Raw genomic sequence first — 461373 nt, forward strand, 5'->3', positions numbered from 1 at the left:
GGCTCATAACCTTGTCTGTCTAGCGGTATAAATTTGTAGCCATAATCTATAAGCCCAAGCTCATTTTGGCTAACTAAAAGTGCGTAAAATTCGCGTCTAGGATCTTCGCTAACGACGATGTTTATAATATTTGGCTTTGAAATTTTAGTATTGTTGATGATAAAACTTGCATTTACCTGCTTTATGTGAAATATTGTGTCGTTATTATCAATGATAAAGGCGCCTTCGTCAAATGCTTTTAAGGCACTTGGGTTTGTAAAATACTTTTTAGCAGGATAGCTAAAGTCTAAATTTTTAAGCTCGTCGTTTATGATTTTTGTTTTGTTTAAATCAATCGAGTTTACTTCTAAGTCAATCACATCTATACTGTTTTTGCTAAATTTAAATAAAAACGGCAAAAGCTCCATTCTATCAAATTTTTCTTGCGTATTCATAATGGGATAAAGCGGTATAAATTTTGCCTTATTTGAGCCAAAACGAAGCGATAAATTTTGTGAGTTTTTGCGGATTAGGCTTGGATTTTTGCCATACTCGCTAAAAATTTCAGGAAATTTGTTGCGTGAGATTAGCATAGAGTAGTAGCTAAATGGCAAGAGTTCAAAAAATCTCTCTTCGCTGATACTTTCTCCATTTAAAATTTTAAACTCCGTTGTTTTGCTCTCTTTGTCGTTTTTTGAGTATAAAAACTCATTTATCACAGGTGAGTATTTTATCTTTTCGCTAACGCGTGTTTGTGGGAGTGCTAAATTTATAAAAAGTTGTAAAAAATAGCTAAAAATAAGCGAAGCAAACACCAAAACTGCTAGATGTAACGCTCTCATTTTATATACCCCCTTTTATAGTTTTGAAGCGATGATACAAGCAAACAAATGCTAAAAAATACCCAAAAAATAAGATAGATTAAGGCATTGTCATTTAGGTAAAAAAGCGGTGTTTTGCCAACGTCTGGATTGATACTAAAATATATAAATACCGCACCTATGCCAACTATAATCGAGCCAATCACACGCCTTAAATTTGGCTCTATAATCACGCTTTGAGTAAGCAAAAATAGACCGAGCGAAAATATGACATTATAAATTAGTGTGCTAATAAGGGCATTTGTAATTAGCGTATCAAAAAATGAGCTAAATACCGCAAAAAGCAGGATAATCTGCATTAAATACACACCAAGTAAAAAGCAAAATGGTGTGAGCGAGAGCAAAAGGACGTTTTTAAGATAGCTTTGCGGATAGTGAAGCTGAAGCCTAATACGTGCATTTTGACGCTCAAAAAACATAGATGAAACGCCGATTATAAGGGCAAAGAGTAAATTTAGCTCATCTAGGTGGTTGTAGCTAAAATTTTTATTAAACATAAGTTGCATTGTATAGCCAGTGATTGAGTATTTGTGGATACTATCCTTTAAATCAAGCCATATCCACGCAACGCAAAACAGACTACAGGATGCAAAAAAATAAAACGCGAGTTTAAATTTTAAAAATTCTTTTAGTATAAAATATCTCATTAATATCTCCCTACAAGCCCTAAAAAAGCCTCTTCAAAGTCCAAATTTAACTCTTTTGCATTTTGCGGGGCATTAGTAAAAAAGCCAAAAATTTGCGTCTGTTCTTTTAAATTTAAGCTTGTTTGTATGTCTTTTATATTTGATATATCTGTATCTTTTGGCAGTGAGTAGCCTTTGAAATTTTGCCTGAAATTTGCCAAAGTATCGCAGTATGGCTCTTTATCTTTTCTTAAAACGACTATGTCATCTATGAGATGAACTAGATCTGAAACGATATGTGACGTAAGCAAAACAGATCTGTTACCACCCTTTATAAATTCCGCTAAATACTCAACAAAAAGTCTGCGATATCCAGTATCAAGCCCTATTGAGTAGTCATCAAGGATTAAAAGCTCGGGGTCTTGTGCAAAGATTAGCCCCAAAACAACCTGCGAACGCTGACCGCACGATAGCGTATGAAGCTTTTGGTTTAAGCTAACGCCCATTTTTGATATAAGCTCGTAGTAAAGCTCCTTTTTCCAGCGATCTTTGTAGTGTGCGGCGTGAAGCCTTTCTACCTGCTGTATCGTTAAAAAGTCGTAGCAGACGTGTCCCTCGTATAAAAGCCCTATTTTAGCCTTTGTGGCGTTATCTAGCTCGTTTGCGTTTTGGTTGTAAATTTTACACTCGCCACTGCTTGGTTTTAAAAAGCCCATTAAGATATTTATGGTTGTACTTTTGCCAACCCCATTTTTGCCAAGTAGCCCTACAACCCTACCCTTTTTGACGCTAAAATTTAGATTTTCATATATCTTTTTGTTGCCATAATGGTGGGTTAGATTTTGACACTCTATGATGTTTTCTATTGTATATCCTTTAAGTTAAAATTTATAGCTAGTTTGAAATTTTTGCCTATCGCTTCATCTGGGAAGTCTTTTAAGGCGTGATGAAGTATGTGTTTGCAGTGGTTGTCCATATATTCATAGCCACTACTTTTTAGGATGTTTATATACTCAAATTCATTTTTGCTAATGGCCTTAAACTCAACCTGTGTTCTGCCGCTCGTTTTGGTTGCGATTGCACGTTTTGGATAGGTTTTGTGTTTTAAAATGGCAGCATAAACTTCGCCGATTAAATTTCTAGCGGCAGCCTTTTCGTCGTTGTTATTATTAGAAATTTGAGTCGTTCCACCAATTGCAACTGCTTCGTTTTTAGCCACTGCAACACTTGAGGCTGCAACTGTTGTCTTTGGTATGTCTTGCGTTAGCGGTTTTATCTGCTCTTTTTGCGGTTTTGGTTTACTCTGTTTTTTAGGCTTAATAACAGGCTTTGGCTCATCTAGCTTTTTTTGCTCTATTTGAGTTACGGCTTCATCGCTTTTTATGTCTTTTTGGCTCTGGGTTTGCGTGGCTTGCATATTTTGGTTGCTATTTTGTGTGCTTATTTGGTTTAAATTTATAGACATTGCCATTTTACTTACAGCTTTTTCCGCCATTAGCGTTTTATTTAGAGTTGTAAAAAAGCCAAAAAACGCCATAAAAGCGATACCGTGGATAAAAAGCGATATGCTAAAAGAGATGATGTTGCCAACTCTATTTTGTGCTACCATTTTAGCCCTGCTTCAAGCCAAAACTGGCGACCTGCTTCATAGGTCGCAACGGTTGAGCTAGTGCCTGATAGTGCGGTTTTGTTGCTTCTATTTAGCACGTTTGAGATGTCTAAATTTAAAAAAGCTCTTATATCTTTTGGCAGTTTATGCTCATAGCCAATACGCATATCCCAGCTATAACTAGCCCCTAGATCAACACGTTCATATTTTATTAATTGCTTTTTGTTGTGCTTATATTTGCCATTTTGCGCTATTGCGTCCATTTTTGACTTGTATGTAATGAAATTTGAAATAGTTAAATTTGCTTGTGGTATTTGTGAAGTAGTTGTCAGTCTTAAGGTCCAAGGTCTTGTAAAGTCTTGCGCTGGTAGCTCGCTATATCTTGTGACTTTACCGTCAAAATATATCTCTTGGTCTATTTGTGAGTCTGACGTATCGTAGTTTTTGGCATTTGTTTTGGTTTTAAATTTGTCGTATGATAGCTCAAACGTATGCTTTGTGCCGTAAATTTTAAACGGATCTATATTTTTTAAAGATACATTCCAAGTATTTGTATCACTTTTGCCGTCATTTGAGTAGATAAAGCAATTGTTGTTTGTATATCCAGCTCCACATTGTGTGCCTAAATTTTTGGCACTTGAACGTATGATTTGATCCCTACCTTTTCTTTTTATATATTTTGCATTTAGCTCAAAGTTAGCAAATTTTTGAGTTATACCAAAACTTGTTTCGTCATCATAAGGTATGTTTAGCTCTTGAAATTTATATGTATTTCGCCCTTGGCTTGTTGTCCAGTTTGTTGAGTAGCTTACTTTTCTGGTTTTTGTAGTAATTAGCGAGTTTTGTCCATCCCTTAGCCTGTATGCGAAGATATTTCTGCCGTGATAGCGGTTTTTGCCAAAATTTAGTATGGTTTTATTATCACCAAAGACATCATAACTAGCGCTAAATCTAGGAGAAATGGTCTTTTTGTTCATATAATTATCACCTGAAAATCTAACACCAGGTCTGATTGTAAGTCTGTTAAAATTTATCTTATCCTCTAGGTAAAATGCCCAAGAATTTTGCCTTACATTTATCTTTCCAGCGTTATAGTAGCCTATAGTTCTAAAGTATTGCCCTTTGCCTTTAAATGAGTCATCTTTAAAACACCACTCGTCATTAGAATTGCAGTCTTTGCCGTTTAAGCTACTCGCACTACTTGCGGTTATAAATGTTCGTTTTATCTCGTAAAATGCATCTTGCTTTTTTAGCTCTATACCAGTTGCTATGTTGTGAGAAGTGCCTAGAAGCTCAAATTTGTTAAAATCAACATCTAGATTGTAGCTGTAAGTTTTTTGCTCTTGGTCTATATCGCCAAATCCACCCTCTGTTGATGTTGTGCTACCCCAAGGTTTTTGACTCGATTTTGCCCAAGCATACCTGTACTCATACTCTGCATCTCTTGAAGTTTTTAGCCTTGAGTAGCTAAATTTATTTTTTATCTTAGCAAAGCTAGACTCATAATCAGCATTTAATCCAAGCATTAAACCACCGGAGTTAAATTCCCAGTAAGAGTCTTTTACACTTGGTGCAAAAACCTTATGAATTTGCGGTGTGTATGTTATGCTAGGCGTTATCGTAAGTCTATCAGTGCCATACCAAATGCCTTTTAAGAAGTAGTTATCTATATTTCGTCTTTGATTTTTTGTGCTTTCAAAATACTTTGTATCTACGCTTCTAGTGTATGCTTTAAGTGGGATTTTACTTCTTGTATTTGTGTAGCCAAACATTAAACCAAAATCCTCGGTTAAAAATCCTTCTAAATTTAGCTTTGTTGTGTATTTTTGGAATTTTGGTTGATTAGCAGCTGTTGCGGACTCTTCGAATTCATCCTCCGTGCCTTCGTGTAAAATGTATTTTGTCCAGCTATCTCTTGTGTGTGACATTGAAAATTTGCCGTGAAAACCATCCCTTGGATTTCTAGTTTTTGCCTCAACTACACCACCGGTAAAATTTCCGTATTTTGCACTCACATCGCTATCATAAACATCAATGCTTTCTATAAAATCGCTATCTATTGCCATACCTTGGGATTGACTACGTATCATAGAAAATCCACCTGTTCCAACTTCTGTTGCCTTATTCCCTGCTGGGTCAATGTCGTTGTTTATGTTCATACCATCTATCATAAAATTATTTTGATAATATTTCGCACCATTTATACTTATATCGGCTGGGTCGATTTCGCCCATTGTGGTACTTTGTCTGTTTGTGTTTGAAAATTTTACGGCAGGATTAGTGCGGAGTAAACTTGTGATATCGCCATTTCCAGCTGGTGTGGCTTCTATCATCCTTCTATTTATGGTTGTTTTACCACCAAATTCGCTCTTTGAAGATATGCTACTACCCCCCCCCGTGGCTGTTTTTGAAGCATTTGCGTCTATATTTACATCTGCTAATTCGTATGTTTGTTCTGCGTGTGATGTTTGTGCTAGAGTAAGTAGTAAAGCCGTGGATAGATAACTTTTTTTAAAAGCCATAGGTTATAACCTTTTTTGTTTATAAAATTGATAATTCTTATATAATTTTACAATATTTTTAATAAAATGATATTGAATATCTTTTAAAAATTTAGCCAAAAAATAAAAATAGATAGTAAATTTAGCGTAAATATCTTATTTATAAATTTTAAAAATTGTGGGTTTTTGTGTCGTGTTTCTTAAAAATTTCAATTAGTTTATCTTTTGCATTTTCTATGTCATCTGAGCAGACTACGTAGTCGATACGCTCTTGTTTTTTATAAACCTTATCGTAGTATTTTGTTAAAAGTAGTTCACAAACTTTTGAAGTATCGCTCTTTTTATAGGCATCGCACACATCGGCTTTGACCTCTGCTGAGATAAATGGTGAAATTTTTCTTATGCAGTCATAAAAGAAATCATCATCTACCATTTTATAGTCGCTCATCGTGCATTCTACGCGTTTTGATAGACTGGCTTTTATCTCGATATTTACGCCACTTCTCATCGCTTCATATATGCTTTTTGGTAGAGTTAGCATACCAATTCTTCTACTTTCGCCCTCAATAAAACATAGATTATGGTGTTTTGTGATATCTGAAATTTGCTCAAAAAGCTCATCTTCAAATGCTTTTTGGCTTGGCTGAGTTCCATTAATAGCACCAAAAACAGAGCCTAAATGGTTTGCTATCTTTTCTAAATTTAAAGATGGGCTTAGCTCGTTTATGAGCTTTGTTTTGTAGCTTCCGGTGTTGCCAAATAGCGTGATAAACTTAAGTTTGACTGGCTTTTCTAGTTCGTTTTGAACGTGCGTTCTATACGCTTTATATCCGCCGCTTAAGCGTAAAATTCGGTATCCTATCATACTAAGGACTTGAGCGATCGAGGCTGAACGCATACCGCCACGAGCACAATAAATTCCAACTAGTGAACCGACTTTAGCGATTTTTTGTATCTCTTCTAGGTGTTTTGCGATATTTTCACACGCAAATTTTGCACCTAAGATTTTTGCGTCCGCCCTACTTTGCTTATAAAGAGTACCTGTTTGTTGATGTTGCGTATCATTTAGAACATAAAAATTTTTGGAATTTTTAATGTGCGAGTATAAAAATTCGTGTGGACTTCTAGCGTCTATGATAAGATCAAAATTCTCTCTTTGCTCTAGCCAGTTTTTTATGTCTAAATCACTCACTAAATGCCTCTTTTAGCTTGATAAAAAGCGGGTGAAATGGCACTCCGTTTACTCTTACGTCAGCTATCGTGGTTATGAAATTTGTATCACGCTCCCATCTAGGCACAAGGTGATAATGCACGTGCTCAGCGATCCCAGCACCAGCGGCAGCACCAAGGTTCATACCTATATTTACGCCACTTGCATTTAGTGATGTTTTTAAAATTCCAACACCCTTTTTAACATATCTGCTAATCTCACTCCACGCCTCATCGCTTAGCTGTTCGATGTTATCAAAATGCTCATATGGGATAACCATAAAGTGTCCGGGCGAGTAAGGAAAGCGATTTATCACGCCATAGCAAAATTTTGCCCTAAATATGACACCGTTTTCATCGTCGTTTTTTGGGTTTTTGGCTATATCGCAAAAGACACATTCACTGCGTTTTTGACTAAAATATTCAGCTCTCCAAGGAGCACAAAGATGTTTCATCTCTCCCCCTTTATCGTTTTTACCGCATTAACGATACTATCTTGACGCATAAAATGCTCACCTATTAAAAACGCATCAACGCCAATATTGCTTAGCTCATTTAGTTGCTCGTGAGAGTATAGTCCGCTCTCGGCAACCACTATTTTATCCTTTGGAATAAGCGAGACTAGCTTTTGACAAAGGCTCATATCCATTTTGAAATTCTCCAAATTTCTATGATTTATGCCTATAATGTTTGCGTTTATCTCAAGTGCTTTTTTAAGGTCGTCCTCGTCGTGAGTTTCAACAAGTACTTCAAGCCCGATAGACAAGGCATAATCGTGCAAAGTCTTAAGTTCGCCTTTGCTAAGGGCTTTTGCGATAAGTAAAACAAAATCGGCTCCGTAAATAAGAGCCTCGATGATTTGGTATTTATCGATTATAAAATCTTTTCTTAAAAGTGGTGTTGCTGTATATCTGCGAATGTTTGTTAAATACTCTAAATTTCCTTTAAAAAAGTGAGGCTCAGTAAGGACGCTAATGGCATTTACACCGGCTTTTTCATACTCTTTTGCTATAAAAAGCGGGTCAAAATTTTCGCGTATCACACCCTTGCTAGGACTTGCTTTTTTAACTTCTGCAATAATGTGGATAGGGTTTTTCTGCGTTTTTTTTAGAGCTTTATAGATGGCTCTTGGTTTGTATGGATTTGATTTAAAGGCGGACTCTAGCCACTCTATCGGATAGTTTAACTTTCTTTGTTCTAGGTCATCTTTTGTCTTAAGTATGATATCATCAAGTATCATTTTGCTCCCTTTTTTAGGCACTCATCAATCGCCTTTGTATGCTCTAATAACTCAATTTCGTTTTTAAACTCCTCAAAGCTATTTGCCTTTTGCATATATTCTTTTGCAAGTTTGCAATCGCCAAGTTTATAATACCCCCAAGCAAGAGAGTCTATATAGTAAGGGGAATTTGGCTCGATGGCTAAGGCTTTTTTTACAAGTTCTATGCCTTTTTTATAGTCTATATTTTCATCAATAAGTAAATAACCATAGTAGTTTAAAAACAGGGCTTCGTTGCTTTTTAGTGCGTATTTTTCAAATAGATCCAGTGCGTGTTCAAGTGTTTTTTTGTCTGGCTTTGGTAGAGCTTTTTCGTAAGCATAAATTGCCATAAATGCTCCAAATTTTGGCTCTTGGGTGCTTTGTAGAAGTCTAGAGGCTGTATCATAGGCATTTTGGTAATCTTTAAATTGTGCGTATGCTTGCAATAAAATTTCATCATCAAATTTATGCGATGAGATTAGTTTGTAAAAGCCATCTTTGTTATTTATCTGAGCATAAGCCATTAACGCACCCACTAAAAAGCCCTCGTCTTCATTTATGGAGTAAATTTCCTCATAAAGTGGTGCCAGTTTTTCGTTATTTACGCTTCTTAAATAAAGGTCAGCTAGGAACATACACACGTCTATGGTGCACCCGCCGTTTTTATCCTTAAAGTCGTTTAGGTACTCTATCACTTTTGTGGTGTTTTCTTTTCTTAGTATCAGTGCTTTAGCTAGATTAATCACGTTTTTTTCGCTACTATTTAGCTCGTAAGCCTTTTTAAAATTAAGAGCCGCCTCTTTGTCATTTTTTTCAAAAAACTCAAGATTGCCAAGCATCATATAGTTTTTTGCGTTTTCTTCATTTTTTATAAGGTTTTTTAATATTTCCCTAGCCTCTTGCATTTTACCATCGCTTAAAAGGACAGCAACCCTCGCTCTATCGTAATCTGGGTCATCTTTTAGATATTTTGCACCAAATTTTATAACTCTTCTTATCTCACTCATATCATTTGACATAAAAGCTACGTTTATCGCCTCCTTGATATACGCTTTTTGCTTTGTTTTTGAGTAGAGTTTTTCATAAATTGATATGCTTTGTTTGAAATTTCCACTTTGTAAGTGATTTAGAGCTTTTAAAATTTCTAAATTTTCACTACTCTGACTAGCATTAGCACCGCTTAAAAAGGTTGTTAGGATAGATATAACTATAAAAATTTTACGCCAATACATTCTTCTTTTAACTCCTGTAAATTTGTTTTAAAATGCTCCCAAAATGGAAAACTCCTGCACTGAGCTGGACGAAACTCGTAAATACTGCAATTTTTAGCCTCTTTATCAAAAAACACACAGGCAAATCCGTCCTTGTATGATGTCTCTTTTATGCTAAATTTCCCCTTATAGGTAAATAAAAATTTATCTTTAAACTCTTGCTCATCAAATTCAAGATACTCACAAAGTGCCTTTATCTCGCCATCATTTATCCAAATTATACCACTCTCTCCAGTGCAACACTTTCCGCCACACTCATCGCAAAAACTAGGGTCAAAAACCCACTCAAAGCCATCTTGCTTTAGCATTTATACTCCGTGCTTATGGTGTTTGCCCTGGCATAAATTTGCTTTGCTTCCTCGCTATCTCTACCTTGAAATTTCAAAATAAGCGGAGGATTTATGTCACAAGGCGATTTTGAGTTTTTCTTAGCCATTATAAGGGCTAGTTTCGCACTACTTTTTTCCTTAGGATGGATAAATTTAATGGCTGTCGGATTTAGTTTTGCATTTTTTAAACAGACTAAAATTTCTGCTAAGCTACCTGCTTCGTAGCAAAAGCATATTGCTCCATTTGGCTTTAAGTGCGAGTTTGCGACGTTTATGAAGGACTCAAGCCTTAAGTTGCTGCAATATCTGCTTTTAAATATATGCTCGTTTTGGCTCTCTTTTACGCCATCGTGATAGTATGGTGGATTTGAAACGATTAGCTCAAATCTCTCATCGCTTTTAAAATCTGTGAAATTTAGAGCTATAAATTTGGCTTCTATGCCGTTTGCAAGTGCATTAAAATTTGAAATTTCTACGTTTATATCCTGAATATCTATACCAAGAAGATTGATGTCTTTAAAATCTCTTTTTAGCAAAAGTCCTAAAATCCCACATCCACACCCAACGTCTAAAACATTGCCTTTTAAATTTGAGAAATTTTGCAATACAAAATCATAAAGCATAAGCGTGTCTGAGTTGTAGCGATAGCCGTCTTTTAGCTGTGCCAATCTCATCTATACGCCTTTATCACAAAGCCACGTGAGCTATTTTTAAGTATAAAATCTGGACTAAAGCTAATGCGAGCAAAATCGCCAAATTCATCTTTTATAAGCCTTGCTGCCACCACTGCACGCTCTTTTGCTACGCCTTCGTTTACATATTTTTTTAGCCGTTCTAGTTCATCTTTTTTTAGTGTTTTTGCCACTTCATAAGGTAGTCCAAGCCCCTTTTCATCGACTATTGCGATGATTTCGTATATGTAGTTTGAGTTATATCTTTGCAAAAAATCGCTCAGTCTATTTTTGCATATCTGTGTTGGCTCGTTTTTAGAGTCCATATCATAGCACTCAATTTTTGATACAAAGACAAGTTTTTTAGGCACTTCTGGCTTGGTTTGAGCCTCTAGTAACATTTTTAAATTCGTATTTTCATCTTCTAACCTATCTTGGTTGTTTAAATTTTCTTCTATATCTTTTGAAAGCTCTTCTATTTTTTTGTAATACTCACTCGTGCTCATACTGCTTTTGCCTAAATTTGCGATACGCTCGTTTAGCTCTATTATGGTTTTGTTGTTATCTTTTATGGTTGATTTTGCTCTGTTTAGCTCATCTTTTAGCTGTGCTAGGCTGATGTCATCTTTGATATTTTGCTCATTTAGTTTGCCTCCGAGCTGTTTTTTTAGAGCGTTTATCTGCGAGGTTAAAATTTCATAATTTTTCATATCCACAGATGATGTTTTTTGCAAATTTTTTAGCTCGTTTTGGCTTGTTTTAAGCTCTGTTTTTGTGGCACTTAGGTTATTTTCTAAATTTTTAATGTTGTTGTTTTTTAAATCTAGCATATTTTTTAGCTCATTTATGCTTTTAGTAAGCTCGTTTATGCTATCGCTTTTTATGGCGATAGTTGAGTTTAAATCGCTATTTTGAGCTTTGAGCTCTTTTAAATTTTGCTTTAGATTTCTAGTTGAGTTTTGCTCCATGCTTAGCTCTTCTCTTGTTTTTAGTAGCTTTGCTCTTGTGGAATTTAGCTCAGAGCTTTGCATTTTTAGCTCCGTTATGCTTTGCTTTAGTAAAATCGTTGCGTTTTTTTCTATATCAAGGCTGTTTAAAGCCTCTTTTAGTTTAGCTTTAGTTGCGTTTAGTTCGGCATTTTTTGAATTTAGGTTGATAGAGATTTCGCTTAGTTTTTTTGTGGTGTTTTTCTCTGCTTCTAGGTTATTTACCAGTCTTTGCATATTTTTTTTACTAGCATTTAGCTCAAGTGTTAGGTTTAAAATTTCAGCATTTAAATCTATGATTTTATTTGATTTTCTAGACAGCTCATCTTCTAAAATACTCTTTTGCAAATCAAATCCATCAAGCACCCTGCCAAGCTCCTTTTTATTCTCGCTTTTTAACGCGCCAAGTTCGGCGTTTGCCCTTTCTAACTCATCTTTTATGTGGGCTAACTCTTTGTTTATATTTTGAAATTTAGCCAAACTCGCGTTTAACTCGAAATTTAATGTGTTGTTTAAATTTCGTAGTTCACTTTGGTTTGCGTCGCTTTGCCTTTTAAAACTTAAAAACTCCTCTGTTGCTATTGTTTTATTTTTATCGACATCAAGCTTAAATTTTATCATCTCATTTTCAAGCATAGCAATCTTTTTTTCATAGCTTGAAATGCTATTTAACCCGTTTTTTTGGGCTTCACTTAGCTCTTTTGTAAGCTTTTGAATGTTTTGATAGTGTTGCTCCTCTTGCTCGTTTAATGCCCTGTCGCTCTGTGCTACGACCTCGTCTTTTTGCTTTGTTAGTTCGTTTTTAATGCTTTCTATCTTTTCAATAAGCTCTAAATTTTTCTCGCCAAGGTCAATATTATCAGCCACAAGTGCCTTGTTTTGACTTAATAGTTCAAGTATGCTAGTGCCGTTATCTTCGCTTACTGCAAAGCTTTGTGAGTAGCTTTTTGGCGTTATATAGCCACCATATTCATAAAGATTTGACTTGTTTATGTATTTTTCTTTTTCACTCTCTGGCAGATCATCAAATTTTAAAGAGTAAATTTTATACTCCTTTTCTGCCTCTTTTGTTTTTGGCGAAATATTGCTTAAAAATGATACTAAAATAAAGGCAACAACGGCTATGATAACCGCCACAACGACTCTAGTTTGGCTCAAGGCTATCCTCGTTTTTCTAAAATATCTTTTACAACTTGGTGTGCGTGATTTAACGCAACGACGATAGAACCACCATTTTTAAGTACGAGATCTCCGCCGATGTAAAGCCCTTTTATGTTGCTTTCGTAGTTTTCGTTTACTTCAGGATTTCCCTTGTCGTCTGTTTTTATGCCACATTTTTGTAAAAAATCAACAGGACTTGAGCCGCCTATGGCATAAACTACACGGTCATAAACGCGAATTTTACCGTTATTGTATTGGACTCTAACGCGTCCAGATTCGTTTTCTAGCTCGACTATATCGTGATTTAAGCGAACTTTGATCTTATCGTTTTGCTCTAACGCCCAAAGTGCCTCTTTGTTTGTTTCATTTACCCTAGAGAAGCTATCTTTTCTATATGCGATTGTGGTTTTGTTGTATTGACAAAGTTCGATAGCATACTCAACAGCTGAATTTCCGCCACCAACTACTAAAATCTTTTCTTTGCTTGAGCAGTTGTTTAGATTGAAATTTACAACCTCATTTAAAGATGGCGGAATTTTATAATCAGGCTTATTTGGTCTACCCATTTTGCCGATTGCTATCATTACATTTTTTGCTGTATATGTACCCTTGGCAGTTACTACGCTGAAATTTCCATCATCGTTTTTCTTGACATTTTCAACTTCACAGTTAAACTGCACTTCGATTTTGCCGTCATCAAGAAGCTTGTCAAAAAAATCAAGAGTGCTCTCTTTTGTGCCGTCTTCAAACGCCACTATGCCGTGAATTGTGCTATCTTGCCCTTTATACTCTTTATCGACACGCTTATTATCTTTGTAAAATTTTCTAATAGTTTGGTTGTGATTATCTCCCTTTTCTATCATTAAAACATTTACAAGACCTGCTGTTTTTGCTTCAACTACGGCACCGATACCGCAAGGTCCGCCACCGATTACTACTAAATCATAAATTTTTGACATAAATGCCTCCAAAATTTTCTATACAATTAAGTCTATCAAAAACAATATTAAAACCAAAGAAATTTAATAATTTTATTTTGTTTAAAATTATGATATAATACTAGATTTTAAATTTCTAGGAGATTAAATGAAAATTTCAAAAACAGCATGTATTTTAATATTAGGCGCTACTTTTGCAACAAATGCGGTGGCTTATAAAAATCTTAGCGATGTTAGAACTGCTTACTACTATACAAGAACACAATATCCAAATTTCCCAAATCTACAAGGCGATGGACTTAAAGCTCTAATTGGAACAGCAAGAGAATATATAATATTGTTATCTGTTAACAACCCAAGTCCACAAAATGAGGATGATAGAATTTTTATATCTACAAGCTTAAAAAGTAATTATAGTCAAATAACGGAGGGTTTTAAGCTTGCAAAAGAATGGCTATTAAATGAATCTGATAGAGATAAATCTCAAATAAATATTGATGAGATAAGAAACTGGCTAGACAATCAAGGAATCAATACTCTTGAAAAATTTAAAAATTTTACATTGGAGCAGTTAAAAAACAAAGAACAACTAGAAAAAGATTTAGATAGTGCTTTGATTGATTTTAGAAAAAAGCTATCAGATAATCTAAATAAATATAAAGATGAATTAGAAAAGATAGTAATAGAAAAAGAAAAAGCAAGTGCTGCTGACCTAGATACATATAAAAAGGCTTTAGAAAGTACAAAAGACGCGATAGTAAGTATCGCAAAAGAGATGAACCAAGAAAATAAAGCCGATATGAGCCTAATAATATCAAAAGATAAAGAGTTGTCTAATGGTGATATTATAAAGGCTATATTAGACGTGGACGCATATAAATTTGAAGGACTAGATGGGATAAAAAAGCTAGCCTCTAAAGAAGACGAGTCTATATCGCAAGTCGTGAGTAATTTTGGTCAAAACAGTGTTATAAGCACTATACAAATCGGTTCTGAGCTAAATACCGCGACACGTCTTGCAAAGCTGTCAAATCCATATAATGAAAATTTAGCTCTAGCTTATGCTATTTCAAATTTAAAAAATGAAAATTTTGCAGACAATGATGGCTATGCTTTAAGCTCATTGGTTAGAGAATACACAAATAGATTTAACTACGACAACAACTTATGGGCTACGATAAATGGTGCAAAAGGCAACATTAAAGATGGAGCAAACCCTAGTGTCTATGGATTTACTTTAGGTTATGATAAAGCATTTGATGATTTTATATTTGGTGGATTTGTCACATACGCTAAATCAAAAGCAAAAAATGAGATAATAAACAACAAGGCAGACAACTATCAACTTGGTGTTTATTCAAGGTCGTATATCAAAAACTATGAAATAGACTTTAAATTCTCTACTGGTATAGCAAAAAATAAAAATGAAAGAAATACAATCTTAGCAAATAGAGTAATCGTAAATGATTCAAAATACAACTCATACTTTAACTCTTTGGATATCAACTATGGATATGTAGCAAAACTAGATAGCATGGAGGGATTATTTTTTAAACCATCTATTGGTTTAAATTTTAGTCATATAAAAAGTAATAGTTTTAGAGAAAATGGTGAACTAGCTGTAAAATACAATGCTACAACATCAAAGGCGTTAAGTCTAAGAGTGTCTGGCGAGATAAGAAAATACCTAGAAAACGGTAGCTATTTTTATGTAACTCCTGGAATAGAAAAAGAAATTTATAAAAATGCAAACAATAGCGTTGTAACTTTTATAGGTTCAAACAATGACATTATATTTTCAGCAAGAGATAGGAAATCAACATTTTTAACACTACAAACTGGTGCTGATTTTACTATCACAAAATCGCTTAGTGCTAATGCAAATTTTGGCGTAAAAGCCTCAGCACAAGAAAAATACTGCAATGGAACTCTTGGCATAAAATATAAATTTTAGATATTTTTTAAGGTTTGAGTTAAACTCAAGCCTTAAAATCTAGTTCGATATCAAGCCTTTTTTAAAAAATCAGCCACCATAAATGCAAGCTCAAGTGCCTGATCAGCATTTAGTCTTGGGTCACACTGCGTTTCATAACGATCTTTTAGGCTTTGTTCTGTTACATTAAACGCACCGCCAGTGCACTCTGTAACATCTTGTCCAGTCATCTCAAGATGTATGCCTCCTGGATACACGCCTTCGCTTCTTGAAATTTCAAAAAAGCTCTTAACTTCACTTAAAATTTTATCAAATTCACGAGTTTTGTACTGGGCTACGCTAGTTGTGTTGCCGTGCATTGGGTCTATACTATAAACCATCTTTAACCCCTCGCGCTTAACATCACGAAGCAGGTTTGGCAGTCTATCATTTATCTTATCAGCTCCCATTCTTATGATTATATTTAGGCGTCCAGCTTCATTTTCTGGATTTAGTTTAGCTGACAAATTTATAATGTCATCTGCTGTCGCGTTTGGTCCTATTTTTACACCTATTGGGTTTTTTACTCCACTTAAAAAATGCACGTGAGCGTCATCTATACCGCGCGTTCTCTCGCCTATCCAAAGCATATGAGCCGAGCAGTCATACCACTCGCCACTTAGGCTATCCTCTCTAGTCATAGCCTCTTCATAAGGAAGCAACAACGCTTCATGAGATGTGTAAAATGATGTTTGGCTTATGGCTGGAGTGTTTTCAGATGTCATACCACAAGCCTCCATAAACGCCAAAGTCTTAGTCAAGCTATCTGTTAGCTGGGTATATTTCTCATCTATCTCAGCACGTTTTGTAAAGCCTAAATTCCACTTATGTATCTGATGTAAATCAGCCAAACCGCCACGCGAAAATGCACGAAGCAAGTTCATGGTAGAAGCCGACCGATAGTACGCTTCTATCATACGTTTTGGATCTGGCACACGTGCTGATTGACTAAATTCAAAACCATTTATAATATCGCCTCTATAACTAGGTAGTTTTACACCATTTACTTCTTCAAAGTCTGAGCTTCTAGGTTTTGCAAACTGCCCTGCTAGACGTCCTACTTTTACTATCGGACAGCCTCCAGCATAGGTTAAAACTATTGCCATTTGAAGTATGACTTTAAACATATCCCTGATATTGTTTGCGTTAAAATTTGCAAAGCTTTCAGCACAATCCCCACCTTGAAGCAAAAACGCCTTACCTTCACAAACCTTAGCAAGTTCTGCCTTTAAATTTCTAGCCTCTCCTGCAAAAACAAGTGGTGGAAAACCTTTTAATTTTTCTTCAATATTTTTTAGTTCGTCTTTATCTAAATATTTTGGTTGCTGAAGTATGTTGTAATTTCTCCAGCTATCCCTACTCCAAGCCATTTTTATCCTTATTGTTTAAATTTAAGCTCTGATTATAGCATTAAAAAGCTAAATTTTAAACAACTTAAATTATAATTAGCAACTTTAAAATTTAAAAAAGGTAGAGAGATTGGATTTAAAAAACGAACGCACAAAAGGCTTTTTGTATGCACTTTTTGCCTTTTTCTTTTGGGGTAGCTTCTCGCCATTTTTTAAACTTTATGGCACTGATATTAGTTCGTATGAAATTTTAATTCATCGCATTATTTGGTCGGTTGTATTTTTAGCGATTGTGCTCTATTTTTTTGGCGGTTTTGCTAGTGTGGTTCAAATTTTAAGGCATAAAAAGATAAGAAACGCTCTTTTAACAAGTGGTTTTTTAATAAGTCTAAACTGGTGGACTTACGTTTTAGCCGTAAGTAGCGGACAAATTTTAGAGGCTGGACTTGGTCAGTTTTTAACTCCGCTTATTAGTATGATGCTTGGTGCTTTAATATTTAAAGAAAAGCTAAGTGGTGTTGCAAAATTTGCGATATTTATCGTGTTTTTAGCAGTTCTTTTGCAAGTTTATGCGCTTGGAAATTTTCCAGTCGTAGCACTTATGCTTGGCTTGTCGTTTGCGTTTTATGGAGTGATTAGAAAGAGAGTTAAAGTGCCTGGTATAGCTGCTATTTTTGTTGAAACGCTACTTTTGTTGCCGTTGTGTTTTGGGTATTTTTTGTATCTATTTTTTGCAAATCAGAGCCACTTTAACGCCGATTTAAACGGATTTTTGATGATAGCTTCAGGTGTAATAACAGTCGTTCCGCTAATCATTTATAATATGGCTACGGCTCGTGTAGATCTTAGCATTTTAGGCTTTATGCAATATATCATACCAACGATGTCTGTAGGGTTTGGGATATATTTTGGCGAAGAGCTTGGGGTGCTAAAATTTTGCTCGTTTGCACTTATTTGGTTTGCAATCGTGCTAGTTAGCGTGGATGGAATTTTAAGAAAAAGAGGTAAAAATGCTACAAAATGAGAGCCAAAAGGGATTTTTATACGCATTTTTGGCATTTTTTAGCTGGGGTGTTTTATTTCCCATATTTTTTAGCCTGTATGATGGTGTTGGCTCGTATGAAATTTTAGCCCACCGCATTATTTGGTCGGCAATTTTTATGGCGATATTTTTATCATTTAGCTCAAAGCTTAAAGAAACTATTTTGATTTTAAAGCAAAAACGCATAAGAAATGCTCTTTTATTAAGCGGTTTTTTAATAAGTCTAAACTGGTGGATATACGTCTATGCCGTAGGCAACGGGCAAATTTTAGAGGCTAGTCTTGGGTATTTTATAAATCCACTTATGAATATGCTTCTTGGTGCTGTTGTGCTAAAAGAGCGTTTAAATTTTGTCGGCAAAATAGCCGTCAGTATCGTTGCCCTTGCTGTTTTATTTCAAATTTACACCATTGGCTCACTACCGTTAATAGCCATATTTTTACCGCTATCGTTTGCTATTTACGCACTCGTTAGAAAAAAGGTTAAAGTCCCTGCTATGCAAGGGCTTTTTATAGAAACGCTTCTTGTGTTTCCGTTTGCTGTTTTGTATTTTGTATTTATAAATTTTAATGCCACTAGCCATTTTGTCCTTAGTTTAAATGGCTTACTTATGGTGCTTTCAGGGCTTATAACTATATTTCCACTTGTAGCATTTAATGCCGCTACCACAAGGATTAGCCTAACTTCGCTTGGCTTTATGCAGTGTCTTAGCCCTACCCTTTCAGCGTGTGTGGCAGTTATTTTGTTTAACGAAGTATTAAGCCTAAATAGAGCAGTATCCTTTGGGCTAATTTGGTTGGCTATTGGTATTGTTAGTTTTGATTTGATAATAAGGAGAAAAAATGGATGATAATATATCGTTTGCTATGTTTATAGCTTGTTCTGTGGCTCTTGCACTTTATATGCAAATTCAGAGGCTTACAAAAAATATAGACGCAAATGAGGCAAATGAAAAGCCCTCAAATACACGCTATAAAATTTCACAGCAAGAGAATAAGAGTGCTAAATACATAGCCTTTTGCGATATCATAGATGAAAAGATTAGAGAGCTTAGGGCTATGGCTGATGATATGGCTATTGATGGCAAAAAAGATGAATTTTTAGAAAATTTAAGTCAGATAAGCAAAAAGCTAACTTTTGTGCAAACTATGAATACGAACTCTGATACGACCAAATGGGAGGCTGAACTATTTGAAATTTTAGAGCGTATAGAAAATTTAGTAAGCCTAAATTTAAAAGATGGCGAAAGTATAAACTCAAAACTAAGAGATAGCTTAAGAGATGAGTTTAAAAATCTGTGAAATTTTAGTTTTTATATTAATTTAAAACTTTAAGTTATATCATTTCTCTAACACTTTTTAGTAGGAGGAATGATATGAGAAAAACTAAGTTGGTGGCTATATCAGCCGTTTTGTCTGCAGTTTTAAGCACCTCTGCATTTTCTTGCACTACTATTTTAGTAGGCGAAGAGGCATCATCAGACGGATCGCTACTAATTGCTAGAAGTGCCGATAGTAAGGCTACTAAGGCACAACTATTTTTAATACACCCAGAAAAGCACAATCAAACGGGCATTCATAGCTCAAAGGCACACCAAGGTGCAAATGATTTTACCTATCCGCTACCAAAATACTCTATGCGTTATACGACCGTGCCAAACTGGCAAACCAAACTACACGGAGCAGTTGGTTATAATGACGCAGGTGTTGGCATAAGTGGCACAGAAACCATATATGCAAAAGATGAGCTTTTAAAAATAGATCCATACAATGAAGAAAAAGGCATAACAGAAGATGACATCCCAGACGTTCTTTTGCCTAGAATGAAAAGTGCTAAAGAGGGCGTAATGCTACTTGGAGAGATTATAGAGACAATAGGTGCAGGAGAGGGATTTGGTGTAGCGTTTGTTGATAAGGATGAGCTTTGGTATCTTGAAACGGGCACAGGTCATCAGTGGATAGCGGTAAAAATTCCAAAAGACGTCTACTTTTCATCAGGAAATCAGGGTCGCTTACGCGAATATGAACCAAATAATCCAAATTTTCTAGCTTCAAAAAACCTAATAGAATTTGCCATAAAAAATGGCACATACGATCTTAGTAAAGACGGAAAATTTGACTTTAAAAAGGCATATACTAGAGATGATGAAAGGGATGTGGCATATAATTACCCTAGAGTTTGGTGGGTTCAAAAGATGTTTAACCCAAGTTTAAAACAAGAAGTAAAAGACGGAAGTAACTTTCCTGTGTATCTAAAACCAGAGAAAAAGCTAAGTGTAGATGATTTAAAGGCGGCGATGAGATCTCACTATGACGGCACAAAATACGATCCATACGTAAATCAAGGTACAGGAGATAATATTTACCGAACTATCAGCGTCTTTAGAACATATGAGTCGCACGTTATGCAGGTTCGTCCGTGGCTACCACAAGAGATAGGTAGGGTTTCATACGTGGCGATTGGCATGGCTGATTTGAGCGTTTATTTGCCGTATTACTATGGCATAGATGGCTTTATTGACGGATATGATAAAGGCACAAATAAGGCTGATGATGAGTCTATTTACTGGGTATATAGGAAGCTTCAGACGCTTGTTATGACAGATTATAATAAATACTCGCCAATAGTTAAAAAAGCTTATGCTGATTTTGAGGCAAAATTAGCCATAAAACAAGTTCAAATGGAAAAAGAGTATGTCATTTTTTATAAAACTGACAAGAAAAAAGCAAATAAATTGCTAAATGATTTTTCAAAAAATACTATGAGCGAGGCAAAAGAGCTAACCAAAAAGCTAACAAATGAAATTTTTACCCAACTTACTGATGATATAGATACCAAATTTAAGCAACTTAATAAAGGTAAAAAAGACTAATCATTTTATCCCCTTACTTTAAAAGGGGATAAAAATTTTTAAAAAATATAAAAATTTTAGTGAAAATGTAATATAATCTACAAATGTTTAAGAGTATTTTAGAATTTTATTTAACTGGTTTTAGAAATATGAAGCTTGGCAGAACGCTGTGGCTGATTATTTTTGTTAAGCTTTTTATTATGTTTTTTGTCATAAAAATGCTTTTTTTTAGCGAAAATATGAGTAAAAAATTTAAAACAGATGCTGAAAAAACAAATTTTGTATATGAAAATTTAATCAAAAATAAGGAGTAAAGATATGGCTGAACTAGCCTCGGTAGATTGGTCAAGGGCGCAGTTTGCACTCACGGCTATATATCACTTTTTGTTCGTTCCACTTACGTTGGGACTTAGTTTTATAATCGCTATAATGGAGAGTATATACGTCAAAACTGGTAACCAGCAGTGGCGAGATATAACGAAATTTTGGCTCAAGCTTTTTGGTATAAATTTTGCCATTGGCGTTGCAACTGGAATTATTATGGAGTTTGAGTTTGGCACAAACTGGGCAAATTATAGCTGGTTTGTGGGCGATATTTTTGGTGCACCACTTGCGATTGAGGGGTTGCTGGCATTTTTTCTTGAAAGCACATTTTTTGCTATTATGTTTTTTGGCTGGGATAAGGTTAGTAAGAAATTTCACCTTATATCAACCTGGCTTGTGGCGATAGGCTCAAACCTTTCTGCGATGTGGATACTAATAGCAAATGGCTGGATGCAGTATCCTATCGGTATGCAGTTTAATCCAGATACCGCAAGAATGGAGATGCAAAATTTCTTTGAAGTGGCTCTTAGCCCGGTTGGAATGATAAAATTTCTACACACCGTCACTAGTGGATATACCATCTCTGCGCTTTTTGTTATAGGAATTTCAGCTTGGTTTATGCTAAAAGGCAGACATCTTGTTATGGCCAAAAAATCAATCATCGTAGCAGCTAGTTTTGGTTTAGTAACATCTGTATTTTTACTATTTAGCGGAGATGAGAGTGCGTATCAAGCTACAAGAACTCAACCTATGAAACTTGCAGCGATGGAGGGACTTTACAAGGGCGATACAAGGCAGGGGCTTATAGCTGTGGGTATACTTGATCCTAGTAAAAAACCTGGAGATGAAAAAGATCCATTTTTGGTTGATATCGAAGTGCCTTATATGCTTTCACTGCTTGGAAAACGCGATATAAACGGCTTTGTAGCTGGTATTGACGATCTGCTTTATGGCAACGAAAAATACGGCATGGAGAGCGTAGCAAGTAAAATGCAAAAGGGTAAACTAGCTATACAAGCCTTGGCTGATTATAAAGCTGCAAAAACAGCCAAAGACACCGCAGCTATGGCTAATGCAAAGCAAATTTTAGACCAAAATATGAAATTTTTAGGATATGGATACCTTGATAAACCAGAAGACGCTGTACCACCTGTGGCTACGACATTTTATAGTTTTCACGTTATGGTCGCACTTGGTAGCTATTTTATAGCGTTATTTTTTGTGCTTACTTATCTTTGTATGGCAAATAATATTGAAAATTTCAAAAAGTTACTTTGGCTGTGTGTATTTAGTATACCGCTTGGTTATATTGCAGCTGAGGCTGGTTGGATAGTGGCTGAAGTTGGTCGTCAGCCGTGGGTTATACAAGATCTTATGACGGTTGGCGTTGGTGCAACAAATCTAGCTGATACAAATGTCAAAATTTCATTTACTCTATTTGCGTTGCTATTTACAGCACTGCTTATAGCTGAAGTGAAGATTATGCTTAAACAGATAAAGATAGGATTTGAACAGAATGCTTAGTTTAGAATTTTTACACATTTATTGGTGGTTTATAGTTAGTTTACTTGGCGGACTTTTGGTGTTTATGATGTTTGTTCAAGGTGGTCAGACGCTTATATTTTCGCTTGGAAAGAGCGAGATACAAAAAGATATGATTATAAATTCTATCGGTAGAAAATGGGAGCTTACCTTTACCACTCTTGTTATGTTTGGCGGAGCTTGTTTTGCTGCGTTTCCGCTATTTTATGCTACGAGTTTTGGTGGGGCTTACTGGGTTTGGCTTGCGATTTTGTTCTGTTTTATTATCCAAGCTGTAAGCTATGAGTACCGCAAAAAACCAGATAATTTTTTGGGCGAAAAGACCTATGAAATTTTCCTTTTTATCAATGGCTCTTTAGGGGTTATTTTAATAGGTATGGCTGTTAGCACATTTTTTGCTGGTAGTGATTTTAGTCTCAATGAGCATAATTTTGTTAAGTGGGGAAGTGCTTTTAGAGGGCTTGAAGCTCTGGGTAATCCTATGCTATACCTGCTTGGTTTTGCGATGTTTTTTCTTGCTCGTATGGGAGGTTCGCTATATCTTATAAATAACATAGACGATGATGAACTAAGACAAAATGCACGCAAGGCATTAGTGAAAAATACGATAGCATTTTTGCCGTTTTTTCTTGCATTTTTAGCCTGGGTACTTACAAAAGATGGCTTTGGTTATGATGAAAATGGAATTGTAAGTATGACTGAGTATAAATACGCATTAAATTTAATCCAAATGCCAGTGGTTGCGTTAGCTGTGGTACTTGGTGTTTTGCTTGTACTATTTGGTGTATTTAAGGGCGCTTTTACATCTAGTATTTATGGTATTATTTATTTTGGTGTTGGCGTGGTGCTTGTTGTTACCTCTTTATTTTTAATAACTGGGCTAAATCAGACAGCATTCTACCCATCTTTTAGCGACCTTCAGAGCTCTCTTACGATAAAAACCGCGAGTTCAAGCCACTACACACTAAATGTTATGTTTTATATTAGCTTTTTAGTGCCTGTGATCTTAGGCTATATTTTTGTCGTGTGGCGTGCGATAGATAGTCGCAAGATAACTAAAGATGAGATCAAAAATGATCATCACGCATATTAGGAGTGAAGTATGGCATCGGCTTTAATATTTTTATTTCTTTGGATTTTATCTCTTTATTTGGGATATAAATTTGTATTTTTAAATATAAATCAGATTGAAAAATATCCAGAGAGATATTTTGATTTAGATCAAAAATAAATTTAAGATGGCTTTGTGCCATCTTAAAATTTTACTTCTTTTTAAAAAATCTCATAATCTTTGCTTGAAATTTAAAGTATTCTCCAAGCTCCATTATCGGATACGTACCAGCATATTTTTTAGAACCTTCAAGATCTTTACTAACCCCGCCACGAGCTGCGATCTGAGCAAAATCTCCAACACTAACGTGTCCTGCTGAGCCACTTTGACCACCCATTACGACGTTTCGTCCAAGCTTTGTAGAGCCTGCAAGTCCTGCTTGTGATACTATGATACAACCCTGCCCTAATTCGCAGTTGTGTCCAATTTGAACCAAGTTATCAATCTTTGTGCCACGCTTTATAATAGTGCTTTCAAAAACACCTCTATCGATAGTAGTACAAGAGCCGATCTCAACGTTATCTTCAAGCACGACATTGCCGTTGTGATAAATTTTAACGTGTTCGCCAAGCTTTGTATGAGCGTAGCCAAAGCCGTCTGAGCCGATGACGCAGTTGGCGTTTAGGTGGCAGTTGTCGCCGATGACGCAGTCGTTATACACAACTACGTTTGGGTGGATTATGCAGTTTTTGCCAACTTTTACATTGTCACCTAAAAAAGCTCCGTGCATAATCACACTATTTTCTCCAACACTCACGCCCTGCCCTATGTATACGTTTGGCATTATTTTTGCGGTTTGTGATATGTTTTGGGGTTTTGTCTGGCAAAATAGCGGTTTTGCAAAAATTTCACTTAAAATCGCAAACGCTAAATGCGGATTTTCACACTCTAAAACCACGCAACCACTAGGTGCTAGTGCACTAAATTCGCTAGTTAAAAGTATGGCACTAGCCTTTGTGTCAGATATGAATTTGGCGTTTTTTTCTCCATCACAATATGTTAACTCATTTTTACCCGCGTTATTAAGAGAATTTAGAGCCAAAATTTCTAAATCCTCTCCACTAAATTTTGCACCTATTTTTGCTGAAATTTCACTAAGTTTCATATTACATATCCATTAATACAGATCCGCCACGTACGATATCTGTTGGGTTAAATTTTTTGATAGCTTTTAAGAAATTTTCGATTCTGTTTGTATCATCGCACACCATAACGATTATGCTGTTTTCGTTTGTGTTTGTCACACTGCCGTTGTAGGCGTTTAGTATCGCGTCAAGTCCGGCAAAATTTTCAGATAGTGGAATTTTTACAAGTGCCATCTCTTTTTCGACAAACTCGCCACTTTCGATAACTTTATATGTTGGGATAAGTTTGTGAAGCTGTTTTACTATCTGCTCTAGCACACGCTCATCTCCGCTTGTGATTATGCTAAGGCGTGAAAATTTGCTCTCAGGAATTGGTGCGACAGTTAGCGTGTCGATGTTGTATCCACGCCCAGCAAACAGCCCAGCAATACGTGCTAAAACGCCGTGTTCGTTTAATACGATGACTGATATTACTCTTCTAATGCTCATCTTTGACCCTTATCATCTAGTATCATATTGTAAATTGCAGCACCTGCTGGTACCATTGGTAAAACATTCTCAAAGCGATCAACAACCACGTCTATTAGTGATGGTTTTTCGCTTTTTAGGGCTTGTTTTAGTGCATTTTCAAATTCATCTTTTGTCTTTACTCTAAAGCCGATACCGCCAAGGCTTTCTGCTAGTTTTACAAAGTCAGGCTGAAAACTAAGGTCGGTTTGCGAGTATCTCTCTTCGTAAAAAAACGTTTGCCACTGACGAACCATACCTAAAAAGTTGTTATTTAAGATGATATTTACGACTGGTTTTTTGCCGATAGCTGATACGATAAGTTCTTGGATATTCATAAGTATCGAGCCATCTCCAGTGAAATTTATAACTGGTTTATCGCTCATCGCCCATTTTGCACCTATAGCCGCGGGCAGACCGTAACCCATAGTTCCTTGACCGCCACTTGTTATTAGCTGTCTTGGATTTTTAAATGGATAAAACTGAGCCACCCACATTTGATGTTGTCCGACGTCAGTTGAGATTATCGCCTCATCTCCTGCTATTTGTGCTGTTTTTTGCACAACCCACTGCGGTTTTAAAATTTGATCGCTATCTTGGAATTTTAGCGGATAAAGGTCGTTGTAGCGATTTAAAACTTCACGCCAAGGGGCAAATTTATCGCCTTTTATCTCGATACGCTCATACATCTCCTCAAGCACACCTTTTAAGTCACCAACTATTGGAAAGTGTGCATTAACTATCTTAGAAATAGAGCTCGGATCGATATCAACGTGAATGATTTTTGCTGATCTAGCAAACTCATCTAGCTTTCCAGTTATCCTATCATCAAACCTTGCTCCAAGGGCTATGATAAGATCAGCCTCACTAATAGCCATATTTGCAGCATAGCTTCCGTGCATACCAGCCATACCCAAATTTAACTCATCATCTTTGCTTAAAACCCCAAGTCCCATAAGTGTACTAATGGCTGGAATTTTAGTTTTTTTAGCAAATTTTCGTAAAATTTCACTAGCACCTGAAGCTATCGCACCACCACCGATGTAAAGCAAAGGTCTAGAACAGGCATTTATCGTTTCTATTGCCTTTTTTATCTGTTTTGCGTTACCCTTGTATGTTGGTTTATACGTTGGCATATTAATCTCTTTTGGATACTCAAATTTAGCCGTTTTTGCGGTTATATCCTTTGGTATATCAATATGCACCGGACCTGGTCTGCCGGTTTTTGCGATATAAAATGCCTCTTTTAAAATTCTAGGCAACTCATCTATATCTTTTACTAAATAGTTGTGCTTAACGCAAGAGCGAGAAATTCCAACCGCGTCAATCTCTTGAAACGCGTCGGTGCCTATTAGGCTTGTGGCTACTTGTCCGCTTATTAAAACTAGCGGTATGCTATCGCTATATGCGGTTGCAAGACCTGTTACGGCATTTGTAAAACCAGGACCTGATGTCACAAATGCCACACCAACCTCGCCAGAAGCCCTAGCATATCCATCTGCTGCGTGAACTGCTGCTTGTTCGTGCCTAGTAAGTATGTGTGTGAAATATTTTTGTTTGTAAGTTTCATCAAAGATATTTAACGCCGCACCGCCAGGATAGCCAAAAACAACTTTAACACCCTCTTCTTTTAGTGCTTCGCTTATCATCTGCGAACCATTTAGCTCTTTCATAAATTTGCCTTTGTAAATTTTGTATTGTTGATTATATCTTTATAAATTTAAAGTTAAATTTAATTTTATGGTAAAATACCAAGCAGATAATTTTAAAGGAAAAAAGTGTTACTATACGCACATATCCCGTTTTGCGAGAGCAAATGTCCATATTGTGCGTTTGGCTCGGTTGTTGGCAAAAGTGAGCTTTACTCACAGTATTTTAAAGCACTAATTGATGATTTTAAAGCCCAAGTGCAAAATTTCAATGTAGAAAAAAAGAGCATAAGCACTTTATTTATAGGTGGCGGAACTCCAAGTGCTGTGAGCGCGTTGTTTTATGAGGATTTTTTTGCTCAAATTTCGCCGTTTTTAAAGGATGATTGCGAGATAACAAGTGAAGCAAACCCAAACTCAGCAACATATAACTGGCTAAAAAGTATGCGAAGTTATGGCGTAAATCGCATAAGTTTTGGTGCTCAAAGTTTTTTTGAAGATAAGCTGAAATTTCTAGGTAGACTGCACGATAAAAAGCAGGTTTTTACTGCCGTGCAAAATGCGAAAAAGGCCGGATTTAAAAACATAAATGTAGATATAATCTACTCAACAAAATTTGATACTAAAAAGCGTTTATCACAAGAGGTTTTAAACCTTAAAGAGCTAGGTTTAACTCACGTGAGCGCATACTCTTTAACGCTTGAGCCAAAAACGCCGTTTTTTGGTAAAACAAGCTATAAAAAAGATAGCCCTATTTTGGCTAAATTTTTAATAAATGAGTTAGAAAATATCGGTCTAAAGCAGTATGAAATTTCAAATTTTGGTCAAATTTGCCGTCATAATCTTGGCTACTGGCAGGGCAAAAACTATCTAGCCATCGGTGCTTATGCGATAGGTTTTGTTGGCAGTCAAAGGTTTTATAATCAAAGTAATTTAAATGATTACATAGAAAATCCCCACAAAAAAGATATTGAAAATTTAAGCCCAAACGATAAAAAATTAGAGAGAATTTTTCTTGGAGCTAGGAGTATTGTTGGCATTGGGGCTGAAATTTTAGATGAGAGTCAGCTTAAAAGGGCTGAAATTTTAACAAAAGCAAAAAAACTTGTGTTTAAAGATGATAAATTTTATGTAAAAAACTATCTTTTAGCCGATGAAATAGCACTTTTTATTGCTGGTTGAGTATTAAAATTTATAAATTTTTGAGCAAAATCAAGCTAAAATGCGTGGGTAAAATAAAAATAAGGTTAAAATAAATGTTTGGTATGAGCCTCCCTGAGATATTAATCATCGCGATTATAGCTGTTTTGGTTCTTGGTCCTGATAAGCTACCTGACGCAATGGTAAGCATAGCAAAGTTTTTTAAAACGGTTAAAAAAGGCGTAAATGACGCAAAAGCTACCTTTGATCAAGAGGTTAAAATAGCTGAATTAAAAGAAGATGCTAAAAAATATACACAAAGCATAACTCAAGCAACTGAAAATGTCCGAAAAAAGCTTACTTTTGAAGAGCTTGATGAGATTAAAAAAGGTGTTAGCGAGGCCACAAGCGGTATAAATGACGCGATAGATGGCGTAAAAAAGAGCGCAAAAGCAGTGACAGACCCAGTTGGTGCAGTAAAGGACGCCGTGCTAAGCGATAAAGATGAGAAAAAAGAGGCTTAATGTTTGAAGAGATAAAACCGCATTTAGTAGAGCTTAGAAAGAGGCTTGGGATTAGCGTTGCTAGTGTTTTTGTGATGTTTGTGGTTTGCTTTAGCTTTTGGAACCCTATTTTAGCCTGGATGACTGAGCCGTTAAAAGAGGCGTTGCCTACGGGTTCAAACATCATATTTACACAGGTTCAAGAGCCGTTTTTTACCGCTATGAAAGTTGCGTTTTTTGCAGGGCTTATCTTAGCGCTTCCGATTATATTTTGGCAGTTTTGGTTATTTGTCGCACCTGGACTTTACGATAATGAAAAAAAATATGTAATACCATTTGTCCTATCCGCAACTGCAATGTTTTTGTGTGGAGCTAGTTTTTGCTATTTTGTAGTTATCCCACTTGGCTTTAATTTTCTTATAAATTTTGGCGGTCAGCTATTTACCGCACTACCTAGCATAGGCGAATATGTTGGGTTTTTTACAAAACTTTTAGTGGCTTTTGGTATAGCTTTTGAGTTGCCTGTTATTACATTTTTTCTCGCAAAACTAGGACTTGTTGACGATAAGGCGTTAAAGGGATTTTTTAGATACGCGGTCGTGATTATATTTATATTCTCAGCGATAATGACACCACCTGATGTGTTAAGCCAGTTTTTAATGGCATTTCCATTAATGGGACTTTATGGAATTTCTATATACATCGCAAAGGTAGCAAATACAAAAGATAAGGACGAGCAGGACTTAGATGAGTGATATAAACTCGCTTTTATCGTATGATTACTACCTTCCGCCAGAACTTATAGCAAATGAGCCGGTTATGCCACAAGAAAACGCAAGACTGCTTGTGTATCATAAAGACACAGGCGAGATAGAGCACCTAAAATTTCAAGATTTTGTTCAAATTTTACCAAAAGATACAGCTATAATTTTTAACGATACAAAGGTTATAAAGGCTAGAATTTACGGGCACAAACAAAGCGGTGGAGCAGTTGAATTGCTTTTAAACCAACCAGTTAATGATAATAATTTTAGTTGCTACATAAAAGGACGTGTAAATGTCGGTAGTATTTTAAATTTTAGTAGCGACATAAAAGCCGAGATTATAGAGCTAAAAGATGACGGATTAAGGATTGTAAAATTTTATAAAAATAGTAAAAATTTATCCCAAAGTGACCTTTATAACGAGCTTGATAAAATAGGACACGTGCCGCTGCCACCATATATTAAAAGAGATGATACGCAGCAGGATGTAAGCTGGTATCAAAGCGTGTTTGCTAAAAATAGCGGTGCAGTAGCTGCTCCAACGGCAAGTCTTCACTTTAGTGACAAAATGATAAAAGAGATAAATGAAAATTTCAAAACCGCCTATATAACCTTGCACGTTGGTGCTGGGACATTTAAGGGCGTTGAGTGTGATGATATAACAAAACACGTAATGCATAGCGAATTTTACGATATTTCAGCACAAGCACAGCAGCTAATCAAAAGCGACACAGCGCTACTTGGCGTTGGGACTACTAGCACGAGGTGTATTGAGTATTACGCTAGGGGAGCTAGTAGCAGTGGATTTTGCGATCTTTTTTTAAATTTAAATAATAGACCAATCAGACAAAACTATTTACTAACAAATTTTCATCTACCAAAATCAACCCTAATAATGCTAGTTAGCAGTTTTATAGGGCTTGATGAGACGATGAGAATTTACAAAACAGCGATAGAGCAAAGGTATCGCTTTTACTCTTATGGTGATGGGATGTTGATAATATGAAAGAAATTGACTTAGTAGAGAGATTAAACCTGCTTTTGGACGCACTTTACTATGACGCAGTAGAGAGCGAGAATATCTTGCTTTTTAGCTACTCTCCGGCATATCCTAGAAGATATGTATTAAACGCGGACGCGATTATTAAAACGCTAGAGCTAGTGAGCAAAATTTATCTCTCATCTTTGCATAGAGCTGAAATTTTAATCGACTTTAGGCTTACAAACTACGACACAAAACAGGTGTTTTTTATGATCTCTTTTATATCCGATAAATATACCACTGCAATTGATGAGTATCTAATAAAACAAGCCTTACAAAGCGCAAAAGAGCACGACGCAAGGATTAGTATAGATAAAAATGCGATTACGATTGACATTAAGGCTATATTTGTAAAAAATCAGCCAATAAGCAATATAAATTTCATAAATTCAGCCATATCGTCGTATCACGCACTAATTGCTTATGACTGCAAAGACGGCTTTGACATACTATCGTCGTATCTAAAATTTATGGGGATAAAGGTAAATCCTAAAAACGACTATGAGATCATAAGACGACACATAGAAGACGCCATATACTTTCCTGCTGTGATTTTTATCCACAAAGACATTCTTACTAGACCTGGAGAGTTTGAAACTCTTATGAGATACAAAAGGGTAAAAAAATACAGCATAGTAGCCATATGCGATGGAGCGTCAGATCTGCCCGTGTATATGGAAGACGAAGTTATTATCCTTAAAACGCCATTTACTTATGACACTATCGTTGGAATTTTAAACGTGTGTTACGTCAGACAGAATCCTAAAAAATACACCACTTTTAAAAGACCAAATCCTAGTCTATTTTGGGCAAGAACGCCGTCAAAAGATTAGCTATGTGGGACGGCAGCTCTTGTTAGTTCGCAAAATTTCACACCTTTTAGTCCGCCGATACGCTCACTAAAGGTTTTTATCCGCTCTGTTTTACCACGCAAAACAAGTGTTTCTAGACAGTTATGGTGATCGATATGCACGTGAGTTGTGCAGATTATATCGATATTTGCGTCGTGTTCAAGCTCTAGCATTTTTACTACCAAATCACTTTGATGATGAGTGTAGATGATTGTTAAAACCCCGATGAGTTCGATATCTTGATGGCTCCAGCTATCCTTTACCATCTTTTCTCGTATGAGATCGCGAGTGAGTTCACTCCTTGACGCGTAGCCTTGCTCTAGTATTTTTTTATCAAGTTCATCAAGCAGTGACTTAGGCAATGACACGCTAAATCTTATAATATCATCCATAGTAACCCCATTTTTAATTAAACTTAACTCTTATATTTTAAAACTTTAAACCTAAATTAAATATAAAAGAAAATACATCTGCCCAAGGCATATATTTGTATCGTTATTTGTGTGTCTTTTGCAGTAATAATATTTAATATTTTGCTTATCAAATTTATTCATCAAAGCCTCCAGTAAGACTCTATTTTGAAACACTCCACCGGATAATAAAATTTCACATTTTTGCTCTTTTGCAATATTAATCACAATATCAACAATAGCGTTTATAAAACCCGTGACAGCGTGAATTTTATCATCTTTTAAAGCCATTTTAAAGGCATTTTTAAAGTTGATTATTCCGCCATTTTCAAGCTCAAATTTGTATGAATATTCTAAATTTTTATCATAAAATTGCTCAAGTTCCATTCCGCTTTGTGCTTCATAACTGATACTTTCTAAGCCCAAAATAATACTACAAAATGCGTCAAAAATTCTGCCCAAAGAGCTGGTTTTTATCCTTTTTGTGTCACTTTTGTAAATATTTTTTAGCATTTTTAATCTTTTTTGATCAAAATTTACTAAAAATTTACTAGCCTCTTGCTCTAGCCCATACTTTAAAATTATCGAATATGCAATTTGATATATATTTTTTATGCTATTTTCGCCACCAAATAGAACAAAATCATCAAAATGCCACAACCTTTGGTATTTTGCTCCATCTATTTTTAAAACCTCTCCACCCCAAATTTGCCCGTCGTCGCCATAGCCTGTTCCGTCAAAGCAAAAGCCAAGATAGCTATTTTTGCAATCTAAGTTATTTTCAAACATCACAGCAAGAAGATGTGCGTAGTGGTGCTGTATTTGTATGGTTTTTATCCCCTGCTCTTTTGCATATTTTAGGTTTAAAAAATGCGGATGAAGGTCAGCTATTGCCATATCAAACTTAAGTTCGTAAACGCTCTTAAAAAGTTCTAAAACACTCTTAAATCTATCAAATGTAGAGACATTTTTTAAATCGCCAATGTATGGGCTTATGATTAGCTCTCCGTTGTTGTAGATACAAAACTGGTTTTTAAGCTCTGCACCAAGTGCCAAAAATACACCCTTTTTTTCGCATTTAAGCTGTTTAAAATATGGATTTAAGCCACGAGATGTTCGCACGTAATGCGTATCTTTGCTGGTTAAAAAGGCTATGGAGTCATCGCTTGGGGAGTAAATTTCGCGGTCGTGATCCAAATAATAATCAACCACTCCGCTAAGTAAACGCAAAATTTCCTTTTCATCATAGATTACAGGCTCTCCTGATATGTTTGCACTAGTTGCTACAATATCGCAATCTAAATGCTCAAAAAGTGCTAAATGAATCCCACTAAAAGGCAACATAATGCCAAGAACGTCCAAATTTGGAGCTACTAAATTAGATAAAATTTCATTTTTTTTGGCTTTTAAAAGCACGATTGGTTTTAAATTTGAGCTTAAAAGCTCGCTCTCTTTTTTTGAAATTTGAGCGATTTTTTTTGCATTTTCTAGGTTTTTACACATCAATGCAAATGGTTTATCAGGGCGATTTTTCCGCTCTCTTAGAGTTTTTAATGCATTTTTGTTTGTAGCGTCACAAACAAGATGAAATCCGCCAAGTCCCTTAATGGCTAAAATTTTACCCTGCTTTATTAGTCTAGCGGTCTGTTTTATAGCCTCATCATTTGTGGATAAAATTTTCGCATTTAGATCCTTTAACATAAGCTTTGGTCCGCATTTTACGCAAGATGTTGGCTGTGCGTGATAGCGTCTATCTAGTGGATTTTCATACTCATTTTGGCACTCCTTGCACATTGTAAAAACACTCATAGTTGTATTTATGCGGTCATAAGGCAGGGATTTTATGATAGAAAATCTCGGTCCGCAGTTTGTGCAGTTTATAAATGGATATTTATAGCGTCTATTTTTAGGGTCATAAAACTCTCTCTCACACTCATCACAAAGGGCAAAATCGGGCAGTATCGCAGCTTGTTTTTTGGCTGATTTTGAGGCTATTATTAAAAGGGTGTCAAATGATTTATCGTCACTAAAAACCTTAAAATCATCTATCCTAGCAAGTGCCGGAAGTTCCTTAAACAACGCACTTTCAAAGCTCTCTAAGGCTTTAGTGTCTGCGTAAAAATTTAGCTTTACACCCTCATCATCGTTATAAATTTCGCCATTTATCTTATATCTAGTGGCCAAATTATACACAAACGGCCTAAATCCAACGCCCTGAACCAAGCCGCGAATCTCATATCTTTTTGAAATTTTCACATTTTGCCTTATAAATTTAATAAAATTTATAACAAAATTTTAATTTAAAAATATTTAAATTTTTACCATTGTTCCTAGGTTTTTATCAAATTTTACATTAAAATTTGCACTAAACTCGTGCATAAAAACAGCACTAATGCACTCATTTTTAAACAAATCTCCGCTAAAAACAACATCTTTTATCTCAAGCTCGTTTTTAAGCAAACTATCTGATAAAAATCCGGCCAAGGACTGAACGCAACCAAAGGCTATATTTTTACGTCCTGCTGTGGCTAAGTAAAAGCTCATTGCACTTTTTATAAATTTTGTGGATAAAAACTCGTTGCCGTCGCTTTTGGCGTCTATTAAAACGCCATTATTTGCCCAAAACTCAAATGCCCCGTCAATAAATTTTTGAAAGTCAACTCCCAAAATCATACCAACAACACACAAAAGCTCAAAAACATTTGCTAAGCCACTTAGATTTTTATCTGGTAATTCGTGATTTTTGCTGAAATTTTCGATTAATTTTTTGCCACTTTCATCTAGTTTTATAATCTCATAGATTTGGCTTAGAGAGTTAAATTTTGGAAAAAATAGAAGCGGAATTTTTTGATTTTTAAAAACCAAATACACTCCGTCGGCAACATCTTTATTAAGATTTATCTCAAAATAATCCCCCAAAGGCTCTGTGTCGCTTCTAGGTATAAGAGCTAAAATTGAGTTTTTAGCGACATTAACTTGTAAAAATGAGCTTTGATCTAGCTCTTTTACCCCTATAAAATTTATGCCTTCGTTAAAAAGTTTTGCACAAAGTGCGTATGTAAAAATATCTTGCGGGGCTTTTACATAAAATGAACCGTCTAGTTCTGGGTGATTTTGTGCAAAAAGTGCGTTCGTGCAGAGCTTTATACGAGGTTTTTCAAAACTTGCTAAAAGGCTTAAAACACGCTCATCGGCTTTAAAAATTTTATTTGTGGCTTTTAAATTTGTGGGCATTACAAAGTCAAATGGTGCAAAATCGTATAAAATTTGTATCTGAAATTTAGAACCAAATGCACTTAATTTAAGCGTTTTGCCCTCTTTTAGCTCATTAAAGGAAGCCTCTAAAAGCTTAAAAAATGACGCCTCATCGACATTTTTTTCAAATACTATAACTTCACTAAAAACACCAAATTCGTTTTTACAAAGTTTGTCGTTTTCTAAGAAATTTCTAACCATAAATGGTGTGATGTTTGAGGTGGTTTTGGTGATTTTTTTAGGCTTTTCTCCAAGCATTTTCTCGCAGGTATAGACTTTTGAGCTTTGTGTAAAAATACTGTATGGCAACTCTTGTGAGAGTTTGTCTGAAAATTTTAACAGCTCATCATCAGAACCTTTAGCAAAAAGCGTAATTAAATCTTTATCTTTTAAAACACTGCTTTCTAAATTCTCGCTAAAATAAGCCAAAAAATGCTCCAAAATTTCACTATCGCCTAAATATTCAAACTCAAATGCAAGTATCATTTAATCCCTTTTTTGCGTAAATGTCAGCCATATCCTGTGGGCTAATCTCAGCTATTTTTTCACACTTAAAGCCAAGTTCGCTTAGGTGATTTATTAGCGTCTTTTCTGCCACTTTTGAGCCGTTTAAAATTTGCTCTGAGAGCTTAAAGCTCATAGGCTCTATTCTACTTGGCACAAGCCCTAAAATTTTGCCTTTTGGGCGGTCGCCACTAAGTGCCATAAGTTCAAGAGTTTGTAGCATTTCAACCTCGTGAGCCGAGCCGTCCCAGCGAATTTTTTGTGGCATATTATCAATGTCAAAAAAATAGACATCGCCAACATTAGCGTCATCGCTGCTAACGCAGTCAATTACGATTAAATAATCGCAATCTGCAATTATAGGCGTAAGTGCGACGGCAAGTGTGCCTCCGTCAATAAATTTAAGGCTATGACTAGCAGAGCTAAATTTATAACTCCGCTCTATCGCCATAGCCAAATGAACGCCAATGCCCTCATCGCCAAACATTACATTGCCAATGCCAAGCACCAAAACTCTCAATGTTTTGCGTCCTCTTTTACGTATTTATAGCCGCTAATGATAGCATCCATCGCTCCGTCCTTGCCTTTTACAGCGTTAAAAATCGCCATATAGACGTGAATTACAACAAAAACCATTATAATCCACATACAAATTCTATGTATCGTCCTAACGTTTGCAAGTCCGCCCATCATCGCCTCAAAGCCACGCATACTCTCATAAATTAGCCCACCAAAACCATCGTGATAAACGTGAGCGTAAAGCACAAGTCCGGTTAGGCAAATAAGCACTAAAATGGCGTAAAAAAACAGATACGAAGCAAACTGCAAAGGGTTATAAACGCCTTTTAAATGCGGGTGCTCGCCCATAAAAAGGTAGTATTTTATCTGCTTAATCCACACAACTGGGTTGATAAAATCAAGTATGCTTCTCCACTCTTTACGGCTGTGTTTATCAAATAAAAATAGGTAAATTTTAAAGATTAAACAGCCAATTAGCACAAATCCAGCGATTTGGTGTGCCATACGCCACTTTGCATTCATAAAAAGCGTAGGTTCGCTTGAAATTTCAGGCGACATAAATACATAGCTAATGTAATAACCGCTAAAAATCAAAAACGCAATAGATATAGCCCTAATCCAGTGAGTTAGTCTAAGACCGATTGAAAATTCATAAACGCCATAACGTTTCATCTCTTTTGCCATAGCACACCCCTTATAAATTTGGATTTATCTTATACTCGCTTAGCGTGTTGCCACTCATATCCATTACGTGAACGGCACAAGCGATACAAGGGTCGTATGAGTGAATTTTGCGGATTATTTCAAGTGGCTGTGTCAAATCAGCTAACTTCGTGCCAATCAAACACGCCTCGTAGCTACCCATTTGACCTTTGCTATCTTTTGGTGAGGCGTTCCACGTGCTTGGCACGACTGCTTGCCAGTTTTCTATCACGCCGTTTTTAATTCTGCACCAGTGGCTAAGTGTGCCTCTTGGGACGTGTCCCATATAAAATCCGCGATACTCTTTATCCTTATCTATCACGTATTTAGCACAAGTTTCGCTATCAACTTTTAAATTTTCAACCAAAGCATTAAAGGCTAAAATGGTATTATCAGCGACGATTTTTGCTTCAAGCATTCTAGTTGCGGTTCTACCTAGCGTTGAAAATACCGCACTTACAGGTAGCCCAGTATCAGCTAGGAATTTATCCACAAGTGGGACTACGTATTTATTGCCTTTTGCGTAATTTACCACGATATTTGCAAGAGGCCCTACTTGAAGTGGCTCTCCGCCGTATCTAGGCGATTTTATCCAGCTGTATTTGCCCTTTGTGTTAAAAATTTTAGAGTGAGCCATTTGCCCCTTGTCATCTACGCTCTCGCCGTCAATTAGCCCAGTGTAGTTTGGCTCGGTTTGTCCATCATAAGGGTGAAGTGGGGCTGGGTTTTGATACCACGAGTGCGTCGCCTCTTCGGTAATTTTATCAGTTTCAACTTCATAAACCTTGCTTATATCGCCGTTTTTAATGATACCGCTATCAAATAGCCACTCGTTTGCTCCGATTTGAAATTCTCTATAAGTGTATAAATTTGCCACGCCGACATCGCCGACTACGCTTGGCTCGTTTGCATAAGCACGACCAGCCATAACGAGATCCGGATAGTAAGCCCTATCAATAAATTCCTGACACTCTTTAAGTTTTGTTAGGTATTCGCCAAGTCTTGCTGGGCTTTGAAGATCCATAACGCAAGTAACTCCGCCAACGGTTAGGCTTTGTGGGTGCGGATTTTTAGAGCCAAAAATCGCCATCATCTGAGCGACTATGCGTTGAATTCTAAGGCACTCTAAGTAGTGAGATAGGACGATTAAATTTTGCTCTGGCGTTAGCTTGTAGGTTGGGTGTCCCCAGTATGCGTTTGCAAATGGCCCAAGATTGCCCTTTTTAGCAAAAGTTGCTACTCTATCTTGCACCTCTTTTAGCTTATCAGCACCACAAGCATAAGGCGTGTCGGTGTATTTAAATGCCTCCTCACTTGCCTTTTTTGGATCAGCCTTAAGTGCCGAAACCACATCAGCCCAATCAACGCCGTGCAGATGATAAAAATGCACGATATGGTCGTGGATAAAAAGCGCTGTATTCATCAGCGTCCTAGTTAGCTGTGCGTTTAGCGGTGGCTTAATGCCAAGTGCGTTCTCAACGGCAACAATACCAGCTTTATAGTGTGAAAATGTGCAAACTCCACAAATTCTCTGCGTAAAAAAGCCGACATCTCTTGGATCTCTGTTTCGCACGATTTGCTCAATCCCACGCCAAAGCGTTGAGCCAGAATACGCCTCTTTTACGACATTATTATCATCAACGACAACCTCAATGCGAAGATGCCCTTCAATACGTGTTATCGGATCTATTACTACTCTTTTATCGCTCATTTTACACCTCGCTATCTTTTCTAGTTGCCGCTATTAATGCGTGTGCGGCAATACCAATGCCTGTTAGGGCTAAAATTCCTATGCCGATTTTATCGCTTACATTATCAGCGCCAAGCCCTAAAACCGTGTTGTAAAGTCTATCGCCCATTGGCTCTTCAAATGGTCCCATATTATCCCAAAAATCAGGCTCAGAACAGCCTATACAGCCGTGTCCAGCTTGGACTGGCCAACTTGTGTGCGAGTTAAAACGCTCACGTGAGCAGTTATTAAACGTATAAGGTCCTTTACAGCCGACTTTGTATAAGCAGTAGCCATTTTTTGCGCCCTCATCGCCAAAATTTTGCACGAACTCGCCAGCGTCAAAATGCCCACGTCTTTCGCAAAGGTCGTGAATTCTAAGCCCGTAAGCCCATTTTGGGCGGTTAAAGACATCAAGTGCAGGTAGTGTGCCAAATAGTAAGAAATGAAGCACGTTGCCGACTATGTTTTTCTCGCTTGGCGGACAGCCCGGGACGTTTATGACCTTTTTATCGGTTACTTTTGATAGGCTAACGGCATTTGACGGATTTGGACGTGCTGCTTGGATACCGCCAAAGCTAGAACAGGTGCCAATCGCAAAAATGGCAGCAGCGTTTTCGCTAGCTTTTACGGCACTTTGTTTGCCAGTAGTGCCGTGAGCACCGATTGTTAGGTAGTGTTCGGTATCGCCGGTTGGAATTCCACCCTCAACCATCAAAACATACTGACCTTTGTATTTTTCAATCGCACTTTCAAGATTATGCTCGGCTTGCCAACCAGCAGCTGCCATTAGTGTTTCGTGATATTCAAGGCTAATGTAGTCAAAAATAAGGCTATCAATCGTAGGCGTATCAGAGCGAAGCAAACTCTCAGAACAGCCCGTGCATTCAGCCATATGAAGCCAAATAACTGGCAGTCTATCGGCTAACTCAGCAGCTCTTGCCACAGCAGGTGTAAAACTCGCAGGTAGTGCCATAAACGCCGTCATCGCACCAGCCCACTTCATAAAATCGCGTCTTGAAAAGCCACTATTTTTTAGAGCTTTTGTTATAGACTCACCCTTATCGATGCTTTTAAGCGAACTAAGCCAATTTAATCGCTCATTTATTTTGATTAAAACATCTTGATTCATACCAACTCCTTATTAAAAAGTTAAATATTTTTACAATATTACTCCTAAGTATGAAAAATTGCTATTAATAAAAAATATTATATTTTAAATATCAAGTTAATTTTATTAATAAAATATGTAAAAATGTAATATTTAAAAAATAACCTAAATATCGCTTTTAATATTAAATTTATTTTTTAAAATAAGAAAAAATTTAAAGTCATACAATGTAAAGGTTTTATATAAATTCGCATATTTAGTACTTTTACTGAAAGTTAATTTAATATAAATAGAAGTGCCTAAGCACTTCTAAAATTTAAATTTTATTAATAACTATCTCGCCATTTGTAGCTAAAATTTCAATCTCATCGCCACTTTCAAGCTCATCTTTTAAAATCATATCAGCGATTTTATCTTCAACAAGCTCATACAAAGCACGTCTTAGCGGTCTAGCACCATAAGTAGGGTCAAAACCAGCACCTGCGATTAGCTTTTTAGCCTCTATGCTTAAACTAGCCTTTATACCACGCCCTAAAAGCACATTTTTTAGCTCTTTAAACATAATCTCTACAATCTCAATCAATCCATTTTCATTTAGTGGATTAAATATTATCGTATCATCAAGGCGGTTTAAAAACTCTGGCTTAAAGTAGTTTTTTAACTCGTTTTTAACGGCATTTTCACGCTCCTCACCCTCTAAATCCATAATAAAATTTGAAGCAATGTTTGATGTTAAAATGATGATTGTGTTTTTAAAATCCACCACCACGCCCTTATTATCAGTCGCCCTGCCATCATCTAAAATCCCTAAAAGCACGTTAAATACGTCCTTATGAGCCTTTTCTATCTCATCAAAAAGTATCACACTATATGGCTTTCGTCGCACTGCTTCTGTTAGCTGACCGCCCTCATCATATCCCACGTATCCCGGAGGTGCTCCAAGTAGGCGAGAGACGCTGTGTTTTTCCATATATTCGCTCATATCAAAACGGATTAATGCCCTTTCATCATCAAATAAAAATTTAGCCAAAGCCTTTGCCGACTGCGTTTTGCCAACACCTGTTGGACCAAGAAATAAAAACGAGCCAATCGGTCTTTTACCCTCATTTAGCCCAGCCTTGTTTCGTTTAATCGCACGTGCTAAGGCGTGAAGTGCTGTGTCTTGTCCCACGACGCTTTGTTTTAAATGCTCTTCAATGTGCAAAAATTTCTGTTTTTCGCTAGTTAGCATTTTGCTAACAGAAATTCCAGTCCATTTGCTAAGTATTCCAGCCACAAGCTCCTCATCAACGCTATTTTTAAGCAGTACGCCATCTTTTTTCATCGCTTCCCATTTGTTTTCAAGCTCGGTTTGCTCTTTTTGTGCTTCTAAAATTTTGCCATATTCAATCTCGGCAGCCTTGTTAAAATCGCCATTTCTACGAGCAAACTCAGCCTCATTTTTTAAGCCGTCAATTCTCTTTTTAGTGTTTGAAATTGAATTAAAAACGCTTTTTTCACTCTCAAATTTTGTCTCCAAGCCATTTTTTTGCTCAATTAAATCCGCCCTTTCTTTTTCTATCTCTGCTAGACGCCCGGCATTTTTCTCATCGTTTTCCATTTTAAGCGCCTCTTTTTCAACTTCAAGAGTTACAATCTCACGCTTAATTCTAGCTAACTCAAAAGGCTCACTCTCAATTTGCATTTTAAGCTCAGCCGCTGCTTCATCTATTAAATCAATCGCCTTATCAGGCAAAAATCTACCCGAAATATAGCGGTCTGAAAGCTTTGCAGCTGCGACTAAGGCACTATCAGTTATCGTTACATTGTGATGAACTTCAAGGCGTTCTTTTATGCCACGCAAAATTTGCAAAGCCTCATTTACGCTTGGCTCCTTTACGTCAATTGGCTGAAAACGGCGTTGTAAAGCAGCGTCTTTTTCAAAATACTTGCGATATTCTTTTAGCGTTGTCGCACCCACTGCGTGAAGCTCACCACGTGCAAGGGCTGGTTTTAGGATATTTGCAGCGTCCATACTGCCCTCACTTGCCCCAGCTCCTACAATTGTATGAATTTCATCTATAAAAAGCACGATATTACCAGCACTTTTAACCTCGTCAATAACCGCTTTTAGCCTATCCTCAAACTCGCCACGATACTTTGCGCCAGCAATCAATGCACTCATATCAAGAGCGATGACACGTTTATTTAAAAGGCTTGTTGGGACATCTTTTGCCACTATTTTTTGAGCTAAGCCCTCAACAATTGCCGTTTTACCCACACCCGGTTCTCCAAGTAATATTGGATTATTTTTGCTCTTTCTTATTAGAATTTGCATCATTCTTGTAATCTCTTCATCTCGCCCAATAACCGGATCAAGTTCGCCGTTTATCGCTTTTTTGGTTAGATCAATACCAAATTTCTCTAAGCTATCAAGCGTTTCATCAGCCGTTTGAGTATCTATTTTTCGCCCAGCACGAATGGCTTCAAGGTTTTTTCTAATCTCAATTAAGTCGCTAAATTTTGATAAAATTCCCTTTATCGGCTCACTGCCTAAATTTGCTAAAATCCACGTATCAACAGCGATAAAGCTATCTCCTAAGCTTGTCATTAGCCCCTTTGCGTTTTCAAGTGAGCTTAAAATTTCGCTTGAAAATTTCAGATTTTGCTGACTTACATTTGAGCTTGTTGGTATATTTGAAATTTGCGATTTTACTTCAAGCTCAATCGCCTCACGACTTACACTCATTTTGTTAAAAACCTGATTTAAAATTGAGCCACTATCAGCTACAAGTCCCCAAAAAACGTGCAAAGGCAAGACCTCTGGGTTTTTGGCGTGAAGTGCTAAACTTGCACCACTTTGCAGGGCATCGCTCATCTGTGCGGTTAGTTGATTTTCTATATTTGCCATATTTTTCTCCTTATATTTATAATGAGAGTATTATATAACTTTAGTCTAAGTATGTCAAGGTTTTTGTAAAAATTATCACTTATATAATAAGAGTGATAAAATAAATTGTTTATAAATTTTAAATTTGACCAGTAAAAATGGGCTATTTTATACTTTTTTTAGCCAAAAGCTATTAAAATAAGCCATTTGAAATTTTACAGGAGTTACAATTGAAAAAAAATAAGTCATTTTTTATTTTTTCTGTTGCGTCTATGTTGACGCTTAGTCTATTTGGTGCATCACAAAAGGATGAGGTTAGTGCTAGAATAGAGGCCTTATCAAAGCTAGATAAGACTATCTCCACGGTTGAAAAATACTATGTTGATGATATAGAATTTAAAGATATTATTGATAAAACCATTGCAGGTCTGATGCAAAATTTAGATGCTCACAGTGCATTTTTAAACGAAAAAGCCTTTAAGGATATGCAAATTCAAACTAATGGGGAATTTGGCGGGCTTGGTATCACAGTTGGTATGAAAGACTCCGCGCTAACTGTCATATCTCCGATAGAGGGTACACCAGCAGATAAGGCTGGAATAAAGTCAGGCGATATTATCTTGCGAATTGACGGTAACTCAACCGTTGGTATGGCGATGGATGAGGCGGTTAGTAAAATGCGTGGAAAGCCAAAAACTCCAGTAACAATAACAATCCTACGCAAAGGCGAACCAAAGCCGTTTGACGTAAAAATAATAAGAGACATCATCAAAGTTGAGTCTGTTTATGCAAAAATGATAGAAAATGGGGATATTTTATACATTAGAGTAACAAATTTTGATAAAAATGTCGTTAGTAAAGCTGCTGAATTTATTAAAAAATATTCAAAGGCAAATGGTATTATTTTGGATTTAAGAAACAATCCAGGCGGGCTTTTAAGCCAAGCGGTTGGACTGGTTGATCTGTTTGTCGATGAGGGTGTTATAGTATCTCAAAAAGGCAAAGATAAGGCAGAGAATGCCGAGTATAGAGCAAGTAAATCTGCTACCATATCAAAAGCTCCGCTTGTAGTGCTTGTAAATGGCGGAAGCGCAAGTGCTAGCGAGATCGTAAGTGGTTCGCTTCAGGATACAAAAAGGGCAGTTGTTGTTGGCGAAAATACATTTGGAAAAGGTAGCGTGCAAGTAATACTTCCAGTCAATAATAAAGAAGCAATCAAGCTAACAATTGCGAGATACTATCTACCAAGCGGTAAAGCCGTTCAAGCAGTTGGCGTAACCCCTGATGTTATCGTTCATTCAAGCAAAGTGCCACAAAATGAAAATGAGGCGTTTATGATTAAAGAGAGCGAATTAAAGGCTCATTTAAAGAGCGAACTTGATAAAATCGAACCAGTGGATGCAAACAAAACGGCAAGTAAAAAAGATGAAAAAGAGCTTATAACCACGCAAAAGGTAAATGATGACTTGCAGTTAAAAACTGCCATAGACGTAGTAAAAGTATTAAAAATAGCAAAATAACCAACACTTTAAAGGAGCTAGTATGCAAAAAAGAGAGATGATCTATGAGGGCAAAGGCAAAAAGATGTATTCAACAGATGATGCAAATCTCATCATCGCTGAATTTAAAGATGACTTGACTGCGTTTAATGCACAAAAAAGGGGCAATGAAGCTGGAAAAGGTGCTTTAAATAACAAAATAAGTACTCAAATTTTTCATATACTGCAAGAAAAAGGGATAAAAACGCACCTTGTTCAAACTCTAAGTGATACAGAACAGCTTATAAAAAAAGTAGATATTATCCCACTTGAAGTGGTGGTTAGAAACATAGCCACAGGCTCTTTAACAAAAAGGCTTGGTATTAAAGAGGGTATCGCTCTACCTTTTAGCTTAGTTGAATTTTACTACAAAAACGATGAACTAAACGATCCTATTGTAACAGACGAGCATTGTATCGCTATGGGACTAGTAAAAAGCGAAAAAGACCTAGACATCTTACGTCATACGGCACGAGAGATAAATGCTATTTTATACAAATTCTTTGAAAGCAAGGGCTTGAAGCTTGTGGATTTTAAAGTAGAATTTGGCGTTGATGCGGACGGAAATATTTTGCTAGCTGACGAGATAAGCCCTGATAGTTGCAGATTTTGGGATTCTAAAACGAACGAAAAACTTGATAAAGACAGATTTAGACAAGGCATTGGCGAAGTAAAAGTCGCTTATGAAGAAGTTTTAAGACGAATTTTATCGTAAGGTGTAAAATGAAAGCAGTTATAAATATAGCACTAAAAAATGGCGTCCTAGACCCAGCTGGTAAGGCGACAGAGCACGCACTTGGTTCGCTTGGCTTTGCAAATGTGAGTAATGTAAGAATCGGCAAACAAATCGTCCTTGACATTGACTCAAACGATAAGAACGAAGCCAAAAAGCAGCTTGAAGTTATGTGTGAAGAGCTTTTGGCAAACACCGTGATTGAAGATTATGAGATAGTGTTATGAAAGTCGCTATCGTTTTATTCCCAGGCACAAACTGCGAAAGAGACACCGAACACGCATTTAAAGTTCTAGGCTGTCAAACAGAAATTATTTGGCACAAGCAAGATAGCTTTAATGCTGATTTGGTTGTATTACCCGGTGGTTTTAGCTATGGCGATTATTTAAGAACGGCCGCTATTGCCAAATTTAGTCCAGCAATGAAAGCGGTCGTCAAACACGCAAAGGCTGGTGGATACGTGCTTGGAATTTGTAATGGTTTTCAAATGCTTTTAGAGCTAGGACTTTTACCCGGTGCTATGCGTAGAAACGAAAGTATGAGCTTTATCTCAAAGTATCATCATCTAAAAGTCATATCAAATAGCAATAGATTTTTATCAAATTTAAGCGTAAATGAGATAGTAAATATCCCTATCGCTCACGGCGAAGGTAACTATTTTACCGATGAAAGCACGCTAAAATCGCTTTATGAAAACGAGCAAGTTTTACTTAAATACTGCGATGAAAACGGGGTAGAACTGAATCCAAACGGCTCGGTTGATAGCATTGCAGGAATTTGCGATAAAGAAAAGAAAATTTTTGGACTTATGCCCCACCCTGAGCGTGCTTGTGAGAAAATTTTAGGCACAGATGACGGGCTAAAAATGCTAAAAGGGCTAGTTTGGTAAAACTCGCCCTTTTTATTTTAACTGCTACTTTCGCATTTGCAACAAGCTCGAATGAGCCTAGCGTATTTGATATGATGGATCGTTCGCAAGATGATAAGCTTGTTTACAAGCCATCACAAAACAAACAGCCAATAATAAATAAAAACACAGACACCAACCAAAAAACGAAAATTTCGCCTGATGAGCTAAAAAACATAGTGCCAACAGATGAGCCTGATTTAAATATCCCTGACTCACAAATTTATGATGTGATAAGTAAAAAAGAGACTGTATTAAAAGCGACAAAAGTGCCAAAATCAGCCTTTGTAGGCGAAATTTTCAGTGTTGAAATTTTACTTGATCCGCAAAGCGATCTTGATTTTGAATTTGAAACAGATATCGACGATAGTAATTTTAAATTTTTAAACAAAAAAGACATTGAGTGGGTAAAGCAAAGTGATGGCAAATATATCGCCACGCTGGTTTTACAAGCAAAAAGCTCAGCGACAAAGTCACTAAAGATTAATGTATCGCTAAAAAGAAACGATCAAGAGTATCAAAATGCAAGTATGAACGTATTTTTGCCAAAATTTAAAGAGATCCGTTCAAAAAGCGATTTTAATAACATTGTAGCTGACATTTTGGAGGTTAAAAAATTTAAAACTACAAAATTTGATGAGAATTCACTGATTATGATAGTTGAGCTATCTGGCAAAAACATCGACTTAGCTTCATTTTACATAGAGGATAAAACTATCCTAAAGCAAGGCGTTGATACGATAGTTGGCAGTTTTGCAAGTCAAAGTGCATACTATTTTGCCGTATTTAAGCCAAACAAACGCACATTAGACTTTAGCTATTACAATCTCTCAAAGTCAAAATTTGAAAGCTTTTCGTTGCCAGTAAGCATAGAAGATGACGAGATCAGCACACAAATTGGGCTAAATCCAAAACAAAGCGAGTTTAGTATCTACAAAAATATCACACTCTATTCGCTTTCAGTGATATTTTTTATACTTACGCTGATACGTCGTAAAGTCAGTTATCTTATCACGACAGCGATTTTCATAGCCCTTAGCGTATACACGTATAATCCATTTAGCAAAGGTATTTTAAAAGCCAATGTAAGCGTTAAAATTTTACCTACTGAGCGATCGACTATTTTTTATACTTCTATAGCAAAAGAGAATATAGAGATACTAAACGAACGGGCTGATTATGTCAAAATTTTATTTAGCGACGGCAAGATAGGTTGGGTTAAAAAAGATGATATTATCAAGAATTAAAGGGGCATTTTACGCTGTTGAATTTATACTAAGTGTAGTTTGTGTTGTTATTTCAATGTGGTTGTTTCCAAAATTTATACACCCTATTCGCAAAATTTGGGCAAAGACGCAACGCTGGTTTGGACTATACAAGATAGAGGTCATAGGTAATCCAGCAAATGACGCAAATTTGATAATGATAAATCACAAGAGTATGCTTGACATCGTTGTAATGGAGGAGATTTATCCAAAAAATTTAGCGTGGGTTGCCAAAAAAGAGATAGGCGACATCCCAATAATTGGCAAAATTTTATCTATTCCAAAGATGATACCAATTGACAGATCAAGTCCAAGGGCGATTGTAAATTTACTAAAAGAGGCAAAAGATCGCATACAAAGTGGTCGCGTTATAGCGATATTCCCTGAAGGTACAAGAGCTAGAGGTGATAAACTGCTGAAATTTCAAAGCGGAACGCAAGTCATCGCTGATAAACTGGACTTAAAGGTTCAACCTGTAGTGATTGTCGGTTCTGAAATTTTAGATGTTAAAAAATTTAGCTTTAAAAATGGCAATATTAAAATAGTTTTTTTAGACCCAGTTGATAGAAGCGACGGCGAGTGGCTTTCTAAAACCAGGCTAAAAATGCAAGAAACCTTAGATTACTGGCGTGAGAGATAACACGCCATTTTCACTCTTGCGTAGTAATCTTTACATCAATGAGTCTAGCGTCGCCGTTAAAAATTTTAAGATGAGCAATCGCCGTTATGTTACTATCAATATCTCTTAGTGCTTTTTCAAGCTCCAAAGCTTTTTTAAATGGTAAAAAATACTTCTCAATGCCAAATTTTTGGACATAATCATATCTTTTACCGCTGATATAAACTCCAGCATTCGGTCTAGTTTTATTAATGCTTATCGTTTCATAATTTCCATCTTTATTTGGCTCTAAAACGGCGTAAATATCGGTTAGTTTTGTATCATCAGCACTTATTTTCATATCGTTAAAATCATATCTTAAATAGACATAATTACCGCGAAAAAAATCCCTCGGGTCATATCCCCTTGTTTTTACATAAACATCTTTACCAAGATAAAGTGGCAAAATAGCGTAGATAAAAAAGCCAACTAACAAAAGTGGCTGAATAAAAATAGCTAAAAATTTTATCATTTTACCCTCCTTTTTCTAGCGATAACAAGCAGCAAAACGGCAAATCCTAAAAAGAGCAAACTCGCCCCAAAATAATCGCCAATTAGCTCAACATAGCGAATTAAAGCGGTTGTAAAAATTAAAGTTATGCCGTAATTTATAGAGCCTTGCTTGATAAGAATAATAGCTAAAACAACACAAACGATTGATGAGATAAGTGCCAAACTCACACCAAAATTTAGCAAAAATGGCAAAGCCCCAAGTAAAATCGCCCCACAAAGCAGGTATAAATTTTGATAATAAAAGGCAAAAATAAGCGAAAGTGCCGTAAAAATTATAAAAAGTGTGCTTAAATAGCTTGAAATTTCAAAGTCGTAAGGCAGATAGTAACCCTCAATTTGCAAACAAAAAAGTATAACTACAATGCCTAAAATCGCACTTTGGTAAAAAATTTTAGCTACGATTTTATAGCTGGTTTTGGCTAAAAACAGGCTAATTGAAGCAACAAATAAAAGATAAGAAAGTGTGGCTAAAATATAATTAAACCATAAAAGCTCAACTTTAAAAAATATCAAAAATATATATGTTGAAATAAGCAGAGCAAAGGATAGAAGTTGTCCTTGTGAGTGCCTTAAAACAGCTATGCCAAGTAGGATAAAAACCGCAAAAAACGGCTCAATTTTATGAATATACTCAAAGCTAAAAAAGACCCAAGCAATGGCAATAATAAGCGAAAATGCGCTAACTAGGCTATCTTTAAAGCTAAATCCAAGCAAAGCCACACCAAGCGCACAAAATAAAATGCCATTTGGCAGGTGCTTATCTATGTGATAAATTTGCGAAATCAGGGCGACACTAGCACAAAATACGATTGAGCCAAGCATTAATAAAGCGGTGGCTTGGTTAAATTTTCTCTTTTGATAGCTTAAAAATCCAGCGAAATTTAAAAGAGCCGTAAGAGAGATCAGCAAAAACGTGCGGATAAAATCAGGTATCTCCTCCCAATTTGCCCCAACCAAAACAAAAAGCGAAAGCCCAAAGAAAAAGTAAGCGATGAGCGTTAGGATATTTGTGCTAACCTCGTTTAAATTAATCTCATATCTACTTGCGATTTTTAGGCTAGTCCTCTCATCAATAATCCCCTCATCTCGCCACTTTAAAAGCTCCTCTTTTAAGAAATTTCTATGCCAAATTTTCAAGCTTATCCTTTAAAATTTTTAGCAAAATTTAGCCAAAATTAGCTTAAAATTTAAACCTTGATACGAACCATATCAAGTTTAAAAATATTTTTAGCACAATACGCTATAATCTGCTAAAAATTTTAAAAATAGGAGCTAAAATGGCAGACAAATTTGAATTTCAAACCGAGGTTAATGACCTTTTAAATTTGATGATACACTCGCTGTATTCAAACAAAGAGATATTTTTGCGTGAGCTTATCTCAAACGCAAGTGACGCACTTGATAAGCTAAACTACCTAAGCCTAACCGATGAAGCTTACAAGGCAATAAGCTACACACCTAGAATTGATTTGAAATTTGATAAAGATAAAAAAACGCTAACGATAAGCGATAATGGTATCGGTATGAGCAAAGATGAGCTTATCTCAAACTTAGGCACAATTGCCAGAAGCGGGACAAAGGGCTTTATAAATAGCCTAAGTGGCGACGCTAAAAAGGACAGCTCGCTAATAGGGCAGTTTGGCGTGGGCTTTTACTCGGCATTTATGGTGGCAAATCGTATTGAGGTAGTTAGCAAAAAAGCACTTGAAAACGAGGCATTTAAATGGAGCTCGGACGCAAAAAGCTACGAGATAGAAAGTGCCACAAAAGATATGCAAGGCACGAGCATTACGCTATTTTTAAACGATGATGAGTTTTGCGATGAGTGGAGAGTTGAAAATATCATCAAAAAATACTCAAACCATATCCCATATCCAATTTTTATGGATAAAAGCGAGTATGTAGCGCCAAAAGAGGGCGAAAAAGAAGGCACTTATGAGAGCAAAAACACTCAAATAAACAAAGCCTCAGCCCTTTGGCGTATGTCAAAAAGCACGATAAAAGCTGATGAATACAACGACTTTTACAAGCAAATTTCACACGATAGCACCGACCCATTGCTTCATATACACACAAAAGCCGAGGGCAAGATAGAGTATAGCACCCTATTTTACGTCCCGGCAACCGAGCCGTTTGATCTGTTTAGGGTGGATTATCAAAGTGGCGTAAAACTCTATGTAAAGCGTGTCTTTATCACTGATGATGCAAAGGAGCTTTTACCACCATTTTTACGCTTTGTGCGTGGTGTGATTGACGTTGAAGATTTACCACTAAATGTAAGCCGTGAAATTTTACAAGAAAACGCCATAATGAGAAGCGTAAAAGAGCAAAGTGTAAAGAAAATTTTAAGTGAGCTAGGCAAGTTAAAAGAGAGCGATAGAGAAAAATACATAAAATTTTACACACTTTTTGGCAAGGTGCTAAAAGAGGGACTTTATGGCTTTGGCAACGACAAAGAGCAAATTTTAGACCTAGTGCTGTTTAAATCAAGCAAAAGAGATGGATTAATTAGCCTAAAAGAGTATAAAGAGGCGATGAGTGCGGATCAAAAATCAATCTACTACATCAGTGGCAACAAAGAGAGTATGCTAAGAAACTCTCCACTTCTTGAAAGCTTTAAGGCAAAGGGCATTGAGGTGCTTTTAATGGACGAGGAGATTGATACAATCGTAATGCCAATGGTAAATGAGTTTGACAAAACGCCGTTTAAGTCAATCTCACACTCTGACATTGATGATGAGATAAAAAGCGATGAGAAAGCCGATGAGAGCAAGGTGGCTAAAACGCTTGTTAAAATGCGTGAAATTTTAAAAGATGACGTTAAGGACGTGCGTTTAAGCTCACGCCTAAGTGAGTCGGCGGCGGTTTTAATCTATGATAAAAACGACCCAGATTTTGCAATGCAAGGGATTTTAAAGCAAATGGGACAAAGCGATTTACCAAAGATTAAGCCTATCCTTGAAATCAACGCAAATCACGAAATTTTCGCTAAATTAGAGCAAAACGAGCTAATGGTAAATGATATCTCTAGGCTACTTCTTGATATGGCAAAAATTAATGAGGGTATGGATATAGAAAATCCGGGCGAATTTAGCAAAATTCTAACAAAAATAATAATAAAGGCAATATAAAAATGCTAAAATACCCCTTAAAAATTAAGGGGTATTTATGAATGAAATTTTGGTATTTTTTCTAGTTATAGTTGTGCTTTTAGTTGGCACAGTAATCGCCATTTACAACTCCTTAATAGCAAAGCAAAATCAAGTAAAAAACATAAACGCAAGTGTTGATGTCGCACTTAAAAATCGATATGATTTAATACCAAATTTAGTAGCTACCGTAAAACAATACGCAACGCACGAAAACGAGCTTTTAACAAAGGTAGTAGAGCTTAGAAGCAGAGCCATAAACGCTGTGGGTATTGAAAATTTTAAAACAAACAACGAAATAAGCGCCACTCTTGGTGGCATAAAAATACTAGCAGAGAGCTATCCTGAGCTAAAAGCTAGTGAAAATTTCATACACCTACAAAAGAGCCTAAACGAGGTTGAGGCGCAAATTGGTGCGGCAAGACGTGCGTATAATTCAGCTGTTATGGTTTATAACAACGCAGTTCAGATGTTTCCAAGCAATATCATCGCAAATATGTTTAAATTTAGCCTTCAAGAGTTTTTTGAAGCTCCAGAAGCCGAACAAAAAACTCTTGATATTAAAGAACTTTTTAGATGAACTCTTGGCTTTTAGGGCTTGAGCTACAAAGACAAAAAAGCCTTAAAAAAGCAAAATTGCCCTATTTATCATCGTTTTTTTAGCCATTATTTTATGTATTTTAAACTATTTTTTAGTAAAAGATTACGATCCAGCTGGATTTTTCATACTTATTTTTATGGCCTCTGTAACGCTTTATAGCTATCTAAATGTGCGTTTTACAAAAAATATAAGAGCGGACTTTAAAGAGTATGTTATGCCTAAAATTTTAAAAGAGATCGAGCCAAATTTAAGCTATCAAAGGCAAAATTTTATAGATCAAAATGAGTTTTTTGCGACTGAAATTTTTAGTACAGACTACTCAAAATACAGCGGAAACGATCTAATGGTTGGCAAAGTAGAAGATGTTTTGGTTAAATTTAGCGATGTTTTAATCAAAAAAGAAATTCAAAACGATAAGCAAAAAGACGAAATAGTCGTATTTTGTGGTATATGCTTCATAGCTAAATTTAACAAAAAGATAAAAGCCACGACACAAGTTATAGACAAAATGGCAAAATTCTCTTTTGGTAGCGGAGAAAAAGCCGTAATGGACGATATTTTATTTGAAAGATATTTTAGGACCTACACGCACGATCAAGTCGTAGCTAGATACCTGCTAACGCCAAAATTTATGCAAAACCTATGCAAACTAAAAGAGCTATTTAAAGCCCCGGTTTGTGCTGTTTTTATGGGCGAAAATTTGTATTTATATATAGACTTAAGGCGTGATAGCTTTGAGCTTGATATGAAAAAACCAATAGATATTGATAGGTTAAACGCTTATAAAAGTGAGGTGAAAATTTTTATAGATATCGTGAAGGTGCTAAATTTAAATGATGATCTGTTTGTGGTTAGCCAAAAGGCTAACCAAAGTGTTACTGACCAAGTATCAGTGAGATAAGTCCGATTTTATCGTTTATCATAATATCCATGTATTTGCTAGGATCAAACTTCATATAGCTAACAAAACCTTTGTTTTCATCAGGTTTTATCATGCCCATTTCAAGTAGTGAAGCTTCGATATTTTCTGCGTTTTCTAAGCCTTTAAAAAACTCGGCAAAATTTGTATTTATATGTAGTTTTGCGTCAAACCTTAAAGTACCAAGGATAGAGAAAATATCCGCATTTTGTGCTATATCACCTTCTACAAATGCATTAGAGCTGAAATTTAGCTCATTGCCACTTTCATTTTTTAGACTAAATTTAGTTATGTCAAATCTAGGCTTAAATGAGAAAAATTCTCTTAAACCACTAATTGATAACTCCATATCATCGCTATAAGTTGCATTAATCAACTTCTCGTATGACTTCATATTCATATTTTTCATACTTGTCTTAAGCAAAAGCTCTTTTAACTTTATGCCATTTATCTCAAGAGTTTTTGTACTATATTCACCATCTGATGCCATTAAACCCTTTGCTTCATCAGCCCAAGAAGCATTTTCACTATATTTAAAATCATCAAATTTTATACTATCAGCTTCTTTTATGGTAAAAGTATCAACCTTTATGTCATTTTTATATGGGTATGAAAACAATTTAATATAGCTAAAATCATTAAGACTTACAGGCTCTTTATACTCCAAATCGTAGCTTAAATTTTTAATCTGAGCAGCAAACTCACTATCATCTAAATTAATATTTTTAATGCTTGATTTGAGTGATTTTATGCTATTTTGAGCTGCTAAAACTTCAAAATTTATGCTCTGGGTCTTTACATTTTTGCCATCTTCTTTAAAATTTACATCTGCAAATTTAATCTTAAAATCTTTCTTTTCATCTAAAGTTGCTATCATATCAACACTGGCAATAACGTTTGAGCCAATCGCTTTTTTAAGCGTATCTTGCATATCCTCGTTTACAACTTTTACATTTGTTGATGACTTAAAACCAGATACGAATGATAGCGGACTGTGAGAAATTTTCGTATCCAAATTTAACTTAAGCTCATCTCCGCTAGGCTCGGTATCCTCATATCCAAATTTTGTAAGAACATCTGCTTGGCTGATTTTTAAATCAAAAGAACCCTTAGATTCAAAAAGACCTGAAGTATATTTTTTGTTTTCAACTTTTAAATTAAGCTCTTTTTCTACATAAGAGACAAATTTGTTATATTCCTCCTGCACCTTTTTTCCTGCAAAGTAACTACCACCAAGTGCCAAAGCACCAACTAAAACTAGAAAAAATAAAATTTTCTTCATCTATTTCCTTGCCCTTGAATTTTTCTTTGTTATTTTTTGTAAAAATAGCCATATACCACCGAGTAACATAATCATAAAAATAGGCATAATATAGCTTCTATCGCCGACATAATCGCCTATGCTCATAAGTAAACTACCAGCAAAAAAACTAGCAAGTCCTATAGCGACAGCCCAAACTACTGATGAGACGATATTTAAAATCGTAAATTTCTTAAATGGATATTTTGTAAGACCGATTGCTATTGGAACAAGGGTTTTTAAGCCGTAAACATATTTCTGTAAAAATATGATAATGTCGCCATTCTTTTTCATCAAAATGTGTGAATATGCGAGTTTTCTACGCTGTTTTTTAATAAGTGGCATAATAAAATCCTTGTTGTATCTGCCCATATAAAATAGCAACGTATCGCCAATTGCGTTTGAAATAGCGGCGATTGCGATACTAAGACTAATGTCCATTTTACCCATATAGCTTAGCACTCCAGCAGCAATAATCGCGACCATACCGCCACCTAGTGTGTATAAAAACAAAACAATATAACCATAAGTAGATAGAGAATTTAACATATCTTGCATATAAAAACCTTAAAATTTTAAAAGTGCTTTTTGTAACTGCTCGTAAGCATAACCGCTATGAAGCATATTTTCATCTCGTGGGCTAATAACAGCTCCACCAAAACTAGCTCCGGCAAAGAAACCAGAATTTGTAGCATACGCGTAGATGTCGCTTGAAAATTTAAAATCGCTACTTCTATGATAGACCCTACCGCCATCGCCAAAGCTAAACGAAGCGTCGGCTTGTATGGTAAATTTCGAGTTTTGTATGTCGTTAATCATACTCTCTTTTAGGATAAAAAACAGTAGTGAACTATCCTCGTAACCAACTTGCAGACCAAAGCTGCCACCACTAATCTTTACTGGCACCAGCTCGGGATTGCTACTTTTTGGAGAGATAACCATAATACCATCTCCAACCATACCACTAAAAACGAAGCCAACTTTTTTGACGCTAGGAAAGATTACGATGGCGTAAGAGCGTTTTAAAAGTGCATCTACCGGCAAATTTTGGTTGGCTCTTATTGTATTTATATAGGCGTTTGCAGAGTTTAAAACAACCTCTTCTTCTGCAAAAAGCCCGGCTATAAATAAAAATAAAACTAAAATTTTTCTCATTTTACTCTTTTATTTAGCGTAATCAACAGCCCTAGTTTCGCGGATAACATTTACTTTTATCTCGCCTGGATACTGCACTTTTGCTTCGATCTCTTGAGCTATCTCTTTTGCTACTAGCACGGCTTCGTCGTCATTTATTAGCTTTGCATTAGCGATGACACGAATTTCACGACCAGCATTTATAGCGTAAGCCTGTTTTATACCCTCTTTGCTTTTTGCGATATTTTCTATCTCTTCAACACGCTTTAAAAAGCTTTCTAAAACCTCACGCCTTGCACCTGGACGTGCGGCACTTAGTGCGTCAGCAGCACAAACTGCCGCACTCTCAACGCTTGTAGCCTCTTCGTGTCCGTGGTGAGCATAAATGGCGTTTATGACAACTGGGTGCTCTTTGTATCGTTTGCAAATTTCGGCACCCAAATCAACATGACTACCCTCATAATCGTGTGTCAAAGCCTTGCCGATATCGTGTAAAATTCCAGCTCTTTTTGCAAGTTTTTCATCGCCGCCTGTTTCAGCAGCGATTATTCCAGCTAGATGTGCTACTTCAAGGCTATGAGCCAGTGCATTTTGTCCGTAACTAGCTCTAAATTTTAGTTTACCAATTAACTTTACTATCTCTGGATGAATTTTATTTAAACCTAAATCAATGACGATATTTTCGCCCTCTTCTTGAACGCTTTGTTCAAACTCATCGGTTACCTTTTTATGAAGCTCCTCAATGCGTGCAGGCTGAATTCTGCCGTCCTCAACTAAAAGTTCAATCACACGCGTTGCAATCGCACGGCGGTATAGGTTAAACGAGCTTAAAATTATCGCATTTGGCGTATCATCAATGATAATATCAACGCCAAGCACCATTTCAAGCGTCTTGATATTTCGCCCCTCTTTGCCAATAATCCTACCTTTTAGCTCATCATTTTTGATATTTACAACATTTATAAGCCTCTCTGTTGCAAACTCTCCTGCAAATCTAGAAGTAGCCTGAGCAAGGATATAATTTACCCTCTTTTTGATGTCACGCTTAGCCTCTTCTTCGTGTCTTCTGACTATATGTGCTATGTCTGCACGACTAGCCTCTTCGACCTTTTTTAGCACGATCTCTCTAGCCTCATCTTGAGTTAGTCCGGCAGCGTGCTCAAGCACTTTTAAGGCTTCCGCGACCTTATTTTGATACGTAGCTTTCAGACTAACGCCCTCTTCATAGGTATTTTTTGCGTTTAGTCTCTCTCGCTCAAGGCTACTTTTACTCTCATTTAAAATTTCTTGCTCATTTAGAAGTGTTTGCTCTTTTTTGTTTAAGTCATCAAATTTTTGAGTATATTCTCTTTGTAGCTTTGTCGTCTTTTCATCATAGCGTTTTTTTGCCTCAAATTCAGCCTCTTGAACCGAAATTTTCGAGTTTTTTAAAACCATTTGCGCCTCGTGCTCAATGGCTTTTGCCTTGGCTTTTGCTTGCTCTAAAAAGATGTTATAGTTTGCGTCATTTATCTTTTTTGCGTACAGATACCCTACGCCAACACCCGTCACACCGGCTCCTAAGCCTATTAAAACCTCTATCATTTTTTCCTCTTTTTATATAATTTTTACTTGGGGTTAGATAAATATCACCGCAAACATCGTGTTTATCAGACAGAATTTTATCTGTGTAAAAATCCAAAATCTCAATAAAAACTATCGTCTTTGGTCGGTAGGATAAGCTATCAAAAAATCTATCATAAAAGCCTTTGCCGTGCCCTACTCTACGCATAGCTCCATCAACCCCAATCGCTGGAACTACCGCCATATCAATACGATCTTTAACTAGCTTTGAAGCCACCGGCTCTCGCAAGTTAAATTTTTTAATTTTAAATGGCATCCTCAATCTTACCATTTTTAAGCTAATATCTACCATAAATGGCACAAATATATCACACTTTGGAAACTTTCTGCGTATTTTGTAAACATCAGCTTCATAAAAAAGTGGCATATAGAGTAAAATTTTCTTAGCTTTTTTAAATTTTATCAACTCCTCAAGTCTTTTTAAAAGCGGATAATGTGTGCATTTTGCCTTAAAAAGCTTTTGGCTTCTTAATTTTTTAAGAGCAGTTTTTCTAAATTCTTGCTTGTTAAATTTAACAATCATTTTATTATCTTTTAGTATAATTTCCGCTATCAAAAATACAAGGAAATTTATGAAATTTAAAAGTGCCATTATAACATTTATTGCTATATTTTTACTATTTGGTTGTGGCGATAAGGATAAAAACCAAGGGCAAAATCAAACAAAAGACAGCAACATAAGCCAAACTAATCAACCACAAAAAAAGCAAATTTATCAAGATAAAATCACACTAAAGCTTTTAAACGGACAAGATTTTGCCCTAAAAATGCGTGAGGATAACGGCATAAACAAAGAAGTAGATGATAAAAAAGCAACGCTTTTTGTGTTTTTTGCGACTTGGTGCCCGCCGTGTCGTGCCGAAATTCCACACCTTAATAACTTAAGTGAGAAATTTGCAAAGGAGCTAAATATAGTCGCCATTTTGCTTGAAAATAAAGGCACTGATGAGATTAGCGACTTTGTAAAGAAAAACAAAATAAAATATAACGTAGCAGTTGGCGATGAAAATTTTATCTTTGAAAAGGCAGTTGGCGGTGTGATTGGGCTACCCGCTTCGATTTTATACAAGGCTAACGGCTCACACGCTGCGACTTACACGGGGCTAGTGCCTGAGGAGATGTTAGAGGGTGATATTTTAAAGGCGGTAAAATGATAGGATTTTTTAAAAGCATTTTTGCTGCTAAAAAAGACGCCAAAATCACAAAAGGACTGCTTGAAGAGCTACTTTTAGAAGCGGACGTGGCGTATGAGATTGTTGAGGAAATTTTATACTATTTACCCCCACAAGACGAGGTAAAAAGAGATGATTTAAAACGCGTGATGAGTAGCTATTTTATCTACGAAAAAGAGCGAGTAATAGCTGATGATAAGCCTTTTGTGGAGCTGATTTTAGGCGTAAATGGCGCTGGTAAAACCACAACTATCGCAAAACTAGCAAATTTATACAAAAATAGCGGCAAAAGCGTGATTTTAGGTGCCTGTGATACCTTTCGTGCTGGTGCAATTGAGCAACTTCGCCAGTGGTCGCTTCGCCTAAATGTGCCAATAGTAGCCTCACAGCAAGGACACGACCCATCGGCTGTTGCTTTTGATACGATTAGCTCAGCACTTGCAAAGAACATTGACAACGTAATTTTAGACACCGCTGGCAGGCTTTCAAATCAGACAAATTTAGCAAACGAGCTAAGCAAAATCGTGCGTATTAGTCAAAAAGCATACGAAAAAGCCCCTCACCGCAAAATTTTAATACTTGATGGCACACAGGGCAATGCTGGTGTGGCTCAGGCAAAGGCATTTAACGAGATTGTTAGCCTTGATGGCGTGATTATTACAAAGCTTGACGGCACACCAAAAGGCGGTGCTTTATTTGGCGTGGCGCGTGAGCTTGAACTACCAATTTTATACATCGGCGTGGGTGAGAAAATGGACGATTTGGTAAAATTTAACCCTGATGAGTTTTTAGATGGATTAATGGATAGCATTTTTGGCTAAAATTTGCTTTTTTATCACACTTTTTGCGGTTGAGTATCTAGCTACGACTTCAAAAAGTATGGCAATAAATGAGGTTTTTTGGGATAAAACAAACCACTTTTTGGCGTTTAGCGTCCTGTATTTCTTGCTAAATTTCGCATTTAAGCTTGAAATTTTAACTAAAATTTCACTACTTTTAGTCTTTGGCATTCAAATAGAGATAGTCCAAAGCTTTCTGCCTAGCAGAGAATTTAGCTTAATTGACATAATTGCCGATTTTATCGGAATTTTGGGTGGAATTTTAGCTGTTTATGTAGTTAAACGAGTAAAATTTAACTATTTGGTTTTAACTTCTCATCTTTATCGCTATAAAATTTATAAAAAACATAACCGATAGTGCCAAAACCTAACACAAAAGGCAAAAAAGCCAAAACCTTAAAAATCATTTCATATCCCCTATTTTTTCATTTTTCTCTTTAAATTTTCTCTCTGTTAAATAATAAAAAGCACAAAGTGGCACAAGTCCAAAAAGTGCAAGTAAAAATTTCACCACACTAAAATCAAAAGTGCCGCCATACCAGCCCAAAACTGCCAAAATCGCACTAAACGTAATGCTTAATTTTGTTTTTAATGTATCTATCTCATTTTGTAATTTATCTTTTCTACTCATTCCCGCATTATACCCAAAAATAATGCTATAATCAAAACAAAAAAGGTAGAAAATGGCAAAAAATAAGGCAGTTTTTGAGTGTCAAAGCTGTGGCAATCAGCAAGGCAAATGGGTGGGAAAATGTCCAAATTGCGGTGCTTGGGATAGCTTTATAGAACTTAGTCAAACACAGATAAAAGTAAATGAAGAGATAGCAAAAATTTCAAACACGCCAAGCAAAGCAGTTGGTATTGATAAGGTTGAGATTGAGAGCATTAATAGATTTTCAACCAGCGATAAAGAGCTTGATTTGGTGCTTGGAGGCGGTGTGGTTGAAGGCTCACTCGTGCTAATTGGAGGCAGTCCTGGCATTGGCAAATCAACGCTTCTTTTAAAAATCGGCTCAAATTTAGCCAAGGATGATAAAAAAACACTTTATGTAAGTGGCGAGGAGAGTGCTAGTCAGATAAAAATGAGAGCCGAGCGACTAAATGCAGTGGATAAAAATTTATACCTTTTAACTGAAATTTGCCTTGAAAATATCATCGCCGAGGTGCGAAAGAGCGAGTATAAGGTGCTTATAATTGACTCAATCCAAACGCTATATTCAGAAAAAGTAAGCTCGGCACCGGGTTCAGTTTCGCAGGTTCGTGAGATTACATTTGAGCTTTTAAGACTTGCAAAAGATGAAAATATCTGCGTTTTTATCGTCGGACACATTACAAAAGAGGGTGCGATAGCAGGACCTAGAGTGCTTGAACATATGGTTGATGTGGTGCTTTATTTTGAGGGCGATGCGTCAAGAGAGTTGCGAATTTTACGTGGTTTTAAAAATCGCTTTGGTTCAACAAGTGAGGTTGGAATTTTTGAAATGGGTAAAAATGGCTTAGTTTCAGCCACTGAAATTTCAAGTAAATTTTTCACTCGTGGTAACGCCATAAGTGGCTCAGCAATCACGATAATAATGGAAGGCACACGTGCTTTAAGTGTTGAGATTCAAGCTCTTGTTTGCGAGAGTAGCTACCCAAAACGAAGTGCGACTGGATATGAAAAAAACCGCCTTGATATGCTCTTAGCACTCCTAGAGCGAAAGCTTGAAATTCCACTGGGGCATTATGATGTTTTCATAAACGTTTCAGGTGGCGTTAAAATCACAGAAACGGCGGCTGATTTGGCGGTGGTTGCGGCTATTATTTCAAGTTTTAAAAATCGTCCAATTAGTAAAGAGAGTGTTTTTATCGGGGAGCTTAGCCTAAACGGCGAAATTCGCGATGTTTTTAATATAGACCAACGCCTAAAGGAGGCAAAAACACAGAAATTTAAAAATGCGATAATACCTAGCAAACCACTTGATACGCAGCGGATTAAGTGTTTTTATGCAAAAGAGATTACGCAGGTAATTGAATGGATGTGAGTTGCTATTTAAACGCAACAAAACTCATAAAATTCCCCCACTTAAACACGCTCTCAACCCTTTTAAATCCAGCGTTTAGCACCAAAGTGCGATTTTCATCTTCGGTGTATGGGATTAGCACGTTTTCAAGTGCCTCTCGTTTTTGAGCGATCTCATAGCGTGAGTAGCCCTGTGATTGCTTGTAATTTTCATAAATTTCAATCATATTTTTTGCAAATTTTTTATCCTCATAAATTATCTTTTCGCTAAAAATAAAAATCCCATTTTCATTTAACGAATTATAAATTTTAGCCACAAACTCAGCTCTTTTTATAGGACGAATAAACTGCAAAGTGTAGTTTAAAAGCACGGCGTCAAAACCAGAAATTTCACACTCTAAAATGTCGCCGACCTCTAAATTTAGCCTAGCCCCATAAGCTTGTGCTTTATCCTTTGCCGTTTTTATCATCGCTTCTGAGCTATCAATCCCGCTTAAAACAAGGTCGCCTCTTGCTTCGTGTATTGATAAAAGTGTGGTCGCTGTTGAACAGCCAAGGTCAATCACGTTTGCATTTTTGGCTAAATTTTTAGCTAAAATTTGAGTTATCAAATCCACGCAAACGCCGTAATACGGCACACTTCGCCCAATCATATCATCAAAAACCGACACAACTGCCTCATCAAACTCAAACTGCTTTTTTATCGGTTTTGTAAAAATTTTATCTTTTGGTGTCATTTTATTCTCTTTGTATTAACCTTTAAAATCTTGCAAAACGCTTCGGCTCGTTGATGAGCAGTTGGCGTTACTACTTTTCGCAATCTCGCAAAACGCTAATTTGTAGCATTTTGCTGCCAGATTGCTCATAAATTTAACTCACAATATCCAGTAAATTCATTTGCATTTTTTATATCTTTTAAAATTTGCTCTTTTAGCTCGTTTAGGCTTTGAAATTTCATATTATCGCGAAGTCTAGCCACAAAGCATACAGCCACACTTTGTGGAGTTTGCTCTAAATTTACGCCTAAAATATGCGTTTCAACGCTAAATACGCCGTCAGTGCTAATGCGGTTGCCAACAAAGGTAACAGAGCCGTAAGTGACATTTGCTATCTTTGTGCGTGTAGCATAAACGCCCTGCTTTGGGGGCAAATAGCCATAAAGTTCTAAATTTAGCGTCGGCACAAGTTTGCTCTTACCAAGCCCCTGCCCAGCTACAACCTGCCCTTCAACCGAATACTCACGCCCTAAAAGCTTGTTTGCCTCTCTTACATCGCCAAGTTTGATTAGCTCCCTAATTGTAGAGCTATGAACGCCCTTGCCTTCAAAGCAATACTCATCAACCACAACCACTTCGCCGTCAAAAATTCGCTTTAAATCGTGCTTGTCCCACGCTCTGTTTCTGCCAAAACGAAAGTCATAACCGACCACGATTTTAGCTAAATTTTTAAAATCACGCTTTAAAAGTGCAATAAATTCATCGCCACTTAGATTTTTAATCGCCTCAAAATCATACAAAAAGCAAGGGTAGTTTGAATACTCGGCACGTTTTAGTTTTGGTGTTAAATTCGCCTTATTTTTATCAATCACGACAAGTCCGCCAAACTCACCAAGTTGCTTTAAAAGCTGTTTATGCCCCCTATGCACTCCGTCAAAATGCCCGATCGCAACGGCCGTGATGTTAGATTTTGTTAAAAGCGTAGAAAATTTCGGCATTTCCTTCCTTTCCTTTTAGCTCACACTCTTTTATCTCTTTTAAAATCCAGCCAAATTTTGCCGCTTCTAGCCTGAAATTTCGCTCTGCTAAGGCAATCGCCTTTTTATCAACAACCACGCCTTTTTTATCTCGTTTTGCCTCTTTGCCAACCTCAAATTGTGGCTTAAAAAGCAAGATTATCGTGGCGTTTTTTAAGGCTAAATCATCAATGGATTTTAAAATTTGAGTTAGCGAGATAAAACTAACATCAGCAGTAATAAGCTCAAATTTACGCTCACTCTTAAACTCTCTAATGTCGGTGTTTTCATATATTTTTACCCTATCATCAGCCCTTAAAAGAGCGTCAAGCTGATTTGTGCCAACATCAACGCCAACTACGCTTTTAACGCCCTTTAATAGCAAAATTTGCATAAACCCGCCGGTTGATGAGCCAATATCAAGTGCGTTTTTGCCACAAATTTCAAAATCAAAGCTATCTAAAAAGCCTTTAAGCTTTAATGCTCCACGCCCTACAAAAATATCATCAAGTAGCGTAATTTTAGCATTTTCTAGCTCATCGCTTACCTTTTTTAAAGGCTTATCATCTGCTAAAATTTTAGCACTCTTTATAAGCTCTGCCGCCTTGTTTCGGCTGATATTTAGGGCGTTTGAGACGTATAAATCAGCTCTCATTGCTCACCTAAAAGCGTGAAAAACTCACTCTCGCTTAGCACCTTTACGCCAAGCTCGTTTGCCTTTTCAAGCTTAGAGCCAGCCTCGCTGCCAGCTAAAACAAAGTCGGTTTTTTTTGAAACCGAACCACTAACTTTTGCACCGTTTTGCTCAATAATCATTTTAAAATCATCTCTTGGGCGTGAGAGTGTGCCTGTGATTACAAAGGTTTTGCCAGTAATTGCTGAGCCTACAATTTCAAGCTTTTGTGCGACTGGACGGACGATATCAAGCAAATTTATAATTGAAGTTTTATTAACCTCTATAAACTCAACAAAGCTTTGCGCCATCTCTTTACCAAAGCCGTCAATGGCTAAAATTTCATCAAATTTTGCATTAATCCACTCATCGCCAAATGTGTTTTCTATCTTTTTAGCAGCCACTTCGCCAATATGCTCACAGCCAAGACCGCTGATAAATCGCCACAAACTAACGCCACGACTAGCCTGTATCGCATTTAGTAAATTTTGAACCTTTTTATCTTTAAAGCCTTCAAGTTTGATTAAATCATCAAATTTTAAAGCGTAAATGTCAGCTATCTTTTCAATTAACCCACGCTCATAAAGCAGCGTAACTATCGCGTCGCCAAGCCCGTCAATGTTTAGGCATTTTTTTGAGGCATAATAAATTATTGAGTTTATCACTCTTGATTTACACTCTAAATTTTGACACTTTACAAACACGCCCTCATCAAGCAGATGTGAGCCACACTCTGGACAGTGTGTAGGGCGAAGGATTGGCATTTCAGAGCCATTTCGACGCTCTTTAAATACGTTTGTGATTTTTGGAATGACGTCGCCTGAGCGAATAATACCTACAAAATCGCCCTTTTTAAGTCCAAGTCGCTCAATCTCATCAAAGTTATGAAGCGTAGCAGACTTTACCCTAGCTCCGTCAATAATAACCTCGCTAAGCACTCCAACAGGCGTAACCACGCCACTTCGCCCAACCTGTAATGCCACATCAAGAAGCTGTGTGGTCTGCTCTATGGCTGGAAATTTAAAAGCGACCATAAATTTTGGGAATTTCACGGTATAACCAAGCTGTGTTTCGCTTTGTAACTCATTAATCCTAACGACTAAACCATCCATTAAAATCTCTTTTTTGTCTCTTAGGCTTAAAAGCTCGTCGTAAGCAATATTTATCTCACTCTCGTTTTTACAAATTTTAAAAAAATCATCAGAGTAAAAGCCAAGTGAGCGGACAAACTCCATAACTTCGCTGTATTTTTCAAATTTAAGCACATTTGCCCCAACACCCCACGGCACAAAAAGTAGCTTTCTCTTTGCTGTGACGCTACTATCAAGCTGCCTAAGGCTACCAGCGGCGGCGTTTCGTGGGTTTGATAAAAGCGTCTCGCCATTTTTGGCACGTTCGTTATTTATGGCTTCAAAATCGCTTTTTGCGATGACAACTTCGCCACGAATTTCAATTTGGTCTGCGTAATCTATTTTTAAAGGGATTGAAGCAATAGTTTTTGCATTTAGCGTCACATCCTCGCCAATTACGCCGTCCCCACGAGTAATAGCACGAACTAAAACGCCATTTTCATAAAGTAAATTCAAACTAGCGCCGTCAAATTTTGGCTGTGCTATAAAGCTAAAACGATGTTTATCGCCACGCCCTAGCCACGCATTTAGCTCGTTTTTATCAAAAATATCCTCCATTGACCACATTTGTTTAATGTGTGTTGCTTTACTAAATTTCTCACTCACAGCACCGCCGATTCTAGATGTAGGCGAAAATAGCGAAATATCGGCTGGATTTTTTGTCTCATACTCTAAAACTGCGTGATAAAGTGCGTCATACTCGGCGTCACTAGCAAGTGGAGCGTCATCAGTGTAATACGCCTTTGCCCATAAATTTAGCGTTTCAATCGCTTTTTCGTAATCTTTTTTTACCATAAATTCTCGCTTTCATAAGCCAAATGCAAGTTAAAAAGCTGTGAATGCTCAAAAACATCGTGCGTTCTAATGATACTCGCCCCATTTTCATAAGCTTTTAAGTGTAGATAAAGTGAGCCAGAAAGCCTGTCTTTAACCTCGCTTTTGTGGTAGAAATTTATAACTGATTTTCTACTTGCACCAATTAAAAGTGGGTAACCAAAATGCGTAAAATGCTCTAAATGCTTGATTAAAAGCATATTGTGCTGTGGGGTTTTACCAAAGCCAATGCCAACATCAAGGACTAAATTTTTAGCCCCATCTGCAAGTGATTTTTCTATTTTTTCTTTAAAAAACTCATCAATCTGTGCGATTAAATCATCATAATGTGGAGCGTTTTGCATAGTTTTTGGGTCATTTTGCATATGCATTAGGCAAAACTGGGCATCATATTTTTTAGCTAAATGAGCCAAATTTGGATTTGCCGTGATATCATTTATCATTTTAAAGCCGTGATTTAGGGCGTATTCAAGGCAATACTCATCAAAGCTATCAAGGCTAAATTTCACCTTTTCGTGCAAATTTTGCCTACAAATTTCAGCCACGATATCCTTTATTCGCCTAAACTCCTCATCACGCCCACAATACTCACTGCCGGGGCGACTAGAAACTCCGCCAAGGTCAATGTAGGTAGCACCTTGTTCTATCATTTTTATGGCTTTTTCTATACCACTTTTTGTATCAACACGGCTTGCCTCGTTAAAACTATCATCATTTATATTTAAAACACCCATAATTTCAGGTTTTTGTGGCTTTTTAAAACTTAGAGCCAAAAAATCGGCTAAATTTTTAAGCCCAAAATCTTGCAGTTTCTCTTTTTTGGCTAATTTTTTTAGCTGTGCATTTGAGCCGATTAAAAGTGCGTCTGAAAGCATTTGACGCCCAAAAATCGTATCTTTATGCGTTACCAAATCAGCCCCAACGCTAAGCGCGTCTTGCTTTAAAATATTTGCTGCTGGGGATTTTATATCCTTAATGTAGATGAAATTTAGTGTTGATTTTTCACGCATTATATTCACACCAGCCGTGCTTGCAGCGATACTTTTGCAAATTTCATCAAAATTTGACTTCTCATTTATCTTATAAAATTTCAAACTCTGCCCTTTCTTAAAATCGTAAGCAAAAGCGGGGTTAGGATTTGTGGTGATTTTGCGTTTAGCTCTACTAGGCTTATTAGCTTATAAAAGTAGCTAAGCTCATCATCGCTAAATCTAAATCCAATCTCAAGTGCCTTAACTACGATATCTGATACAAGCTCTTTAAGCTCATTTTTGCCAAATTTATCAGATCTCTCTTGTGCTTCAATATTTTCTAAAAATTTGTAAATTTCAGCCATATCAAGCTGTTTTAAATTGATCTCAAGCGTCTTTCGTTGCTTTGGTTTTAGAAGATTTTCCAAAATAAGCCTTGAGCGAATAGTCTGCAAAAGCAAATTTTTACTTTGAGTTGCGATTAAAAAATAGATGTTTTTTGGTGGCTCTTCGATAATTTTCAGGAGAGAATTTTGTGCTTCAACTCGGTAGCTTTTTGACATTATTACAAGAAGTTTTGGGCTACTTTCTGCGATATATGCCTCTTTTATTACATCGTGAGCATTTTCTAGCAAAAACTCATCAGATATGAAAAATCTTAAACTAGATTGGTTAAATTTAGCCTCTAAATCTAGTTTAAGAGCGTCAAAGTCGTTTGTAATGACGATTTTACTCTGCATTTTTAAATCAAACTCGCTTGATTTAAAAGCACGGCATCGATACTTTTATCAAATAGTTTAAAAAGTTGCATAAGCTTTATGTCTAAATTTTCATCATTTGAATTTAGTGATATGGAGTTGTGCATTTGCTCATCAAACAGCCACATATAGCTATCTTCGCTGTTTTTGGCGATATTTGCACGTTTGTCAATATTTTTGCCAATATAAAAAAATACATATCCATTTGGAAAAGTAAGACTTAGCATATCCTCAAGAAGTGAAATTTGCTCACTCGAGTTTATCTCATCTATATGTTGATAGAGTGCTTTTAGGCTCACAAAGGGCAGTAGCGGACGTGCGGCTGAGCGGTTTATGCGTTTTAATATATAGCTTTCAAACCAAGAGCGCTCCTCATCGGTGATGACTATAAAAACGCGACCCTCAAGCAGATATTTTAGCCTTGAAGAGAGTAGAGCTATCCACTCTACCCTAAACTCCTGCATTGTGGCGTTTAAGCCTTCTTTTATGATAGTGTCATTACTCCACTTTACAAAATCTTGCATTATTTATCTAACTCATACGCATCGTGTAATACGCGAACCGCGAGTTCTCCGTATTTTTGATCTACTATCATTGAAATTTTTATCTCGCTTGTTGAGATCATTTGTATATTTATGCCCTCACGTGCTAGTGTCTCAAACGCCAAACACGCAACGCCACTATGGCTCTTCATACCAACGCCAACGACTGAAACCTTAACAATAGCGTCATCATACTCGACATTCTTTGCTACAGCTAACTCTTGCATAGTCTTTTTTGCAAGTTCAAGTTCATTTTGAGGCACAGTAAAGCCCAAATTTGTCGTGCCGTCTTGACCTACGTTTTGGATTATCATATCGACGTTTATATTTTTCTTTGCAAGTGCAGTGAAAATTTCAGCTGCAATGCCAGGTTTATCTACAACGCCTCTTAAAGTTACTCTTGCTTGATTTTTATCTAGTGCTATACCGCTTACTAAAACCGCTTCCATATTATCCTCCTGTGTTATTAATGTTCCTTCGTTGTGGTTAAAACTACTTCTTGTAACGAGCTTTACGTTTAATTTTTTAGCCATCTCTACTGAGCGGTTTTGCAATACTTTTGCACCAGCACTTGCAAGTTCTAACATCTCCTCATAGCTAATTTTCTCAAGCTTTTTAGCCTTTTTCTCAATTCTAGGATCAGTCGTATAAACGCCGTCAACATCAGTGAAAATTTCACACAAATCAGCATTTAAAGCTCCTGCTAAAGCCACAGCCGAAAGGTCAGATCCGCCACGTCCAAGCGTAGTTATATCCCCACTCTCATCTATACCCTGAAAACCTGCCACAACTACTATTTTACCAGCTCTTAGCTCATCTTTTATGCGCGCGGTGTCTATCTTTTCTATCCTTGCTTTTGTATGGACACTATCGGTTTTTATACCAGCCATAGCACCAGTTAGCCCTACACATTCGTAGCCTTTAGCATTTAATGCGATCGTCAAAATAGCCGTCGTAACCTGCTCTCCGGAGCTAAGAAGCATATCCATAGCTATGCCGTCTGGCTGCTTTGAGAAGTGTTCGCCATACTCTACGAGCTGGTTTGTCACGCCACTCATCGCAGATACGACAACTACAACATCCGCTCCAGTTTTTTTAGTCTCTATGACACGCTCTGCTACTGCCTCAATGCGTTCAAGTGTGCCTACACTTGTTCCGCCGAATTTTTGAACAATCAGCATTAAAAGTACCCCTTTTCTTTAAAATAATTTAAAACTTTTGTATAAATTGGCTTTTTAAAATGGTTTATCTCATCAAAAATACTGCTATAAGTTAAAAATTTATACTCGCTAAATTCAGGATGTGTCGTGTTTAAATTTATCCTAGCATTTGGCTTTAAACGCACCAAAAAATACTTCTGGGTCTGCCCGTCAAACGGATACATCTTCTTACTCGCTCCATTTGGAAAGTCGTAGCTAAGCCACTGGGGATACTCATCAAGAATTTCTATCTCATCAGTTCCAATCTCCTCATTTAGCTCACGCAACAAAGCAGTCTTTGGCTCCTCGCCCTCATCAATGCCACCTTGCGGAAACTGCCAAACTCCGTCCAAATCAACCCTGTTTGCTACGAAAATTTCGCATTTAAAAGGGTATTTTGACGAGAGTATTACTGCTGAAACATTTGGTCTATATTTTTTTTGCATTGTTTAACCCTAAAATTTTAGCTTGATTTTAGCCAAAAAGAGTTTATATGGCGTTTAAATTTGGGCATTTATGCTAAAATTGCCGGGTTGTTTTTATAAATTAGGGGCGTTTAAATTTACAAGTGATAAAATAGGCGATTTATAAGGGGTTAAAATGCAAGTGATCTTAAATAATGTAAGTAGTGAAATTTTAGCGGTTTTAGAGAGTTTAAAAGCATTAAGTCCAAATTTGGAGATAAAAAAGAAGAAAGAACTTCCTATTTCTGGGCTTGATAAGGCAATTGATGAGTTTAAAAAAGGCGATGTTATAGAGTGTAAAAATTTTAAAGATTATCAAAAAAAAATGAGAAGTTAAAAAGTGTATAAAATCGTAACTTCAAAAAGATACAAAATACAATTTAAAAAACAATCCACACAAAATCAAGATTTAATTGACGAAGTGGTTTTTAAACTTGCTAACGGCGAAACGTTGGAGCAAAAACACAAGGATCACCAGCTTAAAGGCAAATATAAAGATTTCAGAGAGTGCCATATCAAGCCTGATTTGTTGCTGGTGTATAAAATAGATAACGGTGTTTTGGCTCTTTATTTAATGCAAGTTGGCAGCCACAGCGATCTGTTTTAAGTAGCTAAACTTAAATTTGGGCATTTATACTAATTGCCATATTTTTTGCCATTTCGTCCTCATCTAAATAAAATTTCTTATCATTTTCGTATGGTTTTGTAATTATACTTTTTGCCACATCGTGAGTTAAAATGGTGTTTAAAAGCTCTAATTCGCCCTGAAATTTCAAATAAAGCTTTGGCTTGTAGTCTAAATTTTGCCTTTGCCATTTTGCAAAATCGGCACTAAAATTTTTATAATCTAGCAGGGCAAAATCATCAAAGTCAAAATGTAAAGCCATAGCATAAAATCCGTGCACAGCGGCGATTTTATCATATTCATTTATATCAATTCTTAAAATACCAGCGCAAATTTCTTTAAAACTCTCGCTTAAAATTTCAGCGTCCTTTTCATAAATTCCAAGCAAAAATCTCACAGCACTTCTCTCCCAAAGCGGTTTTTTGCTACCCACAAATTTCACAGCCTTTGGCACGGCATAATCTAAAATTTTCTCATCCTTATACCAAAGCCCCATAAAAAGGTTACAAAACGCAAGATAAAAAGGATAGCCGTTTTTACAAATCCCAAGTTCGTGCGGTAAAATACGCGAAATCACGCCCAAATCATTGCAATAAAACGAGCGAAAAATCGCAAAGGTGTTCATACAGTGATCATATCCGCCAGAACAGCTAGGCATTAGCAAAAATCTATTTGCCTGATAGATAAGATCTAAGTGTTTTTCGTAATCATTAGTGCTAAAACACTCGTCCGTCCAGCTTTTATCAAGCCCTATAATGCTATAACTCATCGCCTTAATTAAGCTTTGTAAAAACAAAACCCTATCGCCGCCACTCTTTTTTAAATACTCGTTAAAATTCTCTTTTATCTCGTCTAAATACTTACTCATTTTATCCCTCTCATCGCTTCAAGTCTTGCTAAAAGCGTGGCGATTTTTTCGTCTTTCTCGCACTTTTCATACGAGCAAAAGTAGCTTATTTTATTTTCGCCCTGCCCTGTTTTTATAGCTGGTAAAATTTCACTCAAACGCCTTAAAGTGCCGTCAATCCCATCAATAAACACCACATTTTTTGGCAAAATTTCACGCATTGTGTCCTTAAAATAGTTAAAATGCGTGCAACCAAGCACAAGTGAGCCATACTCTTTTAAATCAAACCTATTAAGCTCACGCTCTAAGTATTCACGCACATTTTGGCTATTAAACTCTAAATTTTCAGCAAACTCTACAAGCCCCGGCAGTGCTAGTTTTGCCACCCTTTCGTGAGCGTTTAAGGTAGTTAAAAGATTATCAAGCTTAATGCCGTTTATCGTAGCATTTGTGGCGGTAAGTATGCAGTTTGTAGATGTTTTTAGTGCTTGTTTTACCGCTGGTTCCATTCCGATTATTGGCACGTCTAAATTTGCTCTAAGCTTGGCTACGGCGGCACTAGTTGCGGTGTTACAGGCAATGATAATGGCTTTAACATTTAAAGAGGCTAGAAACTCACACGCTCTAAGCGAAAGTGCCGTGATTTGCTCTACGCTTTTTACGCCGTAAGGGACATTTTTTGTATCAGCAAAATAGATAAACTCACAGCCATTAAATCTATGTAATGCCTCGTTTAAAACGCTAAGTCCGCCAAAACCAGAGTCAAAAAAAGCCACTTTCATCGCCAAAATCCTTAAAATAAAAAGCAAAATTATATAAATTTATAGCTATAATCTGCCTAAAATAAAGGACAAAATTTGAAATACCCACTTGATAACAAAGAAACGTTTGAGCTTTCGCTACTTTTTTGGCTCACTCGCTATGTGAAATTTAAGCTTAGCTCTCTTTCAAATAAAGAGCTTAGAAATCCACAAATTCTAGCTTCTGTAAATTATCAACTAAACAAACAAGTAAGCAATATTGATACACTTGACGGACTTGTAAAAATGGCTAGAAACGCTGGACTTACCGGCATAAACACATATTTTAATCCGCTTAAAAAGATTTATGAAACGCTCTGTTTTTATGGTCTTTCTAGCCTTAAAGAGATTGATGAGGAGCTTCTTAGTGAAATTTTAGCCAGTGTCACAGGTGGGCTAAGTGACGCAAGTAAGAAAAACTACCGAATTTCAGTGATTAACTTTTTTGCGTTTTTGGATAAACAAAACGAAGAGGACGGCAAATCTCACGTCTTTGACATTGAGCTTAAAAATTGGGGTGGCGTTAGTGGCAACAGAGGACAAAAACTACCTGAATTTATGAGCGAAGATGAAGTTAAGCGATTTTTGACAGCTATTGACGAGGCTGATTTTAAGAGTAATGAAAATCGCAATAAGTTAATAATCAAACTCATCATTTTCACTGGAATTCGCGTGAGTGAAGCTCTAAATTTAAAGCGAAAAGATATAACCGAAGACGGCGATTTATACGTTATACGCATACGTGGCAAGGGCAATAAATATAGAATAGTAATGATAAAACGCCATTTAATTGAGAAATTTTTAGACGCAATAGCAATAAGCTATATCAATAAAGAGGGCTATCTTTTTATTAACAAAAAGGGCGAAAGGCTAACCCAAGCTTACGTTAGCCGAATAGTAGAGCAGATACTATTTAAGGCTGGAATTCGTAAAGAAAAAAATGGTGCCCATATGCTTCGTCACACCTTTGCAACAATGCTTTATAAAAAACAAAAAGACATCGTGCTGGTGCAAGAAGCACTCGGACACGCTAGTTTAAACACGTCTAGAATTTACACCCATTTTGATAATGATAAACTAAAATTAGCCGCGAAAGTAGCAGAGGATTTAAGCGAGTAAATTACATAAAATATTACATAAAATTTTACAAACTATGTAAGTTTAAAAGCTTTATAAGTGAGTTTTAAATACAATCCCATTTATTAAAATTTTGGAGAATTTTTTGTCTGCTGATAAATATCTTTTTTATCTTAGTATCGCTCTTTTGGGCGTTAGCGTTGTATTTTCTTTATCGCTTCCTGTTTTTACGGTGCTTTATTTTAACTACGACGAGTATCATTTTTTTATCAGACAAAGCATAGTCGTTTTAGTTGGGATCATCTTAATGTGGCTTATATCGCAACTAAATCCAGATAGAGCGTTTAAGTGGCTTGGATTTGGACTGTTTTTCTTTTGCTTAGTTGCTATGGGGCTTATGCATATTTTACCAGCATCTATGGTCACAGAAGCTGGTGGTGCACGTCGTTGGATACGTTTGCCTGGGTTTTCATTGGCACCGGTTGAGTTTTTTAAAATAGGCTTTATCTACTTTTTGGCGTGGAGTTTTGCTAGAAAAATAGACGAAGGTCACAAGAAAAGCATAAGCGAAGAGCTTAAAATTTTAACACCATATTTGCTACTATTTTTGGTTGTCGTATATTTAATAGCAGTAATGCAAAATGACCTTGGTCAGGTTGTGGTATTAGCACTTACTCTTGTTACGATGGCACTTTTTGCTGGGACGAGTATGAGAATTTTTGCTATGGGGATACTTTGTGCCTCCATACTAGCATTCTTAGCAATCATAAGCTCAGAACACCGTATAACACGTATAAAATCTTGGTGGGGAAATGTCCAAGATATGGTTCTTTCACTGCTTCCAAAAAGCTGGGAGAGTGTTTTAAGAGTTGCTGACGCCCCAGAGCCGTATCAAATTTCACACTCACTAAACGCGATAAAACACGGCGATATGTTTGGTCAAGGGCTTGGTGCTGGAATTTTCAAGCTTGGCTTCTTAAGCGAGGTTCACACCGACTTTGTATTAGCAGGGATAGCCGAAGAGATCGGTGTTTTTGGAATTTTGTGTATCGTTGTTTTGATACTTTGTTTGCTTTTTAGGATATTTAGAATTTCAGCTAGAAGTGAAAATAAGGTCTATCATCTTTTCTCGCTCGGAGTTGGGCTTATTATCTCATTTTCATTTTTAATGAATAGCTACGGCATAACATCAATAACCCCTATAAAAGGTATCGCCGTTCCATTTTTAAGCTATGGCGGAAGCTCTATTTTAGCAGTTTGCATAAGTATCGGAATGGTTTTAATGGTTAGTAAAAAGGCAAAATTATGATAGCAATAAGTGGCGGTGGCACAGGCGGACATTTGGCGATAGCAAGGGCATTTTGCAAACAGTTAAATTTGCTTGATAAAAAAAGTATATTTATAGGCTCACAAAATGGACAGGACAAAATGTGGTTTGAAAATGATGAAAATTTTAGCAAATGCTACTTTCTGCCAAGCTCAGGCGTGGTAAATAAAAGAGGATTAGCAAAACTAGAGTCGCTTCTAAACATCATAAAATTAGCCTTTAAATGCAAAGAAATTTTTAAACAAAACAAAATAAAAGCCGTAATAAGCGTCGGCGGATACTCAGCAGCCCCAGCCTCAATAGCTGCCATACTTTGTGGCATACCACTTTTCATACACGAGCAAAACGCCGTAAATGGCAGACTAAACTCCCTACTTAAGCCGTTTGCAAAGGGTTTTTATAGCTCTTATGCCACTGCTCCTTTTTGCTACCCAGTCGATGAGAAATTTTTCCTTTTAAAAAGACAAAGGCAGGAGTTAAAAACGATACTCTTTCTTGGTGGCTCACAAGGAGCAAAAGCGATTAATGAACTAGCAATAAACATAGCCATAAATTTAAAAAATATGGGGATAAAAATCATTCATCAATGTGGCAAAAACTCGTTTTTTGAGCTAAAAGATAGATATGAAAAACTTGGGCTTAGTAGTGATGATGTTAAGCTATTTGACTTTTCTCAAGATATCGAGCTTAAAATGCACGAGGCTGACCTTTGTATCAGCAGAGCAGGAGCCAGCTCACTTTGGGAGATAACGGCAAATGCTCTACCAGCGATATTTATACCATTCCCACACGCTGCTAGCAATCATCAATTTTACAACGCAAAATTCCTAAAAGACGCAAACCTTGCTGAAATTTGTTTACAAAATGGCCCTAGTGTAGATAGCGATAAAATTTTAAAAATCATCAAAGAGTATGACATCGCAAAAACTAGCAAAGCTCTTAGTGGCATTATAAATTTAGAAAAGACCAACGAGATAATAAACGACATAATATCAAAAGGAAAATTATAAAAACGCTAATCATAAACGCACATCCAATCCCAAACGACAAAAACTCCTGCTCAAATAAATTACAACAAGCTTTCGTGTCAGAATTTGTAAGCAAATTTGTTAAAAATGAGCTTGAAATTTTAAATTTAACCAATGAGTTTATCCCGACTCTTAATGAAAGCATGCTTAACACATTTGGCAAAAAGATGATTTAACAAAAGAAGAACAAAAATTTCAAACCGCCAAAGAGAGCTTTTAGAGCAATTTAAACGCAACAAACACATAGTCATCGTAACTCCGCTACATAATTTTAACATTACGTCAAAATTTAAAGAGTATATTGACAATATTTTTATAGCAAGAGAGACTTTTAAATACGTAAGTGGCGTCTCTATCGGACTTATGAGTGATGATAGAAAGGTTTTATTACTTCAATCAAGCGGTGCAATTTACTCACAAAACGATCCAAAATACTCTCCAATAAAGCTAAGCCGTATTTACATAAGCCGAAGGCACGGCTGTAAGCGCTATCAATAAAGACACAATGCTACAAAACGCCATAAACGAGATAAAAGATAAATTTGTCAAATTCTACTCTAAACATAGAGCATAGAGCCGATACGAAGCATATTTGAGCCTGTTTTTAAGGCTAGTTCGTAATCTTGGCTCATCCCCATAGAGCAGACTACGGCACCTTGATTTTGCAAATTTTCAAAAATTTTGTATGTCATCTCAAAGCTCTTTTGAACATCGCAAACATTGTCCGTGTGTGCCCCTATGCTCATTACACCGACTAAATTTAAATTTTTACACTCCTGCTTTATACGCAAATAAACATCAATAGCCTCATCAAAACCAACGCCTTGTTTACTTATCTCATCGGCAGAATTTATCTGTAAAAGTGTATCAAGCTTGTAATCTAGGCGTTTATCAACCTCTTTTGCCCTTTTAAAACTATCGCAACTTTGCCATAAAGCTGGACGTAAAGATATAAGCTGATTTATCTTGTTGCTTTGTAAGCGACCTATCATATGCCATTTTATATTAAGGTTACTAAGTTCGCTCTGCTTTTTTGCTAACTCCTGCACCCTATTTTCGCCAAAATCAATCTGTCCTTGATTGTAAAGCTCTAAAACCTCTTTTGATGTTACGTTTTTACTCACTGCAACTAGTTTAGTGCTTGGATTTATGGCATAAATTTTATCCAAAAGCTCTCTTAAAACTATCATTTTACACCCTCGCTAAGTCTCATAACATCATTAAAAGTCGCAAGTATCATAAGAGAAAACAAAATAACCCAGCCAAAATAGGTAAGATACGTAAAGGCTTTCTCGCTAACTTCTCGCCTAAAAATAAGCTCATAAAGGTTAAAAACTATGTGTCCACCGTCAAGTGCTGGTATCGGAAGCAAATTTAACACCCCTAAATTTACAGAAAGCAAGGCTGTTATGATAAGAAGCACGACAAAATCGCTCTTTGCCGCCTTTGCCGTTATGTCTGTTATTTGAACTATACCGCCGACCTCCTTTAGTGGCACGACGCCCTCGACTAGTTTTTTAAGCCCTAAAAATATGAGTTTTGAAGCCTCTATTGTCTCTTTATATGCGTATTTTACCGCGTCAAAACCGCTATAGTAAAGCTTTATAACATCACCACTTGGAGATATGCCTATCATCGCACGTTGCTCAATCTCGCCAAACATCGTCCTACCTTGGCTTATCTTTGGTGTAAGAGTAAGATTTATGATTTGATTATTTCTTTCTATTTGTATAGTAGTCGGCTCTGTTTTGACATTTTTTTTAATATCGTCCCACTCTTTAATTAAAACGTCATTGATATATAAAATTTTATCCCCAGACTTTAAATTTGCACTCGCTCCAGCTGAGCCTTCAAGAACTTTACCCACAACAGGAGCAAACTTATCAACACCCATAAAACCAATAGCAATAAATATAAAAAATGCAAGGATAAAGTTAAAAAATGGTCCAGCAAAAAGTATCGCTATACGCCCCAAAGGACCCACTGAGTTATAGCTATCAGGATCGTAGTTTTTATGGCGTGGATCGCTGTCGTCCTGTCCTTTTAACTGAACATATCCGCCAAGCGGTATAGCAGAGATCGCATACTCAGTCTGTCCTATACGTTTTTTAATAAGCTTTTGACCAAAACCTATACTAAATGTATTTACGCAAACCCCAAGCATACGAGCCACCAAAAAATGCCCTAGTTCGTGGAAAAATACCAAAAATGAAAGCACTAAAATCGTTGCAAAAATATACCAAGAGTAAAAATAGATCCCAACCACTAAAAGAGCGACAACAAAAACAACGCTTTTCATTTAAATTTTTCTAATATCGCTATTTTTTATGTAGGCTAAAAACTCATCTCTTAGCTTATCTTCTTTATGAGCAATGGCTTCTTCTTTGCTAAATTCTTGCCTTTTCTCCGCCTTTTGTATCTTTTTTGTATCAGTACCCTGCTCTTTTACTAACTCTTTTTTTATCTCTTTTAAGCTATCAAAAAAATCGTTCATTTTTAATGTCCCTTTTAAAATTTTAGGTAAAGATTATCAAAATTTTGCAAAATTTTTAATAAAATTTCAAATATATGCTATTTTTAAGGAAAGTTTGCGTATAATCACAACTCTTTAATTTATTGTGCGCTCGTAGCTCAGCTGGATAGAGCATTTGATTGCGGTTCAAAAGGTCAGAGATTCGAATTCTCTCGGGCGCACCACTATCCTTTCATTTCATAGACTCGTTTTCGTTCGCTAGAGCTTCCTATATTTAGCATTTGTCTGTATTTTGTGATAGTTCGCCTAACTATGTCTATGTTAAATTCCTTTTTAATTAACTCAACGATTTTAAGATCACTAAGTGGTTTTTTTGGATTTTCTTTATTGATGATTTCAACCAAAAATTGCTTTATCGCTTCGTTTGAAACGTCATCATCAATTGCCGTTGCAAAAAATTTCTTAAGTGGTATCGTCCCACGTGAACAGAGTAGATATTTATTTGCTATCGCACGACTTATGGTTGAGGGGTTTCTTGCTATATCATCTGCGATATCCTTAAGCCTCATCGGTTTTATCTCGCCACCAAAAAAGAAGTCGTATTGATACTCAACTATCATTAAGCCAATCTTATAAAGCGTGGCTTTTCTCATTTCAAGTGCGTCTATTAAATCCTTTGCCTCTTTTATCCTGTTTTGGACAAACTCACTCTTTATATCAAGTGCGTCAAGTACTATCTCAGGGTAAAAATCATCGTTTAAGCTCACGCTAATGCCGTTTTCATCGTTATTTATGATGATATCAGGCGTAACTTGTGCTGAGTCATTTATAAACTCAATGGCTGGTGGATTTTTTAGCTTTTTTACTAAATTTATAGCATTTTCATACTCTTTTTGCTTTGTAAATTTGGCTAAATCGTCAAAATTTTCTATTAAAATTTTAGCAAAATCATAGCTTTTATCATCAGAGTAAAGCTCATCAAGCTGAAACAAAAAGCTCTCTTTTAAGTCCTTTGCTCCAACACCAACAGGCTCTAAATAGGCAAATCTTTTGCGAATTTTCTCAACTTCATCACTATTAAAACCAGCTAAAATTTCATCATCATACTCAAAATAGCCCTCATCATTTATGCATTCAATGATTTTTTTTGCTATCGTTTGCGATTTTTGTGTGGGAAAAAGTGGTGGATTTATTTGATTTATCAGTGTTTGCCAAAGGCTATCTTTTTGCACGACAACGGCTTCAAGCGTATCTGAAACCGAGTTTTTAGAAATTTCTTTAAAGAAGTTTTTTTTAGGCACTTTTATGCGATTTTCAATCGTTACAAAGGGATTTTTTTCGCAAAAATTTTCTAAATTTTCTTTTAGTTCATCAAGATTTACGCTTAAAAGCCCAAGCCACGACCTTAGCGTGGTGTTTAGCTTTGATTTTTGGGTGTTTGCCTGTTTTACACGAAGCATTTTTTACTCTAAGAGTTTAAACTCTTCGCCAAGGTAGTGTGTGCGGACATTTTTATCGTTTGCAACCTCGTTTGCACTGCCACTAGCTAGAAGTGAGCCATCTTTTATGACGTAAGCTCTGTCGCAAATAGCTAGGGTTTCACGCACGTTATGATCGGTTATTAACACGCCGATACCTAAATTTTTAAGATCCCTTACGATACTTTGAATATCACTAACAGCAATTGGATCAACACCCGCAAAAGGCTCATCAAGAAGTAGAAATTTTGGCGTTATCATCAGGCTTCTAGCGATCTCGCAACGCCGTCTTTCGCCACCGCTTAAACTTACACCCTTTCTTAGACGAATAGGCTCAATGTTAAGCAGTTCAAGCATCTCATTTACCTTTTGTTCGCACTCTTTTTTATCTTTATAAATCAGCTCGGCACCCAAAAGTAAATTCTCTTCAACGCTTAAATCTTTAAATATTGAAGACTCTTGTGGCAGGTAGCCAATGCCCATCTGGGCTCGTTTATGAAGTGGCACAGCAGTTACATCTTTATCATCTAAAAACACCCCGCCACTACTTGGACTAATTAGCCCACAAATCATATAAAATGTGGTCGTCTTACCAGCACCATTTGGACCAAGAAGCCCTACAACTTCACCACTTTTTATCTCTAAACTTATGCCTTTTATAATCTGCGTCTTTTTTATCGTTTTTTTAAGCTCTTTTACTTGTAATTTATGCACCACTAACCTCGTATTTTCTTGCGTTTTGTTCTAAATTTATCGCTATTTTTATGTATTTTAAACGATAATTATTTAAAATTTTCTCTAAATTCTCATCGCCCCACTCAACCAAATGAAGTCCATCTTCAAAAAAATTCTCAACCAAGCCATTTTTTATAAGTCCGTCCGTGCCGTTTTGATAAATATCGTAGTGATAAATCGTCCCAAATTTACCAGTATAACTTTGCATTACCGAAAATGTCGGAGAGCTTACATTATCATCTACGCCGTGAAATTTAGCTATGTGTTTAACAAGCGTCGTTTTGCCACTTGCAAGTGTGCCAACAAGCAAGATAATGCCCTGTTTTGGCAGAGTTTTAACCAGCTCTTTTAGCTCATTTTCTTTTAAAATCATAGCTGTTTTACATACTCACTTTGCGCTGATTTTGGGATTGATTTTGTTGTTGGGATAGCTAGTACTTGATAACTTATCTCATTTGTTATAAATTTTATCGTGATTTTATCGCCGATTTTTACGTCTTTACTAGCTTTTGCGACCACGCCATTAATGCTAACGACACCACTTTTGCACATATCTTCTGAAACCGCTCGTCGTTTTGTTATATTTACGACATTTAAAAATTTATCCACTCTCATAACTCGGATTTTAGCCAAATAAAGCTTAATTAAAACATTTTTTTTATAAAATCGTCCAACTTATAATATCAAAGGAGATGCACTATGAAAAAAGATGTTAAAAAGGTTGTTCTAGCCTACTCTGGCGGACTTGATACGAGTATTATTTTAAAGTGGCTTCAAGATGAGTATAAATGCGAAGTCGTAACATTTACGGCTGATATCGGTCAGGGCGAAGAGCTTGAACCAGCAAGAGTTAAGGCATTAGAGCTTGGCATAAAACCTGAAAATATCTTTATTGAGGATTTAAAAGAAGAATTCGTGCGTGATTTTGTATTTCCTATGTTTAGAGCAAATGCCGTGTATGAGGGAGAATATCTGCTTGGTACATCAATTGCACGTCCATTAATCGCTAAACGACAAGCTGAGATTGCCTCTTTGGTAAGAGCTGACGGCGTTAGTCACGGAGCTACTGGCAAAGGCAACGACCAAGTCCGCTTTGAGCTTGGATATTACGCACTTGGCGATAATCTTACAATAATCGCTCCTTGGCGTGAGTGGGAGTTAAACTCACGTGAAAAATTATTAGCTTATGCAGAAAAAAACGGCATAAAAATAGAGAAAAAACCAGGCAAAAGCCCATACTCAATGGACGCAAATTTACTTCACATCTCATACGAGGGCTTGGTGCTTGAAAATCCAGCAAACGCCCCTGAAAAAGATATGTGGCGATGGACGACTGATCCAAAAGACGCACCAAATGAGAGCGAGATAATAGAGATCGGCTATGAAAAAGGCGACCCAGTTAGTATTAACGGCAAAAGACTAAGTCCGGCTGAAATTTTAACCGAGCTAAACCGCCTAGGTGCAAAGCACGGCATAGGCAGACTTGATTTGGCTGAAAACCGCTCAGTTGGTATGAAAAGCCGAGGTTGCTATGAAACACCGGGTGGCACGATAATGCTAAAAGCGCACAGAGCCATTGAAAGCATTACGCTAGATCGTGGTGCAGCTCACTTAAAAGATGAGCTTATGCCAAAATACGCCGAGCTAATTTATAACGGCTACTGGTGGTCGCCAGAGCGTTTAATGCTTCAAGCTTTAATTGACAAGAGCCAAGAGAATGTAAATGGCTGGGTTAAAGTTGAGCTTTATAAAGGCAATGTCATCATTTTGGGTCGCGATAGTAAAACCGATAACCTATTTAACGAGGCATTTAGCACCTTTGAAGAGGATAATGTTTTTGATCAAAAAGACGCGAATGGCTTTATAAAACTAAATGCGCTTCGCTTTATAATCGGCAAAAAAGCTGGTAGAAAATTTAAATAATTTTGGTAAGAAAGCTAAAATTTTAAAAAACAAAAAAGCGAAAGTATATTGCGATAAAATTAAATGTTGCGACGAAATTTCGCCTAAGGTTAGACTTTTGGCGAAATTTTACAGCTCATTTAAAGACGTGCAAAAAAACGACGCTAAAAATTTAAAAAAGGATATAGATGAAAGTTTTATTAATAAAAGATGTAAAATCACTTGGCAAAGCTGGTGAGATAAAAGATGTAAAAGACGGCTATGCAAATAATTTTTTAATAGGCAAAGGCTTAGCAAAAGCCGCTACGCCAGATGTTTTAAGACAATACGAGGCCGCACAAAAACGCAAAGCCGAGGAGCAAAAATACGAACTAGCCAATATTGAGAAGCTAAAAGCCGAGCTTGAAAAGATAAAAGTTGTCATTAAAAAACCGCTTGGTGCAAATGGAGCGTTGTTTGGCTCGGTTTCAAAAGATGAAATTTCAGCTGAGCTTGAAAAATCACACCACTTAATCGTGGATAAAAAGAGCATTGAAATTGAGAGCGGACACCTAAAAGCGGTTGGAATTTACACGCTTGATGTGCGTTTAGGACAGGGAATTCACGCTAGTTTAAAAGTAGAAGTTGAGGGCGAGTAGTGTTTCACGCAACGACCATTTTAGCCTATAAAGGCAAGGATAAATCCGTAATCGGCGGAGATGGGCAAGTAAGCTTTGGAAACACCATTTTAAAGGGCAATGCCGTTAAAATTCGCAAAATCAAAGACGGCAAAGTCCTAGCTGGTTTTGCAGGCAGTACCGCTGACGCGTTTAACCTTTTTGATATGTTTGAAAAACACCTTGATGCTACAAAAGGCGACCTTTTAAAGGCTGTTGTTGAGTTTAGCAAAGAGTGGCGAAAGGATAAGTATTTACGCAAACTTGAAGCTATGATGCTCGTTTTAAACAGAGAGAAAATTTTCTTACTTAGTGGGACTGGCGATGTTATTGAGCCAGAAGACGGCAAGATAGCAGCGATTGGCAGTGGCGGAAACTACGCACTTTCAGCAGCACGCGCCCTTGATAAACTAGCCGACATTGACGCTGAAATTTTAGTCAAAGAGAGCCTAATGATAGCTGGAGAAATTTGCATTTACACAAATACAAACATAAAAACTTACGTGATTGAGGATGAAAAATAATGAATATGACACCAAGGCAGATTGTTGATTTTTTAGATGATTATGTCATCGGACAAAAGGACGCTAAAAAGATAATCGCAATCGCACTAAGAAATCGCTACCGCAGAATGAAGCTTGAAAAAGAAATTCAAGATGACATAATGCCAAAAAATATCCTAATGATCGGCTCAACAGGTGTTGGTAAAACCGAGATTGCAAGACGGCTTTCAAAAATGATGGGACTGCCATTTGTAAAGGTTGAAGCCAGTAAGTACACCGAAGTTGGCTTTGTGGGACGTGATGTTGAGAGTATGGTAAGAGATCTTGTAATGGCGTCTTTTAATCTCGTAAAAAGCGAGCAAAGCAAGAAAAATCAGGATAAAATCAACGCCCATATTGAAGATAAAATCATCAAAAAATTACTCCCACCGCTACCAAAAGGTGCAAGTGATGAGAAAATGGCTGACTATGAGCGAAGCTATGAAAAAATGGTGGCGAAATTTAAAAACGGCGATTTAGATGATTTAAACATTGAGATTGAAATACAGCAAAACGCCCTTGATACTAACTCAAATATGCCACCTGATATGGCTCAAATGCAAGAGAGTTTTATCAAAATCATCGGCATTACAAATAAGAGCGTTAAAAAAGAGATGAAGGTTAAAGACGCCAAAAAAGCCCTTCAAGCCGAAGCGAACGAGAAAATTTTAAATATTGAGGATATTAAAACCGAAGCATTAAGACGCGCTGAAAATGAGGGCATAATTTTCATTGATGAGATTGATAAAGTAGCCGTTAGCAGTGGCAATTCTGGTCGCCAAGACCCAAGCAAAGAGGGCGTCCAGCGTGATTTACTTCCTATTGTTGAAGGCTCACTTGTAAATACTAAATTTGGCAACATTAAGACAGATCACATCTTATTTATCGCTGCTGGTGCTTTTCACATCTCAAAGCCAAGTGATTTAATCCCAGAACTTCAAGGACGCTTCCCACTTCGCGTGGAGCTAAGCAGTCTTGATGAAAAGGCACTTTATGCGATTTTAACCCAGCCAAAAAATTCACTCTTAAAGCAATACACAGCACTTTTAAAGACCGAAAACGTTGAGTTAAAATTTGACGATGAAGCGATCAAAGAGATAGCCAAAATCGCTCAAAACGCAAACGAAAGTATGGAGGATATCGGTGCTAGACGGCTTCACACCGTGATTGAGCGTGTAATAGAAGACATTAGCTTTGAAGCTAGTGAAAAGAGTGGCGAAAGTATCGTAGTTACGGCTGATCTGGTAAGAGAGCGACTAAATGACGTCGTAAAAGATCAGGATTTAGCAAGATACATTTTATAAAGGCAAAATTTGAAGTCAGGCTTTGTAAGTATAATTGGTCGCACAAACGCTGGTAAAAGTTCGCTTTTAAACGCACTTTTAAACGAAAAAATCGCCATAGTTTCGCATAAACAAAATGCGACAAGGCGAAAGATAAACGGCATAGTTATGCACGAAGAGGACCAAATTATTTTTATTGATACGCCCGGACTTCATCAGAGCGATAAAATTTTAAATAAACTTATGGTTGAAGATGCCATAAAATCAATGGGCGACTGCGATGTTATCGTGTTTTTATTAACTATTCACGATGACATTAGCGACTATGAGAAATTTTTAAGTTTAAACCCACAAAAACCGCACATTTTAGTTTTAACTAAGGTTGATGAGGTTAAAAATGACAAGGTTTTAGCCAAAATTTCTGAATACTCAAAATTTCAAAGCCATTTTGTCGCTCTGGTGCCATTTAGCGTAAAATCAAAAAGCTATCAAAAACCGCTCCTTGATGAGATTGCTAAAATTTTGCCAGAGCACCCATACTTTTTTGATCCTGAGTTTATTACAAACACAAATGAAAAAGAGATTTTTAGGGAGTTTATCCTTGAAGCCATTTATGAAAATTTAAGCGATGAGATCCCTTATGGTAGCGACGTTTTGATTGATAAGGTCATAGAAAAACGTGATATAACTGAAATTTACGCCACAATCATAACCGATACAAACAGCCACAAAGGCATAATCATCGGCAAAAACGCCCAAACCATAAAGCGTATCGGCATAAATGCACGAAAACTTATCTCAAATTTAACCCAAAAAAAGGTCTTTTTAAAGCTAAACGTCCTTGTTAAAAAAGGATGGAGTAAGGATGAAAATCTTATAAAGAAATTTAATAATTATTAAATTTTAAAACTAAAAATTATATAATATTAGATAAAAATTTTTAGGGCTTTGTGTGTTTAGTATAAAAAATATCGCTTCAAACATCATCACTATTGATTCATATGCCGAAACTAGCTTTATTTTTAGTGGCGGCATAAGTCTTTTTAGTATCACACAGCCACTATCTCTAAACAAAAACAACCTTTACATATCATACATAAAATTTAAACAGCTTATGTATGCTAGTATCGACGTGCCAAAGGGCATAAAAGATGATGAAATTTTAAATATCATCACAACCAAAACATATGAAGAGCTTGGACTTGACGCGTCACTTGAGTATAAAATAGCATACATTCAAAGCCCAGAAGATAACCAAAATACAATCACATTTAACGTATTTGCCGCTGATAATAAAAGCCTAAATCAGCAGTTTATCTCGGTTGCTAAAAACACAGCGTGTATAGACTATCTGCTTCCAGCGCCACTGCTTTATAACGCACTTTATAGAAGCGAAATTTTAAGCTCTAAGGGCGATTTTGCCGAGTGTTTTATAAATTTATCAAAAGATGACGCGTTTATTGCGGTTTACAAAAATGGCGAGTTTATGACCACAAAACCGCTTAGATATACGCTAAATTTCATAAAAGATAAATTTAGCGAACTAACTGGCGAACGTATGAGCGAACAGCTGTTTTTTGAGAAATTTGCAAACGCAAATATATTAAGCGATGATGAGTTTAGTAAAAATTTAAAGCAAATTTTAGATGAGTATTTTGCCTATATTTACGACATAATTCACAGCATAGAGCGAATACACTCGGTTCATCTTGGCTCTATTTTTTTAGACACTACGTTTTTTAACACTTCAATTGGCGAACTCGGCGAGAAAATACTAGAAAGAACACTAAATCCGCTTAAAACTGGAATTAATTTTAAACACCAAAATTTTAGCAACACTCACACCCTTATGATGCTTTATGGCAAAAATCAAAAGCTACTTGAAGATGAGCTTAACTTCTCTATCTTTAAGCGTCCAGAGCCACTTTATAAAAGGCAGAGTGGACAGCTTTTAATAACCTGCCTTGTAGCTGGAGCGTTAGCCTTTTTATATCCGACATATAACTACGCAATGGGTTATTATTACAAGATAAAAGAGCAAAATTTGCAGTCAAAATTTGAAGAAGAAACGCAAAAAATAGCCCAACTAAAACAAGAAAGCTTGGAGATAAAAGATAGAGAAAAAGAGCTAAAAGATAAAATTTCAAAAGAGCAAGAGAAGCTAAAAAGCAGACAAGAGCTTTTAGAGCAAATCGTAAAAAAGAAAGAGTATTACACGATGAAAAGCGCCCTGCTTTACGATCTTGGAAACGCTATGTATGAGCATAACGTCCTCTTAAAAAGCTTTGCGCTAAATGAAAACAACGTCACTCTTGAAGTAACTAGTAGCGATAATAAACAGATAACAGATCTCATAACCTACATAAGCAATGGTTACACAGTTGATACAAAGCAAATTAAACGCACTCAAAACGGCTTTGACTCAAATATCAGCGTGGGGCTACAATGAGCCTACTTAGCAAGATAGATGCGTATTTTGAAGCAAAGAGCAAAAACGAAACAAAGGCGATATTTTACACAAGTGCCATTATATTTGCGTTTTTAATCTACCTATTTTTTTACGACTCGTCCGCTCTATTTTTAGAACAGAGTAAGGTCGCTTACAAACGCTCAGAGCTACGCACAAAAGAGCTAAACCTTAATATGCCAAATCAAAACGAACTAACACAAAACAACAAGAGTATAGATAATCTAAAATCGCTATTTAACGACACAAACGCACAAAATGAATACTTTGACTCAAAGCTAAAAGAGCTATCATTTTTGTTATTTGACGAGCAAAGTTGGGCTAAATTTTTAAATCAAATCATAGTTGACGCCAAAGATAGCAACGTAAATATACTAAATTTACAAAACAATCAAAAATCCATAAATCAAAATATCGTATCTGAAAATTTAAAAATAGAGCTAGAGCTAAGTGCAACATACCAAAATTTGCTAAATTTCATAAATAAACTAGAAAGCTCAAAGCTTGTCGTTGAGATAAATAAACTAAATATAAGTAGCGATAAAAACGAGCTAAAAGCCAGTTTAAGCCTTAGCGTCTGGGGGATAAAGTATTGATAAAATTTACACTTATTGCCCTGTTTACAACTTTTGTATTTGCAAACGAGCAACTTAAAAAATATGACAAACTTTTTGAAAATTTCAAAACCCAGCGAATCGGTCTTGAGCAAAAAGAGATAGAGTCAGCAAAAGATCCTTTCATAAAACAAAGCATAGATAGAAATTTAAAAATCGAGCCAACAAGGCTAGAACAGCCATTTGCTCTGCAAGCCATACTTGGTAACAGAGCAAAGATAGATGGCGTATGGAGAGCCGTTGGCGATAGTTTTGGCGGATATAAGGTGCTTAGCATAGACGCAAGGGGCGTTAGTTTGTCAAAACAAAATGGCGAAAAAATCGAGTTAAAATTAGTAAAGGACGGCAAAATTGAGATTAAAACTAGGTAAAATTTTACTCTCTTTAGTGTTTATTTTAAGCTTTGAGCAGAGCCTATTTGCAAAAAGTGTGTGCGTAAATAAAAATTTTAGTATGAAATTTAAAAGCGAAGTTACACTAAATGAGGTATTAAACGAGCTTTCTGATATGTGTAGCTTTAGCGTCGTAGCAAAAGATCAAGCCGCAACAGCTATTCTGCAAGAAAATCTCCACGCCACGAACATAAACAACCTTAGCCTTAGCGAGGTCTTTGCCCTACTCTTAACAGAGCGAAATTTAAGCTACGAATTTAACAAAAATATATTAAAAATTTCATCCTTTATCACAAAAAGCTTTAAAATCGACTACATTACCTCAATTAGAGAGGGCATTTCTACGACGAAAGCTTCGGTGGATTCAGCACCTATTGAAGTTGGGAACTCAAACTCATCAGATGAAGATGAGAAAAAGCAAGATAACATGATAAGAACCACTGAGAAATTTGACTTTTGGGAGAAGCTAGATAGCGAAATAAAAGCCGTTTTAAACAATCCAAACGACAAAATCATAGCGCCAGATCCAGTGATAAATCAAAACGCAGGGCTTGTAACAATAACAGCCACGCCAACACAGCTAAAACGCGTAGAAAAGTATATCCAAGACCTTCAAAAAAGGCTAAAAAAGCAGGTAATTATAGACGTTTCAATAATTGCTGTCGAGCTTAAAAATGAGTATAAAAAGGGCGTTGATTGGTCTAAATTTGAACTAGGATTTAACTCATATATCGGTAACGACCCTACCACTTCATCTGGCTTTACGACGACACGAACTGGCTTTAACTCGGGCTTTACAAGCACTATTAATTTTGCAGCAAATTTAAATCTAAATTTAGACGGAGTGCTAAATTTTTTAGACACAAACGGCAAAGCAAAGGTAATCTCAAGCCCAAAAATCACAACACTAAACAACCAACAAGCTCTAATCTCAGTTGGAGATAATATAAACTACCGAGTCCAAGAAGAAACAGAGCGCCCCTCAGCCTCATCAGTTACTTCAAGAGTAACCACGACATATAAGCAATACTCGGTATTTGTAGGAATTTTACTAAATCTACTGCCTGAAGTATCAGATGATAATAAAATAATGCTACGCATAAATCCGAGCCTAAGTAGCTTTAAATACAGAGAAGATGACGCAAAACAAAGGAGCGTTCGCGAGATAGCGCCAGATACAAACCAAAAAAAGCTCTCAACGGTCGTGCAGGTAAATAGCGGAGATACGATCATACTTGGCGGACTTATAGGGCAAACTAAGGGCAAGGATAACACCTATGTGCCGTTTTTATCGGCCATACCGATAATAGGAAACGCGTTTAGCTCGACAAAAGACATCACATCAACAACCGAGCTTATCTTTATCATAACGCCTAGAGTTATCGATCCTGATACAAAAACCGATATCTCTCAGTCGCTAAAAGACCTAGGTTTTTCAAAGTCGATAAATGAGTAGTTTTACAAAGACAAAAGAGCTGTTTTTAGACGAAACAAAGGATAACTTCATAGGTCTTGCAAATTCGCTTAGTTGCTATGAAAGGATAACTCAAGCGCTAGAAAAACCGCTAAAACTAATACTATTTTACGGCAAACCAGGAAGCGGAAAGACCTTTTTGCTACAAAAAATAGTAGATGATTTAAACGATGATAAAATTTTATTTTTCAAGCGTCCATTTTTTAACGAAGCCGATTTTATCAACGCTCTAAATGAGAAAATTTTTAGCAAACACTTGCCTGATGTAAAAAGTTTTGAAAATTTTATGTATTATTATACGCAAAATTTTACATACAATGAGAGCGAAAAGCTAAAATTTCAAAAGACAATCATACTTGATGAGGCTCAATTATACCCAAACGATCTGTTAGAAAAGATACGTCTAATGGCTGACAGTAGGTATTTTAAATTTATATTTACCGTTCATAAAACCAGCGATGAGGAGCTTTTGGCAAAGGGGCATTTTCTAACTAGAATTTGGGAGAGCATAGAGCTAAAAAATGCCGATGTATCGGAGATCAAACTATATTTGCTAAAAAAATTAAAAGGCTGTGAGATAGCTTTTAATGATGATGATATAGCCCTAGCAAACGAGCTTTGCTACTCAAATTTAAGAGAGCTAAACAAACTAATGTATAAATTTTTAGACATCTGCCAAACATACGAGCACTACCGCCCGTCAGCACTAACAGAGCCAAATTTTAATCAAAAGGCACTATATATGTCAGCCATATCTTTAGGGATTATCAATGCTTAGTCTAAACGAGCTAAATGAGTTAGAGCTAAAATTTGCTAAATTAAACACAAACAAACCAGCAAAAAATAACACCTACAAATACGCAATAGTCGCCGTTTTATCACTCATCTTAATACTCTCATCAGTGCTATTTTTTACTAACAAAAAAGAGCAACCAGTAGAGCAAAATTTAACACTCCAAAATGAGATAGATGAGGTCATAAAAAACAGCAAAAACGATGAAAAATCGGGCGAAAAAGAGCAAGGATATCTACAATTATCGCACATACAAACATCTGAAATTTTTAGCACTCAGCCAGAAGCAAACACCAAAACAAAGCCAAAAATCAAAATAAAAATGGACGACGCAAAAGATAGCAAACATAGCCAAAAAGAGCAATTTAGTCAGACCAAAGATATACAAACAGCCCTATCTATCGCACAAGAATATCTAGATAAAAAGGACTACACAAACGCACTTGAGTGGTCGCTACACGCAAACGAGATCGATAAACAAAACAAACAAAGCTGGATAATCTTTGCAACAGCAAAATATCACTTAGGACAAAAGCAAGACGCTCTACGTGCCTTACGTACATACAATAGCGATAAAAACCACAAAGATATAAATTTACTAATACGACAGATACAAAATGGAAGTCTATGAAAGCACTCATACTACTATTACCTATATTTTGTCTAGCCATTGATATCGAGGCTAGTTTTAACGCCAAAGACTACAAAGCCGTCTGCTCTATCGAGGCTCAAAGTATCGTTGCAAACACGAGCAATGAGGGCATAATAAATATGTATGGGATAGCCTGCCTAAAAACACACATGATAAACGCCCTAGCCCTACCCGCAGCAAAACTACGCTACACGCCACAAGCTAGGCAAAATTCAGCCTATTTTGCAGATATTTTGCTTAAAAAAAAGCTACTTTTACACGCATTAATTGATAATGTCGACATAAGCTACGTAAGACTTGCAAAGAGCGATTATATACTATCTATGATATTTGATAGATACGTTAAGGGCGATTTTAACGTAGTAAATGATAGCTTGATTTTTGAGGAGCAAAACTCAGATACGTTTTACGAGATTGAAATTTTTGCAGAAAATTTACCACCAAAAATCACACTAAAAACATACAAAGACAATCAAATAATATCAACCATCGAGTATTACTAATGAACAACACGGAAAAAACACTACTATCATTTTTAAGCCAAAAGCTAACAGATGAGCAGTTAAACACCATAAATACCATAAAAGAAAGCACAGACAAGGCTTTGGTTGAAATTTTATCCGATTTTTTAAGCGAAGATGACTTTATTGGTAGCTGTGCCGAGCTATTTCGTAAAAATAAAATCAACATAGATGAGATATGTAAAGATTTAGAGCTAGACGCAAAAATCTTTTTAAAGTTTGTATCTAAAATATACAAAATAGAATTTTTTAACCTTGATAATATCGACCTTGACTATCGTATCGCAGAGAGAGTAAATATAGCCCAGCTTAAGCGATTTGACGCACTGCCGATAAAAGAGGATGAGATTAGCGTATATGTCGCGTTTAAAAACCCTTTTGACATTATTGCTCAAGATAGCATACAATCGCTTTTTAACAGAAAACTTCTTAAAATCGTCCTAGCAGACCCATCTCAAATCAAGCGATACATAAACAAACTCGAGCTAAACGAGAGTATAAAAGATATCATCGCAGATATTAGAAAAGAGCTATCAAGCTCCGCAAATTCTACTACAAACAAAAATTCCAGCATCTTAAAACTCATCGAAGTCATCCTAAAAACAGCCATCCAGCAACGAGCAAGTGACATCCACATAGAGCCAACAGAAACAAACTGCATAGTAAGAAGCCGTATCGACGGTATGCTAAGCGAAACTTTTATATTTGATAAAGATATCTATCCACCTATGGTAAGTCGCCTAAAACTGCTATCAAATATGGATATAGCCGAGCGTAGAAAACCGCAAGACGGCAGATTTTCCGCGCAAATTTTAGAGCGTGAATATGACTTTCGTATCTCAACCCTGCCTATTATAAACGGCGAGAGCATAGTTTTAAGGGTGCTTGATAAGTCAAAAGTTATTGTAAGTCTTGAAAATTTAAGCATGAACGAAGGGGACTTGACAAAATTTCAAAACGCTATGAAAGCCCCTTATGGCATAGTTTTAGTCACTGGACCAACAGGTAGTGGTAAAACGACTACCTTATACGCAGGACTTAATGAGATAAAAAACATAAAAACAAAAATCATAACGGTTGAAGATCCAGTTGAGTATCAGCTAAATTTAATCCAACAAGTAAACGTCAATGAAAAAACCGGACTTAGCTTTGCAAATGCGTTACGCTCGATTTTAAGGCAAGATCCTGACATAATAATGATAGGCGAGATACGAGATACTGAAACTTTACGTATAGCCATACAAGCAGCACTTACTGGACATTTGGTATTTTCTACACTGCACACAAATGACGCCATTTCAGCACTTCCTAGAATCGCAGATATGGGGATTGAGCCATATCTCATAAGCGGTGCATTAATCGCGATTGAAGCTCAACGCCTAGTCAGAAAGCTCTGCCCTCACTGCAAGCAAAAAATCTCCCTGCCAAAAACAACAATGCAAAATTTAGAGCCGTATCTTGGCACACAGTATCAGTTTTACACCGCAGTTGGCTGCGAGCAGTGCTTTAGGACTGGATATTTGGGTCGGGAGATGATAAGTGAAATTTTACCTATAACAAACAGCATTCAAACATTAGTAGCAAACAGAGCAAGCAAAGATGAGATAAGAGAAGTGGCTGTAAAAGAGGGTTTTAAAGATATTTTTACAGATGGGGTTTTAAAGGCTGCTTGTGGGATTACAAGCATTGAAGAGGTTTATAGGGTTGCTAAGATATGAGTTTTACGCAAATAGAGCATAATAAAAACGGCAAACGTCAGCAAATCATCATAAAAGCTAAAAATAAAAGTGAGATAAAAACCATCTCAAGAAGCAAAAACTATGGCACACTCATCAAAGTTGGTCAAAAAAATAGTGTAGAAACTGGAAGCATTTTTTCAAAAATCGGCAAAAATTTAAAAGATATATTTTTTCCAAACAGGATAAAAACGCCAATGCTAGTAGCCACTATAAGACAGCTTGGAGTTATGAGCAATGCCGGAATTTCAATACACGAAAGCATTAAAGAGGTAGCAAGATCTAGCGATGATAAAAGGATAAAATATATCTTTGAAACTATAGCAGAGGATCTAAATCAGGGACTAAGCCTAAGCTTATCAGCACAAGCGTTTAAAACCGAGCTAGGAGATGTAAGCCTTGCGATGATAAAGCTTGGAGAAAGCACTGGAAATATGGGCGAGAGCCTACAAAAACTAGCCAACATTTTAGCAAACGTTTGGGACAATCAGCAAAAATTTAAACGAGCGATCCGCTATCCTGGCGTAATCGTCGCATCCATCGTGGTGGCGTTTTTTATCATAATCACTCAAGTTGTGCCAAAATTTAAGGAGGTTTTTGAAAGCTTTAATGCGACACTTCCATTACCAACAAGAGTACTATTAAACACAGAAAATTTTCTAAATTCTTATGGTATTTTTTTGATATTATTTATTATTTTTCTGATTTTTTTTGGCAAATATAAATACAAAAATGACGAGAGCTTTAAAAGGCTTTTTGATAAATATATACTCAAGGTCTATCTAATAGGCAATATCATTTTTTACTCAAACATCTCACGCTTTTCTCTAATCTTTACAGAGCTTATAAAATCAGGTGTGCCAGTTTCAGAAGCACTACAAACAGCGACACAAACGATATCAAACGATGAGTTAAAAGAGTGTCTATCTAGTGTTAAAATTTTAGTCGGTAGAGGTGTTAGCCTAACGCAGAGCTTTAATGAAACTGGGGTGTTTGAAAGTATGCTTATACAGATGATAGGGGCTGGGGAGCAAAGTGGTAACCTAGATACAATGATGCAAAATGTCACAGATTATTTTGAGTCAAAATTTAACAATATCATCGACAATATCTCAACATATATCGAGCCTATTTTACTTACATTTTTAGGCTTTATCATCGTTCTTTTGGCACTTGGTATATTTATGCCGATGTGGGATATCTCTCAGGCGGTCAAGACGTGAGTGAGCAGATAAAATTAGCCATTTTTAGTGCTATTTTAGGGGACAAAAAGGTTAGAATTATTGATTTTATATCTCAAAATGTAGATGAAAATGGCTTTTTAAATATTACAATTTCAGAGCTTTGCAAAACTCTAGATATAAGTAAACCAACGGCGATTGCAACGTTTAAAATGTTACAAAACGCCGGGGTCTTAAAACGCATAAAAAATGGCGTTTATGAACTTAGCCAAAAATCTCAAATTTGCTAAACAACTCAGGTTCGTTTTTCACCACGCCTTTTTTGATTAGCTCATCAACGACTGCTTTGGTGCAGTCAGTCTGTTTTGGCCACTCTCTATTAAAGCCATCAATCCTGCCCTTAATACTAGCATCAACCAAAACTCGCCCGTCTTTTACGTAAATGTCACGAAGAGCGTCAATGTGATTAACCAAACGCCAAATTAGTATATAAATGTTATCAAGTCGCACCTTTTCGCCGTTACATTCGCTAAAAAATATTAGAATTTTAAAATACTCGTTAAACTCGTTAAGCTCGTTAAAAATCTCATCTGCCCTGCGATTTTTTGAAATTTTAACCACACAAACCGGGCTTTTTGTATCGGTTTTGTATTGTTTAAGCTCTAAAATTTCATCGCTTTTTGCCCTAAATTTCGCTAAAAGTAACTCGTCGCTTAAAATTTCAGGCACAAACTCGCAAAAATCAGCCGTAGCGTCAATGCCAAGCTTACCACCAAAACAAGCGTTGGGCGAAGCGTGATCAAGCTGGTCACAAACCCCCTCGCTAATAAGCATAGATTTAGTCCCAAAGCGGTTTAAAACGTAGCTTGAAATGGCGTCAAAATCGCCTAAATTTGAAGCATTCTCATCAACAAAAATGGCGTGTTTTACAAAGCTCATCTGCCCCACACCCCAAAATGCGTGCATTGCTTGTTTTGCGTGAGCTGGATAAAGCACGTTTAATTTTGCCAAAATTAAATTATGAAATACGCCATTTTCAGGCATATTATAATCAATTAGTTCAGGCACACTGGTGCGAAGTAGTGGCAAAAAAATACGCTCGGTTGCGTGTCCCATAAATTTATCTTCAAGTGGCGGTTTGCCAACGACAGTGGCTGTAAAAATCGGCTCTTTTTTATGCGTAATGGCAGTTACGTCCATAACTGGAAATGGCAAAATCGGCGTATAAAAGCCGGTGTGATCACCAAAAGGGCCTTCAAGCTCAAATTTAGCAGTATCTACAAAGCCCTCAATAACAAAATCAGCATCGTGCGGGACATAAATGTCGTTTGTTATTGACTTTACAAGCTTTGCCGGGCTTTTACGGATAAAGCCATAAAGCAAAAGCTCAAAAATCCCTTTTGGTAGCGGAGCCTGACCGCACCAAATATAAAGCGGATCGCCACCAATTGCAACTGAAACTGGCATTTTTAGCCCTGCACGTTTATATTCATTAAAGAAATTTGCGCCGTCTTTATGAATTTGCCAGTGCATACCTAGGCGGTTTTTATCATAAATTTGAAGTCTATACATACCTAAATTTGCTAAATTACCATCAATGCTTTGCGTATAAACCTGCCCCATTGTAATAAAATTGCCGCCGTCAAGCTCCCACGTTTTAAGAGCTGGTAAATCAAGCAAATTAACACTATCTTTAAGATTTATCACCTCTTGACACGCCCCACGCCCACTTAGTTTTTTTGTAAAAATTTTACGCATACTAAACAGATAGCTTAAAAAATCAACCTTTTGTTTAAAATTTTGTGGCTTTTTTGGCTTTAAAAGCGATTCAATCTCACCTGCTATCTCATCAGGCTTCTTGCCTAAAATCAGCTCTGTTGCACGAAACGAACCAAAAATATTTGTTAAAACTGGCGGATATTTTTTGCCATTTTTATCAACTACGTTTTTAAACAAAAGTGCCTTGCTATCAGCCTTTTTAACCTCAATGTAACTTGCGTGAGCGATTTCTAAATCAATACTGACTGGCTCGTTAATCTCTCTTAAAAGATCGTTTTGACGTAAAATTTCTATGTAGTTCATCTAAAAATCCTTAAAATTTTATATGATTATAGTCAAATTTTCTTTTTCTTAACAAAAAAGTTATAAAATCGCCGAAATTTTATAAGGAGAGATGATGATTTTTAAAAAATTAACTGCTACTTTGCTCTTAGCAAATTTTGCATTTTGTGCTCAAAATGCCGACGTTACGGCTGTTGGCAAGGTCTTTGGCGACGGCTTAAAACTTGATAAAGTTATCATAAAATATGACGCGCCGCTTGATGAAAAATCGGCAACTTCGTGCAATTTTAAGGTAAGCGATGAGAGTAAAGACCGAGTGATAAAATATATAAAAGTAGATAATGATAGCGTGATTTTAACGCTACAAGAGCTGCCTTTAATTGATAGCTCAATCGCGCCAAAACCAGATAAAGAAAAACGTCAAAAAATGGGGCAAAATGGACCGGTTTTAGATAGTAAGGGCAACCCACAGCCACTCAAACAAATCACAGCAAAAGTAAAGCAGCAATCAGAAATTTTAGCCAAAAATGGCAAAATTTACGCCCCACAAACGCTAAATGCAAACCACGTTAAACTGCCTATAATTGATGAGTTTAGGCAAGAAAATTTCACATATAATGGCATTAGTTTAAACTACAACCTTTTCGTGCCAAAAGATTATGACTCAAATAAAGCTATCCGCTAATCCTTTTTATGCACGATGCTGGCGTTGTTTCACCTGATATTAACGCAACGCTATTTCAGGGATTAGGAGCTATAAAATTTGCAAGTGATGAGTGGCAAAATGACAATCCTAGCTTCGTTTTAGCACCACAATTTGACAGGGTTATCGTTGATGATAATTTTAAAACCAGCAAAACACTTGATGTGGTTATAGAGCTGATAAAATCGCTTCAAACTAGGTTTAACATAAACGAAAACAGAATTTACAACACCGGTCAGTCAATGGGTGCGATGAGCTCACTCGCACTTGACGCAAAATATCCAAATTTTTTCGCCGCTTCTTACATTTTAGCTGCAAAATGGGATACACAAATTTATAAAAATGTGGCAAATCAAAACCTTTTCATAGCCGTTTCAGACGGCGATACGAGTGCGAAAAATAGCATGCAAGAGCTTGTTAAAAAGATAGAAAGTTTAGGCGTTTGCGTTAAACAAACAAATTTTAATGTAGAAGATAAAATTTTAGCAAACAAAAAGATAGATGAGCTAATAAACGATGATTGCCACGTGTATTTAACAATTTTTGACGGCGGTTCTCATCGCCACACTTGGCTACACGCCTATGAGCTAGATAGTGCGTTAAAATGGGTCTTTACTCGCACAAAGTAAAGATAGTTTTTTATCAAAAATTAACCTAAAAATTTATTACAATGCAAACAAATTGTCAATAAGGAATTTCTCGTGATTAGGTTAATTTTTGCCCTTTTTTGGGCTTTATACGTGGCTTTTTGGTAGCATTGGCTCTATCGTTTCGCTTGATGGCGAAGTAAAAATCATAAGAGAAAACAAGAAATTAGGGCGAAAAATGGCATTGAACTTGAAGAAAAAGATCTCGTTTCAACCGCTAAAAATTCAATAGCAAAAATTATGGTAGCGTAGAGGCAAATAGAATTTGGCTTGATGATAGCGATTATCTAAATACCTACTCTTTGCTTTTTAAACTTGATTATAAAATCAACGAAAAGATAATTAGCAAAAGCAAAATTAGAGTATCAAAAAAGAATTTTATAAAATCTGATTATAAATACAAAAACGCACTAAACTACACGCTTGAAACAGCACTAGGCTATGATAGCAACACCTTTGGCGTAACGACACTCGGGCTGTTTTTGGGTAGCGAAAATAGATTAAAAGGCAAACCTCATCCAAATGTTGATTATAATCTATTTGGCATAAACCTGCAAAATTTATACCAGCTCACACCAAAAACATCGCTTATCACATCGGCTGAGTATCACAACGAACGATACAAAGCGACTGAAAATTTTCTATACGGCACAAAGCGTAAAAACGATAAAATCGCTTACGAAGCTGGACTAATGCAAAATCTTGGTGGCGGATTTGCCCTTGGGCTAAATTTTCGCTACACCGATACAAACTCAAACCAAAGCATATATGATTATCAAAAATACACAATTAAAGCAAATTTATATTACAGCTTTTAGGCTTGATTATCATTTCAAAAACGCCATAAACTAGCTTAAATCAAATAAAAATACAAGGCAAAACAGCTTTTAAAACTCATCAACCTGCTCAGGCGATAGCTCTTCTTTAACATATTGTTTTAAGGCGTCGCTTGTTTTAAAAAATTCTAACATCTGCTTATCTATCTCGTTTCTATCAGCCATCGCATCAAGTATGCTAAACGCCTCAGATAGCTTCATCGCACCCTTATATGGGCGAGAATGCGACGTAAGTGCCTCAAAAATATCAGCTAGGATCATTATCCTATCTTCAAGCGTCAAATCAGCCTCGCTTAGCCCCCTTGGATAGCCCTTGCCGTTTAGCTTTTCGTGGTGATTTACGGCGATATGAAAGACATTTTGATATTTTTTAGGAAACGGCAGGACTTTTAACATATCAATACTAAGCTGTGCGTGCGAATTCATCACGTCCTTTTCTTCTTTTGTTAGTGTGCCTTTTTCTATTAATAGATTATATCTTTCTTGTTCTGAAAGCAAATACGCCTTTATGCCCTCACGCATATATGTGTATTTTGACATTAAAATTATGCGTTTTGTATCCTCAACACGCATAAATTCAGAGCCTTTATTTACCTTTTGGATAAATTTCATATCATCATCAAGCTCTTTTATCTCAGCGTCAAACTGCTCTTTTGAAATTTCGTTTTTTAAAAACAAAATCTCTTTATCACGCTTTATAATTTCAAGTCTATCTTTAATAAGCTCAATGCCGTCAATTATTCTTTGAAGTTTTGTCGCCTTATCCATTATCGTTTCTGGCATTGAAATTTTACCTATATCGTGTAGCTTTGCAGCTAGTTCAATCTCGTCCATATCGGCTTTTGAGTAAGTTACGTCCTTATAAATCGTCTTATCGTTGCTAATTGAAGTGGCGATTAATGGGGCTAGTTTTGCCATTTTTGTAATGTGATTTATTGTGTGCTTTGACTTTGCGTCAATTGCACTTGCGATTGTTGAAACAAAGGCGTTTAAAAACTCTTCAAGACTTAAAATTAGTTGCGTTGTCGTAAGCACCATACCGGCTTGGCGAGAGAAAATTTTAGCGATTTTCTCGTCCGTTTTGTTATAAATTGTCGCTTCATTTTTATTTGAAATTTTATTTATAAGCTGAATCACGCCGATGACCTCGTTTTCGTGATTTACAAGCGGTATTGTTAGCATTGATGATGAGTGGTAGCCGTATTTTTCATCAAACGCCCTAACCCCTTCAAAATCATACTCATTTGAGTTATAAACATCAGATATATTTATCACCTTATTTTCTAAGGCTGAAATTGTAGCTATCATTGTATGATTTGGAGTGGTGTCATCTAAATAAAGTGGGAGCGAATCCCAAAGTTTTTCGCCATTGTGTCCGCTTAAATGAATACCTAAACTCTCGTTTTCAATAACCTTAAAATCAAGAAATTTTCTATCTGGTGAAATCATATAAAGTGTGCCACCATCGCTATGAGTAAGCTCTCTTGTGTAGGTTAAAATCATTTTTAAAATTTCATCTAAATTCTCTTCATCTGCTAACTCTAAATTGATATTTAAAATTTTCTCAAATTGAGCTTGTGGCGAAGTAAAGGGTTTAACGACGCTTTTTTTGATATTTATCTCATCACCATCTTCTAAAATTTTATCATTTTGTCCAAGCAACGAAAGCTCTTTTAGCTCATGCCTAATCTCTTCTAAATAGACCGGTTTTATGTGATATATAATCGGCGTAATAAAAAGTCCGTCAAAATTTAGCGTATCAGATTGTGAAATTTCACAAAAACCAAGTGCAACTTCGCCGTTTGATAGTTTTATCTTTGAAAAATCGGGCCAAATTTCGTTGTTAAAAACGTGTGTTTTTATGGAATTTAATGTATCTTTTGAGCCATAAAGTTTTAATGTTTCTTGACGTTGCTCAAAAAATCCATCAATTAAAAACGGCAGATCCATAATATGATCAGCGTGCGCATGCGTTATAAAAATATGATTTATCTCAACCGACTCGTCGCCAATGGCACTTATTACGTTACCAGCGTCAATTAAAACGCTTTTACTTAACCTAAAACACGTTGAGCTTGACCCTTGAGTCTTGCTACCGCCAGCACTAAAATTTTATATTATCCATCTAAAAACCTTTAAAAAACTGCGAACATTTTACAAAAAATCAAATAAAAAAAATAGTTAGTTTTAAAAATTTGTTTTTTGCCTTTAAAATTTTGATAATGAATTTAAAAAATATTAAAATTTTTAAAATAAAATGCTGCTTTAAAAAAGGAATATTATAATAATGAGTATTAAAAATACAGCTTATAAAATTCACACTTATTTATCACTAGCAATCTGTATTTTATTTACAATAATCTGCATAAGTGGCTCTTTGTTAGTGTATAAAGATGAGCTTAATAGCCTATTTTCGCCAAATACAACAGATATAATAAAAGGGGGGGGGAGGGGGAGCAAAGGCTTAGTGTTGATGAGCTTGTAAAAATTATAAATAGCCACTATAAAAATTATGAAATAGTTGGCATAAATATTGATAAAAACTCGCAAAAAAACTACAAAATTTGGCTCATAAAACACGACGACCCACAAAAAGAGTGGTTATTTACATACATTAACCCAACTAACGGAAAAATCACACTAGAACCGACACCTCACGACGAGGGATTTTGGGGCATTTTACTACATGTTCACGAAATTTTACTAATTGAAAATGGTGGCAATTTTATAGTCGGTATCATTGGGATTTTATCAATTTTAGTGCTTTTTAGCGGTTTTATTATTTATAGAAATTTTTACAAAAATTTATTTCTTTTAAGACGAAAAAATTTAGCCATTTTTATGTCTGATATACATAAATTTATAGGAGTTTTTTCTACACCTATTTTATTAGCAACCGCAATAAGTGGCATTTGGTGGGAATTTAGACTCTTGTTTATGCCAAATTTTGATAATTCAAATTTCATCATAGATAATAAAATTTACAATAAATCAATCTCGCTTGATGATTTAATAAAACGAGCAAACGACGATTTAAAGGGGTTTAACACACATTATATTAGTCTTCCATTTTTTGATGGGGCAAACATCAGACTTTTTGGTTATGTAAAAACTCAAAATTTCTTATTTAATGAGTATTCATCGCAAATTATTTATGATAAAACTAATGCAAATTTAGTTCAAATACAAGATATTTCAAAACAAAATTTAAATGAAAAATTTTTAGAAACATTCAGAAAAGCACATTTTGGTAACTATAATCAATTTACTAAATTATTATGGTTTTTAGCTGGACTTTCACCACTTATTTTAACAATTTCAGGCATTTATCTATGGATAAAACGAAAAAATTTAAAAGGAGAGAAAATTGAAAAAAACCATATTCTTAGTTGCTAATTTGGCATTTATATCTAATCTTTTAGCAGATGAGCAAAAGGAGCTACAAGGGATTTATATCACCGCTTTTATTAGGCAAGATGATGTAAATTATCAAGCAAAAGAGCTTGTAAAAAGCACGACAAGGCTAAATTTAAGCTCACGCCAAACCCCACAATCACTAAGTGTTATAACAGAAGCTAGATTAAAAGACTCAAACATAAACGACTATCAAGTCCTGTTAAAAAGCATACCAGGTGTTACGCTAAATAAGTGGGACGAGAGAGTTTATCCAAGCGCTAGGGGCTTTAAGATAGATTATTATTTGCTTGATTCTATGCCTAGTTTTGGCGGTTTTAGTCTAGGTGCAAATGATATGAGTTTGCTACCTTATGAGCGAGTTGAAGTTGTAAAAGGAGCAAATGGCTTATTAGCAGGTGCTGGCAATCCAGCTGCTAGTTTAAATTTTATACGAAAAAGAGCCGATAGTAAAGAGCTAAAAGGTAGTTTTAGCCTAAATGCCGGCAGCTACGATAAATACGGCATAAACGCCGATGTTTCAAGTCCGCTAAATGCTGACGGCTCAGTTCGTGCTAGAATTTTATTCTCACACGATGATGCTAAGTCATATATGGATTATTACAACCGCCACAACACCGCAATTTATGGCGTTTTAGATAGCGATATATCTGATAATTCGTGGCTTAGTTTGGGCATGTTTTATCAAGAGCTAAAAAGACATGGGATTAGATGGGGTGGTATGCCAGCCTTTAATGCTGATGGTAGCAGACGAAATTTTAGCAAAAATGAGATATTTTCACAGCCTTGGACTAGATGGGATTTAAAGACGCTTGATTTTTATGCCGATTTTAGGCACTACTTTTTAAACGAAGCTAGTTTAAATCTCTCATACTCATTTAGGCGTGCAAATACCGACTCAAATCTACTTTACTACGGCGGTAAAGTAAATAATGACAACACCAAAAATATGCAAGATTTAAGCATTTATGCAAACAAAAGAGAAGAGAAAATTCACAACATTGACGCCTACATAAACTTACCATACGAAGCGTTTAAATTAGAGCATGAATTTGTATTTGGTGCTATGTATAACCTTTATAAACAAGGAGATGATGAAGTAAGTAGTTACTGGCATAACAAAACCACACCAGCTGGCATAGCCTACACAACAAATAGCGTAATAGATTTTAGCAACCTTTATTTAAGCGACCCAAAATTTGCATATAAAAATCAAAATAATGCAAATAAAACCACGCAAAAGGCAATCTATTTTGCAAACAAACTCTCACTTACTGATGAGTTAAAATTTCTACTTGGAGCAAGACTAAGCTACTATAAATATAAAGAAAATGGTGGCAAGGGCAACAGAAATTTCACAAATGAACTAACACCATATATTGGCTTAACTTACGATTTAGGACAAAATCACACGCTTTATACAAGCTACACAAGCATTTTTAAACCACAAAGTGTTAAGGACGCAAATGATAAATACCTTGATCCAATCAACGGCAAGGATTATGAAATAGGCATAAAGGGCGACTATTTTGACGGAGCATTATCTGCTAGTTTTGGACTTTTTAGAATAGAACAAGATAAGTTAGGCGTGGATACTGGACGCAAAAATTCTGCCACTGGCGAGTCTATTTATGAGGCTAAAAAAGGCGTTACAAGCAAGGGTTTTGAGATAGACGCAAGTGGCAATATCACAAAAAATTTCACAATCAGCGCCGGACTAACTCACTTTAACGCAAAAGACGCAGAAGGCAAAAAATACGATACCCAATCATCAAGAACGACAGCAAATTTATTTGCAAAATATAAAATTGGCGATTTTAGAATCGGCGGCGGACTTGAATATAAAAGCAAAATTTACGTAGAAAGTGGCAATACAAAAATAACGCAAAATGCATACACTTTGGCAAATTTAATGCTTGGCTACAATATAAGTAAAAATTTTGACATCCAACTAAATGTAGACAATCTCTTTAATAAACGCTACTTTGAAGGCATTGGTGCTAACAAAATGGTTTATGGCGACCCACGTACATTTAATCTAAAATTTTCATACAATTTTTAAAACTTAACCTCTTTAAAGGGGTTAAGTTTTGTCCTTACAAAAAAAACAGCACACTTAGTCTCTTAAAAGAGATTGCAAATTTATAATTTTTTGGCCTTTCTAATCCCCTTAAAATCGGCAATAGCCAATTCGCAGAGCAATTTTTAACAATTTGTTAAATTTAGAGATTTTATTTATCTATTTTCATTGTAATTATAGTAAAGCACATTTTTGCATGCTTTGTTTTGCAAGTAATTTTAGTATTTTATCCTGTGATTTATATATTTTTTTATAATATTATTAAGATATTAACGCCTAAATTACAATACAAATTTGCGTATTTATAGGCATCATAAGCATCTACCGACACCGAGGCAAAAGCCATTAGTGCCGATAAAACTAGCATTAAAAATTTACTTTGCAAGGGCGAAAATTTCAGTGATATTTTCTTTTGTGTAAAGTTTATCCATTCGCCACGCTTTTGCGTTCATTACGGCGTTATCAATGATTTTAGCTAAAATTTCATCATCAATATTTAGCTGTTTTAGACTAGTTGGAGTGCCTACTTTATCAAACCACGCTTTAAGTGCATTTATGCCATCGTCAGCCGAGTTTAATCCAAAAATTTCACGACTAAAACGCTTAAAGGCGTCCGGATTTTTATCCCTATACCACTTGCTCCAAGCCGGTATAACTACGCTTAATCCAGCTCCGTGAGCACAATCAGTAATCGCACTCATCGCGTGTTCAAGCATATGATTTGGATAGCTAAAACCTTCAACACCAAGATATGTATAGCCATTTAACGCCAAAGTCGCAGCCCACGCAAACTCAGCTCTTGCGTCATAATCATTTGGATTTTCTAGCAAAATTTCAGTCGTTTTTATAACAGTTTTAATGTTTGCTTCAATCTGCATTCTAACAAGCTCTGGATGATAAGTCGCGCTAAAATAGCCCTCAATGCTGTGAGCGATGATATCGGCAGCCGAATATACCAAATAATCACGGCTCACACTTGCTTGAAGCTCTGGATTTATAACAGAAACGACTGGATAAAGGCACTCGCCACTAATTGCGTATTTTTGAGCTGTATTTTCATTTGTTACCACCGCTCCGTTATTCATCTCGCTACCAGTGGCAGCAAGTGTGATGATGTCAAAAATTTTAAGTGCCGTTTTTGGACTTTTACCAGTAAATAAATCCCAAACGTCGCCGTCATAGCAAACCCCGGCAGCAACGGCTTTTGCACTATCTAAAACAGAACCACCACCAACAGCTAAAACGCTATCAGCCTTAAACTCACGTGCTAAATTTATAGCCTCATTTACCTTGCTTAAAACTGGGTTTGATTTAATACCGCCAAGTGCGATAAACTCAATGCCGTTTTGCTTTAAACTACTAGCGACGATATCGTAAAGTCCGCTATTTTTAATACGCTCACTGCCGTAAAGCAAAATCGCTCTTTTAACGCCAAACTCGCTCATAAAATCGCCAATTTTTTGCTCTTTACCCTTGCCAAATTCAATCCTTGTCGGATTAACAAAACTAAAATTTCTCATTTTTATCCTTTAAAATTTGTGATTTTAACTCTTTATTTTTAATATTTTTTCACTCCAGTCCCCAATTTGCCTTTCATTTATCATCTCAAAGCCTTTTTTAGCAATTAGTTTTGCGCCTTTTGCCTTTTTTTGCTAGATTTTCAGCGCTAGCACCAAGTTAAGAACTAGCAGAAGTTGCAAAAACGGCGATATTTTTGTCAGTAAAATCGTTACTGGTTAAAAACTCATTCATCACCCAAGCGTAATCATACCACCAAACCAGATAGCTAGTTATCACGTTTTTATAGCTTTGCCAGTCGCTAATTACTGCGTTTTTAAGCACTACATTTGGGCGAGTTTGAAGCTCTACATAAACCCTTGCTTTGGGGTTATTGTAATCCAAATCTTGTGGCGTATAAGGCTCTTTTGGCTCTAAACTCACGCTTTTTATGCCAAGTTTTTGTGCTATTATCTCTGCTACATTTTTAGTGCGGTTTGTGGCTGAAAAATAGACCAAAATCGTATCATTTGCGTTCATTTTTTATACCTTAATTTTTTTATAAATTTAAAAATTTTTGATGATTTTGGCTGGATTACCTGCGACTATGCAGTTTGGCGGGACATCTTTTGCTACGACAGAAGCGGCGGCGATTATGGCGTTTTCGCCAATATTTACACCAGGTAGTATCGTAGCACCAGCTCCAATCCAAACGTTATTTGAAATTCTAACTGGCTTTAAAATAAGTCCGGTGCGAAGTGCTGGGTCGGTTGGGTGATTTACGCTTAAAATATTTACTCTTGGAGCGATTAAAACGTTATCTCCGATGAAAATTCCGCCCAAGTCAGTCATCATCGCGCCCTGATTTATAAAGACATTTTTACCAAGTCTAATGTGATGTCCGAAGTCCGTGTAAAAGGGCAAATTTACAATCACGCTCTCATCAACACTAACGCCAGTTATGTCTGACAGAATTTCTCGTATCTCATCACGAGATAGATACGCACCGCTTAGTTTTGCGACTTTTTCTCTGTTTATTTCAACAAGCTCTTGGATATGGCTAAAAAGCTCTGAATCTGGCTTAATAATGCCGTCAAATTTTATCATTTTACTGCCCTTATCTCTACGTTTTTTGAGTTTATAACCGCACTAAAATCGCCGTCAAACCTACCTAAACGAATAATGCCGTTGTAAAATGGCTGATTTTTATAATAAATTACAAAATTTCCCCACGGTGCAAAATACGATATATCGCCTATTTTGCCGTCCGTGCTTGGCTCGTCACTCACATCAAGCGGTTTTGGCAATTTATCATATTTTTCAGCCCCAGCATAATCTTTAAGCTCAATTTTTAATGGCAAAAGAGAGTAAAAATCCCTTGCCGCCTTGTTATCATTTAGTGTTGCAAAAATTTCTTTACCTTGCGTGATAAATACGATTTTCATCTCATCAGCCTTTAAATTTAGTGTTAAAATCAATGCAAAAATTATGCGAAACATTATAAATTCGCCTTTTTTATAAATTTCTCATACTCATCATTGCTTAATTTTTCAAGCCAATTTACGCTTTTGTCGTCTTTTATGCCTGTAATTGCGATATGTTTGCCACTCTCATTTGCCACGACAAAACTTGTAAAAAAGTAGCATTTTAAGCAAGGTTTTTACTTTAAATCCTTTGAAAAAATATGCCATAATTATAACTGCTTTTAAAAATTTGCGGTAGCCTAATCCTCCAAAATCCTTGCCTAATTCTACAAAATTTAAATTTTTAGTGATTTATGTAATAAAATGCAAAAATATCGTTGTAACTATTGACATTACAAATAAATTCTACTACAATTGTCGCTGTAATAAATAAACTTACAACAATTTCACCAAAAAGGATAAAAAATGAAATCACTCTTACTTTCTCTTGCACTAACTACCTGCATTTCATCGGCATTTTCAGCCGATATTAACAACAAAAATAATCAACACATTCAAAATAAAATTTTGGTTCAAAATTTTTGGAATGCTTTGTTTAATGAGCATAAAATAGCGGTTATAGACGAATTAGTAGATGAAAAATATATACAGCACAATCCGAGCTTTAAGGATGGCAAAAACGCATTTAAAAATGGTATGGAGGGCTTTTTAAAAGAATTCCCAAAAAGTAGTGCCAAGATTAAAAATATCGGCTCAGACGACGATTTAGTTTTTATTCACAATCATATTAAGCTAAACGAAAACGACAAAGGTCAAGCCGCTGTGGATATATTTCGCGTTAAAGATGGCAAAATCGTAGAACACTGGGACGTCATCCAAGATATCCCTGAAAAAAGCGAAAATCAAAATACGATGTTTTAAAGCTATCAAAACCCTTGCGATTTTAGAAATTTCGTGTGAGCGATCGGCGGTAAGCCATACATTTTGGCGTATTCACGGCTAAACTGCGTTGGGCTTTCATAGCCCACCATTAAAGCCACGCTGTGAGCGTCAAAATCGCTGTTTAAAAGGAGATTTTTCGCCTCTTCAAGTCTTAAATGCTTAGTAAATGCAAGCGGGCTAACTCCTGCAACATCTTTGAAATTTGAGTAAAAAGATGAGATTGAAATGCCAAGTTTTCGTGCCAAATCGTCCATATTTATGCGGTCTTTGTAGTTTGCTTTTATCTCGTTTATCGCCCTTAAAATCACGTTTTTTGTACTCCCACTTTGCGTGTATGAGCGTAAAAAATCGCCCCCAGCACCACTTAAAAGCAGGTATAAAATCTCTTTTTTGATTAAATTTGCCCTAAATTTATCGCCATTTTCAATGCTTACTAGCCTAAAAATCGCATCAAGTAAAACGTCATCAAGGTCGCCAAAAAACAGCCCCAAATCCTTTGTGTCCTTAAAATCGCTAACGCCCATTTCTTTAATGACACTTAAAATTTCATCAACGCTAAATGCGATTTTAAGCGACACATAGGGCGTTTTAGTAATCGCCACCCTTGCGCTTAAATGCATAGGAGCAATCACATAGCGGTCGCAATCATAACTTATCGTTTCGCCTTTAATCATAACCGCCTTTTGCCCTTTTAAAATCACGCAAAATGATGGCTCGTAAAATGCGTGGCTAAACTCGGTCTTTTTACTAATCCTGTAAAAATAAAACCAGTCAAAATCGCCCTTAAATGCACCATTTTTTGGGAATTTTGCGTCTAAAATCTCACAAATTTTATCTATCATTACGCTATATTTTTTAAATCAATTTGACTTTTATCATCATTAAACTCAAAGCTAACTTGCTGTGCTCCAAAACTCTTTGCAATCGCTTCAAGCGTATCACGGGCGGATTTGTGAATTTTACTTTCAAGCTCTTTAATGAGCCTTAAACTCATCTTTTCAACCTCTATTTTTGCCTCGGCTATCAAGCGATTTTTATCATCTTCACGAAAACCAGATCCAAAGAAGCTATTTAATGCGTCAGGTAGTAAAAATGGTATAAATTTGCCGTTTTTCTCATCGTAAAATTTCATATCGGCAATTGAAAATTTATACTTACAAGGTGGCATTTTTACGTGAAATTTTGAGTTTGCGACCTGAATAATTTCAAGCTCTTTGCTCGTTAAATCATAGATAAAATTTATCTCAAACTCAAATATCATCGAGAGTTTTTTCTCGCTTACTAACCACCTTAAATACTTATCGCCAAACTCGCCAAAAGCGTGGTCGGTTTTAGTAACGATCTCTTTGCTATACACCTGAAAAACCGAGAGTTCGCCGATACTTTTTAGCTGTTCTATCTGATTTACGTGGCTAAAATTTTCACTCTCTTTTTTATGTCTGCTTAACTCATTTTTCGTGCGAAAAATAACAAAAACCGATAACAAAAGCAAACTTAAAAGCGATACGATGATAAATTCATTCATTTTTATCCCCTAAAAAATCTGTTTAAACTCAAATCCATTTTGGTTTAAAAGCGTGGCGACAAGCTCTTGATGATCCTTACCCTTTGTTTCAAGCGTGATGATGATACTAGCGTCGCCGTATTCAAGCTCGGTTGAAAAGCGGTCATAATCAATCTTTACGATGTTTGCGTTTGCTGTTTTTAACGTATCTGTAAGGGCTAAAAGCGCACCCGGTTTATCAATTAACGTAACTTGAATTATCATCTTACGTGCTGATTTTATTAGACCCTTTTCGATGATGATTGAGAGCATTTGCACGTCAATGTTACCGCCACTTAGCACAATACCGATTTTTGCGTCCTTTTTGTGTTTGATTTTACCGTGCATTAATGCTGCCACACCAGCCGCACCGGCACCCTCAACGACTATTTTTTGACTTTCAAGTAAGAACAAAATCGCATTTGCAATCTCTTCATCATCAACCTGAACAAACTCATCAACGCACTCAATAATATTTGCCAAAGTGGTCTCGCTAGCGTCACGAACAGCGATACCATCGGCTATCGTGCGAACTGATTTTGAGTTTATGCTCTTTTTTGCTTTAAAGCTCTCAAACATAGCAGGCGCACCCTTTGCACCCACGCAAACGACCTTTATATCTGGATTTACCTGTTTAACGCAACTTGAAATTCCACTAGCTAGCCCGCCGCCACCAACTGGAATGATGACGATATCAAGGTCGGCTACTTCATCAAGCATTTCAAGCCCAATTGTGCCCTGACCTGCCATAACAAACTCATCGTTAAATGGGTGGATAAAGCTCATACTATGCTCTTTTGCGTAGTTTATGGCAAATTCATAAGCCTCATCAAAATTATCGCCTTTTAGTAAAATCTCAGCCCCCAAAGCCCTTGTATTTGCCACCTTTAAAAGCGGAGTGGATTCAGGCATCACAATCACAGCCTTAATGCCAAACTCACGAGCAGATATTGCCACACCTTGTGCGTGATTGCCAGCACTTGCAGCTACGACGCCTTTTTTTCGCTCATCGTCGCTTAAATTTGCTATTTTATTATATGCACCGCGGATTTTATACGCACCTGTTCGCTGCAAATTTTCTTCTTTTAGGTAAATTTTAGCACCGCTTAACGTGCTTAATTTTGAGCTAAACGCAAATGGAGTTCTATCCACAAAACCGCTTATGGTGCGTTTGGCTTGGATAATTTTGTTTAATAAGACCATAAGAATTCCTTTAAAATAATGCGTGATTATAGCAAAAAAGAGATTATGATAAAGATAAATCACAAAAACGCATAGCTAAAAATTTTAAGCGTAAATTGTGAAGTATCGCACAGCAATCAAAACACGACAATTAAACACTAAAATATGGCTTTAGTTAAAAACAACCATATTTTCAAAAATTGATATATTTTAAGGGCGTGGGACGAAAATGAACAACCTAAAAAAGGCTACAAATTAGCCTTTGGGGGTTGTGAAAAATATTTATTTAAGCTCCACGCACTTAATTTAAATATAAAAGACAAGCAGGATTAAATCACAAATTTTTCAGTTCAAATCGTGAAGTATTTTTCGTTTAGACGAGGCGGTTTTAGATTTTCAAGCGGAGCATACACAAAGTATGTGAGCATTGAAATTTTAAAACCAACAAAGTATAAACGAAAAAGACAAACAGACTACAAACGCTTTAACAAAGCTCCGCATTCTAAATGATGAGTATTTGCAAACTGATCAAACCCCGCAAACCGCACTATCTTATGCGTTCTTACAAGCTCACGCAGATTCTCTTTTAACGTAGCAGGATTACAGGATATATAGATAATATTTTCATAGTTTTTGATAAACTCTATCACGTTTTTGCTTAGCCCGGCGCGCGGCGGATCAACCAAAATATGACTAAAATCATAGCTAAAAATGTCTAAATTTTTAAGGCGATTAAACTCACGCTCACGATTAAACGCACTCATTAGCTCATCAGCACTAAGTCGCACGAAATTTATATTTTTTATATTGTTTAACTCGCAATTTTTCGTAGCATTTTTAATCGAGCTTTTTGAAATTTCAGTGGCCAAAACCGCTCTAAAATTCTCGCTTAAAGGCAATGTAAAGTTGCCGTGTCCGCAGTAAAGCTCAAGCAAATCAGTGCCGTTTTTAACGCAACTTTTAGCCCAGCCTATCATACTTTCATTTACCTTTTTATTTGGCTGGATAAAGGCGTTTTCATCGTAATTTAGCGTATAAATTTTATCATCAATATTTAGCTCATCGCTTAAATTTGGCTCATCTAAAATGATTTTTACACCCTTGCTTCTAGCTATAAAATTTACGTTTTTAAACGCCGATTTTAAAATTTCAAGCTCATTTTTAAAACTCTCATTAAGCCTTTTATGATAGAGCAAAACACACAAAAGCTCACTAGTGCTATTAATAAACTCAACCCCAAAAAGCTTTGATTTTAGCCCCTCAAATTGACCCAAAATCTCAATTAAGTTTGGCATAAAATCATAAATTTTACGGCTTACCTTTGGGCAGTTTTTAATTAAAATTTTATTGCCATTTACGCCGTTCATCGTGTATGAAATAGCGTCATTTTCGTGCCAAATACCAAATTCAGCACGAGTTCTATAATGACTCTCATCGCTTTTAAAAAATTCAAAATCGCCACCATAAAACTCGCTAAAATTTTCGCGTAAAAATTCTAGCTTAAAATCAACCTGTTTATCATAAGGGTTAAAAAGAGTGCAACTACCACACTCTTTTAAATGCAAACAATCCACTAAGCCTCAACCTTTTTACCAACAAATCTAACAAGTGCCCAAGTAGCAATCAAGCCAAGCGGTAGAGTAGCCCAAGCACTAAGCCCAAGTGCCGTAGGGATATAGCCAACAAAAATCGTAATAAGACCAACGCTAATAGCATAAGGCATTTGGGTCGTTACGTGATCTATGTGGTTACAACCTGCTCCCATTGAGCTTAAAATCGTAGTATCTGATATCGGAGAGCAGTGGTCGCCAAATATCGCACCTGTTAAAACAGCGGATATATTTACTATCATATAAGAGTGCATAGCGTCACCACTAAGCCCATAATGAACGCCAACTGCGTTTGCTAAAGGTATAGCAAGAGGCATTAAAATGCCCATTGTGCCGTAGCTCGTGCCTGTTGAAAAAGATATAAAAGAGCCTAAAACAAATATAGCAACTGGCAGGATAAATTTTGGTGTGCTTTGGCTAAGGAGTTCGACCAAATAGCGACTTGTTCCAAGCTCTTTAATAACAGAGCTTAAGCTCCAAGCAAGAAGCAAGATCACAATCGTTATAATCATCGTCTTCCAACCCTTTACCCAAGTGCTAATAGCCTCTTTAACGCCAAAAATTTTACGCCAAACACCAATTGTTATCGCAACTATCGTAGCAAGTAGTGCTGATTGAAAAAGTGCTACTGAAGCGTCAGCAGCACCAAAAGTTTCCCTAAATGTATTAAAGCTAAGTGGATTTTCTAGGGCTAATTTTAAAGCCTCTCCATCAAGTGCCTTTAAACCACTAAAATAAAAACTTACAAACGCCCCAACTATCAATACAAAAAGTGGCACGACCGCGTTTGACATAGCAAGTCTTACGCCCTCTTTTGGCTCTAGAGTCTTATCCTCAATATCTTCCATCATAACCTTACCAGAGTGCAACTCTCCGCGTCTAGCACGGCGTTCAGCCGTTAGCATTGAGCCAAACTCACGCCCCATAAATGCCGTATAAACTATAAAAAATAGTATGAAGATATTATAAAATCTATAAGGAATAGTTTCTATAAAAATTCCATAAGCGTTTATATCGGTTACTCCAATAAGTTCATATCCGTTTTTAATAAGCGAAATTTCAAGCCCAACCCACGTTGAGATGATAGCAATACCAGCAATCGGGGCCGCCGTGGCGTCAATGATAAAGGCTAGTTTTTCACGGCTGATTTTAAATTTATCTGTTATTGGACGCATTATTGGACCGACAATTAAAGCATTTGCATAGTCATCAAAAAACACAAAAATACCCATAACCCAAGTTGAAATTTGAGCTGATATGCCTGTTTTTGCCTTTTTACTAAGCCAAAGTGCGACCGCTTTTGTACCACCCATTTTAGTTATAAGTGCGACCACACCACCAATACAAAGCACTTGAAGCATAATACCAGCATTCCAGCTGTCAGCCATAGAACCAACTATACGCTCAACTATACCCGTAAAGCCTTTAACAAATGACATAAAGATAGTTTCGTTTATGATATTTATTAAAAACGTTCCACTAAAAACGCCTATAAAAAGCGATAATATAACATCTTTGGTTATAAACGCAAGTGCTATTGCTACAACTGGCGGGACAAGCGTCCATATGCCAAAAATTTTGGCATTTTCCGCCGCGTCAGCAAAAAGCGTAAGCGGCAACAAAGCTAAAAACAAAAAATTTCTACTCATTAAATCCCCTTAAATTAATCTCTCTCAAAATAAAATCCAGCCCAACTCTGCGTAGTCGCCATAACTTCAAGACGATTTACATTTACGCTCTTTGGCAAATTTATACAATTTAAAACTATCATCGCTATATCATCAGCGGTAATAAACTGAGTTCCCTCATAAACAGCGTCCGCTTTTGTCTTATCACCCCTAAATCTAACCTCGCTAAACTCGGTCTTACAAATCCCTGGAGCAATATCTGTCACACGAATATTTAATCCACGCAAATCATTTCTAAGGTTGTAGCTAAACTGCTTCACAAACGCCTTTGTGCCACCATAAACATTGCCACCAGCATAAGGCCAAGCCCCAGCGACCGAGCCAAGGTTAAAAATATAGCCTGACTTTCGCTCTTTCATAATCGGCAAAACCGCCTTTGTAGAGTATAAAAGTCCCTTAATATTCGTATCTATCATAATCTCGCAATCATCAATACTCATATCATTAAACCCATCAGCACCAAGAGCAAGACCTGCGTTATTTACTAAAATTTCAATATCTCTAAAATTTTCAGGCAAGTTTTTAATAGCGTCAAAAACAGCCTCTTTATCCCTAATATCACAAGCAATTATATGCGTATTACCAAGCTCATTTGCAAGGTTTTCAAGCCTATCTTTTCTGCGTCCAAGTGCGATGATTTTATAACCCTCAAGCGAAAGTTTCTTTGCTATCGCCTCGCCAAAACCAGATGTCGCACCAGTGATAAAAGCCGTCTGCTTCATAACACCCTCCTACTCATAAATATTTGATTTTACGCCTAAATTTTGTAAAAATTTCACGTTTTCATCGTTTTTATATTTTTTGGCATAGTCAAGGACACTAAATCCTATATCATCAATGTCATTTAAATTTGCACCATTTTGGATGAGAATATCTAAAATTTCAGGCGTTGAGTATGCGGCAGCATCCATTAAAACACTCTTGTTCGTATGCTCTAAAGCACACAAATTTATATAAAACGGCAAACTCTCTCCGACATTTAAAATAGCACTTTTTGTATTTTCATCAATGATTTTCTCATTTACATTAGCACCATTTTGGATAAGAAGCCTTATCATATCTATATTGTTTAACTCAACAGCGTAAAATAAAATACTCTTGCCAAACGCATTTTTATAATTTACATCGGCACCATTTTGTATGAGAAATTTCATATTTTCATAAGAGCCAAGCGCAAAAAACAATGCACTCTCATCGCCAACATTTATCTGAGCACCTAGCTTTAAAATTTGAGAGATGATGTCAACTGACTTATTTAAAACAAGTGCGGTTTTTAAAATTTCATCTATCTGCTTTAGCGTAAAATTTTTAGAGTATAAAATGGCAAGAATGCCGTCATAGCTTATATTTTTATCGCTTAAAGCCTTTTGCTCTTGAGTGATATCTGGCAAATTATTCATATCAGGATAACTTGCCACCGAGTATTTTAAAATTTCATTTAAAACAGAGGTAGCAAAATACGCAGCTTCTAAAGTCTTAAACCCTTTTTGCTCATAAAATTTTACAAGTGGAGTTTGAGCGTGATTATAAGCGTCCCAAAACTCGCTAAATTTTGAGTAATTATAAAAACTTTGATAACCCCAATACCTAAAATATCCGCTCCAAATATCTTTTAACCTCTCAGTTTCTTCTGGTTTTAATAGCGTCTTAGCATACTCTCTTGGCGAAAAAGATGCCTGAATAAGTGTGGTTTTTAGTGCGTTTATGTTACTAGCTACTGCTGTTGCCCCTATGCAGTTTGCATTATCAGCTCTGACGACTACAGCTATGTTTAAAAGATCTTTTATCTGAGGTATTGCCAAAATTGAGCCGTCGCAACCAGGCGAATTTTCAAGCTGCTCACAATCTAAATTTGCATTTGCATATAATGAAAAACATATCAAAAAAATAGATAAAAATTTCATCACAACTCCTTTAAAACCAGTTATTCTAACAAATTTATAACGAAAACTCGCTTAGCTCGTTAAAATTTAAGTATTGATAAATTTTATCCGCTTTATCATTTAGAGAATTTTTAATAATCTCAAAATACTCACTCGCACTTGGGATTCGCCCCAAAATCGCACAAACAGCAGCAAGTTCTGCACTGCCTAGATAGACCTTTGCCCCCATACCCATTCGGTTGTCAAAATTTCTTGTTGATGTTGAAAAGACGACGGCGTTATCGGCAACTCTTGCTTGATTACCCATACAAAGCGAACAGCCAGGCACCTCAATCCTAGCTCCAGCTGCCCCAAAAACAGAGTAATAACCCTCGCTAGTTAGCTTATCTTTATCCATTTTTGTTGGAGGCACAACCCAAAGGCGAGTTTTTAATTGTCCTTTGCCACGTAAGACTTCGCCTAATGCCCTATAATGCCCGATATTTGTCATACAGCTACCTACAAAGATCTCATCAATGTTTTTTGGACGCCTTTCATCACTTAAAATTTCAGATAGTGTAGCTACATCATCAGGGTCGTTTGGACAGGCTAGAATTGGCTCGGTTATATCATCTAAGTTTATATCAATTGTGTAAGCGTATTTTGCGTTTTTATCTGCCTTTAAAAGGGTTGGATTTTTAAGCCACTCACTCATCTTTTCACGGCGTCTTTTTAGTGTGTTTGCGTCATTATAACCAGCCTTTATCATCTCATCAATCAAAGCGATATTTGACTTTATATACTCAACAACCGGCTCGGTGTTTAAGGCGATAGCACAAGCAGCAGCTGAGCGTTCGGCACTTGCGTCACTAAGCTCAAAGGCTTGTTCTACTTTTAAATCACTAAGCCCTTCAATCTCTAAAATTCGCCCTGCAAAGACATTCTTTTTACCCTTTTTATCAACCGATAAAAGTCCCTGTTTTATGGCGTAGTAAGGTATGGCATTTACCAAATCTCTAAGCGTTATGCCCTCTCTTAAACTCCCACTAAAACGCACCAGCACAGACTCAGGCATATTTAGTGGCATAGACCCAAGCACCGCTGCAAATGCTACAAGACCGCTACCAGCAGGAAAGCTAATACCGATAGGAAATCTCGTGTGAGAATCGCCACCAGTGCCGACAGAATCAGGCAAAACCATACGATTTAGCCACGAGTGTATGACGCCATCACCCGGTTTTAAACTAACACCACCACGTGAGTTTATAAATTTTGGCAGAGTTTTATGCAAGATCGCATCGCTTGGCTTTGGATAAGCAGCGGTATGACAAAAGCTTTGAAGCACAAAATCAGCACCAAATCCAAGACTAGCAAGCTCTTTTATCTCATCTCTTGTCATCGGCCCTGTTGTATCTTGACTGCCAACGGTTAGAGTTAGTGGCTCACAATACTGCCCAGCCCTAACGCCACTTACGCCACACGCCTTGCCGACCATCTTTTGAGCCAGAGTAAATCCGCTCTCATCATCAGCCAAAACGTCAGCATTTTTGATAAAAATATCACTTACGGGCTCTAAATTTAACGCCTCTCTTGCCTTTTGTGTAAGCATTTTGCCTATCATTAAAGTCGTTCTGCCACCAGCCCTTAGCTCATCAGTTATTGTATTTGGCGTGAGTTTAAATGTGCTAACAACCTTGCCGTCCTTTAAAATTTCACCCCTAAAAGGCAAAATTTCAATCTCATCACCCATATCAAGCAAACTAACGTCAGCGACAATTGGCAAAGCACCGCTATCTTGTGCCGTGTTAAAAAATATCGGAGCGATAGTCGTGCCAATTACTATGCCACCTGTTTTTTTATTTGGCACACCATTTATCTCATCGCCAAAGTGCCATTGGATTGAGTTTATGCCACTTTTTCTACTTGAACCAGTGCCAACAACATCGCCCACATAAACAACCGCCAAACCACGCTCTTTAAGCTCTTTTATCTTATCAAGGGCATTTGTAAGGCGATTTTTAAGCATTGCATTTGCGTGAAGTGGTATGTCTGAGCGAGTAAAGGCGTCACCTGCTGGACTTAAATCATCAGTATTTGTCTCGCCACTAACTTTAAAAACAACGGCTTTTATACACTCATCTAGCGGTTTTTTAACCTTAAACCAATCGGCATTTGCCCACGATTTTAAAATTTCAAGTGCAAATTCATTGTGATTTGAAAGTTCTAAAATTTCATCAAAATAACTATGGACAAAAATGGTATTTTTAAGTGCCTCGCAAGCCTGCTTAGCTACGTTTTTATCGGCATTTTGTAGGGCTGAGATTAGCACTATGACATTATATCCACCAAGCATAGTTGATAGCATTTTAATGGCTGTGATTTTATCAATACCAGAAATTTTTAGCTCGTGATTTATAATCTCATTTAAAAATTCAGCCTTAATCTTAGCGCTCTCATCAACGCCCGGATTTATGCGAGTGGCTAGAATTTTAATAAGCTCATCTTGGTTTTTATCGTTTTGTTTTAGCAGATTTACTAGCTCTTTTGTCTGTGTTTCGTTTAATGCAAGTGGCGGCAAACCCTGCTTTGCTCTCTCTTTTATGTGATCGTTATACTGATTTAAAAATTCCATTTTGCCATCCTTAAATTTAAAATTGATTTTATCAAAATAATATTTGAATTTGCGTAAAACACGAGTAATTTAACTATCAAAAATATCCCTGTGTAGAATTTCTTCTAAAACAACCGTAGCATAAGAGCCTTTTTGCAACATAAAACTCATCGTAAAATGGGCATTTTCTTCATTGTATTTAAAATCAAGTTCAGCCAAATAACTCCACGCAAAACGCCGTGAACCAACCATTTTTTTACTAAACTCAAATGCCTGTGCGTAAATTTCACGCTCTAGCTCGTAAGCAACGCCACTTGAAGTATAAGCCCTATCTCCCACAATCAAACCATAACTTGTAATATCTCGCCTTAAAAATCGCTCTAGTTCAACGTCTAAATTCTCGCACAAAAAGCATTTACCAAATGGATAATGCCCCAAAACTTCGCCCTGTATTAGCTTAAAAAACTGCTTTTGGGATTTTAAATTTTTAGCTGTTTGCGTATCAAATTTATAAATTTCACAAAGCTCTTTTTGGCTAAAGTCATCGCTAAAGCGTGAAATTTCAACTCTTTTACTTACATATTGATTAAAGAGTTCGCTTTGATAAGCTGAGATTAAAAAATCGCTAAGTTTTGGATTTTTAAGTCTCTTGCCGTTTAATGTACCGTGTTTTAAAATTTCAAGTCCGCTTGTGGCGTTATCGCCATATTTACCAAAACGCTGATAGCCAAAGTAGTTTGGGTAGCCCTGTTTGTCGATATTTAAAAGTGCTTGTTCTAGCTTTTTAGCCTCACTTGACATAACCTTTTTTAGACGTATAAAAAATCTATTGCCTTTTAAATGCCCTATTCTTAGCTTGTTATTATGATAGCTTGTGTCTAAAATTTTGAGCTTTTCGTGGCTAAAATTTGACAAATTTGTCTCAAATTTTCTTGGCATTGTTAGAAACTGAGTTGTCATACCCTGTTTGTCTTTTAGTCCAGCGTAGCCAAAATCACGCATTTTTACACCGCTAAATTCGCTTAAAATCGCAAGTGCTTCTTGTGTTGTAAGATCTTTTTTTTGGATGTGAAGCATTAGATGTTCACCATCCCCACTAGACTCATAAAGTGGCACTTCACGCACGACAAAATCATCTGAATTTTTAGAAAAATGTGCGTTTATAGGAGCGTGAGTTAGCGAATATAGTGGCTTAAAAGTGGTGTGATCTTGCATTTGTTTTATATCTTCCTTTCGTTGCTTTGGCAAAAATTGTGATTTTTGTGCGTGTTTTTTTTGCAATTTGCTCTATTTTTGCACGATTTTTGGGCGAAAAACTAAATAAAATTTCATACTCTTCGCCACTTTCTAGCTCGTATTTTATCGGTTTTTTTATAAATTTAAAGCCCTTTTTGGCACTAGCACATAACTTTGCTAAATCTTGCGTAAGCCCGTCGCTAATATCCATAGCTGAGTTTATAAATTTAGCCGACTTGTAAAAAAATCCATCCCTTAAAATAGGGTCAAAAAATCTAGATTTAGGGCTTGTTTTACCAATATTTATAAGACTTTTAAGCGATTTTAAGCTAGAGCCAAGTTTACCAGTATAAGCGATAAAATCGCCATTTTTAAGCCCTTTTCTAAAAACAGCCTTGGCATTTAAAACCCCAAACACACTAACACTGATACAAATTTTATCACTGCAAATCGTATCTCCGCCAATGATGCTTACGCCGTATTTATCACAAGCCTTTTTAATACCGCCATAAAGTCCAGTTATCTGCTCATTTGTAATACTTTTTGGCAGGGCAAGTCCCAAAAGAGCATATTTTGGAGTGGCATTCATCACGATGATGTCTGAAAAATTTACAATCATCGCCTTATAGCCTATCTGCTCTAAACTAAGCCACTCCCTTTTAAAATGCACATCTTCAAAAAAGAGATCTTTAGCATAGACCATTTTGCCAAGCACTGCTGCGTCATCGCCTAAAAATTTATTATTAAAATGATTTATTATTAGCTGTTCTTTATCCATTTTTGCATTATATAAAATTTTTAAGCAAAATACGCTAAAATGCCGTCAGCACAGCAAGTGATCGCTAGAAATAGAGGAAAGTCCGAGCTGCTATAAGACAGAGTTCCATCTAACGGATGGCTGGGGCAACCCAAGGGAAAGTGTAACAGAAAGCAGACTACCGAGAATCGGAAAAGGTGAAACGGCGGGGTAAGAGCCCACCAACGAGCTTGGCAACAAGTGCGTTTATAAACCCAACTCGCAGCAAGAAGGGGTGGTTTTAGTCTTATATTAAACCCTTCGCTCAAGCTTGTATGCAAATGCAAGATTAGATAAATGATCACTCACGACAGAACTCGGCTTATCGCTGTGCTTTATCAAAATCCCATAAATTCCTTTAATATCATATAAAATAATGCCGAACTAACCGCCGCAGTCGGAAGAGTAATCACCCACGCTAAAAGTATAGGTCTGACCATAGACCAGTTTGCATTTTTATTTAGTATCCCAATGCCAAGCACGGCTCCGATTAGAATGTGCGTAGAGCTAACAGGAAGTCCTAATTTTGTAGCAAATAAAATCACAATACTAGCAGCAAGCTCCGCACTAAAGCCGGTCGTAGGTAAAATTTCAGCTAGTTTAGAGCCGATAGTCATTATAACTTCTTTGCCCAAAAACCAAAGTCCAACCACCAATGCTATGCCAAATGTTATCATAGCCACATCAGGAACGGCTGATTTTTCATTTATGACGCCAGTTTTTAAAACATCTATAATAGCAGCAAACGGACCAATCGCATTTGCAATGTCGTTTGCACCGTGTGAGAAGGCAAAAGAACTAGCGGTAAAAATTTGAAACCAAGAGAAAATTCTATTTATACTCTTTTCACTATCATTTTTACTCATTACATTTATAATTGCAAAACTAGCCAAATACGCCAAAAGACCTATAACAAATATAATCCAAATCGTTTCAATAAGGTTAAATTTCAAATCCAAATGTGCAAGACCCTTAAAAAGCATCATTGACGAGATAATAATGGCACCAAAACTTGCGACAAAAGGTATATGTCTTTTCATAGCCGCAAAGGTATCAACGTGCTTTTCGCGATCTTTCATCATTTTTATATTTGATCTATACTCGCTATACTCGGCATTTTCTATCTCATCCTCATCTATTAAGGCTATCCTAGAAAGCGTATCTATCTGCTCATCTTTTGGTTTATTAGATAGTGATTTTATGAACTCTTCTTTGTAAATTTTACGCTCTTTTTTTAGTGATTTAAGTGACGTTTTTAGCTCTTTTGTTGGATCTATGATATATTTTTTAATATATCCAAAAACAAAATAAGATAGTATCCCTCCAAGCAGTGGAGATATCACCCAGCTCATAGCTATGCGACCTATGCCATCCCAAGATACCATATTAAGTGCTTCTGAACCACCATAAGTTGTATATCCCATAACAAGTCCGGCTCCAACTATACCGCCTACTATCGAGTGCGTTGTAGATACTGGCAGTCCCTTTTTTGAAGCAAAAAATAGCCACAATCCAGAGCTTAAAAGTGCTGAAGTCATAATCGCTACAAATTTCATCGGATCAACGCTAGAGTCTGAAGGGAAATTTATAATGCCACCGCGGATAGTGTTTGTAACCTCCGCACCTGCAAAAATTGCACCGCTTAGCTCAAAAACAGCAGCGATTATAAGGGCCTGTTTTATCGTAAGAGTCTTTGCACCTACACTTGTACCAAAACTATTTGCGACGTCGTTTCCACCGATATTACACGCCATAAAAACACCAAAAATACTAGCCATAAAAAATATAATGTGATGTTCTGATGGAACGTATCCATACCCCCAGTAAGAAAAGTATCCAATAGTGGCGATAAACACACTCGCTGCAAATAGATTGTCCCTGCCCAAACGTATTCCTTTTTGCGATTTTTTGAAATTATAGCCTTAATTTTATCGTTTTTTGATAAAATTTTTTAAAATTTTTATACCTTTTGGAGAGATGATGTTTTTAAGTATAGATTTAGGTTCTAACACTATAAGATTTGCGGTTATGGATAAAAATTTAAGAATCATAAAAGTTTATGAAAAAATTATTGGCTCAGCAAAAGGGGTTAATAAAAGCAAAGAAATTTCTGAAATTTGCATACAAAAACTAACACAAACATTAAAACAAGCCGATGAAATTTTTAATTTTAAAACCATAAAACACCAAGGCGTAGCAACTGGGGTTTGGAGAGTCGCAAAAAATGCAGAAAAAATTTTAAAAATGATACAAGATGATTTTGGTATAAATTTTAAAATAATAAGCGGTAAAAACGAAGCAAAGCTGACGTCATTTGGGGTTAAAAACGCATTAAATGAGCTTGGATTGTCTGATAAAAACTGCGTATTTGTAGATATGGGTGGAGCTAGTACCGAGATAGCAAATGAGCAGACTCAAGCTAGTTTTGAGCTTGGGATTATCACGACCTTTGAGAAATTTAACAATATTTTTAGTCTAAAACAAAATGTAAAAGAGATGACAAAAGAGGCAAAAAGCTTTTTAAAAGGGCTTAAAAGGGACATCATCGTCCTAACTTCAGGTGTTCCAACCACTATGGCAAGTTTTAAGCTCGGCTTTGATTTTAGCTCATACGATAGAAAAAAGATAAATGGCTACGAACTTAAAAAAGATGATTTTACAACGCTTTTTGATACATTTTTAAATTTAGACGAGCAAACGAGCGTGAAAATTTTAGGCGAAGATAGAAAAATGCTCGTTCTAGCCGGGATAGCTCTTTTAGAGGAGATTTTAAGCGATGAAAACGCAAAAATAATAGTCGTTGACGATGGGCTTAGGGAAGGCGTGGGGGTCGCGTATCACGCTAAAATTTTGGATAATTTTTTAAAATTTTAAGCCCTTTTTGATATTATTTTAAAAACAAAGGGGTAAAAATGAGCATAAAAGAGCAAATTTTAGCTGATATAAAAACAGCTATGAAAGAGCAAAATAACTTTGAAAGAGATGCGTTAAGAACGCTACATTCAGCACTTAAACAGGTTGAAGTTGATAAGAGAATCGAGCTTAGCGACGAGGTTGTTTTGCCAATTTTACAAAAAGAGATAAAAAAACGCACCGACTCAGCACAGCTTTATGTTCAAGGCGGAAGAGAAGAACTAGCAAAAAAAGAAAACGACGAGATCGCGCTAATCTCAAGATATCTACCAGCACAACTTAGCGACGACGAGCTAAAAGATAAGGTAAAAAACATCATCTTAACGCTTGGTGCTAGTAGCATAAAAGAGCTAGGAAGCGTCGTAAAAATAGCCAAGGAGCAAATAGGTGCAAGTGCTGATGCTAAGCGTATTAGTGAGGTTGCAAAGGCTCTTTTATCGTGATAGAAAAAGCCTATTTTAAATCCCAAGCGGGAGTGCTTGAAATTTGTGCAAATGAAAATGGCGTATGTGAGATAAATTTCGTCAAAAATTTTATCAAAACACAGATAAAAGATGAAAATTTAAAGCTGTGTTTGTGTGAACTTGATGGGTATTTTAAAGGCAAACTTAAAAAATTTACTACAAAAATAGATATAAAAGCTAGCAAATTTGCTAAAAGCGTGTATAACGAGCTTTTAAATATACCCTACGGACAAACCGCCACATACGCACAAGTGGCAAAAGCTATTAAAAAAGACAAAGCTTTTCGTGCCGTAGGAAACGCAAATGCCAAAAATAAAATTCCAATCATAGTGCCTTGCCACAGGGTCGTTTCTTCAAATGGACTTGGCGGATACTCTGGCGGTAATGGCTTAGAAACGAAGCTTTTTTTGCTAAATTTAGAACATAAATACTGTGAGAGTTAAGATGTGCTGTTTTGGAACAAGAGTTTTTTTACTATTTTTTATCACTATTTTAAGCTTTATATTTCATAGGTTCTATCCGCAAATTGCCGTAGTTTTTTACTACCTAATCCTTGCAAATATTCTATCTTTTGTAATGCTAACTCTATTTTTTAAAAGGCTACTACCAAATTTTGTCAAAGAAAATTCCATACACTACTTCTCTTTAATAGGCGGAATTTTAGGCTCATTTTTGGCTATGGCTTTATTTAGGATTAAGGAATCTAGATTTTTACTCATTCAGCTGATTTTGGCTGGAATTTGGATCATTTTTATTGCCATTTTACTACTAAATTTTAAAGAAATTTCACTATTTTTTACAGGCTTTTTGTCGTGATAGATAGTAAAATTTTAAAATTTCTCTCAAAACAGCACCTAGCATCGCTGTGTGTGCTTGATAGTAGTTTGCAAATGTGTCCTTTTAGTGCATTTTACGCGTTTGATAAGGAGAGTATAAGCCTAGTAATAGCAAGCGATAGCTCCACAAAACACATAAAAGCATTAGAGTTTGAACATAAAATTTGTGGCACAATTGCCATAAATACCCTAGTCGTCGCAAAGGTAGAGGGTGTGCAATTTCACGCTGACATAATAACGGCAAACGCCGATATGGCAGATATATACTTTAAGCGATTTGCTTACGCAAAAGCAATGCACCCAACTCTTTGGCAAATTAGGCTAAATAGCATAAAATACACGAGCAATACGCTTGGATTTGCAAATAAAATCTCTTGGCAAAGAGAGCAGTGATTACAATGCTTTTTTGATACAACAGGCAACTCAAAGCTAATCAAATCTCAACACAGTATAAATCAATCCAATAGCAAGCACTGGCTACAACGCGGTAACATTTAAAACCATAAACTACTCGCGCGAGTCATACGAAGTACTGCATTTACCTAACGCCCAGGCTTAAAAAGACAAAAGGTCGTGCAATTTGGCGGATACGCCCTTTATGAAAGAAGGCTAAGTGGCAAGAAATTTGATAACAGAGCAAAATTTAAAGATTTTGATGATAGTTATTTTACGCAAAAATACGAGCTTGATACCAATCTATTTACGCTTGGCTTAAACTCTCAGCTTGACTTTAGTAACGGAATTTTCACAAGAATTGGACTTATAAACGAGTTTAGCTCAAAGAGAAAAAGTAGTAGTATTTTAGCGACTTTTGGGTATAAATTTTAATTAACATTTTGGCTTTAAGCTTTACACTTAAAGCCAAATATATGCACTAACCTACATACTCAACTATATCAAGACCAAATCCGCTAAGACCTACGAATTCTTTACCCTTATTCTCACTCATAAGAGCTATTTGGCTTATGCCAAAATGTTTTAAAATTTGAGCCCCTATGCCGTAATCTTTAGCATTTGTACTAGTACTTTTGCCTGATAAAAATACAAGCACTCCACCCTGCTCGTCTAGAATTTTAGTCGCTCTAAGCACTTCATCAAATTTTTGTGAGCTAAGAAAATCAAAATCACTTGTAGATTTTACAAATTTCACATTTGCCTTAGATGATATCTCTTTAAATTTAAATACCGAGTGTAATAGCCCCTCGTGATCGGTAATGTCGTATCTAAAGGCGTCTTTTCCAAAAATTTTACAAGCACTTGGCTGACTTACATTTATAAGGCTCTCATTACTAAGTCTATACTGCACGAGATCAGATACAGCAAGCATATTTAAGCCATACTTTTGACAAAATTCCTCAAGATAATCACGCCTTGCCATACTGCCATCATCTTTTACTATCTCACAAATAGCAGCCATAGGTGCAATACCAGCTAATTTGCAAAGATCGACCGAGCCCTCTGTATGCCCGGTTCTTACAAGCACTCCACCATTTTTAGCTATCAGTGGGAAAATATGACCAGGACGCACAAAGTCTTCAGGCTTTGAGTGCGGATCTGCAGCCAAACGCATAGTCATATCACGTTCATACGCGCTAACGCCGGTTGTAGCGTCTTTTGCGTCTATCGTAACGGTAAACGCCGTTTCGTGACTTGATGTGTTTTTAGAAACCATTAGTGGCAACTCTAAGCGTTTTGCATTAGCCTCGTCCATCGCCAAACAAAGAACACCTTTAGCATGAGTGATAGCAAAATTTACCTTTGCCATATCGCTAGTTGAAGCGGCAAATACCAAATCGCCCTCGTTTTCCCTATCCTCATCATCGACCATAACTATCATTTTGCCATTTTTCATATCATCAATGGCACGCATAACTTTTTCAAACGACATTAATACCCTTTTTTAAAATTTTAAATGATTATATTAAGTTTTTAATAATTTTGAGTTTAAACAAGATGTTTAAGGAGTAAAATTTCAAGGGGCAAAAGCCCCTTTTAAAGATTTGTTTTAAGGAGTTTATTTTAATCGATTTGATGACGTCTGCAAGGCGGAGTATCTAGCTGGTCAAGGTATGACTCGCTATCAAAACCCTCGCCACCACTAGCCTTTCTAATACGCATTACATACTCTCTTTTTTCAACAGCTTTTTCGCTCTCTTTTTTAGCTATTTCGTTAGCGTCTACGCTATTATTTGCTGGTATTTCAAAGCCAGTAGCAACGATAGTAACCTCTACCTTGCCCTCATCTAAAGTATCATCAGAAGTTGTACCAAATATAATATCAGCCATATCATCAGCAGAGTCATTTACAATTTTTAAAGCGTCATTTATATCATTTAATGACGCACTTGGATGATGTCTAAAGTGAACCAAAACGCCAAGTGCTCCGTCTATGCTTACATCATCAAGCAATGGAGATTGAATAGCCTCCTTCATAGCTTCCTGAGCTGCATTTTCGCCAACAGCGTCGCCAACACTCATAATCGCCATACCGCGGTGGCTCATAATGGTTCTAACATCGGCAAAGTCGATATTTATATCGCCATTTCCTAAAATAACACTACTCATGCCACCAACTGCACGAGTTAATACTCCGTCTGCTATCTTTAAGCTATCAGGTATGCTCATTCTCTTATCGACTAACGACACTAGTTTTTCATTTAAAATAACTATAACAGAATCACTCTCTTTTCTTAACTCTTCTAGCCCTCTATCTGCAAGAAGTCGTCTTTTTTTACCCTCATAAGCAAACGGCATAGTTACAACAGAAACAGCCAAAGCACCGCACTCTTTGGCAGCCTGAGCAACTACCGGAGCTGCACCAGTTCCAGTGCCACCACCAAGACCAGCAGCTACAAAAACGATATCGGTATTTTCAAAAGCACTCTTAAGCTCATCATAACTCTCCTCAGCAGACGCCTTGCCAACCTCTGGCTTCATACCAGCACCAAGTCCGCGAGTGATCTTTTCACCAATTTGAATTTTAGTAAAGGCGTTTGATCTATCAAGTGCTTGTCTATCTGTGTTTGCTACGATTAAATCTATATCAAGATCTGGATACTCTTTGATCATAGTTCCTATCATATTTCCGCCGCCACCGCCGACACCAATAACCTTTATCTTAGTGCCATAGGAGCTACGACCCTCTTCTATCTTAAAATTTCCCATACCTTCTCCTTAAAACAAATGTGTTAGCCAGTTCCAAAATCTTACTAGAAAATTTGGAGTCTTCTCTTTTCTAATGTTTATATCAGATAACTCACTCTTAATCTCTTGCTCTGAGTAAGCAGTCTGACCCTGCCCTATATCTTCTCTTAAATTATTTACAGAACTAATGCTTTCAATATTTTCATCAAATACATTTTTAAATTCTACCTTTGGTTTGCTTATAGCCTCGCCACGATACCTCATACGCTTTTCTGAGTCTATCTCATAAGGCGTAAATTCTCCCGCACCATACATACAAAGACCAATCGCGCAAGAATTTGAAGGATCTCTCATAATCTCAAAAAGCCCGTCAGTCTCTTTTGGCTTAGCTATTCTAACTTGCATATTGCTAAATATGGCCGACGCAGCCTCTCTTATATCCTCAAGCTTTGTCATACCGCCAGTTAAAACCACACCAGCGCCGATTAGATCCTTTTTAGACGATATCATCTCGTGTAAAAACATCAAGGTTTCTTCAACCCTAGAGTATATTACATTAGATATTATATCAAGGGACACGCCGTTGCTTTTGCTCTCATCTCCAAGTACAGGTAGCTCTATAAGATCTGTTGGCTTTTTAAGTAGTGAGCCGTAATTTACCTTTATCTCCTCAGCTTTTGCAACAGGAGTGTGCAAAACTATCGATAAATCACTCGTTATATGCGATGAGCCAACTGGTAAAAAGTCATTGTATTTTATAGAATTTCCAGAGTGTATCACAACATTACAAGTAGAACCGCCCATATCTATAAGAGCAACACCTAAATCTTTTTCATCTTGATTTAGTGTAGCTATCGCGGACGCATAACCAGAAAGAACGATGTTGTCAATCTTTATACCAGCCATATTTACGGCTTTTCTTAGGTTGCTAAGGTATGATTTTTGAACGATTATGATATGCGTTTGAACTTCCAGTCTATTGGCATTCATACCAAGAGGGTCTTCAACGTGCTCTTGCTCATCTACCTTAAAACTATAAGGCAATACGTGCAGTCTCTCATAGTCAGCTGGTATATTTGCATTATGATCTGCCATCTGCATAACGCGGTCTATCTCTTTTATGCCTATCTCGTGACCTGGAACATTTACCACGCCAGTGCTATCCACACTCTTTGTGTAAGCTCCGGATATTGACACTATGGCTTTTTCATAATGTGTTCCGGCCACTCTTTGGGCATTTGCCAAAGCGTTTTTTATGGATTTAGACGCTTGTTCTATGTTGCTTATCGTGCCTTTTTTAATGCCTTGTGCTTTTTCGGTGCCTATGCCTATAATTTTTAAATTCTCTTCTGTCTGCTCGGCTATTATGGCACGTACTTGAAACGAACCTATATCTATACCTAAAATTTTTGTTCCCAAGATATGCTACCTTTTTATATATTCTTCTACTTTATATCGCTTTTGCAACTCTTTTGTTAGATCTTGCATTAGCTCGTTATTCTTTAACATAGCCATATTTTCAAAAACTAACGCATTGCTAATATCTTTGTTAGTAAGCAATTTCTGTTCCAAAATCTCGTATATAACAGCTTTTTCGCCTAACACAATATAACCTTTTTTGTTAGGAGAGTTAAAGACCTGTGCTATGAAGTTACTAACTTCAAAATCTGTTAGTCCGTCTATTTTAGCTATTTTATCTCTACTGATAGTGGCTTTGGTTGCGTTTTTAACATCAAAATTCTTAAGAGTATCTTTTGACTTTTCATCTAAAATTTTCTTTGATTTTTCAGCTATATAAGCGACCTTAACATACTCTCTTGCCTTTTCAAAACCCATAGGGGTTGGAGCTACAATATCTTTAATTCTTGCTATCATATAGCCATCTTTATAGATTATAGGTTTTAAAACATCCGCCACTTTTGCGTCTTTAAACTCATCAATAGGCAAGGTCGCGTTATCCTCATCAAAGCTCATAAAACCATCAGTTTTTATCTCGCCCTTTTTTACGCCCACGTATTTTTCAAGTGCCAAGCTCTTTGTCTGCTCAAGCATAAGATCTTTAGCGACCATATCTTTTGCACTCTCAAAAGGCAAAATTTTATCTTCATTATCTCTATAATTTGACTTGTTTTCGTTGTAGTATTCACTAAGAGCCGTTTCATTTGCGTCTAAATTTTTACTAGGCACAAAAAGCGTTTCAAGATTATATATCGTCTTTGTCATATAGTTGTTTTTACTCTTTTCCCAAAGCTCTTTTAGTTCAGCTTCATCTACTTTTATATCGTTTGGATTCACAGACAATATACTTAAACCAACGACATCTTGCATAGAAAAACTAGCGTTTAAAAGATCGATATCATCTTTTGTCACGTCAAGTTTAAGTGCAGTTCTTAGCTTATCTATCAAAATCACACGTCTTAGGCTTTGCTCATAATCTTTTGGATTTATCCTTGAGCGTCTTAGCGTGTCATAGTATAAATTTTTATCAAATTTGCCATCTTTGTGGAAATTTTCATCACTGGCTATGTATCTTATAATGTCATCATCACTAACACTAAGTCCAATATCATCAGCAAAATTTAGTAATAAACTCTCTTGTATGCTAGATTTAAGAGCTAAATTTTCAAGCCCTAGTTCAGCTGCTTTTTCTTGAGTAAGTTTGCCTTCAAAAATATTATTATAGTAACTATAAAGTTGTGAATATTTATCGTTTAAATCTTGAACGCTGACATTTCTATGCCCTACTTTTGCTACTGATGTTGCACGATTTGAGTTCATATCATAAGCACCCCAGCCAACAAAACCAGCTCCCACAAAAGCGATAGTGCTTATCCAAATAGTTACAACTAAATATTTTTTGTGTCTTTGCATCCAAGTTATCATAAAATTTCCTTATAAGTTACTAACAAGTGTCGTATTTTACAAATTTTACGCTTAATTATCGTTAAAATAGGCAACTAACACAAATTTTACTAACACTTTTTGTTAGCTATTTTTTAATCACAATCACTACTTGATAGCTTTAAGAGTTTAACGCTATTTTCAAGTATTGCAATCTCTTTTGCCAGTTGATATGGAGTGCGGTTGTGGATATAAACGCCATAGCCTTTAATAACCATTATGTTAGTGCGTTTTTCTATCATATATCTGTAAATTTCAGTATCGGCACGCTCATACCAGTCCTCAAACTGCTTTGGATCATAGACATCTATCTGACCAAAATATGTATATCCAAAATAGTCTTGCGGTATGATTTTATCGTGCTTTAGACTATATGCAGTCGTATAATGTGGCATAGCATAGCAGACAAATTTTGCCTCATTAATATTTTTATAAATATTTAGGTGAATATCAGCATCTATACTAGCCTCATTCCAGCGATAGTCCTTTTTTGATGAAAGAAGTGTCAAATCATCATCCCTTAAGTCGTCAAATATGGCGTCTTGCTTGTTGATTAAAAATTGATTTCCCTCTACCCTAGATGATATTGAGCCATGAAAAACACCTAGAAAATTCTTTCTAAACATAGAGAGTGAAACTTTTTTTAGCTGTGCGATTGAACTTTTTAAATCCATTTTTAAAAACCTTTTTAAAATTTTATGTAAAATTATACACAAATTTAACTTTTTAAGTAAATTTTTGATACATTATTACAAATTTTATTTTAAGGCAAAGACATACAAACTCTAATCTCTCCACACAAAAGCGTGTTGCTAAATGAAGTTAGCGAACTATTTTCTGGCATAAATGGCACGTTTTTAGACTGCACATTGGGCTACGGCGGTCACAGCTACGAAATTCTAAAAACAAACAAAAATGTAAATTTAATAGCCTGTGACAGAGACGATGAGGCAATAAAATTTTCAGAAAAAAAGCTAGAAGAGTTTAAAGATAGAGTTAAAATTTACAAATCAAATTTCTCAAATTTAATTAAAATTTTAAATACGCAAGAGATAAAAAATATAAGAGGCATACTAGCCGACATAGGCGTGAGCTCACTTCAGCTTGATAAGGACGACAGGGGTTTTAGTATAAACTCTAAGAGTCTTGATATGCGTATGGACAAGAGTTCTAATCTTAGTGCTTATGATGTTGTAAATACATACTCCAAAGATGATTTGGCTAAAATTTTCTTTGAATACGCAGAGTTAAAAAACGCTAAATTCCTAGCAGAAAAAATAGTAAATGAAAGGAAAAATGCTCCGATAACGACAGCTAAGCAACTAAGCAACCTAATAGGCTCAAAAAAGTTTGGCACTAGAGCCATAAACCCAGCAATACTCGCCTTTCAAGCGATACGAATAGAGGTAAATAACGAGCTTGGCGAGTTAAAAGAGCTGCTAAACAGCATAAAAACAGCAAATTTAAACGACTGCTTAGTCTGTATAATCAGCTTTCACTCGCTTGAGGATAGAATAGTAAAAAACACGTTTAAAGAGTGGGCGACAAGTTGCATTTGTCCTCCAAATGCGTTGCGTTGTGAGTGTGGGGACAATCACGCCTTGGGCGAAATAGTAACCAAAAAAGCTATAACTCCAAGTAAAGCTGAAATTTTAGAAAACTCGCGAAGTAGTTGTGCAAAATTAAGGGCATTTAGGATAAAACAATGAGCGAAAAGCAAGATCTACTAGAGCTTCACGACAAAGAGCAAGAGCGTGAAGAAAATTTAAGCATAAAAAGCCTATTTATCGCTCTTTTGGCACTTTGCATAGGACTTTGCGTATTTTTGCCAAAAATATACATAGCAAACCAAATTTACTACATTAGTCGCGAAATTACCGAGATTAGCAACCAAAGAGATGTTTTACTTGAAGAAAATCGAGCACTAAAAACTAAGCTAGAAAATTTAAAATACAAAATCAACATCCTAAATCCGCTTCAAGATGAACAATGGAAATAACATCGTCTATAAAGAGATTTTTTCTCTCTTACGATCCTGCAAATTTTTACCTTATTTACTCGCTAAAAGCCACGTTTGCATTTTCTTTAAACTGTATACTAGGATACTATTTTTTTGGTTTTAATGGTGCTATTTTTGCCATAAATGCGACAACGGGTATATTTTTTCTATCAAATTTAGAGGCAAATGAGCGTAAAAAGATAGAATTTATAATACTTTACATCATCCTATCGATACTCTTTATCCCATTTGTCAAACCACTCGTATCGCTTGGCAAATGGCTTGCGTTAGTGACGTTTTTTTGGATATTTTTAGTTGGAGTAAGCTCACTATACAGCGAGAATTTAAACAAAATTTTACTTATCGTAAATGGCACTGGACTTGCTGGGCTAATTATGCAAAATAGCTCTAATCTAGATGGCTTTGCAGCGATGTATGGGATACTTCTTGGCGGGACTACATCGATTTTAATCAAATTTGGCACATTCTCAAAATACGGCTCTTTTACCATAAAAAGTATGAGAGTCATCATAAATGAGCTTTTAAATTTAACAAACGCCTTAGATAGCGAAAATTTCGAAGAGATTAGCACCAAAAGCACATCAAGAATTAGAGAGCTAAAGGGATTTTTTAATAGCGATAGCATAAATTTAAAAGACGAAAGGCTCATAAAAAACGACTCAAGGGCTATATTTTATCTATACAAATTAGAAGAAATCGCCTTTTTGCTCAGCTCTTTTCATACATTTTTTACAAGAATAGATGACAAAGAGCTTTTAAATGCCGTAAAATCCGAAATACAACATAATATAACAGAGCTTCTTAATCTCTTTAAGGGCAAAGAAGCCATTTTTAAAACATCTGTTTTAACAAGCTTACAACATAGCGAACACAACGTATTTGCAAGTTCTATAAGTATGCTTTATGACAGGCTAAATATCATAAAAGATAGCAACGACGATAAGGTTGAGCTTAAAAAACCAAAACAGACAAGCCTTAAAGAGGCTATTAAAAATATAAATTTCAAAGACAATACTACGCTAAATTCGCTAAGGCTTGGGGTTTGTGTGGCTATTGCGATTTATATCACTCAAGCCTCACAAATAAACCACGGAATTTGGATAGCCATCGCCATAATGAGTCTAAGCAGAAACAACAGATATATGCTAAAAACAGCTGGAGAACAAAACATCATCGGGGGTATCATAGGATTTTTGCTTGGACTTGGCGTTGTGATACTTTTTGGCAATATTCAGACGATATTTATATGTGCTGTCGTTGGCATTTTCTTGGTTTATTATCTTAAAAATTACAGCCTACTTGTCTATTCTGCTATGCTAATGTGTCAGCTAACAATTATGTTTTACATCATCAAAAACGACTTTTTAGAGCTTATGCTTTATAGAATTTTTGACATTATGTTTGGATTTGCGTTGGTGTTTGCAATCTATATGTTAACACTACCAAATAATACAGATGAGTTAGAAAATAGGATAAAAAACATACTTAACAAACTAGCAAATTTTATAAAAAATGACGAACAAAATCTAAATTTCGCAATAAATCAAGATGAAATTTTAAGCGATTTAAAAGAATACAAAGAGATAATCAAGCAAGAAAAAAATCAAAAATGGCACGAGTGCTATAAAATTTTAACCCAAATCAATCTAGATCTCATAAACCTTTGTACTTACATAAATCACTCTAGTAAAGATAGTTGCGACATAGCACTAAAAACAGATATCGGGCTTATAGGTTCAAGATTTGAGATGATAGGCAAAAAACTAGCACACTTGCCATATTATTTTATAAATTCCTTTGAAGATAAAATAAGCTCAAAAGACGATCAAAAGCTAAACTATATGCTAAACATTATAGCAAAAAAGCAAAATGAACTTTATTCATTGCTTTCATTTTGAGATATTAGTTTTTCTAACACAAACTGCTCTAAATCCTTTTTAGAAACATCGTCTTTTACGGCTTGTGTATAGATGGCGTCTACTTTTTTTGAGTATTTTTCATAAGAAAAATATGGAAAATGCATAGCCCAAGCACATTTGATAAGCTCAAGACTAATCTCTTTTCTAGCCCAAATTTTAAACATATCAAAACCCAAAAAGATAAAAGAGGTCACTATCATCGTAGCTATTATAGAAATGTGAGGATCTATTTTTGATAAAAAATGGTGCGTAAAAATAAGAACAGGTATCAAAAATATGATACAAATAATCGTATAAATTTTATATGTTCTAATATAATCAAACCTAAAATTTAGCTTTGAGCCATCTATAAGCATACCCTCATTAAACAAACTATTTGCCTCAAGCAGATCCCTAAACAACACAGGTTGCTTTGAAACAACAAATATGCGATCTAAAATATACCTTTTTAATTTATCCATCATATCTCCGGCTTTATATTTTTTGGCAAATTATATCAAATTTTTGATACAATTTCCTAAAGGAGTAAAAAATGAACAACATAGTGTTTCTAAACGGCGACTTTTTGGATGTTTCTGAAGCAAAGATTAGCGTTCTTGATAGAGGGTTTATATTTGGCGACGGGATATATGAGGTTGTGCCAGTAATTAACTCAAAACTTGTTGATAGGCAGGATTTTTGGCAGAGATTTAAACGAAGCCTAGCCGAGATAGAACTTGAACTACCATACACTCAAGATGATTTTGAGAAAATTTTATACAAACTTATTGATAAAAATGAGCTTAGTGAAGGTGGAGTTTATATGCAAGTAACGCGTGGTGTGGCACCAAGGGAATTTAAATTTCTAAAGGGGCTTGAGCCAACCATTTTTACGTTTTCTTACAAAACAAACATAATAAACAACCCTTTAGCCACAAGCGGTATTGAAGTTATAAGTACGCCTGACATTCGCTGGAAACGCCGTGATATAAAATCCATTTCACTACTTGCGCAATGCAAGGCAAAAAATGAAGCCGCCAAAAATGACGCCTACGAAGCCATAATGGTAGAAGACGGCTTTGTCACAGAGGGTTCAAGCTCAAGCGTATTGTTTATAAAAGATAACACTCTTGTAACAAAGCCACTATCTAGCGAGATTTTGCCGGGCATAAGAAGAGAAACGATCATCAAACTAGCCAAACAAATAGGACTAAAAGTAGAGCTTAGAAATTTCACAATGGATGAAATTTACAACTCAGACGAGGCGTTTATATCAGCAGCCACTCTAATTTTACTACCAATTATAAAGGCAGACAGACGCTTGATAAATGGTGGTAAGATCGGCAAATACTCAGTACAACTAAGAGAGCTATACGCACAAAAACTAATAGATGAGTCAAAAAATGGCTAAAGATAAAATTTTAATAAGCGCCTGTTTGCTTGGCAAAAACTGCAAATATAACGGCTTAAATAACCAAACAGATGAAGTCGCAAAGGAGTGTGAAATTTTATCTAACACATTTGAACTTATAGCAGTTTGTCCTGAGGAACTTGGAGGACTTGATACACCAAGAGAACCTGCTGAAATTTTAGGTGAAAAAGTTATAACAGAATTTAGCAAACTAGACGTAACAAAAGAGTTTTTAAAAGGTGCAAAAGAGTGTGTAAATATAGCAAAACAAAACTCCGTAAACATAGCCGTACTAAAGGCAAAAAGTCCTAGCTGTGGCAGTGACTACATATATGACGGAAGCTTTAGTAAAACGCTAATTAAAAAAGATGGTCTTACAGCCAGAGCATTAAAAGAAAACGGAGTAAAAATATATACCGAAAATGAAATTTGCAAGATAAACAAAGGGGAATTCTAAAGCCAAAAAGGCTTTAGAAATTTGTATTATAGACCCTCAAAAGGGTTTGTAACTACATTATCACGATCTACTATGTAAGGTATGATCGCTGCGTGACGAGCACGTTTGATAGCCTTTTCAACCATCTCTTGATATTTTTTTGATGTACCAGTTAAACGTCTTGGCATTATTTTAAATCTCTCAGACAAGCAATACTTTAAAAGTGAAGTATCCTTATAGTCTATAAAATCAATCTTAGCCTCTGTGTATTTGCAATATTTGCGTGAATATTTTCTTTTTTCTGCCATCTTTTATCCTTTTTTAAAATGGTATGTTGTCTTCGCTGTCAAATTTATCAGCATCAACATCAATATCTTGAATTTTCTCATCATAATAATCATTATTTGCTCTATTTTGTGGCTGATTTTGAACTCTTTGTTGTCCAAATGACTGCTGATTGTTAGTTTGTGCATAACTATTTTGCGAGTTATTGTATCCTCCGCCGTAATTTGAGCCACCTTGATATCCTTGGTTATTAAAACCATTTTGATTATTTTGATTAAATCCACCTTGGTTATTATTTTGTCCGCCACCAAGCATCTCCATATTTTCAACACTTACACTGTGTTTGCTTCTATTTTGACCATTGTTATCTGTCCATTGATCAAATTTCAAGCGTCCCTCGACAAGCAGTTTAGAGCCCTTGCCTAAATATTGATTTGCTATTTCGGCTTGTTTTCCAAAAAATGTAATGTCTATAAAGCACGTCTCTTCGCGTTTTTCATTATTCGTAGTAAAACGCCTAGTTACAGCCATACCGGTATTGCCGATAGCCGCACCATTTGTTGTGTATCTAAGCTCTATATCTCGAGTCAAATTTCCCACTAAAACGACTTTATTAAACATCTTTTATCCTCTTAGTTCTCTTCTGAAAAAGGAAGCTCTTCGCTCTTTTCAACTCTTGGCTCACGTGGTGCTCTTGGCTCACGCTCTCTTTTAACTATTGTCTGTTTAATACCCTTGCAAAGTCTTTCCCAAGCAGCTATTTCACGTTTATTTTCATATTTTACACTTAAGAATCTAATGATATCTTCACTAATTCTTACGTTTCTTACTAGCTCTGCTAAAAGTGCAGGAGGTGCTTTGTAGTAGATTACAAAATAGGTTCCACGCTCATATTTTTGGATGGTATAAGCTAACTTTCTAGTACCCATTTCCACAACAGAGGCTATTTCGCCACCATTTTTAACTATAACTTCTTTTACGAAGTCAACTCTAGCTTTAACTTCTTCTTCTGTAAGCGTTGGCTTCAGAATAAACAAAAGCTCATAATGTCTCATTTTTTCTCCTTATGGATTTCGCTTGTGTCAATTTATGAAACAAGCAAGGATGTTTGCATTAAAGCAACGGGCGATTATACTTTTATTTTACTTAATATTTGCTGTTGAGATGATATTTTGCAAATTTAAAAGAGTTGATAGCAGATAGATACTCTTTTGTAATTTCGAGTTTGTTTTTAGCTCAAATTCCGCTAAATTTAGGGCTACAAAGATATCTGTGTATGTTTGTATCTTAAGTGACAAACTCTGCTTTTTTAAGGCATCTTCTATATTTTTTGGAGGTGCGTAACCAAGCGTTTGTTTTACGTCAAATCGACCATTTATTTTTACATATGAGTGAAGTTTAAAAAGCCTAAAAAAGGCTTTATAGAGAGAATTTATGAGTAAAATTTCATTAAAATTTAGATCCTGCTCATAGATAAAAAAGTCGCCCCTTATATCTTTTAACGACACTAATTTATTAAAAAAATCATCAAAACTAACACCACCAAGCCCAAAAACAAGCTGTCTTATCATATCTTGATCAATATGAGCATTTAAACTAGAAAGCTTTTGCAGTTCACTTGCTGCTAGGTATAAATTTTCATTGTGGATAAAAAAAAGCTCATAGAGTGCGTTTCTAGTGATGTTTAGCCCAATCTTAGAAGCACTTCTGCTTAGCAAATCAACAGCCTCATCTGGAGTAGAAGGCTTAAAAAATCTAGCAAAATTTTGCCCGAAAATTTTCTGAGCGTCTAAGATATTTTTCATATCAGCTTCATAAAATTCAAACAAAATTTTCTTACTACTATCTTTAATAGATAGCCCGACAAGCTCCTTTAGCTCTTTTGCGGGTATCTTTTTATCATTTTTTATGTGTAAAACATTATCTCCGCCAAATAAAGAATTCTCAGACAAATGCGATTTGGCAGTTTCAAAATCATACTCATCAAAATACATACTCATCAAATTTGAGTCTTGATTTACGTAAATAGCCAAAATTTCCTTTGCAAAAAGCTCAATCTGATACTCATCAGCCCCAAAAAGCAAAAAATGGTTTGAAATTTTATTTGATATTAAATTATTTTCAAGCTCACGTCTATACATTATTTTTCAAGCTTTCTTACTACTTTTCCAAAAATTTTAGCACCAGGTATATCAACTTCAGTAATCCTAACCAAAACAGGCGTAAGAAGCTCACAGGTAAAGCCAACAATAAAAATTCTAGCACCTTTTAGCTCATCATCAAGCCTTGCCGTCGTTACATTTTGATTTTCGCTTATGTAGCACTTAAACTCACGGTTTAAATTCTCCTTGGCCCAACGAGCAAATTTACGATCCATAAAGTCATAAGAGACCTTATCTGCCTCTCTTTCAAGCTCACTAAGATTAACGCAAGTGTCACTAATGTTAAGTAGTAGATAGTTTAAAAGCTTCTCATCTTTATTAAGCCCTGCTTTTAAAATTCTATGCAATATGAGATCTGAATACCTTCGTATCGGGCTTGTAAAATGAGTGTATCTATCAAAACCAAGTCCAAAGTGTCCTAAATTTTCACTACTATACTCAGCCTTTTTTTGAGCTTTGATAATAAGCTTATCAACCTCTTCTCTATTGCCAATCTCATCGGCCTTGGTTTGAATTTTTCTAATCATTTTAGCCATATCAGCCTCATAGACAGCTTCAATACCAAGCAAAGCAAGGTCTTCAAGGAGATTGTGGATCTTTTTAATATCGGCTGGAGCGTGGTTTCTAAAAACACCTTTTTTTATACGTTTTGCGGCAGCCTTGTTTGCTAAAAGCATACAATCCTCAACTAGCTGATGAGAACTAGTATCAACTTCGTAATTTGTCTCTAAAATTTCTGCATTATCGCCTAGCGTCATCCTTAACTCACTAGTTCTAAAGTCAAAGGCGTTTACTAATCGCATTTTTCTAAGCTTTTGAGTGACTTTAAAAAGTGGCTTTATCCACGATATTTGAGTGTCCTCTTTACCTTCTAAAACTCTATCGATCTCATCGTAGTTAAACCTTCTTTTTGATAAGATTATTGCTTCAAAAAGCTCCTCTTTGATAACATTTAAATCCCTATCAAGAGAAATTTTAAAACAAAACGCAAGACGCGGGACATTTGGCTTTAAAGAGCAGATATTTTCACTAAGCGCCCTAGGCAACATCGGTATGGCAATGTGCGGAAAGTAGATAGAAAATCCCCTGTTTTTTGCCTCGCTATCTATTGGTGTGTATGGATTTACATATTCGCTTACATCAGCTATAGCTACGTAAATTTCAAGATTTTTTTCATCAAAATAAATAGCGTCATCAAAGTCCTTTGCGTGAACCGGATCAATCGTACAAAACTCAAGCGACCTTAAATCAACCCTGTTTTTATACAAATCCACATCAACTTCATCGCCCCAGGCTAAAGCCTGATTTTCACAAGCTTCATTAAAATTGCTATTTTTATTGTATATAGCAAGTGAAATTTTCTCATCGCTAAACGGATCGTTTATGTTTCCTAAAACTTCAACTATATCTCCATTTAGATTGTTTATCTTTAGTAAAGTTCCAATCGGCAATGCTTTTAGGCTTTTTTGCGATGCCTTTAGGGTGGTGCTAAGACCTGTTTTTAAATTTACACCCAAAACAGCCTGTCCAAAAAATTTTGTATAAACCACGCTTGTTTCGTTTGCCAGTTTCAGGCTCATTACAACTTTAGCACTATCTCGTTTTTTCTTTGTTTTTAAAAGCTTTGCAAGGACGATATCGCCGTAGTGAGAGTTGTTTAAATTTTTATTTTCTATTATTATGTCTTGCTTAAAGTGTGGATCAAATGCGTTTAAATAGCCAGTGCCATTTGAACTAATGTCAAGTCGTCCACACACAAAGCCATTATTTAGATAAAATTTATCTTTATGTTGGCTAAGTGCGTTTACGTTTATTAAATTTCTTAAAATTTCTCTATTTTTACTAGAGATATCTCTCTCTTTAACGCCATTTAATAAAGATGAGAGAAACTCCTTCACAGATTATCTTTAACTTTTGCCACAGCCATTAAGAATGTATCGTGATCAAAACCATACTCATCAAGCAACAACAGCGTATTTTGAATGCTTGTTTCATCAAGTTGGCTAAATATATTTATAGCTGTTTTTACAACTCTTAATGCACGAGAATACTCTTTTATATGTTTAGGAGCGTCATCTGGGTTGTTTGAGTATAGTATCGCACCGACTAATTCATTCTCCAAATTCCACTGCTCAAAAATTTTAGCTGCAACCTCTTCGTTTGAAACATCCATAGCGTCTATTTCAATCGAAGCTAGATCACTAGGATGAGTTACCTGTTTTAGCTTATCTTTAAAGCTATTTGTCATACTATTTTCTACAATTTCATTTGCCAAAACTATCTTACCAATCTCTAGCATAAACGAAGCTGGAGATAAAATTTCAAGATCTCTTGGCTTGATTTTTGAGTACCAGTTATACATAAGTGCATTTTGCATAATAGATATGTTTAAAAAATCGTGAGAAGTTATACCATAAGGGTCTAAATTTATATCAAAGCTCTTTTTCATTGCGCTTGATAGAGCAAAGCCACGAATGGTCGCCATGCCAAATAAAGATATAGCACGAGCAACAGATGCAACCTCTTTGCTAAATCCGTAAAGCGGAGAATTCGCAGAGTGCAGGATATTTGCAGTTAGCATTGGGTCTTTTTCTACAACGCTCGTAAGATCGCTTACAGAGCTATTTTCATCCGCACAAAGACGCTGAATTCTTATAACAGTATCGTCTAAAGGCGGTAAAGTTTTGATTTTTTTATAGATTGATTCGTTCATTTTTGCTTCTTTTAGTTTTAAAAATTTTGGCGTATTTTATCAAAAATGAGTTTTTATAAAACTTAAACATAAATTTTATCTCTTTCAGCATTGTTTGAGTTCTTAAAATGTATAATCCAAAAAATTTTCATTTTAAGGAGACCTTATGGCAGTAAATATTTACTACGACAAAGATTGCGATTTAAGCTTAATAAAAAGCAAAAAGGTCGCTATCATCGGCTTTGGCTCACAAGGACACGCACACGCTGAAAATTTAAGAGATAGCGGCGTAAAGGTCATCATCGGACTTGCTAAGGACGGTAAAAGCTGGGCAAAAGCAGAGGCAAAAGGCTTTGAAGTAAAAAGCGTAGCAGAGGCTAGCAAAGAAGCTGACGTAGTGATGATTTTAACGCCTGATGAGCTTCAAGCTGAAATTTATAAAAAAGAGATTGAGCCAAATTTAAAAGACGGCGCGGCTATCGCATTTGGACACGGATTTAACGTGCATTTTGGGCAAATTAAAGCACCAGTAAACATTGACGTTATAATGATAGCTCCAAAAGCACCAGGACACACGGTAAGAAGTGAGTTTATAAAGGGTGGCGGGATACCTGATTTAATCGCTGTTGAGCAAAATGCAAGTGGTAAAGCAAAAGAGTTAGCCCTAAGCTACGCAAGTGCGATAGGTGGTGGCAGAACCGGCATTATTGAAACAACATTTAAAGACGAAACGGAAACAGATCTATTTGGCGAACAAGCTGTGCTTTGCGGCGGACTTTGTGCATTAGTAAATGCTGGATTTGAGACCCTTGTAGAGGCTGGATATGAGCCTGAAATGGCATATTTTGAGTGCTTACACGAGCTAAAACTAATCGTTGATCTAATGTATCAAGGCGGTATGGCTGATATGCGTTACTCTATCTCAAATACTGCTGAATACGGCGATTACGTAAGTGGCGTAAGAGTAATAAACGAAGATAGCAAAAAGGCGATGAAAGATATTTTAAAAGAGATTCAAAACGGCACATTTGCTAAAAATTTCGTCCTTGAAAGAACGACTGGATATGCTAGAATGAACGCTGAGCGTGGCATTGCTGAAAGAAGCCTGCTAAATCAAACTGGCAAAAAACTTCGTGCGATGATGCCGTGGATAGCAGCAAATAAAATCGTAGATCAAAACAAAAACTAAACTTTGACTGCCAAAAAAAATACAAAAAAGCGAACCACCAAAAGCAAAAAAAGCGGTGGTCGCTTTAAAATTTACGCCGTTTTAGCGCTATTTGGACTGCTTATAGCTGGGCTTATTTACATATCTCTTAAAAGTACTCCAAAAAAAGAGCAAACAAGTGAACCTAAAACACAAAAAACAGAGCAGATACACATATTAAACACCAAAGATGTCATAAAAAAAGAGCAAAAAAACGTCAGGCAAAGCGTGAAATTTGATAAAGATGAAAACTTAAGCAAAATTTTCCTTGATCCAAAAAGCCTAGATGAAACTCACTCGCTATCTCAAAAGTCAAAACCTAAAAATAACTCAACCAAACAAATAATCAAAAAAGAGCAAAACACAACAATAATAAAAGAGATAAAAGCTGAAGCAAATACCAGCAAAATAAAAGATAAAATCATTAAAAAAACAGAACTAGACGTAGTTTTTAACGACACGATACAAATACAAAAAGAGCAAAATTTAACAAAAAAGCAAGAGATAAAAGAGATAAAAAAGCCAAAAGATGAGCCAGTTTATAAAAAAATAGATAAAAAGCCAGAGCCAATAAAGCAAAATTTCAAAAAGGGTAAATTAGCCATTATCATCGATGATATTGGGACATTTTCACAAGCAAATTTTACTAGATCTGCTGGTGTATTATTTACCCCATCAATTTTCCCGTCCTCAAAAGATCATCCAGACACACCAAAAATAGCAAAAACATTTAAAGCCTATATGATACACCTACCAATGCAAGCACAAAATTTTCATAGCCCCGAAGCAGACACTCTAAAAGTGGGCGATAGCTACGAAACAATCCTAAAAAAGATACAAAAAATCAAGCAGGATTTCCCAAATGTGAAATTTATCAACAATCACACCGGAAGCAAATTTACTAGCAGTTTTGACGCAATGGATAGAGTTTTTAAAGTATTTGAAAAAGAAAATTTAATCTTCATAGATAGCAAAACCGCGCCAACGACAAAGGTTAATGAAGTCGCCAAAAAATATGGCAAAAAATATGTCAGCAGAGACGTTTTTCTAGATGATACCGATAATAAAAAAATGATAAGAGTAGAGCTTGAAAAAGCCGTCAAAATAGCACAAAAAAACGGTCTTGCAATAGCTATCGGACACCCTCGTAAAAACACGATAGAAGTGCTAAAAAACTCAAAAGATCTACTGCAACAAGTTGAGCTGGTTTATCTAAAGGATATTTATGAACTTTATAGATAAATCAGAGCTTCCGCGTGAGCTGTTTCGCTTAGGAAATCCACCAAATGGGCTATTTTACATCGGAAACAAAGAACTTTTACATCTCCCAAAAATCGCAATAGTTGGCTCACGAAAGGCAAGTGTATATACAAAAAACTGCGTAAATGAGCTATCAAAACGGCTTAAAAACGCAGATGTGTGCGTAGTAAGCGGTGGTGCTATCGGCGTTGATATAGCAGCACACACAGCTGCCCTGCCCTACACTATCGGTGTTTTTGCAAACGGACTTGACATAATCTATCCAAAAAGCAACGAAAAAATCATATCTGAAATTTACAAAAACGGTCTTGTAATAAGCGAATACGAGCCAAATAGCACGCCACTACGACATAGATTTTTAGAGCGAAACCGAATAGTCGTGTCGCTGTGCAAGGCACTTGTCGTCGCACAAGCGGATTTACAAAGTGGCTCACTTCAGAGTGCTAGAATAGCAAATGAAATCGGGGTACCACTCTTTGTCCTGCCTCAACGTATCGGCGAGAGCAATGGCACGAACCTGCTTTTAGCGAACAAAAAAGCCAGTCTTATTGCCGATTTTGACGAATTTGTAGCAATGTTTGTCCAAAAAACAAAACCACAAAACAGCCAAGATGACAAGATATTGCAATTTTGTAAAAATGGCGTCAGCCTTGATAAAGCACTGGCAAAATTTGGCAATAAAATCTATGAATACGAGCTTGAAGGCAAAATTGAGATATCAAATTTAACAGCAAGAAGCATTTAAAATGAACGAAAAAATCATCTGTATCGACATAGGGCTAAAGCGTATCGGTATGGCGTATGCATATAAGGACGTAGTAGTCCCACTAGAGCCGATTTTACGTAAAAATCGCAATCAAGCAGCAAGAGATGTTTTAAACGCTATAAATCAAAGAGATGTTAAAAAACTCATCATCGGTGTACCAATTGGCGGTTCTAGCGAAGATGAGATGAGAAGACGAATTGAGCATTTTGTCTCACTTTTAAATTTTAACGGCGAAATTTTTTATCAAAACGAGGCTTTTAGTAGCTTTGAAGCCAGTGAACTAGTAGATGATAACAGAGATGGCAAATTTGATAGTGTCGCAGCGATGATAATTTTAAAAAGATTTTTATCTAAATCTAGTTAGTTTTATCAAAAAGCTCTTTTTTAAGCGTTAAGAAATTCTCATAAATACCCTCTGCTTCGAGCTTAAGGTCGCTATCTACATTTACCTTACTTAAAGAGTGATACTCATCTATGACAATCTCACACATTATATTTATACGAGCTTTGTCGCTACTATCGACGCCTTTTTGGCTCATTTTTCGTATATCATCTAAAAATTTTTTACCCTGAACAACATATCTCTCAAGCTTTAACGCCCTTTGAGAATTTACAAAAACACTCATTGCTAGTTTGTTGTAAGTATCCAATTTCAAAGCTTGTTTGCTAGTTTCGTAAGCATTTTGATAATTGCCAACGCTCTGGTAAAATCTAGCCTTAAAAGCAAGTTGGTACGACCCGCTTGTTTCAAGATAAAACCAGCAACAAAGAATTATAAAAATAGCGATTAGTACGCTTATAGTCTTGCTTTTCATTTTAGTTTTTTACGCTCTTGCTTGGCCCACCACGACTTTAAATTAAGCACAAAATCCGCCTTTTGCTCACTCACGCTTTTATCGCTTATCTCCCAAAGTTTAAGCTGGATTAGCTCTTTTGCCTCATCTAAACTAAGCTCTGCCACGCTAAATGGCGATGAGAGCGTGAAATTTATGGTGCTAAATGGCTTTGGGATTATCATCTTATCCCAGCTTTTAAGCTGCCAAAAGCTACTTGCTTCATAGTTTAGGGCGTAAATTTCGCTCCCGGTCTTTTGAGCTACTGCCACAGCACCGTCTGCTACGCTATGCCTTGGTCCTCTTGGGCCGTCAGGCGTGATGATGACATCTGTGCCGTTTTTTATCTCTTTAATGGCGTTTATTAGCACCTTTGCCCCGCCTTTTGAGCTACTACCCCTAAGTGTGCCGATACCAAAAAATTTTATGATTCTAGCGATTATTTCGCCGTCTTTGTGGTCGCTTATGATTACCTTGCCGACACGATTACGCCAAAATTTTAAATATGCATAGCTCATAAATGCGAGTCTACCGTGCCAAAAGACAACAACAGCTGGTTTTTGCTTAAATTCTCCGTGATATGTCTTTTTGCAGGTTAAAAATATTAGTTTGATTAAAAAAAACACCGCATAAACGCTAAAATTTATAAAAATTTTACGTTTAATCTCACGCCAAATTCCCATAAAGCACCATACGTTTTGGGTTATCAACCTTGACTTTTAGCGTCTTACCAAGTAGCTCTTCACTGCCCTGAACTTGCACTAAAAAGTTATTAAAACTACGTCCAGCCACACCGCCATTTGCACGAAGCTCTTCAAAATAGACATCAAAAATTTTGCCATTTTGTGCTTTTACGATCTCATCTAAAATTTCATTATGACGATTTTGCAAGTGAGTTAGTCTAGCAGAAGCCACATTTTCAGGAATTTGATTGCCAAACTCCGCTGCTTTTGTAAGAGGACGTGGCGAGTATTTAAAGCTAAAAATTTGCTCAAATCTAACCTTTTCAATCACATCCATTGTATCGGCAAACTCATCATCACTCTCACCCGGAAATGCCACGATTATATCGGTTGAAATGCTTACATCAGGGGCTAGTGAACGAAGTTTTAAGGCACGATCTAAAAACCACTCTTTTGTATAACCACGCTTCATCTCACGCAAAACCTTGGTATTGCCGCTTTGAAGTGGCATATGCATTGATTTACAAATTTTAGGATTTTTGCTAAATACTTCTAAAAATTTATCATCCATATGAAGTGGATGAGGGCTTGTAAAGCGAATGCGTTCTACGCCGTCAATCTCGCTAAGGCGGACGAGTAAGTCGCTAAAATCAACCTTTTCGTGGGCATTTGAGAAGCGTTTGCCGTAATTATTTACATTTTGTCCTAGCAAAAATATCTCTTTTGCACCGCTGTCTGCCGCCTTTTTAGCTTCGCTTAAAATTAGGTTCATTGGGATTGAAATTTCATCGCCTCTTGTGTGAGGGACGATACAATAGGTGCATTTTTTATCGCAACCTATTGAGATATTTATATATGATTTAAATGGCGAGCCGCGAAATTCCCCAAAAGCATAGTCGCTCTCATCGTAGTTTATATCAGTGCTTACGAATTTTGGCGTATTTACGGCAGTCGTTATCTTGCTTATATTTCTAGCACCTAAAACAAAATCAACATAAGGTGCTTTTTTAAAAATTTCACTACCTAAATGCGAAGCCGTGCAACCGCAAACTCCGATTTTAGCACCTGCCTTTTTTGCCTTTTCAAACGCTCCAACCTCGCTAAAAAGCTTATGCACCGGCTTTTCACGAACCGAGCAGGTGTTTATTAAAATCAAATCCGCTTCGCCGATATCTTGGGTTAATTCGTAATTTTCTTTCTCTTTTAGCTCGGCGATGATATGCTCACTATCACGCACATTCATCGCACAACCTAAGGTCTGTATAAAAAGCTTTTTACTCATTATAAAATATGCACTTCATACATATAGTCGTTCTCATCAAGTCCGTATTTTACGACTCTGTGATAGACGCTTAACCCTTTTTCTTCAAAAAACTCAACCAAAGCGATTAGCTGTTTGTGGCTGTTTTCTTTATCAAAATAAAAAATTTTCTGTCCCTCTTTGCTTACTGATTGTTCTATTTTATCTAGACTAATCGCTTTTGGCTTTGCGTTTAGCTCACTTCTAGCAAGTTTTAACTCCATTTTCTATCCTTTCTTTTTGCTTATAAACTTGTGAATATAGCAAAATCATCATAAAAAACGCATTAAAGCTCAACATCTTCAAATTTTAATGGCGTTGCAAATGCTAAATCTCGCTTTGCTTTTTTGCCTAAAATTTCATCATAATAACGTGGATGAAGCCCATTTGATGGACGAACTGAACGCAAATTTTCAGGCGTAAAAATTTCTCCCTTTTTCATATCTTTTGCCACAAAAAGCGACCTTGCACTTTTGCGATTTTTAAGATTTATGCTGTAATCAACCTTGCCAAGTGCAAGAGCTGTATTTTTTACCGCCTCACTCATTGCTTTAAATTCATCATAATTTAACGAAAATCCACTATCTTCGCCACCAAGCGATCTATCAATCGTAAAGTGCTTTTCAATAACACTAACCCCAAGTGCAGTCGCCACAATAGGCACTTCAAGGCTCATTGAGTGATCGCTTAATCCGACTTTTACGCCAAGTGGAGTTAGTTTTTCTAACATATCTTTAATGGTAAGCAAATTCATATCCTCAACCCTAGCTGGATAACTTGAAGTGCATTTTAGTATCGTAATGTCGTTGTTGCCGACTTTTTTACACGCCTGTATGGCTTCAATAATCTCATCAAAGCTTGAAATTCCAGCCGAAATTATCATCGGCTTTTTAAATTTAGCAGCATAAGAGATTAACGCATAATCAATAGCTTCAAATGAGGCAATTTTATACATTGGCACATCTATGCTCTCTAAAAAATCAACCGCACTAAAATCAAATGGCGTTGAGAAAAAGCCAATATCAATACTTTTTGCATAGTCGCTAAGCTCACGCTGCCACTGCCACGGCGTGTATGCCTTTGAGTAAAGCTCATAAAGACTTTGCCCAGCCCAAAGTCCATCATCTTGCGTCATAAAAATCTCATCTTTTGAATTTAGCGTGATTGTGTCAGCGGTATAGGTTTGAATTTTTACAGCATCAGCCCCAGCATCTTTTGCTGCTTTTATGATTTTTAGAGCCAAACTCTTATCTCCGCAGTGATTTGCCGACATTTCAGCGATGATAAATGGTCGTTTCATTTTTAGTCCTTTTTAGCTCTCACTATCCAAAATGAGTTGAAAATTTTGCCATTATTTTGAGTAAATTCCTCTTTATCAATGCTTAAAATTTTAAGTCCAGATTTGTTAAAAATTTCATTTAAATCATCAAGCGAATAAAACGAATATGTTAAATTTTCGTGGCTTTTTCTCGTTATTTTATAGATATTTTCACCAATTTTTACTGCCTCATTTTTAAGTCCGTCGGTGTTGCTTCTAAGGTTTATAAAAATCTCGCCACCACTTTTTAACTGCGATTTAAAATCGCTTAATAATTTTGCCGCTAAATCCTTGTGATAAAGGTGCAAAACACCCCAGCAAAGCACAGCATCAGCCCTAAAATCGCCTAAAATTTCATCTAAATTTCTATCTTCATTTGAGTATAACTCTAACGAAGCATTTTCTAAATCAAATCGCCCTTGTCTAAACTCGCTTTTATCTTTTATAACGCCAAATTTCAGAGCAGTAATTTCAAGCGGGGCTGTGTTAATATCAATGCCAACTAGCCGTTTTGAGCCACTATTAGCAAAAGCAAAAAGATGCCTACCAGTGGCACAGCCATAATCAATCACGCTCTCTGGCTTAGTCATAGCAGCAAACCTAGCCACCGCTTCGTGCGGATAGATAAGATCGCCACTAACAGCAAGTTTATCCCAAATTTTTAACTGCTCTTTATAAAATTTAAAGTCATTATTTAACATTTTATGCCTTTTTTAAAGTCTTTATTAGCTCATTTACGTGCTTAATGCACTCATTTTTATCGCTACCTAAAATCACGGCAAATCCCCTATTCATAATACTTTTGCCATCTTTTACTTCGCCTAAATTTTGGCTATTATTGCACTCATATTTTACGATTTTAAACTCATCTTTTAAACGCATAAACTCATCAATCTCAAAGTCAAAATCAAAATACTTAATGAGTGCTTGTTTATAAAATTTTGGTGTAAAATCAAATGGCAAATTCTGCATAAAATTTAGCCACTCATCAAGTAAACTAACGCCAGTTACCAGTCTAAGAAAAACACTGCTTAAATAGTGTCCGCTTGGGCGTGGGGCTAGCTCAATTATAAACACCGAGCCGTCATCTTTGATGATTACATCGGCATTTAAGAGAGAATTTTTAATCCCAAGTCTAGCCACTGCCTTTTGAATATGCTTACTAACGGCTAAAACTTCGTTTATAGCGACATTTGCTACGCATTGACGAAATGGATAAGGGGTTATGATTTTCTCACGCATTAAAACGCTTTTAAAAACGCCGTCTATCACGACACCATCAACGCCAATTTCAGTGCCAAACACAAGAGTTTCAGCCAAAAAGTCCTCTTTAAAAACATCAATTTGACTTAAAATTTTATCAAACTCATCTTTGTTAAAACATACCATAACATCTCTGCTACCACTGCCAAAACGTGGCTTTATGATGAGTGGAAATTCTTTTGGCGTGAAATTTTTAGTAATAATTTCGCAGTTTATATCTCGCAAATTTTGCTTCATCACGCCTATTTTTCTTCCAAAAAGCTCTCGCACCCCCCCCATTTAGGGCGTTATGAAAGGCTAATTTATCAGTGCAAAGATTAAGTGTATTAAAATCGTCTGTGTTTTTAATCTTAAAATACTCATTTATCGCGCCCGTTGTGATTAAAAATCTACCTATTGGCACTGGCAAAACAAAGAGTGGATTTAAGCAGTTTTGCTTTAAAATTTCAATGATATTTTTTGGGTCTTTAATATCACAAACAAAGCCAAAATCGGCGATTTTTAACCCAGCAGCCTTGCTATCGCCATCAAATGCTGCCACCTTTAAACCACGCATTTTAGCCCTATTTATAGCAAAAACACTCTCAGCACTAGCCCCAATCACAACCGCTACATCTTGCATAAAATTCCCTTTAAAAAATTACTATCTTTAATAAAATCATCTAAATTTTCACTGCTATTTTTGTTTGTTTCAATAGCGACTGGCTTGTTTTTGTCAATAATTTTTGCGATTTTTTCAAAGTCAAAACTGCCCTTGCCAAAATTTAAATGTGCGTCAAAAACGCTGGTGCTATCGTTATCGCTTAGATGATAAACGGCTGGATTTAGCGAGTTTAAAAGCTCTAAATAGCCATAAATTTCAAGCCCCTGATAATTTGCAGAACAAATTGCGTGTCCGATATCAAGGCATATTTTAACGCCAGTTTGGGCGATGATTTTCTCTAAATCGCTAAAAGTTGAACCAACACAAAAAAGCTCCTTTTTATCCTTTGTAGGCACGATAAATGGCTTATTTTCAATGATAAAATCATATTTTTGCCTAAGATGTAAAATTTGATAAATGCTCTCATCAACGCTCCCGCCAATGCCCGGATGAAAAAGCGTGTAAAATGCGTCTAAATTTTTAGCCCAAAAAAACGCCTCATCTGCCATTTTTTCGTTGCTTTCACGCTTTGATTTATTTGAGAAATCAAGCGAATGAGAAAAGTGCGGTGCGTGAATGGCAAATGGGATTTTTAGCTCATCTTTTAGCTCTTGCCACATTGGCAAAAAATCAGTCGTATTTGGCAAAGCATAAAGCTCAATGTAGTCAAAATGTCCAGCCCTGTAAAGCTGTTTAGCAGGTAAAATGTAGTTTTGATTGTGCGACCAAAGTTTAAGTCCAAGATTATTTTGCATACTTTACCTTAAAATCTTTGGTGCAATTATAGACTTAAAAATATAAAAGGTGCATTAAAGTTTTTATTATGTATAATCGCCAAACTTCAAAAGCTAAATTCCCAAAATTTATCAAAATCGGAGCAAAAATGGAGAGAATATCAGATATTATTGAATCAATAGCAAATGAAAAAGGGCTTGATATAAACGAAGTAAAAGAGCGTGTAAAACGCGCAATAATCAACACAGCAAAGCACGTTTATGGGCAAAATTACGAATACGACGTGGTTATTGACAGCAGTAAAAATGTAAAACTTTATCAGAAAATTTCGGTAGTAGAAAATGATGATGAGCGTTTAAATGAGGACAATGAGCATTTTATCAGTATCAAAGAGGCAAAAAAGATTGATAATCAAATAGAACTTGGCGATGAGCTAACCTACGAGCTAAGTCTTGATAACCTTGGCAGAACGGCAGCCCAGACGCTTCATAAAGAGCTTGAATATCACATCCAAAGGCTAGTTGAAGAGCAAATTTTTCACAAATACACCGATATGCAGGGGCAAATCGTCTTTGGCTCGGTAGTTAGGGTTGATGAGAATGAAAATACATTTATTGAGATTGATGAACTTAGGGCGATTTTGCCACGTAAAAACCGCATAAAGGGCGAGAAATTCGCTGTTGGCGATGTCGTAAAAGCAGTAATTAGAAAGGTTATTGCTGATAAAAATTTAGGCATAAAAGTAGAACTTTCAAGAACTTCACCAAAATTCCTTGAAGCGCTCTTAAAATCAGAGGTGCCTGAGATTAAGGACGGAGCGATTATTATTCACAATAGTGCCAGGATTCCGGGTGAGCGAGCCAAAGTCGCCCTAATCTCAACCACACCAAACATTGACCCAATCGGCGCGACGGTTGGTACAAAAGGCGTTAGGATAAATGCAGTAAGCAAGGAGTTAAACGGCGAAAATATTGATGTTGTCGAATACTCAAGCGAACCTGCGATATTTATCACTCGCGCGATGAGCCCAGCAATAATTAGCGCCGTTAGCATAGATGGACAAAAGGCAACTTTAAGTTTAGTTAGCGAACAAAAGAGCAAAGCTATCGGAAAAAGCGGCATAAACATAAGACTTGCGAGTATGCTAACAGGCTTTGAGATAGAGCTAAATGAGATAGGAAACAACGAAAAATCATCTAACAACAACGGACTACAAGGACTAAAAGCACTATTTGGCGAACTATAATCAAAGAGCCATTTTGGCTCTTTCTAGCCTATCTTTTGCGATCTGGGCTAAATTTTCTTCGTATTCATAAAAATTAAATGTCGCTCCGTGCTGTGCTGTACCGTCAAGAATATCGCCACTTTGGCGGTTTTTTAGATCAATCTGGGCGATTTTAAACCCGTCAAGCGTGTTTGAAAACTCAACTAAACGCTTTGGTGGATTTTTAAGCTTTGTGTATAAAAAGCAGTATCCGTCTCCACCATTTCGCCCCACACGACCACGAAGCTGATGAAGTGTAGCAAGTCCTAAACGCTCAGCTCCAACGACTAAAATCGTGCTAAGACGAGGCAACGATATGCCTACTTCAACGATAGTCGTGGCTAAAAGCAAGTCGCCATTTTGCCTAAAATCAAGCAAAACTTGCTCTTTTTGCCTATCTTTGCCGTGCGTGATATAGACATTTTTGAAATTTTCTAGCCAGAAATTTTGAGCTTCGCTTAGGCTTTGGTAGTTAAAATTTTCTGAACTCTCAACAAGTGGATAGACGATGATTGCTTGATGGCCTTTTGAAATTTCACTTCTTAAATGGGCTAAAAATGCGCTAAATCCGCTGTTTTGTAAAATTTGTGTTTTGATGTTTTTCTTAAAAGGCATCTGTTTTAAGAAGCTAAAATCTACAAGCGATGACTGGATTAGGCTTAGCGTTCTTGGTATTGGCGTGGCAGAAAACTGCACGAAAGTTGTGCGTTTTTCTCCGTCTTTTACCAGCTCGTCAATCTTTGCTCTTTGGTTTGAGCCAAAGCGGTGTTGCTCGTCAATCATAATAATATTTGCCTTTGGCAACTCCTTAAACAAAAGCACGTGAGTGCCGATGATAAAGCAAGGCTCATCTAAATTTACATTTTTTTCGCCACTTTTTACTAGCAAAATTTTCATAAATTTTGGTAGTAACCTAATGGCTTCTGTGTAAATTTGCTCGGCTAAAATGCTAGTTGGTGCCATTAAAATGGCCTTTTTAGGATAAACGCTTAGTGCTGCTGCTAAAATCACTAGGGTTTTACCGCTGCCAACATCGCCCATTACGACACGGCGTTTTGCCTGAGGGCTAACTAAATCGGATCTGATGTCGTTTATGGCGTTTTTTTGGTCGTTTGTAGGTGTAAATGGCAGGGTGTTTAGCCACTCATCTATGTTAAAAAGCTCTGTTGTTTTGTTTAAAAAGTGCGTTTTTTTACCGCTTAGCTTTTTGATGTAGTTAAAAATTTCAACAAATTTTAGCGTTTCTAGCCCAGTATTTTGGCTTTTTAGAGCATTTAGCATATCAATGCTCCCGCTATCTGCTTTTTGAAAATTTAGTAAAAAATCAGCTTCATTTTCATTTAATCCTTCGCCTAAAAGATTATCTTTTGTTACATATTTTGCGATTAAAGTCGCGATTTTTTCATCTTTTAAATCGGCTTTAAATTTTGGCTTAATCTGCCCTGTTTTGGTTAAAATTTTTGGATTTGTGATTTGATAAGAGCCGTAATTAAACGTGCAGTTGCCGTGTAAAATCATCTCTTTATCACGCTTAAAAACTCCGTAATGCCAAGGTTTTGCGTTAAAAATGACAATTTTAATTTCCACATCCCAGGTCTGGCAAAATGCGTTAATTATCAAAAGTCCGCCATTAGCTCTTCTTTGGTCACCAACCTTTACAGCCACGCAAACATCGCCATTTTTTGGCTCGTTTGAGATCGTGCTATCCTCAAAGCTTTTTGGCAAAAAAAGTGCTAAATCAAGCAGTGAAATGACGCCGATTTTGGCTAAATCGGCTCTGTCTGTTAGCTCAAATTTCATCTCTTAAAATACAAAAGCTAAGTTTGCTAATCTCATCGTGAGAAGCGATAAAATCGTTAATCTCGTTTAGTTTTAGCCCTTTTATCTTTTCAAGCTCATCTAAAAACGAGCCGAGCTTTACGCCCCTGTAAAATTCGCCATAAGCGATATCAAGCCTACGAAATAGCGTTTCAAGCCGAAGTGGTAGTGAGCCGACTAAAAATTTCTTAGCCTGTTCTAGCTCGTTTTTGCTTATGCCTGATTTTATAAATTTATTAAACTCATCTTTAACGACGCCAACCGCCTCGTCTTTACTCTCATTTTTAGTTTGCAAGTAGCCAAAAATTTGCGAGTGGCTTAAATTTAGCACGTTTTTGGCGTATGCTGAGTAGGCTAGTCCTCTTTTTACGCGGATTTGCTCCATTAAACGTGAGCCAAAACCGCTCTCGCCAAGCACAAAGGTTGCCACACTAGCCTTGTAACGCTCATCATCACTTACATTATATGGCGAACCAAAGTAAATGTAGGCTTGTTCGCTTGGTTTTACTATCTCTTTTAGTTGCTCGTTTTGGCTGGTTTTTAGCCTTTTTAGCTCGTTTTTTACGCCCTCTTTTAAAATTTCAAGCGGACTTTTTAAAATTTCAAGCTCGCTTGCCTTAACATCTCCGCCAAAGACGATAAAAAGGTTATTTAACACTAAATTTTGGCTAAAAAACGCCCTTATCTCATCTAAATTTATGCTTTTTACGCTCTCGTTTGTGCCGATACTTGGGTAGCTTAGATTTGTTTTTGGGTATAAAATTTCAAACAAGCCCCACTTTGCTAGGTAGTCGTTATCATTTTGATTACTTGCGATATCGCCAAGCGTGATAGTTTGGCACTTTTTTAGGATCTCATTGCTAAAATTTGGCTCTTTTAGCAGTTTAGTTAGCATATTTACGCCAAAGCTAAAATGCTCTTTTAGGCAGTTTAGCTCAATTAAAAATGTCTCAAAACCAGCACTCACATTTAGGCTAATCGCCCTTTTTTCAAGCTCTTTTGCAAAGCCCTCCCAGCCTAAAATTTTATCGCCCTCATTTAGCATAAGTGCCGTCATTTTTGCCACACCGCTTTTTTGCTCACTGCATACGCCAGATGCCCTAAAAACTAGCTTTAAGCTTACTATGGGTAGTGAGTTTTGACTCTCAAAAACGACTGGAATTTTTATGTTTTTAACGTTTAAATCTAAAATTTTCATCTAAAATCTCTCTAAAATATCGTAGTTTGTATTGCGTTTTGCTGGATTTTCGCCTATATCTTTAATAAGCTCTATCATCTGTGCTTGATTCATTCTAAACTCTGCTCCTGCGGCTTTTACGACATTTTCTTCCATCATCGTTGAGCCTAAGTCATTTGCACCAAAAAGCAAGGCAAGTTGCCCTACATAGCTACCCTGCGTGACCCAGCTACTTTGGATATTTTTAAAGTTATCCAAAAACAGCCTTGAAACGGCAAGTAGTCTTAAATAGCGATTTGAACTTTGCTTTTGTATTTCTGGGTGCTGCGCCATTAATTTTGTATTTAACCCTTGAAAACTCCATAAAATAAATGCTCTAAAACCGCCTGTAATGTCTTGTAAATTTCTAATATGCTCCCAGTGCTTAACAATCTCGTGCGTAGTTTCAACCGTGCCAAACATCATCGTTGCTGTTGATTTTAGTCCCACGCCGTGAGCTTCTTGGTGGATTTTTAGCCACGTAGCGGTATCGCATTTTTTTGGAGCGATGATGTCGCGGACTCTATCGCTTAAAATTTCAGCCCCAGCACCCGGTATTGAGTAAAGCCCCTTTGCTTTTAATCTTTGTAAAACTTCAAGGGTTGAGATCTTTGAGACTCTTGCGATGTAGTCTATCTCTACTGCCGAAAAGCCGTGTACGTCAATGCTAGGATAGTTTTTACTTATAAATTCCAAAAGCTCTTCATACCACTCTATTTTTAGCTTTGGATGAACGCCGCCTTGAAAGAGAATTTGCGTCCCACCAATCTCTAAAAGTTCATCAATCTTTTTACCTATCTCATCAAAGCTTAAAACGTAAGCCTCATCCTCTTTTGCGTGGCGATAAAATGCACAAAATTTGCAATCAACCCAGCAAACATTTGTGTAATTTATATTTCTATCAACGATAAAAGTTGTCGTTTTATCAGGGTGAAGCTCACGCTTTTTTGCAAGTGCTAGTCGCCCAAGCTCGGTAAGCTCGGCGTTTTCTATCAAATCAACGGCCTCATCAACACTAAGTCTTTTCAAATTTTTACCTTTTAAATTTTTGGCAAAGTGTAGCAAAATTTAGCTTTTAAAAAGTAAATTTTAGTAAAATAGCTAGAAATTTTTTAAAAGGAGAAAAGATGAAAAAATTTCTAATTTTTATTGCAAGTGTTGCACTTTTTGTTGGTTGTGCCAAAAGCCCTGAACCTACAAATGCAGGTATGTCCAATAAATGCGACTGTATGGCAAAGATAAAAGAGGCTCAAGCAAAAGCTGGTTGTAACGCCAAAGCTAATTGCAATATGCAAATGCCAAATGATAGCCACCACAAAGGCGTGTCAAAAGATGCAAAAATGCCAAATGACAAGGCTCATCAAAACCTAATGCATCAAGACTGCCCTGTGCATAAACACTAAAATTTAGGGGCTATGCCCCTTTTTACAGGAAAAATATGAGAATTTTATCAGCCATTTTTTTTATTATATTTTTAGCAGGTTGTGCAACAGATAAAGCAGAGATAACGCAATGTGTCAATGAAAACTGCGTAGTTAAAGAAATTTCAGTTATCGGTGTTTATGAAACCACCTTGCCCTGTGCTGACTGTGACGGGATAAAGGCAACTTTGACGTTAAAAACCGACAACAAATTTGAGTTAAAACTAGAGTATTTACAAGATAATGACATCGATTTACAAAGCGGAAAATACGCCATAAAAGACGATATAATCACAACTATAAACCTATACAAAGAGAAGCGTTTGTATAAAATAGATGGTTTAAATTTAAAAATGTTAGACGAAGAAGCAAGTGAAATTTCAGGCGAACTTAGCGAGTTTTATAACTTTAAACGCATAAAATGAAAAAATGGATATTTTTACTTCTTGCTACGATAAATTTTTTATATGCCATTGAAAAAAGCGTAAATTTTAAAGGCTTTGGTAGCTATTTTAACGACGAACTTAAAGAGCTAATACTTATAGATAAAGATACAAACACAAGCAACATCATCTTTTGGGATAAAAAAATCATCAAAGATAGCAACAATCGTATCTGGAAAAAGCTAGAACCATTAAAAGTGGCGTCAAGTTTTGCCAATAAAAATAGCGTTATATCCATAGCTCCCGAGCGAGATAATGCTCTAATAAGCGGAAAAATAGATGGGCACTTTATAGACGCAAAAGCCGTGTTTAAAGATGGTGTGTATATCGCTGGAAATTTAAAAATCATCGCTTTAAAAGATAAAATTTTTATATCTAATATGGAATTTAAAAAAATAGATAACTCATTTTTAATCACAAAAAATTCAGTTGGCAGAATTTGCAAAAATAGCCATAGCCAAGATCTTATAAAAGAATTTGGCACAAACAACCTAAAACGCATAACGCAGATAAAACAGCAGAGTGCTTACTATGCCTTAAGCTTAGATGAGCGTCTTTTTGCGTATGAAATTTATAACAACAAAATCACAAAACTAAACATACTAAGCCCAAAATTTAAAACCATCGAGGGTATAGGACTTAACTCCAGCTTTAAAGATATAAAAAATAGCCTAAAAATAGACGACTTTAGCGTTCATAAAAATAAAATTTCACTAAAAATAGATAGCTACAATATGGTTTTACATCTCTTAAGCGATATTAAAAATGAGCCAAAAAGTTTAGAAGATATCGATGAAAACGCAAAAGTTAAACAAATTTTAATATCTTGGTAAAATATGAAAATGCACCTAAAATTACTAAAAACAAACCGAAATTTTATGCTAATTAGTGCGATTCAGCTTATTTGCTACTTTGGTGCTTGGTTTTCACAAACTGGAATTTTCACGCTACTTATAGAGTTAAAAGCTCCAGTGTGGGCCATAACAATCTCGGCGGCAATGGCTTTTATACCAGGTATCATACTAGCCCCATTTAGCGGAATTTTAATAGACAAATTTAGAGCAAAACCTATGCTTGTCGTTATGATTTTAATAGAGTGTATAAGCGTTCTTGTGCTAATTTTCATAAACTCTCTGTCGCTTTTATGGCTACTTTTGCTAATTATATTTGTAAGAATGGGCGTTAGCGGGGTGCATTTTCAAGTTGAAATGAGTGTCTTGCCAAAAATTTTAACACCAAGCGAGTTAAAAATAGCAAACGAGATACACTCCATAATTTGGGCTGTTGCTTACACCGCTGGTATGGGACTTTCTGGGATTTACATACACTTTTTTGGAGTTAAAAGCGCCTTTTTATTCGACTGTGGTCTTTACCTTGTGGGATTTGCGTTTTTACTATCAACAAATTTACCAAATAGCATAAATAGCACTACAAAATCAGCAATATCTATGCTAAAAGACGGACTTAGATACATTAATCAAAACAGAGTTATCCTACATCTTATACTTCTTCATAGCTTTGTTGGTTTAGTTTCTTATGACGCACTTATAGCATTACTTGCTGACTATCACTACAAAGGAATCCTTAGCACAGCACTACTCATAGGCTTTACAAATGCTTCAAGAGCTATCGCATTAATAGCAGGTCCTGCAATACTTAGCAAAATTGTAAATAGTAAAAATTTACACATTTTTTATATCGGTCAGGGTGTTGGTATCATCATTTGGGCGTGTTTGCAGTTTAACTTCTATCTTGGTTTTATAGGTATGTTTTTTGCTGGATTTTTTACATCTACACTTTGGAGCTACACATACACAATGCTTCAACAAAAGTGTGACGAGAAATTTTATGGACGCGTAATCGCATATAACGATATGTGTTATCTAGCTATGAGTGCGTTTGTGTCACTTGCCATTGGGCTACTTTTTGAACTTGGCTTATCACTATGGCTGATAACGATTTTTATGGGGATAATATTTTTCATAGGTGCAATGTATTATAATTTTGTAGAAAAAAACTACAATTTAAGCTAAAATACCAAAATTTTAAAGGAGCAAAAATGGACAAAACCGCACTTTTAACACAGCTTGGCTATAACATAGACGAGGCAAATATCACTCAGCTAGAACGCATACTAAACAACACAGACGGACTAAATCCACAAAGCGTCATATCTCTAAATGACAAGCTAAAGCCACACCTTTGCTTTGTGGCGATGAGTAGCTCTGAGGATAGACTAAAGATAAAAAATGTCGCACAAGTAGACGAGATAAGAGTGGTAGTTGATGAGATTATTTTAAATTGGGCTAGTAAAAACAAGCTAAATTTAAAAAAGGTAAACGAAACAACTTACTATATATTAGGAAAATGATAATGAAATCGTTGTTTTTAATAGCCATTATGTTTTTGCTTACCGGATGTGTCACAACAAAAGTGTTCGATGATACAAAGCCACAAACCAAGCAAGAGCCACAGATACAGCAACCTCAAAAAGAGGATAAAACAAGGGCTTATCGCGAACTAATAACTGCCTTAGAATCAAAATGTGAGCTAGGGGATATCAAGGCTTGTAACGATATTGGCGTAAATTATGAAAATTTAAACGAATATAAAAAAGCGGTAGAGTATTACAAAATAGCTTGCGATGGCGGAATAGAAAGAGGTTGTGCAAACCTTGGCTTAATGTATGAAAACGCAAAAGGTGTAGATAAAAATCCACAAATGGCTCTTGAAATTTACAAAACATCGTGCAATAACGGCGGAGAGCTATCGTGCTACTATCTTGCAAACGCTTACAGAAAGGGCGATATAGTCGTGCAAGACTATGCAGTTGCTATGGACGCATACACCAGTGCTTGTAAGCTTGGCGACGTCCCATCTTGTGCAAATATAGGCTCTATGTATGAGCTTGGACTTGGTGTGCAAAAAGATGAGCAAAGGGCTTATAAAATTTACAAAGTTGCTTGCTATAGGGGACTTGAAAAAGCTTGTGTGCATATGAAGCGACTAGCAAACAAACTAGGGGTACAGCAATGAAAAAAGCCCTACTTTTAGCCACTTTGATGGCTGTTTTTAGCGGGTGTTCGTGGCAGAGTATTTTAACATTTGGGCTTATAAAAAGCGATGAGGAAATTTTAGAACAAAAAGCAAAAGACGAGCTAGAAAATACCAAGCAAACTTGCATTGATAAAAATAACGCCATAGCTTGTAACAACGCTGCTGTAAGCTACTCTGAGCTTAAAGATTTTAAAAATGCAAGAGAATTTTATAAAAGATCTTGCGAGTTAAATTTGGCAACAGCTTGTTCAAATTTGGGTCAAATTTATGAGCATGGACTAGTTGATGAGCAAAGAGATGAAAATATGGCACTTGCGTATTACAAGCTTGGTTGCCAAAGCAAAGACGGAGTTGGTTGCTACAACGAAGCTCTGCTAAGATACAATCAAGACAGACAAAATTTCAAGCAAACTCTTGAGCTACTTAAAAAAAGCTGTTTGCTTGAGTATAAACAGGCTTGTGTCCTGTTAGAAAAATTAAAATAAAAGTTAATTTTAATTGTTTTTAATGCGATTTTAGCTAACATAGGCATATTTTTATATTTGGGAGTATTATGGCTTTTTCTATTCGTCGTTTATTTTCAAACCTTTTTTTAAGCGTCGTGATAGAAAATTCGGAGTGTCTGTTTTATGGTCGTGTCTTTAAAAACGGCAAGGTTATAAAGACTTTAAACGCCAAATTTACAGACGTAGATCCACAAAATTTAGATGATAAAATTTTAGAATACATAAGACGCCAAGAGCATACGTATTACGCTGTTTACGTATCAGTGTTTTACAACGACGCATTTCAGGGTGCTTTGCCGACATTAAGACAAGATGAGTTTGAAAAATTTAACATAAGAAGCGATGGGGTTATTAGCATAAATATGAGCAATAGCTTTAGCATATATGCTGACGCCTTTGAGATAAATAAGGCAAAGGATATGTTTGGCAAAGATAGCGTTGATCTGCTTTATTCGCCCATTGCCCTACTCTACTCAGAGCTTTTGAAGCGTGGAATTTCAGATAAAACAACCCTATATCTTTACAACCATCAGGATAACTCAGCTCTAGCCATTTTTAGCAAAAAACAGCTAAAATTTGCTACATTTTTTAAGGTAGATAAGACAGAAAAGGCACCAATTACCGAAATTTTTAAAGAAGAGGACATAACAGATATTGATAACCTTATCATAAAAGATGAGGATGAATTAAACTCGCTTGATGATTTTAAAAGCCTAGATGAGATGTTAAACACCGAAAAACCAAAAGATGAGTTTGAAGATCTCGGATATGATATAAATATGCCAGCTTCAAGTGATGTGGCTGTATCTGTAACGATATTTGGCAGAGATATGAACCTTTTTAAATATATCTGTTTTGCAATTAAAGAGTATTATCAAAATCCAATGTATCAAGGCGATTTTGTCGAGCAAGTTGTAATATTTGATAACTCTAAAACCAGCGCGACATTTTTACAATATCTACAAACCGAGCTTCTTGTAGAAACTGACGTATATCCAGTAGATACCTTACATATAATGAACGAGCTTATGACTCAGGAGATAAAAATATGACATTTAGCCTTATAAAACCTGAGCCAAGACCGCTACTTAGCCTATTTAGTAAGCTTTGGCTGTTTTTGATATTTGTGCTATTTTTGGTTCTTTTTACGATAAATTTGTTTTTGATATATAAAAACTACTCGATAAAAAACAAAAGCGTAAATTTGTCACAAGAGCAAGTAAGACTTAGTGAAGAGATTAAAAAACTAGATGATGTAACCGGGATATTAAACACCAAAATAGAGGTCGCAAACGAAATTTACACATCAAATAATCTACTAAAACAAAGCCTTCACAATCTATTTGATCTAGTTCCTGATAGTATAACATTAGAAGAGGTTTTAATGGATAAAAACTCGCTAATCATAAGAGGAGTAACACCAACAAAAGATGTCTTTAACCAACTCCTAGCGTCACCATTAAAGTCGATATTTACGACGTCAAATACGAGTTTTTATCAGATAAAAAATGGCTGGTATGGCTTTGTAAGCACAAATAAGCTAGAAAAATCAGAGGGTTATAATGAGTAAAAAAGACACTAGCTTAGAAAACATCGACCTAGTAAAGCTCCTAATTTTTATACTCGCTTTCATAGTTGTATGTTTTATTATGATACTTGCATTTATCGTGCCAAACATAAAAGAGTATCGAAATTTAGCAAGAGAGAACAACTCCGTTCTTGGCGTTTACTCAAAAGTAAAGCAGACTCACGATACAAAGCAAGAAGCCCTAAATAAGCTAAAAGATGAGCATAAATTTATAATAAGCTCTTATGATTCAAAATTTGATAAAGATAAATTTATAAAATTTGCTTCAAATTTCTTTAGCGACGTTTCCTTGCTCGAAGCAAACGACACAAGCACAGATGAGAAGTATTTTTTATACAAACTAAGCGTCGTAAGCTCAATAAAAACACCGCAAAAATTTTATGACTTTTTAGAGTCACTTAGCAAATACGAAAGCATTATCAGAGCGGATTTTCCTATACAAATGAGAGGCGAAGGCGATAAAATACACACAACTTTTAACATAAAAGTTTATGGACAAAAATAGATTAGCCCTCGTTTAGTATTGGTTTGGTTCTTAAATTTGGTGCTGTTTTACTAAATTTTATAAGCTCTTCAGTGGTTTTAACATTTTGTGGCAACCTAGATAGCGAAATTTTAAAGATCTCGCTAGCAGCAACAGCGTCACTAAATGCCCTGTGATGAGTGTTTGTGATATTAAAAAGCTCCTTTAACGCACTAAGTCCGTAACGCTCAAAAGCTATCGTTCTACGTGCTAGCTCTATGGTGCATAGTTTGCGATTTAAAAGAATGCCAAATCCACAATCGCTCATTGATTTTGACACAAAACCATAATCAAAATTTACATTATGTGCCACAAAAACCGCACTGCCCAAAAAGTGCCTAAAACGCTCCATTACACTCTTTATCTTTGGAGCGTTAGTTAGGTCATCTGAGCTAATTCCCGTAAGTTCGGTTATATTTTCTGGCACTTCAGGTGCATAAATAAGGCTGTGAAATTTACCAACTATATCGCCAGAGAGAATTTTTACGGCACCTATCTCTATGATCTGTCCACTCTTTACCCCGCCTGTGGTTTCTACATCAACTATGCAAAATTCTTGATCGCATATCGGTCTTAGTCTAGTTTTTAGCTCAACCTTACCAGCGTATTTTACTATATCAAGCCCAAGAATTTGCCACAAATCAATGTCGCCAACATCAAAAATTTCAGCAAGTTCAGCTATATTTAAAGCTTTATGAACAAACTCAGTATAAGCAAGATCTTTACTGGCTAGTAAATTTAGTAAATTATCTAAATTTTTCAAAATTCAAGTTTTAGCGACTCTATCGCTGTTTTGTAAGAATTTGATGAGAATATATAGTTTCCAGCCACCAAAATATCAGCTCCAGCTTCCTCCAAATCAGACGCATTTAAGCCATTTACTCCACCATCAACTTCAATCAAGCATTTTGCATTTTTTGAGTCAATCATCTCACGCAAAGCACGAATTTTAGGTAATACACTAGGCATAAAGCTCTGTCCGCCAAACCCTGGATTTACACTCATTAATAAAACCATATCAACTTCGTTTATTATGTATTCAAGTATGCTAACTGGCGTGTGAGGGTTTAGCACTATGCCTGGGCTTACGCCGTTTTTACGTATATAATCAATTAGGCGTAAAGGATGCTTTTCCTCTTCAATGTGAAATGTTAAAAATTTCGGCTTTAAAGGCAAAAAAAGGTCGGCAAAAAATGTATTATTTTCAACCATTAAATGTATATCAAGTGGCTTTGTTGCTGCCTTTGCAACAGCATTTACAACCACAGGACCTATCGTGATATTTGGCACAAAATACCCATCCATAACATCAACGTGGACAAGGTCCGCTCCAGCCTCACAAATAGCCTCTATCTCGGCTCTTAAATTCCCAAAATCCGCAGATAAAATACTCGGTGCTACGTACATAAACTTCCTATCTACCGATAAACAACTTTCCGATATTAGCATTTGCAAGGTTTAAATCGATAAACGCACCCTTGCTTACATTGTCAAAAAAATCCTCTTTGGTGAAAATTTTAGGTATGCTAACTTTCGTGTTTATCCCTCTTAATATTAAAAATCTTAAAATTTTGTCCGTTATTATACTAAAAAGTTTCGTGTATGAGCTTAAAATATCATCATTTTTATCTGCAATCATCTGACAAATTTGCTCTATTTTATTGGAATTTATACCCATTAAAACTCTCATATCAAAATCCCCATAAAAACAGACACAACCATAAACCATCTCATCATCTTGACTGACCTTGCAAGACTCGATTCTAGTATTTACGCATACTATCTGACTTTGGCTCACGCTAGATAAAACATCAACAACACTAGACATCAAAAATGGCAAAATATCGATAATATTTTTATTTATATTTCGCACTATTCCTGGATCTAGCTGACGCTTTTTCATATACAAAATACTATCATCGTTTAAAAAATCAGTAAATTGGTTATAAACAAGTATGCTAGCATCCTTTAGGGCTAAGTAAAGCTCCTCTGAGATATTACTCTGTCTTAAGCCACAAACGGCAATTATCGCTCCGTATTCAGCACTAAAATCTGCCAGTTTTATCAAGAAATTTGCACCGTGGCTATTAACACCGCTTGTTATATTTATCCAAAATATGAAAAATTTAAAGCCGCTTCTTAAAAGTGTAGAGTGATAAAAGCTGTTAAAATCTGCAACAAAGCTCGAATCTATCATACCACTAGCTCTATAAACCACTATGTTTGACTTGGTAAAAATTTGCAAATTTTTACCCTGTGTCAAAATGTGGGTTTTTGAAGTTATAACCGGCAAGTTGTGTTTTCTAGCTTCACTCTCGTTACTAAACACACAAGCCCTGTATCCACGATCGCCAAGCTTCATCTCTATAAAATTTCTCTGCTCGGTTTTTGGGATTACTATCGCAACCTCTTGTTCGTCTAGCAGTCTACTTGCAAAAAATATCGACGCCACGTCCTTGGTTTGAAAAAACGACAAATTTGCAAAATTTGATGATGATTTTATTAAAAGCTCGTAAATAACATCATTATAGTCACAAACGCCCATACCTACGCCATTTTGTTGGGAAATTTTCTGTAACCTAGATAAAACAGAATGAATCCAATTTGGCGTAAAAAACACGACATTTTTAAAAGATACAAGTATGAAATTTACACCCCTAGCGACTATCATCTTCTCGTTTTCATCGCTAATCTCACTACTGCCAACGTCTAAAAAACCAAAAGGCATTAATACTGCTAGAGAATTTTCAAACACCAGTTTCATCTGACCAAAGCCCTTTTAAATTCCACCAGCATTTGGGTGTCTGCTACTGCATTTAGATTAAAAATTTTATCAAAACCAGCAGAACAAAATCCAGGCTGACTAATCTCGTAACATATTAAAATTTTAAAATATTCAACTATATTTTTTTCACTTGGTGGCAATGTTTTTAGATTAAAATCAAGCATTAAAGTAGTCGTAAAAAACAGCCCCTGGCTATACATTTTCTCAAAAATTTCATCATAGCTTATGTCACAAATATCCAAAATGCCATCTACTGAATTTACAAAACTTACAAAAACGAGCTCAGCAAGTAAAATATTTAACATCATAAGCGACGCAAGAGATGAATTTCTAGCACTTCTGTATCTTATTTGAGTTAAAATTTTATCCCAATGGCACAAAATTTTAGCATTTAACTCTACCAATTTTATAGTACTTATGTCAAAAATTTCACACTTTTTTGGAAATTTTAAAAATAAAGCGTAAGAGTCTATTATAGAATTTAACAAATTTACATCTAGTTGCTCAGCTATAATCCTAACATCTTTACTGCCTATATCTACGTAAAAATCCGCATTTCTGAGCATAGTAAGAAAATAAATAACAAATTCTCTATCTAAAGCAAGCAACCCTATCGCCTCTTTTGGTTTTTTAGCAGACATCAGAGCTTTAACTTGTTTGATATTTTCTGGTACAAAACCGATATGTTCGATTATTTTATCTATTTGAGATTTTGACAGCATAGTCCTTAAACTTAAACGCAATGTAAATTTTGTCTAATTCTATCCAAAAGCCACACAAAAAGCAAATTAAATTTTAATAAATACCAAAATACTACAATTTAAGCATTATTTTTGTTTTTTTTTGATATTATCAGCCGAAAATTTTGTTTAATAAGGAATACATAATGTCAAGAAGATGTGCTATAACAGGAAAAGGCGTAATGGTAGGCAATAACGTCAGCCACGCTAACAACAAGACAAAAAGAAGATTTTTGCCAAATCTTAGAACTATTCGTGTTGCGTTAGAAGACGGCTCTACAATGAAAATCAAAGTAGCTGCCTCTACACTAAGAACTATGAAGAAACAATCAAACTAATGACCACGCCAAAGAGGAATTTATGGCTTTTCTGACAAGGCTTAAAAAATTCCTCCAATGGCAAAACTCCACAAAACCTGAAATAAATCTCAACACAGAGCTATACGAACAGCTAAAGCCATTTAGATTACCGCTCATCTCGGTTGTAATGATGATGATGTTTGGTACGCTAGGATACGTCTTTATAGATAATTTTTCACTGATGGACGCTATCTATCAAGCGGGTATGACCTTTACAACCGTTGGTTTTACAGAGGTTGCACCTATATCTACGCAGGGTAGAATTTTTACGATAGTTTTTATTCTGCTTGGCTTTATGGTCTTTACATTTTCAATAGGTCTATTAATCGAAGTTTTAAAAAAGGGTTCGCTTATTGCTATCTTAAAGGAGAGAAGTATGCTTTATAAAATCGCTCGTTTAAAAAATCACTTTGTAATCTGCTATCACAACCTATACACAATCGAGCTTAGTGCACAATTTAGAGAAAATCACATACCATTTGTAGTTGTAGATGATAGAGATGATTTGGCTGAACTGGCAGAAAAATACAAATACCCATATTTTATAAAGGCTCAACCGCACACCAAAACGGCATTTTTAAAAACTCATCTCTCAAGTGCAAAAGGACTTATAACCTTAAGCCCAAACATAGCTGACAATATCGCACTCATCGCCTCTGTAAGGCTTTATGAAAAAGAGATAGGAAGAAGTAAATCATATTTTGTGATGACAAACTCAGATAATGAAGACGATACTGAACGCTTAAAAAAACTTGGTGCAGATAACGTAGTAAGCCCGTCAAAACTAGTTGCCCAGCGTCTTAGTGCGATGAGTGTGCGTCCAGATATGGAGAATTTGCTTGAGCAATTTTTATACAAAAAAGACTCTCCGATAGATATAGAGGAAATTTTAGTCCCGGACTATTCATGGGTACGATTTAAAAGGCTAAAAGAAACACACTTAAGAAACATCACAAACGCTGATGTCGTTGGAATATCGGATATGAATAACAAATTTACACCTATGCCAAGTGGTGACACGCTTATCGGAACAGGCACAAAACTGCTAGTTATCGGTACAGCTACTGGCATAAGAGCCACAAAACGCGTCATTAAAAGCAAACACAGACCAGAGGAATTTAAATATGTATGAAATTAAAAAACTAGAAAATGGACTTGAAAATATAGATGGATTTTACTTTGACGGCGTAAATTCTGGCTTTAAAAAAGATGGCAACGATCTTGGATTTATAAGAAGCGATGAAGCAGTCGATGTGTCAGCCATTTTTACTAGCAATAAATTTCCAGCCGCACCTATTAGACATTTTTTAAAATATCCAAAAAATTTTAAAACAAATTTTATACTGCTAAACTCAAAAAATGCAAACTCTATGACTGGCGAAGCTGGTGTTAAAGACATAGATGAAATTTTTACTGCTCTTGGTAAAAAAATTGCCCTTATAAATCCTATAATGAGTTCAACTGGTGTTATAGGCTACAGACTTAATAAAGAAAAAATTACAAAAGGTCTTAAGAATTTAAATTTCACAAAAAGAGATAGTAACGCCGTAGTAAACGCGATAATGACAACTGATAGCTTTAAAAAAGAGTTGGCTTACGAGATAAATTTGACAAACAAAGGCAAATTTAAAATAGCAGCTATCTGCAAAGGTGCTGGTATGATAAACCCTGCTCTAGCCACTATGCTCTGTTTTATCTTAACAGACGCAGATATAGCAAAAGAGGATATGGACGAGCTTTTAAAACAGAGCGTTTTGACAAGCTTTAACGCTGTTAGTGTTGACGGAGATACATCTACAAACGACACTGTTATGCTTTTAAGCTCCAAAAAAAGTGGCGTGTATGACAAACAAGCGTTTAAAGATGTGCTAAATTTAATAACAAAAGAGCTTGCCATAATGCTAGTAAAAGACGGAGAGGGTGCGACAAAGGTTGTTGAGTTTAAAGTAAAAGGTGCAAAAGATGATAAACAAGCACAAACCGCGGCAAAAGCCCTGGCAAACTCACTGCTTGTCAAAACAGCCATATTTGGCGAAGATCCAAACTGGGGCAGAATCGCCTCAACCATAGGTGCTAGCGGGATAGAATGCGACGAAGAGAAGCTATCTATATACTACGATGATGTTTTAGTTTATAGCAAAGATTTTAAAGAGCTAGATAAATACAGAGAGAGCTTAGCACACGACGTTATGAAAAAGCCAAGCTACACTATAACATGCAACATAGGTATAGCAAACTCTTGCTTTAGTGCTTATGGATGTGATTTGGGTCATAAATATGTAAGCATAAACGCCGACTACCGCTCGTAAGAGCGTAGTTGCGTTAAAATGAAATTTTCTTAATCAATGCAAAAACGATAACACAAACTAAAAAAATACCAACTAAAATAGCATAATCTAACATAAAAGCTCCGTTTTTACCACGTATTGTAGCTAAAAATCTCAACTTTATCAAATTTGTTTTAATTTTATTACATTTTTGATAAAATTAAACAAAAAGGAGAAAAATATGTCAAACAACACTCTTTTTATCAATAGAGAGCTAAGTTGGCTCAGGTTTAACTCACGTGTTTTAGCACAATGTCAAAAAGATATACCGCTACTTGAAAAGCTAAAATTTCTAGCCATTTATAGCACAAATTTAGATGAGTTTTATATGATACGAATCGCTGGACTAAAACAACTATTTGCTGCTGGTGTTACAATTAGCGGTAGCGATGAGATGAGTCCACTTGAGCAGTTAAGAGAGATACGAAAATATCTACAAGATGAGCAAAAGGTTTTAGAAAACCACTATCTAACCACAAAAGACGCACTCGCTAAAGAGGGGCTATTTATAAAAAATTATGAGGAGCTTGATGATATTTTAAAATCTCGTTGCGATGAGTATTTTTTCTCAAATATCTTACCTGTTATAGTCCCTATAGCGGTTGATGCTACGCACCCGTTCCCGCATTTAAATAACCTTAGCTTCTCACTGGCTGTAAAGTTAGCAGACATATCTCATCCTGAAATTTTAAAATATGGAATGATACGAATTTCTCGCGTTTTACCTAGATTTCATCAACCAGAAGAAAACGTGTATGTCCCGATAGAAACCATCGTTCATCGTCACGCTGAAGAAATTTTCCCTGGATATCGGCTTATTAGCTCTTGTGCTTTTAGAGTGACAAGAAACGCAGATATCGTCATAGAAGAGGAGGAGGCAGATGACTTTATGATGATACTTGAGCAAGGGCTAAAACTACGCAGAAAAGGTGCTTTTGTGCGTATGCAAATCGCTCAAGACGCCGATGAGGATATACTTGAGTTTTTAAACTCACATATGAAAATTTTTCATAAGGATATCTATTTTTCAAATGTCCCGCTCACGCTAAATTCACTATGGCAAATAGCTTCAAATAAGGATTTTATAAACCTTAGCCTACCACTTTACACACCAAAAACACTTCCACCTTTTGGGGAAAATGTAAGTATTTTTGACGCAATAGACAAAGAAGATGTGTTGCTCTTGCACCCTTATGAGAGCTTTGATCCGGTTGTTCAGTTTATAAAAGAGGCGAGTAAAGACCCAAAAGTCATATCAATACGTATGACTCTTTACAGAGTTGATAAAAGCTCACCAATTATTCAAAGTCTCATAGATGCCGCAAGTGACGGCAAACAAGTAACCGTAATGGTCGAGCTAAAGGCTAGGTTTGATGAAGAAAACAATCTTCACTGGGCAAAAGCATTAGAGGACGCTGGAGCACACGTAATATACGGCATTACAGGCTTTAAGGTTCACGCAAAAGTTTCTCAAATAATACGCCAAATAGGCGATAAGCTGAAATTTTATATGCACATAGGCACTGGAAATTACAACGCAAATTCTGCTAAAATTTATACTGATATTAGTTTTTTTACAAGTCGCAAAGAGTTTGCAAGCGATACAACAACGTTTTTTCATATTCTCTCAGGATACAACAAAAATCGTCGCTTAGAAACACTCAGTATGTCGCCGTTGCAAATAAAAGAACGCATAATACAAAAGATTAAATTTGAAGCAAGTAAGGGCGATCAAGGACGCATTATAGCCAAAATGAACGCTCTTGTTGATTCTGACGTTATCCACGAGCTTAGCCTTGCTTCAAATGCTGGAGTTAAGATAGATCTCATAGTGCGTGGAATTTGCTGTTTAAGACCTGGTATAGTTGGCAAAAGCGAAAACATAAGAGTGCGTTCAATCGTCGGAAAATACCTAGAACACGCTAGAATTTTATATTTTAAACACTCAGAACCAAGAGTTTATATCTCAAGTGCTGACTGGATGCCACGAAATTTAGAAAGACGACTTGAGCTTATGAGTCCTATATTTGAAAGGCGTTTACAAGATAGATTACTAGAGGTGCTAGAGCTTCAGCTAAATGATAATGAACTAGCATTTGAACTAGATAGCTCAGGCGAATATACAAAGGTTAAAAGCGGACAAAAAGTAATCAATAGTCACGAAATTTTAGAAAACTATATGAATAAAATTTACAAATCACTAAAAAAAGATACAGATAAAGCAAAAGTTGATCTTGTGGCAACTAAATTTCTAAAAGAAGGATAAAAAGTGGCGCAGCGGACGGGGCTCGAACCCGCGACCTCCGCCGTGACAGGGCGGCATTCTAACCAACTGAACTACCGCTGCACCGAAAAAAGTTAAGTAAGCACTTACGGTGGCTAATCACCTAAATATTACGCGAAAGCGTGATGGTGGTCGCTATAAGACTCGAACTTATGACATCCACCTTGTAAGGGTGGCGCTCTACCAACTGAGCTAAGCGACCTAACCTACTTAATAATGGCGACCCTTAGAGGATTTGAACCTCTGTTTCTACATAGAGAAAGTAGAGTCCTGAGCCACTAGACGAAAGGGTCATAAAAACCCAAAAAGTGGTGTCCTGTGCTGGATTCGAACCAGCGGCCCCCTCATTAAAAGTGAGATGCTCTACCTGCTGAGCTAACAAGACAGAAGTGGCGCAGCGGACGGGGCTCGAACCCGCGACCTCCGCCGTGACAGGGCGGCATTCTAACCAACTGAACTACCGCTGCACCGAAAAAAGTTAAGTAAGCACTTACGGTGGCTAATCACCTAAATATTACGCGAAAGCGTGATGGTGGTCGCTATAAGACTCGAACTTATGACATCCACCTTGTAAGGGTGGCGCTCTACCAACTGAGCTAAGCGACCTAACCTACTTAATAATGGCGACCCTTAGAGGATTTGAACCTCTGTTTCTACATAGAGAAAGTAGAGTCCTGAGCCACTAGACGAAAGGGTCATAAAAACCCAAAAAGTGGTGTCCTGTGCTGGATTCGAACCAGCGGCCCCCTCATTAAAAGTGAGATGCTCTACCTGCTGAGCTAACAAGACAAAATAAACAAAATTGAAGTTGGGATTATACAAAAAAGTTTAGCTTTTGTCAAGTTTTTTACAAAACTAACAAAAATAAATTTAATAAAATCATGGTAGTGACTATTTTATCCTTATCAAAGAAAAGTTTATATATAATTTAAACGATAAATTTACGAAAAAATCATAATTTATTCAAAAGGCTTTTTATGCATACTAGCACAGATGTTTTTGTTTGGGGCAAGGAATTTGAAACAAATGTAAAAAAGATAGACTCTGATCACAGATATCTCATAGAGCTTATAAATTCCCTAGGTAGAAAACTCTCTATGGTAAAGGTTACGATAGATGACATTGATCCAATTTTTAAAGAGCTTGTTGGTTATTCAAGGTATCACTTTGCTGGAGAAGAAGCGATAATGAAAAATGCTGGTGTTGATATACGCCACATAAAAGAGCATGTTCAAGCACACAAAAATTTCATCGAAGAGGTAACATCGCAGTATAAAAGCATAAACATTCAAAATATACAAAAAAGCGCGAAGTCCCTGCTTGATTTTTTAGTTCAGTGGCTTACATTTCACATACTTGGCATAGATAAAAATTTAACCGCCCAAATAAGGCTCATAGAGTCAGGATACTCTCCAGAAGACGCATTTGTCGAGATTAACGGCATAAATCACGAGCAAATAGATACGCTAGTTAAGTCATTTAATGGAATTTTTGGAGTATTAATGAGATATAACGATGAGCTTTTGACGCTTAAAAAATCTCTTGAGGACACAGTCGAGCAGAGGACAAAAGAGCTAAAAGAGGCAAATTTAGAGTTAGAAAAGGTAAATAAAAAGCTAGAACACATAGCGATGACTGATCAACTAACCGGACTAGCTAACAGGCATAAAATGCTAAACGAGCTTGATAATTGCTGGCAAAATTTCAAACAAAATGGGATTAAATTTTCATTTTTAATGTTTGACCTTGATAATTTTAAAATCATTAATGATACCTTTGGTCATGATGCAGGAGATAAGATATTAAATATATTTTCACAAGCATTATTGCACAATGTAAGAACCGATGATGTTGTGTGTAGAATGGGCGGAGATGAGTTTTTGATAGTCTGTCCAAATACAGATAAAAATGGAGCAAAGATAATTGCTGATAAGATTTATCAAAGTATAGAAAATTTATTTGTAGAATTTGGCAAAAGCGGATGGCATGGATCTGCGAGCATTGGTGTTGCCTGTGTTGATGAAACTATGAGTAGTAAAGAAGATATGATAAAAAAAGTTGACAATGCAATGTATAAAGCAAAACAAAATGGGAAAAATCAAATTTTTATACATGATAGCAATTAATTCTTTATTTAACCTGTCTAGTAGCCATTCTAGCTTATACTAGTAATAATTTTATAACAATAGATTAAAATTTATTAAGAAAAGGTATGGTCTGTTTAATTTTGGTATCTTTTTTATTCGGCAACACTCTTTGAAGCGTTTATCCATTTTTGTTTTTATAAATGGCGTGATAAAAATTAGATCATCTCTAACGCCGATTGCCATTTTGCCACTAATAACGCAGTCACTTAGGCAAATTTTTCTTTGATTCTCGCTCATTAAAATACCAAAAATTTTAGCTACCTTATCAATGCCACGAAGTGCGTTTTTGTCATTTTTAACGACATAAAACTGCTCTTTTACTCGCTTTATTTTTGGCTCTAAATTCCTAACGTCTTCGTTTAAAAATTCAAAGCTTTTTTTAACGCCACTTTTAAATTTAGCCAAAAATGGCTCAGCAAATTCGTGTCTGAAAAAATTTCGTTTATAGTCTGTTTTTAAATTAGTTTCATCAATAAAATACTCTAAATTTTGCCTGTTTAAAAAGCCTAAAAGCTCATCTTTGCTAACACCTAAAAGTGGGCGGATTAGCGTGAAATTCTCACGTCTTTCACACTCTTTCATACCGATAAGTTCACTAAGTCCTGCTCCTTTGCTAAGTTGCATTAAAAACCACTCAAAAAGGTCGTTTAGCTGGTGTGCTAGGATTAAATTTGTGTATCCGTGAGCTTTGCAAAGATTGTTAAAAAAGGCGTAACGCTCATCACGTGCATTTTTTTCAAAATTTTTAACGTCTAAAAAAACGCTTTTAGTGTGGCAAATTTTACTAAATTTCAGGGCTAAATTTTGTGCTTGTTTAACCTCATTTTTACTCTCTTTGCGAATGTTATAATCAACGATTGCAATGTCAAAATTTACACCCAAATCGTTTAAAATATAAAAAAGTGCCGTGCTATCAACGCCGTGAGAAAAGGCGAGTAGGTTTTTACCGCCTTTTAAAAGCTTTATGATTTGTGCTGAAATTTCTATCTTGCACAAGGCTAATCCGCCCTTTTAACAATACTTGCAACTAGCTTGTCGCCAAGTGATTGCGTGATTTTACAAACGTAGCGTTCGCCAATTCTTAGGTCGCTAACTTCGCTCTCGTTTATCAAAATTTCGCCGTCAATGTCTTTATCCCAAATATCAAGCTTAGCCGCATAAAACATCTCGCCCTCGCTGCTCTCGCCTTCAAGTGACGCCACGCACAAGCGATTTATCATCGCTTCAAAGCTATCATTTATGGCGTTTTTAATGACTTTTTCAATGACGCTTAAACGCTTTGAGATCGTTTTTGTAGGCACCTGCGTCATCTCATAAGCCTTGGTGTCCTCTTCTTTTGAGTAGGCAAAAGCTGAAATTCTATCAAATTTAAACTCACTTAGAAATTTTACAAGCTCGTTAAAATCATCATCACTTTCGCCAGGATGCCCCACAATCACGCCAGTTCTTAAAAATGAATTTGGAGCGTTTCTCATTAGGCTTAAAAGCTCTTTTAGCTTAGCCTCGCCACTGCCACGACGCATAATTTTAAGCATATTTTCGCTTATGTGCTGGATTGGCATATCAAAGTAGTTATGAAAAACCTTTGAAGCGATGATTTTTTCAATTAACGCCCTACTCGTCGTGCTTGGATAAAGATATAAAATTCTAGCACTCTTTACACCCTGTATCTTTTCAATCTCATCTATTAAATTTATAAGTCCGTCACTAACGCCAAAATCACGCATATATGAGCTACTATCTTGTGAAAGAAAGCTAAAATCATAATATCCTTTTTGCACGAGTTTTCGCACTTCATCTACGATATTTTCAAGACTTCGCGACTTTAAACGCCCTTTAAAAGTAGGTATGGCACAAAAGCTACATTGTTGATTACAGCCCTCTGAAATTTTAATGTAAGCGTGATAGTTTGAGCCTGTTATCACGCGTTCATCATTGCTTTGAAGGTAGGTATCTGGACTAAAAAGATTTGTCTTTTTAAGTAAAATTTCATCAATCTTATCATAATCGCCAACACCGGTAAATAGATCAACCTCTGGCAATTCTTTCATTAGCTCATCGCGGTAGCGTTGCATTAAACAGCCAGTCACCACAAGCGTTGCGTCCGCTTTTTTGGCGTCTGCTATCTCTAAAATCGTGCGAACACTCTCCTCTTTTGCAGAGGCGATAAAACCGCAAGTATTTACTATTATCACATCAGCTTGCGTGGCGTCATCTGTAAGCTCGTAAGCCTTTAAGCGACCAAGCATTATCTCGCTATCAACTAAATTTTTATTACAGCCTAGTGAAATTAGATGAAGTTTTGCCATTTTAAACCCAAAGATTATCAATCAAACGCGTCTTGCCAACGTAAGCAGCGACTAGAATTATCGTATTGCCAAGCTCTACGGCACTTAACTCTTTAAAATTTCTATCAACCACAGCGACATAATTAACCTGCAATGGTTCTAACGTGCCAAGCATTTTTTCCTTAATCTTTTTAGTGTCAAGTTCGCCAGATTTTATTAAATTACTTGCATTAAAAAGTGAGCGTGAAATTCTTAGGGCGTTACACTTTTCTTCTTCGCTTAGATAGGCGTTTCTGCTTGAAAGTGCTAGTCCGTCGCTCTCTCTAATAATCTCACAAGGCACGATATTTAAAGGTATGAACATAGTTTTTACCATATTTTGCACGATTATTAGTTGTTGGGCGTCCTTTTTGCCCATATAAACGTTGTTTGGTTTTACTAGGTTAAATAGTTTTGTTAAAACCCTTAAAACGCCGTCAAAATGCCCCGGACGAGTCTTGCCCTCTAAAATACTAGCAAGTCTAGCTGGTGCCACGACTAATGGCTCATCATCAAAATAAAGCTCATTTGCCTCTGGCATAAAAATCGCCGCCGCACCGCAAAGTTCGCAAATTTTAATGTCCGCCTCCTCGCGTCTTGGATATTTTGCCAAATCCTCGCCCGGTAAAAACTGCGTTGGATTTACAAAAACCGAAACGATGACATTTTCATTTTCGCTAACTGCACGTTTTATAAGACTCATATGCCCGTCGTGCAAAGCCCCCATTGTAGGCACGAAGCCGACACTGCCGTTTAAACTAGCTCTAAAATTTAAAAGCTCATCTACACTTTTTAAAACTACCATTTTTACTCTTTTTAAAAATTTTTAACCGACCATTTTAGCAAATATAAGATAAATTTTGATAAAATCTGCCAAAAAATTAAGGATAAAATGTGGATAACTACGAATACACCGAACTTTTAAAGAGCCTAAATACAAAGGTAAAAAATATAGCCGGAGTTATAAAACCTGATGAAATTTCAAAAAGACTTGATGAAATTTCAGAGCTTGAAAATGATGTGAGCTTTTGGCAAGATATCGCAAGAGCTGGGGCGATTGGCAAAGAAAAGGCAAAATTAAACGCAATGCTTGAAAAATTTAACTCTGCAAAAAATGCACTAAATGATGCAAAAGAGCTTTACGAACTTGCAAATTCCGAAAATGACCTTGATACGATTGAGATTTTATTTAACGAAGCAGATGAGCTTGAAGATAAAATTGTAAATTTAGAAATTTCAATGCTACTTAGTGGCGAAGATGACGGAAAAAACGCTATTGTAAGCATTCATCCGGGTGCTGGTGGCACAGAGAGTAACGACTGGGCGAGTATGGTTTATCGTATGTATTTGCGTTTTTGCGAAAGGGAGGGGTTTAAGGTCGAAACGCTTGACTTTCAAGAAGGCGATGAGGCTGGACTTAAAGATGTAAGCTTTATCGTAAAGGGCGAAAATGCCTATGGGTATTTAAAGGCTGAAAATGGCATACATCGTTTGGTAAGAACAAGTCCGTTTGATAGTGCAGGACGGCGTCACACGAGCTTTTGTAGCGTTATGGTAAGCCCTGAACTTGATGATGACATTGAGATTGAGATTGACGAGAAGGATTTAAAGATTGACACATATCGTGCTGGTGGTGCTGGTGGCCAACACGTAAATAAAACCGAGAGTGCAATCAGAATAACACACGCCCCAACAGGCATAGTCGTGCAGTGTCAAAACGACAGAAGTCAGCACAAAAACAAAGCCACAGCGATGAAAATGCTAAAATCACGCCTTTACGAGCTTGAACTTATGAAGCAACAAGAAGCGAGTGCAAACATAGAAAAGAGTGAGATCGGCTGGGGTCATCAGATACGCTCATATGTGCTTTTTCCATATCAGCAGGTTAAAGACAACCGAAGTGGCGAGGCTTACAGCCAAACGGACGCCATACTTGATGGGGATATAAAAAAGATGATTGAAGCGGTTTTAGTAAGTCAAAAATCCGATGAGTAAAATTCATAAAACAAATGCCGCAAGAGTGCTTGATGGCCTAAAAATAAGCTACGAACTACTTGAGTATGATGTCGATGAGAGCGATTTAAGTGCTGTGCATTTAGCTAAAATCACTGGCGTTGATATAGCTAAAATTTACAAAACTATCGTGTGTGAGGTGGGCACGAGAGAGTATATCGTGGCGTGCATTCAGGGTGATTTGGAGCTTGATTTAAAGGCGTTAGCAAACGTAAGCGGACATAAAAGGTGCGAACTTTTAGCACTTAAAGAGCTTGAAAAAGTCACTGGATACATACGTGGCGGCTGCTCTCCACTTGCGATGAAAAAGCAGTTTGCCACGTTTATAGATGAACGTGCCTTAAGTCAGGATAAAATTTTAATTTCAGCAGGAGTTAGGGGTAAACAAATTTGCATAAACCCAAACGACCTTGCAAGTGCAACAAGTGCAAAATTTAAGAGCATTGCAAGAGTGATTAAAGCGCCCTGATTTTTGCTATCTCATCACGCAAAGCTGCTGCTTTTTCAAACTCTAACGCTTCTGCTGCTTTAAACATCTCTTTTCTTAGCTCTTTTACGATTTTTGCTCTCTCATTTGCTGGCATTTTTTCAAGTTTTTTGCCTTTTTGATAGCTCTTGCTATCGTCTTCTTCGTGCAGACTATCCTCTATATTTCTATAAAAAGTAAAACTTTATTTAAAAAGCATTATAAATTTTAACATTACTTTAAGTGGGGGGGGGGGTAAAATATTACCGTAGTTTCTACAATAATTTAAGGAGTTAAAGATGAAATTTTCAAAGATTGCATGTGTTGCACTTTTAAGTGCTAGTATATCTACGGTTGCGTTGGCTGTACCAAGTGCTGATGTAGCTAATTTGGCTCGTGAAAAAGAAAGTGAATCGGTTAGAACAGCTGCTTATAACAAAATTCTTAAAGCAGTAAATGATTTAGGTAGCATTTACGGTGAACTAAGCAAATGGAGTGGAGAGCAAGGTTCTTCTAGCACTGATATAAATACAAAAATTTATAATGCCCTTAAAGTGATAAAAGATGAAAAAAGCAAAATTACAGAAAGTGGAGAGATTATACTAAACGGTAAAGATGCTTCAACTTTAACAATAGATAACCAAGGAGTTATAAAATTAAAAATAGCAGGCGGTGATAACACAGTGGTTGAGAATGGTGGTCAAGCAATAACCATAACTCTTGATGATTTTGCAAAGACTGGTAACAATCATGATAAGATAGCACAGATATTTGCAGACAATAACAAAGATGTTTGGGAATCGTTTGTGACAGAATTTACAAAAGAACACAATAAAAGAAAAACTGAAAGAGAGAATACGATAGACGGCGCTATAGAAAACATCATAAGCAAGCCTGAACAAATAGATGAAAAAGACGATCAATACAAAGCATTTGTCGAAAACAAAGATTACATACTAGATAGAATCCAAAATGTTATGAAAGAAGAACAAGCTGATGTCACAAAAAAACAAGAAGCGCTAAATAAAGCAATAAAAGAAGTAAAAAAAGACAAGCTAACACTTAATGGCACAGACAAAAAATCAATCGACAAGCAAGAGACTGATATAAAAGCACTTGCAAATAAATTAACCACAGCAAAAGGCAACAATGCCAATAATAAAGATGCTGTTAAAGAAAAAGCCGACGCATTAATAGCAGCCATAGATGCTGGTGTAAAGCTACAAACTAAAACCGCAGGTGGCAAAGAGTTAACCAAAAAAGATATTGACGCTATTGTTAATGGTACTGCAAAGAAAGAGGATTTTGGCGATGGTCAAACCGCTTTAGATAATGAGCAAAACAAAGCTACTGTTCTAAATGCACTTATAGGAGACCCTAGTAATGGTAACGAAACTGGCGCCCAAAAAGCAGTGGTAGATGCAACAACTGAGATAGGCAAAGTAAAAACAGCATCAGACAAAGTAGCAGAAGCACAGAAAGATCTTGCTAAAACAAATGAAATAATGGCTAGTGCAAACAAAGCCATTGCAAAAGCAACCAGCGACGAAGGCATCGCAAATGCTAAGTCAAAGGCTCTAGACGATGTCATAAAACAAGTTGCAAAAAAACAAAAAACAGCAGATGATTTAAAAACAGCCCAACAAGAACTAAAAAACGCAGCTAATGCTCGTGCAACAGGTGTAACAAAGGTTGCAAACCTAGAAGAGAAACAAGGTGAAGTATTAGGATCATTTACTGATACTGTCTTAGCAAATGATACTGTAAAATCTATAGTAACCTCATATAATGCAAAAGAACTTGCTGATACTGCAAAAGCACTAAACACATCAATAGAGCAAAGCCAACGATCACAGAACAAAGGTACATCTACTGATATCATAATGTTTAATACAGGACTTGCTACAAACACTCGCTTAGCAAAACTATCAAACCCATTTAATGCAGACCTAGCACTAGCACAAGCTATTAATGAGCTAGAAGGAGAAACATTTGCTGATGCTGGTGATAGTCTATCAAGTGTAATAAAAGAGTATACAAATAGATTTAACCATGATAATAACCTATGGGGTAATATCTTTGGTGGTAAAGGTAAAATAAAAGACTCTGCTAATCCAAGCATTTGGGGTGTAACACTAGGTTATGATAAAGCATTTGATAACACTATAGTTGGTGGATTTATCAACTATGCAAAAGTACAATCAAAAGATTCACAAGTAAGAAGTGAATCTGATAACTATAGCTTTGGTGTATATTCAAGAAGCTACTTTGATCAAAGCGAGATAGATGCTAAGATTGGATATGGATTTGGAAGAAATGAACTAAGCAGACATGCAATGGATTCTAAGATAGGTACTTCAACAGGAAAGTATGATAGTAAATTCTTTGATGTAGATGTTGAGTATGGTTATGTATTTGGTTTAGGTAATGCTATGTTTATTAAACCTATAGCAGGTCTATCATATACTCATATTAAACATGATGGCTTTACAGAAGATGGTAATGTTCCTGCTATATTTGGTAATACAACTCTAAAGACACTAAAAGCAAAACTTGGTAGTGAGTTTAGAGTATATACTGATAATGCAGGCTACTTTTATATAACTCCTGGTGTAGAAAGAGAACTTAGTAAGAGTGCAAATGACCTTAGTGTAAAATTTGTAGGTTCTAGTAAAGATGTAGTGTTTGATGCTGATAAGAAAAAGAATACATACATTACTCTTAAGACTGGTGCTGAGTTTAAGATTACAAACAATCTAAGCACAAACATTAACTTTGGTGCAAAAGCTAAAGCAAAAGAACAATACTATAATGGAACACTTGGAGTTTCTTATAAATTCTAAGATACATACAATAAGTATGCATACAAACATACAATAAATAAACATACATACATACTAAACAGCTAAGACTTAGGTCTTGGCTGTTTGGGAGTATGACTTTATAATCCTAACTCATTAATCTAATTTATTAATCTTAACTTTATCACTATTATGTAGCATCCGTACAAGATTGTATCTCTAAAATCAGCTAAAATTCTGTCATATTAAAAAATTAAATAAATGATAAGCTATGGCAGAATCTCACGTAATATCAGCCCTTACAGCTGTTATATAAATATCTACATATTTTTATACCTAAAAACATTTTGTAGATGTTGGCGTTATGCTGTTTGCTTTGTTGTATTCATCTTGGATTTTTCGTCTTTGTGTCGTTATGTCAATGGCTTCTTGCATTGAGTTTGTAATCTTTTTACAAAATATCACAACCATGCCATTTATGTTGAGTTAGAGTTATAAAGTTAGGATTATAAAGTCATACTTCCAAACAGCCAAGACCTAAGTCTTAGCTGTTTAGTATGTATGTATGTTTATTGTATGTTTGTATGCATACTTATTGTATGTATCTTAGAATTTATAAGAAACTCCAAGTGTTCCATTGTAGTATTGTTCTTTTGCTTTAGCTTTTGCACCAAAGTTAATGTTTGTGCTTAGATTGTTTGTAATCTTAAACTCAGCACCAGTCTTAAGAGTAATGTATGTATTCTTTTTCTTATCAGCATCAAACACTACATCTTTACTAGAACCTACAAATTTTACACTAAGGTCATTTGCACTCTTACTAAGTTCTCTTTCTACACCAGGAGTTATATAAAAGTAGCCTGCATTATCAGTATATACTCTAAACTCACTACCAAGTTTTGCTTTTAGTGTCTTTAGAGTTGTATTACCAAATATAGCAGGAACATTACCATCTTCTGTAAAGCCATCATGTTTAATATGAGTATATGATAGACCTGCTATAGGTTTAATAAACATAGCATTACCTAGACCAAATACATAACCATACTCAACATCTACATCAAAGAATTTACTATCATACTTTCCTGTTGAAGTACCTATCTTAGAATCCATTGCATGTCTGCTTAGTTCATTTCTTCCAAAGCCATATCCAATCTTAGCATCTATCTCGCTTTGATCAAAGTAGCTTCTTGAATATACACCAAAGCTATAGTTATCAGATTCACTTCTTACTTGTGAATCTTTTGATTGTACTTTTGCATAGTTGATAAATCCACCAACTATAGTGTTATCAAATGCTTTATCATAACCTAGTGTTACACCCCAAATGCTTGGATTAGCAGAGTCTTTTATTTTACCTTTACCACCAAAGATATTACCCCATAGGTTATTATCATGGTTAAATCTATTTGTATACTCTTTTATTACACTTGATAGACTATCACCAGCATCAGCAAATGTTTCTCCTTCTAGCTCATTAATAGCTTGTGCTAGTGCTAGGTCTGCATTAAATGGGTTTGATAGTTTTGCTAAGCGAGTGTTTGTAGCAAGTCCTGTATTAAACATTATGATATCAGTAGATGTACCTTTGTTCTGTGATCGTTGGCTTTGCTCTATTGATGTGTTTAGTGCTTTTGCAGTATCAGCAAGTTCTTTTGCATTATATGTGGTTACTATAGATTTTACAGTATCATTTGCTAAGACAGTATCAGTAAATGATCCTAATACTTCACCTTGTTTCTCTTCTAGGTTTGCAACCTTTGTTACACCTGTTGCACGAGCATTAGCTGCGTTTTTTAGTTCTTGTTGGGCTGTTTTTATTTCTTCAGGTTGTTTCTTCTGCTTTATTGCTACATCCAGTGCCATGAATTTGGCTTCTGCTATTTCTTCGCTACTAGTAATTGTCGCAATAGTTTTATCTGTGTCGGTCATAAGTTTGTTAGAAGTTGCAAGGTTTTCATTTGCTGTTTTAACTTTACCTATTTCGGTTGTTACTTTACCTATCTCTGTTTCTGCTGCTTCTATATAGCCACTACCTTTAGTAGCCTCCTCTATAAGTGCATTAAGTACTTTTCCTATTTCAGTATCTCCTGTTAAACTAGCTGCATCAGCATGATCAAAATCGCCATGAGTTACTTTACCAGCACCACCAGCAAGGATAGCATCAATGTCATCTTTAGTTAGAAGCGTAGCTTCTGCATTTTTTCTTTTAAGCTGCACACCTTCGCCTATGGCTGCTTTTAGCACTGTTGCTTTTTCTTTGTTGTTTTCATGATTTGAATCTTTAAGTTTTGCCTGATTTAGCTGTGTTTTAAGTCCTTTAATTTTGTTTTCTTGTTCACTTATTCCAGCATTATCTTTACTTTTTAGGACTACCTTGCTAGTATCTACTTTTTTTACCACTTCATCTACTTTACCTTGAGCATCTTTAACAGCCTTTTCTTTTGCGGCTATGTCTGCTTTGATGGCATTCTCTATGGTGCTTTTGTTTTCAATAAATGCCGTATACTTCTCAATTGGGTCAGCTACATCGCCAGTAGCTTTTGCAAGTTCCACTGCTGCTTCGTTTATTTTTCCAGCTCTTTCATTTTTTAATTCATTGTGTTTGTTTGTAAATTCTGCTATAAGTTTATTCCAAAGTTCCTCGTTTTTATCATTAAATATTTTTACTATTTCATTTTTATGAGCGTTTGCAAAATCATCAAGAACAAGGGTTAATCCAGTATTACTATCTCCACTGTGAACAGCCTCAAGCCCATCACCCTTTATGAGTAGTTTTATTTCCCCTCTGTCAGTTATTACTAGCTTTGATTCTCCTGATTTTATTTCGAGGTTGGAGCTGTCTGGTGCTATATCGGTTTTTACTTTTTTTATTTTTTCAAGGGCATTATAAATTTTTGTGTTCAGCTCTGCTGAGAGACCATTCTCACCTTGGTCTGTATTCTTACCATTCCAGTTTTTTAAATTTGCATAGCCTATGGTTTTTAACTCTTTTACGGCACTAATAACTGCTTGATAAGCAGCTTCTTTTGTCTTTTGTGTTGTTTGTGCTGTTCCTAGGTTTACCAGCTCAATGCTATTAGCCAACGCAACCGTAGATATACTAGCACTTAAAAGTGCAACACATGCAATCTTTGAAAATTTCATTTTAACTCCTTAAATTATTGTAGAAATCACAATGGTATTTTACCCCCCCCCACTTAAAGCAATATTAAAATTTATAATGCTTTTTAAATAAAGTTTTACTTTTTGATGTTTTTTTGGTGTAAATTAGATTAATAAATTAGACTAATGAGTTAGGATTATAAAGTCATACTCCCAAACAGCCAAGACCTAAGTCTTAGCTGTTTAGTATGTATGTATGTATGTTTATTGTATGTTTGTATGCATACTTATTGTATGTATCTTAGAATTTATAAGAAACTCCAAGTGTTCCATTATAGTATTGTTCTTTTGCTTTAGCTTTTGCACCAAAGTTAATGTTTGTGCTTAGATTGTTTGTAATCTTAAACTCAGCACCAGTCTTAAGAGTAATGTATGTATTCTTTTTCTTATCAGCATCAAACACTACATCTTTACTAGAACCTACAAATTTTACACTAAGGTCATTTGCACTCTTACTAAGTTCTCTTTCTACACCAGGAGTTATATAAAAGTAGCCTGCATTATCAGTATATACTCTAAACTCACTACCAAGTTTTGCTTTTAGTGTCTTTAGAGTTGTATTACCAAATATAGCAGGAACATTACCATCTTCTGTAAAGCCATCATGTTTAATATGAGTATATGATAGACCTGCTATAGGTTTAATAAACATAGCATTACCTAGACCAAATACATAACCATACTCAACATCTACATCAAAGAATTTACTATCATACTTTCCTGTTGAAGTACCTATCTTAGAATCCATTGCATGTCTGCTTAGTTCATTTCTTCCAAAGCCATATCCAATCTTAGCATCTATCTCGCTTTGATCAAAGTAGCTTCTTGAATATACACCAAAGCTATAGTTATCAGATTCACTTCTTACTTGTGAATCTTTTGATTGTACTTTTGCATAGTTGATAAATCCACCAACTATAGTGTTATCAAATGCTTTATCATAACCTAGTGTTACACCCCAAATGCTTGGATTAGCAGAGTCTTTTATTTTACCTTTACCACCAAAGATATTACCCCATAGGTTATTATCATGGTTAAATCTATTTGTATACTCTTTTATTACACTTGATAGACTATCACCAGCATCAGCAAATGTTTCTCCTTCTAGCTCATTAATAGCTTGTGCTAGTGCTAGGTCTGCATTAAATGGGTTTGATAGTTTTGCTAAGCGAGTGTTTGTAGCAAGTCCTGTATTAAACATTATGATATCAGTAGATGTACCTTTGTTCTGTGATCGTTGGCTTTGCTCTATTGATGTGTTTAGTGCTTTTGCAGTATCAGCAAGTTCTTTTGCATTATATGAGGTTACTATAGATTTTACAGTATCATTTGCTAAGACAGTATCAGTAAATGATTCTAATACTTCACCTTGTTTCTCTTCTAGGTTTGCAACCTTTGTTACACCTGTTGCACGAGCATTAGCTGCGTTTTTTAGTTCTTGTTGGGCTGTTTTTATTTGGTCGGCATTTTTGCTTTCTATGGCTAATTTTAGATCAGTAGATTTGGTGGCTGCGATAATTGTGCCGCTAGTAGCTTGTGCGATTACGTCTCTAAAGTCACCCATAAGTTTATTTGAGATATCGAGAGTTGCTTGTGCTTGTTCTACTTTTTGTATCTCATCTGTAACTTTTTCTATTGCGGTTTGTGCATCTTTTGTCATTTTTGCTGCACCACCTTGTGCAACTTCTCCGATGAGAGCGCTTAGTACTTTTCCTTTATTTTCATCTCCTGACAAATCAGGTGCATTGTCATTGTCAAAGTCATCTTTACTTGCTGTGCCAGCAAGGATAGCGTCAATGTCACCTTTGGTTAGAAGTGTATCCTCTGCATTTTTTCTTTTAAGTTTTACGCCTGCATCTATGGCTGCTTTTAGTGCAGCTGCCTTTTCTACGTTATTTTCTTGTGTATTAGGTTTTTGTTTTGCTGTGTTTAGTTGATTTAATATTTCTTGTATAGCAAGTTCTTGTGCTTTGATTTTCTTATTGTCCGTTGTACTTGAAAGGGTTACTAGTTTATTATCTACACCTTTTATGGTAGTAGATAGTCCAGTCTGAGCAGTTTTAACTGCGTCTTGTTTCGATTTTATATCTACGTTGATAGCATTCTCTACAACACCTTTTTTGTCAATAAATGCTGAGTATTGATCATTAGGATCAACTATGCCGCTAGTAGATGTTGCAAGAACTACAGCTTCTTCATTTATTTTTTTAGTCCTTTCATTTTTTAATTCATTGTGTTTGTTTGTAAATTCTGCTATAAGCTTGTCCCAAAGAGCACTATTTTTCTCACTAAATATTTTTGCTATATCGCTTTTTTTATTATCATTACCGCCTTCGGCTTTAAAATTATCAAGAACTATTTTTAATTCAGTATCAGCACCTACTGTGCCGTGAACAGCTTCAAGTCCGTCACCCTTTATGAGTAGTTTTATATCTCCGTTGTTCTCTATTACTAGCTTTGATTCTCCTGATTTTATTTCAAGGTTGGAGCTGTCTGGTGCTATATCGGTTTTTACTTTTTTTATTTTTTCGAGCGCATTGTAGATTTTTGTGTTTAATTCTGCTGAGAGTTGGTTTGTGCCCTCGCCTGTTTTATCGCCATTCCAATCTTTTAATTTATCATAGCCTACGGCTTTTAACTCTTTTACGGCACTAATAACTGCTTGATAAGCAGCTTCTTTTGTCTTTTGCGCTTCTTGAGCTTTGTTTAGATTATCTAGCTCATTATTTTGAGCCAATGCAACCGTAGATATACTAGCACTTAAAAGTGCAACACATGCAATCTTTGAAAATTTCATTTTAACTCCTTTGAGTAATATTGTAAAAATACAGCAGTATTTTACCCCCCCCAATTAAAACAATCTTAAAAATAATAATTTTTAAATCGTTAATGAATTTAGGTTTATTAACAATTAGGCTATTATATAAAATATAAATTTTATCAATTAAATATAATAATGATTAAAGCGCCCTGATTTTTGCTATCTCATCACGCAAAGCTGCTGCTTTTTCAAACTCTAACGCTTCTGCTGCTTTAAACATCTCTTTTCTTAGCTCTTTTACGATTTTTGCTCTCTCATTTGCTGGCATTTTTTCAAGTTTTTTACCCTTGCGGTAATTCTCGCCCTCATCCTCTTCGTGCAGACTATCTTCAATGTTTCTACTTGCAGATGTTGGCGTTATGCCGTTTGCTTTGTTGTATTCATCTTGGATTTTTCGCCTTTGTGTCGTTATGTCAATGGCTTCTTGCATTGAGTTTGTTATCTTTTTACAAAACATTACAACTCTACCATTTACGTTTCTTGCAGCCCTGCCCATTGTTTGAATTAGGCTGGTTTTTGAGCGTAAAAAGCCCTCTTTATCAGCGTCCATTATGGCAATAAGGCTAACTTCTGGCAGATCAAGCCCTTCACGAAGCAAATTTATACCAATTAACACATCAAATTCGCCCTTTCTAAGCCCCCTAATAAGCTCATTTCGCTCAATGGCGTCAATGTCAGAGTGCATATATTTGACACTTATGCCTAGCTCTGTGTAGTATCTAGTTAGCTCTTCTGCCATTTTTTTTGTAAGAGTGGTTATCAAAACTCGCTCATTTTTTGCGGTCGTTTCTTTTATCAAATCGTGTAAAATTTCAACCTGATTGTCGCTATCTTTTAGCTCGATGAGTGGATCAAGAAGCCCTGTTGGACGCAAAATTTGCTCATAAATATGCCCATGTGAAAGTTCAAGCTCAAGCTCGTTTGGTGTGGCTGAAACAAACAAAAAATTTGCTTTTTTGCTTATAAACTCATCAAATTTTAAAGGGCGATTATCAAGGGCTGATGGCAAACGAAAGCCGTATTCAACGAGGGTTTCTTTACGACTTCTATCACCTGCATACATACCACGAAATTGCGGCAAACTAACGTGGCTCTCATCAACGATGACTAAAAAATTTCCATCATTTAAAAGTGAAAAATAATCAAACATCGTAAATGGCGTCTCGCCCTCTTTTAGCCCAGTTAAGTGCCTTGCGTAGTTTTCGATGCCCTTACACACGCCAGTTGAGCTAAGCATTTCAAGGTCAAACTCTACGCGTTGTTTTAGACGTTGCATCTCAACTAATTTATTCTCATTTTTATAAAATTTAAGCCGTTCATCAAGCTCAGCTTCTATGCCTTTTATCGCCGATTTTAAGCGGTCTTCACGCACGATAAACTGACTTGTCGCATAAAGGGTAAATTTTGACACATCTTTTATCTTTTTATTATCAAGCACCTCAAAGTGAAACATCGCTTCAATCTCATCACCAAAAAACTCAATGCGTAACGCTTCATCGCCCCAATAAGCTGGATAAATATCCACAACATCGCCATTTACCCTAAAATTCCCCCTGTCAAAATAGGCGTCATTTCTAGTATAGCCCATATCTACAAGGCGGTTTAAAAGTGTCTTTTGATTTATCTCATCGCCCACGTTTAGGTATTGCACCATACCTTGATACTCACTAGGATCGCCTAAGCCATAATTTGCCGAAACACTAGCGATAACGATAACATCATCAAAGCTAAGCAAACTTGCAGTAGCTGAAAGGCGAAGGCGTTCAAGCTCATCATTTACCGAGCTATCTTTTTCTATAAATAAGTCTTGACGCGGTATATAGGCTTCTGGCTGATAGTAATCATAATAGCTTATGAAATACTCAACGTGATTTTGCGGAAAAAAGCCCTTAAATTCGCTATAAAGCTGGGCGGCGAGCGATTTATTGTGTGTCATTATTAATGTTGGCATTTTAAGCTCTTTTATCACATTTGCCATTGTAAAGGTCTTACCAGATCCCGTTACGCCAAGAAGTGTGTTGTAGCGGTTGCCATTTTTTATGCTTTTTACGATACCTTTTATCGCTTTATCTTGGTCTTTACTTGGGCTAAATTTGCTTGAAATTTTAAACTCTGACATTTTTACTTCTTAAATATTAAAAATTTTGGCTAATTTTAACACAAATTTAGCCTTTAAGTGCTAAAATTAGGCATTTAATTTTATCCATAAAGGTAAAAAATGTTTGAAGATGATAAAGTACTAAACACTCTAACAAGCAAGGTAAACGACCTACTTGCAAGATATGACGACCTAAGTAGAACAAACGAAGAGTTGCACAACCAAATCGTAACTCTAAAGGCACAAAACGAGGCAAAAACAAACCAAATAATGCGTCTTGAAGAGGAGTTAAATAAGAAAAATAACGAAGCTGACGACGTTCTTAAAAAGATCGAAGCTGTTTTAAATAAATAATGAAACGACAAATCACGCTCACTATCGCTTCACGTGACTATGTTATCACGCTTGATGATGACGGATTTTACAATGCACTTGAGCGTGATCTTGGTGGTTTTAGAAACAACTCCAAAATTTTAACACCAAAAGAGCTTTTAGATATCCTTGTGCAAAAGAGTTTTGACGGATACGAGGATGAAAACTCTATGCAACGACTAATCGAGCAGATAGATAGACGCCTAAAAAGATGAAAAAAGCCTTTAGTATGGTCGAGCTCATAATGGCGATAATAATCCTAGGAATACTATCAGCCGTTGCGATACCAAGGCTTTATATCGGCAGGGACGAAGCCTTGCTTGAAAAAACCAAGGTTCAGATACAAACGATTAGATCTGGCATTGCTATCTTTTATAGCGACTCACTACTACGTGCAAATCCCGGCTACCCTAAAAAGCTAGAAAAAGATGGCGTAAGCAATGATATGCTTTTTAGTGCCGTTATGCCCTTAAATGGCATAAAAGCAGTAAAAAATGGCGACGGCTGGAGAAAAGAGGCGGATGAGTATTTTTTTGCTCTAGGCAAACGTGGCGCGGTCTTTACATACGATAATAAAAGTGGCAACTTCTCTTGTATCAAGGGAGATTTGTGTGACGAGCTAGACTGATGTATTACTATAAAGTCAGTTTTTTAGGCAGAAATTTAAACGCACTAACATATCAAAGTGTAGAAAAAATCGAACCATTTCAATCCGTAATAGCGCCCCTAAATCACAAACCAACACAGGGATATGTGATAAAAGAGTGCGAAAAACCAGAGTTTAAAACCCTAGATATTGCAGAAATTTTACCGCTTTTTTTAACAGATATGCAAGCTTTAATGGCTGAGTTTATCAGCTACTACTATACTTGCACACTTGGCGTATCGCTTGGACTATTTGAGCCAATGCAAAAAGAGGCAAAGGCTTTAGTAAAGGTTGAAAATTTAAAAACTCCAAATCTAAATCAATCCCAAATGGACGCTCAAAATTTTATAAGCGAGAATAAAAATTCTCTAATTTTTGGCGATACAGGAAGTGGAAAAAGCGAAATTTACATAAGTCAAATCGCAAAAACACTGCAAAATGGCAAAAATGCTCTATTTTTAATGCCAGAAATTTCACTCACTCCGCAAATGCAAACAAGACTTGAAGGTTATTTTGGCACAAGTGTAGCCGTATGGCACTCAAAAATCACACAAAAACGTAAATCTGAAATTTTACAAGGACTGCATGACGGTAAGATTAGGCTGGTTGCTGGTGCTAGATCGGCACTATTTTTGCCAATACAAAATTTAGGAGTGATAGTAGTTGATGAGGAGCACGATGACAGCTATAAAAACGGCAACTCACGCCCACATTATAACGCAAGGGATCTAGCTCTATTTTTATCGTCAAAATTTGACATAAAGGTCATCCTAGGCTCAGCAACTCCGTGTGCGACTAGCTTTTACAAACAAAAGAGCTTTAGACTAAAAGGGACGTTTTTTAACTCCCAAAAGAGCTATATCTATGATGAGTCGCCAACAACGCTAAGTCCGCTGATAAAAAGCGAGATAGCAAAGAGTCTAAGCCAAAAAAAACAGGCGATTATATGTCTACCAACTCGTGCAAATTTTAAATATCTATCTTGCAAGTCTTGCGGAAGCACGATAAAATGTCCATTTTGTAGTGTTGGTATGAGCTACTATAAGTCAAAAAATTTACTAAAATGCCAATACTGCGAATATAAAATGCCAGTTGTAAAATCGTGCGAAAAATGCGGTAGCGATATGATAGAAGCTCGTAAAATCGGCACAAGTGAGCTACTAGAGCAGCTAAAAAATGAGTTTGCAAATGCGAAAATTGCAAAATTTGACCGAGATGAGATAACTACACAAAGTAAGCTAGTAAAGGCACTTAAGGAGTTTAATGAGGGCAAAATCGACATCCTTGTAGGCACTCAAATGCTAAGCAAAGGTCATGATTATCACAACGTGGACTTAGCCGTGATAATGGGCATTGATGAGCTTTTGGCATATCCTGATTTTAGGGCTAGAGAGAGAACGTTAGCACTTGCTATGCAGGTTGCTGGTCGTGCTGGTCGTGCTGGGGTTGGACGAGTTGTCATACAAAGTATGCAAAGGGATTTTTTTGAGCAGTTTTTAAACAACTACGACGCATTTTTAGAAGATGAGCTAACTTATAGAGAACCGCTATATCCGCCTTTTACTAGACTGCTTAGACTTATCATATCTCATAAAAACGAAAAAATAGCGGTGGCTGAACTAAACAGCTCTTTGGCTAAAATTTCAAACCTACAAGAGCGTCTAAATTTCCAAACCATAGGCTATGGCAAATGCGCACTCGAGCGAATCGGCGATAAATTTAGATATGAAATTTTGCTTCGCACAAACGAAAACACACACGTTCTAGCAGAGGTTGCAAAAAGTTGCGTAAGCGAAATTTGTGACGTAGATATCGACCCCATTAATTTTAGCTAGATAGAGTACTCGGGTTGATATAGCTTTCCGCTCACACGCACGATACGAGCCGGTATGCCAACAACCGTTGCGTTTTCTGGGACATTTTTTAGCACCACAGAATTTGCACCTATTTTTGCATTTTTACCTATTGTTATGGCTCCTAGTACCTTTGCTCCAGTTGCGATCACAACGCCATCTTGTATCGTAGGATGTCGTTTGCCGCACTCTTTTCCAGTCCCTCCAAGAGTGACTTGATGATACATCATCACATCATCGCCTATCTCTGCTGTCTCCCCTATCACAACTCCAGCTCCGTGATCTATGAAAAAACGCCTACCTATCTTTGCTCCAGGGTGTATCTCAATGCCAGTTAAAAAACGTGAAATTTGAGAGATAAAACGTGCAAAAAAGAAAAATTTCTTATCGTATAAAAAGTGCGCGATACGATGAAACGCAAGGGCGTGAAGCCCAGGCGTGTTTATCAAAATAGCAAGAGAACAACAATTTTGAACCGACGGATCCTTTTGTCTTACTACCTCTACAGCCTCTCTTACTCTATCGCAAATTTTCATTTTAAGCTCCATAAAGCTCGGTGCTTAGGTATCTTTCGCCATTATCTGGAGCTATAAAAAGAACCTTTTTACCGCGTCCAAGCTGAGCCGCGACGCGTTTAGCAGCAACAAGTGCAGCACCGCCACTAATACCAAGCAAAATACCCTGCTCTTTTGCTAACGCCCTAGATGCGTTCATAGCGTCATCATTGCTTACTTTTTCTATCTGATTTACCAAATCTAGTTCCATGGTATTTGGGATAAAACCAGCACCTATGCCTTGAATTTTATGTGGAGCTGGATCGCCTCCGCTTAAAACAGGACTTGCCTCTGGCTCTACTGCTACGATTTTTGTATCATAGCCGTTTTGTTTTAAAACCCTTGCCACACCGCTTATAGTTCCGCCAGTGCCAACACCAGCAACAAATGCGTCAAGCTTAGCAAAATCCGCCATTATCTCTTTTGCTGTTGTTAGCTCGTGGGCTTGTGGGTTGTATGGGTTTTCAAACTGGCTTAACATCACGTGATTTGGCATACTTGCTAGCTCCTGAGCACGAGCAATAGCACCCTTCATACCCTTAGAAGCCTCAGTAAGCTCAAGCTTAGCACCATAAGCAAGCATAAGCTTTCTACGCTCCATACTCATACTCTCAGGCATAGCAAGTATTACTTTTAGCCCTAAAGCTGCACATATCATAGCAATGCCAATGCCCGTATTTCCACTAGTTGGCTCAACTATCGTGTCGCCTTGCTTTATCTTGCCGTCCTTTAGCATTTTATCTATCATGTTAAATGCGATGCGGTCTTTAACCGAACCACCTGGGTTAAAAAACTCAAGTTTTGCGTAAATTTCAGCACTATTGTCATCTGTTTTAATCTTTACAACTGGTGTGTTAGCTATCGTTTGTGAAATATTTTCATATATCATAAGTATCTCCTAAAAAGTTTTACGTAAATTTAGCGTATTTTGATAATTTTTTACCAAACCTGCTTAATTTACACCCAAAATTTTAAGCCCCTGCTCTGAGATGCTCTTGCCTTTTGAGTATCTTTTGCAAAACTCAAGCACTAAAGCGTGAAAAATTCTAAAAATTTCAGCCTCACTTGCATTTGGTAAAATTTTATAAATTCTATCAAAATCAACGCCACTAAGCCACTCTTGTGCTTCATCGTAGCATTCAAATTCATATCCAAGAGCTGTTAAAATTCTAATCGCATAATTATCAACAACCATAACAGCACGATCACAAGCATAAGCCAAAATAGCATCACAAGTCTCAGCGCCAACGCCCTTTACGCTAAGTAGCCACTCACGGCTGACGTTTGATTTGAAATTTTCAAAGTCGTTAAATTCGCTCTTTATGGCACGGCAAAGTCCATTTAGACGCTTGGCTTTTGTGTTATAAAATCCGCTTGGTTTTATAAGCTCTGCAAGTTCGTTTGTACTAATGGATAAAATTTCATCAATGCCAATTAAATTTCTACTTTTTAAATTAGCAAGGGCTTTTTCTACGTTTTTCCAAGCTGTATTTTGCACCAAAATCGCACCCACAACAACCTCAAAACTGCCCTCGCCAGGCCAAATTAAAAGCTCCTTTTTATCGCCAATATCAGCAAAAATCGATGTAAAAATTTCAGTTGGACTCATCGCTTTAGTTTGCCTTTATAGGTCAGATAAAACTGCTTTGCCGTTCGTCCGCTTCTACTTGCTCTAAGCGTTGCGTAACTCTTTGCCATATCATAAAGCGTCTTGCGGTCAATATCCTCATCCTTAAAATAATACTCAACTATACGCAAATACTCATCAAAATTTCCCTGATAAAAGCTAATCCAAAGCCCAAAACGATCGGCTAGTGAGACCTTTTCTTGCACAGCGTCACCATAGTGTATCTCGCCATCACTCACGCTCACATCGGCATTGTCGCTCAGGTGTTCGCTGACTAAATGCCTTCTGTTTGAAGTAGCGTATATAAGCACGTTTCTTGGTGGTTTTGAGATACTGCCTTGCATTAATGGTTTTAAAAATTTATAATCCCTACTGCCATTTTCAAAGCTTAGATCATCACAAAATATGATAAATTTAAATTTCACAATTTCTCTTAACTCGTCAATGATATCTGGCAAGTGTTTTAGCTCGTCAGAGCCTATCTCAACAAGCCTTAAATTTTGCGAGTAAAAATGGGTAAAAACCGCCTTTAAAAGGCTTGACTTCCCACAACCCATCTCGCCCCAAAGTAAAACGTGATTTGCTTCATTGCCATCTATGAAATTTTGAGTATTTTTTAGCAGTTGCTCCTTTTGACTCTCAAGTCCAACAAGTGAGCTAAGCTCGGTAAAATCAATATCCTTAACAGCGACAAGCCTACTTTTACTAGCTCTCCAAACGGCAGCATACTCCCTAGTCCAGTCTATCATTTTAAACTCCTTAAATAACTAGTTATCTCAGCTATAACGTCATCATCGTCTTTGCTGCGTGATTTTAGCCTTATTTTTTCGTCATTATCACGAGTTAGCACGATATTTTGCTCAGCATTTGAGATGGCTTTAAAGCCGTGTTTTAACGCCAAAATTTTAATTAAAATTATATCTAAAAATTGTTTTGTATAATCATCAAGTTTACCAAATCTATCCTCTATCTCGCCATTAATCTCATAAACTTCATTTACGCTAGTAGCCTTACTAAGGCGTCTGTATAGCTCTAGTCTTAATCTATCTTCGCGTATAAACTCAGGGTTTAAAAAGGCATTTACGCTAAGTTTTAGATCGATTTTATTTAGTTTTACGCTCTGCTGATTTAGCAAGGCATTAATCTCATCTTCAAGCATTTTAAGATACAAAGAGTATCCTATCGCCTCGATATGTCCGCTTTGTGCCTCGCCTATGATGTTTCCACCACCCCTAATCTCAAGGTCGTGATAGGCAAGTACACTTCCTGAGCCAAGAGCTGAGTTGCTCTCAAGTGCGATAAGTCGTTTTAAAGCCTCTGGCGTAAGAGTGGTTTTATCCTCGACTAAAAAGTAGCAAAATCCCTGCTTATCGCTTCGCCCTACCCTGCCACGAAGCTGATGAAGGTCAGCTATGCCAAATTTATTTGCGTTTTCAACTATCATAGTATTTGCATTTGGCAGATGAATACCGCTCTCAACGATACTTGTGCAAACCATAACATCATACTCGCCATTTTCGAATTTTAAAATTTCCTCTTCTGTTGTTTTTGCGTCAATCTTTGAGTGAAGTATCAAAACCCTTAAATTTGGTAAAATTTTACGTAAATTTTTAGCACAAAGCTCAATGTCTGCTATATGGTTATGGATATAAAATACCTGACCACCGCGTCGTATTTCACGTAGTATCGCCTCTTTTATAACCTTCTCATCCCACTCTTTTACGCTAGTTCTTACATCTAGTCTTTGGCTTGGAGGGGTTTTTAAAACCGAATATGTTTTTATCTTTGAAAGTGCCATATTTAGGCTTCTTGGAATAGGCGTGGCAGACATTGATAAAAGATGAGAATTCTCTGAAATTTCTTTTAACTTCTCTTTTTGCTTAACGCCAAATTTATGCTCCTCATCTATAATAATAAGCCCGACATTAGTTGCCTTTTGACTTAAAAGTGCGTGAGTGCCAACGCATACGCACGGCTCTCCTGTGTTTAAAGCCTTGGTGACTTCTGCTTTTTGTTTTGCAGTTGAAAACCTATCTAGCCTTAAAACCCTAATGTTAAATTTTGACAATCTCTCTTTTAAGCTCTTAAAATGCTGTGAGCTAAGAAGCGTCGTTGGGACAAAAAATAGTGCGATAAATCCAGAAAAAACACACTTAAATATAGCATTCATTGCGACTTCAGTTTTGCCAAATCCAACATCTCCACTTAAAAGCCTGTCCATAACCTTGCCACTTTTTAGTTCATCTGAAATTTCACTCACGGCAGTTTGCTGATCAGGCGTATACTCAAACCCTGCTTGCATAACAAACTTAATATATTCTGCGTCATCTTTTTGTATTACAACACCCTCGTTTAGCTCACGTTTAGCCGCCATAGCGATGATTTTTGAGGCTATTAAAAAGAGCTTTTCTCTGACCTTTTCTTTAAGCTTTACAAAACTAGCTTTCCCAAGCCGATCAAGCACAGCAACAGAGCCATTTACGGCTATATACCTATCGACTAAATTTAAATTTTCAACTGGCAAAAGCAATCTATCATCATTTTGATAAGCAATTACTACAAATTCCTTTGTCGCACCTAAAACCTTGATCTTTTCAAGTCCTAAAAATTTACCTATGCCGTATTCTTCGTGCACGACGTAGTCATTTATCTTTAACTCATCAACGATTAAAGAGGCCTTTTTAGCACGTGTTTTTTTCTGAAATTTATTTAGCGAAACTATGATTTTATCGTTTGATGAGATGTTAAAAACAAGTGGGCTTTTTTGAAATTTCACATTGTCATTTTTTATACCAAGTGACTCAAACATCGCTTCGTTTCTGGCTAGGACTATAATTTGTCTATTTTTATTTAACTCAAAAAAATCAGCACTAGGAGTAACGACGATGTCTTTAAACTCCTTTGGCTCTGGTAAAATTTCAAATTTATCAAAAACACTTAAATCGCGTTCATCATCAAGATTATCTATCTTGCTAAGCAAAATACATTTAAATTTCTCAAGATAGTTCTCAAACCCGTCTATCGCCCAAAAACCAAGCGAATTTAAATCGCTTACAATCGCATTTGTTTGGATATTTTCAATCTTTAAATTAACATTTTCAAACTCACTTTGCTCAAGCCTTGCTAAAAATGGGACTATTTGTGTGCTTTCAAGCTCGGTTTTATGGCTAATTTGAGTGACTATATCGTAGTGGCGAATGCTCTCAACCTCGTCTCCAAATAGCAAAATTCTAATTGGTTCATCATCGCCTAGGTTAAAAATATCAATCACATCGCCACGCATACTAAACTCGCCCTGTCTTTCAGCCATATCCACAGCCTCATATCCAGAGCGTATAAGCTCATCTGCAAAATCAATCAAATTTATCGTATCGCCAAAATTTATAGTTATGCTTTTTAGATGAGAGCTTGTGGGGAGTTTATTAAGAAGTGTCGAGTATGGCGATATTATGAGCTTTTTGCCATCAAATTTATAATAATCGCTTAAAATTTTACTAATCTGAAGCAACTCTTCATTAAATGAGCGTAAATCATCGCCGTATCTAGCTCTAAAATCAGGCAACACAAAGCTTTTAACTCCGGCAAATTCGGTAGCGTCTGCACACTCTATCGCACTTTTATCATCGGGAGTTATTAAAATTTCATACTCATTTTTCAAAAAATATTCATAAACTTTTGCTTGCAAAACATACCCTTAAAACTTAAATATCAGTATTTTAACAAACTTTAGTTGAAAAAATATGCACTTCTTGCATTTTTTGTAGTAAAATTAGGTAGCAAATTTTATAAGGAGGCAAAATGCTTTGGTTCTTTTTTTGTGTAGGCTTACTAATTTTAGCATACTTTACGTATGGCAAGGTTGTTGAGAAAATTTTTGTCATAAATCCAGAGAGAAAAACACCAGCACAAACGATGGCTGACGGCGTTGATTATGTCAATATGTCAAACTCTAAAGTTTTTCTTATCCAGCTTTTAAACATCGCTGGGCTTGGACCGATTTTTGGACCGATTTTGGGGGCTTTATATGGCCCTGTGGCTATGCTTTGGATAGTCATTGGCTGTATCGTAGCAGGTGCGGTGCATGATTACTTTTCAGGTATGCTAAGTGTACGTTCAAATGGTGCTTCTGTGCCAACAGTTGTGGGCGATCATCTTGGTGTTTGGGCAAAGCATTTTATGAATATTTTTGCTCTTATTTTGCTTCTTTTAGTTGGCGTGGTTTTCGTGCTTGGTCCAGCTAAGCTTTTAGCAAGTCTTACACCTATAAATGTGACAACTTGGGTTGGCATAATATTTGCCTACTATATACTAGCAACTCTTATTTCAATAGATAAGATTATTGGCAGATTTTATCCTATTTTTGGGGCTTTGCTTCTATTTATGTCTATTGGGCTTACCTTTGGGCTAATCTTTAGCGATATCAAATTTTACTCAGTTGGACTTGATTTTTTTACAAACTATGACCCAAAAGGGCTTCCTATTTGGCCTTTGCTGTTTATAACAATATCTTGTGGTGCGATTTCTGGCTTTCACGCTACGCAGTCGCCACTAATGGCAAGGTGTATTGCAAATGAAAAATCGGGCAGAATGATATTTTATGGAGCTATGATACTTGAGGGCATTATAGGACTTATTTGGTGTACATTAGGACTTAGTTTTTATGAGAGTCCTGAGGCTTTGGGTGCTGCTATAAACGCTGGTTCTCCATCAAAAGTAGTACACGACATATCAATCGCACTTCTTGGTGGAGTTGGGGGTATCGTAGCTATTTTAGGCGTTGTCATACTTCCAATAACCTCTGGCGATACAGCGTTTCGCTCGGCACGTCTTATCATCGCTGACTTTTTTAAACTCACACAAAAAGATCTCATAAAGCGCCTATACATAGCCATTCCGCTATTTGTGCTTGGATTTATCATTTCAAAGGTGGATTTTAATATCGTTTGGCGTTACTTTGGCTGGGCAAATCAAACCACTGCTGCAATAATGCTTTGGGCAGCCTCAGCGTATCTTTATAAATCAGACAAATTTCACTGGGTTACGACGCTTCCAGCACTATTTATGACATGCGTTGTTGTAACTTATCTAGCTTACGCAAAAATAGGCTTTGGGCTTGATATAACCATTTCAACGATAATTGGTATAGTTGGGTCGATATTGTGTTTGGGGCTATTTTTTAGGCTAAAAAGATAAATTTGGGGTGGTTAAGCCGCCCCTTGATATGCTTTTAAAAACGCCTCAACAAGATAAAATGAGCCAAAAACAAGATAAAGCTCACTATCTTTTTGTAGTTTTATGATTTCTAAATCATTTTGATCAAATTTCTTAAACTCAAATCCAAGCTCACTTAAAGCCAAATGCAAACCAGCTCCGCCAAGCTCACGCTCACTGCTTTTATACTCAAAAATAAGCACATCTTTTATGATGGGCTTTAGCGTTTTTAAAACGGCTTTAAAATCCTTATCCGCAAAACTATTAAAAATAAGTCTTAGCTTTTTGCCATTAAAATGTTTAGCAACAACCATCGCTCCAAGCTCGTTGTGTCCAACATCTACGTATAGATTAGACGAAATTTGCTCACATCTACCACGCAACCTTAAACTGCTTAAATTTTTTATATTAACATCATTTAAAAGAAATTTTGCCCCGCTGTAAGCTAGAGTAAAATTTGAGATTAAAAAATCTGGCAAATTTTGCCTTTTGGTGTAATCTTGTATAGCTTGTTTGTCGTTTTGATTTAAAATTTCATACGAAAAGTGCAAATTTGAACCATAATAAACCGCCAAATCCTTTGCGATTTTGGCTGAAATTTCGTTCATATTGTCGTTTAATATGGCATTTTTTGACATCGCTTTAAATTTTGTGCTTGAAATTTTCTCCAAACTATCACCCAAAACCGCCGTGTGATCAAAGCCAATTGGCGTAAATAGGCTTAAAATTTTATCAAATACATTCGTAGCGTCACACTCCCCGCCCATTCCAGCCTCGCAGATAAAATAATCACACTGGCTAAACAGCACAGCCGCTAGAAGCGTCGCATACTCAAAATAACTAGTTTTTACCTTAAACTCATCTGGTAAAATTTCTAAAAGTTTTTGGTGTGCCAACTCCAAAAGTTCATCGCCTACGACATCGTCATTTAACCAAAAACGCTCACGAAAGTCAAAAATATGTGGGCTTGTATAGTGTCCAACACTCTTGCCATTTAGGTGTAAAATTTGTGCTAAAAATCTACCAGTTGAACCTTTGCCGTTTGTGCCGATAATATGAACGATTTTAAACGGCTTTAAATGCCCCTTTATGCTCTCATATGCACGAGGCATACGATAGTAGTCTATCTCTTTGTAAAAGAGGGGTTTGCTTGATAAAAACTCGTCTAATCTCATCTACGATAGTTTTGGAGAAACCTGATTTCGTCCATTTTGCTTTGAGTTATAAAGCATTTTATCAGCAGCCTCTATGGTGTTAGAGTCGCTTAAATTTAGGCTTCTAGTCGCCACGCCAACGCTTACTGTGACCTTTATGCGTTCGTCTTTATAGATAAACTTAAAGCTCTCTATCGCGCGTCTTAATTTTTCTGCAAAAACCAAGGCGTCATTTAGTGCTGTATTTGGCAGTAAAACTATAAATTCCTCGCCGCCATAACGTCCTATAAAGTCTATCTTTCGTATATTTTTCTTAAACAGCATAGCAACAGTCGCAAGTATCGCATCTCCAGCGTCGTGACCAAATGTATCATTTATCTTTTTAAAGAAGTCAATATCTAAAAAGCAGATAGAATAATCAGTCCCGTAACGCTTATACGCGTCTTCTATGCGACGTATCTCATCCATAAGTGCGCGTTTTGTAGCTGTTTTGGTTAAAAAGTCTTCACGGCTTTCAAGTTTTGCGTGTTCAAGCTCACGCTCGAGCAAATTTATACGCTCTTGAAGTTCTGAGATTGTAACTTGATTATCACTCATCTCAGCACCCAGCTCACGGCTCTCTATCTCAAGGGCGTTTGCGATATTAAATAGCATATTTTTTATCTGTTCAAAGCTGTTTGTGTCTAAATTTATATCCTTAATGTCGCTTTTTATGCCTTGAACCTTTTTACTACTCTCTTTTGACGATGTTGCGATTTCTGAAATTCTAGTGCTTATGCTTCCTAAAACAGAATTTAATGAAGCTATTTTTTGAGAAACCTCATTTTTATCATCCTCTATACGTCTATCAACTAAATTTTTTATATTATCTTGAACCTCTTGAGAGTTGATAGATGTTGGGTTGGTATTAATAGCACTTATCATAATGCTCATATCATCTTCAATATCTTTTGATATTGAAGGTTTTAGCATATAGGCAATAAGCTCGGCAACAGCAGCCATAGCGTTGCCATCGTTTTGCACGGTTAGATAGCTCTCTAACTCGCTCATCATAGTTTTTAAATCCTCATTACCCCTAACGCCATAATACTTTAAAAAGTCTAAATAATCGGTGTTGTAAGAGCTTATTAGCTCAAACCACTTCTCTCTCATATCATCAAGAACTGCGACATCGCACTTTTTAGATAAAATTTGCATACTCTTTTCAGCCATATTTTTTGCGTCTTTGTTATGTAACATAGATATGACTTGCAAAACTCGCCTAGCAAATGCGTTAAGCGACTTGTATCCAGGGTCATCATCTACACTCGCTTGTGCCTGAGATGAGCTTCGGTTTAGCCTAGATATCACAAAAGCGATAAACTCATCTATCGTGTTTATATTTACAGCGCTTGCTTGTTGCTTAAATTCCCCACTTAACCTAGAGATATACTGCTGTATGCGTTTAGTATCAGCGGTTGTAAAGCCATATTTTTGACAAATTTCATTATAAACTTCTGTATAATTTTCTGGAGTTAGCATCAAGTGACGATTCTTAATCTCCAAAAGAGACTCTTTTACTATCTGTGCCACACTAATTGCTGCCATTTTTGTATCCTTTTATTGCTAATTTTGAAATATATTCATCAAATGCTTCTTTTGAAGCCTCTCTTATAGCGTTGTATTTTTCGGTATCGCTGATGATACTATCTGCGTAACGCGAGTTTTTCATACGTCTTGAAATACTAAAATCATACTCGCCACTAGCAGGTATCACAGCCACGCTTCCATCTTTAAATTTCGTTTTAAAATTTAGCCTTAACACAGCCTTGTATGATGAGATATAGCCATACTCATCATAAATAGTCGCCTGATACGTAAGGGATGATGTTGAAATTTCTATAAATGTATTTGAGTTATCTTTGCTACCAAGTTTTTTATTTAGGCGAGAAACAACGCCCTCCATAACTGCGTCTTTGATTAAAACGCTGTTTTTTGGCTCGATTTTATCAACGATAACATCAACATAAACGCTATCACTAAGCACATCTTTTGTGATTTTTGAAACTGGCTTGTAGCCACAACCAACAAAGAAAAAAGCCAAAAAAATTGCAAAAATATATCTCAAATTTTATCCTTTTACCACGATATTTACGAGTTTGCCTTTGATATAAATCTCTTTTAAAATCTCTTTGCCGCTAAGCCATTTTGCAGTTTTCTCTTTTGCGATTTTTAAAATTTCATCTTCGCTTGTATCAGCTGAAATTTCAAACTCGGCACGTTTTTTGCCGTTAATCGTAACCGCTAAATTTATCGTATCTTTAACAAACACTTCATCTTTTATAGCAATCTTAGTGAAATTTCTAAGTCCAAAAAGCTCTTTGCTAAGCTCTGAGGCGATATGTGGGACGATTGGCTCAAGTAAATTTAAGATAATAAAAAATCCCTCGCTATTTACATCATCGTTTTGCTGTGCATTTAGGGCATTTAGTGCCTCCATACAAGCAGCAATTAGCGTATTAAACGTAAAACTCTCGTTATAAACATCTTGTGATTTTTTAAGTGCTTCATAGACTTTTAGCCTAGCAAATTTCTCATCTTTGCTTAAATTTTCGTGCTTTATATCAGGTATTTTATCCACCGGTTTAATGCTACTAGCCTTATCATAAAGCCTATTTAAGAAGCGAAACGCACCTTCAACGGCACTATCATTCCACTCAAGCTCCTTTTGTGGTGGGGCTGCAAAAAGTATAAAAAGCCTTGCTGTATCGGCTCCGTATTTATGGATAATATCATCTGGATCAACGACATTACCCTTGCTTTTACTCATCTTTTTGCCGTCTTTTAGCACCATACCTTGCGTTAGCAAATTCTTAAACGGCTCACTATCACGAAGATAGCCCAAATCCCTTAACGCCTTTTGAAAAAATCTAGCGTATAAAAGGTGTAAAATAGCGTGTTCAATGCCACCGATATACTGATCAACGCTCATCCAGTAATCAACGCTTTGTCTGTCAAGTGCTGTTTTATCCCACGTTTTCTCATCGCTTGCATATCTTGCAAAATACCACGAACTTTCAAAAAACGTATCCATTGTATCAGTTTCACGAACGGCGTTTGTGCCACATTTTGGGCATTTTGTAAATTTCCAAGTTGGGTGCTTATCAAGCGGATTGCCTTCACCTGTAATTTCTACATCATCAGGCAATGTTACAGGCAAGTTTTCTAGCTTTTCGCTAACAACACCGCATTTTGGACAGCAAATAGTTGGCACTGGCGCGCCCCAGTATCTTTGGCGAGATATGCCCCAGTCGCGGATTTTAAAATTTACAACCCTTTTGCCTAGATTTTCACTCTCAAATTTAGCGATGATTTTCTCTTTTGCCTCTTCTGTTTTTAGTCCGTTAATCAAAGGCGAATTTATAGCTACGCCGTAATCAGAATTTGCTCTATCCTCAATCTCATCGTTAGTTTTTACGACCTTTAAAATCGGCAGATTAAACTTACTTGCAAACTCAAAATCTCTTTGATCGTGTCCCGGCACTGCCATAATCGCGCCACTGCCGTAATCTGAAAGGATAAAATTCGCAACCCAAACTGGGATTTTTGCGTCTGTTAAAGGGTGTTTTACATAAATTCCTAAAAATACGCCGTCTTTGTCACTTGCTTGTCGCTCTCTTGGGCTTTGATTTAGGATTGATTTTATTTTTGATTTTGCTTCATCACTTAAAATATCGGTATTTAAAAGTGTTTTTACAATCTCGTGCTCTGGTGCAAGTGCTGTGTAGCTAACGCCATAAATCGTGTCTGGACGCGTAGTAAATACGCTAAATCCGTCAAATTTAGAGCCTAAAATTTCACGCGAATGCTCATCTAAAAATAGCTTAAATTCCAAACCGCTACTTTTGCCAATCCAGTTTTCTTGCATTGTTAAAACCTGACTTGGCCACCTACCCTCTAAGCTCTTTAAGTCATCAAGCAACTCATCGGCGTAATCTGTGATTTTTAGGTAATATCCCGGTAGCTCTTTTTGCACGACTTCGTTGCCACAACGCCAACAACAACCCTCCTCAACCTGCTCATTTGCTAGCACAGTTTGGTCGTGTTCGCACCAATTTACAACGGCTAGTTTACGATAAACAAGCCCTTTTTCAAACATTTTTATGAAAAATTCCTGCTCCCACTTTGTATAAATCGGATCAGAAGTGGCAAGCTCACGCCTTTTTGAAAACGAAAGTCCAAGCGCGCTAAGCTCATTTTTCATATAATCAATATTTTCATAAGTCCATTTTTTTGGATGAATTTTATGTTTTATGGCTGCATTTTCAGCTGGCATCCCAAAGCTATCAAAGCCGATAGGGTGTAAAACGTTAAAGCCTTGCTTTCTGTAATAACGTGCCAAAGCATCGCCGATTGTGTAGTTTCTAACGTGCCCCATATGAATGCGTCCGCTTGGGTATGGGAACATACTTAAAATGTATTTTTTTGGCAAAGTGTAGTCATCTTTTGGCTCAAATTCGCCGTTTTTTTCCCAAATTTCTTGCCATTTTTTCTCAATTTGCGTTGGATTATAAGCCATTTTTTCTCCTAAAATTCATCTTGCGACTTGCTTGATTCAATTAAAACAAGTGCGAGTGAGAATACGTTTGCAATTACAGCACCGATAACTAGCGAGTAAGTCAGGGTCATATTTGCACTCACTTGCAATACGACAAATGCTGGAATTAAGTGCAAATCAGCCACAAGCGAACTTGCAAAAAGCTCGGCTGAAAATATATTTCTAACACCTATTTTAAGTAGAGTTGAAACCAAATTTATACTAGCAGCCACAAATAGAGCAATCTCATTTTTATCATACAAAAAACCTGCTGCCGTAGTTAAGCTCATAAGAGCAAAAAATACATAAATAACCTTACCCCAGTTCATCTTAACTCCTTAAACAACACCTTTTTCAAACATAGCACGCTCTTTTTCACGCTCTTTTTTCTGCTTTTGTCTTTCTGCCTCTTTTGCTCTGTATTCAGTTACTTTGAAATTTAACCATATTAAAAATGGAGAGCCTATATATATCGAGCTTACCGTGCCTATAATGATACCTACAAGCAACACAAAAGAGAAGCCATTTATCATATCTCCACCAAAGAAGTAAAGAACCAAAACAACCATTAAAGTCGTAGATGAAGTAAGTATCGTTCGTGAGAGAGTTTGTGAGATACTTTCGTTTATTATCGCTTCAATGTCTGTGCGTTTACTCGTATGTATATTTTCTCTAATGCGGTCAAATATGATAATCGTGTCATTTAGCGAGTAGCCAAGAACGGTTAAAATAGCCGCAAGTGTGTCTAAATTTACATCAATATTAAACAAAGATATCGCACCAATAGTAATGACAACATCGTGAATTTCAGTGACAACAGCAGCTAGTGCAAAACGCCACTCAAAACGAAAAGCGATATATATAAGCACCGCGCCAAAGGATACAAATATCGCCATTAAGCCCTTTTCTCTAAGCTCATCTCCGACTTTTGGACCAACTATATCAACACGGCGAATTTCTAAATTTCCAGTATCTTTTAAAAGCTCTTTAACTTCCACTCCTATATCAGAGCCAAGGTTTGATGATGAGCCCGAAAATCGTATATTTACCTCATTTTCAGAGCCAAATTCCGTAACACTAGCATTTTTTAAAGTTTCATTTTTAGCCAGAGCTTCTCTTATCTTATCAAGAGGTGCTTTTGTGTCGTATTTAAGCTGGATAAGTGTTCCGCCTGAAAAGTCTATGCCGTAGTTTAAGCCCTTTGTGACAAGTAAAAAAACTGAGCCAAAAAATAGTATCGAAGATAGAACAACAGAAGCAAATCTAAGCCTCATAAAATCATAAACTTTAGCTTTTGTAAAAATTTGCACGACTATCCCCTTTTATAACCAAACCAAAATTTTGTATTGCCACTTTTTTCTATCCTATCAGCAATCAAATCAAAACACCCGTGTGTGCCTAAAATAGCAGTAAGCATGGAAGCTAAAACGCCTATACTCATAGTAACAGCAAAGCCTTTAACTGGACCAGTGCCATAAGCATAAAGAGCTACAACCGTTATAAGCGTTGTGATATTTGCGTCAACTATCGCACTCATCGCATTTTCGTAGCCTTTTTTAATCGAAGTCTTAAGACTAGCTCCGTCCCTTATAAATTCCCTCATACGTTCGTTTATAATGACGTTTGCATCAACTGCCATACCGATAGTAAGGACGATACCAGCCATACCAGGTAGCGTAAGAGTCGCACCAAACAGTGCCATTATCGCTATTAAAATCAAAATATTTGCCACAAGTGCAATATTTGCTAAAATTCCAGAAAATCCGTAATAAACAATCATAAACAATACAATAAGCATAGAAGCACCAGCTAAAGCGTTCATACTTTTACTAATACTCTCAGCACCAAGGCTTGGCCCAATACTACGCTTTTCAAGCAATTTTACAGGTGCGAGTAACGCACCACTTCTAAGAGCGATAGCTAAATCGTGAGCCTCCTCAACGCTAAATCCACCGCTTATCTGACCACTGCCACCACCAATTCTCTCGTTTATCACAGGAGCTGAATAAACCTTGCCGTCAAGCACAATAGCTAAGCGTTTACCGACATTTGCACCAGTAAAATCTCCAAAAATTCTAGCACCCTCAGAATTTAGCGAGAAGTTTATAATAGGCTGATTATTTTGCTGAGAAAATGCAACTTTTGCGTCTGTTAGCATTGCTCCATCAAGCACTGGCACACTTTTTAGGACATATTTTATGGCTTCACTTTTAACATCAGGATATATGATATCTCCATAGCTTTCAGCTTGAGCCGCACTCATCGTGTTTGCCTGGTCTTGACGCTTATCGTCTACTGCCATAAGTTGTAAGTGTGCTGCCTTTGCTATAAGCTCTCTAGCACGCATTTCATCAGCCTCGCTCTTAATGCCAGGTAGCTCAACTAAGATATTATCTTTACCCTGCTTTGCAACAGTTGGCTCAGCCAATCCAAACTGATCAAGCCTATTTCTAATAGTCTCAACCGCCTGAGATACAGCATAATCAAGAGTTGCCACTCTCTCTTGCTCTGTTAAATTTAAAGAGTAGTTTAAGCCATCTTTTTTAACGTCTAAACCGCCAATTTCTGAGAGCATTTTTTCAACTTTTGACACATCGTCGCTATCAATCAAAGAGAAATTTATAGTTTCATCTTTTACTTTTAGTTTATCTATTAAAATTTCCTCTTTTTTAGCATAGTAGTTTACACTAGCTGCAATTGACTTTACCTTTGAGTGCACGGCAACTTCTGTTTCTACGCCAAGTAGCATATAAAGACCGCCTTGTAAATCAAGCCCTAAGCTAACCTTTGCTCCAGTTTGAGTTTGCAAAAAAGACGGCATTGAAAAGCCGACTCCAAACAAAATGGCTATTAAAAATATAACAAGCCTGTAAGTTATTTTAGAGCCCATTACGCTTCTATCTTTTTAGCCACAAAATCACGTGCTATGCGGACGATTACGTCATCGTTAAGCTTTACTTTGATAAAATCATCCTCTGGTTTTATCACTTCACAAACAAGACCACCGCTTGTTACGATTTTATCACCTTTTTGCAAGGCTTGTATCATCGCTTGGTGTTGCTTTTGCTGTTTTTGTTGTGGTCTGATAACCAAAAAGTAAAATATCGCAAAAAGCACGATAAGAGGTAGTAATGAAGCTAGAAAATTTCCTTCCTGCATTGGGTTTCCTTAGTTTTAAATTTTTGACTTGTAATTCTAGCATTAAAAAGATAATAAAAGCCTTTGTTTATGCCTTAATGCTCTCAAATTTTATATTTATATCGATTTTTGAAAATAAAATTCTCGATTTTATCTCGCCATTTATTACATTTTTTGCAATCTATAATATTATAAATTTGGATAGATGTGGATTTTTTTGGGCTGGTTTTTTTAGTGGAATTTTATGGTTTTATTGGATTAGTTTTAGCTTTATTTACTATGAATTAGCTTGGCTTATACCACTTGTAATTTTTGGAATTGGGGTTATTTATGGGCTTATTTTTTTAGCAGCTAGTTTACCAAGTTTTGTGGCTTTAAGGGCGATTTTATTATTTATTTTTAGTTATATTCCACCATTTGGTTTTAACTGGTTTAATCTTGAAGCAACGCTGATTTTAGGGATTTTCCAGCCAAATATACGTGGTTTAATTGCTATATTTTTAGCAGCTATTTTGGCTAGTTATCTTAAAGGATATTTAAGAATTATTGCAGTTATTGTGTCTTTAGCTTTTGGTGTTGGGTTTAAAAATACAAAGCCCGTAGAGTTGCCATTTTCTCTTGAACTTGTAAATACCAACGTCAAACAATCTCAAAAGTGGGATAAAAATTTAAAAGATAAATTTATAGATGAAGCAATTTTGATTATAGATAACGCAATAGCCTTAAAAAAACGTGCAATTTTAATGCCAGAAAATGCTTTTGCAACCTTTATGACACACGAAAAAAATCTACAAAGAGAGCTTTTAGAAAAATCTCATAAAATAGCAATCATAGCCGGATCTTTAGCCTATGAAAATGGCTCAAATTTCAACTCTACATTTTTATTTGATAATGGCGTTATGAAAAGGTTTGACAAGGTTGTTTTGGTGCCATTTGGCGAGGAGATACCACTACCAAATTTTGCAAAAGAGATAATAAATAAGCTGTTTTTTGACGGAGCAAGTGACTTTAAAACAGCAAAAGAGCCAAGCAGCTATACAATAGACGGCGTGAAAATAAGAAACGCGATATGCTACGAAGCGACAACCGATAGGCTTTTTAAGGGAGATTTTGACGTTATGTTTGCAATAACAAACAACGGCTGGTTTAAGTCAGACTTTTTCCCAACAACCCAGCCGATTTTACAAAGAAATTTACTAAAATACTACGCCACAAAATATAACAAAATAATATACCACAGCGTAAATGGCTCTAAATCAGAGATCATTAAGCCAAAAGAGTTTTAAACAGATCTATGCTATCAAGCTTTTCCCAAGGATATTTTGCGTTTCCAACCTGTCCTTTTGCAGCCACTTTTGCATATAAAAACGTATCTTTACTAGGCTTATCAAGTCCAAATTTTTGTGTTATCCATCTTGGAGTAAGCGGGAAATTTTGCATAACAAAATTTGAAAGCTTATCATCATCAAGCCCTGCAATTTGCGTTCCCATAGTATCTACACTAACAGATGTAGGTTTAGCCACGCCTATTGCGTAGCTTATCTGGACTATACACTTTTTAGCAAGTCCTGCTGCTACAATGTTTTTAGCAATATATCTAGCCGCATATAAACCGCTTCTGTCAACCTTTGTGTAGTCCTTGCTTGACTGAGCACCACCGCCTATTGGAGCGTATCCACCAAAACTATCTACGATTAGCTTTCTACCAGTTAAACCGCTATCGTGAAGCGCACTGTGATTTACGTATCTGCCTGTTGGATTTATGTAAATTATCGTTTTTTCTTTATTATAAAGCTCTTTTGGTAAACCAGTATCATCGATAAGCCCTTGAATTAAAGCCCTTAACTCATCTATATGCATACTCTCCACACAAGGTGCCGACACAACTATCGTATGTATGCTTTGCGGACGGCAGTTTTCAAAGTTATCTTTTGTGCCATAGTCTATCGTGACTTGCGTTTTTATATCAACGCCTAGTTTATCTGGATTAGCTTTGGCAAATTTATACACCTTATCGCTTAGCATACGAGCATAAGTAATAGCTGCTGGCATATATTCATCAGCTTCACAACTTGCAAAACCAAACATAATCCCCTGATCTCCAGCCCCTATTTCGCCGTCTTCTTGATCTACGCCTTGATTTATATCAGGGCTTTGCTGATTTATACAAACCTTAACCTCAATATCATCAGGATGTAAACACTGAGCCTTTGTAAATTTTGACTTGCCATCATATCCTATGTGAGCAAGTGCGTCTTTGACAATGCCCTCATAATCGTGGTACGAAAGATTAACCTTTGAGTTTATCTCTCCACCTATGATGACATTTTTACCAGCTACAAAAACCTCACTAGCAACACGACCATTTGGATCCTCTGTAAGAATTTTATCAACTATGCTATCAGCAATAATATCAGCGCATTTATCAGGGTGACCCGGACTTACAACCTCAGAAGTAAATAGATACATCAACATTCCCCTTATAATCTAAATAATTGCGTAATTGTAACATTTAATAATAAAATTTAAATTAACAAAATATTTAAATTTTTAATTTACTAACTTTTTTTGTTATACTCCAAAGAAATTTTTCAAAAAAAAGGGGGGGGGTTAATGAGCGCGATCTCAAAAATGGCAAAGCGATATGCAGACGGCAACTTAATCGTTCAAATTTTAATAGGTATCACACTTGGAGCTATCATAGGCTTTTGGGGACATTCACAGCTTGCAGTTGAGGGAGGAGAGGCTGAGTTTGCAAATAAAATTTTAAACACGATAGCAATTTTGGGTAATTTATTTGTAGGTGCACTAAAGGCTGTTGCACCAGTGTTAGTGTTTGTTTTGGTTGCAACTTCTATAATCACAAAAGATTTTGGAGAAACAAAAGGTATGGGCAGGGTTGTTGCACTTTACCTAACTGGGACATTTTTAGCAGCCGTAGTCGCGGTTTGTGCTAGTTTTATGTTTCCTGTTGAGCTTGTCTTAAAGGGCGTTGAGAGTGCAAAAATGAGTGCTCCACAAAATGTCATTGACGTGTTAAAAGATCTAATTTTTAAAATGGTTCAAAATCCAGTAACCGCCATTGGTAGCGGGAACTACATAGGTATCATCACTTGGGCGGTGGGTGCTGGTATAGCTATGCGTGGTTGCACAAAAGAAACTAAAAATGTCTTTAAAGATGTGAGCGATGGAGTAACAAAAATAGTAAAATTTGTAATTCGCCTAGCACCATTTGGCATATTTGGTCTTGTTGCCATAAGCATTCACGAAACTGGATTTGACGCATTGGCTGGATATTTAAAGCTTATTTTTGTTTTAGTTGGTGCTATGCTTTTTGTTGCATTTGTCATCAATCCTCTGATGGCATTTGTTGTAACTCGTAAAAATCCATATCCACTTGTAATGACATCTATAAAAGAGAGTGCAGTTACTGCGTTTTTCACACGCTCATCAGCTGCAAATATCCCTGTAAATATGGCACTTTGCAAAAAACTTGGACTAAAAGAGGAGCTTTACTCTATCTCTATACCGCTTGGTGCTACGATCAATATGGCAGGAGCTGCGATAACAATTAGTATCCTAGCCCTAGCCGCTGTAAATTCGCTAGATTACGTAACTGTAAGTTTTAGCGACGCCCTACTTCTTAGCTTCATCTCAGCCATTGGAGCTTGCGGTGCTTCAGGCGTAGCTGGTGGCTCGTTGCTCCTTGTGCCACTTGCTTGTGCATTATTTGGAATTTCAGATGATATAGCTATGCAAGTTGTTGCGGTTGGCTTTATCATAGGAGTTATACAAGATAGCGTTGAAACCGCACTAAATAGCTCATCTGACGTTGTCTTTACAGCTATTGCTTCTGAAACTATAAAAGATTGATTTTAGCCCAAATAAGGGCTAAAATTTTATAAATTTTGTGTAAAATAGTTAAAATTTAATTTTTAGGATTTTATATGAACACTTGGGATTTAACTCCGCTTTTTAAAAATACAAAAGAGCTTGAACAATTTACAGAGCAGACAAAGAAAAATTGTGAAAATTTCAAAATAAAATTTGAAAACAAGCTAAATAATTTAAACCAAAATGATTTTGCTAAATCGATAGAGACTTATGAAAGTCTAAACGCCGATATCTCAAAGATAATGACCTACGCATTTTTAGTGTTTGCTAAAGATACAAAAAAGGGTAGCTTTTATGCAAAATTTGACGAGGAATGCACAAGAGCACAGCAAAATTTGCTATTTTTTGAACTTGAGTTTAATACACTAGATGAAAAAACTCAAGATAAATTTATAAAAGCAACTCCAAAATTTGCATACTACCTATCAAATTTAAAAGAGCAAAAACCTCATCAACTAAGCCTTAAAGAAGAGGAAATTTTGCTTCGCACCTCAAATACAGGAGCTGAAGCTTTTGCCAGACTTTTTGATGAGAGTATGTCGGCTATGAAATTTAAGTTTAAAGGCAAAATGCTAAGCGAAGAGGAGGTTTTAAGCAAACTTCACAGCACTAATAGAAATGAACGCAGAGAGGCTGCAAAATCCTTATCAAACGAGCTTAGCAAACACAAACACTTGCTAACATACATATATAATATGATAAAAACAGACCTTGCGACAAGTTGTGAACTAAGAAATTTTAAAACCCCTGAAGCACCAAGACATCTAAGCAATCAAATAACCCAAAAAAGCGTCAATGCACTCATAAAAGCTAGTGAAAATAGCTTTGATATAGTGCATAAATTTTATGAAAAAAAGCGAAAAATTCTAGGGCTTAAAAAACTTTATGACTACGACAGATACGCTCCACTTGAACAAAATGAGACAAAATACGAATTTAAAAAGTGCAAAGAGATTGTGCTAAAGGCGTTTAGTGAGTTTAGTCCTAAATTTGGTAAGATAGCAAAAGAGGCATTTGAAAATGGTTGGCTTGATGTATATCCAAGCGATTCCAAAAGAGGCGGTGCGTTTTCACATTCAGGTTCAGCAGACGCCCATCCATACGTGCTTTTAAACCATACAGATGGCAGACGAGATCTCTTTACCTTAGCCCACGAACTAGGTCACGCAATCCATCAAAAGCTATCATACAGCGTTGGTTTTTTAAACTCAGACACTCCGCTTACAACAGCAGAGACAGCCTCTGTATTTTGCGAAATGCTAGTTTTTGACTACGTAAAAAACGAGCTAAAGCCAAAAGAAAAACAGGCTATGTTAGCAGGCAAACTTGAAGATATTTTTGCTACTCTTTATAGACAGATAAACTTTACCACATTTGAAAGGCGAGTGCATTCGCACAAAGGCGAGATAAGTAGCAACGAGCTAGATAAAATTTGGCTTGAAGAGAGTGCAAAAATGTTTGGCAAAAGTGTGACACTAAATGAGTATTATAAAATTTGGTGGAGTTACATACCGCACTTTATTCATACGCCATTTTACTGCTACGCCTACTCGTATGCACAGCTTTTAGTACTTGCTCTTTTTGGACTTTACAAGAGCAAAAAGTGTGAAAATTTTGTTGAAATTTACACTAAATTTTTAAGTAGCGGTGGTTCTAAAAGCCCAAAAGAGCTGGTTGGACTATTTGGTTTTGATATAGATGATGAGAAATTTTGGAACATAGGGCTAAATGAGATTAAAAAAATAGTAAAAGAATTTGAGGAGCTAAAATGCTAAATGAGCTTTTAAATAACGACAAATTTGCACTTTTGATGAAAATGCACGTTTATGAATGCATAGATTTTTTACTTCAAAACGGGATAGATTTTGGCATAGTTGCAAACCTAAATCTTACTAAATTTCAACCAACATTGCCAGATGAGATATCTAAAAATTTCAGCCAACCTGCCATAGTTTTTATGTTAGCAGGTTATACGTTTGAGAGTGCCAAGCTAACGCAAGATGAGCTTAGCTTTGAGGCTGGGTTTGGCTTGCAAGACTATGCCTCAGTCGTAAGTGTCCCACTTGGCGGTATAGTTCAGGTAATGGTCGAGGATAGCGCGGTGCTTATAAATTTCTCAGTGCCAAAGATAAAAGAAAAGCCCGAGCAAAAATCAATCCTAAGGTTTAAATCAAACCCAAAAAATCAAGAAATTTGTAACAAAAAAAGTTAGCAACCAACTTTAAGTAGCCAAATTAACCTAGCTTTTATAAAAATTTTAGTATAAATTTAGTCCTATTTTAAATCAAAGGAGAAAGAGATGAAAAAGATACTTTTTTCATTTTTGGCGCTAGTCGCTACCGTCTTTCTAACGGGTTGTGGCGAAGAAAAGTCTGCTACGCAAACTGATGCGATAGCTAAAATCAAAGAACGCGGATACGTGCGTATCGGGGTTTTTAGTGATAAACCACCTTTTGGTTTTGTCGATAAAAACGGCAAAAATCAAGGATATGACATCTACTTTGCAAAACGTATCGCAAAGGATTTGCTAGGCGATGAGAGCAAGGTTAAATTTGAACTAGTTGAGGCAGCCAGCAGAACCGAAGTCTTGGTGGCTGATAAGGTTGATATAACTCTTGCAAATTTCACAAAAACAACAGAGAGAGAAAAGGTTGTTGATTTTGCATTGCCTTATATGAAGGTTTCTTTGGGCGTCGTAAGCCCTGAAGGTGCTGTGATTAAGGATATTAGCGAACTTAAAGGCAAGAAACTAATCGTAAATAAAGGCACGACAGCTGACGCATATTTTACCAAAAATCACCCAGAAATAGAGCTGATAAAATTTGATCAAAACACTGAAACTTTCGCTGCTTTACTAGATGGTAGAGGAGTTGCACTATCGCACGATAACGCCCTACTTTTTGCTTGGGTTAAAGAAAATCCAAAATTTGTAGTTGGCATAGAGGCATTTGGCGATGTCGATGTCATCGCACCTGCCGTTAAAAAAGGCAATGAAGCTCTACTAAAATGGCTAAATGATGAGATTGTAAATCTTGGTAAAGAAAATTTCTTTCATAAAGCATACGACACTACTTTAAAGCCAGTTTATGGCGACACTGTAAATCCTGAATCACTTGTAGTCGAGGGCGGAAAAATATAAAAAATTTAGGCAAGATTTTCTTGCCTAAATGTGATATAATAAATCAAAAACAAACGAGGTTTCTTGTGCTGGTTCTTGGTGATAAATACACTTTTTGCGAATTTGAGCTAAAAAAACTAACAAAGCGTTTTGATAATATCGATTTTATAGAGTATTCAAACGAGAAAGAAACTAGAACTGGGCTAGAAAGCTTACTCTCAAACAAACATTATCACTACATAATTTTAAATTCCAAAGAGTCAATTGACGCAAAGATGATAAAATATCTAACAAAACTTCAATTTAGGCAAAACCACAAAACAAAAATAATTAGCATTGAGCTATTCTTAGAAACTTTTCTTCAAAAATGCTACATTCCAGATGATGATAGGGATTTGAATTTTTTAAGCGATATCAGGGCGTATAATGCTTTTGAGCTGTTTTTAAAACGAGCGATTGACTATTTTGGTGGGAGTGTGCTATTTTTAATACACTTTTTTATGAAATTTTATGTCAAAAAACGCATAGATGAAGAGTCACCAGGAGAGATTTATTTTGTGCAAAAAAGAGTTGGATTAAACAATAAAGAATTTGGATGTATAAAATATAGATCAATGATATTAGACGCTGAGAAAAATGGAGTACAATTTGCAAAAAGCAACGACGATAGAGTTTTTAAATTTGGCAATTTTATGAGAAAAACCAGGATTGATGAGATACCACAATGCATAAATGTATTAAAAGGAGAAATGCATTTAATAGGTCCAAGGCCAGAACGCAGACACTGGATAAATATCTTTGAAAAAGAGATACCTTACTACAACGAGAGGCACCTAGTTAGACCCGGCATAACTGGCTGGGCGCAGGTAAATTACCCTTACGGCGAAAATGCCTACGATGCAAAACAAAAGCTAATGTATGATTTATACTACATAAAACACTGGTCGCTTTGGCTTGAAATAAAGACGATATTTAATACAGTAGCTATCATGGTCGGTCAAAAAGGCGTATAACTATTTTCTAAAATAAGTGTTATTAATCTTTTGTTTATTTTAAACACGTCAAAATTATTTTCCGCTATTGCCCTGCTCTCTTTACCCATTTTCTCTATTAAATCAGGATTTTTTATAAAAATTTCCATTTTATCAGCTAAAATTTTAACGTCAAATGGTGGTATCAAAAAGCCATTCACGCCATCTTTTATGCTATCTTTGCAACCTGGCACATTGGTTGTGATAACAGCCCTGCCGATTGCCATAGCCTCTTGCGTGCTTCTTGGAAAACCTTCACGATAGTAGCTTGGCAAGACAAACACGGATGTATTTTTGATTTTTTCCTCAATATCATTAACCCCCCCCCTATAGATAATGATATCATTTTTTATATACTCTTCTAGCTCATCCTTTTTTATAGAAAATGGATTATTTTCATCAGCATCCCCATAAACATAAAATTTAATATTTGGATATCTCTCTTTTATAATCTTTGCGGCATTTATATACTCAAATATACCTTTTTGTGCCAAAAGTCTTGCTATAAATATAAAACTAACAGGCTCTAATAGTGGTCTTTGGTGGCTAAATTTAGTTAAATCCACGCCAATTGGACCTAAAATTTCAAGAGATTTTAGACTTATTTTATATCTATCGATCAAATCTACCTTATCATCATTATTTAACAATATAAGTCTATCAAGCAGTGGGAGTGAAAATTTATAGAGTAAAATCTGAACCGACTTTATTAAATTTGTCTTTATTTTTTGCCTTTCGTTTAAAAGTGGAGTAAATGCATTTCCTAACCCCTCTATCATACCAACTTTTCGTTTCACACCAGCAATCTTAGCAGCAATAGTGCCAAATATAACAGGCTTTACAAAAAAGCTAAACACAATATCTGGTTTATGATGTTTTAGTAGTTTTATTAAATTTATTGTGGCTTTTATATCTTTAAGCGGATTTAACCCCTTTGCGTTCAAATCATAATCAATCGGAATAGCCCCAAAAGACCTGACAATCTCTTTGCTTTTTTCATCATAGTCGCTTGTTAAACAATAAACTTCGTGGTTTTGGCTAACAAGCTCTAAAATCAACTCGCGTCTAAAATTTATCATCATAGAAGCAATGCTACCAATTATAAAAATTTTCAAAGAATATCTCCTATTTACATAATTACAAATTTTTTATATATCTATAAAATTTTTTAGAAAAAGCGATTAAAAAATCCAGCCTTATAAACACCAAACTGTATAAAATTTTACGAACAAAACTATTCTTTTTATTCATCCATACGTATTTTACTTTATAAGATTGTGGCAAAATTTCTTTTATATACAGCTTGGTATTGCTCGTATTATTTGGGATAAAAATATTTAAAAAACCAATATATTGATACTTTATACAATCACTTAAATTATTTTTATATATAAAATTTGTAATAAACGAACTAAACAGCTTAAAACTCTCTATTTCTTGTTTTGAAAAATTTCTAGTTGATAAAGAATTAGAATTTGTGCGATTATAGTGAACAAAAGCCTCGTTTAAATGCAAAATTTTATTTGCATTTAAAAATAGTTGCAAACACAATATGGTATCTTCTCCGTGAGAAGAAGTTGGAAAGATAACATCTTTATATAGCTTTCTTGCGATCAACTTATCCCATAATGCAACAGAAACATACATGGCCAAGATTGATTTTATATAATCATTTCTTTTAAAATCTGAAAAATTTGCACCAATATAATTATGTGATCTATACACTTGTTTGTTATGATAGTTTAAAAAATAATCACAACAAACTATATCAGCATTATTATCATTTGCCTTTTGATACATTTTGCTTACCATGTTAGGTTCTATCCAATCGTCAGAGTCAATATGAAGAACAAATTCTCCATTTGAATTTTCAAATCCTGTTTTTCTTGCTTGAGGCAAACCTTCGTTTTGGGGTTTATTTATAATTTTTATGTCATCTTTTCTATTTGGATATTTATTTAAAGTTTGGCTTAAAACTTCCATGCTTTTATCTAGCGTGCAGTCATTTACAAAGATAAATTCTATACTTTCATAGTCTTGCTTCATTAGGCTTGTTGCACATTTTTCTATGAAATTTTCAACATTATAAATAGGAACTATTATGCTTACATCGTATTTTTTCATGCCAACCTCGTAATCTAGAATTTGCATTTTACGATCCATAAACATTGCAACTAATAAATATCTTGTTTTTTAATTTGTGAATTTTTAGCAATATCATTTTTAGCGATTTTACCAAATAAACTCTCATACTCATCAGCACCAAAATCACCACCGCTTGGTCTTTTAACCCACAAATTTTCACCACTTAAAACATCACCCTTTTTTATGTCAGCATCAGCCACAACAGAGGCAAACGCAAACGCCTTAGTTGGCTTTTCATCATCTATTAAAGTGTTTTTTTGCCCAAATCTCATTTTGGCCAATGCAGATGAAGCTGTTTTCAGCTCCTTAAACGCAATAGGATCCATAGAACAAACTATATCAGGTCCGACTCTATGCATACTATCGGTAAAATGCCTTTCTAATATACTTGCCCCCAATGCAACAGCACCCATGCATGCATAATTATCAGTTGTATGATCGGATAATCCAACAACAGCATTTGGAAATTCTCTCATTAGTTCACTCATTGCACCAAGTCTAACATCGCTATACTTTGTAGGGTATACATTTGTGCAATGAAGCAATGCATAAGGCACACCGGCACTTTCGATTATGGAAACCGTTTTTTTAATGCTTTGAATATCATTCATTCCAGTAGATAAAATAATTGGTTTACCAAAAGATGCTATTAATTTTACAAGTGGGTAGTTGTTACATTCACCTGAGCCTATTTTATAGGCTGGTATATTCATTTTTTGAAGTCTATGCGCTGCCGCCCTAGAAAATGGTGTAGAGATAAATATCATGCCCTTGCTTTCGACATATTTTTGAAGTTTTATCTCATCTTCTTCGTTTAACGCACATCTTTTCATAATCTCATATATACTAACATCAGCATTACCAGGTATAACACCCTTTGCCTCATTACTCATCTCATCTTCAACAATATGCGTTTGATGTTTTATTACCTCAGCTCCAGCCCTGTGTGCAGCATCAACCATCTCAAATGCGGTCTTAATACTTCCTTCATGATTTATGCCTATCTCACATATAATCAAAGGCTCATGGTTTATACCGACTAATCTATTTTGGATTTTAAATTCTTTAGGATTTTGCATATCGCTTGCACCCCCCCCCATTTATAAATTTTATTTATTACAAATAAACCAGCTTCATCTATCCAAACGCTTATGCTGCAATCTTTTTTATTGCTTTGTTTTAAAGCGTCAATAAACGATGTCTTATAATCATCATAGTTATTTTTAAAGATTATAAAATCTTTCGGATTTGTCATATTAAGCTTGTATTGTTTTAAAATTTTACTTAATGGCACAAGATGGCTAGTTAAAATAAATATCCATGTTTTTGGATAATAATTTGAGTTGTGATTGTTTTTAAAATCATATACTCCAAACCCAAAATCATTTTTTTGAAATTTCATGTGATAGTAGGCTGTTAGTGTGTTATTAATGAAAAGTTTTTTATCTTTAAATTCGGTATATTCACTAGGGAAATTCATGACTTCGCAATATTTGTCTTTTTTATAAAAAGTATCTTTATGAACCTTAAAAAGACACAAGTCAGAAAAAAGACCGCAAAAAACAGAACTGCTTAAACAATAAATTTCACTACGTTGCATTATGATATTAATACCGCTTAACTTTAGATACTCATTTGGTTTCATTTTTAGCATATATTTCTTGATATCAGCCGTTTTAATTGGATCTAATATAATATCACCATCTATTTTTACAGCCCATTTATACGTAGTTTTACTCAAAGCAAAATTATAATAATTAACTAAACTTTGATAGTCATCAGCCCCAAGCTCTTTATACTCTTTTGTACCTTGTGCAAAAACTTTTGGTATATAATGGTAAATTTTAAGCTTATTTGGATAGATTTTTAAAAGTTGCTTTAAAACTTCTTCTGTTTTATCAATGCAGTCATTATAAACCACTACCAGCTCATCTAAAAATCCAGCGCCTAAATCATCTGAATTTTCAAGCCATGAGTGAATAACTTGATCTATAAATTCATCTTCATTTTTACACCTAATAAATCCGCTAACACCATCTTTTCTGCTATTAACATCCTTAAAAATTACATCAGGTTTATCAACTATAATTATTTCATTCATTTTCTGCTCTTTTGCAAAGCAAATTTGCTCTTTTTAAATCCTGCAAACTATCAATATCTATAGAGCTTATCTCATCCATTTTATATAAATTTAATGGCTCTATAAAAAATCTCTTAAACTCAAACAAATCAGCTATACTATTTATATATATTGCACCGTTTGGCAAATATGCCTTTGGCAATATTTGTCTAGGCAACTCAAGGCTTTTTAAATCATTTACAGGGTAAAAAATACTATCATTTTCTATAATCATTTTAAATGGATGGGACTTGCACTCCGTAACAGAAACTAAACTGCCAGTGTTTGTTTTGGTAAAAATTTCAAATGCTTCTTTTATATGTTTTGCTGTCCTTAAAGGGCTTGTAGGCTGTAATAAAACCGAAGTGCCTTTTGTAATTTTCAACTCACTTAAAGCATGCAATATCGCAGATATTGAACTTGCAGTATCGCTTGCTAAATACTCTGGTCTTTTGATAACTTTTATATCATACTTAAACCCTTCTTTTGCTATCTCATCGCCATCAGTAGATAAAACAATTTTATCAAAAACACCACTATTTATTGCTTGAGTTATTGCTCTAGCAACTAAAGAAATTCCACCAACTTTTCTTAAATTTTTATTTATCAAGCCCTTTGAATTAGCTCTAGCAAGTATCACTGCGACATTACTCATTCTACAAATACCTTTTGTAAATTAGTTTGCCAAATTTTATCATTATGGATAAACTCAATAAACTTACTAAGGCTATCTCCACTACCAAAGCTTGTGTCCTTATTTAAAGGACTATTTGGTTTTAAATTTGAGATTGCTTTTAAAATTTCATTACTATCATACCAGCAATTATAGACAAATTTTGAAGTGCTTCTATTGTTTTGCCTAGTGCCGACATTGATAGTATTTACACCATAAAATGGAGCTTCTCTCACCCCTGCACTTGAATTTCCGATAATAAACTCAGCATTTTTAAGCAAAACCAAAAAATATTCAAATCTAATAGATGGGAAAATCTTAAATTTTTTACAATCACGCATCTTGTCTATCTGTGAGAGTATGAATTTTGAGCCAAGATCATTGTTTGGATATATTACAATAAAATTTTTATTGCTGTCATCTATGGCTTTAAAATACTGTTTTGTATACTCTTGCATATAGTCAAACTCGGTAGTAACTGGATGAAACATTGAAATGGCGTAACTATTAAAATCTATATCATAGTACTCTTTTGCATCTTTTAAATTTGGCAAAGTATTACTACTCATTACGTCAATATCAGGAGAGCCTATGATAAAGATATTGCCTTTATTTTCACCCATTTTTATAAGGCGATTTTTAGCCTCATTATTTGCAACCAAATGAATATGTGCAAATTTGCTTATAGCATGTCTTATGCTGTCATCAATAGTTCCAGAAAGCTCGCCACCCTCTATATGACACACTAGTTTTCTCTCAAAACAAGCAGCTAATGCACCAGCTAATGCCTCAATCCTGTCCCCATGAACAAACACCATATCTGGGTTAATTTCTGTAAAAAATCTACTTAAGATATTAATACTATTACCCAAAATTGACCCCATGGGTTCATCTATGAATTGATTATTGATCAAGTAGATATTTTTATAATTTTGTTTTATAACCTCTCTGTATGTACTACCATATAAAGATAGCATGTGCATGCCGGTTACTATAACAAACAACTCAAACTCATCACTCTTTTCTATATACGACAAAAGAGGTTTTAGTTTTCCAAAATCAGCCCTTGTCCCAGTTATAAAAAGTAGCTTTTTCTTAGCTAACATAACAAACAAATCCTAAAATGCATTTTAAAGTTCTAATTATACATTTTTTTTATAAATTTAAAGGTAAAATTATATCAAAATAGATATAATTTTGACACATTATAAATTTTTAAGAAACAAAAAAAAGGGGGGGGGTTGAACTCAACAAATGCACTAATATCTGGCAATGGTCCAAGCCTAAAAAATATAGATTACTCTTTATTACCGGACTCTTATGATATTTTTAGGTGTAATCAATTTTATTTTGAAGACAGGTATTTTTTAGGTAAAAGATGTGATTTTGCTTTTTTAAATTCAGGGGTAGCACTTGAGCAGTACCTCACGTTTAAAACATTAGAAGAAAAAGACGAGTATATAATAAAAAACATTGTGTTATCTAATTTATGCTTAAGCAAATTTGAAGTAGAGGAATTAAAAAATATACAAAAGATATTTTTTCCTGATGTAGAAGATGGGTATGAAACGTATAGCAAGCTAAAAGATTTTGATACATTTGTAAAATTTAACGAGATCTACAAAAACAACCGCATAACGTCAGGCATATATATGTGTGCATACGCTATCGCAAAAGGATATAAAAATATATATCTAACAGGAATCGACTTTTATTCAAAGGAGGTAGATTACTATGCGTTTGATACCAAAAAGAAAAACTTAACTACTATAATTAATAATTTCAAAACAGATCATTATAAGTTCTCATACCACAAAGAATACTTTGACGTAGAAGCTTTAATCTTTTTAAAAAACAATTACGATGTAAATTTTATATGTATAAGTCCAAACAGTCTATTAGATAAACATTTAAGAGATAAAAATATACACACCGAACCTAAAAAAAATGAAGAGTGCAAATTTACACCAAGCAATAAACCCAAAAACTACACTAATGATATAATAATGCCAAGCCAAGAGGCGCGTAAAAGATATTTAATAGCCACTAATCACTTCATAGCAATTGGTTCTGATTTTAAAAAATTTACAAAACAGCAAATTAGGAAACTGTTAGTAAAACTCGGCCTAAATTTGACTTAATAGGCCGTTTTTAACTTCATAAATATAGTCACAATCTTTTATGCTGCTTAATCGGTGGGTGACTATGATAATAGTTTGGTTTTTATTATGTGATAAAATTTCATGCATGATAGCCTTTTCTGTTTTTTCATCAAGTGCAGATGTGGCCTCATCTAGTATCAATATATCATAATCATTATACAAGGTTCTAGCTATGGCAATGCGTTGTCTTTGCCCTCCACTCAGCTTTACACCATTGCTGCCTACATTCGTCTCCACACCATCTTTTAAGCCCATAACAAAATCATATAAACATACTTTTTTAAGAACATCTACTATCTTATCGTCATCGCGATTATTTCCAAAATATATGTTTTCAGCTATACTCGCGTCAAACAGATAAATTCCTTGCGGGACATAAGCTATTTTATTTCTCCATGATATTAAATTACTCTCATCCACACCTACACCATCAACAAACAATGTATTTTTGCTAGGTACAATAAGCCCCATAATAATATCAATCATCGTTGATTTACCGCTACCACTAGGTCCAATAATAGCTATTTTGCTCCCCTTTTTTATACTTAAGTTAATATTTTTTAGCGCAGCGTGATGATTATCGTAAGAAAAGCTAAGATTATTTAGCCTTATTTCATTTTTAAAATCAATACTATTATTTTTGAAATTTTCTTGTTTCATATTGTAAATTTCATAAATAACATCAACAGCCCTATGATGATAAGCAATATAACCGTATGAGTTTAAAATTCTATTTGTTGATGGCACCATCCTATACATACCAAGTAGCATAAAGCTTAAAATATGAAGTCTCTCGCTTAAATTTGCACTATCATCTAAAACTATAAACAAAGCTATACTTATCAAAACCAAAAACATTATAGTCTCTAAAAAAATTCTAGGCATGTTGTTTAAAAATTGCATTCTAGTCGTTGATTTTCTAAAAATATTACTTGCATTTTTAAAATTTTCTTTAATTACATGCTGTTTTATAGTTGAAATTTTAAACATTTTATAGTTATTAAATACATGATAAATAGTATCAAAAAATTGTTTTTGATTTTCCTCCCTATGTTTTCCATATTTTTTTAGCCTAGGTGAGACAATCTTTAAAAGCACAAAAACTGCCACAAATAGCATAAGAGTAATAAATATGGTGAGCTTAAAATCAACATACAACATAAAAACATAGATACAAACAGTAATCATAAGCTCGACTACTATGGTTAAAAAATTATTAATTGATATACATATATTGTAAGCCTCATTTATTATGCTTTTACTAATGTCTGACTCTTTTATATTTGTAAAATCAACATAGCTTAAATGGAGTAGTTTTTTAAATATATTTTGTGAAATTTCTGAATACCTACCCTCTGTAAAACGAGATGTAACATAGGTATAAAGCATTAAAATAATAGCCCTAAAACAATAAAACAAAATAAGACAAATACCAACAAATACTGTAAAATGCGTAGGGACTTTAAAATTAAATAGATTATAAATAAATAACAAAATTTTGTTATTAAAAATATAATTGCTGTCATTTATAATCGCGACAAACGGCATTATTAAAGATATAGCAAAAAGCTCAACAAAAGAGACAAAAAGCGAAAATAAAAAGATAAAAAAGAGCCTTTGCCTATCCTTTTTACTAAAAATAAAATTGACTTTTTTTATAAAGTTAAACAACAAACATCCTATTAAGCTAAAGAATTTTAAGAATTATTATATTAAAATATCGTTTAAAATTTTATTATTTTCATAACGCTTAAGAATCATAATAAAGGTCTATTTTATGAGTAACTATAAAGTCTCCATTATTACACCGATTTACGGAGTTGAAAAATATATAAAAAAATGTGCAATTTCACTTTTTGAGCAAGATTTTAAAGATATTGAGTATATTTTTGTAAACGACTGCACAAAGGATAAAAGTATTGAAATTTTAAAAGATGTGATACAAAACTATCCAAATAAAAATATAAAAATCATAAACCACGATAAAAATAAAGGTTTAGGTCAAGCTAGAAAAACCGGCACACAACTAGCAAATGGTGAATATATTATGCATATTGATTCAGATGACTGGTGTGAGCACGACATGATAAGTGCGCTTTATCAAGCAGCAAAAGAGAAAAATGCAGATATCGTAAGCTGCAATTGGATAGAAGAGTATGGCAATAACAGTAGTTCAAAGCTCATACAGCACAATTACAATAAACTAAATGGTAGTGACTGTTATTTTGATTTTTTAGGTGGGTATATTCTTGCTCCAAATGTTTGGAGTAAATTTTATAAAAAAGAGCTTTTTAATGATGTAAAATTTGCGGATTTTTCATACGGAGAAGATCTATTTTTAAATACACAAATTTTTAAAAAAGCCAAAAAAGTCATATTTTTAAATAAAGCATTTGTGCATTATAATAAAGAAAATACAAACTCAATAACCCATCATCAAAAAGACATAAAAGAAGAGTTTATACACCTTCATAAGAGTATTTATGGTCTACTTAAAACAAAGATTGAAAAAAATATCAAAGATAGGTATATTTTAATAACTTGCATAAAACTATTTTACCCACACCATAAAGAAGTTATAGATAAAATAGATCCAAAAATTTATAGTCTCAAAACGATATGGGGAGGGGTAGGAGCTAAAATTAATAGCTTAAATTTTATAAAAAAGATAGTTTATAGCTTGGTTTTAATAAAATGTGGTTTTATTTTTAGGCTAGCATTAAATTTCAAAAAACGCCTAAAACTTTAAAAAAGATATCAGCACCTGTGAGATAATTGTAAACTCATACTTTCATATTTAACTTGTGCCATAGAAGTAATTTATACAGCCAATATAAAAGAAAAAATGATATAATCAACAAGATTTTTTACATGGTGCCTAAAACTATTACAAGAGGCATAAAAGAGCTAGGGAGTTTGTATTTGACTAAAATTTGCATTGTGGTTTCTACGATGGATTTAAAAGAACCAAATAAACTTATAAAAAGACTAAATGTAAAAACTGACTGTATTATTATAAATCAAACAAACTATGATAGTACCGAGATGTTAAGCTTTGAAAATTTTAATGTAAAAATCATACATACAACTTCAAAAGGACTAAGTAAAAGCAGAAATTTAGGGCTAAGTTTAGCAGATTTAGATACTGATTTTATATATTTTGCCGATGATAATTTTAAGTTTGTTGATAACTATTTAGAAATTTTAAATAGCAATTTAAACAGCTTTTATAATATTTTTGCTTTTAGCGTTACAAGAAATGGCAAACGAGACGGACGGGAAAATTTTATACATACTTCGCCTAAAAAAATAGGCTACATAGGCTCAATGAGACTTATGACACCGCAAATAATTTTTGATTTTAAATTCTTAAAAGATAAAAATATAAAATTTGACGAGCAGTTTGGTAGCGGAGCTCAATTTGGTAGCGGAGAGGAAAATATCTTGCTTTTTGAGTGCCTCAAAAAGGGTGCAAAAACAAAAGGTATACAAGTTAAACTTGGAGAAAAATTAGATATAAGGCAATCAACGTGGTTTAGAGGCCTTGATAGTGAGTTTTTGTTTAATAGGGGTGCAATATTTGCCAAAATGTCAAAAAGATATTCAAATATCTTAATAGTTCAGTTTTTGTTTAGAAAATATAAATTATATAAAAAAAATAATATCAGCTTTTTAAGGGCTTTAAATTTAATGATGGCTGGCAAAAGATATATTTTGGGGCAAAAATGAGCGATTTAGTCTCAATCATTATGCCTTCATATAATTCGCAAGGTTTTATAAAAGATGCAATTGCCTCAGTAGTAAATCAAACTTATATAAATTGGGAGCTTATAATTGTTGACGATAACTCGTTAAACCAAAATGAAATAGAACAAATAGCATCTAGTTTTAATGATAAAAGAATAATATTTATCAAAAATAGTCTACGGGGGGGGGCAGCAAAGGCTAGAAATATCGCTACAAAAGTAGCCAAAGGTAGATATATAGCCTTTTTAGATAGTGATGATATTTTTAAGCCAAATAAGCTTAAAGTACAAGTTGAATTTTTAGTTAAATTTAACTTAGCTTTTACTTATAGCTCGTATGATTTAATAGACACACAAGGCAAAAAAATAGGAGAATTTAAAACTAATCTAGAAATTACGCACAATGATTTACTTAAAACTTGCTCTATTGGGTGCTCTAGTGTGATATATGATACAAACAAACTAGGTAAGATCTTTATGCAAAACTTTAAAAATAGGGAGGACTACGTAACTTGGCTTGAAATCACAAAGACACTAAAAATTGTTAAAGGTATAGAGCAACCGCTTTTAGATTATAGAATTTACAAAAATCAAACTTCATCAAATAAGCTAAAAATGGCAAAGTATCAGTGGAAAGTTTATAGAAACCATGAAAATTTAGGTCTCTTAAAAAGCATTTACTACTTTTTACACTACACTGTAAATGGACTTTTAAAATACAAAATTAAACGCTAATTTTTTCTTGTATTTCTAAAAATTTGTCTAACTATCCTAAACAAAAACTCCAAACCAAAAAATGGCAATGAAGAAACTATTTTTTGCACAAAAGTGTAGTTTTTAGAGCTAAGTATTAAAAATATATTTACTGCTTTTTTATCTATTCTTTTTAATGCGTTTATCAAATTTGTCTCTACATTATAAAATACTATCTTAATAAGTCTAGCCCTATGGAGTTTAATAATCTCACTATTAGCACCGATGCTTTCTAAAAAATCAAGCAAATTTAAGTGCATGAGTTTTAAATCATCAATTGTCCTTTGATTAATTTTTGTACTCAGGCTATTTTTATTTAGCTTATTGTAGTGAAAAAATGGCTTTGGTATATAAGCTACTTTTTTAACTATGTTAAAAATTTGAGCCATCAGGTATTGGTCTTCTCCGTAGCTAAAATTAGCAAATTTAATATCTTTTAAAAGATCACGTTTTATTAGTTTATTTGGAAGTGATGGGAGTATAAAACCACCAATTAATGCTTTTAAATGCTCGTTTTCTCTTAGTTTGTTATATTTTTCTCTGACGTATATTTGTCTATTTTTATATTCAAAAATCATATCACACACAACCATATCAGCATTTTGTGTGATAGCTAGATTTATCATTTCACTTATCATGCCTTGCTCATAAAAATCATCACTATCGGCAAATAAAACATACTCGCCACTAGCATTATCAAGACCAGTTTTTCTAGTTTGCTGCGAGCCTTTGTTTTGTAGGTGGTTAATGATTTTAAAATCATATCCTACCCCCCCCGTTTTTATGGTTTTTTCTAAAATACTCATGCTATCATCAGTACAAGCATCATTTATAAAAATATACTCAATATCTTTAAAATCTTGCTCTAAAAGCGAAGTTACGCATCTTTGTAAAAAAGATGATGAGTTATAGATAGGGATTATTATTGAGATTTTTTTCATACTCTTATCCATTCATTTGGGATTAAATCACTAGTTTGACTTTGAAGTTTGGCATTACTAAACCAAATTTTTGGAGCGATGACTATTTTATTTTGATTTTGATTTAAGTAAGCACCCCACCAACTAAATGTACTATTTGCAATTATGTTATTTTGACATAAACTCATCAGGTAAATATCTTCATGCGGTAGCCTATCGCTACTATCAACATAAAAAGCATTGTTTAGTTTTAGATTTCCTTTTGCCCATTCTATGTCATCTGAGAAGATAAAATATGTCAAATCTCCACATTTTTGTTCTAAAAAATCAGTAGCATCTTGATAGTATTTTAAATCGCAAACACCATGATAGTTTATATTTTTGCCTAACAAATAATCACCTCGTCTAATGTGAATAGAGCAACTATTTTGCGTAATTTTATCTTTTATGCTAATGGCGTAATTTGATAGCGTTGTTTTTAATACAAATTGATTTAACAAAATATCTTTAATATCACAAAAGTATTTCTCACTTTGAAAATAACCCTCTATATAGACTTTATCATTTGGTGTTTTGAAACTTTCATCAAAAAGCAAACTTTCTTCTCGCTTTATTTTTAAAAGTCCAAACTTTTTTAAAATTTTAAAAACTACACCATTGCTATAAAACTTAGCATTTTTGTTACCGCTTAAAGTAGCTAAATCGATATTATATTTATCTAGCTGGTATCCGCCATGAAGCTTGTAAGTTTTATAAACAGAGGTATCCATTTTTACATTATATCCGCCAATCGAAAGCATTTTTGCATAAGCATAGCAAAACATTTGATTACCCAAACCACCAACTATTTTTACTATTATCATTTTAAAAACTCATCATTAAATTTAGCAACTATCTGCTTTATATTAAGCCCATCTTTTGCTTTTTGATAAACTAACTTTGCCTCTTTTTCCCACATATCTTCATCACCCAAAATTTCATCTATCTTTTTTATAAAATAACTCATGTTTAGTGCTAATACATTGCCGACTTTTAAACTTATAAATGGCACAGCTTTTGCCATAGACTCAACAATAACCATAGGAAAAACTTCAAGCTTACTAGAATGTAAAAACAAAACAGCATCATTAAGCAACTTCTCGGTCTGCTCTCGTGAAATTTTAAAATAAAACTCAACATTCCTAAAGCCATACTTTTTATCAAATTTGGCTTTTAAATTTTTAAGCTTTGACAGATATAATTCTCCACTATCGCCAATTAATTTAAGTGAATATTTAAGCGATGACTTGCTCTTACAGTAACACTCCATTAAAAACTCTTGATTTTTTAAAGGCTGATAATTTGATATATTTATAATGTGTTTTCTATCTTTAAAGTCTTTAAAATATGGTGCCATAAAATCGGAACTAATGCCATTTGATAAAAAAGAGTAATGACATAAACCATGTTTTTTTAAAAACTCGCTTCCGCTTGTGTTTTCATGAAGTAAAAATATATGATCATATTTTTTAAAAATTTTGCTTAACTTTTTATAATAAGCATAGACCTTATAAATAGACTTAAAATTTATAAAAATTCTCTTATAGCGAAGTAACTTTCTGTATAGCGAAAATCCGTGTGAATGTAAGAATTTTTTCTTTGCCTTTAACTCATCTAAATAATCTAGTAAATAATCCATGCTCCAAATTTGAGTGCATTCATTTATCATCACATCACATTCGTAATTTTTAACAAAATCTATATACTTTTGTTTTTCATTACCTTCATAATGATAATGAAAAAATCCACCACGTATCTTAAATTCTACTATTTTTACACCGTTATGCTCTGAAAAACACCTATTTTGATAGCCAGTAGCTACCAAAACATCGTGCCCTAATGACACAAGTTGTTCGCTTAGTGCACCAACGCTACTTGCCATACCAGTTTTTAATGGATAAAACTGCTCAGTTGTTATTAAAATTTTCATTTTTATACCACTCATAAACCATTCTTATGCCTTCATGTAATGAAATTTTATGCTTGTAGCCAAGATTATTAAGTCTAGAACAATCACTTAATTTTATCAGTGTTCCATTAGGCTTTGATGTATCAAGCTCTATCTCGCCTTTAAAGCCCACGATATTTTTTATCATATTTGCTAATTCTAAAATAGAAATATCACTTCCTGTACCTATATTTATGTGTGTATTTCTTATTTCTTTGCTATTTTTATCACACAAATCTTTAAAATCTATATTTTCTAGAATAAAAATAGAAGCATCCGCCATATCATCAGAATGTAAAAATTCACGCCTTGGCTCACCACTTCCCCATATCTCAACTCTATCTTTAAAAATGCCAAATTTATTAAGATAAGCAAGTGCCTCATCTAGATTTTGCATTTTTAAATCTTTTAATATTTCATCATACTTTTGCTCATTCAGTAACTTCGCTAAGTGAAATTTTCTTACCAAAGCTGGCAAAACGTGCGATGTCTCTAAATCAAAATTATCATTTGGTCCATATAAATTTGTAGGCATTACAGATATAAAATTTGTTCCATATTGCAGATTATAACTTTCACACATTTTTATACCAGCTATTTTAGCAATAGCGTATGGTTCATTTGTGTATTCTAATGGACCAGTTAATAAACAATCCTCGCTCATAGGCTGCGGTGCGTTTCTTGGGTATATGCAAGTGCTCCCTAAAAATAATAATTTTTTAACACCATGTTTATATGAATAACGTATTACATTATTTTGAATTGCCAAATTTTCATATATAAAATCAGCCCTATATTTATTATTTGCTACAATGCCACCAACTTTTGCAGCAGCTAGGACCACATACTCTGGTCTTTGCGCATAAAAAAACTCCTCCGTTGCTTTTTGGTCTGTCAAATCAAGCTGTGAGTGTGTTTTTAAAAGTAGATTACTATATCCTTTTGATGTTAAATTTCTAACCAAAGCAGAGCCTACTAAACCCGTATGACCAGCTATGTAAATTTTACTATCTTTATTCATAATACCTCATTACATTATATCCACCATTTTTAAGATAGATATCTTTTCTCATAAGCTTTAAATCCGATTTCATCATATCATCTACTAAATTTTGCAGATTAAACTCTCGCTTCCAGCCTAACTTTTGCTCCGCTTTACTTGGATCTCCAAGAAGCAAATCAACTTCTGTTGGTCTAAAATACCTTGGATCAACGCAAACTACAATATCTCCTTGTTTTAGGTGAGATAAATTAAGCCCTAATTCACTACTTCTATTTGCATCAATCTTATTTATAACACCAACCTCTTCTATGCCAACGCCTTTAAATTCCAAAGTCATACCGACATACTCAAAAGCAAATCTGACAAAATCTCTAACAGCAGTGGTTTGACCAGTCGCTATCACCCAATCTTCTGGCTCAGGGGCTTGTAAAATCATCCACATCATTTTCACATAGTCTTTTGCGTGTCCCCAGTCCCTTTTTGCATCAAGATTACCTAGATATAGCCTATTTTCAAGCCCGAGTGCTATTTTTGAAACAGCTCTTGTGATTTTTCTTGTTACAAATGTTTCGCCTCTTACTGGACTTTCGTGGTTAAACAAAATTCCATTACAAGCAAACATTCCGTAAGCCTCTCTATAATTTACAGTTATCCAATATGCATACATCTTTGCTACCGCATAAGGGCTTCTTGGATAAAATGGTGTTTTTTCGCTCTGAGGTATCTCTTGAACTTTACCATATAATTCAGAAGTAGAAGCCTGATAGATCTTTGTCTTTTTCTCTAATCCGAGCAACCTTACAGCCTCTAAAATTCTAAGAGTTCCTGTGCCATCAGCATTTGCAACGTATTCAGGTGTCTGAAACGATACATGAACGTGACTCATTGCTGCTAGGTTATAAATTTCGTCTGGTTGTGTGTCTTGTATGATTTTTGCTAAATTCATACTATCTGTCATATCACCATAATGCAGATGTAGTTTTAGGTTATTTTCGTGTGGATCTTGATACAGATGATCTATTCTATCTGTATTAAAAAGGGAACTTCGCCTTTTAATGCCATGAACTTCGTAATCATTTTTTAACAAAAATTCAGCCAAATAAGAACCATCTTGTCCAGTTATACCAGTTATAAGCGCTACTCTTTTGCTCATTTAAACCTTTCATAATCATCTTCAAAACGGATTATATCATCCTCGCCTGTATATTTACCGACCTGAATTTCTATAATTATAAGAGGTTTTTTACCATTATTTGCAAGACGATGAATTTGCCCTATTTTTATATACGTACTTTCATTTTTCCTAAGCTCTCGCGACCCCCCCCCATCTACAATCGTAGCTGTGCCATCAAGAACTATCCAATGTTCACTTCTATGTAAATGCTTTTGCAAACTTAATCTACAACCTGGATTTACAACTATACGTTTAATTTTATATCCATTTTGTTGTTCTAAAATTTCATACGTTCCCCAAGGTCTATAACCCATTAAATTCACGTTCACGATATCATCATTTTGATCTTTTAAAATTTTAACAATATCTTTTACTCTCTCAGTCTCTCCTTTTTTGGCTATCAAAAGGGCGTCTTTGTCATCAATAACGATAAAATTTTCTAAACCAATAGTGGCTATTTTTCTTTTGCTAAGTACAAAATTATTTCTAGAATTTAACGCAATATAGTTTTGGCTTTTTACATTAAAATTTTCACCTTTTAAAAACTCATCGCTAAGTGCATCAAAACTACCCACATCCGACCAATTCATATCTGTTTTTACGACCTTTATATTATCTGACTTTTCTAGTACAGCATAATCGATTGAGTTTTCGGGAATAAAATGCATATCTGATGCTTTTATCCTAATATAGTCCCTTATCTCGGCATTGTTAAATGCATTTAGCGAGCTATTATAAATCTCTAGTGCATATTTTTTAAGTTCATCTAAAAAAACACCAGCCTTAAACATAAAAATACCACTGTTGTAATAATGCTTGCCTGTTTTTATATATTTTGACGCCGTAATAAAATCTGGCTTTTCGTGAAATCTTAAAACGTCTTGCGAGTTTTCATCTTTCGCCTCTATATAGCCAAAACCTGTTTTAACTTCACTAGGCACGATACCAAATGTGACCAAATGCCCCAAATCCGCTAAGACTTTAGCTTGTTGTAATGATTTTTTATACTCTACTTCATCTTTTACTAAGTGATCAGAAGGCGTTACTAAAACAATCTCATCTCTATCCAGCGCCATACATGCCAAAGCTATCGCTGGAGCTGTGTTTTTGGCAACCGGTTCTAAAAGATATTTTATATTTTTATCTAGTGCAAATTTGGACATTAAATCAAGCACTAAAAAATAGTGTTCACTATTTAAAACAACCAAGAATTCATCACAAATTTTACTATTTCTCTTAATCGTAAGCTCAAATAGCGAGTTATCGTCAAAGATTTTAACAAACTGTTTAGGCATAAGATTCCTACTTAAAGGCCAAAGCCTAGTTCCACCTCCGCCACAAAGAACAATATTTGTCATTAAATTTCTTTTATTAGTTTTAAAATTTTATCTATTATTTCACTCAAAAATTCTTCATTTTTCGCTTCAAATCTAGTTACAACCACAGGGGTTGTGTTTGAAGCGCGCACCAAAGCCCAGCCGTCTTTAAACTTTATCCTAATGCCGTCAATCTCAATAATACTCTCAATCTCCGGTAAGTCAGTTTTGCCACTTTTTATGGCGTTTTTAAAATTCTCAACTATGCTAAATTTACTCTCTTCGCTTACATTTATCTTAATCTCATCAGTGCTAAACATCTTTGGCATTTTATCAAGCTCAGCATCCAAATCAACGCCCTTATGCACGAGTTCAAGCACTCTCATCATCGCATAAAGTGCGTCATCAAAGCCAAAATATCGCTCTTTAAAGAAAATGTGTCCGCTAACCTCGGCAGCAAGGTCAATATCAAGCTCTTTCATCATCTTTTTGATGTTACTATGACCTGTTTTGCCCATAAAAACTTCGCCGACTTTAGCTATCTCGTCATACATAATCTGTGAACATTTAACCTCGCCAAGCACACGCGGATTTTGCATATTTAGTGTGTAAAGATATGCTAATTCATCGCCTTTTATGTTGCGTTTTGGTGTGATGACAGCGATCCTGTCGCCATCGCCGTCAAAGGCAAAACCAAGCTTAATCTCACTCTCTTTCATCGTTTTAAAAACGTCAGCCAAATTTTCTTTTTCGCTTGGATCTGGATGGTGGTTTGGGAAGTTGCCATCTGGCTCGTGAAACAAGACTTTTGCATTTAAATCAAGCTCTTCTAAAATCGGCATTAAAGCTGTGCCTACCGCACCATTTCCGCAATCAACGACAAAATTTTTACTAAAAAGTCTTAACGCCCAAAACTCTTTTACAAAAAATTTCACATAATGACTTAAAATATCCATCTTTTTGCGTTCAAAATTATCAGGAATTTGCTCGTTTGAAGCGATTATTTGGCTTACTTTTTTGCCTAGTTCTTGTAAATCCGCCCCAAAAAAGCTATCTTTTTTTATCGTGATTTTAAAGCCGTTATACTCTTTTGGATTGTGTGAGCCAGTTATCATTATATTTGCGTCAAAAAAATCGGCATAAACGCTAAAATAGCCAACTGGCGTAGGTAACAAGCCAATCTCATAGATATTTAATGAGCCAACTTTGTTTAATCCACTAAGTAACCATTTTAGTAAAATATCCGCACTAAGTCTTGCGTCATAGCCGATACTTAGGCTCTTTACGCCAAGCTGCGTCATCTTTAAACCAAGTGCATAGCCAATAGCCTTGACGCTAGTTTCGTTTAGCTCTTTTTCATAAATTCCGCGTATGTCGTATTCTCTAAAAATATTATTAAAATTCAAATTGTAAATTTCCTGAATAAAATTGCGTAAATACTAGCAAAAAACATATTAAATAAAAGTTAAAAATAGGGGGGGGTAAAATGTTTACAAAAGCCTAAAACAAGCACTTTTAAGCAGGGGCAAGCACCCCTGCCTTTGGACGTTACATCATACCGCCCATTCCACCCATACCGCCCATATCAGGCATTGCAGGGAGTGGTTTATCCTCTTTAATTTCGCTTATTGTAGCCTCTGTTGTTAGCAATAAACTAGCCACAGATACGGCATTTTGAAGTGCAACACGCTCAACTTTAACCGGATCAATAATACCAGCTTCAAACATATCAACATACTCGCCAGTCGTAGCGTTAAAGCCGTAATTATCGTTTGTGCTTGTTTCAATAGCATTTGCAACTACACCAGCGTCAAACCCTGCATTTTCAGCGATTTGGCGAAGTGGAGCACGTAAGGCACGGCGAACTATCTCAGCACCAATAGCCTCATCGCCACTTAAATTTAGTTTTACGCGTTTTGAAGCTAAAATAAGAGCCGAACCGCCGCCAACGACAATACCCTCTTCAACAGCCGCACGTGTCGCACTTAGTGCGTCATCAACCCTATCTTTTTTCTCTTTCATCTCAGTTTCAGTCGCAGCCCCAACCTTAATAACAGCCACGCCGCCACTAAGTTTTGCCAAACGCTCTTGAAGCTTTTCTCTATCATAATCGCTTGTTGTTTCAGCAATTTGTGCTTTGATTTGATTAATTCTAGCATCAATCGCCGCCTTCTCACCAGCACCATTTACGATAGTTGTGTTATCTTTATCAATCACAACGCTTGAAGCCTGTCCTAAATCCTGCAAAGTAGCACTCTCTAGCGTTCTGCCAAGCTCTTCGCTTATGACTTCGCCACCTGTTAAAATAGCGATATCTTCAAGCATAGCCTTTCTTCTATCGCCAAAGCCCGGTGCTTTTACAGCTGAAATGTTTAAAACGCCACGAAGTTTATTTACAACAAGTGTCGCTAACGCCTCGCCCTCAATGTCTTCTGCGATGATTAAAAGTGGTTTGCCAGTCTTTTGAATTTGCTCCAAAACAGGTAACAGATCTTTTAAATTTGTAATCTTTTTATCAAATAAAAGTATAAACGGACTGCTTAGCTCAACCTGCATTTTCTCGGTGTTTGTGATAAAATACGGACTTAAATAACCCCTATCAAACTGCATACCCTCAACTACATTTAGCTCATCCTCTATAGATTTTGCCTCTTCAACGGTGATAACGCCGTCTTTACCGACTTTCTCCATTGCATCAGCAATTAATTTGCCGATACTCTCATCTGAATTTGCTGAGATTGTAGCAATTTGTGCGATCTCTTTTGAGCCTGAAACTTTTTTTGAGATGTTTTTTAGCTCATCAACAAGTGCGGCTACTTGCTTATCCATACCGCGTTTTACTTCAATCGGATTTGCACCAGCTGTAACGTTTCTAAGCCCCTCTTTAAAGATTGCGTGAGCTAAAACGGTCGCTGTTGTCGTGCCGTCGCCTGCTTGATCGTTTGTCTTTGAAGCCACTTCGCGAACTAAACTCGCACCCATATTTTCTATCGTATCTTTAAGCTCAACCTCTTTTGCAACACTAACGCCGTCTTTTGTGATACTAGGCGCACCAAAGCTTTTTTGAATTAGCACGTTTCTACCACGTGGTCCCATTGTAACTTTAACAGCGTCATTTAGCTTTCTTACACCCTCATAAAGGCGATTTCTAGCGTCATCTGAGTAAAAAATTTCTTTTGCCATATCTTTTTCCTTTTAAATTTATTTAATTACACCCAAAACATCATCAATGTTTAAAACTAAAAGCGTCTTGCCATCAAGTGTTATCTCGGTGCCTGCATACTTTCCAAACACAACACTTTCGCCTACTTTTACGTTCTCTACTTCACTGCTTACTGCCAAAACCTTACCGCTTAAAGGTTTTTCTTTTGCATTATCAGGTATAATAATGCCTGAAGCTGTGGTTTTTGTCTCCTCCACACGCTCAACTAGAACGCGTTTTCCTAATGGTTGAAAGTTCATATTCATCCTTTATGGTTTTTTAAATTTTAGCACTCTTTATTTTTGAGTGATGAAATATTAGCATTTTTTTAAAAATAAGTCAATATATTAGTCTTGTTGGCTCAACTTTTTTGATATTAAAAGGATAAAAAATGAAAATTTTTACTTACATTTTGGTTTTATTTGTTGCTCTTTTGTGTGCGATTTGCACTATTTGCTTTACATCTTTTGGCAATAATTTTATTGCAAAACAGGTTGAAAAAAGAGCAAAAGATAGTGGAGTGGAGCTAAAATTTAGCAAATTTAAGCTAGGGATAAATCAAGTTAGCCTAGCCACCACAATAAATGGTGAGATAAATTTGGATCTAGATGGCAAAATTTCGCTATTTTCACAAAGTTTTGACCTTGATTATAACGTCACTGCAAACAGCTTAAAAATGACAAATATGTCACTGCTAAAACCGATTTTAGTAAATGGTAAAGCCAAAGGCAGGTTTAATGATTTTGATGTAAACGGGCTTGGAGAAATTTTTGGCTCTAATATAAGCTTTCTAGCAAACATTAAAGACTACAAACCTTTTACCGCACAAATAGACGCAAAAAAACTTGAAATTTCTGAAATTCTGGCATTTATAAAGCAAAAAAACTATGCAAAAGGTCACATTGACATAGTTGCCGACATAAAAGATGAAAACGGCAAAAGAAGTGGCAAGGCGGACATTTTACTAAATAATATCGCTGCAAATAGCAAGGAAATTTTAAGGGATTTTAACATAAATTTACCTAGCGATTTTAGCGTAAAAGGCACGATCAATTCGGTAATTAATGACAATTTGATAACCGCAAAAAGCGAATTAAGCTCTCAAATTTTTACCCTAAATACTAAAAACACAAGCTATGAAATTTCAAAAAATGCCATAAATAGCGATTTTTATATAAATTTAAACGATCTTTCTAGGCTTGAGCCAATAATCAAACAAAAGCTAAATGGCACACTAAAAGCAAGTGGCGATGTTGAGCTTTTAGAAAATAGGCTCGTAAATTTAAAAACCATAGTCAGCGGACTTGGTGGCACGATAGACGCAAATTTAAAAGGTGAAAAGCTAAATGCAAAGGCAAACGACATAAAGTTAAAAGAGCTGTTTTTGTTGCTTGGACAAAAACCAGTTGCAAATGCGACAATTAACTCAGACATTATTTTAGATACTAAAAATCTAGACGGCAATATTGCATTAAGCCTTAAAAATGGAGAGTTTGACTCAAAAAATATGAGTGAGTTTGTGGCAAATTTTCCAAACGGCATAAAATTTAACGCTACTTCAGGTATAAAAATTACAAAAAATATAGCAAATTTTAGTGCTGAAATTTTAAGCGATCTTGTAAATTTAAAAGATATAACTGGAAATTTTGACACAAAAAGTGGCGATTTAAAAGCCGACCTTAACGCACATATTGGCGATTTAAGAAAGCTAAAATTTTTAAGCAACAAAGAGCTTTTTGGTAAAATTGACATAAATATAAAGGCTCAAAAAAGTGGCGATAATTTAAAGGCAACGGCAACTTCAAAGCTGTTTAACGGCGACCTTAAGGCACTTCTTGAAAATGACAGCCTAAATGTAAATTTGAGCAAATTTTCATTTAAAGAGCTTACCGATATGCTTGGTCAAAGCAACTACTACAACGGCAAGGGCAATGCCGAGCTAAAATACGACATAAAATCACAAAATGGCGTTTTTGAGATGGATATAGTAGAGGGCAGATTGCCTCAAAACGACTTTACAAACACGATAAAAGCGTTTAGCGGACGAGATATCACGACTGAAATTTATAAAAATGGATATGTTGTCGGGACGATAAAAAAGGGCATAGTAAATTTTGATATGGCAATGACAGCCCAAAGAAGCGACATAAACGCAACTTCGGCTGTATTTAACACCATAACTGACGCCATAAATATCCCACTAAATTTTAGATACGAAAAAACGGACGCTAAAATAGATATCACAGGCACAAGCAAAGAGCCAAAATACTCGGTAAAATCGGAATATTTAAAGGAAAAACTAATAGAAGGTCTTGATAAAATCATAGATAAAAATAGCAACAAAGACGCTATAAAGGGACTTATAAAAGGGCTGTTTTAGTCGTGCTACCAAAAAGGTAGCACAAAATTTATAGCCCCTGTGCTGCCTTACAGCCATTTTCATTGCCGTAAGAACAGGCTTTTTCAAATAGCGTTTTTGCCTTTTTGGCGTCTAAATTTTTAGAGTATATTCTAGCTGCAGCCATACAGCCATCATCATCGTCCTTTTTACACCCATCTTCAAAAAATCCCAGCGAAACCTTTTCATCGCTCTCGTTTAATCTACCAAGAGCAGTGCAAGATAGCCCAAGCCCCATATCGCAACTCTTTTGATACAGCTTTTTTGCCATATCTTCATTTTTTATCACGCCTCTGCCCTGCTCGTAAAATTTCGCTAAGTTATAGCAGTTCATCTTGCTACCCTTTTTACAAGACTCTTCAAAAATTTTAGCAGACTTTGCATACTCGCCGTCTAATATCGGCTCACTTGCTATAACGCCCACACCGTCATTTGAAGCCATACAAAACGCCAAAGAACAGCAACTAAAAAACAATAAAACCTTTCTCATAAAACCCCCTATTTTTTAAAGATAAAACTACTAACAATCCCACAAAAAAGCACACCTAAAACCACCATTAGGCTCATATTTGGCGAAATTTCAAAACCAAACCCAAAAATATGAGAAGTGGCGTTTAAAAACAGCTTGATAGCGATAAAAAATAGCAAGACAATAACCGCTTTTTCAAGGTGTATCAGATAATTTTTAAGCGCCTCAAGAACAAAATATAGCGTCCTAAGTCCAAGCACAGCAAAAATCATCGCCGAATAAACAATAAGCGGATCGCTACTAATCGCAATCACGGCTGGAACGCTATCAAAAGCAAACATAATATCGCTAAGCTCGACAACACAAAGGCACAAAAATAGCGGAGTTGCTATTAAAGCACCGCTTTTGGCGACATTTTGCTTTAAATTTTGGTGTAAAAATTCACGAGTAATAAAAAATTTATGTCCGACAAGACGCGGAAAAACTGGGAAAAATTTATGCACCAAACGATACGCCAAATGCTGTGAGTAGTCCTCGTCGCCCTTATCTTCGCCACCTTTTAGCATAACAATCGCCGTGTATGCTATGATAAAAGCAAAAATCACTTCAACCCAGTGGCTAAGTGCCATTAGCGATGTGCCTATAAGAACAAAAATAAGCCTAAATACAATGGCTCCTAAAACCCCATAATACAGCACTCTATGGCGGTAAATTTCAGGCACGCTAAACCACTTAAAAATCGCCATCATAACAAATAAATTATCAACAGAAAGCGCCTTTTCTAGCGCATATCCAGCAAAAAATAGACTCGCAAATTCACTACCCTCAGCCACATAAAGATATCCGCCAAAAGCGACAGATACGCCAACCCAAAATATAGAAAAATACACAGCACTTTTTAGTGTTATGACCTCATCTTTTTTATGAGCAAAAAGATCTATTAAAAATGCGACAACTACGACACATACAAATACAAAAATATCCTGCGAAAAAGAGCTAAGGTGTGACAAATTTTTCCTTTAAATTTTTCTCCCACCAAAAGTAGGCAAAAAGTAGCCCAAAACCCTTTGGCTTACTCTCATCAAATAAAAAGCTAAGCATATCCAAGCGAGGTATAAAGACAAGCTCTATCTCCTCCTCTCCAGCCACACCGCCACCGCTATTTACACGCATACTTTCATCTATAGTGGCATAAAACATACTTTGAGTGTTTCCGCTAAAGCCAAAAGCACCATACGTCATCACAATAGGCGTCACATCACTTACGGCATATCCGCACTCTTCTAAAATTTCCTCTTTTATAGTTTGCTCTTTGCTAATGCCCTTATCAAGCAAACCAGCACAAAGCTCATACGTATATCCTGGCTCACTAGTAGCGATACCCTCTTCGTGCTGTGAGTACCAAACAGCCGGTCTAAACTGCTTAACGAGCAAAAACGAATCCATTTGCGTATGATAAAGCAACGCAGATACGCTACTCATAGCTTTAACGCACTCCCAGTCGCGCTCTTTGCCATTTTGTGTAAATTTCATACGAAACGGCTTTAGATATTTGCCATTTTCTAGTGGTAAAATTTTAAGATCACTTATACCAGCATACATTTTGCAAGTCCTAAAAAGCTAAAAAACCCTATACAATCAGTAAAAGTCGTAAGAACAACAGATGAACCAACGGCAGGATCGATGTCAAATTTCTTCAAAGTAAGCGGTATTATCGTCCCAAAAAATCCCGCTAAGCATAAATTTATAAGCATACTAAGCATAATAACCACGCCAAGAAGCGGCTTTGAAAACCACATCCAAGCAATAACACCCATAACAACACCAAAAATAAGACCATTTATCAAAGATATGCTAACTTCGCGCTTTAAAACGCTCTTTGCGTCGCTAAACTCAATCTCTCCAAGACTAATACGCCTAACCGTAACCGCAAGTGCTTGAGTGCCAGTGTTTCCACCCATAGAAGCGACTATTGGCATAAGCACGGCAAGCGCGACATACGAAGCTATCGTCTCATCAAACATACCAACTATAAATGAGCTAACAATAGCGGTGCATAAATTTATCATAAGCCAAAAGGCACGAGCCCTGCCAGCACCGACTAAAGTATCATCCTCTTCAGCCTCATCACTAACACCAGCTAGGTTATACATCTGCTCAGTTGCACTAGATTGGATAAAATCGTGAATGTCATCAGCCGTGATACGACCTAGTAAAATACCCCTACTATCAACAACCGGCACAACGTTTAGGTCGTGATCCTCTACTATACCAACTACATCGTGTATATCATCACTATCAAGCACCGTATGAGGCTTAAAATCCTCCTCGTCTCTACTTTTTAAATTTTGTTCTAAACTCTTTGAGAAATCAAACAAAATAAGCTCTTCAAGCGGTATAGCAAATTTAAGCGTTCTATCTGGCTCGATTATAAAAAGCTGAGATACGTTCTCTAACTCTCCAGCCTCCTTTTGTCTTCTAAGTCTAGCTACCGCATCGCCTGTTTTTTCAGCCAAAATGGCAGAAAAAAGCTCGGTTTGCATATAGGCACCAGCTTCATCATCATCATAACTTCTAAGGCGTAAAATTTCAGCTTGATTGTCCTTATCAAGACCATCAAAAAGCTCCTTTGCCTTATTCTCATCTATCTCTTCGATATATTGTAAAAGATCGGTAGCGTCGTCGCTCTCAAGCTCTTCAATAGCCTTTACAATCTTTTCGCTAGGTAGCGTCTCTATGACATCTTTTAAGAGCGACTCTGGTAGCTCTATGGCCACATCGCCAAGACTTTCAGGATCTAGGCGTTTTAGGTAGCTAGAGTAAAGCTCTTCATCGTGATTTTTGATAGTCTTTAAGTGCTGAGCAAGATCGTATGCGCTAAGCTCTTGAGTGGAGTGTTCATCTAAATGCAGATCTATAAGCTCTTTAGCCTCGCTTAACTCAACGCTCATTTTTTTCCCTAATCTCAACTAAATTTTCAAAGCGTTGCTCTTTTGGCACACTTGTATTTGTATCGATACTCTTTTTAATCACAGAGTCATATTGGGCTACAATCTGTTTAAATTTCTTTGTATCTTTATTATCAACCACACTTTTTGCAACTTTTAGCATACTTTCTGGATTTATTGGCTTATTATTTCTATAAAGTCCAAAATGCAGATGTGGTCCAGTGCTCATACCACTACTTCCGACAAAGCCTATATTTACGCCCTGTTTTACACTCTGTCCGCTTTTTATACCCTTAACAAAGCCATTTAAATGTGCATAAAGCGTCTCATATCCACCAGCGTGTGAAACTATTATAACCTTGCCATATCCATTTTTTGTGCCGACAAATTTTACCTTTCCATCTCCAGCAGAACGTACAGGAGTACCACGTGGAGCACCATAGTCTACACCCAAGTGAGCACGATATCTACGAAGTATTGGATGGTATCGTTTTAGCGTAAATGGAGATGTGATACGAGCGTTAAGAACTGGTCTTATAAGGAAAAATTTATCATATTCTTTACCATTTTTATCATAAAATTTATCCTCAAATTTATACATCGTATACTGTTTGCCTCTAGTTTGAAAATACGCTGCATAAATTTCAGGAGTGCCAAAAATACGCCCCATACGCCTTTTTTGACTATAAACTATAACTGCCCTATCGCCCTTTTGTATCTTTTTAAAATCAATCCCTTTTTCGCCCTTAAAAGCGTCCCTAAATGCAATTGCAAGACCGATTGAACCGGTGTATTCGTAAATATCTTCAGTTACAGAGCGAGTGATTTCTATATTTAGTATAACATTTTCACTTTGATAAGATATCGGTATAAAATCCAAACGATAGACATTTGAGCTATCTTTATAGATATGCATTTGAAGCTCATCGCTTACTGGTATTAAAACTTGGGCTATCGATCCGTCGCTATCTCTTAAAATTTGATAGGTTACACCAGCTGAAATTTCAGCCGCTAACTCTTGATCTTCGCTTGAGAGTCCATAGAAAATAGAAAGAGGAATTTTATTTTTTTCTAAAAATCCTAAAAATGGTGTGCCGTTTTCCCAGCTAAGCTCCTCTACGCTAGGTTTTAAAGCGTATAAATTTACAATCAGTAATACTAAAAAGAGCGTCGCTCTGATCATCGGCGTCCTTAAAAAATAATATAAAAATTTCTGTGTATGTTACTAAAATTTTTCTTACATTTTGCAAAAAATAAAGCATTTTAAGCTATAATCAGCTAAAAAATCACAGCAGGAGATAGGAATTTGAAAAAAATTTTACTTACACTAACACTTTTTACAGCACTAGTTTTTGGGGCTGATCTTGGATTAAGGGAGTATAAAACTCCAATTATTAGCATTGACGATGATGATACAGCTACTATAATCGATAGTCCTGATATTATCGTTGGTTCAAGCGGTATAGTAATACACAAATTTAACTCAAGCGACCGCTCGATTATCGCTAGAGCGAGTGTAGTTTCAAAATCTAGTGGTTTTGCAAAGGTTCGTTTTGAGGTGTTTGATACACTAGAGCAAAGGGCTCTTCCATTGCCTGGCATAGCACCAAAAACCGATGATATGGTCGTACTAAACTATCTATACTCACGCTCAATCATAATCGCCCCAAATAAAGAAATTTACAACGAAGTTGTGGGTGTGTTTAGAGATGTTACGTTTATTCATCCAGATTTAGTGGGAGCATACTTAAGCTACAACTATAAGCCAAATCCTAGTCGCGACGACTTTAGAAAGATGTGCTCACAAAGTGCGGCTGGACTGATTTTTATAGCTATGGACTCAAAAAGCGTATTTGCTGATTGCCAAAGTTTTAAGGTTTTAAAGGAGTTTAAAAGTGGCGAGGTTGAGTATTACCAATTACCATTTTATACAAGGGTAAAAGATATCGACACAGTATTTTACAAACTTGATAGCGAACATATCAACAACTACGACGCACACTACGATAGCCTACTAGAACAATGATAAACAAGCTCCTTTGTGGTTTAAAACTGGCATTTAAAATTTTATCAGGTTTTAAAGACAAGGAGCTTATGCACTATGCCTCTAGCCTTAGTTTTCATACGATAATGTCAATTATACCCGTTTTACTGCTAAGCTTTTCACTTTTTACAAAGCTTCCGGTTTTTGAGGTTTATTACTCAAAAATCGAGGATTTTATGTTCTCATCAATGCTTCCAACTCATCAAGATGTGATAAGCAAATACATCCAAACTTTTTTGCAAAATAGCGGAAATTTAGGGATAATTGGCTTTATAGCCATACTTTTTACCTCGGCTATGTTTTTTATGGACTACGAACACGTTGTAAATAAAATAATGAACACAAAACACCGAAGTTTTTGGAGCTCGTTAAGCTCGTATTGGACGCTTATAACACTTGCACCAATGGGACTAGCTCTTAGTTTTTATCTATCAAGTATCTTTCAAGATATTTTAAACTCCAACGAATATACAAGCTCCATAAATTTTCTAAGCGTGTTTCCATATCTGATAATATGGGTGATATTTTGCGTGACATATCTAATCTCAGTAAGTGAGCCAGTTAAATTTAAAAATGCCCTTTTTAGCTCGTTTATAACATCGCTCGTTTGGTATCTTGGAAAGTCACTTTTTGTGTATTACGCACTTCATAACAAAACATATCTTAGTATTTATGGTTCATTTTCGATTATGCTACTTTTCTTTTTGTGGGTCTACATCTCTTGGATTATCTTTCTTTATGGCTTTAAAATTTGTGCCTTTTTAAATCAAAAGAGTAAATTTTAAAATACCAAAAATAGGCAAAATCACAGCAATTAGTCTAAATTTTATAGCCAAAATTGAGAGTGCATTAAATACCAAAAACTCATAAATTTTAATATCGACGCTAATAAATTCCGCCTTAAAATTTAAAAATTTAAGCAACAAATCATCAAAAACAGAGCCAAAACCAACTAGATGAAAAACAAGACTGGCTGGATAAAAGATGATAAAAGCATAACTAGCAGGGATAACCAAAAACTGGGCAAACGAGATAATGGGAAAGAAAAATAAAACTGGAATTTGCATAACAAAAAACAGATAAAAATTTAAAAACACAGAGTGAGCCACAAAACCAAAACGATCTTTAAAGTATTTTAAATAGATAAAAATATAAAAAACGCCCATACAAGATAGATAAAAGCCGATATTAAAAAGCAAACTAGGAAATAAAGCAATGCAAATTCCAACACAAGTTGAAAGTGTTTGGAAGTTTAAAATTTTTATCCCTCTTAAAAGCATAAAAAATCCAAAAACTGCCATACAAAAAGCACGTAAAAAGCTAGGGACAAACCCAAGCAGTAAAAAATAAAATACACAAATCACAAAAGCGAGTATAAAAATATCAAATTTATAATCTCTCCAAGGGCAAAATTTCTGATAAAGTGGTCTTAAAATGGGAGTTAAAAGCAAAAATATAAGACTAAATATGACGCCTAAATGATATCCACTTATTGCGACAAGATGACTAACGCCAAGCAACGTGACATCATCTCTAAGCTCTTTTGAGATACTATCTGCTAAAAACAAAGCCGAGTAAAGTTCGGATATTTTTGCGTTTTGGTGTTGGGAATTTATAGCAGATATAAGGCTATCTCTAAGCGTTGGCGAGTGTTTGTATGGCTTGATTTTGACATAGCTTGTTGGCATATAAAATTTATTTGAGATAAAATCTAAAAATTTCACATCAACAGAGTGGATAGTGAGGTTTAAATAATCGTTTTGTTTAAATTTTGATCTTGAAGTTGTATAAAAGCTAAAATTTTCTGACTTTAAATGCAAAACAGAGTAAGACAAACCATTGTTCTGTTTAACATAGCTTCTAAGCACAACAGCCTTTATATCCTGCTCTCCTGCGTCCATAAAATCGCTATATCGTAAAAATTCGCTAAATAAATTTACAAAAAACAGTGCAAAAATAAAGAGCCAAAAAAGCATCAACTCTTTTGGCGTATAAAAAAGCTTCACTATCCGCTAAAAGCGACCTCGGCAACAGGCTGACTAACCGGATCAACAAAGCGAGTATATCTAGACTGAAACACTACATCAACGTGCCCAGGCTCACCATTTCGGTTTTTGCCGATGATAATCTCTGCTTTTTCTTCAATCTTATTACGCTCAAAACTACTTTTATACTCTTTGCCGTCAGCTCTTGCTTGTTGCTCTTTTTCACGCTCTTCTTGCTCTTTGTAAACCTCTTCGCGGTAAACAAAAAGTATCATATCAGCGTCTTGCTCTATCGCTCCAGACTCCCTTAAATCGCTTAACATAGGTCGCTTATTTGCCCTATTTTCAAGCCCCCTATTAAGCTGAGAAAGTGCGATGATAGGCATATCAAGCTCCCTTGCAAGTAGTTTTAAGCCACGTGAAATTTCAGCTATCTGCAAATGACGCTCACTAAAATTACTCGTACTCATCATAAGTCCGATATAGTCAATAACACAAAGTGAAATTTCAGGATGAGCCGACTTTAGTTTTCGCATTTGAGTGCGAACTTGATGGATATTTACATATCCAGAATCGTGCACAAAGAGCTTTTTTTGGCTCATCTCCTCACACGCATTGTTTAAATTTGTAAGCTCTTCATCGCTCATATTTGCACTAATTATATTTTGAAGCGGTATAGAAGTTTTAGCCGAAAGCATACGCATCATAATCTGCTCTGCTGGCATTTCAAGCGAGAAAAACACCACGCCCAAATTCTCTTTTAAAACTTGATTTATAAAATTTAAACAAAGCGTGGTTTTGCCCATACCAGGACGAGCCGCAACTATGACTAAATCGCCACGTTTAAAGCCGTTTGTCTTTTCGTTTAATGCACGAAAACCAGTGCTAAGTCCGACCACTGCCTGTCCGTCAAGCTGGGCTTGTTTTTTAAGATACTCAACCAAATTTTCAACTATTTGTGGACTATTTTTTATCGCTCCACTCTTTTGACTGTCAACTAATGAGTATAAATCAGCGCTAATCTCATCGACCATATCACGGCTTTGCTTATCCTCATTTACCTTGCTTGGCATACCCTGAGCTATCTTGACAAGTCCGCGTTTAACAGATTTTTCCTTAAGCTCAACAGCATATTTTTCAATGTCAATAATGGCGTTTGTGCCTAAAATTTCGCCCATTATACTCTCATCAAATTTATCGCCAAGCTTATTTTTTAAAAACGTCGTTGCTATTGGCTGATCGGTGTTTAAGCACTCAATCATAGCACGAAAAATATCGCTATGGCCTTTTAGATAAAAGTCATCGGCCTTGATAGTATCGTAAATTTCACTCAGAGCGTCGTTATTAAGTATTATTGAGCTTAGGATTGCACGCTCCATATCAAGATCGTAAAGATTATGAAGGTCTATGTTTTCAAATTTACTTTTTGCCATTACTGCCTACTTTTTATCTCATCATCAATCTCTGCTAAAAAGCGATCAACTAGCTCACTCTCTTTTAGCTTTGCCACCACTTCCCCACGACGCATTATTAGCCCGTTGCCCTTGCCAAAGGCTATTGCCACGTCAGCACCCTTTGCCTCGCCAATAGCATTTACCACACAGCCCATTACGCTTACATTTAGTGGCTCTTTTATGTGTTTAGTTTTTTCTTCAACAAGCTTTATAGCACTCATCAAATCGCTTTGCAAACGCCCACAAGTCGGACAAGAGATGATATTTAGCCCCTCTTTTTGACGACCACTATCCTTTAAAATCGCCTTTGCAACCTTTATTTCTTCTTCAAGTTCGCCTGTAATGCTAACCCTCATCGTATCGCCAATGCCTTTTAATAAAAGCCCTCCAAGCGCGATTGCCGACTTTATCGTAGCGTGAAAGGTCGTCCCAGCTTCGGTAACGCCAAGATGAAATGGATAGATAACCTTTGGACGAAGCTCTTCATAAGCTCTCATCGTCCTAGCAACATCGCTTGATTTTAGTGAAATTTTAATATCAGTAAAGCCAAAATCCTCTAATAATTTTATATTATAAAGTGCCGAAGCCACCATTGCTTCAACACTTCTGCCGTATTTTTGCTCAAACTGCTCTTCAAGTGAGCCAGAATTTACACCAATTCTAATTGGCAAATTTCGCTCTTTACACGCCTCTACAACCGCTTTTATCCGCTCTTTTGAGCCGATATTACCGGGATTTATACGCACACCATCTACAAACTCACTTGCGATTAAAGCTAAGCGGTAGTTAAAGTGTATGTCAGCCACGACCGGCAATGGACTTTGTGCCACTATCTCTTTTAGAGCATTTGCGTCATCTTTATCAAGCACGGCACACCTAACGATATCGCAACCTGCAAAATAAAGGCGATTGATTTGTTCTAGTGTGCCTTTGACATCCTTTGTCTTTGAAAATGTCATTGACTGCACCGAGATTGGGGCGTCGCCACCGATTAGGACGTTGCGAATTTTTATCTGTTTAGTAGGATATCTTTGCAAAATTTCACCTTTTAAATTATCAAACGACAACGTAAGACGCCCAGACACAAGCGTCTATCGCATTTAGTTTAGATAGCAACTCTTTGCTAATATGCTCATCAACCAAGATAACAGCAAGTGCCATACCGTGATTATCCCTGCCAAGGCGGAAGTCGGCGATGTTTATCTTATCAGCCGCCAAAATAGCACTAATACTTGCAATAACCCCTGGTATATCGTGGTTTTTAAATATTATCATTTTACCTTTTGGCTTAAAGTCGGTCTTAAAGCCATTTACACTAACTATGCGTTGCTCATTTTCACCAAAAACCGTTCCACCAATAGTCACAACATCGCTCTCTGTTGTTATTCTAACGCTGATTTTATTTTTATATCCACTCTCTGGTGCGACTATTGCTTCTGTTGTTATGCCTTTTTCATCGCACAAAAATTTCGCATTTACATAATTTATGCTATCGCCAAGACTCTCTCTTAAGGCACCAACAATGGCAAATGTAAGCATAGATTTTGCATACTCTCCAATCTGCCCCTCTGTTTCAACCCTGATAGCTTTAATAGCCTTTTTATTTATTTGAGCACCCAAAAATGACATTTTGCTAACAAGCTCGACATAAGGCTCAACAAACGGCGGTAGGTCATCCGTTTTTATAGGCAAATTTAGCGCATTTGGATAGCTTATGCCACGAGCCGCACTTATGGCTTGTTCAACTGCCTCTATTGCGATATTTCTTTGGCTTTCAAGCGTATTTGCACCAAGATGTGGCGTGACGCTCACATTTGGCAAATCTAAAAGTGGATGGTTTATAGCTGGTTCTTTTGAAAATACATCAATACCAGCAAAGGCGATTTTACCGCTTTTTAGTCCGTCATAAAGAGCCTCTTCATTATAAAGTCCACCCCTAGCACAATTTATCAGCCTGACACCGTCTTTCATCTTTGAAATTTCAGCTTCGCCTATTATATCGGTTGTTTCTCTTGTTTTTGGCGTGTGGATTGTGATGAAATCACATTTTAAAATATCATCAAAATTTGCAGTATAAACACCGCCCATATCGATCACTTTTGCAGGGTCAATGTAAGGGTCGTAGGCGATGATATTCATACCAAAAGCCTTTGCACGGACTGCGACTCGTGAGCCTATGTTACCAAAGCCAATGACGCCTAAAGTTTTATTAAAAAGCTCAACTCCATACCACTTTTCGCGTTTCCAAATTCTATCTACTTTTAAATCATTGTGTGCATACGGAAAAGACCTTGCGGCTGCTAACATATGAGCCATAGTAAGTTCAACGGCTGCTATAGTGTTTGCCGTAGGCACGTTCATAGCTATGATACCTCGACGTGAACAGCCGTCTATATCGACATTATCAACGCCAACCCCGGCACGAACCACGGCTTTTAGCCTTTTTGCCGAATTTAAAAACTTCTCATCAACATCGGTCGAGCTTCTAGTGATGGCAACATCGGCTTCGCCTAAAATTTCTAAAAGCTTATCTTTTGGCGTAGAAACTGCGTCTATGACTTTTATGTCTTGCTCTTTAGATAAAATTTCAAAACCAGCCTTGTGAATAGCATCGCAAACTATGATAGTTTTCATATCTTTACCTCCGTTACACTTGTATCTATATCGTATTTTCTAAGCTTTAAAATAATCTTTTGCAAAAGCTCAGAGTCTTGCGTATTTAAAAAAATTTGACTCTTTACGCCGTCTTTAATAATTGTAAAATCAACATTGCTATCTTTTAGAGTCTGCGTCAAACAAAACATAGAATAAACATCGTTTTTATCAATGAAAAGCTGATACGCAGTCTTTTGAGGCTCTTTGTTTTTACGCTTATAGTGTATAAAAATTTCATTTACTGGCAACACATACTCTTTTTTGCCAAGCCCAGCAAGATCTTTTACCCAGCTTGTCTGTTGCTCTTTGGTTAAATTCTCTTTTGATTGATATGTAGTAGTCGTATCGTTAGATAGGGAGGCGGTGTCTGAGTTTGCAAATTTATACAGATAAACACCGCTAATACCCACTAAAATAAGCAAGAGCAAAACAACAGCTAAAAGAGTGTTTTTACCCATTGCAAATTATTATTTTAATTGCTCTTTAATAATGTCGCCAAGAGTCATCTTGTCATCACTATTTATCTCGTTTAGAACTTCACGCTCTTTTGCACGAGCCAACTGGCGAATGCTTAGACGTATGCGATTTTTCTTTTCATCTATAAAGGCTATACTTGCCTCTATATCATCGCCTATGTTTAAAGTAGCCACATCTACATTGCCAAGGTCTTCTTTTCTAATAAGCGCGTCAACATTTTCGCCAAGCTCAACAAACACGCCAAAATCTTTGATATCGCGAATTTTACCCTTTATAGCTTCGCCGATATTGTGTTTTTTAGCAAATTCGCCAACTGGGCTTTGTTTTAGCTCTTTTATGCTAAGTGAAATTTTCTGCTCTTTGTCGTCGATTTTAGAAATTTTAACTTCTATCTCATCGCCAACTTTAAAGATATCTTTGCACTTTTGACTTCTATCCCAAGACGCATCTTCGTTGTGCAATAAACCCTCAACACAACCTATACGAACAAATGCACCAAAAGCCGTAGTTGTAGTTACCACGCCTTTTACTACGTCACCCTCTTTAAATTTAGATTTAAACTCATCAAATGGTTTTGGTAGTAAATTTTTAAGGCTCACTCTTAATCTACGATCTTTAGCGTCTATTTCAATAACTTCAACGTCAATCTCTTCGCCCTCAGTTATGTGATCTTTTGGATTTTTGATATTTTTATCCCACGAAATTTCAGAGATGTGCAAAAAGCCCTCAATATCATTGCCAAGATCGACAAATGCACCATAAGGCTCGATATTACTAACTATAACTTTTATAGTATCACCAACTTCTAAGCCATCTTTTATCTCATCCCAAGGATCTGGAGTTGCAGCTTTTATAGATAGTGAAAGGTGGCGTTTTTCGTTGTCATAACTCATAACTTTTACTAAAACTTTATCGCCCTCTTTGTAAATAGAACTTGGATTTACTGGACCTTTGTAGCTTATCTCGCTGTAGTGAACCAAGCCATCAACACCGCCAACGTCTACAAACATACCATAGGTTGTGATTTTTTTGATAGTGCCTTCCATTACATCAGCGTTATCAACTATGCCTAAAAGTGCCTCTTTGCGTTTTTTTCTGTCTTCATCAAGTAGTTTTTTGCGTGAAACTACGATACTTTGCTCATCTTTATCAACTTTTATTATTTTTACTTTATAGCTTTTGCCGACTATATCGTTTGAATTTTTAAATCCACTTTGAGTTTTTGGTAGGAAAAATTCAACACCATTTGCGTCAGTAGCGACAAACCCACCTTTGTTTTTACCAACGATTTTAACATCAATCGGCTCGGCAAATTTCTCAGGATCGTAAGCGTCAATGAAAGCTTTAACTTTCTCTTTTCTAAGTGCTTTTTTGTGAGATACAACACCACGACCAGTGATTACAACCTTTATCGTATCACCTACGTTGTAAAGCAAATTTCCCTTTGCGTCTGTAATCTCAGAAAGTGGCAATCTACCCTCTGACTTTTTACCAATATCCACTAAAGCCTCATCGCCTCTAATCTCAACGATAGTGCCTTCGCTATCCTCTTCAGTCTTTTTAAAAGACTCCTCTAACATCGCAGCAAAATCAACATCGTCAATGTCGTCTGCCTTAAACTGAACGCTTTTGTTCACAGCCATCTTAATCCTTTGAAAATTTTAGTATTTACCAAAAAAGAGTAAATTGCCTGATTTTAGCCAAAAAAGGCTTATTTGGTGCTAAATTTAAAAAATAAATTTTAGCTCTTTTAAAAAGCCTTCAAGTCCTAGCATAATATCATCGTAAGTTTTATCAAAATCTCCGCTATACCAAGGGTCAGCAATATCCCTATCAAGCCCAGCAAAGCTTAAAAGCTTAAAGGTTTTTTTAGCGTCAAAACTAGTAAATTTTGCTAAATTTTTAATGTTTTGAGTATCCATAGCAATTATGTAATCATAATCTTTAAAATCTTGATTTGTAATCTGAACGGCTCTGTGTGGCACGAGCGGAATTTCTAGGCTTTTTAGCTTATTTGCTGTGCCAAAATGCGGAGGAAAGCCTATCTCATCGGTGCTTGTTGCAGCTGAGTTTATCTGAAATTTATCGCTTAGCCCACGCTTTTTTACAATGTGTGTAAAAACCGACTCCGCCATTGTGCTTCGGCAGATATTGCCGTGACAGACAAACAGAACTTTTATCACATCTCACCTTTTATTAAATTAATCTTATCCACAACCCTTTGAATAACCCAATCAGGTGTGCTAGCTCCAGCTGCCACGCCACATAAATTTTTAGCTTCAAACCACGATTTTTCAAGCTCGGCCTCGTTTTCTATTAGGTAGCTATCATCACAAAACTGCTTTGAAATGTAGTAAAGTTGCTTTGTGTTTGAGCTGTTTTTACCACCGATAATTATCATCACATCGGCACGAGTTGATAGCTCTCTTGTAGCTTCTTGGTTTTCAAAAGTGGCATTACAAATAGTGTTAAAAACCCTAACCTCTTTAACTTTTAACATTAAAAAATTAACAATTTGGCTAAATTTTTCAAATTTTCGTGTCGTTTGGCTTAAAACGGCGACCCTTTGAGATAGCCTTATATTTTCAAGCTCACTCTCATCAAGCACGACAAATACCTTGCCCTTTGCATAGGACTTTACACCCTTAATCTCTGGGTGATTTTCATCGCCAAAGATGACGATATCATAGCCTTCATCGCTCATTTTTTCACAAATTTGCTGTGGTTTTGTAACAAACGGGCAAGTTGCGTCGATGATATTTATCCCGCTGTTTTTTAGGCTTTCAAGGTCGGCTTTTGTAATGCCGTGAGTGCGGATGATCGCCTTTTTCTCATCGGTTAAATCGTTAATGCCGTCAAGCGTTTTTACGTTAAAATTTTGCTCTAAGCGGTTTATCTCTTCGTTGTTGTGAATGAGTGGTCCGATCGTTGAAGCGTCTTTGGCATTTTCAGCGATTTTTATCGCCCTTTTTACGCCAAAACAAAAGCCATAACTACTAGCAAGTTCAATCTTCAACCCTAGCCCCCATTTGCCTTAAAATATCACTAAAATTTGGAAACGATGTGGCAATAAATTCGCTCTTTAAAATATCCATACCACAGCTAAGCCCTAAAATCGCAAAGCTCATCGCTATCCTGTGATCGCCGTGGCTGTCAATAACAGCACTTTTTGCCACGCCACCTTTTACGCTAAATCCATCATCAAACTCGCTAACTTCAATACCACAAGCCTTAAGACCAGCCACGACAACGCCTATCCTATCGCTCTCTTTTACCCTTAGCTCAGCAGCGTTTCTTAACGTGCTTACGCCCTGTGCAACGCTAAAAGCCACAGCCAAAGCTGGTGCCTCATCAATAAGCCACGAGATATTTTCGCTTACATCGGCAGCTTTAAGTTTGGCGTATTTTATCTCTATCTCGCCGATCTCTTCGTATTTTTCGCTAGTTTTTGTAAATTTTATATCAGCACCCATTTTTTCTAAAATTTTATAAGCTTCAATGCGAGTTTTGTTTAAAAGCACGTTTTTTAGCACGATATGTGAGCCTGGCACAACACAAGCGGCGACTGCAAAAAAGAAGGCTGAGCTTGGGTCGTTTGGCACTGAAATTTCAAGTGGATTTAATGGTTTAGTCATCGCTTCTAGCTTTATAACGCCGTTTTCATCGCTAATTTTAGCACCCATACCTTTTAACATTCGCTCAGTGTGATCACGACTTAACTCATCCTCGCTAAACTCACAACCATTTGAGTAAAGCCCGGCTAAAAGCAAAGCGGTCTTAATCTGAGCAGAGCTGATTTCACTCTTAAATTTAAAATAATCAAGCTTTTTGCCACGTATACAAAGTGGTGCTTTATCGCCGTCGCTCGTGCCATCAATCCTAGCTCCGACCTTAATAAGTGGCTTTGCAACACGTGCCATTGGGCGATTGTTTAGGTATTTATCGCCACTTAACACAAAAAATCCGTCCTGTGCGGCAAGAAGCCCCATAAAAACTCTCATCGCAGTCCCAGAGTTACCGCACTCTAAAACCACCTTTGGCTCGGCGATTTTTGCTGGTGGAGTGATCGTTATAGTGCCGTTTTCATCAGTTATAACGGCCCCTAGTTCACGCACGATATTTAGCGTATTTAGCGTGTCTTCGGCTCTTAAATAGTTTTTTATGACGCTTTTTTTATCGCTTAAAAGCGAGAAAATCGCACATCTGTGAGAGATTGACTTATCAGATGCGATATTTGTTAGCTCTGCAATTAGCGGTTTTGTTTGAGCAAAAACTCTCATCTTATACCTACGCTTAATTTTTCATTTAGCTTGGCTAAAATTTTATCCATTAGCACGGCTACTTCATCATCCGTAAGCGATGAGTTCATATCCTGAAATGTAAATTTCACACTTAAACTTACGTTTTTACCAAGCTCATTTGAGTGATAAATATCAACTGGCAAAAACTCTTTTAGGGTAGGAATTTTTAGCTCATTTATTGCCTCTTTTATAAGCCTAAACTCCATATCACTAGGCACGATAAGGCTTAAATCACGGCTAATACTAGGGAATTTTGAGTAAGGCACGGCCTTAATAGGCTCGTGATTTAGGGCGTCAAAATAGATCTCGCAAAGATACGTTTTAGGCAGATCTCTAAGGTCTGCAAATTTTACATGAAGTCGTCCGATATAACCTATCTCTACGCCATTTTTATAAATTTTAGCCTGTTCAAATGGGCTTAAATAGGCTATTTCATCGCTTTTTGTTAGCTCAAACTCGCCTATTACGTTCTTAATACTATTTGCAAAGCTTAAAAAATCAACTTCGGCGATTTTAACACCATTTACAAGGCTTGGCTCTTTTAAAAGTCCAGCGTGGATAAAGCCAAAACGTGAGCTTTGATCGCCATTTTGGTTAAAAACAGCACCATACTCAAAGAGTTTTACCGAGCGTTTTTGGTTTTTTATATTTTTTTCAGCCGAGCTTAAAAGATGATTTATAAGCGTTGGGCGAAGCTCGTTTAGCTCGTTATTTATAGGATTTGCAATCTGCGCTTTACAAGGTGTAAAGCCTAAAATTTTAAGCTCATCGGCACTATCAAAAACATAATGAACGCTCTCAAAAAATCCAGCACTTGCTGATTTTTTTCTTAAATCTAGTGCAAATTTGTAGCGTTTATAGGTGTTATTTAGGCGGTTTTCTTCACTAAATTTCATCGGTTTTGAAGCGATATTATCAATACCAACAATCCTGACAATCTCCTCACAAACATCGTGAGAATTTACGATATCGTGACGGAATAGTGGAATTTTGACATTAAAAATTTCAGCCTCTTGGTTAAAATTTATCTCAAAACCAAGCTTTTTTAATATCCTTAAAATATCGTTTCTTTCTATCTTTTGACCGATCATCTTATCTATCTCAGCAAGTGAGAAATTTAGCATTTTTTGCTCACGTTTCATCACGTGTTGCGAAACTCCACCATAAAGAGCAAGTTCTTTAAATGTGCTAAATTTTCTAAACAAAAACTCAACACCAAATGCCAAAAATGGCTCACTACCTCTACTAGATCGATACAAATGCTCATCTCTTGGCATTTGTTTATCAAGAGCGGTTGTTTGGGCTATGACATCTGGGCTGCTAAAACTAGCCTCTATAATGGCTATTTTTGTATCATCGCTAATCCTTGCAAAATCACTCTGATACACACCCACAACGCCTAAAATTTTACCATCGCTACTTATAATGCTTTCTTCGTTTTTGCCTTTTTTAATATCAAAATTTGCACGTTCATCAACTGAAAGTTTGTCAAAATCATAAGCCCTAAACAAAACTCCAGTGCTGTATGTAGCATAATCAAGCAATCTTTCTAAATTATTTGTCTTTTTGCAATCCATAAGTGCCAAACGAAGCGAAGTAAGTAGGTTTTCACAAATTTTCTCTTTTATCCCAACAGCCTTATATAAAACCGAGCTGTTTAGGCCCTCATCGGCACGTAAAGATATGAGTCTGCCTATGCCTGGTAGATTATCAGCGTCCTCATAAGGAGTGCTCTCTTTTAAATTTAGATCAAGTGCGACGCCAAGCTCTCTAGCGATACCATTTATACTGTTTGCGTCGCCTCTATTTGCGGTAATATCAATCTCAATAATCGCGTCGTTAAAGCACTCAAAATCGGCAATTTTTTTACCAAGCTCAAGTTTGCCAATACTCTCATCAAGCACCATTATGCCGTCATTTGTCTTTGCAAGTCCAAGTTCAGTTGATGAGCAAATCATACCACAGCTCTCAACCCCGCGAAGCTTTGCTTTTTTAATCTCAAGTCCATTTGGCATAACCGCACCGATTAGGGCAACTGGCACAAACTGCCCTGCTTCAACGTTTTTTGCACCACAAACAATTTGTAAAATTTCACTGCCGATATCGACTTGGCATATGTTTAGTTTATCAGCGTCTGGGTGCTTATCTTTGCTAGTTACATATCCTACGACTATATTTTGTGGAATTTTTATCTCTTTAAAACCATCAACTTCAAAGCCAATCGAGTTTAGTGTCTTTAAAATTTTCTCCGTGCCAAAAGCACTTAAATCAACCCATTCATTTAACCAATTTTTTGAAATTATCATCTAAACTGCTCCAATAATCTTAAATCTCCCTCAAAAAGCGACCTTAAATCAGGCACTCTGTGAAGCAACATCGCAAATCGCTCAACACCAAGTCCAAAGGCATAACCACTCACATCTTTATAGCCAACTGCCTTAAATACATTTGGATCAACTACCCCACAACCTAAAACTTCAAGCCAAGTGGTGTGCTTACAAACCCGACAACCCTCGCCGTGACAGAAAATACAACTAATATCAACCTCGGCACTAGGCTCAGTAAACGGGAAAAAACTAGGGCGAAAACGCACTTTAACATCGCCAAACATATATTTTAAGAAATTTTCAAGCATACTTTTTAAATTCGCAAAACTCACGCTATCGCCCTGCTCCACGACAAGTCCCTCAACCTGATGAAACATCGGCGTATGCGTAACGTCAAAATCACGCCTAAATACACTACCAGGTGCTATCATACGAATTGGTGGCTTTGAGCTTAGCATTTTTCTAATCTGAACCGGACTTGTATGAGTGCGTAAAAGACGGCTATCCTTTAGATAAAACGTATCTTGCATATCACGTGCTGGATGGTATTTTGGCAAATTTAGAGCCTCAAAATTGTGAAAATCGTCCTCAATCAAAGGTCCAGTTTCAAGTGAGAAATTTTGACTTACAAAATACTCAATAATCCTGTCCATAACGTCCATAACAGGATGAATCGCCCCAGTTTGCAAAGGTTCGTTAAATAGGCTAATATCAACAGCATCTTGCTTCATTTTTGCCAAAACTTCAAACTCATTTAACTCATCTTTTTTAGCTTCAAGCAAAGCACCAAGCTCATCTCGCTGTCTATTTAGGCTCTCAGCAAAATCTTTTTTTGCACTCTCATCAAGCTCTTTAAGCTTAGCAAAACCAGCGGCTAAAATCCCTTTTTTGCCAAAAATTTCAAGCCTAATCTTTTCAAGTTCGGCTAAATTTTGACAATTTTTTATCTCATTTACAAAATCTCTCAATGTCAAACCTTTTAAAAATTTTGTGTAGATTTTAGTAAAAATTTATTAAAAAACGCATAAAAAGACGATATTTTTAGCTCTTATTTGTTATAATTAGAAGTTTAAAAAAAGGAGATAAAATGACAATTTTTGAGAAGATCGTAGCTGGTGAAATTCCTTGCAATAAGGTGCTTGAAAATGAGAAATTTCTAGCATTTCGCGACATAAATCCACGTGCTCCAATCCATATCCTAATAATCCCAAAAAAGCACTTTGAAAATATCCAAGAGATGGATCCGACTTTAATGGGTGAAATGCTAAGCTTTATCCAAGAACTTGCAAGATTTATCGGTGTAGATAAAAGTGGTTACCGCTTGATTACAAACTGCGGTGAAAACGGCGGTCAAGAGGTAATGCACCTGCATTTTCATCTACTTGCTGGCAAGAAACTTGACTGGGATAGAACTAAGGCTAATCCACAATCAACTTTTTAAGTCAAAACATGAGCCAAACGGCTCACTGACTAAATTTGGCTTTTAAGCCAACTATTTATCTCGTTTATTTGTACTTCTACGGCTTTGTTTGCGGTGCCACCTCTTGAAACTCTAGCCTCTTTTGAAGTGTTTAAATCGAGAGCCTTGATGGCGTTATCATCTAAATTTTCATCAACTTCTTTAAGTTCTTTAACACCAAGCTCACTTAAGTCAACGCCTAAATTTTCAGCCTTTGCAACTGCTTTGCCAGTGATAAAGTGTGCTTGTCTAAATGGGATATTTTTTTCCCTAACCAAATAATCCGCCAAGTCAGTCGCACTAAGATGTCCTTTTTTGGTCGCATTTAGCATATTTTTACTATTAAATTTAGCAGTTTTTATCATCTCATTTAGTATGACAACCGAGGTTAAGGCTGTTTTTACACTATCAAAAACACCCTCTTTATCCTCTTGCATATCTTTGTTGTACGCTAGTGGAAGCCCTTTCATAGTGGTTAATAAGGCTACTAAATTTCCATTTACTCTGCCCGTTTTACCGCGTATAAGCTCTGCCACGTCGGGGTTTTTCTTTTGTGGCATTATCGAACTTCCAGTCGAGTAAGTGTCACTAATCGTAACAAATCCAAACTCCTGTGAACTCCACAAAATAAGCTCCTCGCAAAGCCTTGAGGCGTGGGTCATTAAAACACTTATGTTAAATAAAATTTCAAGTGCAAAATCACGATCAGATACGCTATCCATAGCATTTTGAGTAACACCACTAAAACCAAGCTCACGTGCTACAAAATCCCTGTCGATGTTATGAGGCGTTCCCGCAAGAGCAGCAGAGCCTAGCGGAGATAGGTTGTTTCTCTCAAATGAGCTTAAAAAGCGTTCAAAATCACGCTTAAACATAAACGCATACGCCATTAAATGATACGCTAGGCTAACTGGCTGGGCGTGTTGAAGGTGCGTAAAGCCCGGCATAAGCGTATCTTTGTGAGAATTTGCAAGATTTGATAAGGTAGATATAAGCTCATAAATTTTAGAGTTTATCTCACGATTTTTAGATAAAACATAAAGTCTAAAATCAAGTGCGACCTGATCGTTTCTAGAACGAGCTGTGTGAAGTTTGCCACCAAGCTCCTTGCCTATGATCTCGCTTAGGCGTTTTTCAACGCTCATATGAATATCCTCATCAGCTATTTTAAACTCAAATTTTCCGCTTTGTATCTCGCCCAAAACAGCTTCAAGTCCGTTTATAATCTGCAAGGCTTCGCTCTTTGTGATAATGCCTTGTTCGCCAAGCATTTTTGCGTGAGCCTTGCTACCAGTGATATCTTCTAGGTATAAATTTTTATCAAATTCTATCGAGGCGTTAAACTCCTCTAAAAGTTCACTGCTTTCAAGCTCAAATCTACCAGACCACATTTTTTTCATAGCTATCCTTTTTGTTTTATACTAAAAATTTTCATAAGTTCATCGCAATAGTCTTTTAAAAAATAACCCATTGCCAAGTAATAATGGCTACTTGCATTTGCCACTATGTCCTTTTGCAACAAAGTAACATAAGGTAAAAAATATGCCGTTAGAAATTTCGTAAGCAGCGTAGCGGTGTTATTGTTTAGCTCATTTTTTAATATACTTGCGATTAGTAAAAACTGATTTGACACAGAACTAGTCACGCCAAATTTTGGAGCAAATCCACACATTTTATAAAATTTTTCAATATCAGCACTAGCACCCTCTATGTAGTAATCTGCGTTAAAAAATTTATTTAAATTTATAAAATCATCGCCTATTAAAGCAATGCTTTCGTTCTCTAAAAATTTTGCGTATTCATCGCTACCTAGCTTGTAGGCGTCAGAGTCTGTTGCGATTGGCCACTTGCTACTTTTTCTAATACGCAAAACGTCATTAATATCTGGCACTTCGTTAAAATTTTTAGCAAAAATGAGTGAGATAACGCTATAAATTTCCCCCAATTTCATAAAAAACCTTTATTTTAAATTTCTAAGTCTAAGCGAATTTAACACCACAGCAACTGAGCTAAAGCACATAGCCATAGCACCATAAACTGGACTTAAAAGGATACCAAAACTTGGATAAAAAATACCTGCAGCCAGTGGAATGCAAACTATATTGTATAAAAACGCCCAAAATAGATTGCCTTTTATGACACTCATTGCACTATTTCCAAGCCTTATCGCACCAAGCACATTTCTTAAATCGTTTTTTACAAGCACAATATCTCCAGCCGCTTTTGCGATATCTGAGCCTGAATTCATCGCTATACCCACGTCTGCTTGTTTTATAGACGGAGAGTCGTTTATGCCATCTCCTATAAATAAAACCTTTCCATTTTGGCTAAGCTCGGATATCTTTTTAAACTTATCATCAGGCAAGGCATTTGCGTAAAACTCATCTATACCAAGCTCACTAGCGACTGATTTTACGACGTTTTGGTTATCTCCTGAAAGTATTATGGTTTTTATGTTTTGAGATTTTAGACTATTTATAACCTCTTTTGCCTCGTTTCTAATCTCATCTCTAAATGATAAAAAGCCTAAAAATTCTGAGTTATTCGCACATAATATTACGCCCTCGCCTCTAGAATAAGCCTGTTCTAGTAATCTTTTTTGTTCGGTATCTATGCTGATATTTTCTTGCTCAAAAAGCTTTTGGTTGCCTATTATTACGTGATTTGTTTCATCTTTTGCGACCAGTCCTAAACCAGCTAATGTTTTAAGCTCGAAATTTGTTGATTTAAAATTTACTCCACTTTGCTTTGCGTAATTTGTAACAGCCTTTGATAGCGGATGTTCGCTTAAACTCTCTACTCCAGCCACGAGCGATAACTCTGCGTTTGTAAGAGTGCTGACGCAAATTTCGATACAACCCTTGCTAAGTGTGCCGGTTTTATCAAAAACGGCAAATTTTATATCCTTTAAAAGCTCTATAGCTTCTGGATTTTTAATTAAAATTCCACCCCTAGCACCACGAGCTAATGCCGATATAATGCCAATTGGCGTCGCTAATCCCAAAGCACAAGGACAGGATATAATAAGCACACAAACAGCACTTAAGATAGCATATGTAAATCCACCACCACACAAAATCCACACGCAAAATGTGATGACTGCTACTAAAATAACGCTTGGCACAAAGATATTTGAAATTTTATCTGCGAGTCTAGCAATTGGCATTTTTTTCGTGCTTGCGTCGCTTAGAAGTGAAGCTATTTGTGAGATTAACCCTTGTGAGCTTAGTCTATTAACCTTTACATTTATATAGCCATTCGTATTTAAACAACCCGCATAAACCATATCCCCAAGCTGTTTATAAACCGGCAAACTCTCGCCAGTTAGCATAGAGGCGTCTATCTCGGCACCTCCTTGTATCACTACGCCGTCACAAGGTATGATATAGCCACTTTTTACAACCACAACATCGCCAACCTTTACCTCAGCCACATCAACCTCTTTGTTTTGACCGTCTAGGCAAAGCAAAAGTGCTGTCTTTGGCGATAGAGACATAAGCGTTTTTAGGTAGTCACTAGCCTTTGCTTTTGAGCGTTCTTCTAAAAATTTCCCAAAAAGCACAAACGTTATTATCATACCTGAGCCCGAAAAATAAACATTTTTAAAGTCATCAGGTAAAAATTTCAAACTCAAGTTAAAAATATCGCAGATTACAATAAACAAAGAGTATAAAAACGCACTTGCTGTGCCAAGAGATACAAGAACGTTCATATCATAGTTTTTATTACTCAAAGCACCAAATGCGTGGATAAAAAACGTCCTTCCGCTATAAACTAAGATAAAAAATGCAAGTGCTAACATAACCAAATTTATAGCCAAATTTGGCTTTACAAACATCTCTAAATACATTATGACACAGCTTAAAATTCCAGCCACGATAAAGCGAATTTTTAAAAATTTTATATGCTCCTCACGCTTCTTTTCAAACTCATCAATATCAAAAGCAACTTCATAACCAAGCTTTTTTATCTTATCGATAATGCTCTGCTTTAGGCTATCATTTTTTATCTCAAACTCACCAACACCATTAGCGAAATTCACGCTTACATAGCCAACTCCGTCTATTTTACTAACGGCTCTTTTTATGGCATTTGAGCAATTTACGCAGGTCATTCCAGCGATATTTAGCTTAAATTTTTGCAACGCTATATTTCCCTAATCACTCTAAAACCAAGCTCATCAAGCTCAGCTTTAAATTTCTTGATCATAGCCTCATCTATATCAACGCTTAATTGCCTAGGCATAACATCTAAATTTACATCAATATTGCCAAACTCATCTTCTAAAGAGTTTTTAATCGTTTTTGCACAATTTGCACAATTTACGCCATCTACTTCAAATTTTCTCATACTATCTCCTTTATTAAGTGATCATATTTATGACCATAAAGCTCTTTTTCCTGGTTAAATTTAAACCCCAAACTCTCATAAAATTCTCTAGTTTTTAGCTTTTGTTTGTCAACAACAAGCGATACTTTTGCGTATCCATTCTGTTTTGCAATATCAAAGGTGTGGTGTATTAGTTTTTTTGCGATACCTTGACCTCGGAAATTTTCATCAACCGCGATACTATCTATGTAAAACTCATCACTCTCGCACTCTTTTAAAAGCTCAAATTTTACATTTTTATCCTTAAGCTCTTTTGTAATCTGAGCGTCTAGCACATCTAACTCGCCACCAAAATATACGCAAATAGCACCTAAAATTTGGCTATTTTGCTTAAAAACATATACGTTTTTATGGCTTATTCTATTTTTTTCGCTCAAAAAATATCTTGTTAGAATTTCATCGCATTCATCGTCATCTGTGCTACCAGATAAGTAATAAGCGATATCATCCATAGCCAGTCTTAGTAACCTTATGCAACTTTTTGCATCATCTAAATTTGCTCTAAAAATCATAGTTAGGCATTATAAACACTCATTATAAATTTTTTGCAAATATCCTAATAAAGTAGAAAAAATTTAAGTATGACTTTTGTATAATCAACCAAAATTTATTTTTCAAGGAATTATATGGGACGAGCGTTTGAGTATAGAAGAGCAGCAAAAGAGGCACGTTGGGATAAGATGAGTAAGGTTTTTCCTAAACTTGCAAAAGCCATAACGGTAGCTGCAAAAGAGGGCGGAACTGACCCTGATATGAACCCAAAACTACGTGCTGCAATCGCTGCTGCAAAAGCACAAAATATGCCAAAAGATAACATTGACTCCGCCATAAAACGAGCCAGCGGCAAAGATAGTGCCGATATTAAAACGATTTTTTATGATGGCAAGGCAGCTCACGGGACACAAATCATCGTTGAGTGCGCAACTGATAATCCAACAAGAACGGTTGCAAATGTTAAAGCTATTTTTAACAAAAACGGTGGCGAGATACTGCCTAGCGGTAGTTTAAGCTTTATGTTTTCAAGAAAAAGCGTTTTTGAGGTTGTTAAGCCTGAGCGTGATTTAGAGGAGCTGGAACTTGAGCTTATTGACTTTGGCTTAAGCGAGATTGAAAGTAGTGATGAAAGCCTTTATATTTACGGCGATTACGAGAGTTTTGGTACTTTAAGCGAAGGCATTTCAAAGCTAAATTTAGAGCTAAAAAAGGGAGCTTTGGAGTATATACCAAACACAACTATAAATTTAAGCGAAGAGCAGATGTCAGATGTAGAAAAGCTTCTTGATAAGCTTGAAGACGATGATGACGTTCAAGCGGTTTATACAAATATCGAATAAAGGCAGAAAATGAGAAATGATGAGTTAAAAATTTTTGATATAAATATTGATGAGTTAAAAAAAGATAAATTTGCGATATTTCACACACAAAAAGGCGATATAAAGCTTGAGCTTTTTGCAGATGAAGCACCACAAGCCGTAGCAAATTTTACAAGCCTGATAAAATCTGGCTTTTATAATGGTCTAAATTTTCACCGCGTTATACCAAATTTTGTTATTCAAGGCGGTTGTCCTTATGGCACGGGAACTGGTGGTCCTGGATACTGCATAAAATGTGAGTGCGATGAACAGAAGGTAAAACACGAGCGTGGAAGTCTATCAATGGCTCACGCTGGTCGTAATACTGGCGGCTCACAGTTTTTCATCTGCCATAGCCCACAACGCCACCTTGACGGAGTTCATACCGTCTTTGGAAAGTGCGTTGATGACGATAGTTTGATGGTTCTTGATGATATACGTGCGGGGGATAAGATAGAGTCTGCCGAAGTAAAAGATAGTCTATAAGGGTAGAAAATGCAAACTAGCAAAACTGAGAGAAATTTCTGGCTAAGACTAGCGACAAATCTAGCATTTTGGGTAGTGCTAGGTATAGTAGCTGGTATAGTTGTTGGCATAGTGGCACCAGAGCTTGGTGTGGCTAGTAAGCCTGGTATTGATTATTTTATTAAAGCACTTAAAATTTTGATAGGACCTATAATATTTTTAACCATAGTATCTGGTATTGTTGGTCTTGAGAGCTTAAAAGATTTAGGTAGTATCGGTTTTAAGGCGTTTATATATTTTGAGATCGTAAGCACATTGGCTCTTGCTGTTGGTATTATTTTTGGAGAGGGATTAAAACCTGGACACGGGATGCACCTTGACTACACAAAGCTAGATCCACATAGCGTTGATAAATACACAAACGTCGATCGCGATGTTGGCTCTATGTGGGCGATACTAAAAAGTGCTGTTCCAACAGATCCAATTACTCCATTTTTAACCTCAAATACGCTTCAGGTGCTATTTATGGCACTTATAGTTGCTATTGTGCTATCTTTTTTAAAACCTGAGCATAAAAAAGCTTGTTTAAAACCGCTAGAATTTATACAGCACTATGTCCTTAAACTACTATCTTTGCTTATGCTTTTTAGTCCGATTGCGGCTTACTCTGCAATGGCATACTTGATAGGAAAATTTGGCATTGGCTCACTTGTTGGTATGCTTGAGCTTTTAGCTGTTATGGCTGCGGCTAGTCTATTTTTTATATTCATTGTACTTGGTGTTATATGCTATTTTGCAAAGGTTAACATCTTTAAATTTATGCGATTTATATCAAAAGAAGTTCTTGTAGTTTTTGCAACAAGCTCGTCTGAAACCGCTCTAGCACCACTTATGCAAAAGCTAGAATGTGCCGGAATTCATAGAGGTGCGGTGGGACTTATCATACCTACTGGATATTCGTTTAACCTTGACTGTACAAACATCTATCTAAGCTTAAGCGTAATCTTTTTGGCACAAGCCTTTGATATACCGCTAAGCATAGAGCATTTAATAAGCGTTTTGGTCGTGCTAATGATAACAAGCAAGGGTGCAGTTGGTGTAACTGGCTCGGGATTTGTTGTATTAGCAGGAACTCTTGCAGCACTGCCAAGCACTGGAATACCAGTTGTAACGGTTGCGGTGCTACTTGGAGTTGATAAGTTTATGTCTGAAATGCGTGCAGTTGGCAACCTATGCGGAAATGCCGTTGGCTGTATGATCATATCCATTTGGGATAAAAAAGTAGATATGGAGCAATTCCGCTACGCACTTGATAATCCAAAAGAATTCGAATTTAAATCATAAATCATAGGGCAACCTGCCCTATGAACATTAATAATCCTTTTTAATACAATTTTTATTTTTTAGTAACTACTTCATTAGATAAAGCTATATTTAATATAGGGGGGGGGTATAATCATGCCTTAAAATTATAACAAAAGGAGAGCAAATGTTGAAAAAAGTTGCAAATAAAATTGCCGTTATTATACTCGCTTTACTAGCGTCGTCGTTTGTGATATTCTCGTTTTTAAGCTACAAAGAGACAAATATGGCGATGATAGGAATGTCTGAAACGTCAAAGGAGTCGATCACTCGCTCGGCTGAAATTTTCATCGAAGAGTATGCCAAAACTAGAGTAATGGCAGTTGAAAAGCTTGTTAATTACCTGCAAAAAAATCCAGAATTAATACAAGATAGAGAGGCTTTAAAGGCTAAATTTACAGATCTTATTACTGCTACAAGTATCGATGCTTTATTTATTGGCTTTGCAGATGATGGATCTTTGATAAATGCCTATTTTGATAAAGGCGGTATTGATCCAAAATTTGAGTTTATTGGGGAAAATGAAAATTATGATGCAAGAAATCGTGGTTGGTTTAAGCAGGCTAAAGCAGATAAGGTTACTGCTACTAAGCCATATCCAGAGAGCACAAGTGGAAAAATAGTTGCTAGTTTTGTAAAGCAAGTTGTTATAAATGGCAAAATGGTTGGCGTAGTTGGCTCAGATATAGATCTTAGCGGGCTTGGGCAGACGCTAATTAAGATGAAAGATAGTCCAACTGGTATAGTGATTATGGTTGATGTTGCAAGTAGAAATTTGGTTTATCATCCAAATCCAAAGCTTATAATGTCTGACTCAAAACCAGCAAAAGACGCCGTTGATATTTGGGTAAATGGATATAACCAAAACGGCGAAAAATCATTTAGATTTGAGTATGGCGGTATCGAAAAAGTCGGTGCTTGTAAGAAATATGGCGTTGCTGATTGGCTAGTTTGCTCAGCAAATGAGCTTAGTGACTATAACGATACGCTAAATACTGTTTTACGCGACCAGGCTTTGTTTTCTACGATATTTATAGTTTTAATAGTTGGAATTTTAGTTTTTGCGGTTAGCTATTTTTTAAAACCCCTAGGCAACATCACAGACGGCTTAAACTCATTCTTTAAATTCCTAAACTATGAGATAAAAGAGCCTTCACTTATAAAAGTAAGCACCAAAGATGAATTTGGAGTAATGGGCAACCTAGTAAATGAAAACATCAAAAAGATACAAGACTCAACAGCACAAGATGCACAAGCAGTATCTGGTGCTGTATCAACAGCAGACTCAATAGGCAGAGGAGATCTAAAAGCACGTATTACACAAAACCCAGCTAACCCAAGCCTAGTAGAGCTTAAAAACGTTCTTAATAAAATGCTTGACACCCTTGAATCTAAAGTAGGTTCAGACCTAAATGAAATTCAAAAGGTATTTGATAGCTTTAAAAGCTCAAACTTTGTAGCTAGGATAGATAATCCTAAAGGTGAAGTAGAAAAGGTTACAAATGTATTAGGTGATGCAATAGCTGGAATGCTCCGTGACAACCTAGACAAAGCTGAAATTCTAGAGCAAAAAGCTCAGATACTAAGTGATTCTATGAAAGAGCTAACAGATGGAGCAAATAGCCAAGCAAATAGCTTACAAGAAAGTGCTGCAGCAGTAGAACAGATGAGCTCATCAATGAGTGCCATATCTCAAAAGACACAAGATGTTATAAGACAATCTGAAGAGATTAAAAACATAATAACAATAATAAGAGATATAGCAGACCAAACAAACCTACTAGCACTAAATGCTGCTATTGAAGCAGCCAGAGCAGGAGAACACGGACGTGGATTTGCTGTTGTTGCTGATGAAGTAAGAAAACTAGCTGAGAGAACTCAAAAGTCACTTGGAGAGATAGAAGCAAATACAAATGTACTAGCTCAATCAATCAATGAGATGAGTGAATCAATAAAAGAGCAAGCTGAAGGTATAAATATGATAAATCAATCAGTAGCTCAGATAGATAACCTTACACGTGCAAATGTATCAGTAGCTAATAGAACTAATGAAGTAACAGCTGAGGTAGATAATATGGCTAAAGATATTGTTAGTGAGGTTAGGAAGAAGAAATTCTAATTAAAGGGGTGAGAGCCCCTTTTATTCGTTTCTTAAAGTTTGTAAGATATTAACTTCTGAAGCTTTTTTTGCAGGATAGTAAGACGATATACAAACTATCAAAATAGCACCAAAAACAATAAGACTAAAATCCATCAGTGATAACTCCATTGGCAATTTTGAACTTCCATAAACATCGGCTGGTAAATTTATAATATTAAAATTTCCAAGCAACCATACGCCAAAAAGCCCCAAAATAATACCAAAAATGATACCGCCACCACCAATTACAAAACCCTGCAAAAAAAAGCTCTTTTTTATCTCACTTTTACTTGCACCAAGTGCCAAAAGCAAAGCTATCTCCTGACGCCTATTCATAACGGTCATCAAAAGCGAGCTTACTATATTTAAGGATGCAACTAAAATAATAAGCATTAACACGATAAATAAAGCACGTTTTTCAAGCTGAAGTGCTGAGAAAAAATTGCCGTTTTGTTGCCACCAGCCAATAGCCTTTAACCCCAAAGGTAAAGCACTCTGGATACGCTTAATATCATCAAATGGCTCGGCTGAGTAAATATGTATCCCGTCATAAATACCAGCTGGATACTCTAAAATTTTACGTAACGACTCGACCGACGTGTAGCTATAAGCCTTATCATATGCAACAAGTCCCGAGCTAAAACCAGCCACCACATCAAAACGCTTCATTTTTGGTATCAGCGAAAATCCGCTCGGATCGGCTTTTGTAAATATAGCAGTTATCTTTTCGCCGTTATTTATCCCCAAGGTATCCTTTAATCCATTTCCAACCAAAATTTCAAAATCGCCAAGTTCAAGTGCATTCAGTCCAGCTTTTACAACAGAATTTATCTCTTTTTCATCTGCCGAGTTTACACCAAATAAAAGTCCGCCCTCAAGGCTATTTTGCCCTCTTAAAATAACCTGAGTGCTGATAAATGGGCTAAATTTCAGATCTGGAAATTTTTGCTTTAGTTCATTTACCAGTTCATCGTTTATACTCGCTTTAAAACCGCTAAGGACACTTATTGGATAGTTCATCGTAAAAAGCTTTCGCTCAAATTCCTTATCAAAGCCGTTCATTATAGCCATTGCAACTATTAACACCATAAGCCCGATGCTAACTCCTAAAAACGCAAGTAACGCACTAAGAGATATGAATGGCTGAGTTTTATCAAACCGCAAATATTTAAATAATAGATATTTTGGCAAACTCATATTAATTACCAAAATTTTGTTTTACTAAAATTTTCACGCAAACACACCTTTTTTAGGACCACTTTTGCCGTGACACTCTTTGTATTTTTTACCGCTTCCGCAAGGGCAAGGCGCGTTTCTAGGCACCTTTTTTTCAGATGTATTTGTCAAAATGCTCTCTTGCTCCTCTTGCATTAGCTCTCTAGCACGTTCTGCTTCAGCCTCTTCTTTGCTCTTTAGTCTTAAAATGCTAAGCATTTTTACACTTTCAGTTTTTACCCTGTTTACCAGCTCCATAAATAGATTATAGCTCTCTTTTTTATACTCAGTTAGCGGATCTTTTTGGTTGTATCCACGAAGTCCGATACCAGTTTTTAATATATCCATTTGATAAAGGTGCTCTCTCCACGCATTATCAAGAACTTGCAGATATAAAACCTTTTCGACATCTCGCTTTTGAGCTGGATTTACTATACTCATTTTAGCTTCATATCTTGATGTTAAAATTTCATCTATTTTGCTTGCAAGCTCTGCGTATTCTAGCCCAATTAGTTCACTCTCATCAATGTGCTCAGCACAATCATTTTCTATTATAGAAACCAAATTTTTAATGTCAAAGTCATCTTTTAATCCACCACTAAAAATTTCAGCATTTTCAAGCAACATAGCCACATACTCGGCTCTATTTTGAGCTATCTTTTCGCTCATATCATACTCTTTATCAAGCAACTCGTCGCGATACTTATATATTGTTTTTCTCTGCTCATTAGCAACATCATCGTATTCAAGTAGGTGCTTTCTAGCCTCAAAGTGCAGGTTTTCAACCTTTTTTTGAGCATTTTCAACGGCCCTTGTTACGAGCTTACTCTCTATACTCTCGCCCTCGTCAATGCCAAGCCTATCCATTATAGACTTTATCCTGTCTGCTCCAAAAATTCTTAAAAGATTATCCTCTAAAGATAGATAAAATCTACTCACACCAGGATCGCCCTGACGACCAGCACGACCTCTAAGCTGATTATCTATACGGCGACTCTCGTGACGCTCTGTACCGATGATATAAAGTCCACCAAGAGCCCTAACCTCGTCATCTATCCTAATATCAACACCACGCCCAGCCATATTTGTAGCGATTGTCACAGCCCCTTTTTTACCCGCCTGTGCGATGATTTGTGCCTCTTTTTCGTGATTTTTAGCATTTAGTACGGAGTGAGCGATACCAGCTTTTACCAGCATAGAGTGAAGCAACTCGCTTCTTTCGATACTTGCAGTACCAACTAATACTGGCTGACCCTTTTGGTTTGCCTTTTTTATCTCATCAATAACCGCTTTAAATTTCTCATTTTGTGTTTTGTAAATGAGATCATTTTGATCTAGTCTTTTTATCGGCAAATTTGTAGGAATTGAGATAACATCAAGCTTGTAAATTTGCGAAAATTCAGTCGCTTCGGTTTGAGCGGTACCAGTCATACCGGCTAGTTTTTTATACATTCTAAAGTAGTTTTGATATGTTGTATCTGCTAAAGTTTGGCTCTCCTCTTGGATTTTTACGCCCTCTTTTGCTTCAAGTGCCTGATGAAGCCCCTCGCTAAAACGGCGTCCTTCACTTAAGCGACCAGTAAATTCATCAACGATTACGACCTCGTGCCCTCTAACAACATAATGAACATCTTTTTCAAAAAGATTGTGAGCCTTTAGTGCTTGATCAAGATGATGACTTAAAATTGCATTTTCAAGGTTATATAAATTTTCAACCCCAAAGAGCTCCTCGGCTTTGTTTATACCCTGTTCTGTAATAAGTATCGTTCTATTTTTCTCATCAACTACAAAATCCCCAGTTGGTTTTGAGTTTGGTACGGCTGGATCGGCTGCCTCGCCACGAGTAAGTTTTTTAGCAACCTCATTTGCCTTGACATATCCATCAAGTGTGCGATTTGTAGGACCTGAAATGATCAAAGGCGTTCTTGCTTCATCAATTAAAATACTATCAACCTCATCGACGATAACAAAGTTGTGCTTGCGTTGAACTTTATCGTTTAAGTCAAATTTCATATTATCGCGAAGATAATCAAAGCCAAATTCCGAGTTTGTGCCGTAAGTTATATCGGCGTTGTAGGCCTCTTTTCGTGCGTCATCATCGTGTTGTCCGCTTAAAATTACACCAACGCTAAGCCCTAAAAAATTATAAAGTTCGCCCATTTGCGTGGCGTCGCGTTTAGCTAGGTAGTCATTAACTGTTACGACGTGCACACCTTTTCCACTCATCGCATTTAGTACAACTGGCAGGGTTGCAACTAGGGTTTTGCCCTCGCCCGTTTTCATCTCGGCTATCCTGCCGTCATTTAAAACCATACCGCCGATTAACTGCACGTCAAAATGACGCATTTTTAGCACCCTTTTTGAAGCCTCTCTAACGATAGCAAAGACTTCATTTAGCACCAGATTTTCACTCTTTCCAGCTCTTACTTCATCCCTTAATGCGTTAAAAGCGGACTTTAGCTCATCATCGCCCATATTCTCATATTGTTTTTCAAGCTCATTTATACCCTTAACTCGCTTGACATATTTTTTAAGCTCTCTATCGTTTTGAGTGCCAAAAATTTTACGAAATAACATACTAAACATTTATCACCTTTTTAATTTTTAAAGCTTTGATTTTATCATACTCTAACTATTTATTTAATTAAATTTAGCTAAAATAGCAAGTTTTTAAGGAGGGAAAAATTGAAAAAAATTCTACTAATTTTCGCTTTTTGTGTCGCATCTTTTGCCTCAGAACTTAACTTTAACACCATTGAGAGCGACTTTGCACAAGTTGTAAACAGCAAAGAAAGTAAGGTTACCTACACTGGTAAATTCTACGCTACAAGCGATAATAACGCACTTTGGATATATTATAGCCCAACACCAAAAAAAATATACTTTTCTGCAACGCACGTAGTTGTGGTAGAAGATGAGCTTGAACAAGCAGTTGTATCAAAACTAGAAAATACGCCAAATTTAGCTCAAATTCTAGCAAATGCAAAAAAAATCACACCGACGCTTTATAAGGCGGTTTATGACGACGTGGAGTATTTTATAAACACCAAAAACGGACTACCTCAAAGCATTGACTACCAAGATAAGCTGGATAATAAGATAAAAATCACGCTAAATAACACGATAAAAGATAAAAGCATCCCAGCAAATTTGCTAACTCCAAATGTCCCAAAAGGTTATGACATCATAACCCAGTAATCTACTCGCCAAAATCCTTGCCAAATTCTCCGATAGAGTTTAAATCTATCGGACGCTGGTTTATATCCTTTAGCTCCGGCGATATCACAATATCGTTTGATTTTTTACTATTTGTCTCTTTGTGGCTATCTGAGATAGTGCATAAATTTTTAGCCCTTATGGCGTTTATGATTTCGTCTATTTCGGGCTTTTCTACTACTTTTAGGCTGATTATTAAAACTTCATCTAAATTTACAGAGTGTTTTTTTACCGCATATTTTATAAATGCTTGTTTGAATTTCTCCTTGCCTACTGATGTTAAGAGATCTTCTGCATAAAAACTTCCAATTATAACATTTAAGGCATCTAGCACATAGGCCTCATTTTCGCTCACACTATCGCCTAAAATTTCAAGACTTACCCTTATCTTTTTTGTACTATTTTGAGATACTTTTGAATAAACATCAGCCTCAAAATCACTAATCCTAAACGCGTCTGCATAGCCAAAAATAGCCAAAATCAAAACCAAACATATCTTTTTCAAATGCTCTCCTTAATATTTTTAAACTCACTTTGCATATAAAATTTTCTAACCTCTTCATCAACCTTTACAACCCTTTGCAAATACCGATAAAAGTCCTGTGTCCTGCTATAAATTAGCTTTAAATTTGCAGGATCTATCGCACGAGAAAGTGCCACATAAAGCTGTCCATTAGCAAAAATTTGGTTTAAATCACAAGTTAAATTGCTAATACTCATACCTTGTGATTTATGTATAGTAAGTGCGTAAGAAAGTTTAAATGGAAACTGCAAGAAACTAGCTAAAACACGCTCACTAAGTCCATTTTCATCAGATATTGGCTCACTTAGTTTAAAATTATTCCTTTCGACTTCGCAAATTTCGCCATTTTCTTTTCTAATAATCACACTACTTATCTCTGCACCGTCACGCACAACCTGCATAACCTCACCCTGCTCACCGTTATAATACTCGCCCCATTTATTTGTAATAAAAATAACCCTAGCCCCAAGCTTGATGATAAGCTCTTCTGAGACATTTAGAGACGCCTTAAAGCTCTCAAGCCGTTTTGGATTTAACCCCTCTTCAAATACGCTTATCTGTGCTTTTAGAGTTATGGCTGGGGATTTTATACGCTCAAGCATAAAGTTGTTTAACCTATCTACGCCGACATTTGTCCCAAAAAGCACACTGGTATTTTCGCTAGGCTCAAACTTAAAAACCAAAAGAGATTTTGTATACGAAGCAACCTCATCATCAATCACTCCAACTCTAAGCCTAGATAATATATCATAAAATTTTATATCCTGTGTGCGTTTTGAAATTTTAAGCTCGATATTTGTCAGGTTAAAATCTCGCCAAGCACTTGCGTTAAATGCGTAGCTAAAGTCAAAAAGTGCGTTTTGTTTTGTCTGCTTTTTAACTGGTGGAAGCTGGTAAAAATCTCCAACAAAAAGCAACCTACCGCTAAATTTTGAGTTTAAAAGTCTAAAGCGTATCATCTCAAGCAAATTTGCACTAACCATTGATATCTCATCAAGCACGATAAGATCAGCACTATCAAGCATAGTCTTAAGTCTTTTTAGCTTCTCGGTTTGCTTTTTATCATAAGCCAAAAGCTCGTTAAAATCACTACAAATTCCAAATTTAAAAAAGCTATGCACACTTACTCCACCGATATTAACCGCACTAATACCAGTCGAGCCTAAAACGATAACGTTTTTTAACTCACTTCTGTATCGCTTGATAATGGCTGATGTTAGATAGCTTTTACCCACACCGCCACCACCAGTTAAAAAGACATTTGAATGTTTTAAAATTTCTAAAATTTCTTCTAGCAATACATACCTTTTTTTGGCAAATTATAGCAAAAACACCGCTTATTTTAAGTCAAAAAAGATAAAATTAACCTTTTTAATTTTAAGGATTTATAATGAAAAAGAGTTTTCTTACAATATTTCTTGCGGTATTTTTTATATCTTGCTCAAGCACTGCTCCAGCGCCAAATGGCGACACGGCAAAGCAAAAAGATATACCCCCGTCTAAAATAACAATTGTAAACCTTGGAGAGCAAAGTGTGAATTTGTTGCCAAAAATAGATATAAACGAGCAATTTGACGCCTCTAAAATGCTATCAAAACGCTTTGCAAATTTTGATTTAAAACCAAGCAAAAAGGACGCAAAAAATGCATTTTGGGCACTTGATATATACAAATTTAAAAGCAACAAGCCATACTACGGCTCAAACCTTAAACCGCTAACAAAAGAGTGGTTTAAAAAACATCACGAAAACGCAAACGAAACCGCCTTTTTAACACTTAACGCAATAGGCGTAACAACGGCAAACACAGACTTAAGAAATCTGCCAACAAAAGAGCCAGTATTTTTTAACCCCCAAAATGCTGCAGAGGGCTATCCATTTGACTATCTTCAAAGCTCAACCCTAAGCGTTGGTTTCCCTATTTTCATCTCTCATCTATCAAAAGATGGGGCTTGGGCTATGGTAAGAGATGACGATGTTTGGGGCTGGGTAAGCGTAAATGACATAAAAATCATAAGCAAAAAAGAGGCAAACGAGTATCAAAACTCAAATTTCATCACAATCCTAGAAGATAAAACGCCAGTTTATGACGAAAATGGCTGGTTTTTATTTCACGCTAGAATCGGCTCGCTACTGCCTTTTAGTAGTGAAAGTGATTTAAATTTCACAGGGCAAATATACACTCAAAATGGCAAAAAAACGTATAAAATAGCTAAAGAAAAGTCTGCTAAATTTCCACTTGTAATGAATGAAAAAAGCTTAAAAACGATGATTTCAAGCCTTTTAAATGAACCATACGGCTGGGGTGGGATTAGTAACCTGCGCGACTGTTCGCTTCTTACAAAAGATCTACTTGGTAGTTTTGGTTTGTGGCTTCCAAGAAACTCAAAAGCTCAGTCAAATATCGGCGAAAAAATAAGCCTAGAAAATTTAACCAACGAGCAAAAAATTTCAGTAATAAAAGCTAAAGCAGTTCCGTATCTAACGCTACTTCATTCGCCAGGGCACATTATGATTTATGTTGGCGTAAAAGATGAAAATGTGCTTATCCTGCACGATGCGTGGGGCATTAAAACCAAAGATGACGGACGAGCGTTAATTGGACAAACAGCCATTACAACGCTATTTGTGGGCTCTGATGTAAAAAATGTCGAACCAAGCTCACTGCTAATATCAAAGATAAAGTCCATAAACATTTTAGGGCAAAGTGAAATTTTAAAAAAGATAGCAGATGAGCCTTGTAATGACACTGACGCTAAAGCAAAATATAACGCACTAGCCCCGTTAAACACGCCACTTAGCGACGCTGGGAGATGCCGGGATTATGAGTTTTTAAACAAAACCTACGGCTCTAGCCAAGCCCAAGTATCACAAAATTTAAAAGATGTCATTTGGCTTAAAGATTTTGGAGCAAAAAGACTAAAGTTTAATGCCAAAAATGGTGCTGCAGACGCACTACAAAAGGTTAGTGATGAGTTAAATGAACTTGCAAAAAAAGAGCCTGAAATTTTAAAATTTCTAAATGATAGTGGGACATTTAAATGGCGACACATAGCCAATACAAATCGCCTAAGTGCCCATAGCTACGGTATCGCTATCGATATAAATGTGAGTGATAGTAGCTACTGGCAATGGCACAAAGAGTATAAAAATACTCTACCAAAAGAGGTGGTTTATATATTTGAAAAGCACAAATTTATATGGGGCGGTCGCTGGAGGCACTTTGATACTATGCACTTTGAGTACCGCCCAGAGATATTTTAGTCTTTTTCAAAGTCCCAAACGACACGACCGCTTTTTATGGTTTTAACAGCCATACCTTTTAGCTTTTTGCCAATTAATGGGGAATTTATGGATTTTGACTTATTTAGTTTCTCATCATAAATATACTCCAAATTTGGATCAATTATCGCAATGTCGGCTAAAAATCCAGCTCTTATCTCGCCTTTGTTATCTAGCTTTAAAATTTTGGCTGGGTTTTTTGAGGTTAGAGCTACCATTTGTTCTAAGCTTATGACATTTTCATCAACCAATCTTAGCGTTAAAGGCACTAGCGTTTGAAGTCCGATGATACCAAATGGGGCTTTATCAAACTCTACGCACTTTTCGTCTGTGTGGTGTGGGGCGTGATCTGTTGCGATTACGTCAATTAGTCCGCTTTTTAAGGCCTCTCTAATCGCCTTAACATCGCTAATCTCGCGAAGTGGTGGCGACATTTTAAAATTTGTATCGTATGCGTTTGCTAAAATTTCATCATCACTAAACGTGAAGTGATGAGGCGTGGCTTCGCAGGTGATTTTTATGCCGTCATTTTTTGCCATTTGTATAATTTTTAGCGAATATGCCGAGCTTACGTGAGCGATATGCACGTGTCCGCCAGTAAGCTTTGCTAATAGCATATCACGACTTACTGAAATTTCCTCTTTTTCACGAGCCATACCTTTAAGCCCCAAAATCGCCGAAACCGCACCCTCGTGCATAACGCCCTGTCTGCAAAGTGAGCAGTCTTCTGAGTGGCTTATACAAAAACTGCCGTGCTGGGCTGAGTATTCAAGTGCCGCTCTCATCACAGCAGAGCTTGAAACAGGCAGTCCGTCATCACTAAACGCAACCGCTCCAGCTTCGCACATATCGCCCATTTCAACGATTTCGTTGCCATTTAGCGATTTTGTAATAGCTCCGATTGGCAAAAGATCAATTAACCCGCACTCTTTTGCCTTTTGTATCATCGCACGAGTAATACTAGCGTTATCATTTACTGGATTTGTGTTTGCCATAGGTAAGCAAGTAGTCACGCCACCAGCCACGGCAGCCTTTGAGCCACTGATAATATCATCTTTGTATTCAAGCCCGGGATCTCTAAAATGTACGTGCATATCAATAAGCCCCGGCATTACAAGCTTATTTGAAGCGTCAATCTCTAAATCAGCACTAAAATTTTCATTGCCAACAGCAATAATTTTGTCATTTTCAATTAAAACATTTGCCTTTATTGTGCCATCATAATTTACCACAACGCCGTTTTTAATTAAAACTTTCATCACTACTCCCTATTTTGTGCTAGTGTAGCAAGGATTGCCATACGCACGGCTACGCCGTTTTCTACCTGATTTAGTATCACGCTTTTTTCGCCGTCTGCTACGTCTGAGTTTAGCTCAACACCGCGGTTTATTGGCCCTGGATGAAGGATAATCGCATCTTTTTTAGCTAGATTGGCCCTAACCTTGTTTAAGCCAAAGAATTTTGAATACTCCCTGCTACTTGGGAATGCCACGTCGCCGTCAGCCCTTTCAAGCTGAATTCTAAGCATTATAATCACATCAACGCCCTCAACTGCCTCCTCCATAGTTTTTGCTATTTTACAATCAAAAACTTGTGCGTCTTTTGGCATCATCATCGCTGGAGCAAAAAGTCTAACATCAATGCCAAATTTTCTCATCGCCCAAATGTTTGAACGTGCCACGCGAGATCTTGCGATATCGCCGATGATTGCTACACTGGTGTTTTTATCAAGGCTTTTATTAAACTCGCAAAGTGTGAAAAGATCAAGCAGGGCTTGGCTAGGATGCTCATTTAAGCCATCTCCTGCATTTACAATACTTGCGTCCGTATTAGTCGCTGCAAGTTTAGCCGCTCCAGAGCTTGGGTGGCGAAGCACGATGATATCGGTTTTCATCGCTGACATATTATTTATGGTGTCAATTAGCGTTTCGCCTTTATTTACGCTTGAAGTTGAAGCACTAAAATTTACAGCGTCCGCGCCCAGTCTTTTTGCAGCTATCTCAAAGCTAGTTCTAGTGCGCGTTGAGTTTTCATAAAAGGCGTTTATCGTGGTCTTGCCACGTAAGTAATCGCACTTTTTTACACTTTGTAAATTTAACTCTTTAAACTCTTTTGCTCTGTCTAAAAAGTATAAGATTTCGCTAGTTTCAAGCTCTCTAAGCCCAAGCAAATCTTTTCGTTTATAGCTCATAACGCCCTACTTTCCAAGCACATTACAAGCTGCGGTGTAGCCTAAATCACAAGCTTTTTTAAACAAAGCCGCTGTCTTCTCCTCATCTTTTTTTCCATCTTTATTTAAGCCATAAGCGTGCATTTCAGCTAGTTTTGAACACGCCATAGCTTCGTTTTCATCGCACATTTTGCTAAAAATTTGCTCAGCCTGTGCGTAATCTTTTTTAACACCATCCCCATTAAAAAGCATTATAGCATTCATCGAGCACGCCTTTTTCACGCCCTCGCCACACGCCCTATTAAAGCTAGTGTAAGCGTTTAAATAATCCTTTGCCATAAACTGCTCTTGTGCCTTTTGGTAGTTTTCACTTGCAACTAAAGAGGCAAAAGCCAAACCTGCGATTAAAATTTTCTTCATTTTTTACTCCTTAAATAGTTTTGTGTGGTGTTTTTTCATATATTCAACAATCTCAATAACCTCATCAACGCCTTGAGAATTTGAGTTTTCTAGTGCGTCATCAATGCACTCTACATAAATTCCAGCCGCCTCTTCTAGCTTTGACTTTTTAACCCCAGCGTAATATAAAAGCCCTTCTAAAACTACGCTAAGCTCGTAGCTAAGCTCCTCAACACTTACATCATTTTCTCTCATACGCTCTCCTTTGTCTTTTTATCAATTAGTTCAACAACCTGCGATTTTATCGTATCATAATCGTAGCCGTCTTTAAAATTTGCAAACATACCGCCACTTGCATTTACGTGTCCGCCGCCACCGACTAAATTTTTAGCCATTAAGCTTACATCAACCTTGCCATTAGCCCTAAAACTCATCGTCTTTTTGTTTGTAATGTCTATAAAAAAGTCAAAATCAGGGTTTGCAACCAAAAAGTCATTGCCAATTACAGAAGTATTGCCGATATTGTAGGTTAAAATTCCACGAAATTCGTTGTATTTTATCTCAAATTTATCTGCGTTTTGGGTTAAAATTTTAACAACGTAGTTTGAGATTAGATTGCTTAGCGTATCATCAATATCTGCTTTAAAAAACTCCTTTTTTATGCCGTGAATCGCCATATCAAGCCCGATGTAGTCGTTTTTTTCATTAAAAAATTTACGTGCGTTTTTGAGCAGATGAAACATATAAAGTGAGTTTTGTTCCTCAAACATAGTTTTGTTTATATCCTTTGCATTTGCTATAAGTCCAAGGCAGACCTTGCCCATTTCAAAATACTTGCTATCTTTTAGCCAAATATCAACAGAATTTACAACATCAGCAAAAAGCGATAAACTCTCATCAGGTTTAAACATTTTTGAGAAAAAATCGTAGCAAATTTTAGTCGCACAACGGGAGCTATCTAGAAAATACCAGCTAAACTCACTAGCACACTCAGCACCGCTTTGGTGATGATCTAACAAGAATAATTTGGCATTTTTGTCCGCCAATTTAGTCTCAAAATCCGCACATTGCTCTTTTGTTAAATTAAGATCGGTTATTAAAATAAGAGCTTTTTCATCATCAAGCTGAGCTAAAATTTGATTAAATTTCTCATCAATCTCTCTGCCGTAGTTTGAGTTTAAATAAACGCCATTTTTAAGGTAAAATTTTGAGATATATTGGCAAGAGTATCCGTCTAAATCGGTGTGTGAAAGGTGAAAAAATTTCATAATTATCCTTGTTTTATAAATTTGGCACTTCAATGACGCCAACCGTTTCAAACGGCGTATTTGGCGAAATTTCAGCAAAACTTAGCACGACAATGTCAATGCTAAAATTAGCCACGATATCGGCTATAAATTTTCTTAAACTTGGCTCAACACAGATTATCATCGCGCCCATTTGACTAACTGGGCGTTTTTGTTTTTCTGCTCTTAAGGCGGCTACAATTGATGAAGTTTGAGCGACATTTATCATAAGATGATATGCTCCGTCTTTATACTGAACGGCGTCGATTAACTTTTGTTGAACGCTTGTTTCAAAGATATAAAAGCTAAGTTCGCCCTTTTCATCAATATAAAGCGAGGTTATAACCCTTGCAAGCGAGGCTCTAACGTGCTCAATAATCATATCTAAATTCTTGCTAACCTCGGCAATATCGCTAATTGCTTCTAAGATTGTAATTAAATCCTTAATAGGTATTGAGTTTTTAAGCAGAGCTTTAAGAACCTTTTGGATAAGTCCAACACTAGAAACACGCAATGTATCCTCAACTATGACTGGATACTCCGCCTTTAGCTTATCAAGTAAATTTTGAGTCTCTTGGCGAGTTAAAATTTCATATGAATTTTGCTTAACCATCTCGCTAATATGCGTAGATATCACACTAGCTGGATCAACTGTTGTGTAACCGCTTAAAATTGCGTCCTCTTTTATGCTCTGATCTATCCAAAGTGCGTCAAGTCCGAAAGCAGGCTCTTTTGTCGGAATTCCCTCGATATCTTCACTAACCAAACCGCTATCCATAGCTAGAATTTTATCGGCATAGATTTCGCCCTGACCGATGATTATGCCTTTTAACTTAAAGCGGTACTCGTTTGGTGGCAACTGAAGATTGTCGCGTATGCGAATTTGTGGCATTAAAAAGCCAAGCTGAGTGGCGATATTCCGGCGTATAGCTCGTATTCTCTCGGTTAGGTCATTTTCGGCTAATTTTATAAGTCCATAGCCTATCTCAAGCTCTAAAAATTCTGGTCTTAAGATGTCATTTATCTTTTTTTCTTCCTCTTTAGCTATCTCTTCTATGCTTTTTTTAACTGGCTTTGCGGCAGCTTGTTGCGCGCTTGTCGCTGTGCCACCAGCCACAGGAGAGGCACCACCTTTTGCTGATGTTTGTTTTGGCGAAATATCTAGCAAATTGCCGTCATTGCTTTGTTTTACTATATAGCCAAGACCCAAAAATATAAATGAGATAAATCCGAGCGAAAGTGTTGGCAAACCTGGCACTAATGCAAACATAAAAAGTATAAAACCAACTATAAATAAAATTTTATAATCGCCAATAAGCTGATTTACAGAACCCTCAGCAAAGTTATCGCCATCTTTACTGGCACGAGTTATTATAATAGCGGTCGCAGTCGATGTAATAAGTCCTGGAATTTGACTAACCAAGCCGTCACCTATCGTTAAAATCGTGTAATACTGGGCAGAAGTTGCCATATCTAATCCGTGCTGAAACGAACCAATCGCAAAGCCACCTAAAATATTTATGATAGTGATGATAATACCAGCAACAGCATCGCCTTTTATAAATTTTGACGAACCATCCATCGCTCCGTAAAAATTTGCTTCGCCAATAACTGCTTCACGGCGTTCTCTTGCGGTTTTTTCATCAATTAGTCCCGCATTTAAATCCGCGTCAATCGCCATTTGCTTTCCAGGCATAGAATCAAGTGTAAAACGTGCTTGAACCTCTGAAACACGCGTTGAACCCTTTGTAACAACCATAAAATTTATAAGCACCAAAATACAAAAAACGATGATACCTATAACGTAGTTTCCACCAACCACAAACTGCCCAAAGCTTGATATTATCTCACTTACAGCGTCAGGTCCATTGTGCCCCTCGCTTAAAATCATACGAGTTGTAGCTATGTTTAAAGATAGCCTAAATAGCGTGATTATAAGTATTAGCGTAGGGAAAGTGCTTAGGTCTGTTGGCTTTGGAACATAGATTGAAATTAAAACAATAAGCACCGAAATAGATATCGAAAGCGCCAAAAAAAAGTCCAAAATCGGACTAGGCAGTGGCACGATAATTATGGCAAGGATAGCAATTAGCACCGCTACTATGCTAAGCCCCTTAAATTTACTAAATTTATTTACATATTTAAGGGCGGGCAAAACTAGCGTGTTTATGTTATTTTTTGCCATTTTACTGCTTGTTTATTATGTCTTGTAGTCTAATATTCTCAAGCGTTTCGTCAACTTTTTGTTGCAAGTTGTTAAACATAGACCAAATTTGACAAGTTGCTGCCTTATTGCTAGGGCACTCATCGGCCGAACTTGAGCATTCAAAAACATTTGTAGGACGCTTCTCAACACTTTGAACTATGGCTTTTATACTGATATTTTTTGGATCATCACTAAGCGTAAAACCGCCATTTGCACCCTTAAATGATTTTAAAATTTTATCTTTTGCAAGGGATTGTAAAATTTTGGCCAAAAAGCTCTTTGAAATTTTTAACTCATTTGACATCGTATCAACGTCGATTGGTTCTTGTTTTTGAGAGATATAAATTAGCGATATTAAAGCATATTCACTAGCTTTTGTAAAAAGCACATCTAATCCTTGTCGTTTTATTTTGTCTGATATTTTAGTCAAAGTTTGCTAGATTTTTAATTAAATCTGTAATCTTTAAGGGTTAAAAATCCAACCATTGCGTTCATAATCGCAAACGACTTTGCCTGTTTTAGGTCATCTACGCTTAAATCGCTCTGGGTTAAAAAACCGCTATCAATTAGCCTAGCCCTTGTCGTGCCATAAAGCAACGGCGTTTTTGGTGTAAGCCAAATTTCATCTTTTAAAATCGCGATATTTGCAATGCTTGTGTCAGTTATTAGCCCATTTTTTACCATTAAAATTTCGCTTTTATCGCCCTTTGCTTTATCTATTTTACTTCTATCAAGATACTTTTTTTCGTAACTAAAATTTATATCAACCAAATAAAATTCCCTAAATTCACGCATAGTATAAGGAGTAATCTCAAAACTAACCAACCAGCCAAACTCATCATAAACGACTTTTAGCCTGTGTATGCCTTTTAAATTCGTGTCACTAAAGTCATTTAGGTTAAATTTTAGCTCCGATTTTATGGCTTTGTTTATACGTTTTAAATGATAATCGGTATGTTTTAAAAGTCCATTTTCTAGCCTTATAGTTTCAAAAAGGTAGGTAGATTTTTCGTTTAAGTTCGTCGTATTCATCGTATAAATCGCTTTCTAGTGTAATTCCGCCACCGCTAAAAAATTTAAATCCATTATCAGTTTGTTTTATAAATCTTATCAAAACATAACTCTTTAAAATTTTACCATCAAAATATATAAAAACGCCAGTGTAAAATCCCCTATTTTCCAGCTCAACCTCATCTATAATCTCGCACGTTCTAGCCTTTGGTGTGCCAGTAATGCTTCCAGCTGGCAAAATCGCGTCAAAAATATCGCCAAAGCCTAAATTTTCACGAAGCTTTCCGCTAATGTGTGAGCTTGTTTGGTATAAATTTTTAGCCCTTGAGACATATCTAAAACGTTCTACTTTAACTTCACTAGCAACGATAGAAAGGTCATTTCTCATCAAATCAACCATCATCATCTGCTCACTAATCTCTTTTTTGTTATTTAGCAAAATTTCCTTTGCATTTGGTATGTTTGCGTCGATTGTGCCTTTCATTGGAAAGGTGTGTATAAAGCCGTTTTCTATCATCACAAAAGGCTCTGGCGTAAAGCAAACAAAGTCATTTTCTTTATAAATGACAGCCTTTTCATTTGCGTGATCAAATATGTTTTTTAAACTCAAATTTAGCTTCAAATTTGAGCTAAAACAGAGATTTAAAAGATAGCTATGACCCAAAAATTGATAATTTCTAACCTTATTAAATCTATCTTTATAAATCTCAAAATCAACCGGGTATTTTTCTAGCTCGTATTTTGGCGAACTTTGCCTTTTGTTTGTTTGAAATTTAAAATAAAGGCCATATTTGTGTGCTTCTTTTGGCGAAGATACAATAAAATCACTCTTATCATAGCTTATAAGTGCGATGAATGGTTGGTTTTTATATGAATTTAAAAGTTTTTTAAACAAGATTTTTCCCTTTTTTACAGCCCGGTATTTTATAAAATTTTAGCTTATTTTATGTTTTCTTTGCTATAATCGCCCTTTTTAATCTTACCAATCAGGAGGTCTAAAATGGCTTTGGATTCGGCTAAAAAAGCAGAAATAGTTGCGAAATTCGCTAGAAAAGACGGCGACACTGGTTCGCCAGAGGTGCAAATAGCACTTTTAACAGCTCGTATAACTGAGCTTACAGAGCACCTTAAAATATTCCAAAAAGACTTTTCATCAAGACTTGGTCTTTTAAAATTAGTAGGTCAGAGAAAAAGACTACTAAAATATTTCAAAAACAAAAACTACACTGCTTACTCTAAGCTAATTACAGAACTAAACTTAAGAGATAAGTAAAATTTTGGGAGTAAATCTCCCAAAATTTCTATTTTTTATTCGTCATCTTATATAAAAAACTAAATATTTCAGCAACCGCTTTGTATAGATTTTGCGGAATTTCTTGATTTATTTCAACTTTGCTTAAAACTTCTACCAAGTCTGGGTCTTCTTTTATTGGTATGTCGTGCTCTTTTGCTAGTTTTAAGATATTGTTTGCTATCTCTCCAGAACCACCAGCTAGAACCTTTGGTGCATTATCTTTGGCTCTGTTATATCCTAACGCGACGGCTTTTTTCTTGTTTATTTTCATCACGCTCTCACATCATAGCCCATTTCAAGACCATCAAAGTCCTTAAAACGCTCTTTTATCTCATTTTTTGGCATTACTTTTATGCTAAATCCTGACACCATAAGTCCAATCGCACTGATCGCCTGTTTTAGCTCTTTTTGGTTAGCAATTATCAAATCCTTAAAGTCCTTTTGCGCCGTAGCTATCGACACATCGATATATCGCTTGTCACTTAAACTGGCTAATATATTTATCTGTCCATATTGTTTAAAATTTAGATCTATTTGGGCGTAGTATTTATCTTTTTTACCGCGTTTAAAGGCAACTTTTGTGTCATCAACCTCGTCCCAAACATAGGGCAAGTAGGTCTGCACACCACCACTAAGGCTTGAAACTATCTGATGAAGCTCTATTTGGCTTAGCATTTTTGTTGCCATTTGGCTTATTTGCTGTGCATTATTTAGCGAATTTGCTTTATCTTGCAAACTTAAAAGTGTGCTTTTGATGTCACTATTTAGCGTTTTTGAGATCTCGCTACTGCTTTTAGTTTCTATGCTAGATGCGTCGTTTGTAGCTACATTAAGCTGTTTTGTTAAAAGCTTTAGCTCGTCTAAATTACTCTTTGCACTACTTGCTGTTTGGTCTATAAAATTTAGCGTTTGAGCTAGTCTTCTAGCGGCACTTGAGAGCTTCTCTTGCAAACTGCCATCACTACTATCTTTACTTATTAATCCCGTGTAGGCTTTTATAAGGTCAGTCTCGTTTCCAACGTTATTTAACCTACCCAAAGCCTCTTCTACGCCCTTTGCTATCTTTGTAAAATCCTTTAAATTTGCACTAAAGCCAGAGCTTTGATTTAACTTTTCATTAGAGACATTTTGCAAATTTTGCTTTAGGTTACTAATAAGCTCTGAAATTTTGCTAGTTTGAGTTTTTATACTGTCTGGCGTAATATTTGCTGATTTTTCGCTTAGGTTAAAATTTAGCTTGTCTAAAAATTTTGACATATTATCAAGCTTATCAACTCCAAGCAACAACAATTTTGCCGATGACGAGTTTAAAATTTGTATGGAATTTGCCTTTTCGTTTTGCAAAATTTCATTTAACTTAAAAAACGAACTTTTTGTATCAAGTGTGGTATCGTTTGCTAAATTTATGATCTGATTTAGCAAATTTTGATTTGATAAATTCTTAATATCGCTTAGTAGTTTTTGCACAGAAGCTGGGAATTTTTGCGGATTTAATGCCTCTTTTAAATTTGCCTCTAACATAACGCCAGAGCTTTTTATCTGCTCGTTTAATGGTATTGTTTTTAAATCAGCAATGGGTTTTAAAAACTCCTTTAGCTTTAGCGAAAGCTCCTTTAATGCCGGATTTTGAGCCACCTCATCACTAGAGTCTAATGCCTTTGCTAAAGCCTGAAGATCATTTGCCAAATTTGGAGCTATCTTTGCGTCTTTGGCTTGTTCGATAATAGTTGCTGTTTTGCCCCCAGAACTTCCAAGCTCATTCATAACGCGATTTAAAAGCCTATCTACGCTATCTATCGCGTCATTAACTCGCTGTTCGCTTATATTTTGTTGTGGTGGCTGATTTTTAAATATCGCGCCTTGTTGCTTAGGCGTAGAGCCACTTTGTATGCTGGTTTGATTTATGCCTTGAGAATTTAAACTAGCAATATCCATTACTCATCTTCTTTATCGATAGAGTATGTTCTAATAACGTGCGGTTCGTAATCCTTGCGATATTTTTGAGGAACGGTATCTTGAAACATCGCAAACAAAAACAAAAAACCTAAAAGCACTATATAGACATAAACAAAACCAAAAGCACCAAAAATACTCATCATAACACCCATTATGATAGCAGAAAGCAGTGAGCCAAAAGAGTAGCTAAAAAGCAACGCTCTGCCGACCTTTATACTTTCGCTTTTTTGCTCTAAAACGTCATTTGCACGAGCCAAAGAGAGTGCGTATAAGCAAAGCACTCCAGCACCCAAGAAAAATGACAAAACGTATTGGGCTATGATATTTTGATGAAAAAATAAAAATCCAACTGAGGCAAAAAATGAAACCAAACAAACTAGCATAATAGCTGGTCTGCGTCCAAATTTATCAGAAAAAGAGCCGAGAAAAAACTGCGATACAAAACCACCAAACATAGCAGAGGTCATAAAAATAGAAACCTCTTTTGCACCAAAATTTTGAAGCATTATAAAAAGCCCGGCCATAGCAAAAAAGCCATTCATCAATATCCCGCCAACAAAACTGCCGACCAAAGCAAGTGGCACAATAGAAAAAATCTTAGGCATACTTACTGGCTCTTTTTGGCGGATTTTTGGAGGATTTATGCGGATTAAATTTAGCGGTATGCTTGAAAGCAAGATAAAAACTGCACTCACTATGAAAATACTCGTGGTATCTAAACTTAGACCAAGTATTAATATCCCGCTTGCAAAACCGACATAAAATACACACTCATAAAATGCCAACACGCGTGATCTGATAGTATTTTTAGCCCTTTCATTTAGCCAACTCTCAGCGACGACTAAAAGTCCGTAATAGCAAAAACCAAGCATAATCCTAAGAAACGCCCAAAAATACAAATTTGAACTTAGGTTGTGAAGTATCGCACACATACCAAAAATAGAGGTAAAAACACCAAAAGCCCTAATATGACCGGTTCTTTCGATGACAGATTGCGAAAAAATCGTGCTTATCATCGCACCCACAAAAAAACAAGCATTAACAAGACCGATAGCAATTTCACTAACTTGCATCTGCTTTAAAAGCGTAGAGCAAGAGCTTACAACAAGTCCGTTTCCAACAAAAAGCAATAATATACTAAAAAACAGCGGAACCATTGTTTTTATCGTTCTTTTAGTGCTTGCCATAAAATCCTTTCGCTACTGCAAATATTAAAGTTCCAACAGGCATAGCACTAACGCCTGTTAAAAATCCACCGATACTTAAAATTTCGTGCCTTAAAAGCACCAAAAACGAGATAAAAAGCAAAGCATAAGCCACCAATCTATACGGAAAAAACGCTGTGCCTATATTTATATTTTTTAAACCAGAAAGAAGCCCTTCGCGTTTTAACCGCTCTTTTTCACTCTTTATACTAATCTCTTCATCTAAATCGTCATCTTCTTCGCTCTGCTTTATACTTTTTACAAATTCCTCGTCGCTAAGCTTTACAAGAACGTTTCTTTCATAGCTTTTAAAACTAGCAAGAGCGATAAAAACTGAGCAAAAAAATGCCGTTACTGAGCTTATTAAAAATTTTATTCCAATAAAATTTCCTATGCAAAAAAGCAAGATAAACATAATAAAATAAGCAACAAACAGCACTTTTGCCACTATTTTTCACTCTCATCATCGTCAAAATTTGTTTGTTTGTATCTATTTTCGTCTTTAAGCTCATCAAGGCTTTTTATTTGGTGTTTATACGCCTTATAAACGTTTAGTACAGCAGCTGCTATACCTAAAGCTAGTCCAAAAAATATAAAGAAATTTAGCCCAGTAAGACTTTTAAGCCAAAAGCCAAGCCCAACGCCAATAGTAATAGCTACGACTATACTAATACCAAGACTTAAATACTCGGCGACATCTACTACATCTTTTATCTTAGCCATTTTTAATCTCTAAAAACGCCTCTTTTGCCGCATTTATAGCAAAATCTATATCAACCTCGCTCATAGCATCGCAAATAAAGCCTGTTTCAAACTGACTAGGTGCCAAATACACGCCTTTTTCTAGCATTTTTCTATGAAATTTCGCATAGAGTTTTGTATCACTTTTTAAGGCGTCATCATAGTTTTTAACTGGATTTTCATTAAAGAAAAAGCCAAACATAGAGCCTCTAACATCAGTTTGCAGTGCCACTCCTGCGTTATTTGCTGCATTTTTAAATCCGTCCACAAGCCTTTTGGCTAAATTTTCAAGCTTCTCATATAATTTAGGACTATTTTGTATCTTTGATAACGAGGCAATTCCCGCCGCCATCGCAACCGGGTTGCCACTTAACGTCCCTGCTTGATAGACTGCGCCATCTGGGCTAAGGCAGTCCATAATCTCCGCCCTGCCGCCAAACGCAGCCACTGGCATACCACCGCCTATAACCTTGCCAAACGTAATAAGATCGGCTTTTACGTCATAAAATGGCTTTGAGCCGTGTTTTGACGCACGAAATCCGCTCATAACTTCATCAAGTATCAGCACTGCACCAAATTTATCGCAAAGCTCTCTAAGCTGTTTCAAAAATTTAGCATCACTTGGCACTAGTCCCATATTTCCAGCTATTGGCTCTATGATAACAGCACCGATTTGGTGATTTTTAAAGATATTTTCAACGCTTTTTATATCGTTATAAATTGCTAAATGAGTATTTTTAACCACATCATTTGGCACTCCAGCACTTGAAGCGTTGCCATAAGTAGTCGCGCCACTTCCCGCTTTAACCAAAAGAGCGTCAGAGTGTCCGTGATAGCAACCTTCAAATTTTATAAGACCATCTTTTTTAGCATATCCTCGTGCCACGCGAATTGCAGACATCGTGGCTTCAGTGCCTGAGCTAACAAAACGAATTTTCTCAATATCATCAAATTCGCTCACTATCATACTTGCTAATTTTGTCTCATTTTCACAAGGAGCACCATAGCTTAAGCCGTTTTTTACAGCTTCAAATACGGAATTTTCTATATCCTTATCGCAATGACCAAATATGAGCGGTCCCCAGCTTTGTATAAAATCTAAATATCTATTGTCCTCGATATCATAGATATAAGCACCACTTGCATTTTTTACTATAAATGGCTCTCCGCCAACGCTTCCAAATGCACGAACAGGCGAATCCACGCCACCTGGGATATATTTTTTAGCTAGTGCAAAAGCCTCTTTATTTGTCATTTTTTCTTCCCTTTTTTTAAATTTTCTTTTTTATCTTTTAAATTTTTAACATACTCATATATCAAACTCATCTCTTCATCGGTCAAAAAATACGTAGGCATCACGCTTTTGGGATTTAGTATGGCATTTTTAAATTTATCAAATTCCAAGTCATTTATAGCAGGAGTCCTAAGCTCCTCTTGTGTTAGTTGCTTTGTCTTTTTATTAAAGTGTTTATATGTTGATATGAGTATACCTTCGCCGTATTTTCCGTGGCACTTATCACAGCCTATACCTCTTGGATTTGAGTAAAGCATACTGGCGTGTTCGCTCTTTGTGATAAAATCGGCACCAAAAAGACAAAAGCATAACAAAACAAGGCAAACAATATGACGCATCTATCTCCATTTTTAAAACTTTAAATAAAATTTGGGTATGATACTATTTTTGTATTTAAAATAGCTTTTAATAAGGAAATTTTATGAAAATAATGGACGGAAAAAACCTTAGTGCCAAGGTAAAAGCACAAATCGCTTCTGATGTGGCAGAGCTTAAAAACTCAGGAGTAGAGCCTGGTCTTGCTGTAATCTTAGTGGGCGAAGATAAGGCTAGTAAAACCTACGTAAGCTCAAAAGAGAAAGCTTGTATGGCGGCTGGGATTAAATCAATAATGCATAGATTAAGCGAAAACACAAGCGAAAACGAGCTTTTAGCACTTATAAATATCCTAAATTTAGATGATAGCGTTGACGGAATTTTAGTTCAACTCCCGCTCCCTAAGCACATCGATACTAACAAAATTTTAAAAGCTATACGACCAGAAAAAGACGTGGACGGATTTCACGCTGTAAATGTTGGAAATTTGGTTAGTGGTTTAGATAGTTTTGTGCCTTGCACACCGCTTGGGATAATGGTAATGCTTAAAGAGTATGGCATAGATTTAAATGGTATAAATGCCGTAGTCATCGGACGAAGCAACATAGTTGGCAAGCCTATATCAAGCCTACTTTTAAACGCAAATGCAACCGTAACCATAACACACTCAAAAACTAAAAATTTAAAAGAAATTTGTGCTAGTGCCGACCTGCTTGTAGCAGCCATAGGAAAGCCAAATTTTGTCACAGCTGATATGGTAAAAAATGGTGCGATTGTGATTGATGTTGGCATAAATCGCCTTGATGATGGGCGTTTGGTTGGGGATGTGGATTTTAACTCAGTCGCACCAAAATGCGAGTTTATCACACCTGTTCCAGGTGGAGTTGGTCCAATGACAATTGCAATGCTACTTTCAAACACACTTAAATCAGCAAAACAACGAGCTTTAAAGGGTGTCAATTTATGAAAAATTTTCTAAAAAAGGCATACGAATTTTCTAGCTCTTGGACTGGCACGATTATAATAGTCGCACTTGTTATATTTTTTATCGCTCAAGCGTTTGTAATCCCGTCAGGTTCGATGAAAAACACACTTTTAGTAGGCGATCATCTATTTGTTAAAAAATTTAGCTATGGGATACCAACTCCTAGAATTCCCTGGCTTGAGATTAGGGTTTTACCAGACTTTAATGGCAACGACCATTTAATTACTGGCGACGCTCCAAAACGCGATGATATCGTGGTTTTTCGCAGTAAAGAAGATGATAAAATTCACTACGTAAAACGCCTTTTTGCCGTTGGTAAAGATGAGATTATTTTTAGCGAAAAGCAGACATTTTTAAGACCTCACGAGGGTGATGAATTTATAAAATCAAACTATAAACAAGAGGACTTAATCACCATAAACGGCAGACTTTTTGTGCGTGAGCCATATAAACACAAGGGCATACACTACGATAAAAACGTAAATATGTTTGACATAATGGTCTATGCCTTAAATAGCGGAAAACTAGCGATGAAACCAGTGCTAGTGCCTGAAATTTCGCCAAATCAAAACTACCCTTTTAACGCATTTTATTTTAAAGTGCCAAAAGATGAGTTTTTTATGATGGGAGATAACAGAGATCACTCAAATGACAGCAGATTTTGGGGCTCTATAACTTACACAAACGTGGTTGGTAAGCCGTGGTTTATATACTTTAGCTGGGATAAAGATTACAAAATACGCTGGGAGCGTATCGGCAGAAGCATACAGAGTGTGCAAGATAGCGAAAATTTAGTAGATATGGCGATAAAAGAGGATGAGATAGATGGAATTTACTAATATCGCCCAGCAGATAGTACCGCTTGTTTTAGCCCTTGTTATCGCTATTGTAGGGCACGAGATAATGCACGGCTGGGTTGCTTATAAATTTGGCGATCACACGGCAAAAAACCAAAATCGCCTAAGCATAAACCCTATCCGTCACATCGATCCTATCGGCACAATACTAGTTCCTGCTGTTTTATATTTTAGTAGTGGACTTTTGTTTGGCTGGGCTAAACCAGTGCCTGTAAATATGAGTGTAGTTATCAGAAACGGCGGATACAAGGCTGGAATTTTTGTCGCCCTTGCTGGGATTTTTTATAACATTTTTTTAGCCATTTTTTCTATTTTTATTCTTTTGCATTTTGGCGAAAACTTTAGCGAGATTGTGGTTAAATTTTTCTTTATTTTATTTAGCACAAACCTATTTCTTGGACTTTTTAACCTCTACCCCATACCACCACTTGATGGCTCAAAAGCACTAATTTACGTGCTTTTATCACTTGGATTTAAAGACTTGGCAAATAAAATTTACAGCCTTGAACGCTACGGTATGATAATACTAATCGTGATTTTAATAAGTCCGCTCTCAAGCTACTTTTTTATGCCAATTAGATATGTGTTTAAGATGTTTGTTGGTATAATTTAAGCTTTTAAGGATTTTTATGAAAGTAGATAAAATTTTTATAGCTTCAGATCACGCAGGTTTTGAGGTAAAAGAGCAGATAAAAGAGCTTTTAATGGGCAAATTTCAGGTAGTTGATTTGGGTTGCGATAGTAAAGATATTAGCGTTGATTATCCTGATTTTTCACACAAAATGGCTCAAAATTTGCAAAAAGATGATGATTTTGGAATTTTAATCTGTGGCACTGGAATTGGAATTTCAATCGCTGCAAACCGCCACAAAAACGTGCGTTGTGCGTTGTGTCACGATGTCAGCACAGCAAAACTATCAAGGGAGCACAATAATGCAAACGTAATCGCATTTGGTGCTAGAGTTGTTGGGCTTAGCGTTATTATTGATATGCTAGACGCTTTTTTCAATACGCAATTTGCTGGTGGCAGACACCAAAACAGAGTAGAAAAAATAAATTTCGGAGACTAAAAATGATAACGGAATGGCTTTTTACAACAGCCCTTGTCTGTATATGCATCTATCTTGTCGTTATGGTATTTTACTTTAAAACTCTACTTAAAAAAGAGAGAACGACAAAAGATTTTATGAAAAACAACCTTCAAGATACCGAGATAGTCATAAGAAAACTCCAGATTCAGCTTCAAAGAAGTCTTGGCAATATTGATATTTTAACGGACGAGCTAAATAAGAGTAAGAACGACGTAACGTCGCTTCGAACTAGAAACTCTCAATATCGATTAGAAAACGATAAGCTTCGCGGTCGTATCCGTGAGCTTGAAGGCAAAATCGAAGCTCTATTATAAAAGGACAAAGATGAAAATTTTAAACGAACAGGATAAAAAATACCTACTAGACTCTATCCGTGCGATAAATGATTTCCCAAAACCCGGCATTGTGTTTCGCGACATTACGACACTTCTAAACGACCAAAAAGCGTTTTCATTTTTAATGCAACACTTAACAGAGCGTTATAGAGACTACAATCTTGATTTTATAGTAGGCATAGAAAGCCGTGGTTTTATCTTTGGTGCAGCACTTGCCTCGTGCCTTGGCATAGGTTTTGTGCCAATTAGAAAGCCAAAAAAGCTACCTTATATAACAATTTCACAAAAATACACACTAGAATACGGCGTAGATGAAGTTCAAATGCACATTGACGCATTTAGGGATAAAAAGAACGCAAAAGTGCTTTTAATAGACGATCTCATCGCAACAGGCGGAACAGCAAAAGCCTCCATAGAGCTTATACGCCAAACAAAAGCAGAGTGTGTTGAAGCTTGTTTTTTGATAAATTTAGTTGAGCTAAACGGCTCTAGAGAGATAGAAAAGCTAACAAAAGTATATAGTGTTTTAGAGGTTTAAATGGAAGCATTTTTTATTGAACTTTTAAAAGAGTATGGCTATATAATTTTATTTATTTGGTGTATGCTTGAGGGTGAAATGGCACTTATTATGGCTGGAATTTTAGCCCACACAACACATATGAACGTAGCACTTGCCATATTTATAGCTGGACTTGGCGGATTTGCTGGAGATCAGGTCTATTTTTATATCGGTCGCTACAACAAAAAATACATAACAAAAAAGCTACACACACAAAGGCGGAAATTTGCCATAGCACACCTTTTAATGAAAAAATACGGCTCTCCAATAATCTTTATCCAACGCTATCTTTACGGGCTTAGAACGATTTTACCTATTAGCATAGGACTTACTCGCTACGACGCTAAAAAATTTGCACTTATAAACCTAATATCAGCGTGGGCATGGGCAGCGATTACGATAATTCCAGCCTATATCTTAGGCGAACATATCTTAACACTTCTAGCAAAAGCAAAAGAGCACTGGTACGTGGCCATACCAATTGCTGTATGCTTCCTTGGTAGTGTTATATATGCGTTTAAGCGTTTTGAAAATAACGTCCTAAACAAGAAAAAAGATATTAGGAAAAAATCATAAGTATGAAAAAGGCAGCGTTAATCACAGGCGCTTTTGGTGGCATAGGAGCCGCCCTAACTGAGTTCTGCCATATTTTTGGCAACGAAATGATAAAAAATGGTAGCGGTAAAATTTTAAACGTTTCATCAATGGCAAGTTTTATGCCAGGTCCTTTTTTAGCCGTTTATTACGCTACAAAAGCCTACGTGACTTCGTTTTCACAAGCACTTTTTGAGGAGCTAAAAGATAAAAATGTAAGCGTTAGTGTGCTTTGTCCGGGTGCTGTTAAAACCGGTTTTGTTAAAAATGGCAATTTAAAAGGAGTTAAAGCGTGGGCTTTTGCAAAAGACGCATACTCTGTTGCACTCTGCGGATATAATGCAATGCAAAAAGGCGATTTAATCGCATTTAATCAAGGTGAGTTAAAATTTGCAAGTGATTTTATCTTGCCATTTTTGCCAAGAAAAACGATACTAAAAATTTCAAGAAAGGTAATGGAGAAAAAAAGTGAATTTTAAAATAGAAAACAAACCTATTGATAAAATCAAGGCTGATGTTAGCCTTGTTTTTGTGGTAAATAAAAACCTAAAACATAAATTTATAAAGGACGATAAAGCCTTTAAATTTCTAGGTTTTGATGGTTCTGGGACGTGCTTTATTCAAGAGAGTAAGACGCTTTATGTGGGAATTTCTAAACTTGATTTTGAAGCATTAAGAGTTGGTTGTGCCAAGGCTTACGAAGTGGTTAAAAACTACGAAGTTAAGAGTTTAAAAATGGCGATTTACTTTGCTGGGTGTGCTAAAATGAGCCTTCAAGCCGCTGTTGAGGGCTTTATTTTAGGCTCTTATGAGTTTGATAAATACAAGGAGAAAAAGAAAAGTCAAAAGCTAGAAAGTGTGATATTTTCAACCGATGAATTTAATGGACAGAGCGTGGATTTAGAAAAAGCTAATATCGGCATAAAAAATGGGCAAATCATCGCAAACGCTACAAATTTCACAAAAGATATCGTAAATGAGACGCCTGAAATTTACACTCCAGCTAAAATGGCAAATGAGGCGACAGAGCTTGCAAAAAGCCTAAAAAACGTAACTTGCAAGGTTTATGATGAGAAATTTTTAGAAAAAGAAAATATGAACGCATTTTTAGCGGTAAATCGTGCAAGTGTGCATAAACCGCGATTAATTCATCTCATTTACAAGCCAAAAAATGCCAAAAAACGCATTATTTTTGTCGGCAAGGGGCTAACTTACGATAGTGGCGGACTTAGCCTAAAACCAGCTGATTATATGGTAACGATGAAAGCTGATAAAAGCGGAGCTGCTGCTGCACTTGGCATTATAAAGGGCGTTAGCGAACTTGAAATGCCGTTTGAAATTCACGCAATTTTGGGTGCTACTGAAAATATGATAGGTGGTAACGCATATAAGCCTGATGACGTGCTAATCTCACGAAGCGGTGTAACGATAGAGGTTAGAAACACGGACGCCGAAGGGCGTTTGGTCTTGGCTGACTGCCTAAGCTATGCACAGGATTTTAAGCCAGATATTTTAATAGATATGGCGACCCTAACTGGTGCTTGTGTGGTGGGCGTTGGCGAATATACGAGCGGTTTAATGGGTAGTAACGAGGATTTAAAAGAGGATTTTCGTAAAAAAATAGCACAAAGTGGCGAACTAACGACAATCTTGCATTTTAACGACCATTTAAAAGAACTGATAAAAAGCCAAATAGCTGACGTTAGCAACGTATCTAGCTCACGCTATGGTGGTGCGATAACGGCTGGACTTTTTCTTGATAAATTTATAAAAGATGAGTATAAAGATAAGTGGATGCACCAAGATATCGCGGGTCCTGCTTACGTGCAAAAGGCGTGGGGGTATAATCAATATGGCGCAAGTGGGGCGGGAGTTAGGATGAATTTATACTACTTAAACGAACTTGCTAGGGATTTAAAATAGACCTGCTCGTCTTGCTTTAAGTAAGGAGTTAGAAAAAATAGCCTGTTTGTATCGCTTCGCTATGCTTTGTTAAACTTACCTTTTAAATGCTCACGACCCATTCGGTCGCTCCGCTTTAAAAGGCTCGTCCGCCTCGCCTAGCTGTGCGATACTGTACGAATTTACGTTCTTTAAAGAGTGCAAATTTTAGTAAAAATATAATGTAAATCGCAAAAATTTATAAGCGGTTTGCATAAAATGCTATTTTTAGCAAAAAATATGAAAATTTTAAAACGCAAAGTGATGTGAGGTTTAGGCGAGGCGTAAATAAAAAAGCAAACGGAGCGACCTTGTCGGTCGTGAGTATTGGTTTTTTAGTTACAACAAAGCATAAACACTTAGCACAAGCGGTTAAAAATAAAGTATAAAATGCGAAGCATCGTATAGCATAGCGAGGCGAATTTAAAATTTCAAGCGGAGCATACACGTAGTATGTGAGCATTGAAATTTTAAATTCAACAAAGCTAGGCGAAGCGATACAAGCACATAAAAATAATAAAGGATAATTATGGGACTTTCAGTAGGTATCGTCGGCCTACCCAACGTCGGCAAATCAACAACTTTTAACGCCCTAACAAAGGCACAAAACGCCGAGAGTGCAAACTACCCATTTTGCACGATTGAGCCAAATAAAGCCATCGTGCCAGTACCAGATAAGCGTTTAAATGAGCTAGCAAAAATTGTTGCACCAAATAAAATTCAATACTCAACCATAGAATTTGTAGATATTGCAGGTCTTGTAAAAGGTGCAAGCAAGGGCGAAGGGCTTGGTAATAAGTTTCTTTCAAACATCAGAGAAGCTGAAATGATACTTCATATTGTGCGTTGCTTTGACGATGAGAACATCACTCACGTTGAGGGCGGAGTTGATCCTGTGCGTGATATTGAGATTATTAACACTGAGCTAATTTTAGCCGACATTGAGCAGTTAAATAAAAAGATTGAGCGTCTAGGACGTGAGGCAAAAGCCAACGCAAAGGGTGCAAAAGAGAGCTTAGAACTTGCAAATGCACTACTTTCACACCTAAATGAGAGCAAATCGGCAAGTAGTTTTGATGGTAAAGATAGCGAAATTTTCAAAGCACTTAATAAAGAGCTAAGATTGCTTTCAGCAAAAGATGTGATTTATGGCGTAAATGTTGATGAGGACGGCATTGCAGAAGATAATGCCTACGTAAAAGCTGTGCGTGAGTATGCGGCGGCGTCAAATCACGAGGTTATCAAGCTTTGTGCTAAGATTGAAGAGGAGCTTGTAGGGCTTAGCGATGAGGAGGCACACGAGCTTTTAAGCTCACTTGGAGCTGATGAGAGCGGACTTGAAAAGATAATCCGCACAAGCTTTGCAAAGCTAAATTTAATTAGTTACTTTACTGCTGGTGTCGTTGAAGTTCGCGCTTGGACTATCACAAGTGGCTGGAAGGCCCCAAAGGCGGCTAGTGTGATACACAACGACTTTGAGCGTGGCTTTATCCGTGCCGAAGTAATAAGCTATAATGATTACATCAGCTGTGGTGGTGAAAATGCCGCAAAAGAGACTGGCAAGATGAGGCTTGAAGGTAAAGAGTATGTCGTGCAAGACGGCGATGTAATGCACTTTAGGTTTAACGTCTAGTTGGTGGTCAAATCCACCAACTTCTATTTTTTAACCAGTGCATTTTTTAGCACGTCCTCAATCGTATCAACGGCAATTATTTGCATATTTTGCTTAACCTCATCTGGAATTTCATCTAAATCTCGCTCATAGTTTTTACGAGGTATTAAAGCCGTTTTTATCTGTGCCTTGTGAGCGGCAATTAGCTTCTCTTTAAGTCCGCCAATAGCTAAAACTCTGCCACTTAGCGTTATCTCGCCAGTCATTGCCACATCGTGTCTTACCTTAATGTCACTTAAAATTGACGCAATCGCCGTAACCATCGTGATACCAGCACTTGGTCCGTCCTTTGGCGTGGCACCCTCTGGCACGTGCAGGTGCAAATCATACCTACAATAGACATCACTTGGCGTTAGCTCCCTTTTATCATCGCTATTTTTTGGGATTATTGATAGTGGAATTTTGATTTTTTTATTATCAATTAGCACCTTAACTACGCTAAATGCGATTTGCGCCGACTCTTTCATCACGTCGCCTAGCTGACCGGTTATTTGCATACTGCCCTTGCCCTCAATCCTAACCGCCTCTATCCTTAAAACATCGCCACCAACGCTAGTCCAAGCAAGTCCATTAACCTGCCCTACTCTATCTTTTTTATCAGCCGCTTCTATTTCAAAGACCTTTTTTTCAAGAAAATCTTTTAAATTTTTAGCGCTCACGCTCACTTTTGTTTCGTTTTTAGTTAGGATATTTTTTGCGACCTTTCTTAAAATGTCAGCTATCCTACGGCGTAAATTTCGCACACCACTCTCGCGTGTGTATTCAGCTATCATCAAGGTTATGGCATCCTTGCTGATATTTACATCACTTGGTTTTAAGCCGTGTTTTTTAAGCTCTTGCGGGATTAGATATTTTTTGACTATCTCAAATTTCTCCTGAGGCGTATATGAGCTAAGGTTTATAAATTCCATTCTATCACGAAGTGGTGCTGGTATCGCACTTACATCATTTGCTGTGGCGATAAAAATCACTTTGCTTAAATCAATGTTAAAATTTAGATAGTAATCCCTAAATTTGTTATTTTGCTCAGGGTCTAAAATTTCAAGTAAAACCGCAGTCGGATCGCCACGATAGCTTCTGCCGACTTTATCTATCTCATCAAGCACGACGACTGGATTCATCTGTTTTGCTTCAATAAGCCCCTGCACAATGCGCCCCGGCATTGCTCCGATATAAGTTCTTCTGTGTCCTCTAAGCTCATTTACATCTTCAAGTCCGCCAAGAGCGATACGCACAAGCTCGCGTTTTAGGGCTTTTGCGATTGAGTTTGCAAGGCTAGTTTTACCAACCCCCGGAGGTCCAGCAAAGCATAAAATCGCACCATTATTTACCTTCTCGCTAATGCCCCTAAGCTCTAAAAGCTCACGCAAAGCAAAATACTCCTCAATGCGTTCTTTTGGGCGCTCTAAGCTATAATGATCAGCGTTTAGATGTTTGCTAACTTCTGCGATTGATGAGCGTTTTTTGGCTAAATTTTCAAACGGCACTTCAAGCGTCCAGTCAAGATAGCTTTGAATTGTATTTGCATCAGCCGAATCTGGGTGCATACGGCTAAGCTTGTCTATTTGCTTTTTTATCTCTTTATAGGCGTCATCGCTCATAAATTTCTTTTTATTTTCAAGCTTTTTACGATACTCTTCAAGCTCCTCTTCACGGCTTGTGTCCGTGCCAAGTTCGGCTTGAATTTGCTTTAACTGCTCTTTTAAAAAATACTCTTTATTTGTCTTATCTATCTTTGAATGGACCTTATTTTTTATCTCTTTTTGAAGCTTATTTGCCTCAATCTCCTCAATGACGTAATCAATGAGTTTTAGCATTTTTTGTTCTAAATTTTCTTCAATAAAAAATTCATACGCAGTCTGCTTTTTAAGCCTTAATGCCGATAAAACAAGGTCGCAAACCCTAACAGGCTCGACACTCTCCTCTATCGTCTTAAGCAAATCAGGAGGAAAAAAATGACTTAAGGCACTTAGCTCACGTATTTTTTCACGCAAAACAACAAGTAAAGCGTCAGTTTTAACTGGGCTTGGACGCTTGATATGAAGTGTATCTACGAGTGCTCTTAGCGGTCTTTGTCCTGATTGTTCTAAAATTCTAGCCTTATCTGCACCTTGAAATAAAATTTTAACTCGTCCATCAGGCAAAGGAACACGGCGCATTATCGTGCCTATAACACCTGCGTCATAAATGCTTTCAAAGTCCCGTCCGCCGTCATTTTGAGGCTTTGTTGGGACTATTAAAACCGGAGTTTCATTCTGTAATGCTAGGTCTAAAGCACTTAAATTTTCATCATCGCTTAAAAAAAGCGGTGTAATCATAAATGGATATAAAAACAGCTCATCTTCAACTATTATCGGAAGTTCTGCTGGTAAAATTTTACTATCGTGTATCTGCAAAATAACTCCTATTCAAACATCTTTCTATACCAAGGTAAATTTGGCTCTAGCAAATTTGCATCTTTTAATGATGACGACTCCAGTTTCTGCTTGTAAACGTCAGCAGAAATTTCTCTGCCCGTGCGAACGTAAAGATCGTAAATTTGCATATCTAAGTAGTAAATAGCTAGTTTAAATTTAACAAGCATAGTTTCTATTAGCGGTCTAAATTTCGTATAAGGATAGCTGTATAGAAATTTTTCTATCTCGCTTACGCTATCTTGCATAAGTTTTTGGTTGCGATTTGGTCTAGAAAATGAGTCAAAATTTGCCTTAATCTTTAAATATTGTGCAAATTCTGTCTTTTCGCCATTGTCACCATACTTTTTTATATATTCATCAAGATAGTGGTTTGCTAAAATATACTCCTCGTCATTTGCGTGAGCCTGTGCTAAAATCAGCAAAATTTGCTCTAAAAGCGGACTTGCTACATGCTCACTCGCCATTGAGATGTAGTGTTTATCAGCACTCTCAAGGTCGTTTGCTTTTATATCTGAAACGATCTGTTCATACCACTCATCTGGACTTAAATTGTAAAGTTCAGTATACTTTTCGGCACAACCTGACATAACAAAAAAGGCAAAAAAGATAGCCGTAAATTTCAAAATTTTTGACATAAAAATCCTTTGATATATTTTATTAATGCCGTTATTTTACATTATTTTGGCATATTTTGGCATAAAATTTTAATTTTTTTGTTTTTTAACCATAAAAATGATACAATAAAGCGAACTTATTAAAGGAGTTAGGAAATGATATTTAACGTAAAAAGTCCAATATTAGGCTTTGAACATATAAAAACAATGGAGCTTATAGAGCTTGATAAATTTTTTGTAAAGCTACAAAGCAAAGATGATAGCACATCTTTTACGATGATAAATCCATACGCACTTAGGGATTATGAATTTGAAGTACCGACATACTACGAGGAGCTTTTGGGGCTTAAAAATTCTAGCGAGTTGAGGGTATATAACATCGTAGTAGTCGCTTTACCACTAGAAAAATCAACCGTTAATTTTATCGCACCTATCGTGTGTAATATGGATAATATGACACTGGCTCAAGTTGTGCTTGATGTTGGTGCGTATCCACAATACGGGCCAGCCCAAAAGATAGAAGATTTCATACAAAAATAGATAATTTTGGGGTTTTAGATCCTAATGCGTCTTGCTTTTGTGTTTTTATTATGCCTATTGTTTGGCACAAATTCTAACGCCGACGTAAAGTCATACTACTACACTAGTAAGAATTTTAAAAAAGAGAGCAATGTTTGCATCGATCTATCAAATTCCCAAGTTTACACTACTTACAATAAACAGCTAGAAGATCCGCATAAAATTTCTCCACCAATACCCACAAATTCCGCCGACGGATGCTATTACCTTGGTGCAAAATATATAAATTTTAACTTTTTAGGTAGCCGCAATACAAATTCCAAGTCTCTTACGGCTCCACTTCCTATACTAGCACAAGAGGAGCTAACTAGCAAGGAGCAAGATTCGTATTCGGTGATATATAAGGGATATATTCGCATACAAAAAAGCGGGTTTTATAGCTTTGCTTTAGAGTATAAAAATGCATTTACTACAATCGATTTGCCAACTATACATATATTACCAATAGAGCATATTGCGCCACTTGCATCGATGAACAAGGCTATACCAACTGAGCTAGCAACAGATTCTGATTTTAAAAATTTATCGTCATTTTACGTGGTAAATGCCAACATTAAAGAGCCTGGATATTACAAATTTACGATACATTTTACGGGCTTTAAAAATGGCTCAAAGCTATCTTTAAAATGGCTTTATAACGGAGATCCCGCTCAAACGGATGGCTACGTTGATAACTCTAGCGATACTCCACAAGAGATAGCCGAGTACAAGGTTATCCCGTTTGAAAATTTATCGCAAAACGCTGTGGCAACAAGCGAGATAAAGCCTAGAGTGGTGGAGTCTGACTTTGTCCAACTGGCAAATGTAAAAAAACAGCACAGCTTTGACTGGGCGTATAATAGCCCCATTAGGACAAAAATATCTGGCAAGAGCGCGGAATTTTACCTAATGTTTGCCCAAAAGTTAGATAACCAAATCATACCAGCAAACTCTGTAAGTAAGGACATCTATCTAGTTACCCACCAAGACTCAAAGCCCTCTTACAATTTAGTCGCAAATAGCAATACAAATTTTAGTGGCAGTATGCTAAGTTTCATCGTTCCAGCCTCGATGATGAGCAGTGCGAAACTCGCGTATTTTGCAGTACTAAATCCAAATGGAGAATACGAGGCAATATCAGATACATTTGCTATAAGACCTCAAAATTTCCAGCTAAATTTTAAAGATACGAGCGTAAAAAGTCCGCTTAAATCTGCCAAAGACTACACAATAAACATATCTGCCATATCAAATAAAAAGATAGATGAAAGCTACAGCTACGACATACAAGATAGCTCATACATAAAAAACGGCAAAACTACACAAACAAATTTACTAATACCAAACATAAGCAAAAATCACGACTGCGTGGCATACGACATACCACTAAGTCAAAATAAAATTCTCTCATTTAAAAACGGTAAAACAGGTGATATTATCATAAATTTCAAAGACGCTTTGGAGTTTAATGTAAGCGTTGCCGATAAGAGCTTTACACTAGTAGATTATGAGAAAATTTCAGGCTTTAAATCATACACATCAGATCAGCGACAAGAAATTTTAGATAGTATTCAAAACTATGGCTACGAGTGCCTTGGAGAGGGAGATGAGTTTTTACTCTCTAGAACTCAAGAGTATTCAAACATCGATGAAGAAGCTGCTACTTTTTTAAAGTCCGGCTTAGTAGGCTGTGTCATCGATGAGTTAGAGCCAAAAAATATCGAGTTTTTACCAGCTTATGTGAGCGTTGATTACAAGCTAAGTGGCGCAAATGGCGAGCAATTTTCCTACATAAACAACACAAAACCAAACCAAAAAATGCTAGGACTCTTAGGACTTGAGCTAAATTTCAAAAACGCAAAAGATGAAAATATACAAAATTTCAAAAATGCCTGTTATAAAAAGGAGTTAAATTTTGGCGTTTCTTACAATACAAACGCCAAACAAAACGCAAATGATAGCGATTTTAAGGAGTATAAAGATCTTAGCTTAAAATACAAAAAGGCTGAAAATATCGTTTTTGACAGCACCGATACTAAATTTGTAGAGCAAGAAAAAAACAGAGCAAAGTATAAAATTTCAAAAGATGACCTGCAAAATAGCCAAACTATGCAGATAGGTTTTAACTTCGAAAAAGATGTAAGCCAGTATATAAATCCATTTTTTATCTTTAGCAGGGATTTTTTAGCAGATGAAATTTTGCTAGATCAGACGCAAATCGAGGCTAAAAATAACTTTGGAAGACCAAACAACAGCATTGCAATGCTCTATGGCAGAGCCTATCTGCCACACTACAAAGGTGGCTTTAATAGCCAAATTAAAGCGACTGAGTATTATGGATTTTACTGCGACAAAGAGTGCGATCTTGGAAATTTAGACATAAAAGGCGAAGAGATGCCAGGGCTAAATCACTGGTATGTCAACAAAAAGCACAATCAAAAAAATTTTGGAGTAGTTAGCGACACCGATCCATTTTTTACAACGACGCAAATTAGCTACAAATCAGAGATAAAAAACGGCACCAGAGAGCTTACCATACTAAATAGTGACAAGGCAAAACAAAAGCTAGATGATAATATAAAACTTATCTTAAAAGACTCTCCTTGGCTAATATATAATAGCAACAAAGACGCAACGTATAACAACGCACCAATAACATTTTTAAGAAACATAAAGAACAAAATTTGGAGCGGAGAAGCACATAAAGCAAGTGGAGAAAAAGAGAGCGTAGAAGCTAAAATTTTCAAACAAGATCAAACAGATAAAAGTCACAAGAGTAAACGTATAGAGTGGTAGATATGCAACGCGATGCCTTTTCTTTGCTTGAAGTTATTTTTAGCATAGTTATCGTGGCATTAGTTAGTGTTGCTGTACCATTTGCCATAAAAACAAGCTCAGTTATGAACGCAAAATCAATCTCTCAAGAAAAGATCCTAATCGCCAAAACAAAACTTGAGCAGGTCATAGAGCTACCATACACTTGTATGTATATAAACCAATATCCAGAGCTTATGTTGCCAATGTTTATAAAGGATACGAGTGAGAATTTTTACACAAAAAATAATCTAAACAGAAGCAACCACAGATATTTTAAACAAATAAGCGGACTTAGCAATACCTGCAACAGCGACCAGCAAAGCATAGAAAGCCTTGACGGTAAGACGTTTGATGTTGCCATAGATGATCAGCTTGAGAATAGATTTATAACAAACTCAAGCTATACGCTTAGCGTAAAAGAGGAGAAAAATCCATTTAAATTTCAAAACGACAACACAGATATTTTTGACACAAAGCTAATTACCATAGTGGTTGCTTCAAGCAGTGATGAGAATTTAAACCAAGAGATAAGGCTTTTTACAAGCGTTTCAAATATCGGCGAAGTTAGCGGACTTGACATAAAAGAGATGAGATGAAACGAGCATTTACACTCATAGAGCTTATAGCCGTTATAGTAATCCTTGGTATCGTAGCAACAATGGGGACGAGTTTGCTACTTAACATATACCAAAGCTACTCGCAAAGTCAAAATTTATCGCAACTACAAAGCCAAACACAAACTAGCGTAAATCAAATAGCAAAACTACTAAGCTACCGCGTAAAACCAAGCGTCATCGCTAGAGTTGCTAATACCAATGACTTTAAAAAGCTTAATGATAACCAAGATGAAAGATATAATGTATTAGAATTTATAAGCTACGAGCCAGACCTTTTTAATGATGATTTTTATAGCGGAGTCGTTGATTTAGACGCAAGTGACTCAGGCATCATTATAACGCCAGATAGCAGCCTTACAGAGCCTAAAAAATATAAAGAATATGACGATCAAGAAGTAAGCCTAACCCTAGAAGAGGCAATCACAGATGATTTAGAAAATTTTAACAATGACAACTACGAGTTAGCACTCATTTTTAAACAGGTGCCTTACGATACACAAAAGGCATTTGGGTACGATGAGAATTTTGCAAAACACAGTCCAAACGAAACAATAGCAAGGGCAAAAATAGCAGACAACGAGAAATTTCAGATAAAAGACTACATACAAAAGCAAATTTCAGAACACTACCAACTAGCATACACCGCCCACGCCATAACTCTTGTTAAAAACGATAATGGCGAATTTAACCTTGTAATTTATTATAATTACAGACCTTGGCTAAATGAGAGATACGATAAAGACGCAAAGTCATCAATCCTAGCAAAAAATGTCACAGCGTTTAACTTCAAACAAGAATCAGATATCATATACCTAAGGCTATGCCTAAAAAACGACTCAAATTCTATAGTTTGTAAACTAAAGGCGGTATACTGATGAGACGTGCATTTGGTATGATGTGGGCTATCATTTTTATTATACTCATTAGTCTATTTATAGCTTTTAGTCTCTCGGTATCATCTAGCAACCTAACCCAAACTAGCGATACATACCTTAGCGAACAAGCAGAGCTTTTAGCAAGAGGGGCGACAGAGTATGCAATGCTTAGAATTTTAAAGCACGACTTCATAAAGGACGGCTGCCTTGAAAATTTAGACGGCTCTTTCACTCCACCAGACGCCAGTGATAAGCTTTTTGAGATAAAAATAAAGATAAAACACATAGGCGATATAGGCAGTTGTATAAGTAGCTCTAAGTCGCAAAATGTAAAAAACATCAAACCAGGAAACGTCATAATAGACGTATGGGTATCTTACGCAAAAGATAAAGACAAAGCTAAGATAAAAGACGACATGCAACTAAGTGACGAAATGCAAAAGCATCCAATCACATTTCATAGACGAACTTTACAAAAACTTTAGATTTTATTATTAATTTATATTTATGTGTTATAATAGTCTTAACTTTCAAGTAAAGGAGGATGCAATGAACATAAGCATCACAGGAAAACAATTTGAACTCACTGAGCCTATTAAAGGCTATATAGAAAACGCGTTTGACGCACTTGGAAAGTATAACCTAGACATTATCTCAGGCAGATGTGTTGTCTCAGCAGATGAAAAACAGGGCAAAAAGGGCTTTAATGCAGAATTTGCTCTAAATTTAGCACACAAAGACACTATCGTCATACGCCAAAAAGATAAAGACCTATACGCAGCAATCGACCTAGCCGTTGAGAGGGCTTCTAAAGTTTTAAGACGAGAACACGACAAAGCAACCACAGTTAAGGGCAAAGCTGATGATAAAGAGTATCGCTTAAAAATAGGCGAAGAAAAAGTAGAGGGCGTAGACGAGATAGTTCCTATGGAGCTTGAATTATATAAACCGCTTGAGATAGAAGAGGCACTTGAGCATCTAAAAAATAGCGAACTTCAATTTTACGTATTTAACGACATAGATGCCAGAATGCGTGTGATATACAAACGCACTGACGGCAAATATGGATTGTATTAAAATGGGGTGCAAAAGCACCCTATCTGCTTAAATTTTAAACTTTTTCGTAATATGTAGTACCGTTACTAAACCGCTTCTCGTAAAGCGGAGTATACGGAACAAGGTCAGCGTGACCAGTGTATAGCCTACCATAAGCACCAAGCACTTTATGTAGTCTTTCTACGCATTTTAGTCTAAACTCATCATCAAAATATATCATCATATTTCTTGATAAAACTATGTCAAATTTCCCCAAACCAAAAAGAGCGTCATCAAAAACGTTCATTATCTTAAATTCACATCTTGCTAAAATGTTTCTTTTTATATTGAATTTATCATCATTTTGCTTTGTGAAAAATCTCTCTTTTTGATAATCATTTAACCTATGCAAACTCCTTGCATTATAATTACCACTTAAGCATTGAGATATAGCTTCTGAGTTTATGTCTATGCCAACTATACTTAACGAGCCTGGTGGCATACCTATCTCGTGTGCCAACATCGCTATAGAATAAACCTCATCTCCGCTTGAACAAGGAGCACAAAGTATCCTAGCACTACCTAAATCTTTTGCGTAAAACGCCACATCTTTTAGCTGAGGCAACTCTCTATAAAAATATGTTTCATTAACTGTGATTAAATTTAAAATATCCTGTCTTAAAATGAAATTTGATCTAATCATAGCCGTAACTTCTCTAAACGTGGCTATCTTTTTATTTTTAGCAAAAGCACTCACTCTTTGCAGCGTAATATCTCTTTTTGGTCCTAAATCAACACCGCACAAAGAGCGTATAGCTTTCATAAATTCATCAAATCCATCCATATCGCTCGGTGCAGGAATATCATCTTTTGGCAATTCCTTTGTATCCGTCGCTCTATTAAATAGCATTTAAAAACTCCTGCAGTTCCTTCCTTATACCCATAACATTTAAAACTTTCACGTTCGGGTTTATCTCCTTAGCCCTCTTTGGCATACCATACACAATAGCACTCTCTTCGCTCTCGGCTATACACTTTGCTCCAGCCTTATAAAGCGCAGCAAGCCCAGCCGCTCCATCATCCCCAATACCAGTCATTAAAATAGCCATAACATCGGCACTTTTACAAATACTAACACCAGAGTGAAACAGCATATCCACATTTGGAGTAAAAGTCGTGACAATCTTTGTCTCTGGCTTTACGCCAAATGGCATTGTTTCATTTATTTTAAAATTTTGATCACAAACGTAAACCTTATCTTTTAATATGGCCCTATCGCTTAAAATTTCAACCTCTATACCACACTCCTTGCTAACTTGAGTAGCAAAAGATGGTATAAACATCTTATTCATATGCTGAGCTATAATAACACTCGCTCCGTTTAGGCTGACATCTTTTAAAATTTTCTTTATGTGCCCAGGTCCACCAGTTGATGCACCTATTAAAACTAGCTTTTGAGCCATTTTTTACCTTTTTATCAAGTCCTAAACTCGCCAAGTTTAGCATTTAAGGCGTCTGTCATTTTATTTAGGTGCTCAGCCGCACTTGCTATCTCTTCAACACTTCTTGCATTTTCAGTTGATATAGAGTTGATACCATTCATGCCGTCCACGATCTGCTCAATACTAGAGCCGGTTTGTATGTAGTCCTCAACCGTTTTATCAGATAGTTTAATAGCGTCATTTATAGACGCGCTCATTATTTTTATGGTATTTTCAACTTCAGCAGCCACGTTTGTTAGCTCTTGAATTTGTTTTGAGTTTAAATTCATCTGAGTGCTTGACTCTGTTATTGCCTGAACTATGACATTTATAGTTGCATTTATCTCTGTTAGGCTGCTTTGAGTGCGTTCAGCCAGTTGGCGAACCTCATCAGCAACAACGGCAAAACCGCGTCCGTGTTCACCTGCACGTGCCGCCTCAATAGCAGCGTTCAGTGCAAGTAAATTTGTCTGATCTGCTATATCATTTATCACAACAAGGACAGATTTTACCTGCTCAGCGTCTTTATTTAGCTGATCAATTTTGTTTGCCATCTCGTGCTCTGTTTGTGCTGTTTGAGAAATTTCAGCAGCCAAACTAGCGATAGCGTCATTTGCCTGTTTTATATATCCAGTTGCCTTTTGTAAATCCTCTTTGCCAAGTTTAGCAGCGTCTATTGAAGATCTCATATCTGACTGAATTTGTGAACATTTTTGATTTGTATTTGATACGATATTTGTAGAGTCCTCAACGCGTTTACCAGTTTGAAGCGATGTCGAGCTAAGCTCATTTGCAATAGATGAGTTTTCGCTTGATAGGTGTTTTGCGTCGCTTATTAATATGCGTACTTTTTCTATAAAATCATTTATAGCAGCACTTGCTAAAGCCGTTTCATCTTTGCCGTTAACTTCTAATTTGCGTGTCAAGTCCCCATCTCCGCTTGAGAGATTTCTAGCACGTTTTATAAGCTCATTTAGTGGCTTGCTAATTGAAATTTGAGTATATACAACAGATAACGCGATAGCTAGTGCCATTATAACCACGGCTGTGATTATGAAATTTCTAATAGATGCATTAGCCTCATCACTCATAGCCGTTGCTGTTTCTTCGGCTCTTTTATATGCATCATCAGTGGAAGCCGCTATAACTAAAATATAATTTTTATCCTCAATCTTAATCTTATGAGAGTTGGCAAATCTTTTACTAGAAACACCATTTATTTTAGTAATATATGAAACATATTCCTCTTTCTCACTTGAATTTATAAGCTTTTGTATATACTTATCTCCATTTTCATCCGTTGCATTTAATATATTTGTACCCTTCCAATTTGGACGACCTGGATCTTGAACTACATTTCCTTGCTCATCTAGGATAAATACGTAGTTTGAATCATTTTCACCAAACCTAACCCCAAGCAAAAATTTTAGCACGTCTTCGGTAAGAACGCCAGCCTCTTCGTTTGCCTCTTTATACTCATTTCTTATCTGATCGATAAAATCAGTAATTATGTCAAGCTCTTCGCTTAGAGTAATTTTTTTCTCAGCATAAGCTGTGTTAATGATGCTATCCTTTGCATCGCCTATCGTCTCTTTTATAGTGCGATTTGCTAAAAATACCAACACAACAAGTAGTGATATGAGCGCTGTCATTATCATCACCAAGACTTTTGTAGATATTTTCATATTCCCTCCTCATTATCAATTTGCCTTAATTATATCATTTAAAACTTTAAACAATTAAAAAATATTTCATTTTTTCCTAACTTTTCTACTCTCAATGCCTTGATTTTCATAAGTTTCTATTTCAACAGTATAGGCTGGGTTTTTCTTTTTTGCTTCCGTGCTTAAAAATGATATTAGCTTGGCATTTGTATTTTTGTGACTAGATACTAAAAGTATAAAACTAAGATATTTTTTTGCCTCTTCACTTAAATCGCTAGAGTCCTTTGGTGGTATTATTAAATTTTGCACAAAATATCTTGAAGCGTCAAAAAGTTCATTTGTGGTCGTTTCAGGTTTACTTGCTATTAGTAACAAGTCGTTTATACTAAAGCTTTTTTGCTCTATTTGGGTTTTGGTTTGTGTGCTAAAATTTTCAATATTAATAGTGTCACTCCTGTGTTTTAGTAACTTTTTTACCAAAAACACAAGAGCAACTAGAAGAGATAAAAACACAAGCAGTAGTAAAACTACAAAAAATATTCTCATATTAAAGTTTTGTGCAAATTTTACGTTTAAAATATGCAAAAACAGATATTGCTATCATAACCGCAACCATTACATACACAAAATTTGGAACTGGTATCGGATCGCCTGAAGCATAAGAGTGCATACCTGCTAAGTAAAAATTCACGCCAAAATAGGTCATAATAATCGCCCAATACGCAAACATAGATGATACCGCAAACGCATATTGGTTATTTAGTTTTGGTATAAATCTTAAGTGTAGAACAGCGGCATAAACAAGGATAGAGATTAAAGCCCAAGTTTCTTTGCTATCCCAACCCCAGTAGCGACCCCAGCTCTCATTTGCCCATACTCCGCCAAGGAAATTTCCAAGCGTTAGCAAACTAAGACCCAAAATCATCGCCATCTCATTTATGCGAGTAGCTTCTGTGATGTTGCGTGAAATTTCAGAATTTGGTTTTTTTGGATTTTGTATGATAATAAGCACCAAAACAAAAAAGCCAAGTAAGGCACAAAGCCCCAAAAATCCATAACTAGCCGTGATAACAGAAACATGAATCGTAAGCCAATAGCTCTGAAGTACCGGCACAAGCGTAGTAATCTGCGGATCCATCCAGCTAAGATGTGCAACAAACAGCGTAACACCAGCAAGAATAGATGTAAGTGCCATAGCAATAGGGCTTTGCCTTGAAAAAATAATACCCGATAAACTAAGGGCCCAAGCGATGTATATCATCGACTCATAGGCGTTACTCCAAGGCGCGTGTTCCGAGATATACCAACGAAGCCCAAGCCCAGCCGTATGTGCCAAAAATGCCAAAATATTTATAAAATATATAACATTAAAAATTTTAGATATGTTTGTTTTTACAGATAGCATTTTAACAAAAACAAATACTAATAGCACTAGTCCAGCCAGCAGATAAATAGGTGTTAATCTATCAAAAATTTTCGCCTTATTAAATAAAATTTCCATATCTATACGAGAGTCCTTTGGCATTATCTGTCCGCCAAATTTCTTTTGATAGTCTATTATCACATCAAGTGCCTCGTCCGCCTTTTTCCACTTTTGAGCGTAGTCATCAGCATTTTTATCACTCTTTTGGCCAAGAGATATAGCCTCATCAAGTATGCTAAAGTAGTTTTTCATCATATTAGCTACTGCGTCTGACTCTTCAGGCGGAAAATACATCATCGCTGAGTAAGGCGAGTACCAAGTGTTTGAAGGGTCATCTTGTTTTGGAAAAACCTTAAAAATTTCACCTATAAATGTTATATAAAACACATTTACCCGCTCATCAACCTTGATAACGTCTTTATCAAATGTATTTCTTGAGCCAGGGTGTTTTCTGTTTGCAATATCGGCAAACCTAGTAAGTTTATAGGCGTTATCTTTTTGGTTTTTGATAAAAAAGTCGTTAAAACTCGCATATTTTTTATCAGCACCCACGCCTATCTCGCCCTTTAGCTCAGGACTGCTTCCAAGTGCTATAATAGGCTCTGCACGCCAATATCCAGGATCTAGCATTATAGATAAAACGGCTTGATTTGAGTTTAGTGTCCCGATACTATCTTTTCTATAAATTTTATTTAAAACATCTTTACTGATAGTATCAAATGGCTTTATACGTCCATCTTGGCTTTGAACTAAAATTTTAGATAGCTTTTGTGCGTGCGAAACGTCAATATGCGGAGAAAAATCATACGCAAAAGTCTCTTTTGGCGTAAGTGCAAATAATAAAACCGCAAAAAGTACGGCTATTTTTTTACTACTGCTCTCATTTATAAGTCTTGCTAGTTTTCTAAAGCGAGAGTGTGGATTAATAACATTTAGCAAAAAGCCAAGTCCCATTAAAAAATAGCCTATGTATGTTGGGATTTTACCTGGGTCTTTATTTACCGAAAGTATCGTGCCCTGCTCATCTTGATCGTATGAGCTTTGAAAAAATCTATATCCGTCATAATCTAGAACGTTATTCATATAAATTCTATAATCAAAAGGCTCAACATCAGCCTTTGAGTCCTTAACAACCACGTCACTAGCATATCCCATAGGAGAATTTGAGCCAGGATATCTCTTTAGTTCAAAATCCTTAAGATACAGACTAAATGGCAGTTTTACCTCTTGTGCTCCCCAAGAAGCAAAGAACATATTATCGCCCACTAAAGCACGACTTGGCTCAATAAGGTTATAAAACATAACAACCTCTTTGCTTTGATTTTTATAATTTACATCAGCTACTATGGCGTTAAATTCGCTATTTTGCGTGCTAACTAACTTTCTTGAAGCATTAGCAGAAACAAAGCTCATAGAAAAATTTATCCCGTCTATCGTGTAGAGTTTTTTGCTATTACTTATATCTTCAACGCTTCCAGCTTTTATCTTTTCGCCGTCAAATACGCTTATATCGACATTTGATTTAAAGCTTACTTTGCCGTCCTTTGATGAAAAAGCTACATATTTTGACTGGTCTTTTATCTGAGAATTTAGCGTAAATGTAATCCCATCAACTATCATCTCCTCGCCATCAAGCAAATTTGTCTCTTGCTTTTCGCTACCTTTTGATAAAACCATCTCGACAACAGCTACGCCGTCCTTATCATCTACAAACCTATATCCAGCATTTGGCACATATCTTTTAAATTTCAAATTTGCCTTGCCGTCTGGCATATCTAAATTTAGACTAAAATCTCCGTCGCCTAAATTTTTTGGCACAAGGGCACTATACTCTTTTGCGTCTAATTTTGTAGAGAATTTCACATACGAATCTCTCGTGCTTACAACGTTTGTTTCGGTATTTTCTCTAATATGCATATTGCCCTCAAAGCCAAAATATCTCGTAACTCCAGCACCGATTAATATAAGTAAAAAACTTGCGTGAAAAACCAGCGAAGGAAGCTTTTTTAAATTTATTAGCTTATACGCAAAGATATTGTATGCAAGGTTTAAACCAAGCAAAAGCTGAACACAGGCAAACCAACCAGCCCCATAAACGACATACCAAGCCATTTGAGTAGAATAAAATCTCTCAATAATCGTAGCCGCCGCACTACCTACTGCAAATATCAAAAATAAAATTACAGCAGACTCCATACTAAAAAAGAACTTCTTAAACATATCCATAAAAGACCTTTGTTTGTTTGTTGAATAATGGCGTTATTTTATAATAGTTTCGTAAATTTTTAATTACTAATGTGAAAATTTTACACTATTTTATCTTTTATGATTAACAAATATTAAACATTTAAGCTTTTTTCGTTACAATTTTGCGACAAAACAAAAGTGAGGCAAGCCTATATGAAGAGTCTAAGCATTGGCAAAAAGGTTGTTTTTAGTATTTTATTTCTACTTATTTCAAGTTTTGCAGTTCTTCAAGGTGTCATAATAAAAGAATTTAAAAATTTTTCAAAAGATTTAACGATAAAGAATTTAGATATTATAGGCGACTCTGTGTTTTACTCCGTAAGATCAGCTATGAACACTGGAGATAGCGAAGCCATAAAATCATCGGTTCAGACAAATTCTGAGCTAAAAAATATAAAATCTCTTAAAATTTACTACTCAAACGATGTTGCTGAACTTTTTGCTCTACCAAAATCAGACTACAATGACAGCGACATTAGCGAACAATTTAAAAGCAAAGACGAGAAAAAGCTAGAGATTATCAAAAATAATGAACGTCAAATAAGGCTACTTAAACCACTCGTTGCGACAGCTGACTGCCTTGCTTGCCACGCAAATTCCAAAGAAAACGACATACTTGGAGTAATGGACATATCATACTCTATGGACGAAATAGACGTGTTATTATCTTACAAAAGCACGATATTTTTAAGCATATTTGTAGCTTTTACGATACTAACGGCTTTAGTGATTATCTTTACACTAAAAAGGGTCGTGCTAAATCCTGTAAATTTACTGCTTGAAAAGACAGATGAACTGGCAAACAAAGATAGCGATTTAAGCGTAAGAGTAAAGATAAAAAGCAACGATGAAATAGGCAAAATCACAAAAAATATAAATACATTTATCGAAAAAATACAACTATCTGTAAAAGGCATAAAACAGGGAGCAGATAGGATTCAAGAGCAGATAAACACGCTTAAGACGAGTTCCCACGGCTTAGCAAAAAGTGCAAAAGACGGCAAAGATGAGATAGGTACGACGTATAATTTTACAAAAAGCATAGATGATGATTTTAAATTTACAACGCAAATGGCAACAAACGCACAAACAATGAGTCAAAGCTCAAACGAGCAATTAGATAGCGTAATATCGCTACTTAACACACTTGTTAGCAGGATTGATGAAACTAGTCAAAACGAGCAAAATTTATCAGCAAAAACAGCAAGTGTCGTAACCGAAAGTGAAAATATCGCCAAGATTTTAAATATCATAGATGACATAGCAGACAGGACAAATCTGCTAGCACTAAACGCTGCTATAGAGGCTGCACGTGCGGGAGAGCACGGACGAGGTTTTGCTGTTGTAGCTGAAGAGGTAAGAAAACTAGCAGAGCAAACGACCGATCAACTAGAAGATATAAATACAAACTCAAAAAATATCATAAAAAGCGTCTGGGAGCTAAACTCATCACTTAAGCAAAACTCGCAAAATATTAAAGATCTAAGCCTAAACGCAAATGAACTTATGCAAATGGCATACAAAGCTCAGGATGAGAACTCAAAATCCATAACGACCACAAAAGATATCAAAGAAAGAACGGAAATTTCTAGTAAAAATATCGCAAAACTACTAGAACAAAGCGAAAAATCAGTAAAAATAGCCGATGAAAATGAGAAAATTTCAAATGATTTAGAGAGTGTAGCAGACTCTCTAAGCAAGATTACACAGGCTCTAGAGAGTAATTTAAGCAGGTTTAAAATTTAACCTGCTTAGAAATTTTAGTGCAAAAAGTGTCTAACACCGGTGAAATACAGCGATATATTATGCTCATTTGCAGCCTCTATAACCTCATCGTCCCTTATACTGCCACCTGGCTCAACTATACACTTAACCCCAACGCTATGAGCGATGTCAATGCTATCTCTAAATGGAAAAAACGCTTCACTAGCAAGCGTGCAACCGTTTAAATCAAGCCCCATATCCTTTGCCTTTGCTACGGCAGCTCTTGCAGCATCCACACGGCTAGTCATACCCATACCGATCGCCACGACAGCTGCGTCTTTTACATAAACTACGCAGTTTGATTTAGTTAGTGCTGCTACCTTCCAAGCGATATTTGCGTCTTTTAGCTCGTTTGCACTAGCTACACGCTTACTCATTAGCTTCATATTTTTTAGCTCATCATCTTCTACTTCATCTCTTTCTTGATAGACAAAACCACCATCAATTCGTTTAAAATCGTATTTGTCATTTGCACGAACTAAAAATTTATTATCTTGGGTAAAAATTTTAATGCGTTTTTTAGCTTCAAAAACTGCCAACGCCTCGTCTGTAACGTTTGCAGCTAGTATTACTTCAACGTAAATTTCATTGATTTTTTGTGCCAATGCCTTATCAAGTGTGCCATTTATCGCCACCACCCCGCCATAAGCTGAGATCGGATCACATTTTAAAGCCTCTGTATAGCTTTCAAGAAGCGTGTTTTTAACAGCAAAACCACAAGGATTTGCGTGTTTTATGATAGCCACAGCTGGGGCTTCATCAAAGCTAGTAGCAAGCATTAAAGCACCGTTTATGTCGGTTAGATTATTAAAACTAGCCTCGCCTTTTAAAGCACGAAAATTTAAATTAAAAAAGCTCTCAAACTCATATAAAGCACCCTTTTGGTGCGGATTTTCGCCGTAACGAGTATCAAAAACCTTATTGCCAACTATAAATTTACTCGCTCCAAAACCGCCATTAAATCGCTCGTTCATATAGTTTGCAATCATCGCATCATAACTTGCTGTGTGTTCAAAAGCTTTTATCATTAAACTTTTACGAAACTCATAATCAGCCGTGCCGTTTTTTAGGGCATTTAGCACGTTTTCATAGTCGTTTAGATTAGTTACTATTAAAACATCTTTGAAATTTTTTGCAGCACTTCTAACCATCGCCGGACCGCCTATATCAATGTTTTCAACAATCTCATCAAAATCATCGGTTCTAATAGTCGTTTGCTTAAATGGATATAAATTTACACAGACTAAATCAATGCCACCAATATCGTTTTGTAAAGCCTGTTTGGCGTGATTTTCATCGTCCCTTTTATGCAAAATTCCGCCGTGAATTTTTGGGTGCAGAGTCTTTACGCGTCCTTCAAACATCTCTGGACTTTTTGTATATTGGCTTACTTCTAAGGCGTTTATGCCGTTTTCTTTTAAAAGTTTAAACGTCCCACCGGTGCTTAAAATTTCAAATCCCAAATTTGCCAAACCACTGACAAACTCCACAATGCCATCTTTATCACTAACGCTGATTAACGCTCTCATTTTTGCTCCTTTTATTTATTTTTCGCCTCGTTCATTTTTAATTTTCTCATATGCTTCGTTTATCTCTTGAAGTTTTTTGGTTGATTTTTCTATCACGCTTTCGCTCTCGCCCTGCCCCATTAAAATATCTGGGTGGTATTTTTTGACAAGCTCACGATACTTTCTTTTAATCTCACTAAAACTTGCGTCCTTTGAAATTTCAAGCACAGCGTAAGGGTCTTTCTTGGTTGCAAAGCTTTGATTTTTGCTATTTTGATAACTTTTTTGCCTTTGCGAGTAAAATGCCTCAAAGCGAAAAATAACGCTATTTAGTAGCATCTGGCTTATGCCAAAACCTCTTGCAATATCGTTAATAACAGCCCTTTCGCCACTATTAAATTCGCCGTCAATATAGGCTAAATTTAGAAAAAATGTAAGTCTAGCAATCGCGGTTTGCGTATCTAGGCGAAATTTAGTCGCATACTCTCTTGCCAGTTCGTAAGTGTCGCTGATATTTTGTTTCTCGGTGTTATAAATATCCTTTAAAAGCTCACGGCTAACACCAGTTTTGTAAGCCATATTGCTTAGAGTTTGACTGATTAACTCGGCTTCAAGCTCATTTACTCTTCCGTCGCCCTTTGCTACTTTTGCCAAAAGAGCGACTAAAAATTTTGCCTCGTCTTGGCTAAGTTGCCTTTTAAACTCGGAATTTACGCCATTTTGAGCGTTAAATTTAGAAAAAATCCAGTAAATAACATAAAAAACTACTGCATAAAAAATAATTGAGCCCATTTTTTACCACAAATGATAGATCGTATTTTTAAGCTTGCCGCCAACTAGCTCGTTTTTACGCCACGAGCTTTCATCATTCATCACGCTCCAACGTCTCTCATCAGGGCGGTAAAACCAGTCCTTATCTATCTGATAATAGATCTGTTTGCCGTTTGCTTCAATGATATTTGCGATGTTGTTATCGTGATAACTGTTCTCATCATAATCAGTAAATGCACGTTGCCCCATTTCAGAGTAAAGCATTGTTAACTCCTGAAGCATTTCGTTTAGCTCATCATCCATTTTTTGCACGTGAAGCCCGATCTCTTCGGCTTCTCTGTAAAGTATAGGATATTCGTGTGCTGGGTAGTCGCCGTTTAATCTCTCTGAAATTTGGCGGATTTTGTTCTCATCATCAATGTGATAACGCAAAATTTCACGGCAAATTTTTAGCGACAAAGAACTAGCCCTATCAACCGCACCAAAAACTAGCGGATGAATATACTCATAAAGCGATTTGTAAGGATTTTCATCATTTTGTTTTTCATTTTCGTGCCATAGTTTTATGACGCGGTTTAGCTCGTCCATTGACACACTTACAAGCTCATTACCCTTATTTGTGGGGCTTAGCTCGTGTTTTAGTGATGTATCAACTGGCGTAAGATAAGCAAGTGGTCCCATAACTATCTCATTTGCACCAAGTGCCATCATAGTTGCAGCCGAAGCACAATTTGCAGGAATCAGTGCGGTTATGTTTTTGCAGTAGTTACGAAGTGTGCTAATAATCCTAAGACTAGCAATACCGCTACCGCCGTCGCTTTTTATGAATAAAAAGGCGTTTTGTATCTTTTTACCCTTTAAAATTTCATACATCGCGCTAGCGTCATTACCGCAAACCGAACCGGCGTTTGAGTTGTAGTAAGTTATTAGCGTCCCGCCAAGTTTGCTTTCAAGCTGTTTAATAAGCATTTGTGTTTGGTTAAATAAAATCGGAGGCTTTGCCACGCCTCTTTTTTCGTTCTCTTGCTGTGCTTCTGGCTCGTCATCTACGCCTTTTGCGGTCTTATCTATCCACTCTTTTAGCCCCATTAGTCATCCTGTTTTATGATATTTCTAAACTCATTAAAATAAATTTCTTGCATATCTTTTAAATTTTTATTAACGCCGTCAATGATAAATCTATCTCCACCAGTTACGCCGATTTTTTCTATTTTTAGCCCAAATTTTGTGGCGAGTTTGGCAAATTTAGCTTCATCTTTTACACCCACGACAGCCCTTGAAAAGCTCTCATCAAAGATAAATCTCTCATCGCCAAAATCGCATTTTGCGTTAATGCCAATACCACTAACACACGCCATTTTAGCAAGCGTCATCGCCACGCCACCAGTGCCGACAGAGTTTGCAAATTCTAAAATATCATCTTTATTTGCATTAATTACTAAGTCCCACAACGCCCTTTCGCTCTTATAATCAATCTCTTTTAACTCGCCTCCAACTGCGTTAAATAGGGCTTTTAGGTAAAGACTACCGCCAAATTCTCCGCTTGTTTGTCCGATTAGATAAACTGGCGTGTTACTATTTACAAAGACGCTACCAAGCGATTTTATAGCATTTTCATTTACGCCAACGCTTACAATGCCCGGAGTAGGATACACGCCAACGCCCTCAGTATCGTTATAAAGACTTACGTTACCGCTTACAACAGGCGTATTTAGCTTTCTACACGCCTCTTTTATGCCTTCACAACCTTGCGTAAACTGCCACATAACTTCGGCGTTTTCAGGGTTGCCGTAATTTAAACAATCAGTAATTGCAAGTGGCACAGCACCGCTCATAGCGACCTTTCGCCCACTTGCTGCTACTGCCATTGCCGCACCGACTTTTGGATTTACGTAGTTATGTCTTGATGAGCACTCCATACCCATAGCAATCGCCCTACCACTCTCTTTTATGCGAATCACACCAGCACCCAAAAATCCGGGCTGTTTTATCGTATTTGTCTGAATGTTTGCGTCATACTGATCATAAATAAATGATTTGTTTAAAATGTGCGGATTTTTTAGCAGAGTGTCAAAGGCGTCGGCGTTTGAAATTTTCGCAAATTTATTAATGTTTATATCTTTTATCTCATCAAGATATTTTGGACGCTGTGTCGGTCTATCAAGCACTGGTGCCGCCTCGCTAAGTGGCTCAATTGGTATCTCGCCAACTAACTCGCCGTGCCAAAAAAGCTCCATTTTACCACTATCTGTAACCTCGCCGATAGTTTCAGCGTCAAGGTCATACTTATTAAAAATTTCTTTGATTTTTGTTTCGTAGCCCTTTTTAGCACAAATTAGCATACGCTCTTGGCTCTCGCTAAGCATTAGCTCATAAGGCGTCATACCAGCTTCACGCATAGGCACTTTATCAAGATGCATTTTCATACCACTACCGCTTCGTCCAGCCATTTCAAAACTACTTGAAGTAAGACCAGCTGCACCCATATCTTGAATGCCAACAATATAATCTGTCTTAAATAGCTCCAAACAAGCTTCAAGCAGTAGTTTTTCAGCAAAAGGATCGCCCACTTGAACGGTCGGACGAAGTGATTTATTTGCGTCATTAAAGCTATCACTCGCCATTACAGCACCGCCAAGTCCGTCCCTGCCGGTCTTTGAGCCGACATACATTACGCTATTACCTACACCTTCGGCTTTTGCATAAAAGATCTCATCACTTTTACAAATGCCTAGTGCAAAAGCATTTACTAAGATATTGCCGTTAAAACTCTCATCAAAAGCGACCTCTCCGCCAATTGTAGGAATTCCCATACAATTGCCATAGTGTCCGATACCAGCAACTGAGCCTTTGATTAAGTGGCGTTGGTATTTTGCAGTTTTATCTTTGCCAAGAAAATTACCAAAGCGAAGCGAGTTCATATTTGCCACAACTCTAGCACCCATTGTAAAAACATCTCTCAAAATTCCGCCAACTCCAGTTGCAGCACCTTGATATGGCTCAATAAAACTTGGGTGGTTGTGGCTCTCCATTTTAAAAACAGCAGCATATCCATCCCCAACGTCTATAACACCGGCATTTTCACCGGGACCTTGAATGACCCAAGGTGCTTTGGTTGGAAAGCCGTTTAGGTATTTTTTACTTGATTTATACGAGCAGTGTTCGCTCCACATCGCTGAGAATATCCCAAGTTCGAGTAAATTTGGCTCACGACCTAGAATTTTTAAGATATTTTCGTATTCGCCGTCGCTGATTTTGTGTGCTTTGATAGTGGCTTTATCCATTACTAATCCTTGCGTAGAATTTGTAGTGATTTTAGCCACTTTTTACTTTATGTGGTATAAATTTCTAACCAAAAATCTTAAGCAAATGTGCCTTATAGTCATCTATAAATTTTGCTACATTGGGCATTTTTATAACATCATTGCAAATGTAGGTAGGAAGTGCTTTAATGCCTAAAAATTCATTTGCCTTTCTAAAATGCAAATAGACACCATCAACGCCAACTCCCTCAAAAAATTCTTTTTTGTCAGTAAAAGCCTGTATTGGTGCATTCCAAGTAACACTAAGCATATGCTTTTTATCAAGTAAACAACCAGTGCCGTAGTCTTTGCCTGGGTCTGTTTTATGACGGCCGTCGTTTGCAAAAAGCTTACCATAACCAGCCATAAAAACTTCATCTACATATTTTTTAACTATCCAAGGCTCCCCCATCCACCAACCTGGCATTTGCCAAATCACAACGTCCATCCATAAAAATTTATCAACTTCTGCTTCTATATCGTATCCGCTATCTATAATCGTCTCTTTAATATCGTATCCCATTGATGTGAGTTCAGACTTTGCGACATCGTGTAAAGTTTGATTTAGTCTGCCTTCTGCATTAGCAAATTTTTTACCACCATTAATTAGTAAAATTTTCATTATCATCCTTTAAAAAATGCGTATTATAGCCTATTTTCCCAAGCAAAAGTTACTAAACATCTCATCTAAAATTTCATCTCTTTTAAATGGTTTGGTTATAAATGAGATACTTGTTATGGCAGAATTTATCTCGTAAGCAAAAAGCTCTAGTTCACTTTCATTTAGTAGATTAATGGCGTTGCTTATGGCGTTTATGGCGTTTATGCAAGCTGTGATTTGTAAATTTGAGTTCAAGATAAGCTCGTCGCTATCTTGTAAATTTAGATACTCTTCTAGCGTTTTTACTAAAATTTCAGTGCTATTTTTGGCTGAAATTTGCATTACATTTGGTAGGTTTTTTTCAAATTTGACACCAAGATCACTCTTATTTAGGATATAAAAAATTTGCTTTTTACTATCTTTTAAAAGCTCTAAAATACGCTCATCTTGCTCATCACTCAAATTTGAGCCGTCAAAAATCGCCAAAATAATATCAGCCTCATCAATGGCTTTTAAAGAGTAGCCAATGCCAATACTCTCGACCGCTCCAGCATTTTTGCGAATTCCTGCAGTGTCGATTATGCGAACTAGATGTGTACCGATGTTTAGGCTCTCTTCTATGCGGTCCCTTGTCGTTCCAGCCTCATCTGATATGATAGCCCTTTCATACGCTAAAAGCGCATTTAAAATAGAGCTTTTGCCAACATTTGGTTTACCAATTATGGCTATTTTAAAGCCGTCTATTAGCCCCTGACGGCTCTTGCTTATGCTTACGATACGCTCAAGCTTTGCGTGATTTTGAGTTAGCAAATTTTTAGTCTGAGATAAAATATCGCTTGGCAAATCATCATCAGCATAATCAATACTGGTTTCTACAAAAGCGAGTGTCTTTACAAGCTCATCTCTAAGCTCATTTACATATAAGCTTAGCTCCCCTCTCATCTGCCTGGCTAAAATTTTAACCGCACCTTCACTTTTGGCATTTATGAGAGATTGGATAGCATTTGCCTTTGCAAGATCCATTTTGTCGTTTAAAAATGCCCTTTGGCTAAATTCGCCAGGTTTTGCCATTTTAGCTCCAGCCTTAACTAGCTGTGAGATTATAAGCTTTAATACCATAAAACCACCGTGGGCTTGAAACTCGACCACATCCTCTCCTGTAAAACTAGCAGGGGCCTTAAAATAAAGCAAAATAGCCTCATCGATAAACTCGTTATTAAGAGAGTAAATTTTACACAATGTCGCTAGACGTGGAGTTAAGTTGGTCTTTTTTGTAAGCTTTAATGCGATATTTAAGGCGTCAGCACCACTTAGGCGGATAATGCCTATAGAACCAACGCCGTTTGCAGTGGCGATAGCAACTATCGTATCATTTTTTAAAGAAGTCATTTACAACTACAAATCTATCGTTTCCGTTTGATTTAATACCGACATATTTTTCTGGAAATTTCGCACGTAATTTCTCAAGTGCAATCTTAACCAAAACGCCGTCTAGTGGCTTAGTTTGAGCTTTTCCAGTATTTTGAACACGCTCAATAATTGAAACTAAATATTGCTCTATCATAGCCTCTTGATTTTTTAAAAACTCAGCGATTTCAAGGCGAACAATAAGGTTGTATTTTGGATTTAGCCAGTTGTGTAGTAGATATGAGATCGCCTTGTAGCGGTAGCCCTCTTTGCCTATTAAAAGAGCTGCATCTTCTCCGTCAAGCTCTACTAGAACGCAGTCATCGCTAAATTTCGAAACTTCAATTTTAGTGATATTAAAGCAACTAGCATTTAAAAGCCTTGTTAAATCCTCTTTTATAACAGGTAAAATTTCATCAAATTTTATAGGCTCTTTTGGCTTTTTTTCATCTTTGGTATTGCTTTTTGACGAGTCATCATCAATGTTAAAATTATCGATTATTGACGTATCTAAAATGTCCTTTTGCTCGTGTTTTTGAGGCTTTATCTCAGTACTATCAAGGCGTTTTATTACGTATTCTGGTTTTGGCTCATCGTTAATAGTTTGAGTATTATCCCCAAAGGCATTCTGTGCTAAACTCTCATTTTTCTCACTCAAGCTCTGTTTTGGCGTATTTTGTTGATGATTTTTGCTCTTTTTGTTTTTATTTCGCTTCTTATCATCTCTTTTATCAGCTCTATTCTCACGATGTTCATCTTGTTTTTTATCAAAATTTTGATCCTTTTTATGCTCATCGTTTCTATTTTCACGTTTAGCTCTTGCTTTACCCTTTTCTACCTCAACCTCAATAATTGCATTTTTTTTAAAAAATCCAAGAAAACCTGCACTTGGATGCTGGATAACAGACTTAACATCAATCTCGGTCACAGAACAGTTTAACTGCTCGGCCGCCTTTGAAAACGCCTCTTGTAGAGTTGGTGCTTCTATTCGCATCAGGCTTTTACCTCCACTTTTTTCTGTTTTTCAAAAAGCTTATTGACAAAAATTTGCTGGATAACAGAACAAACGTTATTAACAAACCAATAAAGCGTAAGTCCCGCCGGGAACGTCACAAAGAAAAACGTAAATATAAGCGGTAGATACTTCATAATCTTCTCTTGCATTGGGTCTGTAAATGTAGTTGGAGTAAGTTTTTGTTGCAAGAACATCGTAACACCCATTAGGATTGGAAGTATAAAGTATGGATCCATTATAGAAAGGTCGTGTATCCAAAGTATCCACTCAGCACCCTTAAGCTCAATAGCATTTAATAAAACGCGGTAAATTGCAAAGAAAACTGGAATTTGTAAAAGTATCGGCAGACATCCACCCATAGGATTTGCACCGTGTTTTTTATAAAGCTCCATCATATGAGCGTTCATCTTTTGCGGATCGCCCTTGTATTTTGCCTGTATCTCTTTCATTTTTGGCGAAAGCTCTTTTAACTTGTTCATCGATAGCATTCCCTTATAAGTAAGTGGGAATAAAACCACCCTAATCACAAGCGTTAAAACCACTATCGCCCAGCCCCAGTTGCCTATATGATCGTGCAGGTAATTTAAAAACGCAAACATAGGTCTAGCAATAAAAGTAAACCAGCCATACTCAACGACATCGGTTAATCTCGCGTCAATCTGCTTTAAATTTCTGTGATCTTTTGCACCTATATAGCCACTTGCCTCAAATTCGCCGTTTGCCTTTATAAATGCTAGAGAGTTCTTCTGCGAATCAACATCCATAACGACTTCTAAATTTTTATTAAAATTATAAAGTAAAGTCGTATAGTAGCGATCAGACGCAGCAGCTATATTAACGTCTGAAAATTTCTCATTTCCATCAATATCATCATCCTCAAGAATGCTTAACTTATCATCAGCATGTCTTAAAAGCACCCCATGAACAGTGTAGCTATCTACGGCTATATTTGGCCTAGCACCAGGCGTGATAAAATACTCAACGGCCTTGCTCGTGGTTACTTTTATATCATATTTTCCGTTTTGAAAAAATGTTATCTTTTTAGTCACCACAAGATCATCTAACTGCTGTGTTAAAACCACAGACTTTGGCTCATTATCAACATTTATCTCGCTTACATCGGCACTATATTTTGTATTAAATGCCTGTGTATTAATGTTTGTATCAATAAATCTTAACTCAAGTACAAGTGGCGACACACCAGTTAACTGAGCCTTGTTGCCATTTTCGTCTGAAAATTTCTTATCATTTAGATAAAATTTACTTACTCGGCCCAAGCTATCAATATTTGCAGTGTAATCTTTTGCGTTTATGGTTACTAAAATATCATTTGCGTTTTGCTGTGCATTTGGCAATGCAGATGAAACACTAGTGTTATTTGTAGCTGGTGCTAAATTTGAAGATTTGATTGTTTTGTTTTGCTCTGTTTGTATTGTTTTTGGTATAAAAAAATAGTCGTATGCTACAAAAAATGCCAGAGATAAAATCGTGGCTAACAACACTCGTTTTTGCGTAGAAAGCTTATCCATATTATTTTTCCTTTGAGGCAAAAGCCTTAATAACGTAAAATTTACCCTTTTTGCAAGGAATAAACCAAAATTTTATATCAAGTGATCTCTCTTGTAAAGTTAAGAAATTTAGCCTAAATTCCTTTGAAACCACAGGATAATCTATACCACCTTTAAATAGCTGGTTGCATTTTAAAATTCTAAAAAAAGTAGCAAAAAACGCTAGAAAGATATTGTTGTTTTTAAACTGCCAGACGGCATACTCTGAACAACTCGGATAGTATCTGCAAGAGCTTGGAGTAAATTTAGAGATATAGTTTTGATAAAATTCTAAGAAAGAAAGCAAAAGCTCTCTCATCTTAAACATCCTAATTTTTTAAGTGACCAACGAAGTGCTTTTTGAATCTTTAAAAATTCAACGTTTTCAAGCCCGTTTTTAGCCACCATTATATAAATACCGCTCTCAAGCTCGGCCGAAACACTTATAAAAACAGCCCTTAAGAGCCTCTTGGCTCTATTGCGAACGACTGCTTTACCTACCTTTTTGCTAGCAACTACGGCTACTTTTTTATCACTTGTCGGTTTATAAAACACAACGCATATATCGCTATGCCACTTCTTTGCGTCTTTATAAACTGACGAAAATTCTTTTGAGTCAGATAGTGACTCAAAACCTACTAAGCTGCCAATCTTTTTCTACCTTTGGCACGTCTAGCACTTAAAACCTTGCGACCATTTTTTGTTTTCATTCTAACACGAAAACCGTGAGTGCGTTTTTTAGGTGTTTTATGAGGTTGATAAGTTCTTTTCATTTGTATCCTTTTGTTAATATAAAAGCGTGATTTTAGCAAAGCAATACTTAAAAAGCTTTGAATATTTTAAGTTTAAATAACTATAATACGGCGATGCATAATACAGACTTAAAAAAGCTTGAATTTCTAAAAGCAATCGGCTACAAATTTGTAAATAAAAGCTCACTGGTTGGGTTTGCCTATTATAAAAATTTAGATAGTTTAAATAGTGATATAAAAAGGTGTTTTTTGTGTCATTTAAGAAATGGTGTTAAAAATCCATTCAGCATAGCAGAGAATAGCTCATCTAGGCTAATGTTTGTAAATTTTATGCCAAGTCAAGCAGAGGAGCAAAGTGGTCAGCCCTGGAAAGATAAAGAGTGGTTTAGTGCCCTAATATATGAAATTTTAGGGCTAAAAACAGATGAGTATCGCATAAGTTATGCGGTAAAATGCCACGCAAAAGATAGCAATATAAACCACACCGATAGTTGCTTATCATATCTTTTTGAAGAGATAAGACTTGTAAATCCAAAGGTGATAGTGACGCTTGGAAGCGAAGTTTTTAGATGTTTTTTTGCAAATCGAAATTTAAATGGCATTAGAGGAACACTGCTAAAATTTGAAAACTCAATACTAATGCCGACATTTTCTGTGGACTGGCTAGTTAAAAATCCTAGCCATAAAGACGATTTTGTAAATGATTTAAACAGATTAAAAGGGATTTTATGAGAATTTTATTTCTTGTTTTTTGCACGATAAGTTTGGCATTTTGCGAACCTAGGGCAAAAATTTTATCAAGCATACCACCAGCAAAAGAAATTTATATAAATTTACAAACGCAAAAATGCGATAAAGATTGCTTATTAAAACTATACGAAGATGATATGCTAATAAGCTTTTTAGCGCAGTTTGAGCCTGATATAAACGATGATGAGCTTAAGAGCAAATACCTAAGCCTAAGCGGTCAAATGCCTTTTATTTCAAGCACAAACAAAATCGCCGTCATAATACCTCAAAAAATAATAAAATCATACGCAAAAGTCGTCCAAAACGTACTTAGCTCGTATATACTAGAAACAAATGCAAAAATTTCTTTAAAATTTATACAAAGCAGTGATGAAACGACACAAAATATACAAAATGCCCTAAATATCGCTAGAGAAAGCGGTATAAAACTATTTATCACGCCATTTACACAGGTTGGGACAAACGTATTAAACTCGCTAATAAACAAAGACGAAATCGCTTACATACCAACCATAAACAAAGCTACTACAACAAACATAAGCCAAAATATCATCTTTGGAGGCGTTGCCTACGATAAACAAATAGCCTATTTGCTTTTAAAAGCTGAAGACAAAATAAGCTCATTTGTAGATGGCAGTCCACTTGGAGACTACCTAGCCTCAGTTGTAGAGGCTATGGCTAATAAAGATGTGTATCAAGCACAAATAAGCGGAAAAGATATAAATATAAAAGAGCAACTCTCAAGACCTGATAAGATAAATAATTCAGCTGTATTTTTAAATTTACCCCTTATAAAAGCCGTCCTTGTGGCAACTCAGCTTAAAAATTTAGAAGTAGTCCCGCAAAAGTTGCTTAGCACACAGATAAATTTCGACCCTCATATTTTAACGATGATAGAACAAAAGGATAGAAACGAGCTGTATCTTGCAAATTCCATAAACCTATCTAATGATAGCCTAAGAGCCACGGCAGCACTTTTTAATATAAATTTAGACCACAATTTTATCGCCTACTCAAATGCAATAGGACTTGAGTATCTTTATGCAAATTTCATAAACAGCACGGCAAACAGGATTTTTAAAGAGCAGATTGTATTTGGACAGGTAAATTATGATGTTAAAATTTACAAAACAGACGGATATAAATTTATACAAGAAAATAGCACTGATTAGCTAGATAAAATAACAAAATTTCTTTAAAGAAAAAATGGTATTTTTTGCCAAAATTATAAAAATTAGAATTTAAAATGTTTAACCACGAACAGGTTGTCTACACCATAGGCTTATCAGATAAGCACCACAAAGCAATACAAAAGATAACACCAAAGGATGTTATCGTTAAACATTTTACAAATTTACAAGATACAAATATCACTGAAGCTGACTATATCATCACAAAAGTTAGCCAAAGTGAGTTAAAAATACTTTTAAATGATATAAAAAATATAGAAAATTTAATGCTTTGTATCGACAAAGATGAATTTCACTCGCTAAAAATGCACGACATCGGCGATATTTTGCCACTTAATCCAAGCATAGACGACATAAAATACTACTACAAAAAGCTAGTAAAAAAGATAAAACTAGAAAATAGTCTCTTTGAACAAAGAGAAATTTTAAACACAATTATAAACGCCACCGATGACCTAGTTTGGGTAAAGGACGCAAAAGGTGCTCATAAAATGTTAATGACAGCTTTTTAATGCACTGCCATCTGCAAAAGATGGACACAGAAAAACAAGACAAGAGTGCCTAGAACGAGGTCATCTTTTTATCTGGAAGTTAAGCAAGAAGGATTACGCTGAGGGTGAGTTTATCTGTATGGAGTCTGAGCTAGATGTGATAAAAGCAGACGCCACACTTACCCTTGATGAAATTAGCGGAGAGTTAAGAAATTTAGTAACCAGAAAGTCGCCTATACACGACAGGCACGGCAAGATAATGGAAACAATAGGCGTCGCAAAAGACGTCACACAAGAGCTTCGCTACAAACAGCAACTACAAAAACTAGCATACAATGATAAATTTGGACACCTAAAAGGCGATGAGGCACTAGTTATCACGGCGACCACACTTAAGGTTGTGTTGCCAGACTTTACACTTGGAAGGCTAGGAGGAGATGAGTTTATCGCCATAAGCGAAAAACACGGCAAAGTATCATCTCTTATAGAACTTATAAAATCAAAACCAAAAACAACCTATCTAATCGACGATGACCTTAGAGATCTAAGTATTAGCATAGGTCACGCCCTACACGACCCAAAAGACTCAAACATAGAAGAGCTAATCCACAAAGCCGATACAAATATGTATAAATCCAAAGTCAAAGACAAGGCCCAAGGCTCTTAAAAAACTGGACTAGCTCATCACTCATCCTTGTTGCCTTGCCATTTTTTAAACAAGCAAGTGTTATTTGTGAGCTAAAAATTTTAACCTCATCACACTCGCCGTTTATATCAGCTATCCTAAAAACCTCTTGTATTAGCATGACACTTGCGCGGTTTATTTGCACAACGCTACTCTTAACTACAAGCATATCACCAAGCCTTGCTGGTTTTAAAAATTTAGCAGATTCTATGCTAGAAACCACAAAATTACACTCATTGCTAAAAGGCTTTAATGGCGAGTTAAAAAATAGCTCACTTCTAGCACGTTCGCAAAATTTAAAATAATTCGCGTGATAAACAACCCCACCAGCATCGGTATCTTCGTAATAAACTCTTATTTTCATATTTTGCATACCCTTTTATTAAATTACACACTTTCCATAATTTATATTATCTATTTAATATTTTTTTGGCATATTCAAAAATATATTCTTTCACGCATAAGTAATTGGCTCTACCATTTATTTCCTCCATTACATGATTTAGAATAACTTTATAAACCATACTATTATCTTTTAGTATATTTTTGGCATATTCTTCTTTATCTTTTGGCCAATTATCCTCAATAGTTTTTATTATATTACTTTTAGGCAAAACAAGCTCATCGTGTGGATAATCAAATTGAGCATTGTCAATTATTTCATCAATAACTTTTCTTTTCCAGACTCTTCCTATTTGTGCTTCAAATTCAGATGTACCTCCTATTCTACCAACATATATTCCATGAAAAACTGTTATAGGAGAACTTGTCCTTAATTGTGTATTCCCTAACATAATTGCTCCCTTAAGATTATAAAAGAATGCAGGTGCACCAGACATACCTTGTTTAGATGCACAATCTACTAAAAATTGTTCTTGCCCATCCCATCCCAAATGAGGATTTGAAGCAACAGTTGCACGCTTCCAAATAGGTTGTCCTGTATAATCAGTAATTCCTTTTGGATAACCTACAATAAATATATCTTCACTAGCATATAAATAATCAGAATAATCCTCTATATCTTCATATCTCAGCTCTAAATCTTGTGTATGAACTATATCTGTACTTAACCCTAAAGAAGTCTGATTTTTTAGTATAGTGGAAATATTAATTTTTTTCCCATCAATAAGTGAACCTTCGAATAAATACTCTTTTGTCAGGTCAATAGGTATAGCAACAACATCTACCTTTGGCCATCCTTGAGGATGTATTAAATAAGTTGGTTTACCATCTTTTTCTAAGGGCAAGGATATACTCATTTTCACACTTCCATTAAACTCACCTTGAGAAATTTGTTGAGAAAATGTTGCAATGATTTTATTTGGTACAGATAAGTTCGTACTCAAACTTTCTAGTGTTTCAGAATGTCTACCTGACACATTGTGCCAAGCAGTTATAATATAGCTTTTATTATTTTTTTTATAAAAAACACCTGTTCCAACTGCAAGTTTTATATCATCTCTACAAATTGATAAGTGTACAACTGCTTCAGATGGTTGAATCATAAATACTCCTCGTATTTTTTTATTATACTTAATTATACATAAAATTGATTGTATTAATACGCAATAAGACTAGTCAGATAAGCCATTTTGAATCCAAATTCGCTTCACAAAGTTCTCAAAATTTAACTTTTCTACAAAATAGAAAATTATAAATGCCCCTATTTATAATGTGCCTTTACTGGATTTTAGAGAAAGTAAGAGTTTTTATAATAAACTCTTACTTTCATTTTGCAATTTACCTTTTAAAACTTTTAAGAAAAAATAGCAGTGTCTGAGCTGCCATCATAAGTTTCATTACATATTCACTTGCCTTATGGATAGCGTTAAATTCGGCATTTGCTATGGTTGCAACCTCACCTTTTGCTTGTGCTTGTAAGATAAAATCCGTAAAATAAAAGATAAAAATAAGAGCTAGTGCTAAATTTATAAACGCAAGTGCCAAGCTTGAAATTTTAACGTGTTTACACTCATCTTTACGTAAATTAATAAGCTCAAAAAGTATAGCAAACAAACTCACAAATAGTAAAAAGTAGTTGTACTTTATGAAAATTTGCGTCATTATAATACCGCTTTGAAAATGCGTAAGAACCCCCTCAAGTCCGAATCTCTGCGGGTAGAATATCGCAGGTGCGACAAAAACACCAAGAGCAATCTCCATACCGACAAGCCCTGCTAAGAAAAATAGATATATGTTTTTTATGGCCATAGTATTCCTTTAATATTTAAATGCGACAAATCCACGGTCAAATCCCGCTAAATCCTTGTAAAATTCCGCCCTATAACCAAAATTTCCAAGCTCTTTTTGCATACTTTCACGCTGGTCATAGCCCATTTCACAAGCTAAAATTTTAATATCTCTAAGGCTAGAAATTCTAATAATCTCTTTTAAAATTTCATCTCCGCTCACTCCACCAAAAAGTGCAGTTTTTGGCTCGTTTTGCACCCATTTATCAAGCTCATACTCATTTGCAATGTATGGCGGATTTGATACTAAAATATCAATTTGACCGCAAATTTCATCAAGATAGGAGCAGTTAAAAAGCTCTACTTTATCACTAACACCAAATTTCTTTGCATTTTTGGTGGCATTTTCTATCGCTACGCCGCTTATATCGCTTGATTTTATAAGTGCATTTTTTAAATTTAGTGCCAAACAAATGCTTATAATACCGCTTCCAACTCCAATCTCGGCAATCTTTGGCATATTAAAATTTTTAGCCACCTCTAGCACTTTATCAACCAAAATTTCAGTCTCAGGACGCGGTATTAAAACGCCTTTAAATACGTCAAATTCAAGCGAATAAAACGAAGCCTTGCCAGTTATATACTCAAGCGGTTCGCCATTTTTAAAACGCCAAATCTGCGTAAAATACTCGCTAAAATCAAAAATTTCATTGTCTTTTAAAAAAAGCTCTTCTTTGCTGAAATTTAAAAAATTACAGAGCAAAATTCTAGCCACAGATGAGCCATTTTCACAATCTTTTAGCTCGCTTTTGGCTAAATTTAAAGCCTCTTTAACTCTCATTTTTTAGCTTTTCTATACGCTCAAAAAGCGTTGGATGAGAGTGATAGATGGCCGAATATAGCGGATGAGAGAGCGGAAAGGCTTTATTTTCTAAGCCTAGTTTTTTTAGTGCGTCTATCATACTTTGTTTATCTTTTGTTCTAGCACCAAATTCATCTGCACCAAATTCATTTTTTCGGCTAATAAATCCAATAATTGGATTAAACAAAAAGCTAAAAATAGGCGAAAAAAGCAGGAAAAATACAACAAATCCGCCTCCACCAAACATACCTATGCTTTCATAAACAGAATTTGGAATATTTGCAAATATAGCAAAAAACAAAAACAGCATAATGGCACTTAGGGCTATCATTTTTAAAATATCCTTGTGCTTAAAATGCCCAAGTTCGTGTCCTAAAACAGCAATAATCTCATCTATGCTTAGCTTTTGTATGAGCGTGTCAAACAGCACAACCCTTTTTGTAGCCCCAAGTCCACCAAAATAGGCATTTAAGCGACTATCTCGCTTACTAGCGTCCATCACGAAAACACCGCTACTTTTAAAACCTAAGCCTATTAGTAAATTCTCAATAGCAGATTTTAACTCGCCTTCCTCAAGCGGTGTTACTTTGTTAAACATAGGAGCGATTATGGTTGGGTATATTAAATTTATAACAATTATGATGCCAAAACTGATAAAAAATGCCCAAAGCCACCAAAACTCGCCTAAAAAATCTATGCAAGTTAAGATAATCCAAATAAAACCAGAGCCAAAAACAAGCGTTAAAAGTAGCGATTTTATCGTATCAACTATGAAAATTTTTGGTGTTAGGTTTGAAAACCCTTGTTTTTTATCTTTTATAAATTTCTCATAAATATTAAACGGCAAATCAATAACTAAATTTATAAACACAAACGCCATAGCAAAAGCTATATTTTGAGCAATAGTATCGTCAGTAACGACATAAGCGTATAAAATTTTAAGACCAAAAACAATCCAAAAAATAGCAACAAGAGCATTAAAAATAAGGCTAGTTAGCTCAAATTTCTGATTTTGTATGGCGATATTTGCCGCATTTTTATACTCATCATCACTTAAAACAACCGCCTTTTTTAAACTAGCATTTTTTATAAAATTTATCTGCAAAATCGCAAAAAAGCACCTTAAAAAAACATACAAAAAATATATAAAAACCAAAAAATAGATCATAAACTACCTTAAAAAATTATCATAAAAACTACTTACAAATACAACCAAAATCAAAAATGGTATGATATATTTTATATAAAAATACCAAATTCCGATAAGTTTTGCATATCTTTGGCTTCCTTGCAAAATCTCCTTTTTAGCCTCATCTTTAAGCACCCAACCCACAAAAATAACACAACCAAGAGAGGTTAAGATAAAAAATATCGTAGCACTTATAGCGTCATAAGCGTCAAAGATGTTTTTGCCAAAAATTGTAACATCAGAGAGCAAATTTGTAGCCATAAGACTAGGCAAATTCCCAAGCACGAAAATGCCACCAAGCACTATAAAAATGGCTCTTTTTCTACGAATTTTAAATTTTTCTTGAATTGTTGTAATGATAACCTCATAGATAGGTAGCGACGTAGTAAGCGCTGCTATCATAAGAAGCGTAAAGAACGCAACCGCAAAAAACTCCCCAGCCCACATATTTGAAAACACTATCGGAAGGCTTTTAAAAACAAGGCTTGGGCCGCTATTTGGCTCTATACCAAATGTAAAAAGCGAAGGGAAGATCATAAATCCTGCCAAAACGGCAATTGCGGTATTTAAAATTCCTGTTATGATTGAAATTTTGACCAAATTTTCATCTTTTTTAACAAAGCTTGATAGCGTTATCATCACGCCAAACCCGAGCGAAAGCGCAAAAAATACCTGCCCTAAAACATCAATAAAAAGCTTCATATTTATCTTTGAAAAATCGGGAGTAAGATAAAATTTAATCCCTTCAGACGCACCTTCAAGAGTGATATTTTTAAACACCATCGTAAGCATAAGCAAAAACAAAAGAGGCATAAGATACTTCGCCGACCGTTCAATACCCTTAACCGCACCTTGGACTAAAATGATATAGTTTATAAGCACAAAAACAAGGGTTGCAAAACTAATAGCAAGTGGGTTGCTAACGATATTTTGCTCGTAAAAAGCGGTCGTGGTTTTAAAATCAAGTGTGTTTGAAAGATCAAGCATACCAAATGAAATTTGTGCTATGTAGTTTAACACCCAGCCACCTATGACCATATAATAAGCCATTATCCCAAACGCACCGACAAGCCCCATCCAGCCGACTATCTTCCAGTATGAACTTACTCGTTTGCCATTCGCACTACCGCCAAAAGCGTCAACGGCATTTACCTTTAAACGCCTACCTATCGCGTTTTCAACGAGAATCATTGGAATTCCTATTGCTACCATCGCCATGCAAAACGTAAGCACGTAAGCTCCGCCGCCATTTTGTCCCACAAGATACGGAAAACGCCAAGTCGCACCAAAGCCGACGGTCGCCCCAGCAACAGCTAAAATGTAAGTTAGTCTTGAGCTCCAAGAATTTCGGTTCATACAATTTCCTTTTTTGTAAAGGGTTGATTATATAATAAAAATGTTTTGAGTTTTTTAAAATTTTAGCACAAACGAGCCAAAATTTGGCTCGTGCGGTTAATTTTTTACATTTTAAGCCCAGTGTGCTCCGCCGTGCTCGGCACCTTTGACGATGAATAAGCTACTTTTTGCACCAACTTTTAGCAATCCTTCGTGTAAAATTTCAGATTAATTTGGCGAAACTCTCGTGTCTTTATCGCCAACCATTATAAGAAACGGCAAAGTCAGCACTTTCTCACAATTTTCACACTTAACTTCCCCTTATCGTGTGTAAAAACTGCATATGCTTTCTGTATTGCTCAATGACATCGTTTATGAGCGTAGCTTCGCTCCAGCCAAGCACATCATAATCCTGACCGCCCTCTTTTAGATAAACTTCAGCACGGTAATAAATATCATCGCCATTTAAAACTTGCGTGTAATCTGGGCTTTCACGCCTAACAAGCTTTATGCCGTAAACAAAATCCATCTCATCACCAAGCCCCACTATAAGCCTTGCAAATTTAGCCTTTTCATCAACCTTTACCTTTGCTTCTAAGCCATTAATCTCAAACTCCGCTCTTAGTTTTTCAAGTGAAACTATAACGACATTGCTTAAAAATTTATCCGCGTGAAATTTATTTGGAAGTGCTATCATCGCCTTAAGTCGCTCCTGCCAAGGCTTTGAAAGATCACTTAAGGGCATATTTGAAATTTCCTGGCTTTGCTTTTTTATGATATCAACCCTAAGTGCTTTAAATAGCCCAAATATCGCAAACAGCAAAGCTATCGTAAATGGCAAGGCTGCAACTATCGTCATCGCTCCAAGCGAGGCAAGACCACCGCCAAGCATCAAAGCACAAGACACCACGCCTATTGTAACTCCCCAGAAAATTTTCTGCCAAAGTGGAGTTTTATCAGAGCCGTTTGAACAAAGCATATTTATAACCATAGCGGCTGAATCAGCAGAGGTTACAAAAAATATCACAACCATAAAAATAGCAATAACGCTTAAAATTTTAGCCATTGGAAATTTAGCTAAAAAGACAAAAATAGCCGTAGAGATGTCGCTATTTACCGCCTGTGCAAGTTCTACAAAACCACCTTGAACTAGGCTTATAGCACTATTGCCAAAAAATGTCATCCAAACAAACGTAAAACCAGTTGGGACAAATAACGCACCAACCACAAACTCGCCTATCGTTCTACCTTTTGAAATTTTAGCTATAAAAAGCCCGACAAATGGCGACCAAGAAAGCCACCAAGCCCAGTAAAGTAGCGTCCAACCGCCAAGCCAACTCTCATTTGCCCTCTCGTATGCGTAAAGATTAAACGTATTTGAAATTAGCGTTGAGATATACTCTCCGCTGTTTTGAACAAGCGTTTTTAAAAGCAGAGTCGTATCACCTAAAAATAGCACCAAAAGCACAAATATGACGGCTGCGATAATATTTGTGTTTGATAAAATTTTAATGCCTTTATCAACGCCACTTGCCGCCGAGATGGTCGCAAGTGATGTCAAAACGATAAGTAGCGTGATATTCATGCTAGGCAAATTAAAAACATAAGAGAGTCCGGCATTTACCTGCACAACACCGTATCCAAGCGACGTAGCGACACCAAAAAGCGTAGAAATCGTGGCAAACGTATCGATAGTATCTCCTAGTTTGCCATAAATTTTATCGCCTATAATAGGATAAAACGCCGAGCGAAGCGTAAGAGGCAGGTTGTGTCTGTATGCAAAAAACGACAAAATAAGAGCAACAATAGCATAAACCGACCAAGCACTTATGCCCCAGTGAAAGAATGTTATATTCATCGCTTGTCTAGCGGCAAAATCGCTATTAGGTTCGCCTGTTGGAGGATTTAAAAAGTGCATAAGCGGTTCGCTCACGCCAAAAAACACCAGCCCTATACCCATACCAGCCGCAAAAAGCATAGCAAACCACGATACATTGCTAAACTCAGGCTTTGTATGATCAGCACCAAGTTTTATGCTTGAAAATCTACTAAGTCCCAAAACTAACACGCAAACAACTATGATAGCTATTGCTAGGACATAAAACCAGCCAAATTTATCTGTAATGAAATTTTGTATATCTTTAAAAAATTTCGCCGAAAGCTCAGGAAAAATTAGCGAAAAAATCGTAACACAAGATATTATAAAAATGGACGGATAAAAAACTGATGGATTAAATTTTTGTGTTTTTGATATGTTCATAAAGATCCTTTTAAATTTTTTAAGCTCCTTTTAACATATCAGAAAAAGGTAAATGAGTAAAATTTAATCCAAACTAAATCATCACTTTCCTATTTTTTCAGAAAACACACAAGCCTGTTTTACGCCACTTTGACACGCTTTTTTGAAGTATTCACGCGCGATATTTTCATCCTTTTTACCATCCATGCCCTGATAGTAAAGCATACCAAGAGAGTAGCTAGCCTGAGCATAACCCAAATTCTCTGAAGTCTGCCAAAATTCCTTGGCTTGAGTTACATCTTGTTCAACTCCTCTGCCCGTGGCAAAAAGCAGTCCCATTCGGTAACTAGCAAGTGCCTTAATACGATCATCCCCTTCTTTTATCGCACGTTCATACAAGGATATCGCGTCCTTATAATCACCCTCTACACAGCTTGCTTTCTCCCTCATCCAAGCGTAGTTATAAATTGCCTCAATGTGACCTTTTTCTACCAATTCCTCATAAATTTTGGCAGCCTCTGTGCAGTTTGCATCATTAAAAGCACGAACAGCCTGTCTAAATTTATCGTCTAAATTTTGCCCAAAAGATATGGCAAAAATCGCGAAACAAACCAGTAAAATTCTCATTTTCTCTCCTTTATGTATTTAAATTCTCAGCAATCTCAAGCACTTCAAAGTATTCATTTTCTAATCTTTCAAGCTCATTTTTACTCGCTTCAAGCTCATCATAAAGCTTTGAAATTCCAACATCTTGATAGATTTTTGGGTCAGCTAAATCGTTTTGTAATCTTTTAATCTTTTCATTTAACTCATCTATTAAATCAGGATATTCGTTTAAAATTTTACTCTGTTTATAGCTTAGTTTTACGCCACTTTTTTGCTTGGTTTGAGCTTCGCTTTGATTGTTTGCTGTTTTTTCAAACTCACTTAGCTCATTTAACTCATCTTCAAGCTCTAAATAAACGCTGTATTCGTTATGTATAACATCAATCTTAGCGCCGCTAAACGCCCAAAGTTTATTTGAAATTTTATCCACAAAATAACGGTCGTGGCTGACAAAAATAATAGCGCCGCTAAAACTTTGCAAATACTCTTCAAGGATGTTAATCGTAGCGATATCAAGGTCATTTGTCGGCTCATCAAGCACCAGCACGTCATACTCTTTTGTAAAAAGAAGCGCAAGTGCCACCCTGTGCTTTTCGCCACCACTTAAAACGCCAACTGGTTTATCTAAAAATTCCTTTGGAAAGAGAAAATTTTTAAGATAGCCATAAACGTGCATATTTCGCCCACGAACCTGCACGATATCGCCACCATTTGGGCAAAAAACCTCAATTAGACTTTTCTCATCGCTTAACTCAGTTCGGTTTTGATCAAAATAGCCAATCCTAACATCGCCACGCTTTATCTCGCCACTATTTGGCACCAACTCGCCAAGAAGCGTCTTTAAAAGTGTGCTTTTGCCTGAGCCGTTTTTACCGACAATGGCTATTCTTTCGCCTTGTAAAACCCTTGCGTTAAAATTTGAGATTAGCTCTTTTTGCCCCATTTTTATGCTTAAATTTTTAATCTCAAAAAGCATTTTTTTGCGGTTTTCATTTAGTCCGCCTTGATTAAAACTCTTTTGAGCACGTTCAAGCTCTAATTTTACCCGCCTAATTACGCCGGGATTTTTTTTAGCCTCTTCACGCATTGCAAGCACTCGCTCTTTTCGCCCTTCGTTGCGTTTTAAACGTGCTTTCACACCACGTCTTAGCCATTCTTCTTCGCCTTTTAACGTCTTTAAAAGCGTCTCGTGAGTTTTAGCTAAACTTGCTAAAATTTCCTGCTTTTTTTCTAAATAATAAGCGTATCCGCCGTCAAAATTTCTAATTTTTGCGTCCTCAATCTCAATGCTACGAGTCGCAATAGCGTCTATAAAATAGCGGTCGTGGCTTATAAAAACTATCGTCTGCTTCGAGTTTTTAAGCATATCTTCTAAAAATCTAACCATATAAACGTCAAGGTGGTTTGTCGGCTCATCAAGAAGTAAAATATCTGGCTTTTTAAGGATTAAAGCACCAAGTGCCACGCGTCTAACCTCGCCACCACTTAGGCTATTTACAAGGCGATTTTCATACTCTTTTAAGCTAAAATATTCAAGCACACGCTCAATATTTCGCTCAATGTCCCAGCCGTCCTTACTTTCAATAAATTTTATAAGCTCATCGGCTCTGTCATGAAGCTCTTTGTTTTTAGGGTCGTGTGCTAGTTTTTCTGAAACTTGCGAATACTCATCTCTTGCGTCAAAAATCTCTTTTAGCTCTAAATTTAGGGCGTCTTTTACATTTAAACCATCATCAAATTTTGGCATTTGAGCTAGCATCTCAATCTTTATGCCATTTTGACGTATCACTCGCCCACTATCAACCTCATAAGCACCACTGATGATTTTCATCAAAGTGCTTTTGCCACCGCCATTTTTACCGATTATCGCCACTCGCTCGTTTTCATTTATGCTTAGGCTAACCTCGTTTAAAATTTCGTTTGCACCAAATTTTTTACTAACTTCTATTAAATCAATTAAAGCCAAATTTTACCCTTAAAAGCCAATAATAAACGCCATTATACATATCGTAAGAGCTATTGGCGTGTAAAAATATCGACCGATTTTATACCACGTATGAGTGCGTTTTGTATGCGCACCTGTGTTTATCTCATCTAAAATTTCATCTTTTTTAATAATCCAAAACCACGATATAGCACCTATTATCGCACCAACTGGGATTATATAGTTTGCCACAAAATCCATCCAAGGACCCCATTTTTGGATATTTTCCATTGTTACGCCAACGCCAAAACAAACCACACAAAGCCCAGCCAAAACGATACTACGCTTTAAATTTGGAAATTTATGCAAAAGACTTTCAGCCACAACTTCAAGCATATTTTGAAGCGATGTAATCCCACCAAAAACTACCGCCGTAAATAAAATAATGGCAAAAATTTGTCCACCAGGCATCTGCTGAAGCACCTTTGGGAGAGTTTCAAAAAGAAGTCCAGGCCCACCAGCAGGGTTCATACCAAATGCAAAAACAGCCGGGATTATCACAAGGGCTGCAACCATAGCGGCTATAGTATCAAACATCGCCGTCTTTTTGGCACTATCTACGATATCCTCGCTCTTTGAAAGATACGCTCCATAAACAAGCATACCAGAGCCAGTTATAGAAAGAGAAAAAAACGCCTGACCCATAGCCACAACCCAAACCATAGGGTCTGCTAACTTCGTAAAATCAGGGATAAATAAAAATTTATACCCCTGTAAAATTCCATCAAAAAACATAACTCTTATGGCCAAAATCGTAAAGAGGATAAAAAACAAAGGCATCATAATTTTATTTGTCTTCTCAATGCTTTTTGCACCAAAAAATAGCGTCAAAAGTGTGCCTACAACGACGATAGCGTGAAATGGCACGACAGAGTAAGGAGTAAAGGCAAACGAGCCAAACCAAGTCGCAGTATCCACGCTCATTAGCGATCCGTCTATGGCTTGAAATAGTGCTTTTAACACGTAAGATATGATAACAGCATAACCAATGGCAATACAAAGCGAACCAACAAGCGGTATCCAGCCCAAAATTTTACCTATTTTTGGGTATCCGCCCGAGCTCCAAGCGTATTCATACGAGCCAAGCGTCCCAGTCTTTGCGCGTCTACCTATGGCGTACTCAGCTGAAAGTCCCACGTATGCAAAAAGTGCTATAAAAAACAGGTAAATTAGCAAAAACGCACCTCCGCCATTTGTGCCCAGCTTATACGGAAAACCCCAAACATTTGCCATACCAACTGCTGAGCCGACACAAGCGATTATAAACGCCCATTTTGATGTAAATTTTTTCTTATCCATTATATATCCATTAAAATTTGATTTTTTTATGATTATACTAAAGCCTGCTTATTTTTAACGTATTTTGTCGTAAATTTCAGCTTTAAAATTTTACAAACGTAACATATTGTGCTTTTATAAAGTAAATTTTTGGTAGAATCAACCGCTTTAAAGGAAATTTATGCAACAAAACAAACCGCTAAGTTTAAAAAAACTAACAATCCCAATATTTATCGATATGTTTTTACACTTTGCGACGCTTATAATAAACACTTATATGGTCACAAAAGTAAGCGTTCATCTTGTTGGTGCTATGGGTGCTGGAAATCAGGTAATGGATCTTTTTATGACCATTTTTAGCTTTCTTAGTGTTGGTTGCTCCATAGTCGTCGCTCAAGCACTTGGTGCAAAAAACAAACACTTAGCAAAACGCGTAATACACGCTAGTCTTACGTTTAATACGCTTTTAGGGCTTAGCTGTGCTATGCTTATTTACTTTTTTGGTTATAAAATTTTAGAGCTTTTAAATGTTCCAAGTGAGCTAAGAAACGAGAGTTTTGTATACCTTCATATGCTTGGCTGGGCACTTTGCTTTGACGGTATTGGTATGGTTATGGCAGCTATTTTAAGGGTTTATAACTTAGCAACAGCAGTTATGATAGTTTCACTTTTAATGAATTTAATAACACTTTTTGGAAACGCTATCGCACTTTTTGGCTGGTTTGATCTGCCAAATTATGGGCTTAAAGGAGTTGCGATATCTACGATAGTTGGGCGTTTTATAGGGCTTATAGTGCTATTTTTTATGATTAAATATTTAGCAGGAGTTAGAATTTATTTAAAAAGACTTCTTGCCTTGCCGTTTGAAATTTTACGTAAAATTTTACACGTTGGTTTGCCTAGTGCTGGTGAAAATTTGCTCTGGATGGCTCAGTATATGGTCGCTTTTGGATTTGTGGCGTCAATGGGCGAGGCGTCGCTATCGGTGCAAACAATCTATTTTCAAATTTCGCTTTTAATTATGCTTTGTGGGGCTAGTATGAGCGTGGCAAATGAGGTAATCGTCGGTCATTTAGTTGGTGCTAAGCAGTTTGATGACGCATACAAACGCACATTTAACGCACTAAAATACGGCATAATCGCAACGGCAATAGTTGTGCTTATTATGTATTTTTCTAAAAATTTTATTATGCTTGAGCTTGGCTTAAATGACGAGCTAAAATCCATAATGCTACCACTTTTTACTCTATCTATTGCGCTTGAGATTGGCAGAACATTTAACATAGTAATGGTAAATGCCCTACGTGCCAGTGGAGATGCGAGATTTCCGCTTATGACGGGGCTAATATTTATGTGGGGGCTTAGTTTGCCACTTGGATACTATCTTGGCATAGTGCTAAATTGGGGGATAATAGGCGTTTGGATAGGCTTTTGTGCTGATGAGTGGGTTAGAGGACTTGTAAATACATACAGATGGAAAAGTAGAAAATGGGAGTCAAAAAGACTTGTTTAACTTAAAATTTTATAATAAATGAAAATTAAATTTAAGATTTCTTTTGATAAAATGCCATTTTTAAATTTCACAAAAAGGATATTTAGTGTTCTCATTTCTAAAAGCGTCCGCTCCTTCAGAGCATAAGGTCGCACCACAAGAGGTAGATTCGCACTATAAAAAATTGCGTTGGCAAGTGTTTGCCGGTGTATTTTTAGGATATGCTGCCTACTACCTAATCCGCAAGAATTTCTCTCTTGCAATGCCTCATCTTATCGAGGAGTATGGTTTTACAAAAGCACAGCTAGGAAGTATCGGCGTTGCGTTATCTCTGGCTTATGGCTTTTCTAAATTTATAATGGGCAACGTTTCAGATAGAGCAAACCCAAAATACTTCATCACGATAGGTCTGATAGGCTCAGCCATTATAAGCCTTATCTTTGGTCTTGTTCCAGGTGTGCTTTCTAGCATTAGTATAATGGTGGTTTTAGCCGCATTTAACGGCTGGTTTCAAGGTATGGGATATCCTCCTGGTGCCAAAACTATGACAAACTGGTTTAGCTCATCAGAGCGTGGCGTTTGGTGGAGCTGGTGGAACGTATCACACAATCTTGGTGGCGGACTTATCGGACCTCTTGCGATACTTGGCATTGCTATATTTGGGGCTTGGCAGTCGCTATTTTACCTACCTGCACTTATTGCTATTGTGATTGCATTTATCATATTCTTCCTAATGAGAGATACGCCAGAGTCACAAGGACTTCCTCCAATAGAAGAGTACAAGGGCGAAAAAGTCACACATAAAACAGAGTCAGCACACACTCTTAGTGCAAAAGACATCTTCTATAAATACATCATCAATAACAAATTTCTTTGGGCTATAGCCATTGCAAACGTATTTGTATATTTCATAAGGTATGGCGTAATAGACTGGGCTCCAACATACTTAAAAGAGGTTAAGCACTTTACATTTGATAAAACTGGCTGGGCATATATGCTTTATGAATACGCTGGAATTTTTGGTATGTTAGCCAGTGGATACTTAAGCGATAAGGTGTTTAAAGGACACAGAGCACCACCTATGCTATTTTTTATGGTTGGTGTGCTAATAGCTATCGTAATCTACTGGAAAAATCCTGCCGGAAATCCGCTTGTTGATAACCTATGTCTAATAGCCATTGGATTTTTAATATATGGTCCGGTTATGATGATAGGACTTCAGGCTGCTGACCTTGTTCCAAAAGTTGCTACAGGCACTGCAACTGGCTTAACTGGCCTTTTTGGATATCTACTAGGCTCTGCTAGTGCTGGTTGGGTTATGGGAAAATTAGTCGATGAGTTTGGCTGGGATGGTGGATTTTATGCGCTAATTGTTTCGTGTATTCTTGCATTTGTATTTATCGCATACACACTTTTGCATAAGACTTCAGCTCAAATAAAAGCAAAGGAAGATGTGGCTTAAGCCAAAAATGCAAAAGATAGTTTGTATCAAATTTTATGAGTTTGATATCACTTTGAAATTTAAAAAAGGCGTTAAAAACTTACACCTTAGAGTGAGCAAAGATACGAAAATTTCGCTCACTCTACCATTTTACACAACGCAAAAATTAGCCATAAATTTCTTAGAACAACACAAAGAATGGCTAAAATCAACACACGAAAAAATAGCTAAAAATCTACCAAAAGATGATGAAATTTTATATCTTGGAAAGTTATATAAGTTAGAATTTAAAGAAAATATAACTGGTGTTAATATATACGAAGCTAAAATTTTAGCTCCCAATCAAAAGAGTTTAGAGAAATTTCAAAAGACAAAGGCAAAGGAATTGTTTAGCGACACTATGGCTAAATTTTTACCACTGATAAATAAAAGTGTAAATCGTCTATCAATACGAAAAATGCAAACTCGCTGGGGGAGCTGCAACTGCAAAAAAGGTTACATAAATCTTAATTTAAACCTGCTAGAAAAACCTGTAAATTTAATAGAATATGTCATCCTTCACGAACTAACCCACCTAATATATCCACATCATCAAAAAAGCTTTTATGATTTTATCCAAAGAGTTATGCCTGATTTTAGAGAACGCGAGAAAATGCTAAATAGTATGCCGCCAAATTTGACGGCATAGCTTAAGCTAGTTTTTTATCAGATAAATTTTTCATCCACTGGGTCATAAACACAAACGCATAAATCGCAGCACCTATTAAATATCCCACATACTCATTTGGTATGATTGAGTATTTAGAACAGATATTTGGCACAAGAGTTAGTGGGACAACCGGGATTAGAAGCAGACGCTCCCAAAGCCTGATTTTGGTTACAAAATAACCTTGCAGAATCGAGCTAAACGCGAACATACCAATTATCGCCATTATGAAAACCAGACCTATTTCAAGCGGATTACTCATCCATACAATACCTTTTGCGTCCAAAGGATCGTTTGGATTTACGCTTTCTATGAGCATTAGTTTGTTATTAAAGAAAAATGCAAACGGAAGTATCGCTGTGCGTAAATCATAGAAAAACCCTTGCAAACCAACGGTTACTGGATTTGCCTTTGCTATGCCTGCTGCTGCGTATGCTGCTATACCAACAGGTGGCGTGTCATCGGCTAAAATTCCAAAGTAAAACACGAACATATGAGCAGCAATTGCAGGAACTAAAAAGCCATTTTTATAAGCCAAAAGCAAAATTACAGGTGCTACAAGACTTGAGACAACAATGTAGTTTGCAGTCGTTGGAAGCCCCATACCAAGCACCAATGACATAACAGCCGTTAGCAAAAGTATAAGAAGTATGTTGTTTCCAGCTAATTGCTCTACAACATCTGAAAGGACTTGACCAAGACCAGTTAAGGATATAGAGCCAACTATAATACCAGCCAGTGCCGTAGCAGCCGCGATAGTAGCCATACTTTTTGCAGCTGCAACCATAGACCAAAAGATATCTTCAAAGCCAACCAAAACATCGTATTTGCTTATCTTTTGACCCTGTGCTAGTTTTTTTGTAGGCTCTTGAAAGACCATTATTAAAAACAAAAATCCAATAGCATTAAAAGCAGCAGATATGGCAGACTCTTTTGCGATTAAAAGCGTGTAAAGCAACACCAAAATCGGCATTAAATAGTGAAGACCACTAACAAAAATTTTAAACCTTGAGTGATATTCGCTCTCTTGTATGCCCTTAAGTCCAAGCTTACAACTCTCTAAATGCACGATAAAAAACAGCGAAATATAACACGCAAACGCGGGGATAACAGCAGCAACCATAACATTTGTATAGCTCATACCCAAAAATTCAGCTATTATAAACGCAGCCGCACCCATAATAGGTGGCATAAGCTGACCATTCACACCAGCTGCAACCTCTATGGCTCCAGCTTTTACCCTGCTTAGTCCAGCCTTTTTCATTAGTGGAATAGTAAAAGTGCCGACCGTTACGACGTTTGCTGTAGAGCTACCGCTAACCATACCAGTTAAACCACTTGCGATAACCGAAGCCTTTGCTGGACCTCCGCGAAATTTTCCAAGTAACGAAAACGCTAAATTTATAAAATACTGCCCTGCTCCGGCTCTCTCTAAAAGTGAGCCAAAAAGCACAAAAAGATATATAAAACTAGCGCTAACACCGATAGGAACACCAAAAACACCCTCAGTTGTTAAAAACATATGTCCTGCTAATTTTTGCAAACTAGCACCCTGATGAGCAATGATATCTGGCATATACTGACCAAAATAGTCATAGGCTAAAAATATGATACAAATAACGCCAAGAGCTGGTCCTAAAACTCGTCTTCCAGCCTCTATTAAAAGCAATATAGCAATACAAGCAATAATAATATCACGACTCAAATAATCGCCAGGACGTTCAGCAAGACCATAAAAATCTATCGCTGGATAAAGCACTACAAAAATTCCAACTATAAAGGCTAAAATATCATAAAATGGTACTTTTGTATGAGCTTGTTTATGAAATTTCACTGGATATAGCAAAAATATCAAAGCAACCGCAAATGCTAGGTGCAAAGATCTTGATATTGTTGTATTAAGCGGAAAATAGGCTATATAAAGCTGAAAAGCCGACCATAAAAAGCAAATTCCCGCTATTAAATAATTATAAAACGTGGAGTCTATCTCTCGTGTTTTAACCTCTACAAACTGCTCTTCGTTCTCGTTTGTATCTTTCATTTTACCCCTTATTTTTTTGTAAGGCTAGATTATACAAAAAATCAAATTTTACTTAGCTTAGTAGTGCCGATTGTTTGTTTGGCACTACTAAATTTGAGATTATTTTATTATACCTGCTTCTTTAAATACATCTTGTGCGGCTGGGTGAAGTGGAGCTGAAAGACCCTCTATCAAACTCTCTTTTGTTACAGATTTTAACGCAGGATGAAGTGTTTTATACTCATCAAAATTATCGATAATAGCTTTTACCACGGCTTTTACACTAGCGTTGCTCATATCTTTGTTTGTTACCAAAACAGCCTTTACGCCGATAGTATTTACGTCGTGATCTACACCCTCATAGCTACCCTTTAGTATCACGCCCTTTGCAAAATATGGATACTCTTTTAGCATAGCGTCTATTTCGCTACCCTCGATATTTAAGATATCAATAGGAAGCGAATTTGCAGCGTCTGTGATGTTTGCAGTTGGATGTCCTACAACAAAGCTATATCCATCGATCTTTTTATCTTTTAGTGCGTGTGGGCACTCTTGAACGGTTAAAACACCGCGATGTCCGAGATTTGCCACATCAAGCCCTTTTGCCTTAAATACAGCAAGTGTTGTAACCTCGTTTCCGCTACCAGGATTGCCAACATTATACTTCTTACCAGCTAGATCAGCTACGCTTTTTATATTTGCGTCTTTAGCCACAACAAACGCCAAAAGCTCTGGATAAATCGACACAACAGAGCGTAAATTTGTATCAGCTGCGCCGCTAAATTTTCCAGTGCCATTATATTTGTCATAAACAACGTCGCTTTGAACAAATCCGAAGCTTAGCTCCTTTTTAAGTACGTTATTTACGTTATAAACAGAACCACCAGTTGATTGAACCGAGCATTTAATGTTTGGATCTTTATTTACCAAGCGACAAATCGCTCCGCCTATTGGATAGTATGTTCCGGTCATACCGCCTGTTCCAACGCTAACAAACTCCTTTGCACTAAGCGCAGAAGCCAAAAGCAAACTAGAAAGTAAAACACAAGCCTTTTTCATCGATCTCTCCTTTTAAGAAATTTCAAACATTGTGACATTTTAATGATTTTATTTTCTTTAAGCCCGAAATTTTTGGTTTAAATTTAAAATTACGTGTTAAAAAATGAAACATTTTAATCAATAAATCTCTTTGTTAAATCTGCATAATTTTCAATCCGTCTATCACGTAAAAATGGCCAAATTCTACGCACATCTTCGCTTCGTTTCATATCAATATCTACTAAAAAACACGCCTCATCTTGCTCATTTGCCCTAAAAATTTGCTCCCCTTGTGCTCCAAAAACAAAGCTATTACCCCAAAATCTAATGCCTTTACTAACGCTAGAGCTATCGGCTTCAAAACCAACGCGATTTACTGCCACAACAGGCACACCATTTGCCACGCTATGCCCACGCTGCACAGCGACCCACGCTTCTAGCTGACGCGATTTTTCAGCCTGTGTATCATCATCAAACCAACCTATCGCCGTTGGATAGATTAAAATCTGAGCCCCCTTTAACGCCATTAAACGAGCCGCCTCAGGATACCACTGATCCCAACACACCAAGACACCAAGTTTGCCAACACTAGTTTGTATCGGCTCAAAGCCCAAATCACCTGGCGTGAAGTAAAATTTCTCATAAAACTGCGGGTCATCAGGTATGTGCATTTTGCGGTATTTACCAGCTAGTGTGCCGTCACGTTCAAAGACAAAAGCCGTGTTGTGATAAAGTCCGGCGGTGCGTTTTTCAAATAGCGAAGTAACCAAAACAACGCCATTTTGCCTTGCTACATTTGCCCAAAATTTCACATCACTCTCCCAATCATTTGCCAAATCAAAAAAGCCCACGTCTTCGCTTTGACAAAAATACTGCGTTTGATGAAGCTCTTGCAAGACTACAAGCTCTGCCCCACCCTGCTTTGCCTGTGCGATTAGATCGCAAGTTTTAGCTATTGTAGCCTCTTTTGTGCCGTGAAATTTTTGCTGAATTAGTGCTATTTTCATTTTTATCCTTTATTTGATATTACGCAACGCTCGTCATTGCCGTGATTTTCGCCACCACTATCATCAACCGGATCAAGCTCTGGCGTGATTATCCAAATTTTATCATTAAACCTAACTTTTATCTCTCTTATAATCTCATCTGAAATTTCGTGTGCCTTTAAAAGCGAAAAATTACCATTAAAAACTAGATGATAGCTTAAATATGTATAGGCTCCACTTTGGCGACTTTTTAGGTAGTGAAAACTTGAAATTTCAGGCTTTGAAAGGATGATTTGCACCACTTCATTTATAATCTGGCTAGGCAGGGCAGCGTCAAGCAAAATTAGCACCCCTTCGCGTATGAGCGAGATTGCCGAGTAGATGATATAAATGCTTATCATTATGCCTAAAATCGCGTCAATTAGCACAAAGCCAGTAAATTTTATCACGATTAGAGCGATGATGATGGCTAGGTTTGAGTAAAAGTCGCTTTTGTAGTGAAGTGCGTCTGCCTTGATGATTAGGTTGTTTGTTAGGGTTGCAATTTTGTTTAAAAATAGTATCAAAGCACCGGTCAAAACGAGTGAAACTAGCATAACATAAAGTCCAATGCTAACATCAAAATTTTGCTCTGGGATGAAAATTTTCTTAACGCTTTGATAAAGGATAAAAAGTCCGATACCAATGATAAAAACGCCCTCAAAGAGTGATGAGAGTGCTTCAAGTTTGCCGTATCCGTAGTTAAATTTCGCATTTGGTGCGTCGCTTGATTTTTTAAGTGCCAAGAAATTTAAAAATGAAACCAAGCAGTCAAGCATAGAGTCAATGGCTGAGCTCATAACCGAAACCGAACCGCTTAAAAATCCGGCTATAAATTTAAAAATCGCCAAAATTACAGCGGTAAGTCCAGCTGTAATCACGGCTATTTTTTTAAGCAAAAATGGATTTGTTTTGGCTAATTTCATCTTGCAAATCTATTCTCCCGCTTCACTAAAAACCTGCCTATCGGCACCGCTTCGCTTGTTTTTCGCTTCGCTAGAAACATTTTGCTTCGCAAAAGCGTGATACTTGTTTTTCGCTTCACTAAAAACCTGCCTATCGGCACCGCTTCGCTTGTTTTTCGCTTCGCTAGAAACATTTTGCTTCGCAAAAGCGTGATACTTGTTTTGTGATGAGCAGTGAAGTGAGCCATTTTGACGGACAAAAACGAGCGAATTTACGCCGATTACCTTGTGATTTGGTAAGGCATTTTGCAGTGCTTCAAGCACGATTTTATCGTTTTTATCATCGTAAGTTGGCACGATTAAAGCGTCATTTATAAATATAAAATTTGTATATGTGCAACCAAGCCTTTTATCATCATAAAATTTCGGGCTAGGTAGTGGCAAGGCAAGTAGCTTAAAGCCGGTTTTTTCAAGCTCATCTCTCATAGCTCTTAGTGCATTAAAATGCTCATCACTACGATCATCACAACTTGCGTAAGCTATCGTATCAGGCGTGATAAAACGAGCCAATGTATCAATGTGATGATCGGTATCATCGCCCTTTATAAAGCCATTTTTTAGCCAAATCGTGCGTTTTAATCCAAAAAGCTCACTTAATTTTGCTTCAATTTGGCTCTTATTTAGGCTTGGATTGCGATTTTCATTTAGCAAACAATGCTCAGTCGTAAGCAAAACACCATCGCCGTTAAAATCCACACTACCGCCTTCAAGCACCATATTAACACTTTCTAGCTCACCTTTAAAATGTGCATTTAGTGCGGTATTTACGGCGTTATCGTTGCTACTTTTAAATTTATTGCCCCAAGCATTGAAGTTAAAATCGTAGCTTTTTATACCATTACCACACAAAACATCAATCATACCATAGTCCCTAATCCACGTATCATCAGTTGCAATCTCTAAAAATTCGCAGTTAGAAAATTTCTTAAAACGCTCTAAAATTTGCGTGTCCGGACAGATTAAAACGCACTTTTGATACGGCACAACAGCACGAACAAGCTCTTCATAACTAGCTAAAATTTCATCTAAATATGGCTGCCAGTCGGTGTTTTTATGTGGTAAAGATAAAAGCAAGCACTCTTGTTTCTCCCACTCGCCAAATGCTCTAATCATTTTTTCTCCTTTTATATTTTTATATTTTTTAAGTGGGTGGGAACTAGAATTACGAAACCGCCCCCACCCCCTTAACAACCCCCGCCCCCAGCACGTTAGCGGTTGTAGCACTTTGTGCTATTTTACTCTCTTTTGTTTGTAAATTTTAAAAATCCCAAAAATTGTTATAAAAATCCAAAAAACTTCAATTAAGAATGAGCCGAGATTAAAATGCACCAAAAGCGAGATGATGAGCAAAATCGCACCAGCTAAATTTATGTATTGATAGGCTAAATTTTCTGCACTCATCTTGCCAAGTTGAAGCAAAAAATACGCCCCAACAATGCAAAGCATACCCAAAAATCCTATAATCTGAAAAATATCCATAAAAACTCCCACAAATTAAAAAGGCTAATTTTAACATAAATTAACGTTTTTTGGCTAAAATCACGTTTTATGAAATTTGGACGGATTTATGGATTTTGAATTTATTAGTGAGTTTTATCCTATGTATGTTAGAGCTGGAATTTTAACGCTCAAACTTGCATTTTTAGGTATTTTCTTTTCAATTATCATAGGCATTTTTTGTATGTCAGTGCGGTATTATAAGGTAAAATTTCTAATCCCGTTAATAAATGGCTACGTTGAGCTAAGTCGTAACACACCGCTTTTAATCCAGCTTTTCTTTTTATATTATGGACTACCAAAGCTTGGCGTTAGCATTAGCTCGTTTAGCTGTGCTGTTATCGGTTTAGCGTTTTTAGGCGGTAGTTATATGGCTGAGAGTTTTAGGCTAGGATACGAAGCGGTTAGAAAGAGCCAGATAGAAGCAGGACTTAGTCTTGGGCTAAATCAGGTGCAAATTTTATACCACATAATCACGCCACAAGCGTTTAGTGTTTCACTGCCTAGCATCGCTGCAAACGTGATTTTCTTGCTTAAAGAAACCTCAATCGTTAGCATTGTCGCCCTTGCTGATTTAGTTTATGTTGCAAAGGATTTAATCGGACTTTATTACAAAACTGACGAAGCGTTATTTATGCTTGTTATTAGCTATCTAGTCATCATTTTGCCAATTTCACTAGTGCTTTCACTAATTGAAAGGAGAATTCGTGCAAGATAGTGTGCTTTTTAACGCCCAAAATTTGCTTAGACTTGGCGAAGGACTTGTCGTAAGTCTTGAAATTTCAATCCTTTCAATCATTATCTCTATTTTTGGCGGACTGATTTTAGGCGTTTTAATGAGCCTAAAAAACCGATTTTTATACGCCACTCTTAAAATTTGCCTTGAAATCGTGCGAATAATGCCAACAATCGTCTGGCTTTTTATATTTTATTTTGGTTTAGCACGTGCGTTAAATTTGCATTTAAGTGCATTTGGTGCTTCACTTGTCGTGTTTAGCATTTGGGGTATTTTTGAGATGATGGATATCGTGCGTGGAGCGGTTGTTTCTATACCAAAACACCAGTTTGAAAGTGCAACTTCACTTGGGCTAAACAGGCTTCAAATTTACATTTATATCATCATACCGCTTGCTACAAGACGCTTGGTGCCGGGTGCTGTAAATTTGCTAAGCCGTATGATAAAAACAACATCAATCGTAGTATTAATCGGCGTAATTGAGGTCGTAAAAGTCGGCCAGCAAATCATAGAAAGACACGTTTTTAGCGATAATTTAGCACCTTTTTGGATTTATGGCTTTATATTCTTTTTATATTTTATAATTTGCTATCCGATATCAAAATTATCAGCCAAACTTGAACGCCGTTGGGAGTAGAGATGAAAATTTTAGAGTTAAAAAATGTAAATAAATTTTATGGACAAATACAGGCTTTAAAGGATATAAATTTAAGCGTAAATCGTGGCGAAGTAATCGTCTTACTTGGTCCATCAGGTTGCGGTAAATCAACGACTTTACGAACCATAAACGGACTTGAAAATATCCAAAGTGGCGAGATTGTAATTGATGGCGAAGTGGTTACAAAAGATTATAAAAACTGGACAAAAATGCGTCAAAAAGTCGGTATGGTTTTTCAGCATTACGAGCTTTTTGAGCATTTAAATGTGATAGAAAATATCATTTTAGCCCCACTAAAAGCACAAAAACGAAGCCGTGATGAAGTGGAGCGTGAGGCTGATATGTGGCTTGAAAAGGTCGGCTTAAAAGATAAGAAATTCGCACGTCCTCGTGAGCTTTCAGGCGGTCAAAAGCAACGAATAGCAATTGTCAGAAGCCTTTGTATGAAGCCTGAGCTTATGCTATTTGACGAGGTTACAGCAGCACTTGATCCTGAGATCGTGCGTGAAGTTTTAGATGTGATTATAAATTTAGCAAAGGACGGAATGACTATGTTAATTGTCACTCACGAAATGGGTTTTGCACGTGCGGTCGCCGATAAAATCGTATTTATGGACGCTGGGCAAATCGTAGAAATTAGCACACCAAATGAGTTTTTTACCAGTCCAAAAAGCGAAAGAGCGAAAAAATTTTTAAATTTGTTTAGTTTTAAAGAGTAAAAAACTCTTAATACACATCAATGAACTTTTTAAATTTTAGCCGTATAATACGCTTATTTAAAAAGGAAAAATATGGAAAAGCTAGTTTGGCAAAACAACACATTTGACGGCGTTAGTGTATTTAAAATATTTGAAAGCAAAAGCACAAAAGAGATACGCATAAATCTTCAAAGCGGATCGGCAATGAAAGAACACCAAGCACCCGGAGCCATAATGGTGCAAGTGCTTCGTGGCGAGATAGATTTTGGCGTAAATGGCGAAGTGATTAAACTAAATGAGCTAGATATGATAACGCTAGAAGCGAACGTCCCGCATTCACTTTTGGCATTAAAAGATAGCATAGTGCGTTTAAGTTTAAGCAAAAACGATGACGTTAGCCGTATTTTTGGGGTGTTAAAGTCATAAAACTTAGCCTTAGATTTCTCTAAGGCTGTCTAAAAATATCAAGCTTCTCATCGTAAAATTTCGTTTTTATATCAAAAAATCCAAGAACCGAGCTAAAAACATAGTCGTGGCTTAGCTCTTTATCTCTTATCATTTTTAGCCTGTTTAGAGCGGTTTTATCGCTTAGATAGATGATTGCTGGGACGTGTTTTTGCACGTTTGGAGCGATAGCGTAGGGCAGTCCGTGTAGGTAAATGCCGTTTTCGCCAAGGCTCTCGCCATGATCGCTTACAAAAAACATCGCCGTTTCAAACTCATTTTCACGCTCTTTTAGGGCATTTATTAGCTCGTTTTGTAAAAAATCCTGATATAAAATGGTATTATCATAAGTGTTTAAAATAGCGTTAAAATCGCACTTATTTAGCTCTGCTGTGTCGCAGGTCGGACGAAATTTCTTAAACTCATCTGGATAGCCTTTAAAATAAACTGGTCCGTGTGAGCCTTGAATATGAAGTATAATAAATGTGCTATTGATTACACTTTTAATAGTATTTTTTGCCTCGTTAAAAATTTCATCATCATAGCTTGCGGCACGCAGATCAATGACATCTCTTATCCTCTCGCACACACCCTGACAACCACCGCTATTATTACCAAACCAAAATGTTTTAATACCGACTTTTTGTGTAAAATCGGTCAAATTTGCCCTTGATTTTGCAACCCTAGCGTCATAATCTGTTCGTTTTAAATCCGAAAACATACAAGGCACACTAACTATTGTGGAAGTTCCGCACGAGTAAAACTGGCTAAAACTTGCAACATTTTGGTGTTTCGTATAAAAATTTGTATCATTTTTAGTGTAGCCATTTAGCGAGTAGTTTTGGCTTCTTTGCGTCTCTCCTACAACAAGTACAAAAATTTTCTTTTGCTCATCTTGTCTTATAGCATCATCTGCTATATCTAAAAACACAAGCGGTTTTTGAGTTAAAACCGTATAAAGTTTAACGCTTGAATATATTGGATAAAATGGTAAAGTATAAAATCTAAGCTCTTTATGTTCTCTAAAAAATGGTATAAAAATTTTTGAGCTTAATGCAAAAATCAAAGCAAAAACGATAATACAAAATAGACAAATTTTAGCCTTGATTTTTAGCTCAGTTTTAAAATTTTCGTATTTTAATTTTATAAAAATTAGAAAAATTATTGGCAAAATGACCCCAAAAATAATGCTAAAAAATAGGTCAAAACCAAAATAGCTAAACGCCTCTTTTGTATCGGTATTTAGGACGTTTAAAAGCATGCCTTTATCAATTATCACGCCATATTTTAGGATAAAAAATAGGCTAGTTGATGAGATTAAAACAACCAAAATAGCAAGTGGTTTTAACAAAAATGGCACGAAAAACAAGCAGATAATCACGCAAAGAAGTGCTAAAAACGCAACCGCTAAAACACCTGTAAAAAATGCTGAAAAAATGAGCGAATTTTGCTCTAAAAATCCGTCAAAAACACCCTTAAAAAAGGCGAAATTTACAAAAAGTAGATATGCTGAAAATATAGCTAGAAATTTTTTAAAGCTAAAGTTTTTAGTCGTAAATATAAAAGTTTCTTTTCTCATTTTATTATCTTTATCTAGGCTAAAATTTTGTGATTTACACGTAAGCAAAATGCGAAAGTAGCCGAAATTTTAGTTGCTAAATGTGTATTTAGAGTATCATTTTTATTATTTAAAATGCCAAACACTAAGATTAGTTTTTTCATTTTTTCTCCTTTTTGGTATTTTTAGTTATTTGATTTTTATTTTCCACCATTACTTTATCACGGATTTTTAGAGCCTTTTGACCGCTAAGACCTTTAACCTTAAATAGCTCGTCAGTGCTTTTAAACTTATGAACTTTGCGGTATTTTATGATACTTAAAGCCTCTGTTTTGCTAAGCCCAAGCCCCATTAATTCAGAGCTTGATGCCTTGTTTAAATCAGTTAAGCCAAAAGCAAAAATCGATAAAAATACTAAACTTATAAAAATTCTCAAAATATCAGTCCTCCCTCATCTTCTTCTTTTAAGATATCTTGCGTTGATGAGCTTTTAGGAAGCGGAGACTCGTTTGTGTAAAACTCGTCTATTCCATTAAATTTAGCCTTATAAACACCCTCAGGTTGTATGAAATTTCTCCTTAAATTTGGATACTGCTTCATATAGCTCTCCATAAATTTTTTAAATACCGGAGCTGCTGTCCTACCACCACCCTCTAGCTTTTTCATAGGTGTATTATCGTCATTTCCATACCAAATCACAGCTTGGACATCTGGACTAAAACCGCAAAACCAGGCGTCAATATTGTTATTTGTGGTTCCGGTTTTACCAGCTATTTGAATACCAGCGATTTTAGCGTTTCTGCCAGTGCCGTTTTCAACGACATTTTGAAGCAAACTAGTCATCAAAAACGCCTGAGCAGGGTCGGTTACCTGCACCCTTGTGCTCTCTACTTTGTTGTATGTGCTGTATCTGTTTTCAATACTCTTTATCAAAGTTGGCGAAACCATCTCGCCCTCATTTGGGAAAATTGAGTAAAATTTTGCAAATTCCAAAGGGGATATACCAAAACTACCAAGTGCGATAGATAAATTTGGTGGCATATCCTCAAATCCCATATCAATGAGCTCTTTTCTTACATAACTAAGCCCAAGGTCGTTTAATAGGTTTATCGTAGCTAAGTTTCTTGACTGCGTGAGCGCTTGTTTTAGCGTTATATAGCCACTAAAACCGCCACTATAATTTTTAGGCGTCCACTCTTTGCCATTACCCATATCAAAGCTACGAGCTATATCTGCGACCTGTGATACAACGGAATATCCGTTATCTAGGGCGATTTGATAAATAAATGGCTTAAAGCTAGAACCTGGCTGACGTTTGCTTTGAGTTGCTCTGTTATAGCTACTTTTGGCGTAATCAACCCCACCAACAAGGGCTAAAACCTCGCCAGTTTGCGGTCTAGTTACAACAATAGCACCATTTAACACCGCCGTATTTGCATTTTTATCACGTTTTAAAATTTCGTTGTAGCCAAATTTTAGTGCCTCTTGTGCCATATTTTGCACGTCTAAATCGATCGTGCTTACGATTTTATAGCCTCCAGTTCGTATATCATCAACCTGCTTTGAAACCTCTTTTATAATCTCATCAACAACATAAGGTGCCTTGTTTTTACTAAGCGTATCGTCAAAAACGGCAGGCTCTTCTAACACACCCTTTCTATACTCGTCCTCATTTATCCAGCCAATCGTATACATACGCTCTAATACGCGGTTTGCACGTCCAAGTGATAAATCAAGGTGTTTTGTGGGATCATACGAGCTTGGGGCTTTTGGCAAACCAACAAGAATGGCTATCTCTTTTAAGCTAAGCTCGTCTAAATTTTTCCTAAAATAGCCTTCAGCAGCGGTCTTTATGCCGTAATATCCGTGCCCAAAATACACGTGATTTAGGTATCGCTCTATAATCTGCTCTTTGCTTAGCTCCTCTTCAAGTTTGATAGCCAAAACTATCTCTTTAGCCTTTCGCATAAGCTTTTTTTCGCTACTTAGGGCTAAATTTTTAACAAGTTGCTGAGTTAGAGTTGAAGCACCCTCTACAAATTTTCTAGCCTTTATATCCTTTATAACCGCACGAGCTATCGCCTCATAATTTGCACCGCCGTGCTCAAAATAACTAGTATCCTCAATGGCAACCAAGGCCTCTATAAGCCTTGGCGGTATCTCTTCATATGGTGTATAAATGCGGTTTTCTTCAAAAACGTTTGCGATAAGTTCATTATTTGTATCATAAATTTGCGTTGTGAGCTTTGGTTTATAGTCGATTATGCTGTATGCGTCAAACCTAACCTGAGAGTAAACCCAAACAAAACCACCAGCCAAAACAGCCACACACAAAAAAACAAACCAAAGGATATATCTCATAAAAATGCCTTTAAAATTTCTACATTAAGCCCACGTGCTGTGCTTGTGTTTCCATCTTGATGGATGATGTATTGCTTATTAAAACCCTCTATCATCATAGCTCCTGCCTTATCCATACAAAGTCCGCTTTTTATATACTCATCTACTAATTTTTCATCAAATTTTGCAAACTTAAAGGTCGTTTGACTAACATTTAAAAGCTCAAATTTCTCGCCTAAAAATATCATCGCGGTTAGGACTTTAGCATAATTGTCGCTTTGTATCATAAGCATTTTAAATGCGTCATCATAGTTTTTTGGTTTGCCTAAAATTTCGCCATCACAAACCACGCAACTATCGGCAAAAAGCACATTTTTAAGCTCTTTATGCACGGACATAAACTGCTGTTTTTTAGCCTTAGCTACTGACAAAACATATAAATTTGGGCTAATGTTTTTATCCACCACACTCTCATCAAAACTAAAATCAATCTGTTTAAAATCCACTTTCGCGTCGTTTAAAATTTCAGCCCTAGTTTGCGAACTTGATGCAAGGTAGATCATTAAAAATTCCTATACGCAACGCCAAGATAGATAGCACCGAGCGAAACGACTAAATTTAATGGTATAAAGTATTTTACGATTATTACAAAACTCTCATAAAATTCTATACCTTCGTCGTTTTCTTTTGCTTTTATGCAATTTTTATAGCAGTAAATCATATAGGCAATATTTAAAACCAAAAACATACAAAGTGCGTGTTTTGTGGCTATGATAGCCCTTGCCATAGGGTCAGCAGCCTTTATACTAAAGTCAAAACTACCGATAAAAAATCCACTCACTGCCATTAAAACCATAAAAATTATCGTTAAAAAACCAAGCGTTTTAAATGATTTTAATAAAATTTCAGAAACCAACTCTTCGTTATTTGAGTGCTGACGTAAAAAATACCCAGCAACAACCAAATAACAAACCTGAATTCCCAAAAAAAGCGTAACCGAAGCCACGTGCAAAAAAGGGAAAAACTGCCCAAGCCTTGCAAATGCTATGTTGTATTCAGCCATCAAGACAGCTTCTCTTTTATAAATTTCACAGCAAAATCTTTTGCCTCGCCAAGTTTGCCTAAATCCTTGCCACCAGCAGTCGCAAAATCATCACGCCCACCGCCATTGCCACCTAAAATTTGAGCGACACTTTTTACCCACTCGCCAGCTTTTGCATTTGCGTTTTTAACTCCAGCGGCGATTGTAATTTTCTCATCTTTTGGTTGAAGTAGCATTACACAAACGCTCTCATTTGCGTTTTTAATCTCATCAATAATGCCCTTTATATCGCCGTTTTCTACCACTTCAACAGCTACTTTTACGCCGTTAATCTCGCTTAAATTTATAGCCTTGTTGTTACTTGCGTTTTTTAGCTCATCTTTTAGGGCTTTTATCTCGCCTTTAAGCTTTTTAACCGCTTCAAGTGGCTGGGCATTTTTTAGCTCATCTCTTAGTAAATTTAGCTCATCTCTTAAATTTAGTGCGTATTTTAGGGCTGACTTTGAGCAAATCGCCTCAATACGCCTAACCCCAGCACTCACGCCACTCTCTTTTGTGATAAAAAATGCACCGATTTCGCTTACGTTTTTAACGTGTGTGCCACCACAAAGCTCTTTGCTAACATCGCCAAAGCTTACCACACGGACATTTTCGTCGTATTTTTCTCCAAAAAGTGCGATCGCTCCGCTGTTTTTAGCATCTTCTATATTCATTATCTCAGTCTTTGCCACGGCTGCGTTTGCGATGGCTTCATTTACGAAATTCTCAATTTTACAAAGCTCATCATTGCTAAGTGCTTTTGGGTGTGAAAAGTCAAAACGAAGTTTAGTCGCTTCTACACTTGAACCAGCTTGTGCGATATGAGAGCCTAAAATTTTTCTTAAAGCAGCGTGAAGTAGGTGTGTAGCACTGTGATGACGTGCTATTTCGCTTCGCTCACTGCTTACGTTTAGGCTGACATTTTCGCCTATTTTTAGAGGTTTTTTGGTATTTATTTGTGATAAATTTAGTCCGTGAAATTTCTGCGTATCAAGGACGTCAGCAAAATTTACAATCTCGCCACTATCGCCCTTTTGACCGCCACTTTGTGCGTAAAATGGCGTCTTATCAAACATCACCCAGCCAGCCCCATTTAGCTCATCTATCTCTTTAAAATTTTCATCTAAAAGGGCTAAAATTTTACTATTACTCTTTGTAGTATCATAGCCGATGAATTCATTCTCTCCAAAACGCTCTAAAAGTGCCTTAAAATCGCCCTTCGTGCCCTTATCGCCACTGCCACGCCAAGCTGCTTTTGCACGTGCTTTTTGCTCTATCATAAGCGTTTCAAAACGCCCTTCATCTACTCTAAAACCCTTATCACGAAGCATATCGGCGGTTAAATCAAGTGGGAAGCCGTAAGTGTCATAAAGCTTAAATGCGACATCTCCGCTAAAAATTTCATCGGTTTTTGCAAGTTCAGCGTTAAATAGCTCCAAGCCACTTGCGATTGTGGCTAAAAATCGCTCCTCTTCAAGTCTGATTTGCTCTTTTACGCTATCTTTTTTCTCGTTTAAGTAGGCGTAGTGTCCGCCCATAAGCTCACAAACCTTATCAACTAGCTTATACATAAACGGCTCTTTAATGCCAAGCAAGTATCCGTGTCTAACGGCACGGCGTAAAATGCGTCTAAGCACGTAACCACGCCCTTCTTTGTCAAAATTTGTGCCTTGTGCGAGTAAAAATGTAACTGAGCGGATATGATCGCTTATGACGCGGTAACTCGCCCCAGTTGCGTATTCGTAAGGCTTACCGCAAATTTTAGCCACTTCGTTAATATAAGGCATAAAAAGGTCGCTATCATAGTTGCTAAATTTGCCCTGCATTATCGCACTTACTCGTTCTAAGCCCATACCAGTGTCAATAGACGGCTTTGGTAGTGGCGTCATAGTGCCATCAGCTGAGCGTTCAAACTGCATAAATACTAAATTCCAAATCTCTAAAAAGCGGTCGCCATCTCCGCCCATATAATCCTCATCAGACGTGAAATTTTGGGCTCCCTGATCGTAAAAAATCTCAGAGCAAGGCCCGCAAGGTCCAGTATCGCCCATAGCCCAGAAGTTATCCTTATCGCCAAAGCGGTAAATTCGCTCTTTTGCGATGTGTTTTTGCCACAGCTCATAGGCCTCATCATCACTTTCGTGAGTGGTTACATAAAGGCGATCTTTTGGTAGTTTTAAAACTTCTGTAACAAATTCCCAAGCGTAAGCGATAGCGTCCTTTTTAAAATACTCGCCAAAGCTAAAATTTCCAAGCATCTCAAAAAATGTATGATGACGTGCGGTGTAGCCTACGTTATCAAGGTCGTTGTGCTTACCGCCTGCTCTTATGCAGGTCTGACAGCTAGTGCGAATAGGCGGATTTGGGCGTGGGACTTCGCCTGTAAAAATGCTCTTAAACGGCACCATACCAGCGTTTGTAAATAAAAGCGTAGGGTCGTTTGGCACGAGTGGAGCGGAGGCTATGACCTCGTGTCCTTTTGATTTAAAAAAGTCAAGATATGCCTGTCTAACGTCTAAATTTTTCATCGTTTTTCCTATCTAAATTTAAAAATGCTAGATTTTAGCGAAAAAAATATTTTAAATTTATAAAATAAAATTTTAGCTGTTTAAAAGTCGTTTAAAACTATAATATAAATATCACATCAACCTGAGGTTAAAAATGAAGCTAAAAGTCGGTATAGTCGGCTATAAAAATGGAGGCAAAGCACATTATAGTGAGCTTAGACGCTCCGACAAATTCGAAGTTTGTGGCATTTTTGAAGAAGATGGGGTAGATGAGTATTGTCGTGCCCAAACATATAGTGATTTTAAGCAGTTTATAGAAAATAGCAAACCACAAGTCTTGGTCTTGTGTCTTGATGAAAATGATGTTTTTAAGGCGTATTGCGAGTGCATAAAACACTGCAAAAACATACTCATATCGCGTCCGATTTGCAAAACACAAGATGAGTTGTCGCAGATGAAATACCTTAGCTTAAAAAACGAAACAAAAACGGCACTATGCCTATCTTCTAGATTTAATCCAGTTATATTATCTCTGCTTAAGGCTTTAAAAAAAGATGATGAAATTTTTAGTATTGAGATTTTTAACTCCACCAATAAAAAGGACGCAAACATCATAAACGAGCTAACTCTTTGCGACATAGATCTTGCAAAACTCATAGCAAATAGCGATATACACGAGCTTGACTGCTCTTTTACAAATCGTGCAAACTCAAAAAGTTCTGACAATGCTATGATAAAAATAAAATTTAAAAATCAAATTTTAGCAAGTATAACAAACTCTCTTACAAGTCAGCTAAATAGGCATTTTGTCGTAGTTAATGCCACAAGTGGAGCGTATTTTGCCGATCTTATCGGACTAAAGCTTCATCAGCTAAACGAGAGTGGGCAGATAAATTTAAAAGTAAATAGCGAGATTAGTGAGCTTAAAGTCCTTTATGATGAGTTTTTTGGGCTTATTTACAATGCAAAAAACGACACCATAGCACTACTTGATGACGCGATTAAAATTCGTGGGTTTATATCTTGAAAAAGCTTATCTTACTTTTAAATATGGGTGGTGCAAATAGCCTTGATGATGTGGCTGTTTTTTTAAAAAATATGTTTAACGATCCTTGCATTTTAGGGGTTAAAAATCCATTTTTACGTAAAATTTTAGCAAATTTTATAACAAAACTTCGCCTAAAACCAGCACAAGAAAACTATAAAAAAATAGGCGGAAAATCGCCGATTTTAGATATCACAGACCTGCTTTGTAAAAAGCTAAATTTACAAGCAACTAATGAAGTAAAATTTGACTATGCGATGAACTATACGGCTCCGTTTGTAAAAGATGTTTTATCAAAGTATAAAAGCATAAACGAGATAGTTGTATTTCCGCTATATCCGCACCACTCTGTAACAACGATAACTTCAAGCCTAAATGACTTTTACAAAGCTTATAACGAACTTAAGCTAAATGCCAAAGTGCGTGAGATACCAGAGTTTTACACGTCTGAAATTTACAATCAGATCATAATAAACTCCATAAAATCTAAAATTTCAAACGCAAATGAAAATGAAATTTCGTTAATATTTTCTGCACACTCTTTGCCGATTAAGACTATAAAAAATGGCGATTTATACGAAAAACACGTGACAGAGCATGTGCAAATTTTAAAAAATTTGCTAGAAAAAAATGGGCTTAAATTTAAAGAGATTATTTTAGCTTATCAGTCAAGGCTTGGTCCGGTAAAGTGGCTTGAGCCAAATTTGAGCGAAATTTTAAATAATCTAGATAGCAAAAAAGCACTTATATATCCGCTGTCATTTTGCATTGACAACTCAGAAACTGTATTTGAGTTAGCGATCGAATACGCACATATCGCAAAAGAGCTAGAATTTGAATTTTACGAGGTTTGCGAGTGTCCAAACGATAGCGATGACTTTGTGAAATTTATACAGGACAAAATTAAGGAATAAAATTTGCTTTATCTTTGATAAAGGAGAGCAAATGAAAATCACTCAAAATGCAGATATCCTAAATAAAATGGTGCCAAATAATGCTGCCAAAAGTGACGTAAAATTTGATGATATACTCGCATTTAACGTAAAACAGCTAGAAAAAGAGCAAAATTTCACGCAAGAGGTTGAACAGTTTAGAAAAAATCTAAGCAAATTTGGTGCGTCTGGCTATCTAGCAAAGCTTAATGAAGAAAAGATAGAGCAAAAAGTCGCAATAAAAAGGGCTGAGCTAATGGAAAAAATGGGGCTAAATAGCGAGAATTTAAAAAACCCTGACAAAGCCGAATTAAACGCAATTTTAGAAGAGCTTTTGGCTGAATATAAAAAAGAGCTTTTAACACAGGCTCAAAACAACACGATCCTTGAACGAGCCCAAAAAAGCTATCTAACTCAAAAAATAGCACTCTAGCCTCTTTGCTGTCTGAAATTTAGCTAGTCTTTAGCCTCTTTAATCTTTGCCGGTTTGGCTCTTTATCTTTGCCAAATCGGCTTGTATATCCTCCGCGGACGGCACTAAATACCCCTCACTAACGAGCAAATCAACAGTCTTTTTAAATACTGGCAAAGCACTTTGAGCACCAAAATAGTAGTATTTTTTCTTTGGCTCTCTTGCTAAAACGCCTATTGTGTAGCTATTTCCCTTTTTGTCATTTGCAAAACCAAAAAATGAGCCGTTATATAAATTTGCGTATCCGCCAGATCTTGAAGCGATGTGTGCGGTGCCTGTCTTGCCACCAACCTCTATGCCTGGCGTTCTAGCCTTTTTGCCAGTGCCGTCCTCGACGACTTTTATTAAAACCCATTTCATCTGTTTAGCCACTTCCTGACTTATGGCTTGTTTTGGTGGAGTTACATCTGGAATATCAAAAATGACACCATTTCTCTCAAGATGATCGGCTAACATTGGCGTTAGTATAACCCCTTTGTTGTTAAACGCATTGTACGCCTTCATAAGTTGCATAAATGTTGCAGTAAGCCCGTATCCGTAGCTAACCGTTCCTTTATAAGTTTCTGAATTTAACTTATTTATCGGCGGGATAATGCCAGCTTGCTCATAAGGCATATCTATATCTGTTTTTTGAGAAAAGCCAAATTTCATAAGCCCGTCATAAATCTGCACTCCGCTAAGACGGCTAGATAGTACGACCATACCGATGTTTGAGCTCTCCTTGATAATATCAGCAGCTGGCATATAATCAGCCGGGTGAGTGTCCCTAATAGTTCGTTTGCCAAGCTTATACTCGCCGTTATATGTCTTTATCCTCTCAGTTGTAGTGACCTTTTTTTCACTTAGAAGTATCGAAAAAATAAAGGGCTTAAAAACAGATCCAACCTCATAAGCGTATTCGGTTGCGGTGGAATTTAAAGCTCTGTAATCTTGCTTTTTGATGTTTGAGGGATCATACCTTGAACTTGAAGCAAGGGCTAAAATTTTACCGGTATTGCTATGCATAACACAAACTATAATCTCTTGTGCGTCTAAAAACTCGCGTCTTTCATCTAAAATTTTCTCAAGCATAGTTTGAAATTTCAGCGAAACAGATAGGACGACGTTATAGCCGTCAACCCTATTGGCAATGTTTGAGTCACTGGTAAAAACTATATTGTTTCCAACATCTCTTGGACCTATGAGCTTAGCGTCTTGGGCTGGTGCAAGATAGCGTTCATAACTTCTTTCTATGCCTTTTGTTCCGCTGACTTTAGTTATTTTATTATCCTCTTTTTTTCTTGTGTAACCTATAATCGGCGTTAGTGCGTCCTTTGCCATAAACGTTCTATTTTGTCCGCTCTCAACAACATCTATGCCACTTAGCCTAGCAAGTCCGGTCTTTGGGTCGCGATATGATATGAAAATGCTTTTTTTATAAAGCCTTCTGGCAAGCTCTCTAAGGTATGCTGCGTCTTTTGCTTCAACGGTATAAGATAGCGTTACTAAACCTTTTGTGGAATTTATAATACTCTCTATCTTTTTTGGATCGTCGTTTGTATAAAGCGAATAGAGCTTGATAAATAGATCTTTTTTGTTTGGGTCTATGTTTCTAGTATCTAGCATAACCTTATATAGCTTTTGGCTATGAGCCACGCTAAAACCATCTTTTGTAATAATGGAGCCTCTAAGAGCGGTATTTATCTCGCTTGTTTGCAGTCTTGGTAGCTTTCTTTCGATACTTGCTCTATAAAAAACTACCGCGATGAATATTATAACCCCAAATGTTATAAATAAAAATATAAATGTTATTTTTGACTTTTTAGGGTTTGTTTGAATCATAAATTTTAAATTTGTGTTCTTGCGATTTCTTTGTATGCACTAAGGGCTTTGTTGCGAATTTCAAGCATTAGCTTCATACTTGTTTCTGCTTTGCCTATGGCGATAGCGGCTTGGTGAAGATCTTTTACCTCGCCAGTAGCAAGATCAGCAATAGCCTTGTCTGCATTTTCTTGAACCTTATTTAGCTCTTTTAGCGAGTTATCAAGCATACTAGCAAAATCGCCAGTAGCACTACTTTTTGACTTGGTTTTTTCTAAATTTTCTGACGATATTAGTCCAACTCTTGAAATTTCATTCATTATGATTGTCCTCCGATAAGCTGTATAGCGCTTTGAGCTATACTTTTTGCACTTTGAAATGCAGCCACATTAGCCTGATACGCTCTAGTGGCTTCTATTAGGTTACTCATCTCTATAACAGGATTGATATTTGGATATGCGACGTAGCCTTCGGCGTTTGCGTCTGGATGAGATGGGTCATATTTTAAAGTAAAATCCTTATCATCACGCACGACCTTGTCAACTAAAACGCCCATAACAGTAGGAAACGCCTCCTTTGGTGCGTCTGGATCGTCAATAGGATTTTCATACTCTAGCATATTGTTTTGTTTTTTTAGCTCGTTATTTAGGACTTTATTAAAATCAAAAGCCTTAAAAACAACATCTTGGCGTCTATATGGACCACCTTCTGCTGTGCGAGTTGTGTTTGCGTTTGCTATGTTTGAGCTTATTACGTTCATTCTGAAGCGTTGGGCACTAAGCCCGTATCCGCTTATGTCAAAATCATTTAAATATGTTCTGCTCATTACGCCCTCTTTTATATCTTACTGCTTGATTCTATCACACTTTTAAAGATAGAACCTTTGCGAGAAAATGCGTTATCTAAAGCACTTAGCATAGTGTAGTTTTTGCTAAGCTCCGTCGTTTCTACGTCCAAATCAACGGTATTTGCGTCATTTCTAGCAGTATGACCATCTCTAAAAAATATACTAGCCATATCACTTCTAGGAAATTCTACTTTTTGCAAATGAGCCTCGTTAGTTTTTGCCAACTCTAGCTCTTTTTTATTTGAGCGATTGTAAATTTCGTCCGCTTTTTCTGACAACGCTTGTTCAAACCTAATATCCCTAGCCCTGTAAAAAGGAGTATCGATGTTTGCTATGTTGCTAGCTATTATCTTTTGGCGTAACTCACGTGCAGCCATAGCACTTTCAACCAGCTTTTTTGATTTATATGTTTCTAAAACAAACATTGTAAAAACTCCTTAAATTTCCCAATATATAAGCAATAATCGTTCCAAAATTTATTTTAACCCATAAACTCTTTTTAAATCATTTTGCATTTTTGTCATATCTATACCACCAAGATAATACTTAACACCAAATTTTCCAGTATCAATATCTGTTAAAACCTGATATTCGCCATTTTTTAAAACCACTTTAAACGGCAAGGCTATCTCACGTTTATAATCTATATCCTTAACGATCTGCTCTGCTATGCGGTCGTTTATTTCTTGGTTATTTGTGATAAAATAAAAAGCATTATACTTTTGAACAAATTCACTTTGAACATACTCATCTGTTACATTTTCAAAATGAGTAAGTGCTACTAGCACAAATTTATCGGCATTATCTATCTGATACTGCATAATATTTGGTGCCTCTTTTTGGCAAGGTGGACAAAACGTGCCAAAAATATCTAGCATAAGAATTTTATCCTCAGCACCTTTTAGGACAAATCCGCCATTTTTACGAACTAAAACCAGCTCTTTGCCACTTACGCCCTTTAAAACAATCTCCTCATTTTCGCCAAAAGGCTTAAATTTGGCGATTTTATCAGGCTTTGAGCTATCATCGCTACCACAACCAAATATAAAAAACAGAGTCGCCAGTAAAAGTAAAATTTTTCTCATTTTTTTCCTTATTTAAAATTTTTCAGAGCCGACCTAGCCTCTAAATCAGCCTGTTTTTTCTTTAAAATTTCGCGTTTATCGTGCAAATTTTTACCCTTTGCAAGAGCAATCCGAGCCTTTATGATATTTTTATCATTTAAATATAGCGAAAGTGCGACCATAGTAAGCCCGTCACGCGTAACACTACCAAAAAGTTTATCTATCTGCTTTCTATGCATTAAAAGCTTTCTAGCAGCCCTTTCATCTGGGCGAAAGTGCGAATTTGTCGTTTCAAGGTGGCTAATATGTGCGTTTAATAAAAATATCTCGCCCTTTATAACTCTAACAAAGCTGTCTTTTAAATTTGCCCGTCCAGCACGCAATGCTTTAACCTCGCTACCCTTTAAAACGACGCCAGATTCAAATGTTTCAAGAATAGTAAAATCGTGCAAGGCTTTTTTATTTCTAGCAAGTTCTTTAATCACTCTAGCTCCTTACACAAAACACACTACTACCGCTACCGCTTAAAAATTTATCAGAATATTTTTGCATATCTTTATAAATTTTAAAACAAGGAGCGTAAAGGTCGTTTAACTGGCTATTTTTGTAGCTTTGAAGTAGCTCTGTGCTTGGTATACTTTTAATTTTATCTGTCAAATTTAAATCTATATTTTGCATAAAATTTGCTCTAAATTCCTTATAAACTAACGGCGTAGAGCAAAAAATATCTGGCGTAAAAACGTCAATATTAGGGATAGTGTCGCTAAATTCTACTATTTTTTCGCCTACGCCACTTACGTTTGCTGACTCAAAACCACTTAAAAAAAACGGTACGTCAGATCCTACTTTGGCACCTATTTTGCAAAGCTCTTCGCGTGATAGCTTGAGATTTAGCTCTTCATTTATCATTAGCAAAAATGTAGCTGCATTTGAGCTTCCACCGCCAAGTCCAGCACCCATTGGGATATTTTTTTTAAGAACTATTTTGTGAGATTTAAAAAACTCATCAAGCTCTGGCTTAAACCCAGCTTTCTCAAGCTCACTCTTCGCCTTTAGTATGATATTATTTTCTATATTTTGGTTGCTATCAATCGCAAAATTTTCAGCCCTTTTAAACTCAATCTCATCAAAAAACTCTTTAAATAGCACAAATCTTGATACGATTTCGTGATAGTCGCCACGAGTACCGATAATTTTTAAAAAAATATTTAGTTTTGCAAAGCTTTTCATTTTTTAAATTTCTGCGAAAGCTCAGCCAAACTCTCGTCAGCAACGCTCACGTTTGCTTCTGTGTTTTTAGCCTTTATCTCATTTGCAAGCTCACTACGTAAAACCATCATATTTTTGGGTGCTTCTATACCTATTTTTACGACGCCTTTGCCGATGCCTACAACAACGACTTTTATATCGTTGCCCAACAAAATTTCTTCATTTTCTTTTCTTGAAAGTATTAACATATATCTACCTTATTTAAACAATATTTTATCTCATCGCCTATTTCAATTATGCTTATAAATTTATCATAATTTAACAAATAAATCCCTTTTTCTTGCTTTTTAAAATTTAAAACAGTAAGTTTTTTGCCGTCAATAATATCTAAAACATCGCCAAAATATTCGTTTTGCTCTATTTCAAGGATATCTTTTGGGTTTAAAAATTTCTCATTTTCAAATCTAAATTTGCCCTCACTCTCTCTTTTTAACATCGTAAGAGTCGCGTCAAATCCAAGCTTTTTAGCAAAAATTTCAGCATAAGAACGCACATATCCGCCCTCACTAAGAGAGATTTCAAAGGTTAAAAACGGATGAGAATAGTGCAAAATTTTCATATCAAAAACGGTCATCTTTTGCTGTTTTAGTTCAAAATTTACGCCACGTTTTGCAAGATTGTAAGCACGTTCGCCATTTATATTTTTTGCGCTATATCTTGGCGGGATAAAATCTATCTCGCCAAGCAAACTCTGCCTTACTATCTCAAGAGAGCTTGGTGCAAATGGCAAAATTTTCTGAACCTTTGTGATATTTTTATTATCCAAACTATCGCTACTAGCACCAATCCACATAGTTGCCGTGTAGACCTTTGGCGATTTTTTTAAAAACTGAAACAACCTAGTATAACTGCCAAAAGCAACGATGAGAGAGCCGCTGGCAAATGGATCTAGTGTGCCTGAATAGCCTGCTTTTTTAACGCCATATTTTCGCTTTAGGCGACTTAAAAACTGGTTTGAGCTAAGTCCAATAGGTTTATTTGCCACAAAAATGGCGTTCATATCGCGTGTTCCACGAAGCTTGACATTATCTCTCTTGTGTTGCCACCAAAATTTATTGTAAGTTTAAACTCTTTTTTAAATTTTGACACAGCAGTCACTCTGCCAATACCAAAAATTTTATGCTTTACTAAATCGCCTTTTTTATACTCGTTACTTTGCTCAATCACAAGCGAACCGCCACTAAGACCTGCTTCGCTTAAAAAACGGCTCTTATTTAATCTAGTTCGTGAGCCTTTATAAAAACGAGAATTTGCAAAACTGAGTGTCAAATTTTTCTTAGCTCTTGTAATAGCAACGTAGGCGAGGCGTCTCTCCTCTTCTATGTCACTTCCGTCGCCAATAAGCGGGAAAAAGCCTTCCTCAAGCCCGATGACAAATAAGTTTTCAAACTCAAGCCCCTTACTTGCGTGAACGCTCATAATGCTTATGGCTTCATCGCTAATACCGTCTTGTTCGCTTGTAAGAGTGAGTTCATTTAAAAATTCCTCAAGCTCAAAGCTTGGATTTTGCTTTATCTGATCTTTAATCATTGCGTAAAATTCGTCAATATTTGCCACTCTTTCACTGCCATCTGGTAAACTTTCGTAGTATTTTTTGATACCAAAACCATCCTCAAGCTTATCTATCAACTCAAAAAGCGACTCCACGCCTTGCAAATTCCTAACTCCAGCTACAAATTCCATTAATGAGCTTTTGATTTTTTTACCAAAGACTTCGTCGTTTTCATCTATATTTGTAATCGCACTAAAGAGCGAAATTTTAGCGTCATACGCGAGTTTTTCAAGCTTTTCAAGGCTCACTTTGCCAAGACCACGCTTTGGTCTATTTATGATACGTTTTAGCGAAAAATCATCGTGCTCGTTAATAACTAACCTTAAATAGCTTATCACATCTTTAATCTCGGCACGCTCGTAAAATTTGACACCACCAACCATTTTATAAGGTATGCCCTCTTTTGCAAGCCCCTCTTCAAGCGACCTAGATAGTGCGTTTATGCGGTATAAAACGGCAATGTCAGCAGCCTTTACTCCGCTAGAAAGTAGCTGTTTTACCTGCTTTGCTATCTTTGCTGCCTCTATGCTCTCATCAAGGCTTTCTATAACGCCAACATCGCTTCCGTCGCCATTTACACTGATTAAATTTTTACCAAGTCTTCCCCTGTTGTGATCGATAAGCTCGTTTGCTGCTTTTAAAATTTGAGTACTTGAACGATAATTTTGCTCCAGACGAATAACTTTTGTATCTTTAAACCGATCTTTGAAATTTAAAATATTTTCAACCCTAGCCCCACGCCAACCATAAATACTCTGATCATCATCTCCAACTACACATATATTTTCGTGCGTCATACAAAGCTTACGCAGGAGTTTATACTGCAAATCATTTGTGTCCTGATACTCATCGACCATTATGTATTTGTATCTATTTGAAATTTCCCTAGCCAAATTCTCATCAGCGTCTAAAATTTTATAGGTCAAAACAAGCAAATCATCAAAATCAACTAGGTTATTTTCCTTTATATACTCTTCGTATTTTTTATAAATCAACGCCACTTTCTCGTAGTAGCCATCATTTTGACTATCATTAAACAACCTTGAGTTACTTAAGACTTCATCAACGCCAATGAGTAAATTTTTAAAATTTGATATTTCGTTTGATAAAGCGGAGGTTGATATAGGGCTTTCAAAGCTCTTAATGATGCGCTTTTTATCGTCCGTATCAATGATAATAAAATTGTTTTTCCTACCCAAACGATCGATATAAAATTTCAAAAACAAAAGTCCAAATTTGTGAAACGTGCAGAGTAATGGTGTATAATTTTTGCTTGATAACATTGCCATAGCTCTGCTTCTCATCTCGTTTGCCGCTTTGTTTGTAAAGGTTAGAGTTAGCGTATTTGATGGATCTATGCCAACTTCGCCGATAAGATAAGCTAGGCGCGTTGTTATCGTCTTTGTTTTGCCACTTCCAGCACCAGCCAGTATGAGCATTGGTCCGTCTATGTGAGTAGCTGCCTCTTGTTGTGAACTGTTTAATGTTTTTAATAATTCTTGCATATTTTACTTTTTTTGTTGGAATTTATATTAGATTTTAACCAAAAAATCTTAAAAAGTTGATTAGGATTAGATGTTGTATTTAAAAATGATTTACTTTAAGTAAGTTTAACCCCAAATTTTGGGGTTAAGTTGGATTATTTTTTAAGCTCGTCTTTTAATTTTTTAGCTTCTTTTGCACTATCTTTTAGCTCAGATTTTTTCTTATCGATACTTTTTTGAGCTTTATCTTTTTTATTTTTTATAGCGTCTGTGTCTATACTTGTTTTTCCTGCTGTTGAAACATCGCCTTTAATTTTGTCAAACACTTTATCGCCTATACCATTTACATTTTTTAGCTCGTCTATGCTTTTAAATGGAGTGTTTTTTCTATGTTGTATGATAGCGTCAGCCTTTGCTTCGCCTATACCACTTATACTCATAAGCTCTTCTTTTGTAGCTGTGTTGATATTTACAACTGCAAACAAAGATGATACTGCCAACAAACTAGCAACTAAAATTTTTCTCATTTTTTATCCTTTTGGATTGGTTTAAAGGTCTGATTGTATTTGAAAATTTTAAACGAAAAGTATATAAATAGATAATGTAGTAATAATTGAGCAAAAAGACCCAAAAGTGGGTCTTAAAAATTATTTTCTTAACTCGCGAATTTTAGCCGCTTTACCACGTAAATCACGTAGGTAGAATAGTTTTGCACGGCGAACACGACCGCGTCTTAAAACAGCGATTTCTTCAATACTTTCGCTATAAATAGGGAATATTCTCTCAACACCAACGCTGTTTGCACCTATTTTTCTAATAATAAACGTCTCGCCAGTACCACTGCCACGCCTAGCTATGCAGATACCTTCAAAGTTCTGAATTCTAGTCTTATCGCCCTCTTTAATGCGGATAGCAACACGAAGTGTATCTCCTGCACGAAAATCAGGCACATTTTTGCTTGCAATTTGAGCATCTTCAAATGCTTGAATATATTTATTTCTCATATTTTTTCCTTGTTTGAGCTTAGTTTTTTATATAAGTCAGGACGAAAAAACTTCGTTTTGCAACGAGCCATATCGTTTTTTAAATCTCGGATTTTAGCGTGATTTCCCTTTAAAAACTCTGAAACGATACTAAAATTTTCAAAAACATTTGGTTTTGTAAAGGACGGAGCCTCTAAAATTCCATCCTCAAAACTCTCAACTTCAAGGCTCTCATCATTACCCAAAACGCCTTTAATATTGCGTGAAATGGCGTCAGCAAGGCACAACGCACCAAGCTCGCCACCAGTTAAAATAAAATCGCCAATACTAAAAACCTCGTCCGCCCACTTCTCAATCACTCGCTCATCAATGCCCTCATATCTGCCACAAACAAAGCAAATATGCTCTTTTTTAGCAAGTCTTTTGGCGTCATTTTGGCTAAATTTTTTACCAACTGGGGTTAAAAATACAAAATGAGTAGATTTGTTTGTAGATTTTATAAAATTTAGGGTGTCATTTAGCGGTTGCGGAGCGATTAAAAGTCCAGCACCACCGCCAATCATATACTCATCAACCTTTTTATGTATATCAAGCGAAAAGTCGCGTGGGTTTATAAAATCAGTGGTTATTAGGTTCGCATTTTTTGCACGAGATAAAATTGAGTGGCTAAAATATGGGCTAATAAGCTCACAAAAGAGTGTTACGAAGCTAAATTTCATAAGCTAGGAATTTTCAAGTATCGCTTTGGAATTTTTTACAGAAATTTGCTTTAAATCTAAATCTACACTAACGATAAAATTATCAACGTAAGGGATAAAAAAGTGCTTTGCAAGTTTTAAATCCACCAAATTTTTTGCAGTCTTTACCTCTAAAAGGTGGTTGCTTGTGGTGTCATCTATATCGGTTACGACACCTAAAATTTCGTCATTTTCAACGACATTAAGCCCGATGATATCAAAGTAAAAATACTCATTTTTTTTAAGCTTACAACTTTTTCTAGTAAGCTCTTTTGTTGTATAAAGCGTCTTGTTCGTAAGGGTTTTGGCTAAATCTACGTTTTCAAAGCCATAAAAAAGAGCGGTTGAGTTTGTCTTATCAAAATGTTTTATGACAAACTCCGCACCTTTTTCATCAAAAAATCTACTATCTTTTTTAAACTGCTCTATAAAATCGCTCTTATTGTGAAGCTTTAAATAGCCTTTTAGCCCGACACTTTTACCAAGAGTAGCGACCTGCACGAATTCGCTATTCAATTGATTTCACCGTTACTCTGTAACTTGTAGCGTCTTTTGCTTTGCATCCTATAATAACGGTTTTTATGGCATTTATCATCTTGCCATCTTTGCCGATGAGCTTACCTGTATCAACTTTATCAGCGTAAATTATAACTTCTACAAAATTTTCGCCAAGCTCAACACGCTCAATCTTGATTTTTTCTGGGTAATCAGCGATGAGCTTCGCGTATTCGTGTAAAAAATTTTCAACCATTATTTAGTAATTTGAGCGACTCTATCGCTTAATTTAGCACCAACGCTTTTCCAATAAGCTAATCTCTCAGCGTCAATCTTTACAATCTCTGGCTCAACCATAGGGTTGTAATAGCCGATACTCTCTATCCAGCCACTATCACGTCTTTTTCTGCTATCTGTTACAACTACACGATAAAATGGTCTTTTTTTACGTCCCATTCTAGTTAGTCTTACTACTGTTGCCATATCTTTTTCTCCTTGTTAAATTTTATAAATAAGGCTTAAATTTAAGCGTTTTAACGCTCAAAGTTAAACCTATCTAGGTCTATTTATATTTGCTTGGCTTAGCAAATTTGCAAGTCCCTGTGCTCCGCCCTTACCCGAAAATTTCTTAGCCAGTTTTGAAGCATTTTCAAACTGCTTTAAAAAGCGATTTACTTCAACTTGATTTAATCCAGCACCGGCTGCCAAACGGCGTTTTCGGCTGTTGTTTAAAAGCTCTGGATTTTCACGCTCTTTTTTTGTCATTGAGTTTATCATCGCTTTTATGTGAATTATCTCTTTTGAATTTTCAAGGTCTATATCTTTTATCTGATTTGCCATATTTCCAAGACCCGGTATCATACCAAGTAGTGATTTCATAGAGCCTAGCTTCTTAACGCTCTCCATTTGTTCTAAGAAGTCATTAAAATTAAACTGACCCTTTTTGATCTTTTGATTTAGCCTTTTTGCCTCTTTTTCATCAATTATCGCACTCGTTTTTTCAACCAAAGTCGCCAAATCGCCTTCGCCCATAATTCTACTAACAATTCTATCAGGGATAAAGCTCTCTAAATCGGCAACTTTCTCACCAGTGCCGACAAAACGAAGTGGGATTTCAAGCTGTTTTGCTATGCTAATCGCCACACCGCCTTTGCTGTCAGAGTCAAATTTTGATAAAATAACGCCACTTATGCCTAAAATTTCATTAAATTTCGCAGCTGATTTTACGCCATCTTGACCACTCATAGCGTCAGCCACATAAAAGATTTCGTGCGGATTTATCGTGTTTTTAACATCTTTTATCTCACTCATCAAAGCTTCATCAATAGCTAAACGACCAGCAGTATCTACTAAAAGCACATCATAAAGTCCGCTTTTTGCCTTGTTTAAAGCCTCTTTTGCAACCTTAATCGGATCTGTTTCATTTTCAATAAAAAATAGCTCAATCTCGTTTGCCACGCAAAGCTGTCTAAGCTGCTCAACTGCCGCTAAACGCTGTAAATCACACGCCGCAACTAGCACCTTTTTTTTGCGAAGTTTTAGGTAATTTGCTAGTTTTATCGTGGTTGTCGTTTTGCCTGAGCCTTGAAGTCCAGCCATAAGCACGATAGTTGGAGCATTTGACGCATAAACAAAACCTTGATTACCCGGAGCCGTTAAAATTTGCGTTAAATTTGACTTAATTGCGTCTAAAAACTGCTTTTGACCGATACTTTTTTGCTTCATATCACTTTCAATTGATAAGAGCAAATCTTTTGTAACTTTATGATGAACATCAGCTTTTAAAAGTGCCTTTTTTAGCACGTCCATAGCGTTTTTTAACGCCTTTTCATCATCAACAAAACGCACCTTACTAAGGGCTAGTCTAAATGATTCGCTGATTTGTTCAAACACGAGCTACCTTTCTAAAATTCTCATTAAAGGGCGTATTTTACAAAATTTTTTCTTTATCACTCTTTAAATCTCAAATTTTTTTGAAATTTCAAAGCCAAGAGAGTTAAACTCATCTGGTAAAAATGAGCGAAATTTATAACCTAAAAATTCTATCTCGTAAGCGTGCAAAAACATACGATTTGCTCTATTTTTGCCATATTTTTCATCGCCAATTATTGGCAAATTTAGACTTGCTAAATGCACCCTGATTTGATGTGTCCTACCAGTATCAATCATAACCTTTAAAAGCGTTTTTTTTCCAACAACCATAAGCGGTGTTATGTGGCTTGTTGCTGTTTTGCCGTTTGGTGAAATTTTTGATGTTGCACCACCCTTGCCCTTTATCGTTAAAATCGGCTCATTCACGCTCACTTCTTCGCTTAAAATACCACGAACCGCCGCGACATAGACCTTTTTAACTGCCATTTTTTTAAACTCATTTATCGCTTGTTTTGCAAACTCATCGTTTTTTACAAGCACCAAAACACCGCTCGTTTCTTTATCAAGGCGGTGCAAAAGCGGGGTTTTGTAAATTTCGCTAATTTTTTCACTAGTTATAAAGGCTGGTTTATTAACGGCGATTAAATTTTCATCTTCAAAAATCACGCTTGGCTTTGGTAGTTTTTGCACACTAAATTTTGTATTCTCGCTCATTAAAGCCCTTGCTATTACGACCTTTTGCCCCTTTGCATAAACTAAACCACTATCAATTAAATCCTTTGCGTCGTTATTTGAAATACCCTCTTGAAGGGCTAAAATTTTATAGGCTTTCTCCATAGCTCCCCCTAATCTCTTTTAAAATTTCGTCTGCACTGCCAATTTGCCTAAGCGTGCTTTGCTTATAATCCCCATTTAAAGCTTCATTTATCTCATTTGGCTCTATAAATTTTACACCTAAAACTTCGCTATAAAGGGCCTTTTGGTTAAAAATATATTTACCACTTATTATCATATTTTTAAATTGTGCTGCCTCAATTGGATTATGCCCTCCAACGTTTGGCACAAAACTACCGCCAAGCACGACTATATCGCTAATTGCATAGATATTAATAAGTTCGCCCAAGCTATCAATTAAGATACATTTTGTGTTAAAATTCTCACTTTGGCTAAATTTTGAGTAGCTAAAATCAAATTTCTTTGCAAAGGCACTAAAAATTTCATCAACCTCGCTAAAACGCTCAGGGTGGCGTGGTGCGATGATTAGCTTATCATTTTGGCTTAAAGTGATATTTTCTAAAAGCATTGTTTCTTCGTTTTTATGGGTGCTAGCAAACACTATCATCCGCTCTTTTGGTTTAGCATAAATTTTAGTTTGTTTTGGCAAAAAGGCTGATTTTATGTTGCCACTTACTACGACATTTTTTGCACCTAAATTTTCTAAACGCTCTTTATCAAGCAGACTTTGGGCGAAAACCTTGTCAATAAATTTAAACAAATAGCGGTAAAAAAAGCTAAATTTTTTATATCTTGGATAGCTTCTGTCTGAAATTCTAGCATTTATCAAGATGACTTTTGTGCCTTTTAGCTTTGCTAAAAACACAAGCATAAGCCAAAGCTCGGCTTCAAAAATGACTAAAATTTCGCTCTTTTTAAGCCAAAAAGGTAAAAAAATCTCAAAAGGCAAAAAGCGAGTGTTAGAACAGATCTTTTTTGCCTCATCAAAACCAGTTTTGGTAATTACTGAGACTAATCTATCATCAAACTGCTCTAAAATTGGCTTTAACGCTCTAATCTCGCCAAAGCTACAAGCGTGAAAATGCACATTTGATGGCTTTGGGGGCGGATTTTTAAAGAGAAAAAATCTAGCTGGGATTGAAATTTTATATTTATCTTTTAGGCTAAAAAATAGTAGAAAAATAGCCCCGAAAATCCACGCTATCAGGGCTAGAATGTAGTAGATTATTATCAATTTGCCTCAGTTTCTTTGTATAAAATTCTACCACAATGTGGGCAGGTGATGATATCCTCGCCCTTGATTACTGCTGAGTAAGTTTTGTCATTTATCTGCATAAAACAACCATAACAAGCCTGTTTTTTAACTGGCACAACAGCTGTGTTTAACGCCCATTTGCGTATTTTTTCATAAAATGTAAGAATCTTTTGATTTACCTCGCCAACAAGTTTGTCTTTTTTAGCATAAACCTCTGCACGCTCTTTTTCAATGGCTGAAATTTCAGAACTAATCTCAGCCTCAACTTTGCTTAATTTTGCACTAATTTCATCTAATTTAGCACTAAGTTCGCTCTTTTGCTCAGCCTTACTTGTCTCTATTTTTTCAAGTCTGGCTATCTCTTCGTTCGCTGCTTCAAGCTGTTCTTTTGCGATCTCTTCTTCTAAATTTAGAGCTTTTATCTCTTTTTCCGTTTTTGCAGAGCCACTCTTTTTAGAAACATCCTTGATTTTTGTGCCAAACTCCACGATATGGGCATTTGTCTTTGATTTTTGCACTTTTAACTCGGCTAAATCCTCATCAATTTTTGCAATTTGTTCGCTTATGTCTTTAAATTCCTGCTTACTTGCCCTTAAAACTCGCTCAACACTCTCAATTCTAGGCACAAAGCCGTCTATCTCTTTATCAAACTTTGCAAGTTCTATTAGCTGACTTAGGTATTTATTCATCTCTTTCCTTTTTATTTAACGATACGTAAATGGATTTTTTGAATTCGTGATTATAACTTCTATTTTAAAATTTTGCAAATATTTTGCCAATGATGCCCCAAAATACAACTCGCTCTCATAATGTCCTAGGTCTATTAAATTTAACCCATTTTCTTTGCAAGTTAGTGCGTCGTGATATTTTATGTCGCCTGTTAAAAACACATCAGCCCTAACTAAACTCGCCAAATCCATACCGCTACCTGTGCAAACGGCTATACGTTTTATATCATCTTTTGCAAAAACAGCACGAATTTGTGCCAAATTTAGGCGGTTTTTTACTAAATTAACAAGTTCAGTAAAGCTCATTTTAACATCGCAATATATTAAAAATTCATCTTTTTTACAAATTTCAAAACCCAAAATTTCACGCACAAAATACTCGTTTAGAACGTGTTTATCGTAGTTTGTATGCATTGAGATTAGGCTTACATTTTTTGCGATTAATTTTGCGATTATGTTGCTTGGATATTTATCGTAATTTATGCTTTTTAGCCCCTTAAAAACAAGCGGGTGGTGTGTGATGATGAGTGAATTTGGACTTATAAAATCTGCTAAATCAGTGTCAATATCAAGACTTAGATAAACTCGCTCAAATTCGCTGTTTAAAGAGCCCACGATAAGTCCGCTATTATCCCACGGCTCCTGATTTTCAAATGGGGCAATTTCATCTAAAATTTTATAAATTTCAGCAATTCTCATAACTTCTTTTCATCACTTCTCTTGCGATTTTAGATAGCACGTTGCACACGCCTTGGCAAGCTCACGAATTTTTAAAATATAGTCTTGTCTTTGCGTTACGCTTATCGCACCACGTGCGTCAAGGACGTTAAAAGTGTGTGCTGATAACATACAATAATCATATGCAGGTAGCGAAAGTTCGGCGTCTAGGCAGCGTTTGCACTCGTTAAATGCGTTTTCAAATTGATTAAAAAGCATATTTGTATCTGCTACTTCAAAGTTGTATTTGCTCCACTCAAACTCGCCTTGTTTATGCACGTCGCCATAAGTTACAACGCCGTTTTTATCATCCCAAATGATATCATATACGTTATCTTTGTTTTGTAAATACATAGCAAGGCGTTCAAGACCATATGTAATCTCGCCAGAAACTAACTCACAAGTGATACCACCTACTTGCTGAAAATAGGTAAATTGCGTAACTTCCATACCATCAAGCCAAACCTCCCAGCCTAGTCCCCAAGCACCAAGAGTCGGGCTTTCCCAGTTATCCTCAACAAAGCGGATATCGTGCTTTTTAAGATCAAGTCCAAGACTCTCTAAGCTTTTTAAATAAAGCTCTTGGATATTCTCTGGACTTGGCTTGATTAAAACTTGAAACTGATAGTAAGCACCTAGGCGGTTTGGATTTTCACCATATCTGCCGTCAGTTGGACGACGACTCGGTGCGACGTAAGCTGTCGCCCAAGGTTTAGAGCCTAAGCTTCTTAAAAATGTAGCCTGGTGGTAAGTGCCAGCACCAGCTGGCATATCATAGGGTTGTAAAATGACGCAACCTTGCTTTTGCCAGTAGGTTTGCAAATTTAAAATAATCTCTGAAAAAGTTATCATTTTTATCCTTTTTTTGGCGGATTTTATCAAAAATTTTCTTATTACGCCCTTACTTTTTTAATAGCATTTAAGCCATTTTGATAAATACTACTAAAAAGAACACGCCATAAACCAAGCTTAGGATTTGGGTCTAAATTTTGAGATAAACGCTTCATTTGTTCCATATACCAATACATAATAACAGCTGAAAATAGCATATCATCTAACTTTTTTATACCAAATTTTGGCTCATTTATTTGTAAATTAAACTCAGGGTCATTAAGTATTTTTAAAGCAAAATCTTTATCAAGTGCAAACGGCTTTGCAACACCAGCTATGTCTAGTTCGCCGTTATTTAGAGCGTTATTTATCGCTTTTTGTGAGCGAAAACCACCTGTAATAACTAGCGTGGTATCGCAAATTTGTCTAAATTTTCTAGCATAATCTAAGAAGTAGGCTTCGCGTTTTTTTGTGCTATCTTTTGTGCCTTCAAGCATTGCTGGGGCTTCGTAATTTCCGCCTGAAATTTCTATAAAATCAACGCCTAAGTCCGCCATAGTTTTTGCCACTTTTAGGGATTCGTCTTCACTAAAACCACCCTTTTGAAAATCGGCTGAATTTAGCTTTAAACAAACGATAAAATCATCTTTTACCTCATCTTTTATAGCTTGATAAATTTGGGTTAAAAACCTCATACGATTTTCTAAGCTACCGCCGTATTCATCGCTTCTTTGATTATGTAATGCAGATAAAAATTGACTGATTAAATAGCCGTGAGCGGCGTGAATTTGCACCCCGTCAAAACCAGCTATTTTTGCGAGCTTTGCACTATTAGCAAAGCGTTTAATAATCTGTTTTATCTCATCAATACTTAACTCTCTTGGCGTATTAAAAAGCTTTTCTAGCCCATTTGAAAGTGGCAAAGCACTTGGCGCAACTGGTGTTTTTGACAGAAATTTTGGAGATTGTTTGCCCGGATGATTTAACTGCATTATCACCCTTGTATCATTCTGTTTTGCAGCCTCTGCCCACGCTTTAAATAGCTCTAAATCGGCGTCGTTTTCAAGCACAACATCATCTTTTGCACCGAGCGCACTCTTATCAACCATAACATTGCCAGTAATTAATACCCCAGCACCGCCATTAGCCCAAATTTTATATAAATTTGTAAGCGTTTGACTTGGTTTGTTATTTATAGCTAACTGCTCACTCATTGACGCTTTTAAAAGGCGATTTTTGATGGTTATGCCATTTTTTAAAACGAGTGGTTGGTTTAGTAAATTTTGCATTTTTATCCTTTATGTTTATAAGTTTAAAAATTTAAACTAATTGTTCAAAAAATTAACTTAAATTTTTAAGCTTTTAATGGCTTACAATTTATCTCTATTGATTTTAAAAGCTCATTTAAAAGTTCGTAAGAATGCTCAAAATTTGCATTATAATAACGCTCTTTGCCAATTTGCTCAACGCTTACAAGTCCTGCGTCTAGCATAAGCTTTAAGTGATGAGAGATAGCTGGACGAGATAGATGAAGATTGCTTGTTATCTCATTTACATTCATTTTGCCGTTTAAAAATAGCAAATTTAAAATTTTGTGGCGATTTTCATCGCTTAAAACCGAAAAAGTCGGTATGCACTCTTTTAAAATTCTCATAGTTTCTAAACTCATTTTAAGTCCATATGTTTAAAAATTTAAACGCATTATATCAGCAAACAAACAAAAAAGTCAAATTTTATAAATATAGTTTGTAACGCCGATTTTTAAGCTATTTGATAAAATTTTAAAAACCAAACTTTTATCGGTAAAATTTATCTCAAAGCCGATATTTTCAATCTCGTTTAATTCATCTATCACAAGCCCTTCAAACTGCGTGATAATAGGCAATCTTTTAAGCTCTAAATCAAGAGTTATAGGGTCGCTTGAAGGGTAAAAATTTAAACTATCGTCTTTAATAAAAACCGCAAACCAATCGCCATTAATCTGTAAAAAAATGCGTTCTATCTCGTCATCCACGACGTGTGCAAACGAGCTTTCTAAAACTTTATCCATTAAAATTTTCAACCGCTTTATTCCACATTAATTTATACTTACGTTTTAAAAACTCAACCTCATCTTGTGAGTGTTTTAACTGGGCTGTGAGCGTTTCAATGGTCTTTCTATCCTCATCGTAAAGCTCTTGCATAGAGTAAAGTGCCTCTTTTAAAAATTTATTCTCGTTTCTAAGCACTTCAAGCGTTTCATCTTTTGCGTCAAGTACCTTTTCGTGTAAATTTAAAATCGTGCCAATCGTCTTTTCAACAAAACTCTCGCCCGGCAGTGCGTTCATATTTACACTTAAATTTGAAGTGGTCGCCGGTACAACACTCATCGTGCCTTGACTAGCTTCAATGTAAATCTCACCATCATCGGTGCGAGTGTTTAAAACGCCACGCTCAATCATCCCCTCAATGACCTCACGCTCTAAATGAACCAGCTTACAAAACTCATCAATCTTTAAAAAAGTCTGCATTTACTCTCCTTAAAGTATCACTTCAACTTCGGCAGAATCGCTCTTTAACGCCTCTTTTTTCGCCTCTCTATCATCTTTTAGTTTTTGTGCTAAATCACTATCATTTAGGGCTAAAATTTGCATAGCAAGATATGCTGAGTTTATAGCTCCAGCCTTGCCGATAGCAAGTGTAGCAACTGGCATTCCGCTTGGCATTTGCACGGTTGAATAAAGTGCATCAACGCCGTTTAGTGCTGAGCCACCCATAGGTATGCCAATGACCGGTTTTGTCGTGTTTGCAGCCACAGCACCAGCTAAATGAGCTGCCATACCAGCGGCTGCTATAAATACCTGTGCACCCTTTTTTTCGGCACTCTTTACATACTCGCTTGTTCGCTCTGGGCTTCTGTGGGCTGAGCTGATGATTAGCTCGTATTTTACGCCAAATTTGCTAAGTAACTTAGCCGCTTCATTTACTATCTCATAATCGCTCTTGCTTCCCATTATAATTGATACAAATTTCACAAAATTTCCTTTCTTAAAAAGCTAAATTCAGGCATTTTTATAGGTAACTTCATCTCGTTTTCGTTTCCGCTGTGAATTTCATCTAAATTTTTACCCTTTTTGCTAATTAACTGCTTAAAAACTAGCCAAAATTTGCCGTCTTGCTTATAAATTTTACCGATCTCGTTATCACACTCATCTATCTTTGCGTCAAGTGGAGCTACAATTTCATAAGCTTCGTTTGGCACGATTTTAAATTTGCATTTAAAAAACTCGCCGTCCTCGCTTATTGAATGAACTTGATGTGTGCCTTCTTCTAGGCTGCTTAGATGATTTTGTGTATCAGCCCTTTCAAATGGACGATGAACTAAATACCCGTCCGTAAAACCGCGATTTTTAAGCGTGTTTAGCTCAAACTGATACTTGCTAACGTTAAAATTTCCATTCATCACATCATCAATCGCCATACGATAAGCACGAGTAGCACAAGCAGCGTAATACTCGCTCTTTGTGCGACCCTCAACCTTAAAGCTGTCAATCACACCAGCTTTAATAATATCATCAATGTGAGCTGAGAGATTTAAGTCCTTTGAGTTCATTATGTGAGTGCCACCATCAAGGTCTTCTTCAAGACGAAAGAGTGTGCCTGAGTCTGGATTTTTGGCATAAAGTTCGTATTTAAAACGGCAGTCATTCGCACAACTACCGCGGTTTGACATACGGCCACTTTGAACTGAGCTAACCAAGCAACGACCAGAATATGCAAAACACATAGAGCCGTGAACAAAAATTTCAATCTCTAAATTTGGCAACTGCTCTTTTATCTTTATAACATCTTTTAAATTCATCTCACGAGCGACTACAATCCGACAAGCTCCCATATCGTGATAAATTTTAGCGTCAAGGTAGTTCATTACGTTTGCTTGGGTGCTTAAATGCACATCAATCTCTGGTGCTATCTGCTTTGCTAGGCTCATAACGCCGGGTGTTGCGATGATAAATCCGTCAGGCTTCATAGCTGATATTGTCTGTAAATGGCGTTTTAACGGCTCAATCTGCGAGTTAAATGGAAAAGCATTTATCGTAGCGTAAAATTTCTTACCCTTTTCGTGCGTGTAATCAATCGCCGCTTTAAAGCTCTCTAAGTCAAACTCACGAGCCGAGCGAGTGCGGAGCGAAAAACTAGCCACACTCGCATAAACGGCGTCCGCTCCGTAGTCAAGGGCGATTTTAAGCTTTGTAAAATTGCCAGCTGGGCTTAAAAGCTCTGGTTTTTTCACTTTTTGCCTAAGCTTTCAATGAGTGCTTCAATGTCATCATTGCTTACTAAATTTTCAGTAGTCGTGTCACCCGCGATATGAACAGCCGAGCCGACACGCTTATCATCGTCAATCTTGCCTTCAAATAGCGTGTTCATATACTTGCTAAGCGCACGCATTACGTTAATAACACGCTCAATCTTTTGGCGATGAATGTCTTGATACTGCATCATATCCATTGCCATCATTATCTCATCTTGCCCCATTTGTAGGTTATCTACTACGTCAGAAATTTTTGATTTTAGGCTGTTATTTTGCTCTATTGCCTCTGAAAATGTAGGGACATTTGGAAATTTCTCGCTTAAAAGTGTGAAAATTTCTAAATTTTTATCGATTCCTTTTTTGATGTCCTTGCAACCGCTCTCAGCGTCCATAAAAAAGCCATTTATCGTTTCAAGCTTATCAAAAAGCTCAGTCGCCTTTTTCTCACTATCACGAGTGACGTCATCAAGCTGATGAACCATTTTGTGATCTTCTGTTGGTGGTGGCGGTGGCCAAGCTGTTTCGGGATTTACGCGGTATGTATTTGGGTCGATAGTCGTAGTTTCGACCACTGGTGTTACTTTCTCCTCTTTTTCTTGTACTGGCTCTTGGGTGGCTACTGGCTCGCTATCTGCGATGTCGTCAAGATCACCAGCCATTAAAGCGTCTAGTTCTTCTTGGGTCATAAAAACTCCTGCAATAAAAATACTGAGATTATACAACTACTCCCCTAAAAGCTAACTTTAAATAAAATAAAAAATTAATATCCCTTTTGATAAAATTTCTAAAATTTAAAGGATAAAAATGATAGTTGATCTACACAACCACACGACACTTTGCAAACACGCAGTAGGCACGATAGATGAGTACATCAAAAACGCGATAAAAGCCAAAACAAAATTTTTTGGTATCAGTGACCACGCACCGATGAATTTTGATCAGGCTTACAGAATGGATTTTGATGAGATGGACAAATACGAAAAAATGGTGCTTGAGGCAAGGCAGAAGTTTAAAAACGAGTGTGAAATTTTGCTGGGATATGAGGTTGATTACTTAGAAAATTTTATGGACGAGCGAGTTTTTAGGCGTAAGGTTGATTATTTTATCGGCTCGGTGCATTTTTTAGGAGGCTGGGGATTTGATAATCCAGAATTCATCGGCGAGTATGAAAACCGCGATATTGATGAGATTTGGCGTGAGTATTTTAGGTGTATTTGTGAACTTGCAAAGTGCGCTAAATTTGATATAGTTGGACACTTTGACCTGCTTAAAGTTTTTAAATTTTTACCAAACACAGATGTGAGAATTTTAGCAAATGACGCGTTAAATGCAATAAAAAAAGCAAATTTAGTCGTAGAGATAAACTCAGCTGGTTTTAGAAAACCAGTGTGTGAGCAGTATCCAAGTCGTGCGTTACTAGAGCAAATTTTTGAGCTAAACATACCTATCACATTTGGCTCAGATGCACACGCTCCAGACCAAGTGGATAAAAACGGCGATGAGTGCGTTAAAATCGCAAAGGAGATAGGATTTAGCGAGGCTATTTGCTTTAAAAATCGTGACAGGTTTGCAGTAAAATTTTAAATTGAGTAAAAAATTTTTATAAATTTTACCTTAAATCTAAAAAAATATGATACAATACGAAAATTAAACCCGAACAAGGAGAAAAAATGGGCAAATTTGTAAATAGTGTTGATGAGTTTTTTTCTTTCTGCAAGGAGCACGAAGTTGCGTTTGTAGATTTTAGATTTACCGATATGAACGGCACTTGGCACCACGTTTCATATACGATGAAAGCTGTTAATAAAGATATGTTTGAAAATGGTGTGCCGTTTGATGCGAGTTCTTTTGGCGGTTGGCAGCCGATACATCGCTCGGATATGATCTTTATCCCAGAGGCGCAAACAGCGTTTTTAGATCCGTTTACCGCAGATGTTACTATCGTTGTATTTTGCGATGTTTTTGACATTTACAAGGGGCAAATGTATGAAAAATGTCCACGTTCAATAGCAAAAAAAGCTATGGCTCACTTAAAAGAAACCGGTCTTGGAGATGTCGCATATTTTGGTCCAGAGAATGAATTTTTCGTGTTTGATAACGTAAAAATAGTAGATAAATCAAACTGCGCTATGTATGAAGTAGATACCGAAGAGGGCGAGTGGAACGACTCTAGAGATTTTAAAGATAGCTACAATACGGGTCATCGTCCACGCACAAAAGGCGGATATTTTCCTGTTCAGCCAGTTGACTCTATGGTTGATTTAAGAGCAGAAATGGTAAATGTTTTAGAGCAAGTCGGACTTGAAACCTTTGTTGTTCATCACGAAGTGGCACAAGGACAAGGTGAAATAGGTGTAAAATTTGGCACACTTGTTGAAGCGGCTGATAATGTGCAAATTTACAAATACGTCGTAAAAATGGTAGCTCATCTAAACGGCAAAACTGCCACATTTATGCCAAAACCGCTTTATGGCGATAACGGAAGCGGTATGCACGTACATCAGTCTATTTGGAAAGACGGCAAAAACTTATTTTATAGTGCGGAGGGTTACTGCAAACTAAGCGATATGGCACGTCACTATATTGGCGGAGTGCTAAAACACGCACGTTCAGTCGCAGCCTTTACAAACCCAAGCACAAATAGCTATAAACGCCTAATTCCAGGCTTTGAAGCACCTTCGATCCTAACATACTCAAGCCAAAACCGCTCAGCTTCAGTGCGTATCCCATATGGCTCTGGCGAAAAGTCAGTAAGAGCTGAAATGCGTTTCCCTGATAGCACCGCGTGTCCGTATTTGGCATTTACAGCAATGCTTATGGCTGGGATTGACGGCATTAAAAACAAAACTGAGCCAGTTGGTCCAATGGATGAGAATTTGTTTAAACTAACACTTGATGAAATTCGCGAAAAAGGCATAGAGCAACTTCCACACACGCTCAGAGGTAGCCTTGAAGCGTTAATTCGCGACAACGCATATCTTAAACCTGTAATGACCGATGAGTTTATAGATACGTTTCAGCACTACAAATTTGAAACGCAAGTATGGCCTTATGAAGCTCGTCCAACAGCTTATGAGTTTAAAACCTGCTACTCTTGCTAATTTAGGGGCTTTTGCCCCTTTAAATATCTGTAAAAAGTAAAACAAAAGCTAAAAAAATCATCAAAATTCCAACAAAAATTTCTAAAATTTTCCAAGAAAGTGGCTTTTTAAAAAATGGAGAGAGTAGCCTTGAGGCGTATCCAAGTGTAAAAAAGAACACAAAAGAGGCACAAGCAGCACCGTAACCAAAAATCAAATTTTTATTACCAAATCCAGCAGACACCGAGCCAATAAGCAACATCGTATCAAGATATACGTGTGGATTTAGCCAGGTAAATGCAAGTGTCAAAAGTATCGTTTTTCTAACTCCATGCGTTGGTTTATCATCAAAATTTAGCGCGTGTTTAAGCTTAAAAGCAGTATAAAAACTCTTTATGCCGTAGCAAAAAAGAAAGCAAAAACCGCCATAAATCGCAATTTGTTTTATTGCTGGGAATTTTTCTATGATGTATCCAAGCCCCAAAATTCCGCCAAAAATTAGCACAGCGTCAGAGATAGCACAAATCAGACAGATGATAAAAACATTTTGCTTTAAAATACCCTGCTTTAGCACAAATGCGTTTTGTGCTCCAATCGCTAAAATAAGCGATAAGCTCGTGCCAAAACCAGAAAAAAATGCCTCCATAAATTTCCTTTATCTTAAATTTTTTATACCAAATTTTAAAAGCTCAGCTTTAAAGAATTTATTTAAATCCTTTAAGCTCTCATCGTCCATTTGTATGAGTTTTAAACGATGTTTTTTGTAAATTTTTATCTTTTTTGCCTTGCGTTTTACATAATTTGGCGTATTTAGACCCCAAAATTCTATGTAAATTTCAAAATCCACTAGATAAAAATCGCTAATTACACGCTCTTTTGCCTGAATTCTTTTTTCATAAATAAAGCTAAATCCGTGATGAAAAAGCCAGTTTGCAATGACTAGCTCTGCCCTACTTTTTACCAGATCACCACTGTCACTTTTATATCTTAGTTGCTTGATTTTTTGGCGTTTTAGTAAAATTTTTAAAAGTAAAATAACTAAAAATAAAAGGAGTAAGATAGCTAAATTTTTAATATCCATAAGACAATCAATCCGGTGGCATATAGTTTTTCTTCATCGCCTCTTTTTTGCGTTTTTCAAGCTCATACGCGTCATTTAACGCATCTTCATCATCAAATTTCGTCCCGTCAAGAAATTTTCTATAATCCTCAAACTGCTTGTTTTTAATCCCCCAAATAACGCCAAAAAGTGCAAATGCACCAAGCACGACTGATATTAATAGCATAGTGGCTAAGACAATGTTATCCATTAAAAACCTTTTTTTATTCTTAGAGAATTTAGCACAACAATTACTGAGCTAAATGACATCGAAATCGCCGCAAATAGTGGGATAATAAGCCCCAAAATCGCAAGTGGAATGGTAAAAGCGTTGTAAATTAGCGAAAAGGCAAGGTTTTGTTTTATCGCATTTAACGTTCTTTTTGAGATTAAAATCGCCTGTTTTAATGCTACTAAATCATCGCTAAGTAGCACCACATCGCTTCGCTCCAAACTCACATCAGCCCCACTACCCATACACACGCCAACCTCAGCATAGCTCATCGCCAAAGTATCGTTTATGCCGTCTCCAACCATTAAAATTCTCTTGCCTTGTGCCTGTAAATCTTTAACAAATTGGGCTTTAAAATCGGGCAAGGCGTTAGATTTAAACTCATCTATACCAAGCTTTAAGGCTACGGATTTTGCTGGGTTTTCATTATCTCCAGTGAGCATAAAAACCTGCATTTTTAGAGCTTTAATAACGCTGATACACTCATTTGCATTCTCTCTTATCTCATCGCTTAAGCTAAACGTAGCGACTAATTTCTTATCAAAAGCGACAAAATAGCTTGTAGTCATGGCGTTTTCGCTTACTAAAATGCCGTTTTCACTCATAAATCTAGCACTTCCAGCAAGTAAAATTTTATCATCATAAACTGCACTTACGCCCTTTGCTGCTATCTCTTTTACATTTGTGATTGTGCTTTTTTGTGTGATTTTATCACTTAAAAATTTAGCTACAGCAACGCTTACTGGGTGTTTTGAGGTGTTTGCTATGGCAAAAATGACGTTTAAATCAAAACTAGCACTAAAATCATCTACTTTTAAAATGCCTTTTGTAAGTGTGCCAGTCTTATCAAATACGACAGTGTCGCACTTTGCTAGTGTTTCAATAATCCTTGCCTCTTTAAAAATAATTTTGTTTTTAAGCCCGACTCCAAGACCAACAAGAGTGCTAACAGGAGTAGCAAGTGCCAATGCACAAGGACAGGCGATTACTACGACCGAGATTGAGATGATTAGTGCTCTTTCAAAGCTATTTGCGTCTTGTAAAAATGGGCTTATAAAGCCAAAACCTCCAAAAAAATACCAAAAAATAAATGTCAAGATCGCAATAAAAATAATAGTGAGCGAAAATTTTGCTGAAATTTGATTTGCAAACTGCTCAATGTGTGGCTTTTTTAGGTTTGCGTTTTCAAGCATTGTGATGATTTTATTTAAGAGTGAATTTTTAAACTCCGCACTTGCTACGTACTCAACATATCCATCAAGGCATATCGCACCACTTTTTAACTCATCTTTTTTTCCAGCAAACACCGGCACACTCTCGCCGCTAATCCTAGAGTAGTCAAAACTAGCCTCGCCACTTGCAATAACGCCGTCAATTAGCACCTTATCACCTGCTTTTAAAACAAGCGTGTCACCAACTTTTATCTCGTTTATATCCTTATAAACGCACTCATCGCCAACTTTAACCAAAACTTCGCTAATTACCATTGAACTAAGGCTATCAACCGTGTCATTTGCACGTTTTTTGCTTAAAATTTCAAGAAATTTGCCAACAAAAACAAAGGTAATAATCATCGCAACCGAATCAAAATAGACCTCTCCTTGACGCGAAAACATCGCCCATACCGAATAGATGTAAGTCAAACTCGCACCCGTTGCAATAAGCATATCCATATTTGGCATTTTTGTTTTAAAAGCGACCACATAACCCCTAAAAAACGCACCGCCAGTGTAAAAAAGCACCGGCGTAGCCAGGATAAACTCGGCAAAATTTAAAATATCACGCACACTCTTATCCATACCCAAAAAATAGCCAGAGTATTGTGCAATTGCTATCCACATTATATTCATCACACAAAATACGCCAACTAGCAGTTTTATGTAAAACTCACGCCGTTTTGCGTCTAAAACTGCCTCCTGACGACTTGCGTCATAGGCGTAGGCATTGTAGCCAATTTGGCTGATTTTATTTAAAATTTCAGCCAGTTTTATCTCATCATCGTTCCAAACGATAGTGGCTTTGTTGTTTGTGGCATTAATACTTGCCTCTAAAATTCCCTTTGTAGAAAACAGCACCTTTTCATTTAGCCAAATACAAGCCGAGCAGTGAATGCCCTCGATCACAAGGTTGATTTTACAAATTCCATTTTCATTTTTTACGTAGTTTTTGTATAAATTTTTAATGGCTTCATCGGTCGTTTTTTTAAGGTTATTTGCTGGATTTAGGCTGTTTTTGCCAAGTCTTGCATAAAACTCATCAAGTCCGTTTGAGTGTAAAATTTCATACACGCTTTGACAGCCAACACAGCAAAATTTCTGACCTTGTGTGCCGTCAATCATCGAATTTTCATCAAAACTAAGTTTGCAGTGAGAGCATTTAATTTTTGCCATTAAGTTACATTTTGCTTTCAAATTTAGATTTTTAATTATACGTAATTTTCTCTTAATTTTTTAAAAAATGATCATAATCTATGAAAATTCTCTATCAATCACAATAAAAATTTCAAAACCGCCAAAACGCTCTGACACACGCTTTTCTATCTCTTTTCTTAGCTGTGCTAAATTTTGCTCTTTAAAATCAACAACCACATCAAACCTTATACGCTTTTGCTTTAAATCTATAAAAAAAGCGTGAATGCTTAAAATACTTTTTAAATCGCTAAGTGCGTTTATGACACACTCTTTAGCATTATTTTGCCCTAAGTTTATGCTATAAATTCCAAAGACTAGATATATTCGGTAGCGGTTATAAATCTTAATTTGAAGCTCATTTAGCTTAGAAGATATATCTGAAATTTTTAAATGCTCATCAACCTCAACATTTATAGAGCCGACATAACGCTCAACGCCGTAATTATGCAGTATCAAATCATAAGCACCAAGCACGATTTCACACTCCTTTACAGCCATATAAACCTTTTGACTTACCTCCTGCTCAACACGAACGCCAATTATCTTGTCAAATGTCTGTTTTATAAGCACTATTCCATTAAAAATGATAAATCCAGAAGCTAAAATTCCAGCCCAGCCATCTATAAAAATTCCATAAAAATAAGAGACCCCAGCAGAGATTAGTATTATAAACGATATAATCGCATCACCAAACGCTTCAGCACCAACTGCTTTTAAAGATATTGACTCCGTATCATTGCCGACTTTTTTATAAATTTTGGCTATTAGAAATTTTAAAATCATTGCAAAAGCCAAAAACAAAATAGCAACAAACTCAAAATTTGTCTGTTTTGGCTCTATGATGACCTCGACTGACGCCTTTAGAAAATTTAGCCCAAGCATTAAAACTATAACTGAAACGATAAGACCGCCTATATACTCGGTTCTACCATATCCGTAAGGGTGGTTTTCATCAGGAAGCTTGGTTGCTAGTTTTGAGCCAAAAATGGTTATGACGCTAGAAAATGCGTCGCTAATGTTATTTATAGCGTCTGAAATAACAGCAACAGAGTTTGAGGCAAGAGCGATTAAAATTTTTATACTTGCTAAAAAAATATTTAAAACTATGCCAAGCAAAGCTGTTTTTATGATGATTTTCTCACGCTTTTCATCTTTAAAATTCATCATCTTAAATCCTTTAAATTTAAAGTGCGATTATAAAATTTTCTTGACAAGAAAGCAAATTTTTTATACAATGACGGCTTTCAAAGACTTCATTTTGAAACTTAAATTTCTACATTTTTATATCCAAAATTTTAAAGAGGAATAATGGAAAATAACTCAAATCAGGCAAATGAAAGCCAAAAAGAAAAAACCACAAAAAAACACACAAACAACACTCGCACACATATCCCGGTTGATGGACACAAGATCGAAGAGCTTAGGACGCTTGACCTTGAAAATTTAGTCCAAATCGCAAATAGTGTAGGAGTTGAAAATCCAAGGGAGTTTCGTCGCCAAGATTTGATTTTTGAAATTTTAAAAACACAGACAAAACAGGGCGGTTTTATACTTTTTACCGGAATTTTAGAGGTTACAAATGAGGGTTATGGCTTTTTACGCTCGGTTGATGCAAACCTAAGCGATAGCTCAAATGACGCCTACGTTTCAAACTCGCAAATAAAAAAATTCGCACTTCGTGTCGGCGATATCGTAACAGGACAAGTTAGAGAGCCAAAAGATCAAGAAAAATACTACGCACTTTTAAAGATTGAAGCTGTAAATTATATGCCGCTTGCCGAGGCAAAAGAAAGACCGCTTTTTGACAACCTAACACCACTTTTTCCGACTGAGAAAATCCACCTTGAATACGATCCAATGAAGCTAACCGGACGTGTGCTTGACCTATTTACACCACTTGGCAAAGGTCAGCGTGGGCTTATAGTCGCACCTCCAAGAAGTGGTAAAACCGAGCTTATGAAAGAACTAGCTCACGGCATAGCCAAAAACCACCCAGAGGCACATTTGATGGTGCTTTTGGTTGATGAAAGACCAGAAGAGGTTACCGATATGCAACGCTCTGTTAAGGGCGAGGTGTTTAGCTCTACTTTTGACTTGCCAGCACTTAATCACGTCCGCGTGGCTGAGCTTGTCATAGAAAAGGCAAAGCGTCTGGTTGAAATGGGTAAAGATGTCATCATCTTACTTGATAGCATTACGCGTCTAGCACGTGCTTATAACACCGTTACACCGCCAAGTGGCAAGGTTTTAACGGGTGGCGTTGATGCAAACGCACTTCACAAGCCAAAACGCTTCTTTGGTGCAGCACGCAACATAGAACACGGCGGTAGCCTAACAATCATCGCAACGGCATTAATTGACACTGGCTCACGTATGGATGAGGTTATTTTTGAGGAATTTAAAGGCACTGGCAACAGCGAAGTTGTGCTTGATAGAAATATCTCTGACCGCAGAATTTACCCTGCTATAAATGTGCTAAAATCAGGCACAAGAAAAGAAGAGCTACTTCAAAAACCTGACGAGCTTCAAAAAATTTGGGCTATTCGCACGGCAATTGCCTCTATGGATGATGTTGAAGCGCTTAAATTCTTATACGCAAAAATGCTAAAAACAAAAGATAATAAAGAGCTACTTTCTATTTTAAATGAGTAAAACAAAGGGCGTTTAATCGCTCTTTTCTTTAAATTTTTCAATATCAGCTTTAATCACAGCTTCAATTTTGCTTAACTCTTCGTAGTTTTGCTTACTCTTTATAATTAGTTCATCAAATTTAAATCCAAGCATTACGATTTTATAAAGGTTTAGCTTATGCTTTTGTCAGTTGTAAAGCGTAGCGACATTAATATCTAAAAGATAGGTGCTAAAATCGGTGGCGAATACGCACTTGATACATACAACGCGATAGAATTTGGCATAAAAGCTGATAGAACAGACTATGGTAAAATCGACAAATTCGAGCTTAAAGATATAAAAGAAACAAACGTGAGCTTATATCTAGGATACACTTACAAATTCTAAATTTAGGGCTAAAAATAGCCCTAAATTTACCTCTTTAAATCAAATTATTTATTCGTAGAACGATACAAAGGGTGCTGATAGTCGCTTCTCTCGCAACCAGTCAGAGCAAAAGTAGAAAATAAAAATAGTGTCAAAAAAATAACTTTTTTCATTTTTTTACCTTAAATTTTGTTTTTGGCTGATTATATCAAAAATTTATGCGATTTTTAGTAAAATCCAGGCAAAAAATAAAGGAAAAAATTTGCAAGCACTAGCACTCAAGTATCGCCCCAAAAATTTTGACGAGTTAATAGGTCAAGAATCCGTAAGCAAAAGCCTAGCACACGCACTAGATGAGAGCAGACTCGGTCACGCTTATCTATTTTCAGGGCTTAGAGGAAGTGGCAAAACATCAAGTGCTAGGATATTTTCAAAGGCTTTAGTTTGCGAAAATGGTCCGACCTCAAGACCTTGCGAAATATGTGCTCACTGCCAAATGGCAAATGAGGGTAGGCACATCGATATCATCGAAATGGACGCGGCTAGTCACCGAAAGATAGACGATATAAGAGAGCTTATCGAGCAGACAAAATACGCTCCAGCTTCGGCCAGATTTAAAATTTTCATTATCGACGAGGTGCATATGCTTACAAAAGAGGCATTTAACGCACTTTTAAAGACATTAGAAGAACCACCGTCATACGTAAAATTCATACTTGCCACGACCGATCCGCTAAAGCTACCAGCGACAGTTCTATCTCGCACACAGCACTTTAGATTTAAGCAAATAAGCAGACTAAATATCCTAAAACACTTGCAATTTATCCTAAGCAAAGAGGGTATAAACTATGAGAACGAGGCGTTAGAAATTTTAGCTAGATCTGGCTCTGGCTCACTTCGTGATACACTAACTCTACTAGATCAAGCTATCATTTTTAGCACGGCTCATATCACGCAAAGCTCGGTAGCTTCTATGCTAGGGCTACTTGATCCTAGTCGTATCGAGCAAATTTTACAAACAATCATAAGCTCAGACAGACAGGCGTTAAAAACGCTTATACTAGAGCTAGAAAGCTATGAGCCTGATATGATTATAGATGAGATTATCGCCAATCTAAAAGAGAAATTTATAAACAACGATCCAAATTTTTCGCTACTTGTTTATGAGCGGTTTTTTAGAATTTTAGCTCAAGCAAAAACTATGCTAAATACGACTAGTGACAATGGTTTTGTACTTAGCATTATGCTATTTATGATGATGGAAGCGTTAAATTTACAAAGCATAGATGAGGCCATAAGCCAGGCAAAAAGTCAAATAAAACCAGAAACGCAAACGATTCAAATCGCACAAAAAGAGCCAGAGCAAACCAAAACCACGAGAAGTGATGATAAATATCAGCAATTTATAACTAAAATTTACGATAGAGATTTTGACCTTGGAGAGTGCTTTAAACGTAGCGTTGAGTTTATCAGCTTTGATAATCAAACACTAAAACTTTGCACACCTGCAAGTGGCAATGATAGGGAAATTTTAGTTAGTAGATTTAAGATTATAAACCAAATTTGCAAAGAAATTTTTGGCGAACAGACCAAAATAGACGCACAAAAAAAAGAGATGCAAACCACAAACGAGCTAGATAGCCTTAAAGATGAGCTTAAAAATTTACAATCTAGCAAAGAGCCACAAGCACAAGCACAAATGCCACAAAGAGCTGAAAATACCACAACTCTTTTGGATTTAAATGCCTCAAAAAGTAAAGAGGAATTAGAGGCATTAAAGCAAAATTCTATATTAAATGAAGCAAGAACGCTATTTGGCGAACCAAGAATACAAAATGACTAAAATTTAGCTTTAAATAAGTTTTTATTCTGTATAATACTAACTTCAATTTAACTACGGGTTCATAGCTCAGTTGGTTAGAGCATCCGGCTCATAACCGGATGGTCCCAGGTTCGAGTCCTGGTGAACCCACCATTTGTAATTTTCCAAAGCATTTCAGTTTATTTCAAAATCTTTCAAAAAGTACGATAAAAAGGTGGTTTTATTGCCTTTTATTTATCTCTTTTTATTACAATTACTTTCAATATTTTGCAACATTTTTCACAAGTTTTTACGGATATTTTAGCGGACTAAAAAATATCCGTAAAAAGATAAGATATACCAAAGATAAATGCACCGCTTAGCGATACAGCAATTAAAGCATTAAAACCAAAGATAAAATCCAATAGCCAAAATGATAGTAACTATCTGTTTTGTAGTTTGCTTAGTAAAGATAGGGTAATGAGTAAATACGCTAAATATGGCTGTAATACGACAGTAAAAGTACTCGGTGTTACATCTACGGTTTTTGCAATGATTTCTGCTTTAGCAAATGAAACTTCAGAGATAGCGTTTTTGGCGGGGATTTTGTTGGGTTGCTGGTGACGCCACTTTCAAAAATCAGCCGAATAAAACTTTACGTTTGAGTATAAAAACACAAAGTGTTTTAGATTTATTAAGATAGAAGTGGTTAACTTACCACTTCTATGCAATTATAAAGATGACGCCTATTTTGCGCCAATAGGTGTTAAAATCTTAGCCGGTCTATTTTCAGGCATTATCGCCCAAAGTTTTGGCAAGCCTATGTTAAAGCCTTGTCTTAGCTGGCACTTATCTATGCCTATTAACTGCCAAGGGAAAAGCTCAGGATTCTCAAATGTACTTATACATTCATTGCCGCCTAGCACGAGCGATCTTATCTGAACCGCGTCTGTGGTGGTAGGGATTAGTTGAAACACGGTTTCAAATTTGCCACGTTCAAGGTCATCGGCACAACTTTTTAATCCAAAAAATCCACTCTCTTGTATAGCTAAGCACGTATCAATATTACTAGCATTTACAAACTGAATATACTCGAAATTCAGATATCTAAAGTGATCTACTTTTTTAATGTTTGATATCATGCTTGGCACAAATGCTTTAACTTCACGGATATTCCAGTTAAGATTCTCGCCTCTTTGAGCAAAATTTACTATCAAAGGCATACCAGTATCAAGCGATCTTAAACTAAGCACAAGAGTAAATGGATCGCTTGGAATGCTTGGTTGCTTAGGCGAATTATCCACAGGATTTACTGGAGTTGGTATCCTATCTGGCGCTTTGCTTTCATTTGGAGCTAGCAAGGTGTTATTGCTAGAAGTTCCAAAGCTTAAATTTGTTGTTAAGAAACCACCTTTAGCTGTAAGCAGCCTTGTTTCTTTGGCACCGCATCCACTTATGCTTAACACCATAAATATGGCAAACAAAAATGATAGTAGGTTTTTATTAATCATATTATTTTTCATTGAAATCTCCCAAATGTTATAGGAAAGTGATCGCTTGCTAAGTGCGATCTAAATCCACTAAAAAATACACTAGCTGCAATTTGAGGCAAAGGGGCTGGAGTTACGGCTCTATTTGAGTTGCCTATCACAGCGTAATCAAGCGTCCTTCTAGCACTAACTTGAGTAATGGCGCTATTTGTAATTATCCTAGTTCTTAGCCTTAGCTCCAACTCAAGAAATGGAAGCAACTCCCCTGGCTCCCTGTTAAAATCGCCCATTATCATCCAGTTTGAGTTTATTAGCCTTGGCATACTTCTAAAAAATCTATCCACACTATGAACTATCGCCGAAGCATCGGGTCCTCCACTAGCTAAGGCATGTATACTAAAGAACACGTCAGTTCTTAGCCTAATACCCAAAATAGGTCTTGAAAGCGTTGTGGGTGGCGGTAGTAAAAATACTTCATCGGCTGGATTTGTGCTAACTAGAGCTAAATTTACCCTATTAGCCCCAAGGTCCGTTCTAGCATAATATATAAAAACGAAGCTAGGGCGAATGTTTGTTCCTAAATTCCATATATTCTCAGTTACCATAGTGCCGTTAATATCAAATACTCTGCCCGTAGGTCTTGCAGTTTGTGGTAAACTTCCTGCTTCTTGAACTGCTAATACATCAAGACCATTATCTCCTGAGAACATCTGTCTTACGCTCACGCTCCATTTAGCTTCACTGCTTGCACTTGAGCCTTGCATATTCCAAGTGGCCGTTTTAAAATCATCAATGGCACCAAATACTAAAGTAGTACTAAATAAGGCTAGTAAAATAATTAATTTTTTCATTATTTATCTCCTAAAAGTGGCGAAGCTTCGATCGGCGCTGGTATAAATATCCACTGCTGATCTAAATTTGGATCTAAGGTACATCTTTCCATTGTAATGCTAAATGTACTATCAACCTGAACTATGTCCCCATACTCTGTTCTTAGGCAGTTTTTTGACGCAACAGATACAATCATAACGGCGCCATTATCCATACCAAGAAGCTCCCATTGCTGGTTTTTGTTGTTTCTATTACAAGCTCTGTGTGTCACGCCACGACCTTCATCGTGCAAGCAATTGCCGGTTCTAACATTTCTAATAAGCGCTATATCTCCTCCTAAATTTATCACCTGCCACAACCTAGTCCCGCCAAAATCCCTTGATTTGTCTAAGGTATAGCCCCATATCCAGTTACCCTCAGCTAGTGCCCATACGGTCAGGGCTGAGCCTCTTGGATTTATGATAGCTAGTGGCACTGAGGCATCGCCTAGACTTTTGCTTGGTGCGAGGCTAAGCTCGTTAGATGGCGACGTTAGCAACACGTTATTATCTACTCTTGGTGCTTTATAGTTGTTTGACTTAGTAGAACAAGATATAAATAAAACTGAAATTAAAAGCAGAATTACTATGCGTAGTTTTGACATATCAATGTTTCCTTTCATTTAGATTGTATTTAAAATTACCGTATAGTTTGTTAACAATTAAATGATAATAAAACACTACTTAATACTAAATAAAATTGTTTTTTAATTTTATCATTTGAGTTTAGTTTAATATTTTTAAAATTTTATCTTTATAAAATTATTCATCGTGTCAAATCTAAATGTAAGCAAATTTTGAAGCATTCCAAAAAGTATCATAAATGTCACAAAGCTACTACCACCATAGCTAAAAAACGGCAATGGCACACCAACAACTGGCGCAAAACCGATAGTCATTGAGATATTTACCCCAACATAGATAAAAATCATCACAGCAATCCCGGTCGTAACAACCTGTGTGAAAAAATCCTTTTTTAGGATGTAGTTAAGGCTTAAAAGGTGCATTATAAGCAAGGCATAAAAGCCTATTAACCCAACCGCACCATAAAAACCAAACCTTTCTATATTATAAGCAAAAATAAAATCGCTAGTTGCAATGGGTAAAAATTTAAAATGTGTCTGAGTCGCTTCATCTTTTGGCTTACCAGTAAGCCCACCGCTACCAATAGCTATAATGCTTTGCTGAACGTGATAACTTGGCTTTTCGGATAAAAAATCAGTTATTCGCTTCTTTTGATAATCGTGCAAATTTTCATACAAAATGGGGGTGCAAATACCAATGGCTATAAAGATACTAATCCAAATTTTCTTATCAACCCCAATAACAAACAAAACCGCATAACCAACGAGCAAAAGTATAAGCGCAGTGCCTAAATCCGGCTCTTTTAAGATAAGAAAAAATGGCAAAAGTATGTAAAAACTAAGTCTACAAAATTCCTTTAATCCATAGCCATTTTTTTCCGGTGGGCGCTTTTTTACTAGATGTGCAAGCATAAGCAAAAACGCAGGCTTCATAATCTCTGAGGGCTGAAGCGTAAAATGCACAAACGGAAACTCTATCCATCTTTGAGCACCAAGTTTACTTACTCCAAAAATATCAACTATTATTAAAAGAACTATTCCGATCCAATAAAAAATAGGTATAAGCCACTCAAGCCTTCTAATCGGCAATAAAAAAAATGTACAAAAACACGCAAAACCGACGCCAAAATATACAAGTTGCTTATTTGCAAGTATAGAATTTGCCTCTGAAACTAAAATGTATGAAAAAACAATAATCGGAATAATCAAAAAAGGCTGAAAAAAGTCAAAATGTGTTAAAATACGCCTGTCAAAACTTATCAATAATAAACCTTATATTTTTGATCCAAATTATAACACGAAAAAGGTAAAATTTTGGTTGAATTTATAGCAAATTCTAACGATAGATTAGATGTTGTAGTATCAAACGAGCTTAAAATTTCAAGAAATCAAGCCCTAAATCTCATAAAAGATTGCTTGGTTAATGTAAATCATAAACCCGCATTAAAGCCATCTTTAAAGCTAAATTTAGACGATAAAGTCAAAGTAAATTTTGCCCAGCCAAAACCACAAATTAATCAATTTGAAGTTAATTTTGACATACCAATAATCTATGAAGATGAGGATATTTTGGTATTAAACAAACCACCAAACGTCGTAGTTCACGGCGCAAGTAGTCTAAAGGAAGCTAGTTTGGTAGAGTGGCTAAATGAAAAGAAATTTATGCTCTCAAATTTAAATGGCGCTGTTCGTGCTGGTATAGTGCATAGGCTAGATAGAGGAACTAGCGGTGCTATCGTGGTTGCAAAGACAAATTACGCACACACAAAACTAAGCGAACAGCTAAGCGATAAGAGTATGGGGCGTATATATTTAGCACTCACTGATTTGGCGTTAAAACAAGAGTGTATAATCGATCGTCCAATCGGCAGAAATCCATCAAATCGCCTAAAAAATGCCATTGTATCAAACGGCAGAAGTGCAAAAAGTGCATTTGCAAATTTAATACAAAACGATAATGCAAACTTAATAGCCGCAAAACTTTTTACGGGCAGAACTCATCAGATCAGAGTTCATCTTTTAAGCATAAATCGCCATATTTTAGGGGATAATTTATACGGATTTAAGAGCGAAAAAGATAAAATACCAAGAGTTATGTTGCACGCTTATATGCTCTATTTTACGCATCCTAGGACAGGCGAAAAAGTTGAGTTTATCGCACAGCCATACGATGACTTTATGTCTATAATACTCAAAAACAACACTATGGAGAATTTTAATGAAAAAACAAAACCTAGCTATCTTAACAGCATTTTTAGTGATCTTTCTAGCTGGTTGTGCATCTAGCACTCCAACCAATCAAAGTGCCTCTTTACCGACAATAAACAACATAAAAACCATAACAGACACGACAGAAGTTGCATTTGAGTGGCAACCAACAAACGAAGAAAAAGTAAAAGGCTACATACTATACCGCAAAAACCCGAATGACGGCAAATTTGTAGCCGTAGCAAATGTCAAAGATCGCTTTGCAACACACTATGTGGATACAGGCCTAGCCCCTGAAACGACATACACTTACCAAATAAGAAGCTACTCAGATGAGGCTATATCTTTAGAGGGAAATAGTGTTAGTGCAACGACTAGACCACTTATAAATTCTGTTGCATTTATCCAAGCAATCGCAGGTTTGCCAAATAGAGTAAAGTTGATTTGGAGACCTCACACAGACGCTAGTGTAGTTAGCTACGTTATAAAACGTGCAAACGCGGATTCTGAAAATTTTAGTCAAATTGCCGAGGTAAAAGGCAGACTAAACGCCGAATATATCGATTCTGACGTAAAACCAAATAAAAACTACAAATACATACTCTACGTAAAAAATCAAAAAGGCACACTATCAAAACCAAGCCAAGTAGTAAATGCCACAACAAAGGAGTTACCCTAGGGGCGTAAGCAACGTTACGGCTAGTAAAAATGCGCCTAAAAAGATAGTTCTTACGTGGGATAGTGTGATGTTTGATGACTTTTCACACTATAAAATTTATAGAACTTCAAGCAAAATTTTACCATACAGAAACATCGCAAAAACCGATAAAAACGTATTTGAAGATCTAGTAAATAAAAACGGCGAACAGATGTATTATAAAATCACCGTCGTTGATAAAGATGGTCTTGAGAGCCTAAAACCAAATGAACCTACAATCGGCTCGACGCTTAGTAGTCCAGAAGCACCGGTGCTATCACAGGCTAGATTTGATGGCTCTAGCGTGTATTTAAGCTGGAATGCAACAAACAGAGCCGTATCCTACACCATTTTAAGAAGCGGTGGAGAGAGCAAAAAGACGATAAACGGCATAAATGACACTAGCTACATAGATAGTAGTATAAAAATTGGCGAAAAATACAGCTATAAAGTTGTCGGAGTCGATGAATACGGCATTAGCTCAGAACACTCAAACGAAGTAGATGTAAGCACAAAATAATGCCAAATTTCATAGCAAAAAATATAAAAGAGATAAAATATCCACTACAAAGTGGCGATATAAAATTTCTATGGCAAGTGCAAGGTAGAAACGAAAAGCTGGTATTTACTCAAAGCAAAGATGATAGCTTTTTTATCACACTAAAATCAAAAAATGATGGAAATTTTGTCATAAAAGGCGATAAGTTAAGCAAACCATCTCGCATCACTAATTTACAAAAAGCTCTATATGTTTTTAAAGAGCTACTTTGCGAAAATATCGTAAGCGAAGCCATATCAAATAGTGATAAAAATGTAGCAAAAAGTGATAAAAACGTAGCTCAAATAGATGAAATTTTATCGCTTATGCCAAAATTCAATAAAATTTTCATAGAGATAGGCTTTGGCTCTGGCAGACACCTGCTATTTCAAGCACAAAATAACAAAGATTGTTTGATTATAGGCATTGAAGTTTACAAACCAAGCATAGAGCAAGTAAGCAAGCTAGCCGCGAGTAAAAACCTAGATAACATAAGACTTATAAACACTGACGCTAGGCTTTTGTTATCGTTAATGCCATCAAATTTGATTGATAAAATTTTCCTTCACTTTCCGGTGCCGTGGGACGATTCGCCACATAGGAGGGTCGTTTCACTGGATTTTGCCAAAGAGTGCCAAAGAGTGCTAAAAGTCGGCGGAACTTTTGAGCTTAGAAGCGATAGCAAAATGTATACAGACTTCACATCTGCAACGTTTTTAGAGTTAGAAAATGCAAAAATAAGTATACAAAAAAACATATCACTAGAAATTTCAAGCAAATATGAAGATCGCTGGAAACGCCAAGAAAAAGATATTTTTGACCTATTTTACACTTGTGAGCAAAAAAGTAGCGACCTAGAAGAATTAGAGCCTATGTGTTTTAATGAGAGTTATGATATGTCCAAAATGGCACTAAATTTTAAAAACACAACCATCAAAGGCGATGACTTTTTCGTTCATTTTGAGGAGCTATATCAAAGTGAAGATAAAATCATCATAAGAGTTGCATTTGGCTCATTTAGCAAACCAGAGCATACATTTATCAAATTTGAAAATAATACGTGCGAATACTTCATAAAAATGCCAATTCTAACAAAAACAAACCTAAAAGCACACAGGAAAATAAAGGAGCACCTTAGCCAATGCAACCGATAGTTAGTGCAAGAAATCTTTTGCTATCATATGAACATGACGAGATAATCATAAAAGGTGCAAATTTAGACATCAACACAAACGATTTTGTATTTATCACAGGCAAAAGCGGAAGTGGCAAATCAACAATACTAAAGTCATTTTATGGCGACATTGTCCCACGAGCTGGGGTGCTAAATGTCTGTTTGACATCGCTAGTTGGCATAAGTGATGCAAATTTAAATAAATTAAGGCAACGCATAGGTATAATTTTTCAAAACTATCGCTTGATAAACGAGTGGAGCGTTGAAAAAAACGTTATGCTTCCGCTTATAATTAAAGGAATTAGTCAAAGCGTATGCAAAACACAAGTAGCAAAGCTTTTAAAACACGTAAATATGTTACACAAAGCCGACAAATACCCGCTTGAACTAAGCGGTGGGGAACAGCAAAGGGTAGCTATGGCAAGGGCATTAGCTCACAATCCAAATTTACTCTTATGCGACGAGCCAACTGGAAACTTAGATGAATACTCAAGCGATGTCATATGGTCGCTTTTACGCTCAGCAAAAGAGTATCTTGGAACAACAGTTGTTGTGGTCACTCACCACGTCCCAAGCACTCTACGCATACCTTATCGCCACTTTGTGATAGAAAATGGAGATGTAAATGAGATCGCTTAAGGATAATATCGGCTTTATCTTAGCCCTAATCGCCATTTTAGCAAGTGTTGAGTTTAGCTTTTTATCTGATAAAATAGTTAAAAATTACGAACAACTTATGGCAAATGACTACAACATCATAATCGTTTCAAACAAAGAGCTTTTAGATACAACGCTAAAGCCGATAATACCGACATTTGCCTCACTTGAAATTTTGGGTCCACAAAAAATTTTAGAGCGTCTATCAAATGATGTTTCAGCCAAAAATTTATCCATTTTACAAAACGCCCTACCAAAATTCTACTCGCTAAGGCTAAATGCCTTTCCTAGTAGCGACTATATGAATCAAATCAGAGCAAAAATCCTAAAACTAGACGGCGTAAGCAAAGTTGAAACGTTCTCAAAAACGCACGATAAGGTGTATAAAATTTTAAACATCACAAGATCTGTTTCATACGTATTTATGGGATTAATCGCACTCATAGGCACTCTTTTGATGTCAAGACAGATAAGCCTATGGATATACAAACACAAAGAGCGTATCGAGATAATGAGCCTATTTGGGGCACCATTTATGCTAAAAAGTGCCGTGCTTTACAAAAGTGCTATTTTAGACTCAATCCTATCAACCGCTATCATAGTTTGCCTATTTAAAGCTATGCCAAGCATTCAAGGGATACAAAATTTACTATCACAAGTTGATCTTATAATGCCGCAAATTGAACTAAAAGATATGTTTATACTATTTGGCATAGCACTTACGCTTGGCGTATTCGTCGTTAGTATCGTTATGGCAAGGGCAAAATAAGTTGAAATTTATATTTATTTTCTTACTCTTTGTATCTAGTTTGTTTGCCTCAACCGATACACGAACAAAGATAAAAGACTCTAAAAACACTCTACGCTCCAGTGAAGCGATGAGTGAACAGCTAAATAAAAAACTAGAAGATTTAGCAAATGACATTCTAAATGGCGATAAAATTTTAAAAAATTTAAACAAAGATATTGATGTATTAAAAGAGCAGATAAAAAATTTAGAAAGTAACGCAACAGCAGAAAACAAAGAGCTTGAAGAGTTATCAAACCAAAACAAAGAGCTTATAAACACACAAAAAGAGATCGAACAAAATATAGTCCGAATAATCGCTGAAGACTTCTCAATGGATCTTTTAATGGAAGGCAATGGTGTCAGCGAGAGCGAAGAGAGTATCATCGCTACACAAATTTTAAATAAGCTAAATAATGTCTTAAAAGATGACTTTAAGAATATGGCAAAAGAGTATGAAAGCACTCTAAATTTAATAAGAGATAAATCAAACAAAATAGATAAAATTCAAACCAGTATAAAAACGCACAAAAAAAAGCAAGGAGAGCTATTATCGTTACAAGAAAAGCAAAAGGCAACGCTTAAAAATTTAAAAAGAGATAAAGAAATTTACACCAAAAAACTAGATAAACTACAAACTCAACAAGATGAAATACGAAAAACCTTGCAAGAGTTAGCCATAATCGCCAAAAAAGAAGATGATGAAGCAAAAAGACAAGAAGAGATAAAAAAACAAGCTAAAGAAAATACAAAAACCAGCGATGATGTAAGGCAAATAGGTTCTGGCTACACCGCAAGTGCTGTTAAAAAATATCGTGGAGCAAAAACCATATCGCCACTTGATGAGTATGTAATAAAACAAAAATTTGGAAACTACGTTGATCCGATCTATAATATTAAAATTTTTAACGAATCTATTGTTTTACGCTCTACAACTCCTGACGCAAAGGTAAAAAGTGTCTTAAACGGCAAGGTTGTGTTCGCCAAGCAAACTCCGCTACTTGAGCGAGTTATTATCATTGAACACGACGATGGTATACACACTATCTATGCTCATTTAAGCCAAATAGCTCCGACCATTAAAGTTGGTTCTAAAGTGCAAAAAGGCTCCGTCATCGGCAGAGTGCGAGATGACCTAACTTTTGAAGTTACACAAAAAAATTACCACATAGATCCACTCGAACTAATCGGAGCAAAATAAGAATATTAGCTATCTTTAAACCCTTTTTAGCTAGAATTGCTAAATTTTAAGGAGCAAACAATGGGTAAGAAAAGAAGAATTTTAGTCAAATTTTCAGGAGAAGCACTAGCTGGAGAAAGTGGTTTTGGTATAGATAACTCTATTTTAAAATTTATAGCTGGTGAGATAAAAGAGCTTGTTTTAAATGATATTGAGGTTGGCATAGTTATTGGTGGTGGCAATATAATTCGTGGAGTAAGTGCCGCAAAAGACGGCATTATAAAACGCACGAGTGGCGATCATATGGGGATGTTAGCAACCGTTATAAACTCAATTGCAATGCGTGAAGCACTCGAAAGAAGCGGTCTTGAAGTTCGCGTTCAAAGTGCGATAAAAATGGAAGCTATCTGCGAAACATTTATAGTTGGACGTGCTCAACGCCACCTTGAAAAGGGACGCGTAGTGATATTTGCAGCAGGAACTGGCAATCCATTTTTCACAACGGACACAGCAGCTACTCTAAGAGCTATTGAGATTGGCTCTGATATGATAATAAAAGCCACAAAAGTTGACGGCGTTTATAACAAAGATCCGCACAAATTTGAAGATGCGGTACTTTTAAAATCACTAAACTACGAAATGGCGATGAGCGATGACATAAAAGTAATGGACGATACAGCTATCGCCCTTGCAAAGGATAACAAACTTCCTATTTTAGTATGCAATATGTTTAAAGCAGGAAATTTGCTAAACATTATGAACGGCGATGAAAACGCACTTTACTCTATCGTAAAATAAATTAAAAAGGAAAAAAATGAGAACAGAACAAATAACCGCAAAAGCTTTAAAACAAGTAGGCGATGATAGATATAAACTATCTTTAATAGTAGCAAAACGTGCAGAAGCCCTGGCAAATGGTGCTGAAGTTTTACTAAACATCGATACAACCAAGATGAAATTTGCTGATATTGCCCTACTTGAAGTAGCTGAAGGCAAAATAGGCTTTGAGGCTTTTGTTGAAGAAAAATAGCATTTACCTTGAAGATCTCGTTAGCGAAATAGTAGCTTGTAAAAACGTAAATGACGCAAAAGAGCTACTATTTTCACTCTATCCGCTAAACGAGAATTTCTCAAACGCGATTGAATACTGCATAAAATCTCACGCTGGACAATACAGAAAAAGTGGTGAGCCATACGCTATACACCCTATTTTGGTGGCTTGTATAGTCGCATATATGGGTGGGGATGAGAGTATGCTAATATCTGCCATACTTCACGATGTAGTCGAGGATACCCCTGCTACGCTTAACGACTTAAAAGATATGTTTGGCGAAGAGGTGGCAAATTTGGTCGAGGGCTTGACAAAAATAGTAAATATCCGTGAGGATAAACTCCCGAGCTCTGAAAGCAACGAGAAGTTAGCAAATTCTGCATTAAGCTTTAGAAAAATGCTTCTTGTATCTATAAAAGATGTCCGCGTACTAGTAGTAAAACTCTGCGATAGACTGCACAATATGCTTACTCTTGATGCTCTGCGTCCAGAAAAACAAAAGCGTATAGCAGAAGAAACACTTATGGTTTATGCACCAATCGCCCATAGACTTGGTATCTCATCGATTAAAAACATACTTGAAGACCTAAGCTTTAAATACGTTTTACCAGAAGAGTATGCCAAAATAGACGGCTATCTAAACGAGCATAAACAGCAACTTACTCTAAAACTCAACGCATTTCGCGAAAAGGTGGAGCAGTTTTTACTACAAAATGGCTTTAGAGACGGCAATTTTGAGATACAAAAACGTATGAAGCACTACTACTCAATCTATCTAAAAATGCAACGCAAGGGCATTTCAATAGAAGAGGTGCTAGACCTTTTAGCGATTAGAATTTTAGTAAATGACCCGCTTGATTGTTATCTCGCACTTGGAAATTTGCATATAAACTTTAACCCCCTAATCTCAAGATTTAAAGACTATATCGCGCTACCAAAGCAAAATGGCTACCAAACGATACACACAACAATCTTTTATGATAAGAGCATTTTTGAAGTCCAAGTAAGAACATACGATATGCATAAGACCGCAGAATACGGAGTTGCCGCACACTGGAAGTATAAAAGCGGTGGCAAAGCTCTGCTTAATCCAAAATTAGACTGGCTAAATGATATCGGTATGCAAAATGAAGCCGAAAATAACCCAGAAGAGCTTTATGAATACGCAAAAGATAGTCTATACATAGAGGATATAGCGGTGTATTCGCCAAAGGGTGGCATTTTTACTCTGCCACGTGGCGCTACTGCACTTGATTATGCTTACGAGGTGCATACAGAAATAGGACTTTATGCAAAAGAGGCTTACATAAATCGCATACGTATGCCACTTCTTACCGAGCTTAAAAATGGCGATATTGTAAGGATTATAACCGATGATCAGGCAAAATACAGATGTTCTTGGATAAATAACGTAAAAACCGGCAAAGCTCGTGCAACTATCAGGTCATTTTGCAAACAAAAGCTAAAAGACATTAACAACAAAGCCGCCATAGACATACTATCTGAAATTTTTGAAGTCCCTCAAAATAGGATCACATCTTGGATAGAAGCTGAAAATTTAACCAAAAAAATATTCAAAGCGACCACTGACTCGGTGTATCTGCTAGATGTGGTAAATCAACTTAAAAAGTATATCCGCAAAGAGCGTCCTTTTTTAATCAGCCTTAACGATAAATACGATGTCAAAAAACAAAAATTTGAAAACATAGTCATCTACTCAAATCACAAGATAAATAGCGTTGAATTTGACTACTGCTGTAATCCAAAGCGTGGCGACAGCATAGTTGGCTTTAGAAATTCACACAATGTTGTCGTTCATCACAAGTTATGCGACAGAGCAGCAAAACTTATGGAAAAAAATGAAAAGATGATATTTGTCAAATGGACAAGAAATGCTCCGCACCGCTATAAAATCATCTTAAATTTAGAAAACAGAAAAGGCTCTTTGGCGGAATTTTTAACTTTTGTTGCAAGACTTGGGCTAAATTTAGCTACAATCAGCTTAAATGAAAACAACGATGCTTCGGGCGATTTATTTGTTCTAAGCGTAGAAATAGCTGAAAATTTAAACGCAAACGAGATAAAAGAGAAGCTAAAAGATAGATTTAAGATAATCGACTTTGTTTCGCTTGACGATGCGTATAATCACTAATAAGGAGAAAAAATGGCCGACATTGCCAAAATAATGCAAGAGATAAAACGTGGCGTTGCCGAGATGATAGATGAAGAGCGTGTATTTAATCTTATTAAAAATTTCTATGAAAAAGGCGAAAATTTCTACGTAAAAGCTGGATTTGACCCAACAGCGCCTGATCTTCACTTAGGTCACTCTGTCGTGCTTACGAAAATGGCTTTTTTACAAAAGCACGGAGCGATTGTTCAGTTTTTAATAGGCGATTTTACAGGGCAAATTGGCGATCCATCAGGCAAATCAGCCACAAGAAAAAAGCTTGATAAAGAGCAGGTTTTAAAAAATGCAAAAACCTATGAGGAGCAAGTTTTTAAAATTTTAGATCCAGAAAAAACCATAATAATGTTTAACTCAAAATGGTGTAATGAGCTTGGTGCAGCTGGTATGATAGAGCTTACTAGCACATTTTCAGTTGCTAGAATGCTAGAACGCGATGACTTTGAGAAGCGATATAAGGCTGGAAATTCCATATCGATTAGCGAATTTATGTATCCGCTTTTACAAGGCTATGATAGCGTGGCAATGAAGTGTGATATTGAAATGGGCGGAACGGATCAGAAATTTAACCTTTTAATGGGTCGCACACTTCAAAGAATTTATAACACCGGCAAAGAACAAGCCGTGATTATGATGCCACTTCTTGAGGGACTTGATGGGGTTAATAAGATGAGTAAGAGCCTAGGCAACTATATTGGTGTTACGGACGCAGCTAACGATATGTTTGCAAAAACACTAAGCATTTCAGATGAGCTTATGTGGCGTTGGTATGAGCTACTTAGCACAAAAACAAGCGATGAAATCTCAAAACTAAAAGAAGCTGTGACAAACGGCACTTATCACCCAAAAAAGGCAAAAGAGGATTTAGCTTTTGAGATAACAAAGCGTTATCACGGCCAAAATTTAGCAGAACTTGCATTAGCAGAGTTTAACAATATCCATGCCAAAAACGAGCTACCTACCGATATAGCCGAGTATGAGATGAACGCACCTGCTTGGATAGTTGAGGCTTTGGCATTTTGCAAACTATGTCCTACAAACTCACAAGCACGTCGCGACATATCAGCAAACGCAGTAAGTATAGATCAGCAAAAGATAAACGACGAGCAGTTAAAATTAGAGGCTGGAGAATACGTTCTTCAAGTTGGCAAAAAGAAATTTGCAAGATTAAAGGTAAAATAATGAAACCTGTAAAAATAGGACAATACGAACTGGCAATACCGATAATTCAAGGCGGTATGGGGCTTGGCATAAGCTGGGATAAACTAGCCTCAGCTGTAAGCCTTGAGGGGGCTTTGGGTGTTATAAGCTCGGTTGGAACCGGCCATTATGAAAATCGCTCACACATAGCAAAAGAGCTAAACTCAAAACCACTTGGCAGTGAAAATTTCTACTCTACAGCTGGACTAAAAGCAATTATTGATAACGCACGAAAAGTATGTGGCGACCTTCCGCTTGGCGTAAATATAATGTATGCTGCAAACGACTACGCAAGAGTCGTAAAAGACGCTTGTGAAGCAGGTTTTAATATCATTATCTCAGGTGCTGGACTTCCTACAAACTTGCCAGAATTTACTCAAAATTTCAAACACGTAGCACTAGTTCCTATCGTAAGTTCAGCAAAAGCTCTAAAAATCATCTGCAAACGCTGGAGCCAAAGATATGATAGACTTCCTGACGCTGTTGTTCTTGAAGGGCCATTAAGTGGCGGACATCAAGGTTTTACATACGAGCAGTGCCTAGATCCTGAGTATCAACTAGAAAAGCTAATACCGCTAGTAAAAGAGGAGATAAAGCAGTGGGGTGACTTCCCGCTATTTGCAGCTGGTGGAATTTGGGATAAAAACGATATTCAAAAGGCTATGAGCCTAGGAGCAGATGGCGTTCAAATGGGAACTCGCTTCATAGGTACACACGAGTGTGACGCTCACGAAAATTTAAAACAGATGTTAATAGAGGCAAACCAAAGCGATATAGAGCTTATAAAAAGCCCAGTTGGCTATCCAGCACGTGGGATAAAGACAAATTTATTTAAACTAATCGAGCAAAAAATCGCCCCTAAAATCCAATGCATAAGCAACTGCGTAGCACCTTGCGGTCGCGGAAAAGAAGCAAAAGAGGTCGGCTACTGCATAGCTGATAGGCTCTATGACGCATTTGCTGGAGTAAAGGAAACTGGACTATTTTTTACCGGTGCAAACGGATATAAACTAAAAGAGATAATAAGCGTAAAAGAGCTTATTAAAAAACTGGTAAATGGCGAAAATGACTAGAATTTTCGCCCTACTTCTGTTTGCCATTTCGCTCTTTGCAAACCCAGTCATACAAAAATTTGATAACACATTTGCAAATACCTCACAAGCTGTAAAATCAAAACTACACAATGAGCTAAAAAAGCTCTACGCAACCTCTATCATAAAAAACGATACAAGCTTACAAACCCAAGTCCTAACACGCCTAGCAAAGAGTGCAAAAGAGCTCGGATTAAACTACGTTGGGTATGAAAACGATCTTAAAAATTTAAATAAAAATAGCCCACAAAAAGCAAAAACGCAACAGCAAAACAGCACAAGATATATCCTAAGTGCCACAAAAACGCAAAATTCGCTAACCCTTAAGCTAAGCACTCCAGCACAAGCTAGTGATATAAAAATACACTCTCTAAATCAAAACGGCACATATAAAAATTTCATAGATATAAAGGGTGTATTAAACGGCAAGAGCCTTACGTATAACGACTTTTTAGCAGATCAAATTCGTATCTATCAGTTTGATAAGCAAACTACAAGAGTTATGTTTGTAAGTAAAAAACAAGGAAATTTAGATGCTAAAATTTCTGATAATTTTTTAATCTTAAGCTTTAAAAATTTCATAAACAAAGAGAGTGTAAGCCAGGGTGTCAAAAAAGAGCAAAAACAACCAAAAGAGCCTTCAAAATTTACACCAACCTACAAAAAAATAGAGCAAAAAACCATAGTGATCGACCCTGGTCACGGAGGCACTGACCCAGGTGCCATAAACGGCAAGTATCAAGAAAAAGTTGCCGTGCTAGAAATATCAAAAAAGCTTGGTAATGAGCTAAAAAAGCGTGGTCATAAGATTTACTACACAAGAAGCGATGATAAATTTATAAATTTAAGAGCCAGGACAAAATATGCAAATGACAAATTTGCAGATCTTTTCATCTCAGTTCATGCAAACGCCGCCCCAAATAAAGAAAAAGCAAAGAGTATGCAAGGAGTTGAAACATTTTTCTTATCTCCTGCTAGAAGTGAGCGTAGCAAAAATGCTGCTGCCTTAGAGAACAAATCAGACATTGAAGAGATGAACTACTTTTCGCAGCAGACATTTTTAAATTTCTTAAATCGCGAAAAGATAATCGCCTCAAACAAACTAGCCATTGATATCCAAAGAAACGTGTTATCAAATATCAAGAAAAAATATACAAGCGTAAGCGACGGAGGGGTTAGAGAGGCACCATTTTGGGTGCTTGTAGGTGCTTTAATGCCCGCGATTTTAGTTGAAATAGGCTATATAACGCACCCAGTTGAAGGTCCTAGGCTATTTGAAAGCACATATCAAGACGCTATGGCAAAGGGCATAGCAGACGGTATCGAGCAATACCTTAAAAACAATAGATGAAAAGTGTAAATTTAAGCTTTAAAGACGACATAGCCTATAGCCAAAATTTTGACGACATCTACTTTAATACAGATGAACCACAAAAAGAGAGCGAGTATGTTTTTGCAAGTGCGATAGATGAAATTTGGCACAAACAGCAAAGCTTTATAGTCGCAGAAACCGGCTTTGGTGCTGGACTAAATTTCATCACACTTGCTAAAAAATTTAAAAATAGTAATAAAAAACTACACTTTGTTAGCATTGAGGGCTATCCACTAAGCAAAGATGAGTTGTCACTAATTTATGCAAAACTTGGGATTTACAAACAAGAGAGTAAAAGGCTAATCTCCATATTTCCGCCACGGATTAACGGCATACATAGGATTGAGTTTGCACCAAATATCACGCTTGATCTGTGCTTTGGCGAGGTTACAAATATGATAGCTGAGCTTGATTTTAAGGCAGATATTTGGTTTTTAGACGGCTTTGCCCCAAGTAAAAATGAAGCGATGTGGAGCGAGGAAATTTTTAACCACATATCAAGGCTCACACGCATTAACGGCATTGCTAGGACATACTCTTGCGCTAAAATCGTAAGAGAGAATTTCGCAAAAGCTGGATTTTTACTAGAACTAAGAGCAGGATATGGCAAAAAACGCCAAATGAGCCACGCAATCTTACAAGAGTCACAAGAGTGCGAAAAACAGGGGTATTTTGCAAGAGCAACAACCACGACAGATAAAAAAGATGTGCTAATAATAGGTGCTGGAGTGGCTGGAGTGGCAAGTGCGTTTGAGCTACAAAATTTAGGCTATAACGTAACGATAGCCGAAAAAATGGATAAAGTTGCCACAAACGGCTCTAGTAATCACTGCGGAATTTTAATACCGCTTATCACAAAACCAGACGTATTGCTTGGCAAAATGCACATAAATGCGTTCTTACAAGCTGTAAATTTTTATAAAAACAATCTAAGCAAAACATACATAAATTTCAGCGGTGCTTACGAATACGCCTTTGATGATGAGCTTTTTAAAAGGTATTTTTCACACGAGGGCATAAGCGATGAAATTTTTGACTTTTACAGAGAAAATTTGCCCTATCCTGCAGTTTTTGTTAAACACGGAGCATACGCAAGACCTGCTAAAATTTGTCAAAAAATAGCAAGTGACTTAAATGTTATTACAAATTTTTGCTATCAAAGCCACAAACACCTAAAAAACGGCAAAATCAGCGTGAAATTTGCAAACAAAAAAGAGATAAAAACAGATATTTTAATCTTTGCTACAGGCAGTCAAAGCACTGAAATTTTTAAAAATTTGCCAATAAGCTTTGTAAGGGGTCAAGTCACACACATAGCTAAAATAGGCGACATTAAATATCCACAAAGTGCCAAAGGCTACATAACACCGCTTGTAAAAGATAGGCACGTCGTAGGTGCTACATACTCAAGGAATGAAAATTTCAGCCAAGCAAGAGCTGGCGATGATGTAGAAAATTTACAAAAAATAAGTGAGTTTATAGATATAAACAAAGCAGAAATTTTAGACTCTCACGTTGCATACAGGGGTTATAGTAGCGATAGATTCCCAATTATCGGTGCTTTGCACGATGAGGAGTTTTACAAACAAACTTACGACAATCTATTTTGGAGCAAAAACAGAGGCGTAAGCAAAAAAGCAAAATACGAACCAAACGTGTTTTTAAACATAGCTCACGGCTCACGCGGTCTTGGCACAGCCATACTTGGCGCTAAACTCATAGCAGATCTTATAGCATCGCGTCCATTATGTATAGAAAAGAGCCTATTTAACGAGCTTCACAGTGCAAGATTTTTAATAAGAAAGTTAAAAAAGGGGATAAAATAAATTTTGTGGTTTTACCCACAAAATTTTACATAAACACCGGTATATGCGTATGCTCTAAGAAAAATCTTGACGTGCCACCAAGAACCATTTCACGCAACCCATTTTCGCCGTGACGACCAGCTACAATAAGATCAAATTTGCCGTCCGTTGCTGCCTTTAAAAGCGCAACACCAGGTATAGACGTGGTATCTATAACCTCAAAAGTAGCGTTTATATCGTGGGCTTTTAGGTATTTTTCAAGTCCATTTTTATTAGCCTCGACATCATCCCCTAAAGAGGCACGAGATGTTATACAATGAACCCTTTTTGCCTGTTTTAAAAGCGGTATTGAGCTAGTTAAGGCACGTGAGCTTTGTGGTGTTCCAGTCCAGCTTATGAGTATGTCATTTGGCTCAAATTTCTCTAAATTACGCGGTATGACAACAACATTTTTGCCACTTTTCATAACAGCAGACTCAAATGTGCCCGTTATCTTGCCATTTAGCGGAACAGCAGCCACGACCATATCATAAAATTTGCTCTCGCACTCAACTATAGCACTTCTTTTGCCATCTCTAACTAAAAAACTAGCACTCGCCTTACCCTCAATCAAATCATCGCTTACATCAATTCCAAGCTGTTTACAAGAGGTGTCAAAATACTCTTTGTGTTTACTATGCTCCTCTGCTATCTCAGCCTTTGCAGATTTTAAAAATTCCTCAAACAAAACACCACCACGTAGCGTCATTTTCATATTATAAACAATGCTTGGATCAAGCTGACAAGTGAGTATGTCAACGTGAGTTTTAAACCACTTTGCAACAAGCAAAGCACCATAAATTCTAGGTGCTACGTCATCTCCAGCACCTATTGGAAAAAGAATCTTTTTAACCATTTTTATCTCCTTACTCAACTAAAGAAAGTGAAATTTTATTACCTTTTTGCTCCGCTACCACAACCCTAACTCGCTCTCCAACGCTTAGTGGTGTCTTTACTTTTGAGATATGAAGAAGCCCGTCAACGCCATCTTTTAGCTCTACAAACACGCCAAAATCAACCACGCTTTTTACAACACCTTCAAATTCGTCGCCGATGTTAAACGTTGGCTTTGGCTTGTGATCTTTTTTATCGTGTCGTTTGCCAAATTTACTGTTCTCTTTTGATGTTATAGCGATGATATAATCCTTTGCTGCATCTACGTTTTTCTTGGCTCCTCCAGCGATTTTAACCTCGCCCTTTTCTCTATCAAGATCAATTGAAACTTCAAATTTTTCGATTATCTCTTTTATAGTTTTGCCAGCTTGTCCGATGATATCAACTATCTTGCTTGGATCTATGCTAAATAGCTCTAGTTTTGGCAACACATCGTCATTTACCTGTATATTAGCATTTGCTTGTTCCATTAAATTTAAAATATGAGCTCTACCGCGTTTTGCTTGTTCTAACGCCTCTTTTAACACCTCAAGACTTATACCGCCTAGCTTTATATCCATTTGAAGTGCTGTTATACCATCAAGCGTTCCTGCAACTTTAAAGTCCATATCGCCATCGTGGTCCTCAAGTCCCATTATATCGCTTAAAACAGCGTGTTTATCGCCCTCAAACACCAAACCCATTGCTATACCGGCTACTAATTTTGGCGTATCAACACCAGCCGCCCTAAGTGCCAAAGCACCACCACAAACACTAGCCATTGAGCTTGAGCCGTTGCTTTCTAAAATTTCAGAAACAAGGCGGATTGTATAAGGTGAGTTTATCTCAACGCTTGGAGAGAGTGCTCTTTTAGCAAGATTTCCGTGTCCAAGCTCACGTCTGCCTGGTGCCTTTATAGGACTTGCCTCGCCAACGCTAAAGCCAGGGAAGTTGTAATTAAACATAAATTTCTCGCTCAAAGCACCCTTTTCAGTAAGCACATCATACATCTGTGCGTCGCTATCAGTTCCAAGTGTGGCTACGACTAACGCCTGTGTTTGACCACGAGTAAAAAGACAGCTTCCGTGGGCGTTTGGCAAAATGTTTGTCTCTATGCTAATAGGGCGAATTTCATCTAGTTTTCTGCCGTCAGCCCTAACTCTTTCGTTTATTATCTGTTCTCTAACAATACGTTTTTTATACTTGCCAAGCACGTTTGATATGACATTCGCGTCCCAACCCTCATCTTTGGCGATATCGTCATCTAAAATTTGCTTTGCTATTTTATTTAGCTCACTTGCACGTTCGCTTTTTGCCATTTGGTTAATGGCGTTTTTGACATCATTTTTGTAAAATTTATCGATATAAACAGCGATATTTTCGTTTTCTATTTCTGGTTTTAGCTCCAAATTTGCATCAGGTTTTCTATGATTGCCAAACGCCTCTTCATAGGCATTTGAGCCACGAAGTATTGCCTTACTCGCAAAATCTATCGCCTCTATCATAAGATCTTCACTAAACTCATTCATACTTTGTGTAGCCACATCAGCAAAAGCCACGTCTATCACAGGATCTACAACTGGCATAGGCATTGAGATCTCTTTTGCTTGTGCAATGCTTCTCATCTCTATCATTAAAAGTTCATCTTTTGTACCAGCAACATATAGATCAAGTCCACTCTGCTTTAGCTCACTATTGCTTGGATTTATTACAAATTTATTGTCTATATATCCAACTCTCACACCGCAAACTGGGCGATTTACAGGGATATCGCTAAGATAAAGTGCCGCACTTGCAGCATTTAGGCTAACAACTTGCAAATCAACTTCAGGGTCTGCTGAAAGCACCAACACAACAATTTGCGTTGGGTAAGCATAACCTTTTGGAAACAGCGGTCTAAGTGATCTATCGATGATACGAGCGGTTAGGGTTTCAAAATCTCCAGGCTTTGTTTCGCGTTTTACATAACCGCCTGGAATTCTACCTGCGGCGTAACTTTTCTCAAGATACTGAACGGTTAAAGGTAAAAAATCCTCCTCAACCTGCGTATCTTCACGTGCCACGGTGGCTAATATAACGGTGTTTTTAACACGCAAAAGCACGGCACCTGCTGCCTGTTTTGCAACCTTGTTTAAATCAAAAATTTGGGTTTGGTTATTTACTTCTATGCTGTATTGCATTACTCTTCATCTCCTTGCTGTTGTTTTTGTAGTGGTAAGTATTTAGGGCTATCTTCTAAGATTGACATTATGCACTCGGTGGTGGTTTCTAGCTTCTCTTCATAGTAGCTATCAACATCGATGAAATTTACTATCTTATCTACTGCATAAATTTCATCAACAATCTCGCCAAGCACCACAGCAACATCTTGTGCTATGACTGGCGTTGCGTAGCTTATGGTTTTAGCGCCTAAATTTATTAGTGTTTTGATACAAACTAATGCAGTAAGTCCGGTTTCACAACCCTCATCTACTAGCAGTATATTTCTATCATCAAGTTTTTCTTTTCCTATTAGATTGCCTTTTCTAAATTTGTATATATTTTTTAGAATTTTCTCCTCATATTTTCTGTGTGCCTCTCCGTAAACAAAGTCATAGCTTATCCCAAATGCCCTTATTAACGCGTCATTTAGCACTATCTCCTCTGTTTCGCTTACGACTGCTATGTTACACTCAGCATTGTTTGGCGCTGGTATAGGCTCACAAAATAGCATTTCGTAGTTTAAACCAAGCCTTAAGCAAAGCTCATCAGCCATAATAACAGACTCCAAAGATGGACAAATCACTAGAGTTTTTCTATCTAGCAACTCCTTTTTAGGCAAAATTTCAAATAACTTTGTGGCTGCGTCAAGCTGGTTTTTAAATTTTATCGTATTTTCTATCATCTGCTAATATTATTTGAAACAGAGTAGTCATAATGTATGCCACCCATAGGATAGAAATTTATAGTAAAATACACACCTTGAGTTCGCTTGGTCGCAGAACCCGCCTCAGTTGTCGTCGGCTCTATCTCTCTTTGGTATGCTATGCCGTAATTCCAACACTTTCTAGTATGACTAATGCCAACCCTCCAAAGCTTTGCATAACTTCGCTCTAAATCATACTGCCAACTGCCATAAAGGGTATTTTGATACGGCAGTCTTAGACTAGCAGATGTCGTTAGATAGTTATCTTTTTGCGCTTGGTCATTTCTTTTTAGAGTGTGCCATAAGCTGGTAGAAAACTCATCGCTAGTGTATGTTAGTCCCGTTTGAATCTTATCAATTTTCCTATTTTGATGAGAGTATTCAAGTTTATTATAAAGCATAAAATTTTCAGTAGGATACACGGCAATTGTGTTTTTTAAATTTGAGTATTCGTTCTCATCTATGTAATATCCTTGAGATATGCTGTGTCTTAGGAATTTTCTACCGCTATCAGTATAAAAATACTGGGTTAGATAGCCACGCGCCTCCTCTTTTGTCTTTTCTTGTTTTAAGAAATTTTCATACTCTACGCCGTTTTTATCATAGTAAAACTCATCGTCTAAATTGCCCTTTTGATAGCCTGGCAAAATGTATTCGCCACCAAAATTTACAGTATGAAAAAAGCTCTCATAAGCTTTTGCCAAATCCGTATGAAGTGCGAATTTTCGGTAGTTGTTTATATAATCATAGCTTTTATCTTTGCCCCTATTTGGATAAGAAAGTTTGTTATCATAGTCTATATGAGTTGCATACAAATACTCATAAAATGAGAACGTCAAAGCCTCATCAAAAAGCGGTATATGCAAAGACAGTGGTGCGTTTATCTCATACTGGGTTGCTTTTACGCCTATTTTTCTAGTGTAGTTTCTACTTTGCAAATCAACAGAGTAAAGCAAATTTGGCAGTATTAAAGTGTCAGTAAATTTATGATATTGAAAGCTTGGATACTCTTGCAAGGTATCTTTATTTTCAACACCTTTACCCAACTTTTGAGTGTCGATATAGTATTTTGTATACGCTCCAAAGTAGTGTTTATCACTGCTTAAGAAGTAGTTTAGCCTTGATGTTACAAGCGAGTCAAAATCATTATCTCGCCCTCTTAAATTTAGATAATCTATGTCGTTTAACTTTGTGGCTTCTATATACAAACCCTCTTGCAAATCATCACCAATAAGTGCCTTTATAAGTCTATCTCTTTCATATTTTAGCCCAATACCTCTGTGGGTTTTGTTTTTTAAGATTTGATTATTTGAGTTTGAACTGGCCTGTTTGTTGCGGTATTTTTGACTATCGCTAAAAGAGCCAAAAGAAATTTCACCTTTTGAGTAAGCAGAGTCAGCAAACCTAAAAGCCCCATAAACACCAGAACCACGATTTGTGCGTATCTGTGGATCAAGCTCTAAATCCCACTGGTCATAAGGTGCAAAATATATAGGCTGTTTGTAGTAAAATCCCTCTGATTTTCCATATCCTATCTCAGGTGGCAAAAGCCCAGTTCTACGCGATGTATCGGTTGAAAAGCCAAAATATGGCAGGTAAAATATCGGCACATTTCCTATGCTAAAAACTGGATGAAAAAGGTGTAAAAATTTGCTCTGCTTATTTAGCATAGCCGTGCTTGCACTTATGCTCCAATCAGGATCAGCGACATTACAGCTTGAAACAACAGCTCTTTTTGTCAGGTAATACTCCTCATCAGACTCGCTTTCATCGCTTTTTAGCCATACTTCAAGCTCTTTATTCATCATAAAAAGAGCCTCAAAACTACTGTTATTGCTCTTTAAATTTAGCTTTGCGTAGTTTGAGCGTGATGTTTCGTTTGCACCTTTTATCATATTGACATTACCAAATAGCTCAATAATCGAGCTGTTTTGATCATAAATCGCCTTATCTGCCGTAACAAGATAGGTTTGAGAATACACAACAACGTTTTTATTTGCAGTTATTATATCTCCCTGCCTTGTAACATCATCAGCTAAAAGCTGAACATCTTGCACATTGGCAACCAAATTTATACAAAAAATAGATAAAAATAAAATTTTACGCAACATCTATCACAACCGTCTTTGCTAATTTATCGTGCCAAGTCTGCCTGGCTTCATTTCCAAACGCCCATAAAAACCCAAGACAAAATGCCCACTCGCTTAAATTTCTCATAACAGCTCTAAGAAAACTACTACCCAAATTTGGCTTATCAAGGTAACTAACTTCAATACAAGCAAGTTTTAACGCCATTTTGCCAAGCGTGGCACCATAATACCAAACAAATAGCGTATGATACGCGGTTCGTATCGTTATATATTCAAGGCTAAGCCTAGAAACCGCCGCGACGATCTCTTCATATTGACCAAACTGCGAAAAATAGTCGTAGTAAATCGCTAAAAACAAAGAACCTATAATAATTTCATCAATCAAAAATGCCAAAGATCTCTTGCCTATACTTGCAAGTTTAATGTTTTCATAATCTAATTTTTTTACAACATCGCTCATACAAGTGCCTGCCAAGCGATATCTTTTCGGTATTGCATTCCATCAAAATTTACATTTTTGCAAAGCTCATAAGCTCTATTCTGTGCTGTTTTTATATCATCAGCCACACCGACACAAACAGCTACGCGTCCACCGTCAGCGTAAATTTCGCCATCTTTTGCACTAACTCCAGCATAAAGCAACGCTGTATCTTGCGGAATTTGTTTAACGCTTATTTTTGCTTTGGCTGAGCTTTTATAAGGATAGTTTTTACTGGCCAAAACCACGCCTACGGCACATTTTGTTTTTAGTTTTACAGGTTTTAACTCGCCCTTTGCGGCATTTAGCAAAATTTCACTCAAATTGCCGTCTATAAGTGGCATTATTACCTCGCACTCAGGATCGCCAAAGCGAACATTAAATTCTAAAACATAAGGCGTTTTATCCACAACCATAACACCAACAAATAGCACTCCACAAAATGGTGCATTCTCATTTTGCATACCTTTTAATGTCGGTTTTACTACGTCGTTTTCTATCTTTTTTATAAGCTCAGGCGTAGCTAGTGGACTTGGAGCGTATGCACCCATTCCACCAGTATTTGGACCTTTGTCGTTGTCTAATAAACGTTTGTGATCTTGTGCCACTGGCAAACTTACAAAATTTTCGCCGTCGCAAATAGCAAAAAAGCTAAGCTCAAAACCATCTAAAAATTCCTCAACAACCACGCGTTTTCCGGCATCGCCAAAGCTCTCTCCGCTTAGCATATCACTTACTGCTTGTTTTGCTTCGTCGTGAGTTTGAGCTATTATCACGCCTTTACCAGCACAAAGTCCATCAGCCTTTACCACAAGCGGTGCTTTTAGTGTATCTATAAATTTAAAGGCCTCATTTTTATCATCTGTATTTAAAAATTTTGCAGTTAAAATGTTGTTTTTAGCTAGAAATTCTTTCATATAAGCTTTACTACCCTCAAGCCTAGCTGCGTTTTTGCTCGGCCCAAAGACGTTTAGTCCGTGCGATTTAAAAATATCGACTATCCCTGCACTTAGCGGTGCTTCTGGACCAACTATCGTAAGCTCTATATTTTGACTTTTAGCAAACTCTGCTAGTTCATTAAAATCGCTCATATCAACGTTTTGACCGAGATTTGAAGTGGCTCCATTTCCTGGTGCGAAGTAGATTTTTTCAACATTTTTTTCATTTTGCAACTTAAGACCAATAGCATACTCTCTTCCACCGCTACCGACAACAAGAATTTTCATATTTTCTCCAAGTTTTAAAACCCGAGTGAGCGTCGCATAAAAGAGTGGCCCAAAATCAAGCCAATCTTGCAAATAGATGACTACCGAAAGGTTGCAACTTCTCGCCGTTTAAAGCTCAAATGAAGCCACATCACAAGGCAACCATACATCTTCGCTAATACAATAGTGTTGGACCCCGTTAAAATGCTTTCTCGCACCACTCAGGCATTTAGTATTATATAGAGATTTTGCTTAAAGTAACGTTTTAGCAAGCTTTATGCACTCATCTATACTTTGAGCTTTGGGCACTCTAACGCCACTAATAAATTTTAGTGCCTCTGCTGTGCTTTGTCCTATCGCAACGGCTTTAAAACTATCTCTCCAAGTATAGTTTTTTAAAAAAAATTTAGCATTTTTTGGCGATGTGAATATAAAAACGGAGTTGTCTTCTAAATCTGTTAAATTTTGTGTTACTTCAATACTTTCATAAGCCACTATCTGTGTGAAATTTTGGCTACATTTGGCTAGTTTTATGTCCAAATCGCCAACTATATCCTTTGCCCTTAGATAGAGTATTTTCCTATCTTTTAAAACGTCCTTAAACTCATCATACAAGGCGTCTCCATAAGAAGATGATGGAACGTTGATCTTTTTAAAACCAAATTTCTCTGCTTGGACTGCACTTGACTTGCCAACTGCAAAAATTTCAACATCTTTTGGGGCGATACTGTTTTGCTCTAGTGCTTTTATGGCATTTTTTGAAGTTATTACGATGGCATTAAAATTTGCTAAATCAACACTAAAATCATAAAATTTTATCTGGCTAAGATTTAAATTTTTTACACTCTCATCACTACTAGGCGTATTTGAGACTAGGTATATCATTTTAAATATTTTTTTGATATTAAAAATAACATAAAAGCACCCAAAAAACAGCCACCAATTACAATCGTCGTGCTTAAAAATATATCGCCTAATCCAACCATCGGAGATACAATCCCGCCTAGCAAAAATGGGAAAAATCCAAGCATTGCAGACGCTGAACCTGCATAGTTTTGTCCGCAATTCATCGCAAGAGCAGAGGCTGTGGGAAAGATAAAACCACTAAAAAACATCTGTATAAAAAATCCAAAAATAACAAATAAAACACCAAGCTTGAAATTTAAAACAAATGCAAGATATAAACAACTAACCATAAGCCCAAAAATTCCAACCGATAAAGCACTTTTCTCTTTTATCCTACTTGCTATGAACGCACCTATTGTAAGCGATAAGCCATTTGCCCCAAAACATATTGCAAACTCGGTTGAGCTAAGAGCGTAAAATTCCTGAAATATAAATGGACTAGCGGCAATATAAGCAAACATACTACCAAGAGCAAATGTCAAAATTCCAACAAAAATCATAAATTTTTTATACACCAAAAGCTCTTTATAGGTGGCGTATGTGCTTAAAAGTGGGACTTTTAAACGCCTGTGCTTTGGCAAGCTCTCTTTAAAATTAAAATTTGCTACAAAAAGTACAATGCCAATCATTGATAGTACAATAAAAATGCTGTGCCACTCTGCAAATTTGATCAAAATAGAGCCAAGTATTGGCGAAAGTATCGGAGCTAAAGAGTTTATAACCATCATAAGAGAGAAAAATTTCGTAAGCTCGTGTCCGCTGTAAAGGTCGCGGGCTATCGCACGTGATATTACAACGCTACCAGCTGATGAAAAGCCCTGAATAACTCGCATAAATATAAACATCTCAATGCTTTTTGTAAAAAATATAGCAATTGTGCTAATAGTATATATTATAAGCGAAATTGTTAATGGGAGTTTTCGTCCGAATTTATCGCTTATTGGCCCAATAAATAGCTGACCAATAGCAAGTCCAGCCATACTCGTCGTAAGTGTAAGCTGGGTCATTGAAGCACTCGTGTGAAAACTATGCGAAATAAGCGGAAGTGCCGGTAAATAAAGATCTATCACAAATGGACCAAATGCCGAGAGTGCACCTAAAAATAATAATAAAAAAATTTTTGAGTTGTGCTTGTCTTTCATATCTCTTGCTCTTTTAAGGATAGGTCAAAACTCTGCTTTATAAGATCATAAACAAGCCCTTTATTTATCTGAGGGCTGTCTAAATTTATGCTTATCCAGTGTCGTTTGTTCATATGATAGGCTGGCAAGAAGGTCTTATTATCCGTTAAAAGCACGATAAGCCCTGGCGGAAGTTTTAAATTTAAAAGCGTAATAGTGCCGTCAAAATCAACATCATCATACTTTATCTTCTCAACCTTCACGCTAAGTAAAAGTGCAAACCATTTTTTGCTGATCTTGTGGCGAAAAACCGAAACGCCAGGATGTTTTACAAAGATATTTTCAGGTGCAACTTTATATTTTGTTAAAATATGAGCTAAAATATCCTCTAATATCACTACTTATCCAAAAATTAAGCTTTATTTGCTCTTTCTATATACTCGCCCCTAACGGTATCAACGCGTATAACCTCGCCCTCTAGCACGTGAAATGGTATCTGAACAACCGCACCAGTTTCAAGGGTAGCTGGTTTTTTACCGCCTTGTGTGTCGCCTTTGAAATTTGGCGGAGTTTCTACGATTTTAAGCTCTACAACTTGTGGCACCTCAACGCCGATAGCCTTGCCGTTGTGAAACAAAATATCAACCATCATTCCGTCTATCATCCACTTTTTAGCGTCGCCGACATCTTCGTCTTCAATAGCCACCTGCTCGTAAGTTACTGTATCCATAAACTGACAGTATTCGCCATCATCATAAAGATATTGCATCTGCTTCTCTTCTAAATTTGGCTGTTCACACTTATCTCCTGCGTGGAAAGTCTTTTCAAGAACTTTGCCGTCGATAAACGACTTTATTTTTGCACGAACAAATGCTGCACCCTTGCCAGGTTTTACGTGCTGATACTCAACTATTTTGTATGGTATGCCGTCTATTTCGATTTTTAGACCCTTTTTTAAATCGCCCATTGAATATGAAGCCATATTTTCTCCTTGTAAATTTTAAGGTTTGGATTATATCAAATAAAACTTTAAGCTAAAATTTGAGCTAGTCGCTCTTTTATATCATCGCCCCACTCACTTACACTTAAAATACCGCCATTTTCGCAAATTTTAGTATCGACAACACCGCAATACTCACTAAGTGCATTTTTGTATCCTCTACGGATAGTGGCTTGTCTGCCTTGCAAAAAACCAGCACCAGCTAAAATCAAAACCCCAAGATCAAAGCCAAATTTTATCTTAGATGATGAACCTGAACGTATCCACGATAAAAATATCTCATCGTGACGTAAATTTAAAGCTCCTATGCCATCAGGAACGACTATCATATCCGCACCATACAGGCTCTCGCCGTAAATTTCAGGCTGAATTTTAAGCCCAAATTCATCAACTATCTCGGGTTTAAAGGCACAAGTTTTAATACGTGCATTTTCAAACGTTCGCAGATAACCAAGAATTTGCGAAAAGCCTATTAAATTCATCTTATCATACATAACGACCGCTATATTCATACTAGCCCTTTATCTTAGTGAAGTGCCTCGTTTAGCTTTATAGCACGTTTTGAAACACTTGCGATGATTTGCCCTGTTTGGCTATTTTGTCTAAAATGAAGTCCATTTAAATTTGCAAGTTCTAGTCCTTTATAAAGCTCTCTATCAAAGCTAAATTTAGGATTTATCTCGCTTAAAGCCTTTCTATCTTTCTCGCTTATAAATACCTTTGTGCCCTCTAAAATCGCAATACCAGCATCAACAATACACTTATCGCCAAGCGGTATGCCAGTAACTGAGTTTGCACCAAGTAAGCAGTTTTTACCGATACCAACTGGATTGCCATTTGTCCCGCTTAATACGCCTAAAATTGACGCACCGCCGCCCACATCTGAGCCCTCGCCCACGACAACAGAGCTACTTACCCTGCCCTCTACCATTACGCTACCGGTCGTGCCAGCGTTAAAATTCACATAAGCAGCGCCCGGCATTATGGTTGTGCCAGCACTTAGGCTTGCACCCATTCTTACTTTTGATGTTTCAAGAATTCTCGTATTATCAGCTGGTATTACGTGGCTTAAAAAGCGTGGGAATTTATCTACACTTAAAATCGCTGGATACTCGCCTCTCATTTTTAGCTCTATCTCATTTTGGCGTAAGTATTCAAGCTCAATTGGTTTGCCATTTATATCCCAAGCTACGTTTTTTAGCACCCCAAACGCCCCGTCAAGGCAAAGTGAGCGAAGTTCTGCCTTGTTTTGGCTTAAAAGATAGAGTTTTAGATAGACCGCCTCAACACTCTTTGGCTTCTCATCGCTAAATAAAAATGCTACCCTGAATTTGCTCTCATTTTGTGCATTTTCAAGCTCATTTAAAACCGCTCTAACTAGCTTTACATTTTGGTGTTTTTCTATCTCACTCTCAAAAACTTTAAACAAATCCCACGCTTTAAGCGCCACATCTTTACTAAAATCAGCTACAAATTCGCTACCGCTAAAATCCACGCTCACACCGCGCTCTCTTAACGCCTTAATGATAACAGCCGCGCTTAAATAGCTCTCTTTGAAATTTACAACCGCATAATTTACCGATAAAATCGCACTTTTATCTACCACGCCACGCTCTACTCTGCCAATAGCAAAAGCGATAGGGTCTTTATATCCAGCCTCATCTCTTACGCTTTGAGCGATTTTTGTAAAATTATCTACTAAATTACTCATTCTTTTCTCCTTAAATTTTGCTAGAGTTTAGCAAAAAGTAGTTTAAAGTAAGAAAATTTTGTATTTTAAAATAAAGTCATTTAGTATCTAGCCTCAAAAGAGATAGCAAAATTTCTACGTGGTGCCGTATAGCGTTTTGAACCCTCTGCTTTATCTCCGACAGATCCCTGATTTCCGTTGTATTCTATTTGACGTAGATTTTCCCAAGTTGAATATTTTTTGTTAAATAGATTAAACACACCAAAATTTATACTGAAATTTTTACTTATCTTATAGCCTGCAGTTAGATCAAAAATAACATAGCTCTTGCTTAGATGCGGATATTCCTCGGGGTTAAATGGTGTCATTTCGCCCGTATCTCTGTTTAAAGAACTGCTCACCAATGACTGATTTGGTACAATCATGTACATGGCATCTTTTGGCTTTTTTCTAGCTACATATTTACTAGTTAATAACACATCAAGTTTTTCACCGCTATATCCAAGTCCAAATATCGCAGTAAATGGCTGAACCGCTAGTAAAGATGTTCCATTGTTTTTGCTACCCTTTTGATAAGTTGCTTTAAGTGTAGTATAGTATTCTCTAGGCAAATTAATAAGATCGCCATTAAATCGCGAGTTTATTTCTATACCTTTAATATAAGCTCTATCTATATTTATTTGCCTATATGTCAAATCTTTTAAAAAATAAAACGTTTTTCCATTCCAACTATTATATGAACCTATCGTAGCATCATAAGAGGTATCTATAAAATCTTTATATCTTGTATAAAAAACACTGGCTGTTACAGCGTAGCTTTCACCATCTTTTAGTATACTAAGTTCATGATTTTGCGCTCTTTCTGGCTTTAAATCCAAATTTCTACTATATACGGCAGTTCCAGCGTCTCGCATCTCAAAATACATCTCTTCAACTTTTGGTGCTTTAAATCCAGTGCTATAACTATAAGATAGTGTTGTTTGTGGCATAACTTCATAATCAATGCCAAATTGATATGTTAGGGCTTTAAATTTTGTATCATCTATGTTTTCAGGCTTATGTTTTTTGCTATTTTCATAAGGCAATTGTGCCTCTTGTGGTTTATAATGATATTTATCAAATCTAGCACCAAAATTCATGCTTAATTTATCGCTTAATATAATGTCATCATTTAAATATACATACAAAAGCTCGCTTTTAACTGGCTGTTGGTATGTAAAAATATTAGTTGTTACTTTTGCTGGTGTATGGTAATGGTTATATCTTGTTTGTCTGTTAATATTTTTAAAGATGCCATTATGATAACCCATGCCAAAGCTAGGTATATGAGATATATTTGCTGTGTTAAATTCACTAAAAATTCCATTCACATCAAATTGATTTCTATCTTGATAAAAATCATAAGATCTATACAAATCAAGTTTATTTGCTATATTGTATGGATAACTCATATACTGATTGCTTGTAGATTTTTGATTAACTCTTTGTTTTGAAAAACTAGCTTTTAAATAGTTTACCAAACTGTCTTGGCTTGACATATACTCATAGTAAAAGCCATATCGCTTATATGGTATCTTTTCTTTAAAAGTTCTTCTATTTGTACTTGCTACGGCATTACTCTTTTGTTCTGTAAAATAGTCCTGTTTTAAATCCTCATAAAAGGTGTTAAAAAAATGGCTATCAGCAAACCTGTAACCAAATTTTGCGAGTCTTGAATGTGTCGTAAAATCCACCGGGTCTGGTAAAATTCTACCATAGCCACATAGATGTGGGTATTTGTGATTTATGGGGCCACTTGTACTAGTGCCACAAAATGGGACATCATCAACCTTTCCACTATAAGAATTCTTAGTCTCCTTTCCCTTTTTGTATGTGTATTGAAAGAGTGCTTCAATGCCATTATGCTTCACACCCCCCCCCATAACTTGCTTAAACTCACTATTTTTTGAAGCATAGGCAGTTTTACTGTATACTCCAAATGCTTCTCCATCACGCACAAAGTCATCTACATTTTTTGTCCGCATAGATACACTCCCACCTATAGCACCACTACCCTTTGTAAGAGAGTTTGCACCCTTGCTAAATTCAATGCTTCCTAAATTTTCAATCTCGGTGCTGTTTCTATTGCCATTCATAAGACCCTTATCGTAGTAAAATTTAGGCATAAAGCTTTCAACAGCCTCCATTCCATCTACTTTAACCGAAACCCTATCACTATCAACTCCACGTATAGCATAGCCATTATTTCCGCTTCTACCACCCTCAGTAACTGTTATGCCAGTTTCATTTCTAACCAAATCCCTTTCGTTATAAATCTGCCCCCTTTTAATATCACTCTTATTTAGCTGAGATTTTTTAGATGATATATTATTAGCCGTGACACTAATCTCATCAAGACTGACTTCCTCGGTTGCAAAAAGTAAATTAGTCGCAATTATTAGTAGTATACCACTGCAATATCGCATAAAATCTCCTTAAAATTTTAAACTAAGGTAAGGATTATAACGATTTTTTTATTAATAAAAACTGATTTTTAATATCAATATTAAATAGTAAATTTAGCGTAAATGCGATATATTTATATGTAATAAGATATTTATGTGCGCTATATTTTTGATTTTAAATATTATATAGAAGCTAAAATTTTCTCTGCCACAAGGCGTGGGTTTTGGGCTTTATAAATTGGACGTCCAACCACGATAAAATCGCTTAAATTTTCTTTTGCTGTGTTTAAATCAGCTACTCTTTCTTGATCGTCCGTGCTTTCGCCAAATGGACGAATTCCGGGCGTTAGGGTTATAAATTTTGCACTTGTGGCGTCCTTTATCATCTTGCTTTCAAAGACTGAACAAACCATACCATCAAGCCCGGCACTATAAGCACTAAGGCTAAATTTTCGCACCGCATTTTTAATGCTATCGTTATAAACCGCTCTAAACTCATCATCGCTAAAACTAGTCAGTGCCGATACGCCAAGCACGAGTGGGCGACGTGGCAGGGCATTTAGACGTGCCATCACCTCGCTCATCGCACGCACACCAGCACTTGCGTGAATATTTATCATATCAACGTTTAAATTTGCAATAACCTGGGCAGCGTCGGCTGTAGTGTTTGGTATGTCGTAAATTTTAAGATCAAGAAAAATTTTAAAACCCAAATTTTTAAGCTCATTAACAAACTCCGCCCCATCGCGTAAATACGCCCTAAGCCCCACTTTTAGCCACAAATCAAGCCCAAGAAGGCTTTTAGCAAGGGCTAAATTTTCATCACGACTAGCCATATCAAGGGCGACGCAAAGTTTCATTTTATCGCACCCAAAACGCCATTTATAAATCGTGGACTGGTATCACTTGTAAGCTCTTTTGCAAGTTCAACCGCTTCATTGATGATAACAGCTCTGTCCGTATCGCCAAGGCTCATCTCAAAAATGGCAAGTCTTAAAATCGCCCTCTCAACCACGCCGACTTTGCTGATATCGCCGTCTTTTAGGTGTGATTTTAAAATTTCATCAATCTCATTTTGCTTAGCTAAAATTTGCCTAAACGTATCACTCGCCTGAGTTTTTCGCTCGTTTCGTATCTTTTTTTCTTCTAAAAACTCATCTATAAACTCATCGCTACTACTGCCCATTTCGTGTGCGTAAAGTAGCGAAACTACCGCTTGTCTAGCCTGATGACGAGTAGCCATTTTACGCCTTTAAGCTTTTATAAAGGCTAAGCATTTCAATAACGCCAGTCATCGCCTCAAAGCCCTTGTTGCCGGCTTTTGAACCAGCTCTTTCAATGGCTTGTTCAATATTATCAACCGTTAAAACGCCAAAAGTTACTGGTAGTCCGTATTTTAGCGTGATGTTTGCAATGCCCTTTGTGGTTTCAGCTGAAACGTAGTCAAAGTGCGGTGTAGAGCCACGAATAACCGCTCCCACGCAACACACGGCGTCAAATTTACCGCTCTCAAGCACCTTTTGTAGTGCCATAGGAATTTCAAACGCACCTGGCACTAAAATCAGACTTAAATTCGCCTCATCTCCGCCGTGGCGTAAAAACGCATCACGCGCACCTTCAACCAAGCGGTCGGTTATGATGTGATTAAACCTTGCGTTTATTATCGCAACTCTCTCATCTCCATTTAAGCGTAGTTTGCCTTCAATTATTTTCATTTTTGTCCTTACTCTTAAATTTGTTCTTTTGCTTTTAAAATTGAAACATCTATTCTATTATTTTTTATATTAAAGTTTTTTATTATGTGTCGCTGGGTCTCAGGTGACCAGTAAATTTTAAGATATTTTTTAGATCTTGTAATAGCGGTATAAAAAATACTGTGCGTAATATTTTCTTCCATTTCTCTCGTAATTACTATCTTTACACTTTCGTATTCTAGCCCTTGAGACTTATGTATAGAAACAGCGTATGCGAGCATAAATGGAAGTTTTTCTTGCTCATCATCATTATCTGTATTTATATTTTTATCTACGCTAAAACCAACAATGCTTTTAGTATCATTTTTAGAAATTAATTTCAACCCAGCGGTAAAAGAGTGGTTTTCTTCAAAAATTTTATCAACTTCAATCTCAAAATAGAGCTTGTTTTGTTCATTTTGATCTACAATATTTATTATTTTACCTTTAAGATTATTATGCAAATCACTTATAAAAAAATTATTATCTACAAACAAAATCGGATCATCTACTTTAAATTCAAAATTACCTATCTCAAACGATGGATTTTTATTTGCAATCTGCAAAAATTTATTAAGATTATTGACACCATAAAGTCCATCATAATTAAGGCAAAGAACAACTTCATCATCATGTTGTTTATGAAAAATTTCATCATTTTTTTCATCTAAATTTAAAAAGTATTTTCCCCACACTCCAAATTCGTCTATCGTATCATCTTGTTTAAATTTTCTAACACACTCCCAAAATCTCAATAAATCATCATCTTGTGTTCTATATGGTTTTTCAAGTTTAAACTGGCAATGTTTTGGTAAAAATTCTCTTGCTATATCAAACCATACACCATATTTTATGGCTTCTATTTGATATGTATCTCCAATTAAAACGAGTTGCTCAAAATCTACTTTATTTAAAATTTGCACCATATCGGCATTGCTTACCGTACTACACTCATCTATAAAAAGCAGATCACATTTAAACTTTTGTTTTGATTTTACAATCTTTGCAATCGTATAAGTATTACTAGAATTAGCATTTTGTACTTTGGATTTTATATTTTCGATAGCTGGGTGTGTTTGGGCTAAAAAAATTTGTTTTTTAGAATTGTATAAATTTGATATATGGTTTGCCAAAGTTGATTTGCCAGTGCCTGCCGCCCCATAAACAAATGCAACTTTTGATTTTATAAATAGCTTTTTTATGATTTCTACTTTTGTTTCGTCATCAATTTTATTTATATTATCTTTAATCCAATTATTAGCAAATTCTTCATAGTCATCTAAGCCTTGCTTTGATAGTTCTTTTAATATTTTTAAAATATTAATTATATCCGTCTCGTAGCTTTTTATGCAATAATTATCTTTCCATTTACAAATTTTACGTAATTGTTGTTTTGCACCATCTTTATAGAGTAAATTATTAAATTTATCAATCAAAATTGGTAAATTTGAAAAATTAGAAAGTTCGTTTTCTTTTGTATATAGTACACCGTTATTTTCTATATTTCCAACAATAAATTTAGCCAAAAATTCATGTTCTCTGTTTTTATAATCAATACATTCAAATAAGTCCGATATTTTTGGATTATGTCCGCATAAGCTTGAAGCAAATGGCATATCATCAAACGGAATGCTTTCATATTGTAAATATAAATCCGATAATATATGATTTGGTTTATATTCACGATCATTTTTTTGTTTTAAAATTTGAGCTTTTATAACTTTATTATTCATCCTATAAAGTAAATATTTTAATATATTGGTTCCTTTTGCATTATTTAGACAAATTTGTCTGCACTTGTCTAAAATCTCCAAAAAGTGTATTTGTATGTTATTTGCTTTAATATCTTGCTTAAATTCATTATATTTATTGTCATCAAAACAAATAATATCAACCAAATTATAATCATTTTTTGTAATATACTTATTTATGCGTTCAATTTCAGTATTTGAGCTTTTCTTTTTACCAAAAATTCTAGCAAAATTATCAAATTCACAAGGCCTTATTGATGTTTCAATTTCAGAGATAATAAAAATTGGCATATTTTTATTTTTTATTAAAATTTTACTCTTTTCAAGTTTGGCCTTTATGGCATAGTTGTCACTTATTTTAGTTTTACTAAAAGCCACAATACGACTAAATTTACTAACATTGTCTGTAGCATTTGTTAAAGTAATTTCATAAATAATCTCTTCTTTTATAAAAACTGGCTTAATCTTCCAAACATAATATCTACTTTTGTTGTTACTATTTGCCAACCTAAAGTCTGTAAAATTATCTAACTTTGATAAAATTTTTTCATAATATTCATCTAAATTTTTATCCAAGTATAGTGGAAACTTATGTAAATTTCCAAGTATGTTTAAGCCAAATTTATCTCTGCAAAGTTTTTTTAATAAAAGTAGATACTCATAGTATTTTAGCATTAATCTTTCTGAATTGTTTTTATCGTGCGTATAGTGAGACTTTGTTATTTGAAGAGAATCATGAAATTTTTTTATAAAACGAAATTCTTTGCTTATGGTGCTTATTTTATCCGGTATTGATGGTATTGTTTTTTTGGCATCTTCTAAAGTTATGTTATCATCTAATCCTTTTTGACGTAAAACCATATACATTGAGCAATGCTCTACCAAATTCCTAAGCTGGGGCAGAATGTTTTGTGATAAAAAACCACGATCATTTAATATCTTATTTGCTTCTATATTATCACATATGGTTTGATTTGTATCTTGTATAACTTCCAAGATTTTCAAATTTTATCCTTGTTTATCCTAAAATCTCTTGTATTTTCATCGTTTGCTCAACCACTTTATCAAGCTCGTCTAAGCTTAGCATATTTGGTCCGTCGCATAACGCTTCGCACGGATTTATGTGCGTTTCGTAAAAAAATCCATCCACGCCTACACTGGCTGCCGCACGTGCTAAATATGGCACAAATTTCGCGTCTCCACCACTTTTTTCACCAAGAGCTGACGGCATTTGTACCGAGTGCGTAGCGTCAAAAATCACCGGTGCATACTCACGCATAAGCACTAAATTTCTCATATCAACGACTAAATTTCCGTACCCAAAGGTGCTTCCACGCTCACATAGCCATACGCCGTTTTGTCTTGCTACCTCATATCCCTCGCCACTTACACCACGTGTTTCAAGCACCTTTTTGACTGAGTGTTTCATCGCAGATGACGCTAAAAACTGCCCTTTTTTGATATTTACGACTGCACTCGTTTTTGCAGCAGCCACAAGTAAATCAGTCTGGCGACACAAAAACGCTGGAATTTGAAGCACATCAGCCACCTTTGCCACCGGCTCTGCCTGATAGCTTTCGTGAATGTCAGTTAAAATTTTAAAGCCAAATTTCTCTTTAACACGGGCTAAAATTTCACAACCTTTCTCTAATCCCGGACCACGAAACGAGCTAATGCTGGTGCGATTTGCCTTATCAAAACTTGACTTAAAATAAAAATCTATTCTCTTATCGTCATTAAAATGAGCTAAACGCTCCGCAACCTGCATTACAAGCTCTTCGCTTTCAATAACACAAGGTCCTGCTATTAAAATCATCACTTCTCCCTTGCTACTAATATGCCACTAAACACGACCAAAATTATACCAAAAAAAGCCACCATATTTGGCAACGAATCGCCCATAAAAAAACCTATCACAAGCGTAAAAACCACGTCTGCATAGCTTACTGCTGCCACTACTCCGGCTTTTTTTGCAGCAGCATAGGACTTTGTCATATAAATTTGAAACAAAAATCCAGTTATACCCATAAGCACGATAAATAGGGCATTATGCCAACTTGGCATTACAAATTTTGATATTAAAAAATCAAGCGGTTCATAGCTTAAAAACTCAGCCAAGCTCATAAAAATAAGCGGTAAAATCGTCCCCCAAATCATAAATGTTAAAACTATCGTATTTGTTGTGTAACTCTTCTTAAGCTCTCTTACGCTCGTGTAAGCAAGAGCAGCGCCTATACCGCTAAAAATTCCAATAATATCAGTCTTTGAGATACCTAAATTTGGCTGAATAATAAGCAAAATTCCCACAAATCCAATGGCAATCGCACCCCACCCCTTTAGGCTCAAAATTTCTTTAAAAACCATAGTTGCCAAAATCGCCGTAAAAATCGGACTAGTCTTAGAAAAGGTAAAAGCTGCTGCCAAATTTATGTGAGCGACGTTGTAAAAAAATGCAAACATCGCCATCGTGCCGATAAATCCACGAAACATCAAAAGCCAAAAGTGTCCGCCAGTCTGGGTTTGACGAAATTTCAAAATAGCATAAACAACTATGATAAGTCCGATAATATTCCTAAAAAAAACAACTTCAATACTTGGCATATATGCTCCAAGAACTTTCGCAAAAGCCCCAGTCATTGCAAACATCAAACAAGCAATCAACATATAATATACGCCCAAATTTCGAATAATTAATCGTTTTAACAAAATAAGCCTTTCAAAAGGCAATTTTATTAAAATCTTGCTTAAAATTTATAAACAAAAAGGTATAATGGCACTTTTAAAAGGATAAACGTGCAAAAAGTTATATTAGTTGGAAAGCCAAATGTTGGCAAAAGTTCGCTATTTAACCGCCTAGCCAAAGAGCGTATCGCGATAACCTCAGACATAGCAGGGACGACAAGAGATACAAACAAAGCCGTAATCGACATTGATGGCAAAGAGTGTGTGCTAGTTGATAGCGGGGGGCTTGATGATAGCTCTGAGCTTTTTAGAAACGTCAAAATAAAAACGCTAAATGAGGCTAAAAACTCAGACATCATAATATATATGGTAGACGGCAAACTTATGCCTGATGATGAGGACAAGGCTCTTTTTTACGAAATTTTAAAGCTTAAAAAGCCGACCGCTCTCGTAATAAATAAAGTAGATAGCAAAAAAGATGAGCAAAGAGCGTGGGAATTTATAAATTTTGGGGCAAATTTTGTATTTGAAATTTCAGTTAGCCACGCAACTGGCATTGACGAGCTTAATCAATGGATATTTAAAAATTTAAAATCACCACTCATAAAAGCTGATGAGAGCGATGACTTTGATGATTTTTTAGACGAATTTAACGACGAGGGCGAGATTGATCCTGAAAATTTTGATGAAAAAAATATAAAAGTAGGCATTATCGGACGTGTGAATGTCGGCAAAAGCAGTCTTTTAAACGCTCTAGTAAAAGACGCTAGAGCCGTTGTAAGCGATATAGCAGGGACTACGATTGACCCTGTTAATGAAATTTACGAACACGAGGGCAGAATTTATGAGTTTGTAGATACTGCTGGTATTCGCAAACGCGGTAAAATCGATGGCATTGAAAAATACGCACTAAACCGCACTGAGAAAATTTTAGAACAAGCAGACATTGCACTACTCGTGCTTGATAGTTCTGAGCCTTTAAGTGAGCTTGATGAGCGTATCGCCGGACTTGCGACTAAATTTGAGCTAGGTGTCATCATTGTTTTAAACAAGTGGGATAAAAGTCAAATAGAGTTTGATGAGCTATGCAAAGAGCTAAGGGATCGCTTTAAATTTCTAGCCTACGCACCGATTATTAGCGTATCTGCACTTGGTGGGAAGCGTATTCATAAGGTTTATGGCTTAATAAACGATGTTTATAAAAACTACACACAAAAACTTCAAACCTCAAAACTAAACGACGTTATAGAAGACGCTACAAGAACGCACCCGATACCGCGTGATAAAGGCAAATCGGTTAAAATCTACTACGCCGTGCAGTTTGGCTATGCACCGCCAAAAATAGCACTCATTATGAATAAGCCAAAATGCCTACACTTTAGCTACAAACGCTATCTTACAAACAAGCTAAGAGAGAATTTCGAGCTTAACGGAACACCTATCGTGCTAATACCTAAAAAACGTGGAGCAGTTCAAGATGAAGAGCAGTGAAAATATCGTATTAATCGGTTTTATGGGCGTTGGCAAAGGCACAGTAGCAAGGGAACTATCGGTTAATCTTGAGAAATTTAATCTTGACTGCGACGATCTTATAGAAAGCTCTTTAAATTTAAAAATTAAAGATATTTTTGAAACAATGGGTGAGGCTCATTTTAGAGCGATTGAGAAAAATTTAGCAAAATTTTTAGCAAAAAATGTAAAAAATGCCATTATTTCAACTGGTGGTGGGTTTGTTAATGTCAAAGGGTTAAATAAAATCGGTAGAGTAATCTACCTAAAAGCTGGTTTTGACTTTATAATTGAGCGTCTTAAAAATAGCGAGAATAGCGAGAAAAAATTTGCTAAACGCCCTCTTTTGCAAGATTTAGATAAAGCTAGAGAGCTTTATAAAAGCCGTGAAAAAATTTATGAAAAAAAGGCTGATATAATCGTAAATGTCGAAAACAAAACACCTAAACAGATAGCAAAAGAGATAAAAAAAATAATCAGCAAATCATAAAACAAAGAGGTAAAATGAGAACTTTAACCGGTCTTCAGCCAAGCGGAAAACTTCACATCGGCAACTACTTTGGTAGCATAAAACAGATGATAAAAGCACAAGATAGCGAGGATATGTTTATATTTATAGCAAACTATCACGCTATGACTTCGGTTGCGGACGCTAAAATTTTAAGGGCAAACACACTTGAAGCGGCGGCTGCATTTTTGGCACTTGGAGTAGATCCAAACAGAGCGACATTTTGGGTGCAAAGCGATATAAAAGAGGTCTTAGAGCTTTACTGGGTGCTAAGCCAATACACGCCAATGGGACTGCTTGAGCGTGCTCATAGCTACAAAGACAAGGTCGCAAAGGGCATAAGTGCAAATCATGGGTTATTTAGCTATCCAGTTTTAATGGCAGCTGATATTTTACTTTTTGGCGCGGACGTCGTGCCAGTGGGTAAAGATCAGATCCAGCACGTTGAGATCGCTCGTGATATAGCACTCAAATTTAACAACGAACACGGCGAGATTTTAAAACTACCTGAGTTTAGGGTTGATGAAAATGTCGCTGTTGTGCCTGGCACTGACGGGGCAAAAATGAGTAAAAGCTATGGCAATACGATTGAAATTTTTAACGACCAAAAGGGCTTAAAAAAGCAAATCGGCTCTATTGTAACGACATCAGAACCGCTTGAAGCACCAAAGCAGTGGCAAAATTGCAACGTTTATAATATCGCAAAGCTATTTTTAGACGAGAGCGGACAAAATGAGCTAAAAGCACGTTACGAGCGTGGTGGCGAGGGTCACGGACACTTTAAAATGTATCTAAATGAGCTAATTTGGGAGTATTTTAGCAAGGCACGTGAGAAATTTGAGTATTACAAAAATCACACCGATGAAGTAGAGCAAATTTTAAGCCAAGGTGCAAAAAAAGCAAAAGATATCGCAATGCCAGTCATAGAAAACGTAAGAAAAGCAACTGGGATTTATTAATATTTTTGGCTAATTTTTTAGCCAAAATTTGTTAAAATAGACCAAAATTTCAACTCAAAAAAGGCAAACAATGATAAACCTAAAACTTCTTGAAAATAACTACGAAAAATTTGTATCAAAACTAAACGCAAAAAAGGTAAGCAGTGATCTTATAAAAGAGTTGCTTGATACGTTTAATACGCTTAAAAAAGAGCGATTAGAGCTTGAAAATTTGCAGTCCTTTCAAAATGCAAAGAGTAAGGAGCTTGGCGAACTAGCAAGAAACAAAGCCGATACAACAGCCCTAAAAGACGAGCTTAGCAAAAATAAAGAGCAGATTATAAAACAAAACGAAGCGGTTAAAATTTTAGAAGCAAAACTTGATGAGATCGCTAGTTGTGTGCCAAATATCATTGACGATGATGTCCCGCTAGGCGATGACGAAAACGACAATGTCTGCATAAAAGAGGTTTTAACACCCCCAATTTTTGACTTTGAGCCAAAAGCTCATTATGAGCTAACGCCAGAGCTTGACTTTGAGCGTGGGGCAAAAATTTCAGGCTCACGCTTTACGATTTTAAGGGGCGAAATGGCTAGACTTAGCCGTGCACTGGTAAATTATATGATTGATTTTAACCAAGCCCGTGGCTTTGAGCTTGTAAATGTGCCATTTTTGGTAAATGCAAACACGCTTTATGGCACTGGTCAGCTACCAAAATTTAAAGACGACCTTTATAAGGTTGATGATGAGGACTTGTATCTTATCCCAACTAGCGAGGTGCCAGTAACAAATATCTACAACGACGAGATTATTGACGCTAGTAATTTACCAATAAAAATGACTTGCTACTCGGCTTGTTTTAGAAAAGAAGCAGGCAGTGCGGGTCGTGATACACGAGGTATGATACGTCAGCACCAGTTTGAAAAGGTAGAGCTAGTAAGCATAACTCATCCAGATGATAGCGAGAAAATTTTACAAGAGATGGTTGATTGTGCTTCGGATTTGCTAAAATCTCTTGGTTTAGCACACCGACATATGCTACTTTGTAGCGGAGATTTAGGTTTTGGTGCGGCAAAGACCATTGACCTTGAAGTGTGGCTACCGGGGCAAAATAAATATAGAGAAATAAGCTCGGTTTCAAACACGCGTGATTTTCAAGCAAGACGTGCTAAAATCCGCTACAAGCAAGACGGCAAAAACGCCCTAGTTCATACGCTAAACGGATCAAGCCTAGCCGTTGGTAGGACGCTAATTGCAATAGTAGAAAACTATCAAAAAGCAGACGGGTCTATTGAAATTCCAGCTGTGCTTAAAAGGTATATGTAGTGCCACAAAGTGACGAAGAAACGCTGGTTCTTAAGGCTTCAAACGATAGCGAAGATGAGAGTCAATCAGGTAGCAGTAGCGACGAAATAGTTTCGATAAACGAGCTTATAGATGACAACAAGCAAGATGATGAGCAGCCAAAAGAGCCACAAAAAGATGAAAAAAAACCAAACAAAAAAAAGCTAATCATCATAGGTGCAGTGGCTTTTGTTGCTATTTTGATCATCATCGTGCTAATCGTGGTGCTTCTTAAAAAAGATAAAAAACTAACTCAAGCACAAGAGATCATACAAAAGGTAGAGCAAAGCTACAAAACGCAAGATTTTAAGGCTTCAAAAATCGATGATATGATAAATAAGGCAAACCAGCTTTATGAAAAAGGTAACAAATTTGAAGCTCTTAAAATTTATGAAAACATAGCCACTTACAATCAAGCCCTATCAAGCTACAATTTAGGCGTTTCGCAGATGAAACAGGGGCGTTGTGATGAAGCTATAGCCTCATTTTCAAAGGCAATACAAGACAGAGAAAATACAAGTGTTTCAGCCATAAATGCTGCAGTTTGTTCGCTTGAGCTTGGCAATATGCAAAATTTCAACTACTACATAGAACTTGCAAACTCATTTTTACAAAACGAGTCAAACTCGCCACTTTATAGCTACTATTTTGCCCTGATAAACTACTACAAGAGCAACTATATCGAGGCACTTCACGCACTAAATCACCCAAGTAGCGAACACTATAAAGACAAATACGCGTATCTATCGGCTAAAATTTTAACCGCCTTAGGACGAGATGATGAGGCTATATCAAAATTGATTGGGATAAAAGAATTTGATACAAACATCGTTTTAGCTCAGCTTTATGCAAAAAAGGCGGATTTTAGCAAGGCAAGAGATCATCTGGCAAAAGCTACTAAAAATACGACACAAATAGATCTCATAAAGATGACGGCAGCGATGATAGATCTAAAAACGGGCTATTACAAGGACGCGGCTGGTTTTATCAAAGAAGTTTATGATATAAACAAAAGCATGCCAAGCAGTTTTTATAAGATCAAGGCAACCTTAAATCCTGAAATTTTTGATATAAATTTAGCCCAATCGCACTTTCACGATGATATGTTTTTTGATAAAGTAAGGCGTTATGAAACGATATTTTACTTTGCACCATATAAGGTTTTTGACGCTAAGCAAACTATGTCACAGATTAGAAAAGGTGGAGTTAGCCTATTTTTAGACGATACAGACGGAGCTAATAAATATCTAGGTGCTGGACTTAATGTTTCTGAGATAAATATAAAACTCTCAGGTGCTGTTGCCGACGCTCTAAACTACAAGCTAAAAGAGGCAAATGCCCAGTTTAAAAAGCTATCACAAGCCTATCCAGAGCACTCCATACTTCAGTATAATCTAGCTCTAACCTACGCACAGCTTGGAAATTTTAGCCTAGCTGCAAAACACTTTTTATCAAGCTATCATCTTGATCAAAGCAACTATCTAGCAGGCGTGTTTTACGCGATATCGAGCGATATAAATGGAAATTTAAGTCCAAAATTTATATCAGAGATTATGGAAAATTTAGAAAGCGATAAGAATTTACAACCATCAAACATCTACACCGCACTTTTGGGACTTATAAATCAAAATCAAGCCGTAATGATACGCTACCTTGAAGAGCCAAAAGATGAAACGACGCTAAATTTAGCCTTTGATACGATAATAGCAAGGATAGCTGGGTTTTCTGACGTGATGAAGGCAAAGAGTCAAAAACTGCTTGAGTATCTGCCAAGCGATATCGTGGCAAATATCTTAAATTTCATCGCAAACAACAATAGCAACAGCAGTATCAAGCAGTATGCAAATAACATACAAATTTACTTTAAGAGCAGACCGCTTGATGAGATGGCGTTTTATCACGGAGCAAACATCATTAAAAAGCAATACATCAAGCTACTGCAAATTTCAGGTTTGTTGTTTTATGAGCGCGATAAGATAAAAAAAGAGCTACAAGACGCTCCGGCAAATGTAAATTTGCTTCAAACCTTGGCTTACATTCAGATTTTTACAAATGAATTTAAAGAGAGCTTTGCGGTATACAATAGACTTATTGATGAGTTTAAGCTAGATGACGCAAATACGCTGTTTCTAGCCAGTGTCGCAGCAACTGGTGCAAATAGCCACAACAACGCCATTGCCCTACTTGAGCTAACAAGCCAAACCGACCCGTCAGCTATCGAAAACCGCGTGGCACTTGGCTTTTTATATCAACAAATAGATAACATAAACGCCGCGATTATACAATACAACAAGGTCGGCAATACCGAGCACAAGAATGAATTTTATGACTTTATGCTAATTAACAAATGAGCCTAACTAGCTAGGCTCATCGCTTTTTGGATAAAGTCATCATTTACGATAAAACTCGTATCGTAAATGTATGTTTGGGTGTCCTTTTTTATCTTAATAACGAGGCGTTTTGAGTTTTCTTTGTTTGTTTCTGCCTGACTCAGCGTATAAATTTTAGCCAAAATTTCTCTGCTTAACTGCTCTAAGCTTAAAACCAGCTCTAAAACGGCGTATTCACTCAAGCTTTTTTCCTGTTTTTCAGCCTGTTTTTTCTCAAATTTGCCGTAATTTCGCTGTTTTATCTCTTTTACCTTAAAGTCAGCATCTACTGCCTCTTGTATGCTTAAAATTTTATTTAGCTTTATCCTTACAAATTGATCATCTTTGCTAATATTTACTAAAAATGCGTAAGGCAGATCCTTTTTATCACTATCTTTAAAAATCTCCTCAACCTCATCAAGCTCATTTGCAAATATCGCTATCTCAACACTTCCGTGAAAGTCAAGCACGTTTATCGTCCCCATTCTTTTACCGCTTTTTGTGATACGAGTAGCAAAATCCTCTATCTTGCCAACAATCATTATCTCAGCACTCTGTGGCAAACTCTCAAAATCCGAGCTTAGTGTGTAATTTATCTTTGAAATTTGCTCTTTATACTCATCAAGCGGGTGTCCTGAAAGATAGATGCCAACTATCTCTTGCTCAAATTTTAAAATCTCTTTTTTGCCATACTCATCACTAGTAGCGATAAAATTTACCCTTACTTCATTCATACTCTCATCTTCGCCAAACAGGCTCTCGCTAGCATTTTTACGCAAAGTTCCAGCATTTTTACACGCTTCGATAGTATTTTCAATATTATTCATAAGTGCCAGTCTAGTAAACCCAAAGCTATCAAGAGCTCCTGATTTTATAAGACTTTCAATAACTTTTCTGTTTATCTTAAAAGAATCAACCCGGGAAGCAAAATCATCTAAATTTAAAAACTCGCCATTCTTTCTCTCGCAAACAATACTCTCAACGGCACCTTCGCCAACGCCTTTTAATGCGCCAAAGCCGTAAATTATCTTATCCACTCCGTTAGAATTTACAACGCTAAATTCTCTATATGAGCGGTTTATATCCGGTGGTAAAAGCTCTATTTTTAAACGCTTTGCCTCATCTATATATTTTACGATTTTATCAGTGTTATTCTCTTCGCTTGTTAAAAGTGCCGCCATAAACTCAGCTGGATAATAAGCCTTTAAATACGCCGTTTGAAACGTCACGTAAGCATAAGCAGCTGAGTGAGATTTATTAAATCCATAACCCGCAAATTTTAAAATCAGGTCAAATAAATCGCCTGATTTTTGGCTGTCAAAGCCCATTTTAATGGCTCCGTCTACAAACAAATCTTTTTGTTTTTGAAGAAGCTCCGGATCTTTTTTACCCATTGCACGACGCACCAAATCAGCCCCACCAAGGCTAAAACCGCCTATGGTCTGCACGATTTGCATAACCTGCTCTTGATATACGATAACGCCGTAAGTTGGGCTTAAAATCGGCTCAAGCTCATTAAACGCGTAAGTAATCGCCGCCTCGCCATGCTTACGCTTAACAAAGTCATCAAGCATACCGCTCTCCATAGGACCTGGACGATAAAGAGCAAGCATCGCAACGATATCTTCAAAGCAGTCAGGTCTTAGGCTAGTGCCAAGCTTTCTCATACCCTCGCTTTCTATTTGGAAAATGCCAATCGCATCGCCACTTTGTATCATCTTATAGACTTTTTGATCGTTTTTATCGATCTGCTCCCACACTATATCTTTGTTAAAACGCTGTTTTATAAGTTTAATCGCATTATCGATAACGGTCAGAGTTTTTAGCCCCAAAAAGTCAAATTTGATTAAGTCAACATCCTCAAGATATTTAAGGCTATACTGCGTTACGTAATGGTTTTCCTCGCTATTTGGCTGACGAAATAGCGGTGTTTTATACCACAGCTCTTCATTTGATATCACAACACCAGCTGCGTGTTGACCGGCATTGCGGTTTAGGTTTTCAAGGTCAAGTGCAAATTTCCAAACCCTAGAAGCATTTACGTTACTTTCTATAAGCTCCTTTATCTTTGGCTCTTTTTCATAGGCGTCTTTTAGCGTTATACCAAGCTCGTCAGGTATTAGCTTTGCCATAGCGTCAGCCTCAGCATAAGGCATACCACAAACCCTAGCGACATCGCGTATAACGCCTTTTGCGAGTAACTTACCAAATGTAATAACACCCGCAACGTTAAATTTGCCGTATTTTTCAATCACATAATCAATAATCTCGCCACGCCTTGTCTGACAAAAATCCACGTCGATATCTGGCATACTTACACGCTCTGGATTTAAAAATCTCTCAAAAAGCAAACTATAAGGTATCGGATCAAGGTCTGTGATACGAAGCGAGTAAGCCACAAGCGAACCAGCTGCCGAGCCCCTGCCTGGACCAACAGGCACACCACGCTTCTTAGCTTCATTTATAAAATCCCAAACGATTATCATATAGCCTGGGAAATTCATCTTATTTATAATCTCAATCTCACGCTTAAGACGCTCTTTATAAAGTTCGTGCTGCTCGGTAGGGACGAATTTTAAACGCTCATTTAAACCACGCCAACACTCATACTCAAAAAATACAGCGTCATTTTTAAAGCTATAACGCTCATTTGGCTCAGGTAGCTCTATGCCACGCTCCCTAGCATATTCAATGGTAAATTTAAAATTTGGCGGTGTCGCGTCGCCTAGCTTTATCTCAAGATTACATTTATCTACTATTTCTTGAGTATTTTCTATAACCTCTGGAACATCTAAAAATAGCTCTTTCATTTGCTCTGAAGTCTTTACATAAAATTCGTGAACGCTATGTTTTAGGCGGTTTGGGTCATCTAGGTTTTTGTTCATCGCTATACACATAAAAACCTCGTGTGCGTCGGCTCTTTCTTTAAATGTATAGTGAGTGTCGTTTGTAGCAATGATCTTTATGCCAGTCTCCTTTGCGATACGCAAAATATCATCGTCGATACGCCTTTGATCGCCTATGCCGTGACGCATTATCTCAAGATAAAAGTCATCGCCAAAAATTTCCTTATACTCAAGCGCGACCTCCTTTGCTCTCTCATATCCTTTTGCGCCAAATTTCAGATTTCTCTCGCTTAAATTCAGATGCCAACTAACCTCGCCCTGTAAACAAGCCGCCGTGCATATAAGCCCCTCTGAATGCTCACGAAGTAGCTTTTTATTTATACGCGGATAGTAGTAAAAACCCTCGATATAGCTCATCGAGCTAAGATACATTAAATTTTTGTATCCAGTTTGGTTTTTTGCGATTAGGATTAAGTGAAAGCGTTGTTTTGTGCTTTTATCGCCAAGCTCATCTTGATTATGTACGTAAGCTTCAATACCTATGAGTGGTTTTATGCCTTTATCTTTCATCGTTTTATAAAAGTCTATCGCTCCAAACATATTGCCGTGATCTGTTATGGCGACGCTTTTTACGCCCTGCTCTTTTAGCGTGGCAGCTAGTTCTTTTACCTTGTTTGCGCCGTCAAGTAGCGAGTATTCTGTATGTAGATGTAGATGTGTAAATGTGCTCATATTTTTCCTTTTTAACCAGAAAAATATTAACAAAATTTAGCTAATAACTGGCTTTTTTGCTCTTTAAACTCTTCAAGCAAGGTGTTTAAATTTTGACTTGATTTTGGGTTTAAACCAAGCATTTTAGCTACCATTTTATAGTAAATTTGTGGGCTTTCTTTTAGATTTATCGGTGGTGCTTTTTGGCTTTTGCTTAGTTTAATGCCATCTTTTTTTAAAAGCTCGTGGTGTAAAATTTCGCAGTTTTGAAATTTGTAATTTAGCTTGTTGGCTAAAAATTTTTGAGCCTGTGAACACTCAAATAAATCAGCTCCACGAACTATGAAATTTACGCCTAAAAGCTCGTCATCAACGACACTTGCAAAATTGTAAGCCACAAATCCGTCCTTTCTAAAAAGCACAAAATCGCCCAAATTTAGCTCACACTTTATCTTTAAAGCAGTCTGACCTGAGATAAATGGCAAATTTTTATCTCTACAAATTCCAGTGTAAATGCCGTTTTTATAAGCATTTGGCGTGTGTTTAGAGCAACTGCAAAAATATGTATCTTTTAAATTTTTAACCGCTTGTTTGTAAATTTCGCTTCTAAAGGCTGAGCTAAATTTTGAGCGAAACTCCGCTAAATTCCTAGCCCCTGCGTCATAATCAAGCCTTAAAAACTCCAAAACATCAAATATATTTAAAACATACTCATCTTTATAACGCACTAAATCATAATCATCAATCCTAAGGTGCAAAAAGCCGTTTTGTGAGCGTGTAAAAAGATATGTGATGATGAAATTTATAGCATTTCCAGCGTGTAGATAACCGCTTGGAGTCGGTGCTATGCGTGAGATTGGCCGCCAAAGATAGCGGCCTTGTTTATTAGTCTCTTGGTTTAGCCTCATTAACTCTTAGAGCACGTCCGCTAACCTCTTTGTTGTTTAGCTCCTCAATAGCTCTTTTTGCTGCATCATCATCAGGCATCTCGACAAAACCAAAACCTTTTGATCTGTTTGTCTCTCTGTCTTTTACTATCTTTGCACGTACAACCTCGCCAAATGGCTCAAAAGCCCCCCTAAGTTCTGATTCTGTCATACGATATGACAAATTCCCCACATAAATATTCACAAGAAATCCTTTAAAAATTTTCCGAAAAATTTCGGTTCTCTTAATCATATCTAAAATTTCAAAAAAAGGTGTAAATTTTTAAGAAAAAATCAAAATTTTAATAAAAAACGTGTAAAATTTAGGAATTTTTCTTATCAACATACTGGGATATCTCTATTAAATTTAGATCCGGATCTCTTATGTAAATGGATAAAATTTGCCCCAAAGCACCAGTTCTTTGGACTATGTCGCTATCAAGCTTGATATTATTTTGTAGCAATCTCTCTTTTACTAAATTTATATCCATTTTAGTTACAAAACACAAATCAGCACTACCACAGGTTGGATTTATGGCGTGTGGCTTTATCTCGTATAAAACTCTACCGAACGACTAATATCGCTAACGGTAAGCACAAGATGATCAAGCCCAGTAATATCAAGCATTTACAAGCTCAAGTAGTAAGTCGCTCTTTAGGCTGTCGCTTGTTTGTTTGCTAGTTAGCTCACTTACGATAAACAAGGCAAATTCCAGCGATAGGGCAGGTCCTTTTGCAGTGATGATATTTTTATCTTTTACCACGTTTTTTTCGCTTGTGTATTTTGCGCTACCTGCTTTGATGTTACTCTCAAAACCAGGATAGCAAGTAAAGCTATCTTTTAGCACACCAGCTTCGCCAAGCACCATTGGCGCGGCACAAATGGCAGCTAGAAATTTCCCCTTTGAGTCAAAATCACGCACAATCTCAATCACATTTTTATTTAAAGCAAGATTTGAAGCACCAGGCAAACCACCTGGCAAAACAATCATATCAAAGCTCTTATCACCAAACTCATCTAGCGTGATATCGCTTTTTACGATGATATCGTGAGTGCCTCTGACAAAATTTTGGTTAACTCCAACAAGGCTAACAGCCACACCAGCTCTACGCAAAATATCAGCCGTAGCCAGTGCCTCAATCTCTTCAAATCCATCAGCTAAAAGTATCGCAACGCTTTTCATACTATCTCCTTTAAATTTCAGGCCATTTTACAACTATTTATTAAATTTATATAAAATGCTTTTGATTTTTCAAGAAAGGATAGAAAATGCAAGTAAAAATCACTTACTGCAACTCTTGAAACTATCGTCCAGTAGCTTCTCGTGTAGAAGATGAACTTCTTAAAAATTTCGACGATATCAAGGTTGAAAAGGTTATAGGAAGCGGTGGAAATTTCATCGTTGAAGTTGATGGCGACATCATTTTTTCAAAAAAAGATTTGGTTGGCACAAATGAAGCCAGATTTCCAAATGCAAATGAGATAACTGCTCTTATTAGGGCCAAAGTCTCTTAAGATAAAGGGGCTTAACGCCCCCCCCCTTTTTTTTACTAGATGTCGATCTCAACCTTTATGTTTTTATCTGCTTCGATATAAACGGTTTCGCCGTTTGACTCACATTTATAGACGTTGCTTTTGTTTGTATCTACTTGATTTTCCTTATCGCCTACTACATTATGCTTATCATTTAGCATTTTTAACTCATTTTGTTCAGTTAATTGCTTAAATCCTTTTAGCTTTAAAACATCGTGCTGGTCGCCTACAATCTTAAGAACAGTATTAACGCTCTTATCACTTGCACTTACATTCTCAATAGGTTTTGGACTTATCGTGCTATTACTACCGCCATTTATATCGATAACTTTATTTTTAGTAACAACACTATCGATGATATCTAGGGAACTTCTTGCGTCTAAAGTCATCTCAACAGCGCCATCTTTGCCGTTTGCGCCCATTTGGATCTTTTCAAAACTGTTTAGTTTCTTATTAAGATCTGCAACTTTTGTAAAGTCGATGTTATCCATCACGATTAGCGTATCTGTACCACCTTTTGCGTCGATTGTTTTGTTTGTATCATATACAAATTTCTCATCTAGGTTGCTACCCTCTATCGTATTTTCATTTTGCTTTAAACCGATAAGGTCGTTTGACGAAGAATTAAACGAACCATTTGGTATAAATGCTTTGTTTTTAGATATATTATCACTGCTAATACTAGAATCTGATGTAGATGAAATATCTGCAGAAATTTTACCATTTTGTTCCAGTGCTTTAACATAACTATTACTGTATAGATGTGTGCCACTTCCAGTAGTGCCAACGGTTTTATAATTAGAACCGTCTGTCTTGCTTACATCTATATTTAAAGCAGCAGTACCTTCCATATCAACATAATCAACGCTTATCTTATAAAATCCAGCTTTTGCGGCATTAAACGAGCCAGTCGCAGGAACTAAAGAACCATCGACAGGATTTGATTGAAATACTGTACTTGTTATGGTCTTGCCATCAATACACAAAGTAGATTTGTTATTATGACCGCTCGTTTTAAAATAATAAACACCAGGTGCGTCTATGTATATATATCCATCCATTTTCACTATAACATCCGTGCCAACAGGCAGTGCTTCTCTTAGAGTATAGTTATTTGGTGTAAATTTCGCAGTTTCATTTACATCTATATCGCCATTGGTCTTACCCATAGCGCTAGATCCAAAGCTTAGCTTATCTGCCGTAGCTGTTGCACTTGGCTCTTTCTTGTCTAACCATTTTTTGTAGTTATCTCCTGTTTGAATATAGCCTGACTCGCCGTTTTTTTCTTCACTAGTCATAACAAGCTTATCTCGGTAGTTGTAAAAATACATATCAACGTCAAGACCGCTATTTTTGATAATCGTATATGTTTCTCTAGTGACGTTACCAGCGGCATCAGTATGCTCTACTAGGTAGTTTTTACCCTCTGTTATACCAGTAATACTATTAACAAAGTCGCCATTTGAGTCAACACTAGCAGTTGTTGGATTATCTAAATCATCTAGGTCTATAATCTTAACTGTTTTAGATGTATTTGCTGCGTTGTCATTTTGTGTATCAGAAACGTTGCCTTTAAAGTCTAGGTTGTAAGATGAGTCTTTTTTCGTAAATGACGCATCTAAATTTTGTATCGTATCAGGTGTGATATCTAAATTTACCACAACATCAACAACACTTTTTCCACCTTTAGTAGTTATCTCGGCTCTAAATTTATCATTTTCCTCTTTTAAATCTAGTGCAGAGATTTTGACTTTATCATCTGGATGAACTGATGTGGTGTTCCATGTAACGCCATCAGAAGTCGTAGCATACGACTCAGCTCTTCCGTCAGCTCCTATTGTGATCTTAATAGCTTTATCACCTTTGCTAAAGGCGGCATTAGATACAACATAAGTGCCATTAGAATTTAACAGACTAACAAATCCACTCTCTTGCGCGTTTATGTTAAACACAAGAACAGGTGTAGCGTCGTTGGTTAGAGCAACCTTAGATGTTCCTACGTTAGAGTTATCTACCGTAATCTTAGCACTAGCACCATCTATGGTCACGGGACTATTACTGCCTGCTTTTAGGACACGGCTTACGCTATCTTCGTAGCTATCTAGAACGATGCTTGGTAGACTAGATTTGAAGTTAAGTGTTGTAGTTTTTTCATTCCCTTTGCCATCATTATCTTTATCTACTACTTCGTATGTTATACCGATAGTCTCTTTACCACCAGATTTTGCAACGCCTTGGCTAGCGTTATACTCATAACTACCATCTTTCATATCAATAGTAAGTTTTGAGCCCTCTTTTGTTGTGATAGTAAGTTTTGAGCCCTTAATAGTCGCGCTAGTATTGGGTGTAATAGTATCAGTAGCAAAATCATAAGTGTATTTTATACCCTTTGTGCCATTATCATTTATAGTTATAGATACCTCTTTTGCACCATCTGCACCAAATGCAAAATCTACGCCGTCACTATCAAGAGCGCTATCTTTATGAGCAATTTTACCCATTGCCAAAGCTACTTCAAATTTTAGATCTTCAAATAGTCTAGCATTTTTATCTTTATTGTTTATGCCGTCATAAGCGATAGGATTGAGGTCTGCTTGCTTAACATCTTTACTTAACATAAACGCATCAGAATCGATTTTGTTATCTACAAGAAATTTTTTCCAAATAGCCTCCTCCGCTTCGCCAATGCCATTATCTGCTTTAGAGCCACCTTGGTTTGTCAAAGTACCTGCAGATCCATCGCTAACAGTTGGCTCGCCATCAGATATGAAGTATAGTTTATTTTTAGCATTACCACTTAATTTGCCGCTATCTTTAAATTTATCCATTACCACAGCAAGTGCCGCATCATAGTTTGTGCCAGCGCCTATATCAAGATTAACATTATCCCATAAACTCTTTAACTTATCATAAGCATATTCTTTATTTATAATATCTTTAGCTTCGGCTATACTCATCCACGTTTGACCATTTGAGTCTAGGACTTTTGCAGTTTTTGCAAATCCAACAATACTAATCTTTACATTATCACTACCAAGCTCCTGATACTCATCAAGCATCTTTAAAATTTTCTCTTTGGCAATTTCTAACCTCGTATCCTTTTCGCTAGTTTTATAGTTCTTTCTTTCAGTATCCTTATTAGGGTCATCATTTATACCCCAAAGCATACTTGCAGAAAAGTCAAGCACAAGCGTGGCATTTACCTGCTCAGCAAAAGTAACTTCTATATCTTTTGTGGCATCTACATAAAACTCTGGCGAATCATCTTCGATATTTATCTTAATATCAGCTTCAGCTGTCGAGCCAAATGTATTTGTAGCCTTAACTTTTAAAGATGTAGATAGGATATCTTCGACATTTTTTACAGTATATTTTTCGTTTACTGAGTGATCAATAGGCTTGTTTAGGACCGCATTTACTTCGCCTGTGTTTGCATTTAGTGTGACTTTTAGCACCTCTTCACTACCAGCTTTACCTATCATGGTGTTATCGTCTGATTTCTCCCATACTACCGTTACTCCACCTGATTTCAAACCACTATCTGTGTTGCTTGGAGCTACAAATGCAAATTTAACCGCACTAGAACTTTCTGCGGCAATTGTTTTTACCGTCGTTGCGCTATCCGTAGCATCGCTATCACCCCTAGTATCTTTAATGCCACCAGCTAAACCCTCCTCTGAAACATTCATGACAATCTTACCGTCAATAGTATCTGTGTCAGCACTCACCTTGATGTTTATCTTATCTGTTAAAGTTGATACATCTATACCATCAGTAGGCCAATTACTATCTACTTTAACTTTAGAGTAATCATCATCACCAGCTGTGCCGCTTATAACGCTATAAGCCACTGTAGTTGCGGGCGTACCTGGATCCACTTTAAATGAAATAACATCCTTATCCTTATCATTACCCTCAACAGCTCCACCACTACTACTTATTTTGTCTTTTATTGTATCAGGAGTGTCTTTTGAATCTGCTAGGACACTAGGAATAGCAAAGCCGCCTTTAGCATCTTTTGGGTTAGTCGCGATAGAACTCTTGTTGCCATCAATATCTTGAGTGTCGTTAGGTGCACCACCTATGCTAGTAAACCAAGCTACTCCATCATCGCCAAAAGTGCCTAAATCTCTATAATCCGCATTTACATTTGAATAGTGTCCACCATCTGCAAAGTACGCTGGATTTATCTGAGCAGTACCACCTTCCCCACTACCAGCACTGCTACCCGCTGCGGTTTCTTCTAGGTTAGAAAGATCGATACCTGCTAAAATTACCTTTTGTAAATCAGCAAGATCAGCAACTACAGCATCTTGCCCAAAGCCACTATCTTGTGTCACACTAGAATCTAGCAAAACACTATCACTTGCTCCTATATCCATTTGTTTGCCGTTATCCATCGACAATACAGCATTTGTGTTTCCAATCGTCTTTACAACCTCACCTGCAAATACGGCATCTCCTACTTGCAAAATCCTTTGATTTCCATTTGTACCAACTGCCAAAGCATAACCACTTAGTTGTTTTACCACTCCAACTTGCAATAACATTACATATTCCTTTTTTATTAATTCTTATTATAAAGGGTCGGATTATATCAAATGGGGGGGGGGTTCGTCAATTGTGCCCATGCACAACTATACTATAAAGCCCGTTAATTTCTTAATATGTCATATAAAATTTAATGAAAAGTAGATTGAAATTTCAGTCAATCTCTACACCCAAAAAACATCAAAAAGTAAAACTTTATTTAAAAAGCATTATAAATTTTAACATTACTTTAAGTGGGGGGGGTAAAATACCATTGTGATTTCTACAATAATTTAAGGAGTTAAAATGAAATTTTCAAAGATTGCATGTGTTGCACTTTTAAGTGCTAGTATATCTACGGTTGCGTTGGCTCAACCAAATCAAAATGTGGCAAATCTAATTAAGAACAAAGAGAGTGAATTAGTTAGAACAGCTGCTTATAATAAAATTCTTAAAGCCGTAAATGAGTTGGGTAGTATTTACGGTGAACTAAGCAAATGGACCGGAGACAAAGGTACTTCTGATACTGATATAAATACAAAAATTTATAAAGCTCTTGAAGTGATAAAAACTGAAAAAACCAAAATTACAGAAAGTGGATCTATCCAACTAGATGGCAAAGATGGTTCAACATTAACAATAGATGAACATGGAGTTATAAAATTAAAAATAACAGGCGGTGATAACACAGCGGTTGATAATGGTGGTCAAGAAATAGCTATATCTCTTGATGAGTTTAAAAATAGCGGCAACATTCATGATAAGATAAATGCTATGTTTGCAGAAAATAACAAAGATGTTTGGGAATCGTTTGTAGAACAATTTAAAGAAAAGCACAATGAAAAAAAAGAGGAAAGAGAGAGTGCTATAGACAGTGCTGTGGAAAATATTATAAAACAATATGACACAATAGATGAAAAAGACGATCAATACAAAGCATTTGTTGTAAATAAAGATTTTATACTAAATAAAATCCAAAATGATGTAAAAGAAGGACAAGCTAATGTCACAGAAAAACAAAAAGAATTAAACCAAGCAATAGCAGGTGTAAAAAAAGATACGCTAACACTTCGTAGCACAGACAAAAAAGCAATTGAAAAGCAATCAACTGATATTGGTGCACTTACAGATAAATTGACTAAAGCAAAAGATCAAGGTGGTAATGCCGATTCAGATATTAAAGCAAAAGCCGACGCATTAATAGCTGCCATAGATGCAGGTGTAAAGCTGCAAACTAAAGCAAACAATGGCAAGCTGCTAACCAAAGAAGACGTTAATAAGATTGTTGCTGGCACTGCGACTGCGACTGATTTTGATGGTCAACAAACTGACTTAACAGACAACACAAAAAAAGCTAATGTTCTAAACGCACTTATAGGTGAGAATAACAATGCTGGTGCTCAAAAGGCAGTAGAAGCTGCAAAAACCGAGATAGGTAAAGTAACAGGTGCAGTAGCAGCTGTAACACACGCGGAGTCTGAACTTTCTGAAATAAATGAATTTATGGCTAAGGCAAACAAAGTTATTGCAGAAGTCACTAGCAGTTCAGATATTGCAGGAGATAAACTAGGAGCCCTCAAGAAAGCCATAACAGAGAAGAAACCTGACCAAATCGCAAAAGCCCAACAAGAACTAAAAAACGCAGCTAATGCTCGTGCAACAGGTGTAACAAAGGTTGCAAACCTAGAAGAGAAACAAGGTGAAGTATTAGGATCATTTACTGATACTGTCTTAGCAAATGATACTGTAAAATCTATAGTAACCTCATATAATGCAAAAGAACTTGCTGATACTGCAAAAGCACTAAACACATCAATAGAGCAAAGCCAACGATCACAGAACAAAGGTACATCTACTGATATCATAATGTTTAATACAGGACTTGCTACAAACACTCGCTTAGCAAAACTATCAAACCCATTTAATGCAGACCTAGCACTAGCACAAGCTATTAATGAGCTAGAAGGAGAAACATTTGCTGATGCTGGTGATAGTCTATCAAGTGTAATAAAAGAGTATACAAATAGATTTAACCATGATAATAACCTATGGGGTAATATCTTTGGTGGTAAAGGTAAAATAAAAGACTCTGCTAATCCAAGCATTTGGGGTGTAACACTAGGTTATGATAAAGCATTTGATAACACTATAGTTGGTGGATTTATCAACTATGCAAAAGTACAATCAAAAGATTCACAAGTAAGAAGTGAATCTGATAACTATAGCTTTGGTGTATATTCAAGAAGCTACTTTGATCAAAGCGAGATAGATGCTAAGATTGGATATGGATTTGGAAGAAATGAACTAAGCAGACATGCAATGGATTCTAAGATAGGTACTTCAACAGGAAAGTATGATAGTAAATTCTTTGATGTAGATGTTGAGTATGGTTATGTATTTGGTTTAGGTAATGCTATGTTTATTAAACCTATAGCAGGTCTATCATATACTCATATTAAACATGATGGCTTTACAGAAGATGGTAATGTTCCTGCTATATTTGGTAATACAACTCTAAAGACACTAAAAGCAAAACTTGGTAGTGAGTTTAGAGTATATACTGATAATGCAGGCTACTTTTATATAACTCCTGGTGTAGAAAGAGAACTTAGTAAGAGTGCAAATGACCTTAGTGTAAAATTTGTAGGTTCTAGTAAAGATGTAGTGTTTGATGCTGATAAGAAAAAGAATACATACATTACTCTTAAGACTGGTGCTGAGTTTAAGATTACAAACAATCTAAGCACAAACATTAACTTTGGTGCAAAAGCTAAAGCAAAAGAACAATACTACAATGGAACACTTGGAGTTTCTTATAAATTCTAAGATACATACAATAAGTATGCATACAAACATACAATAAACATACATACATACTAAACAGCTAAGACTTAGGTCTTGGCTGTTTGGAAGTATGACTTTATAATCCTAACTTTATAACTCTAACTCAACATAAATGGCATGGTTGTGATATTTTGTAAAAAGATTACAAACTCAATGCAAGAAGCCATTGACATAACGACACAAAGACGAAAAATCCAAGATGAATACAACAAAGCAAACAGCATAACGCCAACATCTACAAAATGTTTTTAGGTATAAAAATATGTAGATATTTATATAACAGCTGTAAGGGCTGATATTACGTGAGATTCTGCCATAGCTTATCATTTATTTAATTTTTTAATATGACAGAATTTTAGCTGATTTTAGAGATACAATCTTGTACGGATGCTACATAATAGTGATAAAGTTAAGATTAATAAATTAGATTAATGAGTTAGGATTATAAAGTCATACTTCCAAACAGCCAAGACCTAAGTCTTAGCTGTTTAGTATGTATGTATGTTTATTGTATGTTTGTATGCATACTTATTGTATGTATCTTAGAATTTATAAGAAACTCCAAGTGTTCCATTGTAGTATTGTTCTTTTGCTTTAGCTTTTGCACCAAAGTTAATGTTTGTGCTTAGATTGTTTGTAATCTTAAACTCAGCACCAGTCTTAAGAGTAATGTATGTATTCTTTTTCTTATCAGCATCAAACACTACATCTTTACTAGAACCTACAAATTTTACACTAAGGTCATTTGCACTCTTACTAAGTTCTCTTTCTACACCAGGAGTTATATAAAAGTAGCCTGCATTATCAGTATATACTCTAAACTCACTACCAAGTTTTGCTTTTAGTGTCTTTAGAGTTGTATTACCAAATATAGCAGGAACATTACCATCTTCTGTAAAGCCATCATGTTTAATATGAGTATATGATAGACCTGCTATAGGTTTAATAAACATAGCATTACCTAAACCAAATACATAACCATACTCAACATCTACATCAAAGAATTTACTATCATACTTTCCTGTTGAAGTACCTATCTTAGAATCCATTGCATGTCTGCTTAGTTCATTTCTTCCAAATCCATATCCAATCTTAGCATCTATCTCGCTTTGATCAAAGTAGCTTCTTGAATATACACCAAAGCTATAGTTATCAGATTCACTTCTTACTTGTGAATCTTTTGATTGTACTTTTGCATAGTTGATAAATCCACCAACTATAGTGTTATCAAATGCTTTATCATAACCTAGTGTTACACCCCAAATGCTTGGATTAGCAGAGTCTTTTATTTTACCTTTACCACCAAAGATATTACCCCATAGGTTATTATCATGGTTAAATCTATTTGTATACTCTTTTATTACACTTGATAGACTATCACCAGCATCAGCAAATGTTTCTCCTTCTAGCTCATTAATAGCTTGTGCTAGTGCTAGGTCTGCATTAAATGGGTTTGATAGTTTTGCTAAGCGAGTGTTTGTAGCAAGTCCTGTATTAAACATTATGATATCAGTAGATGTACCTTTGTTCTGTGATCGTTGGCTTTGCTCTATTGATGTGTTTAGTGCTTTTGCAGTATCAGCAAGTTCTTTTGCATTATATGAGGTTACTATAGATTTTACAGTATCATTTGCTAAGACAGTATCAGTAAATGATCCTAATACTTCACCTTGTTTCTCTTCTAGGTTTGCAACCTTTGTTACACCTGTTGCACGAGCATTAGCTGCGTTTTTTAGTTCTTGTTGGGCTTTTGCGATTTGGTCAGATTGTTTATTTTGTATAACATTATCTAGTGCGGTAGATTTAAAAAACGCTATTTCTTCGCTACTAGTAATTGTCGCAATAGTTTTATCTGTGTCAGTCATAAGTTTGTTAGATTTTTTAAGTTCGCCGTTTGCTGTGTCTACTTTTTCTATCTCTTGCGTTATTTTTTCTATTTCTGTTTTTGCTATTTCTTTTGCCTGCAGAGCGCCACTAACACCAACTTCACCTATAAGGGCATTTAGAACCGTTCCTATATTGGCATCTCCTGTTAAATCATTTGCATTACCATCAAAATCACCTGCAACCACTTTTACCTTACCAGCACCACCAGCAAGAATAGCATCAATGTCATCTTTAGTTAGAAGTGTAGCTTCTGCATTTTTTCTTTTAAGTTTTACACCTGCATCTATGGCTGCTTTTAATGCTGTTGCTTTTTGTATGTTATTTTCTTGTTTTGATTCTAAAGGTTTTGCATCATCTAGCTGTTTTGCAAGTGCGTTAATAGCCTCCGCTTGTTTAATTATCCCTGCATTGTCTTTTCTTAGTAGATTTAAATTATCTGCAACTACTTTTTTTACCGCTTCATCTACTTTACCTTGAGCATCTGTAACAGCTTTTTCTTTTGCGGCTATGTCTGCTTTAATAGCATTATCTATAGTGCTTTTATTTTCAATGAATGCTGAGTACTGATCATCTGGATCAACCACGCCACCAGCAGCTTTTACAAGATTTAATGCTTCTGTATTTATTTCTGAGTCTCTACTAGCTTTTAACCTATTGTGTTCTTTTATAAATTCTTCTATAAATTTATCCCAAACATCTTTATTGTTGTCAGCAAACATCTTTTCTATTTTGTCATTATTTTGACCGCTACCACTTTTAAAATCTTCAAGAGTTAAAGTTATCGCATCAGAGCCACCATTATTAACTGCTGTGTGTTTGCCACTATCCTCAGTTATAATTAATTTTATATCTCCATTTGTCTCTATTGTTAGTTTTGAGGTGCCACTTGCCACTTCAAGTTTTTCAAGACCTTTAATATTCTCCTTATTGTCTTTGATGGTTTTTAATGCATTGTAAATTTTTGTATTTAGCTCTGCTGAGAGACCATTTTTACCGTCTCCAGCTGCATCACCATTCCAGTTTTTTAAGTTGGCATACTTTATGTTTTGTAAATCCTTTATGGCTTTCATAATATTTTGATAAGCAGCCTCTTTTGTTGCTTGGTAATTTTTTGCACTAAGCAACCCAGTTAGCTGATCATTATCAGCCAATGCAACCGTAGATATACTAGCACTTAAAAGTGCAACACATGCAATCTTTGAAAATTTCATTTTAACTCCTTAAATTATTGTAGAAATCACAATGGTATTTTACCCCCCCACTTAAAGTAATGTTAAAATTTATAATGCTTTTTAAATAAAGTTTTACTTTTTGATGTTTTTAGGTGTAAATTAGATTAATGAGTTAGGATTATAAAGTCATACTTCCAAACAGCCAAGACCTAAGTCTTAGCTGTTTAGTATGTATGTATGTTTATTGTATGTTTGTATGCATACTTATTGTATGTATCTTAGAATTTATAAGAAACTCCAAGTGTTCCATTATAGTATTGCTCTTTTGCTTTAGCTTTTGCACCAAAGTTAATGTTTGTGCTTAGATTGTTTGTAATCTTAAACTCAGCACCAGTCTTAAGAGTAATGTATGTATTCTTTTTCTTATCAGCATCAAACACTACATCTTTACTAGAACCTACAAATTTTACACTAAGGTCATTTGCACTCTTACTAAGTTCTCTTTCTACACCAGGAGTTATATAAAAGTAGCCTGCATTATCAGTATATACTCTAAACTCACTACCAA

452 protein-coding genes, 10 tRNA genes, 1 other RNA gene and 8 pseudogenes (2 of these 471 cut by a window edge) are annotated in these 461373 nt (G+C 36.3%); 178 read left to right on the forward strand and 293 right to left on the reverse strand.

The features are described 5' to 3' along the window. The 13 genes from CMCT_RS04570 to CMCT_RS04630 form a co-directional block, all read right to left on the reverse strand. A protein-coding gene (locus tag CMCT_RS04570; protein ID WP_034967069.1) for a DUF4857 domain-containing protein crosses the window boundary here: on the reverse strand, positions 1 to 821 show its 5' portion. It extends 391 nt beyond the left edge of the window; the window shows 821 of its 1212 coding nt (coding positions 1-821); its start codon is at positions 819 to 821; the stop codon falls past the left edge of the window. Further along, on the reverse strand, positions 818 to 1507 hold the full coding sequence (locus CMCT_RS04575) for a hypothetical protein (RefSeq protein WP_034967066.1): 690 nt from the start codon (positions 1505 to 1507) through the stop codon (positions 818 to 820). Before CMCT_RS04575 ends, CMCT_RS04570 begins: the two co-directional genes overlap by 4 nt. Beyond that, positions 1507 to 2352 (reverse strand): ABC transporter ATP-binding protein, encoded by an 846-nt coding sequence (locus tag CMCT_RS04580; RefSeq protein WP_034967063.1) that lies wholly within the window; start codon positions 2350 to 2352, stop codon positions 1507 to 1509. The genes CMCT_RS04575 and CMCT_RS04580 overlap by 1 nt, the downstream gene beginning before the upstream one ends. Then, a complete protein-coding gene (locus CMCT_RS04585) occupies positions 2349 to 3095 on the reverse strand; it encodes an energy transducer TonB (RefSeq protein WP_034967060.1) in 747 nt (248 codons plus the stop codon). The genes CMCT_RS04580 and CMCT_RS04585 overlap by 4 nt, the downstream gene beginning before the upstream one ends. Then, entirely contained in the window at positions 3089 to 5617 is a 2529-nt protein-coding gene (locus CMCT_RS04590) for a TonB-dependent receptor plug domain-containing protein (RefSeq protein ID WP_034967056.1), read from the reverse strand. Before CMCT_RS04590 ends, CMCT_RS04585 begins: the two co-directional genes overlap by 7 nt. Positions 5618 to 5765: 148 nt before the next feature. Continuing rightward, a complete protein-coding gene (gene mnmH, locus CMCT_RS04595; protein ID WP_034967053.1) occupies positions 5766 to 6788 on the reverse strand; it encodes a tRNA 2-selenouridine(34) synthase MnmH in 1023 nt (340 codons plus the stop codon). Next, positions 6781 to 7260 carry an HIT family protein gene (locus CMCT_RS04600; RefSeq protein WP_034967051.1) on the reverse strand — a complete coding sequence of 160 codons (480 nt, stop codon included), beginning with the start codon at positions 7258 to 7260 and terminating at the stop codon, positions 6781 to 6783. The genes mnmH and CMCT_RS04600 overlap by 8 nt, the downstream gene beginning before the upstream one ends. Further along, the gene (gene trpC, locus CMCT_RS04605) at positions 7257 to 8045 is read right to left on the reverse strand and encodes an indole-3-glycerol phosphate synthase TrpC (RefSeq protein WP_176325037.1); all 789 of its coding nucleotides are present in this window, start codon (positions 8043 to 8045) and stop codon (positions 7257 to 7259) included. Before trpC ends, CMCT_RS04600 begins: the two co-directional genes overlap by 4 nt. Continuing rightward, positions 8042 to 9298 (reverse strand): tetratricopeptide repeat protein, encoded by a 1257-nt coding sequence (locus CMCT_RS04610; RefSeq protein WP_051654817.1) that lies wholly within the window; start codon positions 9296 to 9298, stop codon positions 8042 to 8044. The genes trpC and CMCT_RS04610 overlap by 4 nt, the downstream gene beginning before the upstream one ends. Next, positions 9274 to 9645, reverse strand: a complete 372-nt coding sequence (locus tag CMCT_RS04615; protein WP_034967048.1) for a YkgJ family cysteine cluster protein — start codon at positions 9643 to 9645, stop codon at positions 9274 to 9276. Before CMCT_RS04615 ends, CMCT_RS04610 begins: the two co-directional genes overlap by 25 nt. Further along, entirely contained in the window at positions 9639 to 10340 is a 702-nt protein-coding gene (locus CMCT_RS04620; RefSeq protein WP_034967045.1) for a tRNA1(Val) (adenine(37)-N6)-methyltransferase, read from the reverse strand. The genes CMCT_RS04615 and CMCT_RS04620 overlap by 7 nt, the downstream gene beginning before the upstream one ends. After that, the gene (locus CMCT_RS04625; protein ID WP_176325038.1) at positions 10337 to 12481 is read right to left on the reverse strand and encodes a coiled-coil domain-containing protein; all 2145 of its coding nucleotides are present in this window, start codon (positions 12479 to 12481) and stop codon (positions 10337 to 10339) included. Before CMCT_RS04625 ends, CMCT_RS04620 begins: the two co-directional genes overlap by 4 nt. 2 nt (positions 12482 to 12483) lie before the next feature. Next, positions 12484 to 13443 carry an NAD(P)-binding domain-containing protein gene (locus tag CMCT_RS04630; RefSeq protein WP_034967043.1) on the reverse strand — a complete coding sequence of 320 codons (960 nt, stop codon included), beginning with the start codon at positions 13441 to 13443 and terminating at the stop codon, positions 12484 to 12486. 127 nt (positions 13444 to 13570) lie between these two features. Between CMCT_RS04630 and CMCT_RS04635 the strand changes: the two genes are divergently transcribed. Then, positions 13571 to 15376: an autotransporter outer membrane beta-barrel domain-containing protein gene (locus CMCT_RS04635; RefSeq protein WP_034967040.1), complete on the forward strand. Its 1806-nt coding sequence runs from the start codon at positions 13571 to 13573 to the stop codon at positions 15374 to 15376. Between the two features lie 50 nt (positions 15377 to 15426). Here CMCT_RS04635 and CMCT_RS04640 read toward each other — a convergent pair whose 3' ends face one another. Continuing rightward, complete coding sequence (locus tag CMCT_RS04640) at positions 15427 to 16764, reverse strand: class II 3-deoxy-7-phosphoheptulonate synthase (protein WP_034967038.1); 1338 nt, start codon at positions 16762 to 16764, stop codon at positions 15427 to 15429. A 109-nt stretch (positions 16765 to 16873) separates the two neighbouring features. On the opposite strand from CMCT_RS04640, the gene rarD (CMCT_RS04645) reads away from it, so the two are divergent. The 7 genes from rarD (CMCT_RS04645) to CMCT_RS04675 all read left to right on the forward strand — a co-directional run bounded on the left by rarD (CMCT_RS04645) (position 16874) and on the right by CMCT_RS04675 (position 23595). Then, entirely contained in the window at positions 16874 to 17767 is an 894-nt protein-coding gene (gene rarD / locus CMCT_RS04645; RefSeq protein WP_034967035.1) for an EamA family transporter RarD, read from the forward strand. Further along, positions 17754 to 18635, forward strand: coding sequence for an EamA family transporter RarD (gene rarD, locus CMCT_RS04650; RefSeq protein ID WP_034967033.1), 882 nt, complete (start codon positions 17754 to 17756; stop codon positions 18633 to 18635). Before rarD (CMCT_RS04645) ends, rarD (CMCT_RS04650) begins: the two co-directional genes overlap by 14 nt. Then, positions 18628 to 19086 (forward strand): hypothetical protein, encoded by a 459-nt coding sequence (locus tag CMCT_RS04655; RefSeq protein WP_051654814.1) that lies wholly within the window; start codon positions 18628 to 18630, stop codon positions 19084 to 19086. The genes rarD (CMCT_RS04650) and CMCT_RS04655 overlap by 8 nt, the downstream gene beginning before the upstream one ends. 74 nt (positions 19087 to 19160) lie before the next feature. Then, positions 19161 to 20657 carry a C69 family dipeptidase gene (locus CMCT_RS04660; RefSeq protein ID WP_034967030.1) on the forward strand — a complete coding sequence of 499 codons (1497 nt, stop codon included), beginning with the start codon at positions 19161 to 19163 and terminating at the stop codon, positions 20655 to 20657. Between the two features lie 83 nt (positions 20658 to 20740). After that, a complete protein-coding gene (locus CMCT_RS04665) occupies positions 20741 to 20950 on the forward strand; it encodes a DUF4492 domain-containing protein (RefSeq protein WP_034967026.1) in 210 nt (69 codons plus the stop codon). Between the two features lie 4 nt (positions 20951 to 20954). Then, positions 20955 to 22484, forward strand: a complete 1530-nt coding sequence (locus CMCT_RS04670) for a cytochrome ubiquinol oxidase subunit I (RefSeq protein ID WP_034967024.1) — start codon at positions 20955 to 20957, stop codon at positions 22482 to 22484. After that, positions 22477 to 23595, forward strand: coding sequence for a cytochrome d ubiquinol oxidase subunit II (locus CMCT_RS04675; protein WP_034967021.1), 1119 nt, complete (start codon positions 22477 to 22479; stop codon positions 23593 to 23595). Before CMCT_RS04670 ends, CMCT_RS04675 begins: the two co-directional genes overlap by 8 nt. A gap of 169 nt (positions 23596 to 23764) precedes the next feature. Here CMCT_RS04675 and lpxD read toward each other — a convergent pair whose 3' ends face one another. The 3 genes from lpxD to CMCT_RS04690 are packed head-to-tail and all read right to left on the reverse strand — an operon-like array spanning position 23765 to position 26878. Continuing rightward, the gene (gene lpxD / locus CMCT_RS04680) at positions 23765 to 24718 is read right to left on the reverse strand and encodes a UDP-3-O-(3-hydroxymyristoyl)glucosamine N-acyltransferase (protein WP_034967018.1); all 954 of its coding nucleotides are present in this window, start codon (positions 24716 to 24718) and stop codon (positions 23765 to 23767) included. A gap of 1 nt (position 24719) precedes the next feature. Further along, the gene (ilvN, locus tag CMCT_RS04685; RefSeq protein ID WP_169752483.1) at positions 24720 to 25181 is read right to left on the reverse strand and encodes an acetolactate synthase small subunit; all 462 of its coding nucleotides are present in this window, start codon (positions 25179 to 25181) and stop codon (positions 24720 to 24722) included. A 2-nt stretch (positions 25182 to 25183) separates the two neighbouring features. Beyond that, positions 25184 to 26878: an acetolactate synthase large subunit gene (locus CMCT_RS04690; RefSeq protein ID WP_034967013.1), complete on the reverse strand. Its 1695-nt coding sequence runs from the start codon at positions 26876 to 26878 to the stop codon at positions 25184 to 25186. A gap of 105 nt (positions 26879 to 26983) precedes the next feature. On the opposite strand from CMCT_RS04690, the gene hemW reads away from it, so the two are divergent. The 5 genes from hemW (at position 26984) to CMCT_RS04715 (ending at position 31136) form a co-directional block, all read left to right on the forward strand. Beyond that, positions 26984 to 28036, forward strand: a complete 1053-nt coding sequence (gene hemW, locus CMCT_RS04695) for a radical SAM family heme chaperone HemW (RefSeq protein ID WP_034967012.1) — start codon at positions 26984 to 26986, stop codon at positions 28034 to 28036. A gap of 74 nt (positions 28037 to 28110) precedes the next feature. After that, positions 28111 to 28518 carry a Sec-independent protein translocase protein TatB gene (tatB, locus tag CMCT_RS04700; protein ID WP_034967009.1) on the forward strand — a complete coding sequence of 136 codons (408 nt, stop codon included), beginning with the start codon at positions 28111 to 28113 and terminating at the stop codon, positions 28516 to 28518. Next, entirely contained in the window at positions 28518 to 29252 is a 735-nt protein-coding gene (tatC, locus tag CMCT_RS04705) for a twin-arginine translocase subunit TatC (RefSeq protein WP_034967005.1), read from the forward strand. The genes tatB and tatC overlap by 1 nt, the downstream gene beginning before the upstream one ends. Continuing rightward, the gene (gene queA, locus CMCT_RS04710) at positions 29245 to 30267 is read left to right on the forward strand and encodes a tRNA preQ1(34) S-adenosylmethionine ribosyltransferase-isomerase QueA (RefSeq protein ID WP_034967002.1); all 1023 of its coding nucleotides are present in this window, start codon (positions 29245 to 29247) and stop codon (positions 30265 to 30267) included. The genes tatC and queA overlap by 8 nt, the downstream gene beginning before the upstream one ends. Further along, complete coding sequence (locus CMCT_RS04715) at positions 30264 to 31136, forward strand: hypothetical protein (protein WP_051654813.1); 873 nt, start codon at positions 30264 to 30266, stop codon at positions 31134 to 31136. Before queA ends, CMCT_RS04715 begins: the two co-directional genes overlap by 4 nt. Here the strand turns inward: CMCT_RS04715 and nikR are convergent. The 8 genes from nikR to CMCT_RS04755 all read right to left on the reverse strand — a co-directional run bounded on the left by nikR (position 31133) and on the right by CMCT_RS04755 (position 42274). Then, positions 31133 to 31546, reverse strand: a complete 414-nt coding sequence (nikR, locus tag CMCT_RS04720) for a nickel-responsive transcriptional regulator NikR (protein WP_034967000.1) — start codon at positions 31544 to 31546, stop codon at positions 31133 to 31135. The two genes, CMCT_RS04715 and nikR, sit on opposite strands and share 4 nt — an antisense overlap. A 51-nt stretch (positions 31547 to 31597) precedes the next feature. Next, positions 31598 to 33820, reverse strand: a complete 2223-nt coding sequence (gene hypF, locus CMCT_RS04725) for a carbamoyltransferase HypF (RefSeq protein WP_176325039.1) — start codon at positions 33818 to 33820, stop codon at positions 31598 to 31600. A gap of 54 nt (positions 33821 to 33874) precedes the next feature. Next, a complete protein-coding gene (locus CMCT_RS04730; protein ID WP_034966994.1) occupies positions 33875 to 35305 on the reverse strand; it encodes a hypothetical protein in 1431 nt (476 codons plus the stop codon). Next, positions 35289 to 35843, reverse strand: coding sequence for a HyaD/HybD family hydrogenase maturation endopeptidase (locus tag CMCT_RS04735; protein ID WP_034966992.1), 555 nt, complete (start codon positions 35841 to 35843; stop codon positions 35289 to 35291). The genes CMCT_RS04730 and CMCT_RS04735 overlap by 17 nt, the downstream gene beginning before the upstream one ends. Then, the gene (gene cybH, locus CMCT_RS04740; protein WP_034966989.1) at positions 35840 to 36526 is read right to left on the reverse strand and encodes a Ni/Fe-hydrogenase, b-type cytochrome subunit; all 687 of its coding nucleotides are present in this window, start codon (positions 36524 to 36526) and stop codon (positions 35840 to 35842) included. Before cybH ends, CMCT_RS04735 begins: the two co-directional genes overlap by 4 nt. 10 nt (positions 36527 to 36536) lie before the next feature. After that, positions 36537 to 38255, reverse strand: coding sequence for a nickel-dependent hydrogenase large subunit (locus CMCT_RS04745; protein ID WP_034966987.1), 1719 nt, complete (start codon positions 38253 to 38255; stop codon positions 36537 to 36539). 1 nt (position 38256) lies between these two features. Beyond that, positions 38257 to 39405: a hydrogenase small subunit gene (locus CMCT_RS04750; protein ID WP_034966984.1), complete on the reverse strand. Its 1149-nt coding sequence runs from the start codon at positions 39403 to 39405 to the stop codon at positions 38257 to 38259. A gap of 295 nt (positions 39406 to 39700) precedes the next feature. Further along, positions 39701 to 42274 (reverse strand): ATP-dependent Clp protease ATP-binding subunit, encoded by a 2574-nt coding sequence (locus tag CMCT_RS04755; RefSeq protein ID WP_034966981.1) that lies wholly within the window; start codon positions 42272 to 42274, stop codon positions 39701 to 39703. 251 nt (positions 42275 to 42525) lie between these two features. Here CMCT_RS04755 and CMCT_RS04760 point away from each other — a divergent pair, with 251 nt between their 5' ends. The 6 genes from CMCT_RS04760 to CMCT_RS04785 are packed head-to-tail and all read left to right on the forward strand — an operon-like array spanning position 42526 to position 47336. After that, entirely contained in the window at positions 42526 to 43773 is a 1248-nt protein-coding gene (locus tag CMCT_RS04760; protein ID WP_051654835.1) for a S41 family peptidase, read from the forward strand. Between the two features lie 22 nt (positions 43774 to 43795). After that, positions 43796 to 44506, forward strand: coding sequence for a phosphoribosylaminoimidazolesuccinocarboxamide synthase (gene purC / locus CMCT_RS04765; protein WP_034966976.1), 711 nt, complete (start codon positions 43796 to 43798; stop codon positions 44504 to 44506). An 8-nt stretch (positions 44507 to 44514) separates the two neighbouring features. Then, complete coding sequence (gene purS / locus CMCT_RS04770; RefSeq protein ID WP_034966973.1) at positions 44515 to 44751, forward strand: phosphoribosylformylglycinamidine synthase subunit PurS; 237 nt, start codon at positions 44515 to 44517, stop codon at positions 44749 to 44751. Further along, entirely contained in the window at positions 44748 to 45413 is a 666-nt protein-coding gene (gene purQ / locus CMCT_RS04775) for a phosphoribosylformylglycinamidine synthase I (protein ID WP_034966971.1), read from the forward strand. The genes purS and purQ overlap by 4 nt, the downstream gene beginning before the upstream one ends. Next, complete coding sequence (locus CMCT_RS04780) at positions 45407 to 46678, forward strand: SH3 domain-containing protein (RefSeq protein WP_034966968.1); 1272 nt, start codon at positions 45407 to 45409, stop codon at positions 46676 to 46678. Before purQ ends, CMCT_RS04780 begins: the two co-directional genes overlap by 7 nt. Beyond that, a complete protein-coding gene (locus CMCT_RS04785) occupies positions 46659 to 47336 on the forward strand; it encodes a lysophospholipid acyltransferase family protein (RefSeq protein WP_034966965.1) in 678 nt (225 codons plus the stop codon). The genes CMCT_RS04780 and CMCT_RS04785 overlap by 20 nt, the downstream gene beginning before the upstream one ends. Positions 47337 to 47346: 10 nt before the next feature. Here the strand turns inward: CMCT_RS04785 and CMCT_RS04790 are convergent, their stop codons facing one another. Further along, positions 47347 to 47826, reverse strand: a complete 480-nt coding sequence (locus tag CMCT_RS04790; RefSeq protein ID WP_034966963.1) for a GDYXXLXY domain-containing protein — start codon at positions 47824 to 47826, stop codon at positions 47347 to 47349. Beyond that, a complete protein-coding gene (locus tag CMCT_RS04795) occupies positions 47823 to 49004 on the reverse strand; it encodes a DUF2157 domain-containing protein (protein ID WP_034966960.1) in 1182 nt (393 codons plus the stop codon). Before CMCT_RS04795 ends, CMCT_RS04790 begins: the two co-directional genes overlap by 4 nt. A gap of 140 nt (positions 49005 to 49144) precedes the next feature. On the opposite strand from CMCT_RS04795, the gene htpG reads away from it, so the two are divergent. The 3 genes from htpG to CMCT_RS04810 all read left to right on the forward strand — a co-directional run bounded on the left by htpG (position 49145) and on the right by CMCT_RS04810 (position 52518). Next, positions 49145 to 50998: a molecular chaperone HtpG gene (htpG, locus tag CMCT_RS04800; RefSeq protein WP_034966957.1), complete on the forward strand. Its 1854-nt coding sequence runs from the start codon at positions 49145 to 49147 to the stop codon at positions 50996 to 50998. 37 nt (positions 50999 to 51035) lie between these two features. Then, positions 51036 to 51596: a LemA family protein gene (locus CMCT_RS04805; protein WP_034966955.1), complete on the forward strand. Its 561-nt coding sequence runs from the start codon at positions 51036 to 51038 to the stop codon at positions 51594 to 51596. Positions 51597 to 51753: 157 nt separating this feature from the next. Then, positions 51754 to 52518, forward strand: coding sequence for a DUF3137 domain-containing protein (locus tag CMCT_RS04810; RefSeq protein WP_034966952.1), 765 nt, complete (start codon positions 51754 to 51756; stop codon positions 52516 to 52518). On the opposite strand, the gene CMCT_RS04815 is transcribed toward CMCT_RS04810, so the two are convergent. From CMCT_RS04815 to CMCT_RS04835, 5 genes are read right to left on the reverse strand one after another with little or no spacing between them, the layout of a single operon-like run. Beyond that, a complete protein-coding gene (locus CMCT_RS04815) occupies positions 52493 to 53818 on the reverse strand; it encodes a DUF945 family protein (protein WP_034966948.1) in 1326 nt (441 codons plus the stop codon). The genes CMCT_RS04810 and CMCT_RS04815 overlap by 26 nt on opposite strands. After that, positions 53819 to 54394: a DedA family protein gene (locus CMCT_RS04820; protein WP_034966945.1), complete on the reverse strand. Its 576-nt coding sequence runs from the start codon at positions 54392 to 54394 to the stop codon at positions 53819 to 53821. A 9-nt stretch (positions 54395 to 54403) separates the two neighbouring features. Then, the gene (locus CMCT_RS04825) at positions 54404 to 54991 is read right to left on the reverse strand and encodes a lipid-binding SYLF domain-containing protein (protein ID WP_034966942.1); all 588 of its coding nucleotides are present in this window, start codon (positions 54989 to 54991) and stop codon (positions 54404 to 54406) included. A gap of 9 nt (positions 54992 to 55000) precedes the next feature. Further along, a complete protein-coding gene (gene rny, locus CMCT_RS04830; RefSeq protein ID WP_034966940.1) occupies positions 55001 to 56554 on the reverse strand; it encodes a ribonuclease Y in 1554 nt (517 codons plus the stop codon). Continuing rightward, on the reverse strand, positions 56475 to 57116 hold the full coding sequence (locus tag CMCT_RS04835; RefSeq protein WP_034967628.1) for a 5-formyltetrahydrofolate cyclo-ligase: 642 nt from the start codon (positions 57114 to 57116) through the stop codon (positions 56475 to 56477). The genes rny and CMCT_RS04835 overlap by 80 nt, the downstream gene beginning before the upstream one ends. 49 nt (positions 57117 to 57165) lie before the next feature. On the opposite strand from CMCT_RS04835, the gene CMCT_RS04840 reads away from it, so the two are divergent. The 3 genes from CMCT_RS04840 to CMCT_RS04850 are packed head-to-tail and all read left to right on the forward strand — an operon-like array spanning position 57166 to position 58962. After that, a complete protein-coding gene (locus CMCT_RS04840; protein WP_034966937.1) occupies positions 57166 to 57747 on the forward strand; it encodes a TlpA family protein disulfide reductase in 582 nt (193 codons plus the stop codon). Next, positions 57744 to 58586, forward strand: coding sequence for a signal recognition particle-docking protein FtsY (ftsY, locus tag CMCT_RS04845; RefSeq protein WP_034966935.1), 843 nt, complete (start codon positions 57744 to 57746; stop codon positions 58584 to 58586). The genes CMCT_RS04840 and ftsY overlap by 4 nt, the downstream gene beginning before the upstream one ends. After that, positions 58579 to 58962: a VanZ family protein gene (locus CMCT_RS04850; protein WP_236844909.1), complete on the forward strand. Its 384-nt coding sequence runs from the start codon at positions 58579 to 58581 to the stop codon at positions 58960 to 58962. Before ftsY ends, CMCT_RS04850 begins: the two co-directional genes overlap by 8 nt. A 45-nt stretch (positions 58963 to 59007) precedes the next feature. On the opposite strand, the gene CMCT_RS04855 is transcribed toward CMCT_RS04850, so the two are convergent. After that, the gene (locus CMCT_RS04855; protein ID WP_034966929.1) at positions 59008 to 59235 is read right to left on the reverse strand and encodes a hypothetical protein; all 228 of its coding nucleotides are present in this window, start codon (positions 59233 to 59235) and stop codon (positions 59008 to 59010) included. 52 nt (positions 59236 to 59287) lie between these two features. On the opposite strand from CMCT_RS04855, the gene radA reads away from it, so the two are divergent. Continuing rightward, positions 59288 to 60628, forward strand: a complete 1341-nt coding sequence (radA, locus tag CMCT_RS04860) for a DNA repair protein RadA (protein ID WP_034966928.1) — start codon at positions 59288 to 59290, stop codon at positions 60626 to 60628. A 4-nt stretch (positions 60629 to 60632) separates the two neighbouring features. Here the strand turns inward: radA and cmoA are convergent, their stop codons facing one another. The 9 genes from cmoA to CMCT_RS04905 all read right to left on the reverse strand — a co-directional run bounded on the left by cmoA (position 60633) and on the right by CMCT_RS04905 (position 68891). Continuing rightward, positions 60633 to 61343 carry a carboxy-S-adenosyl-L-methionine synthase CmoA gene (gene cmoA / locus CMCT_RS04865; protein ID WP_034966925.1) on the reverse strand — a complete coding sequence of 237 codons (711 nt, stop codon included), beginning with the start codon at positions 61341 to 61343 and terminating at the stop codon, positions 60633 to 60635. A gap of 125 nt (positions 61344 to 61468) precedes the next feature. Next, positions 61469 to 62320 carry a bifunctional riboflavin kinase/FAD synthetase gene (locus CMCT_RS04870; RefSeq protein WP_034966923.1) on the reverse strand — a complete coding sequence of 284 codons (852 nt, stop codon included), beginning with the start codon at positions 62318 to 62320 and terminating at the stop codon, positions 61469 to 61471. After that, entirely contained in the window at positions 62286 to 62993 is a 708-nt protein-coding gene (tlyA, locus tag CMCT_RS04875) for a 23S rRNA (cytidine-2'-O)-methyltransferase TlyA (RefSeq protein WP_034966921.1), read from the reverse strand. Before tlyA ends, CMCT_RS04870 begins: the two co-directional genes overlap by 35 nt. Beyond that, positions 62990 to 64936, reverse strand: coding sequence for an NAD-dependent DNA ligase LigA (gene ligA, locus CMCT_RS04880; protein ID WP_034966918.1), 1947 nt, complete (start codon positions 64934 to 64936; stop codon positions 62990 to 62992). The genes tlyA and ligA overlap by 4 nt, the downstream gene beginning before the upstream one ends. After that, positions 64930 to 66069 carry a dihydropteroate synthase gene (gene folP, locus CMCT_RS04885; RefSeq protein WP_034966917.1) on the reverse strand — a complete coding sequence of 380 codons (1140 nt, stop codon included), beginning with the start codon at positions 66067 to 66069 and terminating at the stop codon, positions 64930 to 64932. The genes ligA and folP overlap by 7 nt, the downstream gene beginning before the upstream one ends. After that, positions 66066 to 66686: a DNA polymerase III subunit delta' gene (locus CMCT_RS04890; RefSeq protein ID WP_034966914.1), complete on the reverse strand. Its 621-nt coding sequence runs from the start codon at positions 66684 to 66686 to the stop codon at positions 66066 to 66068. The genes folP and CMCT_RS04890 overlap by 4 nt, the downstream gene beginning before the upstream one ends. A 2-nt stretch (positions 66687 to 66688) precedes the next feature. Further along, positions 66689 to 67228 (reverse strand): HobA family DNA replication regulator, encoded by a 540-nt coding sequence (locus CMCT_RS04895; protein ID WP_034966912.1) that lies wholly within the window; start codon positions 67226 to 67228, stop codon positions 66689 to 66691. Further along, a complete protein-coding gene (locus CMCT_RS04900) occupies positions 67228 to 68427 on the reverse strand; it encodes an aspartate kinase (RefSeq protein ID WP_034966910.1) in 1200 nt (399 codons plus the stop codon). Before CMCT_RS04900 ends, CMCT_RS04895 begins: the two co-directional genes overlap by 1 nt. Further along, positions 68427 to 68891 carry an RNA pyrophosphohydrolase gene (locus CMCT_RS04905; protein ID WP_169752227.1) on the reverse strand — a complete coding sequence of 155 codons (465 nt, stop codon included), beginning with the start codon at positions 68889 to 68891 and terminating at the stop codon, positions 68427 to 68429. The genes CMCT_RS04900 and CMCT_RS04905 overlap by 1 nt, the downstream gene beginning before the upstream one ends. A gap of 154 nt (positions 68892 to 69045) precedes the next feature. Here CMCT_RS04905 and CMCT_RS04910 point away from each other — a divergent pair, with 154 nt between their 5' ends. Further along, the gene (locus CMCT_RS04910; RefSeq protein WP_034966908.1) at positions 69046 to 69246 is read left to right on the forward strand and encodes a hypothetical protein; all 201 of its coding nucleotides are present in this window, start codon (positions 69046 to 69048) and stop codon (positions 69244 to 69246) included. 3 nt (positions 69247 to 69249) lie between these two features. After that, positions 69250 to 69516, forward strand: a complete 267-nt coding sequence (locus tag CMCT_RS04915) for a type II toxin-antitoxin system RelE/ParE family toxin (RefSeq protein ID WP_034966906.1) — start codon at positions 69250 to 69252, stop codon at positions 69514 to 69516. A gap of 10 nt (positions 69517 to 69526) precedes the next feature. On the opposite strand, the gene CMCT_RS04920 is transcribed toward CMCT_RS04915, so the two are convergent. Together CMCT_RS04920 and murI are read right to left on the reverse strand one after the other, a co-directional pair. Then, positions 69527 to 70402 carry a hypothetical protein gene (locus CMCT_RS04920; RefSeq protein ID WP_034966904.1) on the reverse strand — a complete coding sequence of 292 codons (876 nt, stop codon included), beginning with the start codon at positions 70400 to 70402 and terminating at the stop codon, positions 69527 to 69529. After that, positions 70399 to 71163, reverse strand: a complete 765-nt coding sequence (gene murI / locus CMCT_RS04925) for a glutamate racemase (protein WP_034966902.1) — start codon at positions 71161 to 71163, stop codon at positions 70399 to 70401. The genes CMCT_RS04920 and murI overlap by 4 nt, the downstream gene beginning before the upstream one ends. A gap of 75 nt (positions 71164 to 71238) precedes the next feature. Here murI and CMCT_RS04930 point away from each other — a divergent pair, with 75 nt between their 5' ends. From CMCT_RS04930 to CMCT_RS09565, 5 genes are all read left to right on the forward strand, one after another. Next, complete coding sequence (locus tag CMCT_RS04930) at positions 71239 to 72300, forward strand: tyrosine-type recombinase/integrase (RefSeq protein WP_034966900.1); 1062 nt, start codon at positions 71239 to 71241, stop codon at positions 72298 to 72300. A 103-nt stretch (positions 72301 to 72403) separates the two neighbouring features. Beyond that, a complete protein-coding gene (locus CMCT_RS04935; RefSeq protein WP_034966898.1) occupies positions 72404 to 73567 on the forward strand; it encodes a peptidoglycan glycosyltransferase FtsW in 1164 nt (387 codons plus the stop codon). Next, positions 73564 to 74595: an undecaprenyldiphospho-muramoylpentapeptide beta-N-acetylglucosaminyltransferase gene (murG, locus tag CMCT_RS04940; RefSeq protein ID WP_034966897.1), complete on the forward strand. Its 1032-nt coding sequence runs from the start codon at positions 73564 to 73566 to the stop codon at positions 74593 to 74595. The genes CMCT_RS04935 and murG overlap by 4 nt, the downstream gene beginning before the upstream one ends. A gap of 26 nt (positions 74596 to 74621) precedes the next feature. Beyond that, positions 74622 to 74789, forward strand: coding sequence for a hypothetical protein (locus CMCT_RS09435; protein ID WP_280525197.1), 168 nt, complete (start codon positions 74622 to 74624; stop codon positions 74787 to 74789). A 73-nt stretch (positions 74790 to 74862) separates the two neighbouring features. Beyond that, on the forward strand, positions 74863 to 75111 hold the full coding sequence (locus tag CMCT_RS09565) for an NAD(P)H-dependent oxidoreductase (protein ID WP_425321200.1): 249 nt from the start codon (positions 74863 to 74865) through the stop codon (positions 75109 to 75111). 59 nt (positions 75112 to 75170) lie between these two features. Here CMCT_RS09565 and CMCT_RS04955 read toward each other — a convergent pair whose 3' ends face one another. The 3 genes from CMCT_RS04955 to CMCT_RS04965 are packed head-to-tail and all read right to left on the reverse strand — an operon-like array spanning position 75171 to position 77107. After that, the gene (locus tag CMCT_RS04955) at positions 75171 to 75803 is read right to left on the reverse strand and encodes a YggS family pyridoxal phosphate-dependent enzyme (protein WP_082198611.1); all 633 of its coding nucleotides are present in this window, start codon (positions 75801 to 75803) and stop codon (positions 75171 to 75173) included. Then, complete coding sequence (gene rseP, locus CMCT_RS04960) at positions 75800 to 76912, reverse strand: RIP metalloprotease RseP (protein WP_034966894.1); 1113 nt, start codon at positions 76910 to 76912, stop codon at positions 75800 to 75802. Before rseP ends, CMCT_RS04955 begins: the two co-directional genes overlap by 4 nt. Beyond that, on the reverse strand, positions 76913 to 77107 hold the full coding sequence (locus CMCT_RS04965) for a hypothetical protein (protein ID WP_034966893.1): 195 nt from the start codon (positions 77105 to 77107) through the stop codon (positions 76913 to 76915). Positions 77108 to 77233: 126 nt separating this feature from the next. Here CMCT_RS04965 and CMCT_RS04970 point away from each other — a divergent pair. After that, positions 77234 to 77310, forward strand: a tRNA-Arg gene (locus tag CMCT_RS04970). Here the strand turns inward: CMCT_RS04970 and CMCT_RS04975 are convergent. The 4 genes from CMCT_RS04975 to CMCT_RS04990 are packed head-to-tail and all read right to left on the reverse strand — an operon-like array spanning position 77311 to position 79914. Further along, positions 77311 to 78546, reverse strand: coding sequence for an RNA polymerase factor sigma-54 (locus tag CMCT_RS04975; protein ID WP_034966891.1), 1236 nt, complete (start codon positions 78544 to 78546; stop codon positions 77311 to 77313). 3 nt (positions 78547 to 78549) lie between these two features. Beyond that, complete coding sequence (gene lptB / locus CMCT_RS04980) at positions 78550 to 79278, reverse strand: LPS export ABC transporter ATP-binding protein (RefSeq protein ID WP_034966889.1); 729 nt, start codon at positions 79276 to 79278, stop codon at positions 78550 to 78552. Continuing rightward, a complete protein-coding gene (gene tsaE / locus CMCT_RS04985) occupies positions 79271 to 79672 on the reverse strand; it encodes a tRNA (adenosine(37)-N6)-threonylcarbamoyltransferase complex ATPase subunit type 1 TsaE (protein ID WP_034966887.1) in 402 nt (133 codons plus the stop codon). Before tsaE ends, lptB begins: the two co-directional genes overlap by 8 nt. Next, on the reverse strand, positions 79669 to 79914 hold the full coding sequence (locus tag CMCT_RS04990) for an RNA-binding S4 domain-containing protein (protein WP_034966886.1): 246 nt from the start codon (positions 79912 to 79914) through the stop codon (positions 79669 to 79671). Before CMCT_RS04990 ends, tsaE begins: the two co-directional genes overlap by 4 nt. An 84-nt stretch (positions 79915 to 79998) precedes the next feature. On the opposite strand from CMCT_RS04990, the gene CMCT_RS04995 reads away from it, so the two are divergent. From CMCT_RS04995 to CMCT_RS05065, 15 genes are all read left to right on the forward strand, one after another. Further along, the gene (locus tag CMCT_RS04995; RefSeq protein ID WP_176325040.1) at positions 79999 to 81222 is read left to right on the forward strand and encodes an argininosuccinate synthase; all 1224 of its coding nucleotides are present in this window, start codon (positions 79999 to 80001) and stop codon (positions 81220 to 81222) included. 167 nt (positions 81223 to 81389) lie between these two features. Next, the gene (rplI, locus tag CMCT_RS05000; RefSeq protein WP_034966883.1) at positions 81390 to 81839 is read left to right on the forward strand and encodes a 50S ribosomal protein L9; all 450 of its coding nucleotides are present in this window, start codon (positions 81390 to 81392) and stop codon (positions 81837 to 81839) included. Beyond that, positions 81839 to 82381, forward strand: a complete 543-nt coding sequence (gene hslV / locus CMCT_RS05005; RefSeq protein WP_034966881.1) for an ATP-dependent protease subunit HslV — start codon at positions 81839 to 81841, stop codon at positions 82379 to 82381. The genes rplI and hslV overlap by 1 nt, the downstream gene beginning before the upstream one ends. Beyond that, a complete protein-coding gene (hslU, locus tag CMCT_RS05010; RefSeq protein WP_034966880.1) occupies positions 82381 to 83703 on the forward strand; it encodes an ATP-dependent protease ATPase subunit HslU in 1323 nt (440 codons plus the stop codon). Before hslV ends, hslU begins: the two co-directional genes overlap by 1 nt. A 9-nt stretch (positions 83704 to 83712) precedes the next feature. Continuing rightward, positions 83713 to 84582, forward strand: a complete 870-nt coding sequence (gene era, locus CMCT_RS05015; RefSeq protein WP_034966878.1) for a GTPase Era — start codon at positions 83713 to 83715, stop codon at positions 84580 to 84582. A 52-nt stretch (positions 84583 to 84634) separates the two neighbouring features. Continuing rightward, positions 84635 to 86131: a PilN domain-containing protein gene (locus CMCT_RS05020; RefSeq protein WP_176325041.1), complete on the forward strand. Its 1497-nt coding sequence runs from the start codon at positions 84635 to 84637 to the stop codon at positions 86129 to 86131. Further along, on the forward strand, positions 86128 to 86745 hold the full coding sequence (pilO, locus tag CMCT_RS05025) for a type 4a pilus biogenesis protein PilO (protein WP_051654812.1): 618 nt from the start codon (positions 86128 to 86130) through the stop codon (positions 86743 to 86745). The genes CMCT_RS05020 and pilO overlap by 4 nt, the downstream gene beginning before the upstream one ends. Then, entirely contained in the window at positions 86742 to 87134 is a 393-nt protein-coding gene (locus tag CMCT_RS05030) for a hypothetical protein (RefSeq protein WP_171994013.1), read from the forward strand. Before pilO ends, CMCT_RS05030 begins: the two co-directional genes overlap by 4 nt. After that, positions 87115 to 88611 (forward strand): pilus (MSHA type) biogenesis protein MshL, encoded by a 1497-nt coding sequence (gene mshL / locus CMCT_RS05035; RefSeq protein WP_034966871.1) that lies wholly within the window; start codon positions 87115 to 87117, stop codon positions 88609 to 88611. Before CMCT_RS05030 ends, mshL begins: the two co-directional genes overlap by 20 nt. Next, on the forward strand, positions 88604 to 89407 hold the full coding sequence (locus CMCT_RS05040; protein WP_034966869.1) for an ATP-binding protein: 804 nt from the start codon (positions 88604 to 88606) through the stop codon (positions 89405 to 89407). Before mshL ends, CMCT_RS05040 begins: the two co-directional genes overlap by 8 nt. After that, positions 89400 to 90053 (forward strand): CDC27 family protein, encoded by a 654-nt coding sequence (locus CMCT_RS05045; RefSeq protein ID WP_051654811.1) that lies wholly within the window; start codon positions 89400 to 89402, stop codon positions 90051 to 90053. The genes CMCT_RS05040 and CMCT_RS05045 overlap by 8 nt, the downstream gene beginning before the upstream one ends. After that, the gene (locus tag CMCT_RS05050) at positions 90050 to 90577 is read left to right on the forward strand and encodes a hypothetical protein (RefSeq protein ID WP_176325042.1); all 528 of its coding nucleotides are present in this window, start codon (positions 90050 to 90052) and stop codon (positions 90575 to 90577) included. The genes CMCT_RS05045 and CMCT_RS05050 overlap by 4 nt, the downstream gene beginning before the upstream one ends. Then, entirely contained in the window at positions 90577 to 92313 is a 1737-nt protein-coding gene (locus CMCT_RS05055) for a GspE/PulE family protein (protein WP_034966866.1), read from the forward strand. The genes CMCT_RS05050 and CMCT_RS05055 overlap by 1 nt, the downstream gene beginning before the upstream one ends. Beyond that, entirely contained in the window at positions 92310 to 93554 is a 1245-nt protein-coding gene (locus CMCT_RS05060) for a type II secretion system F family protein (RefSeq protein ID WP_034966863.1), read from the forward strand. The genes CMCT_RS05055 and CMCT_RS05060 overlap by 4 nt, the downstream gene beginning before the upstream one ends. Beyond that, complete coding sequence (locus CMCT_RS05065) at positions 93551 to 93802, forward strand: replication/maintenance protein RepL (protein ID WP_034966861.1); 252 nt, start codon at positions 93551 to 93553, stop codon at positions 93800 to 93802. Before CMCT_RS05060 ends, CMCT_RS05065 begins: the two co-directional genes overlap by 4 nt. Here CMCT_RS05065 and CMCT_RS05070 read toward each other — a convergent pair. Then, a complete protein-coding gene (locus CMCT_RS05070) occupies positions 93777 to 95594 on the reverse strand; it encodes a menaquinone biosynthesis decarboxylase (RefSeq protein ID WP_034966860.1) in 1818 nt (605 codons plus the stop codon). The two genes, CMCT_RS05065 and CMCT_RS05070, sit on opposite strands and share 26 nt — an antisense overlap. A 94-nt stretch (positions 95595 to 95688) precedes the next feature. Between CMCT_RS05070 and CMCT_RS05075 the strand changes: the two genes are divergently transcribed. The 4 genes from CMCT_RS05075 to CMCT_RS05090 all read left to right on the forward strand — a co-directional run bounded on the left by CMCT_RS05075 (position 95689) and on the right by CMCT_RS05090 (position 97741). Beyond that, the gene (locus CMCT_RS05075; RefSeq protein WP_034966859.1) at positions 95689 to 96258 is read left to right on the forward strand and encodes a hypothetical protein; all 570 of its coding nucleotides are present in this window, start codon (positions 95689 to 95691) and stop codon (positions 96256 to 96258) included. Positions 96259 to 96266: 8 nt separating this feature from the next. Then, positions 96267 to 96905: a carboxylesterase family protein gene (locus CMCT_RS05080; RefSeq protein WP_034966857.1), complete on the forward strand. Its 639-nt coding sequence runs from the start codon at positions 96267 to 96269 to the stop codon at positions 96903 to 96905. An 88-nt stretch (positions 96906 to 96993) separates the two neighbouring features. After that, positions 96994 to 97155, forward strand: coding sequence for a hypothetical protein (locus tag CMCT_RS05085; protein WP_176325043.1), 162 nt, complete (start codon positions 96994 to 96996; stop codon positions 97153 to 97155). A gap of 70 nt (positions 97156 to 97225) precedes the next feature. Further along, the gene (locus tag CMCT_RS05090) at positions 97226 to 97741 is read left to right on the forward strand and encodes a surface lipoprotein assembly modifier (RefSeq protein ID WP_051654809.1); all 516 of its coding nucleotides are present in this window, start codon (positions 97226 to 97228) and stop codon (positions 97739 to 97741) included. A gap of 69 nt (positions 97742 to 97810) precedes the next feature. Here CMCT_RS05090 and CMCT_RS05095 read toward each other — a convergent pair whose 3' ends face one another. Next, a complete protein-coding gene (locus CMCT_RS05095) occupies positions 97811 to 99709 on the reverse strand; it encodes an HD domain-containing phosphohydrolase (protein ID WP_176325044.1) in 1899 nt (632 codons plus the stop codon). A 337-nt stretch (positions 99710 to 100046) separates the two neighbouring features. On the opposite strand from CMCT_RS05095, the gene CMCT_RS09440 reads away from it, so the two are divergent. The 3 genes from CMCT_RS09440 to CMCT_RS05105 all read left to right on the forward strand — a co-directional run bounded on the left by CMCT_RS09440 (position 100047) and on the right by CMCT_RS05105 (position 103235). Then, complete coding sequence (locus CMCT_RS09440) at positions 100047 to 100244, forward strand: PepSY-associated TM helix domain-containing protein (protein ID WP_280525189.1); 198 nt, start codon at positions 100047 to 100049, stop codon at positions 100242 to 100244. A 128-nt stretch (positions 100245 to 100372) separates the two neighbouring features. Beyond that, on the forward strand, positions 100373 to 101155 hold the full coding sequence (locus tag CMCT_RS05100; protein WP_280525198.1) for a PepSY-associated TM helix domain-containing protein: 783 nt from the start codon (positions 100373 to 100375) through the stop codon (positions 101153 to 101155). Then, a complete protein-coding gene (locus CMCT_RS05105) occupies positions 101127 to 103235 on the forward strand; it encodes a TonB-dependent siderophore receptor (RefSeq protein ID WP_034966856.1) in 2109 nt (702 codons plus the stop codon). The genes CMCT_RS05100 and CMCT_RS05105 overlap by 29 nt, the downstream gene beginning before the upstream one ends. 392 nt (positions 103236 to 103627) lie before the next feature. On the opposite strand, the gene CMCT_RS05110 is transcribed toward CMCT_RS05105, so the two are convergent. The 5 genes from CMCT_RS05110 to CMCT_RS09445 form a co-directional block, all read right to left on the reverse strand. Next, positions 103628 to 104773: an iron-containing alcohol dehydrogenase gene (locus tag CMCT_RS05110; RefSeq protein ID WP_034966854.1), complete on the reverse strand. Its 1146-nt coding sequence runs from the start codon at positions 104771 to 104773 to the stop codon at positions 103628 to 103630. 157 nt (positions 104774 to 104930) lie between these two features. Then, on the reverse strand, positions 104931 to 105290 hold the full coding sequence (locus CMCT_RS05115; RefSeq protein WP_051654808.1) for a flavodoxin: 360 nt from the start codon (positions 105288 to 105290) through the stop codon (positions 104931 to 104933). 27 nt (positions 105291 to 105317) lie between these two features. Beyond that, positions 105318 to 105857, reverse strand: coding sequence for a DapH/DapD/GlmU-related protein (locus tag CMCT_RS05120; protein ID WP_034966853.1), 540 nt, complete (start codon positions 105855 to 105857; stop codon positions 105318 to 105320). Beyond that, on the reverse strand, positions 105854 to 106249 hold the full coding sequence (locus CMCT_RS05125; protein ID WP_051654807.1) for a cyclophilin-like fold protein: 396 nt from the start codon (positions 106247 to 106249) through the stop codon (positions 105854 to 105856). The genes CMCT_RS05120 and CMCT_RS05125 overlap by 4 nt, the downstream gene beginning before the upstream one ends. Beyond that, a complete protein-coding gene (locus CMCT_RS09445; RefSeq protein WP_280525190.1) occupies positions 106249 to 106371 on the reverse strand; it encodes a hypothetical protein in 123 nt (40 codons plus the stop codon). Before CMCT_RS09445 ends, CMCT_RS05125 begins: the two co-directional genes overlap by 1 nt. A gap of 268 nt (positions 106372 to 106639) precedes the next feature. Between CMCT_RS09445 and CMCT_RS05130 the strand changes: the two genes are divergently transcribed. Further along, a complete protein-coding gene (locus CMCT_RS05130; RefSeq protein ID WP_034966851.1) occupies positions 106640 to 107095 on the forward strand; it encodes a nuclear transport factor 2 family protein in 456 nt (151 codons plus the stop codon). A gap of 5 nt (positions 107096 to 107100) precedes the next feature. Here the strand turns inward: CMCT_RS05130 and CMCT_RS05135 are convergent, their stop codons facing one another. From CMCT_RS05135 to CMCT_RS05185, 10 genes are all read right to left on the reverse strand, one after another. Beyond that, complete coding sequence (locus CMCT_RS05135; protein WP_034966849.1) at positions 107101 to 107958, reverse strand: AraC family transcriptional regulator; 858 nt, start codon at positions 107956 to 107958, stop codon at positions 107101 to 107103. After that, positions 107958 to 108641, reverse strand: coding sequence for a DUF4230 domain-containing protein (locus CMCT_RS05140; protein ID WP_034966848.1), 684 nt, complete (start codon positions 108639 to 108641; stop codon positions 107958 to 107960). Before CMCT_RS05140 ends, CMCT_RS05135 begins: the two co-directional genes overlap by 1 nt. A gap of 9 nt (positions 108642 to 108650) precedes the next feature. Then, positions 108651 to 109862, reverse strand: a complete 1212-nt coding sequence (gene ilvA, locus CMCT_RS05145) for a threonine ammonia-lyase (protein WP_034966846.1) — start codon at positions 109860 to 109862, stop codon at positions 108651 to 108653. A 452-nt stretch (positions 109863 to 110314) separates the two neighbouring features. Continuing rightward, a complete protein-coding gene (trmA, locus tag CMCT_RS05155) occupies positions 110315 to 111415 on the reverse strand; it encodes a tRNA (uridine(54)-C5)-methyltransferase TrmA (RefSeq protein WP_034966845.1) in 1101 nt (366 codons plus the stop codon). Next, complete coding sequence (locus CMCT_RS05160; RefSeq protein WP_176325046.1) at positions 111415 to 113100, reverse strand: Na+/H+ antiporter NhaC family protein; 1686 nt, start codon at positions 113098 to 113100, stop codon at positions 111415 to 111417. Before CMCT_RS05160 ends, trmA begins: the two co-directional genes overlap by 1 nt. Before the next feature lie 14 nt (positions 113101 to 113114). Next, positions 113115 to 113861 (reverse strand): SDR family NAD(P)-dependent oxidoreductase, encoded by a 747-nt coding sequence (locus CMCT_RS05165; protein WP_176325047.1) that lies wholly within the window; start codon positions 113859 to 113861, stop codon positions 113115 to 113117. A 9-nt stretch (positions 113862 to 113870) separates the two neighbouring features. Continuing rightward, positions 113871 to 115043 carry an ankyrin repeat domain-containing protein gene (locus CMCT_RS05170; RefSeq protein ID WP_176325048.1) on the reverse strand — a complete coding sequence of 391 codons (1173 nt, stop codon included), beginning with the start codon at positions 115041 to 115043 and terminating at the stop codon, positions 113871 to 113873. Positions 115044 to 115077: 34 nt separating this feature from the next. Then, positions 115078 to 117633 (reverse strand): bifunctional aconitate hydratase 2/2-methylisocitrate dehydratase, encoded by a 2556-nt coding sequence (locus tag CMCT_RS05175; protein ID WP_034966842.1) that lies wholly within the window; start codon positions 117631 to 117633, stop codon positions 115078 to 115080. Between the two features lie 69 nt (positions 117634 to 117702). Beyond that, complete coding sequence (gene truD, locus CMCT_RS05180) at positions 117703 to 118827, reverse strand: tRNA pseudouridine(13) synthase TruD (protein ID WP_034966841.1); 1125 nt, start codon at positions 118825 to 118827, stop codon at positions 117703 to 117705. After that, complete coding sequence (locus CMCT_RS05185) at positions 118805 to 119626, reverse strand: thiamine-phosphate kinase (RefSeq protein WP_034966839.1); 822 nt, start codon at positions 119624 to 119626, stop codon at positions 118805 to 118807. The genes truD and CMCT_RS05185 overlap by 23 nt, the downstream gene beginning before the upstream one ends. Before the next feature lie 45 nt (positions 119627 to 119671). Between CMCT_RS05185 and rnpB the strand changes: the two genes are divergently transcribed. Continuing rightward, positions 119672 to 119985, forward strand: an RNA gene (rnpB, locus tag CMCT_RS05190) — RNase P RNA component class A. Here rnpB and CMCT_RS05195 read toward each other — a convergent pair. Then, positions 119983 to 121530, reverse strand: a complete 1548-nt coding sequence (locus CMCT_RS05195; RefSeq protein ID WP_034966836.1) for an inorganic phosphate transporter — start codon at positions 121528 to 121530, stop codon at positions 119983 to 119985. The two genes, rnpB and CMCT_RS05195, sit on opposite strands and share 3 nt — an antisense overlap. A gap of 94 nt (positions 121531 to 121624) precedes the next feature. On the opposite strand from CMCT_RS05195, the gene CMCT_RS05200 reads away from it, so the two are divergent. The 6 genes from CMCT_RS05200 (at position 121625) to CMCT_RS05225 (ending at position 124685) form a co-directional block, all read left to right on the forward strand. Next, positions 121625 to 122518 carry a Ppx/GppA phosphatase family protein gene (locus CMCT_RS05200; RefSeq protein ID WP_034966834.1) on the forward strand — a complete coding sequence of 298 codons (894 nt, stop codon included), beginning with the start codon at positions 121625 to 121627 and terminating at the stop codon, positions 122516 to 122518. 38 nt (positions 122519 to 122556) lie between these two features. Next, the gene (locus CMCT_RS05205) at positions 122557 to 123000 is read left to right on the forward strand and encodes a GatB/YqeY domain-containing protein (RefSeq protein WP_034966833.1); all 444 of its coding nucleotides are present in this window, start codon (positions 122557 to 122559) and stop codon (positions 122998 to 123000) included. Next, positions 123000 to 123464, forward strand: a complete 465-nt coding sequence (locus tag CMCT_RS05210) for a methylated-DNA--[protein]-cysteine S-methyltransferase (protein ID WP_034967602.1) — start codon at positions 123000 to 123002, stop codon at positions 123462 to 123464. The genes CMCT_RS05205 and CMCT_RS05210 overlap by 1 nt, the downstream gene beginning before the upstream one ends. Before the next feature lies 1 nt (position 123465). Continuing rightward, entirely contained in the window at positions 123466 to 123837 is a 372-nt protein-coding gene (locus tag CMCT_RS05215) for a DUF1294 domain-containing protein (RefSeq protein WP_034966831.1), read from the forward strand. Further along, entirely contained in the window at positions 123834 to 124250 is a 417-nt protein-coding gene (locus tag CMCT_RS05220) for a PNPOx family protein (RefSeq protein WP_244948636.1), read from the forward strand. The genes CMCT_RS05215 and CMCT_RS05220 overlap by 4 nt, the downstream gene beginning before the upstream one ends. A gap of 180 nt (positions 124251 to 124430) precedes the next feature. Then, on the forward strand, positions 124431 to 124685 hold the full coding sequence (locus tag CMCT_RS05225) for a hypothetical protein (protein WP_034966828.1): 255 nt from the start codon (positions 124431 to 124433) through the stop codon (positions 124683 to 124685). A 46-nt stretch (positions 124686 to 124731) separates the two neighbouring features. Here the strand turns inward: CMCT_RS05225 and CMCT_RS05230 are convergent, their stop codons facing one another. From CMCT_RS05230 to CMCT_RS05250, 5 genes are all read right to left on the reverse strand, one after another. Next, positions 124732 to 125745, reverse strand: a complete 1014-nt coding sequence (locus tag CMCT_RS05230; RefSeq protein WP_176325049.1) for a bifunctional 3,4-dihydroxy-2-butanone 4-phosphate synthase/GTP cyclohydrolase II — start codon at positions 125743 to 125745, stop codon at positions 124732 to 124734. Between the two features lie 131 nt (positions 125746 to 125876). After that, positions 125877 to 127022: a cell division protein FtsZ gene (ftsZ, locus tag CMCT_RS05235; protein WP_034966826.1), complete on the reverse strand. Its 1146-nt coding sequence runs from the start codon at positions 127020 to 127022 to the stop codon at positions 125877 to 125879. 9 nt (positions 127023 to 127031) lie between these two features. Further along, a complete protein-coding gene (gene ftsA, locus CMCT_RS05240) occupies positions 127032 to 128420 on the reverse strand; it encodes a cell division protein FtsA (RefSeq protein ID WP_034966824.1) in 1389 nt (462 codons plus the stop codon). A gap of 6 nt (positions 128421 to 128426) precedes the next feature. Next, complete coding sequence (locus CMCT_RS05245; RefSeq protein WP_034966822.1) at positions 128427 to 129884, reverse strand: peptidylprolyl isomerase; 1458 nt, start codon at positions 129882 to 129884, stop codon at positions 128427 to 128429. 113 nt (positions 129885 to 129997) lie between these two features. Next, positions 129998 to 130576, reverse strand: coding sequence for a class II aldolase and adducin N-terminal domain-containing protein (locus CMCT_RS05250; protein WP_034966821.1), 579 nt, complete (start codon positions 130574 to 130576; stop codon positions 129998 to 130000). A 114-nt stretch (positions 130577 to 130690) separates the two neighbouring features. Here CMCT_RS05250 and rsmH point away from each other — a divergent pair, with 114 nt between their 5' ends. Genes rsmH through CMCT_RS05265 form a run of 3 tightly spaced genes read left to right on the forward strand, consistent with a single transcriptional unit; the run spans position 130691 to position 133820 of the window. Then, positions 130691 to 131611, forward strand: a complete 921-nt coding sequence (gene rsmH, locus CMCT_RS05255; protein WP_425321201.1) for a 16S rRNA (cytosine(1402)-N(4))-methyltransferase RsmH — start codon at positions 130691 to 130693, stop codon at positions 131609 to 131611. Further along, the gene (locus tag CMCT_RS05260) at positions 131608 to 131901 is read left to right on the forward strand and encodes a hypothetical protein (RefSeq protein ID WP_034966817.1); all 294 of its coding nucleotides are present in this window, start codon (positions 131608 to 131610) and stop codon (positions 131899 to 131901) included. Before rsmH ends, CMCT_RS05260 begins: the two co-directional genes overlap by 4 nt. After that, positions 131892 to 133820: an FUSC family protein gene (locus CMCT_RS05265; protein WP_034966815.1), complete on the forward strand. Its 1929-nt coding sequence runs from the start codon at positions 131892 to 131894 to the stop codon at positions 133818 to 133820. Before CMCT_RS05260 ends, CMCT_RS05265 begins: the two co-directional genes overlap by 10 nt. Here CMCT_RS05265 and CMCT_RS05270 read toward each other — a convergent pair. After that, complete coding sequence (locus CMCT_RS05270) at positions 133799 to 134305, reverse strand: hypothetical protein (RefSeq protein ID WP_034966812.1); 507 nt, start codon at positions 134303 to 134305, stop codon at positions 133799 to 133801. The genes CMCT_RS05265 and CMCT_RS05270 overlap by 22 nt on opposite strands. A gap of 68 nt (positions 134306 to 134373) precedes the next feature. Between CMCT_RS05270 and CMCT_RS05275 the strand changes: the two genes are divergently transcribed. After that, positions 134374 to 135231, forward strand: coding sequence for a D-amino acid aminotransferase (locus tag CMCT_RS05275; protein ID WP_034966809.1), 858 nt, complete (start codon positions 134374 to 134376; stop codon positions 135229 to 135231). Beyond that, positions 135224 to 135688: a 2-thiouracil desulfurase family protein gene (locus CMCT_RS05280; RefSeq protein ID WP_034967597.1), complete on the forward strand. Its 465-nt coding sequence runs from the start codon at positions 135224 to 135226 to the stop codon at positions 135686 to 135688. The genes CMCT_RS05275 and CMCT_RS05280 overlap by 8 nt, the downstream gene beginning before the upstream one ends. 26 nt (positions 135689 to 135714) lie before the next feature. On the opposite strand, the gene rpsR is transcribed toward CMCT_RS05280, so the two are convergent. The 6 genes from rpsR to CMCT_RS05310 all read right to left on the reverse strand — a co-directional run bounded on the left by rpsR (position 135715) and on the right by CMCT_RS05310 (position 140827). Continuing rightward, positions 135715 to 135975, reverse strand: coding sequence for a 30S ribosomal protein S18 (gene rpsR, locus CMCT_RS05285; RefSeq protein WP_034966806.1), 261 nt, complete (start codon positions 135973 to 135975; stop codon positions 135715 to 135717). A 13-nt stretch (positions 135976 to 135988) separates the two neighbouring features. Then, positions 135989 to 136573 (reverse strand): single-stranded DNA-binding protein, encoded by a 585-nt coding sequence (locus CMCT_RS05290; protein WP_034966803.1) that lies wholly within the window; start codon positions 136571 to 136573, stop codon positions 135989 to 135991. Between the two features lie 11 nt (positions 136574 to 136584). Further along, on the reverse strand, positions 136585 to 137007 hold the full coding sequence (gene rpsF / locus CMCT_RS05295; protein ID WP_034966801.1) for a 30S ribosomal protein S6: 423 nt from the start codon (positions 137005 to 137007) through the stop codon (positions 136585 to 136587). Between the two features lie 87 nt (positions 137008 to 137094). Further along, complete coding sequence (gene holA, locus CMCT_RS05300) at positions 137095 to 138093, reverse strand: DNA polymerase III subunit delta (protein WP_034966798.1); 999 nt, start codon at positions 138091 to 138093, stop codon at positions 137095 to 137097. Continuing rightward, entirely contained in the window at positions 138093 to 140012 is a 1920-nt protein-coding gene (locus CMCT_RS05305) for an RNB domain-containing ribonuclease (RefSeq protein ID WP_034966796.1), read from the reverse strand. Before CMCT_RS05305 ends, holA begins: the two co-directional genes overlap by 1 nt. Continuing rightward, complete coding sequence (locus CMCT_RS05310; RefSeq protein WP_034966793.1) at positions 140009 to 140827, reverse strand: HDOD domain-containing protein; 819 nt, start codon at positions 140825 to 140827, stop codon at positions 140009 to 140011. Before CMCT_RS05310 ends, CMCT_RS05305 begins: the two co-directional genes overlap by 4 nt. A gap of 145 nt (positions 140828 to 140972) precedes the next feature. Here CMCT_RS05310 and ilvC point away from each other — a divergent pair, with 145 nt between their 5' ends. Genes ilvC through ruvX form a run of 4 tightly spaced genes read left to right on the forward strand, consistent with a single transcriptional unit; the run spans position 140973 to position 144403 of the window. Next, entirely contained in the window at positions 140973 to 141995 is a 1023-nt protein-coding gene (gene ilvC / locus CMCT_RS05315; protein WP_034966792.1) for a ketol-acid reductoisomerase, read from the forward strand. Between the two features lie 3 nt (positions 141996 to 141998). After that, positions 141999 to 143255 carry a divergent polysaccharide deacetylase family protein gene (locus tag CMCT_RS05320; RefSeq protein WP_034966789.1) on the forward strand — a complete coding sequence of 419 codons (1257 nt, stop codon included), beginning with the start codon at positions 141999 to 142001 and terminating at the stop codon, positions 143253 to 143255. Further along, positions 143239 to 144018: a DNA-processing protein DprA gene (gene dprA / locus CMCT_RS05325; protein ID WP_034966787.1), complete on the forward strand. Its 780-nt coding sequence runs from the start codon at positions 143239 to 143241 to the stop codon at positions 144016 to 144018. The genes CMCT_RS05320 and dprA overlap by 17 nt, the downstream gene beginning before the upstream one ends. Before the next feature lies 1 nt (position 144019). Then, complete coding sequence (gene ruvX / locus CMCT_RS05330) at positions 144020 to 144403, forward strand: Holliday junction resolvase RuvX (protein ID WP_034966784.1); 384 nt, start codon at positions 144020 to 144022, stop codon at positions 144401 to 144403. Here the strand turns inward: ruvX and CMCT_RS05335 are convergent. From CMCT_RS05335 to CMCT_RS05375, 9 genes are all read right to left on the reverse strand, one after another. After that, positions 144396 to 144854 carry a hypothetical protein gene (locus CMCT_RS05335; protein WP_034966781.1) on the reverse strand — a complete coding sequence of 153 codons (459 nt, stop codon included), beginning with the start codon at positions 144852 to 144854 and terminating at the stop codon, positions 144396 to 144398. The two genes, ruvX and CMCT_RS05335, sit on opposite strands and share 8 nt — an antisense overlap. Further along, a complete protein-coding gene (locus CMCT_RS05340) occupies positions 144851 to 145555 on the reverse strand; it encodes a lysophospholipid acyltransferase family protein (protein WP_051654804.1) in 705 nt (234 codons plus the stop codon). Before CMCT_RS05340 ends, CMCT_RS05335 begins: the two co-directional genes overlap by 4 nt. Then, a complete protein-coding gene (miaB, locus tag CMCT_RS05345; RefSeq protein ID WP_176325135.1) occupies positions 145539 to 146840 on the reverse strand; it encodes a tRNA (N6-isopentenyl adenosine(37)-C2)-methylthiotransferase MiaB in 1302 nt (433 codons plus the stop codon). The genes CMCT_RS05340 and miaB overlap by 17 nt, the downstream gene beginning before the upstream one ends. Continuing rightward, the gene (locus CMCT_RS05350; protein WP_034966776.1) at positions 146837 to 147079 is read right to left on the reverse strand and encodes an HP0268 family nuclease; all 243 of its coding nucleotides are present in this window, start codon (positions 147077 to 147079) and stop codon (positions 146837 to 146839) included. The genes miaB and CMCT_RS05350 overlap by 4 nt, the downstream gene beginning before the upstream one ends. 62 nt (positions 147080 to 147141) lie before the next feature. After that, the gene (gene pseI, locus CMCT_RS05355) at positions 147142 to 148155 is read right to left on the reverse strand and encodes a pseudaminic acid synthase (RefSeq protein ID WP_034966773.1); all 1014 of its coding nucleotides are present in this window, start codon (positions 148153 to 148155) and stop codon (positions 147142 to 147144) included. Positions 148156 to 148157: 2 nt separating this feature from the next. Further along, positions 148158 to 148874, reverse strand: coding sequence for a class I SAM-dependent methyltransferase (locus tag CMCT_RS05360; protein WP_034966770.1), 717 nt, complete (start codon positions 148872 to 148874; stop codon positions 148158 to 148160). A 1-nt stretch (position 148875) separates the two neighbouring features. Next, positions 148876 to 149715, reverse strand: a complete 840-nt coding sequence (locus CMCT_RS05365; protein ID WP_176325050.1) for an ATP-grasp domain-containing protein — start codon at positions 149713 to 149715, stop codon at positions 148876 to 148878. Beyond that, on the reverse strand, positions 149630 to 150058 hold the full coding sequence (locus CMCT_RS05370) for a hypothetical protein (RefSeq protein ID WP_176325051.1): 429 nt from the start codon (positions 150056 to 150058) through the stop codon (positions 149630 to 149632). The genes CMCT_RS05365 and CMCT_RS05370 overlap by 86 nt, the downstream gene beginning before the upstream one ends. Further along, positions 150046 to 150834: a TIM barrel protein gene (locus CMCT_RS05375; RefSeq protein ID WP_051654803.1), complete on the reverse strand. Its 789-nt coding sequence runs from the start codon at positions 150832 to 150834 to the stop codon at positions 150046 to 150048. The genes CMCT_RS05370 and CMCT_RS05375 overlap by 13 nt, the downstream gene beginning before the upstream one ends. A gap of 128 nt (positions 150835 to 150962) precedes the next feature. Here CMCT_RS05375 and nusA point away from each other — a divergent pair, with 128 nt between their 5' ends. Beyond that, the gene (nusA, locus tag CMCT_RS05380) at positions 150963 to 152060 is read left to right on the forward strand and encodes a transcription termination factor NusA (RefSeq protein WP_034967589.1); all 1098 of its coding nucleotides are present in this window, start codon (positions 150963 to 150965) and stop codon (positions 152058 to 152060) included. On the opposite strand, the gene recG is transcribed toward nusA, so the two are convergent. From recG to CMCT_RS05395, 3 genes are read right to left on the reverse strand one after another with little or no spacing between them, the layout of a single operon-like run. Beyond that, on the reverse strand, positions 152061 to 153878 hold the full coding sequence (gene recG / locus CMCT_RS05385) for an ATP-dependent DNA helicase RecG (protein WP_034966765.1): 1818 nt from the start codon (positions 153876 to 153878) through the stop codon (positions 152061 to 152063). Next, complete coding sequence (locus CMCT_RS05390) at positions 153868 to 155094, reverse strand: M16 family metallopeptidase (protein WP_176325052.1); 1227 nt, start codon at positions 155092 to 155094, stop codon at positions 153868 to 153870. Before CMCT_RS05390 ends, recG begins: the two co-directional genes overlap by 11 nt. Then, positions 155095 to 156141: a dehypoxanthine futalosine cyclase gene (locus tag CMCT_RS05395; RefSeq protein ID WP_034967588.1), complete on the reverse strand. Its 1047-nt coding sequence runs from the start codon at positions 156139 to 156141 to the stop codon at positions 155095 to 155097. It lies immediately after the preceding gene. Between the two features lie 98 nt (positions 156142 to 156239). Between CMCT_RS05395 and CMCT_RS05400 the strand changes: the two genes are divergently transcribed. The 10 genes from CMCT_RS05400 (at position 156240) to CMCT_RS05445 (ending at position 162632) form a co-directional block, all read left to right on the forward strand. Further along, a complete protein-coding gene (locus CMCT_RS05400) occupies positions 156240 to 156515 on the forward strand; it encodes a hypothetical protein (RefSeq protein ID WP_034966763.1) in 276 nt (91 codons plus the stop codon). 35 nt (positions 156516 to 156550) lie between these two features. Continuing rightward, positions 156551 to 156958, forward strand: coding sequence for a copper resistance protein NlpE (locus CMCT_RS05405; protein ID WP_034966761.1), 408 nt, complete (start codon positions 156551 to 156553; stop codon positions 156956 to 156958). Further along, positions 156955 to 157809, forward strand: a complete 855-nt coding sequence (locus tag CMCT_RS05410) for a hypothetical protein (protein WP_034966759.1) — start codon at positions 156955 to 156957, stop codon at positions 157807 to 157809. Before CMCT_RS05405 ends, CMCT_RS05410 begins: the two co-directional genes overlap by 4 nt. Positions 157810 to 157812: 3 nt before the next feature. After that, positions 157813 to 159009, forward strand: coding sequence for an MFS transporter (locus CMCT_RS05415; protein WP_034966756.1), 1197 nt, complete (start codon positions 157813 to 157815; stop codon positions 159007 to 159009). Between the two features lie 26 nt (positions 159010 to 159035). Continuing rightward, positions 159036 to 159347, forward strand: coding sequence for a hypothetical protein (locus CMCT_RS05420; protein WP_034966753.1), 312 nt, complete (start codon positions 159036 to 159038; stop codon positions 159345 to 159347). A 2-nt stretch (positions 159348 to 159349) separates the two neighbouring features. Then, entirely contained in the window at positions 159350 to 160012 is a 663-nt protein-coding gene (locus tag CMCT_RS05425; protein WP_034966751.1) for a tetratricopeptide repeat protein, read from the forward strand. Further along, a complete protein-coding gene (locus CMCT_RS05430) occupies positions 160009 to 160518 on the forward strand; it encodes a tetratricopeptide repeat protein (RefSeq protein ID WP_051654802.1) in 510 nt (169 codons plus the stop codon). The genes CMCT_RS05425 and CMCT_RS05430 overlap by 4 nt, the downstream gene beginning before the upstream one ends. Positions 160519 to 160586: 68 nt before the next feature. After that, a complete protein-coding gene (locus CMCT_RS05435) occupies positions 160587 to 161591 on the forward strand; it encodes a hypothetical protein (RefSeq protein WP_034966748.1) in 1005 nt (334 codons plus the stop codon). Then, positions 161588 to 162109: a hypothetical protein gene (locus tag CMCT_RS05440; RefSeq protein WP_034966745.1), complete on the forward strand. Its 522-nt coding sequence runs from the start codon at positions 161588 to 161590 to the stop codon at positions 162107 to 162109. Before CMCT_RS05435 ends, CMCT_RS05440 begins: the two co-directional genes overlap by 4 nt. Further along, positions 162102 to 162632, forward strand: coding sequence for a hypothetical protein (locus tag CMCT_RS05445; RefSeq protein WP_034966742.1), 531 nt, complete (start codon positions 162102 to 162104; stop codon positions 162630 to 162632). The genes CMCT_RS05440 and CMCT_RS05445 overlap by 8 nt, the downstream gene beginning before the upstream one ends. A 1-nt stretch (position 162633) precedes the next feature. Here CMCT_RS05445 and CMCT_RS05450 read toward each other — a convergent pair whose 3' ends face one another. From CMCT_RS05450 to CMCT_RS05465, 4 genes are read right to left on the reverse strand one after another with little or no spacing between them, the layout of a single operon-like run. Continuing rightward, on the reverse strand, positions 162634 to 163413 hold the full coding sequence (locus CMCT_RS05450; protein ID WP_211436743.1) for a 3'-5' exonuclease: 780 nt from the start codon (positions 163411 to 163413) through the stop codon (positions 162634 to 162636). Beyond that, positions 163410 to 164057 (reverse strand): ribulose-phosphate 3-epimerase, encoded by a 648-nt coding sequence (gene rpe, locus CMCT_RS05455; RefSeq protein WP_034966737.1) that lies wholly within the window; start codon positions 164055 to 164057, stop codon positions 163410 to 163412. The genes CMCT_RS05450 and rpe overlap by 4 nt, the downstream gene beginning before the upstream one ends. Before the next feature lie 7 nt (positions 164058 to 164064). After that, positions 164065 to 165414, reverse strand: a complete 1350-nt coding sequence (locus tag CMCT_RS05460) for a hypothetical protein (protein WP_034966734.1) — start codon at positions 165412 to 165414, stop codon at positions 164065 to 164067. After that, entirely contained in the window at positions 165411 to 166157 is a 747-nt protein-coding gene (locus CMCT_RS05465; protein WP_034966731.1) for a hypothetical protein, read from the reverse strand. The genes CMCT_RS05460 and CMCT_RS05465 overlap by 4 nt, the downstream gene beginning before the upstream one ends. Positions 166158 to 166321: 164 nt before the next feature. Here CMCT_RS05465 and rpmB point away from each other — a divergent pair, with 164 nt between their 5' ends. From rpmB to CMCT_RS05485, 4 genes are all read left to right on the forward strand, one after another. Next, positions 166322 to 166513: a 50S ribosomal protein L28 gene (gene rpmB, locus CMCT_RS05470; protein ID WP_034966729.1), complete on the forward strand. Its 192-nt coding sequence runs from the start codon at positions 166322 to 166324 to the stop codon at positions 166511 to 166513. A 22-nt stretch (positions 166514 to 166535) separates the two neighbouring features. Further along, positions 166536 to 167666, forward strand: coding sequence for a potassium channel family protein (locus CMCT_RS05475; protein ID WP_034966725.1), 1131 nt, complete (start codon positions 166536 to 166538; stop codon positions 167664 to 167666). Continuing rightward, positions 167659 to 168843, forward strand: a complete 1185-nt coding sequence (gene argJ, locus CMCT_RS05480) for a bifunctional glutamate N-acetyltransferase/amino-acid acetyltransferase ArgJ (protein WP_034966722.1) — start codon at positions 167659 to 167661, stop codon at positions 168841 to 168843. The genes CMCT_RS05475 and argJ overlap by 8 nt, the downstream gene beginning before the upstream one ends. Before the next feature lie 199 nt (positions 168844 to 169042). Then, positions 169043 to 171127, forward strand: a complete 2085-nt coding sequence (locus CMCT_RS05485; protein WP_034966719.1) for an RNA degradosome polyphosphate kinase — start codon at positions 169043 to 169045, stop codon at positions 171125 to 171127. Between the two features lie 4 nt (positions 171128 to 171131). Here the strand turns inward: CMCT_RS05485 and CMCT_RS05490 are convergent. The 8 genes from CMCT_RS05490 to CMCT_RS05525 all read right to left on the reverse strand — a co-directional run bounded on the left by CMCT_RS05490 (position 171132) and on the right by CMCT_RS05525 (position 171934). Beyond that, positions 171132 to 171208, reverse strand: a tRNA-Asp gene (locus tag CMCT_RS05490). A 63-nt stretch (positions 171209 to 171271) separates the two neighbouring features. Next, a tRNA-Val gene (locus CMCT_RS05495) sits at positions 171272 to 171347 on the reverse strand. Between the two features lie 15 nt (positions 171348 to 171362). Further along, a tRNA-Glu gene (locus CMCT_RS05500) sits at positions 171363 to 171438 on the reverse strand. Between the two features lie 16 nt (positions 171439 to 171454). Continuing rightward, positions 171455 to 171530: transfer RNA gene (locus CMCT_RS05505), tRNA-Lys, on the reverse strand. 5 nt (positions 171531 to 171535) lie between these two features. Beyond that, a tRNA-Asp gene (locus CMCT_RS05510) sits at positions 171536 to 171612 on the reverse strand. 63 nt (positions 171613 to 171675) lie between these two features. Further along, positions 171676 to 171751: transfer RNA gene (locus CMCT_RS05515), tRNA-Val, on the reverse strand. A 15-nt stretch (positions 171752 to 171766) separates the two neighbouring features. Then, positions 171767 to 171842 (reverse strand) — tRNA-Glu (locus CMCT_RS05520). A gap of 16 nt (positions 171843 to 171858) precedes the next feature. Further along, a tRNA-Lys gene (locus CMCT_RS05525) sits at positions 171859 to 171934 on the reverse strand. Positions 171935 to 172122: 188 nt separating this feature from the next. Here CMCT_RS05525 and CMCT_RS05530 point away from each other — a divergent pair. Further along, the gene (locus CMCT_RS05530; protein ID WP_034966716.1) at positions 172123 to 173271 is read left to right on the forward strand and encodes a GGDEF domain-containing protein; all 1149 of its coding nucleotides are present in this window, start codon (positions 172123 to 172125) and stop codon (positions 173269 to 173271) included. A gap of 51 nt (positions 173272 to 173322) precedes the next feature. On the opposite strand, the gene tilS is transcribed toward CMCT_RS05530, so the two are convergent. Genes tilS through panC form a run of 3 tightly spaced genes read right to left on the reverse strand, consistent with a single transcriptional unit; the run spans position 173323 to position 176424 of the window. Continuing rightward, on the reverse strand, positions 173323 to 174288 hold the full coding sequence (gene tilS, locus CMCT_RS05535) for a tRNA lysidine(34) synthetase TilS (RefSeq protein ID WP_244948637.1): 966 nt from the start codon (positions 174286 to 174288) through the stop codon (positions 173323 to 173325). 2 nt (positions 174289 to 174290) lie between these two features. Beyond that, positions 174291 to 175601, reverse strand: coding sequence for a 30S ribosomal protein S12 methylthiotransferase RimO (gene rimO, locus CMCT_RS05540; RefSeq protein WP_034966713.1), 1311 nt, complete (start codon positions 175599 to 175601; stop codon positions 174291 to 174293). 1 nt (position 175602) lies between these two features. Further along, on the reverse strand, positions 175603 to 176424 hold the full coding sequence (gene panC / locus CMCT_RS05545) for a pantoate--beta-alanine ligase (protein WP_176325054.1): 822 nt from the start codon (positions 176422 to 176424) through the stop codon (positions 175603 to 175605). Between the two features lie 89 nt (positions 176425 to 176513). On the opposite strand from panC, the gene prfB reads away from it, so the two are divergent. Next, a complete protein-coding gene (gene prfB / locus CMCT_RS05550; protein WP_034966709.1) occupies positions 176514 to 177614 on the forward strand; it encodes a peptide chain release factor 2 in 1101 nt (366 codons plus the stop codon). Further along, on the forward strand, positions 177607 to 178101 hold the full coding sequence (gene ybaK, locus CMCT_RS05555; RefSeq protein ID WP_034966706.1) for a Cys-tRNA(Pro) deacylase: 495 nt from the start codon (positions 177607 to 177609) through the stop codon (positions 178099 to 178101). The genes prfB and ybaK overlap by 8 nt, the downstream gene beginning before the upstream one ends. Here ybaK and CMCT_RS05560 read toward each other — a convergent pair. Then, a pseudogene (locus CMCT_RS05560) lies at positions 178088 to 178288 on the reverse strand (UvrB/UvrC motif-containing protein); the annotation flags it as partial. The gene ybaK and the pseudogene CMCT_RS05560 sit on opposite strands and share 14 nt — an antisense overlap. Before the next feature lie 109 nt (positions 178289 to 178397). Here CMCT_RS05560 and CMCT_RS05565 point away from each other — a divergent pair. Beyond that, complete coding sequence (locus CMCT_RS05565) at positions 178398 to 180941, forward strand: autotransporter domain-containing protein (protein WP_176325055.1); 2544 nt, start codon at positions 178398 to 178400, stop codon at positions 180939 to 180941. Between the two features lie 303 nt (positions 180942 to 181244). Here the strand turns inward: CMCT_RS05565 and CMCT_RS09450 are convergent. The 4 genes and pseudogenes from CMCT_RS09450 to uvrB all read right to left on the reverse strand — a co-directional run. Beyond that, positions 181245 to 181382: pseudogene (locus CMCT_RS09450) on the reverse strand (hypothetical protein); the annotation flags it as partial. A gap of 123 nt (positions 181383 to 181505) precedes the next feature. Further along, positions 181506 to 184046, reverse strand: a complete 2541-nt coding sequence (locus tag CMCT_RS05575) for an autotransporter outer membrane beta-barrel domain-containing protein (RefSeq protein ID WP_176325056.1) — start codon at positions 184044 to 184046, stop codon at positions 181506 to 181508. 259 nt (positions 184047 to 184305) lie between these two features. Next, positions 184306 to 186861 (reverse strand): autotransporter outer membrane beta-barrel domain-containing protein, encoded by a 2556-nt coding sequence (locus tag CMCT_RS05580; RefSeq protein WP_176325057.1) that lies wholly within the window; start codon positions 186859 to 186861, stop codon positions 184306 to 184308. A gap of 163 nt (positions 186862 to 187024) precedes the next feature. Next, complete coding sequence (uvrB, locus tag CMCT_RS05585) at positions 187025 to 189004, reverse strand: excinuclease ABC subunit UvrB (RefSeq protein ID WP_034969537.1); 1980 nt, start codon at positions 189002 to 189004, stop codon at positions 187025 to 187027. A gap of 99 nt (positions 189005 to 189103) precedes the next feature. On the opposite strand from uvrB, the gene CMCT_RS05590 reads away from it, so the two are divergent. Genes CMCT_RS05590 through CMCT_RS05605 form a run of 4 tightly spaced genes read left to right on the forward strand, consistent with a single transcriptional unit; the run spans position 189104 to position 191836 of the window. Then, the gene (locus tag CMCT_RS05590) at positions 189104 to 189337 is read left to right on the forward strand and encodes a hypothetical protein (protein ID WP_034969539.1); all 234 of its coding nucleotides are present in this window, start codon (positions 189104 to 189106) and stop codon (positions 189335 to 189337) included. After that, entirely contained in the window at positions 189337 to 189570 is a 234-nt protein-coding gene (locus CMCT_RS05595; RefSeq protein WP_034969541.1) for a hypothetical protein, read from the forward strand. The genes CMCT_RS05590 and CMCT_RS05595 overlap by 1 nt, the downstream gene beginning before the upstream one ends. Continuing rightward, complete coding sequence (locus CMCT_RS05600) at positions 189567 to 189983, forward strand: type II secretion system protein (RefSeq protein ID WP_034969542.1); 417 nt, start codon at positions 189567 to 189569, stop codon at positions 189981 to 189983. Before CMCT_RS05595 ends, CMCT_RS05600 begins: the two co-directional genes overlap by 4 nt. Further along, entirely contained in the window at positions 189983 to 191836 is a 1854-nt protein-coding gene (locus CMCT_RS05605; protein WP_034969544.1) for a primosomal protein N', read from the forward strand. Before CMCT_RS05600 ends, CMCT_RS05605 begins: the two co-directional genes overlap by 1 nt. On the opposite strand, the gene epsC is transcribed toward CMCT_RS05605, so the two are convergent. The 5 genes from epsC to mfd form a co-directional block, all read right to left on the reverse strand. Continuing rightward, the gene (gene epsC / locus CMCT_RS05610; protein ID WP_034969546.1) at positions 191833 to 192390 is read right to left on the reverse strand and encodes a serine O-acetyltransferase EpsC; all 558 of its coding nucleotides are present in this window, start codon (positions 192388 to 192390) and stop codon (positions 191833 to 191835) included. The genes CMCT_RS05605 and epsC overlap by 4 nt on opposite strands. A 1-nt stretch (position 192391) precedes the next feature. Further along, positions 192392 to 193297 carry a cysteine synthase A gene (gene cysK / locus CMCT_RS05615; protein ID WP_169764382.1) on the reverse strand — a complete coding sequence of 302 codons (906 nt, stop codon included), beginning with the start codon at positions 193295 to 193297 and terminating at the stop codon, positions 192392 to 192394. A gap of 63 nt (positions 193298 to 193360) precedes the next feature. Next, positions 193361 to 194017 (reverse strand): 3-methyladenine DNA glycosylase, encoded by a 657-nt coding sequence (locus CMCT_RS05620; protein ID WP_034969548.1) that lies wholly within the window; start codon positions 194015 to 194017, stop codon positions 193361 to 193363. Beyond that, on the reverse strand, positions 194014 to 194784 hold the full coding sequence (locus CMCT_RS05625) for an ATP-binding protein (RefSeq protein ID WP_034969550.1): 771 nt from the start codon (positions 194782 to 194784) through the stop codon (positions 194014 to 194016). Before CMCT_RS05625 ends, CMCT_RS05620 begins: the two co-directional genes overlap by 4 nt. After that, complete coding sequence (gene mfd, locus CMCT_RS05630) at positions 194781 to 197720, reverse strand: transcription-repair coupling factor (protein WP_034969552.1); 2940 nt, start codon at positions 197718 to 197720, stop codon at positions 194781 to 194783. Before mfd ends, CMCT_RS05625 begins: the two co-directional genes overlap by 4 nt. A 113-nt stretch (positions 197721 to 197833) precedes the next feature. On the opposite strand from mfd, the gene CMCT_RS05635 reads away from it, so the two are divergent. Then, complete coding sequence (locus CMCT_RS05635; RefSeq protein WP_034969554.1) at positions 197834 to 199228, forward strand: carbon starvation CstA family protein; 1395 nt, start codon at positions 197834 to 197836, stop codon at positions 199226 to 199228. 11 nt (positions 199229 to 199239) lie between these two features. On the opposite strand, the gene CMCT_RS05640 is transcribed toward CMCT_RS05635, so the two are convergent. The 8 genes from CMCT_RS05640 to yajC are packed head-to-tail and all read right to left on the reverse strand — an operon-like array spanning position 199240 to position 208135. Continuing rightward, positions 199240 to 200421: a folylpolyglutamate synthase/dihydrofolate synthase family protein gene (locus tag CMCT_RS05640; protein ID WP_034969556.1), complete on the reverse strand. Its 1182-nt coding sequence runs from the start codon at positions 200419 to 200421 to the stop codon at positions 199240 to 199242. Beyond that, positions 200422 to 201987, reverse strand: coding sequence for a GGDEF domain-containing protein (locus CMCT_RS05645; RefSeq protein WP_034969559.1), 1566 nt, complete (start codon positions 201985 to 201987; stop codon positions 200422 to 200424). Further along, a complete protein-coding gene (gene lptE, locus CMCT_RS05650; RefSeq protein ID WP_034969561.1) occupies positions 201974 to 202507 on the reverse strand; it encodes an LPS assembly lipoprotein LptE in 534 nt (177 codons plus the stop codon). Before lptE ends, CMCT_RS05645 begins: the two co-directional genes overlap by 14 nt. A gap of 3 nt (positions 202508 to 202510) precedes the next feature. Continuing rightward, a complete protein-coding gene (leuS, locus tag CMCT_RS05655; RefSeq protein WP_176325058.1) occupies positions 202511 to 204958 on the reverse strand; it encodes a leucine--tRNA ligase in 2448 nt (815 codons plus the stop codon). 8 nt (positions 204959 to 204966) lie between these two features. Continuing rightward, positions 204967 to 205305 carry a DUF6394 family protein gene (locus CMCT_RS05660; RefSeq protein ID WP_034969564.1) on the reverse strand — a complete coding sequence of 113 codons (339 nt, stop codon included), beginning with the start codon at positions 205303 to 205305 and terminating at the stop codon, positions 204967 to 204969. Between the two features lie 9 nt (positions 205306 to 205314). Further along, complete coding sequence (secF, locus tag CMCT_RS05665; protein WP_034969567.1) at positions 205315 to 206286, reverse strand: protein translocase subunit SecF; 972 nt, start codon at positions 206284 to 206286, stop codon at positions 205315 to 205317. A 2-nt stretch (positions 206287 to 206288) separates the two neighbouring features. Next, on the reverse strand, positions 206289 to 207866 hold the full coding sequence (gene secD, locus CMCT_RS05670; protein ID WP_169753248.1) for a protein translocase subunit SecD: 1578 nt from the start codon (positions 207864 to 207866) through the stop codon (positions 206289 to 206291). Beyond that, entirely contained in the window at positions 207866 to 208135 is a 270-nt protein-coding gene (gene yajC, locus CMCT_RS05675; protein ID WP_034969569.1) for a preprotein translocase subunit YajC, read from the reverse strand. The genes secD and yajC overlap by 1 nt, the downstream gene beginning before the upstream one ends. Between yajC and CMCT_RS05680 the strand changes: the two genes are divergently transcribed. Beyond that, positions 208108 to 209400 carry an apolipoprotein N-acyltransferase gene (locus tag CMCT_RS05680; protein ID WP_051654906.1) on the forward strand — a complete coding sequence of 431 codons (1293 nt, stop codon included), beginning with the start codon at positions 208108 to 208110 and terminating at the stop codon, positions 209398 to 209400. The genes yajC and CMCT_RS05680 overlap by 28 nt on opposite strands. Here the strand turns inward: CMCT_RS05680 and metK are convergent. Beyond that, on the reverse strand, positions 209381 to 210583 hold the full coding sequence (gene metK / locus CMCT_RS05685) for a methionine adenosyltransferase (RefSeq protein ID WP_034969571.1): 1203 nt from the start codon (positions 210581 to 210583) through the stop codon (positions 209381 to 209383). The genes CMCT_RS05680 and metK overlap by 20 nt on opposite strands. 144 nt (positions 210584 to 210727) lie before the next feature. Here metK and sstT point away from each other — a divergent pair, with 144 nt between their 5' ends. From sstT to CMCT_RS05710, 5 genes are all read left to right on the forward strand, one after another. Further along, positions 210728 to 211987 (forward strand): serine/threonine transporter SstT, encoded by a 1260-nt coding sequence (gene sstT / locus CMCT_RS05690; RefSeq protein ID WP_034969574.1) that lies wholly within the window; start codon positions 210728 to 210730, stop codon positions 211985 to 211987. Between the two features lie 74 nt (positions 211988 to 212061). Then, a complete protein-coding gene (locus tag CMCT_RS05695; RefSeq protein WP_034969576.1) occupies positions 212062 to 213783 on the forward strand; it encodes a M3 family oligoendopeptidase in 1722 nt (573 codons plus the stop codon). Next, entirely contained in the window at positions 213777 to 214220 is a 444-nt protein-coding gene (locus CMCT_RS05700) for a hypothetical protein (protein WP_034969578.1), read from the forward strand. The genes CMCT_RS05695 and CMCT_RS05700 overlap by 7 nt, the downstream gene beginning before the upstream one ends. A gap of 87 nt (positions 214221 to 214307) precedes the next feature. Continuing rightward, positions 214308 to 215147 carry a cysteine ABC transporter substrate-binding protein gene (locus CMCT_RS05705; protein WP_034969581.1) on the forward strand — a complete coding sequence of 280 codons (840 nt, stop codon included), beginning with the start codon at positions 214308 to 214310 and terminating at the stop codon, positions 215145 to 215147. A gap of 65 nt (positions 215148 to 215212) precedes the next feature. Next, positions 215213 to 216139, forward strand: coding sequence for a sugar transferase (locus CMCT_RS05710; protein ID WP_034969679.1), 927 nt, complete (start codon positions 215213 to 215215; stop codon positions 216137 to 216139). On the opposite strand, the gene CMCT_RS05715 is transcribed toward CMCT_RS05710, so the two are convergent. The 6 genes from CMCT_RS05715 to neuC are packed head-to-tail and all read right to left on the reverse strand — an operon-like array spanning position 216124 to position 222200. Next, complete coding sequence (locus CMCT_RS05715) at positions 216124 to 217272, reverse strand: glycosyltransferase family 4 protein (protein ID WP_034969584.1); 1149 nt, start codon at positions 217270 to 217272, stop codon at positions 216124 to 216126. The genes CMCT_RS05710 and CMCT_RS05715 overlap by 16 nt on opposite strands. Before the next feature lie 22 nt (positions 217273 to 217294). After that, the gene (locus CMCT_RS05720) at positions 217295 to 218308 is read right to left on the reverse strand and encodes a glycosyltransferase family 2 protein (RefSeq protein ID WP_051654907.1); all 1014 of its coding nucleotides are present in this window, start codon (positions 218306 to 218308) and stop codon (positions 217295 to 217297) included. A gap of 23 nt (positions 218309 to 218331) precedes the next feature. Then, positions 218332 to 219402 (reverse strand): N-acetylneuraminate synthase family protein, encoded by a 1071-nt coding sequence (locus tag CMCT_RS05725; RefSeq protein WP_425321191.1) that lies wholly within the window; start codon positions 219400 to 219402, stop codon positions 218332 to 218334. Next, the gene (locus CMCT_RS05730; protein WP_176325059.1) at positions 219342 to 220403 is read right to left on the reverse strand and encodes a hypothetical protein; all 1062 of its coding nucleotides are present in this window, start codon (positions 220401 to 220403) and stop codon (positions 219342 to 219344) included. The genes CMCT_RS05725 and CMCT_RS05730 overlap by 61 nt, the downstream gene beginning before the upstream one ends. After that, the gene (locus CMCT_RS05735; protein WP_034969586.1) at positions 220396 to 221076 is read right to left on the reverse strand and encodes an acylneuraminate cytidylyltransferase family protein; all 681 of its coding nucleotides are present in this window, start codon (positions 221074 to 221076) and stop codon (positions 220396 to 220398) included. Before CMCT_RS05735 ends, CMCT_RS05730 begins: the two co-directional genes overlap by 8 nt. Continuing rightward, positions 221073 to 222200: a UDP-N-acetylglucosamine 2-epimerase gene (neuC, locus tag CMCT_RS05740; protein WP_176325060.1), complete on the reverse strand. Its 1128-nt coding sequence runs from the start codon at positions 222198 to 222200 to the stop codon at positions 221073 to 221075. Before neuC ends, CMCT_RS05735 begins: the two co-directional genes overlap by 4 nt. Positions 222201 to 222335: 135 nt before the next feature. Between neuC and CMCT_RS05745 the strand changes: the two genes are divergently transcribed. Beyond that, the gene (locus tag CMCT_RS05745; protein ID WP_034969589.1) at positions 222336 to 223235 is read left to right on the forward strand and encodes an alpha-2,3-sialyltransferase; all 900 of its coding nucleotides are present in this window, start codon (positions 222336 to 222338) and stop codon (positions 223233 to 223235) included. Here CMCT_RS05745 and CMCT_RS05750 read toward each other — a convergent pair. Beyond that, the gene (locus CMCT_RS05750; protein ID WP_082198665.1) at positions 223221 to 224930 is read right to left on the reverse strand and encodes an ATP-binding cassette domain-containing protein; all 1710 of its coding nucleotides are present in this window, start codon (positions 224928 to 224930) and stop codon (positions 223221 to 223223) included. The genes CMCT_RS05745 and CMCT_RS05750 overlap by 15 nt on opposite strands. Positions 224931 to 225033: 103 nt before the next feature. Here CMCT_RS05750 and CMCT_RS05755 point away from each other — a divergent pair, with 103 nt between their 5' ends. The 3 genes from CMCT_RS05755 to CMCT_RS05765 all read left to right on the forward strand — a co-directional run bounded on the left by CMCT_RS05755 (position 225034) and on the right by CMCT_RS05765 (position 227737). After that, positions 225034 to 226005, forward strand: a complete 972-nt coding sequence (locus CMCT_RS05755) for a glycosyltransferase family 2 protein (protein ID WP_034969591.1) — start codon at positions 225034 to 225036, stop codon at positions 226003 to 226005. A gap of 173 nt (positions 226006 to 226178) precedes the next feature. Further along, on the forward strand, positions 226179 to 226985 hold the full coding sequence (locus CMCT_RS05760; RefSeq protein WP_169753262.1) for a hypothetical protein: 807 nt from the start codon (positions 226179 to 226181) through the stop codon (positions 226983 to 226985). Next, on the forward strand, positions 226982 to 227737 hold the full coding sequence (locus CMCT_RS05765) for a glycosyltransferase family 2 protein (protein WP_034969595.1): 756 nt from the start codon (positions 226982 to 226984) through the stop codon (positions 227735 to 227737). The genes CMCT_RS05760 and CMCT_RS05765 overlap by 4 nt, the downstream gene beginning before the upstream one ends. Here CMCT_RS05765 and CMCT_RS05770 read toward each other — a convergent pair. The 9 genes from CMCT_RS05770 to groES all read right to left on the reverse strand — a co-directional run bounded on the left by CMCT_RS05770 (position 227734) and on the right by groES (position 237617). Next, on the reverse strand, positions 227734 to 228696 hold the full coding sequence (locus CMCT_RS05770; RefSeq protein WP_169753263.1) for a glycosyltransferase family 2 protein: 963 nt from the start codon (positions 228694 to 228696) through the stop codon (positions 227734 to 227736). The two genes, CMCT_RS05765 and CMCT_RS05770, sit on opposite strands and share 4 nt — an antisense overlap. After that, positions 228693 to 229538, reverse strand: coding sequence for an alpha-1,2-fucosyltransferase (locus tag CMCT_RS05775; RefSeq protein WP_034969600.1), 846 nt, complete (start codon positions 229536 to 229538; stop codon positions 228693 to 228695). Before CMCT_RS05775 ends, CMCT_RS05770 begins: the two co-directional genes overlap by 4 nt. Beyond that, positions 229535 to 230659, reverse strand: a complete 1125-nt coding sequence (locus CMCT_RS05780) for a glycosyltransferase (RefSeq protein WP_034969602.1) — start codon at positions 230657 to 230659, stop codon at positions 229535 to 229537. Before CMCT_RS05780 ends, CMCT_RS05775 begins: the two co-directional genes overlap by 4 nt. Continuing rightward, on the reverse strand, positions 230622 to 231683 hold the full coding sequence (locus tag CMCT_RS05785) for a GDP-L-fucose synthase family protein (RefSeq protein ID WP_034969605.1): 1062 nt from the start codon (positions 231681 to 231683) through the stop codon (positions 230622 to 230624). The genes CMCT_RS05780 and CMCT_RS05785 overlap by 38 nt, the downstream gene beginning before the upstream one ends. Further along, positions 231676 to 232818: a GDP-mannose 4,6-dehydratase gene (gmd, locus tag CMCT_RS05790; RefSeq protein WP_034969608.1), complete on the reverse strand. Its 1143-nt coding sequence runs from the start codon at positions 232816 to 232818 to the stop codon at positions 231676 to 231678. The genes CMCT_RS05785 and gmd overlap by 8 nt, the downstream gene beginning before the upstream one ends. After that, positions 232815 to 234197 carry a mannose-1-phosphate guanylyltransferase/mannose-6-phosphate isomerase gene (locus tag CMCT_RS05795; protein WP_176325062.1) on the reverse strand — a complete coding sequence of 461 codons (1383 nt, stop codon included), beginning with the start codon at positions 234195 to 234197 and terminating at the stop codon, positions 232815 to 232817. The genes gmd and CMCT_RS05795 overlap by 4 nt, the downstream gene beginning before the upstream one ends. After that, positions 234197 to 235561, reverse strand: coding sequence for a phosphomannomutase/phosphoglucomutase (locus CMCT_RS05800; RefSeq protein ID WP_034969611.1), 1365 nt, complete (start codon positions 235559 to 235561; stop codon positions 234197 to 234199). The genes CMCT_RS05795 and CMCT_RS05800 overlap by 1 nt, the downstream gene beginning before the upstream one ends. Before the next feature lie 142 nt (positions 235562 to 235703). Further along, positions 235704 to 237338, reverse strand: coding sequence for a chaperonin GroEL (groL, locus tag CMCT_RS05805; protein ID WP_034969614.1), 1635 nt, complete (start codon positions 237336 to 237338; stop codon positions 235704 to 235706). Positions 237339 to 237356: 18 nt separating this feature from the next. After that, positions 237357 to 237617, reverse strand: a complete 261-nt coding sequence (gene groES / locus CMCT_RS05810; RefSeq protein WP_034969615.1) for a co-chaperone GroES — start codon at positions 237615 to 237617, stop codon at positions 237357 to 237359. A gap of 131 nt (positions 237618 to 237748) precedes the next feature. Between groES and CMCT_RS05815 the strand changes: the two genes are divergently transcribed. After that, positions 237749 to 239737, forward strand: a complete 1989-nt coding sequence (locus tag CMCT_RS05815) for an AsmA family protein (RefSeq protein WP_034969618.1) — start codon at positions 237749 to 237751, stop codon at positions 239735 to 239737. Between the two features lie 28 nt (positions 239738 to 239765). Here CMCT_RS05815 and CMCT_RS05820 read toward each other — a convergent pair whose 3' ends face one another. The 5 genes from CMCT_RS05820 to CMCT_RS05840 are packed head-to-tail and all read right to left on the reverse strand — an operon-like array spanning position 239766 to position 244355. Next, the gene (locus tag CMCT_RS05820; RefSeq protein ID WP_034969621.1) at positions 239766 to 240245 is read right to left on the reverse strand and encodes a tetratricopeptide repeat protein; all 480 of its coding nucleotides are present in this window, start codon (positions 240243 to 240245) and stop codon (positions 239766 to 239768) included. An 8-nt stretch (positions 240246 to 240253) separates the two neighbouring features. Beyond that, positions 240254 to 241234, reverse strand: a complete 981-nt coding sequence (locus CMCT_RS05825; protein WP_034969624.1) for a TerC/Alx family metal homeostasis membrane protein — start codon at positions 241232 to 241234, stop codon at positions 240254 to 240256. Further along, positions 241221 to 241826 (reverse strand): NUDIX hydrolase, encoded by a 606-nt coding sequence (locus tag CMCT_RS05830; protein ID WP_034969626.1) that lies wholly within the window; start codon positions 241824 to 241826, stop codon positions 241221 to 241223. The genes CMCT_RS05825 and CMCT_RS05830 overlap by 14 nt, the downstream gene beginning before the upstream one ends. After that, positions 241811 to 243175 carry a magnesium transporter gene (gene mgtE / locus CMCT_RS05835; RefSeq protein ID WP_034969628.1) on the reverse strand — a complete coding sequence of 455 codons (1365 nt, stop codon included), beginning with the start codon at positions 243173 to 243175 and terminating at the stop codon, positions 241811 to 241813. The genes CMCT_RS05830 and mgtE overlap by 16 nt, the downstream gene beginning before the upstream one ends. Continuing rightward, the gene (locus CMCT_RS05840) at positions 243165 to 244355 is read right to left on the reverse strand and encodes a peptidoglycan DD-metalloendopeptidase family protein (protein ID WP_034969630.1); all 1191 of its coding nucleotides are present in this window, start codon (positions 244353 to 244355) and stop codon (positions 243165 to 243167) included. The genes mgtE and CMCT_RS05840 overlap by 11 nt, the downstream gene beginning before the upstream one ends. Positions 244356 to 244478: 123 nt before the next feature. Here CMCT_RS05840 and CMCT_RS05845 point away from each other — a divergent pair, with 123 nt between their 5' ends. Further along, complete coding sequence (locus tag CMCT_RS05845; protein ID WP_034969633.1) at positions 244479 to 245198, forward strand: plasminogen-binding N-terminal domain-containing protein; 720 nt, start codon at positions 244479 to 244481, stop codon at positions 245196 to 245198. After that, positions 245195 to 246001: a YihY/virulence factor BrkB family protein gene (locus CMCT_RS05850; RefSeq protein WP_082198668.1), complete on the forward strand. Its 807-nt coding sequence runs from the start codon at positions 245195 to 245197 to the stop codon at positions 245999 to 246001. Before CMCT_RS05845 ends, CMCT_RS05850 begins: the two co-directional genes overlap by 4 nt. Here CMCT_RS05850 and CMCT_RS05855 read toward each other — a convergent pair. The 11 genes from CMCT_RS05855 to pheS all read right to left on the reverse strand — a co-directional run bounded on the left by CMCT_RS05855 (position 245978) and on the right by pheS (position 259383). Next, entirely contained in the window at positions 245978 to 247192 is a 1215-nt protein-coding gene (locus tag CMCT_RS05855; RefSeq protein WP_034969693.1) for a ComEC/Rec2 family competence protein, read from the reverse strand. The two genes, CMCT_RS05850 and CMCT_RS05855, sit on opposite strands and share 24 nt — an antisense overlap. Before the next feature lie 29 nt (positions 247193 to 247221). Further along, positions 247222 to 248634 (reverse strand): replicative DNA helicase, encoded by a 1413-nt coding sequence (locus tag CMCT_RS05860; protein ID WP_034969636.1) that lies wholly within the window; start codon positions 248632 to 248634, stop codon positions 247222 to 247224. After that, positions 248634 to 249692 (reverse strand): flavodoxin-dependent (E)-4-hydroxy-3-methylbut-2-enyl-diphosphate synthase, encoded by a 1059-nt coding sequence (gene ispG / locus CMCT_RS05865; RefSeq protein WP_034969640.1) that lies wholly within the window; start codon positions 249690 to 249692, stop codon positions 248634 to 248636. The genes CMCT_RS05860 and ispG overlap by 1 nt, the downstream gene beginning before the upstream one ends. 19 nt (positions 249693 to 249711) lie before the next feature. Beyond that, positions 249712 to 251289 carry a phosphoglycerate dehydrogenase gene (serA, locus tag CMCT_RS05870; RefSeq protein ID WP_034969643.1) on the reverse strand — a complete coding sequence of 526 codons (1578 nt, stop codon included), beginning with the start codon at positions 251287 to 251289 and terminating at the stop codon, positions 249712 to 249714. Beyond that, positions 251286 to 251768, reverse strand: coding sequence for a hypothetical protein (locus CMCT_RS05875; protein ID WP_034969645.1), 483 nt, complete (start codon positions 251766 to 251768; stop codon positions 251286 to 251288). Before CMCT_RS05875 ends, serA begins: the two co-directional genes overlap by 4 nt. Before the next feature lie 9 nt (positions 251769 to 251777). Further along, positions 251778 to 253430, reverse strand: a complete 1653-nt coding sequence (locus CMCT_RS05880; RefSeq protein ID WP_034969648.1) for a 30S ribosomal protein S1 — start codon at positions 253428 to 253430, stop codon at positions 251778 to 251780. 84 nt (positions 253431 to 253514) lie between these two features. Continuing rightward, positions 253515 to 253970 carry a low molecular weight protein-tyrosine-phosphatase gene (locus CMCT_RS05885; protein ID WP_034969651.1) on the reverse strand — a complete coding sequence of 152 codons (456 nt, stop codon included), beginning with the start codon at positions 253968 to 253970 and terminating at the stop codon, positions 253515 to 253517. Continuing rightward, the gene (locus tag CMCT_RS05890) at positions 253967 to 254803 is read right to left on the reverse strand and encodes a 4-hydroxy-3-methylbut-2-enyl diphosphate reductase (RefSeq protein WP_034969653.1); all 837 of its coding nucleotides are present in this window, start codon (positions 254801 to 254803) and stop codon (positions 253967 to 253969) included. The genes CMCT_RS05885 and CMCT_RS05890 overlap by 4 nt, the downstream gene beginning before the upstream one ends. Continuing rightward, on the reverse strand, positions 254793 to 256067 hold the full coding sequence (gene aroA, locus CMCT_RS05895) for a 3-phosphoshikimate 1-carboxyvinyltransferase (protein WP_034969656.1): 1275 nt from the start codon (positions 256065 to 256067) through the stop codon (positions 254793 to 254795). The genes CMCT_RS05890 and aroA overlap by 11 nt, the downstream gene beginning before the upstream one ends. Then, a complete protein-coding gene (pheT, locus tag CMCT_RS05900; RefSeq protein ID WP_176325063.1) occupies positions 256064 to 258394 on the reverse strand; it encodes a phenylalanine--tRNA ligase subunit beta in 2331 nt (776 codons plus the stop codon). The genes aroA and pheT overlap by 4 nt, the downstream gene beginning before the upstream one ends. Beyond that, on the reverse strand, positions 258391 to 259383 hold the full coding sequence (gene pheS, locus CMCT_RS05905; RefSeq protein ID WP_169753281.1) for a phenylalanine--tRNA ligase subunit alpha: 993 nt from the start codon (positions 259381 to 259383) through the stop codon (positions 258391 to 258393). Before pheS ends, pheT begins: the two co-directional genes overlap by 4 nt. A 119-nt stretch (positions 259384 to 259502) precedes the next feature. Between pheS and CMCT_RS05910 the strand changes: the two genes are divergently transcribed. Next, on the forward strand, positions 259503 to 259856 hold the full coding sequence (locus CMCT_RS05910) for a histidine triad nucleotide-binding protein (RefSeq protein WP_034969658.1): 354 nt from the start codon (positions 259503 to 259505) through the stop codon (positions 259854 to 259856). 29 nt (positions 259857 to 259885) lie between these two features. Here CMCT_RS05910 and argH read toward each other — a convergent pair whose 3' ends face one another. From argH to CMCT_RS05935, 5 genes are read right to left on the reverse strand one after another with little or no spacing between them, the layout of a single operon-like run. After that, positions 259886 to 261274: an argininosuccinate lyase gene (gene argH, locus CMCT_RS05915; RefSeq protein ID WP_034969661.1), complete on the reverse strand. Its 1389-nt coding sequence runs from the start codon at positions 261272 to 261274 to the stop codon at positions 259886 to 259888. 2 nt (positions 261275 to 261276) lie between these two features. Continuing rightward, a complete protein-coding gene (locus CMCT_RS05920; RefSeq protein ID WP_034969663.1) occupies positions 261277 to 261825 on the reverse strand; it encodes a hypothetical protein in 549 nt (182 codons plus the stop codon). A 9-nt stretch (positions 261826 to 261834) separates the two neighbouring features. After that, on the reverse strand, positions 261835 to 263988 hold the full coding sequence (locus CMCT_RS05925) for a heavy metal translocating P-type ATPase (RefSeq protein ID WP_176325137.1): 2154 nt from the start codon (positions 263986 to 263988) through the stop codon (positions 261835 to 261837). A gap of 32 nt (positions 263989 to 264020) precedes the next feature. Continuing rightward, complete coding sequence (locus CMCT_RS05930) at positions 264021 to 264224, reverse strand: heavy-metal-associated domain-containing protein (protein ID WP_034969666.1); 204 nt, start codon at positions 264222 to 264224, stop codon at positions 264021 to 264023. Then, positions 264221 to 264775, reverse strand: a complete 555-nt coding sequence (locus CMCT_RS05935) for a GNAT family N-acetyltransferase (protein ID WP_176325064.1) — start codon at positions 264773 to 264775, stop codon at positions 264221 to 264223. Before CMCT_RS05935 ends, CMCT_RS05930 begins: the two co-directional genes overlap by 4 nt. Before the next feature lie 114 nt (positions 264776 to 264889). Here CMCT_RS05935 and CMCT_RS05940 point away from each other — a divergent pair, with 114 nt between their 5' ends. From CMCT_RS05940 to CMCT_RS09575, 5 genes and pseudogenes are all read left to right on the forward strand, one after another. Beyond that, complete coding sequence (locus CMCT_RS05940) at positions 264890 to 265597, forward strand: YebC/PmpR family DNA-binding transcriptional regulator (protein ID WP_034969669.1); 708 nt, start codon at positions 264890 to 264892, stop codon at positions 265595 to 265597. 9 nt (positions 265598 to 265606) lie between these two features. Continuing rightward, positions 265607 to 266101, forward strand: a complete 495-nt coding sequence (locus CMCT_RS05945; RefSeq protein ID WP_034969671.1) for a peptidylprolyl isomerase — start codon at positions 265607 to 265609, stop codon at positions 266099 to 266101. Between the two features lie 9 nt (positions 266102 to 266110). Beyond that, the gene (locus CMCT_RS05950) at positions 266111 to 267424 is read left to right on the forward strand and encodes a cation:dicarboxylate symporter family transporter (protein WP_034969674.1); all 1314 of its coding nucleotides are present in this window, start codon (positions 266111 to 266113) and stop codon (positions 267422 to 267424) included. A gap of 334 nt (positions 267425 to 267758) precedes the next feature. After that, a pseudogene (locus tag CMCT_RS09570) lies at positions 267759 to 268337 on the forward strand (cache domain-containing protein); the annotation flags it as partial. Positions 268338 to 269174: 837 nt separating this feature from the next. Further along, positions 269175 to 269561, forward strand: a pseudogene (locus CMCT_RS09575) (methyl-accepting chemotaxis protein); the annotation flags it as partial. Between the two features lie 21 nt (positions 269562 to 269582). Here the strand turns inward: CMCT_RS09575 and CMCT_RS05960 are convergent. Continuing rightward, entirely contained in the window at positions 269583 to 270779 is a 1197-nt protein-coding gene (locus tag CMCT_RS05960; RefSeq protein WP_176325065.1) for an ABC transporter permease, read from the reverse strand. Between the two features lie 33 nt (positions 270780 to 270812). After that, positions 270813 to 273383, reverse strand: a complete 2571-nt coding sequence (gene secA, locus CMCT_RS05965; RefSeq protein ID WP_034969875.1) for a preprotein translocase subunit SecA — start codon at positions 273381 to 273383, stop codon at positions 270813 to 270815. A 99-nt stretch (positions 273384 to 273482) separates the two neighbouring features. On the opposite strand from secA, the gene lolA reads away from it, so the two are divergent. Next, complete coding sequence (gene lolA / locus CMCT_RS05970) at positions 273483 to 273995, forward strand: LolA-like outer membrane lipoprotein chaperone (protein ID WP_034969872.1); 513 nt, start codon at positions 273483 to 273485, stop codon at positions 273993 to 273995. 1 nt (position 273996) lies between these two features. Here lolA and CMCT_RS05975 read toward each other — a convergent pair whose 3' ends face one another. Together CMCT_RS05975 and CMCT_RS05980 are read right to left on the reverse strand one after the other, a co-directional pair. Then, positions 273997 to 274518, reverse strand: a complete 522-nt coding sequence (locus CMCT_RS05975) for a hypothetical protein (RefSeq protein ID WP_034969869.1) — start codon at positions 274516 to 274518, stop codon at positions 273997 to 273999. Next, complete coding sequence (locus CMCT_RS05980) at positions 274515 to 275834, reverse strand: ATP-dependent DNA helicase (protein WP_034969866.1); 1320 nt, start codon at positions 275832 to 275834, stop codon at positions 274515 to 274517. Before CMCT_RS05980 ends, CMCT_RS05975 begins: the two co-directional genes overlap by 4 nt. Before the next feature lie 92 nt (positions 275835 to 275926). On the opposite strand from CMCT_RS05980, the gene CMCT_RS05985 reads away from it, so the two are divergent. Then, positions 275927 to 277798, forward strand: a complete 1872-nt coding sequence (locus tag CMCT_RS05985; RefSeq protein WP_034969864.1) for a bifunctional C40 family peptidase/M15 family metallopeptidase — start codon at positions 275927 to 275929, stop codon at positions 277796 to 277798. On the opposite strand, the gene CMCT_RS05990 is transcribed toward CMCT_RS05985, so the two are convergent. From CMCT_RS05990 to CMCT_RS06030, 9 genes are read right to left on the reverse strand one after another with little or no spacing between them, the layout of a single operon-like run. Next, positions 277795 to 279075 (reverse strand): dihydroorotase, encoded by a 1281-nt coding sequence (locus CMCT_RS05990; RefSeq protein WP_034969861.1) that lies wholly within the window; start codon positions 279073 to 279075, stop codon positions 277795 to 277797. The genes CMCT_RS05985 and CMCT_RS05990 overlap by 4 nt on opposite strands. Positions 279076 to 279077: 2 nt before the next feature. Continuing rightward, positions 279078 to 280007, reverse strand: coding sequence for an aspartate carbamoyltransferase catalytic subunit (locus tag CMCT_RS05995; RefSeq protein WP_034969860.1), 930 nt, complete (start codon positions 280005 to 280007; stop codon positions 279078 to 279080). Positions 280008 to 280013: 6 nt separating this feature from the next. Continuing rightward, positions 280014 to 280406: a tetratricopeptide repeat protein gene (locus CMCT_RS06000; protein WP_034969857.1), complete on the reverse strand. Its 393-nt coding sequence runs from the start codon at positions 280404 to 280406 to the stop codon at positions 280014 to 280016. Positions 280407 to 280409: 3 nt separating this feature from the next. Further along, positions 280410 to 280640: a hypothetical protein gene (locus CMCT_RS06005; RefSeq protein WP_034969854.1), complete on the reverse strand. Its 231-nt coding sequence runs from the start codon at positions 280638 to 280640 to the stop codon at positions 280410 to 280412. After that, positions 280637 to 281653 (reverse strand): DHH family phosphoesterase, encoded by a 1017-nt coding sequence (locus tag CMCT_RS06010; protein WP_034969851.1) that lies wholly within the window; start codon positions 281651 to 281653, stop codon positions 280637 to 280639. The genes CMCT_RS06005 and CMCT_RS06010 overlap by 4 nt, the downstream gene beginning before the upstream one ends. 13 nt (positions 281654 to 281666) lie before the next feature. Continuing rightward, positions 281667 to 283856 carry a flagellar biosynthesis protein FlhA gene (flhA, locus tag CMCT_RS06015; protein WP_034969849.1) on the reverse strand — a complete coding sequence of 730 codons (2190 nt, stop codon included), beginning with the start codon at positions 283854 to 283856 and terminating at the stop codon, positions 281667 to 281669. 1 nt (position 283857) lies between these two features. Beyond that, the gene (locus CMCT_RS06020; protein WP_034969846.1) at positions 283858 to 284265 is read right to left on the reverse strand and encodes an Rrf2 family transcriptional regulator; all 408 of its coding nucleotides are present in this window, start codon (positions 284263 to 284265) and stop codon (positions 283858 to 283860) included. 56 nt (positions 284266 to 284321) lie between these two features. Next, a complete protein-coding gene (locus CMCT_RS06025) occupies positions 284322 to 284909 on the reverse strand; it encodes an aminotransferase class IV (RefSeq protein ID WP_034969843.1) in 588 nt (195 codons plus the stop codon). Continuing rightward, the gene (locus CMCT_RS06030; RefSeq protein WP_034969841.1) at positions 284866 to 285783 is read right to left on the reverse strand and encodes an aminodeoxychorismate synthase component I; all 918 of its coding nucleotides are present in this window, start codon (positions 285781 to 285783) and stop codon (positions 284866 to 284868) included. Before CMCT_RS06030 ends, CMCT_RS06025 begins: the two co-directional genes overlap by 44 nt. A 105-nt stretch (positions 285784 to 285888) precedes the next feature. Here CMCT_RS06030 and rpsO point away from each other — a divergent pair, with 105 nt between their 5' ends. After that, positions 285889 to 286161: a 30S ribosomal protein S15 gene (rpsO, locus tag CMCT_RS06035; RefSeq protein ID WP_034969838.1), complete on the forward strand. Its 273-nt coding sequence runs from the start codon at positions 285889 to 285891 to the stop codon at positions 286159 to 286161. 28 nt (positions 286162 to 286189) lie between these two features. Here the strand turns inward: rpsO and CMCT_RS06040 are convergent, their stop codons facing one another. Genes CMCT_RS06040 through CMCT_RS06070 form a run of 7 tightly spaced genes read right to left on the reverse strand, consistent with a single transcriptional unit; the run spans position 286190 to position 291716 of the window. Then, positions 286190 to 286456: a FlhB-like flagellar biosynthesis protein gene (locus CMCT_RS06040; RefSeq protein ID WP_236844917.1), complete on the reverse strand. Its 267-nt coding sequence runs from the start codon at positions 286454 to 286456 to the stop codon at positions 286190 to 286192. Further along, entirely contained in the window at positions 286453 to 288117 is a 1665-nt protein-coding gene (fliK, locus tag CMCT_RS06045; protein WP_034969831.1) for a flagellar hook-length control protein FliK, read from the reverse strand. The genes CMCT_RS06040 and fliK overlap by 4 nt, the downstream gene beginning before the upstream one ends. Then, complete coding sequence (locus tag CMCT_RS06050; protein WP_034969828.1) at positions 288117 to 289325, reverse strand: MFS transporter; 1209 nt, start codon at positions 289323 to 289325, stop codon at positions 288117 to 288119. The genes fliK and CMCT_RS06050 overlap by 1 nt, the downstream gene beginning before the upstream one ends. Then, positions 289312 to 289782, reverse strand: a complete 471-nt coding sequence (locus CMCT_RS06055; RefSeq protein WP_217903837.1) for a hypothetical protein — start codon at positions 289780 to 289782, stop codon at positions 289312 to 289314. Before CMCT_RS06055 ends, CMCT_RS06050 begins: the two co-directional genes overlap by 14 nt. An 8-nt stretch (positions 289783 to 289790) precedes the next feature. Continuing rightward, positions 289791 to 290066 carry an AtpZ/AtpI family protein gene (locus tag CMCT_RS06060; RefSeq protein WP_034969822.1) on the reverse strand — a complete coding sequence of 92 codons (276 nt, stop codon included), beginning with the start codon at positions 290064 to 290066 and terminating at the stop codon, positions 289791 to 289793. Continuing rightward, positions 290059 to 291339, reverse strand: a complete 1281-nt coding sequence (gene hemL, locus CMCT_RS06065; RefSeq protein WP_169752890.1) for a glutamate-1-semialdehyde 2,1-aminomutase — start codon at positions 291337 to 291339, stop codon at positions 290059 to 290061. Before hemL ends, CMCT_RS06060 begins: the two co-directional genes overlap by 8 nt. After that, the gene (locus CMCT_RS06070; RefSeq protein WP_034969820.1) at positions 291336 to 291716 is read right to left on the reverse strand and encodes a c-type cytochrome; all 381 of its coding nucleotides are present in this window, start codon (positions 291714 to 291716) and stop codon (positions 291336 to 291338) included. Before CMCT_RS06070 ends, hemL begins: the two co-directional genes overlap by 4 nt. 83 nt (positions 291717 to 291799) lie before the next feature. Between CMCT_RS06070 and folD the strand changes: the two genes are divergently transcribed. The 10 genes from folD (at position 291800) to ychF (ending at position 299688) form a co-directional block, all read left to right on the forward strand. Then, a complete protein-coding gene (gene folD, locus CMCT_RS06075) occupies positions 291800 to 292660 on the forward strand; it encodes a bifunctional methylenetetrahydrofolate dehydrogenase/methenyltetrahydrofolate cyclohydrolase FolD (protein WP_034969817.1) in 861 nt (286 codons plus the stop codon). Beyond that, the gene (gene lepB, locus CMCT_RS06080; protein ID WP_034969814.1) at positions 292657 to 293517 is read left to right on the forward strand and encodes a signal peptidase I; all 861 of its coding nucleotides are present in this window, start codon (positions 292657 to 292659) and stop codon (positions 293515 to 293517) included. The genes folD and lepB overlap by 4 nt, the downstream gene beginning before the upstream one ends. After that, positions 293504 to 294148, forward strand: coding sequence for a site-2 protease family protein (locus CMCT_RS06085; RefSeq protein WP_176325066.1), 645 nt, complete (start codon positions 293504 to 293506; stop codon positions 294146 to 294148). Before lepB ends, CMCT_RS06085 begins: the two co-directional genes overlap by 14 nt. A 16-nt stretch (positions 294149 to 294164) precedes the next feature. After that, entirely contained in the window at positions 294165 to 294605 is a 441-nt protein-coding gene (gene rpiB, locus CMCT_RS06090; RefSeq protein ID WP_034969811.1) for a ribose 5-phosphate isomerase B, read from the forward strand. A gap of 2 nt (positions 294606 to 294607) precedes the next feature. Beyond that, positions 294608 to 294940 (forward strand): membrane protein, encoded by a 333-nt coding sequence (locus CMCT_RS06095; RefSeq protein WP_034969808.1) that lies wholly within the window; start codon positions 294608 to 294610, stop codon positions 294938 to 294940. A 10-nt stretch (positions 294941 to 294950) separates the two neighbouring features. Continuing rightward, entirely contained in the window at positions 294951 to 295499 is a 549-nt protein-coding gene (apt, locus tag CMCT_RS06100; protein ID WP_169752893.1) for an adenine phosphoribosyltransferase, read from the forward strand. After that, positions 295500 to 296096, forward strand: coding sequence for a DedA family protein (locus CMCT_RS06105; protein ID WP_034969806.1), 597 nt, complete (start codon positions 295500 to 295502; stop codon positions 296094 to 296096). It begins immediately after the preceding gene. Between the two features lie 2 nt (positions 296097 to 296098). Continuing rightward, positions 296099 to 296593: an SDR family NAD(P)-dependent oxidoreductase gene (locus CMCT_RS06110; protein ID WP_051654914.1), complete on the forward strand. Its 495-nt coding sequence runs from the start codon at positions 296099 to 296101 to the stop codon at positions 296591 to 296593. Then, positions 296583 to 298037 (forward strand): leucyl aminopeptidase, encoded by a 1455-nt coding sequence (locus CMCT_RS06115; protein WP_034969803.1) that lies wholly within the window; start codon positions 296583 to 296585, stop codon positions 298035 to 298037. The genes CMCT_RS06110 and CMCT_RS06115 overlap by 11 nt, the downstream gene beginning before the upstream one ends. A gap of 547 nt (positions 298038 to 298584) precedes the next feature. Then, entirely contained in the window at positions 298585 to 299688 is a 1104-nt protein-coding gene (gene ychF / locus CMCT_RS06125) for a redox-regulated ATPase YchF (RefSeq protein ID WP_176325068.1), read from the forward strand. Between the two features lie 23 nt (positions 299689 to 299711). Here ychF and lon read toward each other — a convergent pair whose 3' ends face one another. Continuing rightward, positions 299712 to 302123, reverse strand: coding sequence for an endopeptidase La (gene lon, locus CMCT_RS06130; protein WP_034969800.1), 2412 nt, complete (start codon positions 302121 to 302123; stop codon positions 299712 to 299714). Between the two features lie 8 nt (positions 302124 to 302131). Beyond that, positions 302132 to 302779, reverse strand: a complete 648-nt coding sequence (locus CMCT_RS06135; RefSeq protein WP_034969798.1) for an outer membrane protein assembly factor BamD — start codon at positions 302777 to 302779, stop codon at positions 302132 to 302134. 135 nt (positions 302780 to 302914) lie between these two features. On the opposite strand from CMCT_RS06135, the gene fliW reads away from it, so the two are divergent. The 6 genes from fliW to hpf all read left to right on the forward strand — a co-directional run bounded on the left by fliW (position 302915) and on the right by hpf (position 308702). Further along, positions 302915 to 303298 carry a flagellar assembly protein FliW gene (gene fliW / locus CMCT_RS06140; RefSeq protein WP_034969795.1) on the forward strand — a complete coding sequence of 128 codons (384 nt, stop codon included), beginning with the start codon at positions 302915 to 302917 and terminating at the stop codon, positions 303296 to 303298. A 24-nt stretch (positions 303299 to 303322) separates the two neighbouring features. Beyond that, entirely contained in the window at positions 303323 to 306112 is a 2790-nt protein-coding gene (locus CMCT_RS06145; RefSeq protein WP_217903838.1) for a hypothetical protein, read from the forward strand. A gap of 2 nt (positions 306113 to 306114) precedes the next feature. Next, positions 306115 to 306729, forward strand: a complete 615-nt coding sequence (locus CMCT_RS06150) for a hypothetical protein (protein WP_034969785.1) — start codon at positions 306115 to 306117, stop codon at positions 306727 to 306729. Then, the gene (locus tag CMCT_RS06155) at positions 306726 to 307625 is read left to right on the forward strand and encodes a type II secretion system protein (RefSeq protein ID WP_034969782.1); all 900 of its coding nucleotides are present in this window, start codon (positions 306726 to 306728) and stop codon (positions 307623 to 307625) included. The genes CMCT_RS06150 and CMCT_RS06155 overlap by 4 nt, the downstream gene beginning before the upstream one ends. Then, positions 307625 to 308110, forward strand: a complete 486-nt coding sequence (locus CMCT_RS06160) for a hypothetical protein (protein WP_034969780.1) — start codon at positions 307625 to 307627, stop codon at positions 308108 to 308110. The genes CMCT_RS06155 and CMCT_RS06160 overlap by 1 nt, the downstream gene beginning before the upstream one ends. Positions 308111 to 308174: 64 nt before the next feature. After that, the gene (hpf, locus tag CMCT_RS06165; protein WP_034969777.1) at positions 308175 to 308702 is read left to right on the forward strand and encodes a ribosome hibernation-promoting factor, HPF/YfiA family; all 528 of its coding nucleotides are present in this window, start codon (positions 308175 to 308177) and stop codon (positions 308700 to 308702) included. Positions 308703 to 308736: 34 nt separating this feature from the next. Here the strand turns inward: hpf and CMCT_RS06170 are convergent, their stop codons facing one another. The 6 genes and pseudogenes from CMCT_RS06170 to CMCT_RS06190 all read right to left on the reverse strand — a co-directional run bounded on the left by CMCT_RS06170 (position 308737) and on the right by CMCT_RS06190 (position 315454). Next, on the reverse strand, positions 308737 to 309570 hold the full coding sequence (locus CMCT_RS06170) for a CheR family methyltransferase (RefSeq protein ID WP_034969774.1): 834 nt from the start codon (positions 309568 to 309570) through the stop codon (positions 308737 to 308739). Continuing rightward, positions 309560 to 310123, reverse strand: a complete 564-nt coding sequence (locus CMCT_RS06175; RefSeq protein ID WP_169752903.1) for a CheB methylesterase domain-containing protein — start codon at positions 310121 to 310123, stop codon at positions 309560 to 309562. The genes CMCT_RS06170 and CMCT_RS06175 overlap by 11 nt, the downstream gene beginning before the upstream one ends. A gap of 14 nt (positions 310124 to 310137) precedes the next feature. Next, complete coding sequence (locus CMCT_RS09580; protein WP_418656691.1) at positions 310138 to 310830, reverse strand: methyl-accepting chemotaxis protein; 693 nt, start codon at positions 310828 to 310830, stop codon at positions 310138 to 310140. A gap of 216 nt (positions 310831 to 311046) precedes the next feature. Beyond that, positions 311047 to 311826: pseudogene (locus CMCT_RS09585) on the reverse strand (cache domain-containing protein); the annotation flags it as partial. A 66-nt stretch (positions 311827 to 311892) separates the two neighbouring features. Next, positions 311893 to 312351: a hypothetical protein gene (locus tag CMCT_RS06185; protein ID WP_034969771.1), complete on the reverse strand. Its 459-nt coding sequence runs from the start codon at positions 312349 to 312351 to the stop codon at positions 311893 to 311895. 1 nt (position 312352) lies between these two features. After that, complete coding sequence (locus tag CMCT_RS06190; protein WP_169752904.1) at positions 312353 to 315454, reverse strand: cytochrome c biogenesis protein CcsA; 3102 nt, start codon at positions 315452 to 315454, stop codon at positions 312353 to 312355. Between the two features lie 663 nt (positions 315455 to 316117). Between CMCT_RS06190 and CMCT_RS09590 the strand changes: the two are divergent. Together CMCT_RS09590 and CMCT_RS09595 are read left to right on the forward strand one after the other, a co-directional pair. After that, a pseudogene (locus CMCT_RS09590) lies at positions 316118 to 316315 on the forward strand (hypothetical protein); the annotation flags it as partial. Between the two features lie 108 nt (positions 316316 to 316423). Further along, the gene (locus tag CMCT_RS09595) at positions 316424 to 317221 is read left to right on the forward strand and encodes a methyl-accepting chemotaxis protein (RefSeq protein ID WP_425321203.1); all 798 of its coding nucleotides are present in this window, start codon (positions 316424 to 316426) and stop codon (positions 317219 to 317221) included. Positions 317222 to 317235: 14 nt separating this feature from the next. On the opposite strand, the gene purH is transcribed toward CMCT_RS09595, so the two are convergent. From purH to rpmH, 11 genes are all read right to left on the reverse strand, one after another. Beyond that, a complete protein-coding gene (purH, locus tag CMCT_RS06200) occupies positions 317236 to 318768 on the reverse strand; it encodes a bifunctional phosphoribosylaminoimidazolecarboxamide formyltransferase/IMP cyclohydrolase (protein WP_034969767.1) in 1533 nt (510 codons plus the stop codon). Between the two features lie 15 nt (positions 318769 to 318783). Beyond that, positions 318784 to 319539, reverse strand: coding sequence for a DnaJ domain-containing protein (locus tag CMCT_RS06205; protein WP_034969765.1), 756 nt, complete (start codon positions 319537 to 319539; stop codon positions 318784 to 318786). A 3-nt stretch (positions 319540 to 319542) separates the two neighbouring features. Next, a complete protein-coding gene (locus tag CMCT_RS06210) occupies positions 319543 to 320607 on the reverse strand; it encodes an SDH family Clp fold serine proteinase (protein WP_034969764.1) in 1065 nt (354 codons plus the stop codon). Next, positions 320607 to 322802 carry a phosphoribosylformylglycinamidine synthase subunit PurL gene (gene purL, locus CMCT_RS06215; RefSeq protein ID WP_034969762.1) on the reverse strand — a complete coding sequence of 732 codons (2196 nt, stop codon included), beginning with the start codon at positions 322800 to 322802 and terminating at the stop codon, positions 320607 to 320609. The genes CMCT_RS06210 and purL overlap by 1 nt, the downstream gene beginning before the upstream one ends. A 64-nt stretch (positions 322803 to 322866) precedes the next feature. Continuing rightward, positions 322867 to 323445 carry an NAD(P)H-dependent oxidoreductase gene (locus tag CMCT_RS06220; RefSeq protein WP_169752992.1) on the reverse strand — a complete coding sequence of 193 codons (579 nt, stop codon included), beginning with the start codon at positions 323443 to 323445 and terminating at the stop codon, positions 322867 to 322869. A 27-nt stretch (positions 323446 to 323472) separates the two neighbouring features. Beyond that, positions 323473 to 324810, reverse strand: coding sequence for a tRNA uridine-5-carboxymethylaminomethyl(34) synthesis GTPase MnmE (mnmE, locus tag CMCT_RS06225; protein WP_034969757.1), 1338 nt, complete (start codon positions 324808 to 324810; stop codon positions 323473 to 323475). Beyond that, positions 324791 to 325822, reverse strand: a complete 1032-nt coding sequence (locus CMCT_RS06230) for a Jag N-terminal domain-containing protein (protein WP_034969755.1) — start codon at positions 325820 to 325822, stop codon at positions 324791 to 324793. Before CMCT_RS06230 ends, mnmE begins: the two co-directional genes overlap by 20 nt. Continuing rightward, complete coding sequence (gene yidC / locus CMCT_RS06235; RefSeq protein ID WP_034969752.1) at positions 325822 to 327372, reverse strand: membrane protein insertase YidC; 1551 nt, start codon at positions 327370 to 327372, stop codon at positions 325822 to 325824. Before yidC ends, CMCT_RS06230 begins: the two co-directional genes overlap by 1 nt. Before the next feature lies 1 nt (position 327373). After that, positions 327374 to 327718, reverse strand: coding sequence for a membrane protein insertion efficiency factor YidD (gene yidD, locus CMCT_RS06240; RefSeq protein WP_169752907.1), 345 nt, complete (start codon positions 327716 to 327718; stop codon positions 327374 to 327376). After that, positions 327706 to 328041 (reverse strand): ribonuclease P protein component, encoded by a 336-nt coding sequence (rnpA, locus tag CMCT_RS06245; protein WP_169752993.1) that lies wholly within the window; start codon positions 328039 to 328041, stop codon positions 327706 to 327708. The genes yidD and rnpA overlap by 13 nt, the downstream gene beginning before the upstream one ends. Next, positions 328029 to 328163 carry a 50S ribosomal protein L34 gene (gene rpmH / locus CMCT_RS06250; protein WP_034969745.1) on the reverse strand — a complete coding sequence of 45 codons (135 nt, stop codon included), beginning with the start codon at positions 328161 to 328163 and terminating at the stop codon, positions 328029 to 328031. The genes rnpA and rpmH overlap by 13 nt, the downstream gene beginning before the upstream one ends. Before the next feature lie 93 nt (positions 328164 to 328256). Between rpmH and CMCT_RS06255 the strand changes: the two genes are divergently transcribed. The 4 genes from CMCT_RS06255 to CMCT_RS06270 all read left to right on the forward strand — a co-directional run bounded on the left by CMCT_RS06255 (position 328257) and on the right by CMCT_RS06270 (position 331240). After that, positions 328257 to 328874 carry a uracil-DNA glycosylase family protein gene (locus tag CMCT_RS06255; RefSeq protein ID WP_169752908.1) on the forward strand — a complete coding sequence of 206 codons (618 nt, stop codon included), beginning with the start codon at positions 328257 to 328259 and terminating at the stop codon, positions 328872 to 328874. After that, complete coding sequence (locus CMCT_RS06260; RefSeq protein WP_176325072.1) at positions 328871 to 330064, forward strand: hypothetical protein; 1194 nt, start codon at positions 328871 to 328873, stop codon at positions 330062 to 330064. The genes CMCT_RS06255 and CMCT_RS06260 overlap by 4 nt, the downstream gene beginning before the upstream one ends. A 74-nt stretch (positions 330065 to 330138) precedes the next feature. Then, a complete protein-coding gene (locus CMCT_RS06265; RefSeq protein WP_051654911.1) occupies positions 330139 to 330594 on the forward strand; it encodes a hypothetical protein in 456 nt (151 codons plus the stop codon). Between the two features lie 118 nt (positions 330595 to 330712). Beyond that, entirely contained in the window at positions 330713 to 331240 is a 528-nt protein-coding gene (locus CMCT_RS06270; protein WP_051654910.1) for a GGDEF domain-containing protein, read from the forward strand. Here CMCT_RS06270 and CMCT_RS06275 read toward each other — a convergent pair. The 10 genes from CMCT_RS06275 to CMCT_RS06320 all read right to left on the reverse strand — a co-directional run bounded on the left by CMCT_RS06275 (position 331215) and on the right by CMCT_RS06320 (position 342961). Then, positions 331215 to 331631: a YbgC/FadM family acyl-CoA thioesterase gene (locus CMCT_RS06275; protein ID WP_244948638.1), complete on the reverse strand. Its 417-nt coding sequence runs from the start codon at positions 331629 to 331631 to the stop codon at positions 331215 to 331217. The genes CMCT_RS06270 and CMCT_RS06275 overlap by 26 nt on opposite strands. Positions 331632 to 331668: 37 nt before the next feature. Next, complete coding sequence (locus tag CMCT_RS06280; RefSeq protein ID WP_034969736.1) at positions 331669 to 332763, reverse strand: hypothetical protein; 1095 nt, start codon at positions 332761 to 332763, stop codon at positions 331669 to 331671. Positions 332764 to 332998: 235 nt separating this feature from the next. Further along, positions 332999 to 333463 carry a DUF4149 domain-containing protein gene (locus CMCT_RS06285; RefSeq protein ID WP_034969881.1) on the reverse strand — a complete coding sequence of 155 codons (465 nt, stop codon included), beginning with the start codon at positions 333461 to 333463 and terminating at the stop codon, positions 332999 to 333001. Positions 333464 to 333478: 15 nt separating this feature from the next. Then, positions 333479 to 334288, reverse strand: a complete 810-nt coding sequence (locus CMCT_RS06290) for a HemK/PrmC family methyltransferase (RefSeq protein ID WP_034969732.1) — start codon at positions 334286 to 334288, stop codon at positions 333479 to 333481. Continuing rightward, positions 334278 to 335477: a M48 family metallopeptidase gene (locus CMCT_RS06295; RefSeq protein ID WP_034969730.1), complete on the reverse strand. Its 1200-nt coding sequence runs from the start codon at positions 335475 to 335477 to the stop codon at positions 334278 to 334280. Before CMCT_RS06295 ends, CMCT_RS06290 begins: the two co-directional genes overlap by 11 nt. Positions 335478 to 335480: 3 nt before the next feature. Continuing rightward, entirely contained in the window at positions 335481 to 336854 is a 1374-nt protein-coding gene (locus CMCT_RS06300) for a sodium-dependent transporter (protein WP_034969727.1), read from the reverse strand. A gap of 289 nt (positions 336855 to 337143) precedes the next feature. Continuing rightward, positions 337144 to 339093: a BCCT family transporter gene (locus CMCT_RS06305; protein ID WP_034969725.1), complete on the reverse strand. Its 1950-nt coding sequence runs from the start codon at positions 339091 to 339093 to the stop codon at positions 337144 to 337146. Positions 339094 to 339174: 81 nt separating this feature from the next. After that, positions 339175 to 339699 carry a tetratricopeptide repeat protein gene (locus tag CMCT_RS06310; protein ID WP_034969722.1) on the reverse strand — a complete coding sequence of 175 codons (525 nt, stop codon included), beginning with the start codon at positions 339697 to 339699 and terminating at the stop codon, positions 339175 to 339177. A gap of 10 nt (positions 339700 to 339709) precedes the next feature. After that, positions 339710 to 341644, reverse strand: coding sequence for a ribosomal protection-like ABC-F family protein (gene abc-f, locus CMCT_RS06315; protein WP_034969719.1), 1935 nt, complete (start codon positions 341642 to 341644; stop codon positions 339710 to 339712). Between the two features lie 9 nt (positions 341645 to 341653). Beyond that, the gene (locus CMCT_RS06320; protein WP_169752917.1) at positions 341654 to 342961 is read right to left on the reverse strand and encodes a sodium-dependent transporter; all 1308 of its coding nucleotides are present in this window, start codon (positions 342959 to 342961) and stop codon (positions 341654 to 341656) included. Between the two features lie 160 nt (positions 342962 to 343121). On the opposite strand from CMCT_RS06320, the gene CMCT_RS06325 reads away from it, so the two are divergent. The 3 genes from CMCT_RS06325 (at position 343122) to CMCT_RS06335 (ending at position 346561) form a co-directional block, all read left to right on the forward strand. Then, positions 343122 to 344453, forward strand: a complete 1332-nt coding sequence (locus CMCT_RS06325; RefSeq protein ID WP_034969717.1) for an MATE family efflux transporter — start codon at positions 343122 to 343124, stop codon at positions 344451 to 344453. A gap of 85 nt (positions 344454 to 344538) precedes the next feature. Then, positions 344539 to 345894: a phosphoglycerate transporter protein PgtP gene (pgtP, locus tag CMCT_RS06330; protein WP_034969714.1), complete on the forward strand. Its 1356-nt coding sequence runs from the start codon at positions 344539 to 344541 to the stop codon at positions 345892 to 345894. A 7-nt stretch (positions 345895 to 345901) separates the two neighbouring features. Continuing rightward, the gene (locus CMCT_RS06335; protein WP_244948639.1) at positions 345902 to 346561 is read left to right on the forward strand and encodes a M48 family metallopeptidase; all 660 of its coding nucleotides are present in this window, start codon (positions 345902 to 345904) and stop codon (positions 346559 to 346561) included. 1 nt (position 346562) lies between these two features. On the opposite strand, the gene CMCT_RS06340 is transcribed toward CMCT_RS06335, so the two are convergent. From CMCT_RS06340 to CMCT_RS06365, 6 genes are all read right to left on the reverse strand, one after another. After that, entirely contained in the window at positions 346563 to 348620 is a 2058-nt protein-coding gene (locus tag CMCT_RS06340; protein ID WP_034969709.1) for a TRAP transporter permease, read from the reverse strand. A 99-nt stretch (positions 348621 to 348719) separates the two neighbouring features. Continuing rightward, entirely contained in the window at positions 348720 to 349658 is a 939-nt protein-coding gene (locus CMCT_RS06345; RefSeq protein ID WP_034969706.1) for a TAXI family TRAP transporter solute-binding subunit, read from the reverse strand. 113 nt (positions 349659 to 349771) lie between these two features. Beyond that, positions 349772 to 350644, reverse strand: a complete 873-nt coding sequence (locus CMCT_RS06350) for a carbon-nitrogen hydrolase (protein ID WP_034969703.1) — start codon at positions 350642 to 350644, stop codon at positions 349772 to 349774. A gap of 2 nt (positions 350645 to 350646) precedes the next feature. After that, positions 350647 to 351588 carry a cation diffusion facilitator family transporter gene (locus tag CMCT_RS06355; protein ID WP_051654909.1) on the reverse strand — a complete coding sequence of 314 codons (942 nt, stop codon included), beginning with the start codon at positions 351586 to 351588 and terminating at the stop codon, positions 350647 to 350649. Positions 351589 to 351597: 9 nt separating this feature from the next. After that, on the reverse strand, positions 351598 to 352737 hold the full coding sequence (locus tag CMCT_RS06360) for an agmatine deiminase family protein (RefSeq protein WP_176325139.1): 1140 nt from the start codon (positions 352735 to 352737) through the stop codon (positions 351598 to 351600). Between the two features lie 120 nt (positions 352738 to 352857). Beyond that, a complete protein-coding gene (locus CMCT_RS06365; protein ID WP_171994184.1) occupies positions 352858 to 353106 on the reverse strand; it encodes a CBU_0592 family membrane protein in 249 nt (82 codons plus the stop codon). An 88-nt stretch (positions 353107 to 353194) separates the two neighbouring features. Between CMCT_RS06365 and CMCT_RS06370 the strand changes: the two genes are divergently transcribed. From CMCT_RS06370 to CMCT_RS06385, 4 genes are all read left to right on the forward strand, one after another. Then, on the forward strand, positions 353195 to 353842 hold the full coding sequence (locus tag CMCT_RS06370; RefSeq protein WP_176325073.1) for an amino acid ABC transporter permease: 648 nt from the start codon (positions 353195 to 353197) through the stop codon (positions 353840 to 353842). Continuing rightward, positions 353832 to 354497, forward strand: a complete 666-nt coding sequence (locus CMCT_RS06375; protein ID WP_034969370.1) for an amino acid ABC transporter permease — start codon at positions 353832 to 353834, stop codon at positions 354495 to 354497. The genes CMCT_RS06370 and CMCT_RS06375 overlap by 11 nt, the downstream gene beginning before the upstream one ends. 2 nt (positions 354498 to 354499) lie before the next feature. After that, positions 354500 to 355237 (forward strand): amino acid ABC transporter ATP-binding protein, encoded by a 738-nt coding sequence (locus CMCT_RS06380; protein WP_034969367.1) that lies wholly within the window; start codon positions 354500 to 354502, stop codon positions 355235 to 355237. 72 nt (positions 355238 to 355309) lie between these two features. Beyond that, positions 355310 to 355642: a cupin domain-containing protein gene (locus tag CMCT_RS06385; RefSeq protein ID WP_034969365.1), complete on the forward strand. Its 333-nt coding sequence runs from the start codon at positions 355310 to 355312 to the stop codon at positions 355640 to 355642. A gap of 19 nt (positions 355643 to 355661) precedes the next feature. On the opposite strand, the gene CMCT_RS06390 is transcribed toward CMCT_RS06385, so the two are convergent. Genes CMCT_RS06390 through alaS form a run of 7 tightly spaced genes read right to left on the reverse strand, consistent with a single transcriptional unit; the run spans position 355662 to position 363167 of the window. After that, positions 355662 to 357239: a phosphoethanolamine transferase gene (locus tag CMCT_RS06390; RefSeq protein WP_034969362.1), complete on the reverse strand. Its 1578-nt coding sequence runs from the start codon at positions 357237 to 357239 to the stop codon at positions 355662 to 355664. A 14-nt stretch (positions 357240 to 357253) separates the two neighbouring features. Continuing rightward, positions 357254 to 357382: a hypothetical protein gene (locus tag CMCT_RS09455; RefSeq protein ID WP_257791966.1), complete on the reverse strand. Its 129-nt coding sequence runs from the start codon at positions 357380 to 357382 to the stop codon at positions 357254 to 357256. Further along, positions 357379 to 357654, reverse strand: coding sequence for a ComEA family DNA-binding protein (locus CMCT_RS06395; RefSeq protein ID WP_051654903.1), 276 nt, complete (start codon positions 357652 to 357654; stop codon positions 357379 to 357381). Before CMCT_RS06395 ends, CMCT_RS09455 begins: the two co-directional genes overlap by 4 nt. After that, positions 357651 to 359579 (reverse strand): transglycosylase domain-containing protein, encoded by a 1929-nt coding sequence (locus CMCT_RS06400; RefSeq protein WP_169752930.1) that lies wholly within the window; start codon positions 359577 to 359579, stop codon positions 357651 to 357653. The genes CMCT_RS06395 and CMCT_RS06400 overlap by 4 nt, the downstream gene beginning before the upstream one ends. Further along, positions 359576 to 360121 (reverse strand): septum formation inhibitor Maf, encoded by a 546-nt coding sequence (maf, locus tag CMCT_RS06405; RefSeq protein WP_034969356.1) that lies wholly within the window; start codon positions 360119 to 360121, stop codon positions 359576 to 359578. Before maf ends, CMCT_RS06400 begins: the two co-directional genes overlap by 4 nt. Beyond that, positions 360121 to 360621 carry a hypothetical protein gene (locus tag CMCT_RS06410; RefSeq protein ID WP_034969353.1) on the reverse strand — a complete coding sequence of 167 codons (501 nt, stop codon included), beginning with the start codon at positions 360619 to 360621 and terminating at the stop codon, positions 360121 to 360123. Before CMCT_RS06410 ends, maf begins: the two co-directional genes overlap by 1 nt. Further along, on the reverse strand, positions 360621 to 363167 hold the full coding sequence (gene alaS, locus CMCT_RS06415) for an alanine--tRNA ligase (protein ID WP_034969351.1): 2547 nt from the start codon (positions 363165 to 363167) through the stop codon (positions 360621 to 360623). Before alaS ends, CMCT_RS06410 begins: the two co-directional genes overlap by 1 nt. 133 nt (positions 363168 to 363300) lie before the next feature. Here alaS and CMCT_RS06420 point away from each other — a divergent pair, with 133 nt between their 5' ends. From CMCT_RS06420 to CMCT_RS06430, 3 genes are read left to right on the forward strand one after another with little or no spacing between them, the layout of a single operon-like run. Then, complete coding sequence (locus CMCT_RS06420; protein ID WP_034969348.1) at positions 363301 to 364173, forward strand: Gfo/Idh/MocA family oxidoreductase; 873 nt, start codon at positions 363301 to 363303, stop codon at positions 364171 to 364173. Then, entirely contained in the window at positions 364170 to 365105 is a 936-nt protein-coding gene (gene hemH / locus CMCT_RS06425; protein ID WP_034969345.1) for a ferrochelatase, read from the forward strand. The genes CMCT_RS06420 and hemH overlap by 4 nt, the downstream gene beginning before the upstream one ends. A 31-nt stretch (positions 365106 to 365136) precedes the next feature. Then, complete coding sequence (locus CMCT_RS06430; protein WP_051654902.1) at positions 365137 to 365556, forward strand: hypothetical protein; 420 nt, start codon at positions 365137 to 365139, stop codon at positions 365554 to 365556. 39 nt (positions 365557 to 365595) lie between these two features. Here CMCT_RS06430 and CMCT_RS06435 read toward each other — a convergent pair whose 3' ends face one another. The 29 genes from CMCT_RS06435 to CMCT_RS06575 all read right to left on the reverse strand — a co-directional run bounded on the left by CMCT_RS06435 (position 365596) and on the right by CMCT_RS06575 (position 386944). After that, a complete protein-coding gene (locus CMCT_RS06435; protein ID WP_176325074.1) occupies positions 365596 to 367416 on the reverse strand; it encodes a peptidoglycan D,D-transpeptidase FtsI family protein in 1821 nt (606 codons plus the stop codon). Positions 367417 to 367421: 5 nt separating this feature from the next. Next, positions 367422 to 367715: a flagellar hook-basal body complex protein FliE gene (gene fliE, locus CMCT_RS06440; RefSeq protein ID WP_034969342.1), complete on the reverse strand. Its 294-nt coding sequence runs from the start codon at positions 367713 to 367715 to the stop codon at positions 367422 to 367424. Further along, positions 367715 to 368221 (reverse strand): flagellar basal body rod protein FlgC, encoded by a 507-nt coding sequence (flgC, locus tag CMCT_RS06445; protein ID WP_034969339.1) that lies wholly within the window; start codon positions 368219 to 368221, stop codon positions 367715 to 367717. The genes fliE and flgC overlap by 1 nt, the downstream gene beginning before the upstream one ends. A gap of 11 nt (positions 368222 to 368232) precedes the next feature. Next, a complete protein-coding gene (gene flgB, locus CMCT_RS06450; RefSeq protein ID WP_034969336.1) occupies positions 368233 to 368667 on the reverse strand; it encodes a flagellar basal body rod protein FlgB in 435 nt (144 codons plus the stop codon). Between the two features lie 51 nt (positions 368668 to 368718). Then, a complete protein-coding gene (locus CMCT_RS06455) occupies positions 368719 to 369327 on the reverse strand; it encodes a thioredoxin domain-containing protein (RefSeq protein ID WP_034969334.1) in 609 nt (202 codons plus the stop codon). An 8-nt stretch (positions 369328 to 369335) separates the two neighbouring features. Further along, positions 369336 to 369788 (reverse strand): SsrA-binding protein SmpB, encoded by a 453-nt coding sequence (smpB, locus tag CMCT_RS06460; protein WP_034969388.1) that lies wholly within the window; start codon positions 369786 to 369788, stop codon positions 369336 to 369338. Positions 369789 to 369792: 4 nt separating this feature from the next. Continuing rightward, positions 369793 to 370536, reverse strand: coding sequence for a 4-(cytidine 5'-diphospho)-2-C-methyl-D-erythritol kinase (locus tag CMCT_RS06465; RefSeq protein ID WP_034969332.1), 744 nt, complete (start codon positions 370534 to 370536; stop codon positions 369793 to 369795). Continuing rightward, positions 370533 to 370763: a carbon storage regulator CsrA gene (gene csrA / locus CMCT_RS06470; RefSeq protein WP_034969330.1), complete on the reverse strand. Its 231-nt coding sequence runs from the start codon at positions 370761 to 370763 to the stop codon at positions 370533 to 370535. The genes CMCT_RS06465 and csrA overlap by 4 nt, the downstream gene beginning before the upstream one ends. Then, positions 370757 to 371575 carry a tRNA pseudouridine(55) synthase TruB gene (gene truB / locus CMCT_RS06475; protein WP_034969327.1) on the reverse strand — a complete coding sequence of 273 codons (819 nt, stop codon included), beginning with the start codon at positions 371573 to 371575 and terminating at the stop codon, positions 370757 to 370759. The genes csrA and truB overlap by 7 nt, the downstream gene beginning before the upstream one ends. Further along, positions 371572 to 373632, reverse strand: coding sequence for an ATP-dependent helicase (locus CMCT_RS06480; protein WP_034969325.1), 2061 nt, complete (start codon positions 373630 to 373632; stop codon positions 371572 to 371574). Before CMCT_RS06480 ends, truB begins: the two co-directional genes overlap by 4 nt. 134 nt (positions 373633 to 373766) lie before the next feature. Continuing rightward, complete coding sequence (locus tag CMCT_RS09600) at positions 373767 to 374138, reverse strand: ComEA family DNA-binding protein (RefSeq protein WP_051654901.1); 372 nt, start codon at positions 374136 to 374138, stop codon at positions 373767 to 373769. 120 nt (positions 374139 to 374258) lie between these two features. Beyond that, positions 374259 to 374615 (reverse strand): 50S ribosomal protein L19, encoded by a 357-nt coding sequence (gene rplS / locus CMCT_RS06490; protein ID WP_034969322.1) that lies wholly within the window; start codon positions 374613 to 374615, stop codon positions 374259 to 374261. Next, positions 374612 to 375313 carry a tRNA (guanosine(37)-N1)-methyltransferase TrmD gene (gene trmD / locus CMCT_RS06495; protein WP_034969318.1) on the reverse strand — a complete coding sequence of 234 codons (702 nt, stop codon included), beginning with the start codon at positions 375311 to 375313 and terminating at the stop codon, positions 374612 to 374614. The genes rplS and trmD overlap by 4 nt, the downstream gene beginning before the upstream one ends. Before the next feature lie 3 nt (positions 375314 to 375316). Further along, positions 375317 to 375847 carry a ribosome maturation factor RimM gene (rimM, locus tag CMCT_RS06500; protein WP_034969316.1) on the reverse strand — a complete coding sequence of 177 codons (531 nt, stop codon included), beginning with the start codon at positions 375845 to 375847 and terminating at the stop codon, positions 375317 to 375319. Beyond that, positions 375840 to 376082: a KH domain-containing protein gene (locus CMCT_RS06505; protein WP_034969314.1), complete on the reverse strand. Its 243-nt coding sequence runs from the start codon at positions 376080 to 376082 to the stop codon at positions 375840 to 375842. Before CMCT_RS06505 ends, rimM begins: the two co-directional genes overlap by 8 nt. Beyond that, a complete protein-coding gene (rpsP, locus tag CMCT_RS06510; protein ID WP_034969313.1) occupies positions 376082 to 376309 on the reverse strand; it encodes a 30S ribosomal protein S16 in 228 nt (75 codons plus the stop codon). The genes CMCT_RS06505 and rpsP overlap by 1 nt, the downstream gene beginning before the upstream one ends. Positions 376310 to 376378: 69 nt before the next feature. Next, positions 376379 to 377719, reverse strand: coding sequence for a signal recognition particle protein (gene ffh / locus CMCT_RS06515; protein ID WP_034969311.1), 1341 nt, complete (start codon positions 377717 to 377719; stop codon positions 376379 to 376381). A 63-nt stretch (positions 377720 to 377782) separates the two neighbouring features. Continuing rightward, entirely contained in the window at positions 377783 to 378535 is a 753-nt protein-coding gene (locus CMCT_RS06520; protein ID WP_034969310.1) for an RluA family pseudouridine synthase, read from the reverse strand. Continuing rightward, positions 378519 to 379667, reverse strand: a complete 1149-nt coding sequence (gene waaA, locus CMCT_RS06525) for a lipid IV(A) 3-deoxy-D-manno-octulosonic acid transferase (RefSeq protein WP_034969308.1) — start codon at positions 379665 to 379667, stop codon at positions 378519 to 378521. Before waaA ends, CMCT_RS06520 begins: the two co-directional genes overlap by 17 nt. Beyond that, complete coding sequence (locus CMCT_RS06530) at positions 379664 to 380377, reverse strand: zinc ribbon domain-containing protein (RefSeq protein WP_034969306.1); 714 nt, start codon at positions 380375 to 380377, stop codon at positions 379664 to 379666. Before CMCT_RS06530 ends, waaA begins: the two co-directional genes overlap by 4 nt. A 15-nt stretch (positions 380378 to 380392) precedes the next feature. Continuing rightward, on the reverse strand, positions 380393 to 381115 hold the full coding sequence (locus CMCT_RS06535; protein ID WP_034969303.1) for a Nif3-like dinuclear metal center hexameric protein: 723 nt from the start codon (positions 381113 to 381115) through the stop codon (positions 380393 to 380395). Between the two features lie 12 nt (positions 381116 to 381127). After that, positions 381128 to 381982 (reverse strand): glycine--tRNA ligase subunit alpha, encoded by an 855-nt coding sequence (gene glyQ, locus CMCT_RS06540; protein ID WP_034969383.1) that lies wholly within the window; start codon positions 381980 to 381982, stop codon positions 381128 to 381130. A 44-nt stretch (positions 381983 to 382026) separates the two neighbouring features. Beyond that, positions 382027 to 383253, reverse strand: a complete 1227-nt coding sequence (locus CMCT_RS06545; RefSeq protein ID WP_176325075.1) for an NADH:flavin oxidoreductase/NADH oxidase family protein — start codon at positions 383251 to 383253, stop codon at positions 382027 to 382029. Positions 383254 to 383318: 65 nt separating this feature from the next. After that, on the reverse strand, positions 383319 to 383633 hold the full coding sequence (locus CMCT_RS06550) for an ArsR/SmtB family transcription factor (protein WP_034969301.1): 315 nt from the start codon (positions 383631 to 383633) through the stop codon (positions 383319 to 383321). A 57-nt stretch (positions 383634 to 383690) separates the two neighbouring features. Continuing rightward, entirely contained in the window at positions 383691 to 384014 is a 324-nt protein-coding gene (locus tag CMCT_RS06555) for a hypothetical protein (protein WP_034969298.1), read from the reverse strand. Next, entirely contained in the window at positions 384007 to 384474 is a 468-nt protein-coding gene (locus CMCT_RS06560; protein WP_034969295.1) for a DUF3972 domain-containing protein, read from the reverse strand. The genes CMCT_RS06555 and CMCT_RS06560 overlap by 8 nt, the downstream gene beginning before the upstream one ends. 9 nt (positions 384475 to 384483) lie before the next feature. Beyond that, entirely contained in the window at positions 384484 to 384978 is a 495-nt protein-coding gene (gene purE, locus CMCT_RS06565; RefSeq protein ID WP_034969293.1) for a 5-(carboxyamino)imidazole ribonucleotide mutase, read from the reverse strand. Beyond that, positions 384975 to 386237: a peptidase U32 family protein gene (locus CMCT_RS06570; protein ID WP_176325076.1), complete on the reverse strand. Its 1263-nt coding sequence runs from the start codon at positions 386235 to 386237 to the stop codon at positions 384975 to 384977. The genes purE and CMCT_RS06570 overlap by 4 nt, the downstream gene beginning before the upstream one ends. After that, on the reverse strand, positions 386234 to 386944 hold the full coding sequence (locus CMCT_RS06575; RefSeq protein WP_034969291.1) for a hypothetical protein: 711 nt from the start codon (positions 386942 to 386944) through the stop codon (positions 386234 to 386236). Before CMCT_RS06575 ends, CMCT_RS06570 begins: the two co-directional genes overlap by 4 nt. Positions 386945 to 387062: 118 nt before the next feature. Between CMCT_RS06575 and CMCT_RS06580 the strand changes: the two genes are divergently transcribed. Continuing rightward, positions 387063 to 387842, forward strand: coding sequence for a histidinol-phosphatase (locus tag CMCT_RS06580; RefSeq protein ID WP_034969289.1), 780 nt, complete (start codon positions 387063 to 387065; stop codon positions 387840 to 387842). A gap of 86 nt (positions 387843 to 387928) precedes the next feature. Then, a complete protein-coding gene (glnA, locus tag CMCT_RS06585) occupies positions 387929 to 389359 on the forward strand; it encodes a type I glutamate--ammonia ligase (protein WP_034969286.1) in 1431 nt (476 codons plus the stop codon). Between the two features lie 19 nt (positions 389360 to 389378). Here glnA and CMCT_RS06590 read toward each other — a convergent pair whose 3' ends face one another. The 5 genes from CMCT_RS06590 to CMCT_RS06610 all read right to left on the reverse strand — a co-directional run bounded on the left by CMCT_RS06590 (position 389379) and on the right by CMCT_RS06610 (position 394247). Next, a complete protein-coding gene (locus CMCT_RS06590; protein ID WP_034969284.1) occupies positions 389379 to 389984 on the reverse strand; it encodes a LysE/ArgO family amino acid transporter in 606 nt (201 codons plus the stop codon). Positions 389985 to 389993: 9 nt separating this feature from the next. Further along, positions 389994 to 390419, reverse strand: coding sequence for a hypothetical protein (locus tag CMCT_RS06595; protein WP_034969282.1), 426 nt, complete (start codon positions 390417 to 390419; stop codon positions 389994 to 389996). Between the two features lie 7 nt (positions 390420 to 390426). Continuing rightward, on the reverse strand, positions 390427 to 390648 hold the full coding sequence (locus CMCT_RS06600; protein ID WP_034969280.1) for a cbb3-type cytochrome oxidase assembly protein: 222 nt from the start codon (positions 390646 to 390648) through the stop codon (positions 390427 to 390429). Next, positions 390648 to 393059, reverse strand: coding sequence for a heavy metal translocating P-type ATPase (locus CMCT_RS06605; RefSeq protein ID WP_034969278.1), 2412 nt, complete (start codon positions 393057 to 393059; stop codon positions 390648 to 390650). The genes CMCT_RS06600 and CMCT_RS06605 overlap by 1 nt, the downstream gene beginning before the upstream one ends. A gap of 78 nt (positions 393060 to 393137) precedes the next feature. After that, positions 393138 to 394247, reverse strand: a complete 1110-nt coding sequence (locus tag CMCT_RS06610; RefSeq protein ID WP_034969275.1) for a cation diffusion facilitator family transporter — start codon at positions 394245 to 394247, stop codon at positions 393138 to 393140. Positions 394248 to 394388: 141 nt separating this feature from the next. Between CMCT_RS06610 and rho the strand changes: the two genes are divergently transcribed. Beyond that, positions 394389 to 395732, forward strand: a complete 1344-nt coding sequence (gene rho / locus CMCT_RS06615) for a transcription termination factor Rho (protein WP_211436411.1) — start codon at positions 394389 to 394391, stop codon at positions 395730 to 395732. 12 nt (positions 395733 to 395744) lie between these two features. On the opposite strand, the pseudogene CMCT_RS06620 reads toward rho, so the two are convergent. Then, a pseudogene (locus CMCT_RS06620) lies at positions 395745 to 395969 on the reverse strand (transcriptional regulator). 370 nt (positions 395970 to 396339) lie between these two features. Here CMCT_RS06620 and CMCT_RS06625 point away from each other — a divergent pair. After that, positions 396340 to 397920 (forward strand): DNA polymerase III subunit gamma/tau, encoded by a 1581-nt coding sequence (locus tag CMCT_RS06625; RefSeq protein WP_034969273.1) that lies wholly within the window; start codon positions 396340 to 396342, stop codon positions 397918 to 397920. 55 nt (positions 397921 to 397975) lie between these two features. Beyond that, positions 397976 to 398052, forward strand: a tRNA-Ile gene (locus CMCT_RS06630). A 572-nt stretch (positions 398053 to 398624) separates the two neighbouring features. Here CMCT_RS06630 and CMCT_RS06635 read toward each other — a convergent pair. The 4 genes from CMCT_RS06635 to CMCT_RS06650 all read right to left on the reverse strand — a co-directional run bounded on the left by CMCT_RS06635 (position 398625) and on the right by CMCT_RS06650 (position 402084). Next, positions 398625 to 399401: an RICIN domain-containing protein gene (locus CMCT_RS06635; RefSeq protein WP_051654900.1), complete on the reverse strand. Its 777-nt coding sequence runs from the start codon at positions 399399 to 399401 to the stop codon at positions 398625 to 398627. After that, complete coding sequence (locus tag CMCT_RS06640) at positions 399398 to 400219, reverse strand: cytolethal distending toxin subunit B family protein (protein ID WP_034969268.1); 822 nt, start codon at positions 400217 to 400219, stop codon at positions 399398 to 399400. Before CMCT_RS06640 ends, CMCT_RS06635 begins: the two co-directional genes overlap by 4 nt. Beyond that, complete coding sequence (locus tag CMCT_RS06645; protein WP_051654899.1) at positions 400219 to 400842, reverse strand: RICIN domain-containing protein; 624 nt, start codon at positions 400840 to 400842, stop codon at positions 400219 to 400221. The genes CMCT_RS06640 and CMCT_RS06645 overlap by 1 nt, the downstream gene beginning before the upstream one ends. Before the next feature lie 135 nt (positions 400843 to 400977). Further along, the gene (locus CMCT_RS06650) at positions 400978 to 402084 is read right to left on the reverse strand and encodes an FtsW/RodA/SpoVE family cell cycle protein (protein WP_034969265.1); all 1107 of its coding nucleotides are present in this window, start codon (positions 402082 to 402084) and stop codon (positions 400978 to 400980) included. 51 nt (positions 402085 to 402135) lie between these two features. Here CMCT_RS06650 and CMCT_RS06655 point away from each other — a divergent pair, with 51 nt between their 5' ends. Genes CMCT_RS06655 through mnmC form a run of 14 tightly spaced genes read left to right on the forward strand, consistent with a single transcriptional unit; the run spans position 402136 to position 416790 of the window. Continuing rightward, complete coding sequence (locus CMCT_RS06655; protein WP_034969264.1) at positions 402136 to 403107, forward strand: RluA family pseudouridine synthase; 972 nt, start codon at positions 402136 to 402138, stop codon at positions 403105 to 403107. Further along, positions 403040 to 403708, forward strand: a complete 669-nt coding sequence (locus CMCT_RS09315) for a fibronectin type III domain-containing protein (RefSeq protein ID WP_082198657.1) — start codon at positions 403040 to 403042, stop codon at positions 403706 to 403708. Before CMCT_RS06655 ends, CMCT_RS09315 begins: the two co-directional genes overlap by 68 nt. Continuing rightward, positions 403683 to 404246, forward strand: a complete 564-nt coding sequence (locus tag CMCT_RS09320; RefSeq protein WP_034969261.1) for a fibronectin type III domain-containing protein — start codon at positions 403683 to 403685, stop codon at positions 404244 to 404246. The genes CMCT_RS09315 and CMCT_RS09320 overlap by 26 nt, the downstream gene beginning before the upstream one ends. Continuing rightward, the gene (gene trmB, locus CMCT_RS06665) at positions 404246 to 405418 is read left to right on the forward strand and encodes a tRNA (guanosine(46)-N7)-methyltransferase TrmB (protein WP_034969259.1); all 1173 of its coding nucleotides are present in this window, start codon (positions 404246 to 404248) and stop codon (positions 405416 to 405418) included. Before CMCT_RS09320 ends, trmB begins: the two co-directional genes overlap by 1 nt. Continuing rightward, complete coding sequence (locus CMCT_RS06670) at positions 405406 to 406077, forward strand: cell division ATP-binding protein FtsE (RefSeq protein WP_034969257.1); 672 nt, start codon at positions 405406 to 405408, stop codon at positions 406075 to 406077. Before trmB ends, CMCT_RS06670 begins: the two co-directional genes overlap by 13 nt. Continuing rightward, positions 406064 to 406864, forward strand: coding sequence for a cell division FtsX domain-containing protein (locus tag CMCT_RS06675; RefSeq protein WP_176325077.1), 801 nt, complete (start codon positions 406064 to 406066; stop codon positions 406862 to 406864). Before CMCT_RS06670 ends, CMCT_RS06675 begins: the two co-directional genes overlap by 14 nt. Before the next feature lies 1 nt (position 406865). Beyond that, a complete protein-coding gene (locus CMCT_RS06680; RefSeq protein WP_034969252.1) occupies positions 406866 to 408083 on the forward strand; it encodes a murein hydrolase activator EnvC family protein in 1218 nt (405 codons plus the stop codon). A 60-nt stretch (positions 408084 to 408143) separates the two neighbouring features. Further along, positions 408144 to 408860, forward strand: a complete 717-nt coding sequence (pyrH, locus tag CMCT_RS06685; RefSeq protein WP_034969250.1) for a UMP kinase — start codon at positions 408144 to 408146, stop codon at positions 408858 to 408860. A 16-nt stretch (positions 408861 to 408876) separates the two neighbouring features. Then, positions 408877 to 409092, forward strand: coding sequence for a DNA-directed RNA polymerase subunit omega (locus CMCT_RS06690; protein ID WP_169752964.1), 216 nt, complete (start codon positions 408877 to 408879; stop codon positions 409090 to 409092). Continuing rightward, positions 409079 to 411265 carry a RelA/SpoT family protein gene (locus CMCT_RS06695; protein WP_034969247.1) on the forward strand — a complete coding sequence of 729 codons (2187 nt, stop codon included), beginning with the start codon at positions 409079 to 409081 and terminating at the stop codon, positions 411263 to 411265. Before CMCT_RS06690 ends, CMCT_RS06695 begins: the two co-directional genes overlap by 14 nt. Positions 411266 to 411277: 12 nt before the next feature. Further along, positions 411278 to 412483: a tyrosine--tRNA ligase gene (tyrS, locus tag CMCT_RS06700; RefSeq protein WP_034969245.1), complete on the forward strand. Its 1206-nt coding sequence runs from the start codon at positions 411278 to 411280 to the stop codon at positions 412481 to 412483. Further along, complete coding sequence (locus CMCT_RS06705) at positions 412483 to 413574, forward strand: nitronate monooxygenase (protein ID WP_034969243.1); 1092 nt, start codon at positions 412483 to 412485, stop codon at positions 413572 to 413574. The genes tyrS and CMCT_RS06705 overlap by 1 nt, the downstream gene beginning before the upstream one ends. Beyond that, on the forward strand, positions 413567 to 414943 hold the full coding sequence (locus CMCT_RS06710; protein WP_034969240.1) for an N-acetylmuramoyl-L-alanine amidase family protein: 1377 nt from the start codon (positions 413567 to 413569) through the stop codon (positions 414941 to 414943). The genes CMCT_RS06705 and CMCT_RS06710 overlap by 8 nt, the downstream gene beginning before the upstream one ends. Next, on the forward strand, positions 414940 to 416790 hold the full coding sequence (gene mnmC / locus CMCT_RS06715; RefSeq protein ID WP_034969237.1) for a bifunctional tRNA (5-methylaminomethyl-2-thiouridine)(34)-methyltransferase MnmC2/FAD-dependent 5-carboxymethylaminomethyl-2-thiouridine(34) oxidoreductase MnmC1: 1851 nt from the start codon (positions 414940 to 414942) through the stop codon (positions 416788 to 416790). Before CMCT_RS06710 ends, mnmC begins: the two co-directional genes overlap by 4 nt. 25 nt (positions 416791 to 416815) lie before the next feature. On the opposite strand, the gene CMCT_RS06720 is transcribed toward mnmC, so the two are convergent. The 19 genes from CMCT_RS06720 to CMCT_RS06810 form a co-directional block, all read right to left on the reverse strand. Beyond that, positions 416816 to 417664 carry a universal stress protein gene (locus CMCT_RS06720; protein ID WP_034969235.1) on the reverse strand — a complete coding sequence of 283 codons (849 nt, stop codon included), beginning with the start codon at positions 417662 to 417664 and terminating at the stop codon, positions 416816 to 416818. 10 nt (positions 417665 to 417674) lie between these two features. After that, a complete protein-coding gene (locus CMCT_RS06725; RefSeq protein WP_034969232.1) occupies positions 417675 to 419861 on the reverse strand; it encodes a polyribonucleotide nucleotidyltransferase in 2187 nt (728 codons plus the stop codon). After that, positions 419861 to 420565, reverse strand: a complete 705-nt coding sequence (locus CMCT_RS06730; RefSeq protein ID WP_034969229.1) for a phosphoribosyltransferase family protein — start codon at positions 420563 to 420565, stop codon at positions 419861 to 419863. The genes CMCT_RS06725 and CMCT_RS06730 overlap by 1 nt, the downstream gene beginning before the upstream one ends. Next, positions 420562 to 422697: an LPS-assembly protein LptD gene (locus CMCT_RS06735; protein ID WP_034969228.1), complete on the reverse strand. Its 2136-nt coding sequence runs from the start codon at positions 422695 to 422697 to the stop codon at positions 420562 to 420564. Before CMCT_RS06735 ends, CMCT_RS06730 begins: the two co-directional genes overlap by 4 nt. Continuing rightward, complete coding sequence (locus tag CMCT_RS06740; protein ID WP_034969225.1) at positions 422687 to 423136, reverse strand: RDD family protein; 450 nt, start codon at positions 423134 to 423136, stop codon at positions 422687 to 422689. Before CMCT_RS06740 ends, CMCT_RS06735 begins: the two co-directional genes overlap by 11 nt. After that, positions 423133 to 424380 carry a phosphoribosylamine--glycine ligase gene (gene purD, locus CMCT_RS06745; protein WP_034969375.1) on the reverse strand — a complete coding sequence of 416 codons (1248 nt, stop codon included), beginning with the start codon at positions 424378 to 424380 and terminating at the stop codon, positions 423133 to 423135. Before purD ends, CMCT_RS06740 begins: the two co-directional genes overlap by 4 nt. Positions 424381 to 424611: 231 nt before the next feature. Beyond that, complete coding sequence (locus CMCT_RS06750) at positions 424612 to 425244, reverse strand: uroporphyrinogen-III synthase (RefSeq protein ID WP_034969222.1); 633 nt, start codon at positions 425242 to 425244, stop codon at positions 424612 to 424614. Continuing rightward, positions 425241 to 426407, reverse strand: a complete 1167-nt coding sequence (locus CMCT_RS06755; RefSeq protein WP_034969220.1) for a multidrug effflux MFS transporter — start codon at positions 426405 to 426407, stop codon at positions 425241 to 425243. Before CMCT_RS06755 ends, CMCT_RS06750 begins: the two co-directional genes overlap by 4 nt. Next, positions 426404 to 426784: an MmcQ/YjbR family DNA-binding protein gene (locus tag CMCT_RS06760; RefSeq protein ID WP_034969217.1), complete on the reverse strand. Its 381-nt coding sequence runs from the start codon at positions 426782 to 426784 to the stop codon at positions 426404 to 426406. The genes CMCT_RS06755 and CMCT_RS06760 overlap by 4 nt, the downstream gene beginning before the upstream one ends. Positions 426785 to 426798: 14 nt before the next feature. After that, positions 426799 to 427368 carry an elongation factor P gene (gene efp / locus CMCT_RS06765; protein WP_034969214.1) on the reverse strand — a complete coding sequence of 190 codons (570 nt, stop codon included), beginning with the start codon at positions 427366 to 427368 and terminating at the stop codon, positions 426799 to 426801. A 47-nt stretch (positions 427369 to 427415) separates the two neighbouring features. Beyond that, a complete protein-coding gene (locus CMCT_RS06770) occupies positions 427416 to 427898 on the reverse strand; it encodes a type 1 glutamine amidotransferase family protein (RefSeq protein ID WP_034969211.1) in 483 nt (160 codons plus the stop codon). A 14-nt stretch (positions 427899 to 427912) separates the two neighbouring features. Then, the gene (locus CMCT_RS06775) at positions 427913 to 429097 is read right to left on the reverse strand and encodes a tetrahydrodipicolinate N-succinyltransferase N-terminal domain-containing protein (protein ID WP_034969209.1); all 1185 of its coding nucleotides are present in this window, start codon (positions 429095 to 429097) and stop codon (positions 427913 to 427915) included. An 80-nt stretch (positions 429098 to 429177) separates the two neighbouring features. Beyond that, positions 429178 to 431541, reverse strand: a complete 2364-nt coding sequence (locus tag CMCT_RS06780; protein ID WP_176325078.1) for a TonB-dependent hemoglobin/transferrin/lactoferrin family receptor — start codon at positions 431539 to 431541, stop codon at positions 429178 to 429180. Positions 431542 to 431702: 161 nt separating this feature from the next. Then, entirely contained in the window at positions 431703 to 432380 is a 678-nt protein-coding gene (gene pyrF, locus CMCT_RS06785) for an orotidine-5'-phosphate decarboxylase (protein WP_034969203.1), read from the reverse strand. After that, positions 432377 to 432763, reverse strand: a complete 387-nt coding sequence (nusB, locus tag CMCT_RS06790) for a transcription antitermination factor NusB (RefSeq protein WP_034969202.1) — start codon at positions 432761 to 432763, stop codon at positions 432377 to 432379. The genes pyrF and nusB overlap by 4 nt, the downstream gene beginning before the upstream one ends. Before the next feature lies 1 nt (position 432764). Continuing rightward, positions 432765 to 433235 carry a 6,7-dimethyl-8-ribityllumazine synthase gene (gene ribH, locus CMCT_RS06795; RefSeq protein WP_034969200.1) on the reverse strand — a complete coding sequence of 157 codons (471 nt, stop codon included), beginning with the start codon at positions 433233 to 433235 and terminating at the stop codon, positions 432765 to 432767. Positions 433236 to 433249: 14 nt separating this feature from the next. After that, entirely contained in the window at positions 433250 to 436009 is a 2760-nt protein-coding gene (locus tag CMCT_RS06800; protein WP_034969198.1) for an ATP-dependent DNA helicase, read from the reverse strand. Positions 436010 to 436022: 13 nt separating this feature from the next. Then, complete coding sequence (kdsA, locus tag CMCT_RS06805; protein ID WP_034969195.1) at positions 436023 to 436820, reverse strand: 3-deoxy-8-phosphooctulonate synthase; 798 nt, start codon at positions 436818 to 436820, stop codon at positions 436023 to 436025. Continuing rightward, positions 436820 to 437710, reverse strand: a complete 891-nt coding sequence (locus CMCT_RS06810) for a DMT family transporter (RefSeq protein WP_034969192.1) — start codon at positions 437708 to 437710, stop codon at positions 436820 to 436822. Before CMCT_RS06810 ends, kdsA begins: the two co-directional genes overlap by 1 nt. Positions 437711 to 437797: 87 nt before the next feature. Between CMCT_RS06810 and der the strand changes: the two genes are divergently transcribed. The 5 genes from der to CMCT_RS06835 all read left to right on the forward strand — a co-directional run bounded on the left by der (position 437798) and on the right by CMCT_RS06835 (position 444337). Beyond that, entirely contained in the window at positions 437798 to 439177 is a 1380-nt protein-coding gene (gene der / locus CMCT_RS06815; protein WP_034969190.1) for a ribosome biogenesis GTPase Der, read from the forward strand. Then, positions 439164 to 439685: a shikimate kinase gene (locus CMCT_RS06820; protein ID WP_169776927.1), complete on the forward strand. Its 522-nt coding sequence runs from the start codon at positions 439164 to 439166 to the stop codon at positions 439683 to 439685. The genes der and CMCT_RS06820 overlap by 14 nt, the downstream gene beginning before the upstream one ends. Positions 439686 to 439699: 14 nt before the next feature. Further along, a complete protein-coding gene (gene trpS / locus CMCT_RS06825; protein ID WP_034969188.1) occupies positions 439700 to 440662 on the forward strand; it encodes a tryptophan--tRNA ligase in 963 nt (320 codons plus the stop codon). A 70-nt stretch (positions 440663 to 440732) separates the two neighbouring features. Further along, entirely contained in the window at positions 440733 to 441968 is a 1236-nt protein-coding gene (gene serS, locus CMCT_RS06830) for a serine--tRNA ligase (RefSeq protein WP_034969186.1), read from the forward strand. Then, positions 441968 to 444337 carry a tetratricopeptide repeat protein gene (locus tag CMCT_RS06835; RefSeq protein ID WP_034969184.1) on the forward strand — a complete coding sequence of 790 codons (2370 nt, stop codon included), beginning with the start codon at positions 441968 to 441970 and terminating at the stop codon, positions 444335 to 444337. The genes serS and CMCT_RS06835 overlap by 1 nt, the downstream gene beginning before the upstream one ends. Before the next feature lie 2 nt (positions 444338 to 444339). Here the strand turns inward: CMCT_RS06835 and dnaE are convergent, their stop codons facing one another. From dnaE to CMCT_RS06860, 6 genes are all read right to left on the reverse strand, one after another. Next, positions 444340 to 447933, reverse strand: coding sequence for a DNA polymerase III subunit alpha (gene dnaE, locus CMCT_RS06840; protein ID WP_034969181.1), 3594 nt, complete (start codon positions 447931 to 447933; stop codon positions 444340 to 444342). 26 nt (positions 447934 to 447959) lie between these two features. Next, positions 447960 to 448820, reverse strand: a complete 861-nt coding sequence (locus tag CMCT_RS06845) for a glutamate--tRNA ligase family protein (protein ID WP_034969179.1) — start codon at positions 448818 to 448820, stop codon at positions 447960 to 447962. Next, a complete protein-coding gene (locus CMCT_RS06850) occupies positions 448798 to 449043 on the reverse strand; it encodes an RNA recognition motif domain-containing protein (protein WP_034969176.1) in 246 nt (81 codons plus the stop codon). Before CMCT_RS06850 ends, CMCT_RS06845 begins: the two co-directional genes overlap by 23 nt. A gap of 118 nt (positions 449044 to 449161) precedes the next feature. After that, positions 449162 to 449329, reverse strand: a complete 168-nt coding sequence (locus tag CMCT_RS09325) for a VOC family protein (protein WP_244948640.1) — start codon at positions 449327 to 449329, stop codon at positions 449162 to 449164. 56 nt (positions 449330 to 449385) lie between these two features. Then, positions 449386 to 449466, reverse strand: coding sequence for a VOC family protein (locus tag CMCT_RS09605; protein WP_425321204.1), 81 nt, complete (start codon positions 449464 to 449466; stop codon positions 449386 to 449388). After that, complete coding sequence (locus CMCT_RS06860; protein WP_034969173.1) at positions 449459 to 450022, reverse strand: DJ-1 family glyoxalase III; 564 nt, start codon at positions 450020 to 450022, stop codon at positions 449459 to 449461. The genes CMCT_RS09605 and CMCT_RS06860 overlap by 8 nt, the downstream gene beginning before the upstream one ends. Before the next feature lie 86 nt (positions 450023 to 450108). Here CMCT_RS06860 and CMCT_RS09460 point away from each other — a divergent pair, with 86 nt between their 5' ends. Beyond that, positions 450109 to 450354 (forward strand): SelT/SelW/SelH family (seleno)protein, encoded by a 246-nt coding sequence (locus CMCT_RS09460; RefSeq protein WP_257791967.1) that lies wholly within the window; start codon positions 450109 to 450111, stop codon positions 450352 to 450354. Between the two features lie 35 nt (positions 450355 to 450389). Here CMCT_RS09460 and CMCT_RS06870 read toward each other — a convergent pair whose 3' ends face one another. After that, positions 450390 to 454922 (reverse strand): retention module-containing protein, encoded by a 4533-nt coding sequence (locus CMCT_RS06870; RefSeq protein WP_034969171.1) that lies wholly within the window; start codon positions 454920 to 454922, stop codon positions 450390 to 450392. A 286-nt stretch (positions 454923 to 455208) separates the two neighbouring features. Here CMCT_RS06870 and CMCT_RS06875 point away from each other — a divergent pair, with 286 nt between their 5' ends. Together CMCT_RS06875 and CMCT_RS06880 are read left to right on the forward strand one after the other, a co-directional pair. Continuing rightward, positions 455209 to 457728: an autotransporter outer membrane beta-barrel domain-containing protein gene (locus CMCT_RS06875; RefSeq protein ID WP_176325079.1), complete on the forward strand. Its 2520-nt coding sequence runs from the start codon at positions 455209 to 455211 to the stop codon at positions 457726 to 457728. Positions 457729 to 457851: 123 nt separating this feature from the next. Next, positions 457852 to 457989, forward strand: a pseudogene (locus CMCT_RS06880) (hypothetical protein); the annotation flags it as partial. 299 nt (positions 457990 to 458288) lie between these two features. Here CMCT_RS06880 and CMCT_RS06885 read toward each other — a convergent pair. Continuing rightward, positions 458289 to 460844, reverse strand: a complete 2556-nt coding sequence (locus CMCT_RS06885) for an autotransporter outer membrane beta-barrel domain-containing protein (RefSeq protein ID WP_176325080.1) — start codon at positions 460842 to 460844, stop codon at positions 458289 to 458291. A 239-nt stretch (positions 460845 to 461083) separates the two neighbouring features. After that, positions 461084 to 461373: the final stretch of an autotransporter outer membrane beta-barrel domain-containing protein gene (locus CMCT_RS06890; protein WP_176325081.1), read on the reverse strand. 1198 nt of this gene lie beyond the right edge of the window; only the last 290 of its 1488 coding nucleotides appear in the window; its start codon lies beyond the right edge, outside the window — the gene reads right to left on this strand; the stop codon is at positions 461084 to 461086.

The sequence above is a fragment of the Campylobacter mucosalis genome (assembly GCF_013372205.1).
Classification (GTDB): domain Bacteria; phylum Campylobacterota; class Campylobacteria; order Campylobacterales; family Campylobacteraceae; genus Campylobacter_A; species Campylobacter_A mucosalis.

What these genes read in the sequence shown, in the direction of transcription:
- serA (WP_034969643.1), bottom strand. Translation starts at nt 251,289, where the DNA reads ATGAAAACTATCATAGTTTGCGATGCTATTCACAAGGCTGGTTTTGAA.
- mnmC (WP_034969237.1), top strand. Translation starts at nt 414,940, where the DNA reads ATGAAAAGTGTAAATTTAAGCTTTAAAGACGACATAGCCTATAGCCAA.
- CMCT_RS04610 (WP_051654817.1), bottom strand. Translation starts at nt 9,298, where the DNA reads ATGTATTGGCGTAAAATTTTTATAGTTATATCTATCCTAACAACCTTT.
- CMCT_RS06050 (WP_034969828.1), bottom strand. Translation starts at nt 289,325, where the DNA reads ATGGCAAGCACTAAAAGAACGATAAAAACAATGGTTCCGCTGTTTTTT.
- argJ (WP_034966722.1), top strand. Translation starts at nt 167,659, where the DNA reads ATGTATGAAATTAAAAAACTAGAAAATGGACTTGAAAATATAGATGGA.
- CMCT_RS04870 (WP_034966923.1), bottom strand. Translation starts at nt 62,320, where the DNA reads ATGCCGAAATTTTCTACGCTTTTAACAAAATCTAACATCACGGCCGTT.
- CMCT_RS04640 (WP_034967038.1), bottom strand. Translation starts at nt 16,764, where the DNA reads ATGGCTTGGAGTAGGGATAGCTGGAGAAATTACAACATACTTCAGCAA.
- CMCT_RS05830 (WP_034969626.1), bottom strand. Translation starts at nt 241,826, where the DNA reads ATGTATGCTGGTATAAGTGATCTTAAAATTTTACCACTAGAAAATGGC.
- CMCT_RS06725 (WP_034969232.1), bottom strand. Translation starts at nt 419,861, where the DNA reads ATGCAATACAGCATAGAAGTAAATAACCAAACCCAAATTTTTGATTTA.
- purQ (WP_034966971.1), top strand. Translation starts at nt 44,748, where the DNA reads ATGAAAGTCGCTATCGTTTTATTCCCAGGCACAAACTGCGAAAGAGAC.
- CMCT_RS05080 (WP_034966857.1), top strand. Translation starts at nt 96,267, where the DNA reads ATGCACGATGCTGGCGTTGTTTCACCTGATATTAACGCAACGCTATTT.
- CMCT_RS04690 (WP_034967013.1), bottom strand. Translation starts at nt 26,878, where the DNA reads ATGAAAGAGCTAAATGGTTCGCAGATGATAAGCGAAGCACTAAAAGAA.
- CMCT_RS04760 (WP_051654835.1), top strand. Translation starts at nt 42,526, where the DNA reads ATGTTGACGCTTAGTCTATTTGGTGCATCACAAAAGGATGAGGTTAGT.
- CMCT_RS06670 (WP_034969257.1), top strand. Translation starts at nt 405,406, where the DNA reads ATGCAACCGATAGTTAGTGCAAGAAATCTTTTGCTATCATATGAACAT.
- truB (WP_034969327.1), bottom strand. Translation starts at nt 371,575, where the DNA reads ATGAACGCCATTTTTGTGGCAAATAAACCTATTGGACTTAGCTCAAAC.
- CMCT_RS04665 (WP_034967026.1), top strand. Translation starts at nt 20,741, where the DNA reads ATGTTTAAGAGTATTTTAGAATTTTATTTAACTGGTTTTAGAAATATG.
- CMCT_RS06305 (WP_034969725.1), bottom strand. Translation starts at nt 339,093, where the DNA reads ATGAACATATCAAAAACACAAAAATTTAATCCATCAGTTTTTTATCCG.
- purL (WP_034969762.1), bottom strand. Translation starts at nt 322,802, where the DNA reads ATGGATAAAGCCACTATCAAAGCACACAAAATCAGCGACGGCGAATAC.
- CMCT_RS06010 (WP_034969851.1), bottom strand. Translation starts at nt 281,653, where the DNA reads ATGAAATTTTTTCACCTTTCACACACCGATTTAGACGGATACTCTTGC.
- nusA (WP_034967589.1), top strand. Translation starts at nt 150,963, where the DNA reads ATGGAGAGAATATCAGATATTATTGAATCAATAGCAAATGAAAAAGGG.
- cybH (WP_034966989.1), bottom strand. Translation starts at nt 36,526, where the DNA reads ATGGCAAAAGAGATGAAACGTTATGGCGTTTATGAATTTTCAATCGGT.
- CMCT_RS06610 (WP_034969275.1), bottom strand. Translation starts at nt 394,247, where the DNA reads ATGATGAATTTTAAAGATGAAAAGCGTGAGAAAATCATCATAAAAACA.
- rpsO (WP_034969838.1), top strand. Translation starts at nt 285,889, where the DNA reads ATGGCTTTGGATTCGGCTAAAAAAGCAGAAATAGTTGCGAAATTCGCT.
- CMCT_RS05445 (WP_034966742.1), top strand. Translation starts at nt 162,102, where the DNA reads ATGAGTAAAAAAGACACTAGCTTAGAAAACATCGACCTAGTAAAGCTC.
- CMCT_RS06300 (WP_034969727.1), bottom strand. Translation starts at nt 336,854, where the DNA reads ATGAACCGAAATTCTTGGAGCTCAAGACTAACTTACATTTTAGCTGTT.
- CMCT_RS05725 (WP_425321191.1), bottom strand. Translation starts at nt 219,402, where the DNA reads ATGGGGGGGGGTGCAAGCGATATGCAAAATCCTAAAGAATTTAAAATC.
- CMCT_RS06210 (WP_034969764.1), bottom strand. Translation starts at nt 320,607, where the DNA reads ATGGGGCTAAAAGAGTGGATAGATAAGACCGCAAAAGGCGTAGATGAC.
- ilvA (WP_034966846.1), bottom strand. Translation starts at nt 109,862, where the DNA reads ATGGTCTTATTAAACAAAATTATCCAAGCCAAACGCACCATAAGCGGT.
- rho (WP_211436411.1), top strand. Translation starts at nt 394,389, where the DNA reads ATGGAAAATAACTCAAATCAGGCAAATGAAAGCCAAAAAGAAAAAACC.
- CMCT_RS05055 (WP_034966866.1), top strand. Translation starts at nt 90,577, where the DNA reads ATGAACAACACGGAAAAAACACTACTATCATTTTTAAGCCAAAAGCTA.
- CMCT_RS06645 (WP_051654899.1), bottom strand. Translation starts at nt 400,842, where the DNA reads ATGTCAAAACTACGCATAGTAATTCTGCTTTTAATTTCAGTTTTATTT.
- pseI (WP_034966773.1), bottom strand. Translation starts at nt 148,155, where the DNA reads ATGAAACGACCATTTATCATCGCTGAAATGTCGGCAAATCACTGCGGA.
- CMCT_RS06185 (WP_034969771.1), bottom strand. Translation starts at nt 312,351, where the DNA reads ATGAGAATATTTTTTGTAGTTTTACTACTGCTTGTGTTTTTATCTCTT.
- CMCT_RS06780 (WP_176325078.1), bottom strand. Translation starts at nt 431,541, where the DNA reads ATGCGATATTGCAGTGGTATACTACTAATAATTGCGACTAATTTACTT.
- fliK (WP_034969831.1), bottom strand. Translation starts at nt 288,117, where the DNA reads ATGGATATTGCTAGTTTAAATTCTCAAGGCATAAATCAAACCAGCATA.
- CMCT_RS06550 (WP_034969301.1), bottom strand. Translation starts at nt 383,633, where the DNA reads ATGAGTTTAGAAACTATGAGAATTTTAAAAGAGTGCATACCGACTTTT.
- cmoA (WP_034966925.1), bottom strand. Translation starts at nt 61,343, where the DNA reads ATGACACCAAAAGATAAAATTTTTACAAAACCGATAAAAAAGCAGTTT.
- CMCT_RS06520 (WP_034969310.1), bottom strand. Translation starts at nt 378,535, where the DNA reads ATGGAGAAAGCCTATAAAATTTTAGCCCTTCAAGAGGGTATTTCAAAT.
- CMCT_RS05705 (WP_034969581.1), top strand. Translation starts at nt 214,308, where the DNA reads ATGAAAAAGATACTTTTTTCATTTTTGGCGCTAGTCGCTACCGTCTTT.
- pyrF (WP_034969203.1), bottom strand. Translation starts at nt 432,380, where the DNA reads ATGAAACTTTGCGTCGCCCTTGATATGGCTAGTCGTGATGAAAATTTA.
- CMCT_RS06275 (WP_244948638.1), bottom strand. Translation starts at nt 331,631, where the DNA reads ATGCAAAATATGAAAATAAGAGTTTATTACGAAGATACCGATGCTGGT.
- mnmE (WP_034969757.1), bottom strand. Translation starts at nt 324,810, where the DNA reads ATGACTTCTTTAAAAAATGATACGATAGTTGCTATCGCCACTGCAAAC.
- rplI (WP_034966883.1), top strand. Translation starts at nt 81,390, where the DNA reads ATGAAAGTTTTATTAATAAAAGATGTAAAATCACTTGGCAAAGCTGGT.
- CMCT_RS06640 (WP_034969268.1), bottom strand. Translation starts at nt 400,219, where the DNA reads ATGAAAAAATTAATTATTTTACTAGCCTTATTTAGTACTACTTTAGTA.
- CMCT_RS04810 (WP_034966952.1), top strand. Translation starts at nt 51,754, where the DNA reads ATGGCCTCTGTAACGCTTTATAGCTATCTAAATGTGCGTTTTACAAAA.
- CMCT_RS04660 (WP_034967030.1), top strand. Translation starts at nt 19,161, where the DNA reads ATGAGAAAAACTAAGTTGGTGGCTATATCAGCCGTTTTGTCTGCAGTT.
- CMCT_RS06365 (WP_171994184.1), bottom strand. Translation starts at nt 353,106, where the DNA reads ATGGATATTTTTCAGATTATAGGATTTTTGGGTATGCTTTGCATTGTT.
- CMCT_RS06730 (WP_034969229.1), bottom strand. Translation starts at nt 420,565, where the DNA reads ATGATAGAAAATACGATAAAATTTAAAAACCAGCTTGACGCAGCCACA.
- truD (WP_034966841.1), bottom strand. Translation starts at nt 118,827, where the DNA reads ATGCAAGATCACACCACTTTTAAGCCACTATATTCGCTAACTCACGCT.
- maf (WP_034969356.1), bottom strand. Translation starts at nt 360,121, where the DNA reads ATGATCTACCTTGCATCAAGTTCGCAAACTAGGGCTGAAATTTTAAAC.
- CMCT_RS06085 (WP_176325066.1), top strand. Translation starts at nt 293,504, where the DNA reads ATGGAATTTACTAATATCGCCCAGCAGATAGTACCGCTTGTTTTAGCC.
- panC (WP_176325054.1), bottom strand. Translation starts at nt 176,424, where the DNA reads ATGGTAGTTTTAAAAAGTGTAGATGAGCTTTTAAATTTTAGAGCTAGT.
- CMCT_RS06260 (WP_176325072.1), top strand. Translation starts at nt 328,871, where the DNA reads ATGAGAATTTTATTTCTTGTTTTTTGCACGATAAGTTTGGCATTTTGC.
- purD (WP_034969375.1), bottom strand. Translation starts at nt 424,380, where the DNA reads ATGAAAATTCTTGTTGTCGGTAGCGGTGGAAGAGAGTATGCTATTGGT.
- CMCT_RS04785 (WP_034966965.1), top strand. Translation starts at nt 46,659, where the DNA reads ATGATATTATCAAGAATTAAAGGGGCATTTTACGCTGTTGAATTTATA.
- mgtE (WP_034969628.1), bottom strand. Translation starts at nt 243,175, where the DNA reads ATGAGCGTTGAGTTAAGCGAGGCTAAAGAGCTTATAGATCTGCATTTA.
- CMCT_RS05040 (WP_034966869.1), top strand. Translation starts at nt 88,604, where the DNA reads ATGAGTAGTTTTACAAAGACAAAAGAGCTGTTTTTAGACGAAACAAAG.
- CMCT_RS09325 (WP_244948640.1), bottom strand. Translation starts at nt 449,329, where the DNA reads ATGGATATAAATTTAGTAAAAGAGAGATTGCTACAAAATAATATCAAG.
- CMCT_RS06545 (WP_176325075.1), bottom strand. Translation starts at nt 383,253, where the DNA reads ATGCAAAATTTACTAAACCAACCACTCGTTTTAAAAAATGGCATAACC.
- CMCT_RS06605 (WP_034969278.1), bottom strand. Translation starts at nt 393,059, where the DNA reads ATGGCAAAAATTAAATGCTCTCACTGCAAACTTAGTTTTGATGAAAAT.
- csrA (WP_034969330.1), bottom strand. Translation starts at nt 370,763, where the DNA reads ATGTTAATACTTTCAAGAAAAGAAAATGAAGAAATTTTGTTGGGCAAC.
- CMCT_RS06110 (WP_051654914.1), top strand. Translation starts at nt 296,099, where the DNA reads ATGAAAAAGGCAGCGTTAATCACAGGCGCTTTTGGTGGCATAGGAGCC.
- CMCT_RS05135 (WP_034966849.1), bottom strand. Translation starts at nt 107,958, where the DNA reads ATGATAGATAAAATTTGTGAGATTTTAGACGCAAAATTCCCAAAAAAT.
- CMCT_RS05580 (WP_176325057.1), bottom strand. Translation starts at nt 186,861, where the DNA reads ATGAAATTTTCAAAGATTGCATGTGTTGCACTTTTAAGTGCTAGTATA.
- rpmB (WP_034966729.1), top strand. Translation starts at nt 166,322, where the DNA reads ATGTCAAGAAGATGTGCTATAACAGGAAAAGGCGTAATGGTAGGCAAT.
- trmB (WP_034969259.1), top strand. Translation starts at nt 404,246, where the DNA reads ATGCCAAATTTCATAGCAAAAAATATAAAAGAGATAAAATATCCACTA.
- CMCT_RS05755 (WP_034969591.1), top strand. Translation starts at nt 225,034, where the DNA reads ATGAGTAACTATAAAGTCTCCATTATTACACCGATTTACGGAGTTGAA.
- holA (WP_034966798.1), bottom strand. Translation starts at nt 138,093, where the DNA reads ATGTATAGACGTGAGCTTGAAAATAATTTAATATCAAATAAAATTTCA.
- leuS (WP_176325058.1), bottom strand. Translation starts at nt 204,958, where the DNA reads ATGGCTTATAATCCAACGCAAATTGAGAAAAAATGGCAAGAAATTTGG.
- CMCT_RS06095 (WP_034969808.1), top strand. Translation starts at nt 294,608, where the DNA reads ATGATAACGGAATGGCTTTTTACAACAGCCCTTGTCTGTATATGCATC.
- CMCT_RS06845 (WP_034969179.1), bottom strand. Translation starts at nt 448,820, where the DNA reads ATGAGGCTAAACCAAGAGACTAATAAACAAGGCCGCTATCTTTGGCGG.
- CMCT_RS09600 (WP_051654901.1), bottom strand. Translation starts at nt 374,138, where the DNA reads ATGAGAAAAATTTTAGTTGCTAGTTTGTTGGCAGTATCATCTTTGTTT.
- CMCT_RS05780 (WP_034969602.1), bottom strand. Translation starts at nt 230,659, where the DNA reads ATGAGTGGTATAAAAATGAAAATTTTAATAACAACTGAGCAGTTTTAT.
- ybaK (WP_034966706.1), top strand. Translation starts at nt 177,607, where the DNA reads ATGAGTAAAATTCATAAAACAAATGCCGCAAGAGTGCTTGATGGCCTA.
- CMCT_RS05910 (WP_034969658.1), top strand. Translation starts at nt 259,503, where the DNA reads ATGACAATTTTTGAGAAGATCGTAGCTGGTGAAATTCCTTGCAATAAG.
- CMCT_RS04590 (WP_034967056.1), bottom strand. Translation starts at nt 5,617, where the DNA reads ATGGCTTTTAAAAAAAGTTATCTATCCACGGCTTTACTACTTACTCTA.
- sstT (WP_034969574.1), top strand. Translation starts at nt 210,728, where the DNA reads ATGAGCGCGATCTCAAAAATGGCAAAGCGATATGCAGACGGCAACTTA.
- CMCT_RS05275 (WP_034966809.1), top strand. Translation starts at nt 134,374, where the DNA reads ATGAACAACATAGTGTTTCTAAACGGCGACTTTTTGGATGTTTCTGAA.
- rpe (WP_034966737.1), bottom strand. Translation starts at nt 164,057, where the DNA reads ATGTACGTAGCACCGAGTATTTTATCTGCGGATTTTGGGAATTTAAGA.
- CMCT_RS05430 (WP_051654802.1), top strand. Translation starts at nt 160,009, where the DNA reads ATGAAAAAAGCCCTACTTTTAGCCACTTTGATGGCTGTTTTTAGCGGG.
- CMCT_RS05990 (WP_034969861.1), bottom strand. Translation starts at nt 279,075, where the DNA reads ATGAAAGTTTTAATTAAAAACGGCGTTGTGGTAAATTATGATGGCACA.
- rseP (WP_034966894.1), bottom strand. Translation starts at nt 76,912, where the DNA reads ATGAAAAGCGTTGTTTTTGTTGTCGCTCTTTTAGTGGTTGGGATCTAT.
- epsC (WP_034969546.1), bottom strand. Translation starts at nt 192,390, where the DNA reads ATGAAAATTTGCGATAGAGTAAGAGAGGCTGTAGAGGTAGTAAGACAA.
- rpsP (WP_034969313.1), bottom strand. Translation starts at nt 376,309, where the DNA reads ATGGCAACAGTAGTAAGACTAACTAGAATGGGACGTAAAAAAAGACCA.
- CMCT_RS05575 (WP_176325056.1), bottom strand. Translation starts at nt 184,046, where the DNA reads ATGAAATTTTCAAAGATTGCATGTGTTGCACTTTTAAGTGCTAGTATA.
- CMCT_RS06390 (WP_034969362.1), bottom strand. Translation starts at nt 357,239, where the DNA reads ATGAGAAAAGAAACTTTTATATTTACGACTAAAAACTTTAGCTTTAAA.
- CMCT_RS04895 (WP_034966912.1), bottom strand. Translation starts at nt 67,228, where the DNA reads ATGCAAGATTTTGTAAAGTGGAGTAATGACACTATCATAAAAGAAGGC.
- CMCT_RS06530 (WP_034969306.1), bottom strand. Translation starts at nt 380,377, where the DNA reads ATGAATAAATACCTAAGTCAGCTAATAGAACTTGCAAAGTTTGATAAA.
- CMCT_RS04715 (WP_051654813.1), top strand. Translation starts at nt 30,264, where the DNA reads ATGAAAGAAATTGACTTAGTAGAGAGATTAAACCTGCTTTTGGACGCA.
- CMCT_RS06150 (WP_034969785.1), top strand. Translation starts at nt 306,115, where the DNA reads ATGCAACGCGATGCCTTTTCTTTGCTTGAAGTTATTTTTAGCATAGTT.
- trpC (WP_176325037.1), bottom strand. Translation starts at nt 8,045, where the DNA reads ATGATACTTGATGATATCATACTTAAGACAAAAGATGACCTAGAACAA.
- CMCT_RS05925 (WP_176325137.1), bottom strand. Translation starts at nt 263,988, where the DNA reads ATGACCTGCGTAAATTGCTCAAATGCCATAAAAAGAGCCGTTAGTAAA.
- CMCT_RS06735 (WP_034969228.1), bottom strand. Translation starts at nt 422,697, where the DNA reads ATGTTGCGTAAAATTTTATTTTTATCTATTTTTTGTATAAATTTGGTT.
- CMCT_RS05880 (WP_034969648.1), bottom strand. Translation starts at nt 253,430, where the DNA reads ATGGCTGTGAACAAAAGCGTTCAGTTTAAGGCAGACGACATTGACGAT.
- CMCT_RS06105 (WP_034969806.1), top strand. Translation starts at nt 295,500, where the DNA reads ATGGAAGCATTTTTTATTGAACTTTTAAAAGAGTATGGCTATATAATT.
- CMCT_RS04975 (WP_034966891.1), bottom strand. Translation starts at nt 78,546, where the DNA reads ATGCTTCGTGTAAAACAGGCAAACACCCAAAAATCAAAGCTAAACACC.
- CMCT_RS06430 (WP_051654902.1), top strand. Translation starts at nt 365,137, where the DNA reads ATGAAAATCACTCAAAATGCAGATATCCTAAATAAAATGGTGCCAAAT.
- folD (WP_034969817.1), top strand. Translation starts at nt 291,800, where the DNA reads ATGAAAATAATGGACGGAAAAAACCTTAGTGCCAAGGTAAAAGCACAA.
- cysK (WP_169764382.1), bottom strand. Translation starts at nt 193,297, where the DNA reads ATGATATATGAAAATATTTCACAAACGATAGCTAACACACCAGTTGTA.
- flgC (WP_034969339.1), bottom strand. Translation starts at nt 368,221, where the DNA reads ATGAGCAGAACATATTTAAATGATTTTGACATAAGCGGATACGGGCTT.
- CMCT_RS05050 (WP_176325042.1), top strand. Translation starts at nt 90,050, where the DNA reads ATGAAAGCACTCATACTACTATTACCTATATTTTGTCTAGCCATTGAT.
- CMCT_RS06705 (WP_034969243.1), top strand. Translation starts at nt 412,483, where the DNA reads ATGAAACCTGTAAAAATAGGACAATACGAACTGGCAATACCGATAATT.
- CMCT_RS06720 (WP_034969235.1), bottom strand. Translation starts at nt 417,664, where the DNA reads ATGGTTAAAAAGATTCTTTTTCCAATAGGTGCTGGAGATGACGTAGCA.
- CMCT_RS06205 (WP_034969765.1), bottom strand. Translation starts at nt 319,539, where the DNA reads ATGGGCTCAATTATTTTTTATGCAGTAGTTTTTTATGTTATTTACTGG.
- CMCT_RS04840 (WP_034966937.1), top strand. Translation starts at nt 57,166, where the DNA reads ATGAAATTTAAAAGTGCCATTATAACATTTATTGCTATATTTTTACTA.
- CMCT_RS06280 (WP_034969736.1), bottom strand. Translation starts at nt 332,763, where the DNA reads ATGATTCAACCATCTGAAGCAGTTGTACACTTATCAATTTGTAGAGAT.
- CMCT_RS06070 (WP_034969820.1), bottom strand. Translation starts at nt 291,716, where the DNA reads ATGCGTCATATTGTTTGCCTTGTTTTGTTATGCTTTTGTCTTTTTGGT.
- ligA (WP_034966918.1), bottom strand. Translation starts at nt 64,936, where the DNA reads ATGGTAAAAAAAGATTACGAAAAAGCGATTGAAACGCTAAATTTATGG.
- CMCT_RS06255 (WP_169752908.1), top strand. Translation starts at nt 328,257, where the DNA reads ATGCATAATACAGACTTAAAAAAGCTTGAATTTCTAAAAGCAATCGGC.
- secD (WP_169753248.1), bottom strand. Translation starts at nt 207,866, where the DNA reads ATGGGCTCTAAAATAACTTACAGGCTTGTTATATTTTTAATAGCCATT.
- CMCT_RS04675 (WP_034967021.1), top strand. Translation starts at nt 22,477, where the DNA reads ATGCTTAGTTTAGAATTTTTACACATTTATTGGTGGTTTATAGTTAGT.
- secA (WP_034969875.1), bottom strand. Translation starts at nt 273,383, where the DNA reads ATGTTTAGTATGTTATTTCGTAAAATTTTTGGCACTCAAAACGATAGA.
- CMCT_RS06505 (WP_034969314.1), bottom strand. Translation starts at nt 376,082, where the DNA reads ATGGTTGAAAATTTTTTACACGAATACGCGAAGCTCATCGCTGATTAC.
- CMCT_RS05245 (WP_034966822.1), bottom strand. Translation starts at nt 129,884, where the DNA reads ATGATAACTTGGATGCAAAGACACAAAAAATATTTAGTTGTAACTATT.
- CMCT_RS05290 (WP_034966803.1), bottom strand. Translation starts at nt 136,573, where the DNA reads ATGTTTAATAAAGTCGTTTTAGTGGGAAATTTGACTCGAGATATAGAG.
- CMCT_RS05605 (WP_034969544.1), top strand. Translation starts at nt 189,983, where the DNA reads ATGTATTACTATAAAGTCAGTTTTTTAGGCAGAAATTTAAACGCACTA.
- rpsR (WP_034966806.1), bottom strand. Translation starts at nt 135,975, where the DNA reads ATGGCAGAAAAAAGAAAATATTCACGCAAATATTGCAAATACACAGAG.
- CMCT_RS06325 (WP_034969717.1), top strand. Translation starts at nt 343,122, where the DNA reads ATGCAACAAAACAAACCGCTAAGTTTAAAAAAACTAACAATCCCAATA.
- CMCT_RS06575 (WP_034969291.1), bottom strand. Translation starts at nt 386,944, where the DNA reads ATGACCCAAGAAGAACTAGACGCTTTAATGGCTGGTGATCTTGACGAC.
- pyrH (WP_034969250.1), top strand. Translation starts at nt 408,144, where the DNA reads ATGGGTAAGAAAAGAAGAATTTTAGTCAAATTTTCAGGAGAAGCACTA.
- CMCT_RS04790 (WP_034966963.1), bottom strand. Translation starts at nt 47,826, where the DNA reads ATGATAAAATTTTTAGCTATTTTTATTCAGCCACTTTTGTTAGTTGGC.
- CMCT_RS04635 (WP_034967040.1), top strand. Translation starts at nt 13,571, where the DNA reads ATGAAAATTTCAAAAACAGCATGTATTTTAATATTAGGCGCTACTTTT.
- CMCT_RS06555 (WP_034969298.1), bottom strand. Translation starts at nt 384,014, where the DNA reads ATGGATAAAGTTTTAGAAAGCTCGTTTGCACACGTCGTGGATGACGAG.
- CMCT_RS09440 (WP_280525189.1), top strand. Translation starts at nt 100,047, where the DNA reads ATGAGTATTAAAAATACAGCTTATAAAATTCACACTTATTTATCACTA.
- CMCT_RS05075 (WP_034966859.1), top strand. Translation starts at nt 95,689, where the DNA reads ATGATTTTTAAAAAATTAACTGCTACTTTGCTCTTAGCAAATTTTGCA.
- CMCT_RS06270 (WP_051654910.1), top strand. Translation starts at nt 330,713, where the DNA reads ATGGAGTCTGAGCTAGATGTGATAAAAGCAGACGCCACACTTACCCTT.
- CMCT_RS04965 (WP_034966893.1), bottom strand. Translation starts at nt 77,107, where the DNA reads ATGAACGATTTTTTTGATAGCTTAAAAGAGATAAAAAAAGAGTTAGTA.
- CMCT_RS05410 (WP_034966759.1), top strand. Translation starts at nt 156,955, where the DNA reads ATGAAAAAATGGATATTTTTACTTCTTGCTACGATAAATTTTTTATAT.
- CMCT_RS05435 (WP_034966748.1), top strand. Translation starts at nt 160,587, where the DNA reads ATGGCTTTTTCTATTCGTCGTTTATTTTCAAACCTTTTTTTAAGCGTC.
- CMCT_RS06000 (WP_034969857.1), bottom strand. Translation starts at nt 280,406, where the DNA reads ATGAAGAAAATTTTAATCGCAGGTTTGGCTTTTGCCTCTTTAGTTGCA.
- CMCT_RS06380 (WP_034969367.1), top strand. Translation starts at nt 354,500, where the DNA reads ATGAAAATTTTAGAGTTAAAAAATGTAAATAAATTTTATGGACAAATA.
- CMCT_RS05140 (WP_034966848.1), bottom strand. Translation starts at nt 108,641, where the DNA reads ATGAATGAATTTATCATCGTATCGCTTTTAAGTTTGCTTTTGTTATCG.
- CMCT_RS09320 (WP_034969261.1), top strand. Translation starts at nt 403,683, where the DNA reads ATGCCACAACAAAGGAGTTACCCTAGGGGCGTAAGCAACGTTACGGCT.
- CMCT_RS05875 (WP_034969645.1), bottom strand. Translation starts at nt 251,768, where the DNA reads ATGGGTAAAAACACTCTTTTAGCTGTTGTTTTGCTCTTGCTTATTTTA.
- CMCT_RS06770 (WP_034969211.1), bottom strand. Translation starts at nt 427,898, where the DNA reads ATGAATATAGCGGTCGTTATGTATGATAAGATGAATTTAATAGGCTTT.
- CMCT_RS06170 (WP_034969774.1), bottom strand. Translation starts at nt 309,570, where the DNA reads ATGCTATTTAATAGAGCGACGGATACAAAGGAATTGCCAAAAGATGAT.
- CMCT_RS05465 (WP_034966731.1), bottom strand. Translation starts at nt 166,157, where the DNA reads ATGCTGTCAAAATCTCAAATAGATAAAATAATCGAACATATCGGTTTT.
- CMCT_RS06335 (WP_244948639.1), top strand. Translation starts at nt 345,902, where the DNA reads ATGCAAAAGATAGTTTGTATCAAATTTTATGAGTTTGATATCACTTTG.
- CMCT_RS06870 (WP_034969171.1), bottom strand. Translation starts at nt 454,922, where the DNA reads ATGTTATTGCAAGTTGGAGTGGTAAAACAACTAAGTGGTTATGCTTTG.
- CMCT_RS06590 (WP_034969284.1), bottom strand. Translation starts at nt 389,984, where the DNA reads ATGGAGGCATTTTTTTCTGGTTTTGGCACGAGCTTATCGCTTATTTTA.
- CMCT_RS05920 (WP_034969663.1), bottom strand. Translation starts at nt 261,825, where the DNA reads ATGAAATTGGGGGAAATTTATAGCGTTATCTCACTCATTTTTGCTAAA.
- CMCT_RS05340 (WP_051654804.1), bottom strand. Translation starts at nt 145,555, where the DNA reads ATGGGAATTTGGCGTGAGATTAAACGTAAAATTTTTATAAATTTTAGC.
- CMCT_RS05485 (WP_034966719.1), top strand. Translation starts at nt 169,043, where the DNA reads ATGTCAAACAACACTCTTTTTATCAATAGAGAGCTAAGTTGGCTCAGG.
- CMCT_RS05205 (WP_034966833.1), top strand. Translation starts at nt 122,557, where the DNA reads ATGAGCATAAAAGAGCAAATTTTAGCTGATATAAAAACAGCTATGAAA.
- CMCT_RS06750 (WP_034969222.1), bottom strand. Translation starts at nt 425,244, where the DNA reads ATGATATACCTAGTCTCAAATACGCCTAGTAGTGATGAGAGTGTAAAA.
- CMCT_RS05840 (WP_034969630.1), bottom strand. Translation starts at nt 244,355, where the DNA reads ATGATCAGAGCGACGCTCTTTTTAGTATTACTGATTGTAAATTTATAC.
- CMCT_RS05390 (WP_176325052.1), bottom strand. Translation starts at nt 155,094, where the DNA reads ATGAAAATTTTAGATTTAAACGTTAAAAACATAAAAATTCCAGTCGTT.
- CMCT_RS06465 (WP_034969332.1), bottom strand. Translation starts at nt 370,536, where the DNA reads ATGAAAAGCTTTGCAAAACTAAATATTTTTTTAAAAATTATCGGTACT.
- ychF (WP_176325068.1), top strand. Translation starts at nt 298,585, where the DNA reads ATGGGACTTTCAGTAGGTATCGTCGGCCTACCCAACGTCGGCAAATCA.
- CMCT_RS05120 (WP_034966853.1), bottom strand. Translation starts at nt 105,857, where the DNA reads ATGATAAAATTTGACGGCATTATTAAGCCAGATTCAGAGCTTTTTAGC.
- CMCT_RS05475 (WP_034966725.1), top strand. Translation starts at nt 166,536, where the DNA reads ATGGCTTTTCTGACAAGGCTTAAAAAATTCCTCCAATGGCAAAACTCC.
- fliE (WP_034969342.1), bottom strand. Translation starts at nt 367,715, where the DNA reads ATGAATGAAATTTCAAGAGTTGGACTAATATCGTCAGAAAATTTAGAA.
- CMCT_RS05250 (WP_034966821.1), bottom strand. Translation starts at nt 130,576, where the DNA reads ATGGATTTAAAAAGTTCAATCGCACAGCTAAAAAAAGTTTCACTCTCT.
- CMCT_RS05730 (WP_176325059.1), bottom strand. Translation starts at nt 220,403, where the DNA reads ATGAATGAAATAATTATAGTTGATAAACCTGATGTAATTTTTAAGGAT.
- nikR (WP_034967000.1), bottom strand. Translation starts at nt 31,546, where the DNA reads ATGGATGATATTATAAGATTTAGCGTGTCATTGCCTAAGTCACTGCTT.
- CMCT_RS06060 (WP_034969822.1), bottom strand. Translation starts at nt 290,066, where the DNA reads ATGGCTAAGATAAAAGATGTAGTAGATGTCGCCGAGTATTTAAGTCTT.
- CMCT_RS09315 (WP_082198657.1), top strand. Translation starts at nt 403,040, where the DNA reads ATGAAAAAACAAAACCTAGCTATCTTAACAGCATTTTTAGTGATCTTT.
- CMCT_RS05945 (WP_034969671.1), top strand. Translation starts at nt 265,607, where the DNA reads ATGAGAAATGATGAGTTAAAAATTTTTGATATAAATATTGATGAGTTA.
- flhA (WP_034969849.1), bottom strand. Translation starts at nt 283,856, where the DNA reads ATGGCAAAAAATAACATAAACACGCTAGTTTTGCCCGCCCTTAAATAT.
- CMCT_RS05860 (WP_034969636.1), bottom strand. Translation starts at nt 248,634, where the DNA reads ATGGCAAAAAGTAAATTTGAAAACATAGACCTTCATAATCTTTACGAT.
- CMCT_RS05995 (WP_034969860.1), bottom strand. Translation starts at nt 280,007, where the DNA reads ATGAGCTATAAACGAAAAGATTTGCTTGGGCTTAGAGAGCTTGAAACT.
- CMCT_RS05370 (WP_176325051.1), bottom strand. Translation starts at nt 150,058, where the DNA reads ATGCAAGATGTAGCGGTTGTGATTGGGGCTAGTGCTGAGAGTGTTTTT.
- CMCT_RS04900 (WP_034966910.1), bottom strand. Translation starts at nt 68,427, where the DNA reads ATGCTGATTGTTCAAAAATTCGGCGGAACAAGTGTAGGCACACTTGAA.
- CMCT_RS06310 (WP_034969722.1), bottom strand. Translation starts at nt 339,699, where the DNA reads ATGAGAATTTTACTGGTTTGTTTCGCGATTTTTGCCATATCTTTTGGG.
- murG (WP_034966897.1), top strand. Translation starts at nt 73,564, where the DNA reads ATGATAGCAATAAGTGGCGGTGGCACAGGCGGACATTTGGCGATAGCA.
- CMCT_RS04805 (WP_034966955.1), top strand. Translation starts at nt 51,036, where the DNA reads ATGAATGAAATTTTGGTATTTTTTCTAGTTATAGTTGTGCTTTTAGTT.
- CMCT_RS04750 (WP_034966984.1), bottom strand. Translation starts at nt 39,405, where the DNA reads ATGAATCAAGATGTTTTAATCAAAATAAATGAGCGATTAAATTGGCTT.
- CMCT_RS06265 (WP_051654911.1), top strand. Translation starts at nt 330,139, where the DNA reads ATGTTTAACCACGAACAGGTTGTCTACACCATAGGCTTATCAGATAAG.
- purC (WP_034966976.1), top strand. Translation starts at nt 43,796, where the DNA reads ATGCAAAAAAGAGAGATGATCTATGAGGGCAAAGGCAAAAAGATGTAT.
- CMCT_RS06410 (WP_034969353.1), bottom strand. Translation starts at nt 360,621, where the DNA reads ATGGCTGAATACAACATAGCATTTGCAAGGCTTGGGCAGTTTTTCCCT.
- purS (WP_034966973.1), top strand. Translation starts at nt 44,515, where the DNA reads ATGAAAGCAGTTATAAATATAGCACTAAAAAATGGCGTCCTAGACCCA.
- CMCT_RS05165 (WP_176325047.1), bottom strand. Translation starts at nt 113,861, where the DNA reads ATGAAGCAGACGGCTTTTATCACTGGTGCGACATCTGGTTTTGGCGAG.
- CMCT_RS05060 (WP_034966863.1), top strand. Translation starts at nt 92,310, where the DNA reads ATGAGTTTTACGCAAATAGAGCATAATAAAAACGGCAAACGTCAGCAA.
- CMCT_RS06635 (WP_051654900.1), bottom strand. Translation starts at nt 399,401, where the DNA reads ATGAAAAATAATATGATTAATAAAAACCTACTATCATTTTTGTTTGCC.
- CMCT_RS05645 (WP_034969559.1), bottom strand. Translation starts at nt 201,987, where the DNA reads ATGGCAGCAATTAGTGTGGCACAGATAGTAAAAGAGTCTCTTTTGGAG.
- CMCT_RS06135 (WP_034969798.1), bottom strand. Translation starts at nt 302,779, where the DNA reads ATGTCAAAAATTTTGAAATTTACGGCTATCTTTTTTGCCTTTTTTGTT.
- alaS (WP_034969351.1), bottom strand. Translation starts at nt 363,167, where the DNA reads ATGAAAAATTTAGACGTTAGACAGGCATATCTTGACTTTTTTAAATCA.
- CMCT_RS05260 (WP_034966817.1), top strand. Translation starts at nt 131,608, where the DNA reads ATGAGCGAAAAGCAAGATCTACTAGAGCTTCACGACAAAGAGCAAGAG.
- CMCT_RS05795 (WP_176325062.1), bottom strand. Translation starts at nt 234,197, where the DNA reads ATGACAAATATTGTTCTTTGTGGCGGAGGTGGAACTAGGCTTTGGCCT.
- CMCT_RS06820 (WP_169776927.1), top strand. Translation starts at nt 439,164, where the DNA reads ATGAAGAGCAGTGAAAATATCGTATTAATCGGTTTTATGGGCGTTGGC.
- CMCT_RS06675 (WP_176325077.1), top strand. Translation starts at nt 406,064, where the DNA reads ATGAGATCGCTTAAGGATAATATCGGCTTTATCTTAGCCCTAATCGCC.
- CMCT_RS05185 (WP_034966839.1), bottom strand. Translation starts at nt 119,626, where the DNA reads ATGGATAAAGAACAGCTAATAATAAATCATTTTAATAATAAATTTTTA.
- CMCT_RS06400 (WP_169752930.1), bottom strand. Translation starts at nt 359,579, where the DNA reads ATGAGATATATCCTTTGGTTTGTTTTTTTGTGTGTGGCTGTTTTGGCT.
- CMCT_RS05700 (WP_034969578.1), top strand. Translation starts at nt 213,777, where the DNA reads ATGCTAAATGAGCTTTTAAATAACGACAAATTTGCACTTTTGATGAAA.
- CMCT_RS06860 (WP_034969173.1), bottom strand. Translation starts at nt 450,022, where the DNA reads ATGAAAAGCGTTGCGATACTTTTAGCTGATGGATTTGAAGAGATTGAG.
- CMCT_RS04670 (WP_034967024.1), top strand. Translation starts at nt 20,955, where the DNA reads ATGGCTGAACTAGCCTCGGTAGATTGGTCAAGGGCGCAGTTTGCACTC.
- CMCT_RS04905 (WP_169752227.1), bottom strand. Translation starts at nt 68,891, where the DNA reads ATGCAAAAAAAATATAGACCAAATGTTTCAGCAGTAATACTCTCGTCA.
- CMCT_RS05335 (WP_034966781.1), bottom strand. Translation starts at nt 144,854, where the DNA reads ATGAAAAGCAAGACTATAAGCGTACTAATCGCTATTTTTATAATTCTT.
- CMCT_RS05985 (WP_034969864.1), top strand. Translation starts at nt 275,927, where the DNA reads ATGAAAAAGAGTTTTCTTACAATATTTCTTGCGGTATTTTTTATATCT.
- CMCT_RS04615 (WP_034967048.1), bottom strand. Translation starts at nt 9,645, where the DNA reads ATGCTAAAGCAAGATGGCTTTGAGTGGGTTTTTGACCCTAGTTTTTGC.
- CMCT_RS05565 (WP_176325055.1), top strand. Translation starts at nt 178,398, where the DNA reads ATGAAATTTTCAAAGATTGCATGTGTTGCACTTTTAAGTGCTAGTATA.
- rpsF (WP_034966801.1), bottom strand. Translation starts at nt 137,007, where the DNA reads ATGAGACATTATGAGCTTTTGTTTATTCTGAAGCCAACGCTTACAGAA.
- CMCT_RS05230 (WP_176325049.1), bottom strand. Translation starts at nt 125,745, where the DNA reads ATGTCGTTTGAAAAAGTTATGCGTGCCATTGATGATATGAAAAATGGC.
- purH (WP_034969767.1), bottom strand. Translation starts at nt 318,768, where the DNA reads ATGAGAGCGTTAATCAGCGTTAGTGATAAAGATGGCATTGTGGAGTTT.
- CMCT_RS05095 (WP_176325044.1), bottom strand. Translation starts at nt 99,709, where the DNA reads ATGGATCTGCCGTTTTTAATTGATGGATTTTTTGAGCAACGTCAAGAA.
- argH (WP_034969661.1), bottom strand. Translation starts at nt 261,274, where the DNA reads ATGAAAAAAATGTGGTCTGGTAGATTTGAGCTTGAAAGCAGTGAACTT.
- queA (WP_034967002.1), top strand. Translation starts at nt 29,245, where the DNA reads ATGAGTGATATAAACTCGCTTTTATCGTATGATTACTACCTTCCGCCA.
- CMCT_RS06025 (WP_034969843.1), bottom strand. Translation starts at nt 284,909, where the DNA reads ATGAATACGACGAACTTAAACGAAAAATCTACCTACCTTTTTGAAACT.
- CMCT_RS05270 (WP_034966812.1), bottom strand. Translation starts at nt 134,305, where the DNA reads ATGATGGATAAATTAAAAAGGTATATTTTAGATCGCATATTTGTTGTT.
- CMCT_RS05440 (WP_034966745.1), top strand. Translation starts at nt 161,588, where the DNA reads ATGACATTTAGCCTTATAAAACCTGAGCCAAGACCGCTACTTAGCCTA.
- yidC (WP_034969752.1), bottom strand. Translation starts at nt 327,372, where the DNA reads ATGGATAAGCTTTCTACGCAAAAACGAGTGTTGTTAGCCACGATTTTA.
- CMCT_RS04920 (WP_034966904.1), bottom strand. Translation starts at nt 70,402, where the DNA reads ATGAGTAAGTATTTAGACGAGATAAAAGAGAATTTTAACGAGTATTTA.
- CMCT_RS06385 (WP_034969365.1), top strand. Translation starts at nt 355,310, where the DNA reads ATGGAAAAGCTAGTTTGGCAAAACAACACATTTGACGGCGTTAGTGTA.
- CMCT_RS06775 (WP_034969209.1), bottom strand. Translation starts at nt 429,097, where the DNA reads ATGAGTAATTTAGTAGATAATTTTACAAAAATCGCTCAAAGCGTAAGA.
- CMCT_RS05200 (WP_034966834.1), top strand. Translation starts at nt 121,625, where the DNA reads ATGTTTTTAAGTATAGATTTAGGTTCTAACACTATAAGATTTGCGGTT.
- efp (WP_034969214.1), bottom strand. Translation starts at nt 427,368, where the DNA reads ATGGCTTCATATTCAATGGGCGATTTAAAAAAGGGTCTAAAAATCGAA.
- CMCT_RS04730 (WP_034966994.1), bottom strand. Translation starts at nt 35,305, where the DNA reads ATGATACTTGCATTTGAGTTTGAATATTTAGGCGATAGTGAAATTTTG.
- radA (WP_034966928.1), top strand. Translation starts at nt 59,288, where the DNA reads ATGGCAAAAAATAAGGCAGTTTTTGAGTGTCAAAGCTGTGGCAATCAG.
- glnA (WP_034969286.1), top strand. Translation starts at nt 387,929, where the DNA reads ATGGGCAAATTTGTAAATAGTGTTGATGAGTTTTTTTCTTTCTGCAAG.
- CMCT_RS05350 (WP_034966776.1), bottom strand. Translation starts at nt 147,079, where the DNA reads ATGGAGTTAAAACTTGCTAGAAGTGAGCTAAACGCAAAGCCAAAAGCG.
- CMCT_RS05365 (WP_176325050.1), bottom strand. Translation starts at nt 149,715, where the DNA reads ATGGGGGGGGTGCGAGAGCTTTTTGGAAGAAAAATAGGCGTGATGAAG.
- CMCT_RS05115 (WP_051654808.1), bottom strand. Translation starts at nt 105,290, where the DNA reads ATGAACGCAAATGATACGATTTTGGTCTATTTTTCAGCCACAAACCGC.
- lpxD (WP_034967018.1), bottom strand. Translation starts at nt 24,718, where the DNA reads ATGAAACTTAGTGAAATTTCAGCAAAAATAGGTGCAAAATTTAGTGGA.
- CMCT_RS05720 (WP_051654907.1), bottom strand. Translation starts at nt 218,308, where the DNA reads ATGCAAATTCTAGATTACGAGGTTGGCATGAAAAAATACGATGTAAGC.
- pilO (WP_051654812.1), top strand. Translation starts at nt 86,128, where the DNA reads ATGAGCCTACTTAGCAAGATAGATGCGTATTTTGAAGCAAAGAGCAAA.
- CMCT_RS04990 (WP_034966886.1), bottom strand. Translation starts at nt 79,914, where the DNA reads ATGAGAGTGGATAAATTTTTAAATGTCGTAAATATAACAAAACGACGA.
- CMCT_RS06435 (WP_176325074.1), bottom strand. Translation starts at nt 367,416, where the DNA reads ATGATTCAAACAAACCCTAAAAAGTCAAAAATAACATTTATATTTTTA.
- CMCT_RS05400 (WP_034966763.1), top strand. Translation starts at nt 156,240, where the DNA reads ATGAAAAAATTTCTAATTTTTATTGCAAGTGTTGCACTTTTTGTTGGT.
- CMCT_RS04755 (WP_034966981.1), bottom strand. Translation starts at nt 42,274, where the DNA reads ATGGCAAATATAGAAAATCAACTAACCGCACAGATGAGCGATGCCCTG.
- CMCT_RS06710 (WP_034969240.1), top strand. Translation starts at nt 413,567, where the DNA reads ATGACTAGAATTTTCGCCCTACTTCTGTTTGCCATTTCGCTCTTTGCA.
- kdsA (WP_034969195.1), bottom strand. Translation starts at nt 436,820, where the DNA reads ATGATTTTAATAGCAGGACCTTGTGTTATTGAAAGCGAAGAGCTTGTA.
- CMCT_RS05415 (WP_034966756.1), top strand. Translation starts at nt 157,813, where the DNA reads ATGAAAATGCACCTAAAATTACTAAAAACAAACCGAAATTTTATGCTA.
- ruvX (WP_034966784.1), top strand. Translation starts at nt 144,020, where the DNA reads ATGAACGAAAAAATCATCTGTATCGACATAGGGCTAAAGCGTATCGGT.
- hpf (WP_034969777.1), top strand. Translation starts at nt 308,175, where the DNA reads ATGAACATAAGCATCACAGGAAAACAATTTGAACTCACTGAGCCTATT.
- tyrS (WP_034969245.1), top strand. Translation starts at nt 411,278, where the DNA reads ATGGCCGACATTGCCAAAATAATGCAAGAGATAAAACGTGGCGTTGCC.
- CMCT_RS05850 (WP_082198668.1), top strand. Translation starts at nt 245,195, where the DNA reads ATGATAAACAAGCTCCTTTGTGGTTTAAAACTGGCATTTAAAATTTTA.
- CMCT_RS06350 (WP_034969703.1), bottom strand. Translation starts at nt 350,644, where the DNA reads ATGAAAATAGCACTAATTCAGCAAAAATTTCACGGCACAAAAGAGGCT.
- CMCT_RS06755 (WP_034969220.1), bottom strand. Translation starts at nt 426,407, where the DNA reads ATGAAAGACAAGCACAACTCAAAAATTTTTTTATTATTATTTTTAGGT.
- pheT (WP_176325063.1), bottom strand. Translation starts at nt 258,394, where the DNA reads ATGATAATTTCAAAAAATTGGTTAAATGAATGGGTTGATTTAAGTGCT.
- dprA (WP_034966787.1), top strand. Translation starts at nt 143,239, where the DNA reads ATGAACTTTATAGATAAATCAGAGCTTCCGCGTGAGCTGTTTCGCTTA.
- CMCT_RS06480 (WP_034969325.1), bottom strand. Translation starts at nt 373,632, where the DNA reads ATGCAAGAATTATTAAAAACATTAAACAGTTCACAACAAGAGGCAGCT.
- CMCT_RS04815 (WP_034966948.1), bottom strand. Translation starts at nt 53,818, where the DNA reads ATGAAGAAAATTTTATTTTTTCTAGTTTTAGTTGGTGCTTTGGCACTT.
- rarD (WP_034967033.1), top strand. Translation starts at nt 17,754, where the DNA reads ATGCTACAAAATGAGAGCCAAAAGGGATTTTTATACGCATTTTTGGCA.
- CMCT_RS05735 (WP_034969586.1), bottom strand. Translation starts at nt 221,076, where the DNA reads ATGAGTAATGTCGCAGTGATACTTGCTAGAGCTAATTCAAAGGGCTTG.
- CMCT_RS05680 (WP_051654906.1), top strand. Translation starts at nt 208,108, where the DNA reads ATGAAGCTAGAAAATTTCCTTCCTGCATTGGGTTTCCTTAGTTTTAAA.
- flgB (WP_034969336.1), bottom strand. Translation starts at nt 368,667, where the DNA reads ATGTTTGTTTTAGAAACATATAAATCAAAAAAGCTGGTTGAAAGTGCT.
- CMCT_RS05280 (WP_034967597.1), top strand. Translation starts at nt 135,224, where the DNA reads ATGGCTAAAGATAAAATTTTAATAAGCGCCTGTTTGCTTGGCAAAAAC.
- serS (WP_034969186.1), top strand. Translation starts at nt 440,733, where the DNA reads ATGATAAACCTAAAACTTCTTGAAAATAACTACGAAAAATTTGTATCA.
- CMCT_RS06740 (WP_034969225.1), bottom strand. Translation starts at nt 423,136, where the DNA reads ATGAGCGATGTTGTAAAAAAATTAGATTATGAAAACATTAAACTTGCA.
- CMCT_RS05590 (WP_034969539.1), top strand. Translation starts at nt 189,104, where the DNA reads ATGTTTGAAGATGATAAAGTACTAAACACTCTAACAAGCAAGGTAAAC.
- nusB (WP_034969202.1), bottom strand. Translation starts at nt 432,763, where the DNA reads ATGGCTACTCGTCATCAGGCTAGACAAGCGGTAGTTTCGCTACTTTAC.
- groL (WP_034969614.1), bottom strand. Translation starts at nt 237,338, where the DNA reads ATGGCAAAAGAAATTTTTTACTCAGATGACGCTAGAAATCGCCTTTAT.
- CMCT_RS06145 (WP_217903838.1), top strand. Translation starts at nt 303,323, where the DNA reads ATGCGTCTTGCTTTTGTGTTTTTATTATGCCTATTGTTTGGCACAAAT.
- CMCT_RS06580 (WP_034969289.1), top strand. Translation starts at nt 387,063, where the DNA reads ATGATAGTTGATCTACACAACCACACGACACTTTGCAAACACGCAGTA.
- CMCT_RS06535 (WP_034969303.1), bottom strand. Translation starts at nt 381,115, where the DNA reads ATGAGAATTGCTGAAATTTATAAAATTTTAGATGAAATTGCCCCATTT.
- CMCT_RS05640 (WP_034969556.1), bottom strand. Translation starts at nt 200,421, where the DNA reads ATGAGATTAGACGAGTTTTTATCAAGCAAACCCCTCTTTTACAAAGAG.
- CMCT_RS05530 (WP_034966716.1), top strand. Translation starts at nt 172,123, where the DNA reads ATGCATACTAGCACAGATGTTTTTGTTTGGGGCAAGGAATTTGAAACA.
- CMCT_RS05785 (WP_034969605.1), bottom strand. Translation starts at nt 231,683, where the DNA reads ATGAATAAAGATAGTAAAATTTACATAGCTGGTCATACGGGTTTAGTA.
- groES (WP_034969615.1), bottom strand. Translation starts at nt 237,617, where the DNA reads ATGAACTTTCAACCATTAGGAAAACGCGTTCTAGTTGAGCGTGTGGAG.
- CMCT_RS06160 (WP_034969780.1), top strand. Translation starts at nt 307,625, where the DNA reads ATGAGACGTGCATTTGGTATGATGTGGGCTATCATTTTTATTATACTC.
- tsaE (WP_034966887.1), bottom strand. Translation starts at nt 79,672, where the DNA reads ATGATTTTAAAAGAAAATGAGCTAAAAGAGCTGGTTAAAACTCTGCCA.
- CMCT_RS06005 (WP_034969854.1), bottom strand. Translation starts at nt 280,640, where the DNA reads ATGAGAGAAAATGATGTAAGTGTTGAGGAGCTTAGCTACGAGCTTAGC.
- CMCT_RS05160 (WP_176325046.1), bottom strand. Translation starts at nt 113,100, where the DNA reads ATGAGTAGAAATTTTTTGTTTTTAGCTTTGTTGCCGCTTACGCTTTTT.
- CMCT_RS05625 (WP_034969550.1), bottom strand. Translation starts at nt 194,784, where the DNA reads ATGATAGACTGGACTAGGGAGTATGCTGCCGTTTGGAGAGCTAGTAAA.
- CMCT_RS04585 (WP_034967060.1), bottom strand. Translation starts at nt 3,095, where the DNA reads ATGGTAGCACAAAATAGAGTTGGCAACATCATCTCTTTTAGCATATCG.
- CMCT_RS04825 (WP_034966942.1), bottom strand. Translation starts at nt 54,991, where the DNA reads ATGAGAAAAATTTTAGTTTTATTTTTATTTATAGCCGGGCTTTTTGCA.
- CMCT_RS05405 (WP_034966761.1), top strand. Translation starts at nt 156,551, where the DNA reads ATGAGAATTTTATCAGCCATTTTTTTTATTATATTTTTAGCAGGTTGT.
- ftsY (WP_034966935.1), top strand. Translation starts at nt 57,744, where the DNA reads ATGATAGGATTTTTTAAAAGCATTTTTGCTGCTAAAAAAGACGCCAAA.
- CMCT_RS06885 (WP_176325080.1), bottom strand. Translation starts at nt 460,844, where the DNA reads ATGAAATTTTCAAAGATTGCATGTGTTGCACTTTTAAGTGCTAGTATA.
- aroA (WP_034969656.1), bottom strand. Translation starts at nt 256,067, where the DNA reads ATGAGAGTTTTTGCTCAAACAAAACCGCTAATTGCAGAGCTAACAAAT.
- CMCT_RS06155 (WP_034969782.1), top strand. Translation starts at nt 306,726, where the DNA reads ATGAAACGAGCATTTACACTCATAGAGCTTATAGCCGTTATAGTAATC.
- CMCT_RS04890 (WP_034966914.1), bottom strand. Translation starts at nt 66,686, where the DNA reads ATGCAGAGTAAAATCGTCATTACAAACGACTTTGACGCTCTTAAACTA.
- ilvC (WP_034966792.1), top strand. Translation starts at nt 140,973, where the DNA reads ATGGCAGTAAATATTTACTACGACAAAGATTGCGATTTAAGCTTAATA.
- CMCT_RS05695 (WP_034969576.1), top strand. Translation starts at nt 212,062, where the DNA reads ATGAACACTTGGGATTTAACTCCGCTTTTTAAAAATACAAAAGAGCTT.
- CMCT_RS06560 (WP_034969295.1), bottom strand. Translation starts at nt 384,474, where the DNA reads ATGCAGACTTTTTTAAAGATTGATGAGTTTTGTAAGCTGGTTCATTTA.
- recG (WP_034966765.1), bottom strand. Translation starts at nt 153,878, where the DNA reads ATGAAATTTGAGCTAACAGACAGAGCCGATTTAGCCAAAATCGGCGTC.
- CMCT_RS05950 (WP_034969674.1), top strand. Translation starts at nt 266,111, where the DNA reads ATGCAAACTAGCAAAACTGAGAGAAATTTCTGGCTAAGACTAGCGACA.
- metK (WP_034969571.1), bottom strand. Translation starts at nt 210,583, where the DNA reads ATGTATCTATTTACTTCTGAGGTTGTAAGTCCGGGTCACCCTGATAAA.
- CMCT_RS06320 (WP_169752917.1), bottom strand. Translation starts at nt 342,961, where the DNA reads ATGGATAAGAAAAAATTTACATCAAAATGGGCGTTTATAATCGCTTGT.
- htpG (WP_034966957.1), top strand. Translation starts at nt 49,145, where the DNA reads ATGGCAGACAAATTTGAATTTCAAACCGAGGTTAATGACCTTTTAAAT.
- ftsZ (WP_034966826.1), bottom strand. Translation starts at nt 127,022, where the DNA reads ATGGGAAATTTTAAGATAGAAGAGGGTCGTAGCTCCTATGGCACTAAG.
- trpS (WP_034969188.1), top strand. Translation starts at nt 439,700, where the DNA reads ATGAGAACTTTAACCGGTCTTCAGCCAAGCGGAAAACTTCACATCGGC.
- CMCT_RS05815 (WP_034969618.1), top strand. Translation starts at nt 237,749, where the DNA reads ATGAAAATTTTTACTTACATTTTGGTTTTATTTGTTGCTCTTTTGTGT.
- CMCT_RS06690 (WP_169752964.1), top strand. Translation starts at nt 408,877, where the DNA reads ATGAGAACAGAACAAATAACCGCAAAAGCTTTAAAACAAGTAGGCGAT.
- CMCT_RS05170 (WP_176325048.1), bottom strand. Translation starts at nt 115,043, where the DNA reads ATGAAATTTTTATCTATTTTTTTGATATGTTTTTCATTATATGCAAAT.
- CMCT_RS06290 (WP_034969732.1), bottom strand. Translation starts at nt 334,288, where the DNA reads ATGAGAGTTAAAGAGGCTTTAAATTTAGCCAAAAGCGAGCTAAAAGAT.
- rpmH (WP_034969745.1), bottom strand. Translation starts at nt 328,163, where the DNA reads ATGAAAAGAACTTATCAACCTCATAAAACACCTAAAAAACGCACTCAC.
- CMCT_RS05935 (WP_176325064.1), bottom strand. Translation starts at nt 264,775, where the DNA reads ATGATTTTTAGAGCAAATTTAGATGATGCAAAAAGTTGCATAAGGTTA.
- CMCT_RS05175 (WP_034966842.1), bottom strand. Translation starts at nt 117,633, where the DNA reads ATGGAATTTTTAAATCAGTATAACGATCACATAAAAGAGAGAGCAAAG.
- CMCT_RS05460 (WP_034966734.1), bottom strand. Translation starts at nt 165,414, where the DNA reads ATGAAACTGGTGTTTGAAAATTCTCTAGCAGTATTAATGCCTTTTGGT.
- CMCT_RS05770 (WP_169753263.1), bottom strand. Translation starts at nt 228,696, where the DNA reads ATGAAAAAAATCTCAATAATAATCCCTATCTATAACTCATCATCTTTT.
- rimO (WP_034966713.1), bottom strand. Translation starts at nt 175,601, where the DNA reads ATGGCAAAACTTCATCTAATTTCACTAGGCTGTAATAAAAATTTAGTT.
- CMCT_RS04820 (WP_034966945.1), bottom strand. Translation starts at nt 54,394, where the DNA reads ATGCAAGATATGTTAAATTCTCTATCTACTTATGGTTATATTGTTTTG.
- CMCT_RS05310 (WP_034966793.1), bottom strand. Translation starts at nt 140,827, where the DNA reads ATGAACGAATCAATCTATAAAAAAATCAAAACTTTACCGCCTTTAGAC.
- CMCT_RS05425 (WP_034966751.1), top strand. Translation starts at nt 159,350, where the DNA reads ATGAAATCGTTGTTTTTAATAGCCATTATGTTTTTGCTTACCGGATGT.
- CMCT_RS06595 (WP_034969282.1), bottom strand. Translation starts at nt 390,419, where the DNA reads ATGGATATTAAAAATTTAGCTATCTTACTCCTTTTATTTTTAGTTATT.
- lepB (WP_034969814.1), top strand. Translation starts at nt 292,657, where the DNA reads ATGAAAAATTTTCTAAAAAAGGCATACGAATTTTCTAGCTCTTGGACT.
- trmD (WP_034969318.1), bottom strand. Translation starts at nt 375,313, where the DNA reads ATGAAATTTAGCTTCGTAACACTCTTTTGTGAGCTTATTAGCCCATAT.
- CMCT_RS05360 (WP_034966770.1), bottom strand. Translation starts at nt 148,874, where the DNA reads ATGTTAAATAATGACTTTAAATTTTATAAAGAGCAGTTAAAAATTTGG.
- CMCT_RS04630 (WP_034967043.1), bottom strand. Translation starts at nt 13,443, where the DNA reads ATGTCAAAAATTTATGATTTAGTAGTAATCGGTGGCGGACCTTGCGGT.
- CMCT_RS04910 (WP_034966908.1), top strand. Translation starts at nt 69,046, where the DNA reads ATGCAAGTGATCTTAAATAATGTAAGTAGTGAAATTTTAGCGGTTTTA.
- CMCT_RS05045 (WP_051654811.1), top strand. Translation starts at nt 89,400, where the DNA reads ATGCTTAGTCTAAACGAGCTAAATGAGTTAGAGCTAAAATTTGCTAAA.
- tatB (WP_034967009.1), top strand. Translation starts at nt 28,111, where the DNA reads ATGTTTGGTATGAGCCTCCCTGAGATATTAATCATCGCGATTATAGCT.
- CMCT_RS05420 (WP_034966753.1), top strand. Translation starts at nt 159,036, where the DNA reads ATGGACAAAACCGCACTTTTAACACAGCTTGGCTATAACATAGACGAG.
- CMCT_RS05110 (WP_034966854.1), bottom strand. Translation starts at nt 104,773, where the DNA reads ATGAGAAATTTTAGTTTTGTTAATCCGACAAGGATTGAATTTGGCAAG.
- fliW (WP_034969795.1), top strand. Translation starts at nt 302,915, where the DNA reads ATGATATTTAACGTAAAAAGTCCAATATTAGGCTTTGAACATATAAAA.
- yidD (WP_169752907.1), bottom strand. Translation starts at nt 327,718, where the DNA reads ATGTTTAAGATGAGAGAGCTTTTGCTTTCTTTCTTAGAATTTTATCAA.
- CMCT_RS09455 (WP_257791966.1), bottom strand. Translation starts at nt 357,382, where the DNA reads ATGAAAAAACTAATCTTAGTGTTTGGCATTTTAAATAATAAAAATGAT.
- CMCT_RS04995 (WP_176325040.1), top strand. Translation starts at nt 79,999, where the DNA reads ATGAAAAAAGATGTTAAAAAGGTTGTTCTAGCCTACTCTGGCGGACTT.
- CMCT_RS05600 (WP_034969542.1), top strand. Translation starts at nt 189,567, where the DNA reads ATGAAAAAAGCCTTTAGTATGGTCGAGCTCATAATGGCGATAATAATC.
- CMCT_RS06230 (WP_034969755.1), bottom strand. Translation starts at nt 325,822, where the DNA reads ATGCGAATAGAAGCACCAACTCTACAAGAGGCGTTTTCAAAGGCGGCC.
- CMCT_RS05595 (WP_034969541.1), top strand. Translation starts at nt 189,337, where the DNA reads ATGAAACGACAAATCACGCTCACTATCGCTTCACGTGACTATGTTATC.
- CMCT_RS05620 (WP_034969548.1), bottom strand. Translation starts at nt 194,017, where the DNA reads ATGAGTCCAACTGAAATTTTTACATCGATTTTTGCTGATATTGGCGAT.
- CMCT_RS05375 (WP_051654803.1), bottom strand. Translation starts at nt 150,834, where the DNA reads ATGCAAAATAATCTTGGACTTAAACTTTGGTCGCACAATCAAAACTAC.
- ribH (WP_034969200.1), bottom strand. Translation starts at nt 433,235, where the DNA reads ATGAAAATAATTGAAGGCAAACTACGCTTAAATGGAGATGAGAGAGTT.
- CMCT_RS06175 (WP_169752903.1), bottom strand. Translation starts at nt 310,123, where the DNA reads ATGGCTCAAAAGCTAGTTTTAATAGGTGCATCAACTGGTGGACCTGGG.
- CMCT_RS05775 (WP_034969600.1), bottom strand. Translation starts at nt 229,538, where the DNA reads ATGATAATAGTAAAAATAGTTGGTGGTTTGGGTAATCAAATGTTTTGC.
- CMCT_RS05960 (WP_176325065.1), bottom strand. Translation starts at nt 270,779, where the DNA reads ATGAGTTTGCCAAAATATCTATTATTTAAATATTTGCGGTTTGATAAA.
- CMCT_RS05820 (WP_034969621.1), bottom strand. Translation starts at nt 240,245, where the DNA reads ATGAGAAAGGTTTTATTGTTTTTTAGTTGCTGTTCTTTGGCGTTTTGT.
- CMCT_RS04855 (WP_034966929.1), bottom strand. Translation starts at nt 59,235, where the DNA reads ATGAGTAGAAAAGATAAATTACAAAATGAGATAGATACATTAAAAACA.
- CMCT_RS05125 (WP_051654807.1), bottom strand. Translation starts at nt 106,249, where the DNA reads ATGTTTCGCATAATTTTTGCATTGATTTTAACACTAAATTTAAAGGCT.
- CMCT_RS05215 (WP_034966831.1), top strand. Translation starts at nt 123,466, where the DNA reads ATGTGCTGTTTTGGAACAAGAGTTTTTTTACTATTTTTTATCACTATT.
- CMCT_RS06345 (WP_034969706.1), bottom strand. Translation starts at nt 349,658, where the DNA reads ATGAAAAAGGCTTGTGTTTTACTTTCTAGTTTGCTTTTGGCTTCTGCG.
- CMCT_RS05855 (WP_034969693.1), bottom strand. Translation starts at nt 247,192, where the DNA reads ATGCTTTTTTGGCTCTTTATTTTTGCACTGTTTTTTGTAAATTTATTT.
- rpiB (WP_034969811.1), top strand. Translation starts at nt 294,165, where the DNA reads ATGAAAGTAGATAAAATTTTTATAGCTTCAGATCACGCAGGTTTTGAG.
- CMCT_RS04575 (WP_034967066.1), bottom strand. Translation starts at nt 1,507, where the DNA reads ATGAGATATTTTATACTAAAAGAATTTTTAAAATTTAAACTCGCGTTT.
- gmd (WP_034969608.1), bottom strand. Translation starts at nt 232,818, where the DNA reads ATGAGCAAAAGAGTAGCGCTTATAACTGGTATAACTGGACAAGATGGT.
- murI (WP_034966902.1), bottom strand. Translation starts at nt 71,163, where the DNA reads ATGAAAGTGGCTTTTTTTGACTCTGGTTTTGGCGGACTTAGCGTTTTA.
- hemL (WP_169752890.1), bottom strand. Translation starts at nt 291,339, where the DNA reads ATGACAAATAAAGAGGCTTTTGCACTAGCTAAAAAATATATCCCAGGT.
- CMCT_RS04745 (WP_034966987.1), bottom strand. Translation starts at nt 38,255, where the DNA reads ATGAGCGATAAAAGAGTAGTAATAGATCCGATAACACGTATTGAAGGG.
- CMCT_RS06370 (WP_176325073.1), top strand. Translation starts at nt 353,195, where the DNA reads ATGGATTTTGAATTTATTAGTGAGTTTTATCCTATGTATGTTAGAGCT.
- tatC (WP_034967005.1), top strand. Translation starts at nt 28,518, where the DNA reads ATGTTTGAAGAGATAAAACCGCATTTAGTAGAGCTTAGAAAGAGGCTT.
- CMCT_RS06340 (WP_034969709.1), bottom strand. Translation starts at nt 348,620, where the DNA reads ATGAAAGATACAAACGAGAACGAAGAGCAGTTTGTAGAGGTTAAAACA.
- CMCT_RS05765 (WP_034969595.1), top strand. Translation starts at nt 226,982, where the DNA reads ATGAGCGATTTAGTCTCAATCATTATGCCTTCATATAATTCGCAAGGT.
- CMCT_RS06455 (WP_034969334.1), bottom strand. Translation starts at nt 369,327, where the DNA reads ATGAGAAAAATTTTACTTTTACTGGCGACTCTGTTTTTTATATTTGGT.
- CMCT_RS04955 (WP_082198611.1), bottom strand. Translation starts at nt 75,803, where the DNA reads ATGATAGTTTTAAGAGAGCTTTTGGATAAAATTTATGCCATAAATCCA.
- CMCT_RS06295 (WP_034969730.1), bottom strand. Translation starts at nt 335,477, where the DNA reads ATGATCTATTTTTTGGTTTTTATATATTTTTTGTATGTTTTTTTAAGG.
- uvrB (WP_034969537.1), bottom strand. Translation starts at nt 189,004, where the DNA reads ATGTCAGAGTTTAAAATTTCAAGCAAATTTAGCCCAAGTAAAGACCAA.
- CMCT_RS05130 (WP_034966851.1), top strand. Translation starts at nt 106,640, where the DNA reads ATGAAATCACTCTTACTTTCTCTTGCACTAACTACCTGCATTTCATCG.
- tlyA (WP_034966921.1), bottom strand. Translation starts at nt 62,993, where the DNA reads ATGAGAGCTGATTTATACGTCTCAAACGCCCTAAATATCAGCCGAAAC.
- dnaE (WP_034969181.1), bottom strand. Translation starts at nt 447,933, where the DNA reads ATGAGCACATTTACACATCTACATCTACATACAGAATACTCGCTACTT.
- yajC (WP_034969569.1), bottom strand. Translation starts at nt 208,135, where the DNA reads ATGCAGGAAGGAAATTTTCTAGCTTCATTACTACCTCTTATCGTGCTT.
- apt (WP_169752893.1), top strand. Translation starts at nt 294,951, where the DNA reads ATGAAAATTTTAAACGAACAGGATAAAAAATACCTACTAGACTCTATC.
- CMCT_RS04835 (WP_034967628.1), bottom strand. Translation starts at nt 57,116, where the DNA reads ATGATTGTTAAATTTAACAAGCAAGAATTTAGAAAAACTGCTCTTAAA.
- CMCT_RS05940 (WP_034969669.1), top strand. Translation starts at nt 264,890, where the DNA reads ATGGGACGAGCGTTTGAGTATAGAAGAGCAGCAAAAGAGGCACGTTGG.
- CMCT_RS05930 (WP_034969666.1), bottom strand. Translation starts at nt 264,224, where the DNA reads ATGAGAAAATTTGAAGTAGATGGCGTAAATTGTGCAAATTGTGCAAAA.
- CMCT_RS05635 (WP_034969554.1), top strand. Translation starts at nt 197,834, where the DNA reads ATGCTTTGGTTCTTTTTTTGTGTAGGCTTACTAATTTTAGCATACTTT.
- rplS (WP_034969322.1), bottom strand. Translation starts at nt 374,615, where the DNA reads ATGAGAAATAAATATATTCAAGCATTTGAAGATGCTCAAATTGCAAGC.
- rny (WP_034966940.1), bottom strand. Translation starts at nt 56,554, where the DNA reads ATGATAGAGGTTTTAATAGGCTTAGGAGCCGGTGTGACGGGTGTTGGC.
- CMCT_RS06600 (WP_034969280.1), bottom strand. Translation starts at nt 390,648, where the DNA reads ATGGATAACATTGTCTTAGCCACTATGCTATTAATATCAGTCGTGCTT.
- CMCT_RS09580 (WP_418656691.1), bottom strand. Translation starts at nt 310,830, where the DNA reads ATGAGATCTTCAATAGACGCTGCTAAACTTGGCAAAGAGGATTTACAA.
- CMCT_RS06875 (WP_176325079.1), top strand. Translation starts at nt 455,209, where the DNA reads ATGAAATTTTCAAAGATTGCATGTGTTGCACTTTTAAGTGCTAGTATA.
- CMCT_RS06190 (WP_169752904.1), bottom strand. Translation starts at nt 315,454, where the DNA reads ATGGATATGTTTAAGAAGTTCTTTTTTAGTATGGAGTCTGCTGTAATT.
- CMCT_RS05660 (WP_034969564.1), bottom strand. Translation starts at nt 205,305, where the DNA reads ATGAACTGGGGTAAGGTTATTTATGTATTTTTTGCTCTTATGAGCTTA.
- CMCT_RS05070 (WP_034966860.1), bottom strand. Translation starts at nt 95,594, where the DNA reads ATGAACTACATAGAAATTTTACGTCAAAACGATCTTTTAAGAGAGATT.
- CMCT_RS06420 (WP_034969348.1), top strand. Translation starts at nt 363,301, where the DNA reads ATGAAGCTAAAAGTCGGTATAGTCGGCTATAAAAATGGAGGCAAAGCA.
- CMCT_RS09605 (WP_425321204.1), bottom strand. Translation starts at nt 449,466, where the DNA reads ATGCTTGATATTACTGGGCTTGATCATCTTGTGCTTACCGTTAGCGAT.
- CMCT_RS06355 (WP_051654909.1), bottom strand. Translation starts at nt 351,588, where the DNA reads ATGAAATTAGCCAAAACAAATCCATTTTTGCTTAAAAAAATAGCCGTG.
- neuC (WP_176325060.1), bottom strand. Translation starts at nt 222,200, where the DNA reads ATGTTAGCTAAGAAAAAGCTACTTTTTATAACTGGGACAAGGGCTGAT.
- hslU (WP_034966880.1), top strand. Translation starts at nt 82,381, where the DNA reads ATGAATATGACACCAAGGCAGATTGTTGATTTTTTAGATGATTATGTC.
- CMCT_RS04620 (WP_034967045.1), bottom strand. Translation starts at nt 10,340, where the DNA reads ATGAGATTGGCACAGCTAAAAGACGGCTATCGCTACAACTCAGACACG.
- CMCT_RS04600 (WP_034967051.1), bottom strand. Translation starts at nt 7,260, where the DNA reads ATGAAACATCTTTGTGCTCCTTGGAGAGCTGAATATTTTAGTCAAAAA.
- CMCT_RS05265 (WP_034966815.1), top strand. Translation starts at nt 131,892, where the DNA reads ATGGAAATAACATCGTCTATAAAGAGATTTTTTCTCTCTTACGATCCT.
- CMCT_RS04655 (WP_051654814.1), top strand. Translation starts at nt 18,628, where the DNA reads ATGGATGATAATATATCGTTTGCTATGTTTATAGCTTGTTCTGTGGCT.